Origin of the sequence: Gleimia europaea ACS-120-V-Col10b (assembly GCF_000411155.1) — a bacterium.
GTDB lineage: Bacteria > Actinomycetota > Actinomycetes > Actinomycetales > Actinomycetaceae > Gleimia > Gleimia europaea_B.
In genome coordinates this window covers 633881-1095253 of the sequence record NZ_KE150266.1, presented here as the reverse complement: position 1 = coordinate 1095253, position 461373 = coordinate 633881, and the positions used below count along the sequence as shown (strand labels likewise).

Below are 461373 nucleotides of genomic sequence, written 5' to 3'. Positions count from 1 at the left end.
TTTACCCACTGCTGGTCGCGCAGGAATGTTTGTGGCGGACGCAGCTCGTCTTGCAGACAGATCACGCGCGATACGGGCATGTCCACAACCGTGTCGATGCGAGCGCGGGTGCGCCGGGTCAGTGAGTTCGCGCGGATGACGGCCTCGAGAGCGGTTTCTGTAGCGAAGGGACGAGAGAACGCGTAGCGGTAAACGCGCTCATCGGCTTGCAACTTGAGGCGGTTTTGGGGCGCCGCCCAAGAGTTAGCTGCCTGTGCAACAATCTTGCCTGAACGCAAGCTGCGCACGTTGAACCACGGGGCGCGTATTTTCATTGCGGTGCGGCCGGCCGCGCTGAACGGGGAGGGCGTGGAACGCTCCAGGTTGAGAGGGTGTGGCTGCGCAATAGGCATGAGGGAGGCCACCACGCGCGGGTTGGTGGCCGCGAGAATCCAGCCGAAGGTACCGCCCATGCCCGCGCCAATGATGTGTGCTTTCGCCACGTTCAAACTTCCGAGCACTGCGGTGACGTCCGCCGCCATACGCACCGGATCTTGACCGTGCGGCTGCAGGTCGGAAGAGCCGAATCCGCGCAAATCCATGGCCCACACGCGGTATCCCTCGGCGGCCAGGGCTACCAAAAGGTGACGCATCGAATACCAGGTGCGGGGAAAACCGTGCAGTAGCATCACCGGTTCGCCGTCAGCCGGCCCCATTTGCGCCAGGTGAAAGTTCGCGCCTCCCGCGTTCACGGTGATGTGTTGCCAATCGCCCTCGGGAAGCAATAGCGACCGGCCATCCGTGTTCGACGTGGATGGCCGGTCTAAAAAGTTAGAGCTCATGGCTCCAAGTTAGCTAAAATCGTCCTCATTTTCGAGGCCGGTTAGCCTGCTCGGTTTACTTCTTCTTCAAGGTTCCGGGGGCAAGATGTTCGATCTGGGTGCGGATCTCTTGCTCCCTGCGTCCGTCGCGGCGCGCGAAGATGGACGTTAGGCCGATGATGAACAGGATGAGGCCGGAGGCGGCCATGACGCCCGTGTACCCCGTCCACTGAATGTGGTGGGCAACGTTACCGCCAAACGTGTTGAATGCGGTGAGCCAGTTGTAGGTGGGTTCCATGAAGTCTGCGGTCCCTGCGGGCGCCGCGAGGAAGAAGATGCCGCCAACCATTGCGAGGACGCCGAAAATGAGGGCGCCGAGCGAAGACCTGATGGTCAACATGATTACGATGATTGCAACGATCACGCCGACGCCAAGTTCAATGAGTGCAGCGGGGTTGATCATGCCGGTTGCAACCGGGTTGCCCTGCGCCAGCGTGAGGCGCGCGGCCGCGTCGGTAAGTAGGTACCAGGCGGTGGGAACGCCGATAAGCGTGAGGAAGAAGGACCATACGCGGGCACCAACGCGCGAGGGAACCTCGGGCACCACCGTGGCTTCTTCGAAGATCGACTGCGTGTCACTTAGCTCTACGGGTTCGCGGGGAATCCAAGAGGAGCTAGATTCGGGCTCTTCCGTTTCCGCCACTTCGGGGCGCAGGAGTGATTTGCGGCGCACCTTCGTGGCTTCGATGTCATCCTCAGCGTCCGCACTGGCCGCAGCCACGGCTGCTCCAGCGCCAGCGCCTGCTACTGCGGTTGCCAAGGCAGAATCGGGCTGAGCGGGGGGCGCGGTTGCTTCGGGTGCAGGCTCCTCCCCGGGTTCAGTCACCGGCTCGACCACGGAATCTGCGGCGGCCTCGGGCGTAACTTCGGGGATAGCGGGAACTTCCCGCATGCGCTCGTATTCGTCGCCGGGGCTTTGACGGCGCTCAAGCACGTCGCGCGGAATGTCGTTGCCGCTCGCCGCTACATGCGGGATCGTGCTCGTGGTGTCCGTGGCCTTGGGGAACGAAGTTTCGGTGTGCGCTTCCCACGCAGGTGCTGCGGGGCTTGCGGATTCCGGTGCCGGCTCTGGCTCGGCCACGGGTTCGGGAGCCTGTGCTGGCTCTAACTCGGGTTCAGGCTTGATAACGGATTCGGGTTCTGGGGCCGGTTCCGGTTCGATAACAGGTTCTGGAGCGGGTGTCGGCACTGATTCCTCAACCGGCTCGGGCTCGGGAGCGGGCGCTGGTTCTGGCTCGAAAACAGGCTCTGGGGCCGGTTTTGTTTTGGATTCTGGTTCGGGAGCAGGTGCCGGCTCCGATTCTGGTTCTACGAAGGGTTCTGGAGCTGGTGTCGGCACTGATTCGACAACAGTCTCGGGTTCCGGTGTGGCTTCCGGCGCCGGGGCGGGTTGGTTTTCCTCGGCGGCTGATTGTGCAGAAGACGCGGCTACCTCACCCGTAGCGCCTTCGTCTCTGGAAGCAAAGGGTGCAACCGTGGTTTTTGGTTCCACATCTTCAAGGACTTCGTCATCTGCTGAACCAATGATGTCTTCTGGCTGATCGTCGCCAAACACGGCGGCGCCCTCGTCGATCGTCAGCTCTTCGGCACCCGCATCCAGTGTGCTATCCGCCTCAAGCGGATCGGCGGGGGCAGGTTCTGATACCGGATCAATGAGGTCGGGGTGCTCCGCGTCTTCCTCTACCTGGCCACCAAGATCCCACGTGGGGCGCTGCTCCTCATCGGCGTCGTTCGGGTCGTCAAATTTGCGATCAGCCATGAAATCCTCCAAAAATCTATCGCTACATGTGCGCGCGGCGGCACACAATAAGCCATAACACCATGATTACACGCGGTGATTTGCCAGGCTGAGGCTGGGCCGGCGTGTTGAAAAGACAGCGCCAGATAATGATTCAGCTAATGGAGGGCGGGCGTTTACGCGTCAGGATTTACCGAGATGCTGATCGAATACGTACACGTTGCGACGATGAGGCCAAAAACGCCGAGCACGGGCATCGCATAGCCGACTGAGATCATGATTGGGTCTTGGGGCGTGACCAGCTTGTTAGTCAGAATCGAAAACAATGGGCCCAAAAACAGTGCGGGGATGAGGAGCAGGAACCACGCCACCAGCTGGACTGCAAGAACCGACTTGTACGCCATTGCGGTGAACGCAACGAGTGTCAGGGAAATCAATAGCACTAAGAACCAGTCGCTGCCGGACAGTTTTGGCATTAGTAAAGGCATGTTCAAAATCGTTGGCGTGATCGTGTTTGGAGAACTGGCGAGCACGATGAAGATGAGGGCGAGCGCGGAAAGCAACGTAACGATTAAGTAGCCAGAAAGGGCTGCCGGCCCGGGTTCCTTGACGGGTTTTGGGTTGCCTCGTGTACTTTGGCGTCTTTTGGCTAACGTGACCATGAGGGTCGTGAAAAAGATGACGAATGTTTGTAGCGGAAGTTGTTGCCACATGAGGAGCGCTTGGATAGAGCTGGTTGGCGCGGGCGAAATGATTGAGTTTCCAATGAATAGGGCCGCAAATGCTCCGGCCCAGATGGTGGCAATGACAATGCCGATGGTGGACCAGCTCGTGAGGTAGGCCAGGATGATAATCAAAATGGCAACCACCAGGATGCCCAGCTGGCCGGTGGGCGAGCCGAGAGGAATACCCGTAATGCTCCCCTCTTGCAGTAGTGCCGTGGAGTTAAAAAGCAGGGTCAAAATGATGGGGGAAACAACGAATGAGAATACTGCGATTGTGCCCCGGCCCAGCAGATCTTCGCGTTGTACCAGCGGGGTGTGAGCACGAACGTTTTCGGCAGTTAAACTCATGCCTACACTTTACCCAGCTAAGCTAAGACCGTGTCTGAACCTGGTGTGTCAAAGTTCGCGTCGCTGGCGGCGTCCGCGCAAATGCGGGAGGTGTTGCGCCAAATTGATGAGGGCGTTGTACGCATCCGTTTTTCCGAGGGGCTTCGCCGAGGGTGGGAGAGCGCGCGGGCGGAGGCTGGCGTGCAACTGGCCCACTACGAGGCGGCCCTGGTGGGGGCACGCACGGATTTAGCGCAGTTGCGCCTCGCCACGATGGGGTGCGAGCAGTTGGACGATCCGGCGATGCTTGCCGCGCTTGACGTTTGGAAAGCGCATCGTTTGGCCGAGCAGGATTGGCCGCCGCTGAACTCGCGGCATCCGGTGAAGAATGTGGGCCGCCCGTTGCCGCAGGTGCTCGCTGAGACTCATAAGGCTTTAACCGCGCGTCTGTCTAGTGCGGGTGTGATTGCTGAGGCTGACGTAGCTATCCCAAAGGATCCGCGAGCGCTCGCGGCCGCGCGAGCCGTGTTGGAGGCGAAGTTGCCAGCTCCTATGCGCGCAGGGCTACTCATTTGGTCGTTTGCGAACCGGCCGCTGTTTGCCACTCATTCGGAGCAACTCGGCCGCGTCCTCGCCCGGCATCACCTGGTTGTAAGCGGGTTTGAGCCCAGCGGCACGCTGCTGATTTCGCGCCAGCTGGTGGGGGATGCACAGGCCAGCCTCGCCCTCAAGAATGAGGATCCGGAACCTTGGTTGTACATATTTTGCGAGGCCATGGCCGGGGCAGTTGACCCCACGCTGGACATGATTCGGGGCGTGCAGGCCGGAAGACTTCCGCAGTAGTTTCCACAGGTTCGGTGTAGTCCGCCTGGCCCACAGCCCGGTGCGCTGGGGTGCGAAGTGTTCTCGCGCTCGCATTTTGATGGCTGTATGCGCGTGTTTTTGAAAGTGGAAGAGCAAGCCGGCCAGGTTGTTCGCATCCTGCAGTTGATGGGGCGCACGTTCGAGTGGTTTGGTGAAAGCACTCCGAAGCCGGGTGACTTATTGATTGTTGAGGGTCAATTGGGGGCAGCGAGGGTAGGGCCCGGTGTGAAAGTGGTGCGTTTGGGTGTGGACGTGGTGCTACCCGGAGGCGAAACCCAGCTGATGAGGATCATTGACGCCGGGTTTGCGAGTGGCCGGTTTGCGGTGGCCGTTTTTGCGGGGGTGCGCGGCGGGGTGGGAACAACGGCATCTGTGGCGCGCGCGGCAAAAGAGCTGGATTACGAGTCCGTTTTTGTGCTGGACTTGAGCGATGATCCAACGTTGCGCATCGCGTTAGCAGATACGCGCGCAACCTCGCTTACTTGGGGTGAGGTGAGTATTTGCGAGGACGTGGTGGTATCGCGCTTGCCAAAGGGGATTCTCGCGGTGGTGGGTGCTAAGGCGTGCGCCCCTCCCCAGATCGCGGATGTGGCGCCGCTTGTGCGCAGCCTTCGCCGCGTGGGCCCGGTTCTGATTGATGCGGGCAAATGGAGCCGCCAGGCCGCCCAGTTTTGTGCGGGCGAGGACGCCCGCCCGGTGTTGCTCGGGAAGGCTTCGGCCACGCGGTTCCAGGTGGAGGCGGCGCGGCAGCGGCTAGTCGATTTCGGCCTTGCGGAAAGCGCTGTTTGGCTTCCCAAGAGAGCGAAGTTGAAAGATTTGGAGGCGGCCTGTGCACGCTAGGGAGCTACAGCACCGGATTGCGCGTGGAGAAATGCCGGCCAAAGCGGTGGGGCAGACGGCCTCCCCGCTGGCGGGAGCAAACGCATTGGTTAGCTCGGCGTGGAGCTTGGACGCAACCATCGCGGGGCCCGGGCCCGCCCTAATGGAGTTGATCTCGCAAGAGGGGGTTAGCGACGTCCTCGTAAATGGAACGTCAGTTTGGGTGGATCGGCGCGGGCGTATGGAGCGGGCACAGGTGGAGTTTTCTTCCCCGGCGCAGGTGCGTGAGTTGGCAGTGCGAATGGCGGCAACTGCGGGCACGCGTTTGGATGAGGCCATGCCGATTGCAGACGGCACCCTACCTGACGGCACGCGCTTGCACGCGGTCCTGTCTCCGCCGGCGGTTGGTGGGCCACTGATTTCTTTGCGCACCAAACGACGCAGATCCTTCACTTTGGAGGAGTTGCGCAAGAACGGCACGTGTGCAGGACCAATGTTTGACGCGATTGTGGGGTTGGTTGAGGCGCGCGCAAACGTATTACTGTCCGGTGCGACGGGCACGGGTAAAACAACGCTACTGTCTGCGATCTTGTCCAAGGTGGATGCGGGCCAGCGCATCATTTGCATTGAGGAGGTGCCCGAGCTTTCTCCCACGCACCCGCACGCAGTAACGATGTGCCAGCGCGGGGCGAATGTGCAGGGTGAAGGCGAGGTGAGCCTAGCGGATCTGGTGCGTGCCGCGATGCGGATGAGGCCAGACCGGTTGGTGCTTGGCGAATGTCGCGGGGCGGAGGTGCGCGACGTCCTCACTGCTTTCAATACGGGCCATGAGGGCGGGTGGGCAACGATCCACGCGAACACGCCTGCGGACGTGCCGGCACGTTTGGTGGCGCTCGGGGCGCTCGCGGGGATGGCTGATTCCACCGTGCACGCCCAGGCGGCGGCCGCATTGGATGCGATTATCCACGTGGAACGGCGCGCCGATGGCAGGCGTGAGGTCACTCAAATCGCGGTGGTTGAGTCTGGTGTGCCGCTGCGGGTTCTTCCCGCTTTGACAGTTGCAGGCAGGGGGCCGGGGTTCGCGGCCTTGCAGGCGCGCGTTCACGCCGGGGGAGGGCGATTAGCCTTACCAGGGGAGCCTCCTACCGCGGAGGTCGTAGTGCAAAGCCCGGCGGAGGTCGTTTAGATGGGCTCGCTAGCCGCGTTGGCGTGGACACTCTTGTTCGTGTTTTTCTCCTCGTTTGCACTGGTTCGCAGGTGCAGGCAGCGGCGGGCGTTCGCCGCGTGGAAGGGCGCGAGTGTAGTGGAACGCAAGCCTGCGACGCAGGCGTCGGCCGCGATGTTGATTGCGGATGTGGTGGCGCGTTTGCGCTCGGGAGCGAGCGTGGAGGCGGCTTGGCGCGGTGCGATAACCGATGCGGGTTTGCCGTGGGGAGGGATGGATAGCCGGGGGGTTCCGCAGCTGCCAAAGCAGTTGCGCGGCTCAGCCTCGTCAGTGGAGGCCGCGTGCCGGCTCACGCACCAGATTGGGGCACCAATGGCGCAGATCCTGGAGTCGATATTAGAGACGATTGATGAGGTCGATGCGGCAAAACGGGATCGCGAGGTGGCGCGGGCCGGCCCGGAAACTACGGCGAAGCTCCTCACTGTGCTACCACTTTTGGGTGTGGTGGCAGGGTTTGCGGTGGGTGTGGACGTGGTGGGGCTTTGGTTTGCAGGCGGCGCGGCAACGGTTGGCCTGGCTGTGGGGGCCCTGTTTTGGGTGGTGGGAGTGGTGTGGGCGAAGCGGCTGATTGCGGCGGCATCGCAGGAAGGGGAGCGCATTGATCCGGTGGTGCTGGTGGATCTGCTGGTTGCCAGTTTGGGGTCGGGAGCCTCTATTCCGCATTCGTTGGATGCGCTTGGGGTGGCTTGCGGAGAGCCTGAGTTTGAGCGTTGCGCAGCTTTGCTTCGTATGGGCGCACCTTTTGACGCGCTGGAGGAGCAGGTTAGTGCAGACGCGTTGCCCATGATTGCGGCGTTGCGCCCGGCGTGGACTTTGGGGGCCTCCCCGATCCCAATGTTGCGGCTACTTGGCAGGCGGATTCGGGCAACGAGGGCGGCCAAGGCGCGCGGTGAGGCGCAGAGGCTAGCTGTGCGCCTGGTTCTGCCCTTGGGCCTGTGCCTGCTTCCCGCTTTCGTCGCAATCAGCGTGGTGCCAATAGTAGCGTCAATCTCGCTGCCCGGGTTTTAGGGTGGCTCCCCCTACGCGTCGGCCGGCTCGGCCTCATCGTTTTGGTTAGTGTCCTGGGGGACAACGATCAACTCGGTTTTAGATTCCCGGCAGATTTCCAACACGGAACTCGGTGGTTCAACGTCGGTGATGAGGTATTCAAAGTCGCCTAGTTCAGCGGTTTTGCACAGTGCACGGCGAGTGAACTTCGTGTGATCGGCAACCAAAATCCGTACCTGCGCCGCCCGGAGCATCGCCTGCTTCGTTTCCGTCACGTAGTCGTACGGGTTGCAAACCACTCCGTCGGTGATAGCCGTGTCGGACATAAGGCAAAAGTCGGCGCGGAACCTCTCCGCCTCGGCAACGGTGCGCGCCCCATAGAAAGAGTTAGACCACGGCGAATAGCGTCCGCCCAAGCAATGTAGTTCCACCATGGGGGCGCGCCCCACTGCCTGCACTACGGCCAGCGAGTTTGTAATGATTGTGAGCGGAGATCGGCCCGTTAGTTCGCGAAGCGCAGGCAGACACGAGGAGGAATCATCAACCAGCAGGGAGGATGCGCGCGGAATCAGTTCGCTAACCACCGGGGCGAAAGACTCCTTAATCTCGGTCAAAATGCCGGATCGCAGAGTGGAAGACAGGTCCACAACCGTTGACTCCGCCGGCTCCACGTACCCGCGGCCCAGACTAACCAGCCCCTCGCTGACCAGCTGGGAAACATCACGGTAGACGGTGACAACGGAGACGTCGAGGAGCTCTGCAAGCTCCTCGACGTCTAGGCCGCCAGCTTCGAGCACGGCGCCTACAAGCCGAGCTTTCCGGCGCTCTTGTGCACTTAGCTTTTTCAAACAGTCCTCATTACTTCTTGTGTGGGACTACCGCCACCTTGATTCCGGTGCCATTAGCCGCCACGGTAATAGCTTCGTGAACGTCTGCAAGCTCAAACGTGTGAGTGTGCAAAGACTTCACGTCTATTTTACCCTCACCGATAAGGCGTAGCGCCTTCTTGTGTGCTGCCCGGCCCGCGTTAGACGCGCCGGTGATAACGAGCTCACGATAGTGAATGAGGTTCGGATCAATCTGCGCTTTTGCAACCTTAGAAAAGCCCGCGAAAGCGTTTACGTGACCACCCTTGCGCATGCACAAAAGCACGTCCTCAACAAGTTCGGGCCTGCCAATACAGATCACGCCAATGTCTGCGCCCTCCCCTTCGGTCAAGTTTTTGCAAAACTCGGCAATGTCGGTCTGTGTGGGGTCTACCGTGTGCGTGGCACCCATCTTCTTGGCGAACTCACGCCTCGACTCTGACGGGTCAGAAACGATGATATTGCTGGCCCCCGCCAGGCGACACACCTGGGTGTGTAGCAAACCGATCGGCCCCGCACCCGCAATGAGGACAGTGTCGCCAATGCCGGGCTGGTAGTTGTGCGCGCCATTAATCACGCAGCCAAGTGGCTCGGCCAAAGCAACCTCAACGGGGCTTAGATGCGAGGGGGCTTTGAACACGCCACCCCTTCGCAACGCCTCGGCGGGGATGCGAATGTACTCGGCCAGGCCGCCGTCGATTCCGTATCCGAAGATTTTGGAGTCGATGCACAAGTGCTCCATCCCGCGGCGGCAGTAGTAGCACTGCCCGCACGGCACAGTTGGGAGGACGCCTACCAAGTCCCCAACTTCGAATCCCTCAACTTCGGAGCCAACTTCTTCAACGTACCCGGAGATTTCATGTCCCAGGACGATCCCCAGGTCGATGCCCGCAGTCTTTTCGCCGCGAAGGATACGCCCATCCGTGCCACACACGGTGTTCGCACCCACGCGGAGAACGAGGCCGTCGGTACCTGCGCTAGGGGTTTCAACTTCTCTTAGTTCAAGCTGTCCAGGTCCTGCAAAAACTGCGGCTTTCACTTGGCATCACCGTGCACAATCGCAGAGAGCTCCTTCATAACGCCAGCCATGTCTTCTACCTGCCAGACGTTGCGACCGTAGATCAGGCCGCGAGCGCCCGACTCGATGGCCTCGCCAGCTAGGCGGCTAACTTCGCTACGGTCAGCTGCGGAGCCACCCAGGGTCAGAACTGGAATGTTACCGACCTCTTCAATCAAGGTGCGTTCAGCTTCAACATCGCCCACGTATTCGGTCTTGATAGCGTCTGCACCGATCTCTGCGGCAATGCGGCACATCTGGCGCAGGAGCTTGGGGTCCTTTTGGTCTTCGTTTCGCATACCCCACAGGGTTGCCTCAACAATCACGGGCAGGCCAATCTGGTGAGCTTCCGCAATGAAATGAGCAACTTCCTGCACGTTGTCGTAGAACATGCCGTCAGCAGCGGGGCGTCCGATCAGGTACATGCATACGGCGGTGGCGCCAAGTTCCAGGGCTTCTTGAGGAGTAGTGAGAACCCGGTAGGCCTCTCCCATCTCTTTCTTCATGTTCGGATCCAGGGTGGTCCAGTCCACGCGCAGAATCGGTTCGGGTCCGCCGCGGCGGCCAAAGAGGTGTGCGCCCTGCTCAAGCATTCCACGGTTTAGGAGGATGCCCTCGGGGTTGCCCGCAACGATTCTTTCAAGCAAATCTACGGGATTGCCCAGCCCGTCGGGTATTGGCAGAGACTGGCCGTGGTCGAATGCCACAATGAATGACCTGTTGGTCTTGCTGTCAAATATTCGTGATAGTCGAATGTTCTTGCCGGTCATTTTTTCTCCTAATATTCTTCGTCTACTTCGGGGTCTTTCCCGAGTCGGCCAACGTCGATCTGATCGAGTGCGCGCATGTTGTTTTCGCTTAGTTTGATACGCGGAGCCGAAAGATTGTCTTTCCATCTGTCTGGGTTTGCGGACTTAGCTACTGATGAAATTCCGCGCGCACAGGCCCATGCGATGCACACCGCTGCGGGCGAGCAAGAGTGCTCAGCCGCAATCTTCTTGACCTCTGGGTGTTCAAGAAGACCCTTGCCGCGTCCAATAACTCCCCAACCTTGCGGTGCAATGTCATTTTCAAGGCAGAAATTCACGAGGTCGATTTGCGCAAACCCAGGGTGTACCTCGAACTGGTTCACTGCCGGGTATTCGCCGAACTCCTCGCGGATTTTTTGTAGGTGCGCGATGGGGAAGTTGCACACGCCAATGTTCTTGATGAAACCTTCTTCACGTAGCTGCATGAGCGCTTCGTAAGACTCTAGGTAGAGCCCTAGGCGCGGTAGGGGCCAGTGAATGTGGTACAGGTCGATGTAGTCCAACCCAAGGTTTCTTAGTGTGGCAAAAAATGCGCGTCTAGCCTGCTCTAACCCTTGGTCGCCACCGCGCAGTTTCGAGGCAACAAGTACCTCTTCTCGCTCCACGCCAGAGTTGCGGACGCCTTGCCCTACTCCGTATTCGTTGTGGTAGCGCTGCGCGGTGTCGACCATGCGGTAGCCGTCGCCAATTGCACGTGATACGCAAGTGGCCGCGTGTGCGTCATCTAGCTTCCATGTGCCATACGCAACGGCTGGAATTTTCATACGTGTTTTCTCCTTATCGACGCTGAATGTCGGCAAGCTTGTGGCTCATCGGAGCCGTTGCCGGGTACAGGTCGAGGTAGGTTTGGAACATTTCTGAGTAGAGCTCGAGGTTGTCCTCATTGGGTACGATTTCACGCTCAGCTCGGTTCCAAACGGTGGTTTCATCTACGCATCCGGCAGCCATTGCGGCTAGTAGTGCGTCACCGTAGGAGGCGCCGATGGTTACTTCGGGGATGTACTGCTTGATGCCGATGATGTCGGACATGATTTGGGGCCAGAGCCCGCCGGTGGTTCCGCCGCCAACAGCCCAGTATTCGGTTGCTTGGCCGCCGCACTTACGAATGGTTTCCAGTAGGTGGCGAGAACCAAAACCGGTAGCTTCAAGCGCGGAACGGTAAATGTCGCCTTGCTTGTGCGTAAGGTTCAGGCCGGCCAGCAGGCCGCGCGCATCCGGGTCTGCAATGGGGGTGCGTTCGCCCGAGAAGTACGGCAACATGATGAGGCCGTTCGATCCCGGTTTGGACTGCGCGGCCAACTCTGAGAGCTCGTCATATCCGAGGCCGGTCAGCTCGCTGATCCACGTGGTTAACGAACCGGTGGTTGACATGCCACCCGATAGGTTCGAGGTGCCTTCTAACAGGCCCGCGCAAGACCAGAGGGATGGGCCTTCGAGAGCGCGGTCTGAGATCTGCACTGCCACCATGGTGGAGCCGTACATGAGCATCACTTGACCCGGCTGGCGCACGCCAACTGAGAGCGCTTCGACGAACGCGTCTACCGAGCCGACGGCTACGGGCGTTCCGGGGCGCAGGCCGGTGATGCGAGCAGCGTTATCGGTGATGTGTCCAGCAACCTCGTTGGACCACATCAGGCGTGGCATTGGAAGATCGCCACAAATATCCTCCACCCACTCATCTACCCAGTCGTTGGTAAATGGCGAGTAGAGAGGCTCACACATGGATGCGGCCAGGTGATCTAGTACGTATTCTCCCGTCAAGTGGAACACGCAGTAGGTGTGTGCCATCAGGAAGCGGCGGGTCTTGGCCCAAACCTCGGGCTCGTTGCGTTTAACCCATTCGATCTTTGGGCCCACGGACTGGGACGTCATGCCGTTGCCGCACTTCTTTAGCACGGTCTCTTCGCCGTACCGTTCGGTGAGTTCGTCGATTTCCTTGGAAGAACGGGTGTCAACGCCGTAGAGAATCGCGTTGCGAAGCGGCGTGCCGCGTTCGTCAGCGGCGAGGAATACGGGGCCGATGCCCGAGATGCAAAGACCTGCTACGTCGCCCTTCGCGCGGGTTGCGAGTTCGCGGCAAATCTTTACAACGTCGGACCACCACACCGCGTCCGCATCGTGTTCCGCCCAGCCGGGCTTAGGGAATGCGGTTTCGTGCCTAACTACTTCAGAGTAGAGCACGTTGCCTTTTGTGTCTGATAGCACGCCTTTCGTGGAACCCGTGCCGATATCAATGCCTATAACTAGATCTGCCATGGCTTTAATCTCCTTTGACCTTGCCAGCCATTGTTGACCGCTTATTGCATTCAACGCCACTAAGTTATCAAGAAAATGATAGATGCGATACTATTTGTGACAAAAAGTTACTTATTTTGTCAGTTCGATGTCAAACTTCGCCTATACTCGGCCCTATGAAGCCTGATACCTCTTTTGTTGGATCTGACCGTGACTCTCTAATCCGCCTGGCCCGCGCCATGGGGCGCGTGGACGCGATGGCATTTGATGTGGACGGCACGCTTGCAGACGCAAGCTCGTACGTTCCCAAAAGCACAATCAGCGCGCTGGCCCGCCTCGCAAATGCGGGGGTGCAACCCGTAATCATTACCGGGCGCGTGTACCCGGCTGCGGCAAAGATTCTTCACGAGGCGCACTGCCCGGGCATTGTCGTAGCGTCAAACGGGGCGGTAGTGGGGGACTGCGAAACAGACGAAATCTTGTACCAGCACCCGATGGATCCGCAGTTTTCGCGCGGCCTCATCGATCTTGGCCGCAAGCATGACCTGTCGATCACACTCTTCCTGTTCGACTCGATGGTGTCTGACCGCGACGACTTTTCTGCCCGCTTCTTGAAAGACGCGAACGAGGGGCTGGCCGTGCGGATCGAGGACATCGACCAGATCGACCCGGATCTCATTTTGAAAATCATGTACGCCCACCCCAACGCCGAGGTACTTGACCAGCTGACCCCGGAACTTCACGAGGCATTCCCAGATTTGCAGCGTTCTTTGAATAACTATTTTGAGATTGTTTCGCCCGGTGAAGGCAAGAAGAAGGCGTTACACATTGTTGCGGACAAGTTGGGGTGGGATCTGCAGCGCGTTGCCGGATTTGGTGACGGCGGCAATGACGTGCATTGGATGCCCGAAACCGGCTGGCCCATTGCGATGGACAACGCGCGCGACGAGGTGAAGGCGATCGCTCGCGGCGTCATTGGCCACCACAACCACGGGGGCGTTGAAAACTTCATTGACGCCTACCTACACGTACACGGCTGAACATAGTTTGATTTTTGCGGCCGCCTCGCACACCTGCCGGGGCGACCTTACCGTATCTGCAGGATAGAAACTACCCACAGGCGTTACACGTCCCCGTGTTTCCACACCTTGCGCGGGCGGGCCTCGAACACGGGTTTTAGGCGCGAAATAGTTGCGGTGACATATCAATGAAGGAGGAACAATATGTCACCACAAAAACCAATTTCGATGCGAATGTTTGCGCCCTATTGGCCAGACCGTTCGATGCGTGGAAACATTGACAGCACGCGGCGTGATCTTGATGAGGGCGGTTTTGTTACCGCAGAATACGCGGTGGGTATTTTGGCTGCGGTCGCGTTCGCTGGAGTTTTGCTCGCGGTGCTCAAGTCCGGGGCAGTCAAGTCGATGTTGACGGCGATCATTCAGTCGGCGCTCAGTGTCTAGCTTCAAGGGCGAGGCGGGGATGGTGACGGCCGAAACCGCAGTTACCATCCCCGCGCTTCTCGCAGTGTTTGCGCTAATGATTGCGGGCGTGTCCGCCGCAACCAGCCAGGGTCAGGCGTGTCACGCGGCGCGAACCGCTGCACGGGCGGTTTCCATTGGTATGAGTGACGCGCAGGCATCCAGCCTGGCCGTCCAGTCGGTTTCTCGCGAAGCCAACGTGTCGATTGTACACGCGAGGGCAGACGCCAGGGTAACCGCGGCGATGTCTGCGGGCGCCCTGCTAGTGCCGATTCGGTGTTCGGTGACCACGCAAAAAGAATCCAGCTTCGCACCGTGATGCTGGGAGAAGATCGACTTTGAAAACTAGGGAAAACAGGCGATGATGCGGGAAGCAAGCCCTCGGGAAATGCGCGAGCGACCCAGTTGTGCGCCGCGTCAGCCACGCTCACGTCGCGGACGTAGCGAGGCCGGCAACGCCACTGTTCGGGCTATTGCGATCGTGATCGCCCTGGTAATGATTGCGGCCACGGCGGCCTTTGCGATGGGAGTTTTGGCCGCAAAAACCAGGGCGCAGGCGGCGCTAGACCTAGCCACGCTGGCCGGCGCGTCCGCGCTGATCGATTCAGTTGGTGCCACTTACGGGACTGATCCGTGCGCGGTAGCGAGCGAAGTGTGTGCACGCAACGGGATCACGCTGACCAGTTGCACGGCTGCGGGGCTCGACGTGATTACCACAGCGAGTATGCGAGTGGCCTCCCACGAGATGCACTTGCGCTCGCGGGCGGGCCCCAAGAACCCGCAGGTTATCAGCCAAGTGCAGTTTGACCATTGAGGAGGACGCCGTGCCAACTCCCTCGCTAATCGGATCGCGTGGTCGCTTGACGTTCGGGGCAGTGCTCGATCAGGTAGCGCAAGAGCGTGCGGGCACCTGTTTTAGATAGGGGCTCGTTGCGGTTGCCGCACTTGGGGGATTGCACGCAGGAAGGGCAGCCGTCCTCACAGGGGCAACTTTCAACCACGTTGAGGGTGGCGCGCACCCACTCGTAAGCGTTCTTCCAGGCGTGCTCGGCAAAACCGGCACCCCCCGGGTAGGCGTCATGCACAAACACGGTGGGCGCGCCCGTTTGCTCATGCGCGGCTGCGGATAGGCCCCCTAAATCCCAGCGGTCACAGGTGGCCAGGAGTGGCAAAATGGCGATAGAGGCGTGCTCGGCTGCATGTAGGGCGCCGGGCAAATCCGCGACTGACACACCTAGCCCGGCTGCCACGGCCTCATCTATCTGCCACCACACGGACATGGTGAGTAGCTTTTGCACCGGCATGTCCAGCTTGGTGTTAGAGATGAACTGCAGGCCGGGCAGGCGTAGCGTGTCAAAATCGGTGACTTGGGAAGACGCTTCCACTTCGCCAAAACTCCATGTAACCGCGTCATCGCTCCATGTGTCCGTAGCGTTCAGGATCTGCACGTGCGACTGCACTGTTGGGCGAGTGCGTAAATCCGTCACCACCGGGCGCACTAGGGCCACGCGGGTGCCGCCCGTAGCTGCGCTGGTCGCGCCCGAACCGGTGCCGCGTAGGGCGCCACCGGCAACGGCAGGCTGGGAAGTTAGTTCAGTGACTTGGAACGTGCGGCCCTGATGCACGTAAATCGCGCCCGGATGTACCTGCGCGTTAGCCTGATCCGACGCCACGGTGCCAATCACGGTTCCCGTGGCCTCTTCCACCACCTGCACCTCCATTGCGCTACCGCGTAGCTCCGTCAGATCCTGCGCGCGCATTGGTAGTGCCACATTCCAATACCATCCGCTTGGGCGCTTGCGCAGATAACCCTGCTTGGTCAACGCGTCAAAAACAACAGTCGAGTCCAACCCAAACAGCTTCAAATCTGCTTCGGTTAGGGGTAGCTCGCTCGCGGCCGCGCACAGGTGCGGCGTCAAAACGTAGGGGTTTGCCGGGTCAAACGTGGTGGCCTCGGCGGCCTCCAAAATCAAATGGGGGTTGTGAATGATGAACGAATCGAGTGGGTTATCCGAGGCAATCAGTACGGAAACTCCGTGCGCGCCGGCCCTGCCCGCACGCCCCACCTGTTGCCACAGCGATGCGCGCGTGCCCGGCCAGCCGGCCGTGATCGTCGCGTCCAAGCCAGAAACGTCAACGCCGAGCTCCAACGCGTTAGTGGTTGCCAGTCCCGCCACCGCGCCCGTGCGAAGCGCGGTTTCCAAGGCGCGCCGCTCCTCCGGCAAGTACCCACCCCGGTAAGAGGCAACCTTGGACATCAGCTGCGGCGCCCGCGTTGACAGCACGTCCCGCGCCTTCGCCGCAACTGACTCCGCAGCTGCTCGCGAGCGCACAAACGTCAGCAGTTTCGCGCCGCGTTGCACCATTTCGGCCAGCAAAATGGCGGCCTCCGAGGTGGCGGACCGACGCTGCATCCCTGCTAAGAGCACGCGGGTTTCTTCCCCCTCAGCCTCTATTGCGGCAAGGAAGTCCGCGATCGAAATGTCTTTCGGCGCCATGAATCCTGGCTGCCACAACACCAGGTCTTTCGGGCCGGAGGGCGAGCCGTCTGCGGTTACCGAAACGACCTCGCCCACGGGAACGCCAATCAGTTTCGCCGCCGTGCGTTCGGCCTCGGACACGGTGGCAGAAAGCATGATAACGGTGGGATCCGCGCCAAGGTGGCGGGAGATGCGTAGCAGACGGCGCAAAACCAGGGCGATGTGTGCGCCGGTGACGCCGCGCCAATAGTGCATTTCGTCGATCACTATGAACCGCAGGCCAGAAAGCAGGCGCGTCCAACGTTCATGACCGGGCAGGAGGACGTGGTGCAAATAGTCCGGATTTGTGAGGATCACGTCGGCAAACCCGCGCGCCCAGTCCTTCGCTTCGCGCGGCGTGTCCCCGTCGGCGGTACCGATGCGTAATGAAAGAGGCTCCTCGCCGCCCGCGATCACGGTTTGCAAATGCTGCAGCTGGTCGGCTGCCAGCGCCTTCGTGGGCGCCAAATACAAGGCCGTGGGACGGCGTCGCATTTGCGAAAGGCGAGTACCAGAACCCTCCTCAATCGTGGAAAGAATGGGGAGCCAAGCGGCAAGCGACTTGCCCGAACCAGTGCCCGTCGAAATCACGGTGTGCCTGCCTTCGTAGGCGGCGGTTGCGGCCTGCGCTTGATGCGACCACGGCCGTTTAATTCCCATCCGCTCATAACTGGCCACCACGCGCGGATGGGCCCACTCGGGCCATTGCGCCAGACGCTCCTCGCGTCCGGGAATAGTCAGGGTGGAAACCAGGCGGTCGCTACTGCCCGCAATCGAAGACAGCGCGCCCAGCAGGCGCTGCGCCATTGACTCGGCCTGCCCAACCATCGTTATTTCGCTAACTGCGTTGCAACGCCCCTAGCTATTGACTGCATGAAGTTGATTCCATCCATGCCTGCGGCCACGCCGGCAGAAATGTTATCCACCAGCTGCTCGTCGTTCATGCCCGCACCTACCGAGCAAATGTAATCCGCGCAAACATCTATCAGACCGTCATCCACAAGCGTGTAAATCGTGGGGAAGTAGCGTTCCCGGTTCCACTGGTCCGCAGCCGTGAACAGCGCCGCCATCGCCTGCGTCGACATGGGTAGATCCGTCTTCCACAAAATCCGCACCGACAAGAATTTACCCGAGGTTGTGAAAGCAAACTGGAATGGGAAGCCGGAGAAGTTCGCCAGGCCAAACCCCTCTTCCGCGAATACTTCAAAGGAGGTGCCCATCGTTTCAACCGCTTGCCCGATGCGCTCAAATGTAACCGGCGAGGGAACCTTCGGGTCATCTGTTACCACGTGCAAAGTCATCGGCCTTCCTCCACTTCATCGCGCGGTGCCACAACGAGGTGCGGAAGTGCTTTTTCTAAATCCTGGAAGTAGCCGAGCACCATGGTTAGCGCCGTCTCATAAAAATCTGTCAGCTGCGCATTTGTGGCGCCTTTCGAAATGACGAGGCTCGATTCAGCTCCCACGCTGAACTCTGCGGCCTCCTTAATGGGCACCAAGTAGGCTTTCGGGCCGGATCGTTGCACGTTGCAGGCGTGCACCTGCTGAGTGAGCAGTCCAAAATCGTCCTCAGACTTTGAAACGCCGCGCCAAAGCCCGCGAATCTGCAGGATCGACGGCGACGAGAAGTTTACAAAAATGAGGCCCGTCTGTGCGGCGAACATGAGTTCGTGCTCCCCGTTTTCGTGAATGTCGAATCCTTCTTCGGAGTTATCAAGCTCGCACAGGAAATGTCGGACGCGTTCTGATGTTACTAGCGTGGGGATTTCCGCCGTCACTGGCACTCTCCTCGTATCGGGCTCAAACTCTTTGATCTGATAACAGATTAGGTTAGGCGGATGGCTCGCGCGCGTCGAATCGAATCAAACCGGGCGTAATGACATTATTGTTCACTGGTGACACGTGGAGGTAAACAAAAGTGAGTGACCAGGGGCAAACCCCGATATTCACCGCAAATAGTCGGCGCACGCTACGCGTCGTCCTCACTTTTGGTGCGCTCTTAGCTCTGCTCCTACTGGCCATTGTGGGCCTGCATACGCGGACGGGCCAACTTTTGGATCAGGCTGTGCTTGATGTGGCGATGCGTCGAGCTGCCAGTTTTGACTGGGTTGACGGCTTCTTGACCAACTCGATTTCGCTGTACACCGTGGCGATTGCTGCGGGCGTAATCATGCTGATTGCCGCGCTACGAGGCCGGTTTGCACTCGCGCTACGCGCCGGCGTCATGATTGTGGGAGCTAACCTGATGACGCAGGCGCTGAAAACCTACCTGTTGGATCGGCCTTACATGGGGATAGGTTTTGACCTGCCAAACTCGTTCCCCTCCGGTCACACCACGCTATTGGTGTCACTGGCTTTGGCGCTCGTGGTTGTGCTCCCGCGAGAAATCCGCTCGATCACCGGGTTTGTGCTGTCATTTGTTGTGGCCTGCCTGGTCATTTCAATAGTTATTCTCGGCTGGCATAGGCCTTTTGACGTCATCGGGGGAATTCTCGTGGCATTCATGTGGGCGATGGCGCTCGCGCCGCAAGAGGAGCCGAGCCCGCCCTCAGACCGTCTGAACAGTGGAGCGATCGTAGGCTCGCTACTGATTCTCGTTCTGTTGATTACCGCATTCGTGATTAAGCGTGACCAGCTGGTGGCAACGCTCACGCACATCTCGCAGGGCGTGCCGGTAGATGCACTTGCCGCTGGCCCGCGCGCGCTTGCCCACATTTACACCGCTGGCGCGTGCGTGATACTCGCCGCCCTGGTTGTGCTGGCCATCAACCTGGTGGTCTACCTTCAAACCGGGCGCAAGCACGCATAGACGAGGCCGGGATTTGCCGGGCCTCGCTTAGCTGCTACTTCTTGGTTGACTCCATAACGCCGCGCCAAATGTCGATGCCCGCTTCAACCGCGTACTGGTCTATCTGCGCGATCTTCGCCAGCTTGGGCACGTCTCGATCAAGTTCGGTTCGCCCTCCTCAATCTACCTATTCAGCATCGAGTAGGACGGCTGGTGGATGGCCAGAGGCGTGCCCAGGTCGCGCTGGGTTTGGAGGGGTTTGTCATCCCCGAAGTTATGCCAAAAGCCCAGCGAGATGGGCGGTAGCTGCAGGCCGGTCTGGGCAACACGGCGGTATTCCACGTTGTCGTAACGCTCCGGGGCTGGCGTGTACATATTGACACCGTAGTTTTAGATTCTGGAAGTCCTCATATTTTCCTCCCTACGCGTCTTTACGTTGCTTTGCGCACACGGGCGCGATAAAAGACAGCGAATGCGTCCTCTTCAATCGTACCCAAGCGCCGGGTGCGTTTTCGGGTACGGCGGATTGGCGCTAAATACTTGGCAAGCTATTGTTCGCCCGGTCGAAATAACCAATTTAGAAACCGCGCCACGCCGAAACAATATACGAATTGACCCCGTATCTAGTAGTTGCAACAATGTAACTACACAATATGTAGGGGTTGTGATGTGCCTGTGACTCTCATGCGCTAACTCTTACGTAATGATGCGAAAACCCAATCTAAAAGGAAGCAGTGAGCGAGTATGCACTCAGAAAATGGCGCCGTGCCGGTTTACAACGTGGACGCAATTTCGACCATCGACGAGTATTTGGATCAGTCCGACTGGCGCGTAAACGCGAACGCGAACCAGGATTACTCCGTTGGCGGCCTCATTCTAAATACTGCTGGAAAAATGGTTGCAAACTACTGGCTCACGCGTGTTTTCAGTACCGAGGCCGGCGCTGCGCACCGCGAGGGTGACATCCACATTCATGACCTTGACATGCTCTCGGGCTACTGCGCCGGATGGTCACTCAAGCAACTCCTGCAAGAGGGGTTCAACGGGGTGTCGGGCGCTATCGCATCCGCGCCGCCCAAGCACTTTTCATCGGCTTGCGGCCAGATTGTGAACTTCTTGGGCACGCTACAAAACGAATGGGCAGGAGCGCAGGCGTTCTCCTCGTTTGATACCTACATGGCGCCTTTCGTGCGCTTGGACAACATGAGCTATGAGGACGTCTTGCAGAACATGCAAGAGCTCATCTACAACCTCAACGTTCCCTCACGCTGGGGTTCGCAGTGCCCGTTCACGAACCTGACGTTTGATTGGACCTGCCCGGAGGATTTGCAGAACGAAACGCCCCTCATCGGCGATGAACTGTGCGACTTCACCTACGGCGAGCTGCAGGCGGAAATGGACATGATTAACCGCGCGTTCATGGAGGTCATGACGGGCGGCGACGCGGATGGGCGCGTGTTTACATTCCCGATACCCACCTACAACATCACGCCCGATTTTGACTGGGAGGGCGAGAACACGGATCTGTTGTTCGAGATGACTGCGAAGTACGGCCTGCCCTACTTCCAGAACTTCTTGAACTCCGACCTTGATCCGGGCATGATCCGTTCGATGTGTTGCAGGCTCCAGCTGGATTTGCGCGAACTGCTTAAGCGCGGAAATGGCCTGTTCGGATCGGCTGAACAGACCGGTTCGATTGGCGTCGTAACGATCAACATGGCCCGCCTCGGCTATCTGTTTGCCGGTGACGAGGATAGCTTGTACAAGCGTTTGGATCAGCTGATCGACATCGCCTCTGACACGCTGGAAAAGCGCCGCAAGGTGGTGCAGCACTACATGGATAACGGGCTGTTCCCTTACACGAAGCGCTATTTGGGCACGTTGGATAACCACTTCACCACGATCGGCGTGAACGGTATGAACGAGATGGTTCGCAACTTCACGCTGGATGAACATGACATTACGAGCGAGTATGGCCATGACATGGCCGCGCGCATTCTCGATCATGTGAATGAGCGCATGATTCAGCTGCAGGAGAGCACGGGCAACCTGTACAACCTGGAGGCCACGCCTGCGGAAGGCACCACTTACCGCCTGGCGCGCGAGGATCAGAAACGCTTCCCCACCATCATTCAGGCGGGCACGCCCGACGCGCCCTACTACACCAACTCTTCTCAGCTACCGGCGGGTTACACGGATGATCCGTTCGAGGCCCTCGAAATGCAGGAGGAGTTGCAGGGCAAGTACACGGGCGGAACGGTGCTACACCTGTACATGGGTGAGCGTGTCTCGTCCGCTAAGGCCTGTAAAGAACTGGTGCGCCGCTCGCTGGCCGCATTCAAGGTTCCCTACATTACGATCACCCCAACGTTCTCCATCTGCCCCACGCACGGCTATTTGGCGGGCGAACACTTTGATTGCCCCAAGTGCGCGGATCGTGGGCGCGAGCAGGCTTGTGAGGTGTGGACCAGGGTTATGGGCTACTTCCGCCCGGTAACTTCGTTCAACTCCGGCAAGCAGTCGGAGTACAAGGAACGCCAGATGTTTACCGAACAGGCGGCAAGTGAGCACGGCCCGCTGCGCTCACGTCTTGCGCAAAAGGCGGCGCAGTTGGAGGCGCAAGCATAGTGTCGCAGGCGGATGCGCGGGACCTGCAGATCGCGGGTCTCGCGCCCATGTCTAGCGTGGATTGGCCGGGCAAACTCGTAGCTACGGTGTTCACGCAGGGGTGCCCGTGGGCGTGCGGGTACTGCCACAATCACGCGATCATTGATACGCGCGTGCCTGGCGTCGTTGCGTGGGACGAGGTGGTTGCTTTGATGCGCCGCCGCCACGGCCTGCTCGATGGCGTGGTGTTCTCCGGGGGTGAGGCCACGCGCCAGCGCGCCCTCTTTCCCGCCGTAGCTGAAGTGAAAGAGATGGGTTTCGAGGTTGGCCTGCACACTGCCGGGCCGTATCCGAAGTTGCTCGACGAGTTGCTGGGCACCGGTCTGGTTGATTGGGTGGGTATGGATGTGAAAGCCACGGCACAAAACTATCCTCACGTTGTGGGGCGGCCTAACTCGGGGCAGAAAGCGTGGGAGTCACTGGAAATTCTGCTTCGGCGCGCGCGAGAGCAAGGCATCGACTACGAAGTGCGCCTAACCGCTTTCCCCGCTTCCTCTGGTGACGAACTTGCTGTTGCGCGTGGTTGCTTGGAAGCCGGCGTGAAATCTTTTGCGCTCCAGCAGGCAAGGGCGGAGGGGGCGCCCGATAATTTTCAGGCGGACTTGCCCGGATGGCAGGATCAGTTCGACGCGCTGGCGCGCGATATCGGCGCGCTTGGATTTGAGTCTTTCGTTGTTCGCCCTGCTTAAACTCTGGAAATCCGCTGGTTTCGTGGAATACTAGCAAAGTCAGATATTTCGCCCAAAAAGAGGATTTCCATGAACACGGATCCGAAGGCTTCATCGCAAAGACCGGATTTAGCGCAGGTTGCCGCAGACCCGGCAACGAATTTGGAAGTCTTGCGTACGCTCGCTTTTGAATACCCAAAACTGCGGTCCGTGATCGCGCTGAACCCGTCTGCTTATCCGGGCCTGTTGGAGTGGCTGGGCGAATTCGATGACGAGGCCCTGAAAGCTGCCCTCAAACAGCGTGAGGAATCTGGCCCGGTCTACCCCTCTGCCTCGGTAGCCGCGCCGCTCGCGGCCGGTGCGGAGTCTGGGGCGAGCTCGCAAACTCCCGCGCAAAATGTCGCGGAGATTGCGGACGCAGGCGAGGAAGACTCGCCGCAACATTCGACTAAGAAGGGCCTGATCGTAGCGATCGTCCTGCTTGTTATTGCTATTCCGCTGGTGTTTGTGGCTGCGAAACTGTTGGTTGGTACGCCCAATGCTCCCGAATCGGCGTCCTCTACTGCCACCTCGGCAGGGGCGGAGGCCACCGCTATTCCCTCCGACACGCAGGCATCGGAAGAGGTGACTACGGCCGTTGAACTCAAGTACCCGGCTCCTGGTGAGGCTGCGGATTTGGAGCTGATTTCTGCGCCCTCGGGAAACATTCTTTGTAAGCTAGCGGACGGCTCGGTGGCCTGCACGGTGCTGCAAACCCAAGAGGGAATGCGTGGCGGCGCGTGCGAAGAGGGGTTTGTAACGGTTGTGGCAACCGCTGAGGGCGTGAAGCGCGATTGTTCGCTTCGCGTGAATGCGCAGGGCGCGACCAAGGTGGATTACGGCCAGTTCGGGAAGACCGCAGACGTGGCGTGCGGGTCACAATACAACGGCATTTCCTGCTGGAACATGAAGACGGGCCAGGGCTTTGCCGTTTCGCGGCAGGGCTGGACCACAACCGACAAGGGCTACTTGTCTGAAGAGCAGTTCCCCTGGGTTCAGTAGGTCTTCGGCCGGCTAAACTTTCACCCCGAGTTTTTCGGCAACAGCCGTGAGGATTTCAGAAGCCCCTCCCTCGATCCGCAAATCAGCGTAGGCGTCCAGCTGCGTGGGGCCCCGGTTGATTATGGCGAGTTTGGTGCCGGGCTTGCGCAATCCTTCTTGCGCTATCCAAACACCGGTTCCCACAATCATTGAGGAGCCAACTACCAAAAGCACGTCGGCCTCGCGCGCATATTGGAACGCTAGGTCCATGGCATCCGCAGGAAGCATCTCGCCGAAAAATACCACCGAGGGTTTTAGCGGCCCGCCGCACTTTGGGCACGGTGCAACCTTGAAGGTTGAAGCGTTAGCGCGAGCCTCATCCACGTTGGCGAGGATTGCTACATGCGCCGGATCAGGATCATCCACTACGTCGGGGTTGAGTTCGCGCAGCCACTGGTCAACCTCGCTTCGCGGATAGTTGGCGCCGCACATGACGCAGTCCGCCGTGTCGAAAGTGCCGTGCAGAAGTGCGGGGCGCTCGATGCCGGCTCGCACATCCAACCCATCCACGTTCTGCGTGGCAATGCCGTTCACGAACCCGGCCTTTTGCAGGGCGGCCACGGCCAGGTGTGCGCGAGTGGGGGATAGGCCGGCAACGGTTTTCCAAGTTTCTTGGTTACGCTGCCACACCCAGCGCTGCCACTTCGGGTCCGACATGAACAGGTCGAAGTCCACAGTTTGCCCACCGGAGGATCCTGTGCCACGGTAGTCGGGAATCCCCGCGTCGGTGGACATTCCTGCGCCCGCGATGATGGCGGTTGCATGCCCGCGCATCATGCTCGCAAGCGCATCAACTTTTGCCTGGCTCGTTTCGCTAAGTTGCGTGTAATTAGTCACTTCAGATCACCCTATTTTCCATTGTAGGCGCGCAAAACCGCAAAATGTCGCGGCTAAGTGAGGGTCCATTAATTTCCGAGGACTCCCGCCCGCGCCCTGGGCGGCCACGGGTTGGACACGGGTTTGGTGGTTTCTTAGCTGGGCGATAGCGTGGAATTCCGGTCGGGCTAAGCGTTTGTTTAGCCGTGGTGATAAAACACAGATCGGAATTCCATGAGCACATCAGCTTCGGGGCGCAGGTCCCAGCTTCAAAAGTTCTTTTCGTGGCGCCTCCACGGGGATGGCAAATCAATTTCTCCTGGTGAAGTAGTGATGCCGTATGAGCGTCTGACTTGGCCTCGCACTATCGGCATTGGCGCGCAGCACGTTGTGGCGATGTTTGGAGCAACGTTCCTGGTGCCGCTACTGACGGGTTTCCCGCCCAACACGACGTTGTTCTTCACGGCGATTGGCACCCTCCTTTTCCTTGCGATTACTGCCGGGCGCCTGCCGTCTTATCTTGGTTCTTCGTTTGCGCTGATCGTTCCGATCGTGGCCGTGTCCCAGTCTTTGGGCCCGGCTTTTGCTTTAGGTGGCATTATTGCAACGGGTGCAACGCTGGCGTTGGTGGGCGTGATTGTGCACTTCGCGGGTGCGCGTTGGATTGACGTGGTGATGCCGCCAATCGTCACGGGCACGATTGTTGCGCTGATTGGTTTTAACTTGGCTCCGGCTGCGTGGAACTGGGTGCAGCAGGCGCCGGTCACGTCGGTGGTCACGATTGTGGCGATCTTGCTGACCACGGTTTTGTTTAAGGGCATTATTGGGCGCTTGTCGATTCTGGTGGGTGTACTGATCGGTTACGCGGCCGCTGCGATTCAAAACGAGGTGGATTATTCCGCGATTGGCGAGGCCGCGTGGTTTGGTTTGCCGCAGTTCCACTCTCCGCAGTTTGCGTGGTCTACGCTGGGCCTGTTTGTGCCGGTGGTGTTTGTGTTGGTTGCCGAGAACGTGGGTCACGTGAAGTCGGTTGCCGCGATGACGGGACAAAACCTTGACGATATTACGGGCCGCGCGCTGTTTGCTGATGGCCTGTCCACGATGATAGCGGGTGCTGGGGGCGGTTCGGGTACCACTACCTACGCGGAGAACATTGGTGTTATGGCCGCTACCCGCGTGTACTCGACGGCCGCTTACGTGGTTGCCGCACTGTTCGCGTTGGCACTGTCTTTGCTTCCGAAGTTTGGCGCGATTATTTCCACGATCCCCGCCGGTGTGCTGGGTGGTGCGGCCACGGTGCTGTACGGCATGATCGGTATGTTGGGTGTGCGTATTTGGGTGCAAAACCAGGTTGATTTTGCTGATCCGGTGAACTTGAATACGGCGGCAGTGGCAATGATTATTGCGATTGCAAACTTCACGTGGGTTCCGGCTGGCATGGAGTTTGGCGGTATTGCGCTCGGTTCCGCGGCAGCGATTGGCGTTTACCACTTGATGAGGTGGATTTCGAAGGTGCGCGGCACAAACCTAGAGGCGGCTACGCCGGCCTCGGCTCCCGCTGGCACTGATCTTGAGTGGGAAGGTTACGTCTCCCGCCATAAGGGTGCGGGCCAAGAATAACGGCCTGACGAGAAAGGTTAGCGGCTTCCCATAGGGGGAGGCCGCTAACCTTATGTGCAAACTCTTCAGCTACTCGCTCTGTTCGGTTTGCGAGGCCGGCTCAGTTTCGGTTTCACCGGGCGAGCTTTCCTCTTCGCCGGGCTGCTCGGTGCCGTCCTCGGCGGGAATCGCCTTGCAGTTTTCTGCCTGTTTCAGCGGATCGGTGTTGGAGAGCAACGCCGCAACATCCTCGTTACTGGGTAAATCTGTGAAGCGCTCGCCCAGAATAATGGTGACGCTTGTTGGATCAGACGGTGCGTAGCGAACCGTGGAATCGGTGAACGCGCGCGCCAGAGTGTAGGCAGCAACCACCTGGGAGCGTCCGGCTGTGAGCTTCACGGTCCCATAGAACTGGCCTTCATAGTTGCCCGTTGCGTCGATCGTCACGCCCTGTTCTTCTAACGCTCCCGCAATCGAGTTAGCCAGGCCGGGCCGGCCCGTCGCGTTGAGGACGGTAGCGTGAATGCCGTCTAGGCTTGCAGGCTCGGAACCTTCGGGGAAGCACGGCACCTCGCCGGCTCTTGCTTCTTCTTTACCCTGCGAAAAGTCGTTAAAGAACGGGGTGGGCAAAATGCCCGTAAACACCAGTATGGACAGTAGAGAAAGCGCGACCATGATCGCGGCGATCACGGAAAACGCAAGATTTTGACGCCGCTGACGGGCCTCTCGAAACTGCAGGCGAGGGCTGATTTGGCGCGGCTCTTCTGGCGGTGGCGGGGTGGGATTCACCCTGTTAACTCTAGACTACTTGAGCGTTATTGTGCACCAACCTGGGCCAGGCGGCGCGCCAATAGTGCGAAGCGCGTGGTGGCTGTGTAAATCTTAGGGGAGCGCATTCGCGTCCAACAAACTAGTGCAAGGAGTTCAAATTGGGTTTCCTCAATGAGGATTTGCTAGAACGCATCCATTCGCGAGCAGAGCGTTACGATCGCGAGAACGCGTTTCCGTTTGAAGACTATAAAGAGTTGAAAGAGGCTGGCTACTACGCTGCATTCGTGCCAAAAGAGTACGGTGGTGCCGGCCTCACGCTCGCGGAAATTGCGAAGGAGCAGACCCGTCTAGCGAAGGCCGCTCCGGGCACGGCGCTGGGCATCAACATGCACCAGATCATTGTGGGCTTGGGACGCCACATGGTTTCGCGCGGAAATATGAAGGGCGAGCAGATTCTGCGCGGTGCGGCCGCAGGCGAGCTGTACGGATTCGGTATTTCCGAGCCGGCTAATGACCGCGTGCTACTAGGTTCGCTCACGGAGGCGCGCCCCGATGGTAAGGGCGGCTACTCGTTCTATGGCAAGAAGGTGTTCACTTCGCTGGCGCCGGCGTGGACGAAGCTCATGACGTTTGGTCGCGATTCGGCTTCAGCGGACGTGCCAAAGTCGGTGTTCGCAGTGTTGTCGCGCGAGGGCGGTGGCTTCCAGATTTTGGATGACTGGGACACGATGGGTATGCGGGCCACGCAGTCGAACTCCACGGTGCTTGAGGGCGCTCACGCGGATGAGGACGCGGTGCTTGCGCGCATTGACGAGGGGCCGTCGCTCGACCCGGTATTCCTCGGCATTTACGCGAACTTTGAGATCTTGCTGGCTGCAACCTACGCGGGTATTGGCGATCGCGCGGTTGAGGTTGCGGTAGAGACGGTGAAGAAGCGCCGTTCGGTTATGAACGATGCGCCGTATTCGGATGATCCGGATATTCGCCGCATTATCGCCACGGCGGCAGTGGAGATGGATGGTATCCACCCGCATATCGAGCACATTTCTAACGCTTTTGAGGCGTTTGAGGATCGCGGCTTCTTGTGGTTGCCACAGCTTTCGGCAGTTAAGCATCGCGCGGTTGAGGCCGCGTTGTTCTCGGTGCAGCAGGCTGTTCGCGCATGTGGTGGTTCGTCTTATTACAATTCTAGGGAGCTTTCGCGCCTCTATCGTGATGTGGTTGCGGGCTTGTTCCAGCCTTCGGATGCCGAGTCCGTGTATTCGGGTTGGGCGGCGATGCTACTGGGGCCCAAGTCTAAGTAGCTTCCGCTTGTTGAGGGGATCGGGTGCCTGCCCGGTCCCCTCTTTTGTTTGCATGCGGTGCGGGGGCGCGGTTTTTGCGCAAAGATAGAGGAAGCCGAAGGAGTTAGTGATGTCGCTAGGTGTTTATTCTGAGGTTGGGCAGCTGCGCGAGGTGATCGTGTACCGGCCGGGTAAAGAGATGGACCGGCTGACGCCCTCGAATATTGAACAACTGTTGTTCGATGACGTGTTGTGGTTGTCGCAGGCGAGGCGTGATCACAACGCGTTTGTGCAAACGCTTGCTGGCCAGGGTGTGAAGACCCTGTATTTGAATGACTTGTTGAAAGAGGCGTTGCGTAATGAGGAGGCCAGAAAGTACGTGGTAGATGCGGCATTCTTGGATGACTATTTCGGGGTGAGTGCGGCCATTGCGTTGCGTGAATACGCGGCGGGGTTGAGCAGTGATGACCTCGCGGATCTGCTGATAGATGGGCTGACTAAGCGGGAGCTTGAAGCCGAGCTTGGCCACGTTGAATCAACGTATTTTCACCGTTTCCAAGGTGATGATTTGGTGGCCCCGTGTTTGCCGAACTTGTATTTCACGCGCGATACGTCGATGTGGATGTACGGCGGCGTGTCGGTTAATGCGATGCAGATGAGGGCGCGCCGGCGTGAAACGATTATTTACAACGCGGTGTATGGCTGGAATCCGCGGTTTGTGGGCGAGAATTTCAAGTTTTGGGCGCGGTGGAGTGTTCGTGACGCCACGGTAGAGGGCGGCGACGTGTTGGTGCCTGGCAGGGGCGTTCTGCTTGTGGGGTTGTCGCAGCGCACAACACCGGCCGGGTTGGAGGGGTTGGCGCAGGCCGTGTTTGCGGATCCGGATGTGCATACGGTTGTGGGCGTGATGATGCAGCAGGAGCGCGCTCAGATGCATTTGGATACGGTGATGACGATGGTTTTGCCGGACACTTTCATGGTGTATAAGCATTTGGGACTGTTGGATACGGTTGTGATTCGCCGGGGTGCGCGCGGTGGTTTGGATGTGCGCGTGGAGGATGCGGCGAATATGCATGGCGTGTTTGCGAAGGCGTTGGGCGAGCCGGATTTGCGGTTTATTTCTACGCCGGAGACGGGGCCGAATGCAGAGCGGGGCCAGTGGAATGATTCGTGTAACCTGCTGGCGGTTCACCCCGGAGTGGTGCTTGCGTATGACAGGAACGAGGCTGCCAACGAGTTCCTCTCGGCGCAGGGTGTTGAGGTTTTGACGGTTCCTGGTGGGGAGCTTGGCCGTGGCCGAGGAGGCCCGCGTTGCATGTCTTGCCCAATATCTCGCGACCCGGCCTAGCGCGCTGGGCCGCGAGATCAATGTGTTACCGCCCGGTAAGCCCCCACTCGGAGGGGATCCCAACCCTACGAAATTCGGGCAGTAGCGCGGTTGCGCAACCGGCCAACAAGTTCAGGCCAATGAACACTGCCAATGTGATGGTGTATCCGAATGCGTCAAGTCCGACTCCAGCCATGATCGGCGCAAGAGGCAAAAGCCCGGCGTTGATGAGGCCGGCTGCTGCCCCGATGGAGCCGATTTGATCTTCTGGGATTTGGGCAATGCACCATCCCGATGCGGCGGAATTAAATAGGGGCACACTAAGCGCGGCGATCGCTACAAAAATGAGAACCACGTAGAAGCTGTCGATCACAAGCAGGGGAGTGAGCGCCACACCCTCAAAAATTAGGGAGGCGATGGCTAGTTTTCCCGTGGGTACGCGGCTAGTTATTCGCCCTGCTATAAGCGATCCGATGATCATTCCAACAGCAATCGCTGTGGATACAAGTCCAATTCGAGCCTCGTTTGCCCCACTTGCGGCAAGACTCAAGATAAGCGTTTGAATGGTTCCGTTGAGTGCAGCTGCGGTAATGGCAACGAGTACGGTCAAAGTGGTGATGGTCGGGTGGAATTTCAGCCATCTGAAGCCTCCCGTAATCTGATCGCGCCCGCGAAGTGCCTCGGTGGTTGCGTCGACGTCTTCTTCTGATAAGGACGGAGTATTTGAGGTTTGTGCCCTGCCTGGCCTCAGATCGGCTTTGATAGTGCGCGAGAAAAACCACGCAATGCCGTGCCCGATGGTTTGTGCTACGAATGGGGCCCAGACCGAGAGGGCCACGAGAAATCCTCCCACCGGGCCTGAGGCCATCTGGATGGCTCCATCGCGCGCTTGATTGGCGGCGAGGGCGCGAGGTAGTTGCTCGCCCGGTACGAGTTGGCGTAGCGCGGGAATCGACACTCCGCCAAAGAATCCGCTACGCAGGCCGGATACTGCTGCGAGTATGAACAACGCGGCCGTGTTGAGGTTGCCGGTCAGGTAGGCAACTATGGCGCTTGCCCAAATGAAGACGCCGAGCCCGTGCCCAACCACAAGCAGTTTCTTTCGATCAACACGGTCGGCTACTACTCCTCCTGGTAAGTACATGAGTAAGGAGCTGATCATTGAAACGCCACCTATAGCTCCGGCAAGGCTAAGCGATCCGGTGATTGCAAGCCCGATAAGGGGCATAGCAAAAGCTCTTATCGCATTCCCAGCGTCTGCCGCGACGTCTGAAACGAACCATTTAAGGTAGTCCGCGTTGCGGTGTAAAGGTTTCGCTACCGTGGTATTCGCTGTTTTTGTATAGGTTGCTTCGTTGATGCTCATGGCAACAACCATAGATCGGCAAATAAGTTTGCGCAAGAGAACTTGCGCAAAATATTCTGTATTGTTTATTTATGGCGACTAACGGCGAAGTTTTGTTAAAAACGCTGGCAAATTCAAAACGAATGGATATTTTGTACCAGCTTGCATTTCATGATGAGGGCGCGCGCGTCAGTGATCTGGCGCAAGCGCTAGGAGAGGCGCCAAACTCGGTGTCTTATCATGTTCGCGAACTGGCAAAAGCAGGAGTTGTTGAAAAGTTTGATGCTCCGGGTGGTGACGCGCGTGAGACTTGGTATCGCGTTGCAGGAGAAGGCATCAAAGTTGATTCTTCCACTGAAGCCGGTGGTCGGGATCTGGGCGCTGTTATCGAGCAGCTTTATGACTCGGTTGGCAACTCGTCGGTGGTTAGTCGTTATCGTGCAGCAGCGGCAAATGCTCCAGGCGGAGATGATGTTGTTTTTGGTTTTCAGAATGTACTCCGTCTAACTGAAGAGCAGAAGAATGAGCTTTTTGCAGGGTTGCGTAGTGTTTTAGAGCGTGCGATGAGTCAAAATGACGAGCATAAGAAGCGTCTCGCCGATGCGGATGAGCGTGAGGAGGCCCTGCAAAACACCGAACGGGTCTATGTGAGTATTGATTACTTCCCGGTGATAGAGCAGGGCGAGTAGGCGGGTTCCTTTTATGCTAGAGGCCGCGGCTTGGTGTGGAGTTGGCCGTGTGCGGGTTTGGCGGGTAGCCGGATTTGGTTGTGTCTTTAGTGCGTAAAGGTGAATACGCGGATTCGCTGTTCATGTTTAATCGTTAAAGATGTGCAACCGGGATTTCTCTTCATGTTTAAGCCTTAAAGGTGATAACCTAGCAACTCTGTTAATGGATAAGCCGAAAGGGTGAACATGGGTATCTTCACTGAAGCTAAATGGGAAGCTGACCCCACCCTTCCTGGACGATCTAATAGGCGCGGCGGATCGTACTGGTATTACTTGCCTGATCGGTTGACAACGCTTCAAGTCTCGATCAGTCCTCAGCTGAGCGAGGAGATCGCTGCTGTTGAGCGTCGCGTCCTCGGCCTAGCGCAGGCAGATGGCATCACGGAGCTTGAAGATTTGTCCCGTTTTTTGTTGCGTTCCGAAGCCATCGCATCCTCGCAAATCGAAGGAATCGCGCCTGCGGCGAAACAGGTCGCTTTGGCAGAGATCGGTGAAGCAGAGGACATTCGGGGAATCTCTGATGCGGCGAAGCTCGTCGCCCGGAACATGACGGTGGTTCGAGAGGCATCGGATCGCCTTGCTCGATCGCAAAGTGTTACTGTCACCGATTTAGAGCAGCTGCAAAGAGCGCTACTGGGGGCTGAGCATCCGGCAGTTGGGATCCGAACGGTCCAAAACTGGGTGGGAACGTCGAACTATCATCCAATTCCAATCGGCGCGGAATATGTGCCGCCGGCGCCAGGCCTCGTGCCCAACTTATTGGAAGACCTATTGTCCTATCTGAATGGTGCGACGCACGGTCCACTTGTGCAGGCCGCGCTCGTTCATGCGCAGTTTGAATCTATTCACCCATTTGTTGATGGCAACGGGCGTGTCGGGCGTGCTCTGATCCATACGGTTTTGACTCGCCGCGGCCTCACTTCAAGTCGCCTGCTGCCAGTTAGCCTCGTGCTGGCAACATTTCGAGAACAGTATGTCGCCGCTTTGAACGATCTTCGTTTTGAAGGATCACCTGAATCGCCCGAGAATGCTAGGCGGATCGCTGAGTGGATAAAACTATTTTCGAGGGCGGTGGACGAGGCTGTGACGCAGGCTGAGGATCTGCGGGCACAGCTGTTGCTACTGGCTGAGCAGTGGCGCGGGCAGCTCGAGGCTTTCCGAGCGGCTAATAATTACACGCGCGCGTTGCGTTCAGATTCGGGCGTGGCGCGTATTTTGGGGCGGCTTGCGGGCACTCCGGTTTTGACGGTTAAGACGGCAAGCCAGATTTATGGCTTGTCGGTTCAGAATGCTTCGGAGGCGTTAACCCAGCTAGCTGACGCGGGTATCTTTTTTACTCGTTCGATTGCGCGTGGAACTACGGCGTTTATTGCGAATGAGGTCTTAGATCTTGTAACGCTTAGCGAGCGCCAGCCTGCATCAACTCAGTTTGATACGCGAGTAAGCAAACCTGTGAGGCAGGTTCCTAGGTTCCCTCGCAGTTGAGCCCGATACAGGGGCTCCCTCGTAGTTGAGCCCGATAGTTATCGGACGGAAGCGCGCCCGCCTCGTGGACTGATTTGAACTCGTTGGCAGGTTTGAATTCGAGGTCTGTTTGAGATCACGGGCTGGTTTGAGCATAAAAGGATCCCTCACGTACCCGGCAGAGCTACCGTATCCTTGCTGCCTTCCGGTCCTGGGGAGGTTCGAGTGATACCGTCACGCGAGGGATCACGCTCAGTTTACTAAACCGTGCGGCGATTACAAAAGGTGGAGGCTTGCCGGCTGTTCGGTGAGGAGAAAGTGAGTGCCTGCCTGCAGGTTATCAACGGTTGAGGTGCAGCGGTTCCTGCAGTGGCTTGAAACTGAACTGTTTGGTGCCCGCGTCGTTGACTTCGGAGGCGGTGACGCCGTAGACCTCGCGGATGAGTTGCGGCGTCAGGATGTCTGCCGGATCGCCTTTGGTGTGCAGGTGCCCGTTTTTGAGGATGATGGCGTTGTCGCAGTAGCGTGCAACGAGGTTGAGGTCGTGCAGGATAATGACGGCGGTGTCGCTGACTTCTCTGATGACGCTCAGGATTTGATGCTGATATTTGACGTCGAGGTGGTTGGTGGGCTCGTCAAGAAGGATGCATTTGCATTGTTGAGCGAGTGAGCGGGCGATGAGTACGCGCTGGCGTTCTCCTCCAGAAAGGGTGTGAACGTATCGGTTCTGGGCGTAGCTCATCCCGACGGCAGCCAGGGATTCACGGGCGATCTCATGGTCGGTGGCGTTGTAGCCTTGGATGTCTTTGCGGTGGGGCGCTCGTCCTAGTAGCACGATGTCCATGACGCGGGTTTGGTCCATGTCTTGTTCGAACTGTGAAACGACTGCGACGCGTCTAGCAACTTGGCCCGGACTGAGCGTGTTCAGTGCCTGGCCATTGATGGTGATTCTCCCCTCGGATAGTTTTTGCGCAGCGAACAGGGATCTCATGAGGGTGGTTTTCCCAGAGCCGTTGGGGCCGGCGATTCCGAGGATTTGTCCTCGAGGTACCTCAAAAGAGACGTTGGTGAGCACTTGGGTATCCCCAAACCGGACGCTAGCGTTTTCTATCTTGAGGGGAGAATCAGTCATCGGTTTATTTCCCTAGTTCTTTCAGTTGCGCGGCTAGCTCAAGGGCACCGTGGATTGCCGTAGGTGAGGCGTAGGCGGCGGCTGATTCGGCGTAGATGATGTTGCCGTTCTTCACGGCTTTCATGTCGTTGTAACCGGGAATCTTTGCAAGGCGTTCCAGCGAGCTTTCTTTTGTTGCCCCGCCCATGCCGGTGAGCACGATGATGACGTCGGGGTCTGATTTGACGAAAGCTTCAGGCGCGATAGGGCCTTGGTGGGGATGGTAGTTCGGGTCGATTGCGGTTTCTAGGTTGAGGGTTTTGTTGATTTCTCCTACTACGCCTTGGTTGCCGTAGCTGAACAGCTCGGGGTCTTCCCCGTAGTAGTAGGCGTAGGAAACTTTGCGTCCTTGACCAATTTTTTCGCTGCTGACTTGCTCTAGTTGGGCTTTGAGGTCAGCAACAGTGGCGTCGGCTTTATCGGATGTGCCCATGAGCTGCCCGAGTTGGGTCACTTCTGCCAAGATCGCATCGAAGGACTCGTTTTCTGGTTGATCCGGGTAGAAGTACGCGCATTCTGGTGCGTCAACGACGGCAGGGATGCCTTTAGCTGCGACTGCCTCGGGGCTGGAGTTTTCAGAGCTGAACCCGCCACCGTAGGCCAAGTCAGGCTCCAGTTTCAGCAGAGCTTCCATTGAGATGGACTCGTTGGAGAGCACGTCGATGCTGTCAGCTTTTGAGCCAATCCACGCTGGTGGTTCTTCGCCCCATTCGTTGGCGCGGCCGATGATGGAGTCCTGTGCGCCGGCGGCGAACAGGTAGGCCAAGCCGGTTACGCCCATCGAAACGGCTTTCTTCGGGTGCGTGTTGAAGGTGGTTTCTACCCCGCAGTTGTTGATGGTAATAGCGCCATTTTCGGCGTTGTTGTTGGGCTTGTCAGTTTCTGAGCAGGCGGTTAGCGCGCCGGCGGCGAGCATAACGCCAAGAGTGCCAGCGATGATTTGTTTCTTCATCATCACGGGTTGTCCTTTCTGTTTTCTATTTGGAATATCTTTTGATTAGAGCCATTAGCATTGGTGTTCCTACAAGCGCGGTGAGGATGCCGATAGGTATTTCGGCGGGCCTGATTATGATGCGAGTGCAGGTGTCGGCTATGACAACCAGGAGCGCGCCACACAAGGCAGCAATAGGTAGCGCGGCTCGGGTTGTGGAGCCAACGAGTTGTTTGGTGATGTGGGGGACTACGAGGCCAACGAAGCCGATTGCTCCGGTGAGGGACACAAGGACGGCAACGGTTAAGGCTACGACGAGGAACAGAAGGTTGCGGTAGAGGCGGGGGCTTGTCCCGAGCGAGATTGCCGTGTCGTCGCCAAGGTTGAGTATGTCCACCCGCCTGCCCCACATTGTGAAGCAGGCGAGGGCGATAATGACCACGGTGGCAGCAAGCGCGGTGTCACCCCAACTGGCGTTGGATAGAGAGCCGAGCGTCCAGAACATGACTGATTTGGTTCCGGCAGCGTTTTTTGCCATGAGCGTGATCAGGCTGGTCAGTGCCGAAAATAGGTAGGTGGTTGCCATACCAGCAAAAATGATGCGCGTAGGGGTGATTTTTCCACCGGCCGAGGCCAGAAGGCTGACGAGGATGATGGCTGCTAATGCTCCAAGAAAAGCGCCGATGGTGACGCCCAGTGCGGATAGTACACTGCTGGAGGTGCCCAGGACGATTACGGCGGCCGCGCCGGCAGACGCGCCCGACGAGATGCCGAGGATGTAGGGGTCGCCCAGTGGGTTGCGCAAAAGTGATTGGGTTATGAGGCCGCATATGCCAAGTCCGGCACCAACTATTGCTCCAAGAACAGCGCGGGGGAATCGGACTTGCCCGATGATTTGGGTGTCAACGTCGTTGGTGGGCGTGTGAAATAGGGTGGTTTTTATACCTTCGAGCGCTGCGGACAGGGAGATGTCAGTGGCTCCTACGATTACCGCAACAACAAGGGCGCACACCAGCAGGACAGATAATGCGACGGCTAGGACAAGGCGTTGGTAGCGCTTAGTTAACATGGTGCGCTCATGCCTTTCATGCTTGCACTAGCTGTCGCAACATAACCCCCATGGATTTGCGCGGTCAGAGCAGTTCCTCCACTGACGTGGAGCAAATTTCCCTCAGATAAGCGGATCTGTTCTAGAAGCTGGGCGATGCCTGCGCATACCTCATTGCGCTGCAAAATCTGCGGGTTCACAAGCCCTCCTGGCTGGTGTGATAAAGCTGTGCGCTCTTGTCATGCTGAGAGAAACATGCCAAACTGCACTTAGGCAAGCCTAACCTAAGTTAAGTTTGGTGGCTAGTCCTGCTTTCTTCAGACACGCGAAGGTGGATAACCATGTTCATGAAGCAGCGTTTAGTGATGCGTGCCGCCGGACTGTCCGTGAGGCTGTTGGCTCCCGCCGTTTTGGTGGGCGTCCTCGTTTCTGGCTTGTTCATTGCCACTGCGGTGTGTAATGCGATCCTGTTCAACGAACTACTCACTACCCGCCACATGCCTACAGTGATGGGCCTGATCGTAGCTATCGTCATCTTGCTTTTGGTTCGCCCACTAGTACAGGTGGGCGGGCAGCTGTTACAAAACCGTGCCGGACTGGTGGTGAAAAGCCGGTTGCGACAAGCCCTCCTTGAACAAATCGACGCTCGCGGTCCCATGCGGGCGGGGTTTGGCCGTTCTGGGCAAATCCAGTCGGTTGTGACTGATGGGGTCGAGGCAGTGGAGCCCTACTTCGTTAAATACTTCACCCAGCTGGCGGTCACTGTTATTACCGCTACAGGGTTGACAATAGCTATCGGAACAATCAGCCCGTTGATTGCGGGAGCGCTATTAATCTGCGGCGTCGCTATTATCGCTATCCCACGGCTATGGGACAAAGCCCTTTCCGATCGGGGGCAGTCCCACTGGATCGCGTATGAGGATCTCAACGCGGACTTTGTGGACGCCATGATGGGAATGGCAACGCTGAAATCATTTGGGGCCGCCCAAAATCACGGTGAGAAACTAGCCAAGCAATCACGCCAATTGTTGTCAACAACAATGGGCCAGCTTCGCCTTTCGCTGGGAGAGACCGGCCTATCGAGCATGATGAAAGTGCTTGGCCCTGCTCTTGGTTTGGTCATCGCTATCAGTTTGATACGGGCGGGGGACATGCCGATGAGCCACCTGTTCATCATCACTTTGTTATCGATTGAGTTGTTTCGCCCGTTCACCGCATTGTCAACATGTTGGCATGAGGCCTTCTTTGGGATTTCTGCTCTGCCAGCAATGAGTGAACTATTCGATCAAGAGGGTGTCCAAACCAAATCCTCCGTAGCGGTTGAACGTCATCATGATGGCACTGGGGTGTCTTTCATCGATACTAGCTACACGTACTTGGGTACTGTGGAGCCCGCGCTTTCAAACGTCACGTTCGACGCGCTACCAGGGAAGACAACTGCTTTGGTCGGCCTGTCCGGGTCGGGTAAATCCACAGCATTGGGGCTATTGATGGGTTTTGACCGCCCCGGCAGTGGAACGATCACAGTTGGAGGCGTGCCAGCAGACCAGCTGGACATTGCGCAGGTAGCTACCCTGGTTCCGCAAGATCCCATCATCTTCCCTGGAACTATCAGATCCATATTGGCTGAAGCTAATCCGAAAGCGGATGACGAGGCGATGATGAACGCCTTAACTTTGGTCTGTGCTAACGATTTGCACCAGGATGTCAGCGGTGAAGCGGGGAACGATAGTGTGCTTGACCTGGTGATTGAGGAGCACGCTCATAATCTTTCTGGGGGACAGAAGCAGCGGTTAGCGATTGCGCGCGCTCTGATTCGCCAGTGTCCTTTGCTGATCCTCGACGAATCTACGTCCGCGTTGGATACTCAGACGGAAACCACTGTGCTTTCCAATATCCGCCGCGCCTACCCAGACCTCACGCTGATTCTGGTTACCCACCGCACGGATGCCGCTGCGCAAACGGATCACGTTGTGGTGATGGGAGATGGCCGCGTGCTCTGCGCTGGTGCACCCCAGATTCTGGCTGGTGAAGACAACGCGTGGTCACAGCTTATCGACGCACAGTTAGGAGCCTGATCCGCCATGTTTTCTACGTTTAGCGACTTCATTGCGCTGATGAAACGGCTACGCGAGTGCGTTCCTCTTTTCGTTGCTTCCACGATCGTTACTGCTTTGGCGCAAATCAGTGTTGTGGGCGTATCGGTTACGTCCGTGTGGGTTTCAACCCGGTTCATTCTTGACCCGGCTCATGACCTCACGCCGCTGGTGACTTTGCTGTTCACTTTGGTGGTGGTTCATGCGGTCAGTACCCTGTTTGAAGTGTGGTGGTCGCACGAGGTTGCCTACCGAATTTTGCACACTTTGCGAGTGCACATCTATGGGGCTATCGAACGAATCGCGCCACTCGGGCTCCACGGGAAACGCACTGGCGATGTGGCGTCAGCGGCCATGAATGATGCGGAACAGCTTGAGTGGTTTTATGCGCACACTGCGTCTACCGCAATCTGCGCGGTGTTCTCGCCAGTAGTGTTCACTGGTATTCTTGTTAGCTTTGTGGGGCCGCTCGGGCTGATCATGCTAGTTCCCACTATCGCTATGATCGTATTCCCCTTCATTCTCATGCCCATTCAGCGTATGCAGGGCACACATATGCGTAGTCAACTAGCTGAATTGCGGGTTGCGGTGTTGGATTCCATTCAGGGTCAACGCGAGTTGCGTTCCCTCGGAATGGTTGAGAAACAAAACCAGCTTATTCTTGACTTGACGCGTCAAGTGCAGGCCACAAAAAATGCGCAAACTATGCGGCAAGCGTGGGAGTCAGCGTTCGCGATGATCGTTACCACGATCGGATCTACCATTTTGTTAGTCATTCTCACTGGACGTGTGCTTGATGGCAGTTTGGAGGCGGCGATACTTCCCGTTGCTGTGGTTTTGGCGGGGCTTGTACCCACGCCGGCCACCACGTTGGTGGGGATGCTTGGACGCGTGGGAGAGATCGGTGCCTGTGCGCACCGGATTAATACGATTCTTCACGTGAAAGACCCGATTCCTGCTGTCCCGGAACCTCACCACACAACCTATGACGGGGAGGCAAACTACCTTGTTGTTGATAACGCCATGTTTGCCTACCAGCCTGACCTTCCGGTGGTAAATAAAGTGAGCCTCACTGCTACTCCGCAACGTTCTGTGGCGATAGTTGGTAAGTCTGGGGCGGGTAAAACTACTTTGGCTAATCTTGCTATGCGTTATTTGGATCCGCGTTCGGGGCAGCTGCGTTTCGATGGGAAGAATTTGCGTGGCTATGAGCCGAACCGCTACCGCGACAGGTTGACCCTGGTGCCTCAGGACTGTCATATTTTCGCTGGAACTGTGCGCGATAATCTTATTTTGGCGAACCCTAATGCTTCTGATGAGGATATTTGGCGGGCTCTTGCCGATGCGGACATTAGCGAGTTGGTGACTTCGCTTGGCGGGCTTGACGCGAGGGTGGGTGATAGAGGAACCACGCTTTCTGGAGGGGAGCGCCAGCGCGTTGGGATTGCGCGTGCTTTCTTGCGCAACCCGGATATGCTCATCCTTGACGAGCCGTTAGCTAATATCGATCCGTTCCTCGAGGCGTCTATTGCTAAGAACATTCGCCGCGCGCGGGCTGATCGCACGACGGTTGTTATTGCTCACCGGCTTGCTTCTATCCGGATTGCTGACCACATTATTGTTCTTGAGGATGGGCGCATTGTTGCTGAAGGGTCCCACGAGCAGCTCAAAAACAACCCCACTTACGCTTCTCTTCTTGGGAGCCAAATAAACTAGTTGGTTGACAGCTTGTTTCCACCCGTTGGCTTTTGCACCTTGAATTCGACACACCGGGAAACCTTATATTGGTTCCGCATCCGGCAATGCACGTGGGTTGTGGCAGCGCTGGGTCTCATACGCTGGCCTACGTAACCTCGCGGGTGAGTATCGTAAGCTGGAGCTACGCAAAGCCCAAGAAGGGGAGCTATACCTCGTCGATATTTTCGGTACTTAATCGTCGAGTTTTCGACACGAAATTAAATTGGAAGACGTTATCAAGCGCGAACCGTATTGGAAGCGCGTGCTTTTAGCTCGGTAGCAGGGTCTTAATGACAACTAGGATGAGGTAGTCATGAGTGAGTTAGACAAACGAAATGAACTCTCTGCAGCTCGGGTAAAAGCGATGTTGCTGGGGGCTGCTACTGGTGATGCTTTCGGAGTTCCTTTCGAGTTTCTCTTGGCAGATGAAATAGCGCAGTATTCATTGGACACGATGCGTGGTTCTGGTGATGATATTCCGGTTAACTCCCATTGGGGGCAGAAAATTCCTGCCGGAGCCTGGAGTGACGATACTTCAATGGCCGTGGCTACGATGGAATCCATTATCCGCACTGGTGGCGAACTGGATTTTACTGACCTGATGAATCAGTTTGTGGCGTGGTGGGAAAAAGGAGAATATAGCGCGCTCGACTTTCCTTTTGGTCTGGGCGGCACTGTTGCTATGGCGATTGGTCGCTTTGAGAATGGTGTGCCGGCGCTTGAATGTGGTGGAACTCGTGAGCGCGATAATGGCAATGGCGCGCTTATGCGTATCTTCCCTGTGGTGCTCTACCTGTTAGCGAAGCAAGCTGGCCGTGAAGAGAGGTGGGAGACCATTAGTAAGGCTTCCCGCGTCACTCATGGTCACGCTATTTCACCGCTTTCCTGCATCATCTATGGTGAGTTTCTTCGCGCAATTCTTCGCGGAGACGATGTAGAGAAGGCGTATCGAGCGGCTATTGTTCTTCCTTACGAGGACTGGTTGCCGGGTGACAAAGAGTGGCAAACAGCTCTGGCGGCACATAGGCGGATCTTGAGTGCAGAGCTAATCGGGCTTACGCCAAGTGATTTCAATGCGACTGGCTACGTGGTCGATACGTTAGAAATTGTCTTTTATTCTCTCCTTCATGCCGATACGTACCGTGAGGCTATGCAGACTGCGGTGAACTTTGGCTTCGATACTGATACTTACGCGACAATTGCCGGAGCGGCTTACACCAAGGTGGAAGCGATACCGCCACAGTGGCTGGCGCGTCTTAAACGCCGCGATTATCTTGAAGACTTAGCGCATCGCTTTTCTCAAGTCCTGAAGCTGAACTAAACAAGGGAACCCAATTCGTGGCGATGGCTACGAATGCGACTACTACCGCAAGGATTAGACGCGCCAAAGAGGCAACTCGCGCCAGTTGTCAGGTGCGCCTATGCGAGAAAACGGCACGATGGGATTGTGCGGGTAAGTGTCGAACAGCTTCGGTAGTCGGTCGGCTGGAGACAAGTCCAGTTGGCGGTGCAAGTATTGGATAAGGGAGAGCTGCCCGAACACGCGATTCATCCCTCTAGCTACCGGAGCCAGCCTGACGTCATTGTTCAGTTTCGGTTTGATGTCGTAAACACGGTTGAACATTCTTGCATGATGAGCTGCATAATTACGCAGAATATTCAAGGATTTCATCCATGATTCAAGCTGAGGACCGGTTAGGCCGCAGGGCTCGGCAATCCGTTTGCGCACGATATTGGGTGACATGCCGTACAGGTACGACAGCATCCCCCAATCCATGATTTCGACAGCTGCCCAGATGGGTAGAGTCCCGCCATATTTGGATTTGTGGTGGGCGACGAAGTCCTCCTTCGACGCTTTCAATGCCGACTGGTACTTTCTCAACCACACCTCGTGCACGCTACGCCCGTCTTTGTTTCGCTGCCGTGCCCGGGCACTCAAACGCTGGGGATCCAAATAGATCAGCGGGTCAAGGCGACCCAGTTCGTGACCGAGCTTGGTTCGAATAGCCAACTCCACGCGATCAAGCTCGATGAACACGCTGTGGCGCAATTGTTCATCAAACCCATAGAGGGCTACCACCAGGTCAAACGATGCTCCCTCAACGAATTCATCTCGGGCAGTGCCGTTGCCTTGGGAGAAACGACGCATCGGGTACCAGTATCCGGACAAGCGGTAGTAGTTCAATCGCGCCAGCAACGTCTCAGCATGCTGGGGATCATTCACTCGCATCCCACGCTGACGAAGCAATTCGACCTGTTCACTGTAGGTCTTGAACTGCTTCACCTGCTCCACGCGCACCCCTGTTTGATACGAAAAACGAAGACCGGCCCTGGACTCCCACCGAGGCGGGCAGCGGAACCGGTCATGTTGGTTACAAGGCTACCCGGTTGATGGCGCCGAAGCAATAGCACGGGGCACGGAGCCATCGGTACATTCACACACCAGTGTGCCCTCTGACCCGCCCGGATTCGCCGGGCCTCGGGGACGTACGGGCGAGAGCATTCCTCACACCGTGTCCAGTTTCCGTGCCTGCCGTGACTGCCAGGTGAGAGCATGGCGCATCCCACGCCCGCGATTGTCTACCCGACTCTCAGACAAGGAGCCGATCATGGCTACCGCGCTACTTGCGTTCACCTACCACGAGTTCGACACGATCCGAACCCTCACCTCGGGCGGATAGATCCTGTTGTGTGGCAAGGACGTGGCTACCGCCCTCCGCTACGCCAATACGAAAGATGAACTGGCGCGTCACTGCAAGGGAATCGTCACTCACTACCACCTTGAGACGACTGGGCTCACGATCTTGAACTGCCAATCAAATACTTCAACCACGATTTTCAGGAGGTCACCCCGTGAACACCCCCTTTGCCCTGCATGCCGCCACCCTCAGCGGCATGCAGGGCAACACGGCCCATTCCGCTGGTACACCCTCCTCAACCGCACAGAGGTCACTGAGAGGGCGACCTACTTTGTGTTTCGAGCTGGGCGGTCCCAGACTAATTCGCTCATTCCCTGACTAGATCAGCAATCCGTGCCACGTCACTATCTGGATCCTGGGCGGTCGTGTAGACGGTCACTTCGTAGTAGTTCGGATGCGAGATCTTCAATGACGACAGTGGTGCTTCTCTTAGACGAACGAGTATGAATCTCTCAGCTAGCAGATCCATGCTCTTGTTGTGGTCGATGTCGGCCTTGTCTCGGTGCCAGTAGCAGCCGTCATATTCGATGATGAGGCGTTTGCCTGAAGGAAGGCTGACCAAAAGTCAACGGTCCAAGATGAGTGCGTTTTGAAGTTCTTTGAATGGATTCGCGGCCCCGATTTAGCATTTCCCCAGTGCGCTAGCGCCGACGAATAGTATTCAAGCTCGATTTGTGATTTTCCGTTTTCGAGACATTCCGGGCATCGTGACCCGTTTACTCGTGCGCTTGGCATAGCACGCCAGACATGGCTTGCTTCGTTCCTGCAAACCCAAAGTGGGACTACTTCTAATTGCGTTGTGTTTGGTCGAATCATCCATGGAGATAATTGATTCTCCGGGGACCATTCCTCGGCCAGCTCCGGATAGTGATATGCCAGTGAGTCAAGGATCGTACGACAGATAGGGCACCGCCATCTGTCGTACTTGTCGCGTTCACGTGGCGTGGCTTGAAACTCGTGACCGCACACAGGGTCTTGCCACCAGACTGTACGACGAGACTCCGGCGAAATTTCTGCGAGTCGAAGGTTGCCGTTTCTCGTCGGGTGCCATTGACTGCTGATTTCGGGCGTCAAACGGCTTGACGATGGATCTGCATCCGCAGCTTTCGCGTTAGCTTTGCGCGTCTCAATCGCCTTGCACGCAGAACAGCCGCCGAAGAAGTAGCTGCGCGGGTCCCGGGTGTTGCGGTGCCCCGCCGGGCATCGAAATTTATAGCCGGGACCCCAGTGGTTCTGGATTACTGGCACCGTATCCGGCGGGGTATCATCATCCCATGCCGATAAAAGTACAGGCACGTCCGCGATAGTCTTTCCAGTGAGCGCGGCAATCTCTCTTTCCTGAGCAGCTTGCCGAAGCGAGGCGCACTGGGGACAGGAGAAGTTCTTGTTTGTAACGTCAAGGATGCGAGCCTGAAATGAGTGCCCTTCAGGGCAGATCCACCATGCTTCCTGCCGCCCTTTTAGTTTCGCAGTGTTCCACAATGATTCTTCGTTGCGTTGATGATCCCACCAGCTAATTGCTCGATTGTCTGAGTTCTTCAACAGGTTTGCGCCTCGGGCTTTCTTAGTCCCTGCCGTAGCTGTTTTGGGGTTACGTCGGCAGGGGCAACCCCAACCAATATCTTCGCTTCGCAGTGCTGCGATCCGCCCACAAAAGTTGCAGCGAGTGGCGTGCGGATCGTCTGCCAAACTGGGGTTCGTTAGAGGACCAAGATAGGTGTACCCATTCTCTTCAGCCTTCTTCCGGATAGCGGAAATACTCACCGGGTCATCGGTGATACCAGCCAGGGCACGTGCACTCTTTGCCCAAGCACGCCAGTAACACGCTCGGCAAACTGCCTCGCCATCATCAAGCCGATCAAGTACGTAGTCAAAGCGGTAGTGCGCTTCGAACCCACATTGTATACACCTAGTAAGTAAGTAGGCAGATGACTTCGTGAAATCCTCCAGCAGTGTCAGGCCTCCTTCACCATAGATTTCGCGAAGATGAACGAGGCACCACGTCGGTTTGGTTCTCGTGACAAACGCTCCAGAACGGCTACACCCATCTACGTTGCAAGGCCTCATTGCTATATCTCACCTCATTCGGTTCCAACCGACGTTGGTTGAACCAATCAAGCGGCTAAATCGTATTTCACGCGCGTTTACATCCGGCGTGTCATGAAGGTTTCCATGACCTGGAGCTACCCGATCGCGTCGCGCAGTTTCGCATACTTTTTACAGCGCCTGCGGATCTCATCGAGTGAAAGTGTGGTGGCCACATCGCCTTCCTAATTGTCTAACGCAATATTAGCCGGGGCTACGGCCAATAATTTGGAAGCGGAGCAAGCCAGGCGCGTCCTCGCTCTGAAACTGCCTTTTCGCTCATATCGACTGTTAACGTTGTGCTTGCCTGCTGACTCGTAGTAGACGCGCTAAAACCGTGCTATTCAGGCTTCGCACCCCCTGGAGAACATTCGGCATGCTTCCCGCTCAGTTTCCCAAAGCAGTGTGTTAAGTGGGAAGCTGGAAAAGGCTTCCCAGCTAGAGCTTTTTCACCTCGATGAGTGTTAGAAACCTCTGGCTAAATAAGAACCAACAAAATGACGCATACAACAAAGACACGAATAACGTCAGCGTTTCCAGTGGCGAAATATAGTAGGTAGTATGCGTGAGATTTATGAGCAGTTGGCTAAGGGATTGTTCCCAATTGCAGATCAAGTTCGAGATGATGGTGAGTCGGGTTTAGAAGAACTTGAGTACCTCTATAAGTATGATCCGGCCGCTGCAATATCATCGGCTTCAGACACTCTTATAAACCATGATGTGAAGTTGCCGGACCACCTGTATGAACTGTTCAAACAGGTCGGCCAGCCAGGCGACTACCTAGACGAAGACTTTGCTGATCTTGAAGAGATTTACCTGCGTCAGTAGCTAAACCCTTCCCTGTTGGGGTGGGCGAACTTTATTAGTCGATTAGCTTACAAGCCGCATCTAGCCACATATTCTTCAATAGTTTCTTCATCCGGACGATAAACCCAGGGTTCCTCAGCAATGGTTTCCGGTATAGGATCCAATCCTGCTTTTCGTAAGCGTGCTAAGACATCGTCAATGTTGTGAGAACCAATAACATAAATCTCGCTCATGTAGTCAGGAAATGCAGAGGGCTTTATGATCCATTCAAGATCGCGAAGTATTGGCTTTATTTGATCTTGGCTGATTTGGTCCTTGAAATGGTATGTGTAGTCGTCATCGTTGCCATACAAGACAGTCGCCCTCCTTTCATGAAGTAATTGGCCCGAAGCTGTCCGGGTGTCTGGGGTTAGCGGCGGCGTTTGGTTTTGATGAGCGCGTCGTTTTCCGTCATTTTGAGGTAGGAGTTGAGTAGGGTTTCGAGGCGTTCTTCGTTTGAGTTGAATGGTTTTTGGCGGAAGGCTCGGTCTACTGCTTTGTCTAGTTTTCGGTGTGCGGCTAGGAGCTGCGGGCTCATTGCGAGTGGGTTGTAATGGTCTGCTAGGGAACGTTCGGGGTGTAGGTTCCGTGCGTCGATGATGGCTTGGCCGCCAGCGATGATCTCGGCGCGCAGATTTTCAGAAACTTCTGGTAGCGGGAAGTTATTCCATACCACGGTGTTTGAGAAGCGAAGACGAGATTCTAGTCTGCCCCCAATGGTTTTCTGCCAAGTGATGAACATGGATGAAGAAACTATTCCGAATAGGTAGCCGTCGGGGTCAACAGCGACGAAGTTTGCGTTTCCCGAGATGACATCTGCCTCGAATCTCTGAGTTAGAAAGAATAGGCGTGTTTCCGAAACGTGAGCTGGGATGCAGAGGTAGGGTTGCGTAGGTTGTCTACGTTCAGCAAATAAATGTGGACTATCTGCAAGATCTCTTGTCGCCTGTTTTTTGCTGCTGAGCCGAAACTCTCGAACAGCGTTCAACCTGTCACGTAATATACCTGAGCGTTGAATATCTGCTGGGGTAGCATCTTCGAGCCACAAGCACCAACGGTCTTCACCATGTAGTAGCTCGCGAGCACCTACAAATTTCCGCAAATACTTCGTTGCAATGGGGTCATCTTTTATTCGGGCGTACTCTGCCACATCGACAATGAGATTTCTACCGTCAACAGGTTTCGAGCCGTAAGAAACCTTTGGAACAAAAGCGGATAGTGGATTTGAACGCTTCTTCACAAATAGGTTGGGTGCGTCCACCAAATAGGCGTTGATATTTTTGGCCGGAACTGCGGTGGGTTCGCCTTTAATGTCTGTGTAGGTGTAGAGGGTCGCGTTTCCGCGACGTTTCTTGTCCATGCCAATGATTACGCAGTGAACGGCAGCGGCGTCAGCGGCTTCGGAACTCCATGAGAAGGTTTGGTGCGCAAACTTTATGCGCCAACCATTGCTGAACAGCGGACCAAACAGGGATGGTACAGGTTGGCCTTGCGTGATCGAGTTTGTGGACACAAAAGCGAACTGGCCGTTGTTGACAAACCGGAAGTAGTCTGCCGCCTTTTTATACCAGCCGGTAACGTAGTCAAGGTAACCGTCGTACAGGTCACCCCACACCAGTTTCATGTCTTCGGTTTGGTCTACACCTTGCAGGTACTGGCCAATAAAAGGAGGGTTTCCAACAATGCGCACGCGATCTGAAGGTGGGAAAACTTGCTCCCAGTTAGTGCGTAGCGCGTTGCCCACGTGGATGCATTCAACTTTGTCGAGCGGCAGTGTTTTTGGGGGAGCGCCCAGCGACATTGCGAGCTTCTGGTTCGCTTGGTGATCCACCAGATACAAAGCGGTTTGTGCAATACGGGCAGGCCATTCCTCAATTTCTATGCCCGCAAAGTTTTCCAGTTTTACGTTTAGGTTTTCGCGCTCAAAGAAGAGGGTTCCGCCGGCACTGGGGTCCAGTTCTTCAAGACGTTTTAAAATGTCGAGGTCAAGCTGGCGTAGCTCACGGTATGCAACCACCAGGAAGTTTCCACAACCACACGCGGGGTCCATGATTTGTAGCTGGCCGATTTCATTGCGCAGTTTTTCAAGTCGTTTTACGTCGTGGTAGTAGGTCTTGAATTCCGTGCGGAGTTCGTCAAGGAACAGGGGCTCAATGGTTTTAAGAATGTTGATCTCAGTCGTGTAATGCTCACCCAGTTGCCGCCGGGCTTTCGCGCTTTTCACGGACTGGAATAGGGAGCCAAAAATTGCGGGGCTGATCTCTGACCAGTTGAACATGCAGGCTTCAATCAAAAGCTCTCGCATTGTTGAATCAAAATAGGGAATAGATGTGGATTCTCCAAAAATTCCGCCATTTACGTACGGGAATCGAGAAAGCAACGAATCCATATTCGCCGGCCTGACAGCTTCCGGCTGATTCATAATCTGGAACAGCATTACCAGCTGTGCACCGAGGTCTGTGCCGTCCTCGCGCGTTCGCTTCTCTAAGAATTCGTAAAACAGGTCACGCTCCCACATACCTGAATCGTCACCGTAAAGAGCAAACAGTAAGCGAACCAGGAACACGGAGGATTCGTGTTCAGAGTATCCGGTTTTCTCAAGCTCTGAATATAGGCGCCCCATGATTTGCGCGGCCCGAATGGATGCTTTTTCTTGCTCTACTGAGCCAAAAGCGCGGGTTTGGAAGCCGGCGAGGAACGCCAGGTCTTCCGCGTGCAAAGGCAGTTCCTCTAGCGGAAATTGAACAGTGTCGGCCCCGTCCTCGGCTTCGATATCAAGAATTCGGATCGTTTTGAAGTCGGAAGTAATAACGCGGCTGGGGCGTTCGATATCGCCCAGGTCTTCCATGTAGTCCAGAGCTTGAGCTTCAGCAGCCTCAAGATCCCTCCCTGCGGATTTCATCTCAATAAGAGCTAGGCCGGGAATCAACGCATCAATGTAACCGCGTCTGCCAGTTGAGGTCCGCTTCGCGCGCTTCTCGTACAAAGCCGCCTTGGTCTGCGTGATCCCGAACGCTCCAAGCAGGTCCCTGATGAACGACTGCGCCTGCTGACGCTCATCCCCGGGCTCCTCAGCCCAGTCTGCAACAACCTTCGTGCAGCGCCTGCGGATCTCATCGAGTGAAAGTGCGGTAGCCACATTGCCTCCCTAAGTGTCTAACGCAATATTAGCCGGGGCCCCGGACAATAATTTGGAAGCGGAGCAAGCCAGGCGCGTCCTCGCTCTGAAACAATCTTCTGGTATCGACTATTAGCTGCACTTTCCTACTGATTCGCGGCAGACGCGCTAAAACCGTGCCATTCCAACCTTCGCGCGCGATTTCAAGAACTTCCCACAAGCTTCCCACTTAACTTTCCAAAGTGGTATGTTAAGTGGGAAGTTAAGTGGGGAGTTAGTGAGCATTCGATGGACGCCGAAAGCTTAAAGCCAATCATCCACACATTGCGCCTGATCGGAACAGACAAGCAACCGATCGAAGTCAAGAGCAATGTTGGAAAATCAATTCGCGAAACACTCAGCGCATTCGCGAACGCCAACGGAGGCCTCATTATCGTCGGGCTAGATGAAGCAAACGGCTTCCTGCCCGTGGACGGCTTCGATGCAGCAAAAGCTCGGGACGCACTAGAAACTCGATGCGCCCAAACCACGCCCCCTTACGCCCCCTCATCGACACGGTTCCCTTTGAGAACTCGTTGGTTGTTGTAGCGGAAATCAATGAAATGACTTCCGAAGATAAACCCTGCTACGTAACTGACCAGGGAAAATATGGCGGCAGCTACATTCGGGTTGGTGACGGTGACATCCGCCTCACGCAATACGAAGTCGACCGCCTCATTGAGGAGCGGGCCCAACCCAAATGGGACGAACAGCCAGTGACGGAAGCACAACTTGAAGACCTACATTCAGACACCGTGAATGCCTACATGACTGTTCAACGCAAACGTCGCCCCAAAACCTTTAATGACGGCACCGAAACCGCGATGAAACGTCTACGCATCCTCAAAGACGGACACCCAACCCTGGCGTCCTTGCTTGTCATGGGTGAGTATCCGCAAGAATTTTATCCGCGACTCACCGTGACATTTGCCAGCTTCCCGGGTACAACGAAGGGCTCTGTCACTGAAGGAGTTCGGCTCCTAGACAGTAAAACCCTCACCGGAACCATTCCAGAGCTCGTTGATGAAGGAATCGAAGTAGTCAAAAACAACATGCGCACTGCCGCTCTCATTGGCGAAAAGTACCGCTCAGATTTGCCGGACTATCCTCCTGTCGCAGTACGCGAAGCGCTCGTAAACGCCCTCATGCATCGCGATTACTCGCCGCACGCGCAAGGCAGCCAAGTGCAAATAAACATGTTCGTTGACCGCCTCGAAATCACAAGCCCGGGAGGTCTGTATGGAGGCGTTACCGTACGAAACCTAGGAAAGCCAGGCGTGAGTTCAACCAGAAACCAACGTCTCTCTTCTTTTCTTGAAGATGTGAAGTTTCGCGCCGATGGGGGAGCAGAAGGTGTTGTGGCTGAAAATAGGGGCACGGGCATCGCGGTCATTCAACGTTCGCTCGCCGATGCCCTCATGCCGCCACCTGAGTACATCAACCGGTTAGACAGCTTCACCATTATTTTCCGCCGGCGAAGAGTGGCAGAAAAAGAACGCTATGCAAGCGCCTTTGACCAAGTACTCACCGCGTTAAAAGGGCAGGCGTCTGCCTCCACAACTGAACTCGTCAAGAGTACAAAACTAAGCCGCACAGCAGTGCAAAATGCAGTGAACGAGCTTATTGCCGAAGGTGTTGTCGAGCGCACTGAGCCGCTGAGAAGCCCGAGGCAACGCTATCGTATCAAGACGTAGCCACGCACCAGCAAATTCGACGCTCTCGAGAACTTCCCACAAGCTTCCCACTCAACTTCCCAAAGTGTTATGTTGAGTGGGAAGTTAAGTGGGAAGCTGGAAAACATGCCCTGGTTAGAGCTTTCCCCCTCGCTGAGCGCTCGAGGACTCCGGCCAAACGAGGTTGTTGTAGATGATCGAGTTGGTCAACGCGAACGCTAGCTCGATTGCCTGGTTAGCTCCCATGAAGGTTGCCGCCTTGCCGTACCAGCAGGGCACATAGTCGAGAACGCCGCCGGAATTTCTGAAATAAGCGCCATCCCTCTCCTGTTCGGCACTCAAACGTGAATAACCTAAAACGGCGTGTTTCTAATAATGCGAACAAGGCAGGCGCGCCCTTGCAAACTTACAAACCAAGCTTGAAAGTGAGAAACAGACTTACACTAAACTTACAAATTTGTAAGTTTAAAGTCAGAAATTTGTGAGTTTCATTCACTTCGACTGTCAGATTTTCGTAGTTTCCTGTGACGGCGGGCGAACTTTCTGTATTCGCGAAGCCTTTGTTTAGTGTGCACCCGCAATGTCGGTGTTCTTGTTAAGTAGCATTTCTCGCACGATTCCAGAGCGTGCGAAGCGCTTCCCGCGTCAAAAGAGCCCCGCTACGTGTTGTGCGAGGCCGGTTGCGTGGGAGAGACCTAACGCAAACACCTAATATGTCCCGCAAACTCAACGATCCGTTAAAGATTCGCTAACTCTGGGTTCTAGCTGGGTACTGGCAAGACCGAGTGCGGATGATGAGCTTGATCCTGCCGGGCTTGCACCCCCAACGCAGTAGCTCCGGTTCACGGGCTATCGTGCTTGTGACCCACACAGCCGCTCCGCCTGCTCATAATTAGCCGGCGAGATCAGGTGACGCGTAGCGAGGCTTGTCTACCCGTGCTTATATGTGAGGCGGTTGCGGCCCGTCATGTGCGTGTAGCGTGGATTAACCTGCGAGCGGGCATGGAAGCCACCTGAACAGTGGATAGTCTGTTGTTGATAGCAATTAGCCTTTGGTCGCGTTCGTAGTATCCGTCCAGGTTGTCGATAAGCTCATTTATTTTGACTAATGCCTTGGAAATGTGTGTACCGACACTTTCCCATTATTTGTCACGCACTGGTTTGACCTAGCCAGGTAGTAAACCCTGTTGGCAACAATGTCTGCCGCTCTGATTAGCGGATCCTGGATAGAGTCGCGAAGGCAAAAACGCACGTCAGATAGGTTAGGGAAAACTGGCGGGAAGAACCTGTCCCAATCTTGGTTATAAGTCCCAATCTTCAGTTCCATTTCTAGAGCTTCACGCAACTCGTAACGACCATCAGTGGCAGTAGTATGCTCATCCATGCGAACGTCAATCGCACCTGCATAATCAGTAGCAAGCACACGAGCATCACGCAAATGTTCAAGTTCGCGTTTAACTGCAATTTTGAAAACGAAATCTAAGTAACGCTGCTTACTCTTCTTGTGCTTGTAGATTTCGGGGTGCACTCGTGTTTGGTCTACGATAGCGGCGAACTTGTGCACACTGTTTAAGCTTCGGAACATTTTGCCTTTATCTTTGTTCGATAGGGTTGTGGCCTTGAGTTCGCCTCGCGCAGTTCGGCCTGCTTTTGCTCCTAGGGATCGTTCTGCCGAGCGGTACATTCGCGCCGCTCTGTCACGTTCATCTCTGGATAGGAAGACGAGGCCGCCAAAAACAAATAGTTCGTTGTTGGCTTGATCGAATACTCCGGATTCGTCCGCATAGATAAAGACAGTCACGGGCTTGATATTACAGTAAAAGGCCACCCTATCCGGATGGCCCCGTGAAGCCGACGGCCTTACAAGACCGCTTAAACGTTAATTCGGTTACCTCACGTGTACAGCCCGCAGCTCCATGACTGCGCCTGCAATTGAAAGTGTACTAATCGTCCTCTTAGAGGTCAATACGTAAAATTAGGGCCGTTTATCTACTCCCACGCCAGTAGGGGCAGGCTTACGGGCCTATTTGCGCTTGTTCGTCTTTGTCCCGGCCTCCGTAGATGTAGAGAAATGCTTGCAGATAGTCACTCTTTGGTTAGTTGCACTTGCGCGTTGAAATGCTCTATTTAGCGCTTGACTGCGTCGTCTCCATTGGGCATGTTGTTCTTCCGTTTCAGATTCTCAAGGTTCTAGCTAGGTTCTGTTAAGTGTGCATTGTTGTCGTCACAAGACACGCTGTTTCACGTGTGGTCAATGGCAGAAGCCGGAGAATTCAGCGTAAATACAAGAAAAATCCCGGTATCTCAACGAAATACCGGGGCGCGCTGCGGAGGATGGGGGATTCGAACCCCCGAGGGCTTGCACCCAACCCGCTTTCCAAGCGAGCGCACTAGGCCACTATGCGAATCCTCCTGTGGGTTTCCGCGCGTAAGCGCGGTAACGCTTCGATAGTCTACCGAATGACGGGCGCATTAGTCGAGTTAGCATGAGTGCGACGCCTGTCAGATAGGCAACATTTAGGCGTTCAGGATGGGGGCGTGGTGGATCAGTCGGTTTCTACTCCAGCAGTCGCGTACTTGATGGAGGTGGGAGTCCCGTTCTTGCAGCTAACCTACGAGCATTCCAGCGAGTTTGACCACGGGTTCGGTGTCGAGGCTGCACAAAAGCTTGGTTTTGATCCGGCGGAGGTGTTCAAAACCCTCCTCGTTGACACTGATGGTGAAATTGTGTGCGTGGTTGTGCCGGTAGACCATCGCATGTCTCTCAAGAAAGTGGCGCGAGCGGCAGGCGCTAAGAAGGCGCAGATGCTTCCTCCCGAAGTAGCGCAGCGCCGCACGGGCTATGTTGTGGGCGGGATTTCTCCGTTTGGGCAAAAGCAGCAGGCGCCCGTCATCATTGACCAAAGCTGTTTGAATCAAGACTCAATTGTCGTGTCTGGAGGCCGGCGCGGTTTCTCCCTTCGCCTGGATGTGCTGGATTTTGTAGAAGCCGCGAAGGCGCTGGTAGAGGACGTGATTGCGGCCTCATAAACGAGCGATTCTGCCCGGTTTGTTCTCCTGCAAAACTTTTGTCCGTGCTTAACGATAGAGTTCACTTGTGACCATAGCTTTGTATCGCCGCTACCGACCCGACACGTTTGACGACGTGATCGGGCAAGACCACGTGACCGAACCCCTGAAAGCAGCGCTTCGGTCTAATCGAATCACGCACGCCTACTTGTTCTCCGGGCCGCGAGGATGTGGTAAAACCACGTCCGCTCGTATCCTCGCGCGTTGCCTGAACTGCGCGGAAGGCCCCACGGACACACCCTGCGGCAAATGCGAGTCATGCGTGGAGCTTGCCAGCGGCGGCACCGGCTCTTTGGACGTTGTTGAGATTGACGCGGCCTCGCACAACGGTGTGGACGATGCTCGCGAGCTACGTGAACGCGCATCTTTCGCGCCAGTTCGAGACCGCTACAAGGTGTTCATCCTGGACGAGGCCCACATGGTCACAACCCAGGGCTTCAATGCGCTACTAAAACTGGTGGAAGAACCACCCGAGCACGTGAAGTTCATCTTTGCTACAACCGAGCCGGAGCGCGTGATCGGTACAATTCGTTCCCGCACGCACCACTACCCGTTCCGTCTGGTACCAGGCGACGTCCTGCTACCGTATTTGGCAAACCTTTGCGAGTCAGAAGGTATTGAGGTTGGCGAGGGCGTGCTACCCCTCGTTATTCGCGCGGGCGGCGGCTCGGTTCGAGACTCCCTTTCAGTGCTTGATCAGCTGATGGCTGGAAGCATTGACTCGAAGATCCCGTATGACCTCGCCGTCGCTCTGCTTGGATACACGGACATTAACCTGCTTGACACCGCAGTTGAACAGCTCGCCAAGCGCGACGGGGCGGGCCTTTTCGCAACGATTGAACAGATGGTTGAATCCGGCCATGATCCGCGCCGGTTTGTGGAGGACTTCCTGCAACGCCTCCGCGATCTACTGATAATCGCGGTAGCGGGAGAGCAAGCCAAAGACATTTTGGGCCAGCTTCCCGCGGATCAACGCGAACGCATGTTTGCGCAGGCAAAACAGTGGGGCGCCCCTGCGCTTTCGATGGCCGCAGATCTAACCGATGAGGCACTGCGCTCCATGGTTGGCGCCACCTCACCCAGGTTGCAACTAGAGCTGATGATTGGCCGCATCCTCGTTGAGCTAAGTGGCGCCCGAGTTCGCCCCAGTAGTGGCGAGGCCGCCCCGGCAAGTCACTCAGCTGCGCCCACGTTCGGTGGAAGCAGTAGCTTTAATGAGCCTGCGCAAGATGGTCCGCAAATCCTAGGGGAGGACGGCAAGCCACTGACCGGAGCCGCGCTTGCCCGCGAACAGCTAAGGCGCTCGCGGGCGCAAGACCAGGCGAATAAGCCCGCCCAGGCCGCTCCCGGCACAAGTGCCCCTGCGCACCAGCAGGCCCCGAAACAGCAGGCGCCACAAAGAGCAGGAGGAGCGCAGGCACAAGCTCCCCAACAAACATCGGCCCCACAGGGACAGGCTCCGCAACGGCCAGAACCTGCACAAACTCCTGCACCCGCCCCAACCGCGCAATCTGCGCCAGTGCCGGAGTCTAAGCCCGAGTCTCAGCCGGAGCCGAAGGCTGAAGCCGCCCCTGCCGATCAGAAGCAAGTCGCGTCGTCGCCCGCGCCGGGAAACGTGACCGCAAACCTGCACGGCAAGTGGGACCAGTTCGTAGAAGCCGTGCGCGTAATCATGCCCTCCTCCGCCTTCCTGATTGGGGAGCACGCCAAACTAATCTCAGAAGACTCCGCAACCGTTATTCTCGGGTTCGCAAACCAAGGGCTTGCGAACGTGTTCCTCAACCGACACCAAGACACCGCACTAAAAGCCATCCAAGTAATAACCGGCGTATCAAAAACCATCCAAGTTCAAGTTGGCGGCCAGCCGGCGCCTGCTGCTCCCACGCAGCCGCCACACGGTAACCAGGAACCAGCTAACGCCAATGGCTCACAGAGCCGCAAACAGGCAAATAGCCACCAGAGTTTCAACCGGGCAAATAATGGACGTGAACACGCGGCTAACCGCGCTACCCCAAACGAGTCAGCGTCGGACAACGATGAGGGCGCGGCGTGGCCAACGGTTCGCGCAGTACCCAACGCCCAGTCGGGCACCCCAGAAAACCAGGCTGCCACGGCAAGCTCGCAAGCCTCGCAAGTTCGGCAAATGCCGAACAATGCTCAGCGTGAAAACGCTACGAGCCAACCAGGCTCCCGCGACTTCGGTCAGTCGAATACTCAGCCACACAGCATCGCCGGCCGACAAGACGCGCCCGCTGAACAGGCCAGGTCCAGTGCCGCCGAGTCCGGCCAATCCGTACACCCGCACATTTCCACAGTTGCGCGCCCGCACGTCCTCGCAGAACAGTCGCAGGACACCGCAGGCCCGCAACGCACCTCGGACCCGCAAGCCGTCCCCGAACCATCGCAGGAAACCGCGCCAACCTCGCAGGTCGAAGAGTCGGACTACGACTTCGACACGGGCGGGGCTAATATGGACGACGCCGACGCTGAAAACTCAAACCTCGTGGGACTCCCACTAGTTGAAAGAATGTTCGGCGCAACAATCATCGAAGACACGAGTGAAGGAAACAAATAGCCTTGTACGAAGGTGCAGTCCAAGACCTCATCGATGAACTCGGGGCGCTCCCCGGCATCGGCCCAAAATCCGCGCAACGCATCGCGTTCCACATTCTTGGAACCGACCGTGAAGACGTGATGCGCCTGGCACGCGCGCTCCAAGTAGTCAAAGAAAAAGTCCGGTTTTGCACCATCTGCGGCAACATCGCGGAAGAAGAAACGTGCAACATCTGCCGCGACGCACGCCGCGATCAAACCATCATTTGCGTAGTTGAAGAAGCCAAAGACGTTGAAGTAATCGAACGCACCGGCTCCTACCGGGGTCTGTACCACGTGCTTGGCGGCGCCATCGACCCAATCCGTGGAATCGGTCCCGACCAGCTGCGCATCCGCGGCCTCATGAGCCGCCTATCCTCCAACCAAATCAACGAAATCATCATCGCCACCGACCCCAACATCGAAGGTGAAGCCACCGCAACCTACCTAGCCAGAATGCTAGACACCATGGGAGTGCCCGCCTCACGCCTCGCTCTTGGCCTACCAGTTGGAGGCGACCTCGAATATGCAGACGAAGTCACCCTGGGCCGCGCATTCGAAGGCCGCCGCACCATCGGAAGCTAACCAAATCCCCTCCTGGAAGCGTAAAAAAGGTCACAATTTTGGCCAAAATGTTCGCAAGGTGGATCCGCCAAACACGCTCCCCTCAACCGCGCCTACACTGATCACAACATCAGTGGCAAAGCCACCCACAACATAGAAGAGGTCGACGTGGCGCTAATAGTGCAAAAATACGGCGGATCATCCGTGTCGGACGCGGAAGCAATGAAACGCGTTGCCAAACGTATTTGCGACACCCGCCATGCGGGCCACAACGTCGTAGTGGTCGTATCCGCAATGGGAGACACAACCGACGACCTACTCGACCTGGCCGGCCAGCTAACCGAAGAGGCCCCCCAGCGCGAAATGGACATGCTCCTATCCGCGGGAGAACGCATATCAATGTCTCTACTTGCCATGGCTATCAACCAAATGGGTGTGCCCGCAGTGTCATACACGGGCGCGCAAGCAGGCGTCCTCACTGACAGCCACTTCGGCAAAGCCCAAATCACAGGCATGGTGCCAGAACGCGTTGCCCGTTCCATTCGCGAGGGCCAGGTAGCCATCGTTGCTGGATTCCAAGGTGTGTCCTCCGATGATGACGTCACCACGCTCGGTCGTGGCGGATCCGACACCACGGCAGTTGCTCTCGCAGCCGCCCTTCACGCCGATGTTTGCGAAATCTACACGGACGTTGACGGCCTCTACACCGCGGACCCTCGCATCGTGCCTACCGCAAGACGCGTGCGCAGGCTCCGTCAAGAAGAAACCCTAGAGCTTGCGGCCCACGGCGCTAAGATTCTGCACCTTCGCGCGGTCGAGTTTGCGCGCAGGTACAACGTTCCCCTTCACGTGCGCTCCTCGTTTTCCGATAAGGACGGAACGTGGATCGCGAACTCTGACGCGCACCCCGAACTTGTTGGCCTCGTGCCAGACGCAGCCCTAAAAACCCTAGAGGAGGATCAAGTGGAAGCTCCCGTTATTTCCGGAATCGCGCATGACCGCAGCCAAGATAAGATCACGATCGTTGGAATCGCGGACGCGCCGGGCATGGCGGCGCGCCTGTTCCAAATCGTTGCGGCAGCCGGCGCGAACATCGACATGATTGTGCAGAACATCCCCACGTCGGGTACGGGCCGGGCAAACATTTCGTTCACGCTTCCCGGTGCTGACGCGCAGCGTACTATCGCCGCGATCGAGGCGGCAAAAGATGAGCTGGACTACCAGGATCTGCGTTACAGCCCCGGCGTTGGCATCCTTTCGCTCGTGGGCGCGGGAATGAGGACCAATCCGGGTGTTTCCGCCAAACTGTTCGGCTCCCTGTCCGAAGCGGGGATCAACATTGACATGATTACGACGTCCGAGATCCGCATCTCGGTTGTCACCAAACTTGAAGACTTGGATCGGGCTGTGCGCGCCGTACACTCGGCGTTCGGCCTGGATGCCACCGAATCTGAAGCCGTTGTTTATGGAGGTACGGGACGATGAAAGAACTAACTCTCGCTGTTGTTGGCGCCACCGGTCAGGTGGGCCACGTGATGCGCCAGATCCTAGCTGAACGTGATTTTCCGGCCACGAAGGTACGTTTCTTCTCTTCGTCGCGTTCGGCGGGCACAAAGCTCGAGTTTCGCGGTGAAGAGATCGTGGTCGAGGACGTAGCTACCGCCGATTACTCCGGCATCGACATCGCGATTTTCTCTGCTGGGGGAGCGGCTTCTCGCGAGTATGCGCCAAAGTTTGCCGACGCCGGAGCGGTGGTTGTAGACAACTCGTCCGCGTGGCGTAAGAACCCGGATGTGCCGCTGGTGGTCAGTGAGGTCAACCCGCAGGCCATGAAGTCACGCCCTCTGGGTATTATTGCAAATCCGAACTGTACGACTATGGCGGCAATGCCGTCGATGAAGGTTCTTCACGAAGAGGCCGGTTTGAAGCGCCTCATGGCGTCCTCCTACCAGGCCGTGTCAGGTTCTGGTCTTGCGGGCGTGCGCGAGCTGATCGATCAGGTCGAGGCCGGTGTTAAGCAGGACTTGCAGGCGCTTACCACTGACGGTAAGGCACTGAAGCTACCTGAACCAAAGACGTACGTGGCGCCTATCGCGTTCAACGTTGTGCCGCTTGCTGGTGGCCTCGTTGATGATGGTTCTTTGGAAACGGATGAGGAACAGAAACTTCGCGACGAGTCACGCAAGATTCTGGGCATTCCAACGCTTGCCGCGTCAGCGACTTGCGTGCGCGTGCCGGTGTTTACGGGCCACACGCTCACGCTCCACGCTGAGTTTGAAAAGCCAATCAGCGTGGAGCGCGCTAAGGAGCTTCTGCAGGACGCCCCCGGCGTCCAGCTTGTGGACGTGCCGACTCCGCTAGCAGCCGCTGGTATGGATGGCACACTGGTGGGCAGGATCCGCCAGGATCAGGCGGTTCCAGATGGGCGCGGCCTCGTGTTTGTAGTTGCGGGTGACAATCTGCGAAAGGGCGCCGCGCTTAATGCGGTGCAGGTTGCAGAGCTTGTTGCGAAGGAGCTTACCGGCTCGGTTGCCTAGATCACTCGTTACTACGGAATACATTCGTAGAGCTTGTGGTTTAGGGTGTTAGCAACGCAAATAACTTTTGGAGGGTTACCTAATGGCAACTGTTGATGTTGACTTTGAGAATTTCGGCAAGACCATTGAGGAAAACGATGTTGTACTCGTGGACTTCTGGGCAGCCTGGTGCGGTCCGTGCCGTATGTTTGGTCCGATTTATGAGGAAGCCTCGAACCGTCACGAGGACGTAGTTTTCGCGAAGGTTGATACGGAGGCCGAGCAACAGCTGGCCGTTGCCGCGCAGATCCAGTCGATTCCAACTCTGATGGCGTTCCGCGAGGGCATAGCGGTGTTCCGCCACTCGGGTGTGCTACAGGGTGAGGCTCTGGATGACATTATCCGTCAGATTAAGGAGCTGGATATGGACGAGGTCCGCAAGCAGATCCAGCAGGCCGATGGCGAAGGTGCGGAAGGTAACTAACGCCAAAGTGTGAAAGGTTCAGGCACGCGATATGCGTGCCTGAACCTTTTTACGTGCCCGAACCCTTTTGTAGTGTCTGTGAGCGCGGGGTTAGCGCGCGGTTTTGTATTGCATGGCTCCGGTGACGGGGCAGCGTGCCTGTGCGCTTTGTTTGGCGAGGTCAAGGTCCATGGCTCCGTTTTCAGGGTTGTTGAGGATGGAGAAGTTGAACCTCAAGTTCGCGACAGCTGGATCAATGTGGTTGATATCGGATTCGGCTGCCCCGAGGCCTCGCAAAATGAATGCCTCAGTGCAGGCCATGACGTTGCTACGCTCTTGCAGATTGGCGGGCAGGTCAATGTTGGACAGGCAGGAGAGCACCAGGCGCACCGTGCTAGCGTCCGGGTTTTGAGTGATTTTGCCGGCCTCGTATGCGCCGTTCAAAAGCTGGTAGATGATGTGCTGAATTGTGCGGGCGTGTTGTTTGAGTTGCTGTTGAGGAACTGCCGAAGTGATGCGTAGCGGATAGCTGAAGTGGTTTTGGTTTCGAAGCTCTAGCTGGGCACGGATGTAGACGCGCAGCTGTTGAATCGGATCATCGATGATGCTGAGAGTTTCGCCGAGCGTCCTGGTGAAGCGCTTTGTGCTCTCAAGGGTGAGCGCCACCAGCAGGCTTTCTTTGTCTTCGTAGTGGTTGTAAAAAACGGTTCGGCCGATGCCTGCGCGCCTCGAGATTTGGGCGATCGAGATTTGCTCGAAGGAGTATTCACGCATGAGCGACGCGAGCGCGGCAAATAGGGCATCGCGGGTATTTTCGCGGTGTTCGGCAAGGTTTGTCCCAGAGATTTTCGGCATAGATGTATTGTGACATTTTTCCCGTAAGTGTCGCAAAATCGTTTTGGGTAGACTCGAGGGCGTGAAGAAACTTGTAGTGGCAGCGGCTTTTATGCGCGGCGAGGGAGCCGAGGCGCAGGTGTTCGCGGCCGCGCGGGCATATCCGCAAGAGCTTCGCGGCTTGTATGAGCTGCCGGGCGGCAAGGTCGAACCGGGGGAGCGGCCCAGCGATGCCCTCGTTCGTGAAATCCGTGAGGAACTAGGTTGCGACATCGAGCTTGGCCAACCGGTTTTGTCAAAGGACGAGGACGGAGCGTGGCCGGTGCTGGGCGGACGGCGAATGCTGGTGTGGCTGGCTCACCCGATTGGATCCCCGCAGGTGGGCAACGGCCACTTGGAGGCGCGATGGGTGGCTGCTAGCGACCTGCATAAGATCACGTGGATAGAGCCGGATGTGCCGATTGTGGAGGCCGCTTTCAAGCTGTATGTGCGCGGGCTAGATAGTTTTGGCGCGTGCGAGGGCCCGGCTATATACTGATCGGGCAACTAGACGCCAGATATGCCTGGTTTCTGGTGCTTGCGGGTGTAGTTCAATGGTAGAACATCAGCTTCCCAAGCTGAGAACGCGGGTTCGATTCCCGTCACCCGCTCCAACATGACGTCGAAAATGATAAGTAGGCGTTTGCGTTAGTGCGTACGCCCCAAGGGGGTCAAGAAAATCGCTTGCGTTAGCGGATTTGGGTTTTCCGTTACCTAGTATCCTGTTTTCCCTGTTCAGGTAGGGTGTCGGGGTTCAACTCGCTAACGGAGATGAAAAATGCGCCTCTGTGACCCGGCGTTAACGGTGGATCAGTGGTGTTGGTTCTAGGTTAGTAAACTTAGAATGATATTGTCTTATTTTCGGGCATTAGCCCGAATACCGCGTTATCGAAAGTGCTTTTAAAGCAAGCGCCTAAAACTGAATTTTGCTCTGTTGCCAGAGAGGGCCTATTGGCATCCTAAGTACGTCTAAGGCCTTGGAGTACACGCCTCCAAGGCCTTAGAGTCAGCGATTTAAAAGGCAAAAATCCCCACGGCTTTAACCGTCAATTTGCGGAGACACATCAACAAATTCGGTTATAGGCACCGCCTGCTCACGTACCTTTTGAGCTTCGGCTTCGCTAACTATACCCTCCGCCTTTTCTTCGGCATCACACCGGGCCTTGTAGTTTTCTATCTCATGCGCCTTGGCCGCCTCGTCCCAGCCAAGAATATCCGCAGCTATTTTCGCAACCTCGTCAATAGCAGCCAATCCGCGATTCCGATGCTCGTAACAGAGTCTGGTGCGGCGCGCCAGTAAGTCTTCCACATGCAAAACACCCTCATATAAAACACCAAACGCTATTTCTGCACGTCGAGATGGAGGTTTCCTCTTCGTCCATACGCAATAGGCTGGGCTTAGGCTTCGGTATAGGCTGCGGATTCCTGGGAGAAGCCTGCGTGCTGTGAAGAGCGATAGCTAGTTCATTGATGGTGACGTATTTGATGTAGTCGTACCAGTTGTTTGGGAAGCTCTGGATATAGTGGATTTTCTTGTGTTTATTGGAAAATCGCAGGAAATAGAGTGAGAGGCTGAAAGGCTCTGTTCTTAGCTGGATGCCTTGCGATTTTGGGCAATATTTTATGCGTATTGATGATTTCTCTTGTTCACGGGTTCGTTAGGTGTTTTCGCGAGGCAAAATCGCTATCTCTAAACCGGCGAGTACGACTTCCATGATGATTTCAAAGTATTCCTGACTCATGCGGTCTTCATTTTTCGGGTTGGCTAGCGGAATTAAGTAGCCCTGGATTATGTCAGCCAGCGTTGTAGAGCAGGCAGCTAGGGGCTGAAGTTGGGTAATCATTTGGCCTAGGTCGTGGCGCTGTTCCTGCTTGGTTGGGCTGCGCAAGTTGCGAGCAGTAATGCTCCACAGCATCGTGTTGATGATAATTGAGTATGCGATGTGAATGTACTTGCTAAAACCAGCGTCCCGTAGTTTTTCGTAAGCCACCTCCAAGATTGGTATCAACGCGGCGTCCATATGTCCATACATCAGTTTGTCGGTGACTCCGGGGAATTCAAGAAAGACGGGCCTGACATTTTCTGCTAGGGAGATGAACCAATCTTTCCATTCCAGCTGCTCGTCCGGTAGCTCGATGGTGCTAGTGATCTCGCCAATTACAGAAGCGGTAATGGCGTCACGGTTTTGGTAATGGTGGTAGATGACAGAGGGAACTACTCCCAGACGCTGCGCAAGGTCACGAATCGACCATTTTTCTAGACCGCACTCTCGGGTCAGTTCCATTGCGGTGTACATGATCTTTTCCTGCGTCAGCCAGGCGCGTCTACCCGTGTTTACCCGCTTGTCTTTATTCCCCACGAAAACAGCATACCCTCAACCTCGACAATACTAGAACATTGTTCTAGTATTGTTTCAGCTTGATTGGCTGCTCACTTTGGAAAGGATGTTTTAATGTGCGCCACTAATGAACGAAACGAGAAAGTCGAATCAAAAATAACGGGACTGTTTCCCCTGTTTTTGACGGTGCTACTGGCGTATATGGGGCAGATGATTCTTAATCCAATTCTGGCTCCACTATCGCGCGAAATCGGGCTGAAGGAATGGCACATTGGCGCCACCATTTCGTTAGCTGCCATAATGTTTTCTCTTACCTCCACCAGGTGGGGACGGGTCTCATTGCGATGGGGATCTCGGCGTATCTTGCTTATTGGCATGCTTGCCGGAATCCTGACTCTAAGCGGATTCGCTATGGTGGTGTGGCTAGGATTTAAGGGTCTGCTCACCGGCATAGCGTTGATCATAGGAGTAGTCATAACTAGGGGCGTGCTGTACGGCGGTGCCATCGCATCAGTTTCCCCAGCCGCGCAAACCTACGTTGTGACTCATACCTACAATGAGACGCAACGGGTAAAAGGTCTGGGAGTCTTGGGCGCTGCACAAGGATTCTCGTCTATTCTTGGAGCCTTATTGGGCGGCAGCCTTGCAGCTATAGGAGGTTTCATGATGCCCCTGCTGGTGATGCCTCTGGTCATGCTTTTAGGCGTTGCCGTTTTACTGCTAACATTCAAACCCACAGGTAGCGAAGAAAAAGTCGCTCAACCGGCAAAAGTTTCCTATTTTGATTCAAGAGTATTCGTGTTCCTGGCTTGCGGTTTCCTAATGTTTACCGCTTTTTCTACCGTGGCTACACTTTTCGGCTTTTTACTGCAGGATGTTTTGAATCTAGCGGCCGGCGCCACAGCAGGGTTCACCGCTTTGTGCATGTCAATAATGGGTGTGGTGATGATACTGGCGCAGGCCTTGGTGGCTCCAAGGTTAAACTGGGGTGCTAAAAAACTCTTTAGAAGAGGGTTAATAATCGTTCTTCTCGGGTTACTGCTCTTGGTTTATCCACTAAATCTTGGACTGTTCATCGTGGCCAGCATCTTGACAGGCTTTGGTCTAGGTCTGGCGATGCCTGGCTACAACACGGCGCCTACTTTGCAAATGAAGCCCGAAGAACAAGGTGGGCTGGCCGGGTTGATTAATGCTAACAATGGTGCAGCCTATGTAGTGGCACCGATAGCCTCCACCGCACTTTACGGACTCTCTCCGTGGCTACCAATGACATGTTGCACAGTTCTGATAGCTGCGGCAGTTTTGCTGAGTTTTTACCATCCCGAGTTCCGCAAATAATCTCTTTATGATTAGAAGCAAAAACCATAAAAATCCCTGCTAAAGCGGTATTGACTTCAGCAGAACTATGATGTCTAGTCGCTGCGAGATTCAAACAAACTCAAACGTCTCAAAAACCCCATGCAAACACGGGGGCATTCAGCTCAATCGCTTGTAATGGTGTGTATATTCTTCTTGGTAATGATCCTGAAGCTATTGAGAATACCTAGTGTTACATCGGCAAGATAGAAAACTTTGTTGAGCGCTTACGCGATCATGACAAAAAGAAGCCGCAGTGGGAAAGAGAATCAGCCAACGAGTGGACAACATCGACCAGGAGAGTGCCAAGCTTCCCGTCATAAACGCGCCGATAGCTTGCACCAAAACGATGCTAAACACGAGTCCGAATGCGATGGCGAGCTTTTTTCGCAGGTGTGAATCTGTGGCGGCTTCTTGCGCGCTTGGCCCGTGATCGTGGTGATGCTCGCTCATGATGACCCCCTTCTAGAAACTCGGCTCGTGAATCCCTCGTTCACTCCTGTAGACACATGTCTGAGCAGGCGTTGATTTGGTCGAGGCGGACGCTATGGTTGGCGACCTCGGTGACGAGTTCGGCGTCGTGGGTGATGACGATGACGACGGCACCGGTATCAGCGAGTTTGCGCATCACTTGAGAAATTGCGACGAGGTGCTTGTAGCCCACACCCGATGTCGGCTCGTCGAAAATGTAGACCTTCTTGTTCGCGGCAAGCGCGGTGGCGATGACCAGGCGTTGGCGCTGCCCACCAGACAGCGCTTGCGGATGGTCGGACTCGTGCTCCGCAAGATCGAGTTCTTCAAGGATCGTGCGGGCGTCGATGTGTTGTTTTTCGGCTCTCGTTATCCCGAGCGTGACTTCGTCAATGACTGTGTCTGAGAATAGCTGCCGGGTGGGGTCTTGCATGACGAGGTATGCGTCTCGGCTGGTGAATTTTTGCCCATTGAGTGTGATGGATGCACCTTTGGCTTTTTCGAGTCCGCAGACGATACGTGCCAGTGTTGATTTGCCTGACCCGCACGGGCCCAACAGTGCGGTGATTTTCCCTGCCGGGAAGAGCAGATGGTCGATGTTGAGAACCGTGTTTCCGTGGCGGTAGGCGAAGGTGAGGTTTCTGATCTCCAGCCCATATCCTGCCGGTTGCGGTAGCTGCGGCATGGGCACGGGAACAAGGGACCGTAGTCCAAGGTGTTTGCGTTCCGCCTCTGGCGTGGCGTAGAACTCTTCGCCGGTTGCGGTGAGGGCTATCTTGCCTTTGTCGAAACAGTAGACACGGTCAGCGATCCCGGAAAGGAAACTTAGCCGGTGTTCAGCAATGATGATGGTGTGTCCATCAGCTTTGAGCCTGGCGATGAGTGTGGCGAGTTGGTCGATAACGTCAGCGGACAAGTTCGCGGTTGGCTCGTCAAAGACGATCATCGACGTGTTGTTGCACATGGCGACGGCGCAGGCCACGCGTTGCATCTGCCCACCCGACAGTTGTGTGACGCGGGATTCCAACAGGTCGGCGATACCTAACTCGGCTGCAACCTCGTCAATGCGGGCACAGATCTCCTGCGGGTCGCGGCCGAGATTTTCTGGGCCGAAGGCGAGTTCTTGGCGCACGTGGGTGGTGTAGAACTGGGTGCGCGGGTTTTGAAACACTGTCGAACAGTGGTGGGCAAGCTCTGATAGATCTACTCGTGCCACGTCAATGTCGTCGACTGTGACGTTTCCGGTAAGGTCGCCGTCGTGGAAGTGCGGGATGAGCCCGTTAAATAGCCGTAGTGCGGTGGTTTTTCCTGACCCTGACGCGCCACACAGCAAGGTGACAGTTCCCTGCGAAATAGTGAGGTTGGCGCCATTGATTGAGGGGTGGTCTGCTCCTCGATAGGTGAAGGTGACCCCAGTTGCTTGGGCTATTGTCATAGGACGATTCTCCATATCGCGAAGCCGATAACGACGAGCAGAATGACTGCGTCGATCACACGGAATTTCACGACCGTGACTGAGGTGGGCTTTGCGGTTCCGCCCAGTCCGCGCACGAGGGCAGCCGATGCCAGTTCGTCCCCGCTGCGTACCACGGTCGATAGCAGCGGGATTGTGAAGTATTGCGCCGCACGCAGGGAAAGCGCGGACATGCCGCGTAGTTTCATGGCATCTGAGATCGCTTTAACTTCGTGGCCGATCACGGGCAGCACACGTAAGGCAACCGAGATTGGGATCGTGAAACAGGTCGGGATCCGTGAGCTGGCGAGTGCTTTTTGCAAGGTGGCGGGTCGGATTACGCCGATCGCGTAGGCTCCCATTCCTGCGCTGACGCTGAATCGCCACATCCACTGCAGAAACAGCACGAGGAACGCGCTGGCTGTTGATTTCCAGACCAGTGGTATCACGAAGACGAGCCCGCTGAGGACCGCAAACGTGGCCAGGTAGACGGCCACCCAGCTCGGGCGCACGAGCGTGTTGGGGTTGATCGCAGCGCTCGTCAGCATCACGGCGGCGAATCCGCCCAGAGTACACACGAACCACGGCGAGTAGGCACTGTAGATCGTGGTGGAGACGATGACGAGCGCTGCGATAATGGTGCGCGGGTCGGGAAGTTTAGACAAGACCGGCCCGTTCAAAGTGTTTGCGCGCGACCCTGGTTCCCAACAGACCAGCAAGCCAGCCCACGATGAGCATCACGCCGAAGAAGCCCAGCAGAATCGGAATCGTGACGACCTGTGCCATCTTGGCGGCATACTCGGCACCCATTTGTTCGGCGATTTGCGACATATATGCGTCTTGGTTCATAAATAGCGGCATCCACGGTGACACGTAGATCGGCAGAATAAACAGTGCGTATGCCAGCGGAACGCGAACCTTAACGTTCTTCGGTCCCTTGGTGATGACTAGGTCGGCGAGCAGGCCGAATACAGCGGCCACCGCGATGCCTCCCACCCAGTGGCCGGTCACGAAAAAGAGGATTTCGATGATAATCAGCATGATTGTCAACGCCCCCATCTTCGGAGTGCGTGCTGTGAACAGCGCAAAGACGATGCCGTTAACGAGGATAGAAAGCAGGAAACCGGCATACATGGCGGCGGGGATGAACCCGAGCATTCCGAATGCAAACACGATGACGAACATCAAGGCGGTGAAGACGCCAATGTTGATGAAGTCGCGCGCGTTGAGGCGCGAGGATGTGGGTGTGGACATAGTTTTTCCTTTCATGTGCTTATACGTGCTGTGTTTTAGACGAGTTGCCATCCGGCTGCGTTGATGCGTTCTTGCCAGAAATCGCGGTATTGACCTGGCTGGTTGACCAGCTCGTCGTGGCACCCGCGCTGAGCGATACGCCCACCGTGGGAGAGCACAATGATTTGGTCAGCTTGTCGAATGGTTTCAAGTTTGTGGGCGATGACAATCAGTGTGGAGTGTTTGCGTAGCTCATTCATCGCCGCAACAATATTGGCTTCATTTTCCGCGTCCAACGCGCTAGTGGCCTCATCGAAAAGCACGATCGGGGCCTTCTTCACCAAAGCGCGGGCGATAGAGACGCGTTGCCGTTCCCCACCCGACAGTGCACGCCCGCCAGAACCCGCCAATGAATTCCAGCCGTCTGGGAGGCGGTTGACGATTTCCGTCACGCCCGACAGGTCAGCGGCCCACCTGATTTCTTCATCGGTGGCTTCTGGGTTGCCAAGGCGAATGTTGGCTTCGAGAGTGTCGTTGAATAAGTAGACGTCTTGGAAGACAAGAGACACCTGGCGCATCAAATCTTCGGTGGTCTGCTCGCGCACGTCCACTCCGCCAACGCGCACGCTGCCGGACTGCACATCCCAGAAACGTGCAACCAACCGGGCGATCGTCGTCTTCCCGCACCCAGATGGACCAACCAGGGCACACATGCCACCTTGCGGGACATGGAAGGAAATATCACGGAGAACCGGGGTGTCCGGATCGTAGCCGAAGGTGACGTCCTCGAAACGAACATCACCAGGGGCGTTTATCGGTGTAGAGGCATCGGGTTCGGACAGTTCGGGGGCATCCATGACCTTGTCGACGTGGTTCATCTGCTGGCGGCGTTCTTCCAGCCCAGACATACATCCGCCGATGTCTTGGAGCATAGTGGTGAACCGCAGACACATGCCGATGGTGACCACAGCGTTCAACGCGCTCACCTGCCCGCCGAGGGCGAGTTGGGCGGTCAGCCAGATCATCACCACAATGAGCGCTTGAACGAACATCCCATTAATCAGGTTCGCTAATGTTTCGATCCACAATGCTTTGCGACCCTTGCGGTCAGCCTGGTCGAAAGCCTGATCAAGGGCCGGGTAGTCGTCGGCGACATGGCAGGAGCGCAGCGCGCCTTGGCAGGTGGCGAATTCGACCATGCGAGCCGCCAGCTCCGATTCGGCTGGTTCGGAAACCTGCTTACCTTTATCAAGAAGCACACGGGAAATATGGAGGAAGGCAAGCATGATCGGGAACGCGATCGTCAAGGTCAGTCCCAGTCGCCAATCCCAGAACCAGGTTCCCACAGTGATCACCAGCACGGCCGAGAGTTTTTGGACGAGAGAGAAAATGAAATGTGCCGCCGACTCGCCCAAGTTCATCATTTCCTGGGTGACCATGCGCGACAGCCGTCCAGAGCTACCCGAATCGAACACTCCCAACGGTAGGCGGGCTACCTTGTTGCCGACCGCTTGATGGACGTCGTGAATGAATCCGAGCGCGCCGATATAGCCGGTGCGCATGCCATAAAACTCCGTGCCCACGCCCAGCACCGCGATCACCGCCAAGGCGATGAGCCAGCCCGAAAACGACAGCCCCCACACCGGCATTCCGGTTGCTAGGGCACTTGCGGCGGGAAGCAGAGTCAGCAGGGCAAAGCCGTGACACAGTCCTGAGACCGCACCCCACGCTTGACCAACCGAAAGGTCTCGCCACGAGGCGGGTTCCATCAAACGCTTAAAGCGTGGCAGCAATAGTTGATTCATCGTGTCATCTCCTCGCATGCACCTTGGGCAAGAAGTGCCTGATAGTGCGCATTACCCAACAACTCGTCGTGTTTACCGACCACAGCAATGCGCCCGCGTTCCATGACGACAATCTGATCCGCGCCCCTGATCGAGGCCAGTCGGTGGGCGATCACAATCACGGTTCTGCCTTTGGCAAGAGTCGAGAGAGCTTGTTGGATTTTCGATTCCGATTCCGGGTCCGCCATCGCCGTCGCCTCGTCCAGCACCAACACTGGGGCATCAACCATGAGCGCGCGGGCGATCGCGATACGGGCTGCCTGTCCGCCCGAAACGTGGGTGTCCTCTCCCAACACGGTGTCGTAACCATCTGGCAGGCTCATGATGAACTCGTCGATCTGCGCTGCTCTCGCCGCCTGCCGCACCTGATCTAAGGTTGCGTCTGGCGCGCCCAGGGCAATGTTGTTGTGGATGGTGTCGCGAATAAGCTGTGCATCTTGCAGGACGAATGCGACCGTCGAATACAACACGTCCTGGGAAATGCTCTTTAGATCAACCCCGCCGATGGTGATCGTGCCAGCGTCCGGGTCATCAAAGCGGGCCATCAAACTCGCCAACGTCGACTTCCCCGCACCCGACGGGCCAACCAGCGCGGTCACCGTGCCTGTCGGAATGCTCAGGCTTACCTCGTCTAATGCCTGGGTGTCGTCATAGGTATACGACACACCCCGAATCTCGATATCATGACCGTGTGGTGTCTGTGGTGCATCGGGTTGGCTCAATGCCGGTAGCTCCATCACCGCAACGAGGCGCACCGCAGCCGATCCCGCAAGCTGGTAAGACCAGGCGATGGTTGCGACTGTCATCAACGCTCCCGGCAGCACCAAGGCGATCAACGTCGTCGTTATCACCTCGTAGATGCTCACCCAACCGGCGTTCATCATCAACGCGCCACCGCCAAGGTTCACGATCAACAACACCGGGATCGACACCCACGAAAATGAGGCGACCGACATCGACACCAGCGGCATACACCACGCTCGGTAGAACTTAGAAAACTCGTTAGCTGCATCTAAATAGGCTTTATGTGCTTGGCCGACCTTGCCGAATGCTTTCACCACTGAGATACCGGCAACGAACTCGGCCATCGTTGCCGAAACCTGAGCGAGCTTGGTATCCATTTGCGCGGTCTTCTCATTCATCCCACGCATCGACATGCCATACATGCCCACATAGAGCGGGATCGTCGCAATCGACAGCAACGCGAGTCGCCAATCCACCACAAACGCATACATCAACAAGGCGAGCGGGGATACGATCGCGTTCAGTTTCTCTATCGGCCCGTGCGCGATTACTGTGTGCACCGTGGCCGTATCATCCTGAATGGTCTTGCGGATCTTCCCCTCACCCTCGCGGGTAAACCACGACAGCGGAGCAGCCGACATTCGGGCGGCAATTTGCCGACGCATCTGGTTACGCAACGACAGGTCAATAAAATGCGTCACGCCCAATGCAACAAAATATAAGCTCAACCGGGCCATGTATGCGCTGACGAGGAGTATGACGATCCAGTTCACCCGCGCCGGGTCCACCTGGTCTTGCATAAGTTCTCTGCCAAGCTCCACCAGAGCCACATACGGGGCAATAGCCAACACGCCAGAGAGAAAAGCCAAAACCTGCGCGACGAACAGCTTGCCTTTCACTGGCTGCGATAGTTGACGGATCGCGTTCTGGCCAGCGACAGATTTTTCCTTCGCGGACCCATACTCGCCGTCAACAACCTGATCCATTGCACTATCGTCCATGCAAACACCATCCTTATTAGGCAAGGCTAACCTTATCTAAATTCTGGAAGATGTACCTAACCGTGCACGTAAACCGATACGAGCATCACCCTTTCAAGGCCATACTCACCTGTTCACCAGTGCGGAACACGAACCGGATTGTATCCTCAGATCAATTCTGTGCCGTGATACCATGGTGAGTCCACGCGCCGTTTAGTTTTTCCTTGTATTTCGCGCGTGTTGATGAAAATTCTTGGCTTGAACGGGTTGGGATAAATACGTGCGGTTGTCTTCTTCGATAGCTGATCACTTGAAGTTTTTGTTACCGTCCGCAGATGATTATCGCGAGGCGAATTGGCGCCGCGACGTGGTTGCAGGCGTGACGGTGGGTATTGTTGCACTGCCGTTGGCGTTGGCATTTGGCGTTTCGTCTGGAGTGGGCGCAGCCGCCGGTTTAGTAACGGCAATAGTTGCGGGCCTGATTGCAGCGGCTTTCGGTGGCTCACACGTGCAGGTGTCGGGGCCAACGGGTGCGATGGTGGTGATCCTGGCGCCAATATTTGCGTGGCATGGGGCAAGCTCAATCATGTTGCTGTCGGTGATGGCAGGCCTGCTGGTATTTGCGTTCGGATTGTTGGGCCTCGGCAAGGCTATCTCCCTGATCCCTTGGTCCGTGGTGGAGGGTTTCACGCTGGGAATCGCCACGTTAATCGCGCTCCAGCAGGTGCCGATGGCGATGGGAGTGGAAATCCCCGCAGGCGTGAACTCGCTGTACGGCGCTTTCTTGGCCGTGCAGGAAGCAGACTGGGCGGTTTCTGCATTCACTCTGGGCATTGTCCTAGTTACTGTGTTGGTGATTGTGGGAACCTCACGCATATCAACAACGTTCCCGGCCTCACTCGTCGCAGTGGTCGTGGTGTCACTGGCGGCGTTCTTTGGCAATCTTGCGGTGCCAACTATTGGCCAGCTCCCCAGTTCCCTTCCGGCGCCAAGCCTTCCATATGTTGATTTTTCATTGATGAGGCAGTTGCTGCCTGCCGCGTTCGCGGTGGCAATGCTGGCGGCAATCGAGTCGCTACTGTCGGCACGTGTTGCGGCTGGAATGCCGGGGCAGGGATCGTATCAGCCGGACCGGGAGCTGGTGGGCCAGGGGCTGGCGTCAATCGGCTCGGGTATTTTTGGAGGAATGCCGGCAACGGGCGCGATTGCGCGTACGGCAGTGAATGTGAAGTCGGGAGCTACCAGCCGCGTGTCCGCAATCGTGCATGCGATAATCCTGGGCGCGGTGGTATACCTCGCGGCTGGCCTCGTGAGCCATATTCCGCTCGCGGCCCTAGCCGGAGTCCTGTTCGTAACCGCATTCCGCATGGTTTCAACATCTAGTGTGTGCAAGATTTTGGGCTCAACGCGCGGCGATGGCCTCGTATTTTGGATTACTGCACTGATCACGGTCGTGTTCGACTTGGTTGTTGCAATCGGTTTGGGCGTTGCGATCGCCGTGTTGTGGGCGGTCTACCACCTGTCCCGCCTGTCGGGCGTAGTGGAGTTGCCGCTGCCGGGCGAACGCCAGCAAACCGATGACAAGATCGCGTACTTCCGTTTGGACGGCTCAATGTTCTTTGGCGCGGCAGAGCGCATCGTCACTGAGCTTTCCGACGTTCACCGCTCCACCGGAGTGGTGATCTTGTCAATGTCGCACGTGGGGATTTTGGACGCGTCGGGCGCAAAACAACTTGCGGACGTGTTCGTGGAGCTCAATGAACGCGGCATCATAACGATGATCAAGGGCCTGCGCCCCGAGCATCTGAAGGCCGCGCAAAGCGTGGGCATAATCGATGCGCTAAGCTCGCCCACCTACCTGTTCGATTCCATCGAAGAGGCCGCCGCTTCTGCGCGCAAATTGGTAGCCGAGGGGTTGTGAGTGTGGTTGTGCTGGCCCAAGAGTTTAAGCCGACTCCTAGCCGGCTCAGCGTTTCCTATTTTGCGCTCAGGGTTGCGTATCGCATTTTGAGGAAGTCGAGCACTCGCACCGCGCTGCGTTCGGCCTCACCGCGCGTTAAAGTACCCGATTCCAAGCATTCGAATACGGAGTCTTCCCGAGTGGTGCCCTGGTGCACGTCGCCTCCGGGCATCAGCACGTCCACGCCCGCCCGCACGCGGTACGCGGAATCGTACACGCCCGCAAAGTTCGGGTCTGGCGCCATCCTCATCCACCAGTCGGTCATCACCGCACCCCGGTAACCCCACTCGCCAAATAGCACAGTTTCAATCAGGTCATAGTGGTAGTGGCCCCACACCCCATTGATCTTGTTATAGGACGTCATAATGAAATGCGGGCCGGCGTCCTTCACCACCATCTCAAAACCACGCAAATAGATTTCCCGCAACGCGCGTTCGGACAGCCGCGAATCGTTGAAAATGCGGTTAGTTTCTTGGTTATTGACCGCAAAATGCTTCGGGCACGCGCTACGCTCCCGGCTTTGCACGCCCCGCACAATCGCGGCGCCAAAGCTGCCCGTGATCAGTGGGTCTTCCGAATAGTATTCAAAGTTTCGCCCGCACAGCGGATCGCGGTGAATGTTCATGCCCGGGCTCAAAATGATGTCCGAACCCAGCAGAACCATTTCTTCCCCGTGCAGAACCGCCATTTGCTCAGCCAGTTGCGGCTCCCAAGTGGAGGCGAGAGCTGTCCCACACGGAAGCAGCGTCGCAGTCGCATTCAAACGCAGACCGGACGGGCCGTCCGTGGTGATTGCAGGAGGAACGCCCTTAGCGCGCAAAGCCCGCGTCACTCCTCCCAAAGCCCCCGCATTGCCCGGCGCTCCCAGCGGCGAGTTCATAGTCACGTCACCGTAAGTCAGATCAGCGAGGTCGCGGTTAGACAGCGACGCAGCGAAATCAGCGGTTGAAATGTGCCCGGCCAAGACGTCCTCAAAACGCGGATCGCTCGCCGGCTTGCCAGATGACTGAGGCAATCGTTGCGTGATACGAGCGGCCAGATCAACCTCGCTCACCGGAACGGGCGCCAACTTCACAGAATCCGCGCCCGCCTCGCGAACGTAGCGGTCAAACTGAACAACGGGAGCTGCGGCCTGTTCCAGCCGCTCCAAAATCTTGCGGTCGAACTGCGCTGTGCCGATCTCGCGCGCCTGGCGTACATCGTTTCCGAGGAAGAAGGCATAGCTACCCTCCTCTAAAACCCAACAGTGGCTGGTGTCCCGGCCTGCCGCGTCATCGTAAACCGCGAGGTTGCGTAGCGGTGCGGTGATGGTGAACTGCGCACTCTCGCCCGGAGAGAGGTCGGGAGAGCGCCAAAACCCCACGAGTTCGCGCTCGGGCGCTCCGTTCAGCCGGCCGGGTTTGCGTACGTACAGTTGCGCCACTGCGGAGGACTTTGCCGAGCCGACGTTCGTTACCGTCGCGGATACGCTCACGCCCTCATCGCAAATCTGGACGATCTGGTCGGAATACTCATGCGTTGAATACCCCAGGCCAAATCCAAACGGGTACTGCACTTTTTCCTTGGCAAACGTTTCAAAGTAGCGGTAGCCAACGTAAATGTCCTCAACGTAGGTGTTCGCATCCAGGTCGCCAAAATGGCCGTGGCTGGGGTAGTCCTCGTAGCGGTATGCGATCGTGTCGGTTAGACGCCCGCCCGGCTCCATCTCGCCAACCAAGATTTTTGCGATTGCGCGGGCACCTTCTTGCCCGCCCGCCCACGCGAGTAACAGACCGTCAACGTCCAGCTCTTCCGCCCACGCCAAGTCCATGACGTTGCCGGTCACGACGATCACAACAATGCGGGCAAACGCCCTATTCACTCGTTTCAGCAGGCATCGTTCGTCATTAGTGAGGTAGTAGGAGCCCACCTGCAGCAGCGAGTCGCGATCCTCGCCGGCTGCACGCCCGATCACCACCAGGGCCGTGTCGCAGCGCACTGCGGCTCCCGCAATAACCGCATCCGGCATGGGCATTTCAGCAAACGAAAGCGGCCACTTCCCCCACTCCTCGCCCGGATCTACCGGATTTGCCGCGCACCACTGCTCATACATGGTAGCCAGTTCGGTATCGACAGCCACCTCAAGCTCGCGCAGCGAGTCCGTCAGATTCGTAACATAGGGCGGATTCACATCGCCGCCCGAGCCGTAGCCCACCGCAATCCAGTCGCGCGCCACGCGCCCAAAAACCGCCAGCGGCTTGCCCCTCTCCAACGGTAAAACTGCATTGTTGCGCAGTAGTGTGGCGCCTTTCGCAGCCAAGATCCCACTGAGCGCAGCGAGTTTTGGATTCAGGGAGGCGCCCTCGTCAAGAGCCCTAGTGGAGGTTTGCGAGAGGACGCTGTTGGTCATGTCTACCCCATTAATCGAACGAAATCTGTACGCGCGTAAGCAGGAGCTTGCAAAAGCGATTCTTACGGAATGCCCCGCTGTGTTGCCAGGAAAATGCGAGGCGCGAACCCAAAACTGAGTCCGCGCCCCTCAACAGAAACGATCAAGCGTTACCAACGCCCTCACGAATCAACTCAGTGCTCGTGAGGATCTGCCTCCGCATCCGCCTGCGTCTTGTGCACCGTACCCGGCAAGTGATCGGCTGGACCGTAAATCGTGTACAGCTTCAACGGCACATCGCCAATGTTCGTCACGTTGTGCCAAGCACCTGCTGGAACGAAAATTGCGAAGTCGTCTTCAACTTCTTTCACGAAGTTCAAATCATCCTTGGACGGGCCCATCTCGCAGCGGCCCCTGCCCTGCTCAATGCGGAGGAACTGGTCATTATCCTCGTGAACCTCAAGGCCAATATCTCCACCAACCGGAATCTCCATGACAGTCAGCTGAATGTGCTCACCCGTCCACATTGTGGTGCGGAAATTCGTGTTATCAAGAGTTTCCTTCTCAATATCAATCACGTAGGGCTTCTTGCCCTGGTCGTCAAACTGGCCAGCGTACTCGGTCATTGCCTATCCCTTCCTTCAATAAACTCTAATGAGAGACACACCATCCATACTAGTTCCGCTTCGTAAAAGACGCAGAAGATCTAAGCGCTACCACGCGGCCTCGATTTCATGGGAAAATGAACGCATGCTGCTAAGTGACCGCGACATTCGAGCCCACATTGACGCCGGAAAAATTGCCCTTGACCCGTGGGATCCAAACATGGTGCAACCAGCCTCCATCGACGTCAGGCTGGACCGCTACTTCAGGCTGTTCAACAACCACAAGTACCCGGTAATCGACCCGGCCGCAGACCAATCCGACCTAACTAGCCTCGTTGACGTAGGCAACGAGCCCTTCGTGCTCCACCCCGGCGAATTCGTGCTCGGCGCAACCTACGAGCAGGTCACGCTTGCCGATGACATTGCTGCGCGCCTCGAAGGCAAATCGTCACTTGGCCGCCTGGGCCTTCTCACGCACTCCACCGCCGGATTCATCGACCCCGGTTTCACCGGCCACGTCACCCTGGAGCTTTCTAACACCGCAACCATGCCGATCCTGCTCTACCCCGGCATGAAAGTGGGCCAACTTTGCTTCTTCCAACTGTCCTCGAAGGCCGAAGCCCCTTACGGCAAGGGCGCGCGCGGCTCGCGCTACCAAGGTCAGCGCGGCCCCACCGCCTCGCGGTCGCATAAAAACTTTGAACGCGTGAACATTGCGAAAAGCCCTCACATTGAAGGAGACGTGCAGGTTCTATGAGCAAGTCCGAGCGCGTCCCAATCGCTGACCGACTCGCGCAACTGAATGAAACCAACACGGTTCCGCGCGAAACCACGCCAACGTCCGTCCAGTCCATCGCCACGCAAGCGATGCCAGACCTGGCCTCCCAAGTGAACGCTACGCGCGCCCGCGCCCTCACCGTCACGGCGGCCGGCAAACTCAACGCCGTTGAACATCGCGCATCCGTGGACATGCCCGTAATCGAGTTCGAGGACGCCGAGATCCTGGACCCGAATGCCGCAGAGGGCAAACACCTACTGGTCACCGGGGATGACGTGGATCCGCGCGAACTCGAAGCCCTCGCTGTTTCGATTTCCGAGGACGCCGGCTGGCTGTCCCCCGGCCTGCTCCGCATCACCGAAGGTGCCACCTTGTCAGGGCCGTGGCGCATCACCAAGGGAGAACGCGCGCAGTTCAACACACCCGCCCGCATGGCGCAGGCGTGGATCGTTGACGTGCCCGCCACGCGCACCAAACCAGCCCCCGACTTCCTCATGCGCACAGATCCTCTGGCACGCGCCTTCCCAGACGGCATGCCGGCCGGCAAAGAGTTCGAAGTACTATCCGGCCTCATCCGCATTGCTCGGCGCCTTGCCGGAGCTGTGAACGCCGCGCCCTCGCGAATCAACATCGAACCGGATGCGGACAGTGCTGTGGACATGATGGTGTTCGCGCCCCGGTGGGTGGATGAAGAAGACCTCACCGCCCTGCTACGCCCCTACCTGCCCGACATTGTAAACGGGTTGGAAGAATCAAAGCTGCCGCCCATTGACTCAGCCGAGCGTGTGCAAACGCGAGAAGAAATCGCGAAAAAGATCAACATTCCTGAAGACGAGCTGGTGCGCATCGCGGAAATCGCGCAGGAAGCCGACAGGAAAGCTACGGCCGAGGGGTTTGTTGTGCGCGGCTACTCGCTCATCGCGTCAGTGGGAAACACTTCGCGCGTGCACATCACCGTCACGCCCGCCGACTTCACGCCCCCCGTGTTGCGTTTCGAGCAGTGGCCGCAGGGTAGCGCTATCGAATACGGTGTTCGTTGGGTCATGCCCGAGGTTTACCGGGACAAACTCATGCGTCCCAGCCGCGCGCTACGCTTTGAACGCAACCGCGTTAAAGACCAGATCGAGATGATCGCCAGCCTCATCGCGCGATCCACCGCCGGTTACATGCTTGACGAAGACCAATTCTTGATCTCCGACCCAGAATAATAGCGCTTGTGGGCGAAGCTACTTGGTTGCTTCCTCAATCTCTCCCCGGCGCACCGCTTCGAGCATAAGCACGGCAACATCCTTAATCTCGATGCCCTGCTGCGCACCGGAAGGTGTGGGCGTGGAGCCCAGCATTTGCGAGCAGAATGGGCAGGCCGTTGCAATGACCTTCGCACCTGTAGCTCCAGCCTCGTCCACGCGCGCCTGCGAGATGCGCACGCCCCGGGTTTCTTCCAGCCATGCTCTCGCGCCGCCCGCACCGCAACACATTGCACGCTCGCCGGAACGCGGCATTTCCACAACCTCAAGGGCGGGATCAGAGCTGAGCAGCGCGCGCGGCGCCTCGTAAATCTGGTTGTGGCGGCCCAGGAAGCATGGATCATGGTAAGTGATCTTGCGTCCGTCTTCGCCCGGCTTCGGCGGGACGGGCGTGAGGGCGCCTTCACGGACCAGACGATTCAGTAGCTGCGTGTGGTGAACAACTTCAAATGTGCCGCCAAGTTCGGGGTATTCGTTAGCGATGGTGTTGAAGCAGTGCGCGCAAGAGACCACGATTTTCTTCACGTTCGCCTCATTGAGCGTTTCAATAGCCTGCTGCGCTAACATTTGGAACAACAGTTCGTTGCCGGCGCGGCGCGCCGGATCGCCCGTGCATGTTTCCGCGTTGCCGAGAACCGCGAACTTCACACCCGCAACGTGCAGGAGTTCGGCGATCGCCTGCGTGGTCTTCTTCGCCTTATCATCGTAGGCGCCCGCGCAGCCAACCCAGAACACCCAGTCAACTTCGCTGGCGTCCTCCACGTCCTCACCAATGACAGGCACGTCAAACTCCAGGTTTTTGGCCCATTCCAAGCGCTTGCGCGGCGCTTGGTTGTATGGGTTCGCCTTCGTCTCCAACGAGCGGAATGGGCGTGCCAGTTCGCGGGGGAAGGCGGATTCCATCAGCACCTGGTGACGGCGTAGTCCCAGGATCGTGTCTAGGTGTTCAATGTCAACGGGGCACTGGTCAACACACGCGCCGCACATCGTGCAGTCCCACAGCGCCTCCTCGCAAATGACGTCGCCAACCAGCGGACTGGCCTGCATCGAAACGCCGGTTTCGCCCGTATTTCCAGACGCGATTAGGGCTTCTAAAACGTCGGGCGTGTGCGCGGTGTTGGGAGCGTTTGAATCGACGAGGACGTTGCCTTCCTCATCTTCGGTGTACGCCTTGTCTCCGAGGGCTTCCATCTGTTCGACGGCCGCCACGTGGTCGCGTAGGGACAGGGTGAGCAGCTTTGGTGACAGGGGTTTGCCGGTGTTCCACGCGGGGCACAGCTCTTGGCAACGGCCACATTCGGTGCAGGTCATGAAGTCTAGGCGCTGCTTCCACGTTAGGTCCGCGAGCGTGCCGGTGCCCAGAGTGGCGTCGTCATCCAGGTCATCAAGCTGTTCTTCGCTCAGAAGTGGGGCGCCCTCCACGATCAATGGTGAAGCCGCGCCCAGGGTTTTAGAGCCATCGGCGTTGCGGCGCGCGTAGATGTTGACGAGGGCGAGGAAGCGGTGCCATGCCACGCCCATGCTGGTTTGTACGCCAACCACAGTCATCCACGCCATGGAGATCATGACTTTAAGGAAAGACAGTATCGCTATCGAGTTGAGGAGGGCAGCGCTGGACATGCCGGCCAGGGCGTTGCCGAGCCACGCGGTGGTGGGGTAGTGCATGGCGGTGGCGTAGGTAGGGTCTAGGAGTAGTTGGCCGGCCTCGTCGGTCACGCCGGTGATCCCTGCGGCGTAGTCGAGGGAGCGCAGGCCAATGACTGCAAGCACCACGGTCGCTACTACAAACTCAACGAAGTAGGCTTGCCAGCGCGTGGATCCCAAAAATCGTGATGCCAGCGAGGCGGCCTGACCGGTGCGGGTTTCGCCTTCGGCTTCTTTATCTCGGCCAATGCCGGACGTGATGCGCAAGACAATGAGGCCGGTGATGCCAATGAGGCTGGTCCACGCGAACAGTTCGACGATCCACTCCCAGAGGGGGAAGTGGTCGATTGCGCCCAGGGAGTACGAGGACGTGCGGAGTTTTCCCATGCCGGTGATGAGTGTGAGCGCGAGGATGGGGAAGGAAAGCATGACGAACCAGTGGGCGATGCGAACGCCTGGCCGGCCACGAAATTCGCGGTGGCTCAGCACAGTTTTAATTGTCATCCACAGGCGTGGCCCGATCGGGCGAAGCCGGCCGGGTGCGTTCTGACCGGTGGCGACGCGCTGGTACATGACTACGAGGGCGCGAACGAAAGTCAGGATGGCGACGATGGTCGCAAGCACTGCGATCGCAAAAAGGGTTACGCGCAAGGTTGCAGGGGTCATGGCCTACGCTCCTTCACGGGTTTAGGGCCTGTCCGTATTATCGCTTTAATGCGCCGTCGTCTCAAAAATTCGTTAGTCTGATTCTGGCTGATAGCCACGTTGCCCGCTTTCGTTGCGAGTTAGGACAGCTTTGGTCACGATTTTGCTTCTTCACGCTGTGGCGGCTTGTCTTGCCCCGTTTCTGGGGCGCAAGTTGGGGCGAAACTTATTGTTCATAACTGCTTTGGCGCCGTTTAGCGCGGTAGTTTGGGCGCTTTCGTATACGAGGGAGGTGTTCACTTCCCCTCCGGAGTTCGTGTGGAACTGGGTGGGTGAACTCTCTTTGGCGGTCGTGTTTAGGTTGGATCCGCTGTCGTGGCTGATGACGCTGATAGTGAGTGGCGTGGGCACGCTAGTGATGCTGTATGCGACGCGCTATTTCAGTTCTAATGCGGCTAGTTTGGGCCGGTTTGCTGCGATTTTCACGGCTTTCGCGGCAGCGATGCTCGGCCTGGTGACGGCCGATCATTTGCTGATCATTTATTTGTTTTGGGAACTGACTACCGTATTTTCTTACCTGCTGATTGGGCACCATTTTGACCATCGCCCGGCGCGTGCTGCGGCACGCCAATCTATCCAGGTGACGGGTTTTGGTGGCCTCGCGATGTTCGCTGGTTTCGTGATGGTAGCCGAGGCCCCGGGTGGCTCCTACGCGGTTCACGTGCTGGTAGAAAATGCTCGCACCGGGGTGCTTGATGTGGGTTCGGCGCAGGTGATTGTGGCTGCGTTGCTGATTATTTTGGGTGCCAGCACCAAGTCGGCGCTGGTGCCGCATCATTTCTGGCTCCCTGGCGCGATGGCTGCCCCCACTCCTGTGTCTGCATACTTGCACGCGGCGGCGATGGTGAAGGCCGGAGTGTACTTGATTGCGCGTTTGACGCCGGGTTTTACCAACGTGCCGGGCTGGTCGCCGATCATTGTAGCGCTGGGGCTGGCCACTATGCTGCTTGGCTCGTATCGCGCGTTGCGTCAGTTCGATTTGAAGCTAGTGCTGGCGTACGGCACGGTGTCTCAGCTTGGTTTGATGAGCGCGGCGATGGCCTACGGTACGGCCACAACCTACGCGGCTGGCGTGGCGATGCTGGTGGCGCACGCCGTGTTCAAGTCGGCGCTGTTCATGAGTGTCGGTTTGGTAGAGAAGGCCACGGGCACGCGCGATTTGCGGGAGCTGAACTGCCTGTACAAACATCAGCCGGTGCTCGCCACCGCTGCTGCGGTGCTAGCGCTTTCAATGGCTGGCGTGCCGCCTCTGCTTGGTTTTGTGGGTAAAGAGGCTTTCATCACCAGCCTGTTTGAGGGAACGGGCGCGGGTTGGACTGCGAGCATGGCACCCCATTCGGCAGGCGCAAGCCTTGACGTAACCGCCCTCGTAATCTTGGCGCTCGGCTCGGTTCTCACGGTTGCATACTCTTGGCGCTACTGGTGGGGCGCGTTCGGACACAAACGCATCAAGATCGAGATGTCCAACGCGCAACTTCCCACTCTTACTCTCGTTCCGGTGGTCGGTCTGGCGGTGGCTTCATTCACCGCAATCCAGCCGGCATGGCTACAGATTTTGACCGAGTTCATTACCGAGGGGGGAGTAGGCGAGCCCCATATCGCGCTGTGGTCAGGCCCGGTGCCCGCATTGATTACGGCGGCAATTCTGGCCGGTGGCGCCTGGATGGCGTGGCAGCGTCCCCGCATCGCGCGGATTCAGCGGCGTCTGGCTCCAAAACACCTGCATATCAGTGAGATTTACCGGTGGCTCATGCTGGAGCTGGAACACTTCGCCTCGCTCATCACTTCCTTGTTCCACAGGGGTTCTTTACCGTGGGATATCACCACGATTTTCGTGGTGTTCACAGCGGCGGTTGGTTTTGGCCTGGTCGAGGTGGGGCAGGCCGAGCTCAATCTGCGCCTGTGGGATTCTGCTACGCAGGTGGGGATTGTTGCGCTTGCGAGCATAGCTGCATTTGTGGCGGCGAGGTCGCGTTCGCGGATCAACGCGGTTTTGGCGCTGGGCGTGGTGGGCACCGCGATTTCGCTACTCTACATGACGTATGGCGCGCCGGATCTGGCGCTTACACAGATGCTTGTCGAGGTCGTCTCGCTGGTTGTATTTGTGCTGGTGTTGCGATCCTTGCCGCAGAACTTCTCGGTGCGTTCGTTTGCGATTTCACGCTGGGCGCGCATTGGCCTCGCCGGCGTTTTGGGGATTGTGGTCACGGGTGCAACGATAGTGGCGGCCCAAGCCCGCGTGGCAGAGCCCATTTCCAACTTGATTCCGGCGGAAGCCTACTCGTTTGGTGCGGGCAAGAATGTTGTGAACGTGATCCTCGTGGACACGCGTGCGTGGGACACGGTTGGGGAGCTTTCGGTGCTCCTCGTGACCGCTACGGGCGTGGCATCGATGATCTACCTGGTGCGTCGTAGCTCAACGTTGGAGCGCGAGAGGCCAAAGACTGCCAGCTCGTGGCTTCCGGCTATTTCGATGCTTTCGGCGCGCTCACGCTCACTTCTTCTTGAGGTTGGTACGCGGGTCTTGTTCCCCACGATGATGGTCGCCTCCCTGTGGTTGCTGTGGGTGGGCCACAACAATCCGGGCGGCGGTTTTGCCGGCGGCGTCCTCGCAGGCATCGCATTCACGTTGCGTTATATGGCAGGAGGCCGGTTCGAGCTACGTGAAGCTAGCCGCGTGAATCCGGGTGCGCTGCTGGGCTTTGGCCTGTTCACGGCAACGGTTGGAGCGGTGATGCCGCTGGCTTACGGGAACACGGTTTTGGAGTCTACGGAGATTGACCTCAGTTTCGGCGTGCTCGGCAATGTTCATTTCACGTCGGCGCTGATCGTGGACGTGGGCGTGTACCTCCTGGTTGTGGCAGTCGTGTTGGATTTGGTGACGGCTCTTGGTGGCCAGGTGGATAAGGATCGCGCGGAGGCCGAGCAGGCGCAGGTGAAAGACAAGATGCTTGCAGGCTCAATAAGCGACGTGAGGAGGGAGCCAAAGTGAGTACTCCTTCCCTAGTTGTAGTAATTCTCGCGGGCGTGCTTGTAGCGGTGGGCGCCTATTTGGTTATGGAACGCACGCTAACGCGCATCCTCATCGGTTTGGCGCTAATGGGCCACGGGGTGAACGTGCTGTTCCTCGCGGCGAGTGGCCGTTCGGCGCGTCCAGCTTTGCTTGGTGAGGACGTAGACCCAACGATCATGTCGGATCCGCTCCCGCAGGCGATGATGTTAACCGCGATCGTGATTGGCCTGGGTACTACCGCGTTTGGCATGGCACTCGCGTATAGGTCGTGGCGCTTGTCTGGCCATGACGAGGTGGTTGATGACGTTGAGGATCGCCGGCTTGCGCGCAGGTTGGCAAAGGACCGCGTGGATGACTACGGGGTAGATGAGGTTACGGGTGAGGAAGATCCGCATCTCTTCTACGATGCGGAGGCCGTGCAGGAGGATGCCGCGCAGGCATCTGATGACGCCTCGAGCCGAGGGGAGGGCACTCGATGAACTGGATGCTCCCCATTCCCGTGTTGCTGCCGCTACTGTCGGCTGGCTTTGCTCTGGTGTTTGTGCGCCGCCCGAAGTTGCAGCAGCTGATTTCGCTGGTGACTTTGACGGTGGTGTTGGCAGTTGGGATCATGCTGGCGGTTGCCGCAAATTCGGGCTCGGTGGTGCTGGACGTGGGCTCGTGGGCGGCGCCGGTTGGTATCACGCTGGTGGCAGACAGGCTGTCTTCGCTGATGCTCGTGGTTTCGCAGATCGTGACGCTCGCGGTGCTGGTGTATTCGCTGGCCCAAAATCTGGCGGATGAGGATCCGGATGTGCCGGTTGCGATCTACCACCCCACGTATTTGATTTTGATTGCGGGCGTTTCAAACTCGTTCTTGACGGGTGATCTTTTCAACCTGTACGTGGGGTTTGAGATTCTTCTTGCCGCCTCTTTTGTTCTGATCACGATTGGGGGTACGCGGGGGCGTATCCGCGCCGGCACGGTTTACGTGGTGGTTTCACTGGTTTCGTCGGTGCTGTTCTTGATTGGTATTGGCCTGACGTATGCGGCTACGGGCACGGTAAACATGGCCCAGCTTTCCACGCGTTTGCGCGAAATTGATCCCAGCGTGGCGCTCACTATCCAGCTCGTTTTGCTGGTGGCGTTTGGGATTAAGGCAGCGGTGTTCCCCCTGGCCGCTTGGCTCCCGAATTCGTACCCGACGGCTCCGGCGCCAGTAACTGCGGTGTTTGCGGGTTTGCTAACCAAGGTGGGCATTTACGCGCTGATTCGTTTGCAGGTGTTGTTGTTCCCCGGCGAGGGCGTGTCGGTGCTCCTCACGGTTGTGGGCATAGCGACGATGATCGTCGGTATTTTGGGGGCGATCGCGCAGCACGATATGAGGCGTTTGCTGTCGTTTGTTTTGGTGTCTCACATTGGCTTCATGATTTGGGGTCTGGCCGTGGTGAATAAGGTGGGGCTCGCGGCAACGATTTTCTACGCGGCAAACCACATTCTGGTTCAGACCACACTGTTCTTGATTATCGGGCTGATTGAGCGCCACGAGGGAACCACGTCTTTGCGTGCTCTGGGTGGGCTAGCAAAGACTTATCCGGTGCTTGCCATCATGTTCATGATCGCGGGGTTGAATCTCGTAGGCGTGCCTCCCTTCACGGGGTTCATCGGCAAGGTAGGTCTCGCCCAGTCTTCGGTGTTGCAGGGGCACTGGGAGGGCTATGCGCTTCTCGTCGCTGGAATTATCACGTCGTTCCTGACGCTGTACGCGCTTATCAAGGTGTGGAATTTCGCGTTTTGGCAACCGAAGTCGGATACGTACGTGACGGATACGGATCTTGACCAGGTGCACAGCGCCAGGTATCAGAAGGCCACCTTGCGCGCTGCCGAGGCGATTTCGCGGATTGCAGACTCAGATGATCGCATGCAGGTGCATTCGCGCACGAGAAGCGAAATGGAGGGGTCGGGTGTGACGCGCTTGATGTACGCCTCGGCCGCCTCGCTGATCTTGGTGATGGTCGCGATGACTGTGGGTGCAGGCCCGATTTACGCCTACGCGTCCAACGCGGCGCTCGATCAGATGGAGCGTTCCACGTACCTGCACGCGGTGCTCCAAGACGATGGCCGTGGGGCGGGCAAGTCGAAGTCCGCGGCTGCGGATGCGCCAAAGATTTTGCAAGATTACGCGAAGTCGGCGCAGGAGGATCTGATTCGCGACCTTAGCCGCGATGGACGCGTGTTGGAGCCAGAAAAGCGCCAAACCGGCCAGGAACTGTGGAGTTACCAGTGGCATGCGCCGTTTATTTTCGACGAGAAGAACGAGCACATTCAGGGCCACATTTTAGGCATGAAGCTAGCGCGGGATTATTCGGCGGCGTTCCCGAGGACGGGGCTGTCAAATGAGTAGGGTGAGAGCTTTCGCATCGAAGCGAATGTCGCTATTTATGACGTTGTGGCTGTTGGTGTTGTGGACGCTACTGTTTGCTAAGTTTGAGCCTCTAGTGTTACTGAGCGGCCTGCTGGTCGCGCTGTTTATCCAACTGGCGTTCCCGCTACCGCGCTCGGGGTTCTTCGCGCATTTCCGACTTCGTCAGGGTTTGGTTCTTGCCGGCGTGTTCTTGGTGGACATGGTGAAGGCGGCAGTCCACGTTGCGAAGGTGGTTGTGACGGGCCGCGATTATGAGTGCGGGGTTGTGCGAATCGATTTGCGCAGTAGCGCGGATATTACGATGGCGGTTACTGCGGCGATGATCAACTTGGTGCCGGGCACAATCGTAGTTGAGGTGAAGCGCCGCGAGGGCATCATTTACCTGCACGTGTTTGATCTTGAGGCGCAGGGCGATATTGAGGGCGTGCGGGTAGCCTCGCTGGCGCAGGAGGAGCGCGTGTTGAAGGCTCTTGCTTCCGCGCAGACGTTGGAGGACGTGGGGGTGAATCTTTGAGCACTGTAATTAATGTGATTTTATTTGTCGCACTTATGGCGATGATTGCCACCGCGTTTATGACCCTGGTGCGGCTAACTTTGGGGCCGAGCATCATGGATCGGGCGGTTGCGTCGGATGTGCTCGCGGTTGCGTCTGCGGGAATCACGCTGGTGCTTGCGGTGCGAACGGATCGCACGGATGTGCTGGTGCTCGCCATCATGTTCGCAATGGTGGGGTTCATGTATTCGGTGACGCTGGGGCGTTTTTCGGAGCGCCCGCGTGAAACCACGGATGCTGCTACAACACCGGAGCAGTTGCGCGCGCAGGAGGTGCGTTTGATGCGGGAGGCGCAAAGCGAGCTACACGCGGAAGAGCGTGAAGCAATCTTGGCGGCTCGTGAAGCGCAGGCGGCGGCGCAGACTGCGAAGAGGGTCGCGGATGCGGGGGAGAGGGCAAAGAACGCGTCAAAGATGACGGGTGGAAAGCATGACTAACTTCGAGGCCGTGTGGGACCTGCTGGGCGCGTTGTTGCTGCTTGGGGGCGCTTCGTTCATGCTGATTAGTGGCGTGGGGTTGCTGCGTTTGCGCGACACGTATTCGCGCATGCACGCTTCGGCTAAAACCCAGTGGTTGGGCGTGTTCTTGATGGCAACGGGCGCGGCCGTATCGATGCGTTCGTGGCAGTGGGTTGCGGCGGCGCTGCTAATAGTCGCGTTGCAGACGGTGTCCTCCCCGATTGGTTCGCAGCTGATGGCTCGCGCAACGTACCGCAATCAAGAGTTCGAGGCCACTGACCTGGTGGTTGATGAGCTGTCGCTTGATAACGAGCAGGCGGAGGCAATCACGATTAAGCACCCGCAGGCACGCGATGGTTTTGCAAGGCCAAAGGATTATCCTGATTTAGATTCGTCCACCAGTGAGGTCGGTTGAGTCCATTTTTTGAAGCGCCCCGCAACGGCGTTTGTGAATGTGTAATGATGAGGGCGTGCGTGAAGATGAACTGCCAGGTGCAGACTTTTCTGATTCGGATAAACCTAAAGATGAATGTGGCGTTTTTGGGGTGTGGGCGCCTGGCGAGGAAGTGTCTCGTTTAACGTATTTCGGTTTGTACGCCCTCCAGCATCGCGGCCAGCAGTCGGCGGGTATTGCCGCATCTGACGGCAAGAGCATCATGGTTTACAAGGACATGGGGCTCGTTTCGCAGGTGTTTAATGATGAGGCTCTTTCAACACTTGAGGGCCATCTTGCTATCGGACACGTGCGTTATGCGACGAAGGCGGCGGCTCAGTGGAAGCATTCGCAGCCGATGCTTGGGCCTACCGCTACGGGCTCGATCGCGCTGGCTAATAACGGAAACGTGACCAATGCGGCTCAGTTGCGCGATTTGGCGAATAAGGTTTCGCACCGACCCATTGATGATGACGCGACGGGCACGCAGATCATTACGGCACTGTTGGGCGGTTACGGCACCGAGAAGGGCTGCGAGCAGCATTTGGGCGAGGGGGTGCAAACTGAGCGCGGGTCGCTGATCGAGGCGGCGAAGAACGTGTTGCCGCGTCTCCAGGGTGGCTTCTCGATGGTGTTCATGGATGAACGCACGTTGTATGGTGCGCGCGATCCGCACGGTTTGCGCCCCCTGGTGCTGGGCCGTTTGGACACGGGTTGGGTACTCGCGTCGGAGACTGCGGCGCTGGACATTGTGGGGGCCTCGTTTATTCGCGAGGTGGAGCCGGGCGAGCTGATTGCGATTGATTCGGACGGCATGCGTTCGTTTACGTTTGGCAAGGCCACTCCGCACGGGTGCGTGTTTGAGTACGTGTATATCGCGCGGCCAGATACGCGGATCGCCGGCAGGTCGATTAGTTTGGCGCGCCAAGAGATGGGCGCGGCGCTCGCTCGGGAACATCCTGTTGACGCCGATTACGTGATTGCAACGCCAGAGTCGGGTACGCCTGCGGCGATTGGTTACGCGCAGGAGTCCGGTATCCCATACGCGCAGGGTTTTGTGAAGAACAGTTACGTGGGTCGTACGTTTATCCAACCCACGCAGAGTTTGCGCCAGCGCGGTATCCGGCTCAAGTTGAATCCACTGCGGGACATTGTGCAGGGAAAGCGCCTTGTGGTGGTGGACGATTCGATTGTGCGGGGCAACACGCAACGACAGATTGTGAGGATGCTTCGCGAGGCCGGTGCTAGTGAGATCCACGTGCGCATTTCCTCGCCTCCGGTGGGGTGGCCGTGTTTCTTTGGGATTGATTTCCCAACGAGGGCGGAGCTGATTTCCTCGGTGATGGACGTGGACGCGATTTGTGAGTGGATTGGCGCGGATTCCTTGGGATATTTGTCGCTGGAAGACATGGTTGCGGCGTCTGGCCAACCGGCGGATAACTTGTGTTTGGCTTGTTTCAATGGGCAGTATCCGGTGCCGGTTCCGCCGGGAACTCCGATTCCAGGTACGCCTGGCGTGACTAAGTGAGGTTGCTTGATGGTTGATTATGCTGCTGCGGGCGTTGATATTGAGGCGGGTGACCGCGCGGTTGAGCTAATGAAGGCCGCGGTTGCGAAGTCGCATAATGCCACGGTGTTTGGTGATTCGGGTGGTTTTGCCGGGATGATCGACGCATCCGCGTTGAAGGATATGAAGCGGCCCCTGCTCGCTTCGTCTACGGACGGCGTGGGCACAAAAATCGCGATCGCGCAAGAAATGGGGATCCATGACACGATTGGTCAAGATCTCGTGGCGATGGTTGTGGACGATCTGGTTGTGATGGGTGCAAGGCCGTTGTTAATGACGGATTACATTGCAACGGGCCGGGTGGATCCGCAGAAGATTGCGGATATTGTGCGCGGTGTGGCACAGGCATGTGCGCAGGTGGATTGCCCGCTGATTGGCGGTGAGACTGCGGAGCATCCGGGTTTGATGGATCCTCAGGATTACGACATTGCGGGCGCCGCAACGGGCGTGGTTGATGCCGATGAGATGCTTGGCGCTCACCGCGTGACGGTGGGCGATGTCTTGATTGGTATTGCTTCTTCAGGTTTGCACTCAAACGGATATTCACTGGTTCGCAAGATTGTGGCCGATTCTACTTGGAAGCTTGATCGGGATGTGCCAGAGTTTGGCCGCACGCTCGGGGAGGAACTCTTAGAGCCCACGCGCTTGTACACGAAGCAGATGTTAGCGATGATCGAGTCGCTTCCTCGCGGCGCGGTAAAGGCTTTGTCCCACATTACGGGCGGCGGTTTGGGCGCGAACATCTCCCGCGTTATCCCCACTGGTTTTATTGCGCGAGTGGATCGTTCATCTTGGGCCGTGCCGCCCGTATTTTCCACGCTTTCTAAACTAGGCGAAGTCAGTTGGGACGCGATGGAGCAGACATTCAACTTGGGCGTTGGCATGGTCGCGATTGTGGATGAGGCCGCAGCTGATGAGGCTCTTGGTTATTTGATGGCCATTGGCTGCGAACCGTGGGTGCTTGGTGAGGTGGAGCTGACTTCTTCTTCACTACAGGTCGCGGATTCGGATCGCTTGGTGCAGGGTGCTAAGGGCGTGCAGGCCGGAGCAGCTTTGCTCACGGGTAGTTACCGTCTCTAGCAGGTCATACGGCTGTAGTTCCGCGTTTGGGCGGGACAAAGAATGACGAATCGGGAGGGCCGACAGCCCTCCCGATATTGTTTGACTATTTATTAGGGGTTGACGATTTATTTGTAGTCGTCGTAGTCGCCCCAGTCATCTTCGTCGGTTGCCGGGGGAATATCCCCGTACGGATCGTTTGTTTTGCCTCGCTCAGCAGCGAGTTCACGCTGCAGAGCGTCAAAGTCGGTCTCGGGTGAAGTGTACTTTAGCTTCCGAGCCACTTTTGTTTGCTTGGCCTTCTGACGGCCGCGCCCCATTGGCGTCGACCCCCTCCACAGTGTCTTGCGGATCCCAGTGGGAATCCTGAGCGTCTAACGGTCTTTCAAGCGCCTATTCTAGCGAAAACCAAGCAGATTATCCTAACGTGTAGGATTTTATTTAGGGTTTTCTGCGAGTTTTCGGCACTTATTGGGCGCCTAAATTTCAAATAGTGGATCTATTTGCGCAGTTTCTTGATGCCGGCGAGCAGGCCGAGTCCAACGCCAACGGAAGCGAATTTGGCTAGTGCACGTGGGTCACCTTTGAGGGCGGCCTTCGCCTCGGCCACAGTGTTTTGCCCAAATGTGGTGGCCTTTTCCCCGGCCCTCGTGGCCGCAGCTTTGGCTTGTTCACGCGGGTTAAGGCGGGTGCTGAGCTCGTTGACGGTAGATTGCATCGCAAGGCGCGTGCGCAGGATTTCAGCTTCGATGTCTTCAACGGTGCGAGGGGTTTCGCTCACTTTTCCAGTCCCTTCTTTGCGGCGGCGATGTTGAGCTTCATGTTTTCACTCGGGTTGGGCTTGTCTTCCAGACCTTTTTTGAGGAGGAGGGCTCCAACCACTGCCAGGATGGCAACGATAAGTAGGAGGATGCCAGCGGTGATGAGGGAGGCAACCCAGGGGGCGACGACGTTTGCGAAGCCGAGTTCGATGGTGTGGAAGATCCATCCGAGTAGGTAGAGGGCAAATACGCCCGCACCTGCGAGGAGGATGCCTCCAACACCGGCTTTCTTGGCAAGCGTGGTTGCTTTGAGTTTAGTTAGTTCGATCTCGCCGCGAATCAGGGTGGTGATCTGGTTGGACAGTTCGTTGACTAGCTGCCCAATGCTTGTGTTGGGCCGAGACTGCGTTGTCTCCACAATTACTGGCGTGGCCGGTTTGGACCTGTCGACTGCCATCTTGAACTCCTCGAGTGGGTCGGTTGTTGCGGCCGTATTGGCTGCGGATGCTTGTGCGTAGGGCACACTGCATCTAGTTTGTCACGAAACGGTGTTGGTCGCTTGAAATAGTGGTGCTTTCTGGCGAAAACTCACATGCTCATTCGGCGGCGATGGATTCGAGAATCGGTGCACGCGCGGCGCGCCGGGCGGGGCCAACGGCAGCGAGGATACCGATCACGATGGTTCCCGCGAGTAGCGCGAGCAGGGTTGCCCAGGGGATTGAGAGCACGGAGATGCCAACGTCCTTGCTGTAGGTGACCAGGCCGATGCCGGTTCCCAGCCCGATAAGGATACCGATGATGGTGCCGTAGAGGGAGGTAAGGATCGCTTCGGTGATGATCGTCCCCGCGATTTGGAGTTTGCTGGTGCCGATGGCCCGCATGAGGGCGATTTCGGTGGTGCGTTCGTTCACGGCGAGGCCGAGTGTGTTGATGATGCCAACGATCGCCACAACGATGGAGAGTCCGAGCAGGGCGTAGAGGATGGCGAGCACCGTGTTGATGGTGTTACCGATTTCGGAGACCAGTTCGGTTTTGGTGTAGACGGCGATGGTGGGCTGGTCGGCGAGCGTGTTGCGAACGTTTGCTTGCACCTCGTCTAGGGGCAGGTCGGTTGTGAATACGGTGACGAAGGACCGCCCGAGCGCGGTGAGGCCGAGCTGCTCGAGCGTGTCGGGTGCGATGAAGGAGGTTGTGGTGAGGATCGTGGAGTCGTGGATTCCCCCAACGGTCACGGTTTTGGGGCCCTCGTCGCCAAAAACGGTGAGCTCGTCGCCAACGGAGGCGCCAATCGCTTGTGCAGCATTTTTAGACAGCACGATTTGGCCACGGTTGATGCTGTAGAGGCTACCTTTGGCCATCGGCACTTTAAAGTCGGCGGAGAGCCGGGAGGTATCTACGGTGGTGATGGCGAGGGGGAAGGTTTCTTCCTCGATAGTGACGGGCGCGAAGGCACTGGTGTAGGAGTCGCCCACGGAGCGTACGCCTTTTGTCGCCCGGATTTTGGCTATCGCGTCATCGGTGATGGTTTCTCCGGGGCTGATGGGCGTGATGGTGAGGTCGGCGTGTAGTTCCGATTGGATTGCCTCGGAAGTGGAGGCTTGAACTGACGAAGCCAGCACGGTTCCAAGGGTTACGAGCCCCATACCGATGATGAGCGCGCCGGCGGTGGCGCCGGTTCGGCGCGGGTTACGAACCGCGTTCTTAGTGCCGATGCGCACCGCTACAAGTCGGGTTTTACGTAGTGCGAGGGCAGGTATGGCGAGGATGCCTTTGGCGAGGGAGGGAGAGGCAACGAGCGTGCCGAGAACCACGGCCCCAGAGCCAAATCCGAGGGCGGGCCCCGCCCAGGTGACGACTTGTTCAGCGCCCAGGTAGACGCCGGCAGAACCGCTCGCGATGAGGGCGATGCCGATGAGGGCGCGCGGCCAGAGTGGTGCTTCGCGCACACCGGACACTTCGCGCATGGCTTCTACGGGCGCGGTGTGCGCGGCGGCGCGGGCGGGAAGAACAGCGCCAACGAGGGTCACCGCGACGCCCACAATCAGCGAGGTGATGATGACGTCACGCGGTAGCGTGGTGATGAGGGAGGTGACCATGCCGGCTTTGAGCAGGCCGAATGATGCAAGCGCAAGTAGGCCGGTGCCGGCGGCGAGTCCGAGCGCGGATCCAACGATGCCGATAACGAGGGCTTGGAGGGCAACTTGGAGGAAGATTTGCAGGGGCGAGGCGCCAACGGCGCGCAGGTAGGCGAACTCTTTTTGGCGGGCTTTGACGGCCATGTGGAAGGTGTTCGTGATGATGAATGTAGAGACGCCGAGGGCAAGGACAACGAATACGAGCAGGAATGTGGTTACAAATCCGAGGGTGTCTTTGACATTGTCAGCGGCTTCGTCGATCGCATCTTCGCTGGATCTAACGGTGTAGTCGGCCCCGAGGCGGTTCTTGATGTCGCGAATGACGGCGCCCTGGTTGGCATCGGTTTTTGTTTGTACGGCGATGGCGTTTACGAAGTCGGGGGTTTGATTGAGGGAGCGCGCGGTGTCTTGGTCAAAGGCAATGATGTTGATGGGGGAGACTTCTGCGGCCAGGTGTACGGTTCCAACGATTTTTGCGTTGCGTTTTTCGCCTCCGGCGATGTATTCGATCCGGTCGCCAACGGCAAGGTCGTAGCGTTTGAGGGCGGCGGCCTCAAACGCGATTTCGTTCTCGTTCGCTGGAGTTTTGCCCGCAATGGACCAGGGGGTGAAGTCGGTAAGCGCACCGGTGGCGAGGGTAACGGTGCCTACGCCGGTGGCGGGCGATCCGTCTTGGAGCACGGTGATTGGGCTCATGTAAACGGGCTGAGCGTCTTTGACGCCGCTTATGCTACGGATCGTGTCGGCGGCGCCAGCGTCGATGCGGCCACGCTCGCTCGAGTCACTGGAGATGGGGTTGCCTTCTACTTGGATGGTGCCAAACGTGGTGGAGGCAAAAGATTGCACAAAGGTGTCTTCGAGACTGGTTCGCAGAGCGAGCGTGCCAGAGAGAAACGCGACGCCGAGCACCACTGACAAGATCGTCATGAGGAATCGGGTGGCGTGCGCCCAGACGTCTCTAAGGGCTATCTTGATCACGCCTGCTCCTCACCGTTTTGCGCGTTGCCTCGTTCTGGTCTTACGCGTTTCACGATTGGGATGGGGCCGGTTAACTCCAGGTCGTCTTCGGGAATGACGGATCCGGGAAGGTCGTGTAGCAGTTTTTGCGCGCGGATCAGGAGGTCTTGAGTCTCGGCGTCGAGTTCACCGGTTGGCGCAATGCGGCGCAGCGCTTCGTCAAGGGTTTCACCGGGTTGGCGTTCTGCGTCTTGGAAGTCGGCCGTTTTGGTGGAGGTTGTTTGATTTTCGAGGAGGGGCTCGTCATCTGTAAGCGCGAGGGCTGGTGTGGGGGCGTCTTCCTCGGCGGGTTCGGGGTCGCTGCCTGGAGTGGTTTCGGCTTCCGGGTCGGTTTCGCGCATGGCGTCGAGCTCGCGTAACGCGTCAAGCACGCTGCCTGGCGTAGGCTCACGTAGCTCGGCAACGATGCGTCCGTCTACCAGAAATAGGATCCGGTCGGCGTGGGATGCGGCGGTGGGGTCGTGGGTGACCATGACGACGGTTTGATCGAAGGCGTCCACTGCTTCGCGTAAAAATCGGAGTACCTGAGCGGAGGATTTGGAGTCTAAATTGCCGGTTGGTTCGTCAGCGAACACTACGGTTGGTTCGGTGATGAGGGCGCGGGCGCAGGCAACGCGCTGCTGTTGGCCGCCGGACATTTCTGCAGGGCGGTGGGTGAGGCGGTCACGTAGTCCCACGGCGTCAACGATGGTGTCAAAGCGTTCTTTGGAGACGGTTTTCTTGGCGATGTCGGCAGGTAGCGTGATGTTTTCTTGCGCGGTGAGTGTGGGAATGAGGTTGAAAGACTGGAAGATGAATCCGATTTGCTGGCGCCGCAGTTTGGTGAGTTTGCGCTCGGACATGTTAGAGATCGTGTTGCCGTCCAGGGTTACGTCTCCGCTTGTGATGGAGTCGAGGCCGGCGAGGCAGTGCATGAGTGTGGATTTGCCTGATCCGGAGGGCCCCATGATGGCGGTGAATTCGCCGCGACCAATGGTGACGTCTACGGATTTGAGGGCGGTGACGGCGGTGTTGCCTTTGCCGTAGGTTTTGGTGAGGCCGCGGGCAGTGATGGCGGGCTCGGTGGGGGTGGTTAAGGCCTGGAGTACACTCATATGTCTATTGTCGTTGAATTGGCCGCTATTTGCGATGTACACGCGAATATGGGAATGTTCGCTGCCCCTGGTTTCCGGTTTGTGTCCTGCTCTGGCGTTGAGCACAGAAAAACCCTCGGGTTTCCCGAGGGCTACCTGTGCCTCCGACCGGCGTCGATCCGGTGACCTTTCGATTTTCAGTCGAACGCTCTACCAACTGAGCTACAGAGGCTCTAGTCAAGTTTCCTTGACCGAGCGACCCCGACCGGGCTCGAACCGGCGACCTCCGCCGTGACAGGGCGGCGCGCTAACCAACTGCGCTACGGGGCCTTGATGCGAAGATTATATTACCGACCTTTTGAACCCTTGCCAAATTACTGTACCGGTTTGCGCGTGTGAGCATGCTCTCCCCGAGTTTAGTGGCTCTGCCGGTGTTCCCCCGTCGTGACGGAGGGGCGAGATTGTACGGTTTGGATATGAAAAAAGACCCTTGCGGGTCTTGAGTGGAAGTGGCGACCCCGACCGGGCTCGAACCGGCGACCTCCGCCGTGACAGGGCGGCGCGCTAACCAACTGCGCTACGGGGCCAACGTACCCCCAACGGGATTCGAACCCGTGCCGCCGCCGTGAAAGGGCGGTGTCCTAGGCCGCTAGACGATGGGGGCCTCTTCTCGCAATGCTTGCGATCAGACTCGTCAAAGTCTACGTGACTTACCTTCAACTTGGCAAAGTGGCAGGTTGTGAAGCCTCTCACCGGCGTATCGAGTTGTCCTAGCGTGTCGCGCCGAAAAGAAAATGTCCGTGTCTAGCCCTACTCTTTAAGTATGGATGGTAACGCTGAAGAAGCTGTGCAGGATGCGCTGAACTTGCTCCAACTTTTTGCGGGCGTGGCGGTTGGCGTGCTGGTTTCGCTGGTTATTGCGATGCTGGCGTGGGTCGCGTTGCGGATGGTGTCGCGCAAGTCGGATAACTTTGCTTGGCTGGCAAGACGGGTGAAGATCCCGTTCTTCGCTTTGTTTCTGGTGGCGGGCGCGTGGGTGGGCCTGAATTACACGGTGCAGGTGCTTCCCACGGATGCGGCAACGTGGATCCCGCCTTTGCAACACACGCTGTTGATCATCACGATCGTGATGGTTAGTTGGATGTGTTACGCCAGTGCGTATGTGATTGAGGACGTTGCAAAGCATCGTAAGGAAGTAACGGGGTCGCGGCGTCTGGCTACGCAGGCACAGATGCTGCGCCGCATCGTGCAGTTGGTTGTTGTGATTTTGGGCGTGGTGGCGGTTATTTTGACGTTCCCGTCGGCCCGGATCGCAATGGGTTCGATTTTGGCGTCAGCCGGCGTGATTTCTTTGGTTGCTGGCATTGCGGCGCAAGATTCACTGTCGAATACGTTCGCGGGTTTGCAGATCACTTTTACGGACGCGATTCGTGTGGGCGACGTGGTGGTGGTTGATGACCAGTTCGGAACGATTGAAGAGATCACGCTGACCTACGTTGTGCTGGCCGGGTGGGATGATCGGCGTTTCATTGTTCCATCCACACATTTCACGCAGAACAAGTTCGAGAACTGGACGCGTTCTAATACGAAGCTCGCCGGAACGGTTGAGCTGAAGTTGGATTGGCGTGCGCCCGTGCCTTTGATTCGTAGGGAAGTTGAGCGTCTGCTTGAAGAAACGGATCTGTGGGATAGGCGTAGCTCCAGCGTGCAGGTCACGGATGCAACGGATGGTTGGATGCTTGTTCGCATTGCGTTGACGGCCCGAAATTCGGGTGACCTGTGGGATTTGCGTTGCTACATGCGTGAGCACTTGATCGATTGGGTGGTGCAGAATGCTCCCTACGCGCTGGTGCGAACTCGCGTGCAAAAAGAAGACGTTGTCGAGGTCAACCTGGATCGCTCGGAGCGTGAAATCGTGGAGCTCGCCAACGAGTTGCGCGATATTGAGCGGGAGGGTGAGAAGAATCCGGAGCAGCCCGAACCGCAGGATGCACCCGTGCAAACGAAGCAGGAAGCGCGTATGCGCGCTGCGAAGAACCGGGCCAGCAAGGTGCGTCGTAAGAGGCTGCGTGACCGCAAGGTGAATACGAAGGTGCTGGCTGAGCCGGAGTCCACGCGCGTGTTGTCACCGGCGGAGTTGCTTGCGATACAGCAGGAAGCGGATCAGCATCCCGCTGGTACTGACGGCGCTCGCAACAACACTGATAGTGAAGTGACGTCAACGGTGGGGGACCGCCTGTATTCGGGTAGCGAGGAGGCCGAGGCGCGGTCAAAGAAGCTTGAAGGTCCCTCCGCAGAGATGCAACGCAAGCGGGTTGAGACGCAAACTTTGCGGGCGTTACGTCTTGGTGATATTTCTGAGGAAACCGCGATCAACAAGCTTGGTGGCGATGAGCCCGCTCGGCAATTGGTGGCTGCAGAGATGAAGCGGATTCAAGATGAGGAGAAGAAATAGGTATGGAAACTCCCAAGGTTGACGTGAACGCGGCGGCTCGTACGCAGGCGCAGTGGCGTGAGGTCTTGAACCCGATGGAATACCACGTGTTGCGAGAGGCAGGCACGGAGCGTCCTTTCACCGGTGAACTATTGGATGAGGATCGCGAAGGCATTTACCGTTGCCGCGCGTGTGGAGCGGAATTGTTCCGTTCTCAGACGAAGTTTGATGCGGGATGCGGTTGGCCGTCGTTCTACAAGTCTGAGGACGCCGCCGTGAAGTATGTGGAGGACACCTCGCATGGGATGGTGCGCACGGAGGTGCGCTGTGCGAATTGTGATTCTCATTTGGGGCATTTGTTTGATGATGCGCCGCAAACTCCTACGGGGCAGCGTTACTGTATGAACTCCGTGTCGCTGTCGTTTGAGCATACCGGGGGTGAGTAGCTCGGGCAGGCGCGCGTTAGCGCCGATACTGTTCATCGCATCTGGGACAACCCAGTACACGGGGGCCGCGTTTGCGGTGGTGTTGTTTTCGGTCATGGCGCCTACAACAGTCGCGTGGTGGCGAGTCACTATTGCCGCGCTCGTGTTGCTCGCGTGGCGCAGGCCGTGGCGGGAACATTTGACGTTACGCGAGATAGGGGAGTCCGCCCTATTCGGCGTGGTGATGTCGGGTATGAATATAGCGTTTTACGAGGCCGTGGCTCGCCTGGATTTAGGTGTTGCGGTTTCGCTGGAGTTCCTCGGCCCTGTGGTAGTTGCGGTGATTTTTGGGCGAGGATGGCTGAGTAAACTCGCGGGCCTGGTGGCCTTTGCGGGGGTGGTGCTCATCTCTGGTTTCGGTATTGATACAACTACCTCGGCTGGAGTGTCCGGGTTATTGTGGGCGCTGTTGGCGGGCGGCTTGTGGGCGGGCTATATCCTCATCGGGCGCCGAATTGCGAGGGCAAGGTCGGGCCTCACTTCGCTTTCGATCGCAACGGCCACGGGTTCGCTGGTGTATTTCCCGTTGGTTGCGGGCGATTTCTTGTCTGCTTTCGAGTCTGCGCAAACGTTTTGGATTGTGGTGGGAGTGGCGTTCTTATCCACGGTGGTTCCTTATTCCATTGAGCAGGTCATTATGAGTTGGATCGATGCTCCAACATTCGCTCTACTGAATGCGCTACTTCCGGCAACGTCTTTACTTGTGGGGGCTGTGGTGTTGCGTCAGTTCCCGGCGTGGCCCGCAGTTGTGGGTTTGGTGCTCGTGTCAATCGCGGTGTGGATGGCGTCGCGGCCTTCAGTACCGGAACAGAAGAAAACCGCAGAACTTTAACAATCATTAGTTAACACTTGGCAAGAGCATTGCTTTATCAGTTTGGGTGACATTATTTTTGTGCGACTCGTCGCTCATTTGGGTTTAGCGCGCGAAGTCTGGCTCGTTTTCTGAAAGGTTAGAAAGTGTAAGGCCCGGCGTGAGCGGGGCTAGTTGAGACATTGAGAAGGGGTTTTCCAAAATGGGAGCTATTCTTTGGTACATCATTGTTGGCGCGATTATTGGTGCGCTTGCTCGCTTGTTCATGAAGGGTGAGCAGCCGATGGGTATTGTGTGGACGATTATTCTGGGCGCGCTCGGTGCTGGTATCGGCGGCTGGATTGCGGGTGCAATCGGGGTTGGCTCGATTCTCGAGTGGGTAATTTCGATTCTGGTCGCAATGGGCCTGATTAGCTTGTACTTGAGCATCGCGGCAAAGAAGAACTAGTTTTGTCGCTTATTGGGGAGGGGGCCGCTGGCTCCCTCCCCTTATTTGCTGCTGCGGTAATGGATTTAGGTTTTGGCAGTTGCCCTGCTAGGCGTTAAAATGATTCGCACGGGCCTATAGCTCAATTGGCAGAGCAACGGACTTTTAATCCGTGGGTCCCGGGTTCGATTCCCGGTGGGCCCACCCGGCGGATGCCCCTGCGAGAGCAGGGGCTTTCGCGTATCCAGGCACAAACGGTGCAGTAATTGGCGGCGACGTTATGCGCGGGATCGCATGGAAGGTGGCTGCTACTTGTCTATACAACTTACTGCGGCGATTAGCGCTTGGGCGGTGTGGGCCGGCGTTGTTTCACCCATGATGATGTTTGTGCCCTGGAGAACCGGTAGAGGTAGCAATGATGTCCGAGGCGGGTGTGCGTCCTGGAGTGGGGCAGGAAGGCGATGCTAGTTGGATCTTGTAGCGTGTTAAGGGTAGTGTCTTAGAAATCGCCGATGAATCATTAGTCTTAGTGGCGCGGGAAGCGGTTGAGTCTCTTGCTCCCGCAACCCAATCAATGTGACGCAAATCGCTAAAGAGTTTGTGAGCAGGGTGCAAAAATTGCACCCTGCTTTTTGCTTTCGTATTTTTATATCGGTTTAACTCGTCGTTAATGCGTTAGATGACTTCTTCGTAGTTGGTGTCTTGTCCTGCTTCCACAGTGGTGGTGGCTACCTTGTAATCGCGGGCCACAAAGTATCTGCTTCCGGCTTGTTTTCAGGTCTGACCTTCAAAGGCGGCGAGGCATTCGTTGCGGCGCCTTAGTTCTCGCGTCTTTGTTTGGGTTTCCGGTTAGTCAATGGTGACTGGTGGCTGGCGGTCACTTTATGCCCTTTGCTGTTGTGCGCGCACATTCTACGTAGTACGTAGAAGGGAGGTTGCAATGAGTGATGTTAATCCGTGGGCTGGTTTGCCGGCCGTTTCTACACAATGGATACCCAGGTTTGGTCTGGGCGTGTGCGGCTGGCGTCTTTTCAACAGGCGTGACGTTGTCAAGTGGCTTGAGTGATGAGGCTTCTAGGGAAGTTCGTAAGGTTTCGCAAGATTTGTCTTTGATTAGAAAGGAAGACTAATGAATGTGTTTTCTAAAGGTGCTGCTCTGATTGGTGCGGGTAAGGCGGGCTTGGCCAGTTTGGATTTGAACCCGGTTCCCGAGGCTCCTCCGGGAGTGGATGTTATCGTGCAGACGATGTTGAACTGGCTGATATGTATTAGTGGAGTAACAGCGATTGTTGGAGGCGTTATTGTCGGCATCCTGCTTACAGCCTCCAACGAGTGGGGCATCGGCAATGAGGACATGCGTCGTGTCGGCTATGTAACTATAATTGCGATCGCAATCACGTTCGCTTTGCGTTTGCTGAAGGTGGTGCTCTAATGGCGGAAGAAAAGAACACGAATGTGCTGACTCGTCCGGCGTGTCTTGTGTCGGGGTAACTTCGGTTAAAGATTGGGTCATGCTACGACGAAAAGGTAGACCATAATCCTAAGGTTTGTGCGTCCCGGGTTCGATTCCCGGTGGGCCACCCGGCGGAAGCCCCTGCGAGAGCAGGGGCTTCCGCATATCCAATAGGGAGCATTACATTCCCCGTCCGTAACCTGATTCCTGCCTCTGCTTTGACGTGGCTGTGGCTTCTTCTTTTGCTCTCAGTTTCTGAGCATCGGACTCCGCAAAAGGGTGGGTTGCCGTCACGAATTTATTTCTCAGGGTGGTCGTTCCTGGAATGTTGCAGTCGTTCCAAGAGTAGTAACGTTGTTCAATCACTGTGTGCGGTCGATATACTGGGTGACTTGGGCGATGTATTCAGCGTCGCTGATTTGGCCAGATAGGCATTGCTCAAGCAAATCTCTAATGTGGGCGTCAGTAACAGCGTGGCCAGCCAAAGCGAGCGCTGCATCTGCAAACGATATTGCCTCGCGTACTGCGGCCTGAGTTACTAATCGCGGTTGTGCTGGCACACTCATAATGTTTCCTGACTTGCGTGGCGGGCACCTACCGTTGCGCGTGTTCTAGCCCTGTATTCGTTAGCGTCAATAATACCCGCAGCGTAGTCTGTCAGGTTCTCAGCATCTTGTCTGTTCAGCTCGAAGCCCTCGTGCCACAATGCGGCAAGCGTGTTGAGCACGCCGAGGCGTTGTTGCGCATCAAGATTTTGGAACAATTCGGGCCAGCGTTGCTCAATATCAAAAGTGCGCATAATGCCTTCCGTTTACTATTCGAACTTTACCGTCGTGGTGTGCAATGCTCAATGGATGACGGTTCTGCACGGGTAGGGTTTTGGGCGCTAGTTTTGCACGTTTTGTTTGCTTGGTTTCACGAGGTTTCTGGTTTCGGTGGTGTTGGCGTCTCTGTGTGACGAGCCATAATTCGCTCCCGGCTCTCGCTCGTTGTGACCTCCAACGATAATTTCGAAGTATGTTTACGTGCGCGAAAAGACCTGCGCAGGAAAAACGAGGATTTACATGTCATTAGAGCTGGAGCAAGCAGTAGCTGAGAAAAAGTGGGACTCTGTTAGCAATTCTGAAAAGACCATTCGGATGCTTGCGGCGCAATACAAGAAGACACCAAAGAGAGTGTGGCAAGTTGCTGAGAAGAATGTGCTGGGAAGGATCGAAAATGCTGGCAGATTTCGCCGCGAAGCCTATCATTGGGGGATTTCCTTCATATTAATATTTGGGGCTATCGTTGCGGTCATTCGAGCGTGCACTCCAGAAAGCACCAAGTCAGGTTTACTGTTCGCGCAAATTTTAGTCGCATTTTGGCTTCCCATTTTGGCCGCGTTTAATCTACTGCATCCGCGCTATTCTCGGTGGGTTTTTAAGATCGCTGTGTGGTGGGCTGGAGTTTTAGGTGGGGTATTAACCGTGGTTGTGCCTCTTTGGATTGAATCAGAAAAAAGCCCAAGGCTTGGAACACTAGTTCAAATTATCTTTTACGGGTGGACCTGGATGGCTGCTGTTATCTTGGGTGCGCTACGCCTTACGGTGCGATACAATCGTATGCTCGAAAGGATAGCTGAGAACGAGAAAGAGCATCAGGTCTTGATGGTTACTCGTGTGATACTTAAGTAAAAATTGCGACATCGTCAAAGTCGGTCGTGTGTAAAGTTTGTGTATTCCGCGGTGGTGATCCATCTGGGCAAGAAGGCCAAATTGTTAGAGTTCGCTATCGCGACCCTAACGCCTAATTCTGTTGCTCATTCGACATGTTGCATCTGATAGCACGCCCTTCCATAAAACGGCTTACGGATAGGGTCCGGCTACAATTGAGCTAGGTCTACGGGCCGTCTGAATATTTCGGAAGGAACTGCCGGCAGATCAGTCACAATTTGCTATACATCCTCCTCCTTGAATATCGCCGATAATTGTTCCATTCTCATCTGGTTGTACCTGATGATGCCAGCTACCGTCCTGGTCAGATTGGATCCATTCGAGGAAGTTTGGGTTGTAGCAGTATTGCCCACCACCGCATACGTCGCTACTACCAGCGCCACTATTGCCGCCATTATTGCCAGTGTTCCAGTCGCTGTAGCCGCCACCGCTATAGTCATTGCCGCTGTACCCGCCACCATTGCTTTCGTATGCTGGTTCGTATCCGCCTGAGCTTTGCTCTTGCTGGGCTTGTGCTTTGGCTTGTGCCGCGTCATTTACCATCTTGGTAGCCTCGCTCAAGGTTTTAGCACTCTTACTCGCCTGGTCAGCACGGGTAAACACGGTCTCAATGTCGGCCACGGCCTCTAGTGTTTCTGGCTTGGCCTGGTCGATTGCTTTAGCTTCTTTCACCGCAGCATCTAGCTTGTCAATAGCGCTCTTTTCTACGCCTTCACAGTTAGCTTTGCCGGCCTGGTCGATTGCCTCGTTAAGGTTCTTCACGGCCTGGTCAAACTCAGTTGTGGCTTTGCCCGCGACTTCCTCGCGCACGTCCTTGAACGAGGCGGTGAGCTTGTCGAGTACGCTTCGGGCCGCCTCTTGCGCGCTCTTAACCGCGTCTGTGGCTTCCTTGGCTTGTTCCCGTCCTAGCGTGGAGACATCCTGCATCTCAACATTCTTGAGGTTGTCTGCTTCTTCTGCCGCTTCGACAAGGGCCTTAGTATCTGTATCCTTGGCGCGCTGCGCTGCGAGTTCGATAAGGGCCTCTGCTTGCGTCTTGGCCTGGTCTAGTTCGGTGAGGACTTGCTGGTAGCTCGCTTGGGCTGTTTGGTATTGCTCGCGCGCGTTCTTGGTGTCGGCTTGGGTTTTCCATGCCAACCCAACCGCTACCAGGACCGCGATTAGTGCTACTGCGATAGTGGCAATAATGGATGGGCGTTTATACCAGGCCGGTTTAGCTGTAGAGGCTGGTTCGCTCATCGCGACCTCGGTTGTTTCTTCTGGTGGCGTGCTGGGTGGGTTGGTGCTCATGGTCTTTTCCTTTACCTGCGTTGGTGTCGAGTCTAGTTGATTGACGACAGCGGCCCGCTTGGAAGCAAGCCTGGTAACTCAGCCAAATTTCTGGCACCGTAGCAATCGTGCGAGCGATAGCCGCTAGACCCGTAGGACCGGGTTCGATTCCCGGTGGTCCCACTCAGGAAGCCCCTGCGAGAGCAGGGGCTTTCGCGTATCCAGGTGCAAACGGAGCTGGTATCCAGTCGCCCTCGCCGGCTGGTGTTGTTGCCTATTACCCGGCTGGAGCGCTTCAAAGCGAGTTTTGCGAGACAATGGGGTTAGCAGTTTTTAATGTAAGGGGTTGTAATCATGAGCCAGCCAAGGTTTCACCGTCCCGCAATGCTTAGTTTTGAGGATGCTGAGAAGATCGAAGGTGATTCAGATCCGGCAGCTGCGGCCCTGGTGGCGATGACGTCGGCGCGCGCCCTCCTTGGCCTCGCTGATGAAGAATTTGGCGATCAGGCGGTAGAGAAGCTGGTGTCAGCGATCCAAAAAGAGGGCGTGGACATAGTTTCTGACCTGTGGGAACGCAGCCCCGCGTTCACGCTCCCCGGAGCACTGTGGCGCCTGTATTTGTTGAACGAGTGGTATCAGCGTGACTCAATCAAGGTTCACGAGAGGTTCGCGGAGGGCCTGAACGCGCCGTTCACGGCGGGTATTGATGATGCGAACCCGCGCCCGCAAACGCCGGACGACGCTGAGTTTTTTGAGCGACTGAATGCGCTGATGACGGGGGCTGGATGCGCAGATTTATCCCAGCTTTTGCACGATGCAGCACTGGTTATGCGGATCCTCGCATCGGGCGCTACCTTCGGCACCACGTGGATTCGCACGGACAAAGACAGGCTGGCGAATATGGTAACTCGCCGTGCGCGCGCCCTTGTTGAAACCGCTAAAGAGCTGGACGAAGCGGCGGTAAGATCTGAAAATGGCCGGCTAATCTGATGCCCGACAGGGCTTTGGATAGAAAAGTGGGACGGAGAAACGATGGCTGAAAATATCGCTTCCAATGCAGAGCCGCAGGCCGGGGAAACCCCGGATCAGGCCGGCGCGCCTTTCGCATCTGCGGAGCAAAAGGACATGTTCCTGCTCGTAAAAAAGAAGTCCTCGGAAACGGTCGATGAGCTACCGAAAGAGAGGTTTGCGGATCGAGAGCTGTCCTGGCTGAGCTTCAACCGGCGCGTGCTCGAGCAATCCGAAGATACGGAATTGCCCCTGCTTGAGCGCGCGTGGTTCTCCACGATTTTCTCGTCCAACCTAGATGAGTTTTACATGGTGCGCGTTGCCGGCTTGAAGCGTCGTATCGCGGCGGGCATCGCAAAGGTTGCGGCGTCGGGTTTAACCCCCCGCCAGGTGCTTGACGGTATTACGCAGCTGACGCATGACCTCACGGCGCGGCAGGTGAAGTCGTTCCATGAGGACCTCCTACCCCTCCTCCATGAAGAGGGCCTACATTTGCGTCGTTGGGAAGAACTCGATTCCCCGCAGCAAGACGCTTTGTCAAAGTACTTCCAACAGCGTGTTTTCCCTGTGCTTACGCCGCTCGCGGTTGATCCTTCTCACCCGTTCCCATACATTTCGGGCCTGTCCCTTAACCTCGCTGTGGTAGTCCTCAACGAAGCGACGGATAAGACTTATTTCGCGCGCGTTAAGGTTCCACAGTCATTGCCGCGCCTCGTGAATGTTGAGTCCGTCATGCCTGATTTCGAGGGCGTGGCCACGGAAGACCTCGCGGCCACAAAGGTGGGAACAAACTTTATTCCCCTAGAAGAGGTCATTGCCGCGCATCTGGATACGCTGTTCCCGGGCATGAAGGTGCTGGAGTCGCACACGTTCCGCGTGACGCGTAATGAGGATTTAGAGGTGGAAGAAGATGACGCAGAGAACCTGCTAACCGCGATGGAGCAGGAGCTACTTCGGCGTCGTTTCGGCCCGGTGGTGCGCCTGGAGGTTGCGGAAGATATTTCGCAGACGGTGCTGGATTTCTTGATTGACCGTCTGGAGATTTCGGATCAAGATGTGTTCCGCCTGCCAGAGCCGCTTGATCTGACGGCACTTAACGACTTGCATGACTTGGATTTGCCGCATTTGAAGTACCCCAAGTATGTGCCGGTAACGCCGAGTGGGTTGGCGGAGTACGAGTCTGCCAGTGCGGGAGATATTTTCTCTTCTCTCCGCAACCACGACGTGCTACTCCACCACCCGTACGATTCTTTTGCCACGTCGGTGCAGCATTTTGTGGCTACTGCTGCGGCGGACCCGAAGGTTTTGGCTATCAAGCAAACCCTGTACCGTACTTCGGGTGATTCGCCGATTGTGAAGGCGCTGATCGACGCCGCGCACGCCGGTAAACAGGTTGTCGCGATCGTTGAGATCAAGGCGCGATTCGATGAGGAAGCGAACATCTCGTGGGCGCGCAAACTGGAACGTGCGGGCGTACACGTGGTTTACGGCATGGTCGGGTTAAAGACGCACTGCAAGCTGTCCATGGTTGTTCGCGAAGAGGCAGATGGTTTGCGGCGCTACTGCCACGTGGGCACGGGCAACTATCACCCCAAAACGGCTCGCGGATACGAGGACCTCGGCCTGCTGACGTGCGACCGCGAGGTTGGTCAGGATCTAACCCGCTTGTTTAACCAGCTGTCCGGTTACGCTCCGCGCACCACATTCCACCGTTTGCTGGTAGCTCCAATGTCGATTCGCTCCGGCCTCATTGAACGAATCGAGGCGCAGATTGAACGCAAGAAGCGCGGCGAGGATGCTTACATCGGTATCAAGGTGAACTCGATTGTTGACGAGGCGGTGATTGACGCGCTCTACCGGGCTTCGCGGGCGGGCGTACCCGTGGATCTGGTTGTTCGCGGCATTTGCGGGATCCGCGCGGGAGTGAAGGGGCTGTCCGATAACATTCGGGTGCGTTCCATCTTGGGCCGTTACTTGGAGCATTCACGGATTTACTGTTTCGGGCCGGAAGGCAGCGAGGAGGTGTGGATCGGCTCGGCCGACCTCATGCATCGCAACTTGGATAGGCGCGTGGAGGCGTTGGTGCGAATCACGGATGAGAGCCAGGTGGCGTACCTGTCTAAGCTGTTGCGCACAGAGGCCTCTGACGACGTTTCCTCGTGGCATTTGCGTGCGGACGGATCCTGGGTTCGTCACACGCACGGGAAAAAGGGCCGCAAGCTCACCGATATTCAGGAGTTGCTGATGGAAAACGCTTCTTCGCGGGTGAAGGGCAGGAAGGTTTTCTAACCCCATTTCTTGATTGTTATGATCCCGAGGGCGCTGTGCGGCGCCCTCGGGATATTTTGTGTGATTTTTCGCGCTTTCTGGCGGAGGTTGTTTGATTCGAGGTCGGGGTTCGCAACGATGTTACATACGATTGGAGGGAATGAAGCTAGGAGAACCGATGATCGAGTTCCGCGACGTGTCAAAAACTTACCCCGGGGGCACGCAGGCCGTTACGAACGTGTCTTTTACAGTGCCGAGCCATTCAACTACCGTGCTTGTGGGGTCATCAGGCTCGGGTAAATCCACTCTATTGTCGATGGTTAATCGCATGATTGAGCCTACGAGCGGTCAGGTTCTGATCGATGGGGTTGACGTGGCTACGGTTAATCCGGTGAAGTTGCGCCGTTCTATCGGCTACGTGATGCAGGCTGGTGGTTTGTTGCCGCATCGCACGATTATCGACAACATTTCAACGGTTCCGATACTTAATGGGGTGCCGCGTCGCGAGGCGCACAAGCGCTCCTTGGAACTTATGGGTCTGATGGGCCTGGAGGCGCAGTTGGCTAATCGCTACCCGTCGCAGCTTTCGGGTGGTCAGCAGCAGCGCGTGGGTGTGGCTCGGGCGCTGGCTGCGGATCCGGATGTTTTGCTTATGGATGAGCCGTTTTCTGCGGTTGATCCGATTGTGCGCCGTGAGTTGCAAGATGAGGTCTCGAGGTTGCAACGGGAGTTGGGTAAGACGGTTTTGTTTGTGACCCACGATATTGATGAGGCGTTCACGTTGGCTGACGACGTTATCGTGTTGGGCACGGGCGGGCAGATAGCTCAGCGCGGCACCCCCGATGAGTTGCTGACTAATCCTGCGAGCGATTTTGTGGCTTCATTTATTGGCCTCACTTCCGGTGCGCGCAGGCTGCGCGTGCGGGGTGATTCAAGGATCGTGGAGGACGCCACGGGCCGATTGCTTGGGGCGCTTGAATGATGTGGGTTGTAAATAACGCACAGTGGATTGCCGAGCTGGTTTGGCTCCACCTGTGGCTGTCGGTGAGCGCGATTTTAGTTAGTGTGCTGATCGCGGTGCCGGTGGGCTGGTTGGTGAACCGCCACCAGCTGACGCGGGATGCTTTGATTGCGTTGATTAGCGTGATTTACGCGGTGCCGTCTTTGCCGATGTTTATTGTGATTCCAGCGATTACGGGCGTTTCGATCCGGTCTGCGGCAACGGTTGTGATTGTTTTGAGCATTTACGGTGTGGCTCTTTTGCAGCGTAGCGCCGCAGATGCGTTCGCGGCCGTCCCACAAGATGTGTTGGATAGCGCTACGGCTCTGGGCTATTCGCCGTGGCAGAAGTTTTGGCGCATCGAGTTGCCCCTTGCCGGTTCGATCATCATTGCGGGTTTGCGCGTGGTGGTGGTGAACACGGTTAGTTTGGTGACGGTTGGCGCGGTGATTGGTATCCAAAGTATCGGCTCACTGTTCACGGATGGTTTTCAAAGGGGAATCATTGCCGAGGTAGTGACGGGCTTGGTACTGACAATTGTGTTGGCGTTGGTGTTAGACGCGCTGACGGTGCTGGCCGGTTGGTTGCTGTTCCCGTGGAAGAGGGCGGAGCGGGTCGGGCCGGGGCCGCTGGTGGTTGCAGGTGTGACGCAGGGGGAGCCGGCCGGTGAGGAGGGCGCGCGATGAAACTGTTGGGTGATGCGTTTGCGTGGGTGGCGGATCCTGGCAACTGGTCGGGTGCGTCCGGTATTTGGGTGCGCCTGGGCCAACATTTGGGTATCGCGCTGTTGGTACTGTTGATTGCCGGTGTGCTGGCGTTGCCGGTGGGCGTGGCGGTGGGGCATACGCGCCGGGGACAGGGCGTGGTGGCTGCGATTGCCGGTGCGGCGAGAGCGGTTCCAACACTTGGTTTGCTGACGCTGCTCGGCCTGGTGTTGGGAATCGGTTTGAAGGCGCCGGTGATTGTGTTGGTGGTATTGGCTATCCCGCCTTTGTTGGCGGGCGCTTATTCGGGTGTGGCAAATGTTGACGTGACTGCTGTGAAGGCGGCTCGCGCTCTGGGCATGTCGGAGTGGCAGATTGTGCGTGGGGTTGAACTCCCGTTGGCAGGTCCGGTGATTATGGGCGGTGTGGGTTCGGCAGCTGTCCAGGTGGTGGCTACGGCAACGTTGGCTGCGTATATCGCGGATGCTGGTTTGGGTCGTTTCATCTTTTCGGGTTTGTCGGCGCGTCGTTATGACGAGATGTTGGGCGGCGCGATCTTGGTGATTGCATCGGCGCTATTTGTGGATTTGGCGTTTAATCTTGCGGTGAAGGTTAGTAACAGGCACGCTCGCGGGAGCGCCGCTTTGGCGTAGGCAGGACTTGCCGCGCGGGTTTGTTTATGGAAGGTATCGATAGAGGAGTAGGGCTATGTCTTTGAAGCGTGTGTTTGGTGCCGCGTTGGCGGTTGGTTTGACGGCGTCGCTTGCGGCGTGTGGCGGTTCGTCTTCGTTTGAGGAGGGCGAGGCGTCGAAACCTGCGGAGGACGCTATTGTGATCGGCTCATCGAATTACTACTCGAATGAGATCATCGCGGAGATTTACGCGCAGGCGCTTGAAGCTGAGGGCTTCACGGTGAAGCGTGATTTCAAGATCGGGGCGCGCGAGGTTTTGAATAAGGAGATGGAGGACGGCTCCATTGACGTTCGTCCGGAGTACACGGGCCCGCTGCTACAGTTCTGGAATCCGGATAACCAGGTGACCGGCAAGGACGCGATTTATGAGGAGTTGAAGAAGACCACTCCGCAGGGCTTCCAGGTGCTGGATCAGGCGGAGGCCACGGATCAGGATTCGTACGTGGTGTCGCGCAAGTTTTCCGAAGAAAACGGTATTACTTCGCTTGCTGATTTGAAGAACTATGACGGCAAGCTTGTGGTTGCCGGTAGCTCTGAGTTTGAGAACCGTCCGAATGGCCCGAAGGGTCTGAAGAAGCACTACGGTGTGGATGTTGATTTCACGCCGATTGAGGATAAGGGTGGCCCGCTGACGGTGAAGGCGCTACTGGATGGTGACGTGCAGTTGGCGAATATCTTCTCGGCCAGCCCGGACATTAAGATGAATGACCTTGTGGTTTTGGATGATCCGCAGGGCATGTTCTTGTCCTCGCATGTGGTGCCGCTAACCGTGGCAGATCTTGATCCGAAGGCCGTAGAGGTGCTGAACAAGGTGCAGGCCAAGCTCAGTGCAGATGGTTTGCTCGATCTGAACGTGCGTTCGGCGCAGGATCAGGTGTCCGCTGATGTGATCGCACGAGATTGGATTGCGCAAAACCTCTAAATTCAAGGTGTTTGACGCTTTTATGCGGCCTTGCCACTTGAGCATTTCGGACGCCCGAAATACGATGAGGATTATTCGTTAGGCTTCGGGTGGGAAGAGGACGCCATGGCGCCCGCTAAGAAAGTTCGCAAGCACAGGCTTTGGCCCATGTTGGGGCCGGCTTTTGTTGCCGCTGTCGCGTATGTTGATCCCGGTAACGTGGCTGCGAATATCTCGGCGGGCGCTACGTATTCCTACATGTTGGTGTGGGTGCTGGTGCTCGCCAATCTGATGGCTGTGCTGGTGCAGTATCAGAGCGCCAAACTCGGCCTCGTTACCGGGCGTTCTCTGCCTGAGATTTTGGGCGATCGCTTGCCCAAGCGGCGGCGCATCGCGTTTTGGGTGCAGGCCGAGATCATCGCGGCAGCTACCGACCTGGCGGAGATAATTGGCGGCGCCATTGCTTTGCAGTTGCTGTTCGATTTGCCGCTGATTGTGGGCGGATTGATTGTGGGCGCCGTGTCGATGTCGCTGTTGATTTTCCAAAATGCGCGGCGCCAACGCCAGTTTGAGGCCATCGTGGTTTCCCTGCTGGTGGTTATCACCGGCGGTTTCTTAGCGGGATTGTTTATTGAGCCACCCTCAGCAAGTGGCGTGGTTTCCGGCCTCGTCCCGCGCTTTAGTGACACGAATTCGGTGTTGATTGCCGCGTCGATGCTGGGCGCAACCGTGATGCCTCACGCGATCTACTTACATTCGTCTTTGGTGAATCACCGGTTCAATAAGAAGAATCGGAATTTGAAGATCCTGCTGCGGGCGACGAGGACGGACGTGGTTTTCGCCCTGGTGGTTGCGGGTGCGGTGAACTTGGGCTTGCTGCTACTGGCTGCGTCTGCGCTTGGTGGGCACGCGGGCACCGATTCGATCGAGGGGGCGCACGCCGCTATCGAGTCCGTGCTGGGCCCGGGCATTGGCGTGGTGTTCGCGGTGGGTTTGTTGGCTTCTAGTCTGGCCTCCACGTCGGTGGGAGCATATGCCGGCTCTGAGATTATGGGCGGCCTGCTCCACGTACGGGTTCCGTTGTGGGCCAGGCGCCTGGTTACGCTCATTCCCGCGTTGATCGTTTTGTGGGTTTACCCAAATCCTTCGTGGGCGCTGGTGATTTCGCAGGTGGCGCTTTCATTTGGTATTCCGTTCGCGATTATTCCTCTCACCTGGTACACGGCCCGTGAGGAAATTATGGGCGAGTATCGCGATGGCATGGTCATGAAGGTTGCGATGGTGGCGGTTTCGGCGCTGATTGTGGTGCTGAACTTTGCCCTTATTTACCTAACGTTCACCGGCGTGGACGTGCCCGCCTAAGTGCCCACCGTTAATCACTTCACCGCGTTCGCACAGAGGTTAGTGAACTTGCCAATATCTGGACTAGCACCCGTCCGAACTCGCCGCCTGATCGTGGACTGTCTCACAGGCTGGCGCGAAAACCGGTAGAATCGAATCAGATTTGTCCGTATCCGTAGCTCCTGAAAACTTTTGTCACCGCAGTGGCAATGCGTTCAGTGGTATGTAAGTTTTGAAAGTTCACCGTGGCTAAATTTCGACCCAGCCCTGTGCCTAGCCGAATTGTTAGGTCTGCAGGCGCTGTTGTTTGGCGTCCTCGAGACTGGCGCGTGCCGGTGGAGTTCGGCCGAGAGTACAAGGCAGATGAGATCGAGGTCTTGATAGTCCATCGGCCTCGCTATGATGATTGGTCTTGGCCGAAGGGCAAGGCGGAGGTCAATGAGCCCCTCATTGCGGCGGGAGTTCGCGAGGTGGAGGAGGAAACCGGCGTCCTCGTGCAAATGCATGCCCCTTTGAATACGCAGCGTTACCGCCTGGGGTCGGGCCAGACGAAGGAAGTGCACTACTGGATTGGCACGCCGGTGACGCACGGGGGAGTGGAGCGTTCACGCATCCCGGTGATTCCCGCTCCTACCAAAGAAATTGATTCGACGCGTTGGGTGGATCCGCGCACCGCGTTGGAAATGCTGACGCGCCGAGGTGATAGGCGCCTGTTGGATGACGTGATTTCGAGGGCGGAGTCGGGCAGGCTGGTCACGGCAACGCTTGCGATTGTGCGCCACGGGGCGGCGCTGACTCGGGCGCAGTGGGATGGTGCGGAAGCAAAGCGGCCGCTGAATCGCACGGGCGTTGTGGAGGCGCTGGATTTGGTGGATATCTTCTCTGCGCTGGGAGTGTCAAGGTTACTGTCCAGCCCGTGGGTGAGGTGTCGCTCCTCGTTAGAGCCGTACGCGGCGGCAGCCGGCCTTAACTTGGTCACTGCACAGGAGCTCACGCAGGAGCAGGCGCAGGCCGCTCCGGATGAGGCGGCCAAAGTGATTGAACGCCTGGTGCAACGCCCAGCGGAACCGGTTGTGGTGTGTGGCCATAGGCCCGCGTTGCCGGTAATGTTTGAGCCGTTGCAGGCAATCGCCGCCAGCCAGTTGACGCGGCAGATTCCGGCGGAAGACCCCTATTTGCGGCCGGCGCAAATGCTAGTAGCTCACGTCGCTTACCCTGTCTCTACTGCTAAAACTCCCGAAATTGTGGCATTCGAAACACAAAGGACTATCAAACGCTTTTAAGTTGTCCGCGTGTGCTTTAACAATTCACCGTTCGTTTACCTAGTTCGTATCAGGGCTTAACTTTGCGTCGGTAACTTTTCTAGCGGTTGCAAAAGGCAGCTTCTCCCGCGCGTTTGCGTCTGGGAACACCTTATTGAAGAGGACTATTGACGTGATGAACCTTCGACTCTCTAGAGTAGCTCTAGCTTTTGGAGCGGGCACGATCGCTTTTGGTCTTGCCGCTTGCGGTTCGGATAACCCGGTTGCCCAGAATGAGGGCGAGACTTCGACGGGGACGGCCGAGGACGCAATGCTATCTGGCTCCATTGCGGGCGCGGGTGCTTCCTCTCAGGAAGCCGCTATGAACGCGTGGATTGCTAAGTACCAGTCGCAGCGGCAGGACGTAACCGTTTCGTACGACCCGGTGGGCTCGGGTGCTGGTATCACCCAGTTCGTTGGTAAGCAGGTTGTTTGGGCTGGCTCTGACTCCGTCCTGAAGGATGACGAAGTTACGGCCGCAAAGGATCGTTGCGGCTCGGACGCTTTGAACCTGCCGGTCTACATTTCCCCGGTTGCGGTTATTTTCAATCTTGATGGTATCGATACGCTGAACATGGATGCGGAGACCATAGCAAAGGTGTTCTCCGGTGAGATCACCAAGTGGAATGACGAGGCGATTGCTTCGCAGAACCCGGATGTTGAGCTTCCAGATGTTGCGATCACCCCGGTTCACCGCGCTGACGAGTCTGGTACCACGCAGAACTTCACTGACTACTTGAGCAAGGCCGCCCCGGATGCGTGGCCGCACAAGGCCGGCAAGGCATGGCCGATTTCAGGTGGCGAGTCTGGTGATAAGACCTCGGGTCTGGTGCAGGCTGTAACCGCAGGCACCGGCACGATCGGCTACGCGGATGCTTCGCAGGCTGGCTCGCTCGGTACGATTGCGCTTAAGGCGGGTGATGGCTACGTGAAGTTCTCGAACGAGGCGGCAGCGGCCGCTGTTGATTCGGCTGAGCGCGTTGATTCGGGTGTACAGGGCGATCTTGGTTTGACCATCAACCGCACGCCGGAAGACCCGAAGGCTTACCCGCTGGTTCTGGTCTCCTACTCGATCGTCTGCTCCACTTACGAGGATCAGGAAACGGTTGACCTGGTGAAGGACTTCATTGGCTTCCAGGCTTCCGCTGAGGGACAGGCAGCTGCTTCTGAGGCTGCTGGCTCCGCTCCGCTCTCCACTAGCATGCAGAGCGAAATCAAGTCTTCGCTCGACATGATCCAGGTGGCTAAGTAAATGAAAAACACCGGGAAGATCGGCAACAAGATCTTCCGGTCAGGGGCAACTGCTGCAGCGGTCACGATCCTCGTGACCCTCGCGGCGGTTGCCACATTCCTGGTTGTGAGAGCCTGGCCGGCGATCAGTGATCCTTCGGTGCGTATCCGAACGGTTGGCAGTGCGGAAGAACTAAACATTTGGCAGTTCACTGGTCCGCAGATTTTCGGCACGGTGCTGGCGGCTTTGTTCGCAATGATTCTTGCTGTGCCCCTCTCCATCGGAATCGCACTGTTTATTAGCCATTACGCACCTAAACACCTGGCTCAGCCGCTCGGCTACATGGTGGACCTTCTGGCCGCGATCCCCTCGGTGATTTATGGCCTTTGGGGGGCGATGTGGCTGATCCCAAAGCTCGTACCGTTCTACGAGTTCTTGTCTAAATACTTGGGGTGGATCCCCCTATTTGCGGGCCCGGTATCTACAACCGGCCGCGTGCTATTCTCCGCCTCCTTGATCCTTGCTGTGATGATCCTTCCGATCGTGACGGCAGTTACGCGTGAGGTGTTCTTGCAAACACCGAAGTCGCACGAGGAGGCCGCGCTCGCTCTTGGGGCAACGCGTTGGGAGGTTGTGAAAATGGCGGTTCTGCCGTTTGGTCGCTCCGGCATCATTTCGGCTGCGATGCTTGGTTTGGGCCGCGCGCTTGGCGAGACGATGGCGGTTGTTATGGTGCTCTCGGTGGGGTCGAGCTACTCGTTCAACGTTTTGCAGGCGGGGAAGCACTCCACTATTGCGGCAAACATTGCCCTGCAGTTCCCCGAAGCTACGGGCACGTACACTTCTGCCCTTATCGCGACGGGTTTGGCACTGTTTGCAATCACAATGATCGTTAATATGATTGCGCGTTGGATTATTGCTAGGCGCGCCGAGTTCTCGGGGGCCAACTAATGTCTGTCGAAACTCAAACAACAACGAGTCCCAACCCGTTTGCCTCGCGCAATCCGGGTTTGGATAGGCGCCGCAAACTGGCGGATAAGAACTCAGTCGTGCTTGTGGCTCTGGCTTTCGCTCTTGCGATTATTCCCCTGGTTTCCCTGCTGTGGATCGTGGTTGAGAACGGTTGGAGCCGCCTATCTCCATACTTCCTTACCGTGTCAATGAACGGTGTTTATGGTGGCATGGATGCGGGCGGAATCTACCACGCGATTATCGGTACCTTGCTGGTCACGTTATGGGCCACACTCATTTCGGTGCCGATCGGTTTGGCAACCGCGATTTACCTGGTTGAGTATGCGGGTAACTCCAAGCTTGCGCGGGCAACTACGTTCTTCGTGGACGTGATGACGGGTATTCCTTCGATTGTTGCGGGTCTGTTTGCCGCCGCGCTGTTCGGCCTGCTAGTTTCGCCGGCATACCGTGCGGGCATTATGGGTGCGGTCGCACTGTCGGTGCTGATGATCCCAACGGTTGTGCGCTCTAGCGAGGAGATGCTGCGCCTGGTTCCCAATGAGCTACGCGAGGCATCATATGCTCTCGGCGTTCCAAAGTGGCTAACGATTGTGAAGGTCGTGCTTCGCACCTCCGCAGCGGGCCTAACTACTGCGGTGATGCTTGCAATCGCGCGCGTGGTTGGAGAAACTGCGCCGCTACTTATGACGGTGGGTGTGATTGATTCGATCAACTACAACGTTTTCGAGGGGCGCCTCATGACGCTCCCCGTCTACGTGTACCGCCAGTATTCGCAGGGGCTGGCCCCGTGTGGTGCGCTGGAAAACTGTGTGGAGACGATCAACTACGATCGCGCTTGGGCTGCCGCGCTGGTGCTCATTTTGCTGGTAATGCTGTTCAACCTGATTGCTCGAATCGTGGCGCACTACTTTGCGCCTAAGGGCAGGAGCTAAAGAGAAAACGATGGCTAAAGAGATCATTGTTGAGAACGAAAACATTTATTACGGCGATTTTTTGGCCGTGAAAGATGTGAATATGCGGATCTACGCGAAGTCGATCACTGCGTTGATTGGCCCGTCGGGATGCGGAAAAACCACGTTCCTGCGCACGCTGAATAGGATGCACGAGGTGCTTCCGGGTGCTCGCGTGACGGGCAGTGTGAAGGTTGGGGACAAGAACATTTACGACAAGGATGTGGATCCGGTGCAGGTTCGCCGCTCTATCGGCATGGTGTTCCAGCGTCCAAACCCATTCCCAACAATGAGTATTCGCGAAAATGTTCTGGCCGGTATCAAGCTCAATAACAAGAGAATGCCAAAGTCGGATCAGGACGATCTGGTGGAAGAGTCCTTGGGTGGCGCGAACCTGTGGAATGAGGTCAAGGATCGTTTGAACAGCCCCGGTTCTTCCCTTTCGGGTGGCCAGCAGCAGCGGCTTTGCATTGCGCGAGCAATCGCGGTTTCGCCAGACATCCTGCTGATGGACGAGCCGGCCTCGGCACTCGACCCCATCTCAACCCTCGCGATTGAAGATCTCATGATGGAGTTGAAGGACGACTACACGATCGTGATTGTCACCCACAATATGCAGCAGGCGGCGCGCGTCTCGGACCGCACGGGCTTCTTCAACCTGCGTGCGGCCGGTGAGCCGGGTGGCCTGGTGGAGATCGACGAAACGTCGAAGATCTTCTCTAACCCCACAGAAAAGGCAACTGAAGATTACATTTCCGGCCGCTTCGGATAGACCTTTTCGATAGTTTGAGGGCGAGGATTGGATCCTCGCCCTCAAACTATGTATGTACGGTTATCTGAATCTCTTGGACGCGCGGCGCGAAGAAGAGCTACAGCTTGGAGTTCTCAAACGTGTTGGTAACTGGTGTGGGGCTGATGGCAACGCAAAGGAGTGTGCGGTCGCCTGCCTGTTCCCAGCTTTCAGCGGTGGGCATCAGCGGATAGATATCCAGCGTCGAGGTGCCGATTTCACTTCCCACAAACGTTTTGAACTCTTCGGTGCAAAACTCGGCGGCGATGTCTTGAATTGCGTCGGTACCGGGGAACTCGTTTCCAGCTAGTTCTTTTTCGGCGTACACCTGGGCTTCGTGTTCACTGCTGCAGGAAACTGTTTTAACGGTTGTCAGTTCAAATCCGGCGGACATTTCAGCGTCGTTAGGCAGGTCAAGACAGTTGCCCACCTTGAGCTCAAGCGCCGAGGTGGTGGAGCAGGCGGACAACAGGAGGGCGAAAGCGAGGGCCCCGCCAATGTAGCGGGGCTTCGCGTTGTGGTTAAAAGCTCTCATCAATCCCTACGGTAACACTAGGTGCAGTAATCGGTAGATTATTGCTGCTACTGCGGCGGCCGCGGGAAGGGTGAGGAACCAGGCGACGACGATGTTTCCGGCCACGCCCCACCGTACTGCGGAGAGCCGCTTGGTGGCGCCAACACCCATGATTGCCGAGGTGATGGTGTGCGTGGTGGAGATCGGTGCGTGCACAACGAATGCCGTGAAATAGAGGACGGTGGCAGAAACGGTTTCGGCAATGAATCCGCGCGCCGGGTCAAGCTCGATGACGCGGCGTCCGAGGGTGCGCATAATGCGCCAGCCACCAGAATAGGTGCCCGCCGAGATTGCGAGTGCCGCAGCGAGCTTTACCCACGTGGGGATTGTGAGTTCGCCGTCCACGATCACGCTGTGGGTCTCGCCGTAGCCGCCGGCAAGGAGCGCCATGACAATGATACCCATCGTCTTTTGGGCGTCTTGCAGGCCGTGACCAAGTGCCATCGCGGCGGCGGACACGGTTTGAGCGAAGCGGAACTTGCGCATGGTGCGATGGTAGGGAAGTTTGCGTACGGCAAAGAGCGTGAGCTCCATGAATAGGTAGGCGAGGAAGAAGCCTACGAGCGGCGAGAGGAACATCGGGATGATGACCTGCATGGTAATGCCGCCCCACAGCACGGTGGTGGAGGATGCAAAGCCCGCGCCCACAAGTCCGCCGATGAGGGCGTGTGAGGACGAGGACGGCAGTCCAAACCACCAGGTGATGAGGTTCCAGGTGATGGCGCCAATGAGTGCTGCAAGAATAATTCCGAGCCCGTGCAATTGCAAGGTGGGGTCGGTGGAGTAAGTGAACTGTTGGATATCGATGATGCCTTCACCGATGGTTTTGGCAACTTCGGTACCCAGGAGCGCGCCAACGATGTTCATGACCGCTGCCATGCCGAGTGCCGCGCGAGGCGTGAGCGCTCTGGTGGACACTGAGGTCGCGATGGCGTTTGCCGCGTCATGGAAGCCGTTGGTGAAGTCAAAGCCAAGGGCGATGACGATTACGACTATGACGAGGATGAGGTTCAGATCCACGGCTTAGGACTCCTTGATAGCAATGACCTCTACGCCGTTAGCGAGTGCTTCGAAGGAGTCGATTGCTTTTTCGAGGACTTCAATAATGTCTTTGAGCTTGATGATTTCGACAGCATCTTTACCGGATTCGAACAGGTCAGAGATGGTACGGCGGTAGGCCTGGTCTCCGTCATTTTCGAGGCGGTTAATTTCTACCCAGTAGTCGCGCAGACCACCCAGGGTCTTGAGGTGGGGCATAGCTTGTGCCGTGAGGTCGCAACAACGCTGGATTACGTTGAGCTGTTCTGCAACTCCGGGCGGTAGTTCATCTACCTTGTAAAGGACAACTAGGTCACCGGCTTCGTCCATGTAGTCCATGCAGTCGTCGAGGCGGCTGGAAATGTACGTGATGTCGTCGCGGTCGAGGGGGGTGACGAACGTCTGGTTGAGTCGTTCGGCGATCTCATGAGTGATTTCGTCGCATTGCTGTTCGAGATTGTGTAGATCATCGCGAAGAGCTACACGCCGCTCAGGGGCTGCGCCGTGAATTTTTGCGAGGAGCTCGGCCGCTGACACGAGGAGGGTGGCTTGCTTTGTAAAAAGGGTGAAGAAGATGTTGTCGTCGTTGGACCTTGAAAAACGCACTTGTCATACTCCAATACGCGGTCGTTGGTCACATGCAGATTCAAGATTAGTGTACTTTACCGTTTTGACCTATTTCAGTAATCGTTAGTTCAATTTCGGTAATGTATTTGACGCTGCTGTCAGCGCTTAAATCCTTGTGTTTGCGGGTTTACGGCGTTTATAGTGGTAGCCGCATCCCGGTGAATGAAAGGGATGCGGCTACCACCAGAAGGTTTGGGTAAAGAAGAGATTTAGATCTTCTTTGCTGCACTAATTAGGGTTTGCGCGCGCACCACTCGCGGCTGTAGTCCGTATTCTTTACATGCTTTCTTGTAGGCGGCAACGCGTTCTTTTGATGCGGAGTCTGCCGCCGCTTCCGGCGGTACCGAAAAGAATGCTAGCTGCTCGAAACCGCAGTCTAAAAGATGATTGATGGCCAGATGAATCGCATAAGTCTCATCAATATGTACGCTCATGCTGCTACCACCGGCAGAAGGGGCGCCGACGATGCATAACGGAATGTCCTGTGAGAGTTCGGCCAGAGCGCTGTTGTCAAGCGTTGGGGAAACGATAATGAGCCCGCTTGCGCGCAAGCTTTGAAAGGATTCAATGACTTTGCGTTCGCGTTCGGCTGAGGATGATGCTGTGGCGGTTAGTGCAAGCATGCCGCGAGTATCTGCAACGTGTTGGATGGCAGTCACTATGGATTCAAAGAAAGGGTTTTCAAGGTTTGGTAGTGCGATGCCAACGATTGGGGAAGCTTTTGCCGCTAGCATGGCTACGCCGAGGTTACGAGTGTACCCAAGTTTTTGCGCGGTCTGCATGATGCGCTCGCGAGTATCGGCGGCAACGTTTGGGCTACCTGACATGGCAAGGGAGACCAGGCCGCGCGAGACTCCTGCTTCGCGCGCCACATCAACTTAGGTTACCGCAGACACACCCACATTAAACCACGGGCAAGAAATTCGTATTGGATGTCTTCGCGTCCACAGTGCCCGCATATTCGGTAGATGTTATTTCAAATCGAGAAGAGTCTGCGACAGTTTGTTTTATTATTCCTCTGGTTTTCGTCATTGTGTCTCGTTAGAATTGGTTTATGAGCGGTGAGCATTCCAAAGATCCAGATTTTGTAATGGATGAAACTTATCTGGAGATCCTACGCCAGTTGCGTCGCGATTCGCGCATGTCCGTTGCGGCGCTTGCCGAGGCCGTGGGGATTTCGCGTTCGAATGCCTATGCGCGGCTCAACACTTTGGTTGAGGCCGGTGTGATCGAACGCTTCACAATAGATATCAATCCGAGCTTGATTGGCAAGAAGGTGAGTGCCTTTGTGTTCGTCTCGCTTGATCAAAGCAAGTGGAAGCAGTTCGGAATGCAGCTCGGAGCCCTTTCAGAGCTCGACTATTACGCGGTGACAACGGGCGAGTATGACGTGATGTTGCGGTTGCGGGCGGATGACGTTCCGGGAATTCAGCATGCGGTGGTGGACGTCATTTCACAGTGGGAGTGCGTGCGCGACACGGAGACCGTGTTCTTGATGCAGGAGCAAGGCAGTGACTTCGACTTGGCGCCGCAAGAGGTTCATCCAGCAACCCTTGATTTGCTTGGGGTTTTGAAGTTTGAGTCAAATGCGTCGCGCGGTTTTCGCGATGAGTTGGGCTTAGAAGACTAGCTCACCAAAATAGCCAACTGGGCAAGTAAAAGACACCGAACCAAAATGCGCCTGTCGGCGCGAAGGCCGCTCGTGGCGGCAGAAGTTGGAGCCCGGGGCATAGTTGGTTCGGTGCCTGTTTCAATAGTAATGCATATTTTGAAGTGTGCACCCCAAAATGTTCGATGTTTAGCGTAAGTTTATTTGCCACGCTCAGGTGTTGCTTGTTGTGGTGGGGATTCTGGGTTGAAAGTATGGGAGCATTTGGGTGTGGAAGACAAGAATGTGCAAAACCAGCCAACAAACAATTTGCGCAAGCACAGGCGTGCTTCGCGCCGGGCGGCTCCCGGACTGTCCGCCCCGAAGGAGGGGGCGGATGCGGCAAAGCCCTCATATGCGTCTAGGAGTTTGCAGAGGACGGGCGCATCTCAGCGTCGCGCAGGAACGCAAGTTCGCAGTAAGGCGGGGCAAATCCTGTCGATTCCAGCTCGCTATCTTTCCGCCACGGTCGCGATCTTGCTGGCGGCGTCCGTCGTGGTTGGTTACCTGGTGTTCGACACGAGGGCCGTAGTAACGCTTGTAGTTGTGGCTGCCGTGGTGATTTTCGCGCGTGGTTGGGCTGATCTGGTGCAAACCCCGGTGCGGCACACATCGCTAGTGACCATACTGGTCGTCGGTTTTATCACTTTGATTGCCATTAGTGTGAGTGACGATTTTGCGTGGGCAACCGTGGGGCTTGGTCTGGTGGTGCTGGTAGCTGCCGTCATGGAGGCCACCCGTCCCCTTCCGCGCGCAGACCTTCTTCATTCGCTTTCAGCCTCAGTGTTTGGCGGCTTCGTGGTGGCGATCGGGAGCGCTTGGGTGACGCTGTGCAAGTCAGAAGTGTGGTCTGCCATTATGGTCACTGCTGCGCTCGCACTTATTGTCACCATGATTGGTAATCAGTTGGGCGCAAGTGCGGGCGCAAACGCACTTTGGGCGCTATTGCTCGGCCCCTTCAGTTCTATCGCGATCGTCCTGATTGCGCTCGCGGTGGGAGAACCTGCCAGCCTGCTGTCGTTCGCGTTTGCAAACGCATCATCAACCGCGTCGGCAAAGACGTCACTGTTGCTAATGTCCGCTCTGATTGGTTTGGGCGTGGGCGGCGTGATCGTGATCGTAGACATGCTGTTTGGGGAGCACTATCGCCGCATGTCTGAGGCTGGCGCGCTTGCACGCGGGGCAATGAAGTTCCTGCTGGCAGTGATGCCTATCTATGTGATAGTACGAGTAGGAGCCCTGTTTTAGGACTTATCTCGCGGTTTTGTTTGCATAACTTGCTGGCCATGTGGGGGTTTGCCCGCATGCCTAAAATAATTGTCCGCCCGTGGCTTTAGCCTGAATACATGATCGTTATTCCGCAGAATCTTCCCAGTCAGGTTGCGCCCCTAACCTGGCTGCTTGGAACTTGGGTTGGTTGGGGCACGCAGGCCGCGCCGGATGGCAACAACCTGGTTACGTTCGCATTTGACAACCAGGTGGTGGGCGAGCAGGTGTGTACCCGCCTCACCGTGTTTAATACGGACGCGGTGGTGGAGGTCGACGCGCAGGTGGGCGCGTTGGAGGGAAGCGACATGCTTGTGCGCAGCGGTGTTTGTAGTGACGAGACCGCGTATTGGAAGGTGCTTAAGGATACTGAGGGGGAGGACAACTACCTGCAGGTGACCTCTGCTTCTACGGACGGTATTGCCGGACTGTGGGTGGGCAGGGTGCAAGGCCCGCGTATACGTCTGTTGATTGATACGGCCGTGCATAAGGAGGGGGCGCCGGCTGCCTCGCTGGGGGAGCGGATGCTGGGGCTGGTGAACTCCGATATTTTCTTTACCGAGACCTTGAATACCGATAAGGGAGACTTCGTGATCTCGGGCCGAGTGGCCCGCGTTGAGGAAGCCAAACCAATCGAGACGTTTGAGAAGGAACAGTGATGCGCTCACCATTGCTTGACCTGCCCGGGGCCGTGCCGGATGAGTTTGATGAGGATGTGCCGGCTCGCTTTGGTGATTTCAGCGGCGAGCAGTGGCAGTTGGAGGCGGGCCAGGCACTGTCTGATCTGTCGGACTTGGGGGTAGTGCAAGTTTCGGGGCCAGACCGCCTTTCGTGGCTAACTACCATCTCGTCGCAGGTAGTAAACCCGTTACCGCCGGGTGAGTCTCGCGAGCTACTTCTGCTAGACCCGAATGGCCGCATCAGTTTCGCAATCGCGATTATTGATGATGGACAGGTTACAACGCTCCTGGTGGAGGGGGCGAAGGCGGGTGACTTAACCGAGTTCTTGGGGCGCATGCAGTTCATGTTGCGCGTGGAAGTGCGCAATGTGACTAGCGAGGTCGCGATTGTTGGAAGCATGGTGAAGACAGGCGCGGATGATTGGCACCGGGTTGCAAACGAGGTGGTACCTGACTTGCCGGGCTACCTATTTACGTGGGTGGATCCGTGGCCGGGGGTGACCGAGGGCGGGGCTAGCTACACTCCGCAGGGCTTTGCCCACCCCGCGCAGGGCCGCACGCGGGCCCTACACGGGGTGGATCGCGCGCAGCTTACAGAGTTTGCGTCCGCGTGGGCAAAGCGCGGTAGCTGGGCTGGACGCAACGCTTGGGAGGCCTTGCGGATTGAAGATCTGCGCCCGCGCTGGGGGCGCGAGGTGGATGAGAAAACGGTTCCGCACGAGCTTGACTGGTTGCGCACGGCTGTGCACCTGAATAAGGGTTGCTATTCGGGCCAGGAGTCCGTAGCGCGCATTGTGAACATGGGGAAGCCGCCGCGCAGGTTGGTGCTGTTGCAACTGGATGGTTCGCAATCGCGCGTGGTGAAGCCCGGCGCGAACGTGGTGTTGAACAATCGCCGGGTTGGCCAAGTTACTTCGGTGGCGCGTCACGCCGATTGGGGGCCGATAGCGCTCGCGGTCATTCGCCGGGCGATACCGCTGGATGCGCAACTTGATGTGCAAACGAGTGAGGGTGAGGTAGCGGCGGCGCAGGAAGTGGTTGTGGATCCGCTGGGGCGTTCTTCCGCGTCACCCAAGGAGCGGCCGGGCGAGGAGCTTCGCAAGGCGCGCCGCGAAATGCCAGGAGTGGCTAATCCGGGTACCCCGGGCGGTTTTGGGATTGGAGGGCGATCGCTGTGAGAGCTGTGATTCAGCGCGTTCAGGGCGCCTCGGTATCAGTTGACGGTGAGGTCGTGGGCGCAGTTTCGGGCCAGGGGCTTTGCGTGCTGGTGGGGGTGACGCACGATGACGGCCCGGCACAGGTGGAGACGATCGCACGTAAGATCGCTTCGCTTCGCATTTTGGATGACGAGAAGTCCGCTACGGATGTGGACGCGCAGGTGCTGGTGATTTCCCAGTTCACGCTTTATGGGGATGCACGTAAGGGGCGGCGCCCCACGTGGCAGGCGGCCGCGCCCGGTGACGTAGCTGAGCCGCTAGTTGCTGCGGTGGTCGAGCAGTTGCGTTCAAAGCACGGCCTGCACGTGGAAACGGGCGTGTTTGGGGCCAACATGCAGGTTTCGCTCACAAATGATGGGCCGGTGACGATACTCCTAGAGGCGTGAGCCGGCGCGTTTCTCGCTTATGGTGAACAAACGCGATTTTAAGTAGCCGTGCCTCTACTGTGTAGTTAGTAGATTTTTAGGAAGGCTGACTATGTTCGAGAGGTTTACCGACCGCGCCCGCCGCGTTGTCGTGTTAGCGCAGAATGAGGCACGCAATCTCAATCACAACTACATCGGCACTGAGCATTTGTTGCTGGGGTTGATTGAAGAGGGCGAGGGCGTTGCCGCTAAAGCTCTGGAGATGTCCGGGATTGAGCCGGAGGCTGTCCGGGCTACGGTTGTGGAGATGATCGGTAAGGGCTCGTCCGCTCCCGAGGGCACGATTCCGTTTACCCCGCGAGCAAAGAAGGTTTTGGAGTTTGCTCTGCGTGAGGCGCTCCAGCTGGGCCATAACTACATCGGAACGGAGCACATGCTGCTCGGTTTGATTCGTGAGGGCGAGGGCGTGGCTACGAAGGTTCTCGTCGAACTCGGCACCGATTTGGGGCAGTTGCGTGAGACGGTTATCCAGTTACTTCGCGGCTACCAGCGCCAGGCTGGCGGCGGGCGTGAGGCCGTGGGCGTGGGCGGTCCGGCGCGCGAGCCGCAGACGAATTCGGCGCTGCTGGAGCAGTTCGGCCGCTCGCTTACGAATGCTGCTCGCGAGGGGTCGCTTGACCCGGTGGTTGGTCGCGTGCAAGAGATGGAACGCGTGATGCAGATTCTGTCGCGTCGCACCAAGAACAACCCGGTGCTGATCGGTGAGCCGGGTGTGGGTAAGACCGCTGTGGTTGAGGGCCTTGCGCAGGCGATTGTGCGTGGCGATGTTCCCGAGACCCTGCACGATAAGCAGATTTACAGTCTCGATATGGGTTCGCTGGTGGCGGGCTCGCGTTATCGTGGCGATTTTGAAGAGCGTTTGAAGAAGGTACTGAAAGAGATTCGCACGCGCGGCGACATCATTTTGTTCATTGATGAGATCCACACGCTGGTGGGCGCGGGCGCGGCTGAGGGCGCGATTGATGCGGCCCAGATTCTGAAGCCGATGCTGGCGCGCGGTGAGCTCCAGACGATTGGTGCAACCACGTTGGAGGAGTACCGCAAGCACATTGAGAAAGACGCGGCTTTGGAGCGTCGTTTCCAGCCGGTAAAGGTAGAAGAGCCTTCGGTTGAAGAGACCATCGCAATCTTGAAGGGACTTCGTGACCGTTACGAGGCGCATCACCGGATCATCATTTCGGATGAGGCGCTTGCGGCCGCAGCGCAGATGGCTGATCGCTACGTATCGGATCGTTTCATGCCGGATAAGGCTATCGATCTTGTAGACGAGGCCGGTGCACGTATGCGTATTCGTCGTATGACGGCGCCGCCAGAGCTGCGCGAACTGGATGAGCGTATCTCTAAGGTGCGTCGTAATAAGGAGTCCGCGATTGACGATCAGGACTTCGAGCGGGCGGCCGCGCTTCGTGATGAGGAGAAGAAGCTGACGGAGCAGCGCGAAGAGAAGGAGCGTTCGTGGCGCGCTGGCGACATGGACACGATCGGCGAGATTGGCGAGGCTGAGATCGCGGAAGTTCTCGCAATGGCTACGGGTATTCCGGTGGTGAAGCTGACGGAGGCTGAGTCGCACAAGATTCTCAACATGGAGGCGGAGCTCCACAAGCGCATTATTGGCCAGGAGGACGCGGTTCGCGCTCTGTCTCAGTCGATTCGTCGCACCCATTCGGGTTTGAAGGATCCGAAGCGTCCGGGCGGCTCGTTCATTTTTGCGGGCCCCACGGGCGTGGGGAAGACGGAGCTTGCGAAGGCTCTTGCCGAGTTCCTATTCGGCGATGAGGAAGCCCTGATCCAGTTGGATATGTCGGAGTTTTCAGAAAAACACACGGCCTCGCGCCTGTTCGGTGCCCCTCCGGGATATGTGGGTTACGACGAGGGCGGTCAGCTTACCGAGAAGGTGCGTCGCCGCCCGTTCTCCGTGGTACTGTTCGACGAGGTGGAGAAGGCGCACGCCGATATTTTCAACTCGCTATTGCAGATCTTGGAAGAGGGTCGCCTGACGGATTCGCAGGGCCGCGTGGTTGATTTCAAGAACACGATCATCATCATGACCACGAACCTGGGTACGCGCGACATTAATAAGGGTGTGCTTACGGGCTTCCAAGCCACGGGTGCGCAGGCGAATGATTACGATCGCATGAAGCAGAAGGTGAATGAGGAGCTAAAGCAGCACTTCCGCCCCGAGTTCTTGAACCGCGTGGATGAAACGATCGTATTCCCGCCGTTGCAGAAGGAGCAGATCGTTAAGATCGTTGATCTGATGATCGCGCGGCTGGATGAGCGTATGCGTGAACAGGATATGAAGTTGGAGATGACCGAGGCCGCACGTTTGCTGCTTGCGGATAAGGGATTCGATCCGGTGCTTGGTGCTCGTCCCCTTCGCCGTGCCATTCAGCGGGAGATTGAAGACATGCTGTCGGAGAAGATCCTGTTTGGCGAGATCAAGAGTGGCGACACTGTGCGCGTGGATGTTGAAGGCGAGGAAGGGGAGCAGCACTTTACCTTCACGCCGGTTCGCTAACCCGCTGCAGGGTGGCGAGTCTTTCACGTGACCTCCCGGTTCTAGGGCCGGGAGGTTATTGTTGCACAAAGTGTGAGCATTTTTGCAGCGATGGCTCTCAGTTAACGCAACTTGGTTCCAAGTTGTTACCCTGGGAGCAGTGTGCGAGCACTAGCCGCGATGGCGTGGCTATGTAGAAATTCGGTTATAGAAAGTAGAGGCCACGAATGGTCAAGTACGTCTACCGCTTCTCCGAGGGCGATAAAGACATGAAGGACTTGCTTGGTGGTAAGGGTGCAAACCTTGCCGAGATGACCAAGCTTGGGCTCCCGGTTCCTCCTGGGTTCACGATTACTACGGACGCGTGCCGTGAGTATATGAAGCAGGGTGGGGTTCCGGCGGAGCTTGCGCCGGCAGTCACGGAAAATTTGGCTTCGGTTGAGGAGAAGATGGGACGCAAGCTCGGCGATCCGGACAATCCGCTACTCGTGTCGGTTCGTTCGGGCGCAAAGTTCTCGATGCCGGGCATGATGAATACGGTGCTTAACATTGGCCTCAACGACGAGTCCGTGCTGGGTCTTGCAAAGGTTTCGGGCAACGAGCGTTTCGCGTGGGACTCCTACCGCCGCCTGGTGCAGATGTTTGGTGACACCGTGCTTGGCGTTGATGGTGCTCTCTACTTGGACGCGCTAGACAACATTAAGGAAAGGCGCGGCGTTCACTTTGACCACGAGCTTTCCGCAGAGGATCTGAAGGAGCTCGTAGTCGAGTTCAAACAGATCACTAAGGAAGCGGCGGGCCGCGACTTTCCACAGGATCCGCGCGAACAGCTTGATCTTGGTATTGAAGCGGTATTCCTGTCTTGGAACACGGAGCGCGCCAAGATTTACCGCCGCCGCGAACGCATTTCGGATGATCTTGGTACCGCTGTAAACGTTCAGACCATGGTGTTTGGCAACATGGGTGAGGATTCGGGCACGGGTGTTTGCTTTACACGTGACCCCTCCACCGGCCACTCGGGCGTGTACGGCGATATTTTGATGAACGCTCAGGGCGAGGACGTGGTTGCCGGTATTCGCAACACGGAGCCTTTGGTTGAGCTGGAAACGCATGACAAGAAGTCGTACGACGAGCTACTTGCGATCATGGATAAGCTTGAGAAGCACTACCAGGACCTGTGCGACATCGAGTTCACGATTGAGCACGGCAAACTGTGGATGTTGCAGACGCGTGTTGGTAAGCGCACGGCTGCCGCCGCATTTCGCATTGCTACCCAGCTGGTTGATGAAGGCTTGATCGACATGGATGAGGCGCTTACTCGCGTGACGGGTGAGCAGCTGACCCAGCTGATGTTCCCGCAGTTTGATGCGAAGGCGAAAAAGACTTTGCTGACGAAGGCTATGGCCGCTTCGCCGGGCGCTGCCGTTGGTGAGATTGTTTTCAATAATGAGGACGCCGTTGTTGCTGCCGAGGAAGGCCGGAAGGTTATTCTGGTTCGCCGTGAGACTAACCCGGATGATCTTCCGGGCATGGTTGCAGCCGAGGGTATTCTTACCGCTCGCGGAGGAAAGACCTCGCACGCGGCCGTGGTTGCGCGTGGCATGGGTAAAACCGCTGTTGTTGGCGCTGAGGAACTGGTTGTTAAGGAAAAGAAGAAGTTCATTCAGGTTGGCGACCAGGTTCTCCATCACGGCGACGTGATTGGTATTGACGGCATGACCGGTGAGGTGTTCGTTGGTGATGTTCCGGTTACTGATTCGGCTGTGACTACCTACCTCGCTGAGGGCCTTGAGGCTGGTCTTGCGGCGGCTGCAGATGATGAGATGGTTGCGGACTTGATTAAGTCGGTGGATCGTCTTTTGACGCATGCTGATCACAGGCGTCGCCTGGCTGTGCGTGCGAATGCGGATACGCCAGACGATGCGGCTCGCGCACTTAGCTTTGGCGCGCAGGGTATTGGCCTGTGCCGTACGGAGCATATGTTCCTTGGTGAGCGTCGCGCCCTGGTTGAGCGCGTGATTCTCTCCCCCGCTGAGTCGCAGGCTCGCGCGGAGGCACTTGCGGAGCTGGAGCGCCTCCAGTTTGCTGATTTTGAGGACATGCTGCGCGTGATGAATGGCCGAGAGATGACGGTTCGTTTGATCGACCCGCCACTTCACGAGTTCCTCCCGGATCTCACTCAGCTTGAGGTGAAGGCTGCGGTGCAGCGTGCTCAGGGTGAGGAGCTTTCGGCGGAGGATCGCAAGGTTCTGGAGGCGGTTCGTCGCCTGCATGAGACCAACCCGATGCTTGGTACTCGCGGCGTTCGTCTAGGTATCTTGTTGCCGGGCTTGTTCGCGCTTCAGATCCGCGCTCTCGCGCAGGCTACGCTGAAGCTCAAGAAGGAGGGGCTGGATCCTCGCCCAGAGATTATGGTTCCCCTCGTCGGTTCGGTTCGTGAGCTGCACAAGGTGCGTGTCGAAGCTGAAGCTTTGATTCGCTCCGAGATCGCCGCTTTCGAGGTGGAGCACGACTTCCCGATCGGCTGTATGGTTGAGCTTCCACGCGCGGCTATCACCGCTGATGATTTGGCCCGTGATGCTGACTTCTTCTCGTTTGGCACAAACGACCTGACTCAGACGGTGTGGGGCTTCTCGCGCGATGACGTGGAGGGCACGATATTCCCCACCTACATCGAGAACTCCGTGTTTGGGGTGTCGCCGTTTGAAACCATTGATCAGCGCGGCGTGGGTGAACTTGTGCGCATGGGCGCGCAGCGGGGCCGTAGCACGAAGCCGAACTTGAAGCTCGGCATTTGTGGTGAGCACGGTGGTGACCCGGATTCTATCCACTTCTTCCACAAGACGGATCTGAACTACGTGTCCTGTTCGCCATTCCGCGTTCCGGTGGCTCGTCTGGAGGCGGGCCGCGCAGCGGTGCTGGACGGTTAATCAGGAAGGCTTCTTAGAAGCTTTAACTGACCTTGACAGTTGGGGCTGGAGAGAGTTGTGTGACTTTCTCCAGCCCCAAAACTATTGTGGTAACACAACCGTTTCGTAAATTGCGGTATTTACGATCGTATATCGTTGTGTAATTTCTTCGATGCTGAGTTTTCAGCGTTTTGGCGACACGGGGCTTTCCTTGTAAATACGCTTAAAACTATTTTCTGCGCCTTCGCGGAGGTTTGATTTACGCAAAGGTCGTTGCGGGGTAGGTATGCCTTATCTAATCTTTTTGGTGTGAAACTTTCTGAGTGTAAGCGCGGTGATGTTGGCCAGCTGCAAAATGTTGAAATCCAACCGTGTTACCAGTTGCGGGTGCAAGAACTTGGTTTGCGTTCAGGAGCGCATTTCGCGGTTGTGAACCGCGCCGCCTTTGGAGGCATGGTCCTAAATATAGGAGGAGCGCGAGTCGCCGTTGACCATCGTTCTTCCAAACTGATTGACGTGGAGTTAGTTAAGTGAGTTGTCCAAAGTGTTCGCCCAAAAATCCGCAGTCTTGTGATAATCCGCAGGCCAGGTCTGTCCTCTTAGATGTGAAGGATGTTCGTCATCCACGCGATACCGTGGTGCTGGTTGGTAACCCAAACGTTGGAAAGTCCACCTTCTTTAACGCGGTTACGGGTGCCCACCAGGCGGTGATTAATGCTCCGGGTACAACCGTGGAGCTCATGCAGGGGCGTTCCACGGCGCTGGGTGCGCGTGTTATTGACCTTCCCGGCACGTACTCGCTGGTAGCCAATTCTGAGGACGAGCAGGTCGTTGTCGATACTTTGGCAGGTGCAACGGGATCCGCTACGGACATGGCGTCGGGGCAGTCGATTGACCTGGTGGTCATGATGCTCGATGCCTCCGCGATGACGCGCAGCTTGTATCTGCTGGGCCAAGTGGCGCAAACCGGGCGTCCAATGGTTGCGGTCATTACCATGGCGGATGTGGTGGAGCACGAGGGCGAGGTAGTTGACGCGGCAGCGCTTTCGAACACGCTCGGCATCCCAGTGTTAGCAGCGGACGTGCGCACAAAACAGGGTGTGCGCGCGGTTGAAGATATGATCCGTTCAGCTCTGATTTCTCGCCCGCGAGTGAAGTCGATACTGCCTGACCCAACGGCTCCGGGCTTCAACCAGGTGGCGGCGCAGGCGGCGTTTGACCAGATTGACCAGTCGAAGTCCCCGCAAATCCTGGGTATCGGTGAGGGCGCTCCAGTTTCGAGCGCACTAGATTGCGGCTGTTCCGCAGCTGAAAACAGGAGTATGGGGCCGGCCGACTCTTCTGCGGAAGCGGCCCGCCTGGCTGACACCTCCGAGTTTGATCGCGCGGCGAAGCTATTTGCTTGGGTTGAGCGGGTAGAAGAGCAGGCTGGACGCAAACGCGATTCGGCCCGTGAGCCGTCGCGTTCAGACAAGATCGATTCGCTCCTTCTCCATCCGCTAATCGGCATCCCGGTGTTCTTCCTCCTCATGTGGCTCCTATTCCAGGCGGCGGGGAGCTGGGTTGGTCCTTTACAGGACTTCTTCGATGGGCTGTTCTCCAGTACCGACGAGGGCGCTTTCTCGCTAGCTAACCTTTTGAAACTTATTTTCGCTGGCGTGGGCTTGTCGGGTACTTGGGTTGAGTCACTGTTCGTGAACGGTCTTGCGGTTGGTTTGGGCGTGGTTGCCTCGTTCGTTCCGCTGATGTTCGTGATTTTCTTGGCGATCGCGATCTTGGAAGATTCTGGTTACATGGCGCGCGCAGCGTTCCTGGGCGATCGCGTGATGCGTATGATCGGCCTGGATGGGCGCGTAATCTTACCTCTGATTATGGGCTTTGGTTGTAACTTGCCGTCGCTTGCGGCAACACGCACGCTTCCAAATGCGAAGCAGCGTTTGGTTACTACGCTGATTATCCCGTACACTTCCTGCGCGGCCAGGCTCACGATTTATTTGATGATTGCGCGAATCTTCTTCCCAGATAACGCTGGCAATATCGTGTTCTTGATGTATGTCTTGTCGCTGCTCATGGTGGTGCTCGGAGCGCTCGTGCTGAAGCCTTTCATCACCAAGGGCGAGTCGAGGGCGCCGCTAATGCTGGTACTCCCGGCCTACCAGATGCCGCGTATTTTCGTGATTTTGCAAAACACTTGGAACCGGGCGTGGGCGTTCGTGAAGGGCGCTGGCAAGATCATCGTGGTGATGACTCTTGTGGTGTGGTTGATGGGTTCAATCCCGATGGCAAAGGGATACTCCTTCGCTGATGAGGAGTTGCCGATGGAGAACTCCCTATATGGTTCAACCGCGCGCGCTCTTGAGCCGGTGTTTGCTCCCACGGGTTTTGGTGAGTGGCACATGACTGGCGCGCTGATGACGGGCTTTGTGGCTAAGGAAACGTTGATTTCTTCGATTGTGACGTCCTACAACTTGGATGAGTCTGCAGCAGGTGATGCTGAAGATGGTGGCGACGATCTTGGTTCGCTGCCGGAGCTAGTGACGGCATCGTTTGCGAAGAGCGCGGGAGAGAAGTACGCGTCTTTGGCGGCGTTCGGATTCTTAGTGTTCGTGCTGACTTACACTCCGTGTTTGGCTACAGTGGCGGAGCAAAAACGTCAGATCGGTGGGCGCTGGACGCTTGGCGCAGTGGTAGTCCAGTTAGCGGCAGCCTGGCTGCTGGCAGTGCTGGTGTTCCAGGCGGGGAAGCTATTCCTGTGATCGTGGAAAACCGGCCACCTCTTTACCGGTTAATGGATGAGCTCCAGCAGGGGGCAACTTTGGAGTCTGCCGCCCAGCGGGCGGGGATGAGAGTTGAGATAGCGCAGGTGATGGTAGATCACTTGCGGCGCTCGGGGCGTCTGGAAAGCGCAGGGTCGCTGTGCTCATCCGGATTGGGGGCCTGCGGCGGTGGCACTTCAGATGAGGTGAAAGTCCACTGCGCAGGCTGCCCCCTCTCGGTTGGTTAGTAGGTGGCCGGATCCGTTAGCCGGGGCAGAACAAGTCTGCGTTGAAGCTAGTCGTTGAACTCCAAAGTTCCCGGCTCCCTGTACTCCCACTCCAGGTCTTCGTCGGTGATTCGCCTGATGATTCTGGCGGGCACTCCGGCTACAACGCACATGGGCGGCACATTCTTGGTCACCACGGCTCCGGCGCCCACAATAGAGCCTTTGCCGATGGTTATTCCGGGAAGTACAACAGCGTGAGCACCGATCCACACGTCATCCTCGATGGTGATAGGTGCAGAAAACTGCGTGCCGTCCCTGCGTAGCTGCGGGTGAATCGGGTGGTTAGTGGACGTTAGAGTCACATTGGGCCCAAACATCACGTTGTTGCCAATGTGGATCTCGTAGTCGTCCACAAGCGTCAAACCCGTGTTGGCGTAAGCGTTACCAGAAAACGTGGTGCGATAGCCGTAGGCCACAGAAATAGGCGGCTCGAGAAAAGCGTTTGAAGCGCTTTGTCCAAACAGTTCCGCAATGAGTTCCTTACGCAGGGCCTCGTCATCTACGGTAGTTTGATTGAATCGCGCCACCAGGCGTTTAGCCCGATCCCGCTCGCTCTTAAGCCCTTCCAAGCCCTCGTAGGCGTCGCAGTACAGTTCGCGCTCTTCGATGCGCCGGCGAACTTCTTCTTCCGAAAAATAAGCGGCCATCAGTCTATTCCTTCTATCCGCGGGCAGCCGCAAGATTCCCCTGGCACCAGTGCAACAGGGAAAATCATGTGTTCTCGTAAAGGCTCGTAAGGTTCTTTAACGAGGGTTTCGACTGCGGTGGTAAGCATTTCGTTAATGGGCTGTCTTACAGTGGTGATTCGAGGTTGAACATACTTAACGGTGTCCGTGCCATCGAAGCCCATGATGGCAACGTCTTGCGGGACGCGAACTCCAGCTTCTGTTACTGCTTTTTGGAAACCGATAGCTAGTGCGTCAGAGAAACAGAACACGGCGGATGGGCGCGAATCTAGTTTTAGGAACCGCTTTCCAGCTTCGTATCCGCCCTCCAGTGACCACGAAGTCATGATCGGGGTGAGGGGTTCTAACCCCGCATCGGATAGTGCCCGATGGTAACCAGCTAACCTGGTGTTATCGCCGGGGAACAAGCCGCCTAATACTGCCAGGATTTGTTCGTGCCCGTGGTCGATTAGGTGCTGGGTAGCTATTCTGCCTCCCTCGGCAAAATCGGGGCCAAGGGTGGTGAAGTGTTCCAGGCCAATCTGGCGGTCCAAAAGAATGGTGGGTACGGGAAGTTTTTGGTGGCGCCAATCGTCGTCATCGAGCGCTGAGACCATAACGATGAGACCGTCCACTCCCCATGAGAGCATTTCGCTGATAACGGTTCTTTCAGTTTCCGGATCGTTATGCGTGTTGGAAAGCAGCATGGAGAGGTTATGGCGTGACAGTTCTTGATCCAGCCTGTGCACCACGGCGGAGTTAAACAGGTGCTTTACGTTGGGAATAACCACGCCGCACGTCTGCCTAGCTCCAAGCCGTAGCGCTCTTGCAGTGCCGCTGGGGTGGTAGCCAAGCTCTTTAATGGCTTCAAGCACTCTAAGGCGGGTGCTCTCAGCTACAGGCCGGGGGCCGTTGTTCACAACGTAGCTGACAACGGCGGAGCTGACGCCGGCTCGAGCGGCCACCTCGTCTCGAGTTACCCGGCGCTTTGTTTCAGCCCGCACGTTGCCACCACCTTGAAATCATTACTTCACTGCGCCTGCAAGCATGCCCTTCATGAAGTACTTTTGCAAGAACAGGTATGCGACTAGCACGGGGATTACACCAAGGAACGATCCGGCGATTGCTGCGTTCACGTTAGATCCAGCCGCGCCGAAGAACGATGCGATCGTAGGAGCCAGAGTGCGCATTTCATTTGTAGTCATAATGTAGCTACTTAAAGCGAATTCGTTCCAAACGTTAGTGCCGGTGAGGATAACCACCGTGATTGTCACGGGTTTAAGCAAAGGTAGCACGATGGAGAAGAACGTCCGCAGGGTTCCCGCACCATCAATCTTTGCCGCCTCTTCCAAACTTTCAGTTATGCCGCGCAAAGACTGCGTGTAAAGGAAGATCGCCTGGGGGAGCGCGAAGGCTGCCAGTGGCAAAACCAGACCCATGTAGGTGTTCATCATGCCGAAGCTCTTTAACAGACGGATCAAGGGAACAAGGATGGACAGTGGGGGAATCATCATGACGGTAAGCGTCAGCATGAGAATTGTTTGATTCCACCTTGTCCGACGGCGCGCAAGCGGGTAGGAGGCTAGTGCACCAACAATGACCACGATCGCTGTGGCCAGGATGGTAACTATTGCCGAGTTCAAAATGGCTTGGCCTACGTGTCCGCGCTCCCAAGCAATGGTGAAGTTCTCAAGCGTGGATCCACCAAAGGGGATCGCCCACGCCGAGCTTTGGTCTCGCGAACCTTTAAAGGACGCAACTACTCCCAAATAAAAAGGTACTAACTGTACAAGGCAGACCAATACCAGGAGGAAAAGAATGAACTTGGGAGTTTTTACAGAGTTCTTGTTTGCACTCATCACAGCCCCACTCTCGTAGCGCGTCTATCAAGCCAACGGTTTGTAATAACCGTGAATAGAACGATTATGAAGAACAGCACCACGCCTTGCGCGGCTGCGTAACCGGCGGCTTGACTGCCAAAGTAGGTGCGTCCAATCAACGTTGAAACGGAGTTAGTGTCAAAGCCCGGACCTCCATCGGTAAGAACCTTGATGATGTCGTAGAGTTTCAGCCCGCCGATCAGGTTAATAACTACGGAGGCGGCGAATGCCGGGTGGAGCATTGGCCAGGTGATGTCCTTGAACTGTTGCCAGCCGTTAACGCCGTCAAGTTGGGCGGCTTCGTGAACCTCTGCTGGGATCGACTGCAAACCGGATAGATAAATGATCATCGAGACGCCAACGAACTGGAACGAGTTAATGAACACGATTACGGCGATAGCAAAGTTGGAGTTTGCCAGGTAAGCGACAGGCTGAACCCCAAACGCTTCCAGGATTCCGTTCAAAGCGCCTTGGCGGTAGCGGAATACGAGGTAGTAGAAGGTGCCCATTACCACTGGTGAGATGAGTACCGGCAGGTAGATAATGGCTCGCACACTGTTGGAAATCTTGCCGGAGCGCTCTAGTAGTACGGCCAGAAAGAGGCCAATGATTTGCTGCAGTACCGTGCTTCCAACTCCGTAAATGAAGGTGTTGCGCAGTGCTACAAGAAAGTTGGGATCGCTTACCAGCCTCGTGTAGTTAGACCATCCTGCACTGGAAAGAGTCGGCGAGTATCCATCCCAACTGGTGGTGGATAGGTATGCGCCTTGGAGTACTGGCCATACGAGGAAGATAGCGAAGATTGTTAAAGCGGGAACATACATCAGGTTTATGGAAGAACCTTTAAAGAATCTGCGCACCGCTGCTTTTGTGTCACTCATGGTTCACCTAATCGTGGTAATGAGGTGGGGTAAAATCTGCCGATTTTACCCCACCTCTAAGCAGATGATTACTTCTGCTGTGAGTACAGCGTCTGGTACTGGTCTGCCATCTGCTGAGCAGCCACCTCCGCTGTCATTTGACCATTGATCACGCCGTCGGTGGTGGTAATAATGGTGTTCCACATGCCGTTAGGCAGGTAGAGACGGTCAAAGAACGGCATGGTCGGAATCTCGCCGGGGGCAACGTACTTATCGAAGCTCGGCTGCAAGTTGCCCAGGTCTACTTCAACGTTGGTTAGGCCAGCGTAAGCGCCCATAGACTCAAGGAATGGCTTTGCATTCTCAGGCTGTGCGAGGAAGTCAAGGTACTTCAAAGCCAGCTCTTCATTCTGGCTGGTCTTGGAAACGCCGAATGCGCTCACGCCTTCGCCACCAACCATGTAGGGGCCGTCAACGCCGGGCATCGGCATGAAGCCGAGGTTTGCATCCGGGTTGTACTCGTAAGCCGTGGAAAGAACGAACGGCCAAGAGATCGCAAAAGCTGCGGTGTTGTCAGCTAGCTGACGTGACATGTCGTCAAGCGTTGCGGACACGTAGTCGGGGTTGAAGAATCCCTTTTCCTGCCACTTTTGAACGTGAGAAGTTACTCCCTTAACCCACAGGTCGGTGCTGAAATCGCCATTCTTGAACGCTTCGTTTTGCTCGGGCGTGAATGCGCCAGAAGCAATGTAGTTGCCAACGTCGCCAGCGTTTGATTCTTTACCGGATGCGGTGATTGGAGAGATGTTGAGCTCGTCCTTGATCTTCTGCATTGCAGCGTCGACGTCATCCCAGGTCTTTAGCGAATCCGGGTCAACACCTACCTTGTCCAGGATTTCGTAGTTGACCAAGAGACCCGTGGTTGAGTACTCAAGAGGAAGGGCGTAGATGTTTCCGTCGGCGTCATACATGACGTTGTCGAGGCCCTTGCTGACGTGCTTTGCCCACGGCTGGTCGTTCAGCGGGCGCAAGTAGGGGCTGTAGCGGTTAACAGACCAGCCGTGCGTTGAGAATACGTCTGGAACTGAATCTGAAGCCATCTTGACCTTCATGTCATCTTCGAACGAAGAGGAAGCGAAGGTAAGATTTACCTTGGAGTTCGTTTCGCTCTCAAACTTGGCACTCAGCTCCTTGATCATCGATTCTTGAGGTGAGCCGGTTGGCATGTTCATGAACACGTCAATGGATCCGCCCGCAGCGCTGTCGCCTCCGTCAGAGCCCGAGCCTCCCGAACAGCCAGCTAAGCCAAGAGCCAGTGCTGATGCCGCTACGGTTGCAACGAAAATTTTCCCTTTTCTCATCGTGAAAAGACTCCTTCGTCTTTATTGGTTTCCTACTTCTCGACTATTTCGAAAAGTAGCGTCTGGTCAGTGTGTAGACGGGGCGTCTGCACACCGGAATTTTGTAGAACGGAACCGGTGGTAGTGATTCCGTCAAAGTAATGCCAGGCGCTGCCTTCAGCGGGCTGGCTAAGCTTGCCAAACCACAGGGGCGGTACTAGCCCCGATGGTTCACTGCCAACGATTACCGGGCGAATGCGGTAGGTGCGCGAATCATCCAATCCGCTAAAGCGCAGCCTGCCGCGCGGCGAAATAGCGGATCGTCCGCGCGTAACCATTTGGAATAGGGCGCGAGACTGATCGTTCGCAACTACTCCGTGCAGCCAAATCGTTTCATCGGGAGTTTCGCAGCGAACAATATCCGCAGAGTGGAGGAAGTCTCGGTTCAACTTGTAGAACGCGATCCAGTCCTTCAGGTCAGACATCTCGCTGTCGGTGGCTTCAAGAATGTCCCACTCGATTCCGAAATGGCCCCAAAGTGCGGTTCCGCCGCGCATGGCCATAGTGGAGTGGCGCCCGGTGGTGTGCGATTCGGTTGATGCCACGTGCGTGCCCATGAGCTCCGGTGGTGACACCTGGTTGTACCAGCGGGTCATCTCTTGACGCTCAACCGGATCAATACAGTCCGACACCCAGAATCGGTCGGTGTGCTGCAAGACCTCCAGATCGACGCGGCCGCCTCCTGAAGAACAGCTTTCAATTTCGAGGCCGGGGCATTCTGCCTTAATTGCGTCGAATAAACGGTAGGCCGCGTGTGTTTGCACGGACACGCTGGCGCGTCCACCTAACTGTGTGTTACCCGCCTCGATTAGGTCGCGATTATGATCCCACTTAATGTAGTCGATCGAATACTCACGCACCAGCGACACAACGCGATCTTTAACATACTCAAATGCTTCCGGAATTGCGATGTTGAGAACCTGCTGATGGCGCCACTGTAGCGGTAGATCTTTCGCGTCAGTGCTACCCTGTGCGGCCAGGATCCAGTCTGGATGCTCGCGGGCAAGGTTTGAATCTTCGTTAATCATTTCGGGCTCAAACCAGAGCCCAAATTGCATGCCGAGGTCGTGCACCATGTCAGCCAATGGTGATAGTCCGTTTGGCCAAACGTCTTTATCGACGTACCAGTCTCCCAGTCCCCTATAGTCATCACGGCGGCCAAGGAACCAACCGTCGTCGAGGACGAAACGCTCCACACCAATCTCTGCAGCCTTTTGAGCTAGCTTCTGCAACTTGGGAAGATGGTGGTCAAAGTAGACTGCTTCCCACACGTTCAGGGTTACGGGGCGCTTGGTCTTAGGGTGATTCTTGCGGCTACGGAACCAGCGATGTACCTGCTGGGCAGCATCATCTAGGCCGTAACCATGCACGGCGTAGAACCAAGGAGTTGAGTACGTCTCGTCTTTACTCAGCGTAACCTCACCGGGCATGAGTACTTCAGAACCGGCAATAACCTGCTGGCCGGCGATGGACTTTTCAACCCAGGTACGATGATTTCCAGACCACGCGGTGTGTAGACCCCAGACCTCACCCTGGCGGAACGAAAAGCCTTGCGGGCCAACAAAAGTGAATCCGGGAGCGTCGAATCCCGTGCGTCCGTGGCGTCCTTCGCGCAGGTCGCAACCCAAAACTACCGGGCGACGCTGGCCTACGCGCTCCTTGCCCCACCTTCCGGTGGTATCGAAGATCTCATTGGCTTCTAGCGGCAAGTTAAGTGCGATGCCCAGCTCTTCCAAGTAATAGTCACAATCAGAAAGGTTGGTTAACTGCGCCCGAATACGCAGGGGGCCTTGTTCGAACGGTTCCACGATAATCTTTAAAGCCAGCTGCGAGCCATCTGAAGTTGTAGAGAACGTGACCGGTTCATTGGCAACAAATGCGACCCCGTCTTCAACACGGCAGTTGTCAGGTAATTCAACTTGCGCGGCCTTAAAGCGTGGCGCCCAACTAGTGCCGTCGGCGCGGTGTCCTGCCAGAGCTGGACGTCCCAGCCAGCCGTCGGATTCGAGCGGAATGAGGCTTGAAGCAACGTGATCGTCGGGTGCGTTTCCGTCCAGGGATTCTCGGCTGCTGATAATCGCCGCCTTCACATCAGATGCAGTTAGAACGCCTAAGGTAGGGCCCCAGTAGCAAACCTGGGGGATTGCGCCGAAGGAATTGTCCAGGATGAATCCGGTATCTCCGGCGCACATATATACGGCGTCGATTGCTTTATCTTTCACGCGGGTCTCCTTTGAACTGCGTCAAAATGCTTCTGCAGTGACAAAGCTAACACGATCTACACGCGTAGACCAGAGGTGAGGGCGTAGTTACCAAACCGTTATATTGCTCGTAGTCGCAAAATGTGGCTTGGGGTGCCGGGCCTACTTTCGCTACCGGTACGCCTTGAGGTGTTTTGTTGGGCCTGTCATTATTGCGACGTGAGGGGCGCAAGAATGCAGGATGCAAAAGATCTTAGAGGTGGGAACGGCGAGGATAATGCCGGATTTCAGGTTGATACGTCTGTTTTCTATCGCTGGACACTTTCTCAAAAGTTGGCAAAGTCATGACACACTGAGGGCATGCCTACCGCTCCAACTGCATCGTTTGAAACGCTTGACCCAAATAATCCGGATCCTAACCAGCCGGATACTGAGGTTTTACGCCAGTTCGCCTCCCGCCTGTCTGAGCGGGTTCGCGGCGAACTTGACTTCACCACCACAGCGCGGGCGCTGTATTCCACGGACGCCGGCAATTACCGGGTTGTGCCTAACGTCGTTTTTGCTCCGGTAGATAAGGCTGAGGCCATCCTCGCCATCAATGTTGCGCGCGAACTCGGCATTCCACTCACGCCTCGCGGATCGGGAACGTCATGCGCGGGAAATGCAATCGGCCCGGGCCTGGTTATCGACTTTATGCGCCACATGAACCGCGTACTTTCGGTGGATCCGCAAAAGAAAACCGCGATAGTGGAGCCGGGCTGTATTGAGGCAACGCTCCAGCAGGAGGCCGGAAAATACGGGTTGCGTTTTGGGCCTGACCCGTCCACGCAAAACCGATGCACAATCGGCGGCATGGTAGGTAATAATGCGTGCGGTCCGCACGCTACAGCGTGGGGTAAAACCTCCGAAAATATTGTGTCTTTGGAAGTTGTGGACGGGTGCGGCCGCCACTTCACTGCCAGTCAAGGGAGTCTTGCGGACGTTCCTGGCCTGCAGGAACTGGTTGACGCGAACCTGGCTCCTATCCGCACCGAGATGGGGCGGTTTGGCCGGCAAGTGTCCGGCTATTCTCTGGAGTACCTGCTACCCGAAAGCGGTGCCAACTTGGCAGGGATGCTGGTTGGAACCGAGGGGACGCTCGCGTGCGCGCTGGAAATCGAAGTTAAGCTCGTAGATATTCCGTGCGCTCCCGTCCTCGTGGCCATTGGGTATCCGAACATGATCGAGGCGGGCAGGGACGTGCCCGCAATCCTCGCGCATGATCCGCTCGCGGTTGAAGGCTTGGATAAGCGCCTTGTCGATGTAGTTCGCGTGCACAAAGGTCCTGGCGCTGTCCCGGAGCTTCCGGCGGGCGAGGGCTGGCTCCTGTGCGAGGTCGGTGGCGCTGACCTCGATGATGCGATGAGGCGCGCGCAGGCCATGGCAGCGAGCGCAAACTCGAACGCTGTGGTAATCTATTCGCCCGGTAAGGACGCTGCCCGGCTGTGGCGCATCCGGGCCGATGGCGCCGGCCTCGGTGGGCGCACGCCCGTTGAACTCGACGATGAAGGCAACGTTGTAGGGGGAAATGAGCAGGCGTGGCCCGGTTGGGAGGACGCGGCTGTCCCGCCGCAAAACCTGGGTGACTACCTGGCAGATTTCACCGCCCTCATGGATAGCTACGGAATTAACGGCCTTTTGTACGGCCATTTTGGTGATGGTTGCGTTCACGTTCGCCTGGACATGCCGCTTGGTTCGCAGGCCGGGGTTGGCAGGTCAAAAGAGTTCTTGATCGACAGTGCGAAACTGCTGGGCAAATATGGTGGGTCCGTGTCGGGCGAACACGGGGACGGACGCTCCCGATCCGAACTGCTCAAATACATGTACAGCCCGCAAATGCTTCAGATCTTTGCAGCAATCAAGCATCTGTTTGACCCGCAAAATCTCATGAATCCGGGAGTTTTGACGCGTCCGCAGCCGCTGGTGGGGGCGGCCGGGTCACACCCGGATCACCACGCGTTTGAGCAACTGCAAAAAGAGATAGCTCCCGACAATCTTGAAATCGGTTTGCGCCGCCCCGCCGCGAAACCGATTCCAGCGGCAACCGGATTCCAATTCCGCCGCGACCATGCGGACTTCACCACCGCAGTGCACCGTTGTACCGGCGTGTCAAAATGTCGCGCCGATAACAGCGGGAATGGGGAGTTCATGTGCCCCTCCTACAACGCAACAAAGAATGAAATCGATTCCACTAGAGGCAGGGCGCGCATACTCGAAGAATTAGCCAACGGTGAGCTAATCACAACGTGGGACGATCCGCGCGTGACGCGTGCACTTGACCTGTGTCTGGCTTGCAAAGCCTGCGCGGCAGATTGTCCGGCGGGAGTTGACATGGCGAAGTACAGGTCCGAGGTGAACTACCGGCGCTACCGGGGGAAGGTGCGCCCCACCTCGCATTATCTTCTTGGACGGCTACCGGTGTGGACCAGGCTTACCGCCACCATTCCCGGCATGGCAGCGATAGCCAATACCGCTATGAAGATAGCGCCGATACGGAATTTGGCGTTCAAAATTGCCGGTATAGATTCGCGCAGGCAAATGCCGCAGTTGCAAAGCCACCTGTTCAACAACTGGGCGCCCAAGCACACGTGTGCACGCAAAACCAGCGCCGTGCCCCGCTCCGCTAACGGCAAGAAATACGTGGTGCTGTGGGCAGATTCTTTCTCTCAGTCCATTAACGACGTCGGCGCGCGGGACATGATAGATGTCCTCGTCTCAGCCGGGTACACCCCGCTCTTGCCTCCCCAAGACCTGTGCTGCGGCCTAACTTGGATTACAACTGGGCAACTCGACACGGCCCGGAAGAAAATCACTACGCTCGTTAAACAGCTAACTCCGTTTGCACTTGCCGGCATCCCCATAGTGGGGGTAGAACCATCCTGCACGGCAGTGCTACGCGATGACGCTCTGGATCTGAACATTCCCGCGCAGGTAGAAACCGTTAGCTCAGCTGTTTACACGCTGGCAGAGCTCCTCACGGCGCCGGCTCCCATCGGCCCGGACACAACGGACTGGATGCCTAATCTGGCGGGCAAAGAAGTCGTGGCGCAACCTCACTGTCACCACTATTCGGTGATGGGCTGGGAGGCGGACGAGACTCTCTTGAATCGCGCCGGCGCCAAGCTCATTAAGCTTTCGGGATGCTGCGGCTTGGCGGGAAACTTTGGAATGGAGGCAGGCCACTACGAAACCTCGCTAAAAGTAGCGCAACAGTCCTTGCTCCCCGCCCTCTCCCAGCACCCGGATGCCATCTATTTGGCGGATGGTTTCTCGTGCCGCACCCAGGCGCAACAGCTGGCGGATCGTGACGGAATGCACCTAGCCTCGCTAATCAAACATAATCAAAATCGAAACGCCACCAACGCATGATGTCAGCACGCTAATAACAAGTGTCAAACTACGGCGGGTTCGTGACACAATAGGAGCAATTGAGACTAGGACGGAACGATATGGCGCTTTTCGAATTTGATGACGGTCACCTGATCCCCGCCCAATTCGGCCGCAGTGTGCCCGGCGAGATAGCTAGAGACATTCTGGCTTCAGTGCGAGAACAGGTACTTGAGATCGTTGGCCGTCCGCTGTTTCCCATATTTTGGCAAGATGTCGGCGAGGTGGAAGCGGGCAGTGACGCGGAGCAGCCACGTCTGACGGCATTGGACGCATCCGGCCAGGTTGTGTCCATCGAGGTGGTTGACCGACTCGATTCACAGACGATGATCGATTCTCTCTCTCGTCTGGCTGACACGGCCGCGCTCGGGTGGAATGACCTGGCTGCCCAATACCCATCGGGCATGCAAGGGTTTCGCGCCGGGTGGACCGAGTTTCGCGATGCCATGCCCACATCTCCCGCACCCGGGCCCCGCCTAATCCTCGTTGCTGGAGAAATCAGTGATTCCGTGCGGCCCGCGCTAGACGTGTTGGCCTCTTCTGGCGTGGAGGTTCATGAAATTTCCGTGCGGGAGATGTCTAACGGGCGCAGATTTATTGATGTTGAGGCAGTGGGGCCCAGGATGTATGGGCACAACCCGAACCTCCTGCTTGGATCCACTCCCCATGCGCTCGAGCTTGAACGCAAAGCTGAGAAAACTGCTTCTGAGCAAGTACCTGAGAACAAACCCCTTAGGCATTCGGCGACAACGCGCTCCTACGATCCGTGGGAAGAAGTTGAAACGGCGCAGGCTTCTACGTCACAGGTTGAGCACGAGTCCGCGCAACCGGAGGCAAAGCCGGAGCCTGTGGAGGTAGAACCGGAGCCCGAGCCAGTGGTGCCAGAAGAAGCGCCGGCTCCCGCCCCCATGCCTGCACCTTCGCTCGAGCCAAAAGAGGCGCAAGCCGCTCCCGCCGGGCAGCCATCCGCGCAGATTCCCCAGTTGCAACCGGGCGAGGATGCCATCGAGGTGATTGCTGGAATTCTAGGAGAAGACACCGCCCTCGTGTGGCAAAGCGAAAATGGTGTACACACGGCAACGTTGGCACCAAATGGCGTTATTTCATCCCTGGGATGGTCAACTAAGGATCCTAACGAGGCTGCAGCAATGGTGAGCGGGTCGAGCCGGTTTGACGGCTGGCAAAACTGGCATCTGGGGGATCGTCTTGGCCCAACGCTTGCGGAATCGCTAGAAGAAGTCAATCGCGAGATTCGCGAAGAGTACCAAAACTTGGGGAGCCCAAAGCAGGGCCGCCGCCGTCGCGGTTAAGACTCGGTGCCGGAGGGACGAACACCGCGCGAGCTATCTCGGTGCTAGCTGGACGTCCACTGGTTCTGGCACGCGCAGGCGGAACTGTTCAGCTGATTCTGTCGGCGCAAGGGCTTGCGATCTCAATACGCTAAAGCGTAGCCAGTGGAGGGTGGCGCTCCACAGTTGCCGGCGCACGGGAGGAACCGAGAGTGCCAGGTCGTGTACGCCGGCGAACCGGCGGATCAGGACGTTGCTACCCAAACGAGCGCCGCGTTCGGCGATCAGGTCGGCGTCCAGCACCGTGTCTTGGTAGCGCACGTCGGCGCTCCACTCAGAGCCCGCAAACGTGTGGGTGGAGGAAATGTTCATCACGGGGCAGTCGATATCCAGCCCGTTAGCTACCTCTTGGTGGCCGGTGATGACGGCTGCAAGCCAGCCGGCGTGAATGTCCCGTCCAGTTGCTTTCCACTCGGGAATCAGACCCCAGCCGGCTAGGGACGGGTCGTATTTGTAGGGCAGGAGGTCGCTCGGCATCTCCCCATCGTCTTTATTCCACCCGCGCAGGGAAATGCCGTAGAAGTCGTTGCCGCCCGTGGGGAGGATGCGGTGGGGTTCGCGCGACGCGATTAATTGCACGGCTTGTTTTGTGGGAACCCGTGCAAGGGAGGAAGTTTGGAGCTCTAGCCACGCCGAGTTGAGCCAAAGTCCGGCCAGGCGTCCGGGGTGATGGGCCGCCCACAGCGTTGCGGTGAGGCCGCCCGTGGAGTGCCCCAGCAACACCACGGGAAGGTCTTCGCCCATGATGAGGAGGGCTTCGGCGATGTCTTCGTCGTAGTCGGCCAGGTTCTGGGTCCAGCCAAAAGTTTGGTTTCGTCGCCAGGAGCGCCCGTATTTTCGCAGGTCGAGACCAAAGAACTGTCCGCCTGCAAGAGCGATTTGGCGGGCGAGTTCGCGCTGATGAAAGTAGTCGTTCCACCCGTGAATGTAAAGTGCTCTAAATGTTGGCTCTTCGGGAGTGCCTGCGAGGGCGTGGGGGTCTTGGCTGGCGTCGTGTCGGACGAGGGTGGCGAGCACTTCGCCCTCATCATCGGGCAGTAGTTGTAGGGTTTGTGCCTCAAATCCGGGGCCGAGCACATCGGGGCTCCACTGGCCTGCGCGGGGGATAGGAAAGTTGCCAAAACCGGCTTTTGGATTAATGTCGCCCATACATCGAGCTTAAACGCTGAGGGATATAAATATGCCCGCGCCCGGTGGAAAAAATAGAAATGGTTGAACCGTAACCTGTTTTCGAAGCGAAAAATGTTTAGGTTCAAGGCGACACGCCGAGGTGCTTTGTAATGGTAGCGACGATTTGTGGAAATGGGTGTGGCGTTACGGTAACTTTAGGAGGAGAAATTAGCGGCCCGTATCAGTGGATGAGTTTCGTAACTGGAGATCGTGTTCAGTGAGTAAGTACTTTGGTAAAGGCGCGGTGGTTGCGCTTACGGTATCTGCAAGTCTCGTATTGGCAATGCCGGGCTTGGCAGTTGCTGACGATGACTACAGTGGCCTTTCAGTTGCGCAGCTTGAGGTTGAACTTGCAAAAGTGTCTGCAGAGTCAGCCGAAGCTAACGTGAGGGTACAGCAGGTAGCTGAAGAACTAGCTGTGGCCCAGTCACAGCTAGCGCAGGCACAGGCTGATGCAAAGGCCGCGAAAGAAGCGGTGGCATCTTCGTGGGACAAATACCAGGGAGAGCGAGAAACGCTCGCGGCTTTGACTCAGACCACTTACCGCTCAGGTTCGGGTAATGCGCAACGCTTGGCTCCGTTCTTGGCGCGGGACGGGCTAGCCGACATGGAACGGCGCGGCAAGATCGTTGACACGGTGTCGCAAATTACCGATGCGAAGCTCCAGCGCGTTGCTGCCATGCATCAGGTTGCCAAAGCAATGGAAGACCAGGCGGAAGCTACTGAGATGCGGGTGCAGGAGGCCCAGGCTGAGGTTGAGAAGCGTTCGCAGGAAATCCAGGCTTACGCCGAAGGCAGGCAGGCCGCGCTAGCGCAGGTGCAGCAGCGTCGCGACACTTTGGTTGCACAACTGGCACAACGTCGCGGCACTACGGTTGCGGAAGAACAGGCGCGGCAGAGCGAGATCGAGCGTTCTCAAAATGCGCGCCAGGAGGCCGCTAGCCGGGCCCGCGTTGAGCGTAGCCAGGGCCTGGTAAACCAGGCTGAGTCGGCTCGTCAGGCAGAGAATGCCAATCAAAACTCGGCGCGGGATCAGGCCAGTGCGAACAATGCTCGGGCGCTAGAAGAAGCGGCTGCTCAGCGGGCGCGTGAAGAGGCCGAGGCCAGGCGCAGATCTGAGGAGCAGAGGCGCGCCGATGAAGCGCGAGCTGTCGAGGAGGCAAGGCGCCAAGCGGAAGCTGCTGAAGAGGCAAGGCGCCAGGCGGAAGCTGCCGAGCAGGCGCGCCGTCAGGCAGAGGCGGCTCAAGCTCGATCCGGTGGGTCTGGGGTTGTTGCGTTCGCGAAGGCTCGTATCGGGGTGCCGTACCTGTGGGGTGGCACGGGTGCTGGCGGCTACGACTGTTCGGGACTTGCAATGACGGCTTGGGCCAGCCAGGGGGTTTCGTTGCCACGTACTTCCCAACAGCAGTATTGGGCTACCCAGCGCGTGTCCATCAACAATCTTCAGCCTGGTGACCTCGTGTTTTATGGGCCGGGTGGCTCGGCCTACGGTATCTACCACGTAGCGATTTACGCCGGTGGAGGCATGATGGTGGAAGCAACGGTTCCCGGTGACTACGTTCGCTTGAACCCCTTGCGCTACGGCGATCTTGTGCCGTTTGGAGGCCGTCCGTAAAAAGAGTTGCTCAATCTACTAGGTAATGTTACGAAACTAGGATAAGCTTTACTTTGTAAGCAATTAGAGACTGCAAGAAGGCGGTTCGCCCCCACGGGGCGAACCGCCTTCTTTTGCTCGCTGCTACTCTGCGCGTGGCCGGGTTCAGAAGCCGGCGTCCTTGGCGCGCTGGTAGGAGCGGCGAATCTCCGCTTCTGCTTCTTCGCGGCCAACCCAGTGTGCGCCTTCAACGGACTTGCCGGGCTCAAGGTCTTTGTAAACCTCAAAGAAGTGTTGGATTTCAAGGCGATGGAACTCAGAGATGTCGTCGATCTCTGTGCGCCAAGAGGCGCGCTGGTCTCCGGATGGGATGCAGATAACCTTGTCGTCACCACCGGCCTCGTCGCGCATGCGGAACATGCCGAGTGCGCGGCAACGAATCACGCAACCGGGGAAAGTGGGTTCTTCAAGAATGACTAGTGCGTCGAGCGGGTCGCCGTCCTCGCCGAGCGTGTCGTCAATGAAACCGTAGTCATCGGGGTATCGCGTTGAGGTGAACAGCATGCGGTCAAGGCGGATGCGCCCTGTTTCGTGGTCGACTTCGTATTTATTACGGTTGCCTTTTGGAATCTCAATAGTGACGTCGAATTCCACTGTTTCTTCCCTTCGCTAAGTGTGATCTCCAGACTACCTGACAGAAGGCAATCAAAAACGCTTTACACTTAGGATGTCAAGTGACTGGAGGGCACGTGTTAAAAAGAACTGTTACCGTAATTCTAAGCGTTTTCATAGCTATTGCGTGCATAGCCGGATATGTTTATGCCGATCTTAACGATGTTGTGCCCGGTTTCTTGACTAAGACAAAGCCGATTATTGGTAAAGAGCCTCCTTTGGGGGAATCTGTGCAGCTCGGTGATGCTATTAGTGCACAGATGGCCGCGGATGCGCCACCTGTTGATCCTCGTGAACTTGTACCCGCATGGGAGGCGTTGGAGCGGGCTGGTAAGGAACAAAAATTCACACCGGGCGTGTATGTTGCGGACCTTTTAACCGGCGAGGTTTTGCTCGATGAAAATGGGCAGACACCGATGCCCCCGGCCTCGACCATTAAAATTTTGACGGCGATTAACGCGGCGCAAAGTTTGGATCCGGCCGCCACTCTTGCCACCCGTGTTTTCATTGACAAGGCCGGAGCGCTTCACCTAGTGGGTGAGGGCGATCTACTTCTAGTTGCGGGCGTTGGTGGTCCGAAGGCGAATGGTAGGGCCGGTGTGGCTGATTTGGCTACCGCCACAGCTAAGGCGTTGGAGGGCAACGAGCGTTTCTCGGGAAAACTGGTGTTTCACGAGCACATTTTTGAGGGGCCAACACGCGAGCAGGCTTTGACGGATGGCTTGGAGGATTGGGTGGGGCATGTTGCTCCTTTCGCGATTGATCGCGGACAGATGCCGGGGGGCGAGTACCAGCCCTATTACGATGATCCGGCAACGCAGGTGGCGCAAACGCTTCAGGAGGCGTTGGATAGTGCAGGCGTGCAGGTGGAGCTGGAGGCGTCGAGCGAGCCGTATGACGGGCAGGGTGAGCTACTTGCACAGGTGCACTCCGTTCCAATCTCGCAGATGACACGCATGATGCTGATGGATTCGGATAATACGCTTGCCGAACAGTTGTGCCGGTTGAGCAGTGTGGCGCAGGGCGCGGGATCAACACTGGAGGATGCCGCGCGAAATCTTGTGGAGCAGGTGAAAAATACCGGCGTGTACTCCGACGGGCTGAGCGCGGTGGATTGTTCCGGGTTGAACGTGGCGAACAAGGTGAGTCCGCGAACGCTCGTGGAGTCCCTGCTGTACCTGCAGGATGCGGGTGTGCCAGCCGCTTTTAACATTGTGCGTGATTTGCCGGTGGGGCATTTTTCGGGCACGTTGAATAAGCATTTTGAGGGTGACCTCGCGGGCACGCGTGTGTATGCCAAGACGGGGACGCTCGATGAGGTTTCGTCGCTGGCTGGTTATGTGGTGACGGAGCGGGGCCGCGTGTTGGCGTTTCACGTGCAGTCCAGTGGAATGGAAGAAGGAGCGGTGTTCACGCGTCCAGCGATTGACGACTTTGCTCTTGCACTCGCGAAGTTGTAGCTGATGGTTTCGCAACTGATTAGTTCCACTCCGCCGCAGCATACGAGGGCGGTGACGCTGGCGCTTCGTAGCGTGGTGAAGGACAACGGTTTAGAGGCGGGCGAGTGGGTGGTGGCCTGTTCGGGGGGCCCGGATTCTTTGGCCCTGACGTTTGCGGTGGCCGATTTAGGAGGCCGACTGGGAGCTGCCGTGCGGGCGGTGATTGTGGATCACGGGTTGCGTGCGGAGTCTACGGCGGAGGCGGAGCAAACCCGCCAGGTGTTGGCACGCTGGAGGATCGCGGCCCGTGTGGTGACCGTAAACGTTCGTAGCGAGGGGGGCGTGGAAGCTGCGGCGCGCGAGGCGCGCTACTTGGCGTTACGGGAAAACTCGGGCGCGGGCGCGGTGGTGTTTTTGGGTCACACGATGGACGATCAGGCGGAGTCCGTGCTGCTCGGGTTGGGCAGGGGTTCGGGCGCGCGGTCGCTGTCGGGAATGCGGGAGGTAGTGCGCGAGGACGCGCCGTCCTCGCGCACGTGGGTTCGCCCGCTGCTCGGAGTGCGGCGGTGGGACACGGAGGGGATGTGCGCTGAGCTCGGTTTGGAGCCGGTGCAGGATCCGTCAAACCGTCTGCAGGGTGGTTGGGCGCGCGCGGATGGGGGGCCTCTGCCTCGGGTAGCGGTACGTCATCGCGTGATCCCCGCGCTGGGGGAAGCACTCGGACGCGATGTCGTGCCGCTACTGGCGCGGTCTGCGCAGCTTCTGGATGCGGATGCGAGCGCGCTGGAAGAGTGGGCCAGCCGATGCTGGCTCCCGGGTGAAGATCTGGTGGTTGAAGATCTGGCGGGCTTACCACTGGCGGTGCGCTCGCGGGTGTTGAAGGATGCGGCGGAACGCGCGGGTGCGGTGCCGCTCACGCAAGCGCACATTAGTGCTCTCGACAAGTTGGTTGTAGGTTTCGAGGGGGGCGATCCGATTGACTTGCCCGGCGGTGTCAAGGCTTGGCGCGAACGTGAATCGGGACGTAACCAACCGGGTTCCGAGGGCGTTCAGGAGTCACGTCCGGGCAGTGCCCCCAGTCGTGAACCGCAAGCACACGGGGGCGCGGATTGCAAGCGAGAAGGCCGTGTTCGCCGGCTGATAAAAATAATGAAAACCAGCTGATTTGTGCAAGACTGGAAGTACCAATCACTAACTTTTCACGGGAGATGAAAATGCAGGCATCCGACATGGGTTCTGACCTCGAAAAGATTTTGTTCACGAAGGAGCAGATCGATGCGCGTCTGGTAGAAATGGCGGCGGAGATTGATCGCGATTACGAGGGTAAGGAAATTCTTCTGGTAGGTGTTTTGCGTGGCGCGATTATGGTGATGGCTGATCTTTCGCGCGCTATTTCTACGCCGCTGGAAATGGATTGGATGGCTGTGTCTTCATACGGTTCGGGCACGAAGTCTTCGGGTGTTGTGCGGATTTTAAAGGATCTTGATTCGGATCTGACGGATAAGCACGTGTTGATTGTTGAAGACATTATTGATTCGGGCCTCACGCTTGCCTGGTTGAAGTCGAACCTGTCCTCGCGCGGCCCGGCGTCGGTGGAGATCGCCACGATGCTGCGTAAACCGGAGGCGGCTAAGGTCGAAGTTGATGTGAAGTACGTGGGCTTCGATATTCCAAATGAGTTTGTGATTGGTTACGGCCTGGATTATGCGGAGAAGTACCGCAACCTGCCGTTCATTGGGACTCTTGCTCCCCACGTTTACAATTAAGAGAATTTCGCGAAGCTATTTGAAAGGGTCCTTACGTGAAGCGACCGGTGCACAAGAAGGATTCGAAGTCGAAGAAGAAAGATTCGCCGAATTGGGCTGCCATTGCGGTGCCTCTGCTGATCTTCTTCCTGGTTGGTTGGATGGTGTGGAGACTGTTCCAGCCAGCGCAGATTGAGACGTATGAGGGCGTGGAGTTGCTACGCTCTGACAAGGTTGAGCGCGTGGTGGTGAATGACCCGGCGCAGCGCGTGGAGCTCAAGCTGACTGAGGATTTCGTGCATAAGCCGACTTCAAAGGATGACAGGGAAGTGAACCACGGTAAGCAGGTCACTTTCGTGTATTCAAAAGATCAGGGCCCGAGCGTGCTCCGCCTGGTGGAGAAAGTAGATGCGAAGGCCGGCTATAACGTTTTGAACCCGCAGCCAAGCCTATTTGGTTCGCTTTTGCAGCTGATGATTCCGATCCTGCTGTTGTTGGCGGGTTTCTATTGGCTGACTACGCGTGCGGCGGGTGGCCGGATGATGGGCGGTTTTGCCCAGTCACGGGCAAAGGAGTTTAACCGCGAGAATCCGGAGGTCACGTTCGCAGATGTTGCGGGCGAGGACGAAGCGGTGGAGGAGCTGCAGGAGATCCGCGAGTTCCTGGCTCATCCCGAGAAGTTCACGGCGGTGGGGGCAAAGGTGCCGCGCGGCGTGTTGCTGTATGGCCCTCCGGGTACCGGTAAGACGTTGCTGGCAAAGGCGGTTGCGGGCGAAGCTAATGTGCCGTTCTTCTCAATGTCTGGCTCTGAGTTCATGGAACTCTACGTGGGCGTGGGCGCGTCGCGCGTTCGTGACCTGTTTGATAAGGCGAAGAAGGCCGCTCCGGCAATCATTTTTGTCGATGAGATCGACGCGGTGGGCCGCCACCGTGGCTCCGGCATTGGTGGTGGCAACGATGAGCGGGAGCAGACGCTAAACCAGATGCTGGTGGAGATGGACGGTTTTGATGACCGCACCAACGTCCTCATGATTGCGGCTACGAACCGCCCAGATATTCTTGATCCAGCGCTGCTTCGTCCGGGCCGTTTTGACCGTCAGATCGCGGTTGAGGCTCCCGATATGCGAGGCCGCTTTGAAATTCTAAAGGTTCACGCCAAGGGTAAGCCTTTGACTGCGGATGTGGACTTGAATCAGATTGCGAAGCGCACGCCGGGGTTCACGGGCGCTGACCTGGCGAATGTGCTTAACGAGGCAGCGTTGCTGACGGCTCGTTCAAATGCGGATCTAATTGATAACCGAGCTTTGGATGAGGCCATTGATCGCGTGATCGCGGGCCCGCAAAAGCGCACGCTCGTGATGAACGAACACGATAAGGCTGTCACGGCCTACCACGAGGGCGGTCACGCCCTGTGTGCTGCGGCGCTTCGTTACACGGCTCCTGTGACGAAAGTGACGATTTTGCCGCGCGGGCGCGCCTTGGGTTACACGATGGTGATGCCCACGGAAGATCGCTACTCGAAGACGCGCAACCAGTTGTTGGATGACCTCGTGTATGCGTTGGGCGGCCGCGTTGCAGAAGAGCTGGTGTTCCGAGACCCGTCTACGGGCGCGTCAAACGATATTGAGAAGGCCACGGCTACGGCTCGCGCAATGGTTACGGACTACGGCATGTCTGAACGTTTGGGCCTGGTGAAGCTTGGCACTGCTGACACGGAGCCGTTTGCTACGCAGGGCGGAGGCCAAAGCCACGAGACTTCGGATGCGATCACTGCGGTGATTGATCAGGAGGTGCGGGCGCTCCTTGATCATGCGGCCCGCGAGGCGTGGCAGATTCTGTCGCGCAACCGTTCCGTGCTGGACAATCTGGCTCAGCGTCTGCTGGATGAAGAGACGCTGACTGAGAACGAGCTTGAAGATATTTTCAAGGACGTCATTAAGCAGGCCGAGCGCCCGGTGTGGAACTACCAGGCGGATGCTGCGGTTGAGGGGACGAAGTGGGGAGATCCGGTGGGGGTTTCGGATTCATCCGCGAAGCCGCAAACCCCGCAACAGCCAAGCCCGCAGGAAAGACTGGGCGAATAGTCATGGCTTATGACGCGGCTGGTGTTGAGCGAGCTGTGCGTGACCTGCTGGTAGCTATCGGGGAGGATCCTTCCCGCGAGGGCCTGGTTGATACTCCGGCGCGCATGTCCCGGGCTTGGGCAGAGATCGTGGGCGGTTTGGAAGAGGATCCGTCCGTCCACCTGCAGACGCATTTTCGGGTGGAACACGAAGAGATGGTGCTGGTTCGCGACATCGATTTTTATTCGGTTTGTGAACACCACCTGCTTCCGTTCTACGGCAAGGCACATGTGGCTTACATCCCGGCTAACAGCACGGTGACGGGGCTGTCTAAGCTGGCTCGCCTCGTGGAGGGCTACGCACGTCGCCCGCAGGTGCAAGAGCGCCTCACATCGCAGATCGCGGACGCTCTCGTGACTAAGCTGAAGCCGCAGGGCGCTTGCGTGATTATTGAGGCCGAACACATGTGCATGACTATGCGCGGCGTGCGCAAACCGGGTTCGTGGACTGTCACGTCGGCATTGCGCGGCGTGATGAATTCGCCGGCAACTCGCCAGGAAATCATGACCTTGGTGATGGAGGGGCGCAAGTAATGAGTTTCTTGGCTCCGCAATTCAACGGCGTTTCGCTACCTGAGGGCCGCACTCTGCTGATGGGCATTGTGAATGTAACGCCGGATTCGTTCTCGGATGGCGGAAAGTGGTTTGCTACGGATCGGGCGGTATCGCGCGGTCTGGAACTGGTGAGCCAGGGTGTGGACATTATTGATGTGGGCGGTGAATCTACCCGGCCAAACTCGAAGCGCATTAGTGCCAGTGAGGAAATCTCACGCATCGTGGATGTGGTGCGCGCGCTGGTAGGCGAGGGCGTGGTGGTGTCTGTAGATACGGTCCACGCGGCAACTGCGCAGGCAATGTGTGAGGCCGGCGCGCACATCATTAACGACGTGTCCGGTGCCTGCTGGGATCCACAGATGGCGCGGGTTATGGCGGAAACGGACGCGGTGTGCATTATTCAGCATTGGCGTGGCCTTCCCGGAGCGCCGGATGAGGACATCCTCGAAACTGGTAGCGTTGATACGGTGCTTGGCGAGCTTGACCGCCAGGTTGAGGCCGTGTTGGCCGCCGGAGTGAAGCCGGAGCGGATCGTGCTGGATCCCGGCCTGGGGTTTGCGAAAACTATGGAGGCTAACTGGCAGCTGCTGGGTGGCCTTGACGAAATGATTACCAGATCCCCATTTCCGTTTCTGATTGGACACTCGCGGAAACGTTTCATTAAGGGCTGTGCGGACGAGTTGGCGGATGTGGATGAGCTGACGGTTGCCCTCACCGCGCTGATCGCCAAGTGGCGCCCGTGGGCTGTGCGGGTTCACGAAGCGAGGGGAAATTTGGCCGCCCTGCGCGCGGCCGAGCAGTGGAATCGCGCATCTGTGAAATAATTTGGAACGATTGGTAGAAGGGAGGCTCATGATGGATCGCGGTAAGAGTGACCTTGACGTAGTCAAAATCTTGGGCCTCACCACCATTGGGCGGCATGGCGTTTATGCGTTTGAACGCCGCGAGGGCCAGAAGTTCACTGTTGACGTGATCATGTACCTGGACACGCGGCGCGCAGCGCGGGGCGATGATTTGACCCAAACGGTTGACTATTCCGAGATTGCCTCCGAAGTGAGTGCAGTCCTTGCCGGGCCGCCTGTTTCGCTAATTGAGACGCTCGCGCAGAGGATCGCTCAAGTCGTGTTGATGTATGAGGTGGTCCAAATTGTTGAAGTCGTGGTGCACAAGCCTGACGCTCCGATAGGTCTTGAGTTTTCTGATGTTTCCGTGACCATCAGCCGCACGCGCAAAACTTCTTCTGAGCCCGGATTAGCAATGTCTGCGGTCGGATCGCTTGCTATGAGCGGAAAAGCTGAGCCAACGGTTACGCGCAGCGCAGCTGACGCGCACTCTGCGGGCCAGGTGGGTCGAGAACACCAGGTCAGCGCGTTGCCTAAACGTCGAGGTAGCGTGTACGACCAGTTGAAGGCAGATAAGTCAAAGAATGAGGTAAAGGTTCCCCGGCCTGCTCGGAGCGCGAAGCACGAGGCAAAGCCTAGCCCCACCAATACGCGCACGCCGAAGGTTGAAACTACAGTAGCGGCTGAACCGCGGCTGACGGACTCGGATTCTCCCTTGCACGCGCAGATGATGAACACAGCGAAACGCCGCGCGGAGCGCGAACAGTGGCTTGCCACTCACCGTAAGCAGCTGGAACAAGACCTGGAAAATCCAGCTTGCACTCCCATTGCTCGGTCCATGCAAGACTGGCAGGTAGGAGATCCGCGTCCGGTATCGAAATCGGTTAAACCATCGCTGCCTTCCCTGTCGTCACCGCTACACGCTACGCTCATGGACTCGTATGTAGATCACGAGGGGCTGACGAAAACTCCGGCGGAGCCTGTTACCGCCATAATTGCTCTGGGCGCCAACATGGGAACGCCGTGGAAGACACTCGCAGAGGCCGTCCTCATGCTCGATGCCATGCCGGATATTTCTGTGACTGGCTTGTCGGCGCTGTTCCGGTCCGCGCCTATGCTCGCGCCCGGTCAGGCGGCGCAGACCGACTACTACAACGCCGTCGCGCAGGTACGCACCGCGCTGGCTCCGCTAGATCTGCTCAATGCTACGCAGATGATTGAAAACGCGTTTGGGCGCGTGCGCACTGAGCATTGGGGGCCGCGTACCCTGGACCTCGACATCATCACGTACGGATCGCTACGTAGTGATGATCCAAAGCTTATACTTCCGCATCCGCGTGCCCACGAGCGTGCATTTGTGCTGGTGCCTTGGCTTCAGATCGACCCGAATGCGCGTGTTGGCCGCTATGGCCGCGCGGACGTTTTGGTGCCGGAAATCGCGGATCAGGACATTGAACAGGTTGCAACGCAGTGGGTTGAAGACGCTGCCCGTGATGATGCGATCTTCCGCGCAACCGTACTGGGCGTTAGCGTTGGGCGCGAGGAGAGTAGCGGCAGGACGAGTGTGTTGCCGCAAATGCGTTTTCGGAAGAAGGCGGATGTAACCCGCAAACCCACTGGGGGCAGAAGGAACGAGGTGAACCAAGAGGATGCCACGCCAACTGATGGCCAGAGGTATGGGCATGACGCTTGGGTGTCCTCTCTAGAGGAGGAGGAATCCGCACCAAAGGCGAAACCTCGCTGGATGCCGCTACCTCCGCGTGCCCCCTCCCAAGGGTCAGCGACGAGGCCTTCACTAAAGCAAAGAGAAGCACAGGCCGCTCCATCTGCGTCAACTCCTGTTGCGGGGCAGCATCAAATCTCTGATGATAGGACGCAACAGATGAGGTCTGTTAATGACCGCGATATCGGCTTGCCTCACTGGGATCGGATACCTGAGCAGAGGATTATTGACGAGCCCGACGAGCTACACCGCGCTGATGAGCGCCAGGAGGATGACGCTTCTACGCGCAGGCCACGCCTTGAGTCGGGGTTGGCAGAGGATTTCGCATCTGGCCTCATCCCGTTGTCTGAGGAGCCTGTCCGCCCGTCGCGTCGCACGATCGTACGCCCAACAGTTACGGGCGCCATCCCGATTGTGAAGCGAGGCGAAGAGAATGAGACGTCGTGAAGCCGCTGAGCGTATCTAGCCTCGTCATACTGTTTGCCGCTACCACGGCCGTGGGGGCGCTGGTACTGGTGCTACTCCCAACGTTCATGTTCACCCCGTACTCGGGTCTTCTTTTCTTGGCGATTGCCGCAGTGCTGTTCTTTTTTGGCCGGCGGGTACACGCGTTACGAAAGGGTGAGGCCAGGCGGATAAGCGCTACGGGAGCAATGAACGTGGCGATGTTCGCATACTCTGCGGCGTGGGTGTCTGCGGCTACTATCGGATTTTTCTTTGGCGCGACGCTGGCAATGCTCCGCAACGCGCACGCCGAGTATGTGCAAACGTCGATGCTGGGAGCTATCGTGTCGGCGCTCGGAGCCGCAGTGCTACTGGTGGTGGCAGTCGTGGTTGAGCGTTGGTGCCATTTGGATGATGATGAAGACGCCGGTTCTTCGGGTGTAGGGCAGGGCGTGAGCTAGTGGCTCCAAAAAATGGTAACGGCAAGGGCGCGGGGGATTGGGAAGTGTGGCCCCAAAGCGGTGGGGGCAGATCGTCCAGCTCTGCGCGCCCATCGGCTTCGCGCAGGTCTGAGGCCGGTAGTTCAACGAGGAGGCAGGCTCCTTCAGGCCGGGGCGGCGGAGCGGCTGAACCGAGCCGCGTGGTAGCGAGGCGGAATACCTCGCAGGCGAAGAAGCCGCAGGCGGCGCGCACCGTGAAGAGGAAGTCTGGTTCCGCCGCGCGGCCCAGCGCGGGGTTTACGCGGGGGCATTTGATTCTTGTGGGGCTCCTGATTTTGGCCGCGCTGGGGTTAGGTATCTATTTCTTGAGTGCTTCGGCAACGAAGAGTTTGGAACAGCGCCAGCAGAGTTTGCAGGCAGTGCAAGAACAGGACGCGGTGAAGCCTATCGCGGAGTGTCGAGCTGCGGATCTGGATTTTCAGATCACGAGTTATGACCGATCTATTCCGGTTGGGGGCCCGTGGAACGCCGCAGTTACGGTGACGAATCGGGGTGCGGACGCGTGTCTTGCTGACGGGTCGGCAAAGTCATTGGGCGTGCGCGTCACGTCGGGCTCGTATGAGCTGGTGGACTCGTTGAAGTGCGCACCCGCAGATGCGTCACTGCCGCTTTTGATTGGGCCGGGGCGCAGTTGGAACACGACTTTGTCTTGGGACGGCCGCGACTACGAGGGTTGTGAAGCAGGTGACGCGGGCGCCGCAGGCACGTACGTGCTACACGTGAACTATTTGGGTGAGGCGAAGGCTGACCTGCTGGTTCAGGTTGTGCAGCCGCGGGAGTAGCTGGAGCTACCAGCCGACGGCTTCGGGGGACGCAGCTGCGTGTTGCCTGTTGAGCGAGTTGTAGATGAGGCTGGCGCGGTAGGGGCCAACGCCTTCAATGGTTTGGAGCTCCTCGACGGTGGCTTCACGCAGTTTGGTGAGCGTGTCCCACTTTTTGACGAGCTGTTCGATGATGTTCCAGGGTAGGCGCGGAACCATGGTGAGGGAGCGGTAGCCGCGCGGGCAGATAATGCGGTCGAAGTCGGATGCGTCTACTACGGGTTGGCCGATTGCTGCGGCAATGCGAGCCAGATCAACCATGCCTTCTCCGTCAAGGTTAGACAGTTCGGATTCTACTTCACTGATGCGCTCCGGCTGGCGAATGTAGTCACGGATCACCAGGGCGCGTTCGGATGCGGAACCGCGCAAAAGATCATCCAGCTGCAGTTCGATGAGGCGGCCCTCGGTGCCGAGCTCTTCGAGGTAGCCGGAAATCTCGGTGTGGATACGCCTGATCATTTCCATGCGTTGGAGGGTGGTGGCAACGTCGCGGACGGTAACGGTTTCACGCTGTTCGAGCACGGTGAGGGTAGCGAGGTCTTCTTCGAGGCGCTGCGAGTAGCGGTCGAGCGTGTCGAGGGCAAGGTTGGCTCGCGATAGTAGCGCTTCGGGTTCTTCCAGGCTACGGCGGAGGGAGCCAACGTAGACGGTGATGACTCGCATGGAGGCGGAAAGGGAGATGACGGGTATCCCGGTTTGGCGGGCCATGCGTTCAGCGGTGCGGTGGCGCATACCGGATTCCACGGTGGAAACAGCGGCGTGCGGGATTAGTTGCACGTTGGCACGGCGGATGCGCTTGTAGTCGGAAGAAATGATGACGGCGCCGTCCATTTTTGACAGTTCCCGCAGGCGCGGGCCAGAGAATGCGACGTCGAGTTCGAAACCGCCCGAGCACAGGGCTTCGACATCTTTGTTGTAGCCGAGCACGATGAGGGCGCCGGTGTGCCCACGCTGGATGCGTTCAAGGCCTTCGCGTAGGTCGGTGCCGGGGGCGAGGGCCTTAAGGGCTTTGCGCATGGTTTCGTGTTCTGCGGTTGTCATGGTCATTCTTTTCTTCTGCACACCGCGGTGTCTGGCTGAGCGAGGCCGACTTTGGCGGCCGTTGCCAGGTCGGTCACCGGGTAGATGGTGAGTCCATTAACTGCTTTGAGGTCTTCGCTTCCGGTGCTGGGAACGATGGCCTGTTTAAATCCTAGTCTCGCGGCTTCAGTTAGGCGGCGTTGCACGCCGGCTGTTGCCCGAATCTCTCCGGTTAATCCCACTTCTCCGATGGCTACGAGTTCGGTTTTGACGGGACGGTTCCACGCGGCGGACATAATGGCGAGGGCAGTGGCCATGTCGGCTGCAGGTTCGGAGGTTTTTGCCCCTCCAACGGTGGATACGTACACGTCGGTGGTGGAGGTGTCCACGCCCAGGCGGGCTTGGCACACGGCAAGCATCATCGCAACGCGCGAATGGTCGATTCCCGAGGTGGTTCGTCGCGGGCTTCCCGCATTGGTATGGGCTACGAGGGCTTGCACTTCTGTGGGCATGGGTCGGCGTCCTTCCAGGGTGACGGTGATGCACGTGCCGGGCGTGGTTGTGCCGGTGTGGGACAGGAACAGTCCGGAGGGGTCTGGCAGCCCCACGATTCCCGAATCTCGTAGGTCGAAACACCCCACTTCATCTGTTGGTCCGTAACGATTTTTGACGGCACGAAGCAGGCGCAAGCGCGCGTGCCGATCGCCTTCAAACTGACAGACAACGTCCACCAGGTGTTCAAGAATACGCGGGCCGGCAATGCCACCGTCTTTGGTGACATGACCAACCAAGATAACGGGGAGGTTGCGTTCTTTTGCGGCTCTGATGAGGCGGGCAGCAACCGCACGCACTTGGGACACGCCGCCGGCGGAGCCCTCCATGTCGAGGGTGTAAATAGTCTGCACGGAGTCCACGATCAGCAGGCTCGGGTTCGTTGCGTCCACGTGTCCCAAAATGGTCTCCAGGTTTGCCTCTGCGGCCAGCAGAAGGTTGTCGTGAAGCGCCCCGATGCGTTCTGCACGCAGGCGAATCTGAGAAGCAGATTCCTCTGCAGAAATGTAGAGCACCGGCCCGCTCCCCGCCGTGTCGGCCGCAGACCGGGCGGCAACGTCCAGCAAGAGAGTGGATTTGCCAACCCCGGGATCGCCAGCCAGTAGTACCACTGCACCGGGAACGATTCCACCGCCAAGAACCCTGTCAAACTCGGACACTCCCGTGGAACGGTAGCGCGCAATCTCGGCGGACACCTTTGAGATCGGAGCAGCGGGAGAAGAAGGGGTGAGGGCTTTCGCGCCCCCGGCCTGGGAGGGAGCCGCGAAAGTCTGTGCTTGTTCCAAGGTTCCCCACGCGCTACACTCACGGCACTGACCCACCCACTTGGTGGTGGTCCAGCCGCATTCGCTACACTCGAAGTGCTCGGTAGGTTTCTTCGCCACGTCCCCTTCTTTCTGTCGTTAATAAAAGGTTAGCAGTGGGCACGGACAAGAAAATTGGCGGCGTTGACTTTGTGGATTGAAACCACGCAAACATGGCTCGAAGCCGCGCAAAAAAGGCGCCGGTCATTTCATCTGTCCAAACCGGGCAGGGCGCGGGCCGTGCGCGTTAGAGTTGAGACATGTCAAGCACCGATAGCATTTCGCAAAACGATAATCTGCCCAAGCTCGATAAGAAGGCGTACGAGAAGGAGCTGAAGCGGCTCCAAGCTGAACTCGTGGAGATGCAGCAGTGGGTTATTGCCCAGGGGGAACGCATCATCATTCTGTTTGAGGGACGCGACGCTGCGGGCAAGGGGTCCGCAATTAAGCGCGTCACCCAATATTTGAATCCGCGCCACGCGCGCGTGGTTGCCCTGCCGAAGCCAACGGAGCGGGAGAGTACGCAGTGGTACTTCCAGCGCTACGTGCAGCATTTGCCGTCGGCTGGCGAGATCGTCATTTTTGACCGCTCTTGGTACAACCGGGCGGGCGTGGAGCGCGTGATGGGATTCTGTTCACCAGAGGAATACCACCGTTTCTTGCGCCAGGCCCCCGAGTTTGAACGCATGTTGGTAGATGACGGTATTCGCGTGATCAAATACTGGTTCTCGGTGTCCGCAGACGAGCAGGAAGCGCGGTTCCGCTCCCGCTCATCTGATCCGATGCGCCGCTGGAAGCTCTCCCCGATTGACGTGGAATCGATCACGAGGTGGGAGGAATACTCGCGCGCGAAGGACGCCATGTTTGCGGCAACGGATACGCCGTGGGCGCGTTGGCGCACGGTGGAGTCTGAAGATAAGAAACGTTCGCGTATCAACGTCATTAACGACATTTTGAATGAGATTCCGTGGCAGCGCATTGAGCCAGACCCGGTGGAGGTGCCACCAAGGCCAAACCCGGATGAGCAAAAAGAATATGAGCGCCTTGACCGCGGTAAGTACATTTACGTCGAGGACGCGGCGGTGAATCTCGAAAAGGATCGCGTGAAAGCGCGGAAAGCGAAGGAAAAAGAGAGCGCGCACTAAAGTGCCAGCTCCCGAGAGCGGGTGCTAGAGGCAAAAATAAGCGGCGGTTTTCTAAGCAAATGCAAGGAAAACCGCCACTTTTCATGTGCGAGGTGGTCGCTTCAAACGGGGAAGGAATTTTAAGGCCGGTTGGCGAAGTACTCCAAAAGTGAGCCATCCCCCGAGACGATGATGATGTCTTCGCGGTCAATGCGCGTATCCGAGGATGCGTATTCGAAGGCGCGCCCGGGGCGCAAAACTCCAAGCACGTTGACGCCGTACTTGGCGCGCACGTCAGATTCTGCAAGGGTAAAGCCCTGCACTTCTTTGGGTGGGCGCATCTTCATGATGGCAAAGCCCTGCTTGTCCATCTCGATGTAGTCAAGCATGCGCCCACCAACCAGGTGGGCGGTGCGCTGGCCCGCGTCAAACTCGGGGTAGACAACGTGGTGGGCGCCGATGCGCCGCAGAATGCGGCCGTGTTCACGCGAGGTTGCTTTCGCCCAGATCGAGGGGATTCCAAGGTCTACCAGGTTAGCGGTAATAAGCACGGACGCCTCCAGGGAGGTGCCCACCCCCACCACGGCGGAGGAGAACTCGCGTGCCCCGAGCTGTTCTAGTGCCTCCATGTTAGTTGCATCGGCCTCCACAAGGGGGATGCGGCCGGCGAAGATCTGTACTTTGCGCGGGTCTGATTCGACGGCCATGATTTCTCGCTTCAATCGTCCCAGCGTTGCCGCTACAGCCGATCCGAAGCGCCCCAGGCCAATCACGAGCGTGCCGGACGATTGTTTCCAATCGGATTCAGCCACGTTTCCTCCCTAAAACTTTGCGTTTGCAGTTTCGCAAGTTCATATCAGTTCCACTCAAGTGTAAAGCGTGAGGGGCCTTCTAGCCGATAATCGGGTTTTCTTGCGGTTGGCGAATCACGCGGCGGCGTTCACGCAAGGCGAGGGCTGCCGCGATGGTCATAGGCCCGGTTCGCCCCAGGTACATGAGCGCAGACAGGGTATGTTTGCCAGTGTCGGGCAGATCAGCGGTGATGCCGGTGGACAGGCCACAAGTGCCGAACGCGCTGATAGCTTCAAACAGGACGCGGTCGAGTGAGTAGGGCGTGACGGCCAGCAGGATCATGGTTGCAATGCCCACTAGGAACGCGCCAATCATGGTGACCGCAACCGCGAGCCTCACGGTGGAAGAAGAAATGCGCCGTCCGAAAGCTTCAATGTCGCGGTCACCGCGCGCTTCCGCGAGGACGGCGAGGGCAAGGACGGCCAGGGTGGTTACTTTGATGCCGCCGCCCGTGGATGCGGAGCCGCCCCCGATGAACATGAGGGCGTCTTGGATCCACCAGGTGGTGGCGTGCATCTGGCTCTCGTCCAAGATGGAGATGCCCGAGGAACGCCCGTTGACGCCCGCAAGCACGGAGTGGGCGATCCGATCTTGCGCAGAGAGGGTGCCCATGCTGTTGACGTTGTTCCATTCGAGCGCTCCGATCACCAGCGAGCCGGCGATAGCCAGCGTGATGTAGGTGGTGATAGTGAGCTTGGAGTGCAGGGTGAGGCGGCGCGGCTGCTTCCAGTTTCGGGTCAGATCCATGATAACGGGGAAGCCGAGTGCGCCCACTGCGGTGCCCACGACGATTGGAGCGATGACCCACAGGTCTGAGGTGAACTGTTCCAGCCCCTCGGGAATGACTACGAATCCGGCGTTGTTGAAGATCGAAATCGCCATGAAGATCGCATACCACAGAGCTTCTTTGAACTGATATCCAAGGGTGAGGAAGCGGGGGAACAACACGGCGAACAGCAGGAAATCCATAGTTAGTGCGGTGAGAATAACCATTCGCAGTAGCGAACCTACTTGGCCGAGCGCCGCCGTTTTTGTTTCTGTTGCGGCCAGCATGCGTTGGGTGAGGCCGAGGTGACGAGACACGGCAAGGCCGAGTATTGACGCCAGGGTCATAACACCCATACCGCCGATTGAGATCGCGGTTGCGAGCACGATCTGTCCAAAAAGGGACCAGTAGTTAGCTGTATCTACACTGGCAAGGCCGGTGACGGCAACTGCGGAGGTCGCGTTGAACAGGGCGTCAGCAAATGGGGCGCGCCGGCCTGATTGAGTGGCGATTGGCAGGCTGAGCAGTGCGGTAGTTACCGCGATGATGGAGGCAAAAACAATCATCGCGAGGCGCGCCGGATAGGTTTTTGCCCAGTGGTCGATCTTCCCGCGCAAACGCTCGCGGAGCGTGGGCTCGTGTGACTGATAGATCGCAGTCGGCTGAATGTTTGGATAGCCCGGGGCAGGGGTGTCCCGAGGGAAGGCTTCGCCCCCCGGCGCAAAGGGATCCAACACTGCCTCCTTCAAACGCTTATGCGCTAACTTTACTAATTTATAGGAGGAAAGTTCACTCGCCGTTGAAAACTATTCGTTCCGCGTAGCAATTGCGCTCGCGGTTTTGGTGACGGAACCGTTAGCTGGGTCATAGCAGGCCGGTATTGTTTGACAAATTGGGCGGATTTTCTATAGATTCTCTATGTTTGGTTAAAGGTAAAGCCACAGTTTTAGGAGGGCCGCATGGGCTCCGTGATTAAGAAGCGTCGCAAGCGTATGTCCAAGAAGAAGCACCGCAAGTTGCTTCGTAAGACGCGCCACCAGCGCCGTAACAAGAAGTAATTCTTTGTTTGAAAAAGCCCCGACTTGCGGGGCCTTTTCTATATGTCACGATTCGGAGGCCGGCTTTGCAAACCGTTATTCATTTGATGCGCCACGGCGAGGTGGAAAATCCCGAGGCGATCTTGTACGGGAGGATGCCCGGCTTTGGTTTGACTGAACTTGGCCGGCAGATGGCGAGCGAGGTTGCCAGCGTTCTTGTAGACAGTGGCCACGAGATTGCCGGCGTGGTGGCGTCCCCGCTTTTGCGCGCACAGCAGACGGCTTTGCCAACGGCCCGCGCATTTGATCTACCAATTTTGAGCGACCAGCGCCTGGTGGAGGCGTGGAATACGTTCGAGGGCGAGGCTGTGAATCGCAACCGCCTGATGCTGGTTCATCCAAAGTATTGGAAGCGTTACGTCAATCCGTTCAAACCGTCTTGGTCGGAGCCGTATTCGGATTTGGTTTCTCGCATGAGCGCGGCCGTCTCTGACGCGCTCGGTCAGTTCGAGGGCGGCGAGGTGCTGATGGTTTCTCACCAGTTGCCCATTTGGACTCTGCGTTCGTTCGTGGAGGGGCGTCCTCTTTGGCACGATCCGCGTAAACGCGAGTGCTCGTTAGCTTCGCTAACGAGCCTGCAGTTTGAAAATGCGACCTTGAAATCAGTGACATATTGGGAGCCAGCTGGCAAGCTTTTGGAACGGGCTGCGGATATGGTTCCGGGTAGTTCTGACGCTGGGATTGCAATTGGAAAGAGGCAAAATTGAGCGAGGGTGATGCGAAGCTGGTCTCGAGAATGAGCCGGAACTCGGGTGATCAAAGCCAGCGTCGGCGCACTATAGCTAAGCGCGTCATTGAGATGGGCGAGGTCTCGGTTGAAGACCTGGCTACGTACACCGGCGTGTCGCTTATGACGGTGTACCGCGATGTGGCGGCCCTGGAGGCGGCGGGGATTTTGCACAAGCATCGTGGGAAGGTGGTGGCAGCAGCTTCGGGCTTGCATGAGGCCACGGCCTCGTATCGTTTGAAGCAAGAAGCCACTTCGAAGCGCCAGATAGCGAAGGCGGTTGCATCGCTTATTCCCCCGGGCAGTTCGGTGATGCTCGATGACTCAACGTCGGGAGTGTGGGTGCTGCGCGAACTCGCAGATTGCGCGCCAATTTCGGTCATCACCAACTCTTTGCTAGTTGCCCGCGAGTTGGAGGAGGACTCTCGCCACTCTCTGCTGGTGTTGGGAGGGGAATATCAGTCTTGGGCTGCCGCCACCATGGGGCCGGTTACCATCAGTAACCTCGAAGCCGTGCACGCCGATATTTGCTTGATCTCCGCCTCGGGTATTAGGAATGGGACGGTTTATCACCCGTATGCGGACGTTGCCGCCGTGAAAGCAAAAATGATGGAATCATCTGAGCTAACGATTTTGCTTTTGGATCACACTAAGTTCAAGCGCCGCGCTATGTATTCCTTTGGCAAGCTCGCGGATGTTGACGTGATTGTCGTTGACTCGGAGACCAGTGAGGATGACCTGCAAATGCTTCAAGATTCTGGATCGAGGGTTATTGTCGCGACGCCGTGAAGTAACGAAATGTGAAACCCAAGTTTTAAATACTGCGATATGACCCCGTGATCGGGGCCATATTTGTATACTGAGTTCAAGGCATTGATGTTATTTCTAAAACAACGTCTGTTAAAAATGACATGTTTTGTGATATATTGATGCCGATGATGCACGCCACATGCTCCAAGGAGGGAGACGTTTATGGGTTTTCGTATAGTTGTCGCCGCCGATTCGGCGGGTCTTGATTACAAGGAAATTCTGAAGAAAGATCTCGAGGCTGACGAGCGGGTAGATGAAGTAATTGACGCCGGTATTCATGCTGGCGAAGATATTGACTACCCGCACGTTGCAGTCAAGGCCGCTCGCATGATTGCAGAGGGCAAGGCTGATCGCGGACTGTTCGTGTGTGGTACTGGTATGGGCGTGGCAATGGCTGCCAACAAGGTGCCGGGCATTCGTGCTTCGGTGGCCCATGACTCGTTCTCGGTTGAGCGTTTGATTCTGTCAAACAATGCTCAGGTTCTAACCTTCGGCCAGCGTGTCATCGGAATTGAGTTGGCAAGGCGTTTGGCAAAGGAATGGTTGGGCTACGAATTTGACACGAGCTCACCGTCTGCCCAGAAGGTTGAGGCACTCGAGTCTTACGACGGGTGCTAGCTTTTCAACCACTTCGCTACCTGGGAAAAAGTGAGTGACTGAATCACATTTTTGAGCAAGTGTGCACAACGATGAACTGTTGGGCAAAAGTGCAATCCCTTGGGTAGTGTTTACCTGTCAGCATTTTCGTGCGCGCAACGTTGCGTGTTTTCGAAATATTCCCATAACAGATGGTTAAACCATCCAATAACAAAAGGTGGACAAATGACTCCAGATGCAGCTTTGACATTCCTTGGAAACATGGATTTGTTCTGGCTTATCGCTGCAGCCGGTGGCGGCTTCTTTGGCGCCGCTATCGGTGGTAACTTTGCGTTCGGTTTCACGGGCGTCCTGATTCTCGTTGGCTTCGGTATCACGATGGCAACGGGCTCTGATGTGGGCTTCTCCTACTTGGCATTCGGCCCGGTATTTGGCCCGCACATCGCGTTTGCCGGTGCCGCTTCAGCAGCGGCGTACGCAGCTAAGAAGGGACATCTACAAGACACCGGCAAGGGCCGTGATATCAACACGGCTCTGGCTGGACTCGGTGAGCCCGATGTACTCCTGGTCGGCGCCCTGTTCGGTATGCTCGGCTACGTTATCAACAACCTTGTTGCGATGATCCCGTGGTTCGGTTCGCACACCGATACCGTTGCTTTCACCGTTGTGATCCAGGGCCTCATCGCCCGCGCCGCATTCTCCAGCACCGGCATGTTCGGCTGGGTAAGTAAGCTCGAAGGCGACAGGCGCTGGATTGCTTGGCAAGAGAAGCCGAGCCAGTGGATCACCATTGGCGCCCTTGGTGGCCTCTTCGGTGCAGGCGTTGCAACCATGGTCTACTACCACGCTGGTGCCATGCTTGATCCGGACACCGCGGCGATCCTAATGGCGAACGCGAAGACGCTACCGTTCGCAATCTCCGCTATTACGATCTTCCTGCTCGTGTTTGGTGTAACGATCCCGGTTTCCCACCACATCACCATCATCGGTGGTCTGGCTGGCGTAACCTTCTTCGAAGCCACCGGATCGGGCGTTCTCGCGCTCATCCTCGGCGCAGTGTTCGGCGTGATGTCGGCTGCGATTGCTGAGGTTGGCAACCACCTCTGCTACGCGCACGGCGACACCCACATTGACCCGCCGGCATTCGCAATCTGGCCGTCCACCACGATCGTGCTCGTTCTGGGCATGCTCGTAGCCTAAGACGGTCTCTAGCTAAACAGTTAAGGAGTGCCGGGCAGTAGCTCATACTCCCGGCACTCCTTTTCTATAACAAGCGTTTCGAAAACAACTGCAAAGCACAAGTTGGGAAAATGACTGACACTAAAATTTCCTTGAGCTTTCCGTCCAAACTCTACGATGCCTACATATTTGATATGGACGGCACCATTTACCTTGGTGACCACCTCCTTCCGGGTGTGAAACGAACCATTGAGGAGTTGCGCAGGCGCAACATTCCGGTTCGCTACCTTTCTAATAACCCGACGAAAGACCCGAGCCAGTACGTAGAAAAACTCAGCAAGCTTGGGCTTCCTACTGATATCTCTGATATTGCGAACACCGTTGTGACCATGACTCGGTGGCTTAAAGATCACCGTCCAGACGCGGTTGTGTTCCCCATTGCAGAGCAACCTTTGATTGATGCCTTTAATGATGCAGGTATCAAGATGAGTGACAATCCGGAGGAAATCGACATTGTCGTAGCCTCCTATGACCGCACTTTTGACTACCGCAAGCTCCAGATTGCTTTCGATGCGATCTGGTTCCACAAGCGAGCAATCCTCGTTGCAACAAACCCGGATCGCTACTGCCCGTTCCCAGGGGGACGCGGCGAACCAGACTGCGCGTCCATCATCGCCGCCATTGAGGCATGCACGGGCACAAAAGTACAGATGATCGCGGGCAAACCTAACCCGGTCATGCTAGAAGAGGCCATCGCGGGCCTCGATGTGGATCCCACTAACTGCATGATGGTGGGGGATCGCCTTCACACCGATATTCAGATGGCTGTACGCACGGGCATGTTCTCAGCGATGCCGCTTACGGGTGATTCCACGATCGAAGAGGTCGCAGAACTTGATGAGAAGGATCGCCCCACCTACGTAATCGATCGACTAGACCGCCTTATCCCCGCTGACATCTGGGAAGAAAACGGCTGGACGGAAGACGACGCCTAACAGGTAATCCCATGACCTGTAGAGGTTGAAACGCCGCGCGATTTCAACCCCTACAAGTCGTACCCCGCGACGGTAATTCTCGGACCGCCACGGGAAGCAAAAACTTAAATTTCGTAACTTATAGCAATGATGCTGAAAGGAACTCCAATGGTTAATCCGGGTTTTGAAGGTCCGTACCTGCTCGGTATCGACTTCGGTACGGAATCTTGCCGCGCCGCCATCTTCGACCTGAAGGGCGAGCCGATTGGCTTTGCCGCCACCCCTTACCGCACCTACCACCCGCACCCGGGTTGGGCGGAGCAATCTCCCGCTGACTGGTGGGAAGCACTTGGTGCGTCTGTTTCACAGGTTCTCAACAACACGGGTGTTCCGGCACGCAAGATCGCGGGCATTTCCTATGACGCCACCACCATGACAGTTGTGCCGATGGATGTTAACGGCAAAGAGCTTTCGCGCGCAATCATGTGGATGGACGTGCGCGCTACCAAGCAGGCTGCGCGTGCATCGACTATTGATCACTGGGCTCGCCTATACAACGGTGGTGGCACGCTGGGTGCAACCGCAGAGTGGTTCCCGTTCAAGGCCGCGTGGCTACGTGAGAACGATCGTGAGCTTTACGATTCTGCCTACCGTCTGCTGGATGCCCCGGACTGGCTGACCTACAAGCTGACGGGCGAGTGGACCATTAATATTAACTCGGCGGCAATGCGCGGCTATTACAACCGTGATTACGGCGGCTGGCCGGTAGAATTTTACGAGCACATCGGCTGTGGTGACGTATTCGACAAGCTTCCCGAGGCCGTGCTGGACCTCGGTACGCCGATCGGTACGCTAACCCCGGCGGCTGCAAGCCACATGTCGCTAGTTCCCGGCATTCCGGTGGCGCAGGGCTGTGCCGATGCGTGGGCAGGCCAGATTGGTATGGGCGTTGTTGCTCCGGGACGTATTGCGGTCACCACCGGTTCGTCGCAGGTCATCAACGGCCAGTCGGACAAGCCGATTCACGGCAAGGGCTTCTTCGGCTCCTACACGGACGGTGTGATTAAGGGCCAGTACACGGTTGAGGGCGGCCTCGTCTCATCCGGTTCGGTACTTAAGTGGTTCAAGGACGGCTTCGCCCGTGACGTTGTAATGGCAACGGAGCGCGTTGGACTTAACCCGTACCAGTACCTGGATAAGGCCTCTGCCCACATTCCGCCAGGCTCGGATGGCCTCATCGTTAACGAGTACTTCCAGGGCAACCGCACGCCGTACACCGACTCGAAGGCACGCGGCATCATTTGGGGCTTGTCGCTGCACCATACCCCGGAGCACCTATACCACGCCATCAAGGAAGCCGTCTGCTACGGCACGGCACACACTTTGAAGGCAATGAGCGACGCGGGCTTGAAGCCTACGGAGCTGGTGGCTGCAGGCGGCGCAACGAAGTCGCGCGACTGGATGCAGATGCACGCGGATGTTACCGGTCTGCCGGTAGTTCTTCCCGAGGTGGGGGATGCCGTTGTGCTCGGATCGTGCATCCTCGCAGCGGTTGGCTCTGGCCAGTACAAGTCGATCGACGACGCGGTTCGCAACATGGTCCACGAAAAGGACCGCATCGAACCCAACATGGAAACTCACGAAGAATACAAGTTCTACCTCCAGCAGTACATGGATGCGTACCCGCAGATGCAGGAGCTCACCCACAAGACTGTTGACCACGTGGCAACAAACAACTAGGGAAAGAAGTTAGTTATGACAAGCAAATTGATCGAAACTGCTCTAAAGACAGCCACTGAGACACGCGAAATCCTTTTTGACCACGATGCGGTAAGCCGCACGGGCGAGCTTTTCGCCCGAGTCTTCCCCGGCAAGAAGGTACTCGTCGTAGCGGATGGCAACACCTATGGTGCTTGCGGTGACGCGGTAGTTAAATCGCTTAAGGACGCCGGCGTTGAGTTCGCTGCCGATCCGTACATTTTCCCCGGCACGCCAACCCTTTACGGCGATTACGATAACGTGTCGAAGCTACGTGAGGTTATTCGTCCGCTGGGTGATGAGACCGTGGTCTGCTCCATCGCAGCCGGGACGCTAAACGACATCGCTAAGCTCGCTTCTGGCGAGCTGGGCCGCGAGTACATGAACGTTTGTACCGCAGCTTCGGTGGACGGTTTCGCCTCGTTTGGTGCTTCCATTTCGCGCGATGGCTTCAAAATCACGCGTAACTGCCCGGCTCCGGCCGCCCTGGTTGCAGACCTTGAGGTCATGGCACAGGCCCCGCAGCGCCTCACAGCTACGGGCTACGGTGACCTGATCGAAAAGATCCCGGCGGGTGCTGACTGGATGCTGGCCGACGAGCTCGGCATTGAAGCGATTGATGACTACGTGTGGAGCCTCGTCCAGGGGCCGCTACGTGACACGCTTGCGGATCCGAAGGCTATTGCCGCTGGCGACGTGGATGCGATCGCAAAGCTTGGTGAAGGCAACATCATGTCAGGCCTTGCAATGCAGGCAGCGCAGTCGTCCCGCCCCGCTTCGGGCGCAGGCCACCAGTTCTCCCACGTTTGGGAGATGGAGGGCCACGGCCTCGACTGGGAGCCGCCGTTATCGCACGGCTTCAAGGTGGGCGTTGGCACCGTTGCCTCATGCGCGATCTGGGAAGAGACGCTCAAGCTCGACCTCGAAAATCTCGACATTGAAGAGGTAGTAGCTAAGCAGCCCACCAAGGCTGAAGTTGAGGCGAAGGTTCGTGAAATCCAGTCTGAACGCATCGTTGAGGAGGCTGTGAAGCACACCCTTGGCAAGCACCTGGAGGGTGACGAGCTACGCGAGCGTCTAGCGAAGATCAAGGCTGCTTGGCCAAAGATCAAGGAGCGCGTGAAGGACCAGTTGGTCTCGCCGGAAGAGGCTGCACGCATGCTGAAGGATGCTAAGGCCCCTTACCACCCCGAGATGATCGAGATCGATTGGGATCGCTTCCGCCTAACCCACACCAAGGCACAGCAGATTCGTCCTCGTTACACCGTGCTTGATGTCCTCGCGGACGTAGGCATGCTGGATGAGGTAATCGAGCGTCTGTTCGCTGCGGACGGCTACTGGGGCAAGCACCGTCATCCCGAGGCGTAACTTTAGTTACGCGCCTAGCATTTGCCCGCGCGCCCTCCAAGTCGAGGCGCGCGGGCAAGCCCGGCTCGCAGGTAATGCTGAGCCGCCTGATTGTTAAAAGCTTTAGTTTGGATCATCGGCCAAGTAGTTCAAGGAGGAACCTATGACCACTGAGTCACCCAAATACGTAATCGGCATCGACCTGGGCACTCTGTCTGGTCGCGCAGTAGTTGTTGACGCGAGCAACGGCGACGAGCTCGGATCAGCAGTAATGGAATACACGCACGCGGTTATGGACCACACCCTGACGGCGGGCGACAATCAGCAGCTACCGCCAGATTTTGCACTCCAGGATCCTCGGGACTACCTGGAAGTCCTCTCAACCGTTATTCCGGGTGCGATTGAGGACGCGAAGATTAACAAGGACGACGTTGTTGGTATCGGACTTGACGTAACCTCGGCAACCGTGATTGTGACGGACAAGGACGGCACGCCGCTTTGTGAGAAGGAAGAGTTTAGGAACAATCCACACGCCTACGTGAAGCTGTGGAAGCACCACGGCGCACAGGAGCAAGCGGACCGCATTGTTGCGTTGGCACGTGAGCGTAACGTGGACTGGCTGGCCCGTTACGGTGGCGAACTGTCCTCGGAAATGCTGCTTCCGAAGGCCTTGGAGACCCTGGAGAAGGCTCCGGAAGTATACAACGCAGCGGATCATATTGTGAACGCCCTGGACTGGCTGACCTGGATCCTCACCGGTCACCTGACCTACGCGGCAGGAGACTCCGGCTACAAGCGCATGTACCAAGATGGCAAGTACCCCGATGAGGACTTCCTCAAGGCACTGAACCCTGACTTTGGCGGCGTGTTTACAGAAAAGATGCCGGCTGAAGTTCTGCCGCTTGGTGGCAAGGTGGGCACGCTGAACGAGCGCGGCCAGCGCATCACGGGCCTTTCCGGCAACGTAACGGTGGCTTCGGGCAACATTGACGCGCACGTTACCGCTCCCGCAGTACAGGCAACCGAGGCCGGCCAGTTGACGGCGATTATGGGTACCTCTTCTTGCTACGTCGTTTCAGGTAAGGACTTCCAGCCGGTGCCGGGCGTGTTCGGCATCGTTGATGGCGGCATCATCGATGGTATGTGGGGCTACGAGGGCGGCCAGACCGCTGTTGGCGATATTTACGCCTGGTTTGTTGAAAACTGCGTGCCGAAGGCCTACGAGGAAGAGGCCGAGAGCCGCGGCATTTCGCTCCACGACTTGCTGACGGAGAAGGCAGCGCAGCAGGAGATCGGTGAGCACGGTCTGGTTGCGCTCGATTGGCACAACGGCAACCGTTCCATCCTGGTCGATGCGAACCTGTCTGGCATGATAGTTGGACAGACGCTGGCTACGAAGCCGGAAGACCAGTATCGCGCGATCATGGAGGCCACAGCGTTTGGCGCCCGCGTGATTATTGAGAACTTCGAGGAACACGGCGTTGAGATTAACGAGTTCATCGCCGCTGGCGGCTTGATTAAGAACCCGTTCCTCATGCAGATGTTCTCTGACATCACTAGGCTCCCTGTTTCTACGGCGCTGTCTTCGCAGGCTCCGGCTCTCGGGTCCGCTATTTTCGGTGCTGTGGCAGCGGGCTTGTACGACACGGTTTCAGAGGCTGCTGCGGCAATGGGCAAGCGGAAGAAGGCTGCTTACAAGCCGGATGAGACCAGGTCCAAGCAGTACGACGAGCTATACAAGCACTACAAGTACCTGCATGACCTCTTTGGTCGTGAAAACGAAGTGATGCACGATTTGAAGCGAATCCGGCGTGAAGCTCATGAGCGTCGCGCGAAGTAGATGGGAGCGATCAACTAAATGATTGAATTATCGAAGCTACCTACAGAAGTTCAGGAGGCCGTCCAGCGCACTCGCGAGAACGTGGCGCGCCTACACTCTGAGCTACCCCGCTGGGAGCTGGTGGTGTGGACCGCGGGAAACGTGTCGGAGCGTGTACCTGGCACCGACCTGTTTGTCATCAAGCCTTCCGGGGTGTCTTATGACGAGCTGACTGCCGACAACATGGTGGTTTGCGACCTGGACGGTAAGAAGATCTCAGATGGGACGCCCGATAAACTCTCGCCATCTTCGGATACGGCTGCACATGCCTACGTTTACAAGCATATGGACGAGGTTGGAGGCGTGGTGCACACGCATTCGACGTACGCAACGGCTTGGGCGGCGCGCGGTGAGGAGATCCCGTGCGTGCTCACCATGATGGGTGACGAGTTTGGCGGCCCGATCCCGGTTGGCCCGTTCGCAATCATTGGTGATGATTCGATTGGTCGTGGGATTGTGGAGACTTTGCGTGGACACAGGTCAAAGGCTGTACTCATGCAAAACCACGGCCCGTTCACGATCGGGAAGGATGCGAAGGCGGCGGTTAAGGCCGCTGTGATGGTGGAGGAGGTTGCCCGTACGGTTCACATTGCTAAACAGCTTGGCGACGTGATTCCAATCGAGCAGCGCCACATTGATTCCCTGTACGACAGGTATCAAAACGTGTACGGCCAGCACTAGTAACCGAATACAAAACCGTGGGGGTCATTCCAAAAGGAACGGCCCCCACGGTCGCATTTAACCCGGTTTACCTGACCAGTTGGGAAGTAACCTGGCTATGTGAGCTGGTGTCTTCTTAGCGACGCAGAGGACATGGCGCTCCTTTGTATAAAAGCTCTGGTCATCGGCGACATCCGTATAAGTGGAGCGTCAACGGCCAGAGCAACTAAACGTAAATTTAGTTTAGTTGTTAGTGCATTTCAATGTGCTTCTCAATGTATATGAATATCGCACATGCAGGTTTTGGCTGTGGAAAACCTGCGAGGTGGGCCAGGATATGCAAGATCTTTTCGTTCTATTTCTTGGAGAGCTACAGGTTCTCGCCCTTGTTTTTGTCCTCGTCTTCTTCATCGGGCCCTTGCAGGTGCTGCGGCGTATCCGCGTCCGAGCCGTTAGCGGGTTTTGATTCGTTTGGGCTCGCTTCGCCGCCCAGGATGGATCGGTCCTCGGCTTCCGCATCTAAGTCCTGCGCTTCGAGGTCGGCGTTCCCCATGTTTTCTGCGCGGTCAGTTTCTTCCATCTGACGCTCGAACTCGCGCATGAGATTCTCGGACCTCTTTTGCCGCATCTGCTTTTCCAAATGCCACGCCAAGTTCGGATCATCGTCTGGCGCGCCGTACATGTACGGATCTTGGTTCGTGTAGGTGCGGTGCGGCAGTTTTATTGCAGAGTCTTGCGAATACCAAAAACCGCGATTCACCTGTCCTCCGCTCGCTTCTGCTTGGGTCACGCGAGACACAATGATCCAGGCCAGACCACCCACAGGCGTCAACAAAATCGCTAACAAAAGCCACAAGGGTTTAGGAATGCGGGCAGGCATCTCATCTTTAGGGGTGCGCGCAATGTCGGCGACAGCAAAAATCGTCACTGCCAGCGACAGTACAGCGATAACAACCCTAGCCATTTTCCGCTCCTTAATAACCCTTTAACTATTGTATGCACTGGCCGCGAATGTGCTCGGCCAGACTTAGGTGACAATTAAGCCAACGCACACTGCCAGGCCGGTGAACAGGGTCAAAAAGCCCGTGTTTCGCAGGATCGGAAGTAGCTCACGGCCCTTCGCCCCAGCTAAAACCTTGCGTGAAATCAGGAGCACAGGCGCGGCAAATACCAGCAAATAAGCCGGAACAAACCGGGTCTCTACCAGGCCAAGTCCCGTCATAACTACGCCAATACCTAGCAGCCAGGCGTACACGAAACGTGAAGGGCGATCCCCCAGGCGAACCGGCAGGGTCCTCTTCCCCGTCTTCGAATCGGTCGGAATATCGCGAATGTTGTTCACAAACAGCAGGGCAATCGACAACATACCCGTGCCCGTTGCCGCGCACCACAACCACCAGGGTGCCACCTGAATCTGCACCCAAGTGGTTGCAACCGTGGCCATAAGGCCAAAGAAAACGAAGACGAAAAGCTCAGACAATCCCACGCCCATGTAGCCGTAAGGTGTGCGCCCTCCCGTGTAAAACCAGGCTGCAGCAACCGCCGCAACTCCGGGAACTAGCAGCCACCACTGGCTCGAAATGTAAAGCAGAACGAGGCCAAGTACCCCCGCTAACGCGAAGCATCCCAGTGCCGCAGCGAGCACAACCTTTGGACTTGTCTTGCCCCCGCCGGTTAGGCGAGGAGGGCCTGAACGCACCGCATCTGTTCCGCGCACCCCGTCGGAGTAGTCGTTCGAAAAGTTCACCCCAACCTGTAGCGCAAGCGCCACTTCCAGAGCAAGGATCGAGCGGGCGGCAGAAAATCCGCCTAGGAAATGCGCCGCGCCGATACCGATAAGCACGGGCGCGATTGCTGCGGGGAGTGTGCGAAGGCGTGCGCCTTCGAGCCAGTCGTTGAAAGTCGCCATGTGCTCAGCGTACCCACGCGGCTTCAGACGCAACCAAATTTGCAACCATTACGCCCACCGCGTGCCTATCAACTTTGCCCAGCGGCGTAACGGCAAGCTCATCCACAACCGCAATGACTCGCGGGGCGTGATCACGCCCTAACTTCTCGCCAACCAGGTCTCGGATTTGCTTGGCGAACTTCGCGTATACCTCATTCTTGTGGGCAGGCAGATCCGCACCGGCCTCGTCAATCTTTGCCCTAATGCAAGGCGAGGCGATAGCGGCAGCCACTACCTGCCCCCACTTCTCGTCAGGCAGGGCAACAACCGCTACGTCGACAACGTCTTTTGCTGCTGCAATCACGTCCGCAACGCGCGTGGGCGCCACGTTCACCGCTCCAGAAACAATCACGTCATCAGCCCGGCCCAGCACCTGCAGACTGTTGCCATCCCATTCGCCCGCGTCAGAGGTGCGTAGCCAGCGCTGCCCATCCTCCACATCGAATGGACGGTCATAACTATCCACATATCCATCCATGAGGACGGGGCCGCAAATCTGGATTCGACCATCAACCGTGCGGATCTGCACGCCAGGCAGAGGAATGCCGTTGTAGACGCAGCCGCCCCCGGTTTCGCTCATGCCGTACGTGGTGACCACGTTAATACCGGCCGCGCGGGCACGATCCAGCAGATTCGAGGAGGTGCCTGCTCCTCCTACCAGCACCGCATCTAAACGCGCGAGTTGCTCCACGAGTTCGCCCCCAGCCTCGAGAGCGTCATACAACTGTTTGGGAACCAAGGATAGGTAGGCGCGGTGATCTCCATCGTCAGCTGCGGTACGGCAGGCAACGGTAAGGGCCTCCTCATCAAATCCTGCTGACATGTCCGCGATGATGGGCGAGGCCTCGGCAACACAAGTGCGAATCAAGGTTTGCAGTCCCGCAACGTGATGCACGGGGAGCGCCACAATCCAGCGGCCCGGCCCGCCCAAGAACTCGTGCGTGGCTCGGGCAGACGCTACCAGTGCGGCGAATGAGAGACCCACAAGCCGCGGATTTCCCGTGGTGGAGCCGGAGGTCTCTAAGATCACGTCCACGCTGCCCGGCAACTTCTTGATGCGTTTTTGTAGCGCGGCGTTGGTTTGAGCCGCGCGCGCAGGCATAGCCTCGCTGGCCTCTCGCGGTGCCAAAATGATGCGCTGGCTACGCTGCACACCCGTCTTTTCAAACCGTTCGTAAAGCTCCCACAGCTTGTGTACCGCAGAATAGGTCATGGTCACCGCGCCGGGCGTGGTTCCTCCCGGAACAATCATCAGTTGGGCCGCAGAATCAGCAGCGTTCATCGACGTCATTACAAATCCATTCAAGTACGAGGGCGCCTGTACAATGCCGGGCGCGCAAACGGGCAAGGTGCCAGTCTGCTGGGGGAGTGGCTAGAAGAAAATGGTTAAAAATAGTACGGGTAGCTTGACCAGTCGGGGCTGCGCCGCTCTAGGAAAGCGTCGCGCCCCTCTTGCGCCTCTTCGGTCATGTACGCCAGGCGCGTCGCTTCCCCGGCAAACACCTGCTGGCCAGCCAAGCCGTCATCGGCGAGGTTGAATGCGAACTTCAACATGCGGATGGCCTGGGGAGACTTCGTTGCAATAATCCGCGCATATTCGAGCGCGGTGGCTTCCAGGTCCGCGTGCGGTACGGCCTCGTTCACAACGCCCCAACGCTGCGCGTCCTTCGCGTTATATTCGCGAGCCAGGAAGAAGATCTCCCGCGCCCGCTTATCCCCAGCTTGACGTGCCAACAGGCCGGATCCGTAGCCGGCGTCAAACGAGCCCACATTCGCATCCGTTTGCATAAAACGTGCGTGTTCGATGGAAGCCACCGACAGGTCGCACACCACGTTGAGTGAGTGGCCGCCGCCTGCTGCCCAACCTGGGACAGCGGCAATCACAACCTTGGGCATGGTGCGGATCAGGCGCTGCACCTCCAGAATGTGCAGGCGTCCTGCCCGCGCGTTGTCCATGTTTTGGCGGCGCTGAGAAATCTCGGCCTCATCGGAAATATCTGCCTTTTCGTATTGGTACCCGGCAGCACCGCGAATGCGCTGATCCCCGCCCGAACAGAACGCGTAGCCATCATCCTTTGCGGACGGGCCGTTACCCGTGAGGATTACGGCCGCCACGTCCGGACTCATGCGCGCGTGATCGAGGCAAGCGTAGAGCTCATCGACGGTGTGGGGGCGAAACGCGTTGCGCAGATGCGGGCGGTCAAACGCGATCCGCACCACGGGCAAGTCTGCTCCGGCGGGAGCCCCGTCCTCCTCGCCGCGCGAGATTCCGCGATGGTAAGTCATATCAGTAAGTTCAAAACCTTCCACCTCGCGCCAGCGCGACGGGTCAAAAGTGTCCGAAACATTGGGTAAAGCGCTCATGCGTACATCGTAGTTGTTCGCGTGTTTTTTAGCTTTCGCGGCCACCTCGCCCGCGTCAGGCCGCGCCCGGCCTTGGTTAAAGTCCGCGAAAATACGGGAAAAACTCGAGCTGGCAACTCTTTCGCGATTTACGTAATGTAGTCGTTGCGAAATGTTGAAAACAATTCCGGAGTGTGATTAGGTTAGCCTTACCTACGTTAAGAAGGAAAGTGAAATCTAATGCGTAAACTATCGCTCGGCGCCATCGCCGTTGCCGCGTCGCTTGCCCTTGCGGCATGCGGCTCAGGAGGAACAACCTCCGAGCCGGAACCCACCGAAACTACAACTGAAGCGGCCGGCGCATTCCCGGCAACCGTCACGCACAACGCGGGTGAAACCACCATTGAGGCGCAACCAAAATCCGTCGTCGTACTCGACATGGCCGCGCTCGACACCATCGACGCGCTTGGTGCGGGCGAGCTCGTGACCGGTGTCCCCACCAAGTCAGTTCCCACCTGGCTGAAAGACGACCAGGGCGTCGACTACTCCACCCTCGAAAATGTGGGAACCTTGAAAGAGCCTGACGTAGAGGCAATTGCGAAGCTGAACCCCGACCTCGTGGTTGTGGGCGCGAGGTCCGCGAAGTTCTACGACGAGCTTTCTAAGAACTTCACCACCATCGATGCGTCCGTCCCGTGGGACAAGGAAGGATACTCCCAGCGCGCTGCGGAGTCGGTGCAGATGCTCGCCACTGCTGTGGGCAAGGCCGAGCGCGGCGAAGAGCTTAAAGATGATCTCCTCGCGAAGATCGCCGAATACAAGGCGGAAGCGGAAAAGTCTGAGCGCGGCACCGCAATGGTTCTGATGACCAACGGCGGGGAAGTTTCAATGCACGGGCCAAAGTCCAGGTGGGCGCCCATCTACGACGTGTTCGGTTTCAAGCCCGTAGCCGAAGGTGAAGCTGAGGAAGGCCACAAGGGGCAGAAGATCTCTTTTGAAACCGTGCGTGAGCTTGCTCCCGACTACATCTTCGTAATCGACCGAGACGCCGCCATTGGAAATACCGAGGCTGGAACTACTGCGCAGCAGGTGCTTGACAACGACCTCGTGAACGAAACTCCCGCAGCGAAGAACGGTCACATCGTCTACCTGTCGCCAGAACGCTGGTACGTGGTCATGACGGGTGCTTCCAACTTCATGGCGGAACTAGATGAAGTAGCGGCCGCCACCAAATGAGCGCCCCCGCTCTAGCGGTTAAGCCGGTAGCCGCCAACCAGTCCCGTTACGCTCTGGGACTGGTTGGCGGCACCGTCTTGCTTGCGACGCTCATGGCCGTGTCGGTAACGGTTGGTACGGCGGATCTATCCATCGCAAACCTGTTTACCGGCCAGCTAAGTGGCGCGGAAGCGCAAGTTCTGACCGTGTCGCGTATCCCCCGCACGCTCGCAATCGTGCTTGCGGGAGCCTCAATGGCAGTTGCCGGTCTGGTCATGCAAATGCTGGTGCAAAACCGCTACGTAGAGCCTTCCACCACCGGAGTCACCGAATCGGCCGGCCTGGGCGTGCTGGTTGTAACCCTCCTTTTTCCAACGGCCTCGATCCTTCTAAAAATGGGATTCGCCGTGATCTTCGCACTTGGAGGCACCCTGGTGCTCCTCGCCCTGATCCGCTCTATTCCCCGCAAAGACCCAATCATTGTGCCGCTCCTTGGCATCGTCCTGTCCGGAGTTATTGGAGCGGGTGCCACCTTCCTCGCCTGGGAATTTCAACTGCAAGGTACCTTGCAGGCGTGGCTCACCGGTGACTTTTCGGGCACCATCGCTGGCCGCTACGAACTGCTGTGGATAGTAGCTGGAGCGTGCGCGCTGGCATACATGTTCGCAGACCGGTTCACAGTGGTTGGACTGGGAGAAAACTTCGCCACTAATCTTGGCCTCAACCACGCCCACGTCACCCGCGTTGGCCTCACCATCGTGGCCATCGTGGCCGGCACAACCATCGTCGTTGCTGGATCGCTACCTTTCCTCGGCCTCGTCGTTCCCAACATCGTGTCACTCATCATGGGCGACTATCTGCGCCGCTCTCTCCCGTTCGTAGCCATCGGCGGTGCCAGCTTCGTCCTCATCGCCGACATCCTTGGCCGCACCCTCATCGCACCGGCGGAAATTCCTGTCGGCGTCGTAATGGGCGTGCTTGGCGGCGCCATATTCCTTGTTATCTTGCTGAAAACGGTGAAGCTATGACCACCATCGCCCTGCCCCTCCTGCGTCCGCTTCGATCCGAATCGGCCGTAGGGAGTGCGCCCCACATCGAAGCGGTCATGACCCAACGCGCAAGAGACGTGCGGCTGCGCGTACTCATCGCGGTGGGCCTAGCGGTCATCGCGATGGCGTTCTTCTTGCTGTACGGAGCCTTGGACGCGTGGCAAATCATTGCGGCACTGCGCATCAAACGCCTTGCCGGCCTCGCGGTGGTGGCCGTCGCGCTCTCTGTCGCTACCGTGCTGTTTCAAACGGTCACGCGCAACCGGATCCTCTCACCCTCCGTCATGGGATTCGACGCGATGTTTGCCCTCGTGGCAACCAGCCTCGTGTTCTTCCTCAGCGCCCGCGTAACAAACCTGATTCCTCCCACCCTCATGTTTGCCCTGCAAGCCTGCCTCATGACCCTGGTGTCCGTCACCATGTTCCTTGCAATCATGCGTAAAGGCCGGGCTTCCACGCACCTGCTGGTACTCGTTGGCATTGTTGTGGGCGCACTGTTGCGTTCCATCACCACGATGATGTCAATCATCATGGATCCCAACGAATTCTTGACCGTGCAAGACCTCACCACGGCCTCATTTGCCGCCATCAACACCAGCGCGCTAGGAATCACGGCGCTGGTAACCGTAGTCTGCGTGGCTTACTCCATCAAGCGAGCGCGCGACTGGGACGTGCTTGCGCTGGGGCCAGACATGGCCACCTGCCTCGGCCTTAACTACAACCGCGAAGTTAAAACCGTGCTCGCAACCTCCGCTCTGCTAGTTTCCGCCGCCACTGCTTTGGTAGGCCCGCTCATGTTCTTCGGTCTCCTGGTGGCAAACATCGCCGTCCACGCCCTCGGCTCCACCTCCATCCGACATCTAGTGCCCGGCGCGAGCGCGATCGGAATCATCGTCCTCGTTGGCGGCCAAGCCATCTTGGAACACCTTCTTGCCGGGGGCACAATCTTGCCCGTGGTCATTGAACTAGTGGGTGGCGCGCTACTGCTCGTCATGCTAGTGAGGGGATCCAAATGATCGAACTGCGCAACGTCACCATGTCCTACGGGGCCGATCCTGTAGTGAAAAACGTGAGCTTCAACCTGGCAGATAGTGGACTCACCGCTCTCATCGGGCCCAACGGGGCCGGCAAATCCACCCTCCTTTCCGGCATTGGGCGCCTCACGCCGCTGGCAGGCGGACACGTCCTGGTTGACGGCACCGACGTAAAAAAGTGGAAAAGTGAGGAACTTGCCAAGAAGATTGCGATTTTGCGGCAGGAAAACCATCTTTCGGTACGGCTCACCGTGGCGGAACTAGCCATGCTGGGACGCCACCCGCACGGACGGGGGCGCATCGGCCCGCAGGATCAAGAAAAAGTGGCCGAAGCCCTAAAATCAGTGGACATGCTGTGCCTTGCTGACCGTTTCCTGGACGAACTTTCGGGCGGGCAACGCCAGCGCGCATTCATCGCCATGACGCTTGCGCAGGATGCCAAATACCTGCTGCTCGACGAGCCGCTTTCCGCCCTCGACATGCACCACTCGCGCGAAATGATGCGCCACCTCGTGCGCGCCACGAACAACCAAAACATGTCTACCGTGGTTGTCATCCACGACATCAACACGGCCAGTGCTTACGCTGACCGCCTCATCGCTCTAAAAGACGGCGAGCTAGTAGCTGACGGCACTCCGGACGAAGTGGTGCGTCCCGGGGTGCTCGAGGACATCTTCGAGGTTGAGGTTAAAGTCGTGCATGTGAACGGGCGTCCCGTGGCTGTGCCCCTCGCTTAGCTACTTCAGGGCCGTGCGGTCCGGGCGCCCTGCGGCAACGAGGAAAGCGTGGACATGCCTGCGCGCGCCGGGTGCGGCAAATAGACTGGACGCATGGATTTTCCTCTACGTGGACGCAGTTTTTTGCGCGAACTCGACTTCAGCGCCAGCGAGTGGACGTACCTGCTTGATCTTGCCGCGCAGTTAAAGCATGCAAAGGCCCAGGGGCGGGAAACTAAGTATTTGCAAGGTTTACAAATCGCCCTCGTCTTTCAAAAAATGTCCACCCGCACCCGTTCGGCCTTCGAAGTCGCGGCGTTTGACCAGGGTGCAAACACCACGTATCTTGACCCGGCCTCCTCTCACGTGGGCTACAAAGAATCCGTGGCGGACACCGCGCGCGTCCTTGGCCGCATGTTCGACGCCATCATGTTTCGCGGGGACAGCCACACCACCGTTGCACAACTACACCAGTGGGCCAAGGTGCCCGTTTTCAACGGCCTCACAGATCTTTGGCACCCCACGCAGATGCTGGCCGATGCCCTCACCATGCGCGAACACTCTAGCGCGCCACTAGCCGAAACAGCTTTTGCGTACGTGGGCGACGCGCGCTACAACATGGGCCGGTCCCTCCTCGTCCTTGGAGCCATGCTGGGCATGGACGTGCGCATCGTGGCGCCAACCGCCCTGCAGCCGCCCGCCGATCTGATCGCACAAGCCCAGGATCTAGCCGCTACCACCTCGGGCACGGTGACGGTAACCGACGACGTCGAGGCCGTTGCGGGCGCAAACTTTGTCCACACCGACATGTGGGTATCAATGGGTGAACCCGAGGCCGCGTGGGACGAGCGCGTTCGCCTGCTCACTCCCTATCGCGTGGACGAGGCGCTAATGGATCGGGCCGGCGCGAGCGCCAAGTTTATGCACTGCCTGCCCGCGATCCACGACACCAACACGCAAGTAGGCAAAATGGTATTTGAACGCTACGGGCTGAACGGGTGCGAGGTGGGCGACGAAGTGTTCGAATCGGATCGCTCCATCGTGTTTGACCAGGCTGAAAACCGCATGCACACCATTAAAGCCGTCATGGTTGCCTGCCTCGGACGCGAATAAACCTAGAAAGCAAAGGATCTAGCGATGAACTCGATTCTGCCCACAAATGAACTTTGCTACGGAGGCGATTGGAATCCCGAGCAGTGGCCCGCCGAAACCGTGCGGGAAGACATTGAACTGATGCGCGAGGCCGGGGTGAACCTGGTGACGCTCGGCGTGTTCTCGTGGGCAAAACTGGAGCCGCGCCCCGGCCATTACAATTTCGCGTGGCTCCGCGAAATCATGGACCAGTGCGCTGCGGCCGGCATCTACGTGGACCTGGCCACCGGCACCGCCTCTCCACCCGTGTGGATGGCCCGCCAGTACCCCGAATCCCTGCCCGTAGACGAGGCCGGAGTGCGCCTGTCTTTCGGCTCACGCCAGCAGTACTGCCCCTCCAACCCCGCCTACAAGGAACGGTCAGTGGCGCTCGCAGGCGCGCTTGCGAGGGAGTTTGCCGACCACCCCGCCCTCGTCATGTGGCACATCAACAACGAGTACGGCTGCCACGTACACGGCTGTTACTGCACTGCCTGTGAGGGCGAGTTTCAGGCGTGGTTGCGGGAAAAATACGGTTCTATCGAGGCGCTTAATCACGCGTGGAATACGAGTTTTTGGTCCCAAACCTACAATGATTTCACGGACGTGTACTTACCGCGCAAGATGCCCGCGCAGCATAACTCGTCGCAGGTTCTGGATCACGCGCGCTTCGCGGACAGTCAGCTTCGCGGCCTGTGCATAGCCGAGGTGCAAAAGGTGCGTGAGGTTGATCCCTCGATTCCGGTAACCACGAATTTCATGGGCGAATTTCCTTTCACTAATGGGCGCGAGTGGGCGAAGCACCTAGATGTCGTGGCGGATGACTCCTACCCGGATCCCGCGCTTGCCGGTAGTGCGCACGAGGTCGCGTTCACCTCCGCCCTCATGCGCGGATATCGCGGCGGCCAGCCGTTCTTGCTGATGGAGCAAACGCCGGGCGCAGTGCAGTGGCGGCCGGAAAACAGCCCGAAGCGGCCCGGCCAGCTGGCCCTCTGGTCACTTTCGCGCGTGGCACACGGCGCGGATGGCGTGCTGCATTTCCAGTGGCGGCAAAGTCCAGGCGGAGCGGAAATGATGCACTCTGCGATGGTGGCGCACGCGGGTAAAAACGCGCAGACGTGGGCAGAAGTGGTTCAGCTAGGTCAGTATTTGCACCGGCTAACCCCGGTGGTGGGGCAGCGGGTGCAGGCAAGGGCCTGCATCGTGGCGGATTGGGAAAGTATGCGGGCGCGGGCCGCTGTGGTTGGTCCCGACAGCCTGCCGCCGGCTATGCATGGGGCGCGGGCGTGGCACCGAACCCTGTGGGAGATGAACATTGTCGCCGACGTGGTTGGTATTGACGATGACCTGGCCGGCTACGACCTCGTGATTGTGCCCGAGCTGTTCATCGATTACCCGCATTTCAGTGCGCGCCTTCAAGCCGAAGCTGAGCGCGGCGCGCAGGTGCTGGTTGCGGCTCCTACAGGCGTGGTTGATGAGTTTGGCCGCGCGATTTTGGGCGGATACTTAGGGTCGCTATCGAATCTGCTGGGAGTCCGCGTGACTCAGCACGCTGTGGCTTCGCCAAATGCGCAGCGTTGGAATATTCCAAACTTGGACGAAGTGGATCCGCGCGTTGACCGGATTACGAGGGCGGTGCAAGTGCCCGCCAAGCAAGGCTTTCACAACTTGGAGGTTCGCTCCGAAGAGCTGAAGCGGGCGCTGGATCAGATTGGCACGCCCCGGCCCAACCCGCGCGGCGGCGAGCGGGCCGAGTACGTGATGGCAACAAGCGAAGCCAGCGACTTCACTGACCCAATGTGGCTAAATGACGAGGTCGAGGTGATGGCTCAGTTTGGCTACGAGTCAGATCTTGGAGGATGGCCGGCAATCACTCGCAGACGAATCGCTAAGGGTAGCGCGTGGTATGTGGCAACGGATCTGGATGCGACGGGGAGGGCGGCCCTCGCGCGCGTGCTGGGCGCGTTTGCCCGCCTGGACATGAGCGGCATGACGCTACCTGATGGCGTGGAGAGGGTGACGCGCGGGCCGGTCACGTTCTACATGAACCACTCTGACAAGGCTGTACAACTGTCTGGCGTTACCGGGTTTGACCTGATTTCGCAGGCGGATGCGACGGGCCACGCCGTCCTCGCACCTCGCTCCGCAATGGCAATCCTAAGCCGCTAGGTAGCCTACTTGCGATACGGACTTTCCAGCCTCCACTTTGGTAGCAGCCACAGCGGGTACTTGTTTGAGAACAGGCCGGCCACGGTGCCGAATGCACCTACTGCGGACAGTAGACAACCGAGGATAAACAGTAGCCGTACGCCTGCGCTGAGCTCGCTGAACAGCCCTGATAGCCCAATGATGCCCAAGCCAAACAGCAAAATGGTGAAGCTGGGGAGGAAAACGAAGGCGAATCGTTCATCCACGATGCCGTTTTCCGTTTCCCACGCCCGCGAAGAGGGCGTGTCTTTGCGTAGCCATAGGGTTGCGATGAGGGCCGCGAGGCCCAGTACGAATGCGATGATCGTCATGCCTTAAGCTTACCCACACGTGCCCACGCGGGCTTGCGCGGATTTGCCGTGCCGCGCGCCAGACTTTCACCGAAGGTGAGCCGGGGCCCGGCAGGGCCACGAAATGTGCGCGAGTTTGGCAAAATGGGGTTGTGAATGATGCGCTCCCCACGGATTCTGCCCGGCTTTTTGAGGTCGCGATTGAGGCGCTTCCCGCCTCGGTTGTGAACGTGTTTGAAGGAATCGACCGTCTGCTCTATTTTCGGTTGCCGTTAAAGAACAAGTTTCGGCGTATCACCGTGCGCGACGGTCTGATTTTGCGCGGGCCGGGCGGTTGGGCAGAGGTGTCACCGTTTTGGGATTATGACGCTCGCGAATCCGCGCAGTGGTTGCGCGCCGGACTTGAGGCCGCGCGAAGTGAGCCGCTACCGCGTAAGCGCGAGGCCGTGCCGGTTAATGCGACGGTGCCGGTGGTGGATCCGCAGGTGGCGTTCGACATTGTGAAGAATTCGGGTGGTGCGCGCACGGTCAAAGTGAAGGTGGCGGATCCGAACTCGACCATTAGCGAGGATTGCGCGCGTATCGAAGCGGTGCGCGACGCCCTCGGTCCGACGGGGCAGATCCGCGTAGATGCGAACGCGGCGTGGGACGTGCCCCAAGCTTTGGCGGCGATTCGCGAGCTGAACCGGGCGTGCCAGAGCGGGGGAGGGGCAGACCTCGAATATGTGGAGCAGCCGTGCGCAACCGTGGAGGAGTTGGCGCGCGTGCGCCAGCAGGTGAGCGTGCGGATTGCGGCGGATGAGTCGGTGCGCCGCGCATCGGATCCGCTTGCGGTGGCGCGCGCGGAGGCGGCGGATCTGGTAATCGTAAAGGTGCAGCCTCTGGGCGGAGCGAAGCGGCTGATTGATGTGGTTGCGCGGGCAGGATTGCCAGCGGTTGTATCTTCTGCCCTGGACTCGTCGGTGGGTCTCGCTCGCGGCGTGGAGTGCGCGGCAGCGTTGGACGAACTTCCCTTTGCCTGTGGCCTCGCAACCGCGCAAATGTTCACCGCCGACGTCACCAAGACGCCGCTACGACCGGTAGGTGGAATGATCGCGCCTCGAGAAATTGAAATTGATGAGGCGGCCGTGTCGTTCTTGCCACATAGCCGTGGCGAGGCGGCGCACCTCACGCGGTGGCTCGATAGGCTTGAGGAAATGGTTCACTGCCTGTAGTGGCGGAGAGGGTTATGCCTGCTTCTGTTGACGCGCGCTGGCTGGTTGCGGCGCTGGCTCCGTACGTGCGCGATTTTGTTGTGGCTGCGGGTTCGCGTAGCGCTCCGCTCGCGTACGCGATAGCTAGTGCGGAACAGAGCGCAATGGTGCGCGCGCACCCCGTGTTTGATGAGCGTAGCGCAGGGTTCTTCGCGCTGGGTCTTGCGCAGGCTTCGAAGGCTCCCGTCGCGGTGGTAACAACATCGGGTACGGCCCCCGCTCACCTGCTACCCGCAGTGATCGAGGCGTTCCACACGAGCACCCCACTCATTGTGATTTCGGCAGATCGACCCTTTGAAATGAGGGGCGTGGGCGCGTCCCAGACCACGGACCAGTCGGCGCTGTTTGGCAAGCACGTGGTGGCGCAGCTGGATGTGCCGGCGGGCGTGGGGATTAGCCCGGATACTCGTTCGATTTACGAGGACGGCGCCGCGCAAGCATTTGTGGCCCGGGTTCGGCGCCTGGTGGGGCAGGCCGTGGGCGCGCGCGGGGTGGGTGGCCCGGCGCATATTAATATCGGCTTGCGCGATCCGCTGACGCCGGAGGGCGCGCCGGCGGTAGCAGATTTGGATGCGGGCGCCCCCGCCCGGCTTGTTGCGCGTGAGCCGGTTGCGACTGCGTGGGAGGACGCAGTGCGCGACCTGCGCACGGTCATCGTTGCCGGTGACAAGGCCGAGGGGGCGGCGCAGCTGGCCCAGGCAGCTGGAGTTCCCCTCTTGGCGGAGCCCTCTTCTGGCGCCTTCGGATCGCCCGCTTTCAGCGGCTTCCAACAGCAAATGCTCACCCGGTTTGCCGGTGAAATCGAGCAGATAGTGGTGCTGGGACATCCCAGCTTGTCCCGCCCCGTCTCCCGCCTACTGGCCGGCCCTGCCCGCGTGGTGGTGGCTTCAACTGCCCGCGAATACCCTGATGTTGCCGGTAGCGCCGACCTCGTTGTTGAAAAACTCGCCCCCGCCAAACAGAAGATGGCGGAGGACGCTTGGGCAAAAAGTTGGGCCTGCCACGCCCAAAACATTGGCCACTGGATTCAAGCGCGCGAACTCAGCCAGCTTGCCTCCTCCTGCCTCGATGAGGACAACTGGCAGGGCAATAGTCCATGCGAGGCGGATTCCAACATCGGCGTTAACCAGCCAATACCGCACGGCGTTATCGCCGCCCGCGCGGTTTGGGACGCCTACGCGCGTGCCTCGCGTGTGGACGGCCCGGCCGATGGGGGCCACGCCCTCGTCCTGGGCGCTTCAAATTCGATCAGGTACGTGGATTTGGCGGCAGATTCTCCCGTGGGTAATGGTGCGAAAGGGGTGTTCGCGGCGCGCGGTCAGGCGGGAATCGACGGCACGATCGCAACGGCAAAAGGCATTGCGTACGGGCTTGATTGTCCCGTGCGCGCATTGGTTGGAGACCTCACGTTCATGCACGACATTGGTTCGCTCCTCCTCCCCGTGGGGCAGGCGGCGCCGAATGTGGACGTGGTGGTGATAGACGACGGTGGGGGACGCATCTTCCAGTCGCTCGAACATGGCCTTGCCCCAAGCGCGGTGTATGAAAGGTTCTTCGCCCTCGCTCACAGCCTAGATTTTGCGGCGCTTGCCGTCGCCACCGGCTGGGAATACGTGCGCGCAGACTTCACTTCCTCCAACTCCGGAAGTGCGAATACCGCCGCCAACAACGCCGGGGAGGCAAACGCTTTTGACACCTTGACGAGGGCGCTTGCAGACAGGCCGCGAGGGCGGATCATTCACGTGGTGGCAGATCACAGTGGGGTGCGCGCCGGCGTGCAATCACTTTTTCCAGAAAAAACCCAGGTGCGCTAAAGAAATCGCTCAGAACGTGGGGTCACCATGTACATTGTTTTGAAAAAAGTACAGATATTTTTTAGGAGCCACGATGGATAGCGAGCGTCCCAAGAATTACGAGGGCGAGCCAGACTCCGTTTCCGGTGCAACCCCGCCGGGTGAGCCTACTGAAACCCCGCAGACTGAACCAGCGCAGACCGCACGTTCTGAGGCTGCAAAGACCCCGGATCAGTCGCGCTACGTCTACCGAACATCAGATTCGCAAGGCACAGGCCAGCAGGATACGCAGGAACAGGATCCGCGTGAGCAGAGGCAGAATGAGGAGCACAGCCGGGCACAACTCCAGGGGTACTCCGCCCCCATGAGCGCACAAAACTACTCGCGGCAAGATGCTTACGACCAACAAGGTTACGGCCAGCAGGACTCGTACGCCCAGCCAGGTTATGGTCAGGCGAACTATGACCAGCAAGGCTACTCTCAGCAGGCGTATGGTCAACCGTTTGGATACTCGCAGGATGTGCAAACAGTGCCGGACAAACCCGCCAAGAAGGGGCCGGGTTGGGGCGCCCTCATAATCGCAATGTTGCTTGCCGCGTTCCTCGCGGTGGGTGGCACGATTGCTACCTTGAAGTTTTCGGACACGTTTGCGCCTGCGGCTAGTAGCCAACAGATTCAGCAGCCGTCCGGCGAGAAGACCCCAACCGTCGAGGTGACGGGTGAAGGCACTGACTGGCAGGCGGTAGCTAACGCGGTTCGCCCCGCCACCGTTTCTATTCAGGTCAGCACGGGCGAGGGGGGTGACACCGGTTCGGGCGTTGTTTGGGATGGCAACGGCAACATCGTGACGAACTATCACGTGGTTTCCGCTGCGGTCAATAACGATCAGGCGAAGATCACGGTTCGCGCCAGTGGAAGCCGGCTTTACGAGGCAGAGATCGTGGGTATCGACCCCACCACCGACCTCGCTGTAATTCGTTTGAAGAACCCGCCTGCTGATCTAGTTGCCGGCAATTTTGGTGATTCTAGTCAGCTGAAGGTAGGCGAGGCCGTGATGGCAGTCGGATCGCCGCTCGGTCTTACGGACACGGTGACCACGGGCATTATTTCGGCGTTGGATCGTCCGGTGGCGGTAAAGACGGCCGTGCCCAATGATCAGGAGGAACAGTTCAACTACCAGTTCCCGTACTTCTTACAGCAGTCGCCGCAATCAGAAACCGTGGTGACAAACGCGATCCAGGTGGACGCCTCCATTAACCCCGGTAACTCGGGTGGCCCGCTGTTTGACGCGCAGGGCCGCGTGATTGGCATTAACTCCTCAATCGCGTCGATGGGTAAAGAGGGGGCAGCTGGCTCTATCGGCCTGGGATTCGCGATTCCGGTGAATCTGGTGAAGAACGTGGTGACGCAACTGATTGAAAAAGGCGAGGCTGTGCACGCCCAGCTTGGCGTGAGCATCTCTACCTCGGCCGTGCAGGTGGGTGAGGAAACCCGTCTGGGCGCGAAGGTGGAGTCGGTGTTGCCCGGGGGCGCAGCTGCGGATGCGAAGCTACAGCCTGGTGACGTGATCGTATCGATCGATGGTAACGGCGTGGTCTCGTCTGCTGCCCTTACAGGTTTTGTCCGCAGGTACAACTCGGGTGACACGGTGACGCTGGGGGTTGCTCGCGGCGGTGAGATCATCGAAGTGCAGGTGGTTCTCAAAGCGAAGTAACCTGACAGGTCAGCTAGTTTTTGCCATTACTTTCAAACCCTTTCGAGGATCTTCGCGCGGGTAGCAAGCGCTCTTTTGACGCGTGTAGCATTGGGCTTGTAGCGCTTAGATCTAGGAGAATCTCGTGAAGCGAAATAGTCAGTACACCATTCCGGTTGTTTTGGTGATGCTAGCTGGCCTGGCTCTGCCTTTCCTGGTTTGGTACGAGCAGGTTCTATTTCAAGCGCATCACATGCGCGCCGAAGCCGGGGCGGGGGATTGGTTGCTCTTGATGGGCGGAGCACTGATTTGGGCGGCGGTGGTTTGCGTCGCTTCGGTAATGGCGAATGTGCTGGCTGTGGAGTATTACAGGTCGGGCGGCATCTACCTAGTGGCAGCGATAGCGGCCGTGGTGTGCGGCGTTTTCACCGCATTAGCCTTGAACGCCTTTTCGCCCTTGGCGTTGACCATTGGTTTTGCGGTGATTTTGCTCCCCGCTATCTACGTGGTGATGCCAGACTACTCGCCGCGTTAAACCGGGTTCTCCAGCCTTAAGTCTTTACAGATCGGCAACGAAGATTAGTTTTCGAGGCCGATTGCTTGCAGTACGGGCAGCATTTTTGCCCCGGTTTCGGCCAGTTCCACCTCGGGAATGGATTCGGGCATGATGCCCCCGCCGGCGAACACGCGGATTGAGTGCTCGTCGGGAAGCACTTGGCCGCAACGCAAGGCGATTGCACACGCACCTTCGCCCGCGCCATCGATCCAGCCAACCGGACCGGAGTAGCGCCCCCGGTCGGTGAGTTCGTGTTTGGACAGCAACTCGAACGCGTCCTGCGTGGGCGCACCGCAAACCGCAGCCGTTGGATGCAGGGCGCGCACGGCCTCGCATACGGGTGCCAGGCCCGCGCCAATCTCGGTGAGGTTCGCGCTCACATCGGTGGCCAGGTGCGTGACGTTGGGCAGGTCCAAAAGGAACGGCTCTTCAGGGGCGTCGAGGTCAGAGCTGAGAGGGGCCAGGGCACCCACAACCGATTTAACCGCCAGGGCGTGCTCTTCGCGGTCTTTGGCGGATTCCCACAGGGACGTTCCCTCACCCGGAGGGCACGTGCCGGCAAGCACGCGGGATTTCAACTGCCCGCCGCGTACGGATGCAAGCATTTCGGGTGACGCGCCGGTGAGGCCGGCAATGCTGAACGTCCAGGTGGTGGGGTAGGCGCCGGCAAGCTCTTGTAGAACTGCAACCAGGTTGATCGGATGGTCTGAACGGGCCGTGATGTCGCGCGCCATAACGGCCTTTTGTGCGCGGCCCGCGCGTAGCTCGTCCACAACCATGGCTACGGCGTGTTTCCACGCGGAGCGTGACATGGTTCCTGGATCCAGATACCAGTTGGGCTGTCCGTCGGTGCCGTCGGGCACTGCCTCACTCCGGTCAGCAGCGGCTGGGCCTGATTCGAGCTGCCTGCCGCCGGCTTCAACAACCGTCTCGATCCTCCACGTGGCATCTCCCATCGCCACCCACGCAACGCGTGGCAATATCAGCGCCCCGGGCGTGCCGGGAGCAAAACCGAACGACATGAGCCCCAGCGGAGCGCGTAAACCCGTCCGCGCAAAAAACTCCTCGCCCCCGCTTACGTTTGCGTCGGCGACCAGCACCAACCAGTCTTTACCCGCAGCTTGCATATGCGGCTGATTTTGCACTGTGCCGGGATTTTCTGGCTGCGGGTTTGGCAGCAGTGCGCGGGAGAGTTCTTTGAAAGTTGGATGTGCCAGGCCGTAGCTACCTTTCTCTGTGGCAACGACGGCAAGCGCAATGCCAACCCCTGCGATGGTTGGCTGAATATCCGCAGCGAGCGCGGGCCCACTCCAAACCGAAAGGTTGCTCGCGCCTTCAAGGCGGTTCAAAAGTTCAAGAAACGTGGAGGGCCCATCGACTTCGCTAATCGAAACGCGCAGTTTGGGCCGCGCGTGCGGGTCGCGAAGATCGAATCGTTGAGCGCAGTTCATTAGGGTCACGGTATTCCATATTACCCGGCCGTGTAAGTGGCTGCGGCAGGGATCCTAACGCGTCGGTTTTGCTGAAAATATGGGCATTGTATAAGCCGGCAACAAGATGCGGGTGATCGTCATTTGGCCGAAGTTCACCTCCGGCGCCCAAGCGTGACAATATAGACCCCATGGCAGATCGGGACCTTAAAGCTTCAGACGTGAACCGCGCATCGCTAGAAAAGCGTCCCCACGAGGTCGCGGGCATGTTTAACAAAGTGGCCAGCCGCTACGACCTCACCAACGAGGCGCTGACTTTTGGCCAGGTGCACATTTGGCGCAGAGGAGTTGTGCGCGCTCTCAACCTGAAACCGGGTGAGCGCGTGCTTGACGTGGCGGCCGGAACGGGTGGTTCCACGGCGGCCCTGGCAGAAACCGGCGCGCATGTGATCGCGTGTGATTTGTCGGAAGGCATGATTGAGGTGGGTCGTCAGCGTCACCCGGAGTTGGAGTTCGTGCAGGGGGACGCAACAGATTTACCGTTCCCGGACGCCGCGTTTGACGCGGTGACCATTTCATTCGGGTTGCGGAACGTGCAGGACACCGAGAAGGCGTTACAGGAGATGGCGCGCGTTACCAAGCCGGGCGGGCGCCTCCTCATCTGTGAGTTCTCGCGGCCAACGTGGCCGGTGTTCAACGCCCTCTACGGGTTCTATTTGGAAGAGATTTTGACGCGCGTTGCGAAACTGCTGTCTTCAGATGATGAGGCCTATGACTATCTGATTGAGTCGATTCGCGAGTGGCATGATCAGGAAACGCTGGGCAAGATGATCGCCCAGGCCGGCTGGGGACGCGTGCAGTACCGCAACTATACGGGCGGTATTCTCGCGTTGCATCGGGCTGTGAAGCAATGAAGTGTAGGCCTCCGGTTTTAGCGATAGCCTCACCACGATCAATAAAATACACAACACCGCCGTGATTAAATCCGATCGGGTTTGAGATGGTCGGATTTTTATTTCCCGTGCCAAATCGGCTATTTTCTGTATCTTTTGTGGACGCACCCTAACTGGTGGATAGGGTAGTGACATATGGCATTCTGCCTCCGTAGGAATGCAAGTTTGGTAAAAGTTATATGAGTAGCAACGAGCGGGAGGAACACGTGGAGCTGGATGACGCGTCCGACTTCAGTGCTGGTGTCGTCGTTGTGGGCGCAGGGCCTGCAGGTTCTGCAACGTCTTATTATTTGGCGAGGGCGGGACTTGACGTCGCTCTTTTAGAAAAATCCACGTTCCCGCGCGACAAGATTTGTGGTGATGGCCTGACGCCCACCGCAGTTGCCGAGATCCAGCTCATGGGTGTTAACACCGAGGGGTGGCAGCGCAACAAGGGCCTTAACGTGATTGGGGGCGGCCACTCTATTTACCTTCCGTGGCCAGAGACCAAATCGGCTCCTAACTTCGGTATGGCGCGTGCCCGCATGCAGTTGGATGAGGACTTGGCGCGTCGCGCCCAGTCTGCGGGTGTCCGCTTGTATGAGGGCTTCAACGTCACGGGCGCTCTCCAAACCCCAAGCGGCCGCGTATGCGGAGTGACGGCGAAGGTCGGTAAGGGCAAGGACGCGCGCGATATCGAGTTCCGCGCAAAAGTTGTGGTCGAGGCCGGTGGCGTAGCTGCACGCCTGGCCACCTCGCTCGGTATTGAAAAGATTGAGAACCGTCCGTTGGGTGTGGCGGCGCGCGCGTACTTTAAGTCGCCCAAGGGTAACTCTGAGTGGATGGATTCCCACCTGGAGCTGTGGAGCGGCAAGCGCGGCGAGTCTGATCTTCTGCCCGGCTATGGATGGCTATTCCCGTTGGGTGACGGCGTTGTGAACGTCGGTCTCGGCTCGGTTTCGTCCACGTCAAAGGCCACCAAGCTTCCATATCGTGAGATTTTCAAAACTTGGGTGGCGAACTTGCCAGAAGAGTGGGAGATGACCGAAGAGAACCAGATCGGTCAGCTACGTTCGGCGGCCCTGCCCATGTCATTTAACCGCAAGCCTCACTACCGGGACGGCCTCGTAATCGTCGGTGACGCGGGCGGCATGGTTTCCGCTTTTGACGGCGAGGGTATTGCTCCGGCTATGAGAGCGGGGCGCTACGCTGCAGAATCCATTGTTTCCGCGCTAAGTCGCACTTCTGATGCCGGTTTTGACCGCGCGATGGAGACGTACACGGAGGCACTGACCGCAGACTGGGGCGGCTACTACCAGCTGGGCCGCATGTTCGTGAAACTGATTGAGAATCCAAAGATTATGCACGCCTGCACAAAATATGGCCTGCCGCGTCCCAGGCTCATGAAACTCGTTCACAAACTCCTGTCGGACGGCTTCGAACGTTCGGGTGGAGAGTGGGATGACAAGTTGATAACGGCTCTTGCGAAGGTGGTGCCAAAGGTATGATTAAGCGTTTGGTATTCCCTGCAAAATCTACAAAGAGTGATCTGTTGACCGCCAGGTTGGAGGCATAGTGAGCAATCCGTATATTCCGATATTGATCATGGCTGCGATGGCAGTCCTGGTCGCCCTCGGTGGCCTGGGCGCCTCCGCGATCCTGGGACCCGTTAACAAGAACAAGGTCAAGTCCAGTAACTACGAGTGTGGCGTGGACCCGATCCATCACGACGCTGATGTGGGCCGTTTCCCCGTCAAGTACTACCTGGTGGCTATGACATTCATTGTTTTCGACATTGAGGTGGTCTTCCTTTACCCGTGGGCTGTGGCCTTCGGGAAGCTGGGCCTGTTTGGCCTCGTTGTCATGTTTACGTTCATCGCGCTGATCACGGTTCCATTCATTTATGAGTGGCGTCGCGGCGGCCTGGATTGGGACTGATAGGAGGGAGTAGTAAATGGGTATTGAAGATAGTCTTCCCGCAGGCGTTGGCCTGGCCTCCATTGAGGCGGTTCTAGATCTTTCCCGTAAACACTCTCAGTGGCCGGTAACGATGGGGCTGGCATGCTGCTCCATTGAGATGATGGCTGCGGGCACGCCGCGTTTCGACATGGCCCGTTTTGGTTTGGAAGTGTTCCGCGCCTCGCCGCGCCACGCCGACCTCATGATCGTGTCTGGCCGTTTATCACACAAGATGGCCCCGATTGTGCGCCGTGTTTACGACTCGATGCCAGAACCCAAGTGGGTTATCTCTATGGGTGCTTGCGCGTCCACGGGCGGAATGTTCAACAACTACGCGGTTGTGCAGGGCTGTGACCACGTGGTTCCGGTTGATGTTTACCTGCCGGGGTGCCCGCCGCGTCCAGAGGCTTTGATTAACGCAATCTTGGTGTTGCGCGAGCAGATCGGTAAGGAACCGGTTGGTATTAACCGCATCGAGGTTGCTCGTAAGGCGGAAGAAGCTGCTCTTGCGGCTACCCCAACTCACCTGATGAAGGGACTGCTTGCATGAGCGACAACTCCTCATCTCCTAAGAAGTTCGGCGAGGTAGCCGGGCAAGTCTTTATGAACCGCAGCGCTGCGGCTCCCGAGACCGTTGACGTCCGTCACGGCCAGTGGGGGGTTCGCGGCTCTGGCGATACCACCGGTTTTGGTGGCCTCACCCGCATGGTTGAACTTCCGGGCGAATCGGCTCGCCCCTACGGTGGCTGGTTTGACAGCGTTGTGGACATTCTTGAAGAACTCATCAAGAATGGCGACCTCGAGGTTAAAGACGTTATTGAACGCGTGGTTGTAGACCGTGACGAGCTCACGATTTTTGTCAACCGCGAGCATATTGTGCAGGTTTGCCGCTGGTTGCGTGACGATCAGGATCTTCGCTTCGAGCTGTGCCTGGGCGTTTCTGGCGTGCACTACCCGCACGCTGTGGGCCGCGAATTGCACGCTGTCTACCACCTGATGTCGGTGACGCACAATCGCGTGCTCCGCCTTGAGGTGACCGCTCCGGACTCGGATCCGAAGATCCCGTCCGTTGTTTCCATCTACCCCGGTAATGACTGGCATGAGCGGGAAACCTGGGACCTGTTCGGCATCGTATTCACTGGTCACCCCGGCCTTACTCGTACTGCTCTCCCCGATGACTGGGTGGGCCACCCGCAGCGCAAGGACTATCCGCTGGGTGGCATTCCGGTTGAATACAAGGGAGCTACAGTTCCGCCGCCAGACACTCGGAGGTCGTACAACTAATGAATAACGAAAAACCGGTATTTTACGCTACGCCCGGTGGATTCGATATCGACGATATTCCTGAGGTTCTGGCAAGCGGCGGCGACTGGGAAGATGTTCTTTCTGAAATTGAGCGTCTTTCTCACGAACGCATCGTTGTTAACCTCGGTCCGATTCACCCGTCCACGCACGGCGTGCTACGCGTGATCCTCGAAATCGATGGTGAAACCGTACGCGAGTCCCGTCTGAATACGGGTTACCTGCACACGGGTATTGAAAAGAACATGGAGTTTCGCACGTGGACGCAGGGCGTGACGTTCTGCACGCGTATGGACTACGTGGCTCCGCTGTTTAACGAGGCCGTTTACGTGCAGACCGTGGAGAAGCTCCTGGGTATTACCGACGAGGTTCCCCAGCGCGCTAACTGGATCCGCATTCTGCTGATGGAGTTGAACCGTATCGGTTCGCACCTGGTCGCAATCGGTTCGGGTGGTAACGAGCTGGGCGCAACCACGATGATGACCATCGCTTTCAGGGGCCGCGAGAACGCTCTGCGCATTTTTGAGCGCGTCACGGGCCTGCGTATGAACCACGCGTTTATGCGTCCGGGTGGTGTGGCTCAGGATCTGCCTTCGGGCACCACGGATTACATTCGGGAACTGCTACCAAACCTGCGCAACGACATTGGTGAACTCCAGGATCTTACGCAGGAAAACCCGATCTTCAAGCTTCGTCACATCGACGTGGGCTACATGTCGCTCTCCGCCATGATGGCGCTGGGCATGACCGGCCCGTGCTTGCGTGCCGCTGGCCTCCCGCTCGATATACGTAAGACGCAGCCGTACTTCGGTTACGACCAGCTGGAGTTTGACGTTCCGGTTCGCGACAAGTCGGACGCGTACAACCGCGTGCAGGTTCGTTTCGAAGAGTGCTACCAGTCGCTACGAATCATTAACCAGGTTCTTGACAAGCTCGACGAGTGCGAGGGCGACCCGGTTATGGTGCAGGATCCCGCGATCAAGTGGCCGGCACAAATGTCGATCGGCGCCGATGGCCAGGGTAACTCACCCGCACACATTCGCGAGATCATGGGCGAATCCATGGAGTCGCTCATTCACCACTTCAAGCTGGTAACCGAGGGCTTCAAGGTTCCGGCCGGCCAGGCGTATGGAATGGTGGAACACGCCAAGGGCGTTATCGGCGCTCACGTGGTTTCGGACGGCGGTACGCGCCCGTACCGCGCGCACTTCCGCGACCCGTCGTTCTCTAACTTGCAGTCGTTCGCGATGATGACAGAGGGCGGTCAGCTTGCTGACGTTGTCGTCTCGCTCGCTTCGATTGACCCGGTACTGGGAGGTGTTGATCGCTGATGTACAGCGACGAAGTTTTGGAGCGCCTGCGCGCTGATGCCGTTGCGATTATGGCGCGCTACCCGAAGGGTCACGAGCGTTCAGCGCTGTTGCCCATGCTGCACTTGGTGCAGTCGGTGGACGGCTACATTTCCGCTGACGGCGTGGCGTTTTGCGCGGAAACTCTGGGCATTACCCGCCCGGAAGTTTCTGCTGTAGCCACGTTTTACACGCAGTACAAGCGCCACCCCAACGGTGAATACAACGTGGGTGTTTGCACGAACGCCCTGTGCGCCGTGATGGGTGGGGATCAGATTTGGGAGGCCGTGTCCGGCCATCTTGGCGTGGGCCACGACGAAACGACGGCGGACGGCAAGATCACGCTGGAGCGCCTGGAATGCAACGCGGCTTGTGACTACGCGCCCGTGGTGATGGTCAACTGGGAGTTCTTCGACAACCAGACACCGGAATCAACGATCGCCCTCGTGGATGATATTGCGGCCGGCCGCCCGATCAAGTCCACGCGCGGTTCGGAGCAGGTTCCCACGTTTAAGGAAATCTCTCGGCTCCTCGCTGGTTTCGAGGACGGACTCGTAGATCAGGGCCCATCTGCCGGACCGGCATCGCTACGCGGTTTGAAGATCGCGAAAGAGAAGGGCTGGGTGGCTCCCGAGGCTACCACCGCGGCCCCGCAGGTTGAGGAGGGCAACTGATGAGTGACGTAACGTTCTCCAAACCGGGCATTCTCACCCCGATCGTTTCGCGCGGTTGGGACGAGGAACGTTCATGGACGCTTGAGTCGTACCGCTCGCGCGGTGGCTACAAGGGTCTTGAGCGCGCCCTCACGATGGATCCGGCTGACATTACGAATGCGGTGAAGACGGCTGGTCTTCGTGGCCGTGGTGGTGCTGGCTTCCCCACGGGTCTTAAGTGGTCGTTCCTTCCGCCCGACGATGGTGGCCCCCGCTACCTAGTTGTGAATGCGGACGAGTCCGAGCCGGGAACCTGCAAGGACATTCCGCTACTGATGGCCAACCCGCACGTTCTGATTGAGGGCATGGCAATCACATCTCGCGCGATTCGTTGCGAGCATGCGTTCATCTACCTGCGCGGCGAAGTCGCCCACGTGTACCGTCGCCTTCTCGCCGCAGTGCGCGAGGCCGAAGAGGCCGGCATCATCGGCCAGGGTCGTGGGCCCGCAGGGGACTTCAACCTCCGCATCACGGTTCACGCCGGTGCCGGCGCTTACATTTGTGGTGAGGAAACCGCGCTCCTCGATTCCCTCGAGGGCCGTCGCGGCCACCCGCGTCTGAAGCCTCCGTTCCCGGCTGTTGCGGGCCTGTACGCCCGCCCCACCGTGGTGAACAACGTGGAGTCGATCTCGTCCGTGGCTGGAATTTTCCAGCACGATGACGGCTGGTTCAACACGATGGGTACCGAGAAGTCGGCCGGCCACGGCCTTTTCTCGGTGTCTGGTCACGTGAATAATCCGGGCCAGTTCGAAGCTCCCCTCGGTATTACGATGCGTGAGCTTATCGAGATGGCCGGTGGTATTCGCGACGGTCACAAACTGAAGTTCTGGACGCCCGGTGGCTCGTCCACCCCGATCTTTACCGAGAAGGAACTGGACGTTCCACTTGACTACGAGTCGGTGGGTGCTGCGGGCTCAATGCTTGCAACCCGCGCCCTCCAGGTGTTTGACGAAACCACTTCGGTGGTTCGCGTGGTGACCCGCTGGACGGAGTTCTACCAGCACGAATCGTGTGGTAAGTGCACGCCGTGCCGCGAGGGCACGTACTGGATGAAGCAGATCCTGCTCCGCCTCGAAGAAGGCAGGGGACTGCCCGGCGACGTGGATAAGCTTTTGGAAATTTCCGGCAACATTGCGGGCCGCTCGTTCTGCGCCCTCGGCGATGCTTCGGCAACGCCCGTTCAGTCTGGTATCGCGCATTTCCGTGAAGAGTTCGAGGCCGGCCTCACAACGCCGGCGCGCGAACTATTCCCGTACGAAGCGTCCGCCCACTTTGCTAAAGGAGGTGCCCGATGAGTGAAGAGTTGGTAACTCTCACTATCGACGACACTGAGGTGTCCGTCCCGAAGGGTACGCTTATCATCCGCGCCGCCGAGCAGGTCGGTATCCGCATCCCGCGTTTTTGCGATCACCCGCTACTGGCCCCGGCTGGTGCTTGCCGCCAGTGTCTGGTTGAGGTAGCGGCGCCTGATCGCTCCGGCGAGTTACGCCCCTTCCCTAAGCCGCAGGCCTCGTGCACGATGACGGTCATGCCCGGAATGGTGGTCAAGACGCAACGCACGTCCGAGGTGGACGAGAAGGCCCAGAAGGGTGTGATGGAGTTCCTCCTGATCAACCACCCGCTTGACTGTCCGATCTGTGACAAGGGCGGTGAGTGCCCCCTACAGAACCAGGCGATGTCCGAGGGGCGTGAGGTTTCGCGTTTTGACGACGCTAAGCGTACGTTTGTAAAACCCATTAAGCTTTCCACCCAGATCGCGCTGGATCGGGAGCGTTGCATCCTGTGTCAGCGTTGCACGCGTTTTTCCAAGCAGATCGCGGGAGACGCCTTCATCGACCTGCAGGGTCGCGGCGGCGGCACCGCTCCAACCGAGGATCACCAGTTCATGGGGGAGCAGGTAGGACGCTTTGACACCGCCATCCTGGGCTTCCACAATGACGCCTCCAACGACAGTAATGACGAGGAGTTTGCGGGCCCGTACGGCAACCCCGGCTACGATTCCGGCCTGAACTCCGGCCCGGTGGGCGCCGCCGAAGCCGACACTTCTGGCCGTCCGTTCGCTTCCTACTTCTCGGGTAACACCATTCAGATTTGCCCGGTGGGTGCGCTCACGTCCACCTCGTACCGCTTCAGAGGCCGCCCGTTTGACCTCGTATCGACGCCGTCCGTGTCGCCGCACGACGCCTCTGGCGCCGCAACGCGTATTGACATTCGCCGCGGCGAGGTTGTTCGCGTTCTGGCAGGTGAGGACGCTGACGTCAATGAAGAGTGGATTACCGACAAGGATCGCTTCGCGTTCACGTGGAGCACCGGCGCAGATCGCCTGACTGCTCCGCTGGTTCGCGAGGACGGCAAGCTCGTTCCCACCTCTTGGGCGGATGCCCTTGACCGCGCGGCGCGCGGCTTGAGGGAAGCCCGCGAGGCTGGAAAGACGGTACTTCTGCCCGGCGGCCGCCTCACGGTTGAAGACGGCTACGCCTGGTCCAAGTTCGCGCGCATCGTCATGAACACCAATCAGATTGACGGCCGCGTTCGCGCCACGTCGCTGGAAGAAACGAAGTTCCTCGGAACGCGCGTTGCCGGCACCGGCCTGGGCGTAACCTACAAGGATCTTGAAAAGGCTGGCCGCGTTCTCATCGTTGGCCTCGAGGCCGAGGATGAGGCTGGAAACGTTTTCTTGCGTTTGCGCAAGGGCGTGCTCGCCGGCTCGGTCAAGGTTTCCGTGGTTGCTCCGATGACCACCCCCTCTACTCGTAAGATGAACGCCGACCTGCTTCGCGCAGCGCCCGGCACCGAACCCGAGGTGCTCGACGCAGTAAGCGGCGTACTTGCGGATGAACTGGCAAATGGTGTGATCGTCGTTGGTGAACGTGCCGTGGAGATTCCCGGCCTCTACACCGCTGTGGCCCGCCTCGCGGATCGCACGGAGGCTCGCATAGCGTGGATCCCGCGCCGTGCAGGGGAGCGTGGGGGCCTCGAAGTTGGCTTGAACCCGAACCTGCTTCCATTTGGTCGCTGCACTGCGGACGTCGATGCTCGCATCGACATGGAAGCCGTGTGGGGTGGCAAGCTTCCGGCCGATCCCACCAAGTGCACGGTAGACATTCTGGCCGAGGCCGCAACCGAGCCGCGTTCGGCGATGATTCTCGGCGGCGTTGACTCGCGTGACGTGACCGATTCGGAGAACCTGAAATCGGCTATCGAAAAGTCCGGTTTCGTAGTCTCGCTAGAGGTTCGTCGCACGGATTTGACCGAAATGGCAGACGTTGTATTCCCGGTTGCGCCGGTGACCGAAAAGAACGGTACGTTCATTAACTGGGAAGGCCGCCTGCGCCCCTTCGGCCAGGCTCTTGCCACCCGGGCGATTACCGACCGCGAAGTTCTACACCGCCTCGCGGGCCTCATGGGAGTAGACCTGGGCGTTGAAACCCTGAAAGACACGCACGCTGAAATCAATGAGCTAATGCAATGGGATGGCTCGCGCATCGACAGCCCGGCAATCTCGCCCGCCCCCGTGCAGGCACCCGGCGCTGGCAATGCCGTGCTCGCCACCCACAAGCTCATGCTCGACGAAGGCCGCATGCAGGACTTCGCTCCCGAGCTGGCCGGCACCGCCCGCCGATCCGTTGCCCGCATGAGCGTAGCGACCATGCAGGCAATCGGCGTTACCGAAGGCGACCTCGTAAACGTTTCTACGCAGCGAGGCACTATCACCCTTCCGGTTGCTGTGACTGACCTACCCGAGGACGTTGTGTGGTTGCCAGAATGTTCGGCAGGTTCGCACGTTCATGAAACTCTCGGCGCCAAAAATGGTTCCGTTGTATCCATCGCAGCCAATACGGAGGTGAACCGGTGAGTAATCTTGCACTAACTCTGATGCCGTTTGCTCCACCGACAACCGCGCCGGCTGACTTCAGCGAAGAGACCTGGTGGCTGAGCCTACTGAAGGCCCTGTTCATCGTGCTATTCCTGATCATGTCAGTGATCCTGGCGCTCTGGGTTGAACGACGTGGTCTTGGTCGTATGCAAACGCGTCCGGGCCCGAATGTTGCCGGCCCGCTCGGCCTGTTCCAAGCATTTGCGGACGCCGTGAAGCTCCTGTTCAAGGAGGACATTTGGACGGACAAGGCAGAGAAGTTCATCTACTTCGTTGCCCCCTCCATTTCTGCGTTCTCCGCATTCATGGTGCTGGCGGTCATCCCGATGGGCCCGAATGTGAACATGTTCGGGCGCTCTACGCCACTGCAGATGGCGGACACGCCAATCGCGATTCTCTACATTCTGGCGATCGCCTCGATCGGCCTGTACGGCACGGTTCTTGGTGGTTGGTCAACGCGTTCTACTCTGCCGCTCCTCGGCTCGGTTCGCGCCGCCGCGCAGGTCATCTCCTACGAGCTGGCGATGGGTCTTTCGCTCGTGTCCGTGTTCCTCGTGGCTGGCTCCATCTCCACCTCCGAGATCGTTGCGGCCCAGCACAGCGTTTGGTGGGCGTTCGCCCTCCTACCCGCGTTCATCGTCTACTTCATTTCGATGGTGGGCGAAGTCAATCGCCTCCCATTCGACCTTCCCGAGGCTGAAGGCGAGCTGGTTGCCGGTCACATGACCGAATACTCGTCGATGAAGTTCGGCTGGTACTACCTGTCCGAATACATCAACATGTTTAACGTTTCCGCTGTTGCAACCACGGTGTTCTTCGGCGGCTGGCACGCACCGTTTGGCCTGTCTTACGTTCCTTTCATCGACTTTAACTCCGGCTGGTGGGGCTTCTTGTGGTTCAACCTGAAGATGTGGTTCTTCTTCTTCTGCATGGTTTGGATCCGTGGTACGCTCCTGCGTTTCCGCTACGACCAGTTTATGAAGCTGGGCTGGAAGGTCCTGATCCCAACCTCCCTCGTGTGGCTAGTACTAGTCGCAACGTTGCAGGGCGTGCGCATGTGGGTAACGGATTCACTCCTTGTGATCACGGGTGGAATCGTGGCGGTGTTCCTCGTCGTCATGATCATCCTGTGGATATTCGATCGCCCCGAGCCTGAAGTTAAGCCGGTAGGAGAATTTGACCCGTTCGCGGGCGGCTACCCGGTACCGCCTCTACCCGGCCAGCAGCTACCCCCGTCCCCGAGGGCGGGTCTAGTTCCGGCCGCCACCGTCGCAACTGATCAGAAGGAAGTGCGCGATGAGTAAAGACAAGAACGAAGAGATGCTCTACGAGCACGACCCGAAAGGCTTTTGGGGCAACCTGTTTGCGCCGGTAGCTGGTTTCGGCGTAACCATCTCGTCGATGTTCCGCCCGGTAGTTACGGAGCAATACCCGTTCGAAGGTCCGTTCGTGCAACCCCGCTTCCACGGCCGCCACCAGCTCAACCGTTACGCGGACGGCCTCGAAAAGTGCATCGGCTGTGAGCTTTGCGCATGGGCGTGCCCTGCGGACGCGATCCTCGTTGAAGCAGCGAACAACACTCCGGACGCGCAGTACGCTCCCGGTGAGCGCTTCGGCCGCGTCTACCAGGTGAACTACCTGCGTTGCATCTTCTGTGGTCTCTGCATCGAGGCGTGCCCCACGCGCGCCCTCACGATGGGTAACGATTTTGAACTTGCCGACTACCATCGCCGCGACCTGATCTTTGAAAAAGATCAGATTCTCGCCCCAATGGAAGAAGGCATGCTTGCTGCCCCGCACCCGATGGTGGAGGGGCTGTCCGATGGTGACTACTACCGCGGCGCTGTAACCGGCCCCACCAAGGCGCAGGTTGAATGGGTGCGTGAACACCGCCCAGACGACCCCACCTTGGAAGCCGCTGCTAAGGCCGCAGAAAAGAACGAAATGGCTCTCGCTAGCATGGAAACCGAAGGAGGCGAGAGTAAGTGAATCCGACCCCAATTGATGCAGTAGCCACGATCGGCGCGGGTGAGACAGTCCTATTCTGGATCACCGCCGCGGTCATGGTTTTCGGTGCCCTGGGTGTCCTCTTCTTTAAGAAGGCGGCCTACGCGGCGTTGTCAATGGTGCTGGTCATGCTTGGCCTCTCCGTCCTCTACTTCGCGCAGGGAGCGCCCTTCATGGGTGTTGTTCAGATCGTGGTCTACACGGGTGCGATCATGATGCTGTTCCTGTTCGTCCTTATGATGATCGGCCTGCAGGCAACGGATAACTACCAGAACCAAAAGCGAAGCAACATTGTGCTCGCCGTGATTGGCGCGGGCACTATGGCGTTCGCCCTGTCCGCAGTGGTTTGGAAGGCAAATCTGCCGGCAGTTAAAGACTTCGGCGTTGATCCGTACTCGAACGCTCCGGTGGAGAACCTGGCGCTCGCCCTCTTCTCTAACTACTGGTTCTCGATGGAACTTGCCGGCTCGCTCCTGATTACCGCCGCCGTGGGAGCTGTTCTTTTGACTCACGGCGATCGCCTCACCCCGAAGCGCACGCAAAAGCATGTTGTTGACGCGAAGATGTCCGCCTACGCAGAAACCGGCCGCCACATTGGCCAGTACACTGCGCCAGGCGTGTTCGCTCGCTCCACGGCGTTTGACGTTGGTGCTATTTCGGGTGAAACTCACAAGCCGGTTCAAGAATCGATTCCGCGCGTGGTTCGTGTGCGCGGCCTTGACCGCTCCATCGGTTCCCTCGATCCGGAGCTTGCACGCTCGCTCGGAGAGCAGGCAATCGGCAAGCAGCCGCAACACCCATACCACGGCGTGGCCGCCACCCAGAGTGTGGAACACGCCCGCACGTGGGGCATGGCCGGCGAGGAAGCCCCGGACGGTCTCCTCCAATACGAGGCCCGCCCCGAAATCGAAGCTGGCGAGCCCGAAGTTAAGGAGGACGAGCAGTGAGCATTTCGTACTACATCATTTTGGCAATGATCCTCTTCTCGATCGGCGCCGCAGTGGTAATGGTTCGCCGCTCCGCAGTGATCTCACTGATGGGAGTTGAGCTAATGCTGAACTCCGCGAACCTGGTCCTCATCACTTTTTCCCGCATATACGGTGATTACACCGGTCAAGTGATGGCGTTCTTCGTCATGATCGTTGCCGCCGCCGAGGTCGTAGTTGGCCTGGCAATCATCGTGTCCATCTTCCGATCTCGTCGCACCACCTCGGTCGATGAGGTCAACCTACTGAAGCACTGAGGGAGGAAAGGTGAACTACTCCATGCTTCTTCCCCAGGCACCCGTCGAGGCCATCGCGGCCTCCGGCGTAGCATCACTGGGCTGGTTGATGATCGCGATCCCACTCGCGGTTTCTATCCTTCTGCTCCTACTGGGGCGCGTGTCTGACCGGTGGGGCCACTGGCTTGCCGTCCTCGCCTCCTGGTCTTCGTTCGGCATTGGCCTGGCTATCATCATTCAGATGCTCGGCGTTTCTGCCTCCGAACGCTCTATGGAGATGAACCTGTTCGAGTGGATCCCAGCTGGCGACTTCACGATCAACTTCGGCCTCCTCATGGATCCGCTGTCGATGACGTTCGTCATGCTGGTCACGTTCGTTGGTTCGCTCATTCACGTGTACTCGGTTGCGTACATGGAACACGACGCGGATCGCCGCCGGTTCTTCGCTTACCTGAACTTCTTCATCGCGGCCATGCTGATCCTCGTGCTCGGCAACTCCTACGCGATCTTGTTTGTCGGTTGGGAAGGCGTTGGCCTCGCCTCGTACCTGCTGATCGGCTTCTGGAACTATGTTCCCGAATACGCCACGGCAGCGAAGAAGGCGTTCGTCATGAACCGTGTTGGTGACATGGGCCTGCTCGCGGCCATGATGGTTATGGTCGCCCAGTTCAGCTCCGTAGATTTCCGCACGGTTTCCGCAGAGGTAACTGGCGCGTCGCAGGGCGTGGCCACGCTAATCGGCTTGTTCCTGCTCCTTGCCGCAACCGGTAAGTCCGCACAGTTCCCGTTGCAAGCCTGGCTGGGCGACGCCATGGCCGGCCCCACGCCGGTTTCCGCGCTCATCCACGCGGCAACGATGGTTACTGCAGGCGTTTACCTGATCGTGCGCTCCGGCGCCGTCTACCTGCAAGCCCCTATCGCTGGAACAGTAGTGGCAATCGTAGGTGCAATCACCCTCCTCTTTGGAGCGATCATCGGTACCGCGAAGGATGACATTAAGAAGGTGCTTGCAGCATCCACGATGTCGCAAATCGGATACATGATGCTCGGTGCGGGCCTGGGCCCGATCGGTTGGGCGTTTGCGATCTTCCACCTGTTCACGCACGGCTTCTTCAAGGCACTCATGTTCCTGGGCGCCGGTTCGGTGATGCACGCGATGGACAACCAGGTGAACATGCGTAACTTCGGTGCCCTGAAGGGCGCGATGAAGATCACGTGGATCACCTTCATGATGGGTTGGCTCGCGATCCTCGGCGTACCGCCGTTCTCCGGCTTCTGGTCGAAGGATCCGATCATTGAGGCGGCGTTCTCGGCCAACAACTTTGGCAACATTGAGGCCTCCTGGCCCGGGTGGGTGTTCGGAACGGTTGCCCTGGTTGGTGCGGGAATCACCGCGTTCTACATGTCGCGCCTGTTCTTCATGACGTTCCACGGCAAGGCCCGCTGGACAAAGACGATGGCAGGTGAGCCTATTCAGCCGCACGAGTCATCACCGCTAATGACGGTTCCGATGATTATTCTCGCGGTTGGAGCCGTGTTCCTCGGTGGCCTCCTGACGATCAACTCGGCGTTCGTCACCTGGCTGGAGCCAGTCACTGGAGAGACGCTGCACGCAGAGCCGGTGTTGCCGGTTATTGCAATCCAGGTTCTCGTCCTCCTCGTCGTGATTATCGGCGCGCTGTTCGCCTGGAAGAAGTACGGACGCGAAGAGGTCTCGCAGGCCGTACCCGCAGCGGGAGCCCTCGTTCACGCGGCGCGCAACGACCTCTACCAGGATCAACTTAACGAGGGCCTGTTCATGGTTCCCGGCCAAGCACTTATGCGCGGCGTGACCGCAGCAGACCACTCCTTCGTAGACGGCATCGTCCGCGGCCTTGCAAAACTGGCGGCCGGCACCGGACGGGCTGTGTCGAAGGCACAAACCGGCTATGTCCGCTCCTACGCGGCGTACGTGTCAGGTGGCGTGCTACTAGCCCTAGTCGTCATTTTGGCAACGCGGATTTAAGAGCGGAGGAAACTGATGGAAATGCAAGTTATCTCGGCAGCTTCAATCCCGTGGCTGTCCATTCTGATTGCCCTACCCATGATTGTGGGCATCCTGGTGGTAACCGTGGCGCCGCTACGTGTTATCGGCCGCCCCATCGCCCTGGTCGTGTCTCTCGTCGAACTAGCTCTTGGTATTGCGGCTGCAGTTACCCTCGACTGGTCTGCGACTAATACGTACCAGCTCGCGGAGACGAAGAACTGGATTCCAGCGATCGGTGTCAGCTGGGGCCTGGGCGTAAATCAGCTCGCAATGGCGATGATTATTCTCGCGGTTGCGCTCGTGCCCATCGTCCTCATCGCCGGTTGGCACGAGGATGCGGGCAAGCGTGATGGGGCCCGCCAGTCCAGCATGTACATGGCACTTATCCTCATTCTTGAGGGCTTCATGGTACTGATCTTCGCGGCCCGCGACGTCGTGCTGTTCTACATTGCTTTCGAGGCGATGTTGATTCCGCTTTACTTCATGATTGGCCGCTTCGGCGGCAAGAACGCTCGCGCGGCTGCGTTGAAGTTCTTGCTCTACTCGCTATTTGGTGGCTTGATCATGCTTGCCGGTGTTATCGGCCTGTGGGTGGTTTCGGATCACGGTCCCAACGCTTTCCTCATGGAAAATCTCGCGGGAACGCCGATGGCCTCCAACGTGGAGATGTGGATCTTCATCTCGTTCTTTATCGCATTCGCGATTAAGGCCCCGATGGTTCCAGTTCACACTTGGCTGCCTGACACCGCTGCGGCTGCACGGCCGGGCACGTCGGTTCTGCTGGTTGGTGTCCTCGATAAGATCGGCACCTACGGAATGATTGCCCTGGCGCTACCGCTCTTCCCGAATGCTTCGAGTACGGCCGCGCCGGTAATCATCGTCCTCGCTGTCATTTCGATTCTGTACGGTGGCCTGGCAGCCATCGGCCAGAAGGATCTCATGCGACTCGTTTCGTTCACGTCCGTGTCGCACTTTGGTTTCATGGTGCTCGGTATTTACATCGGCTCGCACGTAGCTTTGGTGGGCGCCATGTTCTACATGGTTGCGCACGGAGTTTCGATTGCGGCGATGTTCCTGATCTCCGGCTTCCTCACCGAGCGTGGGGGTACGCGCGAGATCGCGGCCTACCGTGGCATGCAGCGCGTAACCCCAGTTATTGCGGGCACCTGGCTAGTTGCCGGTCTCGCATCGGTTGCGCTCCCGGGCTTGTCGGGCTTCGTCCCCGAGTTCATGGTGCTTTTGGGCACGTGGAAGATTAGCCCGCTGGCAGCCATCTTCGCGGTGCTGGGCGTGGTTCTGGCGGCTTTGTACCTGCTGATCCCTTACCAGGCGATCTTCACGGGGCCGCCAACAAATGCAGAGAAGTTTACTGACATGAACATGCGCGAGAAGGGGGCTATCACCCCGCTTATCGCCGCGATGGTTGTGCTCGGTATTTGGTCCGCTCCGCTGGTAAGCGCGCTCAACCCGGTTGCTGATGGCGCTATCGAGAACCTGCAGCCGCGCATTGAGCGTCTAAGCGACGCCGGAGCAAGCACTTTGCTCGATGGCACGGAAGGGAGCAACAACTAATGGATCTTGTAACTCAAGCCCCGCAGATTCCCTGGGTCTCATTCGCCCCGATTCTGATCGTTCTGGGAGCCGCCGTTGTCGGCGTCCTCGTGGAAGCATTTGTTCCCCACAAGGCGCGCCGTGGCACACAGGTTCTGCTCTCGATCATCGCAGTTGTCGTCTCGTTCGTGGCCATTGTGGCGCGCTGGGCTGAAATCGCACAGATGCCTGAGGCACATGGGGAGTACATCGAAGATACGCTCACGCTTGCAACGCAGGCGTTGCTCTTGGTTGTAGCCTTCCTGGCACTGCTCGTAATCGCGGATCGTTCCGAGCTTGGTGACGGCGCGTTCGCCGCCCAGCCTTCGGACCGCCCCGGTTCTTCGGACGAAGACCTCTCAATCGCGAAGGGATACCAGCGTACGGAGATCTTCCCGCTCGTGCTGTTCTCGCTAGGCGGCATGATGGTGTTCCCGGCGGCAAACACGTTGATCGCGCTGTTCATCGCCCTCGAAGTGCTCTCTTTGCCTCTGTACATCCTGGTGGCAACGGCTCGTCGTCGTCGCCAGCTGTCGCAGGAAGCCGCATTGAAGTACTTCTTGCTGGGCGCATTTGCTTCGGCGTTCGTTCTCATGGGTGGTGCGCTCCTGTACGGCTTCTCCGGTTCCGTGGTTCTGAGCGAAATCTCGGTCAAGGTTCCGATGGTTCCGGGCATGGACTGGATGCTCATCGTGGGCGTGTTCATGGTTATGGTCGGCCTGCTGTTTAAGGTTGGCGCCGCACCTTTCCACGCGTGGACACCGGATGTGTACCAGGGCGCTCCAACGCCTATCACGGGTTTCATGGCGGCCGCCGTTAAGGTTGCTGCTTTTGCAACGATGATTCGCCTCTACCTGACTATCGGCGTTCGCCTCGAGTGGGATCTGATTTGGATCTTCGCAGCGGTTGCCGCACTGACAATCGTGATCGGTACGTTCGTGGGTCTGGTTCAGACCGACGTTAAGAGGCTCCTCGCATACTCTTCGATCGCTCATGCTGGCTTCCTCCTCATTGGTGTTCTGGCGGCCACGTCACGCACTGCGGGCTCGGTCCTGTTCTACCTGCTGGGTTACGGCATCGCCACGGTTGGCGCATTCGCCGTAGTTGCGCTTGTGCGCCAGGCGGATGAAAACGCGAACATTACGGGTGAGGCCACTGAGATTTCCCGCTGGGCTGGTTTGGGACGCAAGTCGCCATTTGTTGCCGGCGCCATGCTGATTTTCCTCCTGTCGTTTGCGGGCATTCCGCTAACGTCCGGATTCATCGGCAAGTTCGTAGTGTTTGCGGAAGGCATTTCCGCCGGCTACACCGGCCTGGTAATCCTGGCTCTGGTGGCTTCGGCAATCACGGCGTTCTACTACTTCCGCCTGGTGGTTCTCATGTTCTTCACTGAGCCGAGTGAGAACACCGTGGTTGTGAAGTCGGAAGGTTACACGTTCATCGCAGTTGTTGTTGCCGCCGTGGCAACGATCCTGCTGGGCGTGTTCCCGCAGCCGATTCTTGATGCGCTGGCGAATGTGGTTGTACTGCTACCGTGACGGAATCGAAGTTTTCGCTTGAAGTTCTAGAAGAGCAGGTGTCATCCGACCTCTCCCGAGTTGAGCAGTTGCTCACCGACTCGGTGAAGGGGTCGGATGACCTTATCCACGAACTCCTATCACACCTCGCTAAAGCGGGTGGAAAGCGCTTGCGTCCCGCACTCACCCTCATCTGCGCACATCTGGGTAGCGAGGGCGAGCCTGCTTCTGACGAGATCGTGGCGGCTGCAACCGCGGTTGAGCTGACCCACTTGGCAACTCTCTACCATGACGATGTGATGGACGCGGCGCCGCAGCGTAGGGGAGTCACTGCAACGCAGCTACAGTGGGGGAATAACCGTGCGATCTTGGCTGGAGACGTACTGTTTTCTCGCGCCTCGCTACTGGTGTCTAAGCTTGGCCAGCGGATCATCGAGTATCACGCGCAGACTTTCGAGCGCCTGTGCATGGGCCAGCTTCACGAAACGTTTGGCCCCCACGACGCGGATCCGGTTGATTTCTACATTCAGGTCCTGGCGGATAAAACTGGTTCACTGATTGCCGCATCAGCTGTGTTCGGGGGTTGGCTGTCAGGCGCGGACGACGAGCTTGTGGACGCGGTGCGAATCTTTGGTGAACGAGTTGGCGTGGCTTTCCAGATTGCCGATGACGTGATTGACTTCGCCTCCGACGAGGCACTGACCGGCAAGAGTGCTGGGACTGACTTAGTTGAGGGGGTTGCCACGATGCCGATACTGCTTTTGCGTTGCCGCGGCGAGGCTGGCCTCCTAGACGATGAGGGCAAGAAGTTACTTGCCGACATTGACGGCGGTGACCTCACTGATGACGTCCTTCTCGCCTCCGTGGTGCAACGTTTGAAGCACCACGAGGTGTTGGACGAAACGAGGGCGAAGGCTCGTGAGTGGGCCGACCTGGCGGTGGAAGCACTTGCGCCTATCCCGGATTCTGCGGTTAAGGAAGCCCTGGTTCAGTTTGCGAACGCTGCGGTTGACCGCATGGCTTAACCGGTTAGATCAAGACGAAACGCCCCTTAAAAAGGGGGCGTTTTTCAAGGGCTAATGCGAGCGCGATAGGGCGGAAGTTACAGCGTCTTGTAGAAATAAGGCCTTGCATTTTCGTAAACTATAGGTTGCATTATTATTCCTAAGGATCGAGGGAAGTAAGTGAGCTCTGCGCGTCCACTAAATGTTGCGGTAATTGGAGCCGGCCCGGCGGGTATTTACGCGGCCGACATTTTGTCGAAGTCTGGTTTGGACGTGGCAATTGATTTATTCGAGCAGCTTCCCGCGCCTTACGGCCTGGTGCGTTACGGTGTTGCGCCAGATCACCCGCGTATCAAACAGATCATTGTGGCCCTGTACAAGATTTTGCAGCGTGGTGATATCCGCCTACTGGGTAACGTGCGCGTGGGCAGAGACATCACGGTTGCGGACTTGAACGAGCACTATGATGCGGTGATTTTTGCAACCGGTTCGGATCGCGATAAGCCGTTCAACATTCCGGGCGCGGATTTGCCGCAGGTGCATGGCGCGGCTGATTTTGTGTCCTGGTATGACTCCCATCCTGATCATCCGCGCCAGTGGCCGCTACAGGCCAAGGAGATCGCGGTGATTGGCGCCGGTAACGTAGCGCTGGATGTGGCCCGTGTCCTCGCAAAGCACGCGGATGACATGCTAACCACCGAGATCGCGCAGAACGTGTACGAGGGCCTGTCTACGAATCCGGTTACGGACGTGCACGTTTTTGGCAGGCGCGGTCCGGCGCAGATGAAGTTCACGCCGCTAGAGCTTCGTGAGTTGGGTAAGCAGCCGGACGTGGACGTGATTGTTTACGAGGAAGACTTCGATTTTGACGAGGGGTCACAGGAGGCTATCCGCGCGTCGAATCAGACGAAGCAGGTTGTGAAGACGCTGACCAACTACGCGATGGTGGAGGAGCATACGGCAAGCCGGCGGATTCATATCCACATGTTCCATTCGCCCAGTGAGATTGTGGCGGATGAGGATGGTAATGTCGCGGCGATTCGCACGGAGCGCACGAAGTTGAATGGTGACGGCACGGTTAGCGGCACGGGCGAGTTTATTGAAACCCCGGTGCAGGCGGTGTACCGCGCGGTTGGCTACTTCTCTAGCCCGATTGAGGGCGTGCCGTTTGATGACAATCGCGGCGTAATTCCAAACGAGTCTGGGCGTGTGGTTGACGAGGCGGGAGTGCCGATCACGGGGCTTTACACCACCGGTTGGGTAAAGCGCGGTCCGGTGGGTTTGATTGGCTCAACGAAGTCTGATGCGCAAGAGACGATTGCGATGCTGGTGGAGGACGCGCAGGCGGGTAAGTTGCACGCGACCTCTGAGGCCGTTGGGCACGATGCGATGATTAATCTCTTGAACGAGCGCGGCGTGCGTTACACCGAGTGGCACGGTTGGGAGCTTCTGGATGAGTACGAGCAGAAGCTTGGTGCAGACTTCGGTGAGGTCGTTGGTGGCCGTGGCCTGCGTGAGCGCGTGAAGGTGGTGTCGCGCGAGGCCATGATTCGCATCTCTAAGGGTGAAGACTTGGGCGAGACGGATTTGATTGGCCAGCCGGGCGAGTGACTCTGGAGTCGGTATGAGTGGTGGGGCGGTGACATTGGTTGTCGCCCCACCACTCATCTAACGGGTTATTCGGCAGTTTTATAGCAATCTTTAAGCATTCGCGTTTAATGTAAGTCTTAAGATTCGTCATGTTTGAGGTTAGGCATGAATAGAAACGGTTTGAAAACGGCTGTTTTGTTGACGGCCATGTGGGCGTTGGTAGTACTGATTGGCTGGGCCATTTCTCGGGGTACGGGAAATAGTTCCTGGCTGCTCGCTGCGATTGTGTTCGGGTTTGGCATGAATCTGTACACGTATTGGAATTCGGACAAGCTGGCGCTTAGGTCTATGAACGCGCAGCCGGTGACGCCGCAGGAGGCCCCCAAGCTGTACGCGATGGTAGAGGAGTTGTCGGCGCGGGCAGGACAGCCGCAGCCGAGGCTCTACATTGCGCCCACGGCTACTCCAAATGCGTTCGCTACGGGACGGAATCCGCAGAACGCGGCGGTTTGTTGCACCAGCGGCATTATGCAGCTATTGGATGACAGGGAGCTTAGGGCGGTGCTTGGGCATGAGCTTAGCCACGTGTATAACCGCGATATTTTGACTTCGACAATAGCGGCGGGTATGGCGCAGGTGATTACATCGCTCGCTCAGTTTGCGTTCTTCTTTGGGGGAGGTCGCAATAATGAGGGTGGAAATCCGATTGCGGGTTTGCTGATGATTCTTTTGGCTCCGTTTGCGGCCACGATGTTGCAGTTGGGGGTTTCACGCACGCGCGAGTTTGATGCGGATCATGATGGTGCGGAACTTTCGGGGGATCCGTTGGCGCTGGCTTCGGCGCTTCGTAAGTTGGAGCGCGGCAACACCATGTCGCCCCTGCAGCCGTCGCCATCGCGGGAAACTACCGCTGCGATGATGATCGCCAACCCGTTTAGGGGAGCTAGCTTGCGCAGTTTGTACTCCACGCACCCGCCGATGGAGCAGCGCATTGAGCGCCTTGAGCGAATGGCGGGATATTAGGTTTTCGAGGTGCGGTTGGCACATGTGTAGGACATGCATCACTAACCTCAGTTTCCAGCCTGAATGAATTGGCGTTTTGTGGTTCAGGTTTGATAGTCTTCATTGGCGTCGCCAAGCAGTGAATGTTTGCGACAATGGCGGAGTGCCCGAGCGGCCAAAGGGAGCTGACTGTAAATCAGCCGCGTTATGCTTCGGGGGTTCAAATCCCTCCTCCGCCACAAGCCGAAAGGCTGTGTGACGATTAACTCGGTTCTGCGGGTTGCCTCGGCGGCTCTGATTCGAGTAAAGTTGCACGCGTTGCCCCGATAGCTCAGTCGGCAGAGCATCTCCATGGTAAGGAGAAGGTCAAGGGTTCGATTCCCTTTCGGGGCTCTGTTTGTGGGCACAGGTAGTGTCGGCAAACCCCAAGCGGCGGGGTAGCTCAGTTGGTGAGAGCGCACGACTCATAATCGTGAGGTCGCGGGTTCGAGCCCCGCCCCCGCTACCGGCTCATCCTCAGTGAGGAAACGCCGAGCAGATTGAAAGGAAAAGGGATGGCTAGCAAGGCTTCTGACGTTCGCCCTAAGATTACTCTGGCCTGCTCGGAGTGCAAGGAGCGCAACTACATTACGAAGAAGAACCGTCGTAACACGCCGGATCGTCTCGAGCTTATGAAGTACTGTCCGCGTTGCCGCTCATCTAAGTTGCACCGCGAAACTCGCTAAGTTCGGGTTTGAGAGCCCCCAGTTTTTGGGGGCTCTTTTGTTTTGCGCGAACGCGTGTTATTGCTAGGCGAGCTGTAATATCGGGTTAAGAGAAGGGGGACACTGTGGAGATTCCGAGGCCGGATTCACCTGTTTACAGGCGCGCGTCGTACGCGACGGCGATGACTTTCTTCTTTTCTGGGTTCACTTTGGCCTCGTTTCTTTCGCGTATCCCATCTATTCGCGACGCGTTTTCGCTGGATCCGGCAACGCTTGGCAATGTTCTTTTGATAGATTCGCTGGGTTCGGTTATTGCGCTTCCAGCTACCGGTCCGGTGGCGGGTCGTTTTGGTCCGCGCGTAACTATGTGGTCAGGCTTTTCCCTGTGGTGCGTTGGCATGGCGGCAGTGATCGCAACTTTAGATCAGGGCAGTGCGATGCTACTTGCAGTTTCGCTGTTTGTAGCGAATATGGGCACGTCTATGGCGAATACCACGATGAATATCGCGGCCGGGTACGTGGAGGTGCTTTCGCGTAGGCGGGTGATGCCCTGGTATCACGCATCCTATTCTATAGGTACGGTGACGGCCGCACTGGCAGGTGTGCTTATGGCCTACTTGCACGTGGGAGTGAAAGCGCACCTCCTTGGCGTGATAGCAGCGACTGTGGTCGTCATGTTTTTAACGGGATTACTATATGTACCGCAGTGGATTGTGGCGTCGATTTCAACGGATGAGTCGGGGGCGTCAAACACAAAGCGAACAAAGGCTGCGTGGCGGGAAAAGCGCACGGTTTTGATCGGCGTGATGGTTATTGGAACGGGTCTGATGGAGGGCGCGGCAAACGATTGGATTCCACTGGCCATTGTTGATGGTTTCGATGTTTCTCACGCGCTGGGGACGGCGGCGCTTGCGTTCTTCTTGGCGGTGCTAACTGCAACTCGTTTGCTAACGCCGCGCATGCAGCGCAGGTGGAGCCCGCGTCCTATGCTCCAGGTGTTCCTCGCGATTGCGGTGGCGGGTTTGCTCTTGTTCGCCCTGTCTCCGTGGCCGTGGTTGGCTTTGTTGGGTATAACCGGTTGGGGCATTGGTGCTTCGCTGGGGTTCCCCACGGCGGCCTCGGCACTATCAACGGATCCGAAGATGACGGCAGCACGCATTTCGGTATTGTCCACGATCGGTTACGGGGCGTTTTTGGTTGGCCCGCCGGTGATTGGTCATATTGCGCAGTTAGTGGGGTACCGTAGCGCTCTCGGGTTCGTGGTGCTTCCAGTGCTGTTGTCCCTGTATTTGGCTCGTTATATTGATGAAGACGCGTAGGAGACGGGCCGTTCGGCTCGGCTTTGTTTGCGTTGTGCCCGCGAGTGGGCGCAAGAGAGGTCGATATGGATACCTGTAGTTTTTTCCCCCGCACTGAAAATCCCAGCCCGGTAACGCCGGTGCAGTCAAACCGCCAGTATGACGAGGGGTCGAAACGCCTGGCTGATTGGACCACGCTGGGGGTGGGCGGTGAGGCTCAGAGTCTGATCGTTGCGCGTAGCGAGGACGAGATTGTAGAGGCCGTGCGCGCTGCGGATGAGGCTGGCAAGCCGGTGCTGATGCTGGGTGGCGGTTCGAATCTGCTGGTGGCGGATGAGCCATTCGCGGGCGTCGTGGTGCGCGATGGCCGATCCGGTTACACGCTGGTGCACGATTCGGGTTGCGGTGGCGCTGTGGTGCGCGTGGATGCGGGCATGGCGTGGGATGAGTTTGTTGCGGCTGCGGTGGAGAATGACTGGTCAGGCTTGGAAGCCCTGTCTGGTATTCCCGGAACTGTGGGTGCATCTCCGGTGCAGAACGTGGGGGCGTATGGCAAGGAGGTTGCGGATACGATCGCGGCGATCCGCGTCTATGACCGGTTGGAAAAGCGTCGCAAGACGCTGGCGTTAGCGGATTTAGAGTTTGGCTACCGCACGTCGGTGTTGAAGCGTTCGACGTTTGATCCGTCCTTATCGCAGGGGCGTTTGTGGGGGCCAACGGGCCGCTGGATTGTGCTGTGGGTGGAGTTCCAGTTCACGCACGCGTCGCTGTCTTTGCCGATTGGCTATGGGCAGTTGGCGCAAAGCCTTGGCGTGCAGGTTGGTGAGCGCGCGGATCAGCGGGATGTGCGCGCGGCGGTGTTGGAGCTGCGTCGCGGCAAGTCAATGGTTCTCGATGACGAGAATCGCAATACGTGGTCAACGGGTTCGTTCTTCACTAACCCGATTATTTCCGAGGATGCCGCTAAGCAATTGCCGCCGGACGCTCCGGTGTTCCCAGTTCGCAAGGTTGCTCCTGCGGGCACTGTGCCAGACGGGGATAGTGTCGAGGAGGGCGTGGTTAAAGTATCGGCCGCCTGGTTGATTAACCATTCGGGTTTTGATCGCGGGTTTAAGTTGGAAGCGGATTCGGAGGCGGCGCTTTCTTCGGATCATGTTTTGGCGATCTCGAATACGGGGTCGGCTTCGCTGGAGGATGTGGCTCGCCTCGCTGCGGCGGTGCGTGATGGGGTGTGGGAAAAGTGGCAGATTGAGTTGGTGCCCGAACCTGTTCGCGTGGGCTGGGATCTGCCGCCGCTACCGGCCACCAAGTAGCGTTTTGCAGTGAGCCTGAGAGAGTCGGCGCGGCAGAGCCTCGTAAAAAGCGTGTGCCTATAAGCCGCGTGCTTGAACAACGGTTACGCGCGCGGCTTGTGCCGCTCCATTTCGGCTACGAGCACGCGCAGAGCGGCGGGCGCGGTGAGCAGGTTGTTGTGACCGTAGACGTTGGCGGTGACTACGCGCGCGCCGGGGAGCCACGATCCGTTGGGCACCTGCTGATCCCAGCGGGCTTGAATTGAGGTGATGCGCGGGTTGACGCGGATGTCTTCGTACTGGGTTCGCAGGCTGAGCGCATCGGTACGCATGTCGGCAACCCGTAGCAGTTTGGGCGCGTAGTTAGCCAGCGGCGAGCCCGCGTAGGGAGTTCCCAGCGTGACCATGGCGCGGATGCGCCACCCCTGCGGTCCGGTCATGGCGGTTTTGCCAATGAGTCCGCCCTTGGAGTGCGCGAACAGTACAACGTCTTGAAGATTTTGGTCGGCGAGGTATTTTTCTAGCCTGCGCGCAAACAGTGGGATGGGCCCGTTTAGGTGATCGAGGGCGGTCACAAAGTGTACGTCCCAGCCGGCGCTGTGGAGGGCGTGGCCGGCTAGGTGCAGGTGTTCACTGGTTTCAACGATGCCGGGAATGCCAATACAGACGGACCCGCCCGCGAAGCGCATGGATGCAGCGGGCTCGCCGGCAAGGCCGGCGCGAATAAGCGCAGCACGTAGAGCCTGAACGCCAGAGCGCGCGTAGTCAGTGAGGGCGATAACCGTGGCACGCCGAAGGGGCGGTGTGGTTACCGAGTTTTCGCGCAACTGCTCCCACACTCCGCTTCCGGTTTCAGGCGTGCGAGCGGCACTCGCGGCGGTCTCAGCAAGCTGTTTGACGCGCTCCTGCCCGGCTACGTTCCCCGCTTCTGCCCTTGGCGAAGCTTTTGCAGGCGGCTCTTGGGATAGGGTGATGAGAGCGTGAGCAACTTCGTCAGCGTGCGCAACAATAACGGAGTGCGCGCCATCCTTGACCTCAAAAATCGGGGCGTCCAGGCCAGTGCCGCTCGCGGCAGCGAGGCGGAGGTCTTCTAGCCAGGTGCGCGGCGCTACGGCGTCGTGCTCCCCGCGCATGAGGTAGGTGCGGGCGCGCGCGTCGGCTAGGCGCACTCCGATGGGGTAGGCAACCATTTGCGGCAGGGTTTCCATGAACCAGGCGAGGCCGGAGCGCAGGTATGCGCCCACGGCGAATCGGCTGACTGCAAAAGGCTCAAAGATGGAGGACTGTGCAAACCGCAATCCGGCTTGCACAAATGTGCGCTCTAAAGCGTTGATGGGCGGGCCGATCAGGAGGATGCGGTTGATCCACTCCGGGTCGCGCGCCGCCATTTCGGTGACTACTTGCGCGCCCATCGAATGTCCAAGCATAACGGGATTTTTAACGCCTTCAAATCGCATGATCTTGTGCGTAGCGGCGGCAAATCCGGCGATGGACAGTGGGTGGGGTGGGCGCGTGGTGTCACCAAATCCCGGTAGGTCGAGCGTAATCACGTCGCCGTGTTCAACCAGGCGTTGCGCTAGCGGCACGAAGTATTCGGATGAGACGCCGATGCCGTGGACGAGGACGAACGTGGGCGCGCCCTCGTCAATGAAGTCGCGGCAAAATCGGTGTACGCGCATGAGCATTCCGTCGCCGATGGAAACGAGGGAGTTTGTAACGGTGTAATCGCTCAACGTGCCTCCTCAGCAACGGCGGGTATTGTCCGCTCCAGCCCCGCGCGTTGCAACGTCGTCTGGCCCGTGTAGCCACTGGTCGATCTCACGCTTCCAGCGGGCCTTGTTGGTGGACGAGGCTAGCGATGCCTCGATTGAGGAGCGCGCCAGGGAGGCAAGTTCGGCGTCGCTGAATCCGGCAGAGCGCGCGAACTCGTATTGGTCTAGCAGGCGGGAGCGAAATAGAAGCGGGTCGTCGGCCCCGAGAGCAATGGTGGCGCCGGCGTCAAACATGGTGCGCAGGGGAACTTCGTCGAGGTTTTGGAATACCCCGAGTGACACGTTGGACGCGGGGCACACTTCGAATGCGATGTTTTCGTCGATGAGACGGGCGAGTAGCTCCGGATCTTCGTAGGCGCGCACGCCGTGTCCAAGCCGCTGGGGTTTGAGATGGGCAACTACGTCGCGCACGTGCGTGGGGCCAAGTAGCTCACCCGCGTGGGGCACGCCTTCAAGACCGCCATGTCGCGCGATACGAAACGCCGCCGAAAATTGGGAGGTGTCTCCCGCAGTTTCGTCGTTGGATAACCCGAACGCGATTACTTCGCCGGGTTGATCGCCGGCGTATTGGACGGCGAGGCGAGCAAGGGTACGTGCGTCCAGGGGGTGGCGGATGCGTGAGGCTGCAACGATCACTCCGATGTCCACGCCGGTGTCGTGGCTGGCGGTTTTGGCTTCGTCAAGAATGATTTCGAGGGCTGGGGTAAGGCCGCCAACCCATGGGGCGTAGGAGGTGGGATCAACCTGGATTTCGAGTCGGCGGGAGCCTTCGGCAGCGTCGTCTTCAGCGGCCTCGCGGATGATGCGGCGCATGACTTCTTCGGTGCGCACGAGCGCTCTAGCGGAGTCGTAGGAGCGTTGGAACCTGAACCACCCGCGCGCGTTTGCGGGCACGCGCATGGGGTCGTTCTCCAGCAGGTGGTGGGGCAAGCGAATACGCATTTGCTGCGCAAGTTGGACCATAGTTGCGGGCCGCATCGCACCGGTGAAGTGCAGGTGCAGGTGGGCTTTGGGGAGGGCAGCTAGGTCTTTCATGCCTAAAGTCTTCCACGAAACACAACGATTTACCCACCTGTGTGATGGGATTGGATTGTGATTTCGCATCGGAGACTGATCGAATTCATGGCCGGCGATGGCGCGCAGGAGCTGATCGGCGCGGCTTTGCGTTCGGCGCCCGCGTTGCCGCTTACCGAGGCCGCTTATGGTTTGCGGTATTTAACGGATTACGAGGTCGCCTCGTGGCAGGTGGTTTCAACCCATGCGCGCCCCAATGCGGGTGCCTCCATCGTGTTCGAGGTGCGTTTGGCAAGCGCCTCACGCGCGATGACGGTTTGGACGGTGGCGTCAACGGAGCGGGTGCCTCGCGGAGCGGCCGCGTCGCTGCGGGTGGATCCACGAATCCTCGCCGTCGAGGCGGATCAGGAGCCGGCGCAGATCAGCGTGTGGACATTGCCGCGAGATCCGCAGTTGCCGGGCCTTGAATGGGCCAGCAACAGCGCGAAAGTGGGCGCGTTTACAGGCATTACCGAGCCGCGTTTGACGAGGGTGGTTTACCGCCCCACCCGCAGGGCGATGGTGCGCGTCAGTGATGGAGCCCAGGTGCGCGCGTGGGCAAAGGTGTTGCGGCCGGGTTTGGAACAGCCGCTCTTGCAGGCAATTTCTACCCTGGAGGGATCTAGCTTCCCGTTCGCACCCGTGCTAGGTGCGCCTAGCGAGGGCGTGATTGTACAAGCGCACGGGCGCGGCGCGCCGCTTGCGAATCTGATTTCGCAAAAGCCCCTGCAGGCAGCGCGCATGTTTGGGCAGATTAGAGAGGTCTTGGACGCTCTCCCACCTGCGGTTGCGGATTTGCCACGCCAAAAGTCATGGACGGACAGGCGGCGCCACCATGCGAAAGCGATTGGGCAGTCAATACCAGATTTGGAGGCACCCGCCGCGCGTTTGGTGGAGCAAATCGATTCGATGTTGACTCCAAATCCGCAGCTGGTTCCCGCGCACGGTGATTTTTTCGAGGCGAACCTATTGACCGCAGACGGACGCATTTCTACGGTGTTGGATTTAGATTCGCTGGGGCCAGGAACGCGCGCGGACGATTATGCCTGCCTGTTAGCGCACGTGTCGGTGTTGCCCTTCCTTTCTCCAAACTCGTGGGTGTATGCGTCTGCAACCGAACCGTGGCGAACCCGCTTAGACCAGTTCTTGCCAGGCCGGCGTTGCCGCTCCTACCCCGAGTCAGAAACTGTGCTTGAAGCGTGGCGCATCAGCGCACAGCGAGAGGTTCCAGCTACCGACCTATACGCCCGGTGCGCGGCGGTCACGTTGTCGCTCGTAGCCTCGTCCTCGCTACGTTTTGGCGAGGCCGAGGCACGAGCGCGCTTCAAGAGAGCACAATGGTGGGCCGATCTTGGCAGTTACGGCGATTAGTTGTGTTTCACTGTCAGCGATGTCTAACATTTGCGGTGCTGCGTCCAGAATCCTCGTTTGGTTATGGTAAATGCCACATAGATCCGCGATCGAACGTTTTCGTTCGCCTCGGGTAAACTGAGAAGAACTGAGCTTCGTATGGGTCCCACATATTGAGGAATTTGTATTGTCCGAGAGCACGTCAGATACGCCTAATGAGCTTCCGAAACGAGCTGCTACCAAAACGGATAACCAGCCAATAACAAATCTTGTTCCAGCGAGATATGACGTTAGCGATTTCGTCCGTCTAAGTATGCGGCCAACCTTGTCCTCCTATGTTGCGCAGGTGTGGAAGCGGCGCCATTTCACGCTCATGGAAAGTCGAGCGCGGGCATTTGGATCAATCAAGGATACGGCCCTTGGGCAAGCTTGGCTCATCATCGAACCTTTTTTGAACTCCGCGATCTATTACTTCATTTTTGCGGTTCTCTTGAGTTTTGACCGTGGTATGGACAACTTTGTTGGGTACCTCGTGGTCGGACTCATTTCCTTCAACGTACTGGCGCAATCACTTAATGCCACGTCTGCTATTGAAGGATCAGGTCGTAATCTCGTTCGCACATTCCAGTTCCCAAAGTTTTCCTTGGTGCTGTCGTATGTAATGCGGATATATATAGATTTTATTCCGACGTTCTTGGCAATGCTTATTTTCATCGTGGCGGTGCCGCCGCACTCTATGCCAATGCTTGGTTGGCTACTGGTGCCGGTGGTTTATCTTCTTGCCGTCCCAATGTGCGTAGGCATCGCTTCTATTACCGCAACGTTTGCAACGCTGGTTCCTGATATCCGGTTTGTGATCGGATTGTTTAGTCGCCTCTGGTTTTATGCCTCGGGAATCTTCTGGTCAATTGAAATGTTCTCTGACAAGCCGGTTATGCAAGATATTATGCGTTTGAATCCCGCTTGGACCTACCTTGAGATTTTACGAACGCTCTTGTTGCGGGGAGAGGTTCCCCCTCTCAGCTTGTGGATATATTTCGGGGTTTGGTCCATTGGACTAGCGGTATTCGGTTTCCTATTCATCTGGCGCAATGAGATTAATATGAGTAAGGCTCTGGAACGATGAAGGCCGATAAAACTATTTCTATGGTGGTTGACGGTGTTTCAGTTGAATACTTGTCAACCTCTTCTGATCCGAATGAGCGATCTAAGGCAACACTGGGACAAAGAGTTATTGCCACTGCGCTTGGTCGTGCACCGAAAGTAAAAGTGAACGCAGTTCGGGATGTTTCGTTCGCTGCATTTGAGGGGGATTTTATTGGTTTGATGGGGGCAAACGGAGCCGGAAAATCGACGTTGTTGCGGGTTCTGGCCGGAAGCGAACCCCCCTCCACAGGAACTGTGTTAGCAAAGACCAAGCCTTCGCTGCTAAGTATTAATGGCGCATTGATGCCCGAGTTATCCGGAGTGGAAAACGCTGTATTGGGGCTTCTTGCACTTGGTTTTAGTCCTGCGGAAGCTAGGCAGAGAATCCCGGATATAGAAGAGTTTTGTTCTATCGGGGATGCTATCTACAGGCCAATGAAGACCTATTCTTCGGGTATGGGCGCTCGTCTCCGATTCGCTATCGCAACGTCTGCGCGCCCAGAGATCCTCCTGATTGATGAGGCTCTTTCCACGGGTGACTCGACTTTTCAAGCAAAGTCAGAGGAACGCATGCAAGCGATGCTTTCGAATGCGGGAACTATCTTCTTGGTGTCGCACTCGGTAGGTGTCATCAAGCGTATGTGTAATCGTGTGATCTGGTTGCATGAAGGCGAAGTTGTTGCTGATGGCGATGTAGAAGCAATTTCCTCCCACTACCAGAATTGGTCTGCGGCAATCAGTAAGACTGATCGTGACGCCGCAAACGCGATTATGAATGAGGCTAGTGATGCCTATCCAGCGACGAGAATAACAAAGTCAGATACAGCGCTTCGGCGCGCAGATAAGCATCAGCCGCGTCATCAAAAAGCATGATTTTAGCGGACTTCACCCGAATTCAAAGTCTCGAGTGAGTCTGAGTTATTCTTGATGAAATCTTCCGCACGATCTTCGGCGAAGGCTTGGGCTAGTAGGCCGAAGTTAGCTTCATCTAACACTACGATTGATTGCCCGTCCGCAGAAGTTGCGGTGCCATTGTTGGGAGCCGTTAGGAAATTGAAATCTGCGTTTTGAAGCGCTTTGAAGTCTGTACCTAAATCAAGGATCGTGCTTAGGCTGAACGCTTCATCAACAGCCACATATGGACTTACGGTGTTGTAAAGGCTTAAGAGGTTTGCTGGGTTTGAGAGAGTTTCGCGTGTCAATACTTTGTCCGCAACTGTTTTCATCCATAGTTGTTGGCGTCGAACCCTGTCGAAATCACCGCCCGGGAGGTTCTTCCGTTCCCGTACAAAAGCAAGAGCTGCTTCTCCATCGTAAGTTTGTGTGCCTTCTGTGCTTGTAGTCATGGTTACGCCACCTAGTGCGTCGGTTAGAGCAGAGAATGAGGTGAAATCAACCACGGCTACGTGATCTATGGGGATTCCGGTTAGTTGCTCTACAGTGGCGATGGTGAGGGTAGGGCCCCCGTAAGAGAAGGCTGCGTTGATTTTTTGTTTACCGTATCCGGGAATGTCTACCCAAGAATCACGAGGGATGGAAATGACATTAACTGATTCGCGATCGCCGGCAATTTGAAGAATCATGAATGCATCTGTACGTTGCGCACCCTTGACCCACTGACTTGGATCTCCGGCCGATATGCGAGAGTCAGTTCCCAGCATAAGGAAATTAATCGGCTTGCTCGTGTCCGATTCAGGGTGTGATGGACGGGGTTCACCGTTGTTCACCTCGGTGACGCCCTGGAATGGATCGCCGAGGGTGCGGATATCGTCTAATTTGGCGCTTAACCAGGCGGCGCTCCCAACTAGACCGCCAAAAAGTACTCCAAAAATAAGAACCACAACTAACAGTGCGCGCCGCGTGCGTTTACGCTCTTGTGGCGGAACGTAAACAACTTCGTGCTGCTGATTGTGGTTTGAAGATGTGTCACGAGGAGTCATGGATATCCAATCTTGGGTTGCCAAACCGTGCGCTCAGATTAGTTACACAACATTTTGCCAGTATGCAACATTTGTTACGCAACATCGTGATTGTATGCAATCCGTTTTGGTATAGTCGGGCTTACGCTTATAGCCGATTTTCACATTATAAGTGAGGAATAGTGGCGATTTCGGGCATGCTTGATTTTAATTGAGCTCAGCATGGTATGACATTCTTGCGCTCTATCGCAATGGACCCATTGGAGTGGACAATGAGAAAAGTGATGGTTGTCTATGGCACAAGGCCGGAAGGCGTTAAAGTTGCGCCTGTAATTCAGGCATTGAAAGAGTCAAAGGTTCTCTCGCCGATTGTTTTATCGACCGGTCAACACAAGGACATGTTGGAGCAGGTCAACAACCACTTCGGAATCACACCCGATGTCGAGCTGGATATCTTTGAGCCCGGTCAAAGTCTCAACCAGATCGCCGCTAAGATTTTTTCAAAGCTAGATCCCGTGTTGGCAGAATATGAGCCGAACGCGCTATTGGTGCAGGGGGACACTAGCACCGTCACAGCCGCTTCGATGGCCGCGTTCTATCGAAAGATTCCGGTTGTTCACCTGGAAGCGGGTTTGCGTTCTGGAGATATATTTTCACCTTTCCCGGAGGAAGCTAACCGGAAGCTGACTTCTCAGATAACATCGCTCCATCTTGCTCCTACGGCCGGATCTAAACAGAACCTGCTTGATGAGGGAGTTCCCGAGGCATCTATTGCTGTGACCGGTAACACGGTAATTGACGCACTGCTTTACACGCTGAAACAGGATATAGAGGTAACCAAATCAGAATTGGCGTATGCGTTGAACTCTGGCAAGCGCATTCTTCTAGTGACATCGCACCGGCGTGAAAACCTTGGTGATCCGATGCGCGATATTGCTGCCGCGCTGCAGACATTGGCGCAAAAGTATCCGGATGACTTGATTGTCTTCCCCATCCACAGCAATCCAAAAGTACGCGAAACCTTCCTGCCATTTTTGCAGGATTTGGAGAACGTACTCTTAATGGATCCGCTTGATTATCCCGAGTTTGCTCTGGCCATGAAGGCCGCCCACATAATCCTGACCGATTCTGGCGGTGTGCAGGAAGAGGCTCCTGCCCTTGGAAAGCCAGTTCTGGTCATGAGGGAAAGTACCGAACGTCCAGAGGCGGTTGCAGCTGGCACTGTGTCTCTAATCGGAACTGACATGGATCGCATTGTCGCAGAGGTTTCACGCCTAAAGGAGGACGCGGAAACTTACGCCAAGATGGCAAATGCAGTCAATCCCTACGGCGACGGAGGCGCTGCAAAACGAAGCGCTGCAGCGATTGAGCAGTTGTTGGGTGTCGGTGTGAGGTTACCGGACTTCGTTCCATCATCTGAAAATTAGGGACGTTCCTGGTGCGTGTTCTCTTCATTACCCAGCAATGGGAGCCTGAGCACGGTGTTCCGCAAAGACGTGGCCGATGGATGGCTGATACTTTGATGTCTCGGGGGCACCAAGTGACAGTGGTTGCTCCTCCTCCTCATTACTCGGAAGGGCGTCTACTGTCGTCGTTGCCAGAAGACCAGGCTGGGGCGGTGTCAGTATCGCAAAAGGGAGAAACAATTTATCGAGCCCATTTTCGTCCGCACGATACGCGGATATCCACGCGGGTAGTCGATCAGGCTGTGGTGGCAATATCATCGTTGGCGACGGGAATTCGAGCCGCTAGAGACACTCATCCAGACATTATTTTGACAACTTCGCCACCCCTGCCTGCTACGTTCACAGCGTTTGTGGTTGCGCGCGTAGTTCGTAGGCCGTTCGTGGTGGATCTTCGCGACGTGTGGCCGGAGTTAACTCGATTTGTTATTAGCGCTGATCCATCGTCATCTCATGTGCGTGCGGTGCTGAAAAGAATTGCGCATCCTGCTTTTCTCTTCGCCGGATCGATATTCGGATACCTGTTGTCGCAATCGGATGGGGTTTTAACTACTTCGCAATCCCACGCGCAGGCGATCAGAAACAGGTACGGAGTTCGCACCTCCACGTTATTCAACGATATTTTAGTAGCCCTTCCCAAGAATGTTCCACCGCGCAATGACTCTTCAGCCCGCGATATACACGTGTTGTACACGGGAAACATCGGGCGCGCTCAAGGGCTAGAAAATGCGATTGAGGCAGCTAAGCGGGCCAGGCAACATGGAACAAACGTAGTGTTGCGCCTAATTGGGCAAGGGGCGCATCTTCCACGGATAAAAAAGCTGGCTGCGGGGCTACCCTATATTGAATTTGTGCCTCTAAGTGAGGAATCAACTCTGCAGGAGCATTACGCATGGGCGGACACGATTTTGGTGCACCTGAAGGATTGGCCTCCACTTGAAAAGACGATACCTTCCAAGTTGTTCACGGCCATAGGATCCGGCTTGCACGTGTGTCTGGCGGCTAATGGAGAAAGCACCGAAATCATGCGCCGATCACGGGTGGGCGACTGTGTGCCGGCGATGGATCCGGACGCGCTTGCGCAGCTCTGGCGTGAGTTGGCTGATAACCGTGAGCGGCTTGACGTCTCAGACCGGGGAATAAATTGGTTACGCGAAACTGTGGTTGCAGCGAAGCCGGATGAGATTTTCATCGACTTTTTAGAACAAGCTATAAGAAATTAGGCCGCCACGGAGCTCTCGATGCAGTAGGGTTTGTCGGTTAAGGAACCTCGTCGCCGTAGGGAGGCTCGGGCGGAGCAGGGGTGTCCGGTTGTGGAGGCGACGGCTCATGAGGCGGTTCGGGTTGTTCCTCAGGTGGGGCTGGAGCGGGAGGTGCCGGTTGCGGATACACGTTCCCAGGTGAAGCTGGTGCCGGTGCTTCAGGCTGTTGCGGAGCAGGAACAAACTGGTCTTGCGCCTCCTCTTCTTCTGGGATGTATGCTTCTTCGTCAGAGTCGTTATCAGCTTCTGTTTCGGTCTCCGAGGGCTTCTCGCTGGGCTCAGTCACGCTGGGGGCTGTCTTTTCTGCTTCCCGTAGAGCTTTGAGAGCGTTCTCAATAAGTTCTCGGGCTCGCTTCGCCTGTTTGGTATTCTCAACTACTTTCTGGCGACTCCGCTTATACGTCGAGCGAGGAGATTCTTTCTCAACAGGAGTGGTCTGTTGAATGTTTTTGGCGTCTTTCAGGACATTCGCAAGATTTTTACATTCTTGGAGCACTATTTTCTGAGATGAGCACTTCGCCAGGCTTTTCTCGGCAACCTTGATTTGATCTGAAAGGGCATTGAATTGCCCGGTTTCTTCGGCTACCGCCTTTTCGTACGAGTTAACGACTGGCCCATAGGCGTTGCTGTGGTAACCGTATATTCCAATCCCAACCAGGATAGCTAATCCCGATAGAACTGCTACGATACGTTTCAAGATAGCGCCACTCCCACTTTATACATATTGCAAAACTGACTTCTTTTGCCTGGGCAACCAGATGTAGAATACGTTTTGTTGCGAGATTCTATATGAAAACTGTTACCCTAGTTTACAAGATTCGCCGCGCCTGGCAGTACTCGCGTGCAGGTATTGGCGGAGCCACAAGAGAGTATTTGCGGCGTCAGCGTCTTGCTCGCCGAGGGAAAGAACCCCGAAAAGTTGCCGGTAGAGTATTCCCGCAGTGGCCTGTGCCACAACCGTTGGATCCACTGCCTACACGAGTGGCGGTGATTGCTAGTTCATCTATAGAGATGGGCTTCTCATATGAATGGCAGCAAGTGCCTTTGAGCATTACCAAGTGGCAATCCGAGTTAGACGATTCCTTGGATCTACTCTTGGTGACAAGTTCGGCTGTGTCAATGAGGATATGGGAAGATGTGCCGGCAATTCTCGCTCGATGCACGCAGTTAAGTCTTCCAAGTGTGTTGTGGTTGGACGATTCGACAGTCAGCATTGATGAAAAACTGCGTACCCAATTTACGGCAGTAGTAAACCTTCCTCCAGCTGTTCAGCCCATGGTACATAACCCGCGTGTGATAACAGTTAACGGCAAAACGTTGAAGCGAAAGAATGCGACCCCCATTAAGAAGATAGAAGGGTTGCCGTGCAAGGAACAACTTAGTGCCTATCGCATGTACAAGTATTTCGTTGACTCAACCGAACAAGCGGGTGGCAGCCCCTCGCGACGCCACATGGAAATCAACGCCTGTGACGGTCTCGTGTGTGAGTCCCCGGCTCCTGATGGCAATAATGACATCGACCGAATGCGGCAGGCTTACGTGGCCAGACAGAACTATTGGCTTTCTAATACCTATCGGCACAGGGCTAACGAAATCATTAAGGCGCTTGGAAACCAGAACGCGCAGCATAGTCAGATTTCTGTTGCTCCCATGGTAAGTACAGTTCGTCCCGAACAATTGGTACACGTCATCGAGTACTTGGCAGCGCAACGTGGAGTCGATCTTCAGCCAATAATCTCAACACATGGTTTTGAAGCTCCGGAATCGGTCAGAAATCTAGCGAGGGATCTAAACTTGGAGATCATCTGGCTTGAGCAAGATAGTCACTTATCGTTGGGCAGTATTTACAATCAAATGATTGCGCGAGCTGATGCTTCATACATTGCAAAAATGGATGACGATGACTTTTATGATGCTACGTACCTTCTCGACTCGGTTTTAGCGCACCGGTATTCCGAAGCGCAGATAGTTGGTAAACGATCTACGTTTGTTTATCTGGAATCGCTAGACAGTACGCTTCTATGTTTTGAAGCGGATGAGAATAAGTTTGTGCATGAGGTTGCAGGACCAACGTTGCTGTGCAGCAGAGATTTCGCTGACGAAATTAAGTTTGCAGATATCTCAACGGGGGAGGACGGTGATTTCCTCAGAAGAGCTTCGCAAAAGGGGGCCGCAATTTATGCAGGCTCTAGATTCGGGTTCGTGAGGGCGCGATCCAGCACAAGTCATACTTGGGCGGTGGACAATTCTGTATTTACAGCAAATGGTAGGCAAATACACGCGGGTGGGCCAAGCAAACTGGAGTTGCCGGGGCATTTCGGCGTATTAGGATCGCTCTCTCAATAGATCAGAGTTTCGGCACTTCCAAGGGGAACTCTGTCTCATTCGGAAGTCCCCAATGGGAGATGCGTCCGGTAGCTATCACCTCTTCGCTTGGTATCGCCCACGTATGTGTCGCCTTTTGCGCCTGTCTCATCTGGGTAAAGCCGAATCGCTGAGCCGAATAAATGGTGCCGCCATTTTGGGTTATGCGACGGAGGAAGTCGGAGTCTTCGCCTTCGGTTATATCTGCGAAGCGGACCTGTTTCATAATGTTGGCCGACCCAAGGATTGTAGGGCCGGAAACGAACTGAGTGAATCGGTTTTCCCATTTGGGGAAACGTAAGACAGTTAGATTCTTATCCGCCAGATACATGTAATGTGCGTGCTTTCCTACCACGTCAGCGCGTGAATATCTTGCTGCAAGTAATGAGTCGAAAAGATAGTTTGAACTATAAATGTCGTCGTCATCAATCTTGGCAATGTAGTCCCCGTCCGCTCGGTCGATGAGCCGGTTATAGCACGCTCCCAAAGAAAGCTCTGTATCTAGGGGAACCCACTGGATTTCAAGGTTATGATCGCGGGCATAGGCTTGATCTTCGCTGGTGGCAACAAACCCATGTGTGCCGATAAGTGCTTGCATTTCTACATTGCGTTGCCGGGCGAGTGTGTCTAATACATGTCGGATTTGACCGGGACGGTTTGTAGAGATCATCGCGGTGGCACGTGGAGGGCAGTAGGCAGCGTCCTCCATGCCGATATCTCGCAAAATCTGGTCGACTCGATGGGTATAGGTGTGTTTGTGCCAGATTTCTTGCTGGGCCAGGTATGCCATTCGGTCTGCTAAATCTGGATTCGTAGCCAGGGATCGAACAGTAAACTCTGCCTGAGTTGGAGTGTTTATTTGAGCGACCATGTCTGTCGTGAAGAAATTAGTGGTCGCGGGTGTTGGTGTGGAGATTATGGGAGTTCCACAGGCAGGCAACTCAAATAATCTCATTGAGCTCATTGTCGGACTGTCTACAACCGAGTTCACGTTGATGAATGCGCGATATGCGCGGTAGGCGGAAAGCGTCTGAGGGTAGGTGAGTGAGCCGCGAATATTTGGTCGAAATTCTTTTGGAAAACGATAGAGTTTTCCGCCTCCCATATCTCGGGCAAAAATATCTAGACCATACTTGAGGCGTTCCCCGGCTTTTATCGCTCCGGACAGGAGTGTTTCTAATTGAGCTTGACGTTCGGGGTATTTGTTTCCGTAATACGCTCCTGCAAAGGCAACATCGCGTTTTTCGGCTACCTCGAAACCATCCATTAACGCCATCGGATTGTGGATTGCCACTTGAGCGGCAAACGGCAATACTCCCACATTCTTATGACCGAGGTCTTTCATATAACTTGGAACGCGATTGGCATCTGTTGTGTATACCCAGTCGAATAGTCTTGCTGTTTCAATGGCGTCATCATAATGGGGTGGATCTTCGCGATTCCAAAATACAGTTGGGATACCGGCCGATTGGCAGTAGCGGACAAGCCTTACGAGTTCTTCGCTGGGAGCGCTTTTGCCTAAAATCTGGTATTGCCAGGGTTCGCTCGCCTCCATTTGCCAAGCAGAGTCGACGAACAAGAAATCAATTTTGGTGGAATCTAGTTCGGACTTCCATTTGCTTGGCGTGAGGTAAACCGCGTTCCATTCGTATTCGTATGCGCGGCGGGAGAACTCATCCGCGATTACACCGACAGTTAGTTCATGGGTTGGGCGATTCGCGGGAGGGATTGGCCAGTTTTGGAATTTTAGAGAGGTCGGTGCAAAGTAGTTTCGTACTCTGCTTGCGCTGGGGATATTTATCCCTTTTCCACGCAGGTATCTGCGTGCGCCAGACAGACCCTGGTTTCGAAGGCTCCAGGCTGCTTTTTTCACAAAAACAATCTGCGATTGGAATGCGCCCATGATACCTGTCTCCTTAATGATTTATTGTTGATCTGCTAACTTAATCGCGTTATCGATACCATACAAATTTGACTTCCTGAGAGCATGTCAATGCGGTATATATGATGCTAGATCTTGATAATACAAATACGATACGGAGACTTGAGCTTTTATGAAAAAAGAAATCGCCGTTGTAGGCCTGGGTTACATTGGTCTTCCTACTGCCGTGGTACTAGCCAACAGTAACTGGAAAGTAACGGGGGTTGACGTGTCTGATCGCACGATTGATTATGTGCGAGCGGGGAAGCTACCGTTTGTGGAAGAAGGGCTCGAAGTGGCCTTGGCGGCAGCAGTTGAATCGGGTGACTTGACCGCGCAGAAAGAAATGCCCCAAGTTGAGGTTTACATCGTTTCAGTCCCGTCGCCACTTGATGAGAATAACCGGTTGGACGCCACTGCGATCGACGCTGCGACCGACGCGATTATCCCGAAGTTGCGTGGCGGGGAGCTCTTGATTCTTGAGTCCACGGTTCCACCGGGCACTACGAATCGTATGGAAGAGCGTGTGTTCGCTGCGCGACCGGAACTGCGTGATCCGAAGGGAAACGGTGAGCCGGGAATCTTATTCGCTCACGCTCCCGAGCGAGTGCTACCTGGTCGCATTATCATCGAAATGCGAACTAACGACAGGATTATCGGCGGGACAACGCCTGAAGCTACAGAGAGGGCGGCTGAGGTGTACCGCTCTTGTTGTACCGGCGAGATTCTTCTTACCGACGCGCGCACAGCGGAAATGAGTAAGCTGGCGGAGAACGCGTACCGGGATGTGAATATTGCTTACGCCAACGAGTTGAGCCTGATTTGTGACGAGCAAGGCATCGACGTTTGGGAATTGATTGAGATTGCCAACCGTCATCCACGGGTTAATATTCTTCAGCCCGGGCCCGGTGTCGGAGGACACTGTATCGCGGTTGACCCCTGGTTTATCGTGGCTGCTACCCCGACGGCGAAGCTGATTAAACAGGCTCGTGAGATTAACGACGCGAAGCCAGATTGGGTCATCTCTAAGATTGACGAAGCAGTTAAGAGCAGAGGCGGTTCTGCCACCATTGGTTTGCTAGGACTCGCGTTCAAACCCAATATTGACGATCTGCGAGAATCTCCTGCTCTGGATATCGCAACTCGCGTGGCTGCTGAACATCCTGAAGCACGAATTATGGCGGTGGAACCAAATATCGACAGCCTTCCGCGCCAACTTCAGGAGTATGCAAACGTCGAGTTCGCCGAAGCGAAGCAGGTGATTGATGAGGCAGACGTCCTGGTGCTCTTAGTGTCTCACCGCGAGTTTGCAAGCTTTGATCTGGCGGCGTCTGCAGACAAGACGTTGATTGATACCACGGGCTTGTGGCGGAAATAAGGTGAGCTTCGTCTAGAGCGTTAGCAAGCTATGACAAGAAATAGTGGGGAAATGCTCGCCCAAAAAATCCAATATGCCAGACGAGCATTTTGGCATTTTCGATTCGCAGGGTGGGCAGGGTTGCGGCGTTTTCGAGCTGAGAATGGTGCTGGAGTAGACCGTAGCCAGGGGCACCTTGACGGTGCGGCGGCGAACTGGCAGCAGTTTAGTAGGGGTTTCGACCTGCCGGTAACAGAACCTCGCCGTGCAATGCGTGTCGGTACGATCTTGGATCCGTTTTCCGAATTGGCATTTGGTTACGAGTGGCAGCAGATTCCGTTGCGACCTAGTGACTGGCGTGATCACTATGAGAGCTTAGACCTTCTATTTGTGGAGTCTGCTTGGCATGGGAACTCGGATGCGTGGCAATATCAGCTGACGGGTAGTTCCGCGCCCTCTGAAGCCCTGCGAGAGCTTGTGGCTGCCTGCAAAGAGCTCGGTATTCCCACCGTATTTTGGAATAAGGAAGATCCGTATCACTTCGACGACTTCATCGACACCGCAAAAATATTTGATTGGGTGTTTACCACCGAGCGGGATCTGATTGAGCGTTACAAAAAGGTGCTCAAACATGACCGTGTGGGGGCCCTCCTATTTGGAGCGCAACCGGTTATTCACAACCCTGGTAGTCGCTCAACTAAACCAGGGGATGTATGTTTTGCGGGAACTTATTTCAATCACAAGTTCCCGGAACGTGCCGAACAAATTAACATGCTGCTAGAAGGCACGCTTAAATCGATAACGCCCGGCTCGGGAAGTTTAGACATCTATTCAAGATTTCAGGATGTCGGTTCCGAATATCGGTTCCCCGAAGAGTATCAACCGTATGTAAAAGGCGAGTTGACGTATGAACAGATGCTTCGTGCGTACAGGTCGTACAACTGTTTTCTGAATGTTAATTCTATTCCGAATAGCACGACGATGTTTTCTCGGCGGGTTTTCGAGGTTCTGGCCTGCGGCACGCCGGTCATTTCCGCGTCGAGCCCAGCGTTAGAAGGCGTCTTTGGAAATGGAGTTGTTCAGGTAGCAGATAGCGATGAGGCGGCTAACTGGATAAAAGCTCTACGGATGTCTCCGGATTTGCGTGACGAATTGGCTTATGAGGCGCGCATGAAAATTCTTTTGGGACATACTTATTCTCATCGCGTTGATGAAATCTTGAAACGAGTCGGCCTGAATAATCACGTGGTTGGAAAACCTCGAGTATCGATTATGGCAGCCACAAATAGGCCAAACCAGATTCCGCACCTGCTGAAACAAGTAGGAAAGCAGGTTGGAGTCGAGGTACAACTGCTAGTAGCTACGCATGGTTTCGAAGCCACTCCGGAGCATAAGAACCTGGCTAACGATCTGGCCTTGAACGCGCAGTGGTTTTATCAGGATGAGACTATTAGTTTAGGTAGCATCTACAATTTTCTGATCGCGCGAGCGGATTATCCTATTGTGGCTAAATTCGATGATGACGACGATTATGAGCCGTTTTACTTGTTAGAACAGGCTGATGCTATTGATTCGATGGCAGCGGATGTGTGCGGGAAGAAAAGCCACTTTGTCACGTTGTATCTCAATGGTGTCAGGCGTTCGGTAATTACCTATCCGGGGCAGGAGCACTTTTTCACTGGCTTCGTATCTGGCCCTACTATCGTGGCTAGGCGTGAGACCATGTTGAATATCGGTTTCGAGGATGTCGGCTCGGGTGAAGACACGGCATTCCTTAAGGCAGTATCGGATTCGGGGGGTAAGATTTGGGCCACTGGCCGATACGGTTTTACACAGAATCGGTTAGGGAGTTCTCATACATGGAAGGCGAACTCGGTGGAGATCCTGCGCCATTCAAGGCTTATAGGTAGCCCCGATGTCTCTACCGCAATTTCCGGATTTAACTAGAAAGATGAGACTATGGATTACTTTTCACTGTTGGAACGACGCTTGGCAGGGCGAGATGAATTCTTGCCGTCATATCTCGGAGCGAAGGCGCGTACGAGGCAATTCGCTGACCTGATCGGTGTGCGGGCGCCTTCGATTTATATCAGTGGCCCAATTGAAATCGTATTGGCAAGCCAGTTACCTAAGTTGTTTGTCTTGAAGCCAGCGTTTGCCTCTACTTCCATTGGCGTTAGATTGCTGGAACGAAAGGAGGACAAGTGGGAAGATATCGTTTCTTGCGATGTCTTCTCCACAGAGCAACTCATTGAGGAGGCTCATGATGTCAGCGCGCGCTACTCGGACAGTCCAATTAATGACGTTTTTATAGCCGAAGAGCTCCTCGTGGGCATAGATGGTTCGGTGCCGCCTGCAGACATCCGCTTTTACTGTTTTCAAGGTGAAATCGGCATGATCTTAATGGAACAACATCTCGAAAATCCGGTAGAAGCCATGTATTTCGATGGTGATTTTATGCCTTTCCCCGATTTGCCTAATCGTTATGGGATTGCGCCGGGGATGTCACATCTGGAATCGATTGTTGAATCCCAGGTGCCGGAAAACTGGCAGGAGCTACTGAACGTTGCAAAGAGGATTTCTACTGCGGTGGCAACAGCGTTCTGTCGCGTGGACCTGTACAACACTGTGAATGGTATTTACCTTGGAGAGATTACTTTTACTCCAGGTACCTTTTATTACAAGAACCGGAAAATAATGAGTAGCGCGGAGGCTGTTCGGCTCGGGCGCATGTGGCAGGATGCTGAGAAACGTTTAGCCGGAAGCTACGCAATAAAGGATCCGAACCAGCTTAGAGGTTTGGACTTTTAGGCGGGCTTAGTCGACGCTAGAGCGCTGTCACATGCGTAAGCCCTATCAGTCAGCTACTGACGTTGAGCCGAGCCAGGTGCATGACAAATGACGCAAAAGGCATGAAAAATGAAAATGAAGACTCAAAACCGAAAAGTTGAGGATTACTATGCATTCGTCAGGTAAAAACTTGCTTAGGAAAGCTCGTATGAGGGCCACTAGGGATCGGGTACCTTCGTTGAAAATGCAATTCTTGGATTTTTTTCGAGACCAGCAGTTTAGCGATATCAAGTTAGAGCCAATTCATAATCTTGCTCTTGAAGTGCCTGTCGAAGCCGGAGAGAACTTCCAATTCTGGATAGAATCCGTGTCGTCATCGCCAGAGGTGGCCGGAGCCGCACTGGTGAAGATTGAATGTCTTGATGATTCGGGCGAGGTTATCCGTATCTTAGATTGGCCCCACAAATCAAGCTTGGTTGGAGACTACATTTACATTGAAAGCGGGCCGATTGAGAATCCCAAGGTGACTCATGCAGCTTTCCGCGTCCCTGCCAACGCCACCCTCATTCGTCTGACTGGACGACAGTGGAAAGCTGACATAGAAACTTTGGTATTGGGTGCCGTAGAGTACCTTCCAGGTCCGACGCTTGGAGCGTTGCAATCCGGAACCCCGCTTTCGATTCCTTACGAAAACTATGATTTTAGTGAAAATGTGGATCCGGGAGCACAGCAGGTAAAAGTTGACATCACTGTTGCACCTGGAACAGGAACAAACCTGCCCCTAAAGGTTCAGCTTTTCGATTCTGCCGGAGCCGAAATGCTCAGCCCAGCGAACCTGCCACACCACGCTGTTCAGGGCGCGTTTATAAATTGCCACGCTTCTCGTAACTCCAAGAAAGATACGTCGGCTGTAATAGATTTGCCTGAGGGAGTTGCTCAAATACGAGTATCAAGCTTTGCAAACTGGTCGGCTAAAGGAAGCATACTCGGCGCCCCGCATTTTGAATATGAGTTCCAGCGTACTGTTGAACAAGTTTTCAACAGCATTGAGGCTCTGCCAGCCGAGGATAAAGAACAACCCCTTATTTTCATTGATTCGACAGCTCCTCCGCTCGGGCACCAAACACTGGCTATTAGGCCAAATAATCTTGCACAGGAATTCTGTAACGCCGGTGCCACGGTGGTATACATGCCGTTCTCGAGTTTGCAGGAACATGAGAATGTCGTGGATGAAAGGCTCGTGCAGTTCCCCAGAAATGATTTCCACGCGGTAGTAGATCAACTCCTTAAGCTTGAATGGCAAGGGCCAAAGGTCTATTACTGCACATCCTTCCCCGATTGGAATGCTGCAAGCGTTATTGATCGGTTCAACCGAAACGGTTGGACAACCGTCTATGAAATCCGGGACAACATGGAGGAGTTCAAACGGGTTGGCTACTCAAAGTGGTACGACCCGAGCCTCGAAGTGTTCGTGGCGCAGAGAGCTGATGCGATCATTACAGTTTCTGGTGCATTAGCTCGGAAGATGGAGGCAGTCGCGCATCCTGATCGGCAGCCGAGAGTTATTCCCAACGGCGTGCGGGCAGAACTCGCTGATGTGTTTTCCGAGTATCGAAGTCTTGAGCAGATAGCTGAAAGACAGCCCTTGAAAGTAGTTGGTTACGTAGGCCACCTAACTCCTGCATGGTTCAACTGGCAGTACGTAATCGCTGCTGCAAAAGCTCTACCTGATTACACGTTTGAAATAGTTGGGCATGGAGCGCCAGATAATCTAATCACACCAGATAACTTGAAGATACTGGGGCCGAAGAATCACGAAGAGCTTGAGGCGATCATGCCTCGCTGGAAAGTGGCGTTGATACCGTTCGTTGACTCACCTCTAACTCGAGGCGTAGACCCGAACAAGATTTATGAATACCTGGCGTGTGCCAACAGAGTTGTATCGGCCGAGATGGGAAGTGTCAGCACATATCCGGCGACAACTGTTTATGACACTCTCGAGTCTTTCATCGACCAGATTAGGTTGCATATGGAAGCAGAGTGGACGCAAGAAGAACTCAATTCTGTAGAAGTACTAGTTGAAGATTCGAAGTGGAGTAGCCGCGCCAAGCAGGTTTTGAACTTCATCAACGAAATCGGAAAGGAAGACTAATGAGGGTTCTCCACTATTATCCGAATTTGACCCAGGGAGGCATGGGAACAGTTCTGCGTACTCGAGCCAAAAACCTTCCGGGCCATAAGTTCGACTTCCTTTTCTCCAACGACAGTGGCGGCGGAAATATTTTTGACGAGCTACCCAACGTCGAATTCAGACTCGTCAGGAAAGATCGGCTCGAGAATTACCTGACGTTTACCTTAAGCCAACGTCGATATGATGAAGTTATTTTTACTTCAGCCCCAGAGATCGCGAACAAGGTATTTGAGAGTTTACCTCTTGCGCTACGGGTGTATGAGTTCCACTCCTCCGATGTGCGGGTGCTCTCATCTGAAGTGGAAAAGCTTGATCTGCGACGAGTAGATGAAGTGCGGGTTCCCTCAGATTATCTGGCGGGCATCATCCAAAGTCTGCTCCCTGCAAATGCGCAACGACTTGTTCGGGTAGTGCCAAACCAAGTTGATGAAGACATGTTCTTTGTAGATAAACATGAGCATGGTATTGACTTGTCGCCCACGCTTATTTGGGTGGGCCAGTTTTCCCGGGCAAAGGGATACAACGATTTTCTCAGAGTCTTGGGTAATCTTCCCGAAAACTACGCAGGGGAGATGTATTTTTCAGGAAGAGTCCCTGCTGAGATGGTAATTGATCTCATGGCAGAGATAGCGCGTTCAGGTGTGCAAGATCGCGTGTCTATCTTCTATAACGTCCCGCAACAAGAGCTCGCCAAACGTTACCGTGAACTTGGGGATTCCGCCGTGCTCGTATCTACGTCACTTTTGGAATCATTTGGATACGGGGTTTATGAAGCGTTGAAATGCGGACTCAGATGTGCCGTATACGAATTGCCAGCTCTAAATGCCTTCCACGAGGAGTTCCCGGGAATGATTTCCACGGCTCCATTGGGGGAAATCTCCGCACTAGCCGAATCAATACTTCAGTTGCACACAGCGTAGCTTGTGCTCCGCGCATTAGGCGGGCATCAAAGCCTCGGCCCTGCCTGGTGCGCGGCGGGCACGTTGTCGCTCGTAGCCTCGTCCTCGCTACGTTTTGGCGAGGCCGAGGCAAGAGCGCGCTTCAAGAGAGCACAATGGTGGGCCGATCTTGGGCTGGATGGATTCTGAGTACCGTTACGGCCCCGCCGAAGGCTAGCCGCTAAGACCATCTTCTGGGCTTACGTCTGCTACCTAAACCCTATTCCCGCGGGTCGGTGATGGCTTTGCCACGCAGGATGCCAAGGATCCACATGTTGAGGGTTTCCATGAGCATCCGGTTCACGTGAGGCTCGTTGAACACTTCATGGCGCGCACTGGGCACTTCAATCATTTCAACGGGGGCGCCGCTCGTGCGTGCTTTTTGCGAGAACTCCCACGAAGCAGAAGGGTCGGCAAGCGTGTCGTCAGAGCCGTGGAAGATGATAAGCGGGTTCTGCCACTTATCGGCTCGCTCAAGCGTCTCCAGGCCCTGCAAAATCATGGTTGCGGCGGTGCGGGCGGGCACGCGCCCGTGGTAGTTGAGCGGATCGGCTTTGTATGCGGCAATCACGTCAGGGTCAGAGCTAACCGCTTCCGCATCCAGCGCGGCCGTGGGCATGCCTGCGGGGAACTTCAGCACTGTTTTCGCAACGGCGCGCACCTTGTCGCGTTCAAGGCTCCCCGTCGCGCTAAACGCCGGGCCAGATAGGACAACGCCCGTGACGCCGCGCGGATTTATGAGGTTTGAAGCAGCGGTGATGAGGCCACCCATGGAGTGCCCAAACAAGAACAGGTCTTCGGTGCGCATTTCTTCGCGCACCTGCTCGCGCGCCGCGAGATGGTCTTTAATGAGTTGGCCCACGTCCACTCTGGCGCGCGGCCCGGGCGCAGTGCCGTGTCCGTACTGGTCATAGGTCACGGCGTCAATGCCGGCTTCGACCAGACTGTCGATGAGCTGGGCATATCGCCCTTGGTGTTCGGCGTACCCGTGCAAAATCAAAACGGTTGCTTTGGGATCGTCCGCGTAATGTTTCTTTAGTTCAGCTTTCATGCCTTCAAGTTTGTCAAAATACGATGAGTTTTTCCGGCTTTACACCAGTCCACCCCAGTCGAGCGGGTAATAGAAATGGTGGCCAGGATCCCTAACGAACCTGGCCACCTTTGTAAGAAAGCTACTAGTTTTCGCCGTTAATCAGCTTCTTAATGCGCGTGACGCCTTCTACGAGGTCGTCGTCGCCAAGGGCGTAAGACAGGCGGATGAAGCCAGATGGGCCAAACGCTTCGCCAGGTACTACCGCAACCTTCGCCTCATTAAGGATCACTTCGGCAAGATCAGCAGAAGACTCGATCTTCGTGCCGGCAATCTCGCGGCCAATAACGCCTTCAACGGAGGGATAGCAGTAGAACGCGCCCTTCGGGGTGGGAACTTTGAACCCGTCGATTTGGCTGAGTAGTTCCACCATCTTCTTGCGGCGGCGATCAAATGCTTGCCGCATTTGTTCAACGGCGGCGAGGTCGCCGGATACGGCCGCCAGGGCAGCGCGTTGAGCCACGTTGCAAACATTGGAGGTGAGGTGGGATTGGAAGTTCGAGGCGGCCTTGATAACGTCCGCAGGCCCGATCATCCAGCCCACACGCCACCCGGTCATGGCGTAGGTTTTAGCAACGCCGTTCATGACGATGATGCGGTCAAACAGTTCGGGTACCAGTTTTTGCAGGTGCGCGGGCTGCGCATCATCGTAGAGGAGGTGCTCGTATATCTCATCGGAGAGGATCCACACGTCGTTTTCTAGCGCCCAGCGGCCAATGGCTTCGGCTTCTTCGGGAGTGTAAACCGAACCGGTGGGGTTGGACGGCGAGCAGAAGAGGAGGGCTTTGGTGCGTTCGGTGCGGGCCGCTTCAAGCTGTTTGACGGTTACCTTGTATTCCTGTTCGGCAGAGGCAAAGACCTCAACGGGAATGCCTCCGGCCAGGGTGATGGCTTCGGGGTAGGTGGTCCAGTACGGGGCGGGTAGCAGAACTTCGTCGCCCGGGTCGATTACGGCTGCGAAAGACTGAAATACAGCCTGTTTGCCACCGTTGGTAACCAGAATGTTGGTTTCAGGATCTACCTCAACGCCGGAGTCTCGCAGAGTCTTTTCGGCGATCGCTCGGCGCAGTTCGGGCAGGCCCTTGTTGGCCGTGTACTTATGCATGGCCGGCTCATTCGCGGCGGCAACGGCGGCTTGCACGATGTAGTCGGGGGTGGGGAAGTCGGGTTCACCTGCACCGAATCCGATAACGGGCTCGCCTGCGGCTTTCAGTTCTTTTGCGCGGTTGGATACTGCAAGGGTGGCTGATGGCGCGATGGCACCCAGGCGTTTTGATACTCGATTTTTGCTCACGTGTTAAGCCTAAACTTTGCCGCCCAGTATTGGCAGGATGGGCCGCCTGCTGGACGGCGCACAATTTGGTGCTGTTATTTGTGTCGCAAAGTTTGCCCCAGGCGCTAGCAGTTGGACTTGGTGGCCGTGGCGGGTTATGCTTGACGACGCACATATTCGCGCCGCGGATGTGAGCGTAGGGCAGTGGCGCAATTGGTAGCGCACCGGTCTCCAAAACCGGCGGTTGTGGGTTCGAGTCCCGCCTGCCCTGCTCGTTGTAGTTTATCCAGGAGGAAGAGGATGTCAGACCAGACGAAGTCTTCGCAGAACCCAAACGTCAAGGAAGACTTGAACGTTTTTGGTCGCATCTTGCTGTTCATTCGCCAGGTCATTGCCGAGCTTAAGAAGGTGATTTGGCCCAGTCAGGAAGAATGGTGGACCTATTTCTTGGTAGTTCTGGTTTTCGTGGTTTCGATCATGATTTACACCGGTCTTCTTGATTTCGCGTTTGGCCAGTTGAGCGTTTGGGTTTTTGGATAGTAAATCTCGCGCTTATGCGTTAAACTCATGTCGTTGATAAACACACCCGAGGCACCGCCCAGGGTGTGTTACTTTTTTAGCCTATTTAGGAAGTGTTCAAGGAGGTCCTAGATGGATCAGGAAAGCACTGAAGAAAAGTACGAGGACGAGCAGACTCCCGAAGTCGCGCCCGATGTGGCGGGCGAAGCGCCGGCTGTTGCAGACGAGGTTGCGGCAGGAGCAACTGAAGGAGGCGCGGCCGCCGCACAGGCAGTAGATGCTCCGGCTCCGAGCGATGATCCTCAGGTCGTAGACCCGATCGAGGCTAAGCGCGAGGAACTGTCATACCTGCCGGGTGACTGGTACGTCATTCATTCTTACTCCGGGCACGAGCGCCGCGTGAAAGCCAATCTCGAGCAACGCGTGGTTTCGCAGAATGCAGAGGATTGGATTTACCAGGTTGAGGTTCCAATGGAGACTGTCACGGAACTGACGAAGGCTGGTAAGAAGAAACAGGTTGATCGCGTGCGCATTCCGGGCTATGTGCTTGTGCGCATGGAGATGAACGAGAAGTCTTGGCGTGTGGTTAAGGAAACCCCTGCGGTTACGGGCTTTGTGGGCGATGCTCGCGATCCGGTTCCGCTATATCTGGACGAGGTTGTGAACATGCTCGCCCCGATGTGGGTTTCCAAGGCGCAGCAGCAGGAGGCCGCCGAGGTAGTGACTGCTCCGGCAATCACGTTCGAGGTTGGCGAGTCTGTCACGGTTAAGGACGGCCCGTTCGAGAACATGCCGGCTACGGTTTCTGGGGTCTTCCCAGAGCAGCGTAAGCTCACGCTCTCGATCATGATTTTCGAGCGCGAAACGCCGATTGAACTCAACTTTGATCAGGTTGAGAAAATCGACTAGTCACCATGCGGGTGATGTGTCCCACGCCGTCTGGCTTTAGAGGCGGCGTGGGCGTTATGATTATCGATCGTGCACCCTTTCGGCATTCGCATGCCCAAAATCGGCATTGCGAAGCGATGAAGGGGGACACTGCCCAAAACTGCGACATGGCAGTTGGGAAAGTTGACAAGTAAAAGGACCCAAATTTATGGCACCGAAGAAAAAGGTTGTCGGCCTGATTAAGCTCCAGATTCAGGCTGGCGCTGCAACCCCGGCTCCGCCGGTTGGCCCAGCTCTTGGCCAGCACGGCGTGAACATCATGGAGTTCACGAAGGCTTACAACGCGGCAACTGAATCTCAACGCGGAAATATTATTCCGGTTGAGATCACCGTGTATGAAGACCGTTCGTTTACCTTCATCACCAAGACCCCTCCGGCAGCGCAGCTGATTAAGAAGGCTGCTGGCGTTGCAAAGGGCTCGGGCACCCCGCACACCACGAAGGTGGGCTCGCTAACGCAGGCTCAGGTTCGTGAGATCGCGGAGTTGAAGAAGGAAGATCTTAACGCGAACGATGTTGATGCGGCTATGAAGATTATTGCTGGCACCGCTCGTTCCATGGGAATCACGGTTGAGGCCTGATTCCACTAACTATTTCGTGGCAGGGCAATAGCCGCCCACTGACACCACAACTGCAAGGAGAAACGCAGATATGGCTACTCGTTCAAAGGCTTACCGCGCAGCGGTCGAGAAGATTCACCCCGGTGAGTTGTACGCTCCGCTCGACGCGATGAAGCTAGCTAAAGAAACTTCGACCACCAAGTTTGACGCGACCGTTGAGGTTATGTTCCGCCTGAGTGTGGATCCGCGTAAGGCTGATCAGATGGTGCGTGGCACTGTCTCTCTTCCGCATGGCACCGGTAAGACCTCCAGGGTCCTGGTCTTTGCCGTTGGCGAGCGCGCTCAGGAGGCGCTCGATGCTGGCGCGGATGAGGTTGGCGGCGACGAGCTCATTGAGAAGGTTCAGGGCGGTTACACCGACTTCGATGTCGCTGTTGCTACCCCGGACATGATGGGCAAGGTTGGTCGTCTGGGCCGCGTGCTTGGTCCGCGTGGTCTTATGCCAAACCCGAAGACAGGCACGGTAACGATGGATGTTGCGAAGGCCGTTAAGGAAATTAAGGGCGGTCGTATCGAGTTCCGTGTTGATAAGCACTCGAACCTCGCGTTCATCGTTGGCAAGACGAACTTCACGGCTGAGCAGCTCGCGGAGAACTACCGCGCGGTGTTCGACGAGATCATTCGTCTGAAGCCGGCTTCCTCTAAGGGCCGCTACATTAAGAAGGCTACTGTTTCGACAACCATGGGTCCTGGTATTCCGTTGGATGTCGTGGTTAAGACTGCTTAATCTAGCTTCAAGCACGTGACTGGCCCCGGTTATGCCGGGGCCAGTTTTCTTGTTAAACCGCTCATATTTGCCTCCTTTGCCGCTTTCGTGCTTGCACTTGTAGCCGCGGCTGGGTAGCCTACTTTGTAGCCAAAGACCGTTGGTACCTCATTGAGGTGTAATCCAGATGGAACCTGCGCAGGTGAACGAGTGAGACTTTTTGTCTGCCCCCGTGTGCCTTGCGCGCCGGGGATTTTTTTATTCCCCGCTCCGGGTTTGTTCTGGGCCGGCGGATGATCACGGAAGGAGGGCCCATGGCAAGGCCTGACAAGGAAGCTGCAGTTGCAGAGCTAACGGAGCGTTTCCGCTCTTCGTCTGCTGTTGTGCTGACTGAATACCGCGGCTTGACCGTTGAGGAGATGAAGACGCTTCGTCGCTCGATGGCTGGTAACGCGCAGTACTCCGTGGTGAAGAACACGCTGGCCACCATTGCTGCGAAGGAAGTTGGTCTCGACTTCCTAGAAGAAGACCTGGTTGGCCCAACCGCCATCGCGTTTGTAAACGGCGAGGTCGTTGACGCTGCGAAGGCTTTGCGTGACTTCGCTAAGGAGAACCCCGCACTGGTTCTAAAGACCGGTGTGATGGAGGGCGCGAAGCTCTCCGCTGATGATGTTAAGAAGCTCGCTGACCTTGAGTCTCGCGAGGTGCTGCTGGCCAAGACCGCTGGCGTCCTCAAGGCGGGAATGTCCAAGGCCGCGTTTGCTTTCGCCGCACTGCCTACCCAGACCGTGCGCACCATCGACGCCCTGCGCCAGAAGCAGGAAGAAGCGGCCTAAGGCCACCCCGGATTCCCGGTACCGTGCCGAGGTCCATAAAACTGACATCTGCTTCTACAGCAGGAATAAATGGAAGGAAGTGCCAAAATGGCAAAGCTCACCGCTGAAGAGCTCATTGATGCTTTCAAGGAACTAACCCTCGTTGAACTGTCCGACTTCATCAAGAAGTTCGAGGAAGAGTTCGATGTTGAGGCTGCCGCTCCGGTTGCCGCTGTTGCTGCAGCTCCGGCTGCTGGTGGCGACGCTCCGGCTGCTGAGGCTCAGACCGAGTTCGACGTCATTCTTGAGGCTGCTGGCGACAAGAAGGTCCAGGTTATCAAGGCTGTTAAGGCCATTACGGGCGAGGGCCTGAAGGACACCAAGGACAAGGTTGAGGCAGCTCCGGCCACCATTCTTTCCGGTGTTTCGAAGGAAGACGCTGAGAAGGCCAAGGCTGACATCGAGGCTGCTGGTGGCACCGTCACCGTTAAGTAGTTTCTGCTCAAGCTACTAAAAGGGCGCGTGAGGGGTTCCTCACGCGCCCTTTTAGTCTCCGTGCCCCCGCGTTTGTAGGCTTTACTCGCGGTCTTGCTTTAGTCCACCACGACTCCGGCCGGCATGCTACACGCTTTTGTGAAAGTGATGGAATGCACGCGCCGAAGAGTAGAGTTTTGCAACTCGTCTTCGATATTCTGATCATTACGCCTGTATCCGAGGTGTACTATGCCTGCACGCAATTAATGAATGCGCTGAGCGTGGGTTGGGCATGGATCACACGAGGGGTTCGAGGCGTGCGCGCTGATTATTAGTAAAGCAGGGAAGGATCCCCTTTGGCTGCACAGAGCGAATCTGCCGCAAAGCACACGAATAAACGAATTTCTTTCGCGCAGTTGCGCGAGCCGATGCAAGCGCCAAACCTCCTTAGCCTCCAGGTGGAGAGCTTCGAGTGGCTTCTCGGAACTGACCAGTGGCGTGAGCGGGTTGAGAAGGCGAATGCTTCTGGCGCTCAGAAGCTACCAACTACCTCGGGGTTGGAGGACATCTTCGCAGAGATTTCTCCGATTGAAGACGTCGGTAACACGATGGCACTGGACTTCCGCGAGTTCCACTTTGAACCGCCGAGGTACACGGTTGAGGAGTGCCGCGAAAAAGACAAGACGTATGAGGCTTCGCTGTATGTTCAAGCGGACTTCATGAATCAGACAACGGGTGAAATCAAGTCGCAGACGGTGTTCCTGGGCGACTTCCCGCTCATGACGGAGCGTGGCACCTTCATTATTAACGGTACTGAGCGTGTGGTTGTGTCCCAGCTCGTCCGTTCCCCGGGTGTCTACTTCGAGGCCATCGCGGATAAAACTTCAGACCGCACGATCTATTCGGCGAAGATCATTCCTTCGCGTGGCGCATGGCTGGAGTTTGAGATCGATAAGCGTGACGCCGTTGGCGTGCGTATTGACCGCAAGCGTAAGCAGCCGGTAACGCACTTCTTGAAGGCACTGGGCATGACCGAGTCGGAGCTTCGCGTTGAGTTTGAGGACTACCCGGTTCTGCTTGAGACCCTGGAAAAAGACACGGTTACCACTCAGGAAGAGGCGCTTACGGATATTTACCGTAAGATCCGTCCGGGTGAGCAGGTTTCGGCCGAGGCCGCGCAGAACTTGCTGAATAACTTCTACTTCACGCCTAAGCGCTACGACCTAGCAAAGGTGGGGCGCTACAAGATCAACAAGAAGCTTGGTCTTGAAGCTGACCTGGACGAGTCCACGCTACGTTTGGAAGACATCGTCGCTACGGTTAAGTACCTACTTGCCCTCCATAAGCGCGGTAATGCAACTGGTCGCGAGCGTGATCAGATTAAGTTCCCGGGCATGCGCGGTGGCGAGCCGGTTCTGCTCCCGCTTGAGGTTGACGATATCGACCACTTCGGTAACCGTCGTATCCGCGCTGTGGGTGAGCTCATTCAGGCGCAGGTTCGCACCGGTATGGCGCGAATGGAGCGCACCATCCGTGAGCGCATGACCACGCAGGATATTGAGGCGATAACTCCTACCTCACTTATCAACATTCGCCCGGTTACAGCTGCTATTAAGGAGTTTTTTGGAACTTCGCAGCTGTCGCAGTTCATGGACCAGAACAACCCGCTCGCGGGCCTGACGCACAAGCGTCGCCTGTCGGCTCTTGGCCCGGGTGGTCTTTCGCGTGATCGCGCCGGCATGGAGGTTCGTGACGTGCACCCGTCTCACTACGGGCGTATGTGCCCGATTGAGACGCCTGAAGGTCCAAACATTGGTCTTATTGGTTCGCTTGCAACCTACGCGCGTATTAACCCGTTTGGCTTCATCGAGACCCCGTTCCGCGTGGTGCGGGACGGCCAGGTTACGGACGAGATCCACTACTTGACGGCTGATGAAGAGAACGCGCACCCGATCGCGCAGGCTTCGGCGGCGCTGGATGAGAATAACCGTTTCGTTGACGAGTCTGTGGTCTGCCGTATTGCGGGCGAGGACCCGGCACTGGTTCCGGTTGATGAAATCGACCTGATGGACGTGTCGGCGCGCCAGATGGTGTCGGTTGCTACCGCCGCTATCCCGTTCCTGGAGCACGACGATGCTAACCGTGCTCTCATGGGCGCTAACATGCAGCGCCAGGCCGTGCCGCTCCTCACCACGGAAGCCCCGCTGGTGGGTACCGGTATTGAACGCCGCGCAGCCATGGACTCTGGCGAAATGGTGACCGCGAAGCGAGCCGGCGTGGTAACCGAGGTTTCCGCTGATCTTGTTGTTGTGACGACGGATGAGGGCAGTACGGATTCCTACCGCCTGGAGAAGTTTGGCCGTTCTAACCCGGGTAACTGCACCAACCAGATTGTGGCAGTTAACGAGGGAGACCGCGTTGAGGTTGGCGATCTGATTGCAGATGGCCCGGCAACGCAGGGCGGCGAACTTGCGCTGGGTAAGAACCTCCTGGTTGCATACATGTCGTGGGAGGGGCTCAACTACGAGGATGCGATCATTTTGTCGCGTCGCGTTGTACAAGATGACCTCCTCACCTCGATCCACATTGAGGAATACGAGATCGCGGCCCGCGAAACGAAGCTGGGTTACGAAGAGATCACTCGTGACCTCCCCAACGTTTCCGAGGATGCGCTCGCGGATCTTGACGAGCGCGGTATCGTGCGTATTGGCGCCGAGGTTGAGGCTGGCGACATCCTGGTTGGCAAGGTCACGCCGAAGGGTGAGACCGAACTGACTTCGGAAGAACGTCTACTTCGCGCTATCTTCGGGGAGAAGGCGCGCGAGGTGCGAGACACATCGATGCGCGTGCCGCACGGCGAGTCCGGCATCGTGATCGGTGTTCGCGAACAGAACGCGGATGAGGATGACCTCCAGCCGGGCGTGCAGCAGAAGGTGCGCGTCTACGTGGCGCAACGCCGTAAGATCACGATCGGCGATAAGCTCGCTGGCCGTCACGGCAATAAGGGCGTTGTGTCGAAGGTACTTCCGGTGGAAGACATGCCGTTCCTTGAAGATGGCACACCGGTTGACATCATTTTGAACCCGCTGGGTGTGCCGCCGCGCATGAACCTCGGTCAGGTTTTGGAATACCACCTTGGCTGGATTGCCGCGATGGGTTGGGACGTTTCCGAGGCTGTGAAGAACGGCGAGAACTGGGCTAAGTACATTCCCGAGGAGGGCATTAAGGCCCCGGCTCGTACGAATGTTGCTACGCCGGTGTTCGACGGCTTGGAGCCGGAGGCGTTGAAGGGGCTGCTCTCGAATACGCTGCCTAACCGCGACGGTGATCGTCTGATTGACGCCAGCGGTAAGGCGCAGCTGTTCGACGGCCGCTCCGGTGAACCGTTCCCGGGCCGTATCGCGGTTGGCTACACCTACATGCTGAAGCTGCACCACCTGGTGGATGACAAGATTCACGCTCGTTCCACGGGCCCGTACTCGATGATCACGCAGCAGCCGCTTGGTGGTAAGGCCCAGTTCGGTGGCCAGCGCTTTGGTGAGATGGAGGTGTGGGCGCTTGAAGCTTACGGCGCCGCCTACGCTCTGCAGGAGTTGCTCACCATCAAGTCGGACGACATGCAGGGTCGTGTTTCGGTTGTGAACTCGATCGTGAAGGGCGAAGACATCCCGGAGCCGGGTATTCCTGAGTCTTTCCGCGTCCTCATGTATGAGATGCGTTCGCTGTGCTTGAACGTTGAGGCTCTTGACGCTTTCGGCAACGCGATTGATCTCGCTACGCAAAGCGATTCGGCGCGTTCAGCTTCGGAGGAGCTCGGCATTACGCTCGACACTCGTCCGAATGCGGGCGCACTGCTTGATGACATTTAGTCCGCCTACCCGCCACCTCGGTTTTAGGTGGTGGCGGGAAGGCGCCTTTGCCGCTCCAGCGGGCGGTAGGGGAGCCGGACCATCCAACGCTGGACCCGGTGTACTACAGAAGGAAACACTTTGATCGACGCCAATGCTTTCGACAAGCTTCACATTGGACTGGCGACTCTTGACGACATCCACGAGTGGAGCCACGGCGAAGTAAAGAAACCAGAAACGATCAACTACCGTACGCTCAAGCCGGAAAAGGACGGTTTGTTCTGCGAGCGTATTTTCGGTCCCACGCGGGACTGGGAGTGTGCGTGCGGTAAGTACAAGCGCGTGCGTTACAAGGGCATCGTGTGTGAGCGATGCGGTGTGGAGGTAGCGCGTGCGGACGTGCGTCGTGAGCGCATGGGCCACATTGAGCTTGCGGCTCCTGTGACGCACATTTGGTACTTCAAGGGTGTGCCGTCACGCCTTGGATACCTGCTTGATCTTGCACCAAAGGATCTTGAGAAGGTCATCTACTTTGCGGCCTACATGATCACTGAGGTTGATGAGGAGGCTCGCCGCGAGGATCTACCGACGCTGCGTAACGAGCTTGAGGTTGAGCGCAAGAACATTGAGGCTCGCCGCGAGGCCGACATTAATGCCCGCGCCGAAGCTCTTGAAGCCCGTCTTGCCGAGATGGAAGCAAAGGGCAACAAGCAGGAGACTCGCGACCGCGAGCGCCGTGCTGGTGAGCGTGACATGAACGCGATCCGTCGTGGCTACGACCAAAAGCTGGCCCGCCTTGAAGAGGTGTGGGACAAGTTCATGAACCTGCAGGTTGGTGACCTGGAGGGTGACGAGCTCGTTTACCGCGACATGCAGGCTCGCTACGGCATTTACTTCAAGGGTGCGATGGGCGCTGCCGCTATTCAAAAGCGTCTGCAGTCTTTCGATCTTGAAGCCGAGGCTGAGGCTCTGCGCGAGATTATCGCTACCGGTACTGGCCAGCGTAAGACGCGTGCGCTTAAGCGTTTGAAGGTTGTGAACGCGTTCCTCACTACGGATAACGTGCCTGAGGCGATGGTTCTGGACGCTATCCCGGTGATTCCACCGGACTTGCGTCCGATGGTGCAGCTCGATGGTGGCCGCTTCGCGACCTCGGATCTTAACGATTTGTACCGCCGCGTGATTAACCGCAACAACCGTTTGAAGCGTCTTCTTGAGCTAAACGCTCCGGAAATTATCGTGAATAACGAAAAGCGCATGCTGCAAGAATCTGTCGATGCCCTGTTTGATAACGGCCGTCGCGGCCGCCCGGTCTCCGGTCCGGGTAACCGCCCGTTGAAGTCGCTGTCCGACATGCTTAAGGGTAAGCAGGGTCGTTTCCGTCAGAACCTTCTTGGTAAGCGCGTGGACTACTCGGGCCGTTCGGTCATCGTCGTTGGTCCGCAGCTGAAGCTACACCAGTGTGGTCTGCCTAAGCAGATGGCGCTGGAGTTGTTCAAGCCATTCGTTATGAAGCGCCTTATTGAGAAGAAGTACGCGCAGAACATTAAGGCCGCGCAGCGTAAGGTTGATCGTTCGCGCCCCGAGGTGTGGGACGTTCTCGACGAGGTTATTCGCGAGCACCCGGTTCTGCTGAACCGTGCACCTACGCTTCACCGCCTTGGCATTCAGGCGTTCGAACCGCAGCTTATTGAGGGTAAGGCTATTCAGCTACACCCGCTGGTTTGTGGCGCATTTAACGCTGACTTCGACGGTGACCAAATGGCCGTGCACCTTCCGCTTGGTGCGGAGGCACAGGCTGAGGCGCGCATCCTCATGCTGTCTTCGAACAACATTTTGAAGCCGTCGGATGGCCGTCCGGTGACCATGCCGTCGCACGACATGATTATTGGCTTGTACCACCTCACGCTGAACCCGGATTCGTCGATTCCGGTTGCGCGTAACGAGCAGACGGGCGAGCCGATCCTGCCGCACTTCAGCTCTGTTGCCGAGGCAATCATGGCGTTCGATCGTGGCGATCTGCACCTGAACGCGCGCGCGATCATTCGTTTCACGGATATCGTGCCGCCGAAGAACTGGGTGGCTCCAGAAGGTTGGAGCGAGGGTGACCCGATCGAGCTGGAAACTTCGCTTGGTCGCGCCCTGTTCAACGATCTGCTTCCGGTGGAGTACCCCTACGTTGAGGCTGTAGTGAACAAGAAGGTTCTCGGCAAGGTTGTCAACGACCTTGCAGAGCTTTACCCGAAGGTTCTGGTTGCCGAGTCGCTTGACGCCCTTAAGGCAGCGGGCTTCTACTGGTCCACCTGGTCGGGCCTCACCATTGCGTTTGATGACATCATGACGCCGCCAAATAAGGGCGAGATTCTTGCCCAGCACGAGGCAGCGGCAGCGCGGATTCAGCGTGACTACGAGATCGGTAAGATCACGGAAGACGAGCGTTACAACGCGCTGGTTGAAATCTGGACCACCGCAACCCGTGAGGTTGCGGACGCGATGGAAGAAGCATTCCCGGAGCGCAACAACCTGTTCCAGATGGTTGATTCTGGTGCTCGTGGTAACTGGGATCAGGTGCGTCAGCTGGCCGGTATGCGTGGCCTTGTATCGGACCCGAAGCAAAAGCTCATTGAGCGTCCGATTAAGGCTAACTACCGCGAGGGCCTGACGGTTCTGGAGTACTTTATTGCAACTCACGGTGCTCGTAAGGGTCTGGCTGATACGGCTCTTCGTACCGCTGACTCCGGTTACTTGACGCGTCGTCTCGTGGACGTGTCACAGGACGTCGTGGTGCACGAGGAAGACTGTGGCACGCGTCGCGGTATCAACATGGATATCGCTGAGCTGGACGAAGAGGGCAAGGCACACCGCCTCGACACCGTGGAAACCACCGCTTACGCGCGTACTCTCGCGGCTGACGCGAAGGACGCTGAGGGCAACGTGGTTGCCGAGGCAGGTTCGGATGTGGGCGACGTCTTGATCGACAAGCTTGTGGCCGCAGGCATCACCACCATTAAGGTGCGTTCGGTGCTTTACTGTGAGTCCGCTACGGGCACCTGTGCGGCTTGCTACGGCCGTTCGCTCGCGTCGGGTAAGCGCGTTGACATCGGTGAGGCCGTGGGTATTATCGCGGCACAGTCGATTGGTGAGCCCGGTACTCAGTTGACGATGCGTACCTTCCACACCGGTGGTGTTGCATCGGCTGCGGATATTACCCAGGGTCTGCCACGTGTGCAGGAGCTTTTCGAAGCTCGCACCCCGAAGGGTGAAGCAACGATGGCGGAGGCAGCAGGAAAGGTCCACATCGATGATACGGATCCGACTAACCGTAAGATTGTGATCACTCGTGATGATGGCGAGGCGGATCTTGTGGTTGAGGTTTCGCGCCGTCAGGAACTCCTTGTGGAGGAAGGCGAGCACATCGCGGTTGGCACGAAGCTCACCACGGGTCGTCTGGACCCGAAGAAGATGCTTCGCATCCGCAACAAATCGGAAACGCAGCGTCAGCTGGTCGATGAGGTGCAGGAAGTGTACCGCTCGCAGGGCGTGGACATTCACTCCAAGCACATTGAGGTGATTGTTCGTCAGATGCTGCGCCGCGTCACGGTTCTGGACGATCCGGGCGACACGGAGCTTTTGCCCGGCCAGCTAGTTGACGAGGTCGACTTCAAGCGCATCAACCGTGCAACGGTGGCTCAGGGTGGACGCCCGGCTGCGGGCCGTCCGGAGCTGATGGGTATCACGAAGGCTTCGCTGGCTACGGACTCGTGGCTGGCTGCGGCTTCGTTCCAGGAGACCACGAAGATCTTGACCGAGGCTGCTATTAGCGCGAAGTCGGATCCGCTGATTGGTCTGAAGGAGAACGTGATTCTCGGTAAGCTCATCCCGGCTGGTACGGGTCTTGCGCGCTACAACAAGATTCACGTGGAGCCCACGCCAGAGGCGATGGCTAACGCGGATTACGTTGAGGCTGATTTCCAGGTCGGTGAGGTGGACGAGGCGTTCCTCGCTTCGCTCGACTCGATCGACTTCGGCGCCCCGTTCTCAGATAGCGACTTCCGCTAATCCGGTTTGAAGCGCATTTAGATTTCGCCCCCTCTGCGGAGGGGGCGAAACTAAATTGTGGGCAGGGGCCGAGGCAGCGTGGGGTATTAGGAGCTGTGGCATTGTTAAATCAGGCACAATAGGCGCCTCTAAACCGGCGCAGTATTGACCTTTGCCGGCTGAAAGCCATATATTTGACGACGGTGCCCGCGTCGCCGGGTATCCACCGTGCAGATTTTTCTGACAAGTGGGCTCTTTGACTGTTCGTCTGAGCTCCGGACGTCATCCTTAACCCTCACGATATGCGACTGTGAGGCTGTTGGCGGGCCGGCCCCGGCGGACACCAGTGTGTCCACTCGGGGTAGCGCGTAAGCGTTTCGGCGTCGCGATACTAAAAGTTTGTTGTTTAAGGAAGACGGAGAAGTAGTGCCTACCATCCAGCAACTGGTGCGCAAGGGACGCAGCACCAAGCCGGCGAAGGCAGCAACGCCCGCACTGAAGGGAAGCCCTCAGCGCCGCGGTGTCTGCACTCGCGTATTTACCACCACGCCTAAGAAGCCGAACTCGGCTCTTCGTAAGGTGGCTCGTGTTCGCCTTTCCTCAGGTATTGAGGTCACGGCTTACATTCCCGGTGAGGGTCACAACCTGCAGGAGCACTCGATCGTGCTCGTTCGCGGTGGTCGTGTGAAGGACCTCCCGGGTGTTCGTTACCACATCGTTCGTGGCGCTCTCGATACGCAGGGTGTTCGCGGTCGTCAGCAGGCTCGTTCCCACTATGGTGCAAAGAAGGAGAAGAAGTAATGCCTCGTAAAGGTCCAGCTCCCAAGCGCCCTCTAGTTGAGGATCCGATTTACGGTTCGAAGGTTGTTAGCCAGCTGGTTAACCGCGTGCTGCTTGACGGCAAGCGTTCCGTTGCTCAGCGGATTGTGTACGGCGCTCTTGAGGGCGTTGCGCAAAAGACTGAGCAGGATCCGGTTGCAGTTTTGAAGCGCGCGCTTGAAAACATTCGCCCCACCCTTGAGGTTCGCTCCCGTCGTGTGGGTGGCGCAACCTACCAGGTTCCGGTGGAGGTTCGTTCCTCGCGTGGTACCACTCTTGCTCTTCGCTGGCTGGTTGACTTCTCGCGCCAGCGTCGTGAGAAGACCATGACCGAGCGCCTTATGAACGAGATTATCGATGCGTCCAACGGCCTCGGTGGCGCTGTGAAGCGTCGTGAAGACATGCACAAGATGGCGGAGTCCAACAAGGCTTTCGCTCACTACCGCTGGTAATCCCAGCTGGGCTCATAGATCTAACAAGCGAAGGAAACACACGTGGCACAAGAGGTGTTCACTGACCTCACGAAGGTCCGCAATATCGGCATCATGGCTCACATCGATGCTGGTAAGACCACAGTTACAGAACGCATCCTTTTCTACACCGGCATCAACTACAAGCTGGGTGAGACCCACGACGGTGCTGGCACGATGGACTGGATGGAGCAGGAGAAAGAGCGCGGCATTACCATTACGTCCGCTGCTACCACCTGTTTCTGGAATGACAACCAGATCAACATTATTGATACCCCCGGACACGTTGACTTCACCGTTGAGGTGGAGCGTTCGCTGCGCGTGCTTGACGGCGCGGTAGCGGTGTTCGACGGTAAGGAAGGCGTTGAGCCGCAGTCTGAAACCGTTTGGCGTCAGGCTGACAAGTACGATGTTCCGCGTATTTGCTTCATCAACAAGATGGATAAGCTGGGCGCGAACTTCAAGTACTCGGTGCAGACCATTAAGGATCGTCTGGGTGCAACCCCGATCGTCATGGCGTTCCCGATTGGCGCGGAAGCCGACTTCCAGGGCGTTGTTGACATCATGAAGATGAAGGCCGTCTACTTCCCGGAAAAGGATGAGGATGGCAACGATCTTTATGGTGCGCGCGTGGTTGAGGAAGAGATTCCGGCGGAGCTGCAGGCTGAGGCGGAGGAGTACCGCGAGGCTCTGATCGAAGCTGCGGCTGAGGCTAACGAAGAGCTCATGGACATTTACCTTGAAGAGGGTGAACTGACCAACGATCAGATTCGTGCTGGCGTTCGCGAGCTCACGATTTCTTCGCAGGCTTACCCGGTGTTCTGTGGTTCTGCGTTTAAGAATAAGGGCGTTCAGGTCATGCTTGACGGCGTGGTCTCGTACCTGCCGTCGCCTCTGGATGTGCCTTCCGTTAAGGGCACGAAGGTTGGCGATGAAGAGACCGTTGTTGAGCGTCACGCAGATGAGAACGAGCCGTTCTCGGCTCTGGCGTTCAAGGTTGCTGTTCACCCGTTCTACGGCAAGCTGACCTACATCCGCGTTTACTCTGGCAAGGTTGCATCCGGCGAGACCGTGATGAACTCAACCAAGGGTAAGCGCGAGCGTATCGGCAAGATGTTCCAGATGCACTCCAACAAGGAAAACCCTGTGGATGTTGCACACGCTGGCCACATCTACGCTTTCATCGGCTTGAAGGACACCACCACGGGCGACACGCTTTGCGCGCAGGACGCTCCGGTTGTTCTTGAGTCTATGACCTTCCCGGATCCGGTTATCCACGTGGCTATTGAGCCGAAGTCGAAGGCGGATCAGGAGAAGCTCGGCACGGCTATTCAGAAGCTAGCCGAAGAAGACCCGACCTTCACCGTTCGCCTCGATGAGGAGACCGGCCAGACGGTTATTGGTGGTATGGGCGAGCTTCACCTTGATGTTCTGGTTGACCGTATGCGTCGCGAGTTCAAGGTTGAGGCCAACGTTGGTGCGCCGATGGTTGCTTACCGCGAGACCATCCGCAAGACCGTTGAGAAGGTTGAGTACACGCACAAGAAGCAAACTGGTGGCTCTGGCCAGTTCGCAAAGGTGATCGTCCGTTTCGAGCCGCTCCCACTGGACGGCGAGAAGACTTACGAGTTCGGCAACGAGGTCACTGGTGGCCGCGTTCCGCGTGAGTACATTCCGTCGGTTGACGCCGGTATTCAGGAGGCCATGCAGACTGGTGTCCTGGCTGGTTATCCGATGGTTGGCTTGAAGGCTACGCTGCTTGACGGCCAGTACCACGATGTGGACTCGTCTGAAATGGCGTTCAAGATCGCTGGCGCAATGGTGTACCGCGAGGGTGTCCGCAAGGCATCTCCGGTACTGCTTGAGCCGATCATGTCTGTTGAGGTTCGCACTCCGGAGGAGTACATGGGCGACGTTATCGGCGACCTGAACTCCCGTCGTGGCACCATCCAGTCGATGGATGACGCTTCCGGTGTGAAGGTTGTGCGAGCACTCGTTCCGCTGTCGGAAATGTTCGGGTATGTGGGTGACTTGCGTTCGAAGACGCAGGGTCGCGCTGTCTACTCGATGCAGTTCGATAGCTATGATGAGGTTCCTCGTGCAGTAGCTGAGGAAATCATTGGCAACGCTTCGGGCCAGTAAGAGCCTGATCTAGCCAAAAGTGGCGTTATAAAGACCACACAAATGAAAACCCTGTAGTAAGTAATCGAAGTCAAGTGTTAGGCTACTTCGTAGCACTAAGCTGACAAGAACTTATCTACCCGAGTCCAGGAGGACACAAGTGGCGAAGGCCAAGTTCGAGCGTACCAAACCGCACGTAAATATCGGTACCATCGGTCACGTTGACCACGGTAAGACGACCCTGACCGCGGCGATCACCAAGGTACTGGCTGACAAGTTCCCGGAACTGAACGAGTTCACCCCGTTCGACCAGGTTGATAACGCTCCGGAAGAGCGCGACCGTGGTATTACCATTAACGTTTCTCACGTTGAGTACCAGACCGACAAGCGTCACTACGCACACGTTGACGCCCCGGGTCACGCTGACTACGTGAAGAACATGATTACCGGTGCTGCCCAGATGGACGGCGCTATCCTCGTTGTTGCTGCAACGGACGGCCCGATGGCTCAGACCCGCGAGCACGTTCTGCTTGCTCGCCAGGTTGGCGTGCCGACCCTGGTTGTTGCACTGAACAAGTCCGACATGGTTGATGACGAAGAGATGCTTGAGCTCGTTGAGGAAGAAATCCGCGAGCTGCTCTCTTCGCAGGACTTCGATGGCGACAACACCCCGATTCACCGCGTTTCCGCTCTTAAGGCACTTGAGGGCGACCCGGTTTGGGTAAAGTCGGTTGAGGATCTCATGGAGACCGTCGACGAGTACATCCCCACCCCGGAGCGCGACATGGACAAGCCGTTCCTCATGCCGATTGAGGACGTCTTCACCATTACCGGTCGTGGCACCGTTGTTACCGGTCGTGTTGAGCGCGGTAAGCTTCCGCTGAACGCTGAGGTTGAGATCCTCGGTATTCGCGAGCCGCAGAAGACCACCGTTACCGGTATCGAGATGTTCCACAAGCAGATGGACGAAGCTTGGGCAGGCGAGAACTGTGGTCTGCTTCTTCGCGGCACCAAGCGTGAAGATGTTGAGCGCGGCCAGGTCGTAGCCATTCCGGGTTCGATCACCCCGCACACCAAGTTCAAGGGCCAGGTATACATCCTGAAGAAGGAGGAGGGTGGCCGTCACAAGCCGTTCTTCACCAACTACCGCCCGCAGTTCTACTTCCGTACCACGGACGTTACCGGCATCATCGAGTTGCCTGAGGGCACCGACATGGTTATGCCTGGTGACACCACCGAGATTACGGTTGAGCTTATTCAGCCGATCGCAATGGAAGCGGGCCTCGGCTTCGCTATCCGTGAGGGTGGCCGCACCGTTGGCTCCGGTCGTGTAACTGAGGTTCTTTCCTAAGTCTGACTGACTTTAGTTGTGGCCCGAAGCGTTTGCTTCGGGCCACAAACTTATTTCTGTTGCTTCGTTTCTCCTTAGGTGCCTTAACGTTAGGGAGCGTCAGGTTGAAAAAGGCGCTGCGCACACGCGCGTTGAGACGCCTGCAGCTGGTTGCAAATTGAAGCTTTTGAGAATCACACCACTAAATCCCAAATCATTTGGAATCAGTGCTTAAATCTGTCAAACTGGTGTGGTTGTGTCCGAACGAGAGTGACATCTTGGGAGGACGAATAGTGGAGAGTATGAACATGCACTCTGCTGAGGGGCTTTATGCTCCATGTTCTTGATCACAAGAAAACGGTCCCGTTCCTCCAATGGGGAGCCACCGCGCGAAGCTGTTTGAAAAAGCGACACGCCCGAGCGCGGGGACCGGTGAGAAGCTGTTTAAGAGAGGTAAGACGGCATGGCGGGACAAAAGATCCGCATCCGGCTCAAGTCCTATGACCACGAGGTCATTGACAGCTCCGCGCGCAAGATCGTCGACACTGTGCAGCGCGCAGGTGCGACGGTAGTGGGCCCGGTGCCGCTGCCGACCGAGCGTAACGTTTTTACGGTTATTCGGTCGCCCCACAAGTACAAGGACAGCCGCGAACACTTTGAAATGCGCACTCACAAGCGCTTGATTGACATCATCGACCCGACGCCGAAGGCAGTTGACTCGCTTATGCGACTCGACCTTCCGGCCGACGTAAAAATCGATATTAAACTCTGAGGAAACCTGCAGACATGACTAAAAACACCAAGCAGGCGGTTGCGCCCGTTAAGGCGCTACTTGGCCGCAAGCTCGGCATGACCCAGGCATGGGATAGCGACGGTAAGGTCGTTCCTTTGACGGTCGTGCAGGTGGGCACCAACGTCGTTACGCAGGTGCGCACTGAAGAGATTGACGGCTACTGTGCCGCACAGATTGGATTTGGCGAGATCGATGCTCGCCGTATCACCAAGCCTTTGGCTGGTCACTTTGAGAAGGCCGGCGTTAAGCCTGTCCGTCACCTCGTTGAGGTTCGCACTTCTGAAGCTGATTCGTTTGAGGTCGGCCAGGAGCTCACTGCGGACGTCTTCGCTGCGGGAGACAAGGTTGACGTTTCCGGTAACACGAAGGGTAAGGGCTTTGCTGGCACGATGAAGCGTCACGGTTTCGCTGGCGGTCCCGCTGGCCACGGTGCTCACAAGATTCACCGTAAGCCGGGCTCAATCGGTGGTGCCTCGACCCCTGGTCGCGTATTTAAGGGCACCCGCATGGCCGGCCGTATGGGCAATGTCCGTCGTACCATCCAGAACCAGACTGTTTTCGCGGTTGATGCGGAAAAGGGTCTGCTGCTTATTCGTGGCGCCATTCCGGGCCCGAAGAACGCGGTTGTTCTGGTTCGCTCCTCTGTGAAGGGTGCGTGAACTATAAATGGCTAAGTTGACTATTGACGTTTTGGGCTTTGAGGGTAAGAAGGTCGAGACTATCGAGCTCCCCGCAAAGTACTTTGACACCCCGTTGAACATTCCGCTAATCCACCAGGTTGTTAAGGCTCAGCTGGGTGCAGCTCGCGCTGGAACCCACAAGGTCAAGACTCGCGGCGAGGTTCGCGGCGGTGGTAAGAAGCCTTGGCGCCAGAAGGGCACCGGTCGTGCCCGTCAGGGTTCGATCCGCGCTCCGCAGTGGGTTGGTGGCGGCGTTGTACATGGTCCGCAACCGCGTTCGTACGCTGAGCGTACCCCTAAGAAGATGAAGGCGGCAGCACTTTACAGCGCGCTTTCGGATCGCTTCCGCGGTGGCCGCGTGCACGTTATTCTCGGCCTTCTTGAGGGCGATACTCCGTCCACCAAGACCGCACGAGTTGCTCTTGACAAGATCGTTGACGGTCGTAAGGCTCTCGTCGTGGTAACGCGTGAGGATGACCTGAACCGTCTTTCGGTTCGCAACCTTCCTAGCGTTCACGTTCTTTGGGCTGACCAGCTCAACACGTACGACGTGATGAATGCGGAAGATGTTGTGTTCACCAAGGACGCTCTTGAAAGCTTCATCGCATCGAGGGAGGACAACAAGTGAGTCTCGAAAAGTCGAAGAACCCCCGCGACATTATTTTCGCGCCGGTTATCACCGAGAAGTCTTCCGGTCTGATGGATCTTGGAAAGTACACGTTCCTGGTAGATCCGCGCGCGAACAAGACTGAAATCCGCCAGGCAATCGAGGCGATCTTCGATGTGAAGGTCAGCCACGTTGCTACGCAGAACCGACAGGGCAAGCGCTACCGCACTCGCGATGGTATTGGCCGTCGAAACAACACGAAGCGAGCCATCGTTACTGTAAGCGAAGGCACCATTGACATCTTCGGCGATCTCGCCTGAGTCATCGAAGAAGAAGGTTACAAATAATGGCAATCCGTAAGTACAAGCCCACGACTCCTGGTCGTCGTGGCTCGAGCGTGGCGGACTTCGTGGAGATTACCCGGAGCACTCCGGAGAAGTCTCTGGTTCGCCCGCTGACCAAGACCGGCGGTCGTAACAATCAGGGTCGTGTGACGGCTCGTCACCGTGGTGGCGGCCATAAGCGCGCCTACCGTCTGATTGATTTCCGCCGCAACGATAAAGATGGCATTCCGGCCAAGGTCGCTCACATCGAGTACGACCCGAACCGTACTGCTCGTATCGCTCTGTTGCACTACGCCGATGGTGCAAAGCGTTACATCCTCGCTCCTGCAAACCTGAATCAGGGCGACGTCGTCGAATCTGGTGCAAACGCCGATATTAAGCCGGGCAACAATTTGCCGCTACGCAATATCCCGGTTGGTACCGTGGTTCACGCTGTTGAGCTTTACCCTGGCGGTGGCGCAAAGATCGCACGTTCTGCTGGCACCTCTGTCCAGTTGGTTGCAAAGGAAGGCCGCTTCGCGCAGCTGCGTATGCCTTCTGGCGAAATCCGCAACGTTGAGGTCATGGCCCGCGCAACTGTTGGTGCTGTTGGCAATGCCGAGCAGTCCAACATTAACTGGGGTAAGGCCGGACGTATGCGTTGGAAGGGACGCCGTCCGCACGTTCGTGGTGTTGCTATGAACCCTGTCGATCACCCGCATGGTGGTGGTGAGGGGCGCACGTCTGGTGGCCGTCACCCGGTTAGCCCGTGGGGTAAGCCCGAAGTCCGTACCCGTCGTCCGAATAAGCCCAGCGACAAGCTCATTGTGCGCCGTCGCCGGACCGGCAAGAAGCGCTGATAGAGGAGCTGGATTATGCCACGCAGTCTAAAGAAGGGACCCTTCGTTGACGAGCATCTCCTGAAGAAGGTTGATGAGCTAAACGATAAGGGTACGAAGAACGTTATTAAGACCTGGTCTCGTAGGTCCGTCATTACCCCGGATTTCCTGGGGCATACTGTTGCAGTGCATGACGGCCGTAAGCACGTGCCGGTCTTCGTTACGGAAGCAATGGTTGGTCACAAGTTCGGTGAATTTGCTCCGACTCGCACCTTCCGTAGCCATGACAAGGACGATCGCAAGGCACGCAGGCGCTAAGCCTGGTCTTGTAGCTAGAAATGAGGCAGGTTTTAATGGAAGCCAAGGCGCAGGCGCGCTACGTACGCGTCACGCCCCTCAAGGCACGTCGCGTTGTGAATGAAATCCGCAACAAGAATGCCTTGGAGGCAGCGGACATTCTGCGGTTCGCTCCGCAGGCTGTCGCAAAAGATATCCGCAAGATTCTGATGAGTGCTATAGCCAACGCGAAAGTGAAGGCTGAAAACGCTGGCGAACGTTTCAAGGAAGAGGATCTTTACGTAGTTGAGGCTTACGTGAATGAGGGTCCAACCATGAAGCGTTTCCGCCCGCGTGCGCAGGGTCGTGCCGCTCAGATTTTGAAGCGCACGAGCCACATCACCTTGGTGGTTGGTACGAAGGACGACAAAGGGAAGGAAGGCCGGTAATGGGTCAGAAGGTTAACCCCACCGGATTTAGGCTTGGTATTACCACCGAGCACCGCTCCCGCTGGTTCGCTGACTCCACCACGGAAGGCCAGCGTTACAGCGACTACGTGATCGAAGACGTGAAGATTCGCGACTTCCTGAACGAGCACCTGGAGCGCGCTGGCGTGTCGAAGGTCGTTATTGAGCGCACTACCGATCGCGTTCGTGTTGACCTACATACTGCTCGCCCCGGCATTGTTATTGGCCGTCGCGGTGCAGAAGCTGACCGTCTTCGCCAGCAGCTAGAGAAGCTGACGGGCAAGCAGGTTCAGCTGAACATTCTCGAAGTTAAGAACCCTGAGCTTGATGCGAAGCTCGTTGCGCAGGGCATTGCCGAGCAGCTTGCTGCTCGCGTGTCGTTCCGTCGCGCAATGCGTAAGGGCATTCAGTCGGCTATGCGCGGTGGCGCCGAGGGCATTCGTGTCCAGGTGTCGGGTCGTCTTGGCGGTGCTGAAATGTCTCGTACCGAGTTCTACCGTGAAGGTCGTGTGCCTCTGCACACCCTGCGCGCCTACATCGATTACGGCTTCTACGAGGCTCGTACGACGTTTGGCCGTATTGGTGTGAAGGTTTGGATTTACAAGGGCAACGTGACCGAGCGCGAGTACCAGCAGCAGCTTATGGAGGCTGGTAACCGCGGTGGCGCCCGTCGTGGTGGCCGTGGCCGTCGTGGCGCGCGTCGTGGTGGCGATCAGCCCAGGAATAAGAGGCCGCAGGAGGCAGCTGAAGAGGCTACCCCTAAGGCTGAGACATCTGGATCGGAGGCCTAGTCGTGCTTATCCCAAGGCGGACTAAGTACCGCAAACCGCACCGTCCGACCCGTAAGGGTATGGCGAAGGGTGGCACTGAGATTGCGTTCGGTGATTACGGCATTCAGGCTCTTGAGCCCGCCTACATCACTAACCGTCAGATTGAGGCCGCTCGTATTGCAATGACCCGTTACATTAAGCGTGGCGGTAAGGTCTGGATTAACATTTTTCCGGATCACGCACTCACAAAGAAGCCCGCTGAAACCCGTATGGGTTCCGGTAAGGGTGCTCCGGAGTTCTGGATCGCTAACGTGAAGCCGGGTCGTGTCATGTTTGAGCTTGCTGGTGTTGAAGAGCACGTAGCTCGTGAAGCTATGCGTCGCGCGCAGCACAAGCTCCCGATTAAGACCAAGTTCGTGGTCCGTGAGGGTGGTGACGCATAATGGCAGACAAGAAGGGTCTAACGACGGCTGAGCTCGACGAGATGGATAACGCCCAGCTTGCGAGCGAGCTTGAGAAGGCTAAGGCAGAACTGTTTAACCTGCGTTTCTCCAAGGCTCTCGGACAGGTTGAGGATCACGGCCGCTTTAAGGCTGTTCGCCGTGACATCGCCCGTATTTACACTGTGGCGCGTGAGCGTGAGCTCGGTATTCGCACCGCACCGAATAGCGAGGAGTGAGTTAAGTGAGCGAAACGCCTGTAGTTCGTAACCATCGTAAGGTTCGCCGCGGTTACGTCGTATCCGACAAGATGGATAGGACGGTCGTGGTAGAGCTCGAGGATCGTACCAAGCACCCTCTGTACGGCAAGGTTGTTACCCGTACCAAGAAGGTTAAGGCGCACGACGAGAACAATGATATCCGTGTTGGCGACTTGGTTCGCATCATGGAGACTCGTCCGCTTTCCAAGACGAAGCGCTGGCGCGTAGTCGAGGTAATCGAGCGAGCCAAGTAGTTTCTACTTGTAACCTTTCAGGATGTAGCCACCCGAACGGGTGGCTACATTCTTTGTATGTGCTGTGGGTGAGCAAAGGCACAGGGTTTTTGTTCTCCCCTCTCTTTGGTTTGCGTGGGGAAGTAGCGTAAGCTGTTGGGGTTGCAGTCTTTGCAGCAGTGGCAGTGTGCGCATTTTTCCAAACGTGCGCGTATCGCACTGAGTGGCTTAACCCACCACGCCCACGTTGTAAGACCCAGCCTACTTTGTTTCAGAGACCTAGCACCGATGGTTTCCTGGTGTGCTCGAGTCTGAGGTGAAGAGGTAACATAGCGCGAAAATTCGCGCACAAGTCCGTATACGTTCGGCCAGGCTCAAGCGCATTTGTGTGCGTGTATGAGAACCAGCTCGACGACAGGAGTACAACGAATGATCCAGCAGGAGTCGCGACTAAAAGTTGCCGACAACACGGGAGCTAAGGAAATCCTGTGCATCCGTGTCCTCGGTGGCTCGGGTCGGCGCTATGCGGGTGTTGGCGATACTATCGTCGCATCCGTGAAAGACGCTATCCCCGGCGGCAACGTGAAGAAGGGTGAGATCGTCAAGGCAGTTGTTGTGCGTACCCGCAAGGAACGCCGCCGCCCAGACGGTTCTTACATCCGCTTCGATGAAAACGCAGCTGTCATCCTTAAGAGTGATGGCGAACCGCGTGGTACCCGTATCTTTGGCCCCGTGGGCCGTGAGCTTCGTGACAAGAAGTTCATGAAGATCGTGTCACTCGCACCGGAGGTGCTCTGATGGCAGCAAAAATTAAGAAGGGTGACCTGGTAGAGGTCATCTCTGGTCGCACGAGCGATCAGAAGAAGATTGATGAGCGCAACAAGCGCCGCGAGGCCGAGGGGCTCGCTCCTCTAGCGCCTGGCGATAAGGGCAAGCAGGGACGCGTTATTAAGGTGTTCCCAGCCGAGCAGAAGGTCCTCGTTGAGGGCATCAACGTGAAGACCCGCCATACGCGTCAGGGCATGTCTGCCCAGGGCGCCACCACTGGCGGCATTGAGCACATTGAAGCTCCGATCCACATTTCCAAGGTGGCTCTTGTGGATCCGGATACGAAGAAGCGTGTTCGTGTTGGCTTCCGCGTTGAGCGCGACGAGAACGGCAAGCGTATTAACCGCAACCCGATTCGCGTGGTTCGTGGTGGTACCAAGCGCGGCCTCGAACCTGGAAAGGAAATCGGAGCATGACCCCTCGCTTGAAGCAAAAGTACATTGATGAGGTTCGCCCGAAGTTGGAAAAGGACTTCGCGCACACTAACCCCATGGAGGTAGGTGGCCTGGTTAAGGTCGTCGTGAACATGGGTGTTGGAGATGCGGCTCGTGACTCGAAGGCTATCGAGGGTGCGATTCGCGACTTGACCGTTATCACCGGCCAGAAGCCGGCTGTTACCAAGGCTCGTAAGTCGATCGCGCAGTTCAAGTTGCGTGAGGGGCAGCCTATTGGCACGCACGTCACGATGCGTGGTGACCGCATGTGGGAGTTCATGGATCGCTTGATCTCTCTTGCGCTTCCGCGTATCCGCGACTTCCGTGGTCTAAGCCCGAAGCAGTTCGACGGTAACGGCAACTACACGTTCGGCCTGACGGAACAGTCCGTATTCCACGAGATCAATGTGGACAACATTGATCGCGTTCGTGGCATGGACATCACGATCGTCACGTCAGCCAAAACCGACGATGAGGGTCGTGCGCTTCTGCGCGGCCTGGGCTTCCCGCTCAAGGAGAACTGACAAATGGCGAAGACGTCTTTGAAAGTAAAGGCCGCCCGCAAGCCTAAGTTTGCGGTTCGTGCTTACACGCGTTGCAACCGTTGCGGTCGTCCGCACTCGGTGTACCGCAAGTTCGGATTGTGCCGTGTCTGCCTGCGTGAACTCGCTCTTAACGGCGAGCTTCCGGGTGTGACTAAGAGCAGCTGGTAACGACTACATCGCAGGTCCAATGCTGAGAAGCAGTTTTGGAAACCGCGTTGAGGAAGGGGAGAAACCCCGATGACAATGACTGATCCCATCGCAGACATGCTCACGCGTCTGCGTAATGCGAGCTCGGCACAGCATGAGTCGGTGTCGATGCCGCATTCTAAGCTCAAAGCAGCTATTGCTGAGATCCTTGTTAGGGAAGGCTACATTGCCGCTAGCAGGGTAGAGGACGCCCGCGTTGGTAAAACTCTGACGCTTGACCTCAAGTACGGTGCTAACCACGAGCGCGCTATCACTGGCGTAAAGCGCGTCTCTAAGCCTGGTTTGCGCGTTTATGCAAAGTCCACCAACCTGCCGCGCGTTCGTGGCGGTCTTGGCGTTGCGATTCTTTCGACTTCGTCCGGCCTGCTCACTGACCGCGAGGCATACAACAGGGGAGTAGGTGGGGAAGTCCTCGCCTACATCTGGTAAGGAGAACTATTCATGTCACGTATTGGCAAGACTCCGATCCCGATCCCCGCTGGTGTTGACGTTACGATTTCGGATCGCGAAGTTAAGGTTAAGGGCCCCAAGGGCGAACTTAGCTACGTTGTGAAAGGCCCGATTGCCGCAGTTATTGAAGATAACGAGGTGAAGGTCTCTCGCGATGGTGACGATCGTGAGGCGCGTGCGATGCACGGTCTTACGCGTTCCTTGATCGAGAACATGGTTGTTGGTGTAACGCAGGGTTACACGAAGGAACTTGAGATTGTGGGTACGGGTTACCGTGTTGCCGCGAAGGGCAAGGGCCTTGAGTTCCAGCTTGGCTTCTCCCATCCGGTTGTCGTTGAGGCTCCGGAAGGGATCGAGTTCAAGGTTGAGAACCAGACCAAGTTCTCTGTTTCCGGTATCGATAAGCAGCTGGTTGGTGAAACCGCTGCGAAGATCCGCAAGATTCGCGCTCCCGAACCTTACAAGGGTAAGGGCGTTCGCTACGCCGGCGAGCAGGTACGTCGCAAGGTTGGAAAGGCTGGTAAGTAATGGCTTACACGGTTAAAGGCAAGGGCAAAGTTATTGCCCGCAAGCGTCGTCACCAGCGTGTTCGGAAGAACGTCAACGGTACTGCGGAGCGTCCTCGCCTGGTTGTGACCCGCTCTAACCGCCACATGGTTGCGCAGGTTGTGAACGATCAGGTTGGTCACACGCTCGTATCCGCTTCCACTTTGGAAAAGGATTTTGACGGCAAGGGCACGAAGGTTGAGAAGGCTCGCCGCGTTGGCGAACTGATTGCTCAGCGTGCTAAGGATGCCGGTATCACCGCTGTGGTTTTTGACCGCGGTGGCAATAAGTACCACGGCCGTGTCGCCGCTGTAGCAGAAGGCGCCCGCGAGGGCGGGCTGACGCTGTAAGAAGCGACGAAAGGAAGAGAACACACTGATGGCTAAAAATCAGGAAAACTCTGAGGGACGCGACGAGCAGCGTCGCGAGCGCCGCTCAGGTCGCGATCAGCGCCGTGACAATAACCGGCGTGACGACAAGAACCAGTACATTGAGCGTGTAGTTACCATTAACCGCGTCTCGAAGGTGGTTAAGGGTGGTCGTCGTTTCAGCTTCACGGCTCTTGTAGTCGTTGGAGATGGCGAAGGCACTGTCGGCGTTGGCTACGGCAAGGCTAAGGAAGTTCCTCAGGCTATTGCGAAGGGCGTTGAAGAGGCGAAGAAGAACTTCTTCCGCGTTCCGATGATCCGTCGCACGATCACGCACAAGGTTCAGGGCGAGGATGCTGCGGGCGTTGTTATGCTTCGTCCCGCTAACCCCGGTACCGGTGTTATCGCCGGCGGCCCGGTTCGTGCAGTGCTTGAGTGCGCGGGTATCCACGACGTTCTGTCGAAGTCGCTTGGCTCGCAGAACGCAATCAACATTGTTCGCGCTACGGTTGCAGCTTTGAAGGAACTTGAGGTTCCCGAGGCTGTGGCTGCGCGTCGCGGACTTCCGCTGGAGCGCGTAGTTCCGGCTTCCATGCTTCGCGCTCGCGCGGAGGGTGAGGCTGAGCGCCGCGCTGCTGCCGAGAAGGCTGAGAACGAGAAGGCTGCGGCAGGGGTGAGCAACTAGTGGCTAAGAATCTGAAGATTACTCGCGTTCGCGGCGACGTTGGTCGTCCTGAGCGTCAGCGCGCCACGATGCGTGCTCTTGGTCTGCGTAAGATCAACCAGTCGGTTGTTCTGCCGGACAACAAGTCCAACCGCGGTATGGTTCGCGCCGTCCGCCACATGGTCGAGGTAGAGGAGGTCGACTGACCATGAGTGAAGAATACTCGATCACGCGCCTCCACGACCTTAAGCCTGCGCCGGGCTCCAACAAGCGCAAGATGCGCGTTGGTCGCGGTGAAGGCTCGAAGGGTAAGACCGCTGGTCGTGGTACCAAGGGCACGAAGGCTCGTTACCAAGTTCCTGCCGGCTTTGAAGGTGGCCAGATGCCGATGCATATGCGCCTTCCGAAGCTACGTGGGTTCAAGAACCCGTTCCGCGTCGAGTACCAGGTTGTTAACCTGGAAAAGATTGAGGCTCTGTTCCCCAAGGGTGGCGACGTCACCGTTGCGGATCTTGTAGCTAAGGGCGCTGTTCGCGATGGCGAACTGGTGAAGGTTCTGGGCCAGGGCGAGCTCACCCAGAAGTTCAACATTACGGTTGATAAGTGGTCTGCTTCTGCTGAAGCGAAGATCACCGGCGCTGGCGGAACTATTTCCGCTCGCTAATGTCAGCTGTCTAAAGTGAGGTGCGGCCCGATCAGTATGGTCGGGCCGCACTTTTGACCTTTACTTAATCTGGTTTCAGACCTAGCACGATCATGCGCTAGTCTAAGATCAGTTAGGCTTGAGTTTATTTCTTTATCCCAGGAGGACGCTTGCTCTCCGCATTTGCACAGGCATTCCGAACGCCTGATCTTCGGAATAAGATGCTGTTCACGCTACTGGTCATGGCATTGTTCCGGCTCGGCTCATTCATTCCCACTCCGGGTGTTTCCACTCCGAATGTTCAGGTTTGTTTGGCGCAGCAGGATCAAACCTCTCTTCTCGATCTGGTGAATCTATTCTCCGGTGGCGCACTCCTACAACTTTCGGTTTTCGCGCTCGGCATCATGCCTTACATTACGGCGTCGATTATCGTTCAGCTTCTACGCGTAGTTATTCCGCGTTTTGATGATCTGCACAAGGAAGGGCAGCAGGGACGTTCTAAACTCACGCAGTACACGCGCTACCTGACGATCTTCCTGGGCGTTCTGCAGTCTTCTACCATTGTCTCGCTAGCTATGTCGGGCCGCCTTTTCCCCGGCTGTTCCGTGCCGTTGATTCCGGATCAGGGGCCGGTCACGTTCTTGCTTATGGTCATTGTTATGACTGCGGGAACTGGCGTCATCATGTGGCTTGGTGAGCTCATCACGGAGCGGGGCATTGGTAACGGCATGTCGCTCCTTATCTTCACTTCAATCACTGCAACGCTACCAGCTCGCCTCATGGCGATTGGCCGTGGTGGCGGTTGGGGCAAGGTCTTTTGGATCGTTCTTCTTATTTTGGCGATTACTCTTGCAGTTGTTTTTGTGGAGCAGGCGCAGCGTCGTATTCCAGTTCAGTACGCGAAGCGTATGGTTGGTCGCCGCCTAATGGGTGGTTCCACTACTTACATTCCTTTGAAGATCAACATGTCGGGCGTTATCCCCGTCATCTTCTCCACGTCCATTCTTGCCCTCCCACCGATGATCGCTAACTTTGGCGAGCCCACCGCGAATTGGGTTTTGTGGATTCAGCGAAACTTCATGTCCACTGCCGCCATGTACATGCTGCTGAACGCGCTGCTGATTATTTTCTTCGCGTTCTTCTACACGTCGATCACGTTCAATCCGGACGAGACGGCGGATAACATGAAGCGCTACGGCGGTTTTATCCCCGGTATCCGTGCGGGTCGTCCCACCGCAGATTACCTGCGGTACGTGATGAGCCGCATTACGTCGGCGGGTGCTATCTACCTCGCCATCATCGCGTTGCTCCCAACTCTTGCGATCATTCCTTTGAAGCTAGAGCATGGCCAGTTGCCGTTTGGCGGAACAACGCTTCTGATTATTGTTGGTGTTGGTTTGCAAACGGTTAAGGAAATTAACTCCCAGCTGCAAAAGCACCATTATGAAGGGTTCCTCCAGTGATATCTCCAGATGGGTCAAATGCCGGTCCAGCTATTTTGATTCTTGGCGCACCCGGCGCCGGGAAAGGGACGCAAGCTAAGCGGATTGCTGAAGTTTTGCAAATTCCTGCAATCTCTACGGGAGCGATTTTCCGTCAGAATATGAAGGACCGCACTGAGCTTGGTCAAAAGGCACAGTCCTACATGGATGCAGGCGAGTTCGTTCCCGATTCGGTTACCAACCCGATGGTGAAAGCGCGCCTGTCAGCGCCGGACGTTGCGAGCGGTTTCCTACTTGATGGCTACCCGCGCACGATTGATCAGGCTTTTTATCTGCGCGACGCGCTTGCCGCCACCGGCCGTGAGCTGGATCTGGTTCTTGAGATCGCGGTTGAGCTTGACGAGGTTGTGCAGCGCCTATTGAAACGGGCCGAAATTGAGGGCCGCGCTGATGACACCGAGCCGGTGATTCGCCGTCGCCTTGAGGTGTATAAGGAGCAGACCGAACCGATGGTGACGTACTACGCGGATCAGGACAAGCTGGTGCAAGTGGACGGTATCGGCACGGTAGATGAGGTTTGGGAACGCATCCGCCAGGTGCTTACCGAGTACGGCCTGTTAGAAAAGTAGTTTGACGATGGTGAACCCGCTGAACTTTCAGCGGGTTCACCACTTTTATACGTGTTGGGGTTTACATGTCTCGTATTGAACTGAAGTCCGATAAGCAGATTTTGTGGATGCGCGAGGCCGGGCTGGTTGTCGCCGCGATTCATAAGGCGCTACGCCAGGCGGCCGTACCGGGCGTTACACTGCTGGAGCTTGACGAGGTGTCGGCAAGCGTGATTGAGAGCCACGGGGCGAAGTCAAACTTTTTGGGCTACGGGGGATTTCCCGCAACGGTTTGCATTTCGGTGAACGACACGGTGGTGCACGGAATTCCGGACATGACGAGGCTGGAGCGCGGCGACCTGGTTTCGTTTGACTGCGGGGCTTATGTGGAGCGTGAAGGCCAGCAGTGGCACGGCGACGCGGCTTTCACGATGATTGTGGGCGGGGACGAGGCAGGTGCTAATGAGGCGCTCAGGTTGAACTCGGTCACGGAAGAATCTATGTGGGCAGCTCTGGTTGCGGTTGCGAAGGGCAAGCGTATTTACGACATTGGCGATGCGGTTGAAGCCGTGGTGGCTAAGCGCCGCGACGGTCACTGGGAGGCCGGAATTATTGAAGAGTACACGGGTCACGGTATCGGCACCGCGATGCATCAGGCGCCAGAAGTTTTGAACTACCGCCCTCGCGGCCTGTCCCCGCGTATCAAGCCGGGCATGGTTTTGGCGGTGGAGCCCATGCTGACCGATGGCGGTATTGAAACTGTTGTGCTCGCAGATGACTGGACGGTTAAGACTGCGGATGGAAGCTTAGCTGCGCATTGGGAGCACACTATTGCGCGCACGAGTAAAGGCGTTTGGGTGCTCACTGCTCCCGACGGCGGTGCGGCTGGTTTGGCTCCGTACGGGGTGAAACCGACCCCGCTCGGCGCGTGAGTGATTTAACAAGTCCGCGGCCTTTCCAGGGCCTGATTTATCCTATAAACTCGTTGGTTGGGCCATAATCTGTACCCGAAATTCGGTGTGCATAGGCTCGCCCTCAGTTTTGGGGGTTTCCAAACGACCTGTAGGGGATAGACGGAGGATATGGCGAAAAAAGACGGCGTCATTGAGATGGAAGGAACCGTCGTGGAGGCTCTGCCTAACGCGATGTTTCGAGTTGAGCTTGGTAACGGGCATCTAGTTCTGGCACATATTTCTGGAAAGATGCGCCAACATTACATTCGTATTCTTCCGGAGGACCGCGTCGTCGTCGAGCTTAGCCCGTACGACCTGTCGCGCGGACGCATCGTTTACCGCTACAAGTAAAACCGACACTAAGCCGATTTTCGGTGGAGGTAGAACCATGAAGGTACAGCCGAGTGTCAAGAAGATCTGTGACAACTGCAAGGTGATTCGTCGCCACGGCAAGGTTATGGTCATCTGTGACAATCCGCGACACAAGCAGCGTCAGGGCCGCTAAGCCCCAAGCTGTTTTATAAATCAATAAGCATTTCATCGGCCGCTCCGGGGTGTTTTCCCGGGTGCGAGACCCTCGGTTGAGGAGGCCGGGGCTAGGGGTTAGAACCTAGATGATGAAGTGACCACCTCCTACTTCACCATTGGAGTGAAAACATGGCACGTATTGCCGGCGTAGATCTCCCCCGCGAGAAGCGGTTGGAAGTTGCGCTTACTTACATTTACGGCGTTGGCCGCACGCGCGCTAAGGAAGCCTTGGCCGCAACCGGTGTTTCACCGGATCTGCGTACAAAAGACGCCACTGAAGAGGATCTCGTAAAGCTCCGCGAGTACATCGAGGGCAACTACAAGGTGGAAGGTGACCTGCGCCGTGAGGTTCAGGCTGATATCCGCCGCAAGATTGAGATTGGTTCCTACCAGGGGCTGCGCCACCGTCGTGGCCTGCCGGTTCGCGGTCAGCGCACCAAGACGAACGCTCGTACCCGTAAGGGCCCGAAGCGCACTGTTGCCGGAAAGAAGAAGGCCTAACCCGCTGGGTTGGCTGTTACTCGCAGGAGAATAAATTATGGCTACTACTAAGCGTTCAACGGTGGCTCGTAAGGGCAAGCGCAAGACTCGTCAGAATGTGCCCCACGGCCACGCGTACATTAAGTCGACGTTTAATAACACGATCGTGTCGATCACAGACCCAACCGGCGCTGTCCTCTCGTGGGCTTCTTCCGGTCAGGTTGGTTTTAAGGGCTCGCGTAAGTCCACCCCGTTTGCTGCTCAGCTTGCTGCGGAGTCCGCAGCTCGCCGCGCTCAGGAGCACGGTGTGAAGAAGGTTGACGTTTTCGTTAAGGGTCCGGGTTCCGGCCGTGAGACTGCTATCCGTTCGCTTCAGGCAACGGGTATTGAGGTTGGCTCCATTCAGGATGTCACCCCGCAGCCGCACAACGGTGCACGCCCGCCGAAGCGTCGCCGCGTCTGAGCGTTTCATCGAGACCGTTGAGTCTCCACGTCGATGTTGATTAGCCTCCCGGTTTTTCAACGCCAAACCTGTTCCAGCGGATGCTGGTAACACCGCTCAATGTCATATGGCGGATGTTGAGCAGAAAGGATCACAGACGTGCTCATTGCACAGCGACCCACTCTGACAGAAGAGAAGGTTAGCGACTACCGCTCGCGTTTTACACTGGAGCCCCTAGAGCCGGGGTTTGGCTACACGCTGGGTAACTCCTTGCGTCGTACCTTGCTGTCCTCCATTCCGGGGGCGGCTGTAACGTCTATCCGCATTGATGGCGTTCAGCACGAATTTTCGACCGTGCCGGGCGTCAAGGAAGATGTTGCCGAGATTATCCTGAACATCAAGGAGATCGTTCTCTCGTCTGAGAACGATGAGCCTGTTGTTATGTACCTTCGTAAGGCTGAGGCCGGTGAGGTGACGGCGGGAGACATTACGCTTCCTGCTGGGGTTGAGATTCACAACCCGGATCTTCACATCGCTACGCTTTCTGAGAAGGGCAAACTGGAGATCGAGCTGACCGTCGAGCGTGGCCGTGGCTACGTTTCGGCCGCTCAGAATAAGAGCGCGGATGCGGAGATTTCACGCATCCCGGTTGATTCGATTTACAGCCCCGTTTTGCGGGTTACCTACAAGGTTGAAGCTACTCGTGTTGAGCAGCGTACGGACTTTGATCGTCTCGTCGTTGATGTCGAGACTAAGGCGGCTATTTCGCCGCGTGATGCTCTTGCTTCGGCTGGGAAGACGCTTGTTGAGCTGTTTGGTCTAGCTCGTGAGCTGAATACTGAGGCTGAGGGTATTGAGATTGGTCCGTCTGCTACGGATGAGACGCTTGCGCAGGATCTGGCTCTTCCGATTGAGGAGCTTGGGCTGCAGTCCCGTTCTTACAACGCCTTGCGTCGCCGCGGTATTTTGACCGTGGGCGAGCTGGTTGCTCACTCGGAGGCTGACCTTCTGGATATTCGTAACTTTGGTACGAAGTCTATTGAGGAGATCAGGGAGAAGCTTGCTGGTCTTGGCATGACGCTTAAAGACGCAGTAATGCCCGGTGGTTCCACTGATCAGCCTCGTTCTATCCAGTTCAGCGACGAGTAAGCATCGCACAGAAGTTTTATAGGAGAAATCATGCCCAAGCCTACGAAGGGCCCTCGTCTGGGTGGAAGCCCGGCGCACGAAAAAATCATTCTGGCGAATCTCGCCAGGGAACTGTTCATTCACGGACAGATCACGACGACGGCCGCTAAGGCTCGTCGCCTGCAGCCGCTTGCGGAGAAGATGATCACCAAGGCTCGCCGAGGTGACATTCACGCTCGTCGTACGGTTGCGAAGACGCTCCCGGATAAGGACGTCCTGTACACCTTGTTTGACGAGGTCGCACCGTCGATTGACCCGGAGCGCCAGGGTGGTTACACCCGTATCACCAAGCTCGGTAATCGTCGTGGCGACAACGCTCCGATGGTACAGATTTCTATCGTGACCGAGAAGGTTGAGAAGAAGGCTGTTATCGCCGAGGCCGACAAGACTGCAGCTATGGCTGCGGCGGCTGAGGACGAGGTGAAGGAGCCCGGGCCCGCCCAGGCTCCTGAGGCGGAAGAGGTTGTAGAGGCACCTGAGGTTGAAGAGGCCGAGGCTGCTGAGGAAACCGAGAAGTAAGTCTGACTGCTTCGAGGAGGGCGCGGATCGTTTGGTCCGCGCCCTCCTTTTGTTTTCCGTGGGTTAAGGGCCGCTAGGATGGGGAGTATGAGTGAGATTTTGACCTTGGCGGTTGATTGTGGCGGGGGCGGTATTAAGGCGTCGGTGCTGGATGAGAACGGCACGATGATTGCCCCGGCTGTGCGCACGGCCACACCCTACCCGTTGTCACCAACCTTGCTGGTTGACACGATTGCGGATTTGGCGGGGCATTTGCCGCGCGCGGATCGTGTGACGGTGGGTATGCCGGGCATGATTCGCCATGGCGTGGTGATTGCAACACCCCACTACATCACGAAGGACGGCCCGCGTTCTAAGGTGCTACCCGAGTTGGTGCAGCTGTGGTCCCGGTTCGATATGCGCAGAAGCTTGGAGGAGCGCCTGCAGATTCCTACGCTCGTGTTGAATGATGCGGAGGTAGCGGGTGCGGGCGCGATTGCGGGCACGGGGCTAGAGATGATCATTACGCTGGGCACAGGCCTGGGCAACGCGGTGTTTGATGCGGGCCGGCTTGCCCCGCACACGGAGATTTCGCAGGGCCCGATCCGCTGGGGTTTAACGTATGACGATTACCTGGGCGAGCATGAGCGTTTGCGCCTGGGTGATGCACACTGGTCTCGTCGCGTGCGCCGTACCGTGGCAGCGCTGCGCCCGATGTACATGTGGGACCGCCTGTACATCGGCGGAGGTAATGGGGTACGCATTACGCCTTCTCATCGCGAACATCTGGGTGATGACGTGGTGATTGTGCCTAATGACGCCGGTATTCGCGGCGGGGTGCGAGCTTGGAACGTTTAGAGGAAACCGAGCCAGCCCGGTTTACACGCATTGGTGAGGACGCGGTTCGAGTCCGGTTGGATTTAGCGTATCTGGGGACGGCGTTTCACGGTTGGGCGCGACAACCGCAGTTGCGCACGGTGCAGGGCGAGGTTGAGCAGGCTTTGGCTACGCTACTGCGCACGCCGGTGACATTAACGGTGGCGGGGCGTACGGATGCGGGTGTGCATGCGGCGGCGCAGGTGGCGAACTTCGATGTGGAGCAAAGCCGTATTTCGAGGCTCAACCGTGCGGGTGATTTTGAGTCCGGGCTGGCCGCCCTTCAGGGACGCCTGAATGGTTTGTTGTCACGTGGGAGTGAGGCTGCGGGCGCGGACGTTGTGGTGAAGTCTGTTCGCGTGGTGACGGATGATTTTGACGCCCGATTTAGCGCGCTTAAACGGCACTATTGCTACCGCATTTCGGATCGGGTAGAAACGAATGATCCGCTTACTGGCGCCACGGTGTGGTGGAGCGGCGCGCCCCTGGATGTGGACGTCATGCAGGCGGAGGTGAACTGTCTTCTTGGAGTGCATGATTTCTTATCGTTTTGTAAGCCCCGAGAGGGGGCTACCACCATCCGCACGTTGGAAGAGGCCAGGGTAGAGCGCACCCCAGCGGGGATCGAAGTGCATTTGTCGGCGGATGCTTTTTGCCATTCGATGGTGAGGTCGGTGGTTGGAGCACTAGTGGAGGTGGGGCGAGGTAGGCGTCCTCGCGGCTGGATTGAACAGCTGGTGGGGGAGCCTAGCCGCGCTCATTCAGTGCCGATTGCGCCCGCTCATGGCCTCACGTTGATAGCAGTGGAGTATCCTGGTGGAGACGAGTGGGCGGACCAGCAGAAGAGAACACGCAGGTTCAGGTCATTGGACTGTTAAGCGGCCAAACGCCCGCGTATTTATGAGTAATACGCCACTAAGGGCGCTGTTCCTTTGACGCTGATCCGCTAGATCGTTAAGCTGTAAGACGTTGTGCGTCTAGTGTGCGCGGATCAGAACTTCCCACTCTCTGGTCTAACGCCCAGACGCAATGACGCGAGCAATACCTGAATGTGAGCGGTTGCAATTATTCGTCATCGAATATTGTACTGCTCCCGAATTAGAAGAAGAAGGCCACGCCCGTGCGCACCTATATTCCTAAGCCCGGAGACGACGTCAAGAAGTGGTACGTTATCGACGCCACCGACCTCGTCCTCGGCCGTGTGGCAGCTACGGCTGCCAGGCTACTTCGTGGGAAGCATAAGCCTACTTTCACGCCGAACCTTGACCAGGGTGATTTCGTCATCATCATTAACGCTGACAAGATTGCCCTGACCGGTAACAAGCTGGATCAGAAGTTCGCTTACCGTCACTCCGGTTTCCCGGGTGGCTTGAAGAAGATTTCTTACCGTGAACTTCTTGCCAAGTACCCTGAGCGTGCTGTTGAGAAGGCTATTCGCGGTATGATCCCGCACAACAAGCTCGGTCGAGCGCAGATGAAGAAGCTTCGTGTCTACGCAGGTCCGGAGCACCCTCACGCGGCTCAAAATCCGATTCCCTACGAGATCACCCAGGTCGCCCAGTAAGCGCCCAGCGCTGTGGACGCCAGTAAGTAAAACTGAGGAGAACTGTGGCTGAGACCACCGATATCGACGTGCTGGAAGAGGAGAACGCCCCCAGCTCGTACACTACTGAAACTGAGACCGAGAAGACTGGCGCTGGCCAGTCGATTACCGCTCCGGGTGTTGGCCTGGGCCGTCGCAAGCGCTCCGTTGCGCGTGTGCGCCTAGTTCCGGGCACCGGCGAGTGGAAGGTCAACGGTCGTTCGTTGGACGACTACTTCCCGAACAAGCTGCACCAGCAGCTGGTTCGCTCACCTTTTGTACTTCTTGACCTTGAGGGTCGTTTTGACGTGATTGCTCGCATTAATGGGGGCGGCACGTCTGGCCAGGCTGGCGCTTTGCGTCTTGGCATTGCCCGCGCGCTCAACGAGATTGACCGCGAGGCTAACCGCCCGGCTTTGAAGAAGGCTGGTTTCTTGACTCGTGACGCTCGTGTCACGGAGCGTAAGAAGGCTGGTCTTAAGAAGGCACGTAAGGCTCCGCAGTACTCCAAGCGTTAAGGTTTGGTTGATTGCGTTTTGGAGGTCCGCACCACGTGGTGCGGACCTCCTTTTGTATTTGCCCATATGATTGTGGGGGAAAAGCTGTTATGGAGTATCGTTTTCTTGGTTGTTAGAGGGCGCGTGTAGCCCACGATTGGAGGAATGCTATGCCTCGGATGTTTGGTACTGATGGTGTGCGGGGGCTCGCGAATAGGGATATCACCCCGCATTTGGCGTTGGAACTGGGGGAGGCTGCCGCGAGGTATGTGGCGCGTTCTTCTAATGGTTCAGGGACGCGTCCGCGTGCGATTATTGGCCGTGACACGCGCGTCTCGGGTGAGTTTTTGGATCACGCGTTGGCCGCTGGTCTGGCGGCGGCTGGTATGGACGTGACGCGTATTGGTGTGGCTACTACTCCGATGGTTGCGCATTTGACGGCTACGGAGAACGTGGAGCTGGGCGCGATGATTTCGGCGTCGCACAATCCGATGCCGGATAATGGTATTAAGTTTTTCGCGCATGGCGGTTTCAAGTTGGAGGACCGCGTTGAGGATACGATCGAGCGTTTGATTGGGGAGCCGTGGGAGCGCCCGGTGGGTGACGCGGTGGGGGAGATAGAGTTTGACGATTCGCGCGCTTCCTCCTCGTATATTGAGCATCTGGTGGGTGCGGTTGGCACGTCGTTGAAGGGGATGCGCATCGCGGTTGATGCGGCGAACGGTTCAGCATCTAGGTTTGGCCCGGAGGCGCTGCGAGAGGCCGGCGCTGACGTGGTGGTGATTAACGCGTCGCCTGATGGGCGGAACATTAACCACGATTGTGGGTCTACTCATCCGGAGCAGCTGCAGGCGTTCACCGTGGCGTCAAAGGCTGATTTTGGGGTGGCGTATGACGGTGACGCGGACCGTTGTTTGGCGGTTGACGCTGACGGCAACCTGGTTGATGGTGACAAGATCATGGGCGCTTTGGCGCTGGATTTGCGTAGGCGCGGCAAGTTGTTTGATGACACGCTGGTGATTACGGTGATGTCGAATCTGGGTCTGGTGCTGGCGATGAAGGAGCAGGGCATTAAGACTGTGCAGACAGCTGTTGGTGACCGTTACGTGTTGGAGGAAATGCGGGCGAAGGGTTACACGCTTGGCGGCGAGCAGTCCGGTCACGTGATTGCCTCCCATCATGCGACGACGGGTGATGGCGTGCTCACGTCGTTGTTGATTGCGCGCATGTTGAAAGAGACGGACCGTTCGCTGGCGGAGGCTACGGCCTTTGTGAAGCGCTTGCCGCAGATTTTGATCAACGTGGGCGGAGTGGATAAGAAGCGTACCGATGACGAGGCAGTTGTGGCTGCGGTTCGCGAAGCGGAAGAGCGTCTGGGGGAGACCGGCCGCGTGGTGTTGCGCCCGTCGGGCACGGAGCCGCTGGTGCGAGTCATGGTTGAGGCAGCAACCCAGGAGCAGGCCGATCGCGAGGCCGGCCTAATCGCCGACGTGGTGAAGGAGCGTTTGACGCTTTAAGGTCAGTTACGTTCGCCTTACGCCGGGAGCGCTTGTTGTGCTTCCGGCGTTTGCTTGTCCGTGGGGGCTTGCGGCCCGCGCACTGCCGCAACTGCAATCGCGGTTGTGATGGGCACACTCAAAATGAGGGCGCTACCGGACGCGAAGATCTGGAGGGCTTCGGCCGCCAAGCTCTCCACCGTGAACAGGTCTGATAAAGGCTGGTCGTAAAACAGCGCAATCAGCATTACGGACGCCAATGCGGCTCCAGTGTAGGCAAACACGATCGTATAGATAGTGGAGGCAATGTGGTCGCGGCCAATGCGCATCGCACTATAGTAGATCTCGCGCTTCGTGTAGGTGGGGGAGGCGATCCGCAACTCCCAAACTGCGGAGGACTGCGTGATAGTCACATCGTTCAATACGCCCAGCCCACTCAAAATAATGGCCGCAACCAAAAGCTGGCTCATATCCAAGTTCGGTAAGCTTGCGGACAAGTTAAATGCGGTCTCGTCAACAAAGCCAGACAGGTGCCCAAACCTCGTTGCAACGGTGCCAAGAAAAGCAGCCAACACCAAGCCTGCAAACGTGCCCAGCATCGCGGAGGCCGTGCGCATCGAAAAACCGTGCGCAACATGAATCACAACCAGCATGATCGCGCTCGACCCAACCACGCCAACCAAAATTCCGGGCCGTCCCGACGCCAGCGACGGCAACATGAAACGAGCGAGGACCAGCACGGCAAAGGCAAGCCCAACCAGGGCCATCGCGCCTTTGGCTCGCGCTACCGCCAACACAACCAAAACGAACAGCAATGCGAACAGGAGGATCGGTAGGTTGCGCTCGATCCCTGTAAAACTGTAAGTGGGAGCACCGTTTGGGCCGGGCGAACTGATTACCTGAATCACGTCTCCCACCGACAGGTGCGAGGCGGCGGCCGGGCCGGGAGATTCCATCACAACTTCCTTACCCGCGTCCTCCCCTGTGGTTAGTCGGACGGTAAGCGTGACACAAGAATGCTCTCCGCTCGCGGTCAAAGCGGTGCTGCCACACTGGGGGTCTACTTGCAGAATCTGCGCACGCTCTCTAGAAATACCAGGCGCGGTTTGGAAACCCGTATGTGCCTGAACGTGCTCAAGCCCTGCCCAGTTAGGCCGTAGCACGTACGCTCCAACAGCGGTTAAAGCCGTGATGAGGGCAAGCAAAACAATGATCACAAGGCGCGCCTTCGGCGACGTTGTGGAAGCCTCAGCGGTGCGAGAAATGTGTGCATGCTGGTGTGTCATGGGTGTTTTCTTCTCAACCTAGTTTCAGATTTTGCGTAACCGTAGCTCTCTAACCCGGTGGTCAGCTCCCTTACGAATAACCAGGGTAGCGCGCTCGCGGGTGGGCAAAATGTTGTCCGTCAGGTTAGGCAAGTTAATGGTGTTCCAAATGTCGTGGGCGCGCGCCACGGCCTCCTCGTCTGTCAAATTTGCGTACGCGCGGAAATACGAGTTCTCGTCACTGAACGCGGTTGAACGCAGTTTCAAGAAACGGTTGATGTACCAAGATTCGATGTGATCTTGATCCGCGTCTACGTAAATCGAAAAATCGAAGTAGTCCGAAACCGCTACCGCGCCCGTCTGGTCTTTCGCGGTTCTTGCAGCCTGGAGGACGTTCAGCCCCTCAACAATGAGGATATCTGGCTGGTTCACTACTTCGTGTTCGCCAGGAACAATGTCGTAAGTGAGGTGGGAGTATACCGGGGCGGTAACGCCGGACTGGCCCGATTTCACGTCGGCCATGAACTTCATGAGCGCCATGCGATCGTATGATTCAGGGAATCCCTTCTTTGCCATGATGCCCCGCTCATTCAACACGGCGTTGGGAAGCAAGAAACCATCCGTTGCAATCAGTTGGACGCGCGGAGTGTTTGGCCAGCGCCGCAGTAGCTCTCGTAGCAGGCGCGCGGTTGAGGACTTACCTACCGCTACTGATCCGGCCACGCCAATGATGAACGGTACCGGGGGGCGGTGGGGTTCGCGCAGAAAATAGTGCCGGTCGTGTGACAGCCTTCGTGCCGAGTTCACATACATTTGTAAAAGTGCTGAAATCGGACGGTAAATGGCGTCTACTTCCGCTAGATCCATCGGGTCGCCGAGGCTGGAGATCCGCTCAACGTCCTCCCCGGTTAAAGGTAGCGGCGTTGAATCTGCAAGGTCGCTCCAGGCTTCACGCGTGAAACGTTGGAACGGCGATGGTTCTGTAGAGAACTGGGCGGGCGGGTTCAATTGCACGCAACTATTTTGCCTGATTTTTCGCGTTTTTTCGCCTTCGGTTATGGCGTTGTGGTTTTGGACGTAAAGTTGTGTAGTTGAGGAGGGCAAATGCAGCGAGTTTTTAGCGTGTCAATGATTCGCGCGCGGGAGGCCACAGCCGTGAAAGCGGCGGGCCCAGATGAGCTGATGAAGCGCGCGGCACGAGGCGTTGCTAACGCGGTGCAAGACGTGTACGAGGCAGGTGAGGTAGCTGCCCTTGTTGGTGGCGGTGATAACGGGGGAGACGCCCTGTACGCAGCCGCGTTCTTGCGTCGTGAGGGCGTGCCAGCCAAGGTAGTCCTTTTGAGCGATCATCCGCACGAGCGGGCGCTGGCCGCCGCGCGGGAGGCCGGCGTGCAGATCTACCAGCCGGCGCTGAACTCCGCCGACATTTTGCCGCTTCTTACGCCCGCAACTGTCTGGATCGATGGCATCGTGGGTACGGGAGCCGAAGGGGCGTTGAAAGAACCACTGGCCTCCATCGTGACAACGTTGGAAAATGTGAGGTTGCAGTTACCCGCTCGCAAAGTGGTGGCCGTGGACGTGCCGTCGGGGCTGGCAACTCCGGACGGCATGGTTCCAGGAGGTGCGTTGCGCGCTGACATTGTGGTGACGATGGGCGCGTTGAAACCATCGGCGGTGTTCCCACCCGCGTGCTACCACCAGAGTGAGGTTCGCCTGGTGGATTTAGGGCTCGAGCTGGGCCCGCATTTTGCGCGCGTACTTGAAGCCGCTGACGTGCGTGAGGTTGTTGCTATTCCTTCTGCTACGGACCACAAGTATTCGCGCGGCGTGGTGCGCTTGGCGGTGGGCTCACAAAAATATCCGGGTGCAGCGGTTCTGGCCACCCTGGGAGCGCGCGGAGCTGGGGCCGGCATGATTCGCCTCGTCACTGATGAAGCTGCGCGTGCCCTAGTGTTGGCGGCCGCTCCCGAGGCCGTGACCGTGGACGGCCGCGTGCAAGCGGTGGCGGTGGGATGCGGTCTGGACCCGCAGAATCTGGAGGACCGCAGCCGGATAGCTACGCAGATTTTTGCGGCCAAAGTTCCCCTAGTGGTTGATGCGGGCGCGATCTCGGTGGCAGCACAACTGGTTCATTCTGGCCAAGCTGGTGCGCAGCAGATGGTGTGGACGCCGCATGCGGGCGAGGCCGCCGAGGCGCTGTCGATCCTGGATGAGTCTGAATGGACGCGCGAACGAGTGGAGGAAGCCCCAATCAAGACCGCTATGCGCCTGGCCGGCCTATCTGGCGCGGTGATCGCACTGAAGGGCGCGGCCACGCTGATTGTGAGCCCGCGCGGCCACGTGTTTGTGCAGGCGCAGGCCCCGGCGTGGGCGGGTACAGCCGGCTCTGGCGACGTCCTTGCCGGCGTGATTGCGGCTGTTCTGGCCGGCGTGCAGGCGCGCGTCGAGGAGGAAGCTGGCAGCCTCGACTGGGAGGAGCTAGCTCGCGCAGTGGCGGCCGGTGTTTGGTTGCACGGGGTGGCGGCACGGCGCGCGGCTGGATTCGAGGACGCGGATGGGCAGGCCGGTGGGGTTGCTCTGCGCCCAGGTTATGGTTTAGAAGGTGGCCGCCCGATAGCGGCTTCTGATATTGCGCGCAATCTGCCCGGAGCTTTTGGTCAGGCCCTGCAGGCGCGCAAGCATTCTGCCCGGGAGGCTCTGTGATTGAAAACCCGCAAACCCCAACACCGGTCGACCCCTCGACACCGGCCGACCCTCCGGCACCCGCCGAGCCCCAGGCGTTTGCCGAACCGCCTCGCCGCAAGTTGATTGACGCAACTACCTGGAAGTTCATCCTGGTGGGTATTGTGAACACGATCGTGGGCACGTCCGTCATGTTTTTGGCGTATAACTGGCTGGGTTTTGGCTATTGGGTGTCCTCGGCGCTGAACTACATCATTGGTTCGATTGTGAGTTTTGTGCTCAATAAGTACTTCACGTTCCAAAACAAGGAGCGTTCGCTGCGCCAGGTGTGGCTGTTCATCTTGAACATCGCCGTGTGCTACCTGGTTGCTTACGGTCTGGCCAAACCGCTGGTTTACGCGCTTACTTCGGGGCTTTCGGTGAAGGTTGCGGATAACTTGTCCATGGGCCTCGGTATGATTTTGTTTGTGGCGTTGAACTACGCGGGTCAGCGTTTTGTAGTGTTCGCAAGCAAAACCGATGCCACCCGCAAGTAGTGTCCAGGTAGCGTCCAAGTAGTGTCACGGTCTCTAGGGGAATGGCAGTGAGTGAACAGTTAGCGCACTATCCGGCAGTTGCCGAGGTCGATGTTGCCGCGCTTGTAGCAAATGCTGCGCGCATGCGCCATTTCGCTCCGGAGGTTCGCCACTTGGGAATAGTGAAAGCGGACGCCTACGGGCATGGCAGACACCAGGTTGCCCGCGCACTTGCCCTCGCAGGCTACGACATTCTGGGTATCGCCCAGCTTGCCGAGGCTCTTGAGCTGAGCGATTTCCTTAAACGGGAAGGGTTTTCCCAGGTAAGTGTTTTCAGTTGGATTCTGCCGGTAGCCGATGAGGCCGCCATTCGCCAAGCGATCGAAGCCGGAATCGAACTGTCGGTGTCTAACCTGGATCAGCTTCACCTGATTGAGCGGCAGGGGCTACCCGCTCGCATCCACTTGAAAGTGGACACGGGAATGGGCCGCGCGGGAGCAATCTCCACCGAGTTCCCTGCCCTCGCGCTCGCCGCAAGCAAAGCCAAGCACGCGAACGTCGTGGGCGTGTGGTCGCATTTGGCGCGCGCTGACGAGGCCGGTGAGGAGGGCAAGCAAGCCACCCGGCTTCAAATCAAGATTTTCAACGAGGCGGTGCAGGCAGCTGCAAACGTTGGCCTGACTGGGTTCGCTCGCCACCTGGCGGCAACGTCGGGGCAGATTTGGCATGAGGACGCTCATTTTGACATGGTGCGCGATGGCATTGGCTTATATGGGCTTTCCCCAGATCCGCACCATTCGGCCTCCCTCGATTTGGGGCTACAACCGGTGATGACGTTAAAAGCTGACCTGGTGCAGGTCAAGCGTGTGCCGCGCGGCCAAACCGTTTCATATGGAGGAACATGGGTGGCTCCCACGGATCGTTGGCTTGGCCTTGTCCCCCTCGGATATGGGGACGGGATTCCTCGCCACGCTGCAGGTAAAGGTCCGGTCAGCGTGTACACGCGCGCGGGGAGGATCGACACGCGCGTGGTTGGGCGCGTGTGTATGGATCAGTTTGTGATCGACCTTGGGCCGGTGGCAGGTAGCCAGCCGCCCGCCCTGGCCGGCGACACCGTGGTGCTGTTTGGAAATCCCAAGGCAGAAAATACGCCCGGGTGTCCGCTTGCCGATGATTGGGCGCAGGCGTGCGGCACTATCAATTACGAGATCATCACTCGGTTGGGTGCGCGCGTGCCAAGAGCGTACTCTTAGAGCGGCGCTGATACGTAAAGGAAGACCATGTTTACGATTACTGCAAGAAGCGCGGATGATACGCGCAACTTGGGGGCAGCTCTTGCCCAGTTTGTGTGCGGGGGCGACATGATCATGCTCACCGGTGATCTTGGCACGGGCAAGACCACGTTCACGCAGGGGCTTGGCCGCGCGATGGGGGTGAAGGGGCGTGTTGCTTCCCCCACGTTCATCATTGCGCGCGTGCATAAGGGCAATCCAGATTTGGTACACGTGGATGCGTATCGCATTAAGGATCTTGATGATCTAGAAACCTTGGATCTTGACACGGCGCTGGAAGAGTCCGTGTTGGTTGTCGAGTGGGGCGAGGGCAAAACCGAGTCGCTTTCTGCAAACCGCCTTGAAGTCACGTTCAAAAACCCGGCCGCCGTGGACGATTTGAGTGAAAACCTGGAGCACGCTGATTCCAACATTCGTGAGGTCACTTTCAACCCGGTAGGCCCGCGTTGGAGTGGAGAGGATGCGCTTGAAGAAACGCTTCGCGAAGCAGTTGAGGGAGCATACGCATGAAAGACCTGTGCATTGACACCTCCGGCGGTGCGGTAGTTGCGGTTGTAACGGAGGGTGCCACTACGGTAAATACGGAGCCTAACTCTCGCGCTCATGCCGAACGCCTCGCTGAGCTCATCTCGCTTTCAATTAGTGAGGCGGGGCTTGGTAAGACGGTAAAAGAGGCCGGCCTGGATCAGGTGATTGTCGGTACGGGGCCGGCTCCTTTCACGGGGCTTCGCGCCGGCCTCGTAACTGCTCGGGTGATTGGCCGCGTGGCTGGAATCCCCGTGCGCGGTATTGGTTCACTGGAGGTTTTGGCACGCTCATACTTGGATGACATGCCTCCTGGCGCCGAGGTTGTGGTGACTACCGACGCGCGCCGCCACGAGGTGTATTGGGCGCACATTCGTGCGGCTGGCCCGAACGATGTTGAAGTTATTGAAGGGCCGGCGGTAAACACCGCTGATTGTGTGGCCAACAAGTTCCGCGCTGGCGACGTCGAGTTTGTGGGCCCAGCCTGCCAGCTCTACCCGGACGCTTTCCCCAGTACGCGCGGCACTGCCGGATTTGATGTGGCCGTGGCGTCACGGATTGTGCGCGCCCGCCTCGATAATGGGGTTGAGGACTTCCTGGTAGATCCGCAGTATCTGCGCCGCCCAGACATTCACGGCGAAAAGAAGTGAACCTAGCTCCCACCCCGGTGGTTTTGACCGGGGCCAACTTGGAACAGGTGTTGCACTTTGAACAGCAGGTTTTCCCAACGGCTGACCAGTGGAGCCGCGCCAGCTGGGCCGGTGAGCTTTCTAGCCCCGACCGCATCCACTTTGGAGTATTCGACCAAAACGTGCTGATCGCCGCCGCCGGGGCTTGCATAAACGAGGTGGCCGATGTGCTCACCATCGGGGTGCTAGATCAATACCGGGGCCGGGGAATAGCGGGCGCGCTACTCGATCACCTGCTACAGGTGCTTGCCAGCGCCCGGTTTTACACGCCCCGGGAGGTACACTACCTGCCGTCGACGGGCCCAGAGAACGATTTAGAACTGCCCGGTGGAAGCGAAGAATCTTGCGCTGGGCCTGCCGGCATTGCGCGCCCCCTACGCCGGGTCCGCAGCGTCATGTTGGAAGTGCGCGCGTCTAACACCAGCGCGATCGGCCTGTACAGATCGCGCGGTTTCAAACAGATCGCAAAGATTGCGCGCTACTATCGTGCCCCGCGCGAAGACGCTGTTGTGATGGAGTTAAACCTTCCGGGCGTTAAGTAAACGCCGTCCCAACTGCGCCCTCATAACCCGTAAAGAACAGTTGGTGGCGGCAAGTTTTGCGACATTCAGTCATTATGAAACTCAATTGTTGCCTAATAGGCGTGATTTTCCGCCATTAAAGGGGCTCGAAGCGATCGTAAACCCTGCGCCCTCGCCGCCCCGGCAAAGCTCGACAATTCGCGGCAGATCGCCAAAAAGTAGGAATTTGTGCGAGGGGTCTGCACCGTCGTTACGATCGTATATGACATGAGTTGTGCGTCACGTATGTACCCTTGAATACATGGCCAATAAAAATCTCGAAACGAGGAAGCGCCGTGCCTGGAACACGAACGTGTTCGTTAAGCAACTGATGGCAATCTCCGGCCTCTTCTTCGTCATGTTCGTTATCGTCCACGCGTACGGAAACTTGAAGATGTTCCTCGGCCAGGAGGCGTACGATGAATACGCTCACTGGCTGAAGGGTGACGCCTTCTATCCGCTACTGCCTGAAGGTGGACTTATCGTTATATTCCGCACGGCAATGATTCTGTTCGCGCTCGTGCACATCCTGGCAGCGTTCCACACCTGGCGTGTTTCTAATAAGGCACGCGCCGACCGCTACTCGGTGAAGAAGAACGTTGCAGACTCTTACGCTGCGCGCACCATGCGCGTATCCGCAGTGATCTTGCTGTTCATGATCGCGTTCCACATTCTCCACTTCACTACGGCAACGATTCCCGCTGGCTTCGACGCAAGCGAGACGTCCCCGTACATGAGGATGATCGGAGCCTTCTCTAACCCGGCTCTCGTTGTCCTGTACGCCGTCTTTGTAGGAACCGTTGCAATGCACATCGGTCACGGCATCTGGTCGGCTCTGCAGTCCATGGGCTGGCTACGCCGCAACACCCAGCACGTCACCGTTGTGATTGGTGGCATTGTTGCTGCAATCGTGTTCGTGATGTTCATGCTGCCGCCGGTCGCTATCGCATTCGGCTTTATTTCTTGAGGAACGTGAAATGACTGATCAGCTTATCCACGGCCTCTACCGCGAAGGCGAGAAAATCGCGGACACTAAGGCACCTTTAGATGTGCCCCTAGCGCAGTGTTGGGAAACCCGTAAGTTTAACGCGAAGCTCGTGAACCCGGCTAACCGACGCAAGCTCAAGGTGATCATCGTTGGTACCGGTCTTGCAGGTGGCGCTGCCGCCGCTTCGCTTGGCGAAATGGGTTACCACGTTGACGCATTTTTCTACCAGGATTCCGCTCGCCGCGCCCACTCTATTGCGGCGCAGGGTGGTATTAACGCGGCGAAGAACTACCGCAACGACAACGACTCGGTATTCCGCCTGTTCTACGACACCGTTAAGGGTGGCGACTACCGTGCTCGCGAGACCAACGTTTACCGTCTCGCTGAAGTCTCAGCAAACATTATCGACCAGTGCGTTGCCCAGGGCGTTCCCTTCGCTCGCGAATATGGCGGTCTGCTAGACAATCGCTCATTCGGTGGCGTGCAGGTATCGCGTACGTTCTACGCTCGTGGCCAGACAGGCCAGCAGCTCTTGATCGGCGCCTACCAGGCGCTTGAGCGTCAGGTTGAGGCCGGCACGGTTGTGGAACACCGCCGCCACGAAATGGTTGAACTCATTGTTTCGGACGGACGCGCTCGCGGTATTGTTGCCCGCAACATGACAACTGGTGAGCTGGAGACTTACACCGCAGACGCTGTTGTTCTGGCAACGGGTGGTTACGGAAACGTATTCTTCCTGTCCACCAACGCTATGGGCTGTAACGGCACGGCGGTTTGGCGTGCACACCGCAAGGGCGCTTACTTCGGAAACCCCTGCTACACGCAGATTCACCCCACCTGCATCCCGCAGCACGGTGACCAGCAGTCGAAGCTGACGCTCATGTCAGAGTCGCTACGTAACGATGGTCGTATCTGGGTTCCGAAGAAGGCAGAGGACTGCAAGAAGGATCCGCGCGACATTCCAGAAGAGGATCGCGACTACTACTTGGAGCGCATCTACCCGGCGTTCGGCAACCTCGTTCCGCGTGATATTGCTTCGCGTCAGGCGAAGAACATGTGTGACGATGGTCGCGGTGTAGGCCCGGAGATCGACGGCGTTGCACGCGGCGTTTACCTTGACTTCGCTGAAGCTATTGAGCGCATGGGCAGGGATGCGGTTTCCGCTAAGTACGGCAACCTGTTCGACATGTACGAGCGCATCACTGGCGACAACCCGTACGAAGTTCCAATGCGTATCTACCCGGCTGTTCACTACACGATGGGCGGCCTATGGGTTGACTACGACCTCCAGTCCAATCTGCCTGGCTTGTTCGTAGCGGGTGAGGCTAACTTCTCGGATCACGGCGCTAACCGCCTGGGTGCTTCCGCACTTATGCAGGGCCTGTCCGATGGTTACTTCGTTCTTCCGAACACGATCAACGATTACCTCGCTGACGCTTTCGGCTTCGAAAAGCTTGACGAGAACTCGCCGGTGGTTCAGGAGGCGTTGGACTCCACGCAGGCTCGCATCGATAGGCTCATGTCGATCGATGGTAACCGTTCCGTTGACTCGTTCCACAAGGAACTCGGCCACATCATGTGGGAGTACTGCGGTATGGAGCGTAACGAGGAAGGCCTCAAGAAGGCTATTGGAATGATCCGCGAGCTTCGCGAAGAATTCTACAACAACGTGCGCATTCCGGGCAATACCAAGGGCGCGATGAACCAGTCTTTGGAAAAGGCCGGCCGCGTTGCAGACTTCCTCGAACTGGGTGAACTGATGTGTATTGACGCATTGCACCGCGAGGAATCCTGTGGTGGCCACTTCCGTGCAGAGCACCAGACGCCTGAAGGTGAAGCGCTTCGTCATGACGACAAGTTCACCTACGTGGCTGCCTGGGAGTTTGGCGCCGACGGCGTTCCCACCCTGCACAAGGAAGACCTGATTTACAACAACATCGAGCTTAAGCAGCGGAGTTACAAGTGAACATCACCCTTAAGATTTGGCGCCAGGCCAATCCCGAAGATGCTGGCGCGATGCACGAATACCAGGTACACAACGTGTCGGAAGACTCGTCGTTCCTGGAAATGCTGGACATCCTCAACGAGGAACTATTCGAGGCTGGCGAAGAGCCGATCGCATTCGACTCGGACTGCCGTGAGGGCATCTGTGGCCAGTGTGGCGTTGTAATCAATGGCGTTGCACACGGCCCGGAGGTCACCACCACCTGTCAGCTCCACATGCGTTCGTTCAACGATGGTGACACGATCACCATTGAGCCGTGGCGCGCAACCGCTTTCCCGATTATTCAGGACCTGGTTGTTGACCGCTCGGCTTTGGATCGCATCATTCAGGCCGGTGGCTACATTTCCGTGAACACGGGTGCGGCTCCGGACGCTCACGCTACCCCGGTTCCGAAGCAGAACGCTGACCGTGCGTTCGAGGCTGCCGCTTGCATCGGTTGTGGTGCTTGCGTAGCTGCCTGCCCGAACGCTTCGGCAATGCTGTTCACTTCGGCTAAGGTCACGCACCTGAACATGTTGCCACAGGGCCAGCCGGAGAACCTGATGCGGGTGAAGAACATGCTAAACCAGCATGACGCGGAAGGCTTTGGCACGTGCACGAACATTGGTGAGTGCGCGGCTGTCTGCCCGAAGCAGATCCCGTTGGATGTTATTTCTACGCTGAACCGTCAGCTTGGAAAGGCCGTCCTAAAGGGCGTGTAGCCCAAGCCGTATTGGCCGAATAAAAGGTGGCTTCGAGATTCATCTCGAAGCCACCTTTTTGTTGCGATAGTGCAGCGGTTAGTACAGTCCTGCGTGTTTGAGGGCGTTTGCGAGGCCGTCCTCTTCAATTTGGGTAGAGACGAAGTCCGCTACCGCTTTTACTTCTGGAACGGCGTTGCCCATGGCGATGCCCATGCCTGCAGTAGCAACCATTTGCAGGTCGTTCAGTTCATCCCCAACAGCTACGGTTTGTTCAATGGGGAAGCCAAGCACTTCGGCCACCTCCTTAAGCCCGGTGCCCTTGTTGTACGCAGATAGCATCACCTCTCCGGTATTTGCCACGCCGGTATCAACCGAGGCGGGAATAATCAGGATCTGGGGGCCAAGGTACTCGTTAACGTCTTCGATCGTGAGGCCCGAGGTTGGGGGAATGGTAATCATCCCTTTAGATGAGCCCTCGGGCAGTCCCTTCTTGACGTACGGGGTGACCTGGTCTATGTAGGCGCCCCACCGCTCAACTGCTTCGGGAGTGGACTGGAAAAACATTTCCATAAACCCCTCAGCTGGATGAAGCGCATCAGGGGTTTGCCACAGGCTCATGATGCCGTGTTCACGAAAGTAAGCTTCAGACTCTTCTATGAACTCTTTAGAGAGCCGGTGATCAAAAAGATCCTCCCCATTAAGGCGGGCGTGAGCGCCGTTTGCGCCAATGAAGCCTTGAAAGCCTAGATCCCACAGCCACGGGTAGATTTCAGGTGCTGACCGTCCGGTGCAAATCCACAGGGTATGCCCGTTATCGTGCACCTGCTTCAGCGCTGCGCGCGCAGAGTCGGGGACGGTTTGATGCTGGGTAACAACGGTTCCATCAAGGTCGAGGAATACTAGTCTTTTCATGCTTTCATCGTCTCACACTATTGGAATGGGCAGGGAACCATTTTGGTGTGGGATTGTGCCGCTCAGGGTTTAGAATGCTTGAGGTGATGGAAATGAAAGATGCTTTGGTTTTAGGTATTGAATCGACGTGTGACGAGACAGGCGTGGCGCTGGTTCGCGGCGGACAGCTACTGGCTGACCGCACAGCCACGTCGATGGACGAATACGCGCGCTACGGTGGCATTATTCCGGAGATCGCCTCGCGCGCACACCTTGAGTCTTTCTTACCCACCCTCGATGTGGCGTTAGAGGAGTCCGGAGTCCAACTATCTGACGTGGACGCGGTTGCTGTTGCAGCAGGCCCCGGCCTGGTGGGGTCGCTAACGGTTGGGATATGCGCAGGTAAGGCTCTGGCCACCTCCTTGGGCGTGCCCGTGTACGGGGTGAACCACGTGCTGGGGCATTTGGCTGTAGATGAGCTGGTGCACGGGCCCCTCCCCGATAAGTTCATTGGACTGGTGGTTTCGGGTGGCCACTCCAACCTCCTACTTGTAAACAACATTGCGACGGATGTGCGCGAACTTGGGGGCACGCTCGATGACGCGGCCGGCGAGGCATTCGACAAGGTTGGCCGCCTGCTGGGACTGCCCTATCCGGGTGGCCCGCACGTAGATAGGCTCGCGCAGCAGGGCAATAAGGAAGCGATCAAGTTCCCGCGCGGCCTGTCCGGTGGGCGCGATAAGGAGCGCTACCGTTACGACTTCTCATTCTCGGGTTTAAAGACTGCCGTTTCGCGCTACGTGAAGGCTAAAGAGCTACGCGGTGAACCGATTAGTAAGGCTGATATTTGCGCTGGTTTTAGCGAGGCCGTGAATGACTCCTTGACGGCTAAAGCTGTTCAGGCGGCGCTTGACCACGATGTGAAGACGATTGTGGTTGGAGGCGGGTTTTCCGCGAACTCACGCTTGCGGGAGCTTCTAACTGAGCGCGCTAGCGAGGCCGGCATTGAGGTGCGGATCCCGCCGATCCGCTTTTGTACGGATAATGGGGCGCAGATCGCGGCAATGGGCTCACAGCTGGTAAGAAATGGCGTTCAGCCCTCAACCTTGCAGTTCTCACCGGACTCGCAAATGTCGCTAGGCGAGATGGCGATGGCGTAGCGTACGCAAAAGCCTCCACGAGAAATACGCGGCAACCACGTCTGCGGGCATTCCCAAAGACAGCTTCATGAGTGCCAGCCACTGCACGTTGTCGGTGAAGTAGAGCGGGATTTGAACGCTGAGGCGGGCAACGAACACGAAGAACCATATCCACGTGATCTGGTAGTAGCGCATGCGGGTGAGCTTCCACTCTTCACCTTTACGCCAACGGGTTTTCTCCCCGCGCACTGCTCCGAGCATGACGCCGAGTAGCGGCCAGCGCACCAGGATGGAGATCAGCAGGAGCGAGCCGTAGAACGTGTTCTTCAAGATGGAGATGGCAAATACGTTGACGGCTTGCCCGGTTTTCCACGCCACAAACACCGAGGCGGACATGCTGAGCACTCCAATAAGGGCGGGGCGCACGGGCAGTCTCTGTATCAGGCGTGTAAGAGCGGCGATCGCCGTAAAGCAAAGGGCCAGGCCCGCAGGAAGCAGGTAGTCACCGGTGAGGTTCAGACCGATGAGGAAGATGAGTGTGGGCACTACGGCCTCAACAATGACGCGCCAGCCACCAATGACGGTAAGGGCATCAAACTCTTCTTCGTTTATCGCGGCCAAGCCGCTTTTCTTCTTTGGTTCTGCGGTCACCGCTTCTTGTACGGCAGTCATGTTTCCCCTTCGCGTCAATGTCAACCACAGAAAGAATAGTGTGAAGCGTTGGTAAACGCCTACATTCTGCGGCTTTGATGACGTAGTGCCATGAACTTGCGTGGTGGCGCGCAATTTGTGTCGGTAGGTACCTTTTGGGGTGCTATTGACTTTTGCGCCAGCTAGATTTATCGTTAATCAATAATATTGATAAGCGATAAAAGAGGAGGCAGGATGTCGCGGCTAGAAAAGGTTCCTTTCTGGTTTGCGGCGGCGCTGGTGTGGGTGTTTTCCCTGTTGATGATTGCCGGCCAAACCGTGACGGTTGTTGAACTACTCAGTGGCAAGCGTGTGTTTGGTGGCACGCCGATCAGCGCGTGTGATTTGCCGAATTTTTGCCTGCAAGGAGAGTCGGAGGTTCCCCTAAGTTACGTCTCCGCCGCGAGCATCCAGCTTGCTATTGCCGAGGCTGCGCTTATTGCTGTAGTGATCGCGGCCGGCCTCATCATTGGTACGGCAGTTATTCGGGAAATCAGTAGGGGCCGCGCTTTTGAGCGGCAGACGGTGCGCCTGATGGGGGTGACTGGAATTGTGCTCGCGTTAGGTGGAGTTATCTGCGGTTTTGTCTCCGACGCGGCAAGGTCTTGCCTGCAGGAGGATTCGATTGCGTTCCAAGAGGCCGTGCATCCTGGATCCGGCTCTATCGTGGTAGGGGAGAAACCCGTGTTAGCTGCGGCGCTCTTCTTCGCCGGAGTGATAGCGCTGGCGCTGTGGGCGGCGTTTCGCCAGGGTGCGCGCATGCGGGAGGAGTTGGACTATGTCATCTAAGCCGCTACCGCACCGCGTTGAAGTAACGTTGGACGCTGTTTTAGCTGAGCGAGGCATGACGCTCACCGCGCTATCAGAGGCCACCGGAATCACGATGGCGAATCTGTCGATTCTAAAGACGGGCAAGGCGCGCGCAATCCGCTTCTCTACGCTCAGCGCAATTTGCGAGGCCCTGGACTGTCAGCCAGGAGACATCCTCAAACTCGGTTAGCTCACCAAAACTCGGTGCACTTCGCGACCAGATCGCGGAGTTTTCATTACTGCCGGCGTGCTTCTTTCTTCAGTTCGTTTGGTTTGCTGGCGAGGAAAACAAGCGGATCGATCGGATGGCCGGCTTTGAACTCGTCCTGCATGAGCTCAACCATCGCGCGCGGGCCATCCTCGTGCCGCGCAGCTGCGATAGTGAGCCGCTGGTATGCAGCTCCCTTACGGATGATCTCGTGAATGTGTTCAAGCTCGTCGCGGCAGCCAATCTCCTCGGCAATAGGGAGCAGTTCGGGAAGCATGTTCCTAATCGTCGTAGTCACGTCTTCCTGGTTGCCCGCCTCGTCAACGATCAGGTTGGCTTCCATGCCGTAGCGCGACGCCCGCCACTTGTTTTCCGCGATATACCAGTCGGGGATGCGGGGCAATTCCTCGCCACGGTCATGCATGCGCGAATAGTATTCAACCAGCGTGGCCGTGAGGGCAACGAGCACGCCCACCTCGCGAATGTTCGTGGCTGCGTCAAAAACGCGAATCTCAATGGTTCCTAGCTTTGGCGAGGGGCGAATATCCCAGCGAATCTCAGAGAAGTCGCTGATAATGCCGGTTCTCGTCACGTCCTCAACGTAACGCTCGAGGTCATCCCACTTCTCAAACTGGCGTGGAATACCTGCGGTGGGTAGCTGCTGGAAGTACATGGCGCGGTTGGAGGCGTACCCGGTGTCTTCACCCGCCCAGTATGGGGAGGAGGAAGATAGCGCTTGCAGGTGCGCGAACCGCGTGAGTAGTGCGTTGAGGATTGGCAGAACCTTGGCGGCGTCCTCAATGCCGATGTGCACGTGAACGCCGTACAGCTGCATTTGCCTGCCCCAGTACTGCGTTCTCTCCACGAGTTCGTTGTAGCGGCCCGTGTCGGTAACGCGCTGGTATGCGGGGGTTGCAAAGGGGTGCGTGCCCGCAGCTGCCAGGTCAATGCGCATCGGCGTGGTTACTGGCTGGATGAGCGCGATGTTTTCGAGCAGGTCATCCAAACATTCCGAGGCAAGGCGGCGCGGATTAGATGTGATCTCAATGGTGTTTAGAAGCATCTCGCGGTGAATGTTTGGCACATCGCCCATAGACTCCACGATGTCCATGACGGCGTCGGCGCTCTGTCTGAGGTCGCCGGTATCCTTGTCGATCATCTGGAGTTCCCACTCTACGCCAATCAGGCCGCGCTCGGACTCGTTGAAATGCATGGTGATCCTATGTTGGTCGCTTGCTCTCTGTTACGAGCCTAGTTTAAAGGTCGAGGCGGCGCGCGATGACCGCCCGATGTTGCCCGTCTACTCTCGTTGCAATGACGGTCACGGGGTTTGCGTAAGAGTCGGTTCTTGGCGCCAAAATGCGTTTTAATGCCGTTTGCAGTGCTGTGGGATTAATGTCCGCCCCGCGCTTCTTTACCTCCACGCTGGTAGGTTCGATTTGTCGCAAAGCCTTTGAAATAGCTTTCGGCCGCAGCTGCGTCACGCCCAGCACCTCGAACCCGGTAAGCGCGTTTGCCTCCCTGCTAGCAACAATCTCGTTTGAAGTCAGGTAGGCGATAGATGGTGAAATTGGGCCTTCCAGCGCCGTGTTGTCAACAAATTGGGCGATGAGGCCGGCGCGGATTATCGCCGGATCCGGCTCCCACAAATACTTACCCAGACCGGCGCTGTCCAACTGTTTTGCCGGCTTCGAGGGGTTGCAGGCTTGCCTGAAAGTAAACGCTTCACTACCCCTAATCACGGTGGCGCTGCGGCCCGACCCGTGATTTTGCAGGGCCGGGCTCCATAGGCCCGCTTCTAGTAGCTGCCCGTCCACCGAAACCCAGTTGGCTTCAAAATCAGGCGGAATGTGCTCGTAGGCCAAGCCGGGCGCAACTTTGAGGCCCAGCGCGTCAAAGCCAGTCTTTCGCAGCGGTTCGCGCCAAGACAATGCGAGGGGGAGGGAAGGTGACCACTCCTCGGGAGAGCTAATGCGTCGCCCGCCCGCTGCCGCGCCCGTGCGTCTGGCCGGATCAGCAAAGATTGCCTGCACGCCCTCACTAATCAAATGCTCAATGTCGAGGGCGGCGACGTCCCCCAGGTTCGCTTCGCAATCGGACATGAACCGCAAATTAACCCTGGTGCAGGCAACGGCCTCTGGGTTTATATCCCACGATCGCACGCGCAAGCCCAGGCTGGCCATTGCCAGCGAGTCGATGCCAATGCCGCACCCCAAGTCCGCAACTGCGGTGATTCCTGCATCCTTAAACCGGGCGGCGTGCATCGCGGCCACCCGCAACCTCGTTGCTTGTTCCAGGCCGTCGCGGGTGAAAATCATGGCGCGGGCAAACTCCCCCAACTTGTCTTCTGCCTGCGCCCGCAGTGTCAGTTGGTTAAGCACAGCTGCGCGTTCGCCCGGCTTTAGCTCGTAATTTGCGAGGGCGCCTTCGCGCTCGTCTTCCGCTAGTTCTTGCAGCTCGCTCAACGCCTGCCAGGGCAGTGGCCTGAGAACCAGCTCGATGGGAGAAATGCTCACGAGGCTCCTTCGGATCCAACTTTTGGCACTCAGCTTGCAAGAGTGCTAATCGAGGATCTAATCTTATATATGTAACGCTTACCGTATCCGACCACCCGCGACGGCGGATGCTGTAAATGGCGTGCAGATCAACTACGAATGTGAAAGGGAGTTGGCCAATGTCGATCTCCATTAAACCACTTGAGGATCGTATTGTGATCCAGCAGGTTGAGGCCGAGCAGACTACGGCTTCAGGCCTTGTTATTCCTGATACTGCGAAGGAAAAGCCGCAAGAGGGCACCGTTGTTGCAGTTGGTCCGGGCCGTGTCGATGACAATGGCAATCGTGTGCCGATGGATGTTTCCGAAGGTGACGTTGTTATCTACTCCAAGTACGGTGGCACCGAGGTTAAATACCGTGGTGAGGAGTACTTGATTCTCTCGGCTCGTGACGTCCTCGCGATCGTGGAGAAGTAACTAGGCGCTTCTAACATAGAATCCCACGCCAATGGCGTGGGATTCTATGTATGTTCCTTAAGCTATCCGTGTTTAAGCTACCCGGAAGCGCTTTTTGCGATTAACGATTTCGCGCCGCTCTTCTTCTGTTAGACCGCCCCAAACGCCGTACGGTTCCTGTACGCGCAGGGCGTGCTCGCGGCACTGCTCAAGTACGGGACAGGAGGCGCAGATTGCCTTTGCCGTCTGTGCGCGGCGACGCCTGGTTGAGCCGCGCTCACCTTCCGGATGGAAGAAAATTTCTGTGTCCATGTCGCGACACGCGCCGAGGTATTGCCAATCCCACCGATCCGCTACGGGACCGGGAAGCCTGGAGATATCTGTCATCCTTCTGCTTCCTTTCATATCGCCTCTGTCTGCGACCAAAACCTATATTATTAGTTATGCAAAAGTTGTTCAAGATCCTTCCGTGTATTGTTCGCAACTTTTAAGAAGTTGAGCTCCGGTGGCGCTTCTCTTGTTCGGGCGTAAGAATATTAGTAGGTGACGAACCTTAAATTTTTCTGGAAGTTGTCCAAACTGGAGATGAACAATGCCCCGCCCAGATCTAAGCGCGCACATGAATCCCGCGCCGCTAACCATTGCAACGGTTGCGCAGCGCCTGGGGGTTTCCGCGTCTACGATCCGCACGTGGGAGCGCCGCTACGGTCTAGGGCCTAAACGTGAGCCGGGCAAACGTAGACGGTATAACGAGGTTGAGCTGAAACAGCTTGAACAAATGGTTCGTCTAGTGCGTTCAGGCGTGTTCCCCTCGGACGCGGCAAAAGCAATCCAGTCTTCCACCGAGATACTCGCGGAAAACGAGGCCGCAATCACCGTTGAATCAATCCTCGAAATCGCACGCCGTGGTGACTTTAACTCGCTCCAACGCAACCTTGACGTACTGATCTCGCGCTACGGCCTGCTACACACGTGGCATGAATACATTGGCCCCGCGATGCGTGGTACCTACTACCCGCCAAAAGGCGATCAGCCCGGCATCGCCCCCCGCTCGCTCATCACGCAGGCAACGCTGTACGCCGTGTACCAGGTGGCCAAACAAGCACCGGAACACTCCGCCGGATTCCCAGATGCGTGCCCCGTGCTCATTGTCTGCGACGCCGCGCATGAACTTCGCGCGCACATCGTGGGTGTGGCCCTGGAATGGGAGGGCGTTCCCGCGCGCATTGTCCTGGTAACCGCGCCTGCGGAAGGCCCCGACATTTGCCCGCAAGACGTCAGCGAAGCGATCAAGGAATACCGCGACAGTTTTGGCGCGCACGTCCTCATACTCATTGGCCTACTGTCGGCTGACGAAGCGGTTGTTGAGGGCGTAGATGACAGCTGTTCAAACCTGATTCTGGTGGGCCGGCACTGCCCGTTGGATTCCGCTCCGGGCGCCACGCGCTTGCGCACTCTGACCGCGTGCGTAGAAGAGGCCGTGGATTCAGCGCGAAACTGCTCCATCCCCGAAAGCGGTGGGGTTAACTAGTATTATTCCTCTCTCCCGATTGGAGTAATACCAAATGACTTTCGATTCAGATACGCGCGCCAAGCAGTTTGATGCCCTAATCGATTTCGCAAAAGCCTCCCGGGTTCCAACCGGTTTTGGTTACCTGGACGCGAACGGCAAGGTAGACTCCTCGCGCCCCGTGGAACTTTGGATTACTTGCCGCATGACGCACGTGTTCTCCCTCGCGTCAATCATGGGCGACTCAGAGGCCGGCGTACTTGCCACCCACGGTGTGAAAGCGCTCTCCACTTACTTTTATGATCAGCAGTATTCCGGCTGGTTTTCAGCTATAGGCCACGATACGGAAAACCTGCAGGTAGTTGATGACACCAAGATGGCGTACGCGCACGCGTTCGTGGTGCTAGCGGCCTCGTCGGCGAAAATAGCGGGAGTTGAGGCAGCTGCGGACCTGCTGGATCAAGCGCTTGCAGTGCAGGACGAGTTCTGGTGGGAGGGCGACCAGGCGAAGGTGCGTGAAAGCTATGACCGTGAGTTCGTGGAATGTGAAAGGTATCGCGGTGTGAATGCGAACATGCACACCGTGGAGTCCTATCTGGCCGCGTACGACGCGACGGATGATCGGCAGTGGCTAAACCGTGCGGTGGCGATACTGAACTGGGTTGTTGAGGCTTCCTCGAAAAACAATTGGCGCGTGCCCGAGCATTTTGATGAGAACTGGAACGTGCTCCCGGACTACAACCGAGACCGGCCTAAGGATCCGTTCCGGCCGTTCGGCTTCACGCCGGGACACGGGTTTGAATGGGCTCGCCTCTCGGTTCATGCCGGAGCGCAGCTGGCGCGTAGCGCAGAAAAAGTGCCGCACTGGATGCTAGGTGGTGCCCTCCAACTTTTTGATCGCGCCGTGGCGGACGGGTGGAACGTGGACGGGGCACCCGGATTTGTTTACACCACTGACGAAAACGGCCAGCCCGTGGCGCGCGAACGCATGCACTGGGTGGCGTGCGAAGCAATCGGTGCGGCCGTGACGCTGGCACGCGCGCTCGAAGAGAATGAGGGGTTTGCGGGCGATGACGCGGCGAAAGTAGAAGATCTGCGAGCCCACGCTAACACCTGGTGGGAATACTGCGAACGCTACCTGATTGAACAACCCGGACGCTGGTGGCACGAGTTGGATGAGAACAATCAGCCATCTACCGTGACCTGGCCGGGCAAACCGGACGCCTACCACGTGGTGCAAATGCTACTTTTGCCCGAGCTTCCCCTCGCGCCCACGTTTGCACGCGCAATCCAGGAGGCTATCGCCTGAACACGAAACGCGCCGCTGTTTCACCAGCTGCCGGGACGCGGCCAGCTTGTGGGAGAAGAAGTTTCACATCACTATGCGGGCGCGGATGGGGCCTGACTGCCCCCTGCGTTAGACTGGGCGCGTGAGCGAAATGATCGATAATCCTTTTTCCCTTACTGGCCTTACATATGACGACGTTTTGTTGCTGCCCGAGATCACTGACGTGGTGCCCTCCGAGGTAGACACTACCGCGCAGCTAACAAAGAACATCACTTTGAAAATCCCGATGCTGTCGGCGGCAATGGACACCGTTACCGAGGCGCGCATGGCTATCGCAATGGCTCGCCAGGGCGGCATCGGCATCTTGCACAGAAACCTGTCCATCGAAGATCAGGCGCAGCAGGTGCGCCAGGTTAAGCGATCCGAATCGGGCATGGTTAGCGACCCGGTGACAATCCACAAGGAAGCCACCATTGAGGAGCTGGACAAACTGTGCGGCCACTACCGAGTTTCCGGCCTCCCCGTTGTAGATGCGGACGGTAAGCTCCACGGCATCATCACCAACCGCGACCTGCGGTTCATTCCTCCGAGCGAATGGGCAGCCGCAACGGTGCAGCAGCACATGACTCCCACGCCGCTGATCACCGCGCCTGTTGGAATCAGCCGCGAAGATGCAAAAGCACTCCTCGCCAAGAACCGCATTGAAAAGCTACCAATCGTTGATGACGAGGGGCGCCTGGCCGGCCTCATCACCGTTAAAGACTTCGTTAAAACCGAGCAGTACCCCGACGCCGCAAAAGACAGCGAGGGCCGCCTCCTGGTTGGCGCGGCAGTGGGTTATTGGGGCGACTCGTGGGATCGTGCGGTGGCGCTCGCGGAAGCGGGCGTGGACGTCCTCGTTGTTGATACTGCAAACGGTGGCGCACAGCTGGCGCTAGACATGATCCGCCGTATCAAGACCGATGAGCGTTTTGCTGGCATCGACATAATCGGCGGAAACGTTGCCACCACCGAGGGGGCACAGGCCCTGATTGACGCGGGGGTGGACGCAGTGAAGGTGGGCGTTGGCCCTGGCTCCATTTGCACCACCCGCGTGGTGGCAGGCGTTGGCGTGCCCCAAGTTACCGCGATCTACTTGGCATCGCTTGCTTGCAAGCCGGCGGGTGTACCGCTGATCGCTGACGGCGGCCTGCAATACTCCGGCGACATTGCGAAAGCCCTCGTAGCGGGTGCTAACACCGTGATGATTGGCTCCATGCTTGCCGGTTGCGAAGAGTCTCCGGGCGATCTCGTATTCACCAACGGCAAACAGTACAAGCGTTACCGAGGCATGGGCTCCGTTGGCGCGATGAGCTCGCGCGGGCGCAAGTCCTACTCGAAGGACCGCTACTTCCAAGCGGACGTGTCTTCAGATGACAAGATTGTTCCCGAAGGCATTGAGGGCCAGGTGCCCTACTCGGGTTCGCTTGCCGCAGTCATGTACCAGATGGTTGGCGGCCTGCACCAGTCAATGTTCTACCTTGGCGCGCCCACCATCGCGAAGCTCAAGAAGAACGGCAGGTTTGTTCGCGTAACCTCAGCGGGCTTGCGCGAATCTCACCCGCACGACATTCAGATCACGTCCGAAGCCCCCAACTACCACATAAGCCAGGATTAGGGGATTGCGGATAGCAGGGGTAACCAAGCGCAACTAGCGTGCATACTGGCCGGGAAGCTGACCTACACCAACCAAGTTCGGTTGATGCTTGCTTCCCGGCCTTTGCTCTGCAAGAAAGCCTCAAAATCAGTAGCCCAAACCGCGTGCGCCTGCTTTTGATACTCATGCAAACTATCCAAGCTATACATCGCTAGGCGAGGGTGCTTGCGGATCATCTGCGCCAACAAATCTAAAGTGGCGCGCGTATCCACCTCTGCGTCATGCAAAGACTCATCCGCACTAACCCCGTAGGCTGCCATCAGGTCTGCCAGCGTGCGCTTACCGCGCCGCCTCCGAACCAGCGCGCGATCAAGCACCAGTGGGTCAATCACAGGGCGGATCTGCCCCACACGCTGCGTCAAAGTGGGGAGCTGTATGCGGGCCAGCTCGGCCTCCATAAGCCCCAGGTCATATCCGGCATTAAACGCCACCACGGGAACCCCGTTGCTAAGCGCCTGCGTCAAAGCTCGCGCGACCTCCTCCAACACTTCGGGATAAGGACGCCCATGCTCGCGCGCATACTCTGTGTTAATCCCATGCACCCGCTGGGCAGCCTCCGGAATCTCAATCCCCGGATCCGTCAGCCAATTCGAGATCTGGTCACCATCCTCGTCGCGAAAAACAATCGAGGCTGTAACCAGGCGGCTACTGCCGGGAATCACCCCCGTAGTTTCCGTATCAAAACCCACAAACGGGCCGGCAATCCAAGACATGGATCCTCCTTAATGTTTCACTACGTAGAGCTTATACGCCCATACGGACAAGTATTTGAACAAGTATCACGCAAGCCTCGTATCATGGAAGTGTGACTGAGACGATCAACATTGGACGCGGCAAACAAGCCCGCCGCGCATACTCGCTGGACGACGTGGCAATCGTCCCCTCCCGGCGCACGCGCGACCCCGAAGATGTAAACACGTCCTGGCAAATCGACGCGTACAACGTGGACATTCCCGTCCTTGGCGCGCCAATGGATTCGGCCATGAGCCCCAAAAACGTGATCGCACTAGGCAAACTGGGCGGCATTGGCGTCCTTGACCTCGAAGGCCTGTGGACCAGGTACGAGGATCCCGAACCCGTCTACGAGGAAATCCGCGGCCTGCCCGCGCGCGCCTCAAACCGCAGGCTGCAAGAAATTTACGCCGAGCCTATAAAGCCTGAACTCATTGGGCAGCGCCTGAGCCAGATTCGCGAGGCCGGCGTTGTGGTTGCCGGCAAACTCTCCCCGCAACGCACCCAACAGTACTGGCGCTACGTCGTTGACGCCGGAGTAGACCTGTTCGTCATTCGTGGCACCACGGTTTCCGCCGAGCACGTATCCAGCCGGGCCCAACCCCTCAACCTCAAGCGCTTCATCTACGAACTAGAAGTGCCCGTCATCGTAGGTGGCGTAGCAAACTACAATGCCGCCCTGCACCTGATGAGAACTGGCGCTGCCGGCGTGCTCGTGGGCTTTGGTGGGGGAGCCGCGCACTCCACCCGCCAACTCCTTGGCATTCATGCGCCCATGGCCACCGCAATCGCAGACATTGCCGCAGCCCGGCGCGACTACCTCGACGAATCGGGCGGCAGATACGTGCACATCATCGCCGACGGCGGCATTGGCCTATCTGGAGACCTGCCCAAAGCAATCGCCTGCGGCGCGGATGCCGTCATGCTTGGCGCCGCCCTCGCTCGCGCCAAAGAAGCCCCCGGAAGCGGATGGCACTGGGGATCCGAAGCCTACCATCCCGAAGTTCCGCGCGGACACCGCGTACATGTGGGCACGGTTGGCAGCATGGAAGAAATCCTCTTCGGCCCATCCTCACGCGCCGACGGAACCGTTAACTACATCGGTTCGCTCCGCCGCACCATGGCAACCACCGGTTACCTGGAAGTTAAAGAACTCCAACGCGTAGACATGGTGGTAGCTCCCTACGAACCGCACTAAAGGCGCCTCACCAATATGCGATACGCCTTGGCCCGCCTGGGTATGCGTGCAAACCGCCCCCAGCATGCCCCCGGTGTTAGACAATAAAGATAAGTGCGCGCACGCCGCGCGATCCACGATGAAGGAGAACTAATGACCGAAATCGAATACCGCATTGAGCACGACACGATGGGTGAAGTTCGCGTTCCCAAGAACGCCCTCTACGCCGCACAAACACAGCGCGCAGTTGAGAACTTCCCGATCTCCGGGCGCGGACTTTCTGATCACCACATCGCCGCCCTCGGCCAGGTAAAGCGCGCCGCCGCGATCGCTAACCTTGAGCTCGGCGTCATTGACCAGGCTACCTCGGACGCCATCCGCGAAGCCGCTGAAGAAGTCATCGCCGGCAAGCACGACGGCGAGTTCCCCATCGACGTCTTCCAGACCGGTTCGGGCACGTCCTCGAATATGAACACCAACGAGGTCATCTCTACCCTCGCCACCCGCATTAAGGGTGACAAGGTACACCCGAACGACCACGTCAATGCGTCCCAGTCTTCCAACGACGTGTTCCCCACGTCAATCCACATTGCAGCCGCGCAGGCCGTCGATGAGGTTCTTCTGCCCGGGCTTGAGACCCTAGCGAAGTCGCTAGAAGCCAAGGCGGAAGAATACAAGGACGTCGTGAAGTCTGGCCGCACCCACCTGATGGATGCAACCCCGATCATGCTCGGCCAGGAGTTCTCCGGCTACGCCACCCAGATCCGCTACGGCATCGACCGCGTACACGCCGCCCTTCCACGCCTGTACGAGCTGCCCCTTGGTGGCACCGCTGTTGGCACCGGCATCAACACGCCGGCCGGCTTCTCCCAGCGCGTCATCGAGCTCATCGCCGAGAACACGGGCCTGCCGTTCAAGGAAGCCAGCAACCACTTTGAAGCTCAGGCCGCCCAGGACTCCCTCGTGGAACTGTCCGGCGTCCTGCGCACCATCGCAGTGTCACTAACCAAGATCGCTAACGACCTGCGCTGGATGGGTTCCGGCCCGCGTACCGGCATCGGCGAGCTCCACCTGCCTGACCTGCAGCCGGGCTCCTCGATCATGCCGGGCAAGGTGAACCCCGTTGTTCCGGAAGCCACCGTCATGGTTGCCGCCCAGGTTATCGGCAACGACGCGGCCATCGCGTTCGCTGGCGCCCAGGGTAACTTCGACCTGTTGGTGATGTTGCCCGTCATGGCTCGCAACATCCTCGAGTCGATCAACATCGTTGGCAACGTCTGCACCGTCCTTGCAAAGCGCACGGTTGACGGCCTGATCGCAAACGTTGAACGCTGCAAGGAACTCGCTGAGTCATCGCCGTCCATCGTCACCCCGCTCAACCGCATCATCGGTTACGAGAACGCTGCGAAGATCGCAAAGCACTCCGTAGCTGCGGGCATCACGGTTCGCGAGGCCGTGATCGACCTCGGATTCGTAGAGCGTGGCGAAATCACTGAAGCACAGCTTGATGAAGCTCTCGACGTGGCGTCCATGACCCACCCGAAGGCCAACTAGCGAAACTGAAAAAGGCTCGCGTCCAGCAAACGTTGGGCGCGAGCCTTTTTCATATCTAGGTCGATTCCCCTCGCAAGTGGGACAGCTGGAAACCGCGCACTGACTTTGACACAATCAGCCAGGGTTCGCTTTTGGAAAGATCAAAATAAGTTGGTTTCTGCTGACGTAGCTCGGGCGCGCGCGGGTGTAACCGCGCTGTTCTTCACCAACGGGGCGCTGTTTGCAAACTTCGCGCCGAGGTTTCCGGAACTAAAAGACGCATTTGAACTAACCGCGGGAGGCTACGGCCTGATCATCGCGGCGTTCCCGCTAGGCGCAATCATAGGCGGGCCTTTTGCCGCGAAGTTCGTGGAGCGCTTCACCTCCGCTAAAGTCGCCGCATACGGCACGTTCATGATCGGCATTGCCCTAACCCTTTCCGCGATTTTGGTAGGCGTTGCACAGGCTGGGGGAGCCATCCTCGCAGTGCCGTTTGCGATCCTTTTTGCCCTTGGTGGAGCCACGGACGCGATCGTGGACGTGGGGCAAAACGCGCACGGCCTGCGCGTCCAAAAACGCTACGGGCGCTCCATCATCAACAGCTTCCACGCCTCCTGGTCGCTAGGCGCTATGACCGGTGGTCTCATGGCGATGGCGGCCACCGCGCTGGCAGTTCCAATCGGCTACCACATCGGATTCGCCGGTCTCCTCTTCAGCCTCGTCGCGCTCACCGCCAGCAAATTCACCCTTCCTGGCCACGACACCGCAGACCAGGACGAGCCCAGTATTCATCGGCTGTCTGCAAAGAGCTGGCCCGTTCCCCTCGTTATCGCGCTCCTGCTACTCCTCGCGATCTCCGGTGTGCTCGTTGAAGACATCGCGCAATCTTGGTCCACGCTGTACATGCGTGACTACCTGGGGGCCAGTGCCGCCCTCGCTCCCGCCGCATACGTTTGCATGCTCGCCTTCCACTTCCTGGGACGCATCACGGGAGACAAGTTTGTTAACGAGCTTGGCGCCAAGCGCACCATCCTGCTTGGCGCCGCTCTCATCATCGTGGGCATGAGCGCGGCGCTACTGTTCCAAAACGTCATCGTCACTGTCATCGCTTTCGCGGCAGCGGGTTTTGGGGCGGCCACCACCGTTCCTCTGGCTATGAACGCTGCTGACGACGTGCCCGGGTTGAAGCCGGGCGTGGGCCTAATGGTGGTTTCTTGGCTCATGCGCCTTTCATTCCTGCTCTTGCCGCCGCTGTTGGGGCAGGCGGTTGTTGCGACGTCCCTGCTGGCGCCCATCGTGATCCTGCCGATCGCAGGAGTGCTGATCATTGCCTCCACAGTTGTGCTGGAAGAACACAAACCCGCGCAAGACTAGTCCAAATGTTTTTGCCCGAGGTCAATAAACCGGCCTCGGGCAATGCTATAAGAGCGATTCAGCGCTTGATGTGCGGGTTTTTAGCGTATGAGATGAGTGTGGCCGCCAAGCCCCCGACGGTCACTAACCCTGCCACTATGACCGCGGCTTTCACTGCCGTGGCCACCGAGGGGTAGAAAGCTAAGATCACCAAAGTGGCTCCGTGTGCCAGAGCAATGAACACGAGGGCGCCCAGAATCGGTAGCGACGCGCGGTGCACGTGGCGAACCACCTCGGGGTCATCTGAATGCACCGGCAAACGCAGGGCAGAGCCGTGCCACGCGTCTTCTTTGACAATGCTGGCGATCAAAGCCGTGCCCAAGGTAGCGGCCGCAACGAACAAAAGCCCAAAAATCACCAATAGTGCAGTCACCGCTACCTCTTTTCTAGATTGATGCCCAAGCTCTCAGCCAGCTTGTCGATACGCGCGAGCCACGGCGCTGGTGAAACGTCGGATGCAAGCATGAGGTCACCGCGCGGGGATAGATTCGCACCTTCGAGCACGCGCGGGCCGTTTGCCAGCGTTGAGCGCTTGAACTGATTTGTGAAAAACCGGCGCAAGAACACGCGCTCCCACGTGAGGATCTGCTTCAGGTCAAACTCAATACGATCCGCGCCCTCTAAACCGGTGGGCCACACGCCTTCACCCGCGCTACCCCACGCATTTAGCGTGCGAAACGCCGTGAGCTCTGGGGAAAGCCCCAGGTGGACCAGGTAGTAAGCGTTGAAATCTTGTAGCACGTAAGGGCCGATCATCGCCTGCGTAGACTGCGCCTCTTCGCCTTCACGCGTGGGGATCAGCTCCGGGGTGATCTCCGTCTTCAAAATCGAATCCAGCGTGCTATTGACTTCCTCGCCAAAACGATTCGAGGCCATAATCCAACGGATCAGATGCTGCATTAGAGTTTTTGGCACCCCCGGATTCACGCTGTAATGCGACATGTGATCCCCAACGCCAAACGTGCACCACCCGAGCATGAGCTCCGAATAGTCGCCCGTACCGATCACCAGGCCGCGCCTACCGTTAGCAATGCGGAACAAGAAATCGGTGCGCAGGCCCGCCTGCACGTTCTCAAACGTCACGTCATACACTTCTTCGCCGCGCCCAAACGGGTGCCCCATGTCGGCCAACATTTGGCGGGCCGTGTCGCGAATGTCAATCACCTCGAATGTGGTGCCCAGGACTTCGCACAGCTTGGTCGCATTGTTCTTCGTGTGCGAGGTGGTGGCAAAGCCAGGCATTGTGAACGTCAAAATATCGGTGCGGGGCCGGCCCATGCGCTCCATCGCCTCAACGCACACGAGTAGGGCGTGCGTTGAGTCCAGACCGCCGGAGATGCCGATAACCGGATGCGGGTTTCCGGTGGCCTCAAGCCGGCGCATCAACGCCTGCACCTGCAGGTTAAACATGTCCTCCAGATCGGCTTCCCACAACTGCGGATCCGTGTCTAAGTAAGGGAAGCGGGGCAGCCTGCGCTCTAACGTCCAATCGCTACGCGGGCGCACACAAACCTGCTGGCCGGCAAACATTTCCTCTTGCGCCGGGCTTAAGAGCTTGTGCTCTGCCTGCAGTCGAGCCAGATCAATATCGGCATAAGTGAGGCGTAAACCGGATCCGAACCGGTCGTTTTGTGCCAGTACCTCACCGGCCTCCACGATGAAAGCCTGCCCGTCCCACGCATAGTCGGTTGTTGATTCACCCTCGCCTGCGCCCGCATACACAACCGCGAGTTTTGTGGTTCGCGAGGCCTCACGTGCCCGGGCCAAACGATGCCGTGCAGTTCCTGCAAACGCGGGTGCCCCGCCCAAGTTCGCAACTAGGCTAACGCCATGCTTTGCCTGCATCTGGTAGTCGATCGGTTCCTGCAGTTGCACGCTGATGGATAGGCCGGGCACGTCCTGAACCGTCAGAGGTATCTCGCCCGCAATGAATAGCGGCTGGTCCAATATGACCGAGTAGGCGGCGGAGGCATCAGAGCGGGAACTAAACCAGCGCTTTCGCATTGGGGCGCTATGGGAAGGAGCAAACCAGACCCCCGCGATTTGTCCGCGCGCCACGGCTATCGCCGCGTTCAACATCTTGCCCTCTGCTTGCAACGGGGCGCCAAATAGCGCCACTAGCGGCCAGTTGGAGGAAGTCTGTTTGATGGTCTCTATTGCAGCTTCGCATTCCTCGTGCAGGGTGTCTTGGAACAGCAGATCGTCTGCCGTTACTCCTACCAGCGTGAGCTCTTGAAATACAACTACGCTTGCTCCGGCCTCGCCCGCCTGGCTGGCCGCTTCAATGATGCGGGCCGCATTCGCCGCAGGATCGCCAACCTTGATGGGGATGTTAGCAGCCGCTACACGCACAAACCCGTTTGCGAGGGGGGAGTGAAAGTCGTACATGTTTTTCCTTCACAGGTGGGAAGTAAATCCGGGCGTGGTTATCCCTGTCTTCGATTTTAGAGCCCAATTAGAAATGGCGCCCCACTCCGCAAAATAAAACCGATCAGCGCGGTTAAATCGTGCGGACGCGAGGCGCCACAGTGCATTAGTCCAGTAGCGACATCGCCTGCTGGGCGATGGCTAGCTCCTCGTTGGTAGGCACAACCATTACGCGCACCTTCGAATCAGCGGCCGAGATGGTGCGCGGATCCTTTGACCGCAAAACGTTTGCAACCGGATCCAGCGTGATGCCAAACATTTTCAGCTTGTCGCACAGTTCCTGGCGTAGCGCCGAGTCGTTTTCGCCTATGCCCGCAGTGAACGTGAGCACGTCCAGGCCACCCATTTCGGCAGCGTAGGCGCCAACGTACTTCACCAGGCGGTGCAGTACGACGTCGAGGGCGAGGCGGGCTTCCTTATCTCCCGCGTTTGCGCGGGCGCGAACGCTACGCATGTCGTTGTCGCCGGTGAGGCCCTTAAGGCCGGAGCGCTTATTAAACAGCGTGTCGATTTCGTCGATCTTCATGCCACCATTGCGCATGAGGTGGAAAACCGCTGCCGGGTCAATATCACCAGTTCGCGTGCCCATCACCAGGCCCTCGAGGGGGGTTAGGCCCATCGACGTGTCCACGGCTTCGCCATTTACAACTGCGGATGCGGACGCGCCGTTGCCCAGGTGGAGCACGATCTGGCGGATGCGCTTGCGGCCCAGCAGGTCATGGACACGGCCAGAGACGTACTGGTGCGAGGTTCCGTGTGCGCCGTAGCGGCGGATCGAGTATTTGTCTGCGGTTTCCTTGTCCAACGCGTAGGTTGCTGACTCGTCCGGTAGTGACTGGAAGAACGCTGTGTCAAAAACTGCTACGTGAGGAACGTCTGGAAGCATCTTGCGCGCTACGTCAATTCCCTTTAGATGGGCGGGGTTGTGTAGCGGGGCTAGCGGGGACAACTGGTCGATTAGGTTGCGCGTTTGATCATCAATGAGGGCAGGGCCAGAGAAGTATCTGCCGCCTTGGACCACGCGATGTCCAACTGCCACGATATTGGCTTCCTCAAGCTTTGGCCCTACCTGGTCGAACAGGCGCAGGGCTTCGCGCAGTGCTGCGGTGTGGTCGAGGATCGGCTGGTCCATCGCAACCTCTTTGTCTCCGAATCGGTGTTCGGTGTGGGACACAGGTTCGCCGATTCTCTCAGCGATACCCGAGGCGATGGAGACACCATCTTCAGGCTCTACCAGCTGGTATTTGAGCGATGAGGATCCGGAGTTAATAACAAGCACCCGGGGAGGAGTTTCACTCATTGGTTGCTTCCTGTCTAGTTCTGCTCGTTGTTGATGCTTTGGGCTTGCACGGCGGTGATCGCAACCGTGTTGATGATGTCTTCCACGAGGGCGCCGCGCGAAAGATCATTAACCGGCTTGTTGAGACCCTGCAAGATGGGACCCACGGCAACAGCGCCGGAGGAACGCTGCACGGCCTTGTACGTGGTGTTACCAGTGTTGAGGTCGGGGAAGATGAACACGGTAGCCTTGCCGGCAACGTCCGAGTTCGGCATCTTCTGCGCGGCAACTACCGGGTCGATGGACGCGTCAAACTGGAGCGGGCCGTCAACGGCGAGGCCGGGTGCTTTCTGGCGTACGAGTTCGGTAGCCTCACGGACCTTGTCCACGTCCGGCCCGTGACCGGAAGTGCCGGTGGAATAAGAGATCATCGCCACGCGCGGCTCAACCCCGAACTGGGCAGCCGTCTCAGCGGACGAAATCGCGATGTCAGCAAGCTGCTCGGCTGACGGGTCCAGGTTTACAGCGCAGTCGCCATAAACGTGTACGCGATCCTTCATCAGCATGAGGAAAGTGGAAGACACGATCGAGGTTCCCGGCTTGGTCTTGATGATCTGGAAAGATGGCACGATGGTGTGAGCCGTGGTGTGGGCAGCGCCTGAAACCATGCCGTCCGCATCCCCCATGTGCACCATCATGGTGCCAAAGTAGGACACGTCTTGAATCTGCTCGCGCGCCTGCTCCAAAGTGACTCCCTTCTTTGCGCGCAGGCGAGCAAACTCAGCCGCATACTTTTCCAAAAGCTCCGGATCCTGCGGTGACACAATCTGCGTGGTTGCCAGTTCCACGCCCAGCTCTCCCGCACGGGTGCGGATCGCTTCCTCATCGCCAATCAGAATCACGTCGGCCACGCCGCGACGCACAATCGTGTCGGTAGCGTGCAAAATGCGGTCATCGTCAGGCTCGGGCAAAACGATGCGCATGCGTTTGGCCGCAGCCTTTTCCAACAGGTCAATCTGGAACATGAGGGGGGTGACGTGCGCGGCACCGGGCGCCTCAGAAATGGCTTCCATTGCGGCCGGATTGATCGATTTGCGAACTAGTTCGACAGCGCGCTCAAGTTTGCGAGGGGTGTGCAGATGCACTGGGCCGCGAGTGCGCGAAACCCTGTCCGCGGTTTCAAAAGTTCCGGTCGCAACGGTCATGATCGGTAGGTCTGGAACGAGTTTGCCAACCAGGTCCATCACTTGTTCAGACAGTTCAAAACCGCCATTTAGGATGAGGCCGGCCAGGCTCGGCTTGCCCTCAACCGCGTGCGCTGCGGCAACGGTCATCAAAAGCTCGGGGCGATCCGCCGCAGCAATCACGATCTGGCCATCTTGCAGTCGCTCCACCACGTGCGTGGAGTTCATGCCGCAAACCAGCACGCTTTCAGCCTCGCGAAGCAGATTTGCGCGGTCACCATTTATCAAGGTGGCGTTGGTGGAGTTCATGATATCGATGACGCGAGGAGCGGTAAGCAACGGGTCTTCCGGGATCACGTAGGTGGGGATCTTGTCTACCTTGCGGCGGTAATCATCCGCATTTTCTTCCGGAACGCGCGTGATAACCACGCCCGCAACGTGCGCGAACTCTTGGCGGGCCGTAGTCACGGCTAGACGTCCCGCGTCCATCACGTCTTCTGGAGTGCGATCAATACCGGACAGCACCACGGCCATGTGTGCGCCAATGTTCGCGCTCACCCGGCAATTGAACTCAAACTCGTCAAAACCAACCACGCCCTCGAAATCAGAGCCCGAAACGATGACGACATCGACGTTTTCCGAAAGCTTGCGGTGTGTGCGCACAATGCTTTCCAACGCAGAATCGGGATCAGCTACGTACTCCTCATAAGTGAGGGCACCAACGGCAGGTCCGGAAATGACGGTGCCGTTGTTGAAGATATTCAGCATCGCGTCTGTGGATCGGTCTCGTACAATAGGACGCAGGAGGCCAACCTTCATACCTTTTTCAATAAAAAATGAAGCCAGTCCGATAGTCACCATTGGTTTACCGGTGCGGGGCTCTGGCGAGGCAACAAAAAGTGTGCGTGCCAAAACTGTCTCCTTCGAAAAATTTGTTGCGGCTTTCCCTAATGGTAGTTAAAAACAACCGTGATAGTAGAGTCAAGAAGAATTCAAGCAGCGAAAAGCCGTATTTAGCAAAATTGCATTTCCCACAATTTGGGTGGTGAATACTTCACCCGCTCGCCTCCGGGTCGGTGACGGTTGGGGGAGTTCCCCCGGTTGATCTCACCGAAGATGAGCTACACCCGCACATTAAGAGGGTTGCGGCGAACCAAGTACATAAGGACGGTTCACCGCAACCCTCTTATAGGGAGAAATGTGGTGCTAGCCCGACTGGCGAGCCAGGTCAGCGGCGCCGATGAGGCCGGCCGGAACGCCAAGCTCAGCTAGAGTGATCTGGGCGGGCTGGCGGTATAGGCGGGCAGTGAGGTTCTTCTCGAAAGACTTTTGCACGGGTGCGCGCAACAGTTCTCCCGCAGAGGCCACCCCACCAGCGAGCACGATCATTTCCGGATCGAGGATGGCACAAAGATCAGCAAGTCCGCGCCCTACCCACTCCGCAATGGTTTCAACCACGTCCAGCGCAACCGGGTCGCCCTCTTTAGCGGCGGCCGTAACCATCTGGCCAGTGATTTGCTGCGGGTTACCTTCCGCCAGTTCCAGCAGTCGCAGTGCAGAGGCAGGCGCGACCGTAGCGATTTCGCGAGCTTCGTGTACGAGCGCGGTGCCTGAACCGTAGCGTTCCCAGCAACCTCGATTACCGCAACCACAGCGGCGCCCTCCGGCCTTGACCTGCATGTGGCCCACCTCGCCGGCGAAGCCTTGGAAGCCGCGCACCAGCCTGTCATCAACGATGATGCCACCACCAATACCGGTACCTAGCGTGATCACTATCGCGTTCTTCACGTCGCGGGCAGCACCGAAACAGAACTCGCCCCACGCCGCCGCGTTCGCGTCGTTTTCAACCACGGTGGGTAGTCCCGTGGCCTCGGCGATCTTGGAAGCCAAAGGTTCACTACGCCAAGCCAAATTCGGCGCGTACACCACTGAAGTGCGCGTGGCGTCGCAAAAACCTGCCGCCCCAATACCGACGGCGCTTACTTCCTCACCCGCGCGGAGCTTTTCAACCAGGGTGGTAATCGCGCTCGCGGTTGCGTCAACTTCTTGCGCGGGCGTCTGGATCACTTCGGTGCGAAGAACTTCACCTTCTTCATTAACAAGGCCTGCGGCGATCTTAGTGCCGCCTACGTCAACTCCAATCGTGAGGCTCACGTTCTACTCCTTAATTAGTGACAGAGGGGTTTGCGCGAAGTATTTAACTCGTGGTCCGCACTTAAACCTTACGTGAAATAGCCGTAAAGATTAATCAGAATGGGTGCTCGCTTTTGTTCCACACGCTCAGCGGGTGGGTGGGAATGGTAAATGCCTTGTCGAGGTGTTCGGAGACGAGCGAGGCCAGGTTTGCAGGCGTGCCATCGGAGACGAACAGGATGGGTGGGCGTAGCTTCGCCGTCTCAACGAGGTTGAGGATCGGTTTGGCACTGCCGTCTTCAGATTCAACCCAGTAGACCATCCAGTCTGGCCCAATTGGGTGCCGGCGCGAGACGATGAGTCGCTTGACCGCGCAACCGGGAGGAAGAGCGGCAACAACATCCTCGTCCAGGTCAATCATTTGTTGCGGCCCACAAACCCACTCAAGTTCGCTTTCCTCAATGGACGTCAGCTTCAGTTTTAGGTCGGACTTTCTTGCCTCGAACGACTTGCGTTTGGATCGCAACCACAGGTTTTCAAAGCTATCCACGAGGTCGCCAAGGGCGTTGTAGTCCTTTTGCGTCCACGGAATCATGACGCCGGGGTTGATGGCGGTGTACGAGGCGGCGGCGAGGAACCATTCGAGGGGATCAACCGGTTCGGTCAGCAGACCTTCACGCAGGTAGAGGGCGCGGCGAAGCACCTGGTCGCGCAGCGGGTCGGCAACGCGCTTTTGAGCTTTGGCGAGACGGCGGTGGAAGCGGTTTTGGGCGGATTCATAGTCATCTCCGGTGTTCCACTGGTCTCCCGGCCAGTTGTGGAGGCGGGTTAGTTCTTCGCGTAGCGAAAAGCGCTCCCCGATGTGGCCGCGCACTTTGAGGAATTCGTCCCATGCTTCCACCCACGCCACGGCTTGTACGAAAGCGTGCGGGTAGGCGCGGGCGGGAAGAACGGTAAGGTTCTTCGCCCCCTCTTCGATGCCGGTGTACCACTGCTGCAGGTCTTCGGTGGTGTACCAGCGCGATTTACTGTCGGTAAGTTCTTTCCAGTTCGGATTGGTTTTGCGGGCCTCGTGGGCTTGCCACATGCGGGCAAGGGGCTCGCGGATTTTGCGCCGGGGTAGGGTGCGCGTGCGGTTGGTGTACTCATTTTCGATGACGTTGATGGCGGCGAGTACTAGGTCAAGGTCAGGCAGGTCGGGGCCTTTTCGTTTTCCGAGGTCGCGCGGGCTGGTCCAAAGAGATATTAGCCACGCTGTGTCGGGGCAGTGAGCGGCAGTGGCGGCCTCGTTCGCGGCTTGGAGGTAGTCGTGATTGATGGCGTTGATGGCTTGTTTTTCCGTTTTTGTAAGGGGTTTGAGCTTGCGCGTGCCCCATTTGCGGATGAAGACTTCTGACAGCGACGTTGCCGACTTCTTTTGTGCCATGCCTTATATTCTGCCTTATTTTTTGGACGTGGTAACGGATGGCAAATTTTGCGCGGTAGAATTTAGTTGTGACTAACGCAAATGAAATGAAGAATCGCCCGGTTCTGGTGGTCGACCTGGGTGCGCAGAACGTGCAACTGATTGCCCGCCGGGTCCGTGAGGCCCATGTTTACTCCGAGATTGTTCCCCAGACTTATAGTGCGCAGCAGATCCGTGAAAAGAATCCTGCTGCGATTATTCTTTCTGGTGGTCCGTCGTCCGCGCACGTTAAGTTTGACGCGGACATTCTTAATTCTGGGGTTCCAGTTCTTGCTATTTCGTCGGGTTTCCACGTGATGGTGGATGCCCTTGGTGGTGTGGTTACCCCTGGAGATGTGCCAGAAAATGGTCGCGCCCGCGCAACTGTAACGGTTTCGGATTCGAAGCTACTGGGTGCTGATGGTGACCAGGATGTGTGGATGTCTCACACTGACCGCGTGGAGGAGCTACCCGCTGGGTTCCGCGTGAGCGCAAGCACGGATAAGTCGCAGATTGCGGCGGCCGAGGACACGGCTCGCGGCCTGTACGGCGTGGAATGGCTGCCAGAGATTCGCCGCACCGAGCACGGTCAGGATCAAATTGTGCGTTTCTTGCGCGACATTGCGGGCATTGAGGGCGAATGGTCTGCGGCCTCGATTATTGACAGTGAGATTCAAAAGATTCGCGAGCAGGTTGGTTCTGCGCGCGTGATTTGCGCACTGTCTGGCGGTGTGGATTCCTCCGTTGCGGCGGCCCTTGTGCACAAGGCTGTTGGGGACCAGCTCACCTGTTTCTTCGTGGATCATGGCCTGTTGCGTCTGGGTGAGCGCGAGCAGGTTGAGCGTGACTACGCAGCCACGATGGGTATTCGTGTGGTCACGATTGACGAGTCGGAACGTTTCTTGAACGCGTTGAAGGACGTTACTGAACCGGAGCAGAAACGCAAGATCATTGGCCGCGAGTTCATCCGCGTGTTCGAGGATGCGCAGAAGAAGTTCGTGGCAGAAGCTGATCGCGATGGGGAGGAAGTTAAGTTCCTCGTCCAGGGCACGATCTACCCGGATGTGGTCGAGTCTGGAGCCGAGGGATCGGCAAACATCAAGTCGCACCACAACGTGGGCGGCCTGCCGGAGGATTTGAACTTTGAGCTGGTTGAGCCGCTACGCGCCCTCTTTAAGGACGAGGTGCGCGAGCTTGGCCTTGAGATTGGGGTGCCGGCCTCTATGGTGAAGCGCCAGCCGTTCCCCGGCCCCGGCTTGGGTGTGCGCGTGGTTGGCGCGCTGACTCGGGAGCGTTTGGATGTTCTTCGTGCAGCTGATTTCATTGTGCGCGAGGAGCTGACCAATGCTGGCCTTGACGAGGTTATTTGGCAGTGCCCGGTTGTTCTGCTGGCCGATGTCAGATCCGTGGGTGTCACGGGCGATCAGCGCACGTACGGTCACCCGATTGTTCTGCGCCCGATCATTTCCGAGGACGCCATGAGCGCCGAATGGGCGCACGTGCCGTACGACGTGCTGGACCGCATTTCGATGCGAATCACCAGTGAGGTCCCGGAAATCAACAGGGTTGTGCTTGACGTGACGTCAAAGCCGCCGGCAACAATCGAGTGGGAGTAGTTAAAATACGTGCAACATACGTGCACGACAACCTAGATAGCACCCATAGCGCACTGCATCATGGGTGCTATCTTTGCGCAAGGAAGCGGGCTGCGGCGCACTGCAGGCACCATCACAGGGTTGCATACTTTCGATAGGTCAAAAGTATAGTAAATACGCTATACTTTCGGCATGGCTAAAATCGACGACATATACGAGGCGGTAGACGACTTCGGCCTAATCACCTCTGCCGAGGCGGCCGGGCTCGGCATGTCCAGGGCGGAGATGGTCCAGCAAGAAAAGCTGGGGAAGCTCGTGCGCGTCGCGCGCGGCGTGTACCGCATGCCCATTTGGCCATCGCAGCCGCAGACGCCCTATGCCATCGCCGTGAAGGCGGCGGGCGAAGGGGCCTTCCTCTGCGGAGAGTCGGTTGTGGCGCTGCTGGGGCTGGCGCCAACGGACCCTACTAAAATGCGCCTCGCGTCGCCGAGGCGCTGCCGACGCAATCTCGGCCCCGGGGTCACCTTGGAGCGAATGGGCGGGACGGTCCCCGTCTACCTGGAGGGCGTCGCCTGCCAGCCCTTGCCGGCCGCCATCGCGGCAGCCTCGAAGACCATGGGGGTCGACAGGGCCATTGAGGCCGCAAGCGAGGCGCTCGCACGCGGCTACATAACCAAAGAGGAGGAAGCGCGGATCAAGGAGGAGATAACCCGATGAAGAGACCCAACAGCATGCGCCATCTCGACGACGCGATACGCAGGCTCCGCGGGGGCGCGCCCCAGGACTTCATGAGGGCGCGCACCGTGATGGCGAACGCGATCGTGGCGAGCATGCTCCCCGACGGGGTCGTCAAGGGCGGCAGCGCGCTCAAGATGCGCTTCGGCGAGGAGAACACGCGGTTCACCACGGACCTAGACACCGCCACGGCGACCGATCCCGCAGCCTACGCCGCCCAGCTTAACTCGAGGCTCCGCTCCGGCTGGGAGGGGTTCTCCGGCCGCGTGGTAGAAAAGGACCCGGCCTCGCCCGATGGGATTCCCGAGCAGTACGTCATGCAGCCGTATGACGTCAAGCTGGACTACCTCGGGAAACCCTGGTGCACGGTGCCGCTCGAGGTCGGCCACAACGAGATAGGCGACGCCGACGCGCCAGAGTGGGCCGAGCTGGCGGACGCCGGCGAGCTCTTCGAGGCGATGGGATTCCCCGCGCCCGGCAGAGCTCCCCTTATGCCGCTCGACCACCAGATCGCCCAGAAGCTCCACGCCGTCTCCGGCCCGGACGATCGGGCCCGCGATCTCATCGACCTCCAGCTGATCGACGCCAGAGCCGAGGTTGACCTTACGGCTGCGAGGGCCGCCTGCCGGAGGCTTTTCTCCTACAGGCGGGCGCAGGCCTGGCCGCCGGTCATTGCCAAGCAAAAGGGATGGAATGAGATGTACGCCGCCCTCGCAGAGGGCCTGCCCGTGCTCCAGGATGTTGACGAGGCGATTCGGTGGGCCAATGAATTCGTCGCCAGGATCGAAGACGCCCGGTAGGCTCGGGCGGAAGCGGACGGGCGGTGCCTGCCCGGGGAAAGCGCGCAGCAGAAACGAGACCTGCCTGCTGCTTCTTTCTCGCCCTATAATCAAAACACCTTGAGAACCCACTCGCCAGCCTTCATGACCCACTGTGACCCACAAAAGCGCCCTATCCCCACCCCGAAACCCATGACCCAAATTTGACCCCATGGATTCGCGGCAATTTTTGAGACTGGGCGTAAATAGGATAAACTGGAGCAAACTGCGGCAAACTGGGGAGAGTTTCTAGCTATTGAGTGGGAGTAACGAGAACTGGCTTTCGAACTCGCGTTTTAGTACCGCCGAGTACTGTCTGATGCTGTTTCGGCATCGCCCTAGGGCAAAGCCACCAGCACAATAACGGGAATAACGGCCTCCGAACCCTCTGGTTCGGAGGCTGTTTGCAAAGAAACGTCAATTTACCTGGGGAAATATCAGGAAGACGTCTTCCAAACGGCGTAAGCGCTCTCATCGATTTCGCCGTGCTCGAGCTCTTCGCGCTTTTCCTCGCCAAGCGCGCGCAGATCGCCGACGCGCTCTTCGAGCTGTGGGGTGAATAGTATGCCGTGCGAGAACAGCGCCCGCAAACGCAGCAAGACGATGTCGCGGCGCTGATCTGGGCTTACGCCCTCGTCGAACCGCCTCGATACACCGTGACCTTGCAAGAGTAGACCCGCCAGAAGAACTCGGGGTCGTCGTCGATGCCGTCTTCTCCGAAGCAGGACACCTCTCTGACGCGGCATGCGAGCCATTCGCCGGCGCCGAGGCTCTCGATGACCTTTTGGAATAGCTGGTCGTCGTAATCGTGATAGGGCGTGTAGGGCACCGTGGACCCGTCGGCCAGGTGGAACCTGTAGCCCCATTCGTTGGCGTCCTCCGAACACGGACGCACCTCGAGAAGGTCGCCCTCCTTGAGGGAGGCCGCCGACCTCTCGAGGGCCACGTCGCGCTCCTTTTCGCCTTCCTTCCAGGTAGAGTCAGACCAAAGGTCCGCTATTCCGATTTTCTCGACACCCAGCGGGGCGTCGTCCAGGAAAACGTCCGGGGTCACGTCCTTGAGGAACATCTTGGCGCTCCGGATGGCTATGGCCTCCTCGAGCGTTTGCGCCTCCGCGTATTCTTACGTCTTATAGTCTTCGACGCTGAACCGCTCGCCCTCGTATCTCTCCGGGCTTGGCAGGCCGAGCTCCTCGTCGTTCATTCTTTCGACCTTTCTCGGTTGCCTACGGCTAATCACGGGTCTTGCCATTTCGACTTGAGGCCAGAAGAAGCCGCCGGCGGCTCGGTTTGGGATGCCGCTAAATCCTCCCGGGCTATTGCATGCTTTATTCAACCCGTTCTCCCACGACCTCGGAAACGCAAACGGCATCGAAGCGCACTGCGGGGAGAGGCTCGACCATTCCTCAGTCCGCTTGCGTAGCCCTAAATGCCGGGGTTTCCGTTGACTTCCGCTCCTCGGCGTGGAGGACGAGCTGGCGAGGATGCTCGCGGAGGAGAAGGAAGAGTTTTCTAATCATTCCGATCGTCGATGAGCCAGCAGTCGGTTCCATCTGTGAGTAGCGTCCTGGCTGTCCGTGATACTGCCGCGATGCGTTCGATCTCGCCTTTTCGATCGTCGGCCTCGGACCTTAATTTCGATTCGCCCGATCGCAGGCTCGCGAGCATCTCAACCTTGGCCTCAAGGAGCTGCTCTTTTGCAGCCGCCCTGGGAGTCTGGGAGACCAGCCTCTTGAGGGCGTTTCTCTGGGTACCGCGCGGAAGCGCGATAGGCGTCCCTTTCATGCCCCCGATCTTCATCTCCATGAGCGCAGCGATGATCTGTCTCTTTTTCAGAAAGCCCTGAGATTTGTCGAGGATCCGCTGCTCTTCGATGAGGGCGCTGCGGTCATCCATGCTGCCGTCGTAGTACATGCGCGTCATGGCTAGCGCCGACAGTGCCTGGAGGCACATGCCGAACTGAGTCTCGTAGGACTGACCTCTTTAAGCAACGGTTCAAGGTGCTTTTCGCGCTTGGTAGCGCCCCTGACCTTGTCCTCGATGCCGGCGAGTTGCTCGGTAATCCAATCGATAACCTGGCCGACGTCGTTGTACCTGCCCTCGATCTCGTTTCTTGCCGCTTGGTGCGCCTCGGCGGGCTTTTGGAGATAATCGCCATGAAGGGCTGCGTAGGTTCTGGCGATGTCCAGGGCGTTTTTGACTTTTGCTCTCTGATCACCAGCGATCATGGAGGCGATCGATTCCAACTTGGCGTCGATACGCTGGAGGCTGTCGCTGATTTCGGTCATGTACGCCTGGCCGACAACCATTGCCGCTGCAGCGAGGCCGACGCTGGTGATCTGCACAGGGCTGACCCCAGTGGCCTTGAGGGAGACGTCGCCGCTCAGGCGACCTTTTGGGTTCCGGACAAGGGCCCTCACCGCTTCTGGGTCTTTCTTCGAGGCAACAAGATCCTTAAGGCTGTAACCTTCGGGGACCTCGACTTTATAGAGTTGCTTTCTCTCGACGAGATTTATGACGTTCGAAGCGAGACCGAGAACGGCATCCGCCCGCCCTCCGATGCCGGCGTGATTCTCTTTGCTCGCATCGGTGCGCGCGATGACCTTGATGCTGTCGAAGTCTTCTATCGCAACGGCCTCGACGCTAATCGGTGCAAGTTCCTTGTCGCTCATGCTCTTAGCGCCTATCTCGCCTCATTGGAACGCGCCAGGACGTCCCATTTGTTGTACGAGCTCTCGGCCTGAAGGTCACTGACGAGGGCCTCAAAGCGAGTCTTGAGGTCTTTTTCCTCGCATGGAAAGAGCAGTAGCATCATGGGTTTTTTGAACTTGAAGTCGGCGTAGACGTCGACGTTGCCGAAACCGCGAAGCTGGGTGTAGATGCTGAAGCCCATGGATTTGCCGCAACCGACATAGACATCCTCGTAGGCGGAAGGGTCTTTCTTGCGAGCCGACTTCATCGTGGTGATGGCGAAGCAGCCGGCGATTGCCATGTACCCATCGCTGAGATCACCCCCGCTGGAGACGCTGTTCTCGAAGTTCTCGAAGAACTCCTTGGCGGAGATCGGTGGAAGCGAGCTTGCCACGGCCTTCTTGCGGGCTGCCTCGAGTGACTTTTGCTGCTCCTTCCAATCTTTGATCGCCTGACCTTTTGAAAGAATGGAATCCCCTGCTTCTCTCAGGTTATTTGCCACCTGCTTTCCCCTCCGTTGCCTCCAATCGATCAGAGCGGGTCCGTATTTGTCCATGGCGGGTTCAGCGGACGGCAGGACATTCTTTCCGATGTCGATGACCCTTTTGACATCTTGCAGCTTTATCTTTTCCAATTGCGCACCCCTGTTCACGGACAACCGCGAGCTTATCGGGCAGTCTCCGGCGGTGTCTTGTTTTCATCTAGTGCCCACATTATCTCACCATATGCAAGACCCCTTGCCGAGATATGGCGGCAAGGCGACTAAAAACGACGACCCAACTGGAATGGACCGGAATGGCGTGGCAGCAAACGACCTTATACGAGTGGGAGTAGTCTTCCAAAGCGATGTTTGGGGAGGGCGGTGCGCGGCGCTGCCCTCCCCAAAAGCTTATAGAGAGGCCGGTTTATGGGCCTGGTGGGTGCTGATAGGGCGCAAGTCTGCCAAAATATTGTTGTCGCAGTGTAGTGATGAGCGAGGAGATTCTTATGCCGGACGACGCAGCACCCCAGTACGTGACGCCGAAGGACGTAGCGTCGGTACAAGCGGACGAGGCTGAGCAGGATCCGCAGTCGGTGGACTCGCCTGAACAGTCGGACACAATCGGGGCTCCCGAGCTGAGCGTGCCGCGAAAGTCTCGGGTCGCCCTGCTGAATCCGAAAGCGTGGTTCGCTCCGAAGAATCGTCCAGGCATTGCCGCGTTTGTCATTCCATCTTTGATTATTTTCGTCGCGTTCCAGGTGGAGGGGGTGTGGCCAAGCGGCGACCGGCATATCCTCACTATTGACCTGTACCATCAGTACGCGCCTTTCCTCGCGGAATATCAGCGTAAACTGTCAAACTTTGAGACTTTGATGTATTCATGGCGAGGAGGGCTTGGCACTGATTTTCTCTCGCTCTTCGCCTACTACCTGGCAAGTCCAATAAACTTGCTCATTTTGTTGTTCCCCGCCTCGCAACTGTCTAACTTTGTGCTGTTCGACGTCGTCCTAAAGACGGGCCTGGCTGGCTACACCGGCTACTTCTTCTTGCGTCGCGGCCGCGCTCACACCCCGTGGGTGGCGGTCCTATTCTCGCTCGGTTACGCGCTGTCTTCATTCACGCTCGCGTATTTTTGGAACATCATGTGGCTGGACGTCCAGATAATGCTCCCCCTCCTCGCTTATGGGGCGTGGCTGATCGTTAAGCATGAGCGGCTTGTGCCCTACGTTATCTTCACAGCCATCACCCTGTTTGTGAATTACTACGCCGCATTCTTCGCCGTCCTCTTTATCTCCCTGTACTTCTTGGCCCTCTTATTTGAGAACGTGCCGTTTAAACGTTGGCGCGATCAAGTGGCCAAAGTGATCCTGTTTGGCGCGGCGTCCGTGTTTGGGGCGGCGCTGGCTTCCGCGCTTTTGATCCCGGTCTATTTAAAGCTGCAACACACGTCGGCATATGGTGATGCGTGGCCGGACAAGCTGGACTTCATGTATTCGCCAATCGACTTGTTCGGGCGGCAAATGTTGCTGTCTGAACCGGCGGTGCGTGAGGGGCTTCCCAACATTTATGCGGGCATCCTCGTCCTGTTGCTGATCCCGGCGTACTTTCTAGCGCGTAGCATTTCCACCCGGGCGAAGCTCGCTAACGGCTTGCTACTCGCCATCATGGCGCTCAGCCTGTCGGTCAACTCGTTGAACTTCTTCTGGCACGGCATGCACTACCCGAACCAGTTGAATCACCGGTTTGCGTTTACGGCGGTGTTCCTCCTGGTGGTGATGACCGCTGACGCGTTCCGTGCGCTCAAAAACGAACCCCTCCCACTGGCCAAAATCGCATCCGGCATTGGCCTGCTGGCCCTGGTCATGTATCGCATTGACAAAGAGGCGGTGACGGCGCGTGCGATGGTTGCAACGATTGCGGTCAGCGCGCTGTATGTGGCGGTCTTGGTAGCTTTTACGCGGCGAGAAGAGATCGCTTTGAAACTGGGGAAGAAGCAGCGCGTGTTTGCTGCGCGCGCCGTGGCGGTAGCAACCATGATCGGCCTGGTTTCATTGGAACTGCTGGGATCATCGATTATGGGCATTAAAGAGGTGCGAGACGGACAGGTGTTTGGCAACCGCGATGGCTACGCTGCGGGCGACTTCCCTCGGGATATGCGCGAGGTTGCCGCCAAAATCAAGGCCGAGAATGATGGGTATCCGCGCGCGGAGCTCGCTAATCGCAAGACTTATAACGACGCGTTCCTATACGGCTATGACGGCGTCACCCTGTTCGGATCCTCGTTTAGCGAGGAACAGCTAAAACTCATGGAAGACGTTGGCCTATCCACCAACGGCATTAACTCCTACGCTTACAATCCGGTGAAACCGCTCGATACTTTCCTCGGCGTGAAATATGTGATGACCAGTGACAAGGAGCACGGGCAGCTGATTGACTACCCAACGTACTACGAGTCAGCGAACCTCACCGTGTACGAGAACGCGGATGCCCTGCCGGTTGCGTTCCTGGTGGATAGCGCGGCAAAGGATTTCAAAACCGGCGCCGAGGGCTACCTTACTAGTCAGGCGAGGATGTACGAGGCCGCGTTTGGCACTTCGGGTCTTTACAAGCCGGTGAGGGCAGACTTCTTGGCTACCACGGGTTCGGTGTTGGAACAGGCCGATACGACGTTTGGGCAGCAAGCCAAGTTTGAGGCCACTTCCGAGCAGGCCGTTGTGAACGTGAGCGTCACGGCGCAAACGAATGGCCACTACTTCCTCGCCTACAAGTCCGGAACGGCAAAAGTGCAAAATGTTGCGGTTTATACGGGCAATGAACAGAAGGTGCAGGTAAGTACTCAAAAGAATGGTTTGGTTGATCTGGGTGTTCTTCGCGCGGGCGACACCGGACGCGTGGAATTTAAGACAGAGAAGGATAAGTCTGGCACGGTCAGTTTTGAAGCTGGCATGTTGAACGATTCGGTTTACGAGCGCGGCATTGCGAAGGCAAACGCCAACCCCGTACAGATTGAGCGCGGGCAGCGGTCGATGGATATTAGCGTGAATGCACCGCAGGCCGGCTACCTACTGGTAAGTAACATTTACGATCCGGGCTGGGAAGCTACGGTTAATGGCCAGAGCGTAACAGTTGCACCCTTCGACGATTCGCTCATGCTGATTCCGGTTCAGGCTGGTCAAAACCGGGTGCACATGAGCTTCACGCCCATTGGTTTGCGCGTCGGACTGGTCATCAATGCTATTGCCCTGGGCTTGCTGATCGGTTTGGTCGTGTTTGAGCGCAGAACGCGCCAGCGTCAGTTGTATCGCAAGCACACGCACGAGGCCAGCAGCGGGGATGTTGCCCGCGTGGAAACAGATGAGAAGCGTGAGGAAGAGTAAGCAATGAGTAGAAAGAAGTCACGCAGCTGGCCAGATACCCCCGCTCCTTTGGCTAGCCCCGTCCTCGATAATCACACGCACTTGCCGATTGGGGAGTGGGAAATCCCCAAAGTGGGCGGGGCCAAGCTTTCTCTTGAAGAGCAGCTACGTCGCGCATGCGAGGTGGGAGTTAGCAGTCTGATTACTGTGGGCTGTGAGATTCCAGATTTCGACCCCACCATCGAGCTTGCCCACAGGTTCGCATCCGCAGCTGGTTTTCCCCGGGTGCGCGCGGCCGTAGCGTTGCATCCTAATGAGGCGCCCCTGCATGCAGGCGTGTTGGACGTGGCGGCTGACGGTTGGGATCACGAGCTGAAAGAGCATCACGTGCCGCTAGATGAGGCTCTTGCAGCGGTGGAAAGCCGATTGGATGACCCGGCTATTGTGGCGGTAGGGGAAACCGGTATCGACTTGTTCCGCACTGCCGATGCGGGGCTAAAAGCTGCGAAGGACGCATTTGCTGCGCATTTGCGCATGGGGTTTGAGCGCGCACTGCCGGTGCAGATTCATGACCGGGATGCGCATCAAGAGTGCTTGGACGTCCTTTATGACACGGGGGCGGATAAGGGACATACCCCGATCGTGTTCCACTGCTTTTCCGGAGGGACTCAGCTCGCGAACCACGTTGAAAAGAACGGGTGGTATGCCTCGTTTGGAGGGTCGTTAACGTTTGCGGCAAACGATGAGCTGCGCGGGGCCTTCCAGGCGCTCTCGCCCGATCGTATCCTGGTCGAAACCGACGCTCCCTACCTAACTCCTGTACCGCATCGCGGTCAGCCGAACGCCTCATACGTTATTGCGCACACGGTTCGCTTTATTGCGCAGATGTGGGGCTTTAGCGAAGAGGATGCGCTCGAACAGCTCCGCAGAAATAGCGAGGCAGTGTACGGCAATATCTTTTCTGCTTGAAGGGCTTTGTAAGTAAGGGCACAAACTTTGTGTGAGCTTGCACAATTTGCCGGTGAGTTCTCTTCCTATTTCTATAACGATCTGGTTACGGTAGGGGCAGTTAGTTATCTACGCAAGAGGTAAAGATTTGGCTTTTAATGAAGTAACGTCTGCCGGTTGGGCAACGAACGCGTCAAAAACAACCATCAAGTCCGTTGCGGCTGCGTCTGCGTTGGCGCTAGTAGCTACGGCTGGTGTTTCAATCGCTTCTATGCGAACTGATGTCCTTGTGAACGCTGACGGCGCAACTTCGATCGTAACGGTTTGGGGTGGCACGGTTGGTGGTGCGCTGGAGGCAGCTGGCGTGAAGGTTGGCAAGCATGACCTCGTGACTCCCGCAGTCTCGGCTCCGGTGCAAAAGGGGCAGACGATTACGTTCACGTCTGCAAAGCCTTACACGATCCACGATGAGAAGGGCCGCTCTGAGGTTTGGTCCACCGCTGATTCGCTTGAAGGCGTAATGAGCGTGTTTGCTGACTCGGGTCGTAACGTTGCCCTCGCTGCGAATCGTTCGAGTGTTCGCGAGGAGTTGCCCGCAGTTCTTAACGAGGCTGGCACCGTAAGCGTCGTGATTGATGGTGAGGCCAAGTCTGTTGTGGTTCCAGAAGATGCCACGGTGCCGCAGATCCTGGAAGCTGCAAACGTTACGCCGTCGCCCATTGACCAGGTTTTCTTAGAAACCGGTGAGGGCGATGTAAAGGTGAATATCGTGCGCCAAACTCGCGGCACGGTAACCGACGTTGAGGAACTTGATTTCAACACTGTTGAGCGGGACACGGATGAGCTTTACGAGGGGCAGACCCGCGTTGCACAGGAGGGCCAGAAGGGCAAGGTCACCACTGTCAAGTATGAGCAGAAGCGTGGCAGTGAAGTGCTTGTCTCTACGCAGATTTCTCAGGAGCGTGAGGAGCCTACCGACAAGATCGTTGAGCGCGGCACCAAGAAGCGCCCGGCGGGGGCCGCAGCGACGGCACCTGCCCCGCAGCAGGGGTCGGGTACGGGTTCAGCGCCGGCCGGTGTTTGGTCGGCATTGGCGCAGTGTGAGTCCGGTGGTAATCCGGGAACGAACACGGGTAATGGTTTCTACGGTTTGTACCAGTTCTCCCTACCTACGTGGCAAGCGGTAGGCGGTAGCGGCCTGCCGTCGGATGCTTCGGCTGAGGAGCAAACGATGCGCGCCCAGATTCTGCAACAGCGCGCGGGTTGGGGGCAGTGGCCAGCCTGCTCGTCGAGTCTTGGATTGCGCTAAACCAGAGCGTAACTAGGGGAAGTGGTAGCTCAGCTGCCACTTCCCCTAGTAATTTGTGTCTGTGTCTGCCCGGTAGAATGGTTGTATGAGCGAAGTTAAGCTGTTAACGCCAAGGGATGTGCGCGAGATTTGCGCGGCCCTTCACATCCAACCTACAAAAACGCTGGGGCAGAACTTCGTTCATGACGCCGGTACGGTTCGCAAGATTGTGAAAGCTGCGAATGTTGACGCTGGCGAGCATGTGTTGGAGATTGGTCCGGGTCTTGGATCTTTGACTCTGGGTTTGTTGGAGGCCGGCGCGCGCGTCACAGCGATTGAGATTGACCCTGTTTTGGCAACGGCTCTACCGGCCACGGCAACCGGGCATGCGCCGGGCGCGCCCCTTCGTGTTCTGCACTCGGATGCTTTGAAGGTCACCACTTTGGAGCGCCTCAACGAGGCGAAGCCCGTCACGGGCGAAGCGCAAGAGTGGGAGGCTCCCACCCGCCTCGTGGCAAATCTGCCGTATAACGTTGCGGTGCCGCTCATCCTGGGCGTGTTGGACAACTTCCCCTCCATCCGTGAGCTTTTGGTGATGGTGCAAACAGAGGTCGCGCAGCGTCTGAGCGCTAAGCCTGGCTCAAAGATTTACGGCGTGCCGTCCGTCAAAGTCGCTTGGTATGGCGATGCTGAGCTGGCGGGCACTATTTCTCGCCGCGTGTTTTGGCCGATCCCAAACGTCGATTCTTCGCTGGTGCGCATTTCGCGTTATGAGGCCGATGCTTTGCCGGCAGCGGAGTTGGCCGGGGTTACGCGCCAAGAATTATTCGCGGTTGTAGACGCCGCGTTTGCCCAGCGCCGCAAGACGCTTCGCGCAGCTTTGAAGAAGTGGGCGGATGTGGACGTAGATGCGTTGTTGGAGAACGCGGGTATTGATCCGTCGGCGCGTGGCGAAGTGTTGGATATCGACGAGTTCTTGGCGTTAGCTAAGGCTCGCAACGAGTTGAAGCAGAGCGCCTCGTGATTACAGCGAGTGCGCCGGGCAAGGTGAATCTTGTCCTCCTGGTGGGTGAACCTGATCAGCGCGGCTACCATCCGCTTTATTCGATTTTTGAAACGTTGAATATTCGCGAGCGCGCCACCGTTCGTTTCCGTCCGCAAACTGCGGAACACGCCCGTCTCGGTATGCCAATCGTGGTGCACACGCATGGCGCAGATCTGACGGATTTAGATCCTCATAAGCATTTGGCGTTCCGGGCGGCAAAGGCGTTGATCCTCGAGGCCGCAAAGTTGGGTATTCCAGGAATCCTGTCCGGTCACGTTCTCGAGGTGGAGATAGGAAAGCGCATTCCGGTAGCTGGTGGCATGGCCGGTGGTTCCGCCGATGCGGCCGCAACCCTCGTGGCGGTTGATAAACTCCTGGGATTAAACCTCGATCGTGAGCGTATGCATGAGATCGCCCGTGGTCTTGGTGCAGATGTGCCGGCGTGTTTAGAGGGTGGGATTAGTCTGGGCCGAGGATACGGCGACCACATGACGCGACTGGATGGGCCAGATACTGCCCGGCACCACTGGGTGATGTGCACGATGCGGCAGGGCCTATCAACGCCTGCCGTGTTCAAAGAGTTTGACGCGCAGGGGCGAGGCAGGGGCGCGCTCCCCACGAGTTTGCGCGAGGACGATTTGCGCGTGCTTGAGGACGCCCCGCAACTGGTGGGCGTGCTGGAAAACGACTTGCAGGAAACGGCATTGAACATGCACCCCACGCTTAGGCAAGCGTGGAAGGTGATTGAAGAGGCCGGGCCGCTCGCGGTTTTGCTGTCCGGTTCGGGCCCAACGGTAGCAGCGTTGGCAAGGAGCCGGGAGCATGCGCAACAGATCGCGCAGCGTCTGGCGGGCAAGCGCCAGGTGGAAAAGACGCTGGTGGTGTCCGGCCCCGCCAAGCCGGCAAAGGTGGAGTAATGGCGCATCTTTTTGGAACGCAAAGCATTGGCGCGGTTGGTGGATCGCGCAAGATCTTGGCTGACATTTCGGTTTCGGTAGCAGACGGGGATCGCATTGGCGTGCTCGGCCCGAACGGGGCAGGTAAAACCACGCTGTTAGACATGCTCGCGAGGGTACGTGAGGTAGACAGCGGCCAGATAATTGTGCGTGATGGCGTCACGTTCGCTCACTTGTCTCAGCGCGACTCTATTAGCGAGCAGACGGTTCAAAGCGTGATTCACCCCGGCCTCGCGGCGCACGAGTGGGCGTCTGTGCCCGCGATTAGGGACGTCCATGACGGTCTGCTGGCCGATATTGATCTGGACGCGAAGATGAGCGAGCTTTCGGGTGGGCAACGTCGGCGCGTGAACTTGGCGCGGGTTTTGTCCGCAGGTGTAGTGGAGGGCCGTCCGGCGGACGTCCTCGTGTTGGATGAGCCAACGAATCATTTGGACGTGGAGGGCGTAGCTTGGCTAGCTAAGCATTTGAATCAGCGGATGGGCCCGCGCGACGGTTCAGGCCGCAATAGTGGCGCGCTGATCGTGGTGACACACGACCGCTGGTTCCTAGACGCAGTATGCACCCACGTGTGGGAGGTTGTTCCGGGGATTGATCCGGGAGGTTCACGCCCGCAGATTCCGGGGCGAATCGAAATGTACGAGGGCTCTTATGCGGCTTACATTTTGGCCCGCGCCGAGCGGGCTCGTCAGAGCGCTCTCGCGGAACAAAAGCGGCAGAATCTGCTCCGCAAGGAGCTTGCCTGGTTACGTCGCGGCGCGCCCGCCCGCACTTCGAAGCCGCGTTTTCGTATTGAGGCCGCCGAAGAGCTGATCGTTAATGAGCCGCCTCCACGCGATGAGGTTGAACTGGTGCGCATGGCTACCGCACGCTTGGGTAAACAGGTGATTGACCTGGAGGGCGTGTCTTTAGCCTTTGGTGAGGGCGAGGAGAAGCGCACGATTTTTACGGACGTGACTTACCGCCTGGCGCCGGCTGAACGCGTAGGCATTGTGGGCGTGAACGGTGCAGGAAAAACTACGCTACTGCGCCTGCTGAGCGGCGAGGTGGAGCCAGATTCGGGGCGGGTGAAGCGCGGCAAAACCGTGAAGGTGCGCGCCCTGTCGCAAGACACGCACGAACTGGACGCGGTGGCGCATAGGCGAGTGGTTGAGGCCGTGGCTGACGTGGCACAGTCCGTGGTGATTGGAGACAAGGAGGTGTCTGCCTCCCAGCTGGTTGAACGCATTGGCTTCACGCGCAGTAGGGCGTGGACTCCGGTTGCTGACATTTCGGGCGGGGAGCGCCGCCGGCTACAGCTGGTGCGCCTGCTCATGTCCGAGCCGAACGTGATTTTACTGGATGAGCCTACCAATGACCTCGACACTGACACGCTTGCGGCGATGGAAGACCTGCTGGACACGTTCCCGGGCACGCTCGTAGTGGTTTCTCACGATCGCTACCTGTTGGAGCGCACCACCACTCACCAGCTGGCCCTGTTCGGCGACGGTAAGCTGCGTGCCATTCCCGGTGGTGTGGAGCAGTATTTGCAGATGCGCGAGGCGGGGATGGGCGGCGTGGCTGGTAAAGGCACGTCGCACTGGGCAGATGGGAACCGCGAAGAGAGGGGTAAAGACCCGGCGCAGAATCACTCGGGCACACAGAAGACCTCTGATGCACAACTGTTTCGCGAGGCGCAGAAGGAGGCGCGCCGCATTGAGCGGCAAATGGATCGCCTAGCCAGCCAGATAGACAAGTACGAGGCCCAGTTAGAAGCGCTCGCGGCCAACCCGGAGCCCTCGGGCGAGCAGATCGCGCAGATGGCCCGGGTTTCAGCTGCGCTTCAAGATGCTCAAAGCGAACACGAGGAGTTAGAAATGGCGTGGCTCGAGGCCGCAGAAGCCGCCGAGCGCGCCAAGTAGCTCGCCTCAGTGTCCGGGCCAGCTCTTGATCTGTTGCAAAATGGCGGCCTGGTTGCGTTCAAGCAGGCTGGCTCCGATGCGTAGGGCTGCGTAGCTGATCGCGAGCGTCCACACCATTGCCAGTAGGTAAACTGCGGGCGAGGTGATGATGGACGCCAAATAAATGTGGGCAAGCACTGGTGGAACCATCAGCAAGCTACCGATGAGGAATACGATAATGCCGCCAATCATGGTAGCCATCTGGTTTGCGGTACCCTTCGTTGACATGGTTGATGTTCCTGGCGGTTGCACGCCAAACGTGCGGTATCCGGTTACGGCAGACATGATGCTTGCAACCAATAGGCCGAGCATGAATGAGCCGATGGTGAGGGCAAACCAGGACTGCCCAATGGGCAGGGCAATGGAGGCGAGCACGCCGTTGAACACTGAGACCACAAGCAGTGCGGGCAGTGACGCGAAAAGGCGGCCAAAGCGGTCGGCTCGTCCGGTTACTCCCGCGCTTACGTGCATCCAGTAGGCGGTTGAGTCGTAGGAGATAAGCATGCCCGTGTTCTGGCCGAAAATCAGGGGAGTGAACACGAACATGAACCACCCGGTAGCCGCGCCTGCGGGGGTTAGTGAAAAGCCGAGCCCCAAAATCGGCATCATGATCATGATGATGAGGGAGGGGGCAAGGCGCGCGTCGCGAACCCACATGTGAAGGTTTCGTGCGGCTATCGCGGCAGTGGGCGGGTTGAGGCCCAGTTTTAGCCAGAAGTTCAAAGACTTTAACTGCGTGTCCAGGCCGGCAACATTGTTGGTCTCAGTGGTCACCAAAGCTGGATCCACAACGCTTTGGCCTGCGGCTACTGCCTGCTTAGCTTCGCTGCTTAGCTGATGCGCTCGTCCCACCATTTCACCGCGAACAAGTGAGTGCCAGCCGGCTCCTAGAAACGCAAAAATTGCCGCCGCGTAAGCCACTTGCACGAGGGCGGGGATCAGCTCGCCACTTACAAGAAGGTAGGGGATGGATACGATGCCCGCAAACGGCGTCCACTTCGCCACGTTGGCCAGCGTGACAAAGTCGAAGTGAATGCCACCTTCAGCGAAGGTTGACATGAAGTAGGAAAAACCCCACATGACCGCCACTAACAGGACTACGCCAACCATTTGCATCATGTCGCGTCTGCCTTGAGAGACTTCAGCGCGGGCGGCAAACCAGAAGTTGAGAAACTGTGACACGAGGGCGAGGGAGAGGAGAGCAAAAGGCATTAGCACAATGGACAACGCGCCGTAGAGTGGCTGGTCTACCTTGAAGAGTCCCACGGTGCCGGCAACGAAAACAAGGAATGTGATGAGGCCGCCGGGCCCTGCCAGTGAAGAGTAAAGTAGCGCCCGCGAAAGCGATCTGGTGGGCGCAACGTATGGGGCGAAGGATTTCGGTGCGGTAGTGGCGTCAAGTCCCATGCCAAATACGGGTGCTACCACCCATGCAAGGCCAACCGCGCTGCCCGCCAGGACGGCAACCTGGATGAAGGGGGTTGTCAATCCGGCGTCTAGGATCACTAGCGGCGCGATTAAGATGAAGCCGAGGAATCCGCCAAAGTAGAGCGTGGCCAGGATTACGAGAACTAACTTCCACCACTTTTGGGTGAGGTTGTTCCACATTGAGCGAAGTTTGAGGCCGATTATTGACGCAACCAATCCAGACCTCCCGTTTCTTTCACGCCGCCTACCAGTTCACGGAAGCGCTCATCTAGGCTCTTTCCGGCTGATACCTGCTCGGTGGTGCCGGCCGCGAGCACTTGACCGTGATTCAAAATAGCGACGTGGTCGCACAGTTTTTCCACCGTGTCCATCACGTGTGAGGAAAGCACCACGGTGCCTCCCGCCTCCACAAATTCGGTAAGGAGACTGCGAATACCGGCCGCCGAGATTGGGTCTACCGATTCAAATGGTTCGTCGAGGACAACAATTTTCGGTCCGTGTACGAGGGCGCAGGCGAGCGCAACTTTCTTTGTCATGCCCTGCGAGTAGTCGGCCACAAGCTTTTTGCCGGTGTTTTCCAAGCCGAGTGCTTCGAGTAGCTCGCCGGCGCGAGTGCGGGCAGTGTCTTTGTCGAGCCCTCGAAGCATGCCCATGTATTCCACCAGGGCGGCGCCGGAGAGACGGTCGAACAGCCGGTATCCGTCGGGCAGAACGCCGAGCATGGCTTTGGCTTCTTCGGATTGATCCCAAATGTCTACGCCGGAAATGTATGCGGTTCCAGCGTCTGGCACAAGCATTCCCGTAACCATAGAAAGGAAAGTGGTTTTGCCAGCCCCGTTTGGCCCTACGAGGCCATAGAAAGATCCGCGCGGGATGCCCAGGGTCAGGTTTCCAACCGCGATGGTGTTGCCAAAAACTTTTGTGAGGCCGCGAGCGTCAATCGCGATGGGCGGCCCGTCAAAGCGCGTGCTGTGAATACTTTGCGCGGCGCTCGCCGCAGCTTGTGGCGTGGGATTTTCGTTGCTCAAGATTTCCTCTTCGTCGCGTACATGTCAGATTGCAAGTAATTCGTAGTTATAACTGCAGTTAGTTGGTGGGGTTTGGGAGCGGGTTCAAAATGCGTTAGGAGTCAAATGCGAGTAGCAGGGGCTTTAAGAGCAGGGAGAGTGTTTGTTCATCCTCTTCGCTAATCCCAACTAGTAGCTTGCGCTCGTCGTCAAGTAGTGATTTGAGCGCAGAATCCACGCGTTTGCGACCTTCGACGGTGAGCGACACCAGAACGGCACGCCGGTCAGATGGGGACGGAGATCGTTCAACAAGTCCTTTGGCTTCCAACCGGTCGATGCGGTTGGTCATGGTTCCAGATGAAACGAGGAGTTCGTTCATGAGGACGCCCGGGGTGAGCGCGTATGGGCTACCGGACCTGCGCAGGGACGATAGGACGTCGAATTCCCAGGGTTCGAGGCCGTGCGATAAAAACGCGTTTCGGCGCGCAAGGTCAAGGTGGCGCGCTAGCCGCGTGATGCGGGAGAAGACGAGCATAGGAGTCGAGTCAAGGTCGGGCCGCTCTTTTTGCCAAGAGCTGACGATGCGGTCCACCTCATCGTCCGGAGTGGGGACGGGTATGCGTTTGTTCTCTCTCACACTTCAAAGATACTTGAAATCAAGACTTTTGTCTCTGTCGCTTTGGAAGTTTGCCCTATTCGCAGTCGCAAAGTAACTGCGGGTTGGGGTGCAGATTTCGTAGGCCGAGCCAAGTGAGGTTAACAATGTGGGAGGCCACGGTTTTCTTGTCAGGGCTACGTTCTTCTAGCCACCATTGGCCAACTTGGGCGATGAGACCGACCAGCATTTGCGCGTAGATCGGCGCGGCTTTGGCGTTTAGTTTGGCTTCTTTGAAACGGGCGGCAACAAGGTGCTCAACCTTGTTGGCCACGTCGCCGATCACGGACGAGTAGTAGCCTTCGGAGCGGTTGAGGGGAGCGTCTCGCACCAGCACGCGGAAGCCGTCGGTGTGGTCGTCAATATAGTCGAGGAGGGCCAGCGCGGTGTTCTCCACGATGCGGCGCGGGTGGTCGGCTGAATTGAGGGAGTTGGTGATAGTGGTGACAAGGAGTTGCACTTCCCGGTCAACGACCACTGCATAGAGGCCTTCTTTGCCGCCGAAGTGCTCGTACACAACGGGTTTTGTCACCCCGGCTTTGTTGGCGATTTCTTCTACGGTGGTGGCGTCGAAACCTCGGGCGGCAAAAACTGAACGTCCGGTGGTGATGAGTTGTTCGCGGCGTTCGATTGCGCTTAGCCGGGTTCTTTTCGCAGCCACTTTATTTCCTCCGCCCCCACGGGCATTTTTACTTACGTCACTAGCACTGCTTTCGTTTAGGTGCTCAGCTTTAAAGTATGGCACAATGACTTGTGGCTTTCCGCCCTAGTGTAACGGCAGCACACAGGCTTTTGGTGCCTTGAGGTCTGGGTTCGAATCCTAGGGGCGGAACGGTTGCTCCCACGCAAAAACGTGGGAGCTTTTTTAATACCAGGCTCGGTTTCGGGGTTACCGGACAAATTGTGTGTCTATTGGTGGCGTGTTGTGTTGGTTTAGGGTTTGTATTTGCCTGCCCAGCCTTTTCTGATTAATAGTCCGTCTTCCCATGGGGCTTGTTGGTTGAAGTGTTTTGGTGGTGGGCTTGTGTGACCTGTGGCGGGTGAAACTGGAGTTTTGAGTTGGTTCGCCTCAACTGCCAGGTCGAACAGGATGTGTTGATAGAGGGCAGGTTTTTGCCTGTTACGACGCGAGAAAGTCGCGTTTTGAGTTGCTCGTGTTGTGTTCGTGTGCATGAGTATTCCTTCTTGCCCAATTTGCAATGCGAAGATGACACGTCATGGTTACACCAGTGTGGGGCGGCAGCGGTGGCGTTGTCGGACTTGTGACGTGAGTGGGCTTAACAGTATTGACAACACTGCTAAGCGTCTTGAGGAGTTCCTTGCCTGGTTGTTATCTGGTGCCAGACAGGTGGATATGCCTGGTCAGGGAAGATCGTTTAGGCGTCGTTGTAAAGACTTGTGGAGTATTTGGCCTTTCATCTCCTCTTGATTTTTAAGGGTTGGTCACACAACTTCTTCAAGAGATTGACGCTGCAGGAGCCGTGCGATGCCCTCTGCTGAAAGCAACTGGTCAATGGCTGTAAACGCTGCTCCCACAAGCCCAGCACGTTCCCCCAGGGGTGATACCACCACATCCAACGACCTTGTCGCTAGCGGTGCCGATCTGCGCAGCACTGCCTGACGAAGTGTGGCGAGATACAGGTCAAGCGAACGTCCGACGCGACCGCCTACAACGATCATCGCTGGGTTGAGTAAGTTGACCAGTTGTGCGAGGACGTCGCCTACTGTGCGGGCGGATTCCACAAGCAATCGAATTGCTATGGGGTCCCCGAAACGTGCAGCACGCACAATGGCCTCAACAGTATGCCCATTGGAGGCGCAACATTGTGCAAGCTGTGATGCGTCTGGGTCGTTCAACGCATCCTCGAGCGCTCCAATGAGTTTTGCGCCGCCAGCAACTGCCTCCAAGCAACCGTAGTTACCGCAACGACATAACTCGGTTCCTCCTGATGCCACCGAGATGTGTCCAATATCCCCGGCTGCCCCCTGTGCGCCACGTTGGAGTTTGCCTCCAGATACGATGCCTGCGCCAATGCCGGTTCCAACCTTCATGTACACGACGTCTTCGTACCCCTGGGCAACACCTGCGCGGAGCTCTCCCACGGCCATCATGTTGACATCGTTATCCACCCACACAGGGCACCCTACCTGATCCGAGAAGAATCCTCGCACGTCGAATCCATCCCACCCTGGCATGATCGGTGGGGCGTATGGCCTACCCGATTCCCATTCAACTGGGCCAGGCAATCCGATTCCCATTCCCCATACCCGGGGCTCCATCCCCGAGCTGAGATTGGTAAGTGCGCGAAAGACGGTCTCAAGTGTGTGGACTGGCCCTTCCTTGACGTCGATCGGCATCTCTTCCGAGGCAAGAATTTCCCCAGAAAGGTTCGCGATGCCTACGTCTAGCCTCGTAGCTCCGAGCTCCGCAGCGTATACGAGACCAGCGTCGGGTACTAATTCGAGTGACCTCGGTGCTCGCCCTCCTGTCGATCGTTGCAGATCCCCGTCACGCACTAGTCCCAATGCCTGCAGACGTTCAACGCGATCCGTGATCACGTTGCGCGCCAATTGGGTTTGCCGCACCAACTCTGGGCGAGTTTTTGCTTCGCCACTACGGATGAGATCTAACACTGAAACCAAGCTTTGAAGCCCCCCCTGAGGGAGTTCCCAGCTGTGTACAGGACTCACGTAGATTGCTCCTTTGAATTACAGATCTTAAAGGTAAGTGTAACCGAAGGGTTGACTTATGCACGCAAAGCACATAAGTTAGTATTTGTAATGCAAAAGTGCGATGATGCACGATAAAAGGAGTTCGATATGAACCGATCACTTCGGAAGCTCTTGGCCCCGGTTGCGATTGCGACGTTGCTGTTCACCGGTGGTTGCTCCACTGAAGGGGGCAGTGTCACAGAGAGTAATCCTGAAATCGACGCGAAGGTGGACAAAGTCCTCGCGGAGATGGCTGAGAAGGTACTCAGTAAGGGGCCGCACGGCGAAGAAGCCGCGCAGGCGAGTGTGAGTGACCTTACTGACGAAGAAGTCGCCCAGGTGAAGGACATGGGGCTATCGGCTGCCCTTGTCATGCACTACGGCGGCAACGACTGGGCCAACGCCCAGATCAAGGGTCTGAAGGATGAGTTCGGCAGACTGGGGGTTGAAATCTTGGCGATCACTGACGCCAACTTCAAACCTGACAAGCAAGTCTCTGACATTGAGACCGTTATGGCTATGAATCCCGACATCATCGTATCGATCCCTACGGATCCGGTGGCAACGAGTGCGGCCTATAAAAAGGTTGCTGATGCGGGTATCAAACTCGTATTCATGGACAACGTCCCCGAGGGACTAGAACCAGGTAAGGACTATGTGTCCATGGTCTCCGCTGATAATGAAGGCAATGGTGTCGCAGCTGCGCACCTGATGGCAAAAGGACTGGGCGGCAAGGGTAAAATTGGGCTTATTTTCCATGAGGCAGACTTCTTTGTAACACAACAGCGATACGAAGGCTTCAAGAGCACGATCACAGAGCAATACCCGGACATCGAAATAGTTGCGGAACAAGGTATCGCGGGACCGGATTTCGCCGGTGATGCGCAGGCCGCCGCGAATGCGATGCTGACACGCCACGCTGATCTATCAGGTATTTGGGCGGTCTGGGATGTGCCCGCGGAAGGCGTCATGGCAGCGGCTCGTGAATCTGGTCGCCTAGATCTCAAAATTGCAACGCAAGACCTCGGCACCAACGTGGCTTTAGCGATGGCCAAGAATGACCTCGTCATCGGACTTGGTGCGCAGCGTCCTTATGATCAGGGCATCACGGAGGCACGCCTTGCCGTAGGTTCGTTGATTGGTAAGGAGGCTCCGCCTTACGTTGCGTTGGGCGCCGTTGCCGTTGATCATGACAACGTTGTTGACTCTTGGAAACTCGTTTTCGGTGAAGAAGCTCCGACCAATCTTGTGGAAGCCGCAGGGAAGTAACTGTAATGGAAGCCAACGCAACTACGATCGATGGCGACGTTGTTGACAACGACCGCGCAATCATCAGAATGCAGGGCATTCACAAGAGCTTTGGTGGTGTTCCCGTCCTTCGCGACGTCGATTTCGAGGTGAATCCCGGTGAAGTCCACGCTCTGGCGGGCGGCAATGGGGCGGGTAAATCCACGTTGATGAAGATCCTGCAGGGTGTCTATTCCAAAGATTCTGGCGAGATCTTCGTCAACGGGAAAGCCACGAAAATCGATACCCTGCAGGAAGCGAAAGCCGCAGGAATAGGTATGGTTTTCCAGGAGTTCAGTCTGGTTCCAACCCTCACCGTGGCCCAAAATATTTCGCTAACTTCTGAACCTCGCACCAAGCTCGGATTAATCGATGATCGTGCCGCTCGAGTTAGGGCGCGCGAAATCCTGAATAGTATGGGAGTCGACATCGACCCAAAGGCCGAGGTCCGCACCCTCTCAACTGCTTATTGGCAGCTTACCGAGATTGCGAAGGCGCTGGTGCAGGATGCTCGGGTACTTATTATGGACGAACCGAGTGCCAGCCTCGCTAAGCATGAGGTGGAGGCTCTGTTTGAGCTGATCGAGCGTCTGAAATCTCAGGGCATTGCGGTCATCTATATTTCACACCGCATGGACGAGATTTATCGTATTGCTGATCGCATCACGATTCTTCGCGATGGGAGGCGCCTACTGACGAAACGTCTCGATGAGGTGACTCCAGAGCAAATTGTCGAAGGTATTGTTGGAAAGCAGGTTGAAGGCCAACTGGTGTATAAGGCTCGCGAGACGGTCAGCGACGAGGTGCTACTGGAGGCCCGTGATATCACCGTTGGTAGCGACCTTAAGGATGTCTCGCTCACTGTGCGTAGGGGAGAGATTGTCGGTCTCGCTGGCCTGATAGGTAGCGGCCGTACAGAACTCGCACGGGCTCTCTTCGGCGTTGATCGCATTGATTCCGGTGAGATTCTGATCGCGGACAAACAGGTAAGCATTAGGAACCCTAAGGACGCTATCGATGCCGGTATTGTTCTGGTTCCCGAAGACCGACGAGAACAGGGCCTCATGCTGGAGCACTCCGTACGCGAGAACCTGTTACTGCCGATCCTGGACGATGTGAAACGAGGAATGCTTGTCGACCCGAAGCGCAGCCGTGACAAGGCTGAGCAACTTATCGAGCAGTTCGGGGTAAAGGTTCAAGACCCCGGCAAGCCTGTAAATCGCCTTTCTGGTGGTAACCAGCAGAAAGTTGTCATTGCAAAGTGGCTCGGAACGTCACCGAAGGTGTTGATTCTGGATGAGCCCACTGCCGGTGTCGATATCGGCACCAAAACCGAGATCGTTGAGATGATTCGTGAGCTTGCTGATACAGGCGTTGGTGTCATCGTGATCTCGTCCGAGTACCCCGAGCTTCTCGCAGTCAGTGACCGCATTCTCATCATGCGCCGCGGCGCGATTGTCGAGGATCTCAACCGGGAGGACATCCCGGATGAGGAAGCTCTCCAGCTTATGGTTCTAGGAGGATAACCATGGCGAGTTCCACTGTCGAAACTGCCGTGTCGCCGTCACTGGTGCGGCGTGTCAGTCAAGTCGACTGGCGACGTTACATAATCTACATTGCATTCGTTGTAATTTTTATTTTCTTTGCAGCCTTTTTAGGTCAGGAAGGCTTCCTTACTGGAAATAACCTGGTCAATATTTTCCGCCAAGCCGCAACAATCACGGTGATGGCTGTCGCAATGACTTTCGTGATCGGATGTGCCGAGATCGACCTTAGTGTCGGTTCGATTGCAGGTCTGGCTAGTGTTGTCACAGCGATGACCATAGCGGCGTACGGGCTTGTTCCTGGAATTATCGCTGGTCTCGCGGTTGGTGCCCTCATTGGTGGTGTAAACGGCGCACTGGTCAGTACACTGGGGATCCCTTCCTTCCTCGTAACGCTCGGCATGATGGGTATTGCATTCGGGCTCGCCCAGTGGATTACCGCGTCTGCGCCGCAGCCGATTATCGATGAAACCTACATTCAGATCTTCGGAGGCGGCAATGTCGGGCCGATTCCGGGTCTAATTATTTGGATGACAATCGCTGTCGTCGTTGGCGTGGTGGTTCTCAACCGCACCAAGTTTGGTAGGCAGGTTCTTGCTACGGGTGGCAACCGTCAGGCGGCAGAGTATGCCGGCGTTAAGACGAAGCGAATGAAATTCTATGTCCTGCTCATCTCCGGTATGGCGGCATCGCTTGCAGGCATGCTCTATGCCGGTCGACTGCACTCCGGTCGATTCCAGTGGGGGCAAGGCGACGAGATGTCGGCTATCGCCGCCGTTATCCTTGGTGGTACCAGCCTCTATGGTGGTTCCGGCGCGATTATCGGCACGCTATTCGGCTCGTTACTCATGAGCCTAATCAACAATGGCCTGATTCTTGCAGGCCTCGACTCTAGTCAGCAGCAGGTTGTTCGCGGCATCATCATCATTCTCGCCGTTGCACTTGCAAGGAAGAAGTGACATGACTCGTAAACAGTTCTCCTCAGGCATTGTCGGCGCGGGCATGATCGGCAGGATTCATGCTTACTCTGTACGGGCTGCCGGGGGCCACCTTGCGATGGTGACCGACACCTTCGGTGATAATGCTCAAACAGCGGCCGCTCAGCTCGGCGCTGAGCGCAGTAGCCGTGACCCGCTCGAACTTATTAATGATCCCAACATTGACGTAGTCCATATCTGCACGCCTAACGCTACTCACGCTGAGCTAGCCATGGCTGCGCTTGATGCGGGTAAGGCGGTCATATGCGAAAAGCCGCTCGCGACTACGGTAGACGACGCGATAGCTCTGCAACGTAAGGCCACAGAGCTAGGTGCAATAACCGCTGTACCATTCGTCTATCGTTTCCACGCCAATGTTAGAGAGGCCCGCGCTCGCATTGCTCGCGGTGATGCGGGAAAGCTGTGGATGCTACACGGCTCGTACCTTCAGGACTGGCTATCTAGAGCCAGCGACACCAACTGGCGGGTGGATCCTCGAGTAGGAGGCGCCTCCCGCGCCTTCGCTGATATTGGCGTTCACTGGTGTGACCTAATGGAATTCGTTACCGGCCATCGCATCGTTAAGGTGAGTGCCAATATGGCGAACGCTTTCCAGGAACGTCAAGGAACTGAAGACGGTTGTGTCGTCCTTTTCGAGACAGATCAGGGCGCGACGGGTAGCGTGGTTACCAGCCAGGTTTCTCCTGGCCGGAAGAACCGCTTGGCTTTCTCATTCGATGGTACGGAAGCTTCCTACGCTTTCGATCAAGAAAACCCAGAGCAGCTGTGGGTTGGTGGACGGGAACAGAATGTCGTGGTTATGCGCGACCCGAACACATCCCAACCCGCTGCAAGTAGCTACTCACACTCTCCAGCGGGCCACCCGCAAGGATATCGAGAGGCATTTACATTCCTCATAAACGATGTATATCGCAAGCTCTCCGGCGAAGACGTCGACGGGCTTCCTACCTTCGATGATGGACTCCGCGCAGCCCAGCTGACAGATGCCGTCATCGCATCGTCTCGCTCCCGGTCGTGGGAGTCAGTACATTCCGACCATATAAGCAACTAGTAACCCAAGAAAGGAACATTGTAGTGAAGCTTGGTTACGAATCAAACACGTGGGGTCCGATTGTCGGTGATGCCACGGGAATTACCAGCATTAAGGACCTTTTCTATCGCTCAGAAGGCGACACCCTGAAGTCCATCCGCGAGATCGGTGAGTGTGGCTACCAGGGAATCGAAATCTTCGATGGAAACGTCATGGATTTCGTCGACGACATGTCTACTTTTAAACAGGCACTTAAGGATGCCAATCTGGAGCTGTCAGGCGTTTACACCGGTGGTAACTTCATCTACCCAGATGTGCTTCCGGAAGAATTGTACAGGGTTCAGCAGGCTATCGACGTTGCCGTTGCTGCCGGCGCGACTTTCCTAGTTGTTGGTGGAGGTGCGAAGCGCGCCACCGGAACGACTGATGAAGATTACACCCTTCTTGGCAAGGCTCTAGACAAGATCCATGACATGGCGGCCGAAAAGGGCCTTGTGGCTGTGTATCACCCCCACTTGAGCACTATCTGCGAAACCGCGGAGCAGATCGACACCTTGCTAGAGCGCACTAAGATCGCATTCTGCCCCGACACGGGTCACATCGCTGCAGCTGGCTCGGATGCTGCCGCTGTAGTGAAGAAGTGGGCTCACCGTATGCCGATCGTTCATCTCAAGGATTTTCAGCCCGAACCATGGGATTTCAAGCCTCTCGGTGATGGCGTCATGGACATGCGCGCAATTGTTAAAGAACTTGCAGACGCTAAGTTCGACGGTTGGGTCGTCATCGAATTGGATGCCCACGAGGACCCCAAGGGGGCAGCAGCCCTAAACAAGACCCGGATCGATGCTCTATTTGAAGAGTTCGGTCTCAGCTACGAAGGAAAGTAAGGAACATGACCATGGAGAAGCTAAACGTTGGACTTATTGGCGGCGGATTCATGGGCAAGGCCCATTCCCTTGCCTACGCAGCGATGCCGATGTTTTTCTGGCCAGCGCCGGCCATCCCAGTACGCAAGGCGCTTGCCGACGTCACTGAGGAACGCGCACGGAGCGTCGCAGACCAGTACGGATTTGAAGAGTCGACCGCGGATTGGCACGACTTGATTGAAGATCCGGATATCCACGTCATCGATATCGCCACGCCTAATAACATGCACGCTGAGGCAGCAATCGCTGCTGCTGAAGCAGGCAAGCACATTATTTCCGAGAAGCCTTTGGCGAACACGTCCGAAGACGCTCGTCGTATGTACGAAGCTGCTAAGAAGGCCGGCGTAGTGAATATGGCGGCATTCAACTACCGTCGTACTCCTGCGGTCGCACTCGCGAAGAAGTACATCGAGGAAGGCTCTATTGGTGAGATCCTGAACTTCCGCGGCACCTACCTGCAGGATTGGAGCGCGGATCCGGAATCCCCGTTGTCCTGGCGATTCCAGAAGAGCGTCGCCGGTTCGGGCGCGCTTGGTGACATCGGCACGCACGTAGTTGACATGGCCCGCTACCTCGTCGGTGAGATTTCGGCGGTCAATTCCATGCTGGCTACTTGGATTCCTGAGCGTCCTAAGCAGGACAGCGGTGTAGACTCGCTGGGTAACGCGAAGGGCGGCGGCCCCAAGGCCCCGGTTGATGTTGATGACGAGATCGTTACGATGTTGAAGTTCGAGAACGGCGCCATTGGCTCGCTCGAGGCAACGCGCAATGCGTGGGGCCGTAACAACTTCATTACCCTTGAAATCCACGGCACGAAGGGCTCGATCTACTTTAACTACGAGCGCCGCGACGAGCTCCAGGTGTGCTTCTCCGATGATCCTGCTGACAGGCGTGGATTCCGCACGATCTACACTGGACCGAACCACCCGTACGGTGCCAACATGTGGCCGATCCCTGCGTTGGGCATCGGGTACGGCGAGACCAAGATCATCGAGACGTACGACTTCGTCAACGCGATTGTTAATGGACATGAAGCAGACCCAAGCTTCCGCGATGGCTACCAGATTTCACTGATTGCTGACGCAATCGTTGAGTCTGCAGCTAGTGAGGCATGGACCAATGTCCAGAAGGTAGATTCGTAAGAATCCATAGTGTGCGGGCCCTTACGGGCCCGCACCTGTATTCCCATAAATTTTTATTAGGAGCAACCATGAGCCGACCAATTACCCTATTCACTGGGCAATGGGCAGACTTGCCGTTTGAAGAGGTATGCCGTCTCGCCGGAGAGTGGGGCTACGACGGCCTCGAAATCGCCTGTTCAGGCGACCACTTCGAAGTAGACAAGGCCTTGAACGACGACAGTTACATTCCCGGTCGCCTAGAAATTTTGGAACGTAACGGACTGAAAGCATGGGCACTGTCGAACCACCTTGTGGGACAAGCCGTTTGCGATGATCCAATCGACTATCGCCATCGTGACATGATTCCGGCGGATATCTGGGGCGATGGTGATCCTGAAGGCGTACGTAGCCGCGCAGCACAGCGCATGGCTGATACGGCTCGTGCGGCAGCCAAGATGGGGATCAAGATCGTAACGGGATTCGCGGGCTCTCCCATCTGGAAATACGTAGCGATGTTCCCGCCGGTAGCTGAATCGGTTATTCAGGCTGGGTATCAAGAATTTGCGGATCGTTGGAATCCAATCCTTGACGTTTTCGATGAGGTGGGTGTTCGATTTGCACACGAAACGCATCCCAGCGAGATTGCTTACGACTACTGGACCACGAAGGCCACACTCGAAGCAATTGGCCATCGGGAGGCATTTGGGATCAACTGGGATCCGAGACACATGATGTGGCAACAGATTGACTGCGTGGGATATCTGTTGGACTTTGCCGACCGCATCTATCACGTTCACTGCAAGGACACGAAGCTTCATAGTGGTGGGCGCAACGGTCGATTGTCATCGCATTTGCCTTGGGCAGATCCTCGTCGAGGCTGGGATTTCATTTCCGTTGGACACGGTGATGTGCCATGGAGCGACGCGATCCGAGCACTGAATCATATCGGATACGACGGGCCTCTCTCAGTCGAGTGGGAGGATGCAGGTATGGATCGACTGGTAGGTGCGCCAGACGCACTGCAGTTCGTCCGTAGCCTCAACTTCGATCCGCCACAGGCGGCTTTCGACTCGGCGTTCGCTAACAACTAATTAAGGACACTCCGTCGTGAATTCTCCCCCTCTAGGTCGGAGGAGATATCTCAGCCCCACTAGCGGGGGAGAATTCTTAGGCGAGAACTAGTTAGATTGTTTGAGCATAACTGCGAACAGTTAGTCGAAGGCATCTAACCGAGCGTAACGTGCATTGAAAGTCGGGGTTATTGAGATACGGTAGCCTTGTTCAGCGCCGCTACCAGCGACATGACGCTGAGTGATTCTAGAAGAATCAAAACCCATCTAGATGCGAAGTCGGGCTCGATTCCTAGTAGCTCTGATCGGGCCTGTAATTGCCTTAACTTTAGGCAAAATCCTCATTCTGTTATGAAAGATTTCCTTTCACAAGTACATCAAGTACACAAGTTATCAAAGGAGATAAATCATGGAGGTCATTGCTGATCACAATGGAATGCCCGCTAAACACGGCCGTGCGCTCGTCAATGGAGTACGGTTACATTATTACGTGGCGGGTGAAGGCGAACCTCTGTTCCTGTTGCATGGGGTGCCGAAAACTTCTTACCATTGGCGCCGAGTGATTCCCCTTCTGACGCCATACTATACGGTTATTGCACCGGATCTACGCGGCCTCGGTGACTCGGAGCGTCCAGCGGGTGGCTTCGATATGAATAACATGGCGGAGGACATTGCCCAACTAGCCACGCACTTGGGGTATGAAGAGTTCTTCCTTGCCGGTGAAGATTGGGGCGCCGCTTTTGCTTACCAACTGGCTGCTCGGTACCCGGAGCGGGTCAAGAAGCTGATTTTTCAGGAGATGATCCTTCCGGGATTTGGTCTCGAGGATTATTCTTTCTTAACTCGAGAGAACGTCAGCACGTACGTCTGGCTTTGGCACATCAACTTCTACAGCGTTCCGAATTTCCCAGAAATGCTAATAACGGGTAGGGAGAGGGAATACTTCAACTACTTCATGAAGCACGAAACACATAATCCGCAGGCAATCACACCGGATGCACTGGACGAATATGTTCGTTGCTACTCTGCGCCTGGCGGTATTCGGAGCATGTGCGAGATCTATCGCGCAACGCTGGACGATGCTGATCAGATCCGAGAAGTGTCCAAAACCAAACTTAAGATGCCGGTGCTCGCAGTGGGTAGCGAGTATTTTATCGGGGAAGACAATGAGCGGCAGATGCGCGAGCTCGCCGAGGACGTGAGTGCTGTGATTCTTCCGTGGGGGCACCAGCTTGCTGAGGAGGATCCTGAAGGCCTGGCAGCTGCTTACCTGGATTTCCTCGGTCGTGGTGCCTGACGATATTGCGTGAAAAGTAATAACTTACCTTCTACGAGGAGAGGATCATGGGAAGGAATTATGCTTGCGAAGGTTCGGGATATTTTCGAATACAACAGTATAAGTCAGGTGGCTGGGCGTTCGTAGATCCAGTTGGCGCGCCATTCGTATCTCTCGGGCTGAACCACCTCGATGACAGCGATCTGCGCTATCCATACAACGTGGATGTATTTGACCGGAAATACGGTACGCGTGGGAATTGGGCTAATGGTGTCGTCCGAGACCTTGAAGACCTCAATTTCAACACCATCGGGTGGACAGGACAGTACATTAGCGGAGATTGGGGCAAGGCTCTCGACTGGTTTGGTGATCCCATTGATCTTGGCCACTCGTCTCCCTGGCCCGACGAGCTCTTGCTCAATGCAGGTATGCCCTACATTGTGCAGATCCGAGTGCAGGAAATCGAGGACTGGAATGGTTACCCAGCATTCCGTGACGTGTACAGCGAAGATTTCCAGAAATATGCAGACTGGATTGCGCGGCGTATGACATCCGACCACAAGAATAGCCGGAACCTCATTGGTTATTTTTTGGTCGATATTCCTGCATGGCTACCCCACGCTTCAGGTCGCTTCTGGCCCGGTTTTGAAGGACTATCTCCTGAAGAACATGATGCGAAGCTCTTCGAGGTGGCCACGCAATACTATAAGACCGTAACTGAAGCGATTCGTCGATATGATCCAAACCATCTCATTCTCGGTGACCGCTACAACGGAAATAAGGGAGTTCCCGAGGCTGTGCTGCGCGCCATGATACCGTTCGTCGACGTGCTCTCAGTACAGTACTTCACCGGGAAAACTGAGGCTGAGTACATGAAGATGATCTCCGACCTCCGTGAGTGGCATGACATCACGGGTAAGCCCGTGGTGATCGCCGATATCGGGAACTGGGTTCCCACTGAGATGAACCCGCACCGTACTAGTGACATGTATACGCATGCCGAGCGTGGAGAGGATTACGCGCAAGGACTTGCCAGAGTCATGGCCGAGCCCTGGATCGTTGGCTGGCATTGGTGCGGATATATAGAAAACCTGGGTCGGGGCTGGGGTATTAAGGACCCCTTCGATGAGTTCTATTCTGATCTCACTGACCGTATTCGGGACGCTAATGCTGCCGCACAAACCGCAGTAAGTATGCGAACGGAGTAAAGACCAAACGAACGATGATCGGGTTACGTCTGGTCATTAGCTCTCATTAGTGCAATCGGCTAACGCATACTAGCCGATTGCACTAATGCTTCGTTTAAGGCCGACGACATCATTCAATTCGTCAAGGGGATAATGCGCCGTGTATCTTACCTTAGCTTCGGTGACCCATGCAGTTTGGTTATATTTCTAAACTAGCAGGCAATAGATTGTGCGTTCGAGCGGCATTATCCGTTTTGTCAATGCCGCGATATCGTTTGCTTCTCCCACGTTCGCTGCGTCTATGGAATCCAAATCTCCCTGTGATGCTCGGCGAAGTGGGGCGAAGCAAGGCATCGAAATGTGAAGTGGTGACAACATCCGTCATCCACAAGCTATGATACTGGTGCTCATCGCACTGGGTGAACCTGTCATTTTGGCGCTAACACTATGCTTTAGGACGTTTACGAGAACTACCTAAAGCGAGGTAAAACGGGAAAATATCGATGTTTTAAAGAAGTGCGTCGTCGTGGGTAAGACGGATTGCGGGTAATAATGCAGGCTCTTATCCAGATTGCTTGGCGGGGGAAGGGCGCCGCTTTTGTGCAAAAATACAGCTATTGCCATGATCCGCTGTGGGTTACCAGCCAATTTTTCGCCTCAAAGCCCCTGTTTCTATTAAGATCGAAGGTGTTGGCGCACCTCTCGCGGTTTTGCAAAACCAAAAGGATGGGAATTGTGAGTAACCCGTTGGCTGTTATTGTCCTCGCCGCAGGTCAGGGCACGCGTATGAAGTCCAATACTCCAAAGGTTCTTCATCCAATGTGTGGCCGTCCGCTTCTCGGGCACGCAATTGTTGCGGCAGAGGAGTCCGGAGCGGCAAAGCAGGTTGTGGTGATTCGGCACCAGCGTGATCGCGTGGCGCAGATGGTGCAGGAGTTTGCGCCGGATGCTGTGATTGCAGATCAGGATGAGATTCCGGGTACGGGTCGCGCTGTTCAATGCGGGTTGGAGGAACTCGCTAAACACGTGGATGAGCTGGCGGGCACCGTGTTTGTGACGTCCGCTGACGTGCCACTGCTCACCGGGCAGACGCTACGCGAGCTGGGGGAAGCTCACGAGAGCACAAAGAATGCGGTTACGGTTGTAACAACAGTTGTGGAAGACCCCACTGGTTACGGCCGGATCATTCGAGAAGATGGCGCGGTTACGAAGATCGTTGAGCACCGCGACGCCAAGGAAGACGAATTGGCCGTAAAAGAAATCAACGCGGGCATATACGCGTTTGATGCGGCTTTCTTAGCCGAGGTTCTCCCTACGCTGGGAACGGATAACGACCAGGGTGAAGTTTATTTGACCGACACTATTTCAGCGGCCATCCGGCGTGGCCGCAGATGTGGGGCGTTCATTCTCGAGGACGAGTGGCAGGCACAAGGGTGTAATGACCGCGTCCAACTGTCCCAACTTCGTGCGGAGATGAACCGTCGGATCCTTGAGGAGCACATGCGTTCGGGCGTGACGGTGGTTGATCCAACTTCAACGTGGATTGATGTTGATGTGGAAATCGCACCGGATGTGACCATCGAGCCCGGCTGTATTCTCGAAGGTACTACTTTTATTGATTCTTACTGTCAGATTGGCCCTCACTCAACGCTACGTAATGTAGAGGTTGGTGAGGGCTCCATCATGCCGTACTGCTTCGCCTATGACACGCAGGTTGAAGCAGGCACTCTTCTGCCCGCCTTCCAACAGCTGCACGACCGCATTTAGGAGATATCAAATTGACTGGAATCATCACCACCGGTGAAAAGCGCCTGATCCTCGTGTCCGGGCGAGCCTACCCTGAGCTGGCGGCGGCTGTTGGAGAAGAACTGACAACGGGTGTTTTGCCTACCACTGCGTACGATTTTGCAAATGGCGAGATCTACGTGCGTTTTAACGAGTCTGTTCGCGGCTGCGACGCGTTTGTTATCCAGTCCCACACCGAACCCATCAACAAGTGGGTGATGGAACAGCTGATCATGATTGATGCGCTGAAGCGGGCAAGTGCAAAGCGCATCACCGTTGTGGCTCCGTTCTATCCGTATGGGCGCCAAGATAAGAAGCACCTTGGCCGCGAACCCATTTCGGCCCGCCTCATGTCGGACCTGTTCAAGGCGGCGGGCGCGGATCGCCTCATGTCGGTCGATTTGCACGCTTCCCAGGCACAGGGATTTTTTGACGGCCCGGTCGATCACTTGTGGGCAATGCCGGTCCTTGTTGACTATGTTCGTACTCGCGTTGATCTTTCTAACGTTGCGGTGGTTTCTCCCGATGCCGGCCGTATCCGCGTGGCAGAAAAGTGGTCGCAAAAGCTAGGTGGTGCTCCGCTTGCTTTTATTCACAAGACCCGTGACACCACGCGCCCGAACGTTTCTGTTGCAAACCGTGTAGTTGGTGACGTGGAGGGCCGCGAGTGCGTTCTCGTTGATGATCTGATTGATACGGGAGGCACTATTGCGGAGGCGGTGAAGGTCCTGCTCGCATCGGGCGCGAAGAACGTGATCGTGGCTGCAACCCACGGCGTGCTGTCGGACCCGGCCACCCAGCGCCTGTCCGAATGTGGCGCGAGGGAAGTGGTTGTGACAAACACGCTTCCGATTGTTCCGGCCAAGCGATTCGACAAGCTGACCATCCTCTCCATCGCTCCGCTTCTTGCGCGTGCAATTCGTGAGGTATTTGACGATGGTTCGGTGACGTCACTATTCGACGGTGTCGCATAATTTCGCTACACTATTGAAGTTGCCTCGGCGAGGGCTGGCAGTGCTGGCCGTTATCGACAGGGCGTTCGAAACGCGTTGTTTCGCACCACCATCCGGGGTCACGTTCATTTTGAGAGATCTTAGGAGGGGAAATGCCTGCTGATATTACGCGTATGGAAGCGAAGGTTCGCACCGAGTTTGGTAAGGGCGCTGCCCGTCGCGCACGCCGCGAAGGCCTAGTTCCGGCTGTTGTTTACTCTGATTTTGTTGAGCCGATTCACCTTGACCTGCCTGGTCACGAGACGTTCCTTGTAGTTAAGGACAGTGCTAACGCTCTAGTTAACCTCGTGTTTGATGGCAACGAACAGCTTGCTTTGGTTAAGGACATTCAGCGTCACCCGGTGCGTCGTGACATTCTGCACGTCGATATGTTCGCGGTTCGTCGCGATGAGACCGTTGAGGTAACCGTTCCGTTGGTTATCCACGGTGAGGTCAAGGACAACATGGTTGCAAACCAGGAGCACTTCGAGATCCTGGTCAAGGCCCCGGTTATTGCTATTCCGCAAAGCTTCGAGCTTTCCATTGAAGGGATGACCGAGGGTGATACTCTCACGGTTTCCGCTTTGGAAATGCCCGAAGGTGTAACGCACGAGATGGATCCGGAAGAGGTTCTGGTCTCGATCGTTGCGGCTGAGGAGATCCCCGAGCCTGAGGTCGCTGAGGCTGAAGAGGGCGAAGCTGCTGAAGGCGAAGCTGAGGCAGAGGAAGAGGTTGCGGAAGAGGAGTAATCCTCACCGGATCAGCCACTTAGCTGTCGCGGATTGGGAGACGTGCGTCTCCCAATCCGCTTTTTATTTGACTTGACGGCGCGAAGTGCGGGCCCAAATGGCAGAAAAGCCTGCAAATATAACTGTTAGCTTACGATCTTGCAGGAATGTCCTGGAGGCTTTCTGTATCGGTTATACTGTTACGTGCACGCGAGCGGACCCCGTCGCATTTTGGGGGAGACTCGTCATACTTTTTAAACCTTTCCACAGGAGGAACTGTGAAGAAAACGATTAAGGTGTCTGCAGTTGCTGCAGCAGCAGCGTTGATGCTGGCAGCTTGTGGCTCGGCCCCGGATCAGGGCGGCAACGACGGCACGAGCGGTGAGACGGGCGGCGCCAAGGGCGCGAGCAACGTCAAGGCTTGCATGGTTTCTGACGAGGGCGGCTTTGATGACAAGTCGTTTAACCAGTCGGGCTATGAGGGCTTGATGCGCGCGCAGAAGGAACTTGGCGTTGAGGTTAAGACCGCAGAGTCGAACTCGGATGCTGACTTCGATCCGAACATCTCCACGATGGTCGATGAGGGCTGTGACCTCATCATCGGCGTTGGTTTCAAGATGGCTTCTCAGCTTGAGGCTAAGGCTGTTGAGCACCCGGATGTTAAGTTCGCTCTGGTTGACTCGACTTTCGAAAACAACCCGGAGAACGCACGCGCGCTCGTATTCAACACCGCTGAGGCGGGCTACCTCGCCGGCTACCTCGCATCGGGCATGACTCAGACCGGTAAGATCGGTACCTTCCTTGGTATGAAGATCCCTTCGACCGCTATCTTCGCTGATGGTTTCGAAGGCGGCATGATGAAGTACAACGAGGTTCACTCGACCGACGTGAAGCTTCTGGGCTGGAACATGGAGAGCCAGGAAGGCTCTTACACCGGCGACTTCTCCGATGTTGCTAAGGGCAAGAACACCACTCAGCAGCTCATCAACCAGGGCGCCGACATCATTATGCCGGTAGCAGGCCCGGTTGGCGCGGGTGCGCTCACCGCTGCTTCTGAGGCGGACGGCGTTTCCATCATCTGGGTTGACGCTGATGGTTACCTCACCCAGCCGGAGCAGGGTAAGTACGTCCTCACCTCGGTGATGAAGGAAATCGGCCAGGCTGTGTTCGACACGATCAAGTCCGTTGCTGATGACAACTGGTCTTCGGAGCAGTACGTTGGCGATCTCGAGAACGGTGGCGTTTCGATCGCTCCGTTCCACGATTTCGACTCGAAGGTTCCTGCAGAGCTCAAGGATGAGATCGAGCAGATCAAGCAGGACATCATCGCTGGCAAGATCAAGGTTGAGTCCAAGAACCAGCCGTAACACACAGAGCTGGCCAAGGCCAGGTAGATAAGGCCCGGGCGCCCTTCTCGGCATCCGGGCCTTATCTGGCTCTTTTGGCGCTTTGAAACGAAGGAAAACATAGTGAAACTCGAGCTTCGAGGCATCACCAAAGTTTTCGGCCCGCTCGTCGCTAACGACAACATAAACATCACCGTTGAACCTGGGGAGATCCATGCTCTTCTAGGGGAAAATGGTGCGGGCAAGTCAACTTTGATGAATGTCCTTTACGGCCTCTACCAGCCAGATGGCGGTGAGGTCCTAATTGATGATAAGCCGGTTCATTTCAGCGGCCCCGGAGATGCGGTCGCAGCCGGTATTGGTATGGTGCACCAGCACTTTATGTTGGTGCCTGTCTTCACGGTGGCGGAATCTGTAGCCCTCGGCTACGAGCCTACTGGCGCGCTTGGCGTTATTGATAAAGCTAAGGCGCGCAAGCTGGTAAACGACCTTTCTGCCCGTTTCGGATTCGACATTGATCCGGACGCCCGGATTGAAGATCTCTCTGTTGGCGCGCAGCAGCGCGTTGAGATCATTAAGGCTCTTTCTCGTGAAGCCAAGGTGCTGATTCTAGATGAGCCCACCGCAGTGCTCACGCCGCAAGAAACCGATGAGCTCATGGACATCATGGTGCAACTTAAGGAATCGGGCACTTCGATCGTGTTCATCACCCACAAGCTACGTGAGGTGCGCGCGGTTGCAGACCGAATCACGGTGATTAGGCGCGGCAAGGTTGTGGGGGAGGCATCCCCGCAGTCTACAGAAACCGAACTGGCCTCCCAGATGGTGGGCCGTCCCGTCAAGCTTGACGTCGATAAGAGCGAGCCGAAGCTGGGCGAAGTAGGCCTTTCGGTCACGGACTTGTCGGTTGTGAGCGAAGAGGGCAACATCCTGCTTGACCGCGTGAATCTAGATGTTCACAAGGGCGAAATCGTCTGTGTGGCGGGCGTGCAGGGGAACGGCCAAACCGAGCTTGCAAAAGCGATCCTGGGCGATATTGAGCCGAACTCTGGTTCAGTGAAGATCAGCGGTGAAGATCTTTCCGCTTTCACCATCAAGGAGCGTTTGCAGAAGAAGGGTCTTGGCTTCGTACCGGAAGACAGGTCCACAAACGGCATGATCGCTTCGTTCTCGATTGCGGAGAACATGATCTTGGACGTTTATGACCGCGAGCCTTTCGCGAAGGGCATTAATATGTTGCCCGCCGTGGTAGAGAAGAACGCGGAGAAACTGCGCGACATGTTTGACGTGCGCGTGACTTCGGTTCACGATCCGATTTCTACGCTTTCGGGTGGTAACGCGCAGAAGGCCATTTTGGCGCGCGAACTTTCGCGCGATCTTGAGACTCTTGTCGCCGCACAGCCCACTCGTGGCTTGGACGTTGGTTCTATCGAATTCGTGTACGAGCGCATCGTACAAGAACGCGATAACGACACCGCTGTTCTGGTGATTTCTACCGAGCTTGACGAGGTGGACGCGCTTGCTGACCGTATCGCGGTCATGTATCGCGGCAAGATCGTAGGCATTGTTCCGGCGGGAACGCCGCGTTCTGTTCTCGGCCTCATGATGGCTGGTGTGCCTCTGGAAGAGGCAAAAGAACAGGCTCACACGACGAAGATTGAGGAGGCTGGCGAATGAGTCAGGAAACAAATCCGCAGCCGGCCGACCAGAAGCTGACCGGCGAAATGAAGATGCAGGAAGGCGAAGCTAAAAAGCAGGAGGAAAAGAAAACAGAATCTGAAAAGGTTCCTTTCGGTAGCCGCCTGACGCAACGCCTATTCTCGATCAACACGGCCGTTATCCTCGGCGCGATTGCTGTTGCCCTGGTGCTGGGTGCGCTGATCGTCGTTATCTTCAACGAGGACGTACAGGCCGCTGCCGGCTACCTTTTTGCCCAGCCGTCTGACTTCTTCAACGCGGCGGGAGCTACGTTCCAAAGCTTCTTCTCGTCCCTGTTTAGAGGCTCCATCTACAACTACCAGGCAGATTCTTTTGCGGTTGGTATTAAGCCTCTTTTGGAGACGCTAACGCGTTCGGTACCTTTGATCATTGCCGGCCTTGCAATCGCGGTTTCGTTCCGCGCCGGCCTGTTCAACATTGGTGTTCAAGGGCAGCTGATCATGGGTGCTTTCGTGGGCACGGTTGTGGGCATCCACCTGCACCTTCCAGCTGGCCTGCACCTCATCGTTGCGATTGTGTGTGCTGTTGTGGGCGGTGCTCTGTGGGGCGCGATTCCGGGCTTCTTGAAGGCAAAGGTTGGTGCTAACGAAGTTATCGTCACCATCATGCTTAACTCTATTGCTCTGCTGTTCCTCTCGTGGACGCTGAGCCAAGAGTTCATGAAGGGAGACGGGTCTGCTGGTAAGTCAATGTACGTTGCCAACACGGCCGCGTACCCGAGCCTGCTCGGCTCAAGCTACCGTCTGGACTTTTCATTCATCATCGCGATCCTCGCCGCCGTATTCGTATGGTGGCTTCTGGAGCGCTCCACGTTCGGCTTCGAGCTTCGCGCCGCAGGCGCAAACCCGCACGCTGCTCGCACAGCAGGTATTTCCGTTCCGCGCGTTATCTTCTTGACCCTCGTCATTTCGGGTGGCCTCGCCGGTCTTGCCGGTACCGCCCCGGTGCTGGGTACCGAGAAGTTCCTGACGAGCGCGACGGCTGGCTCCTACGGCTTCGACGCAATCACGGTTGCGCTACTTGGTAAATCGACGCCGCTGGGCACCGTGCTCGCCGGCATTTTGTTTGGTGCACTCGCTGCCGGCGGTTCCACCATGCAGGCAGCCGCTGGAATTCCCGTGGATATCGTTCAGGTCACGCAGGCGATCATCGTTTTGCTTATCGCGGCATCTGAAGCAGTTCAGTACTACCGCAACAAGCGAAAGGTAGCTGCGCGCGCCTCGGCTGGAGTTAAGAAGGAGGCCGCAAAGTGAGTACTGAAACCGTAGTTAAGCACAAGAAGGCCGGGGACGATATCCGCCTGAAGATGCAGTTGCGCGATCCGATCGCAGCAACCGTAATGGCAGTCCTAACGGTCATAATTGCTCTCACCACCAGGGGAGACTCGACGATCTCCTGGGCGGGGGCAACCTCGTGGTTCACCATTCCAAATACCACTTTGCCGGCCGGACTCACATCGTGGATCATGGCCTTAATCGCAGTACCCGTAACCGGATACATCTGGTACTTGGCTAAGGAACGCAAGAACGTAAACGGCTGGCTACTCGTAGTGGTGGCCGTGCCATTCGTGATTGCGTTCCTCCTGTCCACTATTGCGGGCAAGGACGCACACCTGCCGGCCGTGTCGCTGCTGACCGGCGCGCTAGCATTTGCTACGCCGCTCGTATTCGGTGCGCTTTCGGGTGTTGTAAACGAGCGTTCGGGCATCATTAACATTGCGATTGAAGGTCAGCTCCTCTTTGGCGCTTTCCTCGGCGCGGTTGTGGCTTCCGTTGCGGGCAACCCGTACTTTGGCCTCATTGGCGCTCCCATCGCGGGGGCGCTCGTTGCCGTGCTCCTCGCACTGTTCACCATTAACTTCCGCACTGACCACATCATCGTGGGTGTAGTGCTGAACATGCTGGTGGTTGGTCTGACCTCGTTCCTTTACTCCACGGTACTGAAGTACAACGCGGAGACTTTGAACTCGGTTAATCGCCTTCCCAACTTGAAGATCCCCGTACTTGCAGACATCCCCGTAATCGGTCCGATCCTGTTCAACCAGTCGATCCTCGTTTACCTGATGTTTGTCACGGTGATCATCTTGCAGTTCATGGTGTTCAATTCCCGTTGGGGATTGCGCATGAGGGCGTGTGGTGAACACCCGCGCGCTGCTGACACTGTGGGTATCAAGGTTAATCGCACGCGGTGGATGAACGTCCTGTTGGGTGGCGCTCTTGCTGGCCTGGGTGGCGCGTTCTTCACGATCGGTCAGGGCCTCGCATTCTCGAAGGACATGGCTGCGGGCAACGGCTTTATTGCCCTTGCCGCAATGATCCTTGGACGCTGGAACCCGAAGGGCGCGTTCGGTGCTGCCCTCCTGTTCGGTTTTGCGACGAACCTGGGTGCCATCATGCAGGCAGTTGGCTCGAATGTGCCGTCCGAGTTCCTGCTGATGATCCCGTACATGATTACGATCCTCGCGGTTGCAGGTTTTGTTGGCGTAGTCCGCGCTCCTGCCGCTGAAGGCAAACCGTACCCGTAAACCGGAATCTACCAACCGTTAGCCCCCAAATTCTTGGGGGCTAACGGAGATCCCTAAGGAACACCATGACTGAAATTAATGAAGAAGTCTGGACCAAGCTGTACGAAGCTGCGGTAGCTGCAAACAGCAGAGCTTACGCGCCCTACTCGAACTACCGCGTGGGCGCTGCTGCGCTCGTGGATGACGGGCGCATTGTCACTGGATGCAACGTGGAGAACGCGGGCTTGGGAGTCACACTATGCGCAGAATGTGGCCTGATTTCCGACCTCATTAACGGAGGCGGCGGGCGCCTTGTCGCATTCACCTGCGTGAACCAGGAAGGTGACCATATTGTGCCGTGCGGCCGGTGTCGCCAAATCCTGTTCGAGCACGGAGGCAAACAGCTTCTTATGAAAATGCCCCGAGGCATCCAAACCATGGCCGAGGTCCTTCCAGACGCGTTCGGCCCAGACGACCTAGATGAAGTTGAAAGGTCATAGAATGATGAAAACTTTTGACGCAGTAGACGTTATCCGTCACAAGCGTGACGGCGGGGAACTAACCCCCGAAGAAATCGACTGGATCATTGACGCTTACACTCGCGGTGACGTGGGTGAAGAGCAGATGGCGGCCATGGCGATGGCGATCTTCCTAAACGGAATGACGCGCGCTGAGATTGGGCGGTGGACGCTTGCAATGATTAACTCCGGTGAGCGCATGGACTTCAGCTCGCTACCGCGCCGCACCGCAGATAAGCATTCAACCGGGGGAGTGGGTGACAAGATCACGCTACCCCTCGCCCCGCTGGTAGCAGCATTCGACGTGGCTGTCCCCCAGCTTTCCGGCCGTGGACTCGGACATACGGGTGGCACTCTCGACAAGCTGGAGTCCATTCCCGGTTGGAGGGCTAACCTATCTAACCAGGAAGTTGTTGACATGCTGGCCGGCCCCGGATGCGTAATCTGCGCAGCTGGTTCTGGCCTCGCCCCTGCGGATAAGAAGCTGTACGCGCTGCGCGACATCACTTCCACCGTGGATTGTATTCCGCTGATTTCCACATCGATCATGTCGAAGAAGATCGCGGAGGGCACCGACTCGCTCGTTCTGGACGTGAAGGTCGGCTCCGGCGCGTTCATGAAGGATCTGGATAAGGCACGCGAGCTTGCCCGCACGATGGTTGATCTTGGTACTGACCACGGGGTTAAGACTTCCGCGCTTCTTACCGATATGTCCACCCCGCTGGGTCTTACCGTTGGTAACGCCCTCGAAGTTCGCGAGTCCGTTGAGGTGCTCGCCGGGGGCGGCCCGGCTGACGTCGTTGAGCTAACCGTGGAGCTTGCTCGCGAGATGCTCACCGCTGCTGGCAAGCCGGACGCGGATGTTGAGGCCGCGTTGAAGGATGGTCGCGCAATGGATCGCTGGAGGGAAATGATTATCGCTCAGGACGGTGATCCGGATGCTCCACTTCCGGTGGCAAAGGACACGCACGACGTTGTTGCCGAGCGCGACGGTTACCTAACCCGCCTCGACGCGCTTTCGGTTGGCGTGGCTTCGTGGCGTCTTGGCGCTGGTCGTGCCCGCGCGGGCGAGGATGTTCAGGCAGTTGCCGGCATTGAACTGCACGCTAAGCCGGGCGACAAGGTCGTTAAGGGACAGCCACTCATGACGCTGCACACGGCAACGCCGGAGCGTTTCGAACGCGCATTGCAGACGCTGGAAGGCGGCTACGATATTAGCGATGAGAAGCCGGCTGAGCGCGCCTCCGTGGTGCTGGATCGGATTAGCTAACTGATGCATAAGCAGGCTACGGATACGACGTGTGGCATTGCGGCCGCCCTCCAGGTGGCCGCAAAACACGTGCCCTCTGTCCACAAATATGCGGACATGAACGCAGCTGAGGCAGCTTTGGAACAAGAACGCGTTCACCGCATCGCCTCGCGCATGGGAGTGCCCTGGCCCCGTAGGCTAGGCACTTCCACATGGGCGATGACGGGCCTGCTTAATCGCGCTACGGGCCTGACGTATCGGCGATACGCATGGATTCCGGGCATTGAGGATTTGGCGTTGTCCGCCCTGAAAAGGGGCGCGGACGTCGCGTTCTTCACGGGCGGGGGAACATTGAAGCTGAAAGAACCGTGGTGTTTTGCAGATGTGATTCCCCGTCACGTGATTACCGCCTCCATGCGGGGCGAGCAAATAGAGATTTTTGAGCCCGCAGAGGGCAAATATTGGACGATGGAGTGGAACGATTTTGTTGCCCGCTCCCACTCGTGCACACGCGAGCGCGCGTTTGGAAATTGGCAGCGCGTGCTCGTTGCTGTAATACCGGAAGGAATGGAGAAAACATGAAGCGTGCAGAACTTGCAAAAATGATCGATCACACCCTGCTGAAGCCGGAATCGACCGCGAAGGACGTTGCGGCATTGATTGCAGAGGGCGCGCAACTGGGCACTTTCTCGGTTTGCGTTTCTCCGAACCAGCTCCCCATTGAGGTTCCTGAGGGTCTGAAGGTCGCCGTGGTGTGTGGCTTCCCCTCGGGTGCACACATGCCGGAGGTAAAAGCCGCCGAGGCACGCCAATCGGTTGCGCTGGGCGCGCAGGAAATCGACATGGTTGTGAACTTGAAGCTCGTTAAGGAAGGCAAGTTTGCCGAGGTCGAGGCTGACATTCGCGCTGTCCGCGAAGCTAGCGAAGGCGCGCTTTTGAAAGTCATCATCGAGTCTGCGGCGCTGACTGATGAGGAGATCGTGGCTTGCTGTAAGGCTGCTGAGGCAGCGGGAGCTGACTATGTGAAGACCTCCACGGGTTTCCACCCGGCCGGGGGCGCTTCGGTTCACGCTGTGAAGCTGATGCGCCAGACCGTGGGGGATCGCCTGGGCGTTAAGGCTTCGGGCGGTATTCGTGACACCAAGACCGCGCTGGAAATGGTTGCGGCTGGTGCTTCCCGCCTGGGACTGTCTTCGTCGAAGGCTATCCTCGCGGGCATGGATGACTAATCTGAGATAACAAAGGTTTGGGCCGGGCATTTGCAAATGCCCGGCCCAAACCTTTTGCGGATCTACTACCAGCTATGCGTTAGATACCCAGCGCCTCACGCATGTCTTTCTTCATGAGTTCGAGGCGACGGTCAGCCTCGTCACGAACGTCGTCCATACTGGCGCCCTCGGGAACCGCAACAATGGTTTCGAGGTAGCACTTGAGCTTCGGTTCCGTGCCGGACGGGCGGGCCACAACCCGGTCGCCACGTTCGGACAGGAACACGAGGCCGTCTGTGGGCGGAAGCTCTGGAGAGCCTGCAGACAGGTCCGTAACGGACTTCAGCGGCGAGCCGGCAAGCTCCTTGAGGCTACCCCCGCGTAGGTTCTCCATGCCCTTGGGAATGAGCGATAGGTCTGCGACGCGGATAGATAGGGGAGCGGTTGCGTACAGGCCGTGACGGCGGGCGAGGTCGTTTAGGGCCTGCAGCAGTGACGAGCCGGCGGCCTTGCGCTCCGCAGCCATCTGGGCGAGCTCGAGACAAGCGGTGATGCCATCCTTGTCGCGCACATAGTCTGGGTCAACGCAATAGCCCAGGGCTTCCTCGTAACCAAATACAACCCCGGGTACGCGCGAAATCCACTTGAAGCCGGTGAGCGTCGCCTTGTAGGCCACGTTGTAGTGCGCGGCAATCTGGGACAGCAAGCGTGAAGACACGATCGAGTTGGCCACCACCGCGTCGGTTCCGGCGTGTTCGCGCACGACTTTCTCCCCCAGCAAGGTGCCCACTTCGTCGCCGGCCAGCTGCCGCCAGCCGCCCTTGGCACGCGGATCCTTAATAGCGGCCGACATGCGGTCCGCATCCGGATCGTTGGCGAGGATGAGGTCGGCATCTACCTTGCGGGCAAGTTCGTAAGATAGGTCCAAAGCGCCCGGCTCCTCCGGGTTCGGGAACGCAACGGTAGGAAAGTCCGGGTTGGGATCGTGCTGTTCCTTGACGATGTGAACGTCCTTGAAACCGCCGCGGTTAAGTGCTTCGAGGCACGTGTCGCCGCCCACGCCGTGCATGGAGGTGAGGACGATCCGCAGGTCTTTTTGGCCCTCGGGCACGAGTGATGCCGCGCGGGTCAGGTATTCGTTCAAAATATTCTGGCCCAGGGTTTGCCACCCGTCCTCGGCAATCGGAATGGCCTTGATGGACTTTACCGCCTTGATCTGGGCAAAGATTTGCGCGTCGAACGGGGGCACGATTTGCGCGCCCTGGCCCGAATCGCTGACGGTTCGCCCGCCCAAGTACACCTTGTAGCCGTTGTCTTGGGGCGGGTTGTGCGAGGCCGTGACCATGACCGCCGCGTCGGCGTTAAGGTGGCGCAGAGCAAAAGCAGTAACGGGTGTGGGTAGGTGCTGGTCAAACAGGTACACCTTCCCCCCTGCTGCGGTGGCGATGCCAGCCGTGTCTTTCGCGAACTGGTCAGACTGATAGCGGGCGTCATAGCCCACAACCATGGTGAAGTCGTCTCCAACTTTTTCTTTGAGGAAGGCGACGAGGCCGGCGGCCGCGCGAATAACGACGGCTCGGTTCATGCGGTTGGGGCCGGCACCGAGCTTGCCACGCAGGCCAGCCGTACCAAATTCGAGGGTGCCGTCGAAGCGGTCAGCCAACTCGACTTCAGCTTCGGCGCTTGCCTCACCACCGGCTTTATACGTGGCGAGGAGGCCTTCGATTTCAGCTCTCGATTTCTCGTCTGGATCGTCGTCGATCCACTGTTGGATTAGGCGTTCATTGAATGTCGCCATGGGTTTCCTTCCGGTAACAGCGCATGCGCTGGGGCGCCCGGTCGGGCGCTATTAAAGGTTGCGGACAATGTTGGCAAGCAGGTTCGAGATACGCGGTCCTGCTGCTTGTCCGGCTTCGATCACTTCCTCGTGCGATAGGGGCGTTTCCGAGATTCCGGCCGCCGCGTTGGTGACGAGGGAAATGCCGAGTACTTCCATCCCGGCCTCGCGCGCGGCGATGGCTTCAAGGGTGGTTGACATTCCAACAAGGTCGGCGCCTAACACTTTTGCCATACGCACTTCTGCGGGGGTTTCGTAGTGAGGCCCGCGGAACTGGCAGTAGACGCCTTCGGGTAGGGTGGGGTCGATTTCGCGGGCAAGGTCGCGAAGCCTTTGCGAGTACAGGTCGGTGAGGTCAACGAAAGTTGCGCCTTCTAGTGGCGAGGCCGCCGTGAGGTTGATGTGGTCGGATATGAGCACGGGTTGGCCCGGCGCCCATTCGGGGTGCAGGCCGCCACATCCGTTGGTGAGGACGGCGATCTTCGCGCCGGCTGCAGCGGCGGTGCGAATACCGTGGGCCACGGCGCGCACGCCGCGTCCCTCATAGTAGTGGGTGCGCGATCCGAGAACGAGGGCGTGTTTGCCGCTGGGAAGTTCGATGGAGCGGGTGAGGCCCACGTGGCCTTCCACCGCTGGCTTGGTGAAGCCGGGAACTTCGTGGGCGGGAATCTCCGCTACGGTTTTGCCAATGAGTTCGGCGGCGCCGCCCCACCCGGAGCCGAGCACGAGCGCGATGTCGTGCTGCTTAACGCCGGTGCGATCCGCGATGTATTTCGCTGCTTCTTCAGCGCTTTCAAAAGGGTCATTAACGTTTAGTTCATTGTTTTGAATGGTTTGATTCATAACGATCCATTTTACTGGAAAATTGTGATGGAGAACCATTTGATAGGTAACAATGAGGAAGTGTCCAATTATCTTTTTGTGAGGGATTGATCGTATGACTAGCGTCGAGCAGGCTGCGGACTCAGGTTCGCACCGCCCGGGGGCTGAGCCGGCAGCGTCGCCGGTTAGAGAAGGCTCGAAGGTCGTAATTATTGGCGGCGGGCCGGGCGGTTATGAGGCTGCAACGGTTGCGGTTCGACTTGGTGCCAAGGTTACGTTGGTGGAAGCCCAGGGCTTGGGCGGCGCGGCGGTTTTGACCGACGTGGTGCCCTCTAAGACGCTGATTGCTACGGCGCAGTGGCTGACGCAAACGGAGCAGGCCGACGAGCTTGGGATCGGCGTGGGCACGGATCGCCCAACGGCTGATCTGATGCGGATTAATGAGCGTGTGCGCGCTTTGGCTAGTGCCCAGTCTCGTGACATTCGCGCGGGTCTGGAAACCCTCGGTGTGAGCGTGGTTGATGGAGTGGGCAGGATCGGGGCGTCACTGCTTCCCGATGGCACGCGCGAAGTGTTTGTGTCGCAGGGTTGGAACGAGGCCGCCCAAGATCAGATCAATATGGTGCTACGCGCCGACGTGGTGCTGATCGCTACCGGAGCTCGCCCGCGCGCACTACCGGGTTCGCCGTTTGATGGCGAGCGGATTTTGAACTGGGTGCAACTGTACGGCATGAAAGAGCCGCCTGAGCATCTGATTGTGATCGGCTCGGGCGTTACAGGCGCGGAGCTGGCGGGCGCCTACCAAGTGTTGGGCACCAAGGTGACGCTGGTATCCTCGCGTGATCGCGTGCTCCCAAATGCGGATGAGGATGCCGCGCGCCTGATCGAGGACGTGTTTGAGCGCCGCGGAATGGTGATTAAAAGTCACGCGCGGGCCAAGGCTGCCAGGCGCACGCCCGCAGGCGTGGAGGTTGAGCTGGAGTCCGGCGAGGTGCTAGGTGGCTCCCACGTGCTGATTGCAGTCGGTTCCGTGCCCTCCACGAAGAGGATCGGCTTAGAGGAAGCCGGGGTTCGTCTAACTGAGCGCGGTCACGTGAAGGTAGATAGGGTCTCACGCACGTCCGCCTCGCACGTGTATGCGGCCGGGGACTGCACGGGGGTATTCCCACTGGCTTCGGTGGCCGCACAGATGGGGCGCATTGCGATGTGGCACGCGCTGGGCGATGCGGTGAAACCACTGGACGTGTCCCTGGTTGGTTCCACGATTTTCACCTTGCCGGAAGTCGCCACGGTTGGTATGACTGAAGAGCAGGCGAGGTCGAATCATATGAACATCAAGATCGCTCAACTACCTATCGCGCGTAACCCGAGGGCAAAAATGCAGGGCGTGCGCGATGGTTTCGTGAAGATTTTTGCCGAGACCGACACAGGCGTCATCACCGGCGGCGTGATTGTTTGCGAGCGCGCGTCGGAGCAGATTTTCCCGCTTACGCTCGCGGTGACTCACCGGATGACGGTCGATCAACTGTCTTCGGCGTACACGGTTTATCCATCGATTTCGGGCACGCTGTCCGAGGTCGCCAGAATGTTGCACTGATTGTGGGGTAGAAGTGAGCCCAAAAACGAAACGTCCAACTTACCGGCGCGGTCCGCTCCTTTACAGGGGCAGGCAGGTGCCAAAAGAGACCACGGACGCATACTTGTTGAAGCCGCAGTCCGACGCGGATTGGATCCACTCGGACCCGTGGCGCGTGCTTCGCATCCAGTCTGAACTTGTGGAAGGGTTCGGCGCGCTTTCCGAAGTTGGCCCCGCAATTTCGGTGTTCGGCTCGGCCCGTACCCACCACGAGAGCGAGGATTACGAGGTGGCGCACAGGATCGGCGTTATGCTCGCTGAGCGCGGCCTGGCCGTCATTACGGGCGGCGGCCCAGGGATCATGGAGGCCGCAAATAAGGGCGCGGTTGAAGCGGGCGGAGTCTCAGTTGGCCTCGGCATTGAACTGCCCCACGAGCAGGGCATGAACAAGTGGGTTGATCTGGGCGTGAACTTCCGCTACTTCTTTACCCGCAAGCTCATGTTCGTTAAGTATTCGCAAGGGTTCGTGGTGATGCCGGGCGGTTTTGGCACGTTTGATGAACTGTTTGAAGCGCTCACGCTGGTGCAGACCGAGAAGATTCGCCGGTTCCCGATTGTGCTGGTTGATACAGCCTACTGGGGCGGCCTCGTGGACTGGCTGCGGAACGTGATGGTGCAAGAAGGAATGATTCACGAAGCCGACCTGGATCTGATTCACCTGGTGGACACGCCCGAACAGGCGATGGCGGTAATCGAAAAGTTCCTGCCTGAAGACATTCAACGGGTGCGCAAGTAGCGTGCGTGAATGTGACCAGCAGGCGCGTGAATGCGGGCAGTTTCGCGCTCTCTCATGCTGAAAGCGGCGGGTCGCGATAGAATGAAGCGGGAGTAAGGGCGGCTTAATTCGTGATCGCCCGCAGACGAGGGGAAGGATTTTACACGTGGCTGCAATGAAACCTCGTACCGGAGATGGGCCTATGGAAGCGTCCAAGGAGGGGCGCGGAATCGTGATGCGCATTCCTTCTGAGGGCGGTGGGCGCCTGGTTGTTGAACTCACGCCTGATGAGGCTAAGGTGCTTGCGAAAGAACTCCAAGCGGCTATCTCTTAGCGCTTACAAAATGGTGCCGGCTACGTGCCGGCACCATTTTTGTTTTGTCTTATCTGCGGATCGCGACTAGTAGGCCGTCACCTACGGGCAGGATTTGGGTCACCCAGTCGCTGGAGTCAGCAATGTCTTTGGCCAGCTGGCGCATCGCCACCGTGTCGGGTTCACGCCTGGCGGGGTCGGCTACCTGGTCGTGCCAGAGGGCGTGGGCGATGATCATGAGGCCGCCCGGGCGGAGCATGCGCGTTGCATGCTCAACGTAGGCGGGGGTTTCACTGACGGCACCGTCGAGGAACATGAGGTCGTAGGTGCGCGAGGCCATGCGGGGCAGCACGTCGAGCGCGCGGCCGGTAATGAGCCTGGTGCGCGGTGGCCTCATGCCCGCAGCAGCAAACGCGGCGCGGGCAACGCGGTGGTGTTCCGCGTCAAAGTCAATACTGGTCAGGACGGCGTCCTCGCTCATGCCCGATAGTAGCCACAGGCCGGAAACTCCCGTGCCCGTACCGATTTCGGCTACTGCTTTGGCGCCGCACGCGGCAACGAGGGAGCGCAGGGTTGCGCCGGTGCCGGGGGAGACGGGCGAGCATCCGAGGTCTTCGGCCTGTAGGCGCGTAGCCATTAGCACGTCACCCTCGGGTACGAATTCTTCGCAGTAGGACCAACTTAGTGCCTTATCGGTAGCGATGATGCGCCCCTTTCCCAAAATGTTTGCGCAGTTGCGTATAGTTTATCGTCTTGGGCTAATAGTTTCGTGCCCCATTAGAATAGGGATATGGGTTTTTCGATCAGTGGCAGTGAGTTCTTGGTGATCCTCGTGGTCATCATGCTGGTTGTGGGCCCCTCTAGGATGCCGGCGGTGGCCAAAGGCGTGACACGCATCGTGAAAAGCACGCGCTTGCAGCTCACAAAGTGGCGGGCTTCGCTGGATGATCAGATGGGTGATGACTTCAAGCAGGTTGATCTGACAAAGCTTGACCCACGTCAGTATGACCCGCGTCGTTTGATTCGCGAGGCGGTGCAAGAGGAAATGGATGAGTGGAAGAAGCTCATGAACCCGCTTGCCCCGCTGCCGCCCTCATCTAAGCCGTCCGCTGCTCACTTCGGTGGGGAGGGCAAAACTTCGGCGCAAACACCTGTGAAGTCAGAGGCGTCCCAGTCCCCAGCTGTGCCCGCGCCTGTCGTGCCGGTAAAGCCCCGGAAGATTCGCGTGTCCTCCTCGCCAACAATGAAGACCAGGGCAAAGACGCTGAAGCGAGGAAAGTAGCTGCGGCCACTAGCCGGACGATTTTCGGGCATTAGATAGTTTTGGGTAAAAGTAATGGAGCAGTTCAGAAAAACTGCTCCATTACTTCTTGCTGTTTTGCGGGCCGCCCCTACTTGGGGGTCACGCCGAGTTGGCGCCCCGCAAGACCGCGCGCATGCTTGCCAAGCTTTGCGGCCAGGTCATTTAGCACGGTTGAGGCGGGCGAGTCAGACAGTGCAACGGGCCTGCCTTCGTCCCCACCTTCACGCAGGTCCACATCTAGCGGAATCTGTGCGAGTAGTGGCACCTCGTAGCCAAGTGCGCTGGACAGGCGCGCTGCCACGGTAGATCCGCCGCCCTCACCAAAGAGGTTCAACTGCGTTCCGTCAGGTTGGGGCAGGTAAGACATGTTCTCCACTACGCCCACAACGCGCTGGCGGGTCTGGCCCGCGATGGATCCGGCGCGCTCGGCAACCTCGGCGGCAGCCAGCTGCGGCGTGGTGACAACCAGGATCTCCGCGTTGGGCAGAAGCTGCGGGATCGAGATTGCAACGTCGCCCGTGCCCGGCGGAAGATCAAGAAGCAGAACATCGAGGTCGCCCCAGAACACGTCCGCAAGGAACTGCTGGATTGCGCGGTGCAACATGGGGCCGCGCCACACAACGGCCTGCCCGTCCGGCACAAACATGCCGATCGACATGACCTTAACGCCATTGGCAATGGGGGGAATCATCATGCCGTCAATAACCTGCGGCTCGTGCTCAACCCCCATCATGCGCGGAATTGAGAAACCGTAAATGTCAGCGTCAACCACGCCAACTTTCAAGCCCTGCTTAGCCATCGCGGCCGCCAGATTCGCGGTCACCGAAGACTTCCCAACTCCGCCTTTACCGGAGGTCACCGCAATGACGCGCGTGAGCGATCCGGGCTGGGCGAACGGAATCTCGCGTTCCTCCACTCCGCCGTTAAGCTGCTCACGCAAAGCCTTGCGCTGCTCCTCATTCATGGCGCCCATGATGACGCGCACGCCAGTCACGCCCTCCAGGGCAGAAAGGGTCTTTTCAACTTGTTCATTAATGGTGTGCTTAAGCGGACAGCCAGCGGTGGTGAGCAAAATGTTGACGGTCACGTTGCCGCCGTCAATGTCGATGTCTCCCACCATGTTCAGTTCAGTGATTGGCCGCTGAATTTCGGGGTCAATGACGGAGCTGAGCGCTTCGCGCACCTGTTCTTTTGTAAGCGTACTCATACACGCCATACTAGTCGCTCTCAAGATGGGATGCCTTACCGGGTTAGTCTAAGAGGCAGAAAAATCTCGGGGCTATCGATTTGCGAGGCGGGTTGCAATAGGTGATTGGTGAAGTGGCGGGCAAGCAGGTGTCAGCAGGAGGAAAGAAGCAGGAGCTGCAGGCTCCTCGCAGACCCGAGGCGCGCACCCCCGCTCGGCGAGTTCGTGGCCTGGACGGTTTGCGAGCGCTCGCGGCCGCAGCGGTGTTGGCCTACCACTTGATCCCCGGCGTCGCGATTGGCGGCTTCCTGGGGGTGGACGTGTTCTTCGTCCTGTCCGGGTTTCTAATCACCGCCCTCTTGATCCGAGAAAATCAACGGTTTGGCGGCATTAACTTGAAGTCGTTCTGGTTGCGCCGCGTTCGCCGCCTACTTCCTGCTGTGGCCTTGATGTCTGTTATCACTTTGATTGTGGCGGGGGTTTTGAATCGCGACCTGCTGGTGGGTATTTTGCCGCAGTTCGTAGGCGTCCTCACGTTCTCATACAACTGGGTGGAAATCTCGCAGGGCGTTTCCTACTTCAACCAGGCGCAGCCACATTTGTGGACAAACGTTTGGTCCTTGGCTGTGGAACAGCAGTTTTATCTTCTGTGGCCTCTAGTGGTGGTGGGTATTTTATTTTTGCCCCCAAAGTGGCGCCCGGTGGTGCCGTTTATCTTCGCGGTTGTCTCGGCCGGCCTGATGGCTTTTTGGGCGGCGGGAACAACCGAGTTCACCCGTGCCTACCAGGGCACGGATTCGCACGCGTTTGGTCTGATGCTGGGCGCCGCCCTCGCAATGGTGGCAACCGACCCGATGGGCATGCCAGACAGGGTTGCAGATGGTTGGCAAAAGTGGTGGCGCGGCCTACTGGCGTGGATTTCGCTGGCCATCATTGTGAGCACCTGGTTCCTCATTCCCGATGATCGCGCGTGGGTGTACCCGTGGGGCACTCTCATCGCGGTGGTTGCAACCCTTGGGTTGATTCAGGGCTTTCTTCCCTCGGTGGACGAGGCGGGTGGGCCCGGCCACTTCCTCGCCAACCTGTTGGATTCGCGGCCCCTGGTGTGGCTGGGGGAGCGCTCCTACGGGATCTACCTGTGGCACTGGCCCCTGTGGGTGATCGCCAGCAAGATGTTGCCGGCCGCTTCGATGGGTGTAATAACGCTGATGGTGATTGCCGGGTCGGTGCTGGCCGCCACGCTCTCGTACCACTACGTTGAAGTTCCTATGCGCCAGGAGGGAATCGGGGCAACTATAAAGCGGTGGCTGGGCCCCTCGTGGGATCTGATCGACCCTTCCACGCCAATGCCCAAAGCCCCGCAGTGGCAAAGCTACCGGCGGATTATGGCGCCGGGCCTCGTCGCCGTTGTGGTGGTTGGAACCGTGCTCGGCTTCCTCCTGTCCGCCCCAGAAAAAACCCAGGCGCAGCTCGCTGTTGAGCGCGGCCAGCAAGCTCTGCAAGGTAGCTCCGAGCCTACGGGCCAACCCACCGAGGCGAGCGCGGAAGATCAGAAACACCCGCTGAGCCCTGCCACGGGGGAGAACACCGTGGTTTACGGTGATTCGGTGACGGTTGCTGCGGCTGCGCACCTGCAAGATTTACTGCCCGGCGTGCAGATCGACGCGGAGGTGTCTCGCTCGGTAATTCAAGGTATTGACCTGATGCGCGGCGATGCCCAGGATGGCTCACTCCGCACATACGTGGTGGTTGCGCTGGCCACCAACGGGCCGGTAGATCCCGAACAGCTTGATGACATGGTGAAGACCATCGGGCCGGATCGGCGCCTCGTGCTCGTCACCGGTTTTGGGCCCGCGCGCACCACGTGGGTGGAACCGTCGGCAAACCTCATTCGCGAGTTTGCGCAGAAGCATTCTGATGTTGTGCGGGTAGCGGACTGGAACGCCGCAATCCGCGATCGCACCGACTTGCTCGCTTCCGACTACGTACATCCAGACGATGACGGCGCCAAGATTTTTGCTCAAACCGTGGCAGATGCGCTTGCAAGTTTTAGCCAGGCAGACTCCGAACCTACCGAAAAATAGCGGGCAAATCGCGGGTCACCTAATGCCGATCGCGGGTAATCCTCATTCTCCGCGTACTGTCTGGTGCCGCCCAGCGCTTCCCCAAGCCATCGTACGCACAACAGTTATCGCTTGCGTGCCCGACTACTGATCCGTATCGGTTTCCTTGGTGTCGTCAGTGTTTTGCGTTTCGCGCAGCCTGTCGCGTGCAAGGTCGTGTTCAAAAATTTCTTCTAACAAGTCGCGGATCTCAGAGCGCACAAAGTCGCGGGTAGCAACGTCACCCAGGGCTTGGCGCAAGCCCGCAATCTCGCGGGTAAGGTACTCCGTGTCGGCAAGGTTGCGCTCGGCGCGACGTCTGTCCTGCTCGGCAGTAACGCGGTCGCGGTCATCTTGACGGTTCTGCGCAAGCAAAATCAGCGGAGCCGCGTAGGAGGCCTGGAGTGAAAGCATTAAAGTGAGGGCGGTGAACCCCAGTTCGGCCTTGTCGAACTGCAGGTGTGCGGGAGCAAACGTGTTCCAACCGAGCCACGCGAACACGAATATCGATAGATAGATGAGGAATTGTGGGGTGCCAGAAAAGCGGGCAATAGCTTCAGCTACGCGTCCCACACCCTCGGATTCAAGATTGATACGCGGTAGCCAACGTCGCCTGGTTAGCGGAGTATCTAGTCGCTCAGCCATTCAAACCCCTTTAAAGCTAGTCGTCCAGATCGCGCCAGTCATCTGGCAGTAGGTTATCGAGCACGTCGTCAACCGAAATGGCACCCAGCACGTGCCCATGCTCGTCAACCACGGGCACGGCCGTAAGGTTGTACATTGCGAGCGTGCGCGTGATCGAGCGGATGGAGCGCTGTGGATCCACCGTTTCAATGTCCGTATCCACAATAGTGCCCAGTAGCGATTGCGGTGGTTCCCGTAGGGCCCGTTGAATGTGTACCACGCCGATGAACTTGCCCGTAGGGGTTTCCAGCGGCGGCCTCGCCACGATAACCATGGCGGCCAGGGCGGGCGGAATATCCTTGTTGCGCACGTTCGCCAGCATTTGTGCCACGGTCGCGTCGGGCGGCAAAATCACGGGTTCAGTGGTCATAAGGCCACCGGCCGTGTCATCGTCATAGCGCATGAGGCGGCGCACATCCTCGGCCTCTTCGGGCTCCATGAGGTTCAATAGGTTCTGCGCGGTTAGGGGCGCTAGTTCAGAGATGAGGTCGGCGGCGTCGTCGGGTTGCATCACGTCCAGCACGTCCGCAGCCTGCTTCGCCTGGAGGCGTTCGAGGATCGACACCGAATCATCCTCGGGGAGCTCTTCCAACACGTCAGCGAGGCGCTCGTCGGACAGCTGCGAGGCCACCTCGTACATGCGATCCTCGGGGAGGTCGCGAAGAATGTCGGCAAGGTCTGCAGCTTTCATGTGGTGTGTGGATGCGATGAGGCTGGTGGCATCCTGCACGCCAACCTGCGTGGATAGTTTTGTGACGTCAGAAACGGATACCAGCATGGTTTCGCCCGCACGTTTGAAGCCGAACGTGGATTTGGTGACGCGTTCTACGAATAGTTCCGTTACTCGCCATTCGCGCGGGAGGCGCTGCTCCATTCCCACGTCGCGAATACGCACTTCACCCGAACCGTCGCGCATGGATACCACGCGGTCAAACAATTGCGAGATGATGAGCGTCTCGGCCTCACGCTGGTTAAAACGCCGCATGTTGAGTAGGCCCGTGGTGATAACTGCACCCGGTTCGATGGACGTGACGCGTGAGATCGGAACAAAAACGCGGCGTCGGTTTGAAACCTCAACCACAAAACCCACTACGTCGGGCGCGCGGTTCAAACGCATGATGGAAACGACGTCATAAATGCGCCCCACCTGGTCTCCGATGGGGTCAAAAACGCCGGTTCCGGCAACTTTTCCTACGAACACGCGTGTTCCGCGCGGGGCAAGTTTGTGGTCTGCAGTGCTCACACTCCCAGGGTAGCTGAGCAACGCCCAAAGAGGCGTCCCGAGAGCGCAAAATGTTCACCTCTAAGAGAAAAATGGGCGCTTGATAAGGCAACATGCAGATTAATCTGCGAAAGTGAAGGTATGAAACCTATTGAAGCAATTTCTGCTACTGGCTTGCCAACTCCGGCGCAGGGCACGGAGGTGGCCTCTTACCGCACGTATGCGGAGGCCCAAGCTGCGGTTGATCACCTTTCTGACCAGGCTTTCGACGTGCGCGGCCTCGCGATCGTGGGAACGGACCTGCAACTGGTAGAGCGCATCACCGGCCGCCTGACATGGGGCAAGGTCTTATGGGATGGCTTCCTGTCGGGCATTTGGCTGGGCTTGTTCATCGGCTTGTTTTCCGCGCTTTGGTCTCCGAACGCTTCGGTTGCGATCGTGCTTGTCGGCATGGCAATGGGCGCCGTGTTTGGAATGACGTTAGCGTCGGTGCCGTATGCGTTCACCCGAGGCAAGCGTGATTTCACGTCTGCAACGCAAGTGGTTGCCTCGCGCTACGCGATTTTGGCAAAAGAGGGAGCCGTTGATTTTCGCCAAGTTCTGCGCTCTACTCCGGGCAACCTGACCCGCGATCCGCAACCAACTCACGCGGTGGAGGACCTTTCGAAGCCGAGTGCTTTCGGCTCACGCCCAGGCGAGCAACCCAAGTACGGTGTGCGGCTCAGCCCCAGTGAGCGCGAAGCCCACCAGGCGCGCATGCAGGCTGGCGAGAACGTATCGGCCCCCGTGGCGTCGAGTCCGGAGCCGGTAGTGCCAAAAAGCCCCGCCCCGGCAGATCCAGTAGAGCCTACCTCTGGCGCGGCGTCTGAACCAGAAGGGAGTGTGCCCGCACAGCAGCCCGGTGAATCAGGCGATAATCCGAACCGGTAAAGCCCGGGCGAAGACAATAAAAATTGCGGCCATGTGGCCGCAATTTTTATTTTCCGCAGACCTTTTGGATCGGGCATTCTAAATCATTGTCAGGAGTTTTGTACCCGCTCGATCCAGGCCTCAACGTCAGCTACCGTGCGGGGAATGTCCTCTGAAATGCGGGTGACAGTGCCGTCCTCGTTTACGACGACATCGTCTTCAATGCGCACGCCGATGCCGCGAAATTCTTCGGGAATAGCGAGGTCGTCGGCGCGGAAGTACAGGCCGGGTTCGATGGTGAACACCATGCCTGGCTCCAGCAGGGCGTCCAAGTACATTTCGCGCCTTGCCTGCGCGCAGTCGTGCACGTCTAGGCCCAGGTGGTGGCTCGTGCCATGCGGCATCCAGCGGCGGTGGAGTTGCGATTCTACCTTTAGAGATTCCTCTGCCGAAACGGGCAAAATGCCCCACTCTTCCAGGCGCGCGGCAATGACCTCCATTGCGGCCTCGTGTACGTGGCGGAAGCGAGCGCCCGGCTTGTTCGCTACGGCGAGCGCCGCCTCGCACGCGTCCAGCACAGCGTTGTAAACCTTGGCCTGCACCGGGGTGAACTTACCGCTAACCGGCATCGTCCTCGTGATATCAGCGGTGTAGAGCGAATCCAACTCAATGCCCGCGTCAACCAAGATCAAGTCGCCGGCTTTAACCTCGCCGTCGTTATCTATCCAGTGCAGCGTGTTCGCGTGATTCCCTGACGCTGCGATCGTGTCGTATCCCAGGCCATTACCTAGTTCGCGGGCGCGAGCACCAAATGCGCCCTCAACAACGCGTTCGCCACGCGGATGGTTCGTGGCGCGCGGAAGTTGCTTGATGATTTCCTCGAAGCCTTCCTTGGTGGCGTCCACAGCTCGTTGCATTTCGCGAAGCTCCCACGCGTCCTTCTGCAAACGGATCTCGGAAAGCTGCTGTTGGAGTGCGTCATCTGTCTGCCGCGCATCATTGCCGTGGGGTAAGCCCACCTGCTGGCGAATCTCGTCAACAAGGGCAGTCATGTTGGCGTCCGCCTCGCGCACAACGCGCAAAGACACTTGGCCAGCGTCCTTTGAAAGTGAGTCGCGCAGCGTATCAATGTGGCGCACCTTCAGGCCGGTGAGCGCCTCCATTTCTTCTAATGAGGGGCGCGCACCAACCCAGAATTCGCCGTAGCGCGAGTCTGCGTAGAACTCTTCGGATGAGCGCGACGCGCGCGGTTTGAAGTAAAGAACGGCTTCGTGCGTGTGGGCCGATCCATCTTCGGTGGGCTCAAGAACAAGAACCGAGTCGGGTTCAAGCTCGCCCGTCAGGCCCGTCATGTGTGCAAATGAGGAATGGGCGCGGAACCTGTAGTCCGTGTCGTTGCTACGCACTTTCAATCCGCCGGCGGGGATTACGAGGCGCTCGCCTTTGAACGCTTCGCCAACCAGGTCGTGGCGAGCCTGCAAATAGTCGGCAACTTCTGCGCGGGCAGGTAGCTCGCAGGGGCGCGGCCCCCAGTTGGTGCCAATGAAATCTTTGAATGCTTGCGAGTTGGGGCGGCGCGAACGATTGCTGCCACGCGCAGCCATGGACTGTTCTACTGATTCTTTTTCGCTCATGTGCCTATTGTCTAACTTTGCTGGTCAATAGTCATCCCAGTGCCCAGGCCGCTTAAGCTGGGAGCATGTTGAAGATTGATCCGCACACTCATTCAAACTATTCGGATGGGACGGACACGCCCGCGCAACTGATGCATAGGGCTGCTGATGCGGGGCTGGACATGGTGGGGCTTACAGATCACGACGTCACCTGGGGCCACGCCGAAGCTGCGCGCGAAGTTGGCGCGGCCGGTGTTGCCCTGCTCCGCGGTATGGAAATGTCTTGCGCCTGGCAAGGAATCACGGTTCACCTGCTGTGCTACCTGCACGATCCGCACGATCCCGCGCTGGTTGAAGCCAGCCGGAAGGTACTGCAGTCACGACGTGAGCGCGCGAAGATCATGGTTGAAAAGATCGCGCAGGATTACCCGATCACGTGGGAAGACGTGGTTGCGGGAGCGGGCGGGGACGCGGGCGTAGTGGGGCGGCCCCACATTGCGGACGCGCTGATCCGGGCGGGCTCGTTTGCCACGCGAGATGAGGCGTTTGCGCAGGTGTTGCACCCGCGCGGCCCCTACTACCAGTTCTTGTGGGCGCAGGATCCCGTGGTGGCGGTGCAAAAAGTGCGGGTTGCGGGCGGGGTTCCCATCATTGCGCATCCGCGGGCTCGCGCCCGGCAAAAGGTGCTTCCTATCGAGGTGGTTTACAACATGGCAGAGGCCGGTTTGGCTGGCCTGGAGGTGCACCATCGCGATAACCCGTCCGCAGATCAGGAGTTCTTACTCCAGGTGGCTCGCGAGCGTGGCCTACTGGTTACGGGTTCTTCGGACTACCACGGCGCGGGCAAGCCGAACCAGTTGGGCGAGCACACCACACCCCTTGAAGTGATCCAAGAAATCGAGAGCCAGGGCAGGCTCTCGATCCTGTGGCCATAGGCCATAAGCGTTGGTTGCCCTGGCCTGGCGGGCCTCGCTTACTTGGCTGAGTTTTTGCGCGTGCGGGTGCGCTTGCGGCGGGGCGCCTGGTTTTCTTTCGTCTTGCCGGGTGTAGAATCAGCTGATTGTCCCCGGCTCGATTTGCGCTTGTCCGGGGTGTGCGAGGCGCCTGCTCCGCGACGAGTGCGTTTGCGCTCGCGCTTTTGCCCGCTTCGCCCGCGCGAGCCTGACCTGCGGGTTCCCCGCCCACGGGCACGCTCGCCCTTGCCGGAAACATCCACAAATTCTTCGGCCTCAAGTCCGGCGCGGGTACGCTCACTGCGAGGCAATCTGCCGGTCACATCCGTGGGGATGTCGAGGTCGGTGTAGAGGTGTTCGGACGTATGGTAGGTCTCTAGCGGTTCGGGCACGCCCAGGCCGAGCGCGTTAGAGATGAGGCGCCAGCGCGGCACGTCATCCCAGTCCACGAACGTGACGGCAGTGCCGGATGCGCCTGCGCGGCCCGTGCGGCCGATGCGGTGAACGTAGGTCTTTTCATCTTCGGGGCACTGGTAGTTGATAACGTGCGTGACGTCGTCAACGTCAATGCCGCGCGCCGCCACGTCGGTTGCCACCAACACGTCTACCTTGCCGTTGCGGAACGCGCGCATTGATTGTTCGCGAGCGCCCTGGCCGAGGTCTCCGTGCAGCTCAGCGGTGGCGAAACCGCGCGATGCGAGGTCGCGTGTGACTGACGCGGCGGTGCGTTTGGTGCGCGTGAAAATTATGGTGAGGCCGCGCCCGCGTGCCTGCAGGATGCGAGAGACAACTTCGAGTTTATTCAGGGCGTGGCAACGGTATATCACTTGTTTCACGCTAGCAACGGTGGGCGAGGAGTCTTCCGGATCCTGCGCGCGAATGTGGGTTGGCTGGCGCATGTAGCGGCGGGCAAGCGCCACCACTTCGCCCGGCATGGTGGCAGAGAACAGCATGACGTGCCTGTCCGCAGGAACGCGCGATATGAGGATTTCCACGTCGGGCAAGAAGCCCAGATCCAGCATTTCGTCGGCCTCGTCAAGCACTAGCGTGTGTACGTTAGTGAGCTTTAGAACCTTGCGTTTCATAAGGTCAATGAGGCGTCCGGGCGTTCCCACAATCACGTCGGTGCCGCTCTTAAGCTGCTTGATCTGCGGGTCAAAAGCTGCGCCGCCATAGATTTCGGTTACGCGAATGGAGGTGTTAGCGGCCGCCTCACGCAGGTCGCGCGTCACCTGCTTACACAGTTCGCGCGTAGGCAGGATTACGAGGGCTTGGGGAAGGTCAGGGAAGTGTACTTTCTTCGCGTAATCCGGATCGTCGGGGCGTACCACGTGCATGAGGAGGGGCAAGCCAAAGCCGAGGGTCTTGCCGGTTCCGGTTTTCGCTTGGCCGATAATGTCGCGCTTCCCCAACGCTACGGGCAGAGTTAGAGCCTGGATGGGGAACGGGTAGGTAATGCTCTTTGCGGCAAGTGCATCCGCGAAATCTGCGGCCACGCCAAAATCGGCAAACGTTTTTTGCGCCAACTCCTCGGCGGTGACCTCTCCCTCGATGTCAGCTTTGGCTTCATCGGTGTTTTCGGGAAGGGCAACGCCTTCAAGGTTCACAACGCCAGCAGAATAGGTTTTGGTTTCTTCAGTTTGTTCAAGCAAAGTAGCGCTAGTCTTCCTCACTTTGGAGCTCTCCTGCACGCCTTGGGAGCATCAACAAAGTGAAAGTAGGTGTAGTACCGCTCACGCAATTCATTAAAGAAAAATCTTTTGCGTGCCAAAAACCATTCCGGTGCGAACGGCGTGTTCCCTTTCAGGGTAGCAGTATTTTCGCTGTGATCACGTTTAGTGCCGTTGATCACTAAGCGGCGGGTAGCGGGGCAAAACTCGTTCTAAACCGGTTGCTTGGGGCGTCCTCAACGTAGTATGGAATGGATACTTCGCAAAGGGGCTAAGGCTTTGGAGGCTACTTTGACCGCTAATAACGATTCTTATAAGAACTTGTTGGGCATCGGAGCTTACGCGGCGATTGCGGCGCAAACTCGTCTTGCTAAGGATGGCGACCAGGCGCCAAAACCTTGGGAGCACGTGGATATGGCAAACATGTCGGGAAAAGCGTGGGAGAACTTCAAGTACGTGTGCAAAGTTGCGGAGCGCTCCAGCGTGGATATTGTGGAGGCCATCGCTCCGTACGAGGGTCTTTTGGATGATATTGATGCGCGCCTGCGCCCAACCACGTGGTGGGAGCGCATGACTAAGACGTATGTTGCGATCGGTATTTTCACGGATGCGCTGCGTGAGATCGCGCAGTTGCAGGGGCAGGAAGACTACGCGAAAGACGTCAACGATTTTGGCCACGGTGAATGGGTTCGCGAACGCCTCGAACCGGCAGTGGCGGAGGATAAACAGCTGGAGGCGCGCCTGTCTTTGTGGACCAGGCGAGTGGGGGGAGAAGCGCTTTCGCTGGTGCGCGCGTTCTTGTTCACTAACCCGGAGATCATTTCGGGAACCGACGCGGATGAGCTCATGGATCGTGTTTCCAAGGCCCACAAGGAGCGCCTAGCGGCCGTGCACTTGCACGCCTAGAAGGAGTGAGGCCGGCCAGCCTCACGTAAAAGAAACGGTCGGACTACGCTGTAGTCCGACCGTTTTTGCTTGGCTCTTGCTATACGGTGAAGCCCACCGGCCCGCGCTTGGATTCAGCTACGAGAACGTAGCCAAGTTTGTCGCTGGGAATGATGACGCGGCGCTCTTTCGCGTCGGTGAACTCAAGGTTCGTCTTACCGTCCAGCGCTTGGCGGACTTTGCTAAACAGTTCGTCCTCACTCATCTTCACTTCGAACGAAAGCTCGCGCGTAACGCCGGTAATTCCAATCTGAATGATCATAGTTTTCCTATCGTCGTTTGTTCCTATCGTAGGCAAAACGAGGCGCTTTCGCGACGGGCGATCCCGCTTGCAAAACTTTTGTCCCACCCCTGTGGTGGAATACAACTATGACAACAATCCACGCGCAAACACGTAGCGGAGTGCGGCTCGCTCTGGGCCGCCCGGCCGATTTTGGAGAGCTTGACCAGGCAAATAGGCAAGTGGTTCGCCAGGTGGTCAGCCATGATGGGCCGGCAGTTATTCGCGGCTGTCCGGGTTCGGGCCGCACGTCAGTGGCGCTCGCGGTTGCGCGCGAGTTGCGGGAAAAGTTAGGCGGTGACGTGTTCATCGTGACGCCGGACAGGTTGCGCGTGGATCTGCTACAAAGTGCGGGGGAGCAGGCTCTGCCCGGTATCGTTCGGCCCGTGCGCACGCCGGTTGCGCTCGCGTACTCGTTTGTTTCGAGGTGGTACGTAGAGCGCAAGGATCCGCTCCCTGCCCCACAGCTGCTGACGGGCGCGCAGGAAGACCTGGAGTTGGCCGAAGCGATCGAGGCCGAGCTGGTGGAGTGGCCACAATCTTTAACGGATGCTTTGGAAATGCCCGAGTTCCGCATGCAGATTCGTAACCTCATGGCGCGGGCGCGTGAGGCTGGTTGGGACGGTCATAAACTGGAGAGCGTGGGCCGCGATTTGGGCCGCGAAATTTGGGTTTCCACCGGTCGCCTCATGCAGATTTGGCAGGAGCAGGCTCAGCGTGAATCTGGCGATGTTGGGAAACGTTTTGAATCTGCCGAGCTGCAAGAACGCGCCGCGCAGATCATTATGCGCTGGCAAGAAGATGCGCAGGACGAGGGCGTAGTCGCAAACCTAGATGCGCCTGCGGCGGTAGTGGTTGACGACCTGCAGGATTGCACGCGGGCAACCCTGAGTTTGCTTGAAGCGCTACACGCAGTCGGAACACGGCTTGTAGTGACGGCTGATTCCGATGTTGCCGTTTCGGTGTATCGCGGCGGCGAGCCGCACCTGGATGTGCGTTTCAGTGATCGGTTAGGAGCAGAAAGCTTCTCCCTTGGTCCCACGCACAGGGGAAATCAAAAGCTTCGGGCAGTTGTCCAACGGGCCACGGAGCAGACCACTGTTCGCCATGATGCGCGCCACCGCCTTATGGGAGCGGTTGATTCTAGTGAGGACAACTCTGGCCTCTCGGTCAATACTTACGGTTCGGCGGCGCAGGAGGCTAACGCGATTGCCCGCATGATTACACGCTACCAGTTGGGCCGTGGCCCGGGTATTAGTGAGCCGGTGCCACTGGATCAACAGGTCATTATCACGCGTAATAGTGCGGACGTGAAGCGCCTGCATTTCAGCTTGATGCGCAATGGTATTGAGAGCACCATTCGCAGTCGCGCAACCGTGTATGCGGCAAACCAGACCACTGCTATTCTGCTGTTTCTACTCAACTCAGATCCGTTTGGCCCCACTGATTCGGAGCTTTTTGACCGGTTGCTAAGAAGCCCGCTGGTGAATGCTCATACAGCGAAGCTACGCAAGCTAAGCGACGTGTATCGGGCGCGTATTGACCCCGATGTGACGTCCATTTTGCAAATGTGTGAAGATTTAGCTTCCAATAGGCCCGAGATTCAGCAGCTGAAAGACCGCGCCCGCAACGTTGGCCTCGCTGAAGTGCTGGATGATGTTATGAAAGCGTTTTCCCTACTAAAGCTTGGGCGAAAGGTTTGCGGCGAAAGCCCGCAGATTGCCCTGTGGAAGCTTTGGGAACTCGCGGGTGTTTGTGATGATTGGCGCCAGCGTGCTATTCGGCCCGGCACTGACTCGGCGGTGTTCGACGAACGCTTAGATGCCGTGGTGTCGCTGTTTAGAAGCGCGGACGTGTGGCAGCAACGTAACCCGGGCGCGAGTGCACAGCAATTTGCCAGCGAGCTCCTCGCCCAGCGCTTACCCACCGACAATCTTGCGCAGGTAGGTAGGCGGCCAATCGGCGTGCAGATCCTGACGGTTTCTGAGGCAGTGGGCCAGGAGTGGGACGTTGTCTACCTGGCCTCAATGCAAGATGGTACTTGGCCAAACTTGGCTCTTCGTGACCAGCTCAGTCAAGCTGGCGACATCGCGCAACTGCGTTCGCTTAGTCCGCAGGAGTGGGCAAATCAAGAGTCGTGGAATACGGGGCGAGCCAGAAGGAAGGCTGCTTTAACGGAGGAGTATCGCCAGCTGGCTGCAGCGGTTTCCAGAGCTAAATCTGCCTTGCACGTTTCCGCAGTGCAAAATGAGGATGCTGTCCCCTCCCAGTTTGTTTACCGCCTCGCTAAATGGGTGGAAACTCCATTGATTGATGGTTACCACCTGCCGGTAACCCCGGTGCCTGCAGGTATAGACACGCGCTCACTAGTAGGGGCACTACGCCAAAAGTTAGCGCAACGCTTAGAAGAAGACGATGCGCAACTGTATGCGGGCCTCCTCGCCCTGCTTGCCCGAGCGGGCGTAGATCAGGCTAATCCGCGCGTGTGGAATGGTGTCGGTGGCCTCACCCCTGCGGTGGATGAGGCCGGCCAGATGGTCACCCTGTCGCCCTCACAAATCGAAACGTTGATCGATTGCCCGGCCAGATGGTTCTTGAGTCGCCACGGTGGCTCAGTTCCCCCAAGCGAAGCGATTTTGACGGGCAACCTGGTACACAAGCTGGCGGAAGAATGGCCCGAGGCTGACTTTGAAGAGCTCAAATCGCACTTGGATGAGTTGTGGGATGACGAGTATTTCGATCGCAACACTGCCCTTGGTATGGCTGAATATGAAAGCACGCTAGAAAAGGTTAAGAAGCTTGCGGACTACCTTGCAGCTTGGAAGGGGAAGACTGTCGATATCGAGCACCCGTTTGCACAAGTTGTTGAGATTGATGGAACCAAACTGCGTATCGCGGGCAGAATCGACAGACTCGAACATACTGAAGATGGCGTAGTCGTTACGGATATCAAGACGGGTAGAGTCCCATCACAAAAAGACACGCAGAACCATTTGCAGTTGGCGGCCTACCAGTTCGCGCTACATGCGCGCGGTGAGAACGTGCAGAAGGCCCGCTTGCTAGCGCTTAAAGAAAAATCTCCAGACAAGTACATTCAGCATTCCCTCTTTAGTGAGGGCGAGCGGACAGAAAAAGAACCGCCGGCTTTGGATCAGCGAGAGCAACTGGCACAAGCTATTAAACTCGCCGCTGAATTAGCGGCAGGAAATACCTTCCTGGCAACACCCAGCGCAAATACATGCCGAAGTTGTCCGGTGAAAAACATTTGCCCAGCTCAGGATGAAGGAAGGAGGACACTGTAGTGAAACTCAACGCGATGGAGTTTGTTGCAGCTCTCAATGCCCAACTTGAACCGGGACAAAAAAAGATCATGCTTTCACCCGACCAAGCCAAAGTAGTTGAGGCTGACAGTGTGCCCACTCTCGTGATTGCCGGCGCCGGCTCTGGAAAAACTGAAGTGATGTCACTTCGTGCCCTCTACCTCATGTATCGTGACGGTCTTGAACCTGATTCGATTCTGGGCCTGACGTTTACGCGAAAAGCTACCGCTAACTTCACCGAGAGGATCTTGCGCCAGCTTGACCTGATGCGCAAAGCGGGCCTGCTTGGTGAAGCGGATACGATCGGACTGGAACCAACTGTCGCCACATACAACTCGTTTGCGAAGAACTTGGTGAGCGAATACGGCCTCCAAATTGGGGTAAGCCCCTCCGTCGTTCAACTCAGTGACGCCCGGGCTTGGCAGGTGGTTGAGCGTCTGTTGCAGGAATACACCGGCCCGCTACCGCAGGACGCAAAGCTTGCCACCATGCGAGATGCCATACTGTCCCTTTCCCAAAGCCTCACTGAACACCAGGTTGTTCCAGCCAAAGCGGCACAAGATTTTAAACGGGTTGTAGCAACTATTAAAGCTGCGGGCCCGGGTACGGGCGCCACGGGTCGAACACGCAAGGCCCTGCCAGCCCAAGCAAAAAGTTTTGTGACGCGCACGGAAAATAAGGCGTTGCTGATGCCATTGGTGCAACGGTATTGGGATTACAAGCGCGAACACGACCTCATTGACTTCACGGATCAGTTGGCGCTGGCTCGCCAAATAATTGATACCAACCCTGCTATCGCGGACGAACTACGCGCCCAATACCGCGCCGTGTTGTTGGACGAGTTCCAAGACACGTCGGTAGGCCAGCTACAATTGTTCTCCAGCCTGTTTCAAGACACGGCCGCTACCGCAGTTGGCGATCCAAACCAGGCGATTTACGGTTGGCGCGGCGCGTCAGCAGCTTCACTTTCAATGTTTCTTCCATATTTCGACACTCGCGGCCGCGGCGGCGTGCTCGAGCTTCGTGACGCGTGGCGTAACTGGCCCGCTATCCTCGAGGCTGCGAACGTAGTTGCTAGCGCGGACAAGGTGGAAACCCAAGCGCGCGGTGAGGCCTTTGCGCACACGGAGCTTGCCAGCCAGATCGAAATGCAAAGCCTGCGTGCCAATGCAAATCATCCGGGGAGCGGGGTGGTGAAGTACATGTTCCCATCCACGCGCGAAGAAGAGTTCGAGCTGGTTGCGCGCCTTGTTAAACGCTGGCAAGAAAACGTGCCGGCGGGGAAAAAACAACCGTCAATCGCGATCTTGTCGCGCAAACGAAAGTTCTTTGCGCCCCTTTATGCCCAGTTGCAAAAGCTAGGGGTGAATGCGCGGATTGTGGGTGTTGGAGGTCTGCTCACTGAGCCGGCGGTAACCGACATTGTTGCGGTCATGCGCGCCCTCGCCGTGCCTGACAATGGGGCGGCCGTCATGCGCCTGGTTGCAAACCTAGACCTTTCCTCCACGGACATTAGGATCTTGTGGGACTGGGCCAGAGAGCTTGGCAAACATCGTGTAACTGTTGCCGGTGACGTGGATAAGCCAGAAGTAAAGGCGGATAAGTCGGAAGGTAATGCGCAGCAATCGCAAGCGGGTGCGGATCTGCGCGTGGAGTTTCTGCTTGACGCTGTTTTGACCCCGCCAAAGGTGGGGTGGAAAAAGCGCGGAACGCAGGGGTTCAGCCCTGAAGCGCATAGCCGCATTAGCCTTCTTTCTAAACGTCTTGATCTGGCCCGCGAACACATGGATGCCGGCATAACCACGCTCATTTCAAAAATCGTGAAGATTTTTGACCTTGACCTCGACATCGCGGCAGACCCATTCGACAACCAGGGTGAAGTAGCAATAGATGCTTTCATTGAATTCGCAGCCAACTACGAGGCCGAAACCCCCTACGCTTCGGTGAAGAACTTCTTGGAATGGATCGACACTACGCTTGAAACAGAGGAGAGATTGGAAGCCCCCGTGAGTGAACCCGATGATGGGCTGGTGCTACTGCTAACCATTCATCAGGCGAAAGGCTTGGAATGGGACAAGGTGTTAGTGGTAGGCCTAACGGAATCGGACTTCCCGGGCGTTGTCGATGCCAGAAACTCGGCCCTCAAGAAAACTACTGACCTGTACGGGCCGTTGCCCAGCATCCAGCCATCCAGTGGTTGGATGTCGCAACTGGGAGAGATCCCATACGATATGCGTCTCGATAGCACGCACGAGGGCAAAGTTATTTTGCCCGCCTTGCCTGAAATGATGGGCCTGGACGTTGTGGGAGTTAAGGAAGCATTCGATGAGTATCGCTTACAGCTCAGCCTGCATGAACTGGCTGAGGCACGCCGCCTCGCATATGTGGCTTGGACAAGAGCATCTGATGAGCTGGTTTTGTCTGGCTCCTGGTATGCCGGTCAAACTCAGTTGGCGCCTTCGCGCTACTTGATGCAAATGGTGCAGGGAAAGTCCGCAGATGTTTCCACCGATCCGCTGGCCATTCCAGTCTCAGTCGAAGAGTTCGCCGGCCATGGGACTGATGAGATCCCTCAGCCGGTAGTGTTAAAACTCGAAGATGCGCAAGCGCCAGAAGAAGACACTATTGAAAGTGCGCTCTTCCCGGCCATGCCCTCTAGGTCGCGAGAGCTCATGACGGGGGCGGCGCAGGCCGTTAGCGAGGCCATACAGGAATACAGCGGCGAGCCAAGTGAGAGTGCTGATTTTGACGCAGTTATTAACAAGCTCCTCGAAGCTTCGCAGGGCAGCGGCTTAGCGGAGAGGAACGCTGAAATAGCATTCTTAGCTACCTCGGTGCGTGATGCGATAGCGCGGCAAAATCGCCCTCACGATCCGGTGACGGTGATTGAAATAGACCGGCTGAATGCCACGCAAGCCCCCGCACTACTCGAGGATCCAGATAGGTACGCACTGCAGGTTCGCCGCCCAATCCCACACGAACCCAGTAAGGCTGCCCAAATCGGAACAGTGTTTCACAACTGGGCACAGCAGTGGCTTGCCAAAGCGGGCCAGTTGGATGATGCCCTTGAGCCGGCAACTAACAAGCCGCTCACTGACCTCGATTCGGTAGGCGATGGCGGTGGCGTGCCCGAGCTGGGCGGAGACGAGCAGAAACGACTAGAGCTACTTGCCGCGCGCGCCAGGCAAGTGCTCGGTGAAAAACCCGAAGGCGTGCACTCTGTAGAAGCGGACTTTGCCTACACCAAGAGCGGAATAACTATTCGTGGCCGCTACGACGCGGTCCTTCATCGCGATGGCAAATGGGTGGTACTTGACTGGAAAACTGGCGCCCCACCCCAGCTAGGCGCCAAAAATCAGTACATCCGCGCATACGCCACGCAGTTGGAAATCTACCGTCGCGCTCTGGCCAAACAAAAGGGAGTAGACAAATCGCAAGTCGATGCGGTTTTGGTGTTCCTGGGAGGCGGTGATGCGCAGCCAAGCCAGCGGCTGGTGCGTTTAGAAGACCTGGAAAATCTCCTCGCAGACTACAACTTTGAACAGCAGTGGGATCAGCTGGTAAGGAGCTTTAGTCCTCGTCCTCGCGATTCAAAATAGCGCTGAGATTAACGGTGGGAGCGTTCGGATCGACCTGCGGGGTAGTTGGGAGCACTTCGTCGACTACCCGCAGGTCGAACGGGGTGTCCTCAGCAAGGTCTTGAGCGTGGCCTGGTACCAGAGCGTCGTCTCCAACCTCGTCCGCTAGATCGTTCAACATCTGCTTGGCGTCCCCAATCACGGCCTCATCCTCGGTCCTTTTGCCGTGCAAGAGCCAACGCAACAGGGCAAGCTCGGCCCACAGGCTTGCGCGCGTCAAAATATGAAGATCGGACTCGCCCTTGCGTGAGTCGCGGTATGTAGTTAAGAACTCCTCTTGCGTTTGCGCAGATGCGGAAAGGATCCACGCTAAATCCTCAGCCGGATCGCCCAGATGAGCTGATGCGAATGCGGAAACTGAAGATACCGTGCCGCCCGAACAAAGGAAAGAATCTGGGCCGAGATCTCCATGCACGGGCACACATTCAAATCGGAACAAGCTCTCATCGCCTAGCGCGCTTTCCCAACGCTCAAACAGGTTCGGGGGTAGCGTGGCGGCCGCTACGCCCTCTTCAAGTAAGCGCTGTAGCCTCGCTTGCACTTCCGACGCTGAATAGACTGGCAACCCGGTGAACTCAATCGCTTCGGCCGGCAAATTGTGTAGCGCTGCGATGGACTTCGCCATGGAGCGCACAAGCATTTGGGAATTCTCGATCTCTTCCCAAGAGCCCGCCTTGCCCCGCATCTGAGGGTGCACGATCACGCGCACGTCCGCACTGTTCTTGTTCGCCACGGGAACGGGAGCGTCAAACGGCAAAAACCCCTTCTCATAAGAGCGGTGTAAGATGCGCAGAAGTGTTGATTGGGCTTGAATGTCTGCTCCCGCCTGGTCAGTTAAAGGCGTGCAAATAACCCAACGATTACCCAGCGTGTCAACCACTCCTTGGCGCGCCATCGATCCGTCATTGTCGTATGGCTCGATCAAACCAGCGATTTGCAGGCCGGGCATTGCCGCAGTTGCGTGTGCGGCAAGAATTAAAGGGGAAATTTGAGAGCTCACAGCTACTACCGTAAGACGCTAACGTCCAGTTATCCACATTTTGATCGGGCATGTGTATTTACGATCGGCGATCAGGTACTTTAGCCCTAGAAAACAGGTGGAGGATGTATGGCTGCAATGTCGCAGGGTGCGCGGGGTGAGTGGGTCCGCAGGGCGGTAGCTGACGCGGGTTTTGACCCGGTTACTAACTCGCAGATGCTTCGCGCTGTTGTGGATCGCTCGTTCGACATTTACACCGTTGATGATGAAGAAGAACGCCAGGGAGTCACTACCGCTCTTATGGCTGATATTGGTGGTTACGGTCCGCTACAAAAGTATCTCGATGACCCAGAAGTTGAAGAACTTTACGTAAACTCTCCGTCGAAAGTGTTTGTGGCACGGCGGGGACAGTCGGAGCTAACACCTGTGATTTTAAGTTCCGAGGACGTGAAAGATCTCGTTGAACGGATGCTTCACCATTCGGGTAGGCGCCTCGATCTGTCCGCTCCATTTGTGGATGCAATGCTGCCGGGCGGGGAGAGGCTCCACGTGGTGATCCCTCCGGTTGCGGGCCGCGAATGGTCGCTTAACATCCGTAAACATTTGCACTTAGATCGCTCCCTGTGGGATTTGGTTGAAGCGGGCTCGCTGTCTCAAGAGGCAGCGCAGTTCCTGTCCGAGTCAGTTCAAGGTGGTGCCACAGTGCTGGTTTCGGGTGCAACGCAGGCGGGTAAGACCACGCTGGCGCGCGCACTTGCCAGAGAAATTCCGCCGCGTGAGCGGGTTGTCACGTGTGAAGAAGTGTTTGAACTGAACCTGCCGAATCGTGACTGCGTGGCGATGCAAACCCGCTCGGCCAACATTGAGGGCCACGGCGAGGTCAAGCTTCGCGACCTCGTGCGTGAGTCACTGCGGATGCGTCCGGATCGGATCGTGGTTGGTGAGGTGCGTGGGGCGGAGGCGCTCGACATGCTCCTATCTTTAAATGCTGGTATTCCTGGGCTTTCAACTATTCACGCAAACACGGCGCGCGAGGCTCTTCGCAAACTCTGCCTGTTGCCCCTGCTTGCCGGCGAGAATGTTACTTCCGCATTCGTTATCCCAACGGTTGGAAGTTCAATCGACCTGGTTGCGCACGTGGTGCGCGACGGGGATGGTAGGCGACACGTGCAAGAAATCGTGCGTGTTGAAGGTGCCAACGGGAGTGCGGTTTCTGCGGTCACGCTGTTCGAGTGGAATGGCAACGATCTGGTTGCCAAGAAACCGACTCCGGTAAACGATCAGTTTCAGGAGGTGTTTGCATGAACGTGATCCTTGGCGCTGGGTTCGCCCTGGGCGTCCTCCTGGTTTATTGGTCTATTACTACACCCGTGCCAAAACGGAAAGAAAAATCGCGTTCAAAGATGGCTGTTTTGGGCGCTAGGGCGGGCCTGTCCGAATCTGAAACCAACTTGTTTCGCGCTGTTCTCCTCGCTGTTCCGCTAGTTGTTTTCCTCCTGGTTCTTGGGCTTACGAGGGCGTGGCCGGTGGCGCTCGCGGTGGCGACAGCGGCTTCCTCGGTGGCACCGGCGTGGTTGTATGCGCGGATTGAACGCCACGCGGACGTGGTACGCAAGGCATGGCCGGATGTGGTGGATTCGGTATTGGCGTCCATTCGGGCGGGGGTGACGCTCCCGGAGTCAGTAGTGCAGTTGGCTCAAAACGGCCCGGAGGTGACGCGCCCGTATTTTGAAAGGTTCGCACGCGAGTATCGGGCCAATGGCCGGTTTATTGAAGCGCTTGAGGGCGTGCAAAAGGATTTTTCGGATCCGGGAGCCACCCGGTTATTTGAGGTGCTGAAGTTGGCGCGCGAGGTGGGTGGTTCAGAGTTGGGGCATTTGTTGCGCGACTTGTCAGCGGTGCTTCGTGATGACGCGCGAGTGCGTGGGGAGCTACTTGCGCGCCAGTCTTGGACGGTGAACGCGGCTAGGCTGGCGGTGGCGGCGCCGTGGATTGTGCTGGTGATGATTTCGACGAGGCTGGATGCGGCGTCAGCGTACACCAAACCGATGGGGCTTTTGGTGCTGTTTGGTGGTGGCATCGCGTGTTTGGTCGCGTATGGGCTGATGAGGCTCATTGGCCGTTTGGATGGTGTGTAAATGCTGTCTTGGGCGGTTTTAACGGGGTGCATGTTCGGTTTGGGCATGGTGATGATGATCCGCGCGGTGGCGGCTTCGCGTGAGCGTCTGGTGGTGCGAGTGCTCGCGTCTGGCCGGAATACCCGTAGCGCGCGCTCACGGCTGAGGTGGATTTCCCCGCTGTGGGAAAAGCTTGGTTCGACTGCGGTATCGGTGACGGATCGTTTGAACGCACTTTCATCTAAATCAACGTTGGAACGCTTCCGTTTGCAACAGTTTTTAGCTGGTATAGCGGGCGTGGTGATAATGACTTTGCTGATGTTCTCAATCGCGGCGGCGAGGCCAGTATCGGTGCTGCAGTGGTTGGTGATGATGCTGATTGGTTTCGTCGCCGGTGCCGTGGTGTATGACCGGGTTTTAACTATTCGTGTGAACGCGGTTTCTCGGAAGGTGTCCAGCCAGGTTGCGGATGCGGCGGAGCTGCTTGCCCTCTCGGTGTCTGCTGGCGAGTCGGTGCCGGCTGCGCTCCGTCGAGTTCAGCAAATCGTTGGCGCCGAGCTTGCCACCCAGTTGGGGGCGACGCTTGAAGATATTGATAATGGTGCGTCGCTGACTAGGGCGCTGGCGAAACTGCGCCGCACTACGCGTTCGCCGCAGCTTGGCCGCCTGCTGGACACGTTGATCGCGTCGATGGAGCGAGGTGCCCCGCTAGCAACTACGCTTCGCGAGCAGGCGCGAGATCTGCGCGATGAGGCCCGCCGCGCCCTAATGGAAGCTGGCGGTAAGAGGGAGGTCGCGATGCTCTTCCCCGTGGTTTTCATCATTTTGCCTGTAACAGTTGTTTTTGCCCTGTATCCCGGTCTGGTTGCACTGCGCTTCTAGACGCTTTGAGAGGAATATCTATGAACACAATCCTTACTTTCGTCTACTTGTGGCTGACAGATGAAGACGCGGAGCGCGGCGACGTTCCCGGTTGGGTTCTGGTCACGCTTATGACGGCTGGCCTGGTTACCGCGATTTGGGCGATAGCCTCACCTACGCTGTCGAACTTGTTTCAAACCGCTATTGAGAGTGTTAACGGCCCGTAGTCATGAGGGGTTTTCCCAGTTGGGCGCAGGCGGAGGACGGCTCGCAGATCGTGGGGCACGTGCTCGTTCAAGTGCTGGTCGTGTTCGTGGTCCTCGGTTTGTTGCAGTTAGCGTTTGCCCTGCACACCCGCAATGTCGCAATAGATGCGGCATCTGAGGGGGCACGCAGGGCGTCGCTTGTGGGTGCAACGCTGGCGGAGGGAGCGGATCGCACTTCGCAGCTGTTAGACACTGCGTTGGGCAGCGATATTTCGCGGGATGTGCGCGTGTTTGAGACATCTGTGGATGGGGAGCTTGTGGTGCGCGTCGAGGTGGACGCAACTTTGCCCCTACTCGGCCCGTTTGGGTTTGCAAACACGTTGCATGTTTCGGCGTCCTCGTGGAAGGAACCGTAGCATGTTCCGTAGGTTTTGGCAGCGCAGTGTTGGCGTGAACGAGGGCAATGCCTTCCCGTGTGGGGATGAGGCCGGGGAGGCAACCGTTGAGTTTGTGGCGATGTTGGTGATTATTTTGATCCCCGTTGCGTACTTCATTTTCACGGTTGCGGCATTCCAGGCGGCGGTGTTCGCATCGGAGGCCGCTACGCGAGAAAGTGGCCGCTTGCTCGCTAATGATCCGCTCGCGCACACGCACGTGGAGCGGCAGGTGGATCAGATTGTCACCGACTATAACGTGAGCGGCGAGCACAGCTTGGAGGTGGTGTGTGATCCAACGCCGTGCAGTCAAGCAAAGTTCGTGAGCATTGAGGTGCAAACGCAAGTGGCTTTGCCTTTGATTCCCGATGCTATGGCGAGGGTTTTGCACCCGCAGGTGCCGGTAGTTTCATCCGTGCAGGTGCCGGTGAATCGAATCGAGTTGGTGAGACAGTAATGAGGCGAGGGGGCAAAAGGCAGTATCGGCGTTGGAAGCCGAATGCGCCGGCTTGTCAGATAGCCGCGCGCGGGGCCGGCGAGGATGGCCGGATCACGCTGTTGGTGCTTGGCTTGGCGCTGTTGGTGGTGGCGGTGGTACTCGTATCAATTGCGGCAACCACTGTGCACGTGCAGCGCCGCCAGTTGCTTTCGTGCGCGGATTGGGTGGCGCTGTCTGTAGCGGGATCAACATCTGCTGCTGATTATTACGAGAATGGCTCAGCCCACGTGACGCAGGCGGGCGTGTCGGATCGGGCTGCGTCCGTGTTTAACCAGCTGCGCACCACTTCTTGCAAGGTGGGCAGTGACGCCTGGATTGAGAGCGCGACGGCGAGCGCGGGTGAGGCTCGTGTGGAGCTTGCGATGAATCCACAGATGCCTGTGTTTGGAAGCGTGCTGGATTTCATTAATCAACCTTTGACTGTCCGTGTGGTGGCGTCGGCGAAACTGCATTAATGCCATAAAGTGGAGGCGTGAGTATTGAGTTTCCCGAGGAAATTGAGAGTTTGCGCTTAACTTTCGCGAATATCGTGGCGGTTACGCACCCGGATCAGTTGCGTGAGCAGATCGCGGACTTATCGAAGCAGGCGGCGGCACCTGATTTGTGGGATGACCCGGAAAAGGCGCAGCAGGTGACGTCCAACTTGTCACACGTGCAGTCTGAACTGGCGCGCGTGACAAAAATGGGTGAGCGCATCGAGGACCTTGAGGCGATTGTGGAGCTGGCGGGCGAAGAAGAGGGCGAAGATCGTGAGCTCCTACTGGAAGAAGCTGCGGCTTCGCTGGAGAAAATCCAGCGAGATTTAGCAGATCTTGAGGTAAGGACTCTGCTGTCGGGAGATTATGATGAGCGCGCCGCAGTGGTGACGATCCGGTCAGGCGCGGGTGGCGTGGATGCCGCCGATTTCGCGCAGATGCTGCTACGCATGTATTTGCGTTGGGCGGAACGCAACGAGTACCCGACTACGGTGATGGACACTTCGTATGCGGAAGAGGCTGGAATTAAGTCCGCGACGTTCGAGGTGAATGCTCCGTATGCTTATGGCACGTTGTCGGTGGAGGCGGGCACGCACCGCCTGGTTCGGATCAGCCCGTTTGATAACCAGGGTAGGCGCCAGACTTCGTTCGCTGCGGTGGAGGTTATTCCACTGATTGAGTCTACGGATCATATTGATATTCCGGATTCGGATTTGAAGGTGGACGTGTTCCGCTCGTCCGGGCCGGGTGGCCAGTCGGTGAATACAACGGACTCGGCGGTGCGGATGACGCACATTCCGACGGGCATCGTTGTGTCGATGCAAAATGAGAAGTCGCAGATCCAAAACCGCGCGGCGGCACTTAGAGTGTTGCAGTCGCGTTTGCTTCAGCTTCGTCACGAGCAGGAGCAGGCGGCCCGCAAGGAGCTTGCGGGGGACGTGAAGGCTTCGTGGGGTGACCAGATGCGAAGCTACGTCCTCCAGCCCTATCAGATGGTGAAGGATCTTCGAACTGGTTACGAAAATGGCAACACGGCGGCCGTGTTCGACGGAGAGATCGACGATTTCATTAATGCTGGTATTCGGTGGCGTAAAGATTCTGAGGCCGGCCAGGAGCAGTAGGTGAACTAATGATTCGTTTTGACAAGGTAACGAAGGTTTATACGCGTGGCGCTATGCCCGCGATTGATGATGTGAGCCTTGAGATCGAGCGCGGTGAGTTTGCGTTTTTGGTAGGTAAGTCCGGCTCGGGCAAGTCCACGTTCCTGCAGTTAGTGCTTCGTGAGGAGCGCCCAACGTCGGGGGACGTGTGGGTGCTTGGCCAGAATGTGGGCGAGTTGTCGCGTTGGAAAGTGCCGCATTTGCGTCGCCAAATCGGCATGGTGTTCCAAGACTTTAAGTTGCTTGAGAATAAGAACGTGTACGAGAACGTGGCGTTTGCTATGCAGGTGCTGGGTCAGCCGCGCCACCAGATTGAAACGCAGGTTCCAGAGATTTTGGAGCTTGTGGGCCTGGACGGCAAGGAGCGCCGCATGCGTTGGGAGCTGTCGGGCGGTGAGGAGCAGCGCGTGGCGATTGCGCGCGCCATGGTGAATCACCCGCAGTTGCTACTCGCGGATGAGCCTACGGGTAACTTGGATCCGGAAACGTCGCTGGGCATTATGCGTTTGCTTACGCGCATTAATGCAACGGGAACAACTGTGGTGATGGCAACTCACGACGCCGAGATTGTGGATCAGATGCGTAAGCGCGTGATTGAGCTTGCCGATGGCCGCGTGATTCGGGATCAAAAGGGCGGCGTGTATGGAACGCAGGGGTAGTAAATGAGAGCGCGTTATATTTTTTCTGAGGTCGGCAAGGGCCTGTCGCGTAATAAGGCGATGGCGATTTCTGTTGTGCTGGTGACGTTCGTGTCCCTGCTATTTGTGGGGATTGCGGCGCTGGCGCAGATGCAGGTTTCTACGATGAAGTCGCAGTGGTACGACAAGATTGAGGTGTCGATCCACATGTGCGCTAAGGACGATCTCGTGGCGTCGTGTAATCAGCAGGAGGCCACGGAGGAGGAGATCGAGGCTGTCCGCGCCAAGCTCGAATCGCCGGAACTATCGGGTTACGTGTCAGAGTATTACTACGAGTCGAAGGAAGACACGTACCAGAACTTCTTGGAACTGTACGAGGGCACTCCGTTCACGCATTGGCTGACGGAGGACATGATGTGGGTGTCTTTCCGGGTGAAGCTGGTGGATCCGCAGCAGTATCGTCTGCTTGAGGAGGAGTTTTCGGGCGCCCCGGGCGTTGCGGAGGTGAAGGATCAGCGGGAGATCGTGGAGCCTTTGTTCGCGGTGATTGATAACGCTAAGTACCTCTCGCTTGGCTTGGCTGGCATTATGACTATCGCAGCGGTTTTGTTGATTACTACTACGATTCGTCTTTCGGCAATGTCGCGGGAGAAGGAAACAACGATCATGCGTTACGTTGGCGCTTCGAGTCTTACTATCCAGTTGCCATTCATGATTGAGGGCGCGTTGGCTGCTTTGCTGGGCGCGATCGGAGCGGTGGCTGCCCTGTGGGGTGGTTTGCACTTGTTTGTGAATTCGTGGCTTGCAAACACGTTCGCGTGGACGAAGTTTGTGGGCACGAGGGAGCTTCTGATTGTGGCTCCGGGCCTGATTGTGATGGCTATTTTGCTGGCGGTTATTGCTTCGGCGGTGTCGTTGGCAAAGTACACGAAGGCGTAAGGAGCGGGTCATGCGACGTAGTTTCGGTTTTGCGATTGCGGCTTTCACGAGCGCGGTGTTGGCGCTGTCTGGCGTGTCCGCTGTGGCTGCGGAGCGTGACGATTGGGTTGATAAGCGCGATCAGGCTGCGAACGAGAGTGCTGATCTTGAAGAGCAGATTGCGGGTCTCGATGATGATTTGAAAGAGATGTACCGCAAGCTGGAAGACGTGCGTAAGGATCTGCCGGTAGCCAAAGACGAGTTGGATAAGGCGCAGGCCCAGTATGCGAGCGCGCAGCGCGAGTTGGAGCAGGTGACGGATCGCCTCAACGTGGCTAAGGAAGATAAGGCGCGAATTGATGAGGAGATCGCGAAGGCTGGCTCGGAGTCGGCGCAGTCTCGCCAGGGTATTTCGCTGATGGTTCGCGAGGTGTATCGTTCGGGTGATTTCGCGTCTTCGCCGTTGATGATTGCGATGACGTCGAAGTCTACGGCTGATATTACGAGGAGGGCGGCTGGGGCCGAGACGATGGCTGTTGCCCAGTCTCGGGCGATGCTTGCCGCGCAGGATAGCTTAGCGGTGGAGCGTAACCGTTCTGCCCGCCAGGAGGCGCTCACGGATCGGATTGGCAAGCTTCAGGCGAAGGCGGAGAACGCGGAGCGGATTGCGTCTGAGTCGAAGACGCTCGCGCAGACTAAGCTCAGCGAGTTGGAGTCGCTGGAGCAGAAGGAGGCCAAGCGGGCCGACGATGTTTCGAAGGTGCGCGAAGAGGCTCAGCGTCAGCTGGCGGCTTCAGAACGTGATTACCAGGTTGCCCGCCAGAACATTGCGCGCATTGATGAGGAGAACCGGCGCAAGCAGGTTGAGTGGCAGCAAAACCAGGTGCCATCTGCGGGCGGTGGCAGTTCGGTGCAAACTTCGGGTGTTTTGAGCTACCCGTTGGGCCAGCGCTATCCGCTGGCGTCGCCGTTTGGCTATAGGTGGCACCCGGTTTATCAGACGTGGCGTTTGCATGAGGGCACTGACATTGCAGCTCCGTGTGGCACACCGGCGCTCGCTACGGCTAATGGTGTGGTGAGTTTGGTGACGTGGTCGCCTACGGGCGGTAACTATTTGGCGCTGAACTATGGGCTAATTGGCGGGAACTCGTATCAGACGTACTATCTACATTTGCAAAGCGCCGCAGTTTCGGTTGGGCAAACGGTTTCGCGCGGACAGGTTGTTGGATACGTGGGTAGCACGGGTGCTTCCACTGGCTGCCACTTGCACTATGAAGTGGTACTTAATGGCACCAATGTGGATCCGGCGAATTACCTGTAATATGACAGATCCGGTTGTATGTGGCGGGTCTGAATGTGAGGAAGGCTGTTATGGCTAAGTCTGGGCAGCAAAAGTTGACGCCTGCGCAAAAAGCTAAGGCACAGGCGGATGCAAAGAAGGTGATTGCTCGCAATAAGCGCGCCACCCATGACTATTTCATTGAGGACCGGCTTGAGGTTGGCCTTGTGCTGACGGGCACGGAAGTGAAGGCGCTGCGTATGGGCAGGGCGTCACTTACGGAGGCGTGGGTGGAGATTTACGAGGGCGAGGCTTGGCTCAGGCAAGCGAATATCCCGGAGTATTTTCAGGGCACCTGGAATAATCATGCACCGACGCGTAAGCGCAAACTGTTGATGCATCGCAGTGAGATTTTGAGCTGGGGGATGAAAGCTCAGGCCAAGGGGTACACGATTGTGCCGCTGGAGCTTTATTTCATTGAAGGCCGCGCGAAGCTACTGATTGGGCTCGGGCGTGGTAAGCAGCAGTGGGATAAACGGCAGGCGCTACGCGAAGCACAGGACAAGCGGGAAGCTCAGCGAGAGATCCAAAGGTTCGCTAAAGGCATTCGTTAGGTTTTGCATGATTAAGGGCGCGGGAGTCACCTCCCGCGCCCTTCACCGTTGTTTCTCGCCGCGCTGTTATCTTTGTTTGCGGCCCCGGTCTGCACCTACGGCTTGACGGATGGCCTTGTTGCGGCGGCGAATCTCTTCGCGTTCGCGGCGGTGACGGCGCTCGATGGCCAGCTGGCGTTGGAATGCCTCTTGCGAGCGCTGGTCTAGGTAGACCACGTCGTTGCGAAGGTCTTTAACGATTGCGAACATGAGCGCTATAACTATGAACAAGAATGGAGTGGCCGCAACGATGGTTACGGATTGAATGTTTGAAAGCGCACCGTCGCCTCCGGAGACCAGCAAAGTCAGGCCAATGGAGGCCGTGAGTAGGCCCCAGATTCCGGCTAACCACGGGGAGGCGGAGGAGCGTCCTCCTTGGGAAATGGATGCCATGACGGTGGAGGCCGAGTCGGCTGACGTGATGAAGAAGGTGCCTAAGAGGACGACGGCGATGATGCCGAAGAAGAAGCCTCCCGGTAGTTGGTGAAGCAGGTTGAACAGCTGGCTTTCTGCACTGCCGTCACCCCAGATTGATTGACCATTGGATTCGAGGAAGATGGCGCTGCCGCCAAAGATTGCGAACCAGACCGTGGACAGGCCGGCTGGCACGAGCATTACGCCCATGCAGAATTCGCGAATGGTGCGGCCGCGCGAGATACGGGCGATGAACATGCCCACGAAGGGGGACCAGGAGATCCACCATGCCCAATAGAAGATGGTCCATCCCGATAGCCAGGGGCCGGCGGTACCGTCTGCGGAGACGGCGGTGCGCCCCGCCATTTCGAAGAATTGCGATAGATACGCGCCGATGGAGCCGGGAAGCAGGTTTAGTTGCGCAATGGTGGGACCGAGTACGAACACGGCCAGTGCTAGCACGACCGCGAGAATCATATTGACGTTGGACAGGTAGCGGATGCCTCGGCCAACTCCAGACATTGCGGAGAGCAGGAACGCGAGGGTTAGTACCGCGATGATCGTGACGATGAGGCCGGTGCCAGGATCTTCTACGAGGTCGGCAACTTCTAGGCCAGCGCGGATTTGGAGGGCACCGAGGCCCAGTGAACATGCGGTTCCAAATACGGTTGCGAAGATGGAGAGAGCATCGATGGTTTTACCAACGGCTCCGTTGACGTGGCGTTCACCGATGAGTGGGGTGAATGCGGAGGAGATAAGTTGGCGCCTGCCGATCCGGTAGGTGGAGTAGGCAATGGCGAGGCCGACGATGGCATACATGGCCCAGGGGTGGAGGGTCCAGTGGAACATGGCCGATGCCATGGCGGTACCTACCTCATGCGGGGCGTGGTTTGGTACGCCGTCACGGTAGAAGGCGAGGGGTTCGGATGCTCCGTAGAACATGAGGCCGATGCCCATGCCGGCTGCGAACATCATGGCGATCCACGATGCGTTAGAGAATTCGGGTTGCTCGTCTGCGGCTCCCAGGCGAATCTTGCCGAATTTGGAGGCAGCGATGACGATGACGAAGATGACGAAGATGGTTGAGAAGAGTACGAATGCCCAGCCAAGGTTGGTTAGTACCCAAGTGAGCATGCTGTTCGCGGTGGCTTCGAAGTTGTCTGGTTTGCCTAGTCCCCAAACGACGATGGTGAGGATTAGAAGCATGGCGGGGATAACTACCGGCCAGCTGATGGATTGATCTTCAGTTTCAGAAATTAGTTCAACGGGCTTTTCTTGCAGGTCTGCCGCGTTGATGTGTTTTTCTTCGGATAGTAGCGCCGCAAGTTCTGACGCTGCGGTGGTTGTACTTTCTGTTGGTTGTGTATCTGTTATTTCTGGTTTCGTATGTTGCGTGTCTCGATTTTCGCTATTTGCCATACTTCTATTGTTCAAAATATGGTGGCAGAGTCTAGTTTTAAACACCTTTTATGTGACATCTCTCCATTTGGGTCGCTATTTTGCATAAATTTCGTCTGGTTTCCTCCACCCGAGGTTTTCGCGGTGTGGGGTGGGTTTGCGCGGGATGTGGGAGTGTTTAAGCTGGTATGAGTTGGAGCAGTTTTGAGGTGGTCGCATGGATATGGAGGGCCCGCGTCCCACGAGCGAGTTGTTGGAGGCGTCGAAGTCGTTAACGCCGCAACAGGCCCGCGTTTTGGATTTGGTGGTGTCAAGACCGGGCGGATTAACTGCGTTGGAGATTTCGCAGGAGCTGGGTATTCATGTGAGCACGGTTCGGGAACATGTGGATGCGTTGGTATCGAATGGTCTCGTGTGTAGTAAACGCGCGCCAGGTTATTCGGGTAATGGAAGGCCTCGTTTGGTGTACGTGGCGTTGGTGCCAACATCGGATGCGATTACGCAGCACTTCATTTCAATGGTTCGTGCCGGTGTTGAGTTACATGGTGGGCGTGATGAGAAGTGGGAGTTTGCGCGCGCGTGGGGGCGCAAATGGGCGCGTTTATTGATAGATGAGGACGGTCTGCCAAGTGGTGATTCGCCGCTCGGGGTGATAGTTCAACACATGACCGAGTTAGGTTTCGCCCCAACAGTTGAGGCCGGCCTCGTGAAGTTGCATAACTGCCCGCTGTTGCCAGCCGATGGGGTGATGCCGGAGGTAATTTGTCAGATCCATGGTGGGATGATTGAGGAACTGTTGTCAGCTAGGGGTGATGGTGAGATTGACGTTGAAATTGTCCCGTTTGCAGGCAATGGGACGTGCACGGTTCGCCTATTGCAGGAAGATAACGCCGCAGAGGAAGGCCCGGTTGCAGAAGAGGACGGGTAACCGAGGTACATGCTGGGCCGAGCCACATACTCGTGTGGGTGATACTGTGCGTGAAAATGCTTGTACGAGGCTTTGTTGGAGGGCGCTGGATGACTATCCACACCAGGCAAAACGCGCTGGGCTCTAGCGGCGGAGAGGTGCGGAAGAGACTTCCGGAGGCTGTGCTTGTGCTCGCTGGGGGAACCGCGAAGCGCCTTGGGGGAGTTTCCAAGCCCGACTATAAAATAGGCCCGCTTCGTCTCATCGACATTGTTTTAGCTGAGATTGACCGCACTGGATTTGCGGGACGCATCGTTGCTGTGGCTCCAAATGAGTTGGCAGTGCGTGAGGGTGTGGAGTTAACGCTGGAAGATCCTCCCCACGGCGGCCCGCTCGCGGGTTTGGGCGCGGGAGTCGCAGCTCTTGCGGACATGCCGGGTTCCACGTTGGTTGCTGTGATGACGTGCGATGCTCCACTATCGCCCAGGCTGTGGGGGGAACTTTGCATTGAGATTGGCAAAGTTGACGCGGCTGTCCCCGTTTCGGCAGATGCAGAGGCGTGGCCGCAATACCTGCATGGTTGTTATCGCCTTCGCGCCCTACGAGATCTCTCAATCTATCGAGATGTCTCTATCCGGCGCGGATTTGCAACGATTACGGCCGCCCATGTTGTGGATACGAACTGGTGCTGTATGGATGTGGACACGCCAGCCGATGCAAAAGATATGGCTGTGCGTTTAGGCTTCCGTCTGGTCTAACTGTTCGTAAATGTAACCCAGTAGCGGGAGCAGAACTGCGAGTGCATCCTTCACGCCGCCCGAGGAGGAAGGACAGTTTACGATAACTGCTCCCCGCGAGGTTCTGGACGTCACTGCAACTACGGCGCGTGAAAGCACAGCAAGAGGCGTGTTCTTTAGGCCTTCTTGGCGAATCTGCTCGGCAATTCCGGGAAGTTCAACGTCGCATACCGCCAAGGTGGTTTCTGGAACTATGTTGCGCGCAGAAACCCCCGTCGACCCGATAGTGATGATTAAGCGGGCTCCAGCCTCCAGGGCACGGTCGAACTCGCCGCGTAAAGGAGCTGCCAGATCGTCGATAACGACTTCTCGAACAACATCGATCCCAGCCTCATTCAAAAAGGAGACAGCAGTTTGCGCGCCCTTCGGCGGTTTCGTGCCAGCCACCACGCGCGAATCCACGGTGATAACAGCGGCTTTAACGTTTGGGAGCTTAGGTTCAGTCACATCGTACTCCTTTATTACTAGCACCAATTCTATTGAAAAATCACAGGGCACTATTTTAAACCGGTATTTTCCATTTTAACGCAGTGCTCCTTTTCTAATTGGGTGGTGTTCATAAAATATTGGGCTCATTTTCTCCAAAGTGTCCAGATTGCAAAAACGCGTGTTCATGCGGTTTGTGAGCGGTTTTCAGCGTTGCTTCTAGGTTTCCCATTTAACTGCGCACATTCTTGCTACTTTCCAGTTGGGAACACACATGCCAAGGTGGCATTCCATTAGGGGACGAAAATGGCTGACGAAACGAAACATTTGGACGCATCTGGACGCGTCTTAAAGAATTGGAATCCGGAAGATCCTAACCAGTGGAGTTCAAAAATTGCGTGGACAACCCTCGTAATCTCCACCTATTCGATGATTCTCGCGTTTAGCGTATGGTTCCTGGTATCTGCTCTCGCACCAAAACTGAATGAGATCGGATTCCAGTTAACGCCCGCGCAACTGTACTGGCTCGCCGCAATGCCGGGCCTTTCGGGCGGTCTAATCCGCCTCATCTACACGTTCTTGCCACCCATGATCGGTACGCGCAAGCTTGTAGGTATCTCGTCGTTGCTGTTCACTATCCCGATGTTTGGCTGGTTCTTTGCCGTCCAAGACGTCTCGACGCCATTTTGGTGGCTGCTAGTTCTATCGTTCATGTGCGGTATTGGTGGCGGTTCCTTCTCTGGTTATATGCCTTCCACCGGCTACTTCTTCCCGAAACGTCTAGCGGGAACCGCACTCAACCTACAAGCGGGCATCGGTAACCTGGGCATGTCCATTATTCAGCTTGCCGCCCCCGTACTCATGGGGTCGGCATTGTTCGGAATGACATGGATCGCGCCACAAACCGATTCAGCAGGCAATCCGATTTGGGTTTCAAATCCCGCAATTTTCTTCGTGCCCTGGGCGGTACTCGCGGCAATCTTGTCCTTCGCAATGTTGAAGGACGTGCCCGTAAAAGCAAATGTTCGTGAACAGCTCGATATTTTCTCAAATCCGAACACGTGGTTCATGACCCTGCTGTACGTAATGACGTTCGGCATTTTCTCGGGTGCATCCGCGCAGTTCGGCCTCCTCATCAATAACAACTATGGTGCGCAATCTGCGCTGGGGCTGGCGGTGCAGGGCGCAACATATGCGTTCCTCGGCCCGCTGATCGGTTCGTTGGTGCGCGTGGCGTGGGGGCCTCTGTGTGACCGTTTTGGGGGCGGCATTTGGACATTCGTTTCGGGCGTGGGAATGGCTGTGACCCTACTGATTTCGGGATACTTCCTCGTGAATCCCGCGTCGAATGCTGATTTCAAGGGCTTCTTGTGGGCCATGTTGATCATGTTCTTCTTTGCCGGCATCGGCAATGCGGGCACGTTCAAGCAAATGCCGATGATCATGCCGAAGCGCCAGGCGGGCGGCGCAATTGGGTTCACCGCAGCAGTGGCGGCGCTCGGCCCGTTCCTGGTGGGTGTGTGTTTGTCGATGATGGCGGCCTCAACGTTCTTCTTTGGTGCGGCTGTCTACTGCGTCATCTGTTCGATCGTCTGTTGGATGCGTTACGCGCGCAAGAATGCGCCGTTCCCGGGCTAAGGGCCGTAAAGGGGAGGAAATCATGAGTGATTCAAGTAAGCAGAGCTACCGCGAATCTGCGGCAGGTGTGTTCGCGCTCGGTTCAAAGCTTCGTCGCGGTGAGGCCTCGGGCGATGCGCGCCAGATTTTTCTCGAAGGCGGCCGTGACGCGGACTCGTTTTATCGCCAGCGCTGGTCCTATGACAAGGTTGTGCGTTCAACACACGGCGTGAACTGCACGGGCTCTTGTTCGTGGAAGATTTATGTGAAGGACGGCGTCATCACCTGGGAGTCGCAGGCAGTTGATTACCCGTCAACCGGCCCGGACATGCCCGAATATGAGCCGCGCGGGTGTCCTCGCGGCGCGGCGTTCTCTTGGTATGAGTATTCGCCAACGCGCATTCGCTACCCGCATATTCGCGGCGTTTTGCTGGACATGTATCGCGAGCAACGCGCTTTGGGTAAAGATCCGGTTGAGGCGTGGGGCGCGATTGTTGAGGACGAAGCGAAAGCGAAGGCTTACAAGTCGCGGCGCGGCAAAGGTGGCATGGTTCGCGTGGGATGGGACGAGGTCAACGAGATCCTCGCGGCAGCGCACGTGTACACGATTAAGGAGTACGGCCCGGACCGCATGGCGGGATTCTCAGTTATCCCCGCAATGTCAATGATTTCATATGCTGCCGGTTCGCGATTTTACGAGCTACTCGGCGGTGTGATGCTGTCGTTCTACGACTGGTATGCAGACCTTCCGCCGGCCTCTCCGCAAGTGTTTGGAGACCAGACGGACGTGCCCGAGGCCGGAGATTGGTTCAACGCGAAGTATCTGATCATGTGGGGGTCAAACATTCCCCTCACGCGCACGCCCGACGCGCACTTCATGACGGAGGCGCGGTACCACGGTCAAAAAGTGGTAGCTGTTTCTCCTGACTATGCGGATAACACGAAGTTTGGCGACGAGTGGTTGCGGGTGAATCCGGGCACGGATGGCGCCCTAGCGCAGTCAATGGGGCATGTGATCCTTTCAGAGTTTCACGTTAAGCGGCAAGAGCCGTTCTTTCTCGATTACATGAAGCGCTACACGGATTCGCCATTTTTAGTGAAATTGCAGCAAACCGACCAGGGGCTTGTGCCCGGCAAATTCCTCACGGCATCTGACTTGCCAAACGATATTGCCGGTGATTTGAAGAGCAGGCCGCATCCGGAGCATCGCGCTCTGGTGCTTGACGAGGATGGGACGATTAAGGATCCGGGTGGAACGGTTGCGGATCGCTGGGGAGGTGAGGACGGAAAGTGGAACCTCGCGCTCGACGGTGTGAATCCGGCAATGTCTGCGTTTAGCAGAAGTGATGCCAACGGGGTTGAGGTTGTGCTTCCTCGTTTTGACCTTCCCGCAACACAATCTGAAACTATGGTAATAGGGGCAGGATTGGTTCGCCGCGGGGTGCCCGCATTCAAGGTGGGCGAGGAGCTTGTAACCACAGTTTACGATCTGCTCCTGGCGGAGTACGCGGTGAAGAGGGACGGCCTGCCTGGGCAATGGCCAACGGATTACGAGGATGCCGCAACGCCGGGCACCCCCGCATGGCAGGAAGAGCACACGGGCGTGCCGATGAACGCTGCCATCCGGGTTGCCCGAGAGTTCGCGCAAAACGCGATCGATTCCAAGGGCAGATCCATGATCGTTATGGGTGCGGGAACAAACCATTTCTTCCACTCTGACACGATCTACCGCACGTTCCTCGCGCTCACGTCGATGTGTGGAACGCAGGGCGTTAATGGCGGCGGTTGGGCACATTACGTGGGCCAAGAAAAGGTTCGCCCAATCGCAGGCTGGCAACAGTATGCGATGGGCCTTGACTGGTCGCGACCGCCTCGCCAAATGATCTCAACCGGATTCTGGTACCTGCTAACGGATCAGTGGCGCTACGATGGGTCTCTTGCAGGCCAAGTTGGCTCGCCGCTCGCGGATTGGAAGGGGCTCACAAACGCGGACACGCTCGTGGAAGCATCACAGCGTGGTTGGATGCCGTCTTACCCGCAGTTTGACAGGTCTTCCATTGAGATCGGTAGAAGCGCGAGTGAGACGGGAATGGCTCCGGGCGAATACGTGGTGCAAGAGCTCAAAGCTGGCCGGTTGAATTTCGCGTGTACGGATCCGGATAATCCGCGCAACTTCACGCGGATTCTTGCGAATTGGAGAACGAATCTGCTTGGTTCGTCCGCAAAGGGGGCAGAGTATTTTGCGCGCCACATGATTGGTGCGGACAGCGCAGTTTCAGCGCCGGAGCTTGCCGAGGGTAAGCGTCCGAAGTTGATGAAATGGCGTGATAATCCAGGCATCGGCAAACTGGATCTGATGTTCACCGCGGACTTCCGCAACACGTCCACAACATTGTTCTCGGACATCGTCCTACCGGCGGCAACTTGGTACGAGAAGTACGACATTTCATCTACGGACATGCATCCGTTCTTGCATTCGTTCAATAAAGCGGTGGAGCCGCCATGGGAGGCGCGTTCGGACTTCGAAGTGTTCAAGGATCTTGCGTTCCTGGTCTCAGAAATGGCGAAAACGCACTTGCAGTCGCAAACCGACGTGGTGATGGCTCCAATCGCGCATGACTCGCCTGACGAGCTGGCAATGCCGCACGGCATTGTGGAGCCTTTGGCAGAGCGTGAGCTGATTCCGGGGAAGACGCTACCGAAGTTCGTTCCGGTGGAGCGCGATTACACGCAGATTTACGAGAAGTTCACCACGCTTGGTCCGAACGTGGAAAAGCTGGGGCTTCCCGTAAAGGGAATCACGTTGGAACCGGATCAAGAGGTAGATGTGTTGCGGCGGATGAACGGCACGGCAACACGTGGGGTTGGCGCGGGGCGTCCGCTGCTGGACACGCCGGTTAAGGCCGCAGATGCTGTTATGCAAATGTCGGGAACCACTAATGGACGCATGGCGGTGCAGGGCTTTCGCCAGTACGAGAAGCAGACGGGCCAGGAGCTTGCGCAGCTCGCGTTGGGAGATGAGGAAAAGCGCCTCACGTTCCGCGAGATCACAATCCAGCCGCGCTCAGTGGTTACGTCACCCGAATGGTCTGGTTCAGAGCATGGGGGCAGGCGATACTCGGCGTTCGTTATCAACATTGAGCATCGCAAGCCGTTCCACACGTTCACCGGGCGCATGCACTACTACCTTGACCACGACTGGATGATTGACATCGGTGAGTCTTTGCCTGTTTACCGTCCGCCGCTGGACCTCGCACGCATTTATGGTGACGCGGTTGTGGGAGAGCTTTCCAAGGACGAGGGCGTGGCTCAAGTTGCTGTGCGTTACTTGACGCCGCACAACAAGTGGGCGATCCACTCGCAGTACTACGACAACCTGCACATGCTGACGCTTGGACGAGGTGGGCAAACCATTTGGATGTCGCCAGCGGATGCGCAGAAGATTGGCGTGAAGGATAACGACTGGATTGAGGCGTACAACCGCAATGGTGCCGTGGCGGCTCGTGCGGTGGTATCACACAGGATGCCTGAGGGAACGGTTTACATGCATCACGCGCAAGAGCGGGTTGCGGGAACACCGGTTTCGCAAAAGTCAGGTATCCGCGGCGGTATTCACAACTCGCTTACGCGGATCCTATTAAAACCAACCCATATGGCTGGTGGCCACGCGCAGATGACGTACGGGTTTAACTACATTGGCCCAACTGGTAACCAACGCGATGAAGTAACTCTTATTCGTCGCCGCACCACGGAGGTGGACTTCTAATGAAGGTTATGGCTCAGATCGCAATGGTGATGAACCTCGATAAGTGCATCGGGTGTCACACGTGTTCGGTTACCTGCAAGCAGGCGTGGACCAACCGTGAGGGCATGGAATACGTCTGGTTCAACAACGTAGAAACAAAACCTGGTGTTGGCTACCCGAAGCAATGGGAAGACCAGGAGCGTTATAAGGGCGGTTGGGAACGCACAAAGTCCGGTAAGTTGAAGCCAAAGGGCGGTGGCCGTTGGCATAAGCTCACAACGATTTTCGCTAACCCGCGCATGCCTACTATGGATGACTACTACGAGCCGTGGACATACGAGTACGAGAAGCTTCTTGGCGCGCCAAAGGATTCGAAGTATTTGCCAACGGCTCGCCCGGTCAAGCAGATTACCGGCGAGAAGATGGACAACCCCAATTGGGGCCCAAACTGGGACGATGACCTTGGTGGCTCGCTTGAAACAATGCATCAGGATCCGATTTTGGAGCAGATGACAACGCGGGTGAAGACGCAGATCGAGGATTCGTTCATGTTCTACCTGCCGCGCATTTGTGAACACTGCTTGAACCCCACTTGCGTTTCGTCTTGCCCTTCAGGCGCGATGTATAAGCGCAGCGAAGATGGCATTGTGCTGGTGGATCAGGATCAGTGCCGGGGCTGGCGCCAGTGCATCTCGGCATGCCCGTACAAGAAGGTTTACTTTAACCACCATACGGGTAAGGCTGAGAAATGTACGCTGTGCTACCCGCGCCTTGAGGCGGGCGAACCAACGGTTTGTTCAGAAACCTGCGTGGGGCGTCTGCGCTACCTGGGTGTTCTCCTCTATGACGCGGATAGGGTAGGTGAGGCCGCCTCGGTGAAGGATCCGAAGGAGCTGTATCAGGCGCAGCGCAGTCTCTTGTTGGATCCGTTCGACCCGGAGGTGTTGGAGCAGGCTGAGGCGAATGGCGTTCCGCACTCCTGGATTCGCGCCGCGCAACAGTCCCCGGTTTGGAAGCTGATTAGCGAGTACGAGGTTGCGCTGCCACTTCACCCGGAGTACCGCACTATGCCGATGGTTTGGTATATCCCGCCTCTTTCTCCCGTGGTGGATGCGGTGACTGCGGCCGGTGAAGATGGGGAGGATGCGAAGGTCCTAATGACTTCGATCGCTACGATGCGTATTCCGCTGGAGTATTTGGCTGGTTTGTTCACGGCGGGCGACACGGTTCCGGTGGAGAAGTCGCTTCGGCGCCTGGCTGCGATGCGTACTTATATGCGCGGCCTCCACCTAGATGAGGAGCCTGACGAGACGGGGGCGAAGGCTGTTGGAATGACGGGTGGGCAGATGGAGGAAATGTACCGTCTGTTGGCGATTGCGAAATATGATGACCGTTACGTGATTCCAACTACGTCCTCGGAAACGCCACGCGGCTTGGCGGAGCTGGGTTGTTCGCTTGACTCGTTCGGTGGGCCGGGCATGGGTGGCGCCGGATATGCGCAGCCGGGCGGCGGCACGAAGACGTTTGTTCCGTTGGAGGTGCGTCGATGAGTGAGCAGCGCGTCGAGGAGGCGTTGAATTCTGCGCAGGCTGGTAAGAAGCGCACGGCTCACATGATTGCGTCTGTGTTGTTGGATTATCCGGCGGAGGATTTTCACGAGCAGTTGGATGTTATCCGCCTCGAACTTGGAAACGTTGACGGGGCCGTGGCTGATCGGTTTCAGGAGTTTCTCGATTGGGCGCAGTCCACTGACCTGCGCGAGATCGAAGACCTGTATGTGCGCACGTTCGACCAGAAACGTAAGTGCAATCTGTACCTGTCGTACTATTCGGCGGGCGACACGCGCATGAGGGGCTCAGCGATTTTAGCTTTCAAGCAGGCGTTTGAGGCAATGGGGTGGAAGGTAACTGGCGGTGAGCTCCCAGATTATTTGCCGGCTGTGCTTGAGCTTAGTGCCCGCACGGGTGATGAGCTAGCGGCGCATTTGCTTGCTATCCATCGTGACGGCCTCGAAGTGCTCCGCGCCGCTCTCGGGTCGTTGAATAGCCCGTGGCAAGCGGTGGTTGATGGTCTGGTTCTGACTCTTCCGCCTTTGGATAGGAAGGCGCAGGAGGCTTTTCGTAAACTTGTGCTGCAAGGCCCACCCTCGGAGCTGGTTGGTGTGCAGTCACTTCCATTCCCGATTTCGAGTGAAGGGGCACGCAGATGAGTGCGTTCGAGACTTTCTTCTGGACGGGGTTCCCGTACTTAGCGTTAGCCATGTTGATTGTGGGCTTGGTGTGGCGTTATCGGTATGACAAGTTTGGGTGGACGTCGCGTTCGTCGCAGTTGCACGAGTCTGCTTTGCTTAGGTGGGCGTCGCCGATGTTCCACTTTGGCATACTGTTCGTTGGCCTGGGGCACGTGATGGGGCTGTTGATTCCGAAGTCGTGGACGCAAGCGCTTGGGGTTTCCGAGCATGCTTACCATTTGATGGCGACGATTGGCGGCACGGCTGCGGGTGTTATGACGATCGTGGGTCTGATTGGTCTGCTGTACCGGCGTATTGTTACAAAGTCAGTTCGGTTTGCGACTACGAAGAACGACATTTTCATGTACGTGCTGCTGTGCTTGCCGATTGGTTTGGGCTTTTGGGCGACGTTGCAGAACCAGATCCTGGGCGTGCCAGGTGGTTATGACTATCGGGAGACGATTAGCCCGTGGTTGCGTTCGATTTTGACGTTCCAACCGCAACCGGAACTGATCGCTCTGGTTCCCACTTCGTTTAAGTTACACATTATTGCGGGATTCTTGCTGTTTGCGATTTGGCCGTTTACGAGGCTGGTGCATGTTGTTTCGGCGCCGGTGATGTATCCGACGCGCCCGTACGTGGTGTACCGTTCTCGTGAGGAGTCCATTCAGTCAACGGCTAGGCCGCGCGGCTGGGATCCGGTGCAAACTCGTCCGCAGAATCGAGATTCTCGCTCTCAAGGGGCATGAGAGCTAGTGGTTTAATCGAGGGGGCAGGAGGTAGAGAACTCCTGCCCCCTCGATTTTTGCTCTCGTTTTGGGTATTTCTCTCCGCGCTTCCTTTACCCGGCGTTTTGGGTGGAGGGGCTTGGTCTTATTCGAGCGTGGCGGATCGTTGGTTGCCCATTGTCGGAACTGTGTAGCTCGGATTGAGTTCACGCGGTATCCAACGGAAATGATGGCGTCGAGGTTGTAGTGATTTGTTAGGTAGCTCTTGCCGTCACTGGCAGTTATCCGGAATTTCCGGATAACTGAGTTTTGATCGAGCTCGCCTGAATGGAAGATATTACCTAAGTGTTCGTTTACGGTTCTGACGTCCACGTCGAAGAGTTGCGCCATGAGTTTTTGGGTGAGCCAGATGGTTCCTTCTTCGTAGCGCACTTCAATCCCAGCGGATTCGTCAATAGTGAACATGAGGAATTGGCCGGTGGAGTGTTTGACGAGTTGTTCACTCATGATTCACCTCGGGCTTGTATGCAGATGGCTCGTGATTACCTCGTAGCTTGTCGGCCGCATCCCAAAGGGTCTGCTCTAGACTCTTCCTATTCTTCTTAGTAGCCATAAACTTTCCTTCTATTCGAACGCGAACAATCACCCGGGCAGTTGGCACAATCGATTCTCTTCGCAGAGCCGAATTTTGCGCCATGACGTGCGAAATACCGCAAAGGGCTTTGAATCATTCTAATGAACTCCACGGACAAAGATTTGTTGCACCTACAAACGCATACAGGTAGAAGTCGTATGAGTAGAAATCTCAGTTGAAATGGATATAGCGTCCCCACGAATAGCTCACTACGGGGTGCCCGGCCTCGGGAGGGGGATAAAATCTCACTTTGTGGATTGTGTATTCAAACAGGTAATCGATTCGCTCGGATAGGTGCCGGTAATCCGAAATTCCCCTGTTGTAAAACTGGTAACCTACGAACAAGTTTCGAATCTTGTCCGCTTCTGGGGAGTATTAATGAGTAGCGCGAGTCAACCGAATTTCAATGAATACACATCCGCATACGATGGAAGCAAACCATCGCAGCGGTTGGAACACAACGCTCGGCAAAATTCGTCGCTTGAGAATACCCGGCAGGACACGGTTGAAAAAGCCAGGGGTAATGGGCCACTCCTATTATTGGTCTTTGCGTTCTTGGCGCTAGTAGTGTCTTTTCTGCCGATGGTGACCGGTCGGGCCATAGCAATCTATGGAATGTTGCTCTTCTTTCCGTTCATAATCACTGTTGCTATGGCAATTGGCTCGCAGATTAGTCGTCAGCGTGGCATCATGATCGCGACTGGTGTGGTAGGGCTGATAACGGGCATCCTCAATGTGATCACCAGCGTTCTGGGGCTCCTTCTAACTATGGGGTCTGACAATGCCATGTTTATCGATTGGCTGTTGCCATTGGTTGTTGCAAGTGGCGTTATTGTGGGAGCGGTATTGACTCTTCGGCAGCGTCCTGCCTATATGCCAGCTCCTGCGTACATTGCCACAGATCTTCGTCAGTTCGAACAGTTTCAGCAGTTCGAACGGTTCCAGCAGTTTCAACAGTTTCAGAATTCTCAACGTTTCAAGCAAGATGCTCGCCGATCAGAGCAAAATAATAGTTCTGATCAGGCTTAGAAATCGTATAGTCTAACAGTTTCAAATCAGCGTAGGATACCGCTTTAAGATCCGTTTTCTCGCCCAGAGAATAATGCGAAACCGGACTGAACCCATCACTGATTTCTTGAAATCTGCAGTTTCCCGCCGATAGTAAGGTGATAATCTGCGAACGACACTGTGAGGTCTATCCAGGAGGAAGTTATGACCGACCAGAATCTGCCCGAACCTACGCCTGAAGAATCGCAAACGCCGCGCGAGAGCGTTCCCGCGCCGGAAGTGAAGCCAGAAAACGAGTCGGTAACTAACAACCCTCAGGGTGAGGCCACGCAATCCGGTCCGCAGGCGGCCAACACGGCCCCGAACCAAGCTGATGCATCCATGTAGCAGATTAAGGACGGTGCGAAGCAGTTCGCCTCGGGAATAAAAGGCTTCTACGATCACAGGGCAACTCCTGCGGCCTATGATGCATTCGAGGTAGCGAAGAGCTCGATGCGCGAAACGCAGGGGAAATCCAGTGAGGGTAGGACTATCTCTTATGGCCCAATAATTCTCACGGGTGCGGGTGTGCTTGGCCTGATCTCTCTGTTCCTCCCAATTGCTCACGCTTTTGGTTTGTCGATTAATTACTTCAACGAACTTGTGCGTAATGAGGGGGTGTTCTTGCTGATCCTCATGCTTGCGGTTATTTCTCTGGGAGTTGCAACGATCATGTCCTCAAGCCATGGAGTTCGCATTGCCGCTGGCGTGGTTGGTCTGATTGGTGGCCTGTTTGGCGTGATTGATGGTGCTGGCAGTATTTCTGGTCTTAGCGACACGGGAGCATCGATTGGAATCGGCCTTATCTTCTTGACGATCGCAAGTATTGCGATGATTGTGGGCGCGGTGTTCACACTTATGCAGTTGCGTAATCTGCAGGTCGGCTCCCGCGCGCAGCCTCCTGCAAGACCAGCGCAAGGGCAGTATCCAACTGGCGACCCGACGCAGGGGCAACCTCCGGTAAACCCAACGCAACAGGGGTAAGGTTTGCATCTTCCAGATGCAGTTATCGTCCTCGCCGGAGGAACCGCTAAGCGTCTCGGCTAGTTCTCTGCGGCAGCCTCAACCTCGGCTGATAATTTCGTTTGGCCAACCGTCCAGCGCAAAGCGGTAGTAGCAACGCGCGCAACGGGTCGCCTCCACAAATAATCCTGCAGACTAACTCGTGAAGGCTCGTTTGCATCCTCCAGGCCCAGCAGCGTTCGTGCTGAACCCGGCAGGAGCGAAATAGCGTCAACCTTCAGCATGTCGTAGCCCCATCTCATCGGTGGATCCAGGGGAGGATTATCGATCAGCAGGTCAATCACGTCAGCGGTGGCGGCCGAAAACTCTAATTCGGGGCCGTAAGACGCAAGCATCGCGTAAAGCTGGGCCACGGTCAAAGGTGGATCAACTACGCCAAGCAGCTGCGCAGAAATCGCTGATTGAGCCACATACATGTCGCACTCCTCAGGTGTGAGAGGAGTGGGGCTGAACTGCTGGTAGGCAATCAAAAACGACTCAACCTCAGCGCAGTGCACCCAGGTTAGTAGGTGCGGATTGAATACCGCCCCAGGCCCAGCGCATCGTCGAATTATTCCAATTCTTTCAATTCGTTTACACGACTGCACAGGTCACGTATGCTTAGACCCAAGAGGTCAGAGCTCTAACAACAGGAAGTGTTCGTTTAGATAAACTTTGACGAGTTAATAGTGAAGGAGAACAAAGGTGTTCGTACACTTGTCACACAAAATGAGCGAAAATGATGTTGCCTTCCCGGGTGAGCCGGTATTGAAACTAAGGCAGGATCGCCAGGCCGGCGTAGATGGATACCCCTTCAACGCCTACATCATGGAGCTGCCAAACCACTTCGGCACGCACATGGATGGCCCGCATCATTTCAATACCACTGGAACAAACTTTGAAGATCTTCCCATGGAGTATTTCGTCTACATGGGTGAGGAGGTACTAGTTGTTGATCTGCCGCACAAGTGCAAGCCTGGCGAGATCATCACCAAGGAAGATGTAGAGCCTTTCGCAGAAGAACTAAAGGGTAAAGGGCTCTTGCTACTGCGCACGGGATTCGAGAAGTATCGTACCGAGGATCCTGAGATCTACAAGCGTGAAGGTCTAGCTATTCACACGGAGCTGGCGAAGTGGTTGTCGCAGGAGTTCCCGGATCTGCGTTGCGTGGGCATGGACTGGCTCTCGGTAGCTTCGCCGCTTAATGATCACGGCCCTGAGGCTCACCACTGGCTGCTAGGCAACTACTCGGACCACCTCATCACCGCTGTTGAAGACATGTCGATGGTGGCCTTGGGTGATTCTCCTAAGTTTAAGCTGGTCACGATGGGGCCCCTGCGCATCGAGAAAGTTGATTCGGCACAGGTAAATATCATCGCCTGGCTGGAGGACTAGCCAACTAGGGTTCCACTCCTTGTAGGGCGAACTACAGCAGTGAGCAACAAGATTCGCTAGCCATACGCATATGCGGGGCGCGACTTCAAACTATCTGGAGTCGCGCCCCCGTTGTGTGTTCGGTGTCGATGAAGCTAATCAATACGTGGCCGCAAAACCCTGCGCTAGTTCAAGGCTCTGGAAAGCGCGTGTATCGTGTTTGCAGGAGAGGAGGACAAGTGAAGCTGTACCGCTACGCCAGCAAACACCCCTCTTTTTCGCGAGTCGTTTTGGCGCTGTTGATCGGAGTCGCCGGAGCAATTGTCAGCCTCGCATCCCAACCTCCTTCGGACGCGGGCCAGGTTCTCGGGCAGATTCTGGTTGGAGGAGCCCTGATAGCGCTCGCGGCCGGCTATCCGGTGGCGCTAACTGTCAGCCAAATAATCCGTGCGGCCAAAGCAGCGAGCGGTAAGGATTTGCCGGTTCTCGATGCGGGCCTGGACGTTTGGACCCTGTGCGTCATAGTGGTTTACGAGTTCGTATACCTGGGATTTTTCAAAGAGGTTGTACCTACTGCGGACTGGCACGTTCAGTTGGCGAACTACCAAACCCACGCGCCGGTTTACACGCGGGCATGGTCGCACGTGCTGTTCATCTCGCTACTGTTCGTGTTCGGATTCCTCATTTTGCGGTTCAACGAGGCGAAGCAGTTGCCGCCCCTCGTAGTTGTGATTGCGATTGCGGGGCTCTACTTGGGTTCCGCGTTCGGCCTGGCGTGGACTATCCAGATCACAACCTTTGAAAAGTCCCTCGACGCGCTGCTGATTCTTCCTTTTCTGACTGTGCTTGCGATTGTGGTGAAAATAGTTGCGATCCAGGTTCGAGCCTACGAAGCTGATGAAGATAGACGAGGCCGCATCGATGGCTCCTCGATATTGAGCAAACTGGATGCAATGGTGGCTGACGCGAAGCGCTGGCCGTTTCTAGGGTTCGTGGTGGCGCTCCCGCTACTTGCCGTGGTCGTGGGGATTCTAGCTTTATTTGGCCAGTCACCGAGCTTGGTGGTGAGGGCGTTTACCGAGACCAGCGACTGGAATCTATCGCAGCAGGTCGCTCCTCAGAATGTGTATTTTGACGAGCACTACCTTTGCACTGTGGCGGCTGGCGGACACCGAACGGTGGTCAAGCCGATTCGCATGGGATTGCGTCATGGCCGGCCGGTGGTTGTGAATCGCCAGCTGCTTGTGGCCAATGCGTTTGAGCAGGTGTTGGAAGAGCGCGTGCCCAGAACTCATCGAGTTATTCGCCGCTTGTATGACACGTATGGTTTCCCGATTGCTAAGCTGATCAGATCGCAGTGGGCGGCCGATGTGGTGTGGGTTTTGATGAAGCCAGCGGAGTGGTTCTTCCTGGCCGTCCTCTATTTGAATGATCGTCATCCGGAAGATCGCATAGCGCTCCAGTACACGGCGTAACGTAGGCCGGACACTTAACGCCGTATTTCACGGACCCGCGTCCGGATTGATTCGGGTTTTGCCTACCGGCTTCCTCGCACCATCATTACGGATATTCCACCGATTACTGCAAGCGATGCTGACATGACATAGAGGCCGGGATAGCCGCCAAGTACAAGCAGGCGAATGCGGCGAGCATTGGCGAGGCCAGGTTGATGGTGCTTGGGGTGCAATAGGTCTGCCCTGCGGTGTAGCGCGCAATGATGTCGCTGCTCAGCTCGCCGCTTTTCACGATTTCGCTGAGCATACGGCCAGATGGTTTGACGATGCGTCGCTGCGTTTCGTAGTCGTTGTAGACAATCCCAAAGCGGGAGATTTCTCCATCGGACCATTCCCAGTTATCCACAAAACACCAGTGGTAGTAGCGTTCGATCGGTACCGAGGAGTCAAGGATCGCGCCCAGGTGGTCGGCAAGGAATCTTGGCCGGAAGCTTTCGAGGCGGTTCGCATCGCCGTTGTCTGCGCATCCGTTTTCTGTGATCCAAACGGGAACGGCGAGCCTCTCATGCAGATCTTTGGAACACTCAACGAGGCCTTGCGGATAGATTTCCCAGCCGAGGACGTTTAGCGGAACATCCGGGAATGTACCGTCTTTGAGCCCGTCAACGGCTGTGCGCGAGTAGTAGTTGAGGCCGATGACATCGACGTAGCGACCTTCGGGCACGGGTGAGCGTCCCATTACTGGCCCAAACTTACCTTTGCCAAATGCCTCGATTAGTTGATCTTGGAACAGGTAGGAATCCGCGCTGGTGAGGAACTTGTGCCACGGATTCTTTGGGTTTAGCGGAGCGAAGCTGCGCAGGTGGTGAGCGATGGTGACCGTCGCATCTGGTGTCATGGAGTGGATGAGCTCGTAGGCGTATAGGTGCGCGATGGCCATGTGTCGCATGACTTTCAGGGTGTCGCGCATGCTGACGTTTCCGGGCGGACCTTCGTGGAACAGGTGTGCCTGCGTGGCGTAAACGTTAGGTTCGTTGATTGTCACCCACTCGTCTACGAGGTCGGATAGTGCTCGCACAGCGTAGCGGGCGTAGCGCAGGAACGCTTTGATGGTAAGAGGGTTTGTCCACTGTCCGCTTCGTTCTAGCTAGAGCGGGTTGGAGAAGTGGTGGAGCGTCACGAGGGGTTTTATTCCGCGTTCTTTGAGGTCGGCAAGTTCTTCGCGGTAGCGGTCAATTACCGCATGATCGAAGTGGCCTGGTTCGGGTTCGATGCGTGACCATTCGAGGCCGATGCGGGCGATTGGGAACCTGAGTTCGCCCATGAGTTCGTTGTCTTCACGCCAGCGATTCCAGTGATCGTTTGCGCGAAACGGCGTTGAACCGTCTGCAATGTTGGGGCCTTGTGTCACTCGTACCAGTTGTTGTTGGTGTCGCCCCCTTCGATTTGGGTGGCTGCGGATGCGGTGCCGATTAGTAGGGCGTTTAGTGGTCTGCTCGTGTTGCTCATGTGCTCATTATCTTGGACGTGAGACGAAATTAGGCACGATTGGGGGGGGGGCAAGGCTTGCAAAGCGCGGAGCGCGAGTTCTTGATGTTTATTGAGTAAAGCCATTGCTAGAGAGTTGAGGGGGACTCCAACTGGTAGATAGTAGCTTGGAGTTCGACTATATTGAATTTTAAAATTTAGACTTATTGTTTTCTCGAGGAGCAATGTCCGATGACTTTGTGATCTCTACTCAGCCCAGCTGAGACGCCGCCCTAACAATCGTTGCGTCCTGGAGATCATCATGCCTGCAATCAACCTCGATAATGTTTCTTTTTCTTATTCATCTAAGCCAGTATTGGACCGTATTGATCTGCATATTGGTGAAGGTGAGCGAGCTTGTCTGATCGGCCCCAATGGGTGCGGGAAAACCACGTTGCTTCGGATCGCATCTGGCGATCTGGCTCCCGAAATGGGGACGGCAAGAGTTAGCGGACTCGCAACAGAGTTGTTCCAAATGCCTGAGGCTGAACAGTTTGATGGGAGCATCGGTGAATATCTCGACGCAGCGCTGCATCCACTTCGAAGCATTTCTACCCGCTTTTATTACGTATCTGATCGGCTGGAGGCCGACGCGAATCTCGTTGAAATGGGGCTAGAATATGATCAGCTACTAGCCCAGATGACAAGCTTCGACATTTGGACGCTGGATGCACGGGTTGCGGAGGTATTGGCCGAGTTGGGCTTGAGCGCTTTCACAGATTCTGGGCTTAATCGCCATGTTGGGACGCTATCTCCAGGCCAGCGAGTTTGCCTGCAACTGGCGGCCACTCTCATCTTGAAACCTGAAGTGTTGATTTTGGATGAGCCTACCAATCACCTTGATGTAGAAGCGATTAGGTTTCTCACCGAGACGGTAAATGACTGGAAAGGTCCGGTTTTGATGGCAAGCCACGATCGTGCCTTCATTGAAGATACAGCAACAGTCATCTACGACATGGACACGACTGTATGGAACGAGGTTGCGAAGGTTGATGGAACGTGTGAAACGTCGAGTCTTTATCGGTGTGTGGGAAACTATTCCAACTACCTGAAAGAAAAAATCAGAGCCCAGAAAAAACATGATGAGCTGCATGATTTACAACAAGGCGAAAAATACAGGTTGAGAAAACATAGGCAGAAATCCAGCAGAATCTCCCGAGGCGGAGTCCGTTTAGCAACAGCTGAAGGGAAGGCGAAGAAGTATTTTGCAGATCGCGCTGCCACAACGGCTGAACGCCGAATGCGAAACGATGACAAGCGATTAGAGTCCCTAATAAGTCAAGAGGTGCGCAAACCACGTAACTACAACTTGTCATTCGAATTTGAGGCTCCAACCACGCGCACAGGAATAGCAGTATCGTGCAGGCAAGCATTCGTTATGCATCGCCTGAACGCCATTAGCTTTGATATTTCATACGGTGAACATTTGCTGGTCGCAGGTGCGAATGGCTCCGGAAAATCTACACTCTTGAATTGGATTTATAGTGGACATCCACCTGCTGGGACCGTAGCGAGTGGAATTATTGCGCGCGACGAATCGATCAGCCTTGTGCCTCAGCATTTGCCTAAAGAAAATGACACAGGCTTCAACACCGATGTTTGGCACGATGGAGTCGGAGAAGTTGGCAAAGGATTCTTGCATCCGGCAATGTGGTCCATACCCGTTCCAGAATTATCGGCCGGCAATCAACGTCGCGCGCAAATTGCGACTGCCCTTGCATCTGCTCCAACCATACTCGTTATCGATGAGCCAACGAATTATCTTGATCTAGCCTCAACGGAAGCCCTTGAGAGGGCGCTATTAAGCTGGACCGGCACATTGATCATTACTAGCCACGACCGGTGGCTCACGGATCACTGGAAAGGTAGACGAATCGACATGCGTTGACGCGGCTTGTTAGGCATTTGGCACGGTATCTGCGCTCATTTTCTTCTCTGGCGATCGTTTCGGAAAGAGGCCTCGCAAGGCTAGCAGGGTTCCGTAGATAACAGAGTAGAGGGCCAGGCGGTATAGGAATGTCCAGACGCCGTTGATGCGAGGCGAGGCTTAACGATGCTCCGAGTATTGTTTCTGCTCAGTGTCACCATTTTTATAATGTCCTTATGGGTGGAGAGAAAAAGTCGCGTGGTGGGTTTCTAAGCTGGGCCGGAATTGTTTTGCTTTGGGACTGACCTTGGGTGTTGAGTTTTACCCTTTCGCTGACGGATATAGCCGCAGGGGCGCGAAAATGCGCGTTTACCGGCAGTTGAATGGGCACACATCACCTTGTTGTGCACTAACAAGCGTTGTAAGCTGTGAGTGCAAACTGTGAATGGAGGGAAAATGGCGTCAAGTAATCTGACTATCCGTCTTGATAGTGAGTTGAAGGACGGGGCGGCAAGTGTCGTGGAATCCTACGGGCTTGACCTGTCTTCCGTCGTGCGGGCGTTTTTCACGGAAATGGTGAATACCAACTCGATTCCTTTGTCTTTTGACTATAAGCGTCCAAACGAGGAAAGTCTCCGAGCTATCCGCGAGACTCGGGAAATGATTGCCTCGGGCAGTAGCGAAAGTTATGTGACTGGCCGCGACCTTATAGAAGCAGCCTTACCAGGCGATTGAGCATTCCTGATCTTAGCTCGGAACGTCGTAAATGGGACAACCTTGTTGGTATGCACCCATTTCTGTACTGGTCACGCCGATGGGGTAGAAGAAGTGCACGGACGTAACAGTGGTGGCATAAAACTTCGCGCCGGGTTACTGTGAAACTGCTCGTATTATTAGCCGCCTCCCAGCATTTTCAGGGAGGCGGCTTTCGAGGGTTGTCCGCTATTTGTAGGCGGTTGTGTAGGTGTTGTTACTGGCGCGCATTGCGGATACGTGACCCGACTGCTGCAACAGCAAGGCCTACACATGCGATCGCAAGGTATCCCCAAATGTTATCGCCGCTGGTCTGAATCGTTTTCGGCGGTGCAGGAGTGTTCTCTGCAGTCAGAACACTTTGCGTGTCGCGGCCAGAGATAACGTTGTCAATCCATTCAGCGGTGCCCGCGATGGTGGTGATTGCCGCACTGGGGGAGGGCAAATCCGGATCCCCGTTGGCAGTTCCAGCGGTAGCGAGTCCCGCAAGTTTTCCGTCAACAAAGAATGGGCCGCCAGAGTCACCGCCCTGCATGCCAGCTCCAGACACTGACTGTACATCCAGGATGGAAGTTTCAATCCTCGGCTGTATGGATCCGTCAGCCGGGATGCCTTCCATCTCCTCAGGGCCAGACTCGGTTTGGCCGGATTCTGGCATTTTGGCGCCTGGCTGCATAGCCTGTGGCGGGGCAGTTTCGGTAGACGCATCAGCACCGGTAGGCGCCTCGGAAGTGGATGGCGCTTCAGAACCGGCAGGCGTGTCAGAACCAGACGGTGCGCCGCCTAGAAGTTCTTTAACAACCATTTTTGCCATTGGCAGTTGTCCCGCTCGTGCCATGGACGAGCTGCTGCTCCAACCGTAAAGAGTTCCCGTCTGCCCCGGGGTGGGGATGTCGTGAGAGATCTTCGCCGGGGTCGCGTTAGTGACCTTTTCCGTTAGGTGAAGTAGCCCCGCGTCAGACGTAGGGGAAAGAGCCCAAGAGTCAGCGTTGTAGACCTTTCCGGCGATGCGTGCTTGGGTTCCTTCATTATTGACAGATTCCAGGCAGTGACGTGCTGTGAGTACCCACTGGTCTGCAACGAGCGTTCCGGTGCAGTCACCGAAGTTGCCGATTTTGCCCATTTTGAGCGCGGCAACGGAGCTACTTTCCGCATTTTCTGGTGCCGGACGCCATATTCGAGTGCGAGGGCCGGAGTTGCGGTCATTAGTAGGGTGGCGCTGACAATGGCAGCGATCGAAAAAGATGATTTCTTCACGGTTATTTCCCTTTCTCAGAAGGAACAATGGCCTTGATTGTGGTGGCAACGAGTTTTTCGGCAGGGCCTTGTCCTACGAACTTCTTCCAGAGGCTAGCTGCGACGAGGAAGAACACAATGAAACCGGTTGCTGACAAAGTGGAATGCAACGCGATGTTTTGCTGCCAGTAGAAAGCGGTGAGAATGTGCAGAATATAAATGGTCAGCGACATCGTTCCCATGGCTGCGAAAGGATAAGCCACGATCCGAGAGCGGTCTCCTACAATCAGGCACAGGTGAATCACTACGGCTGCAACGGCAACGGAGAGGATAATCTCTCCGGCAACACCAGTGTGACCGGTAAAGCTGAGCCAGCTGGGAATATTTGGGTCAAATCGGTAGTACATGCCGATGGTGGCGATGACAACACTGATACCGGTGACAATCCAGCTCAGCCGAGTGTTAGTGCTGGTCTTCGAAGCAGAATCGCGCTGTAGGCGGCCACGCAGGTACACATCGAAAAGAAGCATGCCGCCAATGAAGTATGCGATCCACGCTAGTAGCGGATAGACCTGCGGCAGTGCTATGGGGGTGTACACAACTGTTGCGGCGATTGTGGCGGCAATAAATAGAGCGAGCCTCCACCATGTTCCTAATGCGGGCATCCAGGAAACCAGGATCATTACTAGGCCCATAACGATGAGAACCACTTGAATCTCTCCGCCAACGGGAAGTAGTGCCAGGCCAATGAGGATAATCAGGGCGCCTCTAGCAACTAGCCGCAAGAAAGTGTTGGTGCTGTAATTTCTGCCGATAATCATCATCGTGGCGCCGGCAATAATGGCAAACAATGAGGAAGGTAGGCCAGAGAGCATAACTTTAGTGCTCCAAAGCAGGGAGGCCATATGGATAGTTATCATTCCGATGATCGCGAGTGAGCGCGCTATATCTAGCCCCACGATTCGTGAAGGTTTAGACACTCAGTTTTCTCCTTTACTATTACTTTAGAGAACCGTTCTTTGGTTAAAATTGCTCCCTAAAACCGACGTGTCAAAAACGACTTTCTATAAATAACCACCGAATCTGGCAAAAAATTAAAAAAATTCTGAGCGTCTTCTGGATTTGTTTCCAAATTGGCGCTCCAGCGGGCTGAGAGTGTTTGATCCCACAAAATAGACGGGGAAAGTGGCAGTTGTGATCCAGTTTTGACCGCATAAATACGTGCGCTTAGAGTATGTGTCCGAAGCCCATTTGGGTACCCAAAAATGCAACATGTAGACCGCGCATGTCACTTTGGGTTGAGCAGGCAAGACGAAGCGGTGTGCTGCCTGTGTTAGATCTCTAAAATGGTAAACGAGCGCGTGCTACTTGAGCATTAGTTCGAACAGGCTTGAATACACAGAAGGGAATACCAATGGCGGTATCTGATGACTTGTTAGAGCTGGAAGTTGATTCAACCACGCAGGCACTCGAGCAGTTCACCTTGACGATTACCGCTGAAAACATAGACTCAACTGATCCTCGTTTCACAATGGATGATTTGAAAATGGGGGACCAGTACAAGCCGCTACACGTCTGGTTCGAAAACGCGCAAGGCGAAAAGACCGAGAGGGCTCGCAAGCCTCGTGAACGCTATATTTCCAACAAGACGCTACCATTTTTGGTTTTCCAACTATACGAGCAGCAGATCAAACAGCTGAGTTTGAACGAACGGCTTCAGTTTCCTATTGGCAAGGAATCTCCAGACGCTATCGAGTACAAGGGCATTTTCTATAGCGAGAAGGAATATCGGCGCATTAGCGGGCAAAGCGCTTTCACGACCCTGGTATACAAACGCAGTGACCATGGCAGTTTTGTCATTCACTGTTGGAACATATTCTCCACCCTCCATTTTGAACAGGAATGTCTGAGACGATTTGGTAATCCCGGTGATAAGTTCATGCTGATTTACCGGGAAAAAGGAAGTTTCGATGCGCAGGACGAGGAGCTAGTCGTCGCGGAAGAGGAAGACGCTACTGCTGAGGGAGCCGTTCTTCGCAATAAGTATTCCCAGACCCTCATCGATTCCAAGAACATCATTTTCAGGGGTGCTCCCGGAACTGGCAAGACATACCTGGCCAGGCAGATAGCGGCTGACATTATTTCTGAGGGGAGAACTCAAGATTTCACTGAGCTTGGGGACGATGAAAAGCGGCAAGTTGGATTTGTCCAGTTCCATCCAAGCTACGATTATTCAGATTTCGTTGAAGGGCTTCGCCCGCGCATCAATGACGATGGCACGATGGGATTTGAACTTCAGGATGGGATTTTCAAGAAGTTCGTGGACGAGGCCCGTAAAAACTATGAGGATAGGCAGAAGTCGGGTGACCGGATCCGCCGGGAAAGCTCCGTTAAAGAGGCAATGGGGGACTTCTTTGAATCAATCGATCTGGGCGTGACTCCATTTAAGACAACAAATGGAAACGAGTTTTTTGTAACAAACGTGGATGACACGCGCGTGCATGTGTCTATCCCCGGAAATCAGGTTACGAGTCGGATCATTGTCAGCCTGGCTGATATAGAAACTGTTCTTGCAGATGAGGGGCAGCTTAGAAAAGTGAAGGATCTGAGGAGGATCCTTAATACTGCGCATAACAAGCATGAACACTCATACATTTTTGTTCTTTGTAACAAGATCAAAAAGTTCATGAAGGCACCTTCTGCTCGTTTTGTTGATCAGGTTCAAGATAAGAGGTACGTGTTCATTATTGATGAGATCAATCGCGGGGAGATTTCTAAGATTTTCGGTGAGCTATTCTTCGCTGTCGATCCAGGGTATAGAGGTGAACGCGGCGGGGTAGCAACCCAGTATTTCAACCTCCATTTGGATCAGACGAAGAAGTTTTACATCCCACGAAATGTTTACATTATTGGAACGATGAACGATATAGATCGTTCGGTTGATTCTTTCGATTTTGCTATGCGTAGGCGCTTCCGTTTCATTGAACTTCGTGCCCAGGATCAGATAGCGATTTTAGACAATATAAATGATCCTGAAGTTCGCGTGCAGGCTAAGCAGCGGATGACTGCACTTAACCGGGCTATAACCGGCGTGGAAGACCTGAATGAGAACTATGAAATAGGACCCGCATACTTCTTGAAGTTGGATGACATTAGTTTCGATCAACTCTGGACCGACTACCTCGAGCCGCTCCTGCGTGAATATGTTCAAGGTCTCTATGGCGAAGCAGAAATCATGGCGAAGTTTGCGAAGGCATACGGCTACCCTGCTACCTCTGAAAGCGCGTTGAATGAAGAACCTGAGAATTAACGATAACTCGTTGTTGTTGCCCGAGCAGGTCGCGCAGACTCCTCGTTTACTCGGAAAACTGGCAAATAAACCTTTGCGCGATCTTGAATCCGAAGGCGTGTTTATCGTTCAGGATGCCCTTAAAAAGTCTGAAGATTTGGATGTGGAGAACATCGTCATTTCTCACTCACGCGGGGAGTACAGAACTAGCAACCTGATGGGCTTTATCGGTTTTAGAGATGAGCGGTTAACAATCAAATCTCGCTTTAGTAACCACACAGAAGACCATTTCTTCCGTTACTTGTTGGTCCGCGTATTCGGGTTGCCTAATATAGTCGATTTGAATACCGATCTTGACCACGACGGCCAGGTATTCGAGTATCTTATATTCCTCTTTCCACGTTTTTTGAAGCAAGCGATGCGTAAGGGCCTGTACAAGCAATACGTTACTTACCAGCGCAATGAAGCGACGATCAGAGGAACTATTGACATCGCTCGGCACATTAAAGAAAACACTCCATTCACCGGCAAGGTCGGGTTTAACGAACGCCAATTTTCTTTTGACAATGCGATGATGCAGCTAGTCCGGCATACCATTGAGGTCATCAGCTTAAAGCCGAACGGCAAATTTCTTTTGGCGCAGGTAAAAGATGACGTGCGACTAGTGCGAGAAGTGACTGAGCCGTATAGAGCATATGAACGCAGAAGAGTTATAAACCAGAACACGAAACGGTTGATACGCCACGCTTATTTTCGCGAATACGCAAGTTTGCAAAAATTGTGCCTGTTGATTCTGCAGCAGCGCAAGCATTTTGTTGGTTCAGGCAAGAGAGAAATCTACGGCGTGCTTTTCGACGGCGCTTGGCTGTGGGAAGAATACGTGAACTCGCTGATTAGTGCAGATTACTTCCATCCAAGAAACAAAAGCTCAGAGGGGCGGCATCATTTGTTTTCGAATAGCTCCGGATGGATCTACCCCGATTTTGTGAGTAGGGATCATGATAACCGGATAATCGCAGATGCGAAATATAAGCCGATTGAGAATATTCGCAATCGAGACTACTTACAGATTTTGGCATACATGTATAGGTTTGATGCGCGCGTGGGGTACTTCTTGTATCCCGAAGGCGGTGAAACACATGCTCAGAAGCTGTGGCTTAATAAAGGCTCTAGATATGAGAATAACGAGAAGCCCCGTGACGATACCTTCGTTATGAAACATGGGCTACGTATTCCGCAGGGAACTAAGGATTATGAGTCGTTTGTCTCGCTCATGAAGGTTAGCGAAGCTGAGTTTGCTAACGCGCTAAGCATTCCCGTTTAAGGCGGGCCTTTATGCGGTTGGGGCGCGCCCCCAAAAGGTACGCGCCCCAACCGCTATGGGCTCATGAGGTTTGCCGGCTGCCGCTAAGCCGAACCAACAAGCCCCTGCTCGTTACTGCTTCACAAGGTTCTTGTTTTTCAGGCGGTAAACCACGTCAGCTTCGCGTGCCAGCTGTTTTGAGTGTGTAACGGCGATGACGCACTTGCCCTGCTCGTGGGCAAGATTGCGCAGGATCGCCACCATTTCGCTAGCGGTGTCACCATCGAGGTTGCCGGTAGGCTCGTCGGCAAGAATGATGGGCGATTTTGCGGCCAAAGCGCGTGCAATAGCAACCCGTTGTTGCTGGCCGCCAGAAAGCTGCATCACGTTACGGTTCGCTTCTTCCTCAGAAATGCCTAGCTCCAGTAGCGCATCGACTTTCGCCTTAGAATCCACCAGGCGAACGTTTTCCAGCGGGGTCAAGTAGTCAATCAGATTGTAGTTTTGGAACACCAAAGCAATATTGTGCTGCCTGTGATGCGTGTAGCCGCGCTTAGCGATGTCCTCACCATCCATCGAAATGGTTCCCTGAGTGGGCGCATCAAGGCCCGCCAACAAGCTCAATAGCGTGGACTTACCAGTTCCAGAGTTACCAATAATGGCGTAGAAATTTCCGGACTCAAACTCAACACTGATGTTGTCAAGAACATTCTTCTGTCCGGCCAAGTAGTTAAAAGATACGTTTTCAAGTTTTAGCGTGGTCATGGAAATCTTCCTATTTGTAAGTGAAAAGCAGTGGGCGAGAGTTAGCTCATTTTGGCCAAAATGCGTTTGGGTGGAAGCCGCAAGATCGGGAAAATCGCGATAAGCAGGGCTACCAGCACGATAGCTATGATTCCTCCAAAAGATGCGATAGCCGAGGTGCTTAATGCGCTCAACGGGACGGCACTAATCTGTCCGTCGGTTGCGGATTGCAGGATCTGTGCGGAGAGGAAATGCCCCGCGATTTCACTGGCAATCAGCGCAACAACAAACGCTGGAACGGTCAGCATAATCAGCTCGGTGACAACCTGGGCGAAAATGCGTAGCTTCGAAAAACCGATGGTTAGCAGGATCCCGATTTCGTGGATGCGTGAGCGCACAAAAAATGCGAGCACGAAAGCCAGGATCAATCCACCTGAAGCTAAGATGACGCGCAACAGACGCAAAAGTAGGGTTGCAAACCCGGATACTGATTCCAGCAAGTTGGCGGCGCCTGCCGTGTTGCTCGCAACTTCCAAACCTTGCGTGGCGTGTTCTTTAGCGAACTTGATTGCGTGTTCAACGTCTTCTGCCTTGGTCAGGTAGGTGGCGCTGGAAACCGCTGTTTTGCCCGCCAGCTGCTGTGCAGTTTCTAGGCTCGCATATACCGACATGTCGGGGTTCTTAGAGCCAGAAATATCCTGCTTGTATACGCCCGCAACCTCTAACTCAACCTCGCTGGAATCTTTACCGAGCTTCAGTTTGTCGCCAGGTTTGATATTCAACTGCTGTGCAACCAGCTCAGGCAAGATGATGCTTTGGCTACCCTGCAACTTCTGCAAAGAGGCCTCATCTATCTGGGCATCTTCTTCTGCAAAAGTCGGTAGCTTGCTTACGTCGCTTGCGCCAGTTACGGACACGAATCCGAGCCGGTCAGCTTCTGCCGCGGTGTGTAGCACGAAGTTGTGGCCGGTGAGGCGGTCATAATCTAACAGTTGCTGCGCGGCCTCTTCTTGGAAGTCTCCCGCAGTTGAGGTAACCGTGAATCCAGGAGCGATCCGCTCCGTAGCCGCGTTCGTGACCGTGTTCACTGTTGCGCTAACTATGCCTTGCAGTATGAAAACTGCTGAGATCACAAAGATGATGGCTGCCAGCGTGATGCTTTTCTTGGGGTGTCGTTTTACCGCCAAACCCGCTTGAGTCCAAAACTGCATTACTTAACCGATCTGTGTTAGCAACTGCTTTGGACGCTTGGAAAGCATCGGGGCCGAAGCGATGAGGGTGGCTACGATTACGAGAATCAGACCGGCAACGCCAACCATAATGAGGTGCGACGGTTCGATTACAACGTTCACGTGATCCACGGTTTTTTGGATTGTGGAGGTGTAGAAGTCTGTGCCAAAGTTTTGTCCGCCGTTTAGGTGCGCGCTGGTTTGAGCAGACGCGCGCGAAACGATGCCATCGCCAAGCTTTTGCGCCAGTAGTGTGGCCGTGCCGAACGAGGCTACGAGGGCGACAACGAAAGCGAAGATATTCTCCGTCAGGTACTGTGCGAAAATCTTTGCTTTGCTTACACCTACGGCCAGTAGGATTCCGGTTTCTTTGCGTCGCTCATTCATCCACAGAGCGAGTACGAGTACAAGCGCCACGATGGTGAAAACGACGGTGCCGATGAAGGTGGCGTTAACGAGGGAGTTTATGCTCTCAAGCGAGTACGCCAGAGCTCCAAGCATATCCGTGTTCTTCACCAGCTCGTAGTGTTCCCAATCTAGGGGTAGGGCGGCGGCAGCTTTCATAACGCTGTCCACGTCTTTGACACTGTTAACGAAGAATCCGGCGTCTTGGTAGATCTCGTTTTCAGGCGTGGTGCCATTCAGTGTCCGCGCGGTGTCCAGATCGGTGAACACGGCGTTTTGGAATAGTTCGAGGCGCTGCGCAGCTGGGCGAACGTTCTTGCCGCTGAAGGTGCCAACGATTTCGGCATCAACAGCTGCGTCGGATTGGAAACGGTTGTCCGGGTCGTAAATGTTGCCACGCAAACGGAGCGTGTCTCCAACCTTCAGGTTGTTTTTGGCCGCAAACTCTTCGTGCACCATCACCTTGTGGTGGTCATCGTCGGTAAGGTGTCGGCCTTGCGCCAAGGTGAAAGTTCCCGCACGGAAAGGAGTAGCGAGATCTGACTTGTTCACCGCGTTTACCATCACGGCGTTGCCGAACTTTTCCTCTCGCTCTTGCGAATAGTCAGATGCCGCACCATCCAGCTTGAAAATCTCAGCGTTTTCAATGTCTGCCACGGAGCTCATGTTGCTCACGTACTTGGTGATACCGGGAAGCTTGGAGATCTCTTCAATCTGCTCGCGCGAAACAGTTCCTGCGCCTCGGGCAGTGCCCGGGTTTGTGCGTTGATTATTTTGAACCGAAAAACCAGCTAGAAGTTCTGAACCCACCTCGTCACTCGTGCGGGCAACAGCTTCGCGCACAGCGAAAGTGGAGAGAAGAAGCGTGGAGGCAGTTAATAAAACTAAAAAGATCGTAAGCGACTTGGCTAATTTGCGCCAGACATTCAGCCAAGCTCGTTTAACAAACGACATCTGAGACTATTCCTTTGCGTCAGTTCTTTCATTTATCAAAGATATTAAGCAGTGTGAATCTGTATGCATCCTGATAATTGTCTTCAGTTAAGCCTGAGAATCATTACAAACAGGGTGCGAGGTCGGTCACGTTTTGCTTGCTGAGGCAAGGATTGGAGTGCCTACCACCTGCGGAAGGACTTTGGCGCTGTGGCTATCGCACGACTTCAACAAGGATGTCTTGATCCACAAGCTGTTCTAATACGGGTTTCGGAGTTTCAGAGTCTGTAATGACAAGGTCGAAATCGGTTAGCGGCCCAACTTTGTAAAGCGCATTTTTGGCGAATTTGCTCGAATCGGCAACGAGGATCTTCTTGTTCGCGGAGGCAAGCATTTGCCTCTTAACATCTGCCACCCGTTGATCCGGGTGAAAAGCGTGTGTGGTGGTAAGGGCTGTGGCGGACATAACGCATAGATCAACTCGCAACTGGTCGAGCGATTTAACCGTGATGTCCCCAAAGTAGGAGTCCGCCCACGGTTCGTATTCTCCGCCCACCAATATGAGCTTGGCATCTTCTTGGGTGCGCACAATTTTGGCGATGAATTCTGCGTTGGTGACAACGGTTACCGGAGTGACTTCTGATAGGTCTTCAACCAGCGAAATATTCGAGGTGGAATCATCGACTAGTAGCGACATTCCGCGCGTCATGTGTTTGAGCACAGCTGTTGCAAGCCGTTTCTTTTGTGTCCGGTTTGACTGCTGACGCAGGTGTGCGGCGGACTCTGACAGCGAGGACGCTGCGGGGCTGATCATCCCGTTTCTGCGCTGTACCAGTTGCAGTGATTCAAGCTCGGCAACGTCGCGGTAGACGGTCATTTGCGATACAGACAAAAGCTCTGCCAGTTGCTCAACCGTAGAGTTCCCATGGGATAGAAGATAGGACAGGATGGAGTTTCTGCGGGCTTTAGGCCCGTGGATTCCTCTCTTGTCCATCGCCATCCTCCCTGGTTGAAATGTTGGTGTCAGCTTCGAAGACTATTCAATACTAAAACCTGGCCCCGCGATACGTTAAGTACGCGGGGCCAGGGGTAAAAGTTACGGCCTCTTGGGCAGTACTGCGGCTGCAACTTCGGCCTTAACGTCGGTTACAGCTCCAGAAATGATACGACTTACTGCCGCGAGTAGCGGAAGCTCGTCCACGAGGTTTGGCGCGTGCTGCTTCACGAAGCCAACGGCCAGGCCCGCTGCGGGCACACCCTCAACGGTTTGCTCCAGTCGATCCATTTCAGCGAGGGCTTCCTTCGCGGTTTCTCCGCGCCCCAGGCGCACTCCGTAAACCTTGTTGCGTCCCGACAGGCCGGTGACTTCCAAGTCTCCAACGCCGGCAAGGCCAAAAGCGGTTGCCGGATCCGCGCCTTGGGACTGTCCCAGCAGCGACATTTCACGCACCGCTTGAGCGAACGTCGCTGCCTTGAGGTTGTGGTGCGGAACCCCGGTTCCCTCCTCAAGACCATCTGCAATGCCAAGCGCAATAGCGTACACGTTCTTCATAGGAGCGCAGATTTCCACGCCGGTCTCGTCTCCGCTCGGCTCAATGCAGTAAACATCGGAGCGGGCCTCGCGAGCGAAGCGGGTGGCTAGGTCCTTGTCCTTCGATCCGAAGATCGTTGCCGTAGGTTTACGTGCCGCGCACTCGTTGGCCTTAACCGGCCCGGCGATTGCAACGATAGGTGGGATGGTCTTCCCATTCGCCTTAGCAATCCGCCTGATCGCATCCGGCAAAAGCTGAATGTTTCCATCCGGGCCTTCATTAAAGCCCTTCGACGTCAGCCACAGGGCCTCGGCTTTTTCAATGCCGTCAAGTGCCAGCTCGGTAACCTTTTCCACACCCACAGAAGCTACCGACATGACTACAACGTTCGCGCCATCGAGGGCGTCGCTGAGTTCCCCGCTGCGGTAGAGCTTAACTCCCTGGGCTAGCGGCTCGTTGGTGCGCGGGTGCGGTTTTCCGGCTTCAACGGCATCGAGGAGGTGGTCATCGAGCCACGTGCCCCACAGGCGCACTTCCCAACCCGAATCGATAAGTGGCGTGCATAGCGCGGAGCCCATCGCTCCAGCGCCCAGTACGGTAATGATTGACATTATTGTTCCTTTCCGTATCTTAAAGCTCAGCCGCAGGGGACTCGGGCTTCGTGGATGGGTATTTCAAAGAAAGATCGTGGAGGCGCTCGAAAGTGTCCTTCAGCTTCGGGTAAAGCTCGTGCTGAATGCTCGCGATCTCCTTGTAGTTTTCGTGCGCATCCATATCTGGCTCAATGGTCTCGCCGTAACGGGCCATGCCAACAGCTGCGCTTTGGACGTCCTCGTACGCATCCGTGGATGCCATTGCAAGAACAGCGGCGCCGAGGGCGGAAGTTTCGTCTTCAAGGCAGACGGTGAGGGGCAGACCCGTGCAGTCGGCCATGATTTGCCGCCACAGTTTAGAGCGCGTGCCGCCACCCATGATGCGTAGGCCTTCAAGCTTCACGCCCGTGCCCTCTTCAATGTGGTTGAGGTTGTAGCGCATCTCGAAGCCGATTGATTCTAGGATCGAACGGTACATGTGTGCTCGCGAGTGGGTGCCGCGCCAGCCCACTACCGCACCGCGCGCGACGGAATCCCAGTACGGGGACTGTACTGCGTTCCAGTAGGGAAGCGTTACGAGGCCTTCACAACCAGCAGGAATCTTTGACGCAGCTTCGTCCAGGGCCGGATCGGGCTCGCCCAGGAGCTTCGGGTCGCCCAGCGACTTGCGGAACCAGCCGGCCAGGTAGGAGCCGGAAGACTGCAGGACCTCAAACACGTAGTTGCCGGGAATGCCGGAAACGTGCGTGCGGAACACGGGATCGTACTTGTATACCGGGGACTCAACACCCGCATTCACTGCGGTGCCGAGGTTTAGGTAACCAATCTGCGGCGTTACGGCAGCGGCGCCGATTCCGGCAGCCTGCCCGTCACCGAGGCCAGCGATAACGGGAATCGACTTCGGCAAGCCCCATTCGGACACCAGCTCATCCTTCAGCATCGCGATTGGGCTGGCCGGCTCAACTAGTTCAGACATTTGGTCGCGGCGCACGCCTGCAATCTCAAGCAGTTCATCCGCGTAGTCGCGCTTTTCGATGTCGAATAGGCCAAGAGAGTCAGCGGCCGCCTGCGACGAGGCCCAACGTCCGGTCAGATTGAAGGTGATGTAGCCGAGGACATCAACAACCTTGTCGGCCTTTTCAAATACTTCTGGCTCGTGCTGGGCAACCCAAGCCATCTTGTAAATCGCGGGAGTGACGCCCGCCGGCTTGCCGGACAGCTGGTGAATATGTGCTGAGCCGTACTTGCGGATCTGCTCGGTTGCGCGGCCATCAAGCCACAAAATGCCGTTACGAAGCGGCGTGCCATCAGCTTTGAACGGGGCGAAGCTTTCGCGCTGGTGCGTAATGCCGATTGCTTCAATGCGCTCGCGGTCTGTGGGGGAGAGCGCTGCTACGGCCTCGCCAATCGCGTCGCGCGTGGTTTCCCACCAGCGGATCGGATTGTGCTCGTAGCAGTCCATCGCGGGCGTGTGCAGTTGAATGTTGCGCTTCGCGGTGTGTAGCACGTGTCCAGTGGCGTCAACGATGATCGCTTTGGTGGACGTGGTGGACGAGTCGATAGCAATAACAAGGGGGCCAGCGCCAAGGTGGTGCTTATTATCAGGCGTCATTAGAATCTCCATTCTTCGTTGAATGCATGACCAGATTATCCATTCGATTCACAAAAATCAACACTAATTCTGCGAAAACTCACAAGAAATATGAAAGTGGTTATTGGGAGTCTGTCCTTCGAGTTTCGCTTTTCTGACATGGTTGTCGTAAAAAACGCTGTATTTCAACGAAAAGTCGGTGTCGTTGCCGTGTATATTCTTATGCGGTTCACAAGAAAAGGATGAGAATGATGGCAGACGAACTTAAAAACGCGCCTCGAGTTTTGGTCATTTACAACACGGTTACTGGGTTTTCAAAGACTTATGGTACTTGGATCGCGGAAGACCTAAAGGCTGATCTTCGCCCGTTATCAGAGGTGGTAGAGGGCGTGAAGAGTGGTCGCATTAACCTCGCGTCATATGACCTAGTGGTTTACGGCGCGGGCGTGCGCATGGCGATCATCCGTGGTTTCAAAAAGTTCCGCAAGATGGCAAAAGATGCCGGAATTCTGAATCAAGGGCGCGTGATCGTGTGGGCAAACGGTGGCACGCCGCAGCATCCGGACCGAGATTGGAAGTGCGCCGCTCGCACGTTCACTAAGAATGAGTTAGCCAAGGGCGAGTTCCCATTCTTTTATTTCGAGGGCGGAGTCCGTTACGAGGGCCTACCCGCAGGTGAAAAGGCCCTGCTTAAGGTGTTTGCGAAGCGCGTGCAGAAGTACCGCGACCGGGGCGAGTGGGCTGTAGCCGTGGCCGACCATATTGCTGAGGGTTACGATCACACTAACCGTGACTCGATCGCACCTCTGGTTGAGTGCGCGCAAGCAGTCCTTAAAAACCGCTTGAACAGGCTGGGCTAGATGCGCCCGCTTGCATTGAAAGGCGCCGGATTCTCATTTCGTTGAGAAAGCGCCAAAACTCCTTGGCGTTCCCGTATGGTGAGGGGCACGGCCACAAAGGCGTGGTCAACGACGAAAGGCGTGTGAAAACATGAGCAAGTATTTCGCCGGTATCGACGCAGGAACCACGGGCGCGAGCGTCATCATTTTCGATGATGCCGGCAATATTATTAGCAGTGGTTACAAGGAATATCGCACCAAGCATCCTCACCCAGGCTGGGTGGATCAGGATATGCACGAGCTTTGGGACGGTATTTGTCATGCCGCGAGGAAGGCAACGGCTTCGTTTCCGGGCGATGTAAAAGACATTGTTTCAATTGGAGTGTCGTCACAGCGCGGCTCATTCATTCCGATCGATGAGGAATGGAATCCGCTCAGCGACGCGATCGTGTGGTCTGATGGGCGCTCGGGCAAGCAGACTCGCTGGATGAAAGAAGAGTTCGGAGAGGAAGGCTACTACGAGATTTCCGGCTTGAACATCTCCAGCCTGTGGGTCTACCCGAAACTCATGTGGTTGAAAGAGAATTGGCCGCAGGTCTACAGCAAGACCTGGAAGATAGTTAACGGGCAAGAGTGGATTTTGCACAAGCTTGGCGCAACGGAGCTGTTTGCAAATCCGTCTGCGCTCAACTATAACGGCATGTTTGATATTCAAACCCTGGAGTATTCGTCCGAGCTGTTTGACCGTGCGGGACTCGACCTAGAAATTATGCCGCCGCTGTTGCACGAGCTTCGTCCGATCGGCGAGGTCAGCGCGCAAGCCAGTGAACAGACCGGTTTCGCGAAGGGCACGGTGCTCTCACCGGGTGGCGGTGACCAGCAGTGTGCTGCTGTAGGGTCAGGCGTGAACAGGCAGGGACTGGCAGAGTTGTCACTCGGCACGGCGGCTGTCATGGTTGCCCAGCTTGACCAGGCTCCGGACATGGCTGCGAACTTGCAAAGTGGCGTGTCATTTGGAGCTCATTCGATCCCGGGTCGTTGGGACATGGAGGGCACTGCGCACGCCGCGGGAGCGGTCTTACGCTGGTGGCGTGACACCTACGGCCAGCCAGAGGTAAGAGCGGCTGCTGAGCTTGATTTGAGTCCGTATGACCTCATCACGCTTGAGGCGGCGAAGGCGCCGGTGGGCTCGCACGGGTTGATTTTCTTCCCGTTCTTCAACTCGCAGGCCAACCCGTACTTCCATGACAATGCGCGAGGCGGGATGCTGGGCATTACGCAGATCCATACTCGAGCACACGCGGCGCGCGCCGTGCTCGAGGGTGTGGCTTACGAGCTACGCATGAGCGTGGAGGCGATGGAAAACGCGATGGGTGAGCCGTTCGAGACGATTCGCCTGTCGGGTGGCGGCGCGAGTTCGGTGTTCTGGAGCCAGGTGCAAGCCGACATTTATGGTCGCCCGGTGGAGCGCCTGATTGTCTCTGAATGTGCTGCGCTTGGTGCTGCGATTCTTGGCGGTGTTGGCGCGGGAGCACTGCCCTGCGTTGATGTGGCGGTTGACAACATGGTGCACACGCGCGGGTTCATCTACCCGAACGAAGAGAGCCATGCTGTCTACAACGAGTACTACGAGGTATTCAAAAAGGCATTCCTCGCCTGGGCAAATGCGGATGTTTACAATGACCTCACAGACGTGAACGCCCGAATGGCTGATAACCCGGCCGCTAACTAGGGCGCTATTCGGGTCTGGATGCCGTACATGAAAACAGGCTGATGGCTAGAAAATAGTCGTGGGGTGTTGCTCTTGTGTTAGAGCAACACCCCACGACTTAAATTGGTTCGGACGAGGATGCGCGGCTGCTAGTAGAGTAGCTCCACGGCCTTGTCTACGAGTTCCTCGAGACGCTTCACGTCTTTTTGAGTTGCGGTGGTGACTATAACGGCGTGGCGTTCGGGAATGATCGCAAGGGTTTGCCCGGCGGTTCCGTGGCCAAAGAAGATGTTGCCCCGGTTGGAGAGCCACAGGCTGGAACCGTAGGCGTAGCGGCGGAAGTACGGGTTGGTGGGCGTGTCCACACCAGGTGTAAAAGCGGTGAACTGTTTCATGCGTTCAATCCACTGCGGGCTCACAATGCCCTGGCCGCCTTCAAGCAATAGCTCGCCAATCTTCAGCATGTCGTGGGGCAGTAGCCAGAGCCTGGTCGCGCCGGCCAGGTATTTGCCGTAGCGCTCCCACCTGTAATCGGTGATCCCAAGCGGATCGAATAGGGCGCGCCGGATGTATGCTTCTAGGTCCTCGCCAAGGAACTCTTGCAGGTAGATAGACATGAGGTAGAAGCCCGCGTTTGAATACAGGTAGTAAGTTCCCGCCTCGTGCACGATTGGTTCGTTAACGATGTAGTTAATGTAGCCCGCCGGGTCCATGTTTTGAATGTCGCCGCGCATCATCAGGATGCGGTCAAAACCAATGGTGTGGTTCATCAAGTGTTTTATTTTTATGTGCTGCCACTTTTCCAGGTTTTCCGGGTCTTTGACTTCGCATAGGTTTTTGAGCACCGGCCACACCGGCGTGTCTTCAGTTAAGTCATCGCGTGATTCGATGACGGTTCCAAGAACGAGGGCGAGGACGGTCTTGGAGATCGACCGAATGTCTGACGGCCCAGTGTGTCCGGCGAAGGCGTGGAAGTATTCGTTGCTGCCCTGTTTGACCAGCAAATACTGCATTTGTAGTGGGTTCCCAGAGCCATCTTTGGCTTCTTCAAAGAGCTTTACTAGGCCATCAAATTGTTGCTGATCCATTTCGACCTCACTTGTGTAAGAGCTTCGCTCAAGCCTAACAGTTGTGTCTTTACAGGGGTGCAGTTTGGGGTATGCTGTGGGTGGATCAAGAAGACCAACGTGAAGCCCCTCGGCTGGTTGGCTGGCAACTGCGTATCGCACACGGTGCCCCCGAGGGAAGATCCGCCGCCAAACAAAAGTTTGGTGGACGCGCGATTTTTAAGGAGCTCACTGTGAGCGAGAATCTACTGTTTCCTGTTAGCCCCTGCCAGTTGATGATTGCGGGACAGTTGAGTTCTAGCGACGTAGCATACTGACCTGAGCGATATTGTAGAGATGTAACCCGGTGTTGATTGCCGCATTGATTGATTGGTTTCGTTGGATTTGTTGCTGTTGAAGCATCATGAAATGCTGATTTTGTTCGAGTCTTAGGCGGTGTTGCTCTTCTTCGTAGAGGTTGAGTGCATCGGTAAGTGTGTTAGCCCGGAAACTGCTGACTAGATACGCTAGGCGATCAACCACCATCTCGTCAAGATAGGTTTGTGGGAACGAATCTCCGTAATAATCTACAAGCTTTTGTGCGTAAGGATTCATCTGTTTCGCAATTGTGAGTGCTTTTTCTTCGATGGGTACGTTTCGTTTAGCACGATGCAAATTTACCCGCTTTGCAAGTGCGTTGTATGCCAATATCGCAAGATTGCACGACAACCACATTATCAATCCAGCAGCAGCTCCATATCCGAACGAAAGCAGGATTATTGGTGCAAACGGGAGACTATCAGCTTTAAGAAAAAAAAGAGTATAGAGGATTAGATTTGCCCCTATGAGGGCGATCAGAAGCACCCAAATCCGCCTAGAGTGTGCTTGCGCTAAGGAGACTCCTTTCTTGTAGGTACCAATCTTGAAGACCCATGAAATGAATGTAATAGCAAGAAATGGTATCGCGAAAATAAATACTAAAATGAAGGTCAGGACAGGGAGTACTGTAGGCATCCTAACTACAGTTATAGCGGCAGGGGTTAGGAACACGCAGAATGCCAGTAGGACAGTTAACGTTCTTAACGTCAGTAGGTGCCGCAAAGCTTTCTGAGGCTTGGCGCTTGCAAGGACTTGCTTTTGGCTCAAGTATAAGCCTCTCAAATTCACTAGCAAATCGCGTAGCTGCTCAAGCCACTTTTGTAGTTCTTCTCGTTCCGTGGGAGCCGGCTGAGACATTTAATAACCTTTCAAAAGTAAGAATGATGCAGCCCATGTGTGACATTATGATTCTTGCGACTGTGGTGATGAGTATCTACCCAAAAGGTTAACAGATAGTTTTAAGCACGGTCGGCGCGACTTTTGTCCACAATAGTGTGGGACGCCTGGTTGAGGGTGTGACGGCGAGAACTCCAGATGCGAATAATTTTTAGGGTTGATGGCAAAGCTGGGGAGCAGGTCACCATACGGATGTTGAGGTGAAGAATCGCAAGAGAGTCGGGGGCAAAAAGATTACGGCTTAGAATACTTGTTCTAGTTCGTCTTCAATAGTTTTAGTTGACTTGATCATGCGACCGTGCCCGGAAATGCCAGATGTTTGTAAGAACCCGAAACGGTCTGCATAATACTCGGCCAAGGAATCGTGCTGAACATCGAGTACAAGGAACTTGGAACCCAAATGGATAGCCGCCTGCATGTGCTGCACATAGGCGCACAACATCAAAATTTCTCCTAACCCGCGTCCCTGGTAATCCTCCGCGAGTGCGAACTTGCCCAAAAGAGTTGCAGGGAAGGCAGCGTGAAGATTATTCACCCACGCCTTGTTGCTAGTAATATGTGCGCGTTGAGATTTAGGAACCGATTCAGGCGTTACCTGGTGAGCGGATAGAGTGAAGAATCCGCTTGGTTCTCCGGGCGAATAGATACTGGACAGAATCCACACTCGGCATAGATTCTCATCCTGCCACTTACGAGCATGCCCGGAAAACCACTCGTTCATTTTCGGATCTCGCCCACAGTCGAACCAATCAACGAGATGATCCTGATTCAATTGGCGCAGAACAAGTTTGCGCTTGGCGAGAAACTCTTCAAGTCTCTCCGCATTCATGCCGAACGCTGTTTCCTGATCGCCTCTATGAACGGCACGTGAACAGAAGAAGCTCTCTCAGACGCCTCAAGAACCTCCTGGCTAGCGTACGTGAGCATAGCGGGAGGTAGATCCTGCACCTCACCCGCAACAGGCTTGCGTGCAAGAAAATACGATATCAGTTCATCTTGAGGCAGGTCGGCTCTCTTACTGTCCTCGGGCTTGCGATCCCAAGCTTCTTGCCACACGCCCTCACCGTGAGAGTACTCGGCAAGATCAAACGCATCACGCTCGCCGTAAGTGTCCCACACGCTGTCAATAATTCTCTCAACATACCCAGTGAGCTCTTGACGAGTGGTATCCCATGCCCGGAACTGGCGAGCAAGCATGTCCTGATCAACAACCCTATGTCCAGCGTGTGCGCTGAGGAGCTGGCCAACAACCGGGCCGTACTTCATAGCGTACAGCTGTTCGCTAAAAAGCGGTTCGCCAGTAAGATGCGCGTACCAGCCAAAAGTATAAAAACATAGCTTTTCGAGTTTAACGGCCTCAATCTTGCCGCCTGCGCGATCCATAAACTCTGAAGCAATATCAAATACGCTTACCATAATGCCCCTCCTTCTACTCCCATGATAGACGACAATAACGGGTGAACCAGGATGAATCCTTTCACAGCCATAGGTGTGGTGCACTAGAACGTTCGAGGGCACCTGCACTCTACCTCGTGTTCAACGCTTTCACCCTCTATTGTGTGGTCTGCTATGCGGCCTATTGTGTGGTCTGCTATGCGGCATCAATCGGAATAACCATATGCCGCGTCAAACTAAGAGCATTCATTTATCAATCTCCTCGTCAAAATCCTATGAAGAATACTGATCAAACATGATTGCACGTTCGGGCTTACTTTCTTACTTGTACGTTAAAGCCTAACTTCGCTTCGTTCGGTGAGAGCTCGAGGTTTTGTGCGAGGTATGCGTCTGCGCTATACCGGGCTGTACCGCGACACCACAGGTGAAATATTTTTGGAAGTAGGTTCGCTTATTTCACTGCCCTGATAACAACATGCGCGTAAGAACTATATGTGTGGGTGATGAGCTTACCTAGATGAACGTGGCCGTTGACTCGGCACTTTCTCACCATGTTATTGAGAACCCGGACGGCCTGGCGCGCCCCGACATGCACTGTGATCCAGATTTCCTCACCTACTTAAATGGAAGAAATCTTGAGTCACTTCAAACATTTCTCAAGGATAAACCTATAACGATCCTGTTCATTCCCTCCTCGCCTGTAACCCTTGCTAAATTAAGGTTGATTTATTTAAGCGTGCAAAGCGCCACCGGGCGCTACGGCCGCGAGTGTGGTTCGTGCCCGGTGGCGCTTTTGGTCAGATCCCAAAACTCACTTCATGAGTTCGGCGACCTTCATGTAGAGGTCACCAGTGGTTTTGACCTCGCCAATCTGTGCTGGATCAACGTTTGCACGTTTCGCCACTTCCGTAACCATCGCGCTAGTAACCGGGTCATTTACGTTTACAGATTCGATGTTTGAGCGGCCGTTTTCTGCCTCGCCGGTTGAGATCACTTCAGCGTTGACGAGATCCACAACGTACTGCGGCGTCTCTGGGACTCCAACGATCTTCCACGTGCCGTTCAGGTGACCGGTGTACGTTCCACCGATCTCTTGTAGGTAGCGTGCAGCGAGATTGCGGATGCGTCCTTCTACCTCGCCGAACGCGGACTCTTGCTGGGTGGAATAAATCTTCTTAATGTCACGTCCTGCCAGCGGGCCGTCATCTGAAATGAGTTGGTTGAGGCGGTAGGAGTTCATGCCCACCTTAACCTTGTCGCCCATACCCACGGGGTTGCCGTCTGGCCAGTTCAAAGTCGTGCCCCTGTCTCCCGCAGGGCGAGAAATATCGTACTCGTAGGTGACTCCAGCGAAAATGTCATGAGTGGAGTACTTCGAGTTACGGCGATCCTTGTCAAACGAGATCGTTACATCACCTTCACGAGACTGGTTGAAGAACTCAGCGGACCACTCCATGTAGTCTTTGAGGTCCTGACCCGTCATTTCGTAAACAGTTACTTCACCGCCGGCGTAACGGTAGTTAGTTGCCAAATCCTTCTTCTTGATTTCGCCAACTGGAAGACCAGCATGGTCGTTGTCGATGGAGTGAACAACCACGTCAGCACCGTTGGAGTAGTGCATCATGACCTCGTTGATGAACACGGTCAGTGGTGTTTCTTCGATTTGGTGCTGCGGGATTGCCTCTATCTTGTTGCCAGGGGTAAACGGCATGCCCTCAAGTTTTCCGACAACAATGTTGGCGTCATCGCGAGCAATCTTGTGCCCTCCGGCCAGAAGTTCTTCTGCCTTCGGATCAGATGCGTAGTCCTTGATTGGAATGTTTTCGCCAGTGGTGTTAGTTAGCTTCCACCTGTCTCCATCCTTGGTGAAAGAGAGGTCAACGCGCGACACGAACTGCGCGTACTTGCCGGGTTCGATCACGAGGGTGTCGTTAATCTTTTCGTTTTCCTCTTTGTGCATATGTCCAGCGAACACAACGTCAAAGCCAGGAACCTTCTCAACAATGTCAGCTGCACCAGTGTCAGGGATGTTGTTTTCATTCTCGGCACCCATGTGGAACACGCCAACCACGGCATCGACATCACCAAGAGAATCGATCGCTTTTTGCGCTTCCTCAATGGTGTCTTGGAATTTCAGCCCGTCAAAGGTGTCGGTCTCTTGCTTAAATTCGTAAACCATGGGCGTGGTTAGGCCTACAACACCAATCTTGATACCGCTGCGTTCAATGACGGTGGTGGCCGGCCAGTACTGCTCGCCAGCGTCGGTGTAAAGGTTGCCGCCTAGCACCGCGCCCTTAAACTGTTCTGTAATTTTGTCGAGCTTTTCCATCCCTTAATCGAACTCGTGGTTACCGATTGCCCACACGTCATAGTTGAGGTCGTTCATAACGCTCACGCCTGGGTGTGGGTTCATGTCCTGGAATAGTTCGCTGGAATTATCTTGAATGAAGTCGCCCGCATCTACGAGAACAACGTTGTCCTCAGATTCCCTCACTTCCTTTACTGCGGTAGCGATTTGGGCCAAGCTTCCGGAGGTGTTTTCCTCGTCCAGGCTGTAGTCCCAAGGCATATAGCGGCCATGAATATCGGAAGTGCCGAGGAACGTGACGTTAACGGAATCATCATTCCCACCGTCACTCGTTGTACTCGGTGCACACGCGCTAAGTGCAAGCGCTGTAACCGCAAGTAATCCGACTACTTTCTTCACTAGAGCTCCTTTGCTTTTTGAAAGTGTTTTAATATCGGGGGAATAATCTTACTCCCTGTTTGGCTGATAGTTGCAAAATTCAGGTTTTTCTCTTCCATCCGAACGCATTAACGTACTATTGCGCCTCCGCTACGTGCACGCCTACAAGAAGTCAGCAGTAGCGGGCATAACAAAACCCCAGCCCAAACCGGGCCAGGGGTAAAACTGTGAGGCGCTTACCGAGGCATAGCTATAAGAAGGTAGGGCTTACTCGTAGAACTCGACGTATTGCCAGCTCACTTCGCCTCGAAGACGTGGAATGATATTCGGTCCGGCTTTTGTAAAACCAAACTCGGTCAACTTTTCTTCAAGATCTTCGTCAGAGTAACGCTCGTTTTCTTCAGGTGTGAGAACGTATCCGAAGAACTCCTCGGTGGTGCGATCCATTAAATTCTTGTCTGTCATGCGCTCAATCTATCGAGAAAAGTGCTTGAAATTAAGGAATTTCTGGAATGGAATCAGTTGTGTATTAATTGTTGAATCGGAATACACGGTTCTGACCGTCTTTCAAGACTGTTTATTCCCGCTCGTTTAAGGTATAGCAGAGCCCGGTCCAAACCGCCGGGGTAGAAACTGCGGGGCGCCTATCGAGACAAATGTGTAGAGGAATGAGAGCTATTCGTAAAACTCGTTGTAATCCCAGCTCACTTCGCCTCGAAGCCGAGGAATAATATTTCTCCAAGCACCCGGAATACCAAGATCTGCGAGTTTTTGCTTTAGATCTTGATCTGAGTACTTCTCATTCTCTTGAGGGGTTAGGACATATCCGCCGATCTCATCGATGGAAAAATCCATAATATCTCTCTGCCGCATGTTGATATTCTATTCTGCCAATTCTATGGATAAGAGTGATTAGCAGTTGTTGCCTGACGGTTAAGCGGAAGAGTATTTTCGTCCACCTTGGTTAATCAATCGTGGGTGGTGTCTTCCAAGAATATGTGCCGAGTGAATCCGCGAAAATCTTCAGGCGTGCGTAGTTGGTGGACGTGTTTGCTCATCAGGGCTGATCCGTGCTTGTCATCGTTCTGAAAGACGTAAATATCCGCACCAACTCAACCCTAATAGAGTGTTTACCGCACAAAATAAGGCCTCCCAGCGGGTGCTGGGAGGCCAGTAGTGGAGATGCCGGGAATTGAACCCGGGTCCAACGATCCACCCCAATTTCTTCTCCGGGCGCAGTTTGCAATAAGTTTCTCAGCCACTAGCAACATGCAAACCTGCAACTAGGTGGCTCAGTTGAGAAAGTGTCGGTCACCGCCTCCCAACACGGTGGCAACCCAGTGGCTCATAAAACGACGCCAGGAACCAAACTCAGAGCATTGCTTGGGCTGACGGACTTGCTCGCTAGATTAGGCAGCGAGGGCAAAGTCGGTGCGGTTCTGTTCAGCACCTATTGGTTTGAATACATGGTTAACGAGGTCAGTAGACATCCTCGGCCCGCTTCACATCGATTGAAGATCGCTGTCGAAACCGATCATCCCCTATATAGTTTTCCCACCCCAACCTTGCACGCAACGGCGGCCTCCAAACATTTTCAGAAAACCAGCGCAACAAAAATACGAAAGTTAGGGACAAGTAAGTATAGGGCGAAAACAGCTGATAAATCAATGGATAGCGCGAAATAACCCGCAAAATGTGGCCTGGACTGCCGGCAGGTTCCTAAACCGACACTAACCCGCCACTCAAAGACTAAAGTTGAGGTGATGCATAACACCTCCGACGCCGGCCAACCGCCTTCGACAACAGGGTCTTACAGGAAGATCCTCCTCGGCGGTGAACCAACCCTAAGCGCCGCCGACGTTGCTGCGCGCACAGAAACCCCAGTAACCCGCGTTAATTCCTATTGGGTTGCCATGGGGTTTGCTCCGGCTGTCGAAGGTGAGGTGGTGTTTACAACGCAAGACCTCAAGGCATACCAACGCTGGTCGGATCTCATCGACTCGGGCCGCATCGACCTACAAACTGGGCTTTCACTCGTTCGCGCGCAAGCCCACATCACCGACCGGCTCGTCCTGTGGCAGATGGAAGCCCTCGTTGATGACGTGGCGCGCAGATACACGCTGGATGACACGTCCGCAAGGCTCGTCACGCTCGACAAGTTCCGCGAATTCCTCCCATTCCTTGAAGAAGAACTCATTTACTCGTGGAAACGACAACTTGAATCAATCATTACTCGTGTCGATCAAGAGGTTTCCCATCGCGGCCGTGAACGTGAAACAAACGGCTTCCCACTAATCCGCACGCTCGGATTTGTAGACATGGTTTCCTACACGTCTTCATCCGTTTCATTGCCCGAAGAGGATTTGGTGCACCTCATCGACCAGTTCGAGACCGTGTGTCGCATCGTGATCCCATCTGCGGGTGGGCGCGTGGTGAAAATGATCGGCGACGCCGTGTTCTACATTGCAGATGACTTACCAACCGGACTGCGCGTAGTTACCGAACTTATGCAACGCCTAAACAGCATGCACAAAATGTTGCCCGTGCGCGCGTCAATCGTCCAAGGGGCAGTATTTTCGAGGTCGGGGGACGTCTTTGGACCTCCCGTTAACCTCGCTTCGAGGCTGGTTGATGTCGCTCCGGTTGGGCAAATCATTACCGACGGCGAAACTGCGGGAAAGATCGCGCACGGTGAGGCTGGGCCGGGGTACCGCGTGTCAGCAGCAAAAGAAGCGGATCTGCGAGGAGTGGGCCGAGTGGTTCCATTCCAGGTGAGTGTTGAAGACCGTCCACCTGTTGAACATTTACCAATTGAAACTTTCTAAACTTTATTCATCCAATCTGGCGAACATTTCGTATAGGAAACGTCGGTATAGCGCGAAAAAGTGTGTGCGGCCCGCGCTCGAATAGTAAAAAGTATCTCGATGTCGCATTACATTTTACTAGCTCAAGGCGTGTGCAATGCTCAAATATGGCTTACTATGGGAGCGTGACTACAGTTCTTTTGGTTGAAGATGATCCTGCAATTGCAGAGCCCTTAGCCCGCGCGCTTGGCCGTGAGGGTTACGAAGTTAGGGCACACGGCACTGGCCGTGGCGCTCTAAACGAGGTTGATAGCGCAGACCTTATCGTTCTTGATCTTGGACTTCCTGACATGGACGGGCTGGACGTGGCCCGACAGGTGCGCAAGCTTGGGCTGTCCACTCCAATTTTGATCTTGACCGCCCGCGCGGACGAGGTGGACATGGTGGTCGGCCTTGACGCTGGTGCAGATGACTACGTAACTAAACCGTTCCGCCTCGCGGAGCTTCTGGCCCGCGTTCGCGCCCTTTTGCGCCGCACGGGAACTGACGAGGCGGATGGCGAACTCATCGTGCAAGACGTTCGCGTTGATGTGGGCGCACACCGCGCATTCGTGAATGACCGGGAACTACAGCTAACTGCTAAGGAATTTGACCTGTTGCGTGTTCTCGTTCGTGAGGCTGGCAATGTGGTTGAGCGTGATGTGCTGATGCGCGAAGTTTGGGGATCGGATCCCACCGGATCCACCAAGACGCTCGACATGCATGTTTCATGGTTGCGCCGAAAGCTCGGTGATGATGCTGCGGATCCGCATTACATCACCACCGTTCGCGGCATGGGATTCAGGTTCGAAAAAGAGCGGGCCTAACACATGCGCGCACGCGTTATTAAAATGATCGCCACGGCTGTGACCGTGGCGGTCTTAATTCTGGGTATTCCCTCGCTTTTCATCGGAGGCGCGCTCGTTTGGCAGTCCGCGCAGTACAACCTGGAGTCACGCACGCAAGTGCTTGGCAACATGGTTGAACGCAGACTCCATTCCGGCGACGAGTTCACACAACGAAACTTGGACAACTGGGTGCTGGGAAACGACCTGCTATCCAACGCGTATGTGCGCGTCAACAATCCCGGTCAGGCAGGTCTTATAGAAAGAGGGGAGCACGTCAGCGCCCCGCGCATAACCGCGTCAATTGTCCTGCCGTCTGGCACCACGGTACGCAGTGAGATTTCGGCGTGGCCAACGATCTTCTCTATTGCGCGGCTTGTCGCGATATTCCTTGCCGGTATTATCGCCTCGCTCGCAGTTGGCTACTGGCTGGCTTTGCGCGGATCGCGGCGAATCTCCGCACCCCTCATTTATCTGGCTGCTCAGGCTGAACAAATCGGTTCTGGGCAGGTGCGCGCGCGCGTGAACCCGTCCGGTATTGAAGAGATTGATCTTGTGCAAGAAGAACTTGTGCGCACGGGCGAACGCATGGCGGGCCGCCTGGCCGCGGAACGCCAGTTCGCTGCTAACGCCTCACACCAGTTACGCACCCCGCTTACCGCTTTGTCTATGCGTTTAGAGGAGATTGACCTCATCACGGATGATCCGGAGATTCAAGGCGAGGTGCGCGTGTGCCTGGAACAGGTGGAACGCCTCACGCAGGTGATAAACGATCTGCTCACCACAACCAAGAAGGCGGGCGGAAATGCCGAGGCAATCCACGTCCTCGAAATCTTTAACCAGCAGCGCGAAGAATGGGAGGAAGCGTTTGCGGCGCAGGGGAGAGAGCTGATTTTCACCGACGAAGCTGCGCAGCCCGTACTCGCTTCGGCGTCGGTACTCTCACAGGTTTTAGCAACACTGATTGAGAATTCGCTGCGCTACGGGGCGGGCACAACCCGCGTGGTGTGCCGCAAAGGTACGTCGTCGCGCGGCGTTTTTATAGACGTTGGTGACGAAGGCGAGGGCGTAGCCGAGGACATGACGGAGATGATCTTCGAAAAGGGTGTTTCGGCGCACGGCTCTACCGGCATCGGTTTGCCCCTAGCTCGCGACCTCATTAAAGGCACGGGAGGCCGCTTGGAGCTGACGCAGGCGAAACCCGCTGTTTTCACGGTTTCGCTACCGGCAATGCCCACTAGTTTGGATCCGGACGTGGTCATGCCAGAGGGCATGTTGGTCTCGGTGGGGCGCCGCAAGCGCAGGTTCTAAGGTCGGCGGCCCGGGTGAGACGGGCCGCCACTGTTGAGGCGCGCACGATAAGCTGAACGGGTGAGTCGAACAATTGCTGTGGTTGGCGGCGGACAGCTCGCCAGAATGATGGTTCCTCCAGCAACTGAGCTGGCAATTACTTTGAAAACTATGGTCGAGGCCGCCGACGGGTCTGCCGCACAAGTTACGGTGAATGCGCCCGTGGGTGATCCGAAGAACCTCGATGACATGAAGTCGTTGATCATGGACGCCGACGTGCTGACGTTCGAGCACGAGCACATCCCACCTCAAATTCTCGCTGAGTGCGACGGTATTTCTATCCAGCCGCCACCAAGTGCACTCTTGTATGCACAGAATAAGCTCGCTATGCGCAAAAAGTTGCAGGAAATAGGAGCGCCAGTACCGAGGTGGGCGCAGGCTTTAAACCGCGAGGACGTGGCGAAGTTCGGTAATGAGGTCGGCTGGCCGGTTATCGCCAAAACGCCAACGGGCGGTTACGACGGCAAAGGCGTTCGCGTGGTTTCGGGCGCAGATGAAGTTGAAGATTGGCTAGAAGCTGGGCCGGTACTCCTGGAGGAGAAAGTGCCGTTCACTCGCGAAGTGGCAGTGCTTTTGGCACGCACGCCCTCCGGTCAGGTGAAGCAGTGGCCGGTCGCGGAGTCGATCCAAGAAGATGGAATCTGCTCTGAGGTGATTGCCCCCGCGCCCTCGCTGTCCGCGAAGGTCGCCGCCCGCGCGCAGGCAGTTGGCGATCTGATTGCCCGTGAACTTGGAGTAACTGGCGTGCTCGCGGTCGAAATGTTCGTGGTGGAGGCCGATGAGCCGGTTCTGCTGGTCAACGAGCTTGCAATGCGCCCCCACAACACGGGGCACTGGACGATCGATGGGGCGCTAACCTCCCAGTTTGAGCAGCACTTGCGTGCGGTTTTGGATTTGCCACTTGGGGAAACCACGCCGATTCCAGGGGTTTGGGTGATGAAAAACTTGCTTGGATCCAAGTACGAGGACGCCGCGCAAGGCCTCCCGGAAGTGCTGAAACAACTGCCCGGCGTGCACGTGCACCTGTACGGAAAGAGCGTGCGGCCGGGCCGAAAGCTCGGACACGTAACGGTGCGTGCCGATGATGTGAAAACGGCTCGCGAGAAGGCGGGCAAGGCCATCGATATTCTGTTTGGGAAGTGAGTGACATGGTGCAGGTTGGCATCGTAATGGGGTCAGATTCGGACTGGAAGGTGATGGGCCAGGCCGCCGAGGTGATGCGTGAGTTTGGCGTCGAGTTCGAGGCGCGCGTGGTTTCTGCCCACCGCACGCCGGAGGCAATGTTGCGCTACGGCAAGGAGGCCGCGCAGCGCGGCCTCAAGGTGATTATTGCCGGCGCTGGCGGAGCGGCGCACTTGCCGGGCATGCTCGCCTCGGCCGCGCCATTGCCGGTGATCGGCGTGCCCGTGCCGCTCAAATACCTTGACGGCATGGATTCGTTGTTGTCGATCGTGCAGATGCCCGCCGGGGTTCCCGTCGCTACCGTTTCAATAGGCGGGGCGCGCAACGCCGGCCTGCTCGCGGTACGAATGCTGGCCATGTCGGATCCGGTTTTGCAACAGAAGATGGCGGATTTTCAGCAGGATTTGGCCCACCAGTCCGCCCAGAAGAATCAGACTTTGCAACGATCTTTAGAAAGCAATTAGTAAGGGTTTTAGACTGTAGCTATGAGCATTATGGTGATTGGCGGCGCCGGTTACATTGGCGCCCACGTGGTTAGGCTTTTGCAACAACGCGGCGACGAGGTTGTGGTGGTTGATGACCTGTCGTATGGCACAAAGGATCGCATTGGTTCGGCTAAGCTCGTCCAGCTTGACGTTGCTGATACAGCTTCGGTTGAGGCGTTGTTGAACGCGATGGTAGACGAGGATGTCACGGCCGTGATTCACTTTGCGGCGCGCAAGCAGGTGGGCGAGTCAGTCTCGCGCCCGGCTTGGTACTACCAGCAGAATGTGGGCGGCATGGCTAACGTGATGTTGGCGATGGAGAAGGCCGGTGTGAACCAGATGATCTTCTCCTCGTCTGCTGCGGTTTACGGCATGCCGCCGGTGGAAGTGGTTGACGAGGATATCGAGAAGCACCCGATTAATCCCTATGGGGAAACGAAGTTTATAGGCGAGTGGATGATGGCGGACTGCGGGCGCGCCTGGGGCTTGCGTTGGATCGGTTTGCGCTACTTCAACGTTGCTGGCGCGGGCTGGGATGATCTGGGTGACCCAGCCACGCTGAACTTGATCCCGATGATTTTTGAGCGCTTGGCACGTGGCAAAGCCCCCGCCATTTTTGGCACGGATTATCCTACTGCGGATGGTACGTGTATTCGCGATTACATTCACGTGATGGATCTGGCGCGCGCCCACATTGACGCGTTGGATGCGCTCGCAGCTGAATCGGAGCTGAAGCACAACGTTTACAACGTGGGCACGGGCAAGGGCACGTCGGTGCGTGAGATCGTGGACGCTTGTCGCGAGGTGAGCGGCATCAAGTTCGAGGCTGAGGAGCAGGATCGGCGCGCTGGTGACCCGCCACAGCTGATCGGCAACGCCCGCCGCATTACCGAGGATCTAGGGTGGAACGCTGAGTATGACGTGGCGCAGATCGTGAAATCGGCGTGGAGTGCTTGGCAGGCTGGCCCGCGCAAGATCGATGTTGCGGCTACTAACGAGCTGTTCAAGAACAACTAGTTTCCAGTAATAAAAACGTTGGGTGAGTAATCCGGTTCGGATCACTCACCCAACAACTGTATGACAGCGCTATTCGGGCATCGCGTTGGCCTGTAGCTCAGCTGAGGTGAGGGTGCCGTTGGCGAGTTTGCGGAAGAACTCATCCGCATCGTCATCTAGTAGCACGGCGGAGCCTTGGCTGGTTTCAAACGCGATGGTGGCAATCGGGGGAGTGCCCGTGTTGCCGCTGGAGGTTGCGGCCCTAAAATCCCACGCCATGCGCGCAAGTTCAAGACTGGACGTGTCCGGATCGGTGCTCACTGACTGGGCTGCGGCCGACGATATTTTCATTTGCCGCACGGGATTCAAGGAGTTCGAAGGCTGGGCGGCCCTCTTCACGATCGCTCCGATGACCTGACGTTGTCTTTCCGCGCGCCCAATGTCTCCATTCGGGTCGGAGTAACGCATGCGTGCAAAAGCGAGGGAGGTGTAACCATCTGCGTTGTGACAGCCGGCCTGCCACACGAGCTCGGAACGGGGATCATCTACGTCGTAGTCGAGGCAGAGTTCAACGCCGCCCATGGCGTCCACGATATCCACAACGCCCTGCATGCCAACTTCAACGTAGTGGTCAACGGTGATGCCGCTGAGTTCTTCAACGGTGTCTACCAGCAGTTCGGGCCCCCCGTATGCGAATGAGGAGTTGATTTTACCTTCGCCGTATTCGGGAATATCCACCCACGTGTCGCGCGGGATAGAAATCAGGTAGGCGTTGCCGTTAGGGGCGCGGTGAAGCAACATGATCGTGTCCGACCTGTGCCCTTCAGTTTCGTCGGTGAACTGCGTGCCATCGCGCGAGTCCGACCCGGCAATCAGATAGGTGGTTCCCGGAGTGCCACCTGCCGCGCTGAGGGCATCAACGTGCTCAATTTTGCCACCCGCCCAGTTGAGTAGTAGCAGGGGCCAGCCGACCAGGATCGCCAGTACAACCAGAACGGTAACGAGGGTGCGCCGGCGCCGGTTCGGTTTGCGCCGAGGCACGCCACTTTGCGGCATGTTTGGTGGCGGGGTGGGCGCGTTGGGTCGAGGTTGCGGTTTCCAGCCGGTTGAGGCCGTTGCTGCGCGGTTAGTGCGCGCTGGTTCTATGGGAGTTCTCGAAGCGAAAGACTGCCGGTTTGGCGCATACGAGGGAGGGGGCTGCTTAGAGGATCGGTTCGATGCCGGCGCGTAGGAGGGTGGAACCTGCTGCCTCCCAGACTTGACTGACTCGCGATCTACGCGCGGCCGCCCTTCCTGGGCCCGGATAGGCTTATGCGCACTGGGGGAGCTAGCTGAACGCGTGCCCCGGCCCGCCACGTCTTTGCGCGCGGATTGGGCACTACGGTAGTTGCGGCCTGCCTGCGAGGTTGGTGAGGGGCGGGCGGGGTTCTGCGCTGAGTTCGAACCGGCGTTACCTGCAGCAGCGCCGCCGCCCACGGTGCGCCCGCCGCTTTTACGCTCGACGCGTTTCGCGCCTTGGGTGGATGGTCGGTTGCGTCCCGCACGCGGTGGAATACTTGGCGGGATGCTCTTGGGAGGTTCGGCGTCGCTCACAGACCATCTCCATCACTGTCGCTGTTTCTTAGGTATTCATCGTTAGAGCCGTAGGAGCCTTCAAAACCACCATCGGAACCGGTGCTATTGGTCTTCGTCTCGCTAGATTCTTCGAGGAAGACTACATTCCCTTCAGCGTCGGTGATCCAAATGTTGGATGGTAGGGGCTGATCCTTTTGGATGGATTCCCAAAGTTCATCCGCTTGCCAAGTGGGGATAACGCGGTTGGTATCCCAGGGTGCTTCGGTTAGTGGCATTGTGACGAATTGCAGGCCATCGGCTGAAAACGCAGATAGTGAGTACGCAAGCCCCATGGAAGTGTTTATCCGCGAGAAGTTCGAAGACGTCTTAATAATGTCGAGCGATTCGGAGATAAAAGCGTACAGTTTGGGAAAGTCAGTCAACAAGTTCTGTGACTGCGCAGTGTGGAATATGCGCCCCATAAGTTCTTGTTGGCGGCCAATGCGGGAAATGTCAGACCCGTTTCCAATTTCTTTGCGCGCCCTGGCGTAGGCGAGGGCGTCGTGGCCGTTAAGCACGTGACAACCCGCAGGTATGTCGAGCTCTGCGGCCTGGTCGTACAAGTCTTCTTCGAAGCACATTTCCACGCCGCCGAGGGCGTTGATGATCTTCTCAAAGCCTGCAAAGTCGAATATGACAAACCCATCGATGGGAATGCCGGTGAGCTCTTCCACGGTTCTCCAGGTGCAACCCACGCCCGCGTCCAGGTTTTCCTCGTTGTATCCCGAGCCAATGGACATGGCCCAGTTGATCTGCCCAGTTTGGGGGTAGGTTTGGGTTCCGTCTTTGAGGACGCACGAGGGGATGTCCACAATCGTGTCGCGCGGAATAGAAACTAGCTGCACGCGGCTGCGGTCAGCAGAAATATGCGCAATGATCGTGACATCTGCCCGCAGTGAGGGGTCTTCATCGTCTCCGTAGCGGGAGTTGCCTTCACCAACGCGCGAGTCGGTACCAAGCACGAGGACGTTTACAGCGCGCCCGTCGAAGCTGTCTGCGGGGGGACGATTTTCCTTCTGCGGTGCGAACTGTTCAACTTGCAGTTCAGATTTGGCAGCCCGGTGGGACAGGTCGTTGTACAAGAGCCCAGCGGCGGTGCCGACGAACACTAATACAGCAAAGAGGGCGGCACTAACGGCCCGCAGGGTGGGGCGCCGGAAGCGGAATAGCGTGTGCCGCGGTTGAGCCGTTGGACGCGGGCGACGTCTTTTTAGCTGCGGCGCACGCGAGAGTGTCTGCCTGCCCTGGTCACGTACCAGGCTGCGAACATCTTCCTCTTGGAGGCTCTTTGTTTCGCGCTCTTTCACGTTAGTCCTCAGATCCTGTGGGCGGCTGGCTGGTTTCTGCACTGCTGCGAACGGTTTCCAACGCGATGGTGCGCGCTAGTTGCGTGAGTTTGCGTTCGACTGCGGCGTCACGCCGGTACGCGGTGACGAGGGTGCTAAAGAACGCGAGAGTGAGTCCATACAGCAAGAGGTCGGTGCCACGCCCGATGCCTAAAGATACTGCGATGTGCGATAGCAGACTCGGAAATAGTACGGCTACTACGGCGAAGGCAACGAAAACCATCATTGACAGCCGGCGCATTGCGAGGTGTTGCGCAGACTTTACTGGCTTCATGATGAAGTATGTTGCGGCCAGAAGAATGGCGACGATCAGGAGTTTGATGAACCATTGTGATCCAAATATGGCTGACATTTCCGCTCCTACTTCATGATTAGTTCGACCAGGATGTTGATCGAGTTTAATAGTGATTGGCCCTTGGAACGCGAGTAGTCCGTGTAGATGATATGCACGGGCATTTCCCGCCATTTGAGTTTGGTGTCGAATAGTTGGTACACGATTTCGGAGGCGTGAGCCATCCGGTTTTGCGTGATTTCGATTTGCTCCAGGGCATCACGACGAATCACTCGAAGGCCGTTATGCGCGTCGGTAAGTTGCTCACCAGTGCGCATACGGGTGACGAACGCGGCGGTTTTGAGGACGAGTTTTTTGAACGCTCCGGTTTCAGCTTTTCCTTCAAGAAAACGTGATCCGAATACGAAGCCGAGGTCTTCGCGTTCTGCGGCTTCTAGCATGGCGAGCGCATCTTCGATGCGGTGTTGCCCGTCCGCGTCGTAGGTGACAACGTATTTCGCGTCCGTGTTTTCAAGGACGTAGCTGAATCCGGTTTGCAGGGCAGCGCCTTGCCCGAGGTTAATGGGATGTACGGCAACTGTGACGTCGGCTGCGAGGGCCTCTTCGATGGAGTTGTCACTGGATCCGTCGTCAACGCAGATGATGTTCGGGAAGGTTTTGCGTACTTTAGTGAGTACTTCACGCACGACTTTTCCCTCGTTGTATAGGGGAACAACGAGCCATGTTTTGTCTGTCAGTTGCATGTGCGCCCTATGATTCTTTGAGTTTACGTGTTTAAACGCTAACCACTTTACAATCTTTAAGTGTAAAAACGCTGAATAGGCGCCGCTAATCACTGTGATTATGAGCGTAGAATGAGTTTGACTGTAACTGAACGGAGGACTTATGCCGAGAATTGTCGATAGTGCAGACGTTTCAGCTGAGGCGAAGATTGGGGAGGGAACTTCGATCTGGCACCTCGCGCAGGTTCGTGAAAATGCTGAGATCGGAAAGAACTGCATTGTTGGCCGCGGCGCTTATATTGGCGAGGGCGTAAAAATGGGTGATAACTGCAAGGTGCAGAATTATGCTCTGGTTTACGAACCCGCTGAGCTTGCCGATGGTGTTTTTGTTGGTCCGGCTGCTGTCCTTACAAACGACTTGTTCCCACGTGCGATTAATGCGGATGGTTCGCTAAAGAGCGCGTCTGATTGGGATCACGTGGGTGTGACGTTGAAGCGTGGCGCTTCTGTTGGGGCGCGCGCGGTGTGCGTGGCTCCGGTGACGGTTGGCGAGTGGGCCACTGTTGCGGCGGGCTCGGTTGTCACAAAGGATGTGCCAGATTTTGCTTTGGTTGCCGGGGTTCCGGCCCGCCGGATTGGTTGGGTTGGGCAAAGTGGCGTGAGGCTACAACCAGTTGAAGGTAGCGAAAATCGTTTCAAGTGCCCTAAGTCTGGGCAAATTTTCGAACAGATTAGCGATAGTGAGCTAAGAGAGGTTAGCGAGTAATGACCCGAGAGATGATTCCCGCAGCAAAACCGTTGATTGGGGAGGAAGAAGTTGCAGCTGTTACCGCAGTTCTTCGTTCCGGCATGGTTGCGCAGGGCCCACAGGTAGCTGCTTTTGAAGAAGAATTCACGCAGCAGATGGCACCGGGGGGCGAGTCTATTGCAGTGAACTCCGGTACTTCCGCCCTCCACATCGGCCTATTGGCTTCTGGTATTGGCGCTGACGACGAGGTTATTGTGCCCTCGTTCACGTTCGCCGCTACGGGTAACTCCGTTGCGATTGCGGGAGCAAAGCCGGTGTTTGCCGACATTGACCTGGAGCATTTCTGCTTGGATCCGAAGTCTGTTGAGGCTTCGATCACGGAGCGCACGAAGGCGATCATGCCGGTGCACCTGTATGGCCACCCGGCTCCTATGAATGACTTGAAGAAGATTGCCGACAAGCACGGCCTCATGCTGTTTGAGGACGCGGCGCAGGCGCACGGTGCTTCGCTGGACGGCAAGATGGTTGGCACATTCGGCACGTTCGCGGCATTCTCGTTCTACCCAACAAAGAACATGACGGCCGGCGAGGGCGGCATGATCACCACCTCGGATCCCAAGGTGGCCCGCAACTGCCGCCTGCTTCGTAATCAGGGTATGGAGCAGCGCTACGCGAATGAACTGGTTGGTTTGAACAACCGCATGACTGATATTCACGCCGCGATTGGTCGCGAACAGTTAAAGAAGGTTGGCGCGTGGACGGCGAAGCGCCAAGAGAACGCGAAGTTCCTATCGGAAAACCTGCAGGGCGTTGTGGTTCCGGCTGTTGCCGAGGGTGCAGTGCACGTCTACCACCAGTACACGATCCGCGTGGTTGATACTGACCGTGATCGCTTCATGGAAGCGCTACGCGAGGAGTACCAGGTTGGATCGGGCGTTTACTACCCGATTCCGAACCACCGCTTGCCCTCCCTCGCCCCGTACGCGCCAGGTCTTGACCTGCCGGTAACCGAGGAGGCCGCGAAGACCGTGGTTTCGCTCCCGGTTCACCCGTCGCTGTCACAAGCAGACCTGGATCGCATTGTTGAGGCCGTGAACGCTCTTGCTAAGGCTGGTGCTTAATGTCTGATATTCGCGTTGGTGTACTTGGTCTTGGCTCCATGGGACGCCATCACGTGCGTAATGCGCGTGAGACGGAGGGGTTTGAGCTAGTCGCGCTCGCGGATCCGGGCGGTGACCGCTTTGACGTGGCTCGCGGCATGGAGGTTTTGCCGGGCGTTGAGCAGATGCTTGAGGTCGGTATTGACGCCGCAGTTGTGGCTGTGCCTACCGCGTACCATTTCGAGGCCGTGATGAAGCTGGCTGAGGCCGGCGTGCACACACTGGTTGAAAAGCCGCTGGCGTCCACCCTGGAAGAGGGCGAGGCGATGGTGAAGGCGTTCGACGATGCCGGCGTGGTTGGCGCTGTTGGCTACGTGGAGCGCTGCAATCCGGCGTTGCTGGAGATGCGGCGCCTGGTTTCTGAGGGTTACTTGGGGGACGTGTACCAGGTGGTGACTCGCCGCCAGTCACCGTTCCCGGCGCGCATTTCGGATGTTGGCGTGGTGAAGGATCTGGCAACGCATGATGTGGATTTGGCGGCATGGGTTGCTGGTTCTGAGTACGAGTCGATTTACGCCCAGACTGCTTTCCGTTCCGGCCGCGAGTTTGAAGACATGGTGTCCGCCACTGGCCGTTTTAAGAATGGTGTGCTGGTGAGCCACTTGGTGAACTGGTTGACCCCGTTTAAGGATCGCATCACGATCGTTACGGGTGAGCGGGGTGCTCTAGTTGCTGATACCGCAATGTCGGATTTGACGTTCTATGAAAATGGTCGTTTCCCGGTGCAGTGGGATCAGATTGCGGCATTCCGTGGCGTTTCTGAGGGTGAGGTTACGCGCTTCGCTCTGGTTAAGCGCGAGCCGTTGCGCGTTGAGCACGAGCATTTCCGTGACGCCATTCTGGGCACGGGCACGGAGCATGTGACGATGCGTGAGGGCCTGCAGACCATGAAGGTGATCCAGGCGATGCTAGATTCAGCATCCTCTGGCGAGGCTGTGAAACTGTAGCGCAGTGCTTGAGTGCAGGGGCGGTTCTGCTTCGATTTGGAGTGGAACTGCCCCTGTCCTTATCTTTAATTGCGGTTAGGAGGAGTTGTTGTTCGACAGGATTAGTACGCATGTGAAGAGTGTCGCGGCTTCTTCTCCGTTCCTTCGCCACGTTTTAACCCTGGTGACCGGCACGGCGCTCGCACAGATGGTTGTCTTCTTCATGATGATGATCATTACGAGGCTTTATGGGCGAGAAACCATTGGCGAGCTGGGTACTTTCAACTCGATAGTGGCTATTGCAGTTGCGATTGCTGCGGGGCGCTATGACATGGCGTTGATGCTTGAGAAGGACGATCGCGACGCAAAAGTAGTAGCCATGTTGGCGCTGCGTCTGATCGCGATTAACTCGCTAGTAATAACTGTTCTAGCGTTCCCTCTTCGCGACGCGGTAGCGAACCTGTATTCTGAGTCGGTTGCGAACTGGATGCCTCTGGCCGGCCTAACCACGTTTTTTATGGCTGGCGCAACCCTGTTTCAGTATTGGTACAACCGGAAGACGGATTATAAAACCATCGCGAAAAACCGAGTGGTGCAACAGGTTGGAACCAGTAGCGGGCAAGTGATATTCGGATGGGCAGGAGTCCACACTCTGCCCGGCCTTGTTGGCGGTCAGATTGTAGGGCAGGCATACGCGTTCTTTAATCTGGGGATCCGAGCTAAAGACCTACGCACGCTCGATATAGCCGGGGCGCGTCCCATGCATAAGCTCGCCCGTAAACACTGGAAGATGCCGGTGCTGAATGGCCCGAATGTGCTGATTGATGCGGTGAGGATAAACGGTATTAATCTGCTTATCGGACGGGTATCCATCGGCGATTTTGGTGAGTACAACATTGCGAACCAGGTGGTAAATGTTCCCGTGATGCTGATTAATTCGGCGGTTTCACAGGTGTTTTTCCAAAAGCTCTCTACCATTGAGCCGGGCCAAATGTTGCGGGAGGTCAAGAACGTAATCAAACGCGCGATTGTGATTGGAGTCGTTCCGTTTGCCCTCCTGTGGCTGGTAGCTCCGTGGTTGCTACCGATTTTGTTCGGAGCAGATTTTAGCCAGTCTGGTTATTTCGCTCGCGCTCTCATCCCGTGGATGGCGATGCTACTCATAACCTCGCCGATTTCAACGATGTTTGTTGTGACCGGCACGCAACACTGGCTTTTGATCTTTTCGATTCTCTACACGATTGGCCCACTGACCTGGCTACTTGTCTCTGATCTCGATCTATTGGGAACCATCTACGTGATGGGATTAATCATGGCCGCGTTCTTGGTTGCAATGACCATAATGTCTCTTTTCGCAGCTCGCCGGTTTGACCGGCGCGCACTCACCGCTACGGACTCCCTTTAACACTAGGCATTAGGCCCGGCCCAGCCTTAGGCCAGGCCTAAGGCGCAGATCATCTGTGTTCGGGCAGTACAGCGCCCCCTGGCGTCCACGTTCCATTTACGAAGAGTTCGCTGTATATTCCCAGGATCGTCTTGCCCTTTAACAGCTTCCAATCCAGTTGCCTGGGCGTGAGGTTTCCAGTGAGGGCTTCAAATGCCATTGGATGATGCCTAGTTACATGAGCCGCGTAGGCCTTCTCAATAATGTTTGACAGTCCAACGTATTCGAGGCCGGTCTTAAGCACGTTCTTGAACGTGGGGTCCAGCTTTGCGGCGGGTCCGCCAAAGTTAGGCAGGGCCGTGCCAGAGACCTGCTCGTAACGTTCGTTGGTGAAGTGGACGTACGGTTCACGATCATCTCCCCAGGCGTTTGGCGTGCCGGTAAACCAGCTGTCCCACACCTTGGCTTCAAGCATGGGCATTGCCCATTGGAAACCGAAATGCTCGTAGGCGCGAACGGAATTGTTGATGTATTTTGCCTGCCGTTCTAGCAGGTTGAGCTGGATAAATACGAGTATCTTCTCTAGCTGGTCTGCATTTGGCCAGTATTGGCGCAAGAATGCGGAAATCTTATTGCGCGAGTAGCTGTGCGTTGCCGCAAAATCGGGATCGCCTTGCAAAATAAAGTGGTGCTCGGCAAGTACACGAGCCATTTCACCGTATCCAAGCGTTCGGTTCGGATCGTAAGCCCACGCGTCGTGCTCATTACCTACAATCGTATGGCCGGGGCTTACAACACCGCGTGGGTCTACGTCAGGGTCTTTCTGAAGCTCCCTGAGCGCATACCAGTCTTGAATGTGAGGCAGGGCGTTGGCACTCCAAGTGTCTTTTAGGAACGCAGTGGTTTCCGGGGCGTACCAGCGTTGCCGTACCTTTACGGGATCCAGTTCTACGAATTTCCACTCATAACCCAGGCCGGTTGCGACCAGGCGTGAGATTTCCGCTTCCGATGAGTTTTTTACCCCATAGGTGAATGCGAGTACGTTTTTGGCGCCAACCTCTTTAAGTGCCGTCATAAACAGGCGCGAGTCCGCGCCGCCCGAAAGCGGAATTAGGATCTGGTGGCCGTTGGAGTCATCTACAAACTTGGAAGTGACTTCAAGGATCGTTTCATAGAACTCTTCCATGAACGTGTCGGGATCATCCTGCGTCTGTTCATGGTTAAACGCGCTGGCGTGAGATTCAAAGCGAACGTCTTGGGACGGGCTGAACTCGGCGATCGTTCCCGCTGGTACTGTCTGCACATCTTCGATCAACGTGTCGGTTCCGAGCACGAAGCCAGTATGCAGAAACTCTAATGCCGCGTCTTCGTTTCGCACAGGTTCTTCCATTAGCGCGGTGAGCTCGTTCGGAGAGGAAGATAGAACCAGTTCACCGTCAATGTGGGTGTAGAGAATCGGGAACGAGCGCAGGCCATCCGTAATTGCCCAAACGCGATCGCCGCGTTGGATAATCGCCCCCCAGTTGCTACGTTGAGCCGAGACAAACTCGGTGATTGATTCGGAATTTACAAGCTCTGGGGCCGCATTCAGAGGGGAACGCCACCACAGGTGTCCGTTCGGTAAATCGACTTGTTCCCACTTTGGCGCATCCGCAATCTTCACTGAATATCCCTTTCGTGACTGAACTTCCTCAGCTTACAGGCTAGCCCCGCGGATCTTGAATACTCGTCTTGATTCACGGGGTGGGTTAGGATAGATGGGTCATCTTAGATATCTATTTTGGGGGAGCGCAATGCGCGTTGTCATTGTTACGCCGTGGTTTCCCACGCAGGTAAATCCGAGTTCAGGCGCGTTTGTTCTAAAAGACAGCCAGGCGTTGCGTGAAGCGGGCGTGGATCTAAACGTTGTACATTTGGTGCCTCCGCATGAAGATGACGGAACTCGCAAGACGGTTGTTTCGGGGATAAGAATCATTCGCGTTCCGATGAGCACCTCTAATCCGTTGGACATCTTGCGTGCCCGCCTCGAAATAGCGCCATTGATCAAAGATTTTGACGTTGTACACACGCAGGCGATCTCTGCCATTGAACCATTTGTATTCGGGCGTCCCAAGCAGTTTTGGGTGCACACCGAGCACTGGTCGGGGATAACCAATCCGCAAACCCTGCCGGCGTCGTGGCAAAAACTTCGCCCCGCCCTGTTAAAGATGGAAAAGCTTCCAGACGTTGCTGTTGCCGTCTGCGACTATTTGGCTCAGCCGCTGCGTGACATTCGCGGTTCCCGGCCGGTAGAGGTCATTCCATGCCAAGTGCCCTCGCCAGAGCAGGTGGTGGCGCGGCGCGAGCATGATGGGGTTATCCGCTTGGTCTCTACCGGGGCACTGGTTGAGCGCAAGGATCCTCTCCTCGCGGTTCGCGTGCTGGATGAGCTCAGAAAGCGCGGGTTTGAGGCCACCCTGACGTGGCTGGGGGATGGGCCACTGCGTGGCGAAGCTATTTCGCTGGCGGAAGAACTGGGAGTGAACGCTAAATTCCCTGGCACGGTTGACAAGATTGGGGTGCAAAAAGCGCTCGCGGAAGCCGATATTTTCATTGGCCCCACTCAAGGTGAGAATTTCTTTGTGGCTGCTGCCGAGGCCATCGTTAATGGCCGCCCGCTAGTTGTAGGAGCTAACGGCGGTCACGGCGAGTACATTGATCCGGCAATCGGCAGGCTCATGAGTGTGCAGGATGCGGGCGGTTACGCCGACGCGGTTGTGGACTTGTTTGAAAATACCGCTGATTGGGATGCGCAGCGCATTGCCGCAACCGTAGGCGATAGTTTTGAGCCGCATACGATTGCTGCCTCGTATATTGATCTGTACAAGCGCGGTATTGAGCAGCGGGGCTTCTGACATTGGTAAGGATGATTTACCATGCCGCGTACGAACTCAACTACGAGTCTGTTTCCGCTTCTGCGATCAGGCCGAGAAGGATGCTTCAAGCGTTCAAAGATGCGGGCTTCGAAGTTTTTGACTTGACGGGGGAGAGTTCGGCTCGCAAGGCGAAGTTCCACAAGTTGAAGGCAAAGCTGGCCAGCGGGGAACGATTCGCTTTCATGTATTCAGAATCTGCAACGATTCCCGCGATGATTGGGAACGCTAACCATTTCCCCCACCTGTTGCTTGACGCGCAGATCTTTCGCACGCTGAAAAAGTACGGTGTGCCCACGTCGGTTTTTTACCGCGACCTGTATTGGGTGTATGACGAGTACGAGGAGCGGGTAGGCAAACCACTCGCAACGGGAATGCGCGCCCTGTACAGGTACGAGTTAGCTCTCTATAAGCGCTACGCAGACATCATTTTTGTGCCCTCGTTTGAAATGGCGCAAGAGATCCCGCAGCTACGTGTTTCTAAGGTAAAAGAGCTCCCTCCGGGAGGCGAGCCAGTAGACGTGCCGGCGCCCCCTTCGCCTCTGCATATGTTCTATGTTGGAGGCATTGGAGCTCACTACAACTTGCATGAGTTGGTGCGAGCCGTTCAACGCGTAAACGCGGTTACACTCACGATTTGTACAGATGAGGATCGCTGGCGGGCAGTTGAGCACGAGTATGACATTCATGAATCCAACGTGCGAGTGGTGCATGCTAAAGGTAGCGATCTTGATGAATACTACGCGCGCGCCGATGTAGCGGTGATCGCAGTCGATCCCACGCACTACTGGTCTTTCGCTGTGCCCTTCAAACTGTATGAGTATGTGGGGCGCGGCAAACCGGTAATCGCCACTGACGGCACGCTGGCGGCCAAGGTTATTTCGCGTAATGACTGGGGATGGACCGTTCCCAATGAAGAGCAAGCGCTGGTGAACTTGTTCGAACGCTTGAACCAGGATGAGCAAGAAATAGTTACGCGCACAAACAAGGTGCTTGCCGACAGACACGCCAACACGTGGCCCGCACGTGCACAAGCTGTGGCTGATTTGTTGACGAAGGATCAATAATGCACGTTTTATGGACGCCGTCATGGTACCCCACCCTAGAGTTTCCACTGAATGGGCATTTTTTTGCAGAAGCCCTAGAAACTCTGCAAAAACATGGGCACGAGGTGGGGGTCTACTATCTAAACCCAAAGAGTTTTTGGCAACAGGGAAACTACTATCTTCAGTTTGACTACAACAAGCGAGTGCTCCGCCAAGATGTTCGGACCGTGCCGCGCGGGATTCTGCCCGGAGACTACAAGTTGATTAAGCGTCATGCGATCGAAGCGGCTCAAGCATACGCAAAGCGTTGGAGTAAACCAGACATAATTCATGCCCAATCTGTGTTCCCTGGGGTTCTCACAGCCCAAGTGATGGCCGAGTATTGGAACATTCCGTTTGGCATTACCGAACACAGAGGCTCAACACTGGAGGCCAACGAGAAGAATCCACGTTTCCGAGCGATTAAACGCGCGGTTCAAGACGCCGACTTTAGGCTTGCGGTGTCTCCGAACTTTGCAGCGGAACTCGGGGAAAAATACGCAACTGAGTTCGGTGTTGGAACACTACCTGTTCCGCAAATGTTCTACGAGTACCCGTTGCACGAAAAGGTGCCCGGCAAGACTCGGTTCGTTCACATTTCTAGTTTGGATCGTTGGAAACGCGTTGAAGAGACCATCGTCGCGTTTAAAGAGCTTCTGAATGAAGGATATGACGTTTCTCTTGACATTATTGGTGGCTCTGAATCCAGGTGCGAACAAGTGCACGCGTTCGCCCAACAAATCGGGGTTGCAGGTGCGGTGAATTTGCTCGGCCAAGTTAGTCGCGATGAGCTACCGCAGATGCTTTCCACTAAGGACGTGCTGGTTTTAGTATCTTCAAGCGAAACAGCGGGAATGGTTTTTGCTGAAGCGCAAGCATTGGGGCTACCCGTAATCGCGTCAGCAAGTTTTGGTGGTGCGCACATGATGCAAGAGGAAACCGGTATTTTGGTGCCAATTGATGACCATCAGGCATTAGTGAGCGCGATGCGTGATTTTGCCTCGGGCAGCGTTATTAAAGAACCAGAAGAGGTAAGGCGGGTAGCCTACGAGAGGTTCTCAGGGGAAGCCTACGCGAAGCTACACACCAGCATTTATCAACAAGCTCTTTCAGCACGTGGGGAAGTGGAAGCATGATTCTTACCGGGCTCATTGTCAGCAGGATTTTTGCACCGGAACCGTCCGCAGCATCATTGCGCCTCAAAGCAGCAAAACGTGGGCTGGAAAAAGCAGGAGCGAAGGTTCGCGTTTTCACCACTGAACCACCCCCGGGTATCAAAGCTGAACCAGACAGCACAATCTGTCGGGTTCCCGTAGTGCGTGACAAAGAAGGCTACGTTAAGGGTTACCTGTCATACGCCTCATTTGATATCCAAGCTTTCTTGAAAATGCTCACGATGCCAAAGGTAGACTTCATCCTCGTTGAACCGCCCCCAACTACGGGAACGGTTGCGCGCCTGGCATGCACGGTTCGCAAGATGCCGTACTTTTGGTACGCGGCAGATGTGTGGTCGGATGCAACAGACAGCATGGATGTGCCCGCCCTCGTAAAGAAGACGGTTCGAGGCATCGAGTCCTTCGCCATTCGGGGAGCGCGCGGTTGCATCGCTGTATCTGACGATGTGGCGCAAAGAGTGTGGGAAATGGGCGCCAAGTCTGTTGCAGTTGTGCCAAATGGTGCAGATACGCAGATCTTTAATCCGCAGGCTCCGCAGCTTACCGAAGAGGAAAAGACCCGGATGCGCATCTCGCGTCCATACTTCATCTACGCCGGTACAGCGTCAGGCTGGCAAGGGGCGGAACTGTTCGCGCGAGCATTCGAGAAGTTCTGGCAGCCAATCCACGACGTTCAGTTCCTCTACTTGACGAGGGGCGACAGCGTTTCGGAACTAGAAAAAGTTGCGGACAGGCTGGCCAAGAAGGCGCAAGCGGCAGGCGTGGACTACGAGCCCCTGGTGATCCACAAGACCGTTTCTCCCCAAGAAGCGGCTAGTTGGCAGAGCGAAGCTATTGCGAGTTGTGTCTCTATTCAGCCTGGAATCGGTTACGACCTCGCCTACCCAACCAAAGCGCTAACCGCTCTATCTTGCGGAATTCCTGTTCTTTATGCCGGCGTTGGCTTGGCAATAGATGATATTGCGGAAAATGATCTTGGAATTTGTGTGCCCTATAGTGAGGAATCTGTGCTTGATGCCATGGATACTCTTCTCAATGAAAAACATGAGAACTGGGATCCGCAACGTTTGCACAAATGGGTAGAAGAGAACCGATCTATGAAGGCAGTGGGGAACGCTGTAGCTGACTACATTGCCGGCAGGATCGAGGAATGAATTACGATAAAGAGCTGTTTTGGAAACATTAAGTCAATGGGTTTCGGTTTTGCCAATGCTCCTTTCGGTTTTGGCGATAATCGTGATACCCGGAGCAGTCATATCTACAGTTCTATTTCCCAAAGCCTCCCCCATATTGCGGTTAGCTACCGCGCCTGCCTGGAGCGTTGGCCTCATATTCTTGTGGTCGCTTTTTAATAGCCTGTTGCCATTTCGGTGGGGCTTGATACCTTTCATTGGCTTCACCCTGTTTGCCGTTGCAGGAGCCTGGATTCTAGCGCGAACCAGCCTGGGCAAAAATGTTGCCGCCATGATTCCGCAAAACGATCTGTCTGGCAGACGAATCGCAACTCACTTGCTCATGACGATGATCGTTTGGATTGCCGTCATTCTTCCCGTCATCTTGACGATTAACCCCTTTGACATCGTGCAAGGCGGTGATTCAAGCTACCACTACAACCAACTGTGGCTCATGGAAAAGTCCGGTAACGCTTCGCCCCTGAACTCGAATGCAACCATGGCGGGTTTGAGTGACGTCGGATGGTACTACCCAAATACTTGGCACGCAATGCTCAGCCTGGTGACTAGCGGGTCAAGCCAAGCCCTCACTGCCG

420 protein-coding genes, 12 tRNA genes, 2 other RNA genes, 3 pseudogenes and 1 riboswitch (2 of these 438 only partly in view) are annotated in these 461373 nt (G+C 56.8%); of the genes and pseudogenes, 294 read left to right on the top strand and 143 right to left on the bottom strand.

Annotated features, from left to right (window positions below; all coding sequences use genetic code 11):
- From HMPREF9238_RS05015 to HMPREF9238_RS05005, 3 genes are all read right to left on the bottom strand, one after another.
- Positions 1–821 carry the 5' portion of an alpha/beta fold hydrolase gene (locus tag HMPREF9238_RS05015; RefSeq protein WP_016444363.1) on the bottom strand. Its footprint begins 109 nt before the window's first position, so 821 of the gene's 930 nt are visible here — the first part of the coding sequence; the start codon lies at positions 819–821; the stop codon falls past the left edge of the window.
- A gap of 55 nt (positions 822–876) precedes the next feature.
- On the bottom strand, positions 877–2619 hold the full coding sequence (locus HMPREF9238_RS08630) for a hypothetical protein (protein WP_016444362.1): 1743 nt from the start codon (positions 2617–2619) through the stop codon (positions 877–879).
- 155 nt (positions 2620–2774) lie between these two features.
- Entirely contained in the window at positions 2775–3671 is an 897-nt protein-coding gene (locus HMPREF9238_RS05005; RefSeq protein ID WP_016444361.1) for a hypothetical protein, read from the bottom strand.
- A gap of 30 nt (positions 3672–3701) precedes the next feature.
- On the opposite strand from HMPREF9238_RS05005, the gene HMPREF9238_RS05000 reads away from it, so the two are divergent.
- From HMPREF9238_RS05000 to HMPREF9238_RS04985, 4 genes are all read left to right on the top strand, one after another.
- Positions 3702–4493 carry a hypothetical protein gene (locus HMPREF9238_RS05000; protein WP_016444360.1) on the top strand — a complete coding sequence of 264 codons (792 nt, stop codon included), beginning with the start codon at positions 3702–3704 and terminating at the stop codon, positions 4491–4493.
- A gap of 87 nt (positions 4494–4580) precedes the next feature.
- Positions 4581–5354: a hypothetical protein gene (locus HMPREF9238_RS04995; protein WP_016444359.1), complete on the top strand. Its 774-nt coding sequence runs from the start codon at positions 4581–4583 to the stop codon at positions 5352–5354.
- Positions 5355–5385: 31 nt separating this feature from the next.
- On the top strand, positions 5386–6519 hold the full coding sequence (locus HMPREF9238_RS04990) for a TadA family conjugal transfer-associated ATPase (RefSeq protein ID WP_156824452.1): 1134 nt from the start codon (positions 5386–5388) through the stop codon (positions 6517–6519).
- Positions 6520–7566, top strand: coding sequence for a type II secretion system F family protein (locus HMPREF9238_RS04985; protein ID WP_016444357.1), 1047 nt, complete (start codon positions 6520–6522; stop codon positions 7564–7566).
- A gap of 11 nt (positions 7567–7577) precedes the next feature.
- On the opposite strand, the gene HMPREF9238_RS04980 is transcribed toward HMPREF9238_RS04985, so the two are convergent.
- Genes HMPREF9238_RS04980 through HMPREF9238_RS04960 form a run of 5 tightly spaced genes read right to left on the bottom strand, consistent with a single transcriptional unit; the run spans position 7578 to position 12533 of the window.
- Positions 7578–8393 (bottom strand): DeoR/GlpR family DNA-binding transcription regulator, encoded by an 816-nt coding sequence (locus tag HMPREF9238_RS04980; RefSeq protein WP_016444356.1) that lies wholly within the window; start codon positions 8391–8393, stop codon positions 7578–7580.
- 10 nt (positions 8394–8403) lie between these two features.
- Positions 8404–9450, bottom strand: coding sequence for a zinc-dependent dehydrogenase (locus HMPREF9238_RS04975; RefSeq protein ID WP_016444355.1), 1047 nt, complete (start codon positions 9448–9450; stop codon positions 8404–8406).
- Entirely contained in the window at positions 9447–10238 is a 792-nt protein-coding gene (locus HMPREF9238_RS04970; protein WP_016444354.1) for a class I fructose-bisphosphate aldolase, read from the bottom strand. The genes HMPREF9238_RS04975 and HMPREF9238_RS04970 overlap by 4 nt, the downstream gene beginning before the upstream one ends.
- Positions 10239–10246: 8 nt before the next feature.
- Complete coding sequence (locus tag HMPREF9238_RS04965) at positions 10247–11041, bottom strand: aldo/keto reductase (RefSeq protein ID WP_016444353.1); 795 nt, start codon at positions 11039–11041, stop codon at positions 10247–10249.
- 13 nt (positions 11042–11054) lie between these two features.
- A complete protein-coding gene (locus HMPREF9238_RS04960; RefSeq protein WP_016444352.1) occupies positions 11055–12533 on the bottom strand; it encodes an FGGY-family carbohydrate kinase in 1479 nt (492 codons plus the stop codon).
- A gap of 155 nt (positions 12534–12688) precedes the next feature.
- On the opposite strand from HMPREF9238_RS04960, the gene HMPREF9238_RS04955 reads away from it, so the two are divergent.
- From HMPREF9238_RS04955 to HMPREF9238_RS04940, 4 genes are all read left to right on the top strand, one after another.
- A complete protein-coding gene (locus HMPREF9238_RS04955; RefSeq protein WP_016444351.1) occupies positions 12689–13552 on the top strand; it encodes a Cof-type HAD-IIB family hydrolase in 864 nt (287 codons plus the stop codon).
- A gap of 183 nt (positions 13553–13735) precedes the next feature.
- Entirely contained in the window at positions 13736–13975 is a 240-nt protein-coding gene (locus tag HMPREF9238_RS04950) for a DUF4244 domain-containing protein (protein ID WP_016444350.1), read from the top strand.
- On the top strand, positions 13968–14312 hold the full coding sequence (locus HMPREF9238_RS08625) for a TadE family type IV pilus minor pilin (RefSeq protein WP_156824389.1): 345 nt from the start codon (positions 13968–13970) through the stop codon (positions 14310–14312). The genes HMPREF9238_RS04950 and HMPREF9238_RS08625 overlap by 8 nt, the downstream gene beginning before the upstream one ends.
- Positions 14313–14381: 69 nt before the next feature.
- Positions 14382–14807, top strand: coding sequence for an Rv3654c family TadE-like protein (locus HMPREF9238_RS04940; RefSeq protein ID WP_232217599.1), 426 nt, complete (start codon positions 14382–14384; stop codon positions 14805–14807).
- A 25-nt stretch (positions 14808–14832) separates the two neighbouring features.
- Here the strand turns inward: HMPREF9238_RS04940 and HMPREF9238_RS04935 are convergent, their stop codons facing one another.
- From HMPREF9238_RS04935 to HMPREF9238_RS04925, 3 genes are read right to left on the bottom strand one after another with little or no spacing between them, the layout of a single operon-like run.
- Positions 14833–17340 carry a DEAD/DEAH box helicase gene (locus HMPREF9238_RS04935; RefSeq protein WP_051109778.1) on the bottom strand — a complete coding sequence of 836 codons (2508 nt, stop codon included), beginning with the start codon at positions 17338–17340 and terminating at the stop codon, positions 14833–14835.
- Positions 17341–17342: 2 nt separating this feature from the next.
- Positions 17343–17813, bottom strand: a complete 471-nt coding sequence (locus HMPREF9238_RS04930; RefSeq protein WP_016444346.1) for a YbjN domain-containing protein — start codon at positions 17811–17813, stop codon at positions 17343–17345.
- Positions 17810–18289: a YbjN domain-containing protein gene (locus HMPREF9238_RS04925; RefSeq protein ID WP_016444345.1), complete on the bottom strand. Its 480-nt coding sequence runs from the start codon at positions 18287–18289 to the stop codon at positions 17810–17812. Before HMPREF9238_RS04925 ends, HMPREF9238_RS04930 begins: the two co-directional genes overlap by 4 nt.
- 140 nt (positions 18290–18429) lie before the next feature.
- On the opposite strand from HMPREF9238_RS04925, the gene HMPREF9238_RS08620 reads away from it, so the two are divergent.
- On the top strand, positions 18430–19320 hold the full coding sequence (locus HMPREF9238_RS08620; protein ID WP_016444344.1) for a phosphatase PAP2 family protein: 891 nt from the start codon (positions 18430–18432) through the stop codon (positions 19318–19320).
- 162 nt (positions 19321–19482) lie between these two features.
- On the opposite strand, the gene HMPREF9238_RS04915 is transcribed toward HMPREF9238_RS08620, so the two are convergent.
- Entirely contained in the window at positions 19483–19674 is a 192-nt protein-coding gene (locus tag HMPREF9238_RS04915; RefSeq protein WP_016444343.1) for a hypothetical protein, read from the bottom strand.
- 369 nt (positions 19675–20043) lie between these two features.
- Between HMPREF9238_RS04915 and HMPREF9238_RS04910 the strand changes: the two genes are divergently transcribed.
- From HMPREF9238_RS04910 to HMPREF9238_RS04900, 3 genes are all read left to right on the top strand, one after another.
- Positions 20044–21927, top strand: coding sequence for a ribonucleoside triphosphate reductase (locus tag HMPREF9238_RS04910; RefSeq protein WP_016444342.1), 1884 nt, complete (start codon positions 20044–20046; stop codon positions 21925–21927).
- Positions 21927–22655 carry an anaerobic ribonucleoside-triphosphate reductase activating protein gene (locus HMPREF9238_RS04905; RefSeq protein WP_016444341.1) on the top strand — a complete coding sequence of 243 codons (729 nt, stop codon included), beginning with the start codon at positions 21927–21929 and terminating at the stop codon, positions 22653–22655. Before HMPREF9238_RS04910 ends, HMPREF9238_RS04905 begins: the two co-directional genes overlap by 1 nt.
- 69 nt (positions 22656–22724) lie before the next feature.
- Positions 22725–23675: a variant leucine-rich repeat-containing protein gene (locus tag HMPREF9238_RS04900; protein WP_016444340.1), complete on the top strand. Its 951-nt coding sequence runs from the start codon at positions 22725–22727 to the stop codon at positions 23673–23675.
- A 12-nt stretch (positions 23676–23687) separates the two neighbouring features.
- Here HMPREF9238_RS04900 and HMPREF9238_RS04895 read toward each other — a convergent pair whose 3' ends face one another.
- Positions 23688–24551 (bottom strand): Sir2 family NAD-dependent protein deacetylase, encoded by an 864-nt coding sequence (locus tag HMPREF9238_RS04895; RefSeq protein ID WP_016444339.1) that lies wholly within the window; start codon positions 24549–24551, stop codon positions 23688–23690.
- 213 nt (positions 24552–24764) lie between these two features.
- Here HMPREF9238_RS04895 and HMPREF9238_RS04890 point away from each other — a divergent pair, with 213 nt between their 5' ends.
- Entirely contained in the window at positions 24765–26150 is a 1386-nt protein-coding gene (locus HMPREF9238_RS04890; protein ID WP_016444338.1) for a uracil-xanthine permease family protein, read from the top strand.
- Between the two features lie 69 nt (positions 26151–26219).
- Here the strand turns inward: HMPREF9238_RS04890 and HMPREF9238_RS04885 are convergent, their stop codons facing one another.
- Complete coding sequence (locus tag HMPREF9238_RS04885) at positions 26220–26918, bottom strand: LytR C-terminal domain-containing protein (protein ID WP_016444337.1); 699 nt, start codon at positions 26916–26918, stop codon at positions 26220–26222.
- 140 nt (positions 26919–27058) lie between these two features.
- Between HMPREF9238_RS04885 and HMPREF9238_RS04880 the strand changes: the two genes are divergently transcribed.
- Positions 27059–28204: an acyl-CoA dehydrogenase family protein gene (locus tag HMPREF9238_RS04880; RefSeq protein ID WP_016444336.1), complete on the top strand. Its 1146-nt coding sequence runs from the start codon at positions 27059–27061 to the stop codon at positions 28202–28204.
- A 109-nt stretch (positions 28205–28313) separates the two neighbouring features.
- A complete protein-coding gene (locus HMPREF9238_RS04875) occupies positions 28314–29531 on the top strand; it encodes an arginine deiminase (protein ID WP_016444335.1) in 1218 nt (405 codons plus the stop codon).
- 25 nt (positions 29532–29556) lie between these two features.
- Here HMPREF9238_RS04875 and HMPREF9238_RS04870 read toward each other — a convergent pair whose 3' ends face one another.
- The gene (locus tag HMPREF9238_RS04870; RefSeq protein ID WP_198009473.1) at positions 29557–30876 is read right to left on the bottom strand and encodes an MFS transporter; all 1320 of its coding nucleotides are present in this window, start codon (positions 30874–30876) and stop codon (positions 29557–29559) included.
- 71 nt (positions 30877–30947) lie between these two features.
- Here HMPREF9238_RS04870 and HMPREF9238_RS08615 point away from each other — a divergent pair, with 71 nt between their 5' ends.
- Together HMPREF9238_RS08615 and HMPREF9238_RS04860 are read left to right on the top strand one after the other, a co-directional pair.
- Positions 30948–31544 (top strand): ArsR/SmtB family transcription factor, encoded by a 597-nt coding sequence (locus tag HMPREF9238_RS08615; protein ID WP_016444333.1) that lies wholly within the window; start codon positions 30948–30950, stop codon positions 31542–31544.
- Between the two features lie 225 nt (positions 31545–31769).
- A complete protein-coding gene (locus tag HMPREF9238_RS04860) occupies positions 31770–33068 on the top strand; it encodes a Fic family protein (protein WP_016444332.1) in 1299 nt (432 codons plus the stop codon).
- A gap of 134 nt (positions 33069–33202) precedes the next feature.
- Here the strand turns inward: HMPREF9238_RS04860 and ffs are convergent.
- From ffs to HMPREF9238_RS04845, 4 genes are all read right to left on the bottom strand, one after another.
- Positions 33203–33298: signal recognition particle sRNA small type (gene ffs, locus HMPREF9238_RS08795), an RNA gene on the bottom strand.
- Between the two features lie 89 nt (positions 33299–33387).
- Positions 33388–34179: an ABC transporter ATP-binding protein gene (locus tag HMPREF9238_RS04855; RefSeq protein ID WP_016444331.1), complete on the bottom strand. Its 792-nt coding sequence runs from the start codon at positions 34177–34179 to the stop codon at positions 33388–33390.
- A gap of 4 nt (positions 34180–34183) precedes the next feature.
- Complete coding sequence (locus HMPREF9238_RS04850) at positions 34184–35173, bottom strand: ABC transporter substrate-binding protein (RefSeq protein ID WP_016444330.1); 990 nt, start codon at positions 35171–35173, stop codon at positions 34184–34186.
- Between the two features lie 22 nt (positions 35174–35195).
- Positions 35196–36218 (bottom strand): FecCD family ABC transporter permease, encoded by a 1023-nt coding sequence (locus HMPREF9238_RS04845; protein WP_016444329.1) that lies wholly within the window; start codon positions 36216–36218, stop codon positions 35196–35198.
- A 326-nt stretch (positions 36219–36544) separates the two neighbouring features.
- Between HMPREF9238_RS04845 and HMPREF9238_RS04840 the strand changes: the two genes are divergently transcribed.
- From HMPREF9238_RS04840 to HMPREF9238_RS04830, 3 genes are all read left to right on the top strand, one after another.
- A complete protein-coding gene (locus tag HMPREF9238_RS04840; protein WP_232217598.1) occupies positions 36545–38275 on the top strand; it encodes an ABC transporter ATP-binding protein/permease in 1731 nt (576 codons plus the stop codon).
- A gap of 6 nt (positions 38276–38281) precedes the next feature.
- Complete coding sequence (locus HMPREF9238_RS04835) at positions 38282–40009, top strand: ABC transporter ATP-binding protein (protein WP_016444326.1); 1728 nt, start codon at positions 38282–38284, stop codon at positions 40007–40009.
- A gap of 334 nt (positions 40010–40343) precedes the next feature.
- On the top strand, positions 40344–41351 hold the full coding sequence (locus HMPREF9238_RS04830; RefSeq protein ID WP_016444325.1) for an ADP-ribosylglycohydrolase family protein: 1008 nt from the start codon (positions 40344–40346) through the stop codon (positions 41349–41351).
- Between the two features lie 54 nt (positions 41352–41405).
- Here HMPREF9238_RS04830 and HMPREF9238_RS04825 read toward each other — a convergent pair whose 3' ends face one another.
- The 3 genes from HMPREF9238_RS04825 to HMPREF9238_RS09175 all read right to left on the bottom strand — a co-directional run bounded on the left by HMPREF9238_RS04825 (position 41406) and on the right by HMPREF9238_RS09175 (position 44796).
- Positions 41406–42323 (bottom strand): Abi family protein, encoded by a 918-nt coding sequence (locus HMPREF9238_RS04825; RefSeq protein WP_016444324.1) that lies wholly within the window; start codon positions 42321–42323, stop codon positions 41406–41408.
- A gap of 328 nt (positions 42324–42651) precedes the next feature.
- Positions 42652–42804 (bottom strand): hypothetical protein, encoded by a 153-nt coding sequence (locus HMPREF9238_RS08975; RefSeq protein ID WP_016444323.1) that lies wholly within the window; start codon positions 42802–42804, stop codon positions 42652–42654.
- A gap of 381 nt (positions 42805–43185) precedes the next feature.
- Complete coding sequence (locus HMPREF9238_RS09175; protein WP_016444321.1) at positions 43186–44796, bottom strand: zinc-ribbon domain-containing protein; 1611 nt, start codon at positions 44794–44796, stop codon at positions 43186–43188.
- Positions 44797–45375: 579 nt separating this feature from the next.
- Between HMPREF9238_RS09175 and HMPREF9238_RS04810 the strand changes: the two genes are divergently transcribed.
- Positions 45376–45642, top strand: a complete 267-nt coding sequence (locus HMPREF9238_RS04810; RefSeq protein WP_016444320.1) for a hypothetical protein — start codon at positions 45376–45378, stop codon at positions 45640–45642.
- A 47-nt stretch (positions 45643–45689) separates the two neighbouring features.
- Here HMPREF9238_RS04810 and HMPREF9238_RS04805 read toward each other — a convergent pair whose 3' ends face one another.
- Positions 45690–45974 (bottom strand): hypothetical protein, encoded by a 285-nt coding sequence (locus HMPREF9238_RS04805; RefSeq protein WP_016444319.1) that lies wholly within the window; start codon positions 45972–45974, stop codon positions 45690–45692.
- A 56-nt stretch (positions 45975–46030) separates the two neighbouring features.
- Positions 46031–48799, bottom strand: coding sequence for a class I SAM-dependent DNA methyltransferase (locus HMPREF9238_RS04800; protein WP_016444318.1), 2769 nt, complete (start codon positions 48797–48799; stop codon positions 46031–46033).
- Between the two features lie 267 nt (positions 48800–49066).
- Between HMPREF9238_RS04800 and HMPREF9238_RS09050 the strand changes: the two genes are divergently transcribed.
- Both HMPREF9238_RS09050 and HMPREF9238_RS04790 read left to right on the top strand, forming a co-directional pair.
- Positions 49067–49366 carry an ATP-binding protein gene (locus HMPREF9238_RS09050; protein ID WP_232217597.1) on the top strand — a complete coding sequence of 100 codons (300 nt, stop codon included), beginning with the start codon at positions 49067–49069 and terminating at the stop codon, positions 49364–49366.
- Complete coding sequence (locus HMPREF9238_RS04790; protein WP_016444317.1) at positions 49294–50511, top strand: ATP-binding protein; 1218 nt, start codon at positions 49294–49296, stop codon at positions 50509–50511. The genes HMPREF9238_RS09050 and HMPREF9238_RS04790 overlap by 73 nt, the downstream gene beginning before the upstream one ends.
- A gap of 114 nt (positions 50512–50625) precedes the next feature.
- Here the strand turns inward: HMPREF9238_RS04790 and HMPREF9238_RS04785 are convergent.
- The 3 genes and pseudogenes from HMPREF9238_RS04785 to HMPREF9238_RS04775 all read right to left on the bottom strand — a co-directional run.
- Positions 50626–50835 (bottom strand): annotated as a pseudogene (locus HMPREF9238_RS04785) (DNA methyltransferase); the annotation flags it as partial.
- Between the two features lie 760 nt (positions 50836–51595).
- The gene (locus HMPREF9238_RS04780) at positions 51596–52291 is read right to left on the bottom strand and encodes a DUF3800 domain-containing protein (RefSeq protein ID WP_051109811.1); all 696 of its coding nucleotides are present in this window, start codon (positions 52289–52291) and stop codon (positions 51596–51598) included.
- A gap of 527 nt (positions 52292–52818) precedes the next feature.
- Positions 52819–52903, bottom strand: a tRNA-Ser gene (locus tag HMPREF9238_RS04775).
- A gap of 77 nt (positions 52904–52980) precedes the next feature.
- On the opposite strand from HMPREF9238_RS04775, the gene ybaK reads away from it, so the two are divergent.
- From ybaK to trxA, 6 genes are all read left to right on the top strand, one after another.
- A complete protein-coding gene (ybaK, locus tag HMPREF9238_RS04770) occupies positions 52981–53520 on the top strand; it encodes a Cys-tRNA(Pro) deacylase (protein ID WP_232217596.1) in 540 nt (179 codons plus the stop codon).
- A 67-nt stretch (positions 53521–53587) separates the two neighbouring features.
- The gene (locus HMPREF9238_RS04765; protein ID WP_016444313.1) at positions 53588–56134 is read left to right on the top strand and encodes a DNA polymerase III subunit gamma and tau; all 2547 of its coding nucleotides are present in this window, start codon (positions 53588–53590) and stop codon (positions 56132–56134) included.
- A gap of 2 nt (positions 56135–56136) precedes the next feature.
- Positions 56137–56736: a recombination mediator RecR gene (gene recR, locus HMPREF9238_RS04760; RefSeq protein ID WP_016444312.1), complete on the top strand. Its 600-nt coding sequence runs from the start codon at positions 56137–56139 to the stop codon at positions 56734–56736.
- A gap of 147 nt (positions 56737–56883) precedes the next feature.
- On the top strand, positions 56884–58200 hold the full coding sequence (locus HMPREF9238_RS04755; RefSeq protein WP_016444311.1) for an aspartate kinase: 1317 nt from the start codon (positions 56884–56886) through the stop codon (positions 58198–58200).
- Positions 58197–59252, top strand: coding sequence for an aspartate-semialdehyde dehydrogenase (locus tag HMPREF9238_RS04750; protein ID WP_016444310.1), 1056 nt, complete (start codon positions 58197–58199; stop codon positions 59250–59252). Before HMPREF9238_RS04755 ends, HMPREF9238_RS04750 begins: the two co-directional genes overlap by 4 nt.
- A gap of 82 nt (positions 59253–59334) precedes the next feature.
- Positions 59335–59715, top strand: a complete 381-nt coding sequence (gene trxA, locus HMPREF9238_RS04745) for a thioredoxin (RefSeq protein ID WP_016444309.1) — start codon at positions 59335–59337, stop codon at positions 59713–59715.
- Between the two features lie 90 nt (positions 59716–59805).
- On the opposite strand, the gene HMPREF9238_RS04740 is transcribed toward trxA, so the two are convergent.
- Positions 59806–60549: a TetR/AcrR family transcriptional regulator gene (locus tag HMPREF9238_RS04740; protein WP_016444308.1), complete on the bottom strand. Its 744-nt coding sequence runs from the start codon at positions 60547–60549 to the stop codon at positions 59806–59808.
- Between the two features lie 61 nt (positions 60550–60610).
- Between HMPREF9238_RS04740 and HMPREF9238_RS04735 the strand changes: the two genes are divergently transcribed.
- Together HMPREF9238_RS04735 and HMPREF9238_RS04730 are read left to right on the top strand one after the other, a co-directional pair.
- Positions 60611–61066, top strand: a complete 456-nt coding sequence (locus tag HMPREF9238_RS04735) for a (deoxy)nucleoside triphosphate pyrophosphohydrolase (RefSeq protein WP_016444307.1) — start codon at positions 60611–60613, stop codon at positions 61064–61066.
- A 41-nt stretch (positions 61067–61107) separates the two neighbouring features.
- Positions 61108–61181, top strand: a tRNA-Gly gene (locus HMPREF9238_RS04730).
- A gap of 425 nt (positions 61182–61606) precedes the next feature.
- On the opposite strand, the gene HMPREF9238_RS04725 is transcribed toward HMPREF9238_RS04730, so the two are convergent.
- Both HMPREF9238_RS04725 and HMPREF9238_RS04720 read right to left on the bottom strand, forming a co-directional pair.
- Positions 61607–61882, bottom strand: a complete 276-nt coding sequence (locus HMPREF9238_RS04725; RefSeq protein WP_016444306.1) for a glycerol-3-phosphate dehydrogenase C-terminal domain-containing protein — start codon at positions 61880–61882, stop codon at positions 61607–61609.
- Between the two features lie 343 nt (positions 61883–62225).
- Positions 62226–62927: a TetR/AcrR family transcriptional regulator gene (locus tag HMPREF9238_RS04720; protein ID WP_040316479.1), complete on the bottom strand. Its 702-nt coding sequence runs from the start codon at positions 62925–62927 to the stop codon at positions 62226–62228.
- Positions 62928–63020: 93 nt separating this feature from the next.
- On the opposite strand from HMPREF9238_RS04720, the gene HMPREF9238_RS04715 reads away from it, so the two are divergent.
- A complete protein-coding gene (locus tag HMPREF9238_RS04715) occupies positions 63021–64244 on the top strand; it encodes an MFS transporter (RefSeq protein ID WP_016444304.1) in 1224 nt (407 codons plus the stop codon).
- 511 nt (positions 64245–64755) lie between these two features.
- On the opposite strand, the gene HMPREF9238_RS04710 is transcribed toward HMPREF9238_RS04715, so the two are convergent.
- The 5 genes from HMPREF9238_RS04710 to HMPREF9238_RS04690 are packed head-to-tail and all read right to left on the bottom strand — an operon-like array spanning position 64756 to position 71008.
- The gene (locus HMPREF9238_RS04710) at positions 64756–66168 is read right to left on the bottom strand and encodes an ABC transporter ATP-binding protein (RefSeq protein ID WP_016444302.1); all 1413 of its coding nucleotides are present in this window, start codon (positions 66166–66168) and stop codon (positions 64756–64758) included.
- Positions 66165–66866: an energy-coupling factor transporter transmembrane component T family protein gene (locus tag HMPREF9238_RS04705; RefSeq protein WP_232217595.1), complete on the bottom strand. Its 702-nt coding sequence runs from the start codon at positions 66864–66866 to the stop codon at positions 66165–66167. The genes HMPREF9238_RS04710 and HMPREF9238_RS04705 overlap by 4 nt, the downstream gene beginning before the upstream one ends.
- Positions 66844–67440: an MptD family putative ECF transporter S component gene (locus HMPREF9238_RS04700; protein WP_016444300.1), complete on the bottom strand. Its 597-nt coding sequence runs from the start codon at positions 67438–67440 to the stop codon at positions 66844–66846. The genes HMPREF9238_RS04705 and HMPREF9238_RS04700 overlap by 23 nt, the downstream gene beginning before the upstream one ends.
- 35 nt (positions 67441–67475) lie before the next feature.
- Positions 67476–69224 carry an ABC transporter ATP-binding protein gene (locus HMPREF9238_RS04695; RefSeq protein WP_016444299.1) on the bottom strand — a complete coding sequence of 583 codons (1749 nt, stop codon included), beginning with the start codon at positions 69222–69224 and terminating at the stop codon, positions 67476–67478.
- Positions 69221–71008, bottom strand: coding sequence for an ABC transporter ATP-binding protein (locus HMPREF9238_RS04690; protein ID WP_016444298.1), 1788 nt, complete (start codon positions 71006–71008; stop codon positions 69221–69223). The genes HMPREF9238_RS04695 and HMPREF9238_RS04690 overlap by 4 nt, the downstream gene beginning before the upstream one ends.
- 259 nt (positions 71009–71267) lie before the next feature.
- On the opposite strand from HMPREF9238_RS04690, the gene HMPREF9238_RS04685 reads away from it, so the two are divergent.
- Entirely contained in the window at positions 71268–72908 is a 1641-nt protein-coding gene (locus HMPREF9238_RS04685; protein WP_016444297.1) for a SulP family inorganic anion transporter, read from the top strand.
- 55 nt (positions 72909–72963) lie between these two features.
- Here the strand turns inward: HMPREF9238_RS04685 and HMPREF9238_RS04680 are convergent, their stop codons facing one another.
- Both HMPREF9238_RS04680 and HMPREF9238_RS04675 read right to left on the bottom strand, forming a co-directional pair.
- Positions 72964–75336 carry a glycoside hydrolase family 3 protein gene (locus HMPREF9238_RS04680; protein ID WP_016444296.1) on the bottom strand — a complete coding sequence of 791 codons (2373 nt, stop codon included), beginning with the start codon at positions 75334–75336 and terminating at the stop codon, positions 72964–72966.
- A gap of 173 nt (positions 75337–75509) precedes the next feature.
- A complete protein-coding gene (locus HMPREF9238_RS04675) occupies positions 75510–75941 on the bottom strand; it encodes a cupin domain-containing protein (RefSeq protein ID WP_016444295.1) in 432 nt (143 codons plus the stop codon).
- Positions 75942–76065: 124 nt separating this feature from the next.
- Between HMPREF9238_RS04675 and dcd the strand changes: the two genes are divergently transcribed.
- Together dcd and HMPREF9238_RS04665 are read left to right on the top strand one after the other, a co-directional pair.
- The gene (gene dcd / locus HMPREF9238_RS04670; RefSeq protein ID WP_016444294.1) at positions 76066–76677 is read left to right on the top strand and encodes a dCTP deaminase; all 612 of its coding nucleotides are present in this window, start codon (positions 76066–76068) and stop codon (positions 76675–76677) included.
- Entirely contained in the window at positions 76674–77906 is a 1233-nt protein-coding gene (locus tag HMPREF9238_RS04665) for a hypothetical protein (RefSeq protein ID WP_016444293.1), read from the top strand. Before dcd ends, HMPREF9238_RS04665 begins: the two co-directional genes overlap by 4 nt.
- An 18-nt stretch (positions 77907–77924) precedes the next feature.
- Here the strand turns inward: HMPREF9238_RS04665 and HMPREF9238_RS04660 are convergent, their stop codons facing one another.
- Complete coding sequence (locus HMPREF9238_RS04660; protein ID WP_016444292.1) at positions 77925–80255, bottom strand: (Fe-S)-binding protein; 2331 nt, start codon at positions 80253–80255, stop codon at positions 77925–77927.
- 112 nt (positions 80256–80367) lie between these two features.
- Here HMPREF9238_RS04660 and HMPREF9238_RS04655 point away from each other — a divergent pair, with 112 nt between their 5' ends.
- The 8 genes from HMPREF9238_RS04655 to purM are packed head-to-tail and all read left to right on the top strand — an operon-like array spanning position 80368 to position 89802.
- Complete coding sequence (locus HMPREF9238_RS04655) at positions 80368–83286, top strand: Na+/H+ antiporter subunit A (RefSeq protein WP_156824387.1); 2919 nt, start codon at positions 80368–80370, stop codon at positions 83284–83286.
- Complete coding sequence (locus tag HMPREF9238_RS04650; protein WP_016444290.1) at positions 83283–83786, top strand: Na(+)/H(+) antiporter subunit C; 504 nt, start codon at positions 83283–83285, stop codon at positions 83784–83786. Before HMPREF9238_RS04655 ends, HMPREF9238_RS04650 begins: the two co-directional genes overlap by 4 nt.
- Positions 83783–85690, top strand: coding sequence for a Na+/H+ antiporter subunit D (locus tag HMPREF9238_RS04645; protein WP_016444289.1), 1908 nt, complete (start codon positions 83783–83785; stop codon positions 85688–85690). Before HMPREF9238_RS04650 ends, HMPREF9238_RS04645 begins: the two co-directional genes overlap by 4 nt.
- Positions 85683–86225: a Na+/H+ antiporter subunit E gene (locus HMPREF9238_RS04640; protein WP_016444288.1), complete on the top strand. Its 543-nt coding sequence runs from the start codon at positions 85683–85685 to the stop codon at positions 86223–86225. The genes HMPREF9238_RS04645 and HMPREF9238_RS04640 overlap by 8 nt, the downstream gene beginning before the upstream one ends.
- Positions 86222–86701: an MrpF/PhaF family protein gene (locus HMPREF9238_RS08605; RefSeq protein WP_016444287.1), complete on the top strand. Its 480-nt coding sequence runs from the start codon at positions 86222–86224 to the stop codon at positions 86699–86701. The genes HMPREF9238_RS04640 and HMPREF9238_RS08605 overlap by 4 nt, the downstream gene beginning before the upstream one ends.
- Positions 86694–87137: a monovalent cation/H(+) antiporter subunit G gene (gene mnhG, locus HMPREF9238_RS04630; RefSeq protein WP_016444286.1), complete on the top strand. Its 444-nt coding sequence runs from the start codon at positions 86694–86696 to the stop codon at positions 87135–87137. The genes HMPREF9238_RS08605 and mnhG overlap by 8 nt, the downstream gene beginning before the upstream one ends.
- Positions 87138–87174: 37 nt before the next feature.
- On the top strand, positions 87175–88683 hold the full coding sequence (gene purF / locus HMPREF9238_RS04625) for an amidophosphoribosyltransferase (RefSeq protein ID WP_016444285.1): 1509 nt from the start codon (positions 87175–87177) through the stop codon (positions 88681–88683).
- 9 nt (positions 88684–88692) lie between these two features.
- On the top strand, positions 88693–89802 hold the full coding sequence (gene purM / locus HMPREF9238_RS04620; RefSeq protein WP_016444284.1) for a phosphoribosylformylglycinamidine cyclo-ligase: 1110 nt from the start codon (positions 88693–88695) through the stop codon (positions 89800–89802).
- Between the two features lie 107 nt (positions 89803–89909).
- Here purM and HMPREF9238_RS04615 read toward each other — a convergent pair whose 3' ends face one another.
- The 9 genes from HMPREF9238_RS04615 to HMPREF9238_RS04575 all read right to left on the bottom strand — a co-directional run bounded on the left by HMPREF9238_RS04615 (position 89910) and on the right by HMPREF9238_RS04575 (position 95431).
- The gene (locus tag HMPREF9238_RS04615) at positions 89910–90065 is read right to left on the bottom strand and encodes a DUF3073 family protein (protein WP_434056924.1); all 156 of its coding nucleotides are present in this window, start codon (positions 90063–90065) and stop codon (positions 89910–89912) included.
- A gap of 215 nt (positions 90066–90280) precedes the next feature.
- Complete coding sequence (locus tag HMPREF9238_RS04610; RefSeq protein ID WP_016444282.1) at positions 90281–90562, bottom strand: DUF3618 domain-containing protein; 282 nt, start codon at positions 90560–90562, stop codon at positions 90281–90283.
- The gene (locus tag HMPREF9238_RS04605; protein WP_232217594.1) at positions 90559–91065 is read right to left on the bottom strand and encodes a phage holin family protein; all 507 of its coding nucleotides are present in this window, start codon (positions 91063–91065) and stop codon (positions 90559–90561) included. The genes HMPREF9238_RS04610 and HMPREF9238_RS04605 overlap by 4 nt, the downstream gene beginning before the upstream one ends.
- Before the next feature lie 73 nt (positions 91066–91138).
- Positions 91139–93655, bottom strand: coding sequence for an ABC transporter permease (locus HMPREF9238_RS04600; protein WP_016444280.1), 2517 nt, complete (start codon positions 93653–93655; stop codon positions 91139–91141).
- Positions 93652–94788, bottom strand: a complete 1137-nt coding sequence (locus HMPREF9238_RS04595) for an ABC transporter ATP-binding protein (protein ID WP_156824386.1) — start codon at positions 94786–94788, stop codon at positions 93652–93654. The genes HMPREF9238_RS04600 and HMPREF9238_RS04595 overlap by 4 nt, the downstream gene beginning before the upstream one ends.
- A 138-nt stretch (positions 94789–94926) precedes the next feature.
- Positions 94927–94999 (bottom strand) — tRNA-Phe (locus HMPREF9238_RS04590).
- A gap of 24 nt (positions 95000–95023) precedes the next feature.
- Positions 95024–95097, bottom strand: a tRNA-Asp gene (locus HMPREF9238_RS04585).
- Between the two features lie 180 nt (positions 95098–95277).
- Positions 95278–95354, bottom strand: a tRNA-Asp gene (locus HMPREF9238_RS04580).
- A 4-nt stretch (positions 95355–95358) separates the two neighbouring features.
- Positions 95359–95431: transfer RNA gene (locus tag HMPREF9238_RS04575), tRNA-Glu, on the bottom strand.
- A 159-nt stretch (positions 95432–95590) separates the two neighbouring features.
- On the opposite strand from HMPREF9238_RS04575, the gene HMPREF9238_RS04570 reads away from it, so the two are divergent.
- The 7 genes from HMPREF9238_RS04570 (at position 95591) to HMPREF9238_RS04545 (ending at position 100356) form a co-directional block, all read left to right on the top strand.
- On the top strand, positions 95591–97222 hold the full coding sequence (locus HMPREF9238_RS04570) for a mechanosensitive ion channel domain-containing protein (protein ID WP_016444278.1): 1632 nt from the start codon (positions 95591–95593) through the stop codon (positions 97220–97222).
- Positions 97223–97224: 2 nt separating this feature from the next.
- Entirely contained in the window at positions 97225–97647 is a 423-nt protein-coding gene (gene msrB, locus HMPREF9238_RS04565; RefSeq protein ID WP_016444277.1) for a peptide-methionine (R)-S-oxide reductase MsrB, read from the top strand.
- Positions 97640–98518, top strand: a complete 879-nt coding sequence (locus HMPREF9238_RS04560) for an EamA family transporter (protein WP_016444276.1) — start codon at positions 97640–97642, stop codon at positions 98516–98518. Before msrB ends, HMPREF9238_RS04560 begins: the two co-directional genes overlap by 8 nt.
- Positions 98519–98699: 181 nt before the next feature.
- Positions 98700–98945 (top strand): GlsB/YeaQ/YmgE family stress response membrane protein, encoded by a 246-nt coding sequence (locus HMPREF9238_RS04555; protein WP_016444275.1) that lies wholly within the window; start codon positions 98700–98702, stop codon positions 98943–98945.
- Between the two features lie 110 nt (positions 98946–99055).
- Positions 99056–99128 (top strand) — tRNA-Lys (locus HMPREF9238_RS04550).
- Positions 99129–99864: 736 nt separating this feature from the next.
- A complete protein-coding gene (locus tag HMPREF9238_RS09125; RefSeq protein WP_016444274.1) occupies positions 99865–99990 on the top strand; it encodes a hypothetical protein in 126 nt (41 codons plus the stop codon).
- A gap of 63 nt (positions 99991–100053) precedes the next feature.
- Positions 100054–100356 (top strand): hypothetical protein, encoded by a 303-nt coding sequence (locus tag HMPREF9238_RS04545; protein ID WP_016444273.1) that lies wholly within the window; start codon positions 100054–100056, stop codon positions 100354–100356.
- A 383-nt stretch (positions 100357–100739) separates the two neighbouring features.
- On the opposite strand, the gene HMPREF9238_RS04540 is transcribed toward HMPREF9238_RS04545, so the two are convergent.
- Both HMPREF9238_RS04540 and HMPREF9238_RS04535 read right to left on the bottom strand, forming a co-directional pair.
- Positions 100740–100943: an antitoxin VbhA family protein gene (locus HMPREF9238_RS04540; protein ID WP_016444272.1), complete on the bottom strand. Its 204-nt coding sequence runs from the start codon at positions 100941–100943 to the stop codon at positions 100740–100742.
- Entirely contained in the window at positions 100940–101176 is a 237-nt protein-coding gene (locus HMPREF9238_RS04535) for an antitoxin VbhA family protein (protein ID WP_016444271.1), read from the bottom strand. Before HMPREF9238_RS04535 ends, HMPREF9238_RS04540 begins: the two co-directional genes overlap by 4 nt.
- Before the next feature lie 265 nt (positions 101177–101441).
- On the opposite strand from HMPREF9238_RS04535, the gene HMPREF9238_RS04530 reads away from it, so the two are divergent.
- On the top strand, positions 101442–102050 hold the full coding sequence (locus HMPREF9238_RS04530) for a hypothetical protein (RefSeq protein ID WP_016444270.1): 609 nt from the start codon (positions 101442–101444) through the stop codon (positions 102048–102050).
- Positions 102051–102296: 246 nt separating this feature from the next.
- On the opposite strand, the gene HMPREF9238_RS04525 is transcribed toward HMPREF9238_RS04530, so the two are convergent.
- Positions 102297–103379, bottom strand: a complete 1083-nt coding sequence (locus HMPREF9238_RS04525) for a F0F1 ATP synthase subunit B family protein (protein ID WP_016444269.1) — start codon at positions 103377–103379, stop codon at positions 102297–102299.
- 333 nt (positions 103380–103712) lie between these two features.
- Here HMPREF9238_RS04525 and HMPREF9238_RS04520 point away from each other — a divergent pair, with 333 nt between their 5' ends.
- From HMPREF9238_RS04520 to pstB, 12 genes are all read left to right on the top strand, one after another.
- Positions 103713–104348, top strand: coding sequence for a hypothetical protein (locus HMPREF9238_RS04520; protein ID WP_016444268.1), 636 nt, complete (start codon positions 103713–103715; stop codon positions 104346–104348).
- Positions 104349–104390: 42 nt separating this feature from the next.
- Positions 104391–106655 (top strand): RNA degradosome polyphosphate kinase, encoded by a 2265-nt coding sequence (locus tag HMPREF9238_RS04515; RefSeq protein ID WP_016444267.1) that lies wholly within the window; start codon positions 104391–104393, stop codon positions 106653–106655.
- Positions 106656–106812: 157 nt separating this feature from the next.
- On the top strand, positions 106813–107616 hold the full coding sequence (locus HMPREF9238_RS04510; RefSeq protein ID WP_016444266.1) for an ABC transporter ATP-binding protein: 804 nt from the start codon (positions 106813–106815) through the stop codon (positions 107614–107616).
- Positions 107613–108320, top strand: coding sequence for an ABC transporter permease (locus HMPREF9238_RS04505; protein ID WP_016444265.1), 708 nt, complete (start codon positions 107613–107615; stop codon positions 108318–108320). The genes HMPREF9238_RS04510 and HMPREF9238_RS04505 overlap by 4 nt, the downstream gene beginning before the upstream one ends.
- Positions 108317–108991: an ABC transporter permease gene (locus tag HMPREF9238_RS04500; protein WP_016444264.1), complete on the top strand. Its 675-nt coding sequence runs from the start codon at positions 108317–108319 to the stop codon at positions 108989–108991. The genes HMPREF9238_RS04505 and HMPREF9238_RS04500 overlap by 4 nt, the downstream gene beginning before the upstream one ends.
- A gap of 55 nt (positions 108992–109046) precedes the next feature.
- A complete protein-coding gene (locus HMPREF9238_RS04495; RefSeq protein WP_016444263.1) occupies positions 109047–109952 on the top strand; it encodes a glycine betaine ABC transporter substrate-binding protein in 906 nt (301 codons plus the stop codon).
- 105 nt (positions 109953–110057) lie between these two features.
- Positions 110058–111293, top strand: a complete 1236-nt coding sequence (locus HMPREF9238_RS04490; protein WP_016444262.1) for an Nramp family divalent metal transporter — start codon at positions 110058–110060, stop codon at positions 111291–111293.
- Between the two features lie 248 nt (positions 111294–111541).
- Positions 111542–112555: an NUDIX hydrolase gene (locus HMPREF9238_RS04485; RefSeq protein WP_040316477.1), complete on the top strand. Its 1014-nt coding sequence runs from the start codon at positions 111542–111544 to the stop codon at positions 112553–112555.
- A gap of 154 nt (positions 112556–112709) precedes the next feature.
- Positions 112710–113825, top strand: coding sequence for a phosphate ABC transporter substrate-binding protein PstS (gene pstS, locus HMPREF9238_RS04480; RefSeq protein ID WP_016444260.1), 1116 nt, complete (start codon positions 112710–112712; stop codon positions 113823–113825).
- Positions 113826–114755, top strand: a complete 930-nt coding sequence (gene pstC / locus HMPREF9238_RS04475; RefSeq protein WP_016444259.1) for a phosphate ABC transporter permease subunit PstC — start codon at positions 113826–113828, stop codon at positions 114753–114755.
- Positions 114755–115708, top strand: a complete 954-nt coding sequence (gene pstA / locus HMPREF9238_RS04470) for a phosphate ABC transporter permease PstA (protein WP_016444258.1) — start codon at positions 114755–114757, stop codon at positions 115706–115708. Before pstC ends, pstA begins: the two co-directional genes overlap by 1 nt.
- A gap of 10 nt (positions 115709–115718) precedes the next feature.
- Positions 115719–116498 carry a phosphate ABC transporter ATP-binding protein PstB gene (gene pstB, locus HMPREF9238_RS04465; protein WP_016444257.1) on the top strand — a complete coding sequence of 260 codons (780 nt, stop codon included), beginning with the start codon at positions 115719–115721 and terminating at the stop codon, positions 116496–116498.
- A 97-nt stretch (positions 116499–116595) separates the two neighbouring features.
- Here pstB and HMPREF9238_RS04460 read toward each other — a convergent pair whose 3' ends face one another.
- From HMPREF9238_RS04460 to HMPREF9238_RS04445, 4 genes are all read right to left on the bottom strand, one after another.
- Complete coding sequence (locus HMPREF9238_RS04460) at positions 116596–117051, bottom strand: septum formation family protein (protein WP_016444256.1); 456 nt, start codon at positions 117049–117051, stop codon at positions 116596–116598.
- A gap of 6 nt (positions 117052–117057) precedes the next feature.
- Positions 117058–118110 (bottom strand): inorganic phosphate transporter, encoded by a 1053-nt coding sequence (locus tag HMPREF9238_RS04455; protein ID WP_016444255.1) that lies wholly within the window; start codon positions 118108–118110, stop codon positions 117058–117060.
- Positions 118111–118113: 3 nt separating this feature from the next.
- Positions 118114–118734 (bottom strand): DUF47 domain-containing protein, encoded by a 621-nt coding sequence (locus HMPREF9238_RS04450; RefSeq protein WP_016444254.1) that lies wholly within the window; start codon positions 118732–118734, stop codon positions 118114–118116.
- A gap of 230 nt (positions 118735–118964) precedes the next feature.
- Positions 118965–119627, bottom strand: a complete 663-nt coding sequence (locus tag HMPREF9238_RS04445) for a LacI family DNA-binding transcriptional regulator (protein WP_016444253.1) — start codon at positions 119625–119627, stop codon at positions 118965–118967.
- A gap of 182 nt (positions 119628–119809) precedes the next feature.
- Here HMPREF9238_RS04445 and HMPREF9238_RS04440 point away from each other — a divergent pair, with 182 nt between their 5' ends.
- The 9 genes from HMPREF9238_RS04440 to feoB all read left to right on the top strand — a co-directional run bounded on the left by HMPREF9238_RS04440 (position 119810) and on the right by feoB (position 132153).
- Positions 119810–120385: an Lrp/AsnC family transcriptional regulator gene (locus tag HMPREF9238_RS04440; protein ID WP_083938917.1), complete on the top strand. Its 576-nt coding sequence runs from the start codon at positions 119810–119812 to the stop codon at positions 120383–120385.
- Between the two features lie 249 nt (positions 120386–120634).
- On the top strand, positions 120635–121651 hold the full coding sequence (locus tag HMPREF9238_RS04435) for a hypothetical protein (protein WP_016444251.1): 1017 nt from the start codon (positions 120635–120637) through the stop codon (positions 121649–121651).
- Positions 121652–121749: 98 nt separating this feature from the next.
- Complete coding sequence (locus tag HMPREF9238_RS04430) at positions 121750–122328, top strand: heme-binding beta-barrel domain-containing protein (RefSeq protein ID WP_016444250.1); 579 nt, start codon at positions 121750–121752, stop codon at positions 122326–122328.
- Positions 122328–123527, top strand: coding sequence for a CAF17-like 4Fe-4S cluster assembly/insertion protein YgfZ (gene ygfZ / locus HMPREF9238_RS04425; protein WP_016444249.1), 1200 nt, complete (start codon positions 122328–122330; stop codon positions 123525–123527). Before HMPREF9238_RS04430 ends, ygfZ begins: the two co-directional genes overlap by 1 nt.
- The gene (gene dtd, locus HMPREF9238_RS04420; protein ID WP_016444248.1) at positions 123524–123952 is read left to right on the top strand and encodes a D-aminoacyl-tRNA deacylase; all 429 of its coding nucleotides are present in this window, start codon (positions 123524–123526) and stop codon (positions 123950–123952) included. The genes ygfZ and dtd overlap by 4 nt, the downstream gene beginning before the upstream one ends.
- A gap of 91 nt (positions 123953–124043) precedes the next feature.
- Positions 124044–126509 (top strand): ATP-dependent Clp protease ATP-binding subunit, encoded by a 2466-nt coding sequence (locus HMPREF9238_RS04415; RefSeq protein WP_016444247.1) that lies wholly within the window; start codon positions 124044–124046, stop codon positions 126507–126509.
- A 206-nt stretch (positions 126510–126715) separates the two neighbouring features.
- Positions 126716–129418 (top strand): pyruvate, phosphate dikinase, encoded by a 2703-nt coding sequence (gene ppdK / locus HMPREF9238_RS04410; protein WP_016444246.1) that lies wholly within the window; start codon positions 126716–126718, stop codon positions 129416–129418.
- 288 nt (positions 129419–129706) lie between these two features.
- On the top strand, positions 129707–129931 hold the full coding sequence (locus HMPREF9238_RS04405; RefSeq protein WP_083938916.1) for a FeoA family protein: 225 nt from the start codon (positions 129707–129709) through the stop codon (positions 129929–129931).
- Positions 129928–132153, top strand: coding sequence for a ferrous iron transport protein B (gene feoB / locus HMPREF9238_RS04400; protein WP_016444245.1), 2226 nt, complete (start codon positions 129928–129930; stop codon positions 132151–132153). The genes HMPREF9238_RS04405 and feoB overlap by 4 nt, the downstream gene beginning before the upstream one ends.
- A gap of 295 nt (positions 132154–132448) precedes the next feature.
- Here feoB and HMPREF9238_RS04390 read toward each other — a convergent pair whose 3' ends face one another.
- From HMPREF9238_RS04390 to HMPREF9238_RS04365, 6 genes are all read right to left on the bottom strand, one after another.
- On the bottom strand, positions 132449–133087 hold the full coding sequence (locus HMPREF9238_RS04390) for a sugar O-acetyltransferase (protein ID WP_016444244.1): 639 nt from the start codon (positions 133085–133087) through the stop codon (positions 132449–132451).
- The gene (locus HMPREF9238_RS04385; protein ID WP_016444243.1) at positions 133087–134109 is read right to left on the bottom strand and encodes a LacI family DNA-binding transcriptional regulator; all 1023 of its coding nucleotides are present in this window, start codon (positions 134107–134109) and stop codon (positions 133087–133089) included. The genes HMPREF9238_RS04390 and HMPREF9238_RS04385 overlap by 1 nt, the downstream gene beginning before the upstream one ends.
- Positions 134110–134130: 21 nt before the next feature.
- Positions 134131–134964 (bottom strand): carbohydrate ABC transporter permease, encoded by an 834-nt coding sequence (locus tag HMPREF9238_RS04380; RefSeq protein ID WP_016444242.1) that lies wholly within the window; start codon positions 134962–134964, stop codon positions 134131–134133.
- Complete coding sequence (locus tag HMPREF9238_RS04375; protein ID WP_016444241.1) at positions 134964–135866, bottom strand: carbohydrate ABC transporter permease; 903 nt, start codon at positions 135864–135866, stop codon at positions 134964–134966. Before HMPREF9238_RS04375 ends, HMPREF9238_RS04380 begins: the two co-directional genes overlap by 1 nt.
- A 68-nt stretch (positions 135867–135934) precedes the next feature.
- Positions 135935–137206, bottom strand: a complete 1272-nt coding sequence (locus tag HMPREF9238_RS04370) for an ABC transporter substrate-binding protein (protein WP_016444240.1) — start codon at positions 137204–137206, stop codon at positions 135935–135937.
- 32 nt (positions 137207–137238) lie between these two features.
- Positions 137239–139467 carry an alpha-galactosidase gene (locus HMPREF9238_RS04365; RefSeq protein ID WP_016444239.1) on the bottom strand — a complete coding sequence of 743 codons (2229 nt, stop codon included), beginning with the start codon at positions 139465–139467 and terminating at the stop codon, positions 137239–137241.
- A 339-nt stretch (positions 139468–139806) separates the two neighbouring features.
- Between HMPREF9238_RS04365 and HMPREF9238_RS04360 the strand changes: the two genes are divergently transcribed.
- Entirely contained in the window at positions 139807–142854 is a 3048-nt protein-coding gene (locus HMPREF9238_RS04360; RefSeq protein ID WP_016444237.1) for an FAD-binding and (Fe-S)-binding domain-containing protein, read from the top strand.
- A gap of 80 nt (positions 142855–142934) precedes the next feature.
- Positions 142935–144182 (top strand): hypothetical protein, encoded by a 1248-nt coding sequence (locus HMPREF9238_RS04355; protein WP_016444236.1) that lies wholly within the window; start codon positions 142935–142937, stop codon positions 144180–144182.
- A 33-nt stretch (positions 144183–144215) separates the two neighbouring features.
- On the opposite strand, the gene HMPREF9238_RS04350 is transcribed toward HMPREF9238_RS04355, so the two are convergent.
- Complete coding sequence (locus tag HMPREF9238_RS04350; protein WP_016444235.1) at positions 144216–145370, bottom strand: alpha/beta hydrolase; 1155 nt, start codon at positions 145368–145370, stop codon at positions 144216–144218.
- A gap of 238 nt (positions 145371–145608) precedes the next feature.
- Here HMPREF9238_RS04350 and HMPREF9238_RS04345 point away from each other — a divergent pair, with 238 nt between their 5' ends.
- Positions 145609–147006 (top strand): C40 family peptidase, encoded by a 1398-nt coding sequence (locus HMPREF9238_RS04345; protein WP_016444234.1) that lies wholly within the window; start codon positions 145609–145611, stop codon positions 147004–147006.
- A 144-nt stretch (positions 147007–147150) separates the two neighbouring features.
- On the opposite strand, the gene HMPREF9238_RS04340 is transcribed toward HMPREF9238_RS04345, so the two are convergent.
- Complete coding sequence (locus tag HMPREF9238_RS04340) at positions 147151–147639, bottom strand: inorganic diphosphatase (protein WP_016444233.1); 489 nt, start codon at positions 147637–147639, stop codon at positions 147151–147153.
- A 95-nt stretch (positions 147640–147734) separates the two neighbouring features.
- On the opposite strand from HMPREF9238_RS04340, the gene HMPREF9238_RS04335 reads away from it, so the two are divergent.
- The 9 genes from HMPREF9238_RS04335 to HMPREF9238_RS04295 are packed head-to-tail and all read left to right on the top strand — an operon-like array spanning position 147735 to position 157809.
- A complete protein-coding gene (locus HMPREF9238_RS04335) occupies positions 147735–149117 on the top strand; it encodes a D-alanyl-D-alanine carboxypeptidase/D-alanyl-D-alanine-endopeptidase (RefSeq protein WP_016444232.1) in 1383 nt (460 codons plus the stop codon).
- Positions 149118–149120: 3 nt separating this feature from the next.
- Positions 149121–150260, top strand: coding sequence for a tRNA lysidine(34) synthetase TilS (gene tilS, locus HMPREF9238_RS04330; RefSeq protein WP_016444231.1), 1140 nt, complete (start codon positions 149121–149123; stop codon positions 150258–150260).
- A 50-nt stretch (positions 150261–150310) separates the two neighbouring features.
- Complete coding sequence (hpt, locus tag HMPREF9238_RS04325) at positions 150311–150862, top strand: hypoxanthine phosphoribosyltransferase (protein WP_016444230.1); 552 nt, start codon at positions 150311–150313, stop codon at positions 150860–150862.
- Positions 150863–150897: 35 nt separating this feature from the next.
- Positions 150898–152925, top strand: a complete 2028-nt coding sequence (gene ftsH, locus HMPREF9238_RS04320) for an ATP-dependent zinc metalloprotease FtsH (protein WP_016444229.1) — start codon at positions 150898–150900, stop codon at positions 152923–152925.
- A 2-nt stretch (positions 152926–152927) separates the two neighbouring features.
- Positions 152928–153497 carry a GTP cyclohydrolase I FolE gene (gene folE, locus HMPREF9238_RS04315; protein ID WP_016444228.1) on the top strand — a complete coding sequence of 190 codons (570 nt, stop codon included), beginning with the start codon at positions 152928–152930 and terminating at the stop codon, positions 153495–153497.
- Complete coding sequence (folP, locus tag HMPREF9238_RS04310; RefSeq protein WP_016444227.1) at positions 153497–154342, top strand: dihydropteroate synthase; 846 nt, start codon at positions 153497–153499, stop codon at positions 154340–154342. The genes folE and folP overlap by 1 nt, the downstream gene beginning before the upstream one ends.
- Before the next feature lie 28 nt (positions 154343–154370).
- On the top strand, positions 154371–156530 hold the full coding sequence (gene folK / locus HMPREF9238_RS08600) for a 2-amino-4-hydroxy-6-hydroxymethyldihydropteridine diphosphokinase (RefSeq protein ID WP_051109772.1): 2160 nt from the start codon (positions 154371–154373) through the stop codon (positions 156528–156530).
- Positions 156527–156988 carry a DUF3180 family protein gene (locus HMPREF9238_RS04300; protein WP_016444225.1) on the top strand — a complete coding sequence of 154 codons (462 nt, stop codon included), beginning with the start codon at positions 156527–156529 and terminating at the stop codon, positions 156986–156988. The genes folK and HMPREF9238_RS04300 overlap by 4 nt, the downstream gene beginning before the upstream one ends.
- Positions 156988–157809, top strand: coding sequence for a hypothetical protein (locus HMPREF9238_RS04295; protein ID WP_016444224.1), 822 nt, complete (start codon positions 156988–156990; stop codon positions 157807–157809). Before HMPREF9238_RS04300 ends, HMPREF9238_RS04295 begins: the two co-directional genes overlap by 1 nt.
- 6 nt (positions 157810–157815) lie before the next feature.
- On the opposite strand, the gene disA is transcribed toward HMPREF9238_RS04295, so the two are convergent.
- Together disA and radA are read right to left on the bottom strand one after the other, a co-directional pair.
- Complete coding sequence (disA, locus tag HMPREF9238_RS04290) at positions 157816–158895, bottom strand: DNA integrity scanning diadenylate cyclase DisA (protein ID WP_016444223.1); 1080 nt, start codon at positions 158893–158895, stop codon at positions 157816–157818.
- Complete coding sequence (gene radA, locus HMPREF9238_RS04285) at positions 158892–160304, bottom strand: DNA repair protein RadA (protein WP_016444222.1); 1413 nt, start codon at positions 160302–160304, stop codon at positions 158892–158894. Before radA ends, disA begins: the two co-directional genes overlap by 4 nt.
- Before the next feature lie 179 nt (positions 160305–160483).
- On the opposite strand from radA, the gene ppk2 reads away from it, so the two are divergent.
- The gene (gene ppk2, locus HMPREF9238_RS04280) at positions 160484–161368 is read left to right on the top strand and encodes a polyphosphate kinase 2 (protein ID WP_016444221.1); all 885 of its coding nucleotides are present in this window, start codon (positions 160484–160486) and stop codon (positions 161366–161368) included.
- A 119-nt stretch (positions 161369–161487) separates the two neighbouring features.
- On the opposite strand, the gene HMPREF9238_RS04275 is transcribed toward ppk2, so the two are convergent.
- The gene (locus tag HMPREF9238_RS04275) at positions 161488–162159 is read right to left on the bottom strand and encodes a potassium channel family protein (protein WP_016444220.1); all 672 of its coding nucleotides are present in this window, start codon (positions 162157–162159) and stop codon (positions 161488–161490) included.
- 79 nt (positions 162160–162238) lie between these two features.
- Positions 162239–163702, bottom strand: coding sequence for a TrkH family potassium uptake protein (locus HMPREF9238_RS04270; RefSeq protein ID WP_434056928.1), 1464 nt, complete (start codon positions 163700–163702; stop codon positions 162239–162241).
- Positions 163703–163924: 222 nt separating this feature from the next.
- On the opposite strand from HMPREF9238_RS04270, the gene HMPREF9238_RS08775 reads away from it, so the two are divergent.
- The 10 genes from HMPREF9238_RS08775 to HMPREF9238_RS04225 all read left to right on the top strand — a co-directional run bounded on the left by HMPREF9238_RS08775 (position 163925) and on the right by HMPREF9238_RS04225 (position 174014).
- Positions 163925–164023, top strand: a complete 99-nt coding sequence (locus HMPREF9238_RS08775) for a 30S ribosomal protein bS22 (RefSeq protein ID WP_005504750.1) — start codon at positions 163925–163927, stop codon at positions 164021–164023.
- A 65-nt stretch (positions 164024–164088) separates the two neighbouring features.
- Positions 164089–164769, top strand: coding sequence for a histidine phosphatase family protein (locus HMPREF9238_RS04265; protein WP_016444218.1), 681 nt, complete (start codon positions 164089–164091; stop codon positions 164767–164769).
- Positions 164766–165578 (top strand): DeoR/GlpR family DNA-binding transcription regulator, encoded by an 813-nt coding sequence (locus HMPREF9238_RS04260; RefSeq protein WP_016444217.1) that lies wholly within the window; start codon positions 164766–164768, stop codon positions 165576–165578. The genes HMPREF9238_RS04265 and HMPREF9238_RS04260 overlap by 4 nt, the downstream gene beginning before the upstream one ends.
- Before the next feature lie 183 nt (positions 165579–165761).
- The gene (locus tag HMPREF9238_RS04255; protein WP_016444216.1) at positions 165762–166217 is read left to right on the top strand and encodes a ribose-5-phosphate isomerase; all 456 of its coding nucleotides are present in this window, start codon (positions 165762–165764) and stop codon (positions 166215–166217) included.
- A 204-nt stretch (positions 166218–166421) separates the two neighbouring features.
- On the top strand, positions 166422–167396 hold the full coding sequence (locus HMPREF9238_RS04250; protein ID WP_016444215.1) for a DUF7973 family transport facilitator: 975 nt from the start codon (positions 166422–166424) through the stop codon (positions 167394–167396).
- Between the two features lie 110 nt (positions 167397–167506).
- Positions 167507–168370, top strand: a complete 864-nt coding sequence (locus HMPREF9238_RS04245) for an HAD-IIA family hydrolase (protein WP_016444214.1) — start codon at positions 167507–167509, stop codon at positions 168368–168370.
- A 147-nt stretch (positions 168371–168517) separates the two neighbouring features.
- Positions 168518–170089 carry an FGGY-family carbohydrate kinase gene (locus tag HMPREF9238_RS04240; protein WP_016444213.1) on the top strand — a complete coding sequence of 524 codons (1572 nt, stop codon included), beginning with the start codon at positions 168518–168520 and terminating at the stop codon, positions 170087–170089.
- A gap of 15 nt (positions 170090–170104) precedes the next feature.
- Positions 170105–171475 carry a sn-glycerol-1-phosphate dehydrogenase gene (locus tag HMPREF9238_RS04235; protein WP_016444212.1) on the top strand — a complete coding sequence of 457 codons (1371 nt, stop codon included), beginning with the start codon at positions 170105–170107 and terminating at the stop codon, positions 171473–171475.
- Positions 171476–171617: 142 nt separating this feature from the next.
- Positions 171618–173294 carry a ribulokinase gene (locus HMPREF9238_RS04230; RefSeq protein ID WP_016444211.1) on the top strand — a complete coding sequence of 559 codons (1677 nt, stop codon included), beginning with the start codon at positions 171618–171620 and terminating at the stop codon, positions 173292–173294.
- An 18-nt stretch (positions 173295–173312) separates the two neighbouring features.
- Positions 173313–174014, top strand: a complete 702-nt coding sequence (locus tag HMPREF9238_RS04225) for an L-ribulose-5-phosphate 4-epimerase (RefSeq protein WP_016444210.1) — start codon at positions 173313–173315, stop codon at positions 174012–174014.
- Between the two features lie 349 nt (positions 174015–174363).
- Here the strand turns inward: HMPREF9238_RS04225 and HMPREF9238_RS08595 are convergent, their stop codons facing one another.
- From HMPREF9238_RS08595 to HMPREF9238_RS04205, 4 genes are all read right to left on the bottom strand, one after another.
- Positions 174364–174957, bottom strand: a complete 594-nt coding sequence (locus HMPREF9238_RS08595; protein WP_016444209.1) for a PLDc N-terminal domain-containing protein — start codon at positions 174955–174957, stop codon at positions 174364–174366.
- Between the two features lie 63 nt (positions 174958–175020).
- Positions 175021–175902 (bottom strand): 1,4-dihydroxy-2-naphthoate polyprenyltransferase, encoded by an 882-nt coding sequence (locus tag HMPREF9238_RS04215; protein WP_016444208.1) that lies wholly within the window; start codon positions 175900–175902, stop codon positions 175021–175023.
- 4 nt (positions 175903–175906) lie between these two features.
- Positions 175907–177232 carry an AMP-binding protein gene (locus HMPREF9238_RS04210; RefSeq protein WP_016444207.1) on the bottom strand — a complete coding sequence of 442 codons (1326 nt, stop codon included), beginning with the start codon at positions 177230–177232 and terminating at the stop codon, positions 175907–175909.
- 95 nt (positions 177233–177327) lie between these two features.
- Complete coding sequence (locus tag HMPREF9238_RS04205) at positions 177328–178305, bottom strand: 1,4-dihydroxy-2-naphthoyl-CoA synthase (protein ID WP_040316711.1); 978 nt, start codon at positions 178303–178305, stop codon at positions 177328–177330.
- A gap of 219 nt (positions 178306–178524) precedes the next feature.
- Between HMPREF9238_RS04205 and HMPREF9238_RS04200 the strand changes: the two genes are divergently transcribed.
- The 6 genes from HMPREF9238_RS04200 to HMPREF9238_RS04175 all read left to right on the top strand — a co-directional run bounded on the left by HMPREF9238_RS04200 (position 178525) and on the right by HMPREF9238_RS04175 (position 185598).
- Positions 178525–179520 carry a siderophore ABC transporter substrate-binding protein gene (locus tag HMPREF9238_RS04200; protein ID WP_016444205.1) on the top strand — a complete coding sequence of 332 codons (996 nt, stop codon included), beginning with the start codon at positions 178525–178527 and terminating at the stop codon, positions 179518–179520.
- Positions 179517–180527 carry an ABC transporter permease gene (locus HMPREF9238_RS04195; protein WP_016444204.1) on the top strand — a complete coding sequence of 337 codons (1011 nt, stop codon included), beginning with the start codon at positions 179517–179519 and terminating at the stop codon, positions 180525–180527. Before HMPREF9238_RS04200 ends, HMPREF9238_RS04195 begins: the two co-directional genes overlap by 4 nt.
- Complete coding sequence (locus tag HMPREF9238_RS04190) at positions 180524–181564, top strand: iron chelate uptake ABC transporter family permease subunit (protein ID WP_016444203.1); 1041 nt, start codon at positions 180524–180526, stop codon at positions 181562–181564. The genes HMPREF9238_RS04195 and HMPREF9238_RS04190 overlap by 4 nt, the downstream gene beginning before the upstream one ends.
- On the top strand, positions 181561–182319 hold the full coding sequence (locus HMPREF9238_RS04185) for an iron ABC transporter ATP-binding protein (RefSeq protein WP_016444202.1): 759 nt from the start codon (positions 181561–181563) through the stop codon (positions 182317–182319). Before HMPREF9238_RS04190 ends, HMPREF9238_RS04185 begins: the two co-directional genes overlap by 4 nt.
- A gap of 93 nt (positions 182320–182412) precedes the next feature.
- On the top strand, positions 182413–183411 hold the full coding sequence (gene argF / locus HMPREF9238_RS04180; protein ID WP_040316475.1) for an ornithine carbamoyltransferase: 999 nt from the start codon (positions 182413–182415) through the stop codon (positions 183409–183411).
- A gap of 24 nt (positions 183412–183435) precedes the next feature.
- The gene (locus HMPREF9238_RS04175) at positions 183436–185598 is read left to right on the top strand and encodes a beta-galactosidase (RefSeq protein WP_016444200.1); all 2163 of its coding nucleotides are present in this window, start codon (positions 183436–183438) and stop codon (positions 185596–185598) included.
- A gap of 5 nt (positions 185599–185603) precedes the next feature.
- On the opposite strand, the gene HMPREF9238_RS04170 is transcribed toward HMPREF9238_RS04175, so the two are convergent.
- Complete coding sequence (locus tag HMPREF9238_RS04170) at positions 185604–185948, bottom strand: hypothetical protein (RefSeq protein WP_016444199.1); 345 nt, start codon at positions 185946–185948, stop codon at positions 185604–185606.
- A gap of 131 nt (positions 185949–186079) precedes the next feature.
- Between HMPREF9238_RS04170 and HMPREF9238_RS04165 the strand changes: the two genes are divergently transcribed.
- The 4 genes from HMPREF9238_RS04165 to HMPREF9238_RS04150 all read left to right on the top strand — a co-directional run bounded on the left by HMPREF9238_RS04165 (position 186080) and on the right by HMPREF9238_RS04150 (position 191201).
- Positions 186080–187141 (top strand): o-succinylbenzoate synthase, encoded by a 1062-nt coding sequence (locus tag HMPREF9238_RS04165; protein WP_016444198.1) that lies wholly within the window; start codon positions 186080–186082, stop codon positions 187139–187141.
- Positions 187142–187155: 14 nt separating this feature from the next.
- Entirely contained in the window at positions 187156–188994 is a 1839-nt protein-coding gene (locus HMPREF9238_RS04160; RefSeq protein ID WP_016444197.1) for a thiamine pyrophosphate-binding protein, read from the top strand.
- A gap of 73 nt (positions 188995–189067) precedes the next feature.
- Positions 189068–190687: a S1C family serine protease gene (locus tag HMPREF9238_RS04155; protein ID WP_016444196.1), complete on the top strand. Its 1620-nt coding sequence runs from the start codon at positions 189068–189070 to the stop codon at positions 190685–190687.
- A 124-nt stretch (positions 190688–190811) separates the two neighbouring features.
- Positions 190812–191201: a hypothetical protein gene (locus tag HMPREF9238_RS04150; RefSeq protein WP_016444195.1), complete on the top strand. Its 390-nt coding sequence runs from the start codon at positions 190812–190814 to the stop codon at positions 191199–191201.
- A gap of 44 nt (positions 191202–191245) precedes the next feature.
- Here HMPREF9238_RS04150 and HMPREF9238_RS08590 read toward each other — a convergent pair whose 3' ends face one another.
- Positions 191246–192673: an isochorismate synthase gene (locus HMPREF9238_RS08590; protein WP_051109770.1), complete on the bottom strand. Its 1428-nt coding sequence runs from the start codon at positions 192671–192673 to the stop codon at positions 191246–191248.
- A gap of 170 nt (positions 192674–192843) precedes the next feature.
- On the opposite strand from HMPREF9238_RS08590, the gene HMPREF9238_RS04140 reads away from it, so the two are divergent.
- The 25 genes from HMPREF9238_RS04140 to HMPREF9238_RS04020 all read left to right on the top strand — a co-directional run bounded on the left by HMPREF9238_RS04140 (position 192844) and on the right by HMPREF9238_RS04020 (position 218057).
- Entirely contained in the window at positions 192844–193566 is a 723-nt protein-coding gene (locus HMPREF9238_RS04140) for a demethylmenaquinone methyltransferase (RefSeq protein WP_016444193.1), read from the top strand.
- 218 nt (positions 193567–193784) lie between these two features.
- Positions 193785–195092, top strand: a complete 1308-nt coding sequence (locus HMPREF9238_RS04135; RefSeq protein WP_051109769.1) for a geranylgeranyl reductase family protein — start codon at positions 193785–193787, stop codon at positions 195090–195092.
- Between the two features lie 67 nt (positions 195093–195159).
- Entirely contained in the window at positions 195160–195522 is a 363-nt protein-coding gene (locus HMPREF9238_RS04130; RefSeq protein ID WP_016444190.1) for an NADH-quinone oxidoreductase subunit A, read from the top strand.
- A 16-nt stretch (positions 195523–195538) separates the two neighbouring features.
- The gene (locus HMPREF9238_RS04125) at positions 195539–196093 is read left to right on the top strand and encodes an NADH-quinone oxidoreductase subunit B (protein WP_016444189.1); all 555 of its coding nucleotides are present in this window, start codon (positions 195539–195541) and stop codon (positions 196091–196093) included.
- Positions 196090–196827: an NADH-quinone oxidoreductase subunit C gene (locus HMPREF9238_RS04120; protein ID WP_016444188.1), complete on the top strand. Its 738-nt coding sequence runs from the start codon at positions 196090–196092 to the stop codon at positions 196825–196827. The genes HMPREF9238_RS04125 and HMPREF9238_RS04120 overlap by 4 nt, the downstream gene beginning before the upstream one ends.
- Positions 196827–198176, top strand: a complete 1350-nt coding sequence (locus tag HMPREF9238_RS04115; protein WP_016444187.1) for an NADH-quinone oxidoreductase subunit D — start codon at positions 196827–196829, stop codon at positions 198174–198176. Before HMPREF9238_RS04120 ends, HMPREF9238_RS04115 begins: the two co-directional genes overlap by 1 nt.
- Positions 198176–198868, top strand: coding sequence for an NADH-quinone oxidoreductase subunit NuoE (gene nuoE, locus HMPREF9238_RS04110; RefSeq protein ID WP_016444186.1), 693 nt, complete (start codon positions 198176–198178; stop codon positions 198866–198868). Before HMPREF9238_RS04115 ends, nuoE begins: the two co-directional genes overlap by 1 nt.
- Positions 198868–200202, top strand: a complete 1335-nt coding sequence (nuoF, locus tag HMPREF9238_RS04105; protein WP_016444185.1) for an NADH-quinone oxidoreductase subunit NuoF — start codon at positions 198868–198870, stop codon at positions 200200–200202. Before nuoE ends, nuoF begins: the two co-directional genes overlap by 1 nt.
- On the top strand, positions 200199–202763 hold the full coding sequence (locus HMPREF9238_RS04100) for an NADH-quinone oxidoreductase subunit G (protein WP_016444184.1): 2565 nt from the start codon (positions 200199–200201) through the stop codon (positions 202761–202763). The genes nuoF and HMPREF9238_RS04100 overlap by 4 nt, the downstream gene beginning before the upstream one ends.
- Before the next feature lie 20 nt (positions 202764–202783).
- Positions 202784–204088, top strand: a complete 1305-nt coding sequence (nuoH, locus tag HMPREF9238_RS04095) for an NADH-quinone oxidoreductase subunit NuoH (protein ID WP_040316704.1) — start codon at positions 202784–202786, stop codon at positions 204086–204088.
- Positions 204081–204773: an NADH-quinone oxidoreductase subunit NuoI gene (nuoI, locus tag HMPREF9238_RS04090; protein WP_016444182.1), complete on the top strand. Its 693-nt coding sequence runs from the start codon at positions 204081–204083 to the stop codon at positions 204771–204773. Before nuoH ends, nuoI begins: the two co-directional genes overlap by 8 nt.
- Positions 204770–205738 carry an NADH-quinone oxidoreductase subunit J gene (locus HMPREF9238_RS04085; RefSeq protein WP_016444181.1) on the top strand — a complete coding sequence of 323 codons (969 nt, stop codon included), beginning with the start codon at positions 204770–204772 and terminating at the stop codon, positions 205736–205738. The genes nuoI and HMPREF9238_RS04085 overlap by 4 nt, the downstream gene beginning before the upstream one ends.
- A complete protein-coding gene (gene nuoK, locus HMPREF9238_RS04080) occupies positions 205735–206034 on the top strand; it encodes an NADH-quinone oxidoreductase subunit NuoK (RefSeq protein ID WP_016444180.1) in 300 nt (99 codons plus the stop codon). The genes HMPREF9238_RS04085 and nuoK overlap by 4 nt, the downstream gene beginning before the upstream one ends.
- Positions 206035–206056: 22 nt before the next feature.
- A complete protein-coding gene (gene nuoL, locus HMPREF9238_RS04075) occupies positions 206057–208018 on the top strand; it encodes an NADH-quinone oxidoreductase subunit L (protein WP_040316701.1) in 1962 nt (653 codons plus the stop codon).
- Positions 208019–208033: 15 nt separating this feature from the next.
- The gene (locus HMPREF9238_RS04070; RefSeq protein ID WP_016444178.1) at positions 208034–209611 is read left to right on the top strand and encodes an NADH-quinone oxidoreductase subunit M; all 1578 of its coding nucleotides are present in this window, start codon (positions 208034–208036) and stop codon (positions 209609–209611) included.
- Positions 209611–211167 carry an NADH-quinone oxidoreductase subunit NuoN gene (nuoN, locus tag HMPREF9238_RS04065; RefSeq protein WP_016444177.1) on the top strand — a complete coding sequence of 519 codons (1557 nt, stop codon included), beginning with the start codon at positions 209611–209613 and terminating at the stop codon, positions 211165–211167. The genes HMPREF9238_RS04070 and nuoN overlap by 1 nt, the downstream gene beginning before the upstream one ends.
- Entirely contained in the window at positions 211164–212171 is a 1008-nt protein-coding gene (locus HMPREF9238_RS04060; protein WP_016444176.1) for a polyprenyl synthetase family protein, read from the top strand. Before nuoN ends, HMPREF9238_RS04060 begins: the two co-directional genes overlap by 4 nt.
- A 159-nt stretch (positions 212172–212330) precedes the next feature.
- Complete coding sequence (locus tag HMPREF9238_RS04055; protein WP_016444175.1) at positions 212331–213761, top strand: FAD-dependent oxidoreductase; 1431 nt, start codon at positions 212331–212333, stop codon at positions 213759–213761.
- 144 nt (positions 213762–213905) lie between these two features.
- Positions 213906–214763 carry a zinc metalloprotease HtpX gene (gene htpX, locus HMPREF9238_RS04050; RefSeq protein ID WP_016444174.1) on the top strand — a complete coding sequence of 286 codons (858 nt, stop codon included), beginning with the start codon at positions 213906–213908 and terminating at the stop codon, positions 214761–214763.
- A gap of 136 nt (positions 214764–214899) precedes the next feature.
- A tRNA-Tyr gene (locus HMPREF9238_RS04045) sits at positions 214900–214981 on the top strand.
- 81 nt (positions 214982–215062) lie between these two features.
- Positions 215063–215135, top strand: a tRNA-Thr gene (locus tag HMPREF9238_RS04040).
- Positions 215136–215173: 38 nt separating this feature from the next.
- Positions 215174–215247, top strand: a tRNA-Met gene (locus HMPREF9238_RS04035).
- Between the two features lie 49 nt (positions 215248–215296).
- Positions 215297–215467: a 50S ribosomal protein L33 gene (rpmG, locus tag HMPREF9238_RS04030; RefSeq protein ID WP_016444173.1), complete on the top strand. Its 171-nt coding sequence runs from the start codon at positions 215297–215299 to the stop codon at positions 215465–215467.
- A gap of 104 nt (positions 215468–215571) precedes the next feature.
- Entirely contained in the window at positions 215572–216765 is a 1194-nt protein-coding gene (locus HMPREF9238_RS04025) for an MFS transporter (RefSeq protein ID WP_016444172.1), read from the top strand.
- A 65-nt stretch (positions 216766–216830) separates the two neighbouring features.
- Positions 216831–218057 carry a UDP-N-acetylmuramate dehydrogenase gene (locus HMPREF9238_RS04020; protein WP_016444171.1) on the top strand — a complete coding sequence of 409 codons (1227 nt, stop codon included), beginning with the start codon at positions 216831–216833 and terminating at the stop codon, positions 218055–218057.
- 83 nt (positions 218058–218140) lie between these two features.
- Here the strand turns inward: HMPREF9238_RS04020 and HMPREF9238_RS08585 are convergent, their stop codons facing one another.
- Together HMPREF9238_RS08585 and HMPREF9238_RS04010 are read right to left on the bottom strand one after the other, a co-directional pair.
- The gene (locus HMPREF9238_RS08585; protein ID WP_016444170.1) at positions 218141–219769 is read right to left on the bottom strand and encodes an alpha/beta hydrolase; all 1629 of its coding nucleotides are present in this window, start codon (positions 219767–219769) and stop codon (positions 218141–218143) included.
- Between the two features lie 9 nt (positions 219770–219778).
- A complete protein-coding gene (locus HMPREF9238_RS04010; RefSeq protein ID WP_016444169.1) occupies positions 219779–220843 on the bottom strand; it encodes an adenosine deaminase in 1065 nt (354 codons plus the stop codon).
- A 57-nt stretch (positions 220844–220900) separates the two neighbouring features.
- Here HMPREF9238_RS04010 and HMPREF9238_RS04005 point away from each other — a divergent pair, with 57 nt between their 5' ends.
- The 3 genes from HMPREF9238_RS04005 to HMPREF9238_RS03995 all read left to right on the top strand — a co-directional run bounded on the left by HMPREF9238_RS04005 (position 220901) and on the right by HMPREF9238_RS03995 (position 224230).
- Entirely contained in the window at positions 220901–222232 is a 1332-nt protein-coding gene (locus HMPREF9238_RS04005; RefSeq protein WP_016444168.1) for a phosphotransferase, read from the top strand.
- Between the two features lie 166 nt (positions 222233–222398).
- Complete coding sequence (locus HMPREF9238_RS04000; RefSeq protein ID WP_016444167.1) at positions 222399–223337, top strand: ABC transporter permease; 939 nt, start codon at positions 222399–222401, stop codon at positions 223335–223337.
- Positions 223334–224230, top strand: a complete 897-nt coding sequence (locus tag HMPREF9238_RS03995) for an ABC transporter ATP-binding protein (RefSeq protein ID WP_016444166.1) — start codon at positions 223334–223336, stop codon at positions 224228–224230. The genes HMPREF9238_RS04000 and HMPREF9238_RS03995 overlap by 4 nt, the downstream gene beginning before the upstream one ends.
- A gap of 2 nt (positions 224231–224232) precedes the next feature.
- Here the strand turns inward: HMPREF9238_RS03995 and HMPREF9238_RS03990 are convergent, their stop codons facing one another.
- The gene (locus HMPREF9238_RS03990) at positions 224233–225297 is read right to left on the bottom strand and encodes an LCP family protein (RefSeq protein WP_016444165.1); all 1065 of its coding nucleotides are present in this window, start codon (positions 225295–225297) and stop codon (positions 224233–224235) included.
- A gap of 251 nt (positions 225298–225548) precedes the next feature.
- Between HMPREF9238_RS03990 and wecB the strand changes: the two genes are divergently transcribed.
- Complete coding sequence (gene wecB / locus HMPREF9238_RS03985) at positions 225549–226703, top strand: non-hydrolyzing UDP-N-acetylglucosamine 2-epimerase (RefSeq protein ID WP_040316695.1); 1155 nt, start codon at positions 225549–225551, stop codon at positions 226701–226703.
- Between the two features lie 11 nt (positions 226704–226714).
- The gene (locus HMPREF9238_RS03975) at positions 226715–227962 is read left to right on the top strand and encodes a glycosyltransferase family 4 protein (RefSeq protein WP_016444163.1); all 1248 of its coding nucleotides are present in this window, start codon (positions 226715–226717) and stop codon (positions 227960–227962) included.
- Positions 227963–227999: 37 nt separating this feature from the next.
- On the opposite strand, the gene HMPREF9238_RS03970 is transcribed toward HMPREF9238_RS03975, so the two are convergent.
- A complete protein-coding gene (locus HMPREF9238_RS03970; RefSeq protein WP_016444162.1) occupies positions 228000–228698 on the bottom strand; it encodes a hypothetical protein in 699 nt (232 codons plus the stop codon).
- Positions 228699–228982: 284 nt separating this feature from the next.
- On the opposite strand from HMPREF9238_RS03970, the gene HMPREF9238_RS08580 reads away from it, so the two are divergent.
- Entirely contained in the window at positions 228983–230347 is a 1365-nt protein-coding gene (locus tag HMPREF9238_RS08580) for a glycosyltransferase family A protein (protein WP_156824382.1), read from the top strand.
- Position 230348: 1 nt separating this feature from the next.
- On the opposite strand, the gene HMPREF9238_RS03965 is transcribed toward HMPREF9238_RS08580, so the two are convergent.
- The gene (locus tag HMPREF9238_RS03965; RefSeq protein ID WP_016444160.1) at positions 230349–232268 is read right to left on the bottom strand and encodes a glycosyltransferase family protein; all 1920 of its coding nucleotides are present in this window, start codon (positions 232266–232268) and stop codon (positions 230349–230351) included.
- A gap of 151 nt (positions 232269–232419) precedes the next feature.
- Between HMPREF9238_RS03965 and wecC the strand changes: the two genes are divergently transcribed.
- The 5 genes from wecC to HMPREF9238_RS03940 all read left to right on the top strand — a co-directional run bounded on the left by wecC (position 232420) and on the right by HMPREF9238_RS03940 (position 239544).
- Positions 232420–233664, top strand: coding sequence for a UDP-N-acetyl-D-mannosamine dehydrogenase (gene wecC / locus HMPREF9238_RS03960; protein WP_016444159.1), 1245 nt, complete (start codon positions 232420–232422; stop codon positions 233662–233664).
- Positions 233665–233694: 30 nt separating this feature from the next.
- Positions 233695–235590 carry a glycosyltransferase family protein gene (locus HMPREF9238_RS03955; protein ID WP_016444158.1) on the top strand — a complete coding sequence of 632 codons (1896 nt, stop codon included), beginning with the start codon at positions 233695–233697 and terminating at the stop codon, positions 235588–235590.
- Positions 235591–235602: 12 nt separating this feature from the next.
- Positions 235603–236454, top strand: coding sequence for an ATP-grasp fold amidoligase family protein (locus HMPREF9238_RS03950; RefSeq protein ID WP_016444157.1), 852 nt, complete (start codon positions 235603–235605; stop codon positions 236452–236454).
- A 223-nt stretch (positions 236455–236677) separates the two neighbouring features.
- Entirely contained in the window at positions 236678–238585 is a 1908-nt protein-coding gene (locus HMPREF9238_RS08575) for a glycosyltransferase family protein (protein ID WP_051109765.1), read from the top strand.
- A gap of 41 nt (positions 238586–238626) precedes the next feature.
- Complete coding sequence (locus HMPREF9238_RS03940; RefSeq protein ID WP_232217593.1) at positions 238627–239544, top strand: glycosyltransferase; 918 nt, start codon at positions 238627–238629, stop codon at positions 239542–239544.
- 238 nt (positions 239545–239782) lie between these two features.
- Here HMPREF9238_RS03940 and HMPREF9238_RS03935 read toward each other — a convergent pair whose 3' ends face one another.
- A complete protein-coding gene (locus HMPREF9238_RS03935; RefSeq protein WP_016444154.1) occupies positions 239783–240613 on the bottom strand; it encodes an alpha/beta hydrolase in 831 nt (276 codons plus the stop codon).
- A 124-nt stretch (positions 240614–240737) separates the two neighbouring features.
- A complete protein-coding gene (locus HMPREF9238_RS03930) occupies positions 240738–241946 on the bottom strand; it encodes a pyridoxal phosphate-dependent aminotransferase (protein ID WP_016444153.1) in 1209 nt (402 codons plus the stop codon).
- Between the two features lie 177 nt (positions 241947–242123).
- Here HMPREF9238_RS03930 and HMPREF9238_RS03925 point away from each other — a divergent pair.
- From HMPREF9238_RS03925 to glmM, 48 genes are all read left to right on the top strand, one after another.
- Positions 242124–242196 (top strand) — tRNA-Trp (locus HMPREF9238_RS03925).
- A 29-nt stretch (positions 242197–242225) separates the two neighbouring features.
- The gene (secE, locus tag HMPREF9238_RS03920; RefSeq protein ID WP_016444152.1) at positions 242226–242465 is read left to right on the top strand and encodes a preprotein translocase subunit SecE; all 240 of its coding nucleotides are present in this window, start codon (positions 242226–242228) and stop codon (positions 242463–242465) included.
- 111 nt (positions 242466–242576) lie between these two features.
- Positions 242577–243353, top strand: a complete 777-nt coding sequence (gene nusG, locus HMPREF9238_RS03915) for a transcription termination/antitermination protein NusG (protein ID WP_016444151.1) — start codon at positions 242577–242579, stop codon at positions 243351–243353.
- 187 nt (positions 243354–243540) lie between these two features.
- Positions 243541–243972 carry a 50S ribosomal protein L11 gene (rplK, locus tag HMPREF9238_RS03910; protein ID WP_016444150.1) on the top strand — a complete coding sequence of 144 codons (432 nt, stop codon included), beginning with the start codon at positions 243541–243543 and terminating at the stop codon, positions 243970–243972.
- Positions 243973–244042: 70 nt separating this feature from the next.
- Positions 244043–244738 carry a 50S ribosomal protein L1 gene (gene rplA, locus HMPREF9238_RS03905; RefSeq protein ID WP_016444149.1) on the top strand — a complete coding sequence of 232 codons (696 nt, stop codon included), beginning with the start codon at positions 244043–244045 and terminating at the stop codon, positions 244736–244738.
- 293 nt (positions 244739–245031) lie between these two features.
- Complete coding sequence (gene rplJ / locus HMPREF9238_RS03900; RefSeq protein ID WP_016444148.1) at positions 245032–245553, top strand: 50S ribosomal protein L10; 522 nt, start codon at positions 245032–245034, stop codon at positions 245551–245553.
- An 87-nt stretch (positions 245554–245640) separates the two neighbouring features.
- Positions 245641–246027 carry a 50S ribosomal protein L7/L12 gene (gene rplL / locus HMPREF9238_RS03895; RefSeq protein WP_016444147.1) on the top strand — a complete coding sequence of 129 codons (387 nt, stop codon included), beginning with the start codon at positions 245641–245643 and terminating at the stop codon, positions 246025–246027.
- Between the two features lie 407 nt (positions 246028–246434).
- On the top strand, positions 246435–249875 hold the full coding sequence (gene rpoB / locus HMPREF9238_RS03890; RefSeq protein ID WP_434056927.1) for a DNA-directed RNA polymerase subunit beta: 3441 nt from the start codon (positions 246435–246437) through the stop codon (positions 249873–249875).
- 120 nt (positions 249876–249995) lie between these two features.
- Positions 249996–253913 carry a DNA-directed RNA polymerase subunit beta' gene (locus tag HMPREF9238_RS03885; protein WP_016444145.1) on the top strand — a complete coding sequence of 1306 codons (3918 nt, stop codon included), beginning with the start codon at positions 249996–249998 and terminating at the stop codon, positions 253911–253913.
- Between the two features lie 405 nt (positions 253914–254318).
- Positions 254319–254693, top strand: coding sequence for a 30S ribosomal protein S12 (gene rpsL / locus HMPREF9238_RS03880; protein ID WP_016444144.1), 375 nt, complete (start codon positions 254319–254321; stop codon positions 254691–254693).
- Positions 254693–255163 carry a 30S ribosomal protein S7 gene (rpsG, locus tag HMPREF9238_RS03875; protein WP_016444143.1) on the top strand — a complete coding sequence of 157 codons (471 nt, stop codon included), beginning with the start codon at positions 254693–254695 and terminating at the stop codon, positions 255161–255163. The genes rpsL and rpsG overlap by 1 nt, the downstream gene beginning before the upstream one ends.
- 42 nt (positions 255164–255205) lie before the next feature.
- Positions 255206–257323 carry an elongation factor G gene (gene fusA / locus HMPREF9238_RS03870; RefSeq protein ID WP_016444142.1) on the top strand — a complete coding sequence of 706 codons (2118 nt, stop codon included), beginning with the start codon at positions 255206–255208 and terminating at the stop codon, positions 257321–257323.
- A 139-nt stretch (positions 257324–257462) separates the two neighbouring features.
- On the top strand, positions 257463–258653 hold the full coding sequence (tuf, locus tag HMPREF9238_RS03865; protein WP_016444141.1) for an elongation factor Tu: 1191 nt from the start codon (positions 257463–257465) through the stop codon (positions 258651–258653).
- 442 nt (positions 258654–259095) lie between these two features.
- Positions 259096–259404, top strand: a complete 309-nt coding sequence (gene rpsJ, locus HMPREF9238_RS03860; protein WP_016444140.1) for a 30S ribosomal protein S10 — start codon at positions 259096–259098, stop codon at positions 259402–259404.
- 14 nt (positions 259405–259418) lie between these two features.
- Positions 259419–260084, top strand: coding sequence for a 50S ribosomal protein L3 (gene rplC / locus HMPREF9238_RS03855; protein ID WP_016444139.1), 666 nt, complete (start codon positions 259419–259421; stop codon positions 260082–260084).
- A gap of 7 nt (positions 260085–260091) precedes the next feature.
- Positions 260092–260733, top strand: coding sequence for a 50S ribosomal protein L4 (rplD, locus tag HMPREF9238_RS03850; RefSeq protein WP_016444138.1), 642 nt, complete (start codon positions 260092–260094; stop codon positions 260731–260733).
- Positions 260730–261032 carry a 50S ribosomal protein L23 gene (gene rplW / locus HMPREF9238_RS03845; RefSeq protein ID WP_016444137.1) on the top strand — a complete coding sequence of 101 codons (303 nt, stop codon included), beginning with the start codon at positions 260730–260732 and terminating at the stop codon, positions 261030–261032. Before rplD ends, rplW begins: the two co-directional genes overlap by 4 nt.
- A gap of 26 nt (positions 261033–261058) precedes the next feature.
- A complete protein-coding gene (rplB, locus tag HMPREF9238_RS03840) occupies positions 261059–261895 on the top strand; it encodes a 50S ribosomal protein L2 (protein ID WP_016444136.1) in 837 nt (278 codons plus the stop codon).
- 15 nt (positions 261896–261910) lie between these two features.
- Positions 261911–262192 carry a 30S ribosomal protein S19 gene (gene rpsS / locus HMPREF9238_RS03835; RefSeq protein WP_016444135.1) on the top strand — a complete coding sequence of 94 codons (282 nt, stop codon included), beginning with the start codon at positions 261911–261913 and terminating at the stop codon, positions 262190–262192.
- 35 nt (positions 262193–262227) lie between these two features.
- Positions 262228–262599: a 50S ribosomal protein L22 gene (gene rplV / locus HMPREF9238_RS03830; RefSeq protein ID WP_016444134.1), complete on the top strand. Its 372-nt coding sequence runs from the start codon at positions 262228–262230 to the stop codon at positions 262597–262599.
- The gene (gene rpsC / locus HMPREF9238_RS03825) at positions 262599–263408 is read left to right on the top strand and encodes a 30S ribosomal protein S3 (protein WP_016444133.1); all 810 of its coding nucleotides are present in this window, start codon (positions 262599–262601) and stop codon (positions 263406–263408) included. Before rplV ends, rpsC begins: the two co-directional genes overlap by 1 nt.
- A 2-nt stretch (positions 263409–263410) precedes the next feature.
- Positions 263411–263830 (top strand): 50S ribosomal protein L16, encoded by a 420-nt coding sequence (gene rplP, locus HMPREF9238_RS03820; RefSeq protein ID WP_016444132.1) that lies wholly within the window; start codon positions 263411–263413, stop codon positions 263828–263830.
- Positions 263830–264066 (top strand): 50S ribosomal protein L29, encoded by a 237-nt coding sequence (rpmC, locus tag HMPREF9238_RS03815; RefSeq protein ID WP_016444131.1) that lies wholly within the window; start codon positions 263830–263832, stop codon positions 264064–264066. Before rplP ends, rpmC begins: the two co-directional genes overlap by 1 nt.
- A gap of 5 nt (positions 264067–264071) precedes the next feature.
- Positions 264072–264341, top strand: a complete 270-nt coding sequence (gene rpsQ / locus HMPREF9238_RS03810) for a 30S ribosomal protein S17 (protein ID WP_016444130.1) — start codon at positions 264072–264074, stop codon at positions 264339–264341.
- Between the two features lie 408 nt (positions 264342–264749).
- Complete coding sequence (gene rplN, locus HMPREF9238_RS03805; RefSeq protein ID WP_016444129.1) at positions 264750–265118, top strand: 50S ribosomal protein L14; 369 nt, start codon at positions 264750–264752, stop codon at positions 265116–265118.
- Positions 265118–265564, top strand: a complete 447-nt coding sequence (gene rplX, locus HMPREF9238_RS03800) for a 50S ribosomal protein L24 (RefSeq protein WP_016444128.1) — start codon at positions 265118–265120, stop codon at positions 265562–265564. Before rplN ends, rplX begins: the two co-directional genes overlap by 1 nt.
- Entirely contained in the window at positions 265561–266106 is a 546-nt protein-coding gene (gene rplE / locus HMPREF9238_RS03795; protein WP_016444127.1) for a 50S ribosomal protein L5, read from the top strand. Before rplX ends, rplE begins: the two co-directional genes overlap by 4 nt.
- A gap of 3 nt (positions 266107–266109) precedes the next feature.
- The gene (locus HMPREF9238_RS08770) at positions 266110–266295 is read left to right on the top strand and encodes a type Z 30S ribosomal protein S14 (RefSeq protein WP_016444126.1); all 186 of its coding nucleotides are present in this window, start codon (positions 266110–266112) and stop codon (positions 266293–266295) included.
- Positions 266296–266364: 69 nt separating this feature from the next.
- Positions 266365–266763, top strand: coding sequence for a 30S ribosomal protein S8 (rpsH, locus tag HMPREF9238_RS03790; RefSeq protein WP_016444125.1), 399 nt, complete (start codon positions 266365–266367; stop codon positions 266761–266763).
- 12 nt (positions 266764–266775) lie between these two features.
- On the top strand, positions 266776–267312 hold the full coding sequence (gene rplF, locus HMPREF9238_RS03785; RefSeq protein ID WP_016444124.1) for a 50S ribosomal protein L6: 537 nt from the start codon (positions 266776–266778) through the stop codon (positions 267310–267312).
- The gene (rplR, locus tag HMPREF9238_RS03780) at positions 267312–267680 is read left to right on the top strand and encodes a 50S ribosomal protein L18 (protein WP_016444123.1); all 369 of its coding nucleotides are present in this window, start codon (positions 267312–267314) and stop codon (positions 267678–267680) included. Before rplF ends, rplR begins: the two co-directional genes overlap by 1 nt.
- A 28-nt stretch (positions 267681–267708) precedes the next feature.
- Positions 267709–268383 (top strand): 30S ribosomal protein S5, encoded by a 675-nt coding sequence (gene rpsE, locus HMPREF9238_RS03775; RefSeq protein ID WP_016444122.1) that lies wholly within the window; start codon positions 267709–267711, stop codon positions 268381–268383.
- Complete coding sequence (rpmD, locus tag HMPREF9238_RS03770) at positions 268383–268568, top strand: 50S ribosomal protein L30 (protein WP_016444121.1); 186 nt, start codon at positions 268383–268385, stop codon at positions 268566–268568. The genes rpsE and rpmD overlap by 1 nt, the downstream gene beginning before the upstream one ends.
- 2 nt (positions 268569–268570) lie before the next feature.
- The gene (gene rplO, locus HMPREF9238_RS03765; RefSeq protein ID WP_016444120.1) at positions 268571–269026 is read left to right on the top strand and encodes a 50S ribosomal protein L15; all 456 of its coding nucleotides are present in this window, start codon (positions 268571–268573) and stop codon (positions 269024–269026) included.
- A gap of 149 nt (positions 269027–269175) precedes the next feature.
- Positions 269176–270468, top strand: a complete 1293-nt coding sequence (secY, locus tag HMPREF9238_RS03760) for a preprotein translocase subunit SecY (RefSeq protein WP_016444119.1) — start codon at positions 269176–269178, stop codon at positions 270466–270468.
- Positions 270465–271076, top strand: coding sequence for an adenylate kinase (locus HMPREF9238_RS03755; protein ID WP_016444118.1), 612 nt, complete (start codon positions 270465–270467; stop codon positions 271074–271076). Before secY ends, HMPREF9238_RS03755 begins: the two co-directional genes overlap by 4 nt.
- A gap of 65 nt (positions 271077–271141) precedes the next feature.
- Positions 271142–271987, top strand: a complete 846-nt coding sequence (map, locus tag HMPREF9238_RS03750) for a type I methionyl aminopeptidase (RefSeq protein WP_016444117.1) — start codon at positions 271142–271144, stop codon at positions 271985–271987.
- Between the two features lie 150 nt (positions 271988–272137).
- Positions 272138–272359: a translation initiation factor IF-1 gene (gene infA / locus HMPREF9238_RS03745; protein WP_016444116.1), complete on the top strand. Its 222-nt coding sequence runs from the start codon at positions 272138–272140 to the stop codon at positions 272357–272359.
- Positions 272360–272396: 37 nt separating this feature from the next.
- A complete protein-coding gene (gene rpmJ / locus HMPREF9238_RS03740) occupies positions 272397–272513 on the top strand; it encodes a 50S ribosomal protein L36 (protein WP_016444115.1) in 117 nt (38 codons plus the stop codon).
- Positions 272514–272665: 152 nt separating this feature from the next.
- On the top strand, positions 272666–273037 hold the full coding sequence (gene rpsM / locus HMPREF9238_RS03735) for a 30S ribosomal protein S13 (RefSeq protein ID WP_016444114.1): 372 nt from the start codon (positions 272666–272668) through the stop codon (positions 273035–273037).
- 37 nt (positions 273038–273074) lie between these two features.
- Positions 273075–273479 carry a 30S ribosomal protein S11 gene (gene rpsK / locus HMPREF9238_RS03730; RefSeq protein ID WP_016444113.1) on the top strand — a complete coding sequence of 135 codons (405 nt, stop codon included), beginning with the start codon at positions 273075–273077 and terminating at the stop codon, positions 273477–273479.
- Between the two features lie 138 nt (positions 273480–273617).
- On the top strand, positions 273618–274607 hold the full coding sequence (locus HMPREF9238_RS03725) for a DNA-directed RNA polymerase subunit alpha (RefSeq protein ID WP_016444112.1): 990 nt from the start codon (positions 273618–273620) through the stop codon (positions 274605–274607).
- A gap of 30 nt (positions 274608–274637) precedes the next feature.
- Positions 274638–275165 carry a 50S ribosomal protein L17 gene (gene rplQ, locus HMPREF9238_RS03720; protein WP_016444111.1) on the top strand — a complete coding sequence of 176 codons (528 nt, stop codon included), beginning with the start codon at positions 274638–274640 and terminating at the stop codon, positions 275163–275165.
- An 87-nt stretch (positions 275166–275252) separates the two neighbouring features.
- The gene (locus HMPREF9238_RS03715) at positions 275253–276002 is read left to right on the top strand and encodes an ROK family protein (RefSeq protein WP_016444110.1); all 750 of its coding nucleotides are present in this window, start codon (positions 275253–275255) and stop codon (positions 276000–276002) included.
- Positions 275990–276898 carry a tRNA pseudouridine(38-40) synthase TruA gene (gene truA / locus HMPREF9238_RS03710; RefSeq protein WP_016444109.1) on the top strand — a complete coding sequence of 303 codons (909 nt, stop codon included), beginning with the start codon at positions 275990–275992 and terminating at the stop codon, positions 276896–276898. The genes HMPREF9238_RS03715 and truA overlap by 13 nt, the downstream gene beginning before the upstream one ends.
- Positions 276899–277140: 242 nt before the next feature.
- A complete protein-coding gene (gene rplM / locus HMPREF9238_RS03705; RefSeq protein ID WP_016444108.1) occupies positions 277141–277584 on the top strand; it encodes a 50S ribosomal protein L13 in 444 nt (147 codons plus the stop codon).
- Positions 277585–277628: 44 nt separating this feature from the next.
- The gene (gene rpsI / locus HMPREF9238_RS03700; protein WP_016444107.1) at positions 277629–278120 is read left to right on the top strand and encodes a 30S ribosomal protein S9; all 492 of its coding nucleotides are present in this window, start codon (positions 277629–277631) and stop codon (positions 278118–278120) included.
- 149 nt (positions 278121–278269) lie between these two features.
- A complete protein-coding gene (glmM, locus tag HMPREF9238_RS03695; RefSeq protein WP_016444106.1) occupies positions 278270–279616 on the top strand; it encodes a phosphoglucosamine mutase in 1347 nt (448 codons plus the stop codon).
- Positions 279617–279633: 17 nt separating this feature from the next.
- On the opposite strand, the gene HMPREF9238_RS03690 is transcribed toward glmM, so the two are convergent.
- Entirely contained in the window at positions 279634–280881 is a 1248-nt protein-coding gene (locus HMPREF9238_RS03690; protein WP_016444105.1) for a YibE/F family protein, read from the bottom strand.
- A gap of 24 nt (positions 280882–280905) precedes the next feature.
- Positions 280906–281874, bottom strand: a complete 969-nt coding sequence (gene coaA, locus HMPREF9238_RS03685; RefSeq protein ID WP_016444104.1) for a type I pantothenate kinase — start codon at positions 281872–281874, stop codon at positions 280906–280908.
- A gap of 90 nt (positions 281875–281964) precedes the next feature.
- On the opposite strand from coaA, the gene HMPREF9238_RS03680 reads away from it, so the two are divergent.
- From HMPREF9238_RS03680 to HMPREF9238_RS03640, 9 genes are all read left to right on the top strand, one after another.
- Positions 281965–283563: an NAD(P)H-hydrate epimerase gene (locus HMPREF9238_RS03680; RefSeq protein WP_016444103.1), complete on the top strand. Its 1599-nt coding sequence runs from the start codon at positions 281965–281967 to the stop codon at positions 283561–283563.
- Positions 283560–284078: a GtrA family protein gene (locus HMPREF9238_RS03675; protein WP_016444102.1), complete on the top strand. Its 519-nt coding sequence runs from the start codon at positions 283560–283562 to the stop codon at positions 284076–284078. The genes HMPREF9238_RS03680 and HMPREF9238_RS03675 overlap by 4 nt, the downstream gene beginning before the upstream one ends.
- Before the next feature lie 41 nt (positions 284079–284119).
- Entirely contained in the window at positions 284120–285310 is a 1191-nt protein-coding gene (gene alr / locus HMPREF9238_RS03670; RefSeq protein ID WP_040316470.1) for an alanine racemase, read from the top strand.
- 27 nt (positions 285311–285337) lie between these two features.
- Entirely contained in the window at positions 285338–285859 is a 522-nt protein-coding gene (gene tsaE / locus HMPREF9238_RS03665) for a tRNA (adenosine(37)-N6)-threonylcarbamoyltransferase complex ATPase subunit type 1 TsaE (protein WP_016444100.1), read from the top strand.
- Complete coding sequence (gene tsaB, locus HMPREF9238_RS03660) at positions 285856–286524, top strand: tRNA (adenosine(37)-N6)-threonylcarbamoyltransferase complex dimerization subunit type 1 TsaB (protein WP_016444099.1); 669 nt, start codon at positions 285856–285858, stop codon at positions 286522–286524. The genes tsaE and tsaB overlap by 4 nt, the downstream gene beginning before the upstream one ends.
- Positions 286521–287105 carry a GNAT family N-acetyltransferase gene (locus tag HMPREF9238_RS08570; RefSeq protein WP_016444098.1) on the top strand — a complete coding sequence of 195 codons (585 nt, stop codon included), beginning with the start codon at positions 286521–286523 and terminating at the stop codon, positions 287103–287105. Before tsaB ends, HMPREF9238_RS08570 begins: the two co-directional genes overlap by 4 nt.
- A 280-nt stretch (positions 287106–287385) precedes the next feature.
- Complete coding sequence (locus HMPREF9238_RS03650; protein WP_016444097.1) at positions 287386–288090, top strand: succinate dehydrogenase cytochrome b subunit; 705 nt, start codon at positions 287386–287388, stop codon at positions 288088–288090.
- Between the two features lie 10 nt (positions 288091–288100).
- A complete protein-coding gene (locus HMPREF9238_RS03645; RefSeq protein ID WP_016444096.1) occupies positions 288101–290077 on the top strand; it encodes a fumarate reductase/succinate dehydrogenase flavoprotein subunit in 1977 nt (658 codons plus the stop codon).
- Positions 290074–290817: a succinate dehydrogenase/fumarate reductase iron-sulfur subunit gene (locus HMPREF9238_RS03640; protein WP_016444095.1), complete on the top strand. Its 744-nt coding sequence runs from the start codon at positions 290074–290076 to the stop codon at positions 290815–290817. Before HMPREF9238_RS03645 ends, HMPREF9238_RS03640 begins: the two co-directional genes overlap by 4 nt.
- A 78-nt stretch (positions 290818–290895) precedes the next feature.
- Here HMPREF9238_RS03640 and HMPREF9238_RS03635 read toward each other — a convergent pair whose 3' ends face one another.
- On the bottom strand, positions 290896–291711 hold the full coding sequence (locus tag HMPREF9238_RS03635) for an HAD family hydrolase (protein ID WP_016444094.1): 816 nt from the start codon (positions 291709–291711) through the stop codon (positions 290896–290898).
- Between the two features lie 92 nt (positions 291712–291803).
- Here HMPREF9238_RS03635 and tsaD point away from each other — a divergent pair, with 92 nt between their 5' ends.
- Positions 291804–292850, top strand: coding sequence for a tRNA (adenosine(37)-N6)-threonylcarbamoyltransferase complex transferase subunit TsaD (gene tsaD, locus HMPREF9238_RS03630; protein ID WP_051109807.1), 1047 nt, complete (start codon positions 291804–291806; stop codon positions 292848–292850).
- Here tsaD and HMPREF9238_RS03625 read toward each other — a convergent pair.
- A complete protein-coding gene (locus tag HMPREF9238_RS03625; protein ID WP_016444092.1) occupies positions 292827–293501 on the bottom strand; it encodes a DUF3159 domain-containing protein in 675 nt (224 codons plus the stop codon). The two genes, tsaD and HMPREF9238_RS03625, sit on opposite strands and share 24 nt — an antisense overlap.
- A 213-nt stretch (positions 293502–293714) precedes the next feature.
- Between HMPREF9238_RS03625 and HMPREF9238_RS03620 the strand changes: the two genes are divergently transcribed.
- Together HMPREF9238_RS03620 and HMPREF9238_RS03615 are read left to right on the top strand one after the other, a co-directional pair.
- Positions 293715–294308 carry a DUF2975 domain-containing protein gene (locus HMPREF9238_RS03620; RefSeq protein WP_016444091.1) on the top strand — a complete coding sequence of 198 codons (594 nt, stop codon included), beginning with the start codon at positions 293715–293717 and terminating at the stop codon, positions 294306–294308.
- Positions 294298–294519: a helix-turn-helix domain-containing protein gene (locus HMPREF9238_RS03615; RefSeq protein ID WP_016444090.1), complete on the top strand. Its 222-nt coding sequence runs from the start codon at positions 294298–294300 to the stop codon at positions 294517–294519. Before HMPREF9238_RS03620 ends, HMPREF9238_RS03615 begins: the two co-directional genes overlap by 11 nt.
- A gap of 46 nt (positions 294520–294565) precedes the next feature.
- Here the strand turns inward: HMPREF9238_RS03615 and HMPREF9238_RS03610 are convergent, their stop codons facing one another.
- Both HMPREF9238_RS03610 and HMPREF9238_RS03605 read right to left on the bottom strand, forming a co-directional pair.
- Positions 294566–295750, bottom strand: coding sequence for a glutamate--cysteine ligase (locus tag HMPREF9238_RS03610; protein ID WP_016444089.1), 1185 nt, complete (start codon positions 295748–295750; stop codon positions 294566–294568).
- Positions 295751–295793: 43 nt separating this feature from the next.
- Complete coding sequence (locus HMPREF9238_RS03605; protein ID WP_016444088.1) at positions 295794–297053, bottom strand: THUMP-like domain-containing protein; 1260 nt, start codon at positions 297051–297053, stop codon at positions 295794–295796.
- A gap of 158 nt (positions 297054–297211) precedes the next feature.
- Here HMPREF9238_RS03605 and groES point away from each other — a divergent pair, with 158 nt between their 5' ends.
- On the top strand, positions 297212–297508 hold the full coding sequence (gene groES / locus HMPREF9238_RS03600) for a co-chaperone GroES (RefSeq protein WP_016444087.1): 297 nt from the start codon (positions 297212–297214) through the stop codon (positions 297506–297508).
- Positions 297509–297580: 72 nt separating this feature from the next.
- Here the strand turns inward: groES and HMPREF9238_RS03595 are convergent, their stop codons facing one another.
- Positions 297581–297874, bottom strand: coding sequence for a WhiB family transcriptional regulator (locus HMPREF9238_RS03595; protein ID WP_016444086.1), 294 nt, complete (start codon positions 297872–297874; stop codon positions 297581–297583).
- Positions 297875–298079: 205 nt separating this feature from the next.
- Here HMPREF9238_RS03595 and HMPREF9238_RS03590 point away from each other — a divergent pair, with 205 nt between their 5' ends.
- The 3 genes from HMPREF9238_RS03590 (at position 298080) to guaB (ending at position 301942) form a co-directional block, all read left to right on the top strand.
- Complete coding sequence (locus tag HMPREF9238_RS03590) at positions 298080–299018, top strand: MerR family transcriptional regulator (RefSeq protein ID WP_016444085.1); 939 nt, start codon at positions 298080–298082, stop codon at positions 299016–299018.
- A 34-nt stretch (positions 299019–299052) separates the two neighbouring features.
- Positions 299053–300306 (top strand): AGE family epimerase/isomerase, encoded by a 1254-nt coding sequence (locus HMPREF9238_RS03585; RefSeq protein ID WP_016444084.1) that lies wholly within the window; start codon positions 299053–299055, stop codon positions 300304–300306.
- Between the two features lie 130 nt (positions 300307–300436).
- A complete protein-coding gene (gene guaB, locus HMPREF9238_RS03580) occupies positions 300437–301942 on the top strand; it encodes an IMP dehydrogenase (RefSeq protein ID WP_016444083.1) in 1506 nt (501 codons plus the stop codon).
- A 62-nt stretch (positions 301943–302004) separates the two neighbouring features.
- Here guaB and HMPREF9238_RS03575 read toward each other — a convergent pair whose 3' ends face one another.
- Positions 302005–302694, bottom strand: a complete 690-nt coding sequence (locus HMPREF9238_RS03575) for an exonuclease domain-containing protein (RefSeq protein WP_016444082.1) — start codon at positions 302692–302694, stop codon at positions 302005–302007.
- A gap of 92 nt (positions 302695–302786) precedes the next feature.
- On the opposite strand from HMPREF9238_RS03575, the gene HMPREF9238_RS03570 reads away from it, so the two are divergent.
- The 3 genes from HMPREF9238_RS03570 (at position 302787) to HMPREF9238_RS03560 (ending at position 306797) form a co-directional block, all read left to right on the top strand.
- A complete protein-coding gene (locus HMPREF9238_RS03570; protein WP_016444081.1) occupies positions 302787–303911 on the top strand; it encodes a GuaB3 family IMP dehydrogenase-related protein in 1125 nt (374 codons plus the stop codon).
- A 132-nt stretch (positions 303912–304043) separates the two neighbouring features.
- A complete protein-coding gene (locus HMPREF9238_RS03565; RefSeq protein ID WP_016444080.1) occupies positions 304044–305444 on the top strand; it encodes a class II fumarate hydratase in 1401 nt (466 codons plus the stop codon).
- 150 nt (positions 305445–305594) lie between these two features.
- Entirely contained in the window at positions 305595–306797 is a 1203-nt protein-coding gene (locus HMPREF9238_RS03560; protein WP_016444079.1) for an MFS transporter, read from the top strand.
- Between the two features lie 58 nt (positions 306798–306855).
- On the opposite strand, the gene HMPREF9238_RS03555 is transcribed toward HMPREF9238_RS03560, so the two are convergent.
- From HMPREF9238_RS03555 to HMPREF9238_RS03530, 6 genes are all read right to left on the bottom strand, one after another.
- Positions 306856–307209 (bottom strand): hypothetical protein, encoded by a 354-nt coding sequence (locus HMPREF9238_RS03555; protein WP_016444078.1) that lies wholly within the window; start codon positions 307207–307209, stop codon positions 306856–306858.
- A gap of 2 nt (positions 307210–307211) precedes the next feature.
- Positions 307212–309224 (bottom strand): NAD(+) synthase, encoded by a 2013-nt coding sequence (locus tag HMPREF9238_RS03550; RefSeq protein ID WP_016444077.1) that lies wholly within the window; start codon positions 309222–309224, stop codon positions 307212–307214.
- A 145-nt stretch (positions 309225–309369) separates the two neighbouring features.
- Positions 309370–310563, bottom strand: a complete 1194-nt coding sequence (locus HMPREF9238_RS03545) for an acetate/propionate family kinase (RefSeq protein ID WP_016444076.1) — start codon at positions 310561–310563, stop codon at positions 309370–309372.
- Between the two features lie 14 nt (positions 310564–310577).
- On the bottom strand, positions 310578–312638 hold the full coding sequence (pta, locus tag HMPREF9238_RS03540) for a phosphate acetyltransferase (RefSeq protein ID WP_016444075.1): 2061 nt from the start codon (positions 312636–312638) through the stop codon (positions 310578–310580).
- Between the two features lie 294 nt (positions 312639–312932).
- Positions 312933–313880, bottom strand: a complete 948-nt coding sequence (locus HMPREF9238_RS03535; RefSeq protein ID WP_016444074.1) for an ROK family glucokinase — start codon at positions 313878–313880, stop codon at positions 312933–312935.
- Positions 313881–313974: 94 nt separating this feature from the next.
- A complete protein-coding gene (locus tag HMPREF9238_RS03530) occupies positions 313975–315285 on the bottom strand; it encodes a hypothetical protein (RefSeq protein WP_016444073.1) in 1311 nt (436 codons plus the stop codon).
- A gap of 86 nt (positions 315286–315371) precedes the next feature.
- Here HMPREF9238_RS03530 and guaA point away from each other — a divergent pair, with 86 nt between their 5' ends.
- The 3 genes from guaA (at position 315372) to HMPREF9238_RS03515 (ending at position 318433) form a co-directional block, all read left to right on the top strand.
- On the top strand, positions 315372–316919 hold the full coding sequence (guaA, locus tag HMPREF9238_RS03525; RefSeq protein WP_016444072.1) for a glutamine-hydrolyzing GMP synthase: 1548 nt from the start codon (positions 315372–315374) through the stop codon (positions 316917–316919).
- A gap of 171 nt (positions 316920–317090) precedes the next feature.
- Positions 317091–317615: a type IV toxin-antitoxin system AbiEi family antitoxin domain-containing protein gene (locus tag HMPREF9238_RS03520; protein WP_016444071.1), complete on the top strand. Its 525-nt coding sequence runs from the start codon at positions 317091–317093 to the stop codon at positions 317613–317615.
- On the top strand, positions 317612–318433 hold the full coding sequence (locus HMPREF9238_RS03515) for a nucleotidyl transferase AbiEii/AbiGii toxin family protein (RefSeq protein WP_016444070.1): 822 nt from the start codon (positions 317612–317614) through the stop codon (positions 318431–318433). Before HMPREF9238_RS03520 ends, HMPREF9238_RS03515 begins: the two co-directional genes overlap by 4 nt.
- 455 nt (positions 318434–318888) lie before the next feature.
- Here HMPREF9238_RS03515 and HMPREF9238_RS08865 read toward each other — a convergent pair whose 3' ends face one another.
- The 5 genes from HMPREF9238_RS08865 to HMPREF9238_RS03495 form a co-directional block, all read right to left on the bottom strand.
- Positions 318889–319050, bottom strand: coding sequence for a hypothetical protein (locus HMPREF9238_RS08865; RefSeq protein ID WP_156824381.1), 162 nt, complete (start codon positions 319048–319050; stop codon positions 318889–318891).
- A 26-nt stretch (positions 319051–319076) separates the two neighbouring features.
- Positions 319077–319520 (bottom strand): hypothetical protein, encoded by a 444-nt coding sequence (locus tag HMPREF9238_RS03510; RefSeq protein WP_016444068.1) that lies wholly within the window; start codon positions 319518–319520, stop codon positions 319077–319079.
- A gap of 443 nt (positions 319521–319963) precedes the next feature.
- Positions 319964–320365 carry a hypothetical protein gene (locus tag HMPREF9238_RS08970; RefSeq protein ID WP_232217592.1) on the bottom strand — a complete coding sequence of 134 codons (402 nt, stop codon included), beginning with the start codon at positions 320363–320365 and terminating at the stop codon, positions 319964–319966.
- Between the two features lie 11 nt (positions 320366–320376).
- A complete protein-coding gene (locus HMPREF9238_RS08965) occupies positions 320377–321123 on the bottom strand; it encodes a hypothetical protein (protein WP_016444066.1) in 747 nt (248 codons plus the stop codon).
- 11 nt (positions 321124–321134) lie between these two features.
- On the bottom strand, positions 321135–321776 hold the full coding sequence (locus HMPREF9238_RS03495) for a hypothetical protein (protein WP_016444065.1): 642 nt from the start codon (positions 321774–321776) through the stop codon (positions 321135–321137).
- A gap of 335 nt (positions 321777–322111) precedes the next feature.
- Between HMPREF9238_RS03495 and HMPREF9238_RS03490 the strand changes: the two genes are divergently transcribed.
- The 6 genes from HMPREF9238_RS03490 to HMPREF9238_RS03465 all read left to right on the top strand — a co-directional run bounded on the left by HMPREF9238_RS03490 (position 322112) and on the right by HMPREF9238_RS03465 (position 331117).
- On the top strand, positions 322112–325000 hold the full coding sequence (locus HMPREF9238_RS03490; RefSeq protein WP_083938912.1) for a YfhO family protein: 2889 nt from the start codon (positions 322112–322114) through the stop codon (positions 324998–325000).
- A 3-nt stretch (positions 325001–325003) separates the two neighbouring features.
- Positions 325004–325948: a TatD family hydrolase gene (locus tag HMPREF9238_RS03485; protein ID WP_016444063.1), complete on the top strand. Its 945-nt coding sequence runs from the start codon at positions 325004–325006 to the stop codon at positions 325946–325948.
- 127 nt (positions 325949–326075) lie between these two features.
- Positions 326076–327236 carry a resuscitation-promoting factor gene (locus HMPREF9238_RS09120; protein WP_016444062.1) on the top strand — a complete coding sequence of 387 codons (1161 nt, stop codon included), beginning with the start codon at positions 326076–326078 and terminating at the stop codon, positions 327234–327236.
- Between the two features lie 85 nt (positions 327237–327321).
- A complete protein-coding gene (rsmA, locus tag HMPREF9238_RS03475; RefSeq protein WP_016444061.1) occupies positions 327322–328239 on the top strand; it encodes a 16S rRNA (adenine(1518)-N(6)/adenine(1519)-N(6))-dimethyltransferase RsmA in 918 nt (305 codons plus the stop codon).
- Entirely contained in the window at positions 328236–329177 is a 942-nt protein-coding gene (ispE, locus tag HMPREF9238_RS03470; RefSeq protein ID WP_016444060.1) for a 4-(cytidine 5'-diphospho)-2-C-methyl-D-erythritol kinase, read from the top strand. Before rsmA ends, ispE begins: the two co-directional genes overlap by 4 nt.
- The gene (locus HMPREF9238_RS03465; protein ID WP_016444059.1) at positions 329177–331117 is read left to right on the top strand and encodes an ABC-F family ATP-binding cassette domain-containing protein; all 1941 of its coding nucleotides are present in this window, start codon (positions 329177–329179) and stop codon (positions 331115–331117) included. The genes ispE and HMPREF9238_RS03465 overlap by 1 nt, the downstream gene beginning before the upstream one ends.
- 6 nt (positions 331118–331123) lie before the next feature.
- Here the strand turns inward: HMPREF9238_RS03465 and HMPREF9238_RS03460 are convergent, their stop codons facing one another.
- From HMPREF9238_RS03460 to HMPREF9238_RS03445, 4 genes are all read right to left on the bottom strand, one after another.
- A complete protein-coding gene (locus HMPREF9238_RS03460) occupies positions 331124–332800 on the bottom strand; it encodes a hypothetical protein (RefSeq protein WP_016444058.1) in 1677 nt (558 codons plus the stop codon).
- On the bottom strand, positions 332785–333561 hold the full coding sequence (locus tag HMPREF9238_RS03455; RefSeq protein ID WP_040316680.1) for an ABC transporter ATP-binding protein: 777 nt from the start codon (positions 333559–333561) through the stop codon (positions 332785–332787). The genes HMPREF9238_RS03460 and HMPREF9238_RS03455 overlap by 16 nt, the downstream gene beginning before the upstream one ends.
- A 145-nt stretch (positions 333562–333706) precedes the next feature.
- Positions 333707–334228 (bottom strand): MarR family winged helix-turn-helix transcriptional regulator, encoded by a 522-nt coding sequence (locus HMPREF9238_RS03450; protein ID WP_016444056.1) that lies wholly within the window; start codon positions 334226–334228, stop codon positions 333707–333709.
- A gap of 55 nt (positions 334229–334283) precedes the next feature.
- Entirely contained in the window at positions 334284–334907 is a 624-nt protein-coding gene (locus HMPREF9238_RS03445) for a TetR/AcrR family transcriptional regulator (RefSeq protein ID WP_016444055.1), read from the bottom strand.
- A 99-nt stretch (positions 334908–335006) separates the two neighbouring features.
- Between HMPREF9238_RS03445 and HMPREF9238_RS03440 the strand changes: the two genes are divergently transcribed.
- Positions 335007–335078: transfer RNA gene (locus tag HMPREF9238_RS03440), tRNA-Gln, on the top strand.
- Positions 335079–335417: 339 nt separating this feature from the next.
- Positions 335418–335675 carry a transposase-like zinc-binding domain-containing protein gene (locus HMPREF9238_RS09210; RefSeq protein WP_434056923.1) on the top strand — a complete coding sequence of 86 codons (258 nt, stop codon included), beginning with the start codon at positions 335418–335420 and terminating at the stop codon, positions 335673–335675.
- Positions 335676–335689: 14 nt separating this feature from the next.
- On the opposite strand, the gene HMPREF9238_RS03435 is transcribed toward HMPREF9238_RS09210, so the two are convergent.
- Positions 335690–336880: an ROK family protein gene (locus tag HMPREF9238_RS03435; protein WP_198009464.1), complete on the bottom strand. Its 1191-nt coding sequence runs from the start codon at positions 336878–336880 to the stop codon at positions 335690–335692.
- A gap of 186 nt (positions 336881–337066) precedes the next feature.
- On the opposite strand from HMPREF9238_RS03435, the gene HMPREF9238_RS03430 reads away from it, so the two are divergent.
- The 8 genes from HMPREF9238_RS03430 (at position 337067) to HMPREF9238_RS03395 (ending at position 346231) form a co-directional block, all read left to right on the top strand.
- A complete protein-coding gene (locus HMPREF9238_RS03430) occupies positions 337067–338227 on the top strand; it encodes a substrate-binding domain-containing protein (RefSeq protein ID WP_016444052.1) in 1161 nt (386 codons plus the stop codon).
- A gap of 5 nt (positions 338228–338232) precedes the next feature.
- Positions 338233–339771, top strand: coding sequence for a sugar ABC transporter ATP-binding protein (locus HMPREF9238_RS03425; protein ID WP_016444051.1), 1539 nt, complete (start codon positions 338233–338235; stop codon positions 339769–339771).
- A gap of 2 nt (positions 339772–339773) precedes the next feature.
- Positions 339774–340748: an ABC transporter permease gene (locus HMPREF9238_RS03420; protein WP_016444050.1), complete on the top strand. Its 975-nt coding sequence runs from the start codon at positions 339774–339776 to the stop codon at positions 340746–340748.
- 1 nt (position 340749) lies between these two features.
- A complete protein-coding gene (locus HMPREF9238_RS03415) occupies positions 340750–341838 on the top strand; it encodes a Gfo/Idh/MocA family protein (protein WP_016444049.1) in 1089 nt (362 codons plus the stop codon).
- Positions 341839–341861: 23 nt separating this feature from the next.
- Positions 341862–342704 carry a sugar phosphate isomerase/epimerase family protein gene (locus HMPREF9238_RS03410; protein WP_016444048.1) on the top strand — a complete coding sequence of 281 codons (843 nt, stop codon included), beginning with the start codon at positions 341862–341864 and terminating at the stop codon, positions 342702–342704.
- A gap of 11 nt (positions 342705–342715) precedes the next feature.
- The gene (locus tag HMPREF9238_RS03405; protein ID WP_016444047.1) at positions 342716–343885 is read left to right on the top strand and encodes a levoglucosan dehydrogenase; all 1170 of its coding nucleotides are present in this window, start codon (positions 342716–342718) and stop codon (positions 343883–343885) included.
- 68 nt (positions 343886–343953) lie between these two features.
- Positions 343954–344955: a sugar phosphate isomerase/epimerase family protein gene (locus HMPREF9238_RS03400; RefSeq protein WP_016444046.1), complete on the top strand. Its 1002-nt coding sequence runs from the start codon at positions 343954–343956 to the stop codon at positions 344953–344955.
- Between the two features lie 388 nt (positions 344956–345343).
- Positions 345344–346231 carry an alpha/beta fold hydrolase gene (locus HMPREF9238_RS03395; RefSeq protein ID WP_016444045.1) on the top strand — a complete coding sequence of 296 codons (888 nt, stop codon included), beginning with the start codon at positions 345344–345346 and terminating at the stop codon, positions 346229–346231.
- A 104-nt stretch (positions 346232–346335) separates the two neighbouring features.
- On the opposite strand, the gene HMPREF9238_RS08960 is transcribed toward HMPREF9238_RS03395, so the two are convergent.
- A complete protein-coding gene (locus tag HMPREF9238_RS08960; RefSeq protein WP_198009463.1) occupies positions 346336–346599 on the bottom strand; it encodes a hypothetical protein in 264 nt (87 codons plus the stop codon).
- A 39-nt stretch (positions 346600–346638) separates the two neighbouring features.
- Here HMPREF9238_RS08960 and HMPREF9238_RS03390 point away from each other — a divergent pair, with 39 nt between their 5' ends.
- The 12 genes from HMPREF9238_RS03390 to deoC all read left to right on the top strand — a co-directional run bounded on the left by HMPREF9238_RS03390 (position 346639) and on the right by deoC (position 359466).
- On the top strand, positions 346639–347418 hold the full coding sequence (locus HMPREF9238_RS03390) for a glycoside hydrolase 5 family protein (RefSeq protein ID WP_198009462.1): 780 nt from the start codon (positions 346639–346641) through the stop codon (positions 347416–347418).
- A gap of 714 nt (positions 347419–348132) precedes the next feature.
- Positions 348133–349164, top strand: a complete 1032-nt coding sequence (locus tag HMPREF9238_RS03385) for a bifunctional UDP-N-acetylglucosamine diphosphorylase/glucosamine-1-phosphate N-acetyltransferase GlmU (RefSeq protein WP_040316676.1) — start codon at positions 348133–348135, stop codon at positions 349162–349164.
- Between the two features lie 11 nt (positions 349165–349175).
- Positions 349176–350156, top strand: a complete 981-nt coding sequence (locus HMPREF9238_RS03380; protein WP_016444042.1) for a ribose-phosphate diphosphokinase — start codon at positions 349176–349178, stop codon at positions 350154–350156.
- A 131-nt stretch (positions 350157–350287) separates the two neighbouring features.
- Positions 350288–350923, top strand: coding sequence for a 50S ribosomal protein L25/general stress protein Ctc (locus HMPREF9238_RS03375; protein WP_016444041.1), 636 nt, complete (start codon positions 350288–350290; stop codon positions 350921–350923).
- A 257-nt stretch (positions 350924–351180) separates the two neighbouring features.
- Positions 351181–352269 (top strand): BMP family lipoprotein, encoded by a 1089-nt coding sequence (locus HMPREF9238_RS03370; protein ID WP_016444040.1) that lies wholly within the window; start codon positions 351181–351183, stop codon positions 352267–352269.
- A gap of 102 nt (positions 352270–352371) precedes the next feature.
- A complete protein-coding gene (locus tag HMPREF9238_RS03365) occupies positions 352372–353925 on the top strand; it encodes an ABC transporter ATP-binding protein (protein WP_016444039.1) in 1554 nt (517 codons plus the stop codon).
- The gene (locus HMPREF9238_RS03360; RefSeq protein ID WP_016444038.1) at positions 353922–355220 is read left to right on the top strand and encodes an ABC transporter permease; all 1299 of its coding nucleotides are present in this window, start codon (positions 353922–353924) and stop codon (positions 355218–355220) included. Before HMPREF9238_RS03365 ends, HMPREF9238_RS03360 begins: the two co-directional genes overlap by 4 nt.
- Positions 355217–356491 (top strand): ABC transporter permease, encoded by a 1275-nt coding sequence (locus HMPREF9238_RS03355; RefSeq protein WP_016444037.1) that lies wholly within the window; start codon positions 355217–355219, stop codon positions 356489–356491. The genes HMPREF9238_RS03360 and HMPREF9238_RS03355 overlap by 4 nt, the downstream gene beginning before the upstream one ends.
- A 65-nt stretch (positions 356492–356556) precedes the next feature.
- Positions 356557–356970 (top strand): cytidine deaminase, encoded by a 414-nt coding sequence (locus HMPREF9238_RS03350; RefSeq protein ID WP_016444036.1) that lies wholly within the window; start codon positions 356557–356559, stop codon positions 356968–356970.
- A 4-nt stretch (positions 356971–356974) separates the two neighbouring features.
- The gene (locus tag HMPREF9238_RS03345) at positions 356975–358258 is read left to right on the top strand and encodes a thymidine phosphorylase (RefSeq protein WP_198009490.1); all 1284 of its coding nucleotides are present in this window, start codon (positions 356975–356977) and stop codon (positions 358256–358258) included.
- 3 nt (positions 358259–358261) lie between these two features.
- Complete coding sequence (locus HMPREF9238_RS03340) at positions 358262–358819, top strand: hypothetical protein (RefSeq protein WP_016444034.1); 558 nt, start codon at positions 358262–358264, stop codon at positions 358817–358819.
- A complete protein-coding gene (deoC, locus tag HMPREF9238_RS03335) occupies positions 358816–359466 on the top strand; it encodes a deoxyribose-phosphate aldolase (protein ID WP_016444033.1) in 651 nt (216 codons plus the stop codon). Before HMPREF9238_RS03340 ends, deoC begins: the two co-directional genes overlap by 4 nt.
- A gap of 79 nt (positions 359467–359545) precedes the next feature.
- Here deoC and HMPREF9238_RS03330 read toward each other — a convergent pair whose 3' ends face one another.
- Positions 359546–361243 (bottom strand): phospho-sugar mutase, encoded by a 1698-nt coding sequence (locus HMPREF9238_RS03330; protein ID WP_016444032.1) that lies wholly within the window; start codon positions 361241–361243, stop codon positions 359546–359548.
- 51 nt (positions 361244–361294) lie between these two features.
- On the bottom strand, positions 361295–362125 hold the full coding sequence (locus tag HMPREF9238_RS03325) for a purine-nucleoside phosphorylase (RefSeq protein ID WP_016444031.1): 831 nt from the start codon (positions 362123–362125) through the stop codon (positions 361295–361297).
- A gap of 94 nt (positions 362126–362219) precedes the next feature.
- Here HMPREF9238_RS03325 and HMPREF9238_RS03320 point away from each other — a divergent pair, with 94 nt between their 5' ends.
- The 3 genes from HMPREF9238_RS03320 to HMPREF9238_RS08760 all read left to right on the top strand — a co-directional run bounded on the left by HMPREF9238_RS03320 (position 362220) and on the right by HMPREF9238_RS08760 (position 364789).
- Positions 362220–363701, top strand: coding sequence for an NAD(P)H-quinone dehydrogenase (locus HMPREF9238_RS03320; RefSeq protein ID WP_016444030.1), 1482 nt, complete (start codon positions 362220–362222; stop codon positions 363699–363701).
- 13 nt (positions 363702–363714) lie between these two features.
- Positions 363715–364476 (top strand): LOG family protein, encoded by a 762-nt coding sequence (locus tag HMPREF9238_RS03315; protein WP_040316466.1) that lies wholly within the window; start codon positions 363715–363717, stop codon positions 364474–364476.
- A 145-nt stretch (positions 364477–364621) separates the two neighbouring features.
- Complete coding sequence (locus HMPREF9238_RS08760; RefSeq protein ID WP_083938911.1) at positions 364622–364789, top strand: DUF3117 domain-containing protein; 168 nt, start codon at positions 364622–364624, stop codon at positions 364787–364789.
- A 49-nt stretch (positions 364790–364838) separates the two neighbouring features.
- Here the strand turns inward: HMPREF9238_RS08760 and HMPREF9238_RS03310 are convergent, their stop codons facing one another.
- Entirely contained in the window at positions 364839–365489 is a 651-nt protein-coding gene (locus tag HMPREF9238_RS03310) for an O-methyltransferase (protein WP_016444027.1), read from the bottom strand.
- Between the two features lie 69 nt (positions 365490–365558).
- On the opposite strand from HMPREF9238_RS03310, the gene HMPREF9238_RS08565 reads away from it, so the two are divergent.
- Positions 365559–366050 carry a twin-arginine translocase TatA/TatE family subunit gene (locus HMPREF9238_RS08565; RefSeq protein ID WP_016444026.1) on the top strand — a complete coding sequence of 164 codons (492 nt, stop codon included), beginning with the start codon at positions 365559–365561 and terminating at the stop codon, positions 366048–366050.
- A 109-nt stretch (positions 366051–366159) separates the two neighbouring features.
- Here the strand turns inward: HMPREF9238_RS08565 and HMPREF9238_RS03300 are convergent, their stop codons facing one another.
- Entirely contained in the window at positions 366160–367287 is a 1128-nt protein-coding gene (locus tag HMPREF9238_RS03300; RefSeq protein ID WP_016444025.1) for an Mrp/NBP35 family ATP-binding protein, read from the bottom strand.
- Positions 367288–367379: 92 nt separating this feature from the next.
- Between HMPREF9238_RS03300 and HMPREF9238_RS03295 the strand changes: the two genes are divergently transcribed.
- Complete coding sequence (locus tag HMPREF9238_RS03295) at positions 367380–369341, top strand: acyltransferase family protein (RefSeq protein ID WP_016444024.1); 1962 nt, start codon at positions 367380–367382, stop codon at positions 369339–369341.
- A 123-nt stretch (positions 369342–369464) separates the two neighbouring features.
- Here HMPREF9238_RS03295 and HMPREF9238_RS03290 read toward each other — a convergent pair whose 3' ends face one another.
- Entirely contained in the window at positions 369465–370004 is a 540-nt protein-coding gene (locus HMPREF9238_RS03290; protein WP_016444023.1) for a DUF1003 domain-containing protein, read from the bottom strand.
- 16 nt (positions 370005–370020) lie between these two features.
- Positions 370021–371286, bottom strand: a complete 1266-nt coding sequence (locus HMPREF9238_RS03285; protein ID WP_040316670.1) for a magnesium transporter MgtE N-terminal domain-containing protein — start codon at positions 371284–371286, stop codon at positions 370021–370023.
- A gap of 120 nt (positions 371287–371406) precedes the next feature.
- Here HMPREF9238_RS03285 and HMPREF9238_RS03280 point away from each other — a divergent pair, with 120 nt between their 5' ends.
- Entirely contained in the window at positions 371407–372195 is a 789-nt protein-coding gene (locus HMPREF9238_RS03280) for a YflT domain-containing protein (RefSeq protein ID WP_016444021.1), read from the top strand.
- 89 nt (positions 372196–372284) lie between these two features.
- Here HMPREF9238_RS03280 and HMPREF9238_RS03275 read toward each other — a convergent pair whose 3' ends face one another.
- Positions 372285–373808, bottom strand: coding sequence for an aminopeptidase P family protein (locus HMPREF9238_RS03275; protein WP_016444020.1), 1524 nt, complete (start codon positions 373806–373808; stop codon positions 372285–372287).
- 65 nt (positions 373809–373873) lie between these two features.
- Here HMPREF9238_RS03275 and HMPREF9238_RS03270 point away from each other — a divergent pair, with 65 nt between their 5' ends.
- A complete protein-coding gene (locus HMPREF9238_RS03270) occupies positions 373874–374722 on the top strand; it encodes a PHP domain-containing protein (protein WP_016444019.1) in 849 nt (282 codons plus the stop codon).
- Between the two features lie 38 nt (positions 374723–374760).
- Here HMPREF9238_RS03270 and HMPREF9238_RS03265 read toward each other — a convergent pair whose 3' ends face one another.
- Positions 374761–376413 carry a DEAD/DEAH box helicase gene (locus HMPREF9238_RS03265; protein ID WP_016444018.1) on the bottom strand — a complete coding sequence of 551 codons (1653 nt, stop codon included), beginning with the start codon at positions 376411–376413 and terminating at the stop codon, positions 374761–374763.
- Positions 376414–376701: 288 nt separating this feature from the next.
- Here HMPREF9238_RS03265 and HMPREF9238_RS03260 point away from each other — a divergent pair, with 288 nt between their 5' ends.
- Positions 376702–377316 carry a ferritin-like fold-containing protein gene (locus tag HMPREF9238_RS03260; protein WP_040316465.1) on the top strand — a complete coding sequence of 205 codons (615 nt, stop codon included), beginning with the start codon at positions 376702–376704 and terminating at the stop codon, positions 377314–377316.
- Between the two features lie 79 nt (positions 377317–377395).
- Here HMPREF9238_RS03260 and HMPREF9238_RS03255 read toward each other — a convergent pair whose 3' ends face one another.
- Positions 377396–377617: a DUF3107 domain-containing protein gene (locus HMPREF9238_RS03255; protein ID WP_016444016.1), complete on the bottom strand. Its 222-nt coding sequence runs from the start codon at positions 377615–377617 to the stop codon at positions 377396–377398.
- 107 nt (positions 377618–377724) lie between these two features.
- Here HMPREF9238_RS03255 and HMPREF9238_RS03245 point away from each other — a divergent pair, with 107 nt between their 5' ends.
- Positions 377725–380937, top strand: a complete 3213-nt coding sequence (locus HMPREF9238_RS03245; RefSeq protein ID WP_016444015.1) for a UrvD/REP family ATP-dependent DNA helicase — start codon at positions 377725–377727, stop codon at positions 380935–380937.
- A complete protein-coding gene (locus tag HMPREF9238_RS03240) occupies positions 380937–384554 on the top strand; it encodes an ATP-dependent DNA helicase (protein ID WP_016444014.1) in 3618 nt (1205 codons plus the stop codon). The genes HMPREF9238_RS03245 and HMPREF9238_RS03240 overlap by 1 nt, the downstream gene beginning before the upstream one ends.
- Here the strand turns inward: HMPREF9238_RS03240 and HMPREF9238_RS03235 are convergent.
- On the bottom strand, positions 384526–385593 hold the full coding sequence (locus HMPREF9238_RS03235; protein WP_051109764.1) for a phosphotransferase: 1068 nt from the start codon (positions 385591–385593) through the stop codon (positions 384526–384528). The two genes, HMPREF9238_RS03240 and HMPREF9238_RS03235, sit on opposite strands and share 29 nt — an antisense overlap.
- Before the next feature lie 108 nt (positions 385594–385701).
- On the opposite strand from HMPREF9238_RS03235, the gene HMPREF9238_RS03230 reads away from it, so the two are divergent.
- From HMPREF9238_RS03230 to smpB, 12 genes are read left to right on the top strand one after another with little or no spacing between them, the layout of a single operon-like run.
- Positions 385702–386877, top strand: a complete 1176-nt coding sequence (locus HMPREF9238_RS03230; protein WP_016444012.1) for a TadA family conjugal transfer-associated ATPase — start codon at positions 385702–385704, stop codon at positions 386875–386877.
- Positions 386874–387710 (top strand): type II secretion system F family protein, encoded by an 837-nt coding sequence (locus HMPREF9238_RS03225; protein WP_016444011.1) that lies wholly within the window; start codon positions 386874–386876, stop codon positions 387708–387710. Before HMPREF9238_RS03230 ends, HMPREF9238_RS03225 begins: the two co-directional genes overlap by 4 nt.
- Positions 387711–388571, top strand: coding sequence for a type II secretion system F family protein (locus HMPREF9238_RS03220; RefSeq protein WP_016444010.1), 861 nt, complete (start codon positions 387711–387713; stop codon positions 388569–388571).
- A gap of 20 nt (positions 388572–388591) precedes the next feature.
- Entirely contained in the window at positions 388592–388777 is a 186-nt protein-coding gene (locus HMPREF9238_RS03215) for a hypothetical protein (RefSeq protein WP_016444009.1), read from the top strand.
- Positions 388778–388779: 2 nt separating this feature from the next.
- Complete coding sequence (locus HMPREF9238_RS03210; RefSeq protein WP_016444008.1) at positions 388780–389172, top strand: TadE/TadG family type IV pilus assembly protein; 393 nt, start codon at positions 388780–388782, stop codon at positions 389170–389172.
- Between the two features lies 1 nt (position 389173).
- The gene (locus HMPREF9238_RS08560) at positions 389174–389647 is read left to right on the top strand and encodes a hypothetical protein (RefSeq protein WP_016444007.1); all 474 of its coding nucleotides are present in this window, start codon (positions 389174–389176) and stop codon (positions 389645–389647) included.
- Positions 389647–390144 (top strand): hypothetical protein, encoded by a 498-nt coding sequence (locus tag HMPREF9238_RS03200; RefSeq protein WP_016444006.1) that lies wholly within the window; start codon positions 389647–389649, stop codon positions 390142–390144. The genes HMPREF9238_RS08560 and HMPREF9238_RS03200 overlap by 1 nt, the downstream gene beginning before the upstream one ends.
- A 17-nt stretch (positions 390145–390161) precedes the next feature.
- Entirely contained in the window at positions 390162–391286 is a 1125-nt protein-coding gene (gene prfB / locus HMPREF9238_RS03195; protein WP_016444005.1) for a peptide chain release factor 2, read from the top strand.
- 8 nt (positions 391287–391294) lie between these two features.
- Complete coding sequence (gene ftsE / locus HMPREF9238_RS03190) at positions 391295–391984, top strand: cell division ATP-binding protein FtsE (RefSeq protein ID WP_016444004.1); 690 nt, start codon at positions 391295–391297, stop codon at positions 391982–391984.
- A 3-nt stretch (positions 391985–391987) separates the two neighbouring features.
- Positions 391988–392902, top strand: coding sequence for a permease-like cell division protein FtsX (gene ftsX / locus HMPREF9238_RS03185; RefSeq protein ID WP_016444003.1), 915 nt, complete (start codon positions 391988–391990; stop codon positions 392900–392902).
- Between the two features lie 10 nt (positions 392903–392912).
- On the top strand, positions 392913–394202 hold the full coding sequence (locus tag HMPREF9238_RS03180; RefSeq protein ID WP_016444002.1) for a M23 family metallopeptidase: 1290 nt from the start codon (positions 392913–392915) through the stop codon (positions 394200–394202).
- Between the two features lie 50 nt (positions 394203–394252).
- Positions 394253–394774 (top strand): SsrA-binding protein SmpB, encoded by a 522-nt coding sequence (gene smpB / locus HMPREF9238_RS03175; RefSeq protein ID WP_016444001.1) that lies wholly within the window; start codon positions 394253–394255, stop codon positions 394772–394774.
- A gap of 66 nt (positions 394775–394840) precedes the next feature.
- Here smpB and HMPREF9238_RS03170 read toward each other — a convergent pair whose 3' ends face one another.
- The gene (locus tag HMPREF9238_RS03170) at positions 394841–396646 is read right to left on the bottom strand and encodes a BCCT family transporter (RefSeq protein WP_016444000.1); all 1806 of its coding nucleotides are present in this window, start codon (positions 396644–396646) and stop codon (positions 394841–394843) included.
- Between the two features lie 196 nt (positions 396647–396842).
- Between HMPREF9238_RS03170 and HMPREF9238_RS03165 the strand changes: the two genes are divergently transcribed.
- Together HMPREF9238_RS03165 and mobA are read left to right on the top strand one after the other, a co-directional pair.
- Positions 396843–397553: a helix-turn-helix transcriptional regulator gene (locus HMPREF9238_RS03165; RefSeq protein ID WP_016443999.1), complete on the top strand. Its 711-nt coding sequence runs from the start codon at positions 396843–396845 to the stop codon at positions 397551–397553.
- Positions 397554–397642: 89 nt separating this feature from the next.
- Positions 397643–398290 (top strand): molybdenum cofactor guanylyltransferase, encoded by a 648-nt coding sequence (gene mobA / locus HMPREF9238_RS03160; protein WP_016443998.1) that lies wholly within the window; start codon positions 397643–397645, stop codon positions 398288–398290.
- On the opposite strand, the gene HMPREF9238_RS03155 is transcribed toward mobA, so the two are convergent.
- A complete protein-coding gene (locus HMPREF9238_RS03155) occupies positions 398270–398776 on the bottom strand; it encodes a MogA/MoaB family molybdenum cofactor biosynthesis protein (protein WP_016443997.1) in 507 nt (168 codons plus the stop codon). The genes mobA and HMPREF9238_RS03155 overlap by 21 nt on opposite strands.
- A gap of 285 nt (positions 398777–399061) precedes the next feature.
- On the opposite strand from HMPREF9238_RS03155, the gene HMPREF9238_RS03150 reads away from it, so the two are divergent.
- Genes HMPREF9238_RS03150 through narI form a run of 5 tightly spaced genes read left to right on the top strand, consistent with a single transcriptional unit; the run spans position 399062 to position 407096 of the window.
- Complete coding sequence (locus HMPREF9238_RS03150; RefSeq protein ID WP_016443996.1) at positions 399062–400393, top strand: nitrate/nitrite transporter; 1332 nt, start codon at positions 399062–399064, stop codon at positions 400391–400393.
- Positions 400394–400415: 22 nt separating this feature from the next.
- Positions 400416–404138, top strand: a complete 3723-nt coding sequence (locus HMPREF9238_RS03145) for a nitrate reductase subunit alpha (RefSeq protein ID WP_016443995.1) — start codon at positions 400416–400418, stop codon at positions 404136–404138.
- Positions 404138–405667, top strand: coding sequence for a nitrate reductase subunit beta (gene narH, locus HMPREF9238_RS03140; RefSeq protein ID WP_016443994.1), 1530 nt, complete (start codon positions 404138–404140; stop codon positions 405665–405667). The genes HMPREF9238_RS03145 and narH overlap by 1 nt, the downstream gene beginning before the upstream one ends.
- Positions 405664–406326: a nitrate reductase molybdenum cofactor assembly chaperone gene (gene narJ / locus HMPREF9238_RS03135; protein ID WP_016443993.1), complete on the top strand. Its 663-nt coding sequence runs from the start codon at positions 405664–405666 to the stop codon at positions 406324–406326. Before narH ends, narJ begins: the two co-directional genes overlap by 4 nt.
- Complete coding sequence (narI, locus tag HMPREF9238_RS03130) at positions 406323–407096, top strand: respiratory nitrate reductase subunit gamma (RefSeq protein ID WP_016443992.1); 774 nt, start codon at positions 406323–406325, stop codon at positions 407094–407096. Before narJ ends, narI begins: the two co-directional genes overlap by 4 nt.
- 147 nt (positions 407097–407243) lie before the next feature.
- On the opposite strand, the pseudogene HMPREF9238_RS03125 reads toward narI, so the two are convergent.
- Positions 407244–407582: pseudogene (locus HMPREF9238_RS03125) on the bottom strand (virulence RhuM family protein); the annotation flags it as partial.
- On the bottom strand, positions 407575–407688 hold the full coding sequence (locus tag HMPREF9238_RS08955) for a type I restriction-modification system subunit M N-terminal domain-containing protein (RefSeq protein WP_016443990.1): 114 nt from the start codon (positions 407686–407688) through the stop codon (positions 407575–407577). The gene HMPREF9238_RS08955 and the pseudogene HMPREF9238_RS03125, both read right to left, overlap by 8 nt.
- A gap of 399 nt (positions 407689–408087) precedes the next feature.
- On the opposite strand from HMPREF9238_RS08955, the gene HMPREF9238_RS03120 reads away from it, so the two are divergent.
- The 3 genes from HMPREF9238_RS03120 to HMPREF9238_RS03110 all read left to right on the top strand — a co-directional run bounded on the left by HMPREF9238_RS03120 (position 408088) and on the right by HMPREF9238_RS03110 (position 409740).
- On the top strand, positions 408088–408738 hold the full coding sequence (locus HMPREF9238_RS03120; RefSeq protein WP_016443989.1) for a hypothetical protein: 651 nt from the start codon (positions 408088–408090) through the stop codon (positions 408736–408738).
- 183 nt (positions 408739–408921) lie between these two features.
- Entirely contained in the window at positions 408922–409104 is a 183-nt protein-coding gene (locus HMPREF9238_RS03115; protein ID WP_016443988.1) for a hypothetical protein, read from the top strand.
- A 105-nt stretch (positions 409105–409209) separates the two neighbouring features.
- Positions 409210–409740 carry an NfeD family protein gene (locus tag HMPREF9238_RS03110; protein ID WP_016443987.1) on the top strand — a complete coding sequence of 177 codons (531 nt, stop codon included), beginning with the start codon at positions 409210–409212 and terminating at the stop codon, positions 409738–409740.
- A 59-nt stretch (positions 409741–409799) separates the two neighbouring features.
- Here the strand turns inward: HMPREF9238_RS03110 and HMPREF9238_RS03105 are convergent, their stop codons facing one another.
- Positions 409800–410366: an oxygenase MpaB family protein gene (locus tag HMPREF9238_RS03105; RefSeq protein WP_083938910.1), complete on the bottom strand. Its 567-nt coding sequence runs from the start codon at positions 410364–410366 to the stop codon at positions 409800–409802.
- Positions 410367–410463: 97 nt separating this feature from the next.
- On the opposite strand from HMPREF9238_RS03105, the gene HMPREF9238_RS03100 reads away from it, so the two are divergent.
- Together HMPREF9238_RS03100 and HMPREF9238_RS03095 are read left to right on the top strand one after the other, a co-directional pair.
- The gene (locus tag HMPREF9238_RS03100) at positions 410464–411153 is read left to right on the top strand and encodes a cyclase family protein (protein ID WP_016443985.1); all 690 of its coding nucleotides are present in this window, start codon (positions 410464–410466) and stop codon (positions 411151–411153) included.
- Between the two features lie 218 nt (positions 411154–411371).
- Positions 411372–412607 carry a DUF6688 domain-containing protein gene (locus tag HMPREF9238_RS03095; protein WP_016443984.1) on the top strand — a complete coding sequence of 412 codons (1236 nt, stop codon included), beginning with the start codon at positions 411372–411374 and terminating at the stop codon, positions 412605–412607.
- A gap of 103 nt (positions 412608–412710) precedes the next feature.
- Here HMPREF9238_RS03095 and HMPREF9238_RS09225 read toward each other — a convergent pair whose 3' ends face one another.
- Positions 412711–413325, bottom strand: coding sequence for a family 1 glycosylhydrolase (locus tag HMPREF9238_RS09225; RefSeq protein WP_491044361.1), 615 nt, complete (start codon positions 413323–413325; stop codon positions 412711–412713).
- 96 nt (positions 413326–413421) lie between these two features.
- Positions 413422–413997: pseudogene (locus HMPREF9238_RS09220) on the bottom strand (family 1 glycosylhydrolase); the annotation flags it as partial.
- A gap of 378 nt (positions 413998–414375) precedes the next feature.
- On the opposite strand from HMPREF9238_RS09220, the gene HMPREF9238_RS03080 reads away from it, so the two are divergent.
- Both HMPREF9238_RS03080 and HMPREF9238_RS03075 read left to right on the top strand, forming a co-directional pair.
- On the top strand, positions 414376–416001 hold the full coding sequence (locus HMPREF9238_RS03080; protein WP_016443981.1) for an ABC-F family ATP-binding cassette domain-containing protein: 1626 nt from the start codon (positions 414376–414378) through the stop codon (positions 415999–416001).
- Positions 416002–416436: 435 nt separating this feature from the next.
- Complete coding sequence (locus tag HMPREF9238_RS03075; protein WP_016443980.1) at positions 416437–416715, top strand: type II toxin-antitoxin system RelB/DinJ family antitoxin; 279 nt, start codon at positions 416437–416439, stop codon at positions 416713–416715.
- Between the two features lie 235 nt (positions 416716–416950).
- Here the strand turns inward: HMPREF9238_RS03075 and HMPREF9238_RS03070 are convergent, their stop codons facing one another.
- On the bottom strand, positions 416951–417856 hold the full coding sequence (locus HMPREF9238_RS03070; protein ID WP_016443979.1) for a trypsin-like serine protease: 906 nt from the start codon (positions 417854–417856) through the stop codon (positions 416951–416953).
- A gap of 136 nt (positions 417857–417992) precedes the next feature.
- Positions 417993–418949, bottom strand: a complete 957-nt coding sequence (locus tag HMPREF9238_RS03065; protein WP_016443978.1) for a DUF418 domain-containing protein — start codon at positions 418947–418949, stop codon at positions 417993–417995.
- A gap of 434 nt (positions 418950–419383) precedes the next feature.
- Between HMPREF9238_RS03065 and HMPREF9238_RS03060 the strand changes: the two genes are divergently transcribed.
- Positions 419384–421279: an McrB family protein gene (locus tag HMPREF9238_RS03060; RefSeq protein WP_016443977.1), complete on the top strand. Its 1896-nt coding sequence runs from the start codon at positions 419384–419386 to the stop codon at positions 421277–421279.
- Positions 421260–422582, top strand: a complete 1323-nt coding sequence (locus HMPREF9238_RS03055) for an McrC family protein (protein ID WP_016443976.1) — start codon at positions 421260–421262, stop codon at positions 422580–422582. The genes HMPREF9238_RS03060 and HMPREF9238_RS03055 overlap by 20 nt, the downstream gene beginning before the upstream one ends.
- A gap of 111 nt (positions 422583–422693) precedes the next feature.
- Here HMPREF9238_RS03055 and HMPREF9238_RS03050 read toward each other — a convergent pair whose 3' ends face one another.
- The 6 genes from HMPREF9238_RS03050 to HMPREF9238_RS03025 all read right to left on the bottom strand — a co-directional run bounded on the left by HMPREF9238_RS03050 (position 422694) and on the right by HMPREF9238_RS03025 (position 429609).
- Positions 422694–423326 (bottom strand): ABC transporter ATP-binding protein, encoded by a 633-nt coding sequence (locus HMPREF9238_RS03050; protein WP_016443975.1) that lies wholly within the window; start codon positions 423324–423326, stop codon positions 422694–422696.
- A 41-nt stretch (positions 423327–423367) separates the two neighbouring features.
- The gene (locus HMPREF9238_RS03045; RefSeq protein WP_016443974.1) at positions 423368–424516 is read right to left on the bottom strand and encodes an ABC transporter permease; all 1149 of its coding nucleotides are present in this window, start codon (positions 424514–424516) and stop codon (positions 423368–423370) included.
- A gap of 3 nt (positions 424517–424519) precedes the next feature.
- Positions 424520–425893 (bottom strand): ABC transporter permease, encoded by a 1374-nt coding sequence (locus HMPREF9238_RS03040; RefSeq protein ID WP_016443973.1) that lies wholly within the window; start codon positions 425891–425893, stop codon positions 424520–424522.
- Positions 425894–426086: 193 nt separating this feature from the next.
- Positions 426087–426866, bottom strand: a complete 780-nt coding sequence (locus tag HMPREF9238_RS03035; protein WP_016443972.1) for a DeoR/GlpR family DNA-binding transcription regulator — start codon at positions 426864–426866, stop codon at positions 426087–426089.
- Positions 426867–426968: 102 nt separating this feature from the next.
- Positions 426969–428015: an NAD(P)H-dependent glycerol-3-phosphate dehydrogenase gene (locus tag HMPREF9238_RS03030; protein ID WP_016443971.1), complete on the bottom strand. Its 1047-nt coding sequence runs from the start codon at positions 428013–428015 to the stop codon at positions 426969–426971.
- Between the two features lie 19 nt (positions 428016–428034).
- Positions 428035–429609, bottom strand: coding sequence for a xylulokinase (locus HMPREF9238_RS03025; protein WP_016443970.1), 1575 nt, complete (start codon positions 429607–429609; stop codon positions 428035–428037).
- Positions 429610–429836: 227 nt separating this feature from the next.
- On the opposite strand from HMPREF9238_RS03025, the gene HMPREF9238_RS03020 reads away from it, so the two are divergent.
- Both HMPREF9238_RS03020 and HMPREF9238_RS03015 read left to right on the top strand, forming a co-directional pair.
- Positions 429837–430448, top strand: a complete 612-nt coding sequence (locus HMPREF9238_RS03020) for a flavodoxin domain-containing protein (RefSeq protein WP_016443969.1) — start codon at positions 429837–429839, stop codon at positions 430446–430448.
- 130 nt (positions 430449–430578) lie between these two features.
- Entirely contained in the window at positions 430579–432159 is a 1581-nt protein-coding gene (locus HMPREF9238_RS03015; protein ID WP_016443968.1) for an FGGY-family carbohydrate kinase, read from the top strand.
- Between the two features lie 128 nt (positions 432160–432287).
- Here HMPREF9238_RS03015 and HMPREF9238_RS03010 read toward each other — a convergent pair whose 3' ends face one another.
- The 9 genes from HMPREF9238_RS03010 to ssrA all read right to left on the bottom strand — a co-directional run bounded on the left by HMPREF9238_RS03010 (position 432288) and on the right by ssrA (position 440082).
- The gene (locus HMPREF9238_RS03010) at positions 432288–433226 is read right to left on the bottom strand and encodes a serine hydrolase domain-containing protein (protein ID WP_016443967.1); all 939 of its coding nucleotides are present in this window, start codon (positions 433224–433226) and stop codon (positions 432288–432290) included.
- An 83-nt stretch (positions 433227–433309) separates the two neighbouring features.
- A riboswitch (SAM riboswitch) is annotated at positions 433310–433424 on the top strand.
- A gap of 78 nt (positions 433425–433502) precedes the next feature.
- A complete protein-coding gene (locus tag HMPREF9238_RS03000; RefSeq protein WP_016443965.1) occupies positions 433503–434420 on the bottom strand; it encodes a hypothetical protein in 918 nt (305 codons plus the stop codon).
- Between the two features lie 280 nt (positions 434421–434700).
- Positions 434701–435288 (bottom strand): GNAT family N-acetyltransferase, encoded by a 588-nt coding sequence (locus tag HMPREF9238_RS02995; RefSeq protein ID WP_016443964.1) that lies wholly within the window; start codon positions 435286–435288, stop codon positions 434701–434703.
- Positions 435285–435875: a Panacea domain-containing protein gene (locus HMPREF9238_RS02990; RefSeq protein ID WP_016443963.1), complete on the bottom strand. Its 591-nt coding sequence runs from the start codon at positions 435873–435875 to the stop codon at positions 435285–435287. The genes HMPREF9238_RS02995 and HMPREF9238_RS02990 overlap by 4 nt, the downstream gene beginning before the upstream one ends.
- Positions 435876–436665: 790 nt before the next feature.
- Positions 436666–438183: a bifunctional metallophosphatase/5'-nucleotidase gene (locus tag HMPREF9238_RS02985; RefSeq protein WP_016443961.1), complete on the bottom strand. Its 1518-nt coding sequence runs from the start codon at positions 438181–438183 to the stop codon at positions 436666–436668.
- 3 nt (positions 438184–438186) lie between these two features.
- A complete protein-coding gene (locus HMPREF9238_RS08945) occupies positions 438187–438561 on the bottom strand; it encodes a metallophosphoesterase (protein WP_016443960.1) in 375 nt (124 codons plus the stop codon).
- Positions 438562–438807: 246 nt separating this feature from the next.
- Positions 438808–439005, bottom strand: coding sequence for a hypothetical protein (locus HMPREF9238_RS02980; RefSeq protein ID WP_016443959.1), 198 nt, complete (start codon positions 439003–439005; stop codon positions 438808–438810).
- Positions 439006–439215: 210 nt separating this feature from the next.
- Positions 439216–439413, bottom strand: a complete 198-nt coding sequence (locus tag HMPREF9238_RS02975; RefSeq protein ID WP_156824377.1) for a hypothetical protein — start codon at positions 439411–439413, stop codon at positions 439216–439218.
- 301 nt (positions 439414–439714) lie between these two features.
- Positions 439715–440082: a transfer-messenger RNA gene (gene ssrA / locus HMPREF9238_RS08755) on the bottom strand.
- A gap of 221 nt (positions 440083–440303) precedes the next feature.
- Between ssrA and HMPREF9238_RS02965 the strand changes: the two genes are divergently transcribed.
- From HMPREF9238_RS02965 to galE, 6 genes are all read left to right on the top strand, one after another.
- Positions 440304–441365, top strand: coding sequence for an adenylate/guanylate cyclase domain-containing protein (locus HMPREF9238_RS02965; RefSeq protein ID WP_016443957.1), 1062 nt, complete (start codon positions 440304–440306; stop codon positions 441363–441365).
- Positions 441366–441529: 164 nt separating this feature from the next.
- Positions 441530–442210 carry a response regulator transcription factor gene (locus tag HMPREF9238_RS02960; protein WP_040316459.1) on the top strand — a complete coding sequence of 227 codons (681 nt, stop codon included), beginning with the start codon at positions 441530–441532 and terminating at the stop codon, positions 442208–442210.
- A 3-nt stretch (positions 442211–442213) separates the two neighbouring features.
- Entirely contained in the window at positions 442214–443539 is a 1326-nt protein-coding gene (locus tag HMPREF9238_RS02955) for an ATP-binding protein (RefSeq protein WP_016443955.1), read from the top strand.
- 60 nt (positions 443540–443599) lie between these two features.
- On the top strand, positions 443600–444721 hold the full coding sequence (locus HMPREF9238_RS02950; protein WP_040316458.1) for a 5-(carboxyamino)imidazole ribonucleotide synthase: 1122 nt from the start codon (positions 443600–443602) through the stop codon (positions 444719–444721).
- Positions 444722–444726: 5 nt separating this feature from the next.
- Complete coding sequence (gene purE, locus HMPREF9238_RS02945; RefSeq protein WP_016443953.1) at positions 444727–445224, top strand: 5-(carboxyamino)imidazole ribonucleotide mutase; 498 nt, start codon at positions 444727–444729, stop codon at positions 445222–445224.
- A 21-nt stretch (positions 445225–445245) separates the two neighbouring features.
- Positions 445246–446262 (top strand): UDP-glucose 4-epimerase GalE, encoded by a 1017-nt coding sequence (galE, locus tag HMPREF9238_RS02940; protein WP_040316457.1) that lies wholly within the window; start codon positions 445246–445248, stop codon positions 446260–446262.
- Positions 446263–446331: 69 nt separating this feature from the next.
- Here the strand turns inward: galE and HMPREF9238_RS09035 are convergent, their stop codons facing one another.
- The 4 genes from HMPREF9238_RS09035 to HMPREF9238_RS02920 are packed head-to-tail and all read right to left on the bottom strand — an operon-like array spanning position 446332 to position 450236.
- Positions 446332–447834, bottom strand: coding sequence for an LCP family protein (locus tag HMPREF9238_RS09035; protein ID WP_016443951.1), 1503 nt, complete (start codon positions 447832–447834; stop codon positions 446332–446334).
- Entirely contained in the window at positions 447831–449162 is a 1332-nt protein-coding gene (locus HMPREF9238_RS02930) for an LCP family protein (protein ID WP_016443950.1), read from the bottom strand. Before HMPREF9238_RS02930 ends, HMPREF9238_RS09035 begins: the two co-directional genes overlap by 4 nt.
- 1 nt (position 449163) lies before the next feature.
- Positions 449164–449553 carry a DUF2304 domain-containing protein gene (locus HMPREF9238_RS02925; protein WP_016443949.1) on the bottom strand — a complete coding sequence of 130 codons (390 nt, stop codon included), beginning with the start codon at positions 449551–449553 and terminating at the stop codon, positions 449164–449166.
- Positions 449554–449561: 8 nt separating this feature from the next.
- A complete protein-coding gene (locus tag HMPREF9238_RS02920) occupies positions 449562–450236 on the bottom strand; it encodes a glycosyltransferase family 2 protein (protein WP_016443948.1) in 675 nt (224 codons plus the stop codon).
- A gap of 142 nt (positions 450237–450378) precedes the next feature.
- Here HMPREF9238_RS02920 and HMPREF9238_RS02915 point away from each other — a divergent pair, with 142 nt between their 5' ends.
- The 4 genes from HMPREF9238_RS02915 (at position 450379) to HMPREF9238_RS02900 (ending at position 454454) form a co-directional block, all read left to right on the top strand.
- Positions 450379–450981 carry an acyltransferase gene (locus HMPREF9238_RS02915; RefSeq protein WP_016443947.1) on the top strand — a complete coding sequence of 201 codons (603 nt, stop codon included), beginning with the start codon at positions 450379–450381 and terminating at the stop codon, positions 450979–450981.
- Positions 450981–452084, top strand: coding sequence for a DegT/DnrJ/EryC1/StrS family aminotransferase (locus tag HMPREF9238_RS02910; protein WP_016443946.1), 1104 nt, complete (start codon positions 450981–450983; stop codon positions 452082–452084). Before HMPREF9238_RS02915 ends, HMPREF9238_RS02910 begins: the two co-directional genes overlap by 1 nt.
- Positions 452084–453070: a Gfo/Idh/MocA family protein gene (locus HMPREF9238_RS02905; RefSeq protein WP_016443945.1), complete on the top strand. Its 987-nt coding sequence runs from the start codon at positions 452084–452086 to the stop codon at positions 453068–453070. Before HMPREF9238_RS02910 ends, HMPREF9238_RS02905 begins: the two co-directional genes overlap by 1 nt.
- A gap of 88 nt (positions 453071–453158) precedes the next feature.
- Positions 453159–454454, top strand: coding sequence for a lipopolysaccharide biosynthesis protein (locus HMPREF9238_RS02900; RefSeq protein ID WP_016443944.1), 1296 nt, complete (start codon positions 453159–453161; stop codon positions 454452–454454).
- 49 nt (positions 454455–454503) lie between these two features.
- On the opposite strand, the gene HMPREF9238_RS02895 is transcribed toward HMPREF9238_RS02900, so the two are convergent.
- The gene (locus tag HMPREF9238_RS02895; protein WP_016443943.1) at positions 454504–456096 is read right to left on the bottom strand and encodes an asparagine synthetase B family protein; all 1593 of its coding nucleotides are present in this window, start codon (positions 456094–456096) and stop codon (positions 454504–454506) included.
- 130 nt (positions 456097–456226) lie between these two features.
- Between HMPREF9238_RS02895 and HMPREF9238_RS02890 the strand changes: the two genes are divergently transcribed.
- The 5 genes in view from HMPREF9238_RS02890 to HMPREF9238_RS02870 are tightly spaced (at most 55 nt apart) and all read left to right on the top strand, a layout consistent with a single transcriptional unit that may run on beyond the window.
- Positions 456227–457327 (top strand): glycosyltransferase family 4 protein, encoded by a 1101-nt coding sequence (locus tag HMPREF9238_RS02890; RefSeq protein ID WP_016443942.1) that lies wholly within the window; start codon positions 456227–456229, stop codon positions 457325–457327.
- A gap of 11 nt (positions 457328–457338) precedes the next feature.
- Positions 457339–458412 carry a glycosyltransferase gene (locus HMPREF9238_RS02885; protein WP_040316456.1) on the top strand — a complete coding sequence of 358 codons (1074 nt, stop codon included), beginning with the start codon at positions 457339–457341 and terminating at the stop codon, positions 458410–458412.
- Positions 458412–459566, top strand: a complete 1155-nt coding sequence (locus HMPREF9238_RS02880) for a glycosyltransferase family 4 protein (RefSeq protein WP_016443940.1) — start codon at positions 458412–458414, stop codon at positions 459564–459566. The genes HMPREF9238_RS02885 and HMPREF9238_RS02880 overlap by 1 nt, the downstream gene beginning before the upstream one ends.
- Entirely contained in the window at positions 459563–460759 is a 1197-nt protein-coding gene (locus HMPREF9238_RS02875; protein WP_016443939.1) for a glycosyltransferase, read from the top strand. The genes HMPREF9238_RS02880 and HMPREF9238_RS02875 overlap by 4 nt, the downstream gene beginning before the upstream one ends.
- Before the next feature lie 55 nt (positions 460760–460814).
- Positions 460815–461373: the start of a DUF6541 family protein gene (locus HMPREF9238_RS02870; protein ID WP_016443938.1), read on the top strand. Its footprint extends 1478 nt past the window's final position; the window shows 559 of its 2037 coding nt (coding positions 1–559); the start codon lies at positions 460815–460817; the stop codon falls past the right edge of the window.

Excerpts from the sequence above, each read along its gene's own strand:
- HMPREF9238_RS03050 (WP_016443975.1), bottom strand. The coding sequence starts at position 423,326 with ATGACCACGCTAAAACTTGAAAACGTATCTTTTAACTACTTGGCCGGA.
- HMPREF9238_RS04195 (WP_016444204.1), top strand. The coding sequence starts at position 179,517 with ATGAGCGCCCCCGCTCTAGCGGTTAAGCCGGTAGCCGCCAACCAGTCC.
- HMPREF9238_RS09210 (WP_434056923.1), top strand. The coding sequence starts at position 335,418 with ATGAGTATTCCTTCTTGCCCAATTTGCAATGCGAAGATGACACGTCAT.
- HMPREF9238_RS04675 (WP_016444295.1), bottom strand. The coding sequence starts at position 75,941 with ATGACCGAGTACGCTGGCCAGTTTGACGACCAGGGCAAGAAGCCCTAC.
- HMPREF9238_RS04255 (WP_016444216.1), top strand. The coding sequence starts at position 165,762 with ATGGGTTTTCGTATAGTTGTCGCCGCCGATTCGGCGGGTCTTGATTAC.
- HMPREF9238_RS08770 (WP_016444126.1), top strand. The coding sequence starts at position 266,110 with ATGGCGAAGACGTCTTTGAAAGTAAAGGCCGCCCGCAAGCCTAAGTTT.
- HMPREF9238_RS03990 (WP_016444165.1), bottom strand. The coding sequence starts at position 225,297 with ATGACTCCTCGTGACACATCTTCAAACCACAATCAGCAGCACGAAGTT.
- HMPREF9238_RS02925 (WP_016443949.1), bottom strand. The coding sequence starts at position 449,553 with ATGTCAGCCATATTTGGATCACAATGGTTCATCAAACTCCTGATCGTC.
- HMPREF9238_RS04010 (WP_016444169.1), bottom strand. The coding sequence starts at position 220,843 with ATGAAAGACCTAGCTGCCCTCCCCAAAGCCCACCTGCACCTGCACTTC.
- HMPREF9238_RS04740 (WP_016444308.1), bottom strand. The coding sequence starts at position 60,549 with ATGCCGAAAATCTCTGGGACAAACCTTGCCGAACACCGCGAAAATACC.
- HMPREF9238_RS03940 (WP_232217593.1), top strand. The coding sequence starts at position 238,627 with ATGGGAACAGTTCTGCGTACTCGAGCCAAAAACCTTCCGGGCCATAAG.
- alr (WP_040316470.1), top strand. The coding sequence starts at position 284,120 with ATGGCAGTGAGTGAACAGTTAGCGCACTATCCGGCAGTTGCCGAGGTC.
- msrB (WP_016444277.1), top strand. The coding sequence starts at position 97,225 with ATGGAAACTCCCAAGGTTGACGTGAACGCGGCGGCTCGTACGCAGGCG.
- HMPREF9238_RS04210 (WP_016444207.1), bottom strand. The coding sequence starts at position 177,232 with ATGACGTCGATGAACGCTGCTGATTCTGCGGCCCAACTGATGATTGTT.
- HMPREF9238_RS03015 (WP_016443968.1), top strand. The coding sequence starts at position 430,579 with ATGAGCAAGTATTTCGCCGGTATCGACGCAGGAACCACGGGCGCGAGC.
- HMPREF9238_RS04935 (WP_051109778.1), bottom strand. The coding sequence starts at position 17,340 with ATGGTTGGGCAGGCCGAGTCAATGGCGCAGCGCCTGCTGGGCGCGCTG.
- rplV (WP_016444134.1), top strand. The coding sequence starts at position 262,228 with ATGGAAGCCAAGGCGCAGGCGCGCTACGTACGCGTCACGCCCCTCAAG.
- purM (WP_016444284.1), top strand. The coding sequence starts at position 88,693 with ATGGTTGATTATGCTGCTGCGGGCGTTGATATTGAGGCGGGTGACCGC.
- narH (WP_016443994.1), top strand. The coding sequence starts at position 404,138 with ATGAAGGTTATGGCTCAGATCGCAATGGTGATGAACCTCGATAAGTGC.
- HMPREF9238_RS02985 (WP_016443961.1), bottom strand. The coding sequence starts at position 438,183 with ATGGAAAAGCTCGACAAAATTACAGAACAGTTTAAGGGCGCGGTGCTA.
- rplN (WP_016444129.1), top strand. The coding sequence starts at position 264,750 with ATGATCCAGCAGGAGTCGCGACTAAAAGTTGCCGACAACACGGGAGCT.
- wecC (WP_016444159.1), top strand. The coding sequence starts at position 232,420 with ATGAAAAAAGAAATCGCCGTTGTAGGCCTGGGTTACATTGGTCTTCCT.
- nuoN (WP_016444177.1), top strand. The coding sequence starts at position 209,611 with ATGGATCTTGTAACTCAAGCCCCGCAGATTCCCTGGGTCTCATTCGCC.
- trxA (WP_016444309.1), top strand. The coding sequence starts at position 59,335 with ATGGCAACTGTTGATGTTGACTTTGAGAATTTCGGCAAGACCATTGAG.
- ftsX (WP_016444003.1), top strand. The coding sequence starts at position 391,988 with ATGAGAGCGCGTTATATTTTTTCTGAGGTCGGCAAGGGCCTGTCGCGT.
- HMPREF9238_RS04990 (WP_156824452.1), top strand. The coding sequence starts at position 5,386 with ATGCCGGCCAAAGCGGTGGGGCAGACGGCCTCCCCGCTGGCGGGAGCA.
- HMPREF9238_RS03430 (WP_016444052.1), top strand. The coding sequence starts at position 337,067 with ATGAACCGATCACTTCGGAAGCTCTTGGCCCCGGTTGCGATTGCGACG.
- HMPREF9238_RS03620 (WP_016444091.1), top strand. The coding sequence starts at position 293,715 with ATGTCGCGGCTAGAAAAGGTTCCTTTCTGGTTTGCGGCGGCGCTGGTG.
- HMPREF9238_RS03545 (WP_016444076.1), bottom strand. The coding sequence starts at position 310,563 with ATGAGTGAAACTCCTCCCCGGGTGCTTGTTATTAACTCCGGATCCTCA.
- HMPREF9238_RS03575 (WP_016444082.1), bottom strand. The coding sequence starts at position 302,694 with ATGTCTTGGATTGCCGGCCCGTTTGTGGGTTTTGATACGGAAACTACG.
- HMPREF9238_RS09175 (WP_016444321.1), bottom strand. The coding sequence starts at position 44,796 with ATGAGGCCTTGCAACGTAGATGGGTGTAGCCGTTCTGGAGCGTTTGTC.
- HMPREF9238_RS04510 (WP_016444266.1), top strand. The coding sequence starts at position 106,813 with ATGATCGAGTTCCGCGACGTGTCAAAAACTTACCCCGGGGGCACGCAG.
- folE (WP_016444228.1), top strand. The coding sequence starts at position 152,928 with ATGGCTTATGACGCGGCTGGTGTTGAGCGAGCTGTGCGTGACCTGCTG.
- HMPREF9238_RS04360 (WP_016444237.1), top strand. The coding sequence starts at position 139,807 with ATGCCTACCGCTCCAACTGCATCGTTTGAAACGCTTGACCCAAATAAT.
- HMPREF9238_RS04875 (WP_016444335.1), top strand. The coding sequence starts at position 28,314 with ATGTCGCTAGGTGTTTATTCTGAGGTTGGGCAGCTGCGCGAGGTGATC.
- HMPREF9238_RS04225 (WP_016444210.1), top strand. The coding sequence starts at position 173,313 with ATGATTGAATTATCGAAGCTACCTACAGAAGTTCAGGAGGCCGTCCAG.
- HMPREF9238_RS03950 (WP_016444157.1), top strand. The coding sequence starts at position 235,603 with ATGGATTACTTTTCACTGTTGGAACGACGCTTGGCAGGGCGAGATGAA.
- HMPREF9238_RS03510 (WP_016444068.1), bottom strand. The coding sequence starts at position 319,520 with ATGTTCCTCAAGGACGTGACCCCGGACGTTTTCCTGGACGACGCCCCG.
- HMPREF9238_RS04835 (WP_016444326.1), top strand. The coding sequence starts at position 38,282 with ATGTTTTCTACGTTTAGCGACTTCATTGCGCTGATGAAACGGCTACGC.
- HMPREF9238_RS04215 (WP_016444208.1), bottom strand. The coding sequence starts at position 175,902 with ATGGCGACTTTCAACGACTGGCTCGAAGGCGCACGCCTTCGCACACTC.
- HMPREF9238_RS04505 (WP_016444265.1), top strand. The coding sequence starts at position 107,613 with ATGATGTGGGTTGTAAATAACGCACAGTGGATTGCCGAGCTGGTTTGG.
- rpsK (WP_016444113.1), top strand. The coding sequence starts at position 273,075 with ATGGCTACTACTAAGCGTTCAACGGTGGCTCGTAAGGGCAAGCGCAAG.
- HMPREF9238_RS04520 (WP_016444268.1), top strand. The coding sequence starts at position 103,713 with ATGAGCCAGCCAAGGTTTCACCGTCCCGCAATGCTTAGTTTTGAGGAT.
- rpsS (WP_016444135.1), top strand. The coding sequence starts at position 261,911 with ATGCCACGCAGTCTAAAGAAGGGACCCTTCGTTGACGAGCATCTCCTG.
- rplX (WP_016444128.1), top strand. The coding sequence starts at position 265,118 with ATGGCAGCAAAAATTAAGAAGGGTGACCTGGTAGAGGTCATCTCTGGT.
- HMPREF9238_RS03610 (WP_016444089.1), bottom strand. The coding sequence starts at position 295,750 with ATGCATTTCAACGAGTCCGAGCGCGGCCTGATTGGCGTAGAGTGGGAA.
- HMPREF9238_RS04495 (WP_016444263.1), top strand. The coding sequence starts at position 109,047 with ATGTCTTTGAAGCGTGTGTTTGGTGCCGCGTTGGCGGTTGGTTTGACG.
- HMPREF9238_RS03275 (WP_016444020.1), bottom strand. The coding sequence starts at position 373,808 with ATGAGCGAAAAAGAATCAGTAGAACAGTCCATGGCTGCGCGTGGCAGC.
- HMPREF9238_RS04430 (WP_016444250.1), top strand. The coding sequence starts at position 121,750 with ATGATCGTTATTCCGCAGAATCTTCCCAGTCAGGTTGCGCCCCTAACC.
- smpB (WP_016444001.1), top strand. The coding sequence starts at position 394,253 with ATGGCTAAGTCTGGGCAGCAAAAGTTGACGCCTGCGCAAAAAGCTAAG.
- HMPREF9238_RS08965 (WP_016444066.1), bottom strand. The coding sequence starts at position 321,123 with ATGAGCGACAAGGAACTTGCACCGATTAGCGTCGAGGCCGTTGCGATA.
- HMPREF9238_RS09050 (WP_232217597.1), top strand. The coding sequence starts at position 49,067 with ATGGACGCCGAAAGCTTAAAGCCAATCATCCACACATTGCGCCTGATC.
- rplE (WP_016444127.1), top strand. The coding sequence starts at position 265,561 with ATGACCCCTCGCTTGAAGCAAAAGTACATTGATGAGGTTCGCCCGAAG.
- nuoF (WP_016444185.1), top strand. The coding sequence starts at position 198,868 with ATGAGTGACGTAACGTTCTCCAAACCGGGCATTCTCACCCCGATCGTT.
- HMPREF9238_RS04595 (WP_156824386.1), bottom strand. The coding sequence starts at position 94,788 with ATGAGTGTACTCCAGGCCTTAACCACCCCCACCGAGCCCGCCATCACT.
- HMPREF9238_RS03180 (WP_016444002.1), top strand. The coding sequence starts at position 392,913 with ATGCGACGTAGTTTCGGTTTTGCGATTGCGGCTTTCACGAGCGCGGTG.
- HMPREF9238_RS04460 (WP_016444256.1), bottom strand. The coding sequence starts at position 117,051 with ATGAGAGCTTTTAACCACAACGCGAAGCCCCGCTACATTGGCGGGGCC.
- HMPREF9238_RS03465 (WP_016444059.1), top strand. The coding sequence starts at position 329,177 with ATGGCGCATCTTTTTGGAACGCAAAGCATTGGCGCGGTTGGTGGATCG.
- HMPREF9238_RS09225 (WP_491044361.1), bottom strand. The coding sequence starts at position 413,325 with ATGGGACGCTCACCCGTGCCCGAAGGTCGCTACGTCGATGTCATCGGC.
- HMPREF9238_RS04860 (WP_016444332.1), top strand. The coding sequence starts at position 31,770 with ATGGGTATCTTCACTGAAGCTAAATGGGAAGCTGACCCCACCCTTCCT.
- rpsM (WP_016444114.1), top strand. The coding sequence starts at position 272,666 with ATGGCACGTATTGCCGGCGTAGATCTCCCCCGCGAGAAGCGGTTGGAA.
- HMPREF9238_RS08615 (WP_016444333.1), top strand. The coding sequence starts at position 30,948 with ATGGCGACTAACGGCGAAGTTTTGTTAAAAACGCTGGCAAATTCAAAA.
- HMPREF9238_RS04160 (WP_016444197.1), top strand. The coding sequence starts at position 187,156 with ATGCCTGCTTCTGTTGACGCGCGCTGGCTGGTTGCGGCGCTGGCTCCG.
- glmM (WP_016444106.1), top strand. The coding sequence starts at position 278,270 with ATGCCTCGGATGTTTGGTACTGATGGTGTGCGGGGGCTCGCGAATAGG.
- HMPREF9238_RS04830 (WP_016444325.1), top strand. The coding sequence starts at position 40,344 with ATGAGTGAGTTAGACAAACGAAATGAACTCTCTGCAGCTCGGGTAAAA.
- map (WP_016444117.1), top strand. The coding sequence starts at position 271,142 with ATGTCTCGTATTGAACTGAAGTCCGATAAGCAGATTTTGTGGATGCGC.
- HMPREF9238_RS04915 (WP_016444343.1), bottom strand. The coding sequence starts at position 19,674 with ATGTACACGCCAGCCCCGGAGCGTTACGACAACGTGGAATACCGCCGT.
- HMPREF9238_RS03650 (WP_016444097.1), top strand. The coding sequence starts at position 287,386 with ATGGCCAATAAAAATCTCGAAACGAGGAAGCGCCGTGCCTGGAACACG.
- HMPREF9238_RS09125 (WP_016444274.1), top strand. The coding sequence starts at position 99,865 with ATGAGTGATGTTAATCCGTGGGCTGGTTTGCCGGCCGTTTCTACACAA.
- HMPREF9238_RS03035 (WP_016443972.1), bottom strand. The coding sequence starts at position 426,866 with ATGGACAAGAGAGGAATCCACGGGCCTAAAGCCCGCAGAAACTCCATC.
- nuoI (WP_016444182.1), top strand. The coding sequence starts at position 204,081 with ATGAGTAAAGACAAGAACGAAGAGATGCTCTACGAGCACGACCCGAAA.
- HMPREF9238_RS04190 (WP_016444203.1), top strand. The coding sequence starts at position 180,524 with ATGACCACCATCGCCCTGCCCCTCCTGCGTCCGCTTCGATCCGAATCG.
- HMPREF9238_RS03530 (WP_016444073.1), bottom strand. The coding sequence starts at position 315,285 with ATGGCACAAAAGAAGTCGGCAACGTCGCTGTCAGAAGTCTTCATCCGC.
- ftsE (WP_016444004.1), top strand. The coding sequence starts at position 391,295 with ATGATTCGTTTTGACAAGGTAACGAAGGTTTATACGCGTGGCGCTATG.
- HMPREF9238_RS04115 (WP_016444187.1), top strand. The coding sequence starts at position 196,827 with ATGAATAACGAAAAACCGGTATTTTACGCTACGCCCGGTGGATTCGAT.
- rplF (WP_016444124.1), top strand. The coding sequence starts at position 266,776 with ATGTCACGTATTGGCAAGACTCCGATCCCGATCCCCGCTGGTGTTGAC.
- HMPREF9238_RS03955 (WP_016444158.1), top strand. The coding sequence starts at position 233,695 with ATGACAAGAAATAGTGGGGAAATGCTCGCCCAAAAAATCCAATATGCC.
- HMPREF9238_RS04245 (WP_016444214.1), top strand. The coding sequence starts at position 167,507 with ATGACTGACACTAAAATTTCCTTGAGCTTTCCGTCCAAACTCTACGAT.
- HMPREF9238_RS04645 (WP_016444289.1), top strand. The coding sequence starts at position 83,783 with ATGAACTGGATGCTCCCCATTCCCGTGTTGCTGCCGCTACTGTCGGCT.
- HMPREF9238_RS02955 (WP_016443955.1), top strand. The coding sequence starts at position 442,214 with ATGCGCGCACGCGTTATTAAAATGATCGCCACGGCTGTGACCGTGGCG.
- HMPREF9238_RS08630 (WP_016444362.1), bottom strand. The coding sequence starts at position 2,619 with ATGGCTGATCGCAAATTTGACGACCCGAACGACGCCGATGAGGAGCAG.
- HMPREF9238_RS03360 (WP_016444038.1), top strand. The coding sequence starts at position 353,922 with ATGAGTCAGGAAACAAATCCGCAGCCGGCCGACCAGAAGCTGACCGGC.
- HMPREF9238_RS04390 (WP_016444244.1), bottom strand. The coding sequence starts at position 133,087 with ATGGCCGCTTATTTTTCGGAAGAAGAAGTTCGCCGGCGCATCGAAGAG.
- HMPREF9238_RS03215 (WP_016444009.1), top strand. The coding sequence starts at position 388,592 with ATGAACACAATCCTTACTTTCGTCTACTTGTGGCTGACAGATGAAGAC.
- HMPREF9238_RS04555 (WP_016444275.1), top strand. The coding sequence starts at position 98,700 with ATGGGAGCTATTCTTTGGTACATCATTGTTGGCGCGATTATTGGTGCG.
- HMPREF9238_RS04695 (WP_016444299.1), bottom strand. The coding sequence starts at position 69,224 with ATGAATCAACTATTGCTGCCACGCTTTAAGCGTTTGATGGAACCCGCC.
- HMPREF9238_RS04690 (WP_016444298.1), bottom strand. The coding sequence starts at position 71,008 with ATGGACGATAGTGCAATGGATCAGGTTGTTGACGGCGAGTATGGGTCC.
- rplA (WP_016444149.1), top strand. The coding sequence starts at position 244,043 with ATGGCTACTCGTTCAAAGGCTTACCGCGCAGCGGTCGAGAAGATTCAC.
- HMPREF9238_RS04155 (WP_016444196.1), top strand. The coding sequence starts at position 189,068 with ATGGATAGCGAGCGTCCCAAGAATTACGAGGGCGAGCCAGACTCCGTT.
- HMPREF9238_RS02990 (WP_016443963.1), bottom strand. The coding sequence starts at position 435,875 with ATGGTAAGCGTATTTGATATTGCTTCAGAGTTTATGGATCGCGCAGGC.
- rpoB (WP_434056927.1), top strand. The coding sequence starts at position 246,435 with ATGCAAGCGCCAAACCTCCTTAGCCTCCAGGTGGAGAGCTTCGAGTGG.
- mobA (WP_016443998.1), top strand. The coding sequence starts at position 397,643 with ATGACTATCCACACCAGGCAAAACGCGCTGGGCTCTAGCGGCGGAGAG.
- HMPREF9238_RS03340 (WP_016444034.1), top strand. The coding sequence starts at position 358,262 with ATGCATAAGCAGGCTACGGATACGACGTGTGGCATTGCGGCCGCCCTC.
- HMPREF9238_RS03055 (WP_016443976.1), top strand. The coding sequence starts at position 421,260 with ATGAAGAACCTGAGAATTAACGATAACTCGTTGTTGTTGCCCGAGCAG.
- HMPREF9238_RS03425 (WP_016444051.1), top strand. The coding sequence starts at position 338,233 with ATGGAAGCCAACGCAACTACGATCGATGGCGACGTTGTTGACAACGAC.
- HMPREF9238_RS03715 (WP_016444110.1), top strand. The coding sequence starts at position 275,253 with ATGAGTGAGATTTTGACCTTGGCGGTTGATTGTGGCGGGGGCGGTATT.
- HMPREF9238_RS08595 (WP_016444209.1), bottom strand. The coding sequence starts at position 174,957 with ATGGCTAGGGTTGTTATCGCTGTACTGTCGCTGGCAGTGACGATTTTT.
- HMPREF9238_RS04640 (WP_016444288.1), top strand. The coding sequence starts at position 85,683 with ATGAGTAGGGTGAGAGCTTTCGCATCGAAGCGAATGTCGCTATTTATG.
- HMPREF9238_RS04665 (WP_016444293.1), top strand. The coding sequence starts at position 76,674 with ATGAGCAAGTCCGAGCGCGTCCCAATCGCTGACCGACTCGCGCAACTG.
- HMPREF9238_RS04135 (WP_051109769.1), top strand. The coding sequence starts at position 193,785 with ATGAGTAGCAACGAGCGGGAGGAACACGTGGAGCTGGATGACGCGTCC.
- rpsE (WP_016444122.1), top strand. The coding sequence starts at position 267,709 with ATGGCTAAAAATCAGGAAAACTCTGAGGGACGCGACGAGCAGCGTCGC.
- HMPREF9238_RS03300 (WP_016444025.1), bottom strand. The coding sequence starts at position 367,287 with ATGGCGTGTATGAGTACGCTTACAAAAGAACAGGTGCGCGAAGCGCTC.
- ygfZ (WP_016444249.1), top strand. The coding sequence starts at position 122,328 with ATGCGCTCACCATTGCTTGACCTGCCCGGGGCCGTGCCGGATGAGTTT.
- HMPREF9238_RS03075 (WP_016443980.1), top strand. The coding sequence starts at position 416,437 with ATGGCGTCAAGTAATCTGACTATCCGTCTTGATAGTGAGTTGAAGGAC.
- HMPREF9238_RS02910 (WP_016443946.1), top strand. The coding sequence starts at position 450,981 with ATGACCCGAGAGATGATTCCCGCAGCAAAACCGTTGATTGGGGAGGAA.
- HMPREF9238_RS04750 (WP_016444310.1), top strand. The coding sequence starts at position 58,197 with ATGAAAGAACTAACTCTCGCTGTTGTTGGCGCCACCGGTCAGGTGGGC.
- rpmC (WP_016444131.1), top strand. The coding sequence starts at position 263,830 with ATGGCAGACAAGAAGGGTCTAACGACGGCTGAGCTCGACGAGATGGAT.
- deoC (WP_016444033.1), top strand. The coding sequence starts at position 358,816 with ATGAAGCGTGCAGAACTTGCAAAAATGATCGATCACACCCTGCTGAAG.
- HMPREF9238_RS04185 (WP_016444202.1), top strand. The coding sequence starts at position 181,561 with ATGATCGAACTGCGCAACGTCACCATGTCCTACGGGGCCGATCCTGTA.
- HMPREF9238_RS03020 (WP_016443969.1), top strand. The coding sequence starts at position 429,837 with ATGATGGCAGACGAACTTAAAAACGCGCCTCGAGTTTTGGTCATTTAC.
- tilS (WP_016444231.1), top strand. The coding sequence starts at position 149,121 with ATGGTTTCGCAACTGATTAGTTCCACTCCGCCGCAGCATACGAGGGCG.
- HMPREF9238_RS03115 (WP_016443988.1), top strand. The coding sequence starts at position 408,922 with ATGACCGACCAGAATCTGCCCGAACCTACGCCTGAAGAATCGCAAACG.
- HMPREF9238_RS03995 (WP_016444166.1), top strand. The coding sequence starts at position 223,334 with ATGAAGGCCGATAAAACTATTTCTATGGTGGTTGACGGTGTTTCAGTT.
- HMPREF9238_RS03080 (WP_016443981.1), top strand. The coding sequence starts at position 414,376 with ATGCCTGCAATCAACCTCGATAATGTTTCTTTTTCTTATTCATCTAAG.
- HMPREF9238_RS03625 (WP_016444092.1), bottom strand. The coding sequence starts at position 293,501 with ATGACTGCCGTACAAGAAGCGGTGACCGCAGAACCAAAGAAGAAAAGC.
- HMPREF9238_RS04530 (WP_016444270.1), top strand. The coding sequence starts at position 101,442 with ATGTCATTAGAGCTGGAGCAAGCAGTAGCTGAGAAAAAGTGGGACTCT.
- HMPREF9238_RS03245 (WP_016444015.1), top strand. The coding sequence starts at position 377,725 with ATGACAACAATCCACGCGCAAACACGTAGCGGAGTGCGGCTCGCTCTG.
- HMPREF9238_RS03280 (WP_016444021.1), top strand. The coding sequence starts at position 371,407 with ATGAAACCTATTGAAGCAATTTCTGCTACTGGCTTGCCAACTCCGGCG.
- rplO (WP_016444120.1), top strand. The coding sequence starts at position 268,571 with ATGAGTGAAGAATACTCGATCACGCGCCTCCACGACCTTAAGCCTGCG.
- groES (WP_016444087.1), top strand. The coding sequence starts at position 297,212 with ATGTCGATCTCCATTAAACCACTTGAGGATCGTATTGTGATCCAGCAG.
- tsaE (WP_016444100.1), top strand. The coding sequence starts at position 285,338 with ATGTTTACGATTACTGCAAGAAGCGCGGATGATACGCGCAACTTGGGG.
- HMPREF9238_RS04900 (WP_016444340.1), top strand. The coding sequence starts at position 22,725 with ATGAACACGGATCCGAAGGCTTCATCGCAAAGACCGGATTTAGCGCAG.
- HMPREF9238_RS04125 (WP_016444189.1), top strand. The coding sequence starts at position 195,539 with ATGGGTATTGAAGATAGTCTTCCCGCAGGCGTTGGCCTGGCCTCCATT.
- HMPREF9238_RS04540 (WP_016444272.1), bottom strand. The coding sequence starts at position 100,943 with ATGAGTGTGCCAGCACAACCGCGATTAGTAACTCAGGCCGCAGTACGC.
- HMPREF9238_RS04710 (WP_016444302.1), bottom strand. The coding sequence starts at position 66,168 with ATGACAATAGCCCAAGCAACTGGGGTCACCTTCACCTATCGAGGAGCA.
- HMPREF9238_RS02995 (WP_016443964.1), bottom strand. The coding sequence starts at position 435,288 with ATGAATGCGGAGAGACTTGAAGAGTTTCTCGCCAAGCGCAAACTTGTT.
- HMPREF9238_RS04020 (WP_016444171.1), top strand. The coding sequence starts at position 216,831 with ATGGATACCTGTAGTTTTTTCCCCCGCACTGAAAATCCCAGCCCGGTA.
- rpmJ (WP_016444115.1), top strand. The coding sequence starts at position 272,397 with ATGAAGGTACAGCCGAGTGTCAAGAAGATCTGTGACAACTGCAAGGTG.
- ppk2 (WP_016444221.1), top strand. The coding sequence starts at position 160,484 with ATGTCAAGCACCGATAGCATTTCGCAAAACGATAATCTGCCCAAGCTC.
- HMPREF9238_RS03375 (WP_016444041.1), top strand. The coding sequence starts at position 350,288 with ATGCCTGCTGATATTACGCGTATGGAAGCGAAGGTTCGCACCGAGTTT.
- HMPREF9238_RS08970 (WP_232217592.1), bottom strand. The coding sequence starts at position 320,365 with ATGTACTACGACGGCAGCATGGATGACCGCAGCGCCCTCATCGAAGAG.
- ppdK (WP_016444246.1), top strand. The coding sequence starts at position 126,716 with ATGGTCAAGTACGTCTACCGCTTCTCCGAGGGCGATAAAGACATGAAG.
- HMPREF9238_RS04380 (WP_016444242.1), bottom strand. The coding sequence starts at position 134,964 with ATGAGTGCAAACAAGAACTCTGTAAAAACTCCCAAGTTCATTCTTTTC.
- rplJ (WP_016444148.1), top strand. The coding sequence starts at position 245,032 with ATGGCAAGGCCTGACAAGGAAGCTGCAGTTGCAGAGCTAACGGAGCGT.
- HMPREF9238_RS08575 (WP_051109765.1), top strand. The coding sequence starts at position 236,678 with ATGCAATTCTTGGATTTTTTTCGAGACCAGCAGTTTAGCGATATCAAG.
- HMPREF9238_RS04500 (WP_016444264.1), top strand. The coding sequence starts at position 108,317 with ATGAAACTGTTGGGTGATGCGTTTGCGTGGGTGGCGGATCCTGGCAAC.
- HMPREF9238_RS03210 (WP_016444008.1), top strand. The coding sequence starts at position 388,780 with ATGAGGGGTTTTCCCAGTTGGGCGCAGGCGGAGGACGGCTCGCAGATC.
- HMPREF9238_RS04855 (WP_016444331.1), bottom strand. The coding sequence starts at position 34,179 with ATGACTGATTCTCCCCTCAAGATAGAAAACGCTAGCGTCCGGTTTGGG.
- HMPREF9238_RS04525 (WP_016444269.1), bottom strand. The coding sequence starts at position 103,379 with ATGAGCACCAACCCACCCAGCACGCCACCAGAAGAAACAACCGAGGTC.
- HMPREF9238_RS04810 (WP_016444320.1), top strand. The coding sequence starts at position 45,376 with ATGCGTGAGATTTATGAGCAGTTGGCTAAGGGATTGTTCCCAATTGCA.
- HMPREF9238_RS04790 (WP_016444317.1), top strand. The coding sequence starts at position 49,294 with ATGCGCCCAAACCACGCCCCCTTACGCCCCCTCATCGACACGGTTCCC.
- HMPREF9238_RS04375 (WP_016444241.1), bottom strand. The coding sequence starts at position 135,866 with ATGAGTGACACAAAAGCAGCGGTGCGCAGATTCTTTAAAGGTTCTTCC.
- nuoE (WP_016444186.1), top strand. The coding sequence starts at position 198,176 with ATGTACAGCGACGAAGTTTTGGAGCGCCTGCGCGCTGATGCCGTTGCG.
- dcd (WP_016444294.1), top strand. The coding sequence starts at position 76,066 with ATGCTGCTAAGTGACCGCGACATTCGAGCCCACATTGACGCCGGAAAA.
- HMPREF9238_RS02975 (WP_156824377.1), bottom strand. The coding sequence starts at position 439,413 with ATGCGGCAGAGAGATATTATGGATTTTTCCATCGATGAGATCGGCGGA.
- HMPREF9238_RS03565 (WP_016444080.1), top strand. The coding sequence starts at position 304,044 with ATGACCGAAATCGAATACCGCATTGAGCACGACACGATGGGTGAAGTT.
- HMPREF9238_RS02905 (WP_016443945.1), top strand. The coding sequence starts at position 452,084 with ATGTCTGATATTCGCGTTGGTGTACTTGGTCTTGGCTCCATGGGACGC.
- HMPREF9238_RS08560 (WP_016444007.1), top strand. The coding sequence starts at position 389,174 with ATGTTCCGTAGGTTTTGGCAGCGCAGTGTTGGCGTGAACGAGGGCAAT.
- purF (WP_016444285.1), top strand. The coding sequence starts at position 87,175 with ATGTGTAATGATGAGGGCGTGCGTGAAGATGAACTGCCAGGTGCAGAC.
- pstS (WP_016444260.1), top strand. The coding sequence starts at position 112,710 with ATGAACCTTCGACTCTCTAGAGTAGCTCTAGCTTTTGGAGCGGGCACG.
- rpsJ (WP_016444140.1), top strand. The coding sequence starts at position 259,096 with ATGGCGGGACAAAAGATCCGCATCCGGCTCAAGTCCTATGACCACGAG.
- rsmA (WP_016444061.1), top strand. The coding sequence starts at position 327,322 with ATGAGCGAAGTTAAGCTGTTAACGCCAAGGGATGTGCGCGAGATTTGC.
- rplK (WP_016444150.1), top strand. The coding sequence starts at position 243,541 with ATGGCACCGAAGAAAAAGGTTGTCGGCCTGATTAAGCTCCAGATTCAG.
- HMPREF9238_RS04170 (WP_016444199.1), bottom strand. The coding sequence starts at position 185,948 with ATGACGATCATCGCATTCGTACTGGGCCTCGCGGCCCTCATCGCAACC.
- HMPREF9238_RS02965 (WP_016443957.1), top strand. The coding sequence starts at position 440,304 with ATGCATAACACCTCCGACGCCGGCCAACCGCCTTCGACAACAGGGTCT.
- HMPREF9238_RS03040 (WP_016443973.1), bottom strand. The coding sequence starts at position 425,893 with ATGTCGTTTGTTAAACGAGCTTGGCTGAATGTCTGGCGCAAATTAGCC.
- HMPREF9238_RS04940 (WP_232217599.1), top strand. The coding sequence starts at position 14,382 with ATGCGCGAGCGACCCAGTTGTGCGCCGCGTCAGCCACGCTCACGTCGC.
- HMPREF9238_RS04355 (WP_016444236.1), top strand. The coding sequence starts at position 142,935 with ATGGCGCTTTTCGAATTTGATGACGGTCACCTGATCCCCGCCCAATTC.
- HMPREF9238_RS03145 (WP_016443995.1), top strand. The coding sequence starts at position 400,416 with ATGAGTGATTCAAGTAAGCAGAGCTACCGCGAATCTGCGGCAGGTGTG.
- HMPREF9238_RS04870 (WP_198009473.1), bottom strand. The coding sequence starts at position 30,876 with ATGAGCATCAACGAAGCAACCTATACAAAAACAGCGAATACCACGGTA.
- HMPREF9238_RS04570 (WP_016444278.1), top strand. The coding sequence starts at position 95,591 with ATGGATGGTAACGCTGAAGAAGCTGTGCAGGATGCGCTGAACTTGCTC.
- HMPREF9238_RS04370 (WP_016444240.1), bottom strand. The coding sequence starts at position 137,206 with ATGAGAAAAGGGAAAATTTTCGTTGCAACCGTAGCGGCATCAGCACTG.
- HMPREF9238_RS04890 (WP_016444338.1), top strand. The coding sequence starts at position 24,765 with ATGAGCACATCAGCTTCGGGGCGCAGGTCCCAGCTTCAAAAGTTCTTT.
- HMPREF9238_RS03060 (WP_016443977.1), top strand. The coding sequence starts at position 419,384 with ATGGCGGTATCTGATGACTTGTTAGAGCTGGAAGTTGATTCAACCACG.
- HMPREF9238_RS04200 (WP_016444205.1), top strand. The coding sequence starts at position 178,525 with ATGCGTAAACTATCGCTCGGCGCCATCGCCGTTGCCGCGTCGCTTGCC.
- HMPREF9238_RS03200 (WP_016444006.1), top strand. The coding sequence starts at position 389,647 with ATGAGGCGAGGGGGCAAAAGGCAGTATCGGCGTTGGAAGCCGAATGCG.
- HMPREF9238_RS03485 (WP_016444063.1), top strand. The coding sequence starts at position 325,004 with ATGAGTAGAAAGAAGTCACGCAGCTGGCCAGATACCCCCGCTCCTTTG.
- HMPREF9238_RS04240 (WP_016444213.1), top strand. The coding sequence starts at position 168,518 with ATGGTTAATCCGGGTTTTGAAGGTCCGTACCTGCTCGGTATCGACTTC.
- HMPREF9238_RS03405 (WP_016444047.1), top strand. The coding sequence starts at position 342,716 with ATGGAGAAGCTAAACGTTGGACTTATTGGCGGCGGATTCATGGGCAAG.
- HMPREF9238_RS03590 (WP_016444085.1), top strand. The coding sequence starts at position 298,080 with ATGCCCCGCCCAGATCTAAGCGCGCACATGAATCCCGCGCCGCTAACC.
- rpsC (WP_016444133.1), top strand. The coding sequence starts at position 262,599 with ATGGGTCAGAAGGTTAACCCCACCGGATTTAGGCTTGGTATTACCACC.
- mnhG (WP_016444286.1), top strand. The coding sequence starts at position 86,694 with ATGACTAACTTCGAGGCCGTGTGGGACCTGCTGGGCGCGTTGTTGCTG.
- HMPREF9238_RS03325 (WP_016444031.1), bottom strand. The coding sequence starts at position 362,125 with ATGAATCAAACCATTCAAAACAATGAACTAAACGTTAATGACCCTTTT.
- nuoL (WP_040316701.1), top strand. The coding sequence starts at position 206,057 with ATGCTTCTTCCCCAGGCACCCGTCGAGGCCATCGCGGCCTCCGGCGTA.
- HMPREF9238_RS04440 (WP_083938917.1), top strand. The coding sequence starts at position 119,810 with ATGAGCGGTGAGCATTCCAAAGATCCAGATTTTGTAATGGATGAAACT.
- HMPREF9238_RS03025 (WP_016443970.1), bottom strand. The coding sequence starts at position 429,609 with ATGACGCCTGATAATAAGCACCACCTTGGCGCTGGCCCCCTTGTTATT.
- HMPREF9238_RS04140 (WP_016444193.1), top strand. The coding sequence starts at position 192,844 with ATGGCAGATCGGGACCTTAAAGCTTCAGACGTGAACCGCGCATCGCTA.
- rpmG (WP_016444173.1), top strand. The coding sequence starts at position 215,297 with ATGGCTAGCAAGGCTTCTGACGTTCGCCCTAAGATTACTCTGGCCTGC.
- HMPREF9238_RS03935 (WP_016444154.1), bottom strand. The coding sequence starts at position 240,613 with ATGAAAGCTGAACTAAAGAAACATTACGCGGACGATCCCAAAGCAACC.
- HMPREF9238_RS03010 (WP_016443967.1), bottom strand. The coding sequence starts at position 433,226 with ATGGATCAGCAACAATTTGATGGCCTAGTAAAGCTCTTTGAAGAAGCC.
- HMPREF9238_RS03220 (WP_016444010.1), top strand. The coding sequence starts at position 387,711 with ATGCTGTCTTGGGCGGTTTTAACGGGGTGCATGTTCGGTTTGGGCATG.
- HMPREF9238_RS03345 (WP_198009490.1), top strand. The coding sequence starts at position 356,975 with ATGAAAACTTTTGACGCAGTAGACGTTATCCGTCACAAGCGTGACGGC.
- HMPREF9238_RS04700 (WP_016444300.1), bottom strand. The coding sequence starts at position 67,440 with ATGTCCACACCCACATCCTCGCGCCTCAACGCGCGCGACTTCATCAAC.
- HMPREF9238_RS02885 (WP_040316456.1), top strand. The coding sequence starts at position 457,339 with ATGATTTACCATGCCGCGTACGAACTCAACTACGAGTCTGTTTCCGCT.
- HMPREF9238_RS03550 (WP_016444077.1), bottom strand. The coding sequence starts at position 309,224 with ATGTACGACTTTCACTCCCCCCTCGCAAACGGGTTTGTGCGTGTAGCG.
- HMPREF9238_RS04950 (WP_016444350.1), top strand. The coding sequence starts at position 13,736 with ATGTCACCACAAAAACCAATTTCGATGCGAATGTTTGCGCCCTATTGG.
- guaA (WP_016444072.1), top strand. The coding sequence starts at position 315,372 with ATGAAGAATCGCCCGGTTCTGGTGGTCGACCTGGGTGCGCAGAACGTG.
- rplL (WP_016444147.1), top strand. The coding sequence starts at position 245,641 with ATGGCAAAGCTCACCGCTGAAGAGCTCATTGATGCTTTCAAGGAACTA.
- hpt (WP_016444230.1), top strand. The coding sequence starts at position 150,311 with ATGCAGGCATCCGACATGGGTTCTGACCTCGAAAAGATTTTGTTCACG.
- HMPREF9238_RS03230 (WP_016444012.1), top strand. The coding sequence starts at position 385,702 with ATGGCTGCAATGTCGCAGGGTGCGCGGGGTGAGTGGGTCCGCAGGGCG.
- tsaB (WP_016444099.1), top strand. The coding sequence starts at position 285,856 with ATGAAAGACCTGTGCATTGACACCTCCGGCGGTGCGGTAGTTGCGGTT.
- HMPREF9238_RS04840 (WP_232217598.1), top strand. The coding sequence starts at position 36,545 with ATGAAGCAGCGTTTAGTGATGCGTGCCGCCGGACTGTCCGTGAGGCTG.
- HMPREF9238_RS04680 (WP_016444296.1), bottom strand. The coding sequence starts at position 75,336 with ATGACCAACAGCGTCCTCTCGCAAACCTCCACTAGGGCTCTTGACGAG.
- HMPREF9238_RS05005 (WP_016444361.1), bottom strand. The coding sequence starts at position 3,671 with ATGAGTTTAACTGCCGAAAACGTTCGTGCTCACACCCCGCTGGTACAA.
- rpsH (WP_016444125.1), top strand. The coding sequence starts at position 266,365 with ATGACAATGACTGATCCCATCGCAGACATGCTCACGCGTCTGCGTAAT.
- HMPREF9238_RS04100 (WP_016444184.1), top strand. The coding sequence starts at position 200,199 with ATGAGTGAAGAGTTGGTAACTCTCACTATCGACGACACTGAGGTGTCC.
- HMPREF9238_RS03690 (WP_016444105.1), bottom strand. The coding sequence starts at position 280,881 with ATGACACACCAGCATGCACACATTTCTCGCACCGCTGAGGCTTCCACA.
- HMPREF9238_RS04850 (WP_016444330.1), bottom strand. The coding sequence starts at position 35,173 with ATGATGAAGAAACAAATCATCGCTGGCACTCTTGGCGTTATGCTCGCC.
- HMPREF9238_RS02915 (WP_016443947.1), top strand. The coding sequence starts at position 450,379 with ATGCCGAGAATTGTCGATAGTGCAGACGTTTCAGCTGAGGCGAAGATT.
- narJ (WP_016443993.1), top strand. The coding sequence starts at position 405,664 with ATGAGTGAGCAGCGCGTCGAGGAGGCGTTGAATTCTGCGCAGGCTGGT.
- HMPREF9238_RS03270 (WP_016444019.1), top strand. The coding sequence starts at position 373,874 with ATGTTGAAGATTGATCCGCACACTCATTCAAACTATTCGGATGGGACG.
- HMPREF9238_RS03320 (WP_016444030.1), top strand. The coding sequence starts at position 362,220 with ATGACTAGCGTCGAGCAGGCTGCGGACTCAGGTTCGCACCGCCCGGGG.
- tsaD (WP_051109807.1), top strand. The coding sequence starts at position 291,804 with ATGAAAGATGCTTTGGTTTTAGGTATTGAATCGACGTGTGACGAGACA.
- HMPREF9238_RS03390 (WP_198009462.1), top strand. The coding sequence starts at position 346,639 with ATGCCCTACATTGTGCAGATCCGAGTGCAGGAAATCGAGGACTGGAAT.
- rplC (WP_016444139.1), top strand. The coding sequence starts at position 259,419 with ATGACTAAAAACACCAAGCAGGCGGTTGCGCCCGTTAAGGCGCTACTT.
- purE (WP_016443953.1), top strand. The coding sequence starts at position 444,727 with ATGGTGCAGGTTGGCATCGTAATGGGGTCAGATTCGGACTGGAAGGTG.
- HMPREF9238_RS03420 (WP_016444050.1), top strand. The coding sequence starts at position 339,774 with ATGGCGAGTTCCACTGTCGAAACTGCCGTGTCGCCGTCACTGGTGCGG.
- infA (WP_016444116.1), top strand. The coding sequence starts at position 272,138 with ATGGCGAAAAAAGACGGCGTCATTGAGATGGAAGGAACCGTCGTGGAG.
- nuoH (WP_040316704.1), top strand. The coding sequence starts at position 202,784 with ATGCCGTTTGCTCCACCGACAACCGCGCCGGCTGACTTCAGCGAAGAG.
- HMPREF9238_RS04515 (WP_016444267.1), top strand. The coding sequence starts at position 104,391 with ATGGCTGAAAATATCGCTTCCAATGCAGAGCCGCAGGCCGGGGAAACC.
- HMPREF9238_RS03350 (WP_016444036.1), top strand. The coding sequence starts at position 356,557 with ATGACTGAAATTAATGAAGAAGTCTGGACCAAGCTGTACGAAGCTGCG.
- rplQ (WP_016444111.1), top strand. The coding sequence starts at position 274,638 with ATGCCCAAGCCTACGAAGGGCCCTCGTCTGGGTGGAAGCCCGGCGCAC.
- HMPREF9238_RS02920 (WP_016443948.1), bottom strand. The coding sequence starts at position 450,236 with ATGCAACTGACAGACAAAACATGGCTCGTTGTTCCCCTATACAACGAG.
- HMPREF9238_RS03515 (WP_016444070.1), top strand. The coding sequence starts at position 317,612 with ATGAAGAGACCCAACAGCATGCGCCATCTCGACGACGCGATACGCAGG.
- HMPREF9238_RS04965 (WP_016444353.1), bottom strand. The coding sequence starts at position 11,041 with ATGAAAATTCCAGCCGTTGCGTATGGCACATGGAAGCTAGATGACGCA.
- HMPREF9238_RS04970 (WP_016444354.1), bottom strand. The coding sequence starts at position 10,238 with ATGACCGGCAAGAACATTCGACTATCACGAATATTTGACAGCAAGACC.
- HMPREF9238_RS03165 (WP_016443999.1), top strand. The coding sequence starts at position 396,843 with ATGGATATGGAGGGCCCGCGTCCCACGAGCGAGTTGTTGGAGGCGTCG.
- HMPREF9238_RS03150 (WP_016443996.1), top strand. The coding sequence starts at position 399,062 with ATGGCTGACGAAACGAAACATTTGGACGCATCTGGACGCGTCTTAAAG.
- HMPREF9238_RS04715 (WP_016444304.1), top strand. The coding sequence starts at position 63,021 with ATGTGCGCCACTAATGAACGAAACGAGAAAGTCGAATCAAAAATAACG.
- HMPREF9238_RS03225 (WP_016444011.1), top strand. The coding sequence starts at position 386,874 with ATGAACGTGATCCTTGGCGCTGGGTTCGCCCTGGGCGTCCTCCTGGTT.
- HMPREF9238_RS02980 (WP_016443959.1), bottom strand. The coding sequence starts at position 439,005 with ATGACAGACAAGAATTTAATGGATCGCACCACCGAGGAGTTCTTCGGA.
- folP (WP_016444227.1), top strand. The coding sequence starts at position 153,497 with ATGAGTTTCTTGGCTCCGCAATTCAACGGCGTTTCGCTACCTGAGGGC.
- HMPREF9238_RS03120 (WP_016443989.1), top strand. The coding sequence starts at position 408,088 with ATGAGTAGCGCGAGTCAACCGAATTTCAATGAATACACATCCGCATAC.
- rplD (WP_016444138.1), top strand. The coding sequence starts at position 260,092 with ATGGCTAAGTTGACTATTGACGTTTTGGGCTTTGAGGGTAAGAAGGTC.
- HMPREF9238_RS04235 (WP_016444212.1), top strand. The coding sequence starts at position 170,105 with ATGACAAGCAAATTGATCGAAACTGCTCTAAAGACAGCCACTGAGACA.
- HMPREF9238_RS03110 (WP_016443987.1), top strand. The coding sequence starts at position 409,210 with ATGCGCGAAACGCAGGGGAAATCCAGTGAGGGTAGGACTATCTCTTAT.
- HMPREF9238_RS03395 (WP_016444045.1), top strand. The coding sequence starts at position 345,344 with ATGGAGGTCATTGCTGATCACAATGGAATGCCCGCTAAACACGGCCGT.
- HMPREF9238_RS04910 (WP_016444342.1), top strand. The coding sequence starts at position 20,044 with ATGCACTCAGAAAATGGCGCCGTGCCGGTTTACAACGTGGACGCAATT.
- HMPREF9238_RS04070 (WP_016444178.1), top strand. The coding sequence starts at position 208,034 with ATGGAAATGCAAGTTATCTCGGCAGCTTCAATCCCGTGGCTGTCCATT.
- HMPREF9238_RS03645 (WP_016444096.1), top strand. The coding sequence starts at position 288,101 with ATGACTGATCAGCTTATCCACGGCCTCTACCGCGAAGGCGAGAAAATC.
- HMPREF9238_RS02890 (WP_016443942.1), top strand. The coding sequence starts at position 456,227 with ATGCGCGTTGTCATTGTTACGCCGTGGTTTCCCACGCAGGTAAATCCG.
- HMPREF9238_RS03400 (WP_016444046.1), top strand. The coding sequence starts at position 343,954 with ATGAGCCGACCAATTACCCTATTCACTGGGCAATGGGCAGACTTGCCG.
- HMPREF9238_RS04960 (WP_016444352.1), bottom strand. The coding sequence starts at position 12,533 with ATGGCAGATCTAGTTATAGGCATTGATATCGGCACGGGTTCCACGAAA.
- HMPREF9238_RS03595 (WP_016444086.1), bottom strand. The coding sequence starts at position 297,874 with ATGACAGATATCTCCAGGCTTCCCGGTCCCGTAGCGGATCGGTGGGAT.
- pstC (WP_016444259.1), top strand. The coding sequence starts at position 113,826 with ATGAAAAACACCGGGAAGATCGGCAACAAGATCTTCCGGTCAGGGGCA.
- HMPREF9238_RS04545 (WP_016444273.1), top strand. The coding sequence starts at position 100,054 with ATGAATGTGTTTTCTAAAGGTGCTGCTCTGATTGGTGCGGGTAAGGCG.
- nusG (WP_016444151.1), top strand. The coding sequence starts at position 242,577 with ATGGATCAGGAAAGCACTGAAGAAAAGTACGAGGACGAGCAGACTCCC.
- HMPREF9238_RS08955 (WP_016443990.1), bottom strand. The coding sequence starts at position 407,688 with ATGGCTACTAAGAAGAATAGGAAGAGTCTAGAGCAGACCCTTTGGGAT.
- htpX (WP_016444174.1), top strand. The coding sequence starts at position 213,906 with ATGAATAGAAACGGTTTGAAAACGGCTGTTTTGTTGACGGCCATGTGG.
- pstA (WP_016444258.1), top strand. The coding sequence starts at position 114,755 with ATGTCTGTCGAAACTCAAACAACAACGAGTCCCAACCCGTTTGCCTCG.
- HMPREF9238_RS03255 (WP_016444016.1), bottom strand. The coding sequence starts at position 377,617 with ATGATCATTCAGATTGGAATTACCGGCGTTACGCGCGAGCTTTCGTTC.
- HMPREF9238_RS03680 (WP_016444103.1), top strand. The coding sequence starts at position 281,965 with ATGCAGCGAGTTTTTAGCGTGTCAATGATTCGCGCGCGGGAGGCCACA.
- HMPREF9238_RS03070 (WP_016443979.1), bottom strand. The coding sequence starts at position 417,856 with ATGGGCAAAATCGGCAACTTCGGTGACTGCACCGGAACGCTCGTTGCA.
- HMPREF9238_RS03045 (WP_016443974.1), bottom strand. The coding sequence starts at position 424,516 with ATGCAGTTTTGGACTCAAGCGGGTTTGGCGGTAAAACGACACCCCAAG.
- HMPREF9238_RS04205 (WP_040316711.1), bottom strand. The coding sequence starts at position 178,305 with ATGAGCGCTTTACCCAATGTTTCGGACACTTTTGACCCGTCGCGCTGG.
- HMPREF9238_RS03615 (WP_016444090.1), top strand. The coding sequence starts at position 294,298 with ATGTCATCTAAGCCGCTACCGCACCGCGTTGAAGTAACGTTGGACGCT.
- HMPREF9238_RS02880 (WP_016443940.1), top strand. The coding sequence starts at position 458,412 with ATGCACGTTTTATGGACGCCGTCATGGTACCCCACCCTAGAGTTTCCA.
- HMPREF9238_RS04930 (WP_016444346.1), bottom strand. The coding sequence starts at position 17,813 with ATGACTTTGCACGTGGTAACAGATGACCCGAAGGTTCCCTCGCCGGTT.
- argF (WP_040316475.1), top strand. The coding sequence starts at position 182,413 with ATGGATTTTCCTCTACGTGGACGCAGTTTTTTGCGCGAACTCGACTTC.
- HMPREF9238_RS03965 (WP_016444160.1), bottom strand. The coding sequence starts at position 232,268 with ATGGGCGCATTCCAATCGCAGATTGTTTTTGTGAAAAAAGCAGCCTGG.
- HMPREF9238_RS08590 (WP_051109770.1), bottom strand. The coding sequence starts at position 192,673 with ATGAACTGCGCTCAACGATTCGATCTTCGCGACCCGCACGCGCGGCCC.
- HMPREF9238_RS08565 (WP_016444026.1), top strand. The coding sequence starts at position 365,559 with ATGGGTTTTTCGATCAGTGGCAGTGAGTTCTTGGTGATCCTCGTGGTC.
- HMPREF9238_RS08775 (WP_005504750.1), top strand. The coding sequence starts at position 163,925 with ATGGGCTCCGTGATTAAGAAGCGTCGCAAGCGTATGTCCAAGAAGAAG.
- HMPREF9238_RS04535 (WP_016444271.1), bottom strand. The coding sequence starts at position 101,176 with ATGCGCACTTTTGATATTGAGCAACGCTGGCCCGAATTGTTCCAAAAT.
- rpsG (WP_016444143.1), top strand. The coding sequence starts at position 254,693 with ATGCCTCGTAAAGGTCCAGCTCCCAAGCGCCCTCTAGTTGAGGATCCG.
- secE (WP_016444152.1), top strand. The coding sequence starts at position 242,226 with ATGTCAGACCAGACGAAGTCTTCGCAGAACCCAAACGTCAAGGAAGAC.
- folK (WP_051109772.1), top strand. The coding sequence starts at position 154,371 with ATGATGGATCGCGGTAAGAGTGACCTTGACGTAGTCAAAATCTTGGGC.
- rplR (WP_016444123.1), top strand. The coding sequence starts at position 267,312 with ATGGCTTACACGGTTAAAGGCAAGGGCAAAGTTATTGCCCGCAAGCGT.
- HMPREF9238_RS03415 (WP_016444049.1), top strand. The coding sequence starts at position 340,750 with ATGACTCGTAAACAGTTCTCCTCAGGCATTGTCGGCGCGGGCATGATC.
- disA (WP_016444223.1), bottom strand. The coding sequence starts at position 158,895 with ATGACCATGACAACCGCAGAACACGAAACCATGCGCAAAGCCCTTAAG.
- rplB (WP_016444136.1), top strand. The coding sequence starts at position 261,059 with ATGGCAATCCGTAAGTACAAGCCCACGACTCCTGGTCGTCGTGGCTCG.
- HMPREF9238_RS04490 (WP_016444262.1), top strand. The coding sequence starts at position 110,058 with ATGGCGCCCGCTAAGAAAGTTCGCAAGCACAGGCTTTGGCCCATGTTG.
- HMPREF9238_RS02875 (WP_016443939.1), top strand. The coding sequence starts at position 459,563 with ATGATTCTTACCGGGCTCATTGTCAGCAGGATTTTTGCACCGGAACCG.
- HMPREF9238_RS04250 (WP_016444215.1), top strand. The coding sequence starts at position 166,422 with ATGACTCCAGATGCAGCTTTGACATTCCTTGGAAACATGGATTTGTTC.
- HMPREF9238_RS03000 (WP_016443965.1), bottom strand. The coding sequence starts at position 434,420 with ATGTCTCAGCCGGCTCCCACGGAACGAGAAGAACTACAAAAGTGGCTT.
- HMPREF9238_RS03030 (WP_016443971.1), bottom strand. The coding sequence starts at position 428,015 with ATGTCAATCATTACCGTACTGGGCGCTGGAGCGATGGGCTCCGCGCTA.
- HMPREF9238_RS03520 (WP_016444071.1), top strand. The coding sequence starts at position 317,091 with ATGGCTAAAATCGACGACATATACGAGGCGGTAGACGACTTCGGCCTA.
- guaB (WP_016444083.1), top strand. The coding sequence starts at position 300,437 with ATGATCGATAATCCTTTTTCCCTTACTGGCCTTACATATGACGACGTT.
- pstB (WP_016444257.1), top strand. The coding sequence starts at position 115,719 with ATGGCTAAAGAGATCATTGTTGAGAACGAAAACATTTATTACGGCGAT.
- HMPREF9238_RS04955 (WP_016444351.1), top strand. The coding sequence starts at position 12,689 with ATGAAGCCTGATACCTCTTTTGTTGGATCTGACCGTGACTCTCTAATC.
- HMPREF9238_RS03330 (WP_016444032.1), bottom strand. The coding sequence starts at position 361,243 with ATGGCGACATTCAATGAACGCCTAATCCAACAGTGGATCGACGACGAT.
- HMPREF9238_RS04120 (WP_016444188.1), top strand. The coding sequence starts at position 196,090 with ATGAGCGACAACTCCTCATCTCCTAAGAAGTTCGGCGAGGTAGCCGGG.
- wecB (WP_040316695.1), top strand. The coding sequence starts at position 225,549 with ATGAGAAAAGTGATGGTTGTCTATGGCACAAGGCCGGAAGGCGTTAAA.
- HMPREF9238_RS04985 (WP_016444357.1), top strand. The coding sequence starts at position 6,520 with ATGGGCTCGCTAGCCGCGTTGGCGTGGACACTCTTGTTCGTGTTTTTC.
- HMPREF9238_RS04350 (WP_016444235.1), bottom strand. The coding sequence starts at position 145,370 with ATGGGCGACATTAATCCAAAAGCCGGTTTTGGCAACTTTCCTATCCCC.
- narI (WP_016443992.1), top strand. The coding sequence starts at position 406,323 with ATGAGTGCGTTCGAGACTTTCTTCTGGACGGGGTTCCCGTACTTAGCG.
- HMPREF9238_RS03170 (WP_016444000.1), bottom strand. The coding sequence starts at position 396,646 with ATGGCAAATAGCGAAAATCGAGACACGCAACATACGAAACCAGAAATA.
- HMPREF9238_RS04415 (WP_016444247.1), top strand. The coding sequence starts at position 124,044 with ATGTTCGAGAGGTTTACCGACCGCGCCCGCCGCGTTGTCGTGTTAGCG.
- HMPREF9238_RS04995 (WP_016444359.1), top strand. The coding sequence starts at position 4,581 with ATGCGCGTGTTTTTGAAAGTGGAAGAGCAAGCCGGCCAGGTTGTTCGC.
- HMPREF9238_RS04660 (WP_016444292.1), bottom strand. The coding sequence starts at position 80,255 with ATGACCCCTGCAACCTTGCGCGTAACCCTTTTTGCGATCGCAGTGCTT.
- HMPREF9238_RS03290 (WP_016444023.1), bottom strand. The coding sequence starts at position 370,004 with ATGGCTGAGCGACTAGATACTCCGCTAACCAGGCGACGTTGGCTACCG.
- HMPREF9238_RS03490 (WP_083938912.1), top strand. The coding sequence starts at position 322,112 with ATGAGCGAGGAGATTCTTATGCCGGACGACGCAGCACCCCAGTACGTG.
- HMPREF9238_RS03635 (WP_016444094.1), bottom strand. The coding sequence starts at position 291,711 with ATGAAAAGACTAGTATTCCTCGACCTTGATGGAACCGTTGTTACCCAG.
- HMPREF9238_RS04230 (WP_016444211.1), top strand. The coding sequence starts at position 171,618 with ATGACCACTGAGTCACCCAAATACGTAATCGGCATCGACCTGGGCACT.
- HMPREF9238_RS04175 (WP_016444200.1), top strand. The coding sequence starts at position 183,436 with ATGAACTCGATTCTGCCCACAAATGAACTTTGCTACGGAGGCGATTGG.
- HMPREF9238_RS04845 (WP_016444329.1), bottom strand. The coding sequence starts at position 36,218 with ATGTTAACTAAGCGCTACCAACGCCTTGTCCTAGCCGTCGCATTATCT.
- HMPREF9238_RS03585 (WP_016444084.1), top strand. The coding sequence starts at position 299,053 with ATGACTTTCGATTCAGATACGCGCGCCAAGCAGTTTGATGCCCTAATC.
- galE (WP_040316457.1), top strand. The coding sequence starts at position 445,246 with ATGAGCATTATGGTGATTGGCGGCGCCGGTTACATTGGCGCCCACGTG.